This window comes from Synechococcus sp. CBW1002 (assembly GCF_015840915.1).
Taxonomy (GTDB): Bacteria; Cyanobacteriota; Cyanobacteriia; order PCC-6307; family Cyanobiaceae; genus CBW1002.
This window is the reverse complement of the sequence record NZ_CP060398.1, coordinates 1,014,593-1,461,621: the sequence shown is the minus strand read 5'-3', so window position 1 is coordinate 1,461,621 and position 447,029 is coordinate 1,014,593. Positions and strand designations below refer to the sequence as shown.

Sequence of the window (447,029 nt, the reverse complement as noted above, 5' to 3'; positions counted from 1 at the left end):
GGTAAATCGTTGACTCCGATCCCACGTAGACTCCCTCCTCGGCAAGGATCGCCACGATCTGACCAGGCGTGAGATCGGCAAAGCGTGGATCGTTGACAGTGGACAACACCTGTTGGCGCTCCTCCTCGCTGAAACGATGCATGACATGCCTGGACGCTCCCTTGCGTTGATCGCAGCTGAATCCCTGGGTCCGAATCATCAAGCCCCATCGCCTCAGCGTGCGTGTCGCCAGGCCGAAAAGATCAGCAATGGCCTTGGCCGAAAGGCCACGACTGATGCCTTCCTGTAGAAGCGCGACGATCGCACCGCGATCGCCAGACGGAATCAAGGATCCTCGTCCGGTTGAAAGATCTGGTTGAACTTTTTTGAGAGCATCAACAACGTCGCCGCTTCTGTCAGTGCTTTTTCTTTCTTCTGCAATTCACGCTCCAGCTGGCGATTCCGCCGGACCAGTTCCTGATTCTTGCGTTGCAGTTCCCGCTGATCAGCCATGCTCGGCGCGCTGGGGCCATTGGCATCCTCGGCGGCCTGGCGCCAACGGGCAACCTGCTTGGGGTACAGCCCCCGCTCCCTGCAGAACGACCCGAGCTCGCTTCCGTTCAGTCCTGCGGCCTGGATCACGGCTGCCAGCTTGTCGGCAGCGCTCCACTGCTCCGGCGGCCGGTTCGTGGCAGGCACCAGCTGGCCCTGCTTCTGCCACTGGCTCCGCCAGTTGTAGATGGTCTGCGCCGTGATCCCGGTGTCGCGGGCGATCTCAGCCACGCTCTCAAGGTTCGGAGGGCTCATCCGCAGGCGGACGGCTTCCCGCAGAGCGGCGTCATAGGGCGGTTGCATAGTCGTCGGTTGGGCCCCCAGGTGGACGGGTCAAACCGAGCGGACTTCTTTGCTGACACTGGGGGGATCTTCCACTCCGATCAAGGCTGTCAGTTCACGTCCGCTGACTTTGTGGCCAGACTCAAAGGGGAGCGGATCCAGATCAGCTGGTCCGGCAGAAAGCGGTGCTACGACAACATCCTTGTTGAACGGCTGTGGAGGACTGTCAAGTACGAGGAGGTCTACCTACGGGCATACAGCGATGGCTGGGACGCTGAAATCAGCCTGGCCCGCTTCCTGTGGCGGTATTGCCATGTAAGACCTCACAGTTCCCTTGGAGGCAAAACTCCCCACGCGGTCTACACTGAGGCCGAACCATGTTCCACCCGTCCTGGGTTAACGATGTCAGGGGCCGGAACTGTCCAATAAAAGGCACCCACCTCAATCTGCAGCGTTCAGCAGTTGTAGCAATCGTCAATTGCCTTGATCGAGCCCAGTTCATCGGGTCTCGGTCACTGAAACAAGTTGCGCCGCAGTCGTTCTGACTTTTTCAGGAGTCCCTAACTGGTGCGAGACCGCTGGAGCATCGAGGGCTGGCACTGGATTCCGGGCAATGGCGCCGGCGCGATGGCCACGCTGCGAACCGCAGCGATGAACCTGCTGAGGCTGGTCGGATGTCGGGCGATGCGTGCCGGGATGCAGGCGGTGATGTACGACAACATCACGGCATTGCTGGCGATGGCCACGCGCCAGCCATCCCCGGACCTATGGTGAGACTTTGAATTAGCCCTGGCTACTCATCGGCACTGAATCCATCCGAAGAGGTGAGGATGGACTCCTGAGCAATCAACCGGCTGCAGCCTGAGCAACACTCAGAGTTCAGCCGGGCCTCCCCACTTTGTTGCCCTGGGTGTGGTTCTTACTTGATCAGGAGGCCCTACTTAAAATTCTTAGTCGGGAATCGCCTTGCCTGACAAGGGCAAGGGCCATAGCCTGAAGATTGACTCCATCACACGAATCAGCAAAATACTCATGAAACATACTCCTAAAAACCAGTAATGTATCACTATAGAATATATCTTTTAGTTGGTCAACGGCTTTGACGGCAATCTCCGTATCAGCCTCAGTTATTCCAAGCCTAGAGAGCAATAGAGTGGAGAGTGCTGTATTGACCTTTGGCAGGGGAAAGTCATCAATAACTGTCGTACCTTGCATTAAGGCCAAGACCAAGGCAGTCGCCGCTATCCGAGTCAGAGTCCCTGAAGGTTGATGTGAGCCAAATTCTTCCCAGATTCTTCCAGTGCGAATTGATTCAATGACTTGCTCAGACTTTTGACTAAGTCCATAAAGCCTTGAGTATGTCCCCCCAGAAAGTGAGAACTTCACTAGTAAGTCTTCAACACCCCTGCAATAGTAATGCCTTAGTGGAAGACTCTTGCCCTGCTTTAGGGTGATGCGTGAACCCAGCCTGGACATCGTAGATGTGTGCGGCTTGACTTCCTGGACATCCGCAACTCGGACAATCTCTTTTCCGCGCGGAAACAATATAAACTGCTTCTTGTGACTTTCAACTCTGGAAAAGTCAAGCGTTGCTGTCAAGGCCCAAGGCATTGAAAGGGTCTGAATATCATGCGAAAGCAACAGCTTGACAGTGCCGGGATGGAGGTACTCGTCAGCATCAATAATTGCCGAATACTTAGTGACTATGCGTGGAAGCGCCGCGGTCATATTCTGTGAATCAATGTCCAATGGCGAAATTAGGTTGTCGACCAAGATCTGTCTGCAAAGTAGCGATTGGCCTGGTTCGAGAATAAAGTAGAAGCTTTCGATTCCAATGGACCGATGATAATCTATAAATCCTTGCAGATAAGGAGCTTCTCCATCATATAATCGCGTTAGGACTGAGAGATTGCAGGTCACGGGCGGTGAAGGCGATTGGAGGAGCAGTCGCCACAAAGGTGCTGCACTTTGTGATTTTAGAGTGAATTCTTAATTGTCGTCAAGACTTCTCTTGATTAGGAGTTTGCTGAAAACCCCGTCAAGGGCCATTCAGCTGAGGTGGTAGTACAGCGTGGATCGAGGCAGCCCCAGCAGCGCACATTGGCGGATGACACTGAGCTCAGGGTGGTCGCGATCGACCAGCTTGCGCAGTTCATGGGCATCAGAGCAGCTGAGACTTTCCTAAGAGTTTGCGGAAAAACCGCCTGAGAAGCAGCGTTTTTCCCTCCTGAGAGCTGGTGCAGCTCATTTCGGTCTGGTTTTCAGAGTTTCAGCGGCTCAGAGCTCCCCTTTTGGTGTGTTTTGCCCCTTTGGGGCTCCCTGATCACTGCCGTCTGGGCACACTTCTGGGCAACCACCTGTTCACGCCGCCGCCATCGCCGGTTTGAGCAGGTTGCCCAGGCGGATCAGGTTGTAGGCGATCACATTCAGGCCGAACACCGCACTCACCTTCTCGGTGCCGCGCAGCTTGAACTGGCGCAGACCTCCCCACTGTTTGATCCAGCCAAACACCTTCTCGATGCCGCGGCGGGCATGGATCGACTTGGCGTAGCCCACGTGGCGGGTGGTGCGGCCATCGATGGCGGAACCACCAGATCGGGCGGTGTTCTGCACCACGTGCGGCGTCACGCCGATGCGGCGCATCTCGGCGACAAAGCCCCTGGTGTCGTAGTGCTTGTCGGCACCGATGGTTTTCTGGTGGGCACCGGGACGATCCGCGGCCATGGCTTTGGCGGCATCCCGCTCCCCGGTGCCCGTGGCTTGCGTGACCTTGCAATCGACGATCAGGGCATGGCGGTTGTCCATGAGCACATGACCCCGGTAGCTCGGTTGAGCCGGGTGGGCGTTGGATTTCCGGGCCAGCAAGGCGTCGGGATCACTGCCGGAGCGGTGGGTCTTGTTGCTGAGCTTGATGCCTCGGAAATCCCCTTTCGCTCGCTTCTTGCCGGGCTTTGGAGCGCCAAAACCCTCGCCAGGGCCTGACGGCGGTGGCGGCGGATCGTCCTGCCCATCGATCCGCACCAGTGAGGCATGGGAGGCCCAGGCCTGCAGCAAGGTGCCATCGACGGAGAAGTGCTCGTCACTGAGCAGCGGCTTGACCTCCGGAGCACCCATCAGCTTCTCCAGGAACTTCCCCATCACCTGCTCGTTCAGCAGCCGCTCCCGGTTTTTTGTGAATGTGGTGGGATGCCAGATCGGATCATCTGGGCTCAGCCCCACAAACCAGCGGAACAGCAGGTTGTAGTGGAGCTGCTCGAGCAGCAACCGCTCCGAGCGGATGCCGTAGAACGCCTGCAGCAACGAGGCCAGCAGCAGTTGCTCCGGCGGCACTGATGGCCGGCCTTCTGCGGCGTACAGATCACAGAAGGTGGGATTGAGGCGATCGAGGGCCTGATCGGCCAGCTTGCGGATCCGCCGCAGCGGATGGCCGGCCGGGATCCGATCCTCAATCGACACGTAGGAGAACAGGGAGCCGCTGCGCTCCCGTTGACCTCGCATCTGGGCTGGACAGCTGGCCCATTCTCGCAGAGATGGCCGGGTTTTTCAGCAAACTCCTAAGAAGCACAGCGTTGCGGCGGGAATCTATGTTTGCTCTATTCACGCTTGAGTGAGCGTTAGGCCAAGGCGCTGAGCTCGTCTCTTTATGGCATTGATCTGTATCTGCCGCTGCTCAGCTTCGTAATGGCTCAGACCAGGATCAACAAGGGATATGCCATCGCGTAATGCTCGGTAATAGAGTTCGGCCAACTTGCGTGCTGTTGCAATGATTGCCTTTGGGCGACCAATCCTCGCTGCTAAACGTCTTTGAAATCCACCGAGAGATGTCTGCGCACGCGCCAAAACTTGCGCGGCCATCCAAATAGTAGTCCGGGCAGGATTGGCTCCCCACCGCTGTACCTGATGACAGAAGCCTTCCACCAGATACCTTGTTCCGCGGGGCCAGGCCAAGCCATGACGTGAAATGCTTGGCCGTTGGCCATCGCCTCATATCAGTCCCACACTCACTAATCACAGTCAAAAGAGTTCCATGGCCCATTCCAGGTAGGGACTCCTGAAAAATCCAGATCCATTGCGCCGCAGCTGGTCTCAAGCATGAGAAACCGCTAAAGTAGCCGTGAATCAGGCAATCCGTGATTGCCTTTACTCCTGATCGCTCCATATGTACCGGAGGCACAATAACGGTCAGATCTCAATCAAGGAGTTCCACCTGCCATTTGGCGGCACACTTGATCCTGAGAATCGCTGGGTTCAACTGGAGGGGCTGATCCCATGGGATGAGCTGGAAGAAACCTATGCCCCTCAATTCAGCGCCACAATTGGCGCTCCAGCCAAATCAGTGAGAATGGCCTTTGGTGCTCTCTACATCAAACAGAAGTTAGGGCTCACCGACGAAGAGACAGTCCATCAGATCAGAGAGAACGCCTATATTCAGTTGGACGAAGCCGCTACGCGGCAGATCAAGACCAAGTATAGCCTACTCATCACTTTTTAAGCGACAGTGACCTGGTTGAAGCCTCTGAGAAGGAGCAGAAGCATTTGTTTCCGCTTGTACTGAGTCCTGGCGGCTCACAGTGAGGGATGCACGCCTTGCGGTGTGAGGTGGGTGCCTTTTATTGGACAGTTCCGGCCCCTGACATCGTTAACCCAGGACGGGTGGAACATGGTTCGGCCTCAGTGTAGACCGCGTGGGGAGTTTTGCCTCCAAGGGAACTGTGAGGTCTTACATGGCAATACCGCCACAGGAAGCGGGCCAGGCTGATTTCAGCGTCCCAGCCATCGCTGTATGCCCGTAGGTAGACCTCCTCGTACTTGACAGTCCTCCACAGCCGTTCAACAAGGATGTTGTCGTAGCACCGCTTTCTGCCGGACCAGCTGATCTGGATCCGCTCCCCTTTGAGTCTGGCCACAAAGTCAGCGGACGTGAACTGACAGCCTTGATCGGAGTGGAAGATCTCTGGCCTACGGCCGCCTCCCAAGGCCATCTCCAGGGCCTCCAGACAGAACTTCGTGTCAAGGCTGTTGGAGAGCCTCCAGCTGAGCACATGCCTGGAATGGAGATCCATGATCGCCACCAGATAGAGGAACCCTTTCTGCAGAGGGATGTAGGTGATGTCGGTCGCCCAGACCTGATCCACCGACGTGACCTGCGTGAGGTCCACCAGGCAGGGGAACCGCACGGACGGATCACCTGGAACCGTCGTCCGGGGCTTCTGGTAGATCGCCCGTAATCCCATGCGCCGCATGAGGTTTCGCACTCGATCTCGGCTGATCGGGATACCATCTTGGGCCAGATAGTCCACCATCCGGCGGCTGCCGCTGCAGGGATCCTCCAGGTAGAGAGCATCGATCCTGGCCATGATCCGCAGCGTCGATACACGGACCGGTGTCGGCCGGTAGTACAGCGTGGATCGAGGCAGCCCCAGCAGCGCACACTGCCTGCTGATGCTGAGCTCGGGGTGGTCGTGATCGACCAGCTTGCGCAGTTCACGGGCATCAGAGCAGTTGAGACTTTTTTTTGAGCCACTCCAGCTCCATCTGCAGCCGTCCGATCTGCTGGAACAGCTCCGCCTCCTTGGCCTGCCCCTCCTCCTTGTCCTTGGTCTTCTTGCCTCGGGTGAAGAGCTCGCTGGCACCGTCCAGGAGCTGCCGCTTCCACTGGCTCACCTGGATCGGGTGGATGGCGTGGTCGGCGGCGATCTCCTGGATCGTCTTGCGGCCACTGATCGCCTCCATGGCGACCCTGGCCTTGAACTCGGGGCTGTGGGCGCGGCGCTTGCTCATCGGTGGGAGCCCCTTTCAGGGGCGGTACCCCGCCTCAGAGGTTAACGATGGGGCCTGTCCAGAAAAGCCAGACCACCTCAGTTCTGGAATCATCAGCACAAAACCTATGATCTGCTGCTCAAAACCGCATGGCAGACTATTGACTCGTTCTCGAGAAGAGATCGAAGGCTGAAGGGCCGAACTGGAGCCCATGCAGTTCTGCACACTCATAACCGCCGGCTCGACTATCATCCCCATGTCCATCTGATTGTGCCCGCAGGCGCAATTAACCAGCAGAGTAGAGAGTGGCGCGAGAAGAAGAGCAACGTCCTGTTCTGGGCCAACAATCTGGCGAGGGTCTTCCGCGCCAAATGGTTTGAGGCCCTACGAGTGGCGGGTCTACGCTGCGAAGAACAGCTCCCGAATGAATGGGTGGTGGACTGCACGGATGTCGGACACGGAGAGCAAGCCCTCGTTTATCTGGGTCGCTATCTCTATCGGGGCGTTCTGCCAGAGAAGAACATTATCGCAAACACCGCTGGTGAGGTCAGCTTCCGCTATAAGGACAACCGGGGCCAAGAGCAGATCCGCACGATGCCAGGGGCCGAGTTTCTCTGGCTGCTGCTGAGGCACGTACTGCCACGGCGGTTTCGACGCGTGCGGGATTTTGGCATTCTGCATGCGAACTGCAAGCGGCTGGTTCAGCTGTTGCAGCTTGTGCTCAAGGTTCCTATACCGTCGCCACGGCTCCCCCTGCAACGATCACCGGTTCTCTGTCAGTCTTGCGGGAAGGCGATGACACTGATCGCTAGGATGGTCCGAATCCCTGAGCATCAGTTGTGTTGAGCTGAAGTCATAGTGCAAATTATATTCATGGTTTCATAGCCAGAAGGCATCCGCATGCGGCTCTGTAGAGAGCGATCGGCATCACGATATGCAGCCGCAGCTTTGCCGTGGTCGTACAATGCGAAACAAGCAACAGAAACACTCATGAAGCCAGGCTGCTGGCCATTCTCCTGGTTGTAAATCTGAACCAGACCTGAATTCAGGCGGGACGTATCTACCGTAGACGACTGGTCTAAAGCCTCAAAGGGCTTGTCCAACACCGGATAAGATCGTGGCTGCGCACGATCTATCCTTGTTCGTTCTTTCTCGGCTTTGCGGGCTACACAGCCAAGGCACCGTTTGATGCCTCGATGATGGTGCACTTTCGCAAGCGTTTTTCTGACGAGGATCTGCGCCGTATCAACGAGCTGGTGGTGCAGCGCGGCAAAGAGATCCTTCTAGAAGCACTTGCTCAGGCAGCAGACGATGACGACCATGATGATCGTGATTCCAGTGGAGGAGGCGCTCAGCTAGAACTTGATGCGTTGATCAAGCCTGCTGACTGGCCAGAAGGAAAGAATTGGGGCACTCTCACGATTGATGCCAGTTGCACTCCAGCCGACATCACCTATCCCAGAGACCTCAAGCTCCTCAACGAGGCTCGCACAACGACCGAGCGAGTCATTGATGATCTGTGCAGTCAGTCATCGGGATTCAGGAGACATCGACCTCGCTACGACCGTGGCCTTGCTCGTGCTCATTTCCTGAGAGTGGCGAAGCAAAAACGACCACGTCGCCGCAAAGTGAAGGCTGCCATTAAACATCAGCTTGGCTATGTACGGCAGAATCTCAAGGCCATTGATGCTCTGATCGGCTGCGGGGCAAGGCTTTCCGAGCTTAAGAGGCATTGGTGGCAGAAGTTGTTGGCCTGCAGCGAGTTGGAGCGGCAACAGGGCCTTCTGCTCGTCTCTCAGACCAACAGCATTCCAGACCGCCTGGTGAAGCTTGTGCAGACCCATATCCGCCCAATGGTGCGAGGCAAAGCACGTGCTGCGGTGGAGTTTGGAGCCAAAATCAGTGTTTCGGTTCAAAACGGCTTTCCGTTCTTGCACCGCATAAGCTGGAACCCCTACAACGAAGGAGAAGACCTGATCGCTCAGGCGGATAAATACAAGTTGGATACAGGATCTTACCCAGAGCGCATCTGCGCCGACCGGATTTATATCACGGCCAAGAATAGGCATTTCTGCACGAGGAACGGTATTCGCCTCTCCGGCAAGCGATTGGGTCGCCCGCCCAAGGATCCTGATGTCACCACTGCACACAAGCACCAGCTCCGATCTGATCAAGCTCGACGCAATGAAGTGGAAGGCGTCTTTGGCTCTGGAAAGCGCAAGTATTCCCTGGATCTGATCATGGCTCGTCTACCAGCTGGTGCCGAATCCTCCATCTCGATGGCCTTTGTCGTGATGTGCGCGGAAAAGGTCTTGAGGCTGCTGCGCCTCTTTTTTGTCCTTCTTTTTGGGTGGATCTACAGCTTTTTTATGGCCTGGTCAGCGATCAGAGCGCCTGAGGGCATCTGCAAGCCAGGCTTTTGAGATCTGGCCGACTTGATGTCACCGCGCTTGCCAGCCTGATTAACGCGAAGCAAACGGACGAATCCGGCGCCGATGGGCCGAGAATCTTTTTCAGGAGTCCCCAGGTAGCTGCATCTGAGGTGGTCTGGCTTTTCTGGACAGGCCCCATCGTTAACCTCTGAGGCGGGGTACCGCCCCTGAAAGGGGCTCCCACCGATGAGCAAGCGCCGCACCCACAGCCCCGAGTTCAAGGCCAGGGTCGCCATGGAGGCGATCAGTGGCCGCAAGACGATCCAGGAGATCGCCGCCGACCACGCCATCCACCCGATCCAGGTGAGCCAGTGGAAGCGGCAGCTCCTGGACGGTGCCAGCGAGCTCTTCACCCGAGGCAAGAAGACCAAGGACAAGGAGGAGGGGCAGGCCAAGGAGGCGGAGCTGTTCCAGCAGATCGGACGGCTGCAGATGGAGCTGGAGTGGCTCAAAAAAAAGTCTCAACTGCTCTGATGCCCGTGAACTGCGCAAGCTGGTCGATCACGACCACCCCGAGCTCAGCATCAGCAGGCAGTGTGCGCTGCTGGGGCTGCCTCGATCCACGCTGTACTACCGGCCGACACCGGTCCGTGTATCGACGCTGCGGATCATGGCCAGGATCGATGCTCTCTACCTGGAGGATCCCTGCAGCGGCAGCCGCCGGATGGTGGACTATCTGGCCCAAGATGGTATCCCGATCAGCCGAGATCGAGTGCGAAACCTCATGCGGCGCATGGGATTACGGGCGATCTACCAGAAGCCCCGGACGACGGTTCCAGGTGATCCGTCCGTGCGGTTCCCCTGCCTGGTGGACCTCACGCAGGTCACGTCGGTGGATCAGGTCTGGGCGACCGACATCACCTACATCCCTCTGCAGAAAGGGTTCCTCTATCTGGTGGCGATCATGGATCTCCATTCCAGGCATGTGCTCAGCTGGAGGCTCTCCAACAGCCTTGACACGAAGTTCTGTCTGGAGGCCCTGGAGATGGCCTTGGGAGGCGGCCGTAGGCCAGAGATCTTCCACTCCGATCAAGGCTGTCAGTTCACGTCCGCTGACTTTGTGGCCAGACTCAAAGGGGAGCGGATCCAGATCAGCTGGTCCGGCAGAAAGCGGTGCTACGACAACATCCTTGTTGAACGGCTGTGGAGGACTGTCAAGTACGAGGAGGTCTACCTACGGGCATACAGCGATGGCTGGGACGCTGAAATCAGCCTGGCCCGCTTCCTGTGGCGGTATTGCCATGTAAGACCTCACAGTTCCCTTGGAGGCAAAACTCCCCACGCGGTCTACACTGAGGCCGAACCATGTTCCACCCGTCCTGGGTTAACGATGTCAGGGGCCGGAACTGTCCAATAAAAGGCACCCACCTCAATCATGTCTCTGCCACAAAGAGCAGCGCACAGTGGCCTGGGATTGAAGTTCAGAGATCGAACCCGATTTCGACCGTCAAGCTTCGCACTTGAGAGCTTCTTGTCACCTAAGAAATGCTTGTTCTCCTGGCCCGTTGACTCAACCAAGGTCTGCAACAGTTCATTGATTCTATCTTCGCATCTTGAGATTCTCTCCGAATAGTAGTTGAACTAAGCCGCTTCGCGGCAGATTACAAGAATAATCATAGTCAACTTTTGTCGATTCAAGGCTCTGCGCCTTGCGGGGATGTGAGGTGGGTGCCTTTTATTGGACAGGTTTGGTCCCTGACATCGTTAACCCTGGGCGGGAGGGACAGGATTCGTTCTCAGTGTAGACCTCATGGGGAGTTCGACCTCCCAGAGAGCTGTGGGGCCTTACATGGCAGTACCTCCACAGAAAGCGGGCCAGGCTGATTTCTGCCTCCCAGCCATCGCTGTAGGCACGTAGGTACACCTCCTCGTACTTGACTGTGCGCCACAGCCTTTCCACCAGGATGTTGTCATAGCAGCGTTTCCTTCCGGACCAGCTGATCCTGATTTTCTCGGCTTGCAGCCTTGCCACGAAGTCCGTGGAGGTGAACTGGCATCCTGGGTCGGAGTGGAAGATCTGTGGCTTGCGGCCAGCCCCCAGCGCCACGTCCAGGGCTTCCAGGCAGAATTCCGTGTCAAGGCTGTTGGAGAGTTTCCAGCTGAGAACATTCCTGGAGAAGAGATCCACGATCGCCACCAGGTAGAGAAAGCCTTTCTGAAGCGGGATGTAGGTGATATCAGTGGCCCAGACCTGATCCACTGCCGTGACCAGGCTGAGATCCACCAGGCAGGGGAAGCGCTCGGATGGATGACCCGGAATCGTCGTGCGCGGTTTCTGGTAGATCGCCCGTAAACCCATGCGGCGCATGAGGTTTCGCACCCGGTCACGGCTGATCGGGATCCCATCTCTGGCCAGATAGCCCACCATCCGGCGGCTGCCGCAGCAGGGATCCTCCAGGTAGAGAGTATCGATCCTGGCCATGATCCGCAGCGTCGATTCCCGCGCCGGTGTGGGCTGGTAGTACAGCGTGGATCGAGGCAGCCCCAGCAGCGCACATTGGCGGCTGACACTGAGCTCAGGGTGGTCGTGATCGACCAGCTTGCGCAGTTCATGGGCATCAGAGCAGCTGAGACTTTTTTTTGAGCCATTCCAGCTCCATCTGGAGCCGGCCGATCTGCTGGAACAGCTCCGCTTCCTTGGCCTGCCCCTCGTCCTTGTCCTTGGTCTTCTTGCCCCTGGTGAACAGCTCGCTGGCGCCGTCCAGCAGCTGCCGCTTCCACTGGCTCACCTGGATTGGGTGAATAGCGTGATCAGCGGCGATCTCCTGGATCGTCTTGCGGCCACTGATCGCCTCCATGGCGACCCTGGCCTTGAACTCGGGGCTGTGAGTGCGGCGTTTGCTCATCGGTGGGAGCCCCTTTCAGGGGCGGTGCCCCGCCTCAGAGGTTAACGATGGGCCCTGTCCAGAAAAACCAGACCACCTCAATGACACAGGGTGATGCTCAGGGCGAGAGCTGAGCAGTCCCCGCTGGGTTGCGGCTGGCGACTGATTCCGGGAAGACACTGAGGGATGCGCATCTACTGATGCGCTGATTCCCTTCATCTTCCCAACGGGAAGCCAGCTCAATGAATAGTACCGAACAGGAGCGCTTTGATCGCCTCTTTGACGCTAACGTAAAAGCGATGGTATCCGTTCAGGGGCCGTGACGCAGCAGCGCAGCATTCCACCCCTGATCGTTGATCAACGAGCAACCACAGACACCACGATCGATGACGGCCGGCTCAGGGATTCGGCAACAGCGATGGCATCTCACCGCCACGATGATGGGCGATCAAGGCCTGCTCCAGGAACTGCCAGATATCACGGCCCTGTTGCCGCAGGCTGGTGGTGACCGTGAGCAACCTGCTGCGGCAGATTGCACCCTGGCGGGATTGGACGCCATGGCTGATCTTGCGCTGAATCACCGAATGGCGCAGGGCACGCTCGGCTGCGTTGTTGGTGGGCTCGATCCCTTCAATCTCCAGGAAGGTCCAGAGGCCATCGCTCACTTGCAGCAACTGATGGCAGGTACGCACCGTCTTGGCCCACGGCGTTCGCTCGCCGCGCTGGCAGCCCAGCTCCACAACCCGCTGCAGCGTGCCCACAAACGCCTGGCGGATCGGCCGACAGCCCTGCTGCAACGTGGACCAGTCGATCGTTCCGTCTTTGTAGCGGTGCCACTGGGCAAACAGCTGCTGCTGCAGGCCCAGCAGCTCCGCTCCAATCTCACCGCTGGCGCCCTGACGGTCAGCGATGGCAGTGAGATCGCGGATCACGTGCGCCCAGCACAGCTGGCGCTGCTCCAGCGGGAGATGGTTGTAGGCGGAGAAGCGATCGCTCACCACAATTCCGCCAAAGGCATTCCCGAGCAGGTCGATCGCGGCGGCAGCCGAGCGGCTCAGGCTCTGCAAGAACACTGTCACCCCCATGGCGGTCACCATGACCCACTCCCAGCCGCGCCGGCCATCGGGGTTGCCCCCATCGGCATTACCGGTGGGGGCACCGGTTTCATCGACATAGACCACCGACTGCTGACGGGCAAACGCAAGGGCCTCCTGCATGGGCTGCTCCAGTGCTGCACTCAAGCGCTGGCGGATAGTGGCCATCGCTCCCCGGCTGATCTGTACCCCCAGCAGCTGATCCAGCAGCGCCTGGGTCTTGCTGAAACTCAACGGGAAGGCACTACCCAGCAGACCCACCAGAGCACTGAGCCGGGGACCGTAATGGCTTACTTCCACCTCCGCCGGTAACGAGGCACAGGTGCTGGTGGAACAGCAGGGGCAGACCAGGCGGTGCAGCCGGTGCTCGATCACCAGAGGCGTGATCGGTGGAATCTCGATCACCTGGTGCCTCAAGGGCTCGGGATCCTGACCCTGTAGCAACGTGCCGCAGCGGCGGCAGGCCTGGGGGTGGTGCTCGACCACCTCATCCACCCGCTCGATCGGCAGCAGCTCCGGCCCAGATCCGGGATGGCCCGGCTGGCCGCCGCGCTTGCGGCCACTGCCCTTGCGTCGTTTGAGGTGGGTGCCTTTTATTGGACAGTTCCGGCCCCTGACATCGTTAACCCAGGACGGGTGGAACATGGTTCGGCCTCAGTGTAGACCGCGTGGGGAGTTTTGCCTCCAAGGGAACTGTGAGGTCTTACATGGCAATACCGCCACAGGAAGCGGGCCAGGCTGATTTCAGCGTCCCAGCCATCGCTGTATGCCCGTAGGTAGACCTCCTCGTACTTGACAGTCCTCCACAGCCGTTCAACAAGGATGTTGTCGTAGCACCGCTTTCTGCCGGACCAGCTGATCTGGATCCGCTCCCCTTTGAGTCTGGCCACAAAGTCAGCGGACGTGAACTGACAGCCTTGATCGGAGTGGAAGATCTCTGGCCTACGGCCGCCTCCCAAGGCCATCTCCAGGGCCTCCAGACAGAACTTCGTGTCAAGGCTGTTGGAGAGCCTCCAGCTGAGCACATGCCTGGAATGGAGATCCATGATCGCCACCAGATAGAGGAACCCTTTCTGCAGAGGGATGTAGGTGATGTCGGTCGCCCAGACCTGATCCACCGACGTGACCTGCGTGAGGTCCACCAGGTAGGGGAACCGCACGGACGGATCACCTGGAACCGTCGTCCGGGGCTTCTGGTAGATCGCCCGTAATCCCATGCGCCGCATGAGGTTTCGCACTCGATCTCGGCTGATCGGGATACCATCTTGGGCCAGATAGTCCACCATCCGGCGGCTGCCGCTGCAGGGATCCTCCAGGTAGAGAGCATCGATCCTGGCCATGATCCGCAGCGTCGATACACGGACCGGTGTCGGCCGGTAGTACAGCGTGGATCGAGGCAGCCCCAGCAGCGCACACTGCCTGCTGATGCTGAGCTCGGGGTGGTCGTGATCGACCAGCTTGCGCAGTTCACGGGCATCAGAGCAGTTGAGACTTTTTTTTGAGCCACTCCAGCTCCATCTGCAGCCGTCCGATCTGCTGGAACAGCTCCGCCTCCTTGGCCTGCCCCTCCTCCTTGTCCTTGGTCTTCTTGCCTCGGGTGAAGAGCTCGCTGGCACCGTCCAGGAGCTGCCGCTTCCACTGGCTCACCTGGATCGGGTGGATGGCGTGGTCGGCGGCGATCTCCTGGATCGTCTTGCGGCCACTGATCGCCTCCATGGCGACCCTGGCCTTGAACTCGGGGCTGTGGGTGCGGCGCTTGCTCATCGGTGGGAGCCCCTTTCAGGGGCGGTACCCCGCCTCAGAGGTTAACGATGGGGCCTGTCCAGAAAAGCCAGACCACCTCAGTTCGGGCGGCTTAAACCCCTGGCCATCACTGGAGGGAGGCTTGGAAGAATTGCGGGAGCTGCGGCCGATCCGCTCGCGCAGATGGGCCAGTTCGGTCGCCAGGGCGGTGAGCTGGATGCGGAGCTGCTCGATCTCCTGTTGCTGCCTCTGGCACTGACTGACCAGCTCAAGAAATCCAGCCTTCACTCCCACCGGGGTGGCGGCCCAATCGGCTTCTGAAATCCCGGCCGGTGGGGTGGTCATCGCAAGGAGTCTCTTACTGAGATGCAACCAGGAATCAAGCCACCGTCAAGGGTTCAGCAAGCCCGATGTTCGTTGCGAGCTGTCCCGACTCCTGAACGGGTACGGACCTTCTGAGTTACACCACTCCACGGGACGCTGCTCTTTTCGGCGATATCGAGCCGAATTGAGCACATTCTATAGTTGAAAACTGCTCGGATCCATTGCGGCGCAGCCGCTTTCCCCTTTCTCAGGATGCCCTGATTAGATGCATCGCATCTCTTGAGGGAAGCATAGTTATCCAGTGGACACTAAAGAGAAAGAAACGTGTTTGGTAAAGGGAGAATGCTTGTCATCTTGGTGAGATTCTGCTCCAAGATCAAGTGCTGAGCAAAGCAGGATGAGGTATTGCCTCCATGAATAATGTGAATAGCAAGTCCCCTGTAATCGTCGACAAGGCCAATGCTTGCCCCGGCTGATATGCAGTCCATGGCAAGCTTGATGTCTTCGCCGTGGTTGATGTCTTCCGGGTGGTTGACTTTATTGAGAAGATCGCTCCGATAAAAATACGAAAAGCCATATCCGTATAGCGATCGATCCTTTTCTTCGCTAGAAAACAGCCTGGGAAACCTTTCGATTCCGGAAGATGATATTCGATAGGAGCAGGAGCTGTCTAGCAGGGCTGTATTGCAAAAGCCGTAAATCCTCGTTGGCGCGTGGAGCGAACACCAGCTTCGGAGCTTAACGAAGTCGTACCTGCCTGCCAAGAGGCTATTCAGCATTGTCTCAAGATAATCAGGTGCGTAATAATCATCATCGTCAAAATGAGCGATGTACTCGCCTTTGGCAGCAGCGCAGAGTCTCTTTCGCTTAGTGCCGATACTATCTCGGTGATGCTGGTGGATATAGCAGATCCTCGAATCACTCTGCGCGATTGCTTCGGCTTCAGCGCATCGTTCTCGGCTGTCATCCAAGATCAACAGCTCTTTGTTGGGCCATGTCTGAGACTGAAAACATCGGATAATATTGATCAAGTGCCTTGGTCTTTCCTTGGTGGGAATAGTAACTGAGATCATGGATAAATCTTGAGTTGCCTTGCAAGTGCCAGGCATTTGAGGTGTCCTCAGCTGAGTGGTAGTGCTGTGCCCACTCCCGATTGGTGGACTGTATAGGGTGATAAATGGAGCATGTGCATAGGATGCTCTCTGCCTAATCTGTATGGACGTCTGGGCTTGACTCTGATGATTAACTTTGTGCACATTGATTGGGTTCTGATCGTTGTAGAGATGAATCGCGGAGGGAATGTGGACAGCTCTGTGCCCAGAAATCTCCAGTAGTGGATGCATCAACGCAATATCCCCGGCCTGTTTTATAATGTTCCCATGTTCATCGCTCAGGTCGCCAATACTAAGTAGCTCCAGCAAGCCAGCCTTGAAAGTGCGCAGGTGCGATGCTCGCCAGGGTGCTTGGCGAAAGCTGTTTGTGATCACTGTCCGAGTGTCGTAAGCGCCACCAATGTGTCGTTGATCGCTGGCGCGAATGAAGCTTCCATAGGTGAGTAAGCATTGCTGGCTCTGATAAGTAAATGCCACGATCTGTAGTGCATCTTTCCCTAGCAACTGGTCATCACCGTCAAGCGTAATTAATACATCGTCGAGAGACGGCCTTAGCAATCTTGTGCCTTGAAGAAAACTTTGCAATGAGCTACCACTATTTGTGGTATTGCTGGTTATTCGAAATCGTGAATCCCCCTCGATTGCAGCACTTGCGATTGCCGCCGTGTTGTCGGTTGATCCATCATCAATAATAATCGCTTCAAGATTTCTATGGTTCTGCTCTTGAAGCGACCGAATGCAGGCTTCTATGTACCTCTCGGCATTAAACGATGGGATCACTACCTTAAAATGAATGTCCTGATCATCAAGCTCAATGATGGATCTTGCTGGGAGTCTGAGTTTCTCCTCGTCCATAGGCGGGCTCAGCTGTTGTGCGGAAGAAACTGGTCTTGTTGCTCCTGGCTGTGTCATTTCAGTCGATGTCTTGCTATTTGCATTCCCATAAGCTTTGGCGAGCTGCCTGATCAACCCGATTTGATTCGGGTCTTGTGTGGGGACACGCTGAATGCGCGTGTTTTCTACCTGTTGAATCAACTCTCGCTTGTCAATGATATTGCCGCCATGGAAGATGCTGATTATTGTGAATCTTGGTTCCAGCTGGGCCATTGGTATGGAATAGTCCTTGAGAAAACTCTTCTCTTCAAGGCAAACGGCTTCATCGTCATGGCTTGTTTGTTCCAGCAGTGCTCGCCTGAATGCGAGCGTTCCTGAGGTTGCATGATTGGGGTCATAGGGTCCCTCGACCCACAGCTCTTCATCTGGCAGAAATAGAATGGGCAGCACTGTGGATCCGGCCACCATGCATCCACTCTGCTCCAATTGGTTGACAGCGTGTTCCACTCTTTCGGGCGGATAGTAATCGTCATCATCGAAATAGATGATGATGTCTCCGCGACAGAAGGTGTGGCTGAGATTTCTTTTTTCCCCAAGCCTGAGCTTTTTTGGCAGCCTCTGATAGTTGATCGTTAGGCCGCTCTGCTCGATTGGATGGAAATCAGGGTGGTCTTCAGAGGAGTCATCCAGGATTATCCATTCAATCTTGGTAAGTGGGTAGGTTTGGTTGAGAATGCACTGTTCTACAAGCGTCAGATAAGCTTGTCTCTGATGCGTGACTGTACAGATGCTGACGCTGGGCATCATTGCTTCTGCTTGATGCCTCTCTGCCTGCGTGTTGGCCTCGGCGCTGTCATTCCTGTTAAGAGTTGCTTCTTGCTGATTCATCTCCATTGGCTTGTGCTTTTTGCGCTTTGCCACGGCCTTTGGGGATCATCACGCTCTATGGGCAGTCTACCGATCAGTCATGGCTTTGTCACTGTCCTTCTCCAAGTGCTTCGTTGGGATGATCTTCCCAGATCCGGTGAAAGCTTCTTTGTGGATGTTCCCCTGCGGATCGTTAGCTGGCCACGACAACCAGTCCGCGTCGGAATTGCCAGCCGGAGGGGGCGCCCAACCCAAGTGGTCTCAGCCTGGGATGCAGGCGGGAATCAGGACATCGTTATGGGTTCGGCCGAGGCCAAGTGCGCCGTATGCTGTCCCGCCCCCTGAAAGCTTACATTTTGCGAGAGATCTATGCTGCCTGATTGGCGTTTTCTGACTGGTCAGCGCAATGATTTCTTCGCTAAGCATGCCCTTGCTTTGTTCTAGCTGGCTGTTATCTGCTGTGATGGGTTGAGTATTCGCTGATTTGCGAGAAAGCCTGATCTCCTTCATCAACTCTCATGATACTGTGAGCCCTGAATGCATGGGCTGATGCGCTTTACGACGATACGACTATCTGGAGGCAGAAGGATGGTCGCGGGTGGATTCGCGGACCGAATCCGAGGCTTGTGCTCTTGCTATTGGGTTGGCAGGATGATTGGAGAGCCTCTCGAAGTGATTTGGCCCGATCCAGACCCAATTTCAACTTATTACTTGATTACCCATAAGCCTCCGCAAGCCTGAGATCCCGCTCCGTGCAAGGCATGCAGCAGCAGACTGCATTGGCGATGCGCTCGGTCATCTCAGCCATGGCAAAGCGCCGATTGAAGCGGAAGCAGAAGCCGCCCAGGTAGCGCTTGGCGTACTTGTCAAAGTTGAAGGCATGGAAGGTGCCGTTGAAGCTGGTCTTTAGGTTGCCCAGCAGGGTGTTGATCCAGCGGAACTGCGGCAGGTCGTTGGGGTGCTGGCCGGTGGTGACATTCGCCTTGTGGTGGCAGTTGGCCGTGGTCACGGCGCGGAAGCAGGCCAGGCCATCGGAGAGTACATCGCTACCGGGAGTCAGATTATTCAAGGACCAGTTAGCGATCGCCTCTGAACTGAAGCTATTCACCGGCGCGATCTTTGCGTGGATCGGATGGCCGGACTCGTTCAACGAGACGGCTGCCACGATCGGAATCTTGTTTTCTGATCCGCGACCCACCTTGCCGCCAGTGCGTTCTCCGCCGAGGTAGGCATCATCTATCTGAATCTTTCCCCGCAGCAGATACTCCTCCTCCCGTTCGCTCATCGCCCGCAGGATCTTGTTGTGAAGCAGCCAGGCGGTGTCGTAGTTGACGCCCAGGTGACGACTCAATTCCAGCGAGGAGATCCCGTTCTTGGCCTGGCCGATCAGATAAAAGGCCAGGAACCAGTTTGTCAGAGGGAGCTTGGTGGCCTGCAGGATCGTGCCGGCCGTGAGTGTTGTCTGATGGCCGCAGTTGCGGCATTGGTAGCGCTTGAGTCGTCGGCCGTAAACCAGGCCATGCTCATGCCTATTGCAGCGAGGGCACCGGAACCCATCCGGCCAGCGAGCCTTCTCCAGAGCAGCCTCACATTGCTCCTCTGTGCCGTAGAGCCGCTGGAACTCAGGCAGAGACAGGCCCTTCTGGAACTGGATGCCGTTGCGCGCCATGGCCAGAACAGTATCTGCGTACCACTCTAGTCGGGACAAATGGCCTGCACGGAGCGAGCTGGGTAATCAAGACTTATTATGCTGCTAGGCATGGGCTGGGCCTGCATTTGAGTGGGGCCATTACTTCGGAATCATTGTATCCTTTTTGCCAGTCAATTGATTTGGTTGATGGCAAGTGTGATCAGTTTCTCGGGCAGCTGGTGTCTCAGATTCCCCTTGAGACTGACTCGGATGATGTGCTGCGGTATCCGTTCAGGGGCCGTGACGCAGCAGCGCAGCATTCCACCCCTGATCGTTGATCAACGAGCAACCACAGACACCACGATCGATGACGGCCGGCTCAGGGATTCGGCAACAGCGATGGCATCTCACCGCCGCGATGATGGGCGATCAAGGCCTGCTCCAGGAACTGCCAGATATCACGGCCCTGTTGCCGCAGGCTGGTGGTGACCGTGAGCAACCTGCTGCGGCAGATTGCACCCTGGCGGGATTGGACGCCATGGCTGATCTTGCGCTGAATCACCGAATGGCGCAGGGCACGCTCGGCTGCGTTGTTGGTGGGCTCGATCCCTTCAATCTCCAGGAAGGTCCAGAGGCCATCGCTCACTTGCAGCAACTGATGGCAGGTACGCACCGTCTTGGCCCACGGCGTTCGCTCGCCGCGCTGGCAGCCCAGCTCCACAACCCGCTGCAGCGTGCCCACAAACGCCTGGCGGATCGGCCGACAGCCCTGCTGCAACGTGGACCAGTCGATCGTTCCGTCTTTGTAGCGGTGCCACTGGGCAAACAGCTGCTGCTGCAGGCCCAGCAGCTCCGCTCCAATCTCACCGCTGGCGCCCTGACGGTCAGCGATGGCAGTGAGATCGCGGATCACGTGCGCCCAGCACAGCTGGCGCTGCTCCAGCGGGAGATGGTTGTAGGCGGAGAAGCGATCGCTCACCACAATTCCGCCAAAGGCATTCCCGAGCAGGTCGATCGCGGCGGCAGCCGAGCGGCTCAGGCTCTGCAAGAACACTGTCACCCCCATGGCGGTCACCATGACCCACTCCCAGCCGCGCCGGCCATCGGGGTTGCCCCCATCGGCATTACCGGTGGGGGCACCGGTTTCATCGACATAGACCACCGACTGCTGACGGGCAAACGCAAGGGCCTCCTGCATGGGCTGCTCCAGTGCTGCACTCAAGCGCTGGCGGATAGTGGCCATCGCTCCCCGGCTGATCTGTACCCCCAGCAGCTGATCCAGCAGCGCCTGGGTCTTGCTGAAACTCAACGGGAAGGCACTACCCAGCAGACCCACCAGAGCACTGAGCCGGGGACCGTAATGGCTTACTTCCACCTCCGCCGGTAACGAGGCACAGGTGCTGGTGGTACAGCAGGGGCAGACCAGGCGGTGCAGCCGGTGCTCGATCACCAGAGGCGTGATCGGTGGAATCTCGATCACCTGGTGCCTCAAGGGCTCGGGATCCTGACCCTGTAGCAACGTGCCGCAGCGGCGGCAGGCCTGGGGGTGGTGCTCGACCACCTCATCCACCCGCTCGATCGGCAGCAGCTCCGGCCCAGATCCGGGATGGCCCGGCTGGCCGCCGCGCTTGCGGCCACTGCCCTTGCGTCGTTCGGGCGGCTTAAACCCCTGGCCATCACTGGAGGGAGGCTTGGAAGAATTTCGGGAGCTGCGGCCGATCCGCTCGCGCAGATGGGCCAGTTCGGTCGCCAGGGCGGTGAGCTGGATGCGGAGCTGCTCGATCTCCTGTTGCTGCCTCTGGCACTGACTGACCAGCTCAAGAAATCCAGCCTTCACTCCCACCGGGGTGGCGGCCCAATCGGCTTCTGAAATCCCGGCCGGTGGGGTGGTCATCGCAAGGAGTCTCTTACTGAGATGCAACCAGGAATCAAGCCACCGTCAAGGGTTCAGCAAGCCCGATGTTCGTTGCGAGCTGTCCCGACTCCTGAACGGGTACGTGCTGCGAATCTTGCGCCAGACATTTAGCTGCCAATCTCTTGCGACCAATATGGGTTTTGATTTGCTCTTCAATCATCCGCTGGTTCATCGACTTGTTCGGGATCAGTTGCTGTTGGCCAATCGGATCATTGCTCCTTGGCCCGCCGATGCCTGCCTCAATCTGTTTAACTCGCCAGGGAGGCGACCGTTCAGGCGTTCAAATCTGACTGGCACAACATTTGGAAATTTATTTTGCTTCCGTGAGCCATCTGAATTGCCCGCCCCGCTTTCTGCTGCGTTGGCGTCCTTTCGGGCATGGGCTTCCCGTCATGCTGGTCACAATGTGATTGGTGTGCATCCCCCAGTGTCAGCAAAGAAGTCCGCTCGGTTTGACCCGTCCACCTGGGGGCCCAACCGACGACTATGCAACCGCCCTATGACGCCGCTCTGCGGGAAGCCGTCCGCCTGCGGATGAGCCCTCCGAACCTTGAGAGCGTGGCTGAGATCGCCCGCGACACCGGGATCACGGCGCAGACCATCTACAACTGGCGGAGCCAGTGGCAGAAGCAGGGCCAGCTGGTGCCTGCCACGAACCGGCCGCCGGAGCAGTGGAGCGCTGCCGACAAGCTGGCAGCCGTGATCCAGGCCGCAGGACTGAACGGAAGCGAGCTCGGGTCGTTCTGCAGGGAGCGGGGGCTGTACCCCAAGCAGGTTGCCCGTTGGCGCCAGGCCGCCGAGGATGCCAATGGCCCCAGCGCGCCGAGCATGGCTGATCAGCGGGAACTGCAACGCAAGAATCAGGAACTGGTCCGGCGGAATCGCCAGCTGGAGCGTGAATTGCAGAAGAAAGAAAAAGCACTGACAGAAGCGGCGACGTTGTTGATGCTCTCAAAAAAGTTCAACCAGATCTTTCAACCGGACGAGGATCCTTGATTCCGTCTGGCGATCGCGGTGCGATCGTCGCGCTTCTACAGGAAGGCATCAGTCGTGGCCTTTCGGCCAAGGCCATTGCTGATCTTTTCGGCCTGGCGACACGCACGCTGAGGCGATGGGGCTTGATGATTCGGACCCAGGGATTCAGCTGCGATCAACGCAAGGGAGCGTCCAGGCATGTCATGCATCGTTTCAGCGAGGAGGAGCGCCAACAGGTGTTGTCCACTGTCAACGATCCACGCTTTGCCGATCTCACGCCTGGTCAGATCGTGGCGATCCTTGCCGAGGAGGGAGTCTACGTGGGATCGGAGTCAACGATTTACCGCATCATGCGCCAGGAAGGCCTGTTAAATCATCGCGGCAGGAGCCGCCCACCGCGGGAGCCAAGAGAGCCACCCGTGCTGGAGGCAACGGGCATCCATCAAGTGCTGGCCTGGGATATCACCCTGTTGCCGGGGCCTGTGAAGGGTCAATTCTACTACCTTTATATGGTGATGGATGTGTGGAGCCGGCGCATCCTTGGCGTTGAGGTGCACGATCGTGAATGCGGCGAACTGGCCAAGCACTTCTTTGATCGTGTCTGCCGTGATGAAGGGATCAGCTCGGGGTCGACCACGATCCTGCACGCCGATAACGGAGCACCCATGCGCTCCTACACCTTGGCCGCCAAGCTGGCCGAGCTCGGCATCTCCCTGTCATTCTCGCGGCCGCGGGTGAGCAATGACAACGCCTACGTTGAGTCATGGTTCCGAACCATGAAATATCACCAGAGCTATCCAGTGCGTCGTTTCCGGGATCTTCTCTCAGTGCGTGCCTGGGTCGATGGTTTTGTTGACTGGTACAACGCTGAGCATCGTCACAGCGGCATCAAGTATGTGACGCCCAATCAACGTCACTACGGAGAAGCTGACGCGATCTGCAGAGTCCGTCAGCAGACCTATGAGCAGGCGCGTGCGCAACATCCACGCCGCTGGGCCAGGCCACCTCGCGATTGGGCTCAGCCAACAGTCGTGCGGGTCAACCATCCCAGACCGCAGGACACTGTCGCTGCTTGAAGATCAGAAACCCAGGCCCCAGGGGGTTGTGGTTGGACCGCCCGCAAGAGGCGGGCCGGCCTCAGCCTCCGACCGGGGGCCGGCCGCTCAAGCCTGCGCTCCTGATCAACGCGCGATGACGATCAACATCCGATCTCGAAGCCCATGATCCTCCATCCGGAGTAGGCTTTCTGAGGTACTCAGATCAGTACCCTGAGCGGACATCTTTGCTGATAGGCGCCGCCCCGCGGCGCCTCAGGCGGTGACTTTGCGCGGATCGAGCTCACCGGTGCCAGCGCCAGCGAGATGGAGGCCAACCAGTCCTTGGTGACTCGGCTCGGTGGTGATGCCAAGGCTTGGTTGAGTGCCGTGGATTCGGCTCTTGATCGCCAGCAAGTGCCTCTGGCCTGGGCGCTGCTCTTTGCTCCACAGGATCCGCGCTCCAACGACCTTGATGCTCTGCGACGGGAAGTGCTGCAGCGGGGGTGCGGGGATGGCCAATAGGGAGAAATCAAAAACCCCCGAGCAGTGCCCGAGGGTCCTGAACCAATCAACATTCCAATGGCTGTAGATGGTCGAAGCTGCTGGCGTTGGCGCCTGGGGCCGAACGTTCCAGGTGTGGGCCGTTTTGATCTCTTAGGAGTTTGCAGAAAAACCGTCTGACGAGGCGCGTTTTTCCTTCCGGAGAACTGATCACACGCCGGAAGGGCCCGGGTTCAGCAAATCAGCGGATCAGAACGCACGATGTTTTGCGTTTTGCTCTGTTGGGTCTGTCTGATCCCTGCCGCCTGGTCACACTTCGGGGCAACGACCTTTTCATGGTCATGCCGCTGCCATCGCTGGCTTGAGCAGGTTGCCCAGCCGGATCAGGTTGTAGGCGATCACATGCAGGCCAAACACCGCATTGACGTTCTCAGTGCCGCGCACTTTGAATTGGCGCAGCCCGCCCCACTGCTTGATCCAACCAAACACCTTCTCGATGCCGCGGCGGGCGTTGATCGACTTGGCGTAGCCCTTGTGGCGAGTGGTGCGGACATCGATCGCAGAACCACCAGGCCGAGCTGTGTTCTGCGCCACGTGCGGTGTCACGCCACGCCGCCGCATCTGGGCGACAAAGCCCCGGGTGATGCTCGTATAGATCGTCAACCCCCCTGGCGCAGCTTTTCGCCAATGCCGTGACGGAGAGGCGGCCGGCTCTTCATCCGCCAACCAGCCCGCCCGCAATGGAGGAGCGGGCGGGCTGGTTGGCGGGAGCCTGGGCTGTTGCCCCCTGGGGGCTCATTGAGGTGGTCTGGCTTTTCTGGACAGGCCCCATCGTTAACCTCTGAGGCGGGGTACCGCCCCTGAAAGGGGCTCCCACCGATGAGCAAGCGCCGCGCCCACAGCCCCGAGTTCAAGGCCAGGGTCGCCATGGAGGCGATCAGTGGCCGCAAGACGATCCAGGAGATCGCCGCCGACCACGCCATCCACCCGATCCAGGTGAGCCAGTGGAAGCGGCAGCTCCTGGACGGTGCCAGCGAGCTCTTCACCCGAGGCAAGAAGACCAAGGACAAGGAGGAGGGGCAGGCCAAGGAGGCGGAGCTGTTCCAGCAGATCGGACGGCTGCAGATGGAGCTGGAGTGGCTCAAAAAAAAGTCTCAACTGCTCTGATGCCCGTGAACTGCGCAAGCTGGTCGATCACGACCACCCCGAGCTCAGCATCAGCAGGCAGTGTGCGCTGCTGGGGCTGCCTCGATCCACGCTGTACTACCGGCCGACACCGGTCCGTGTATCGACGCTGCGGATCATGGCCAGGATCGATGCTCTCTACCTGGAGGATCCCTGCAGCGGCAGCCGCCGGATGGTGGACTATCTGGCCCAAGATGGTATCCCGATCAGCCGAGATCGAGTGCGAAACCTCATGCGGCGCATGGGATTACGGGCGATCTACCAGAAGCCCCGGACGACGGTTCCAGGTGATCCGTCCGTGCGGTTCCCCTGCCTGGTGGACCTCACGCAGGTCACGTCGGTGGATCAGGTCTGGGCGACCGACATCACCTACATCCCTCTGCAGAAAGGGTTCCTCTATCTGGTGGCGATCATGGATCTCCATTCCAGGCATGTGCTCAGCTGGAGGCTCTCCAACAGCCTTGACACGAAGTTCTGTCTGGAGGCCCTGGAGATGGCCTTGGGAGGCGGCCGTAGGCCAGAGATCTTCCACTCCGATCAAGGCTGTCAGTTCACGTCCGCTGACTTTGTGGCCAGACTCAAAGGGGAGCGGATCCAGATCAGCTGGTCCGGCAGAAAGCGGTGCTACGACAACATCCTTGTTGAACGGCTGTGGAGGACTGTCAAGTACGAGGAGGTCTACCTACGGGCATACAGCGATGGCTGGGACGCTGAAATCAGCCTGGCCCGCTTCCTGTGGCGGTATTGCCATGCAAGACCTCACAGTTCCCTTGGAGGCAAAACTCCCCACGCGGTCTACACTGAGGCCGAACCATGTTCCACCCGTCCTGGGTTAACGATGTCAGGGGCCGGAACTGTCCAATAAAAGGCACCCACCTCACATGCCTTCTTCAACCGCACGGCTGGACCACCCATGAGGATTCGAAACACCTCGCGGGCAATGAACCGCTTGAGGCAGCGGAGGATCTCCGCTTTCGAGAGCCCCTCCTCTGTTCGACGCTCGGCATAGGCCTGGGTCTGCTCGTCCCATCGCAGCCGCACCACCGCGATCCGGTGCAGTGCCGCATTGGCCTGACGGTTGCCGCCCCGATTCAGGCGATGTCGGTGGGTCTTACCAGAGCTTGCTGGTAGGGGATTAACGCCGCAGAGCGCTGCAAAACTGGCGTCGCTGCGCAGGCGCTCCGGGTTATCCCCAGTCGCGGTGAGCAGAGTGGCGGCGTTGTCGACTCCCACGCCAAAGGTCTGGCGCAGAGCGGGACAAACAGCCTGGGTGAGCTGATCAAGGTCGTCCCGCAACCCTGCGATTTCCACTTCCAGGGCCAGAACCCGGCGAGCCAGGGTTCGCAGTGCCCGTTTGGCGGCGGCCAGCGGAGCATCCAGCGGGCCTGGCCTCAGGGCCGAGCAGGCCCGGATCAGGGCGCTGCGGTGCAGAGGCTCCAGCCGCTCGCGCAGGGCCGCCGGAGCGGTCACCAGAATCGCTTTGATCTGGTTGATCGCCCGGGTGCGGCTGCCGGTGGCCGAATCCTTGGCGCACTTGAGCATCCGGATCATTTCCACCCTTTCGCCGCCTGCCTTGGGTGTCACCGTGGCCGTGCCGGCGATCCACGCTCGGGCAGCGGCCTCGGCATCGATGGCGTCATTCTTGCCGAGGCGGCGCCTGGTGGAGCGATCGGGGCGGTTCACCTCGACGACCTCGTAGCCAGCATCGACAAGCTCACGGCACAGCCCGGCTCCGAAAGAACCGGTGCCCTCGACGGCAAAGACCGGCGTGTAGCCGAATTGCTCAGTCCAGGTCATCAGCTCGTCATAGCCCCTTCGGGTTGTGGGAATCCGGAAGTCGCCGAGCCTGCCGCCGTTGGGAGCCAGGGCCACAGCCACATGGATGTCCTTGTGGGTGTCGACGCCGATCACAACATCAGGCGCCCGCTGATGAACGGACTGTGTCAGGGTTGCTGATGCCATCGATGCCAGATGGTGGTGGGGAGAAGCGATCAGCGGGGAGGTCGGACAGGACTGTGATGGGGCCTCTTGACCAGGCTCGTATCAGGTCACGACACTTCTCCGTTGATCGGCCCCATCAATGCAGATCGACAGATCACGCAGAAAGGCACTGAGCTGGCCAGGCCGGTCGTAGTTCGAGTCAGATCTGCTGATGATGGGGTTGCCAGGATCATCACAGTCGTAGTTCTTGTCGGCACCAAGGGTTTTCTGGTGGGCACCGGGGATGGCAGCAGCCATGTCTTTGGCGGCATCCCGCTCCCCAGTGCCCACGGCCTGTGTCACCCTGCAGTCCACGATCAGGGCATTGCGGTTGTCCATCAGCACATGCCCCCGGTAGCTGGGAAGTGCCGGGTGGGCATTGGATTTCCGGCACAGGAGCGCGTCGGGATCGGTGCTGGAGCGATGGGTCTGGTTGCTGAGCTTGATGCCGCGGAAGTCGCCTTTGGCACGCTTCTTTTCGCCTTTGGGAGCACCAAAGCCCTCACCGGGGCCTGACGGTGGTGGCAGTGGATCGTCCTGCCCATCGATCCGCTCCAGAGATGCATGCGACGCCCAGGCCTGCAGCAGCGTGCCATCGACGGAGAAGTGCTCATCACTGAGCAGGGGCTTGATCTCGGGAGCCGCCATCAGCTTCTTCAGGAACGTTCCCATCACCTGGTCATTGAGCAGCCGCTCCCTGTTCTTGGTGAATGTGGTGGGGTGCCAGATCAGATCATCCGGGCTCAGCCCCACAAACCAACGGAACAGCAGGTTGTAGTTGAGCTGCTCCAACAGCAACCGCTCCGAGCGGATGCCGTAAAACGCCTGCAGCAACGAGGCCAGGAGCAACTGCTCGGGCGGCACCGAGGGTCGGCCTTCTGCGGCGTAGAGCGCACAGAAGGTGGGATTGAGTCGATCGAGGGCCTGATCCGCCAGTTTCCGGATCCGCCGCAGCGGGTGGCTGGGGTTGGTGCCCGCCTCCAGCTGCAGCATGCGGCTGCGAAATCCCAGCAGCCGTGCCGTCTCCTCGAGAAAACCCAGATCGTCGTGCTCGATCCGCAGCCGACGCACCAGCGGGGCTCCCGCTGATGCGGCCATGGAGAGACATTGCACTTCTGGGACGAGCCTGGCACTGATGCCCATGGAAGCTCAAGAGCACGACTCGTTGTTCATCGATGCCTCCCACAGGCCGCCAGGCTTGGGGCCTGCAACCCTGGCGGGGTCACCATGGCCAGCGGCAATCCCGGCAGCGAAAGTCACCAACAATGCTGAACAGACGATGAACTGCCACTTACGCCTGGCCGGACGGCTTGGAAGCGCACTGATCGCCACCCTGATGGCTTCGGCCCCGGCTAGGGCCCTAGAAGAGGTGGTGATTGAGATCCCCCTGCTGGAGACCCGTTTCACAGTACGCCTGGATGAACTGCAGTCCCCTGAGGCCTTGCGCCAGGGCAACAGTGATCTGGCCGAGCTGGATCGCGCCACCGGTGGCGCCGCAGGTCGCCAGCTCAGGGAGCTGTTGCTCCAGCCAGTGCCCCTCAGCGTGAAACAGGTGGCCGATGGTTCGGTGGGCTCGCCCCTGCTCGAGCAGGCCATGCTCGTGATCGCCTCGCTCGGCACGGTGGAGGGGCGCAAGACCGACCTCAGCGGGCGGACGCTGAATGAAGCCCTGCTGCGGGCCTCCGCGAACGGCGAGCCCACCCTGCTGAGCCTGATGCAGGCGATCCCCGGTCAACGGGTGACGCTCAATCTCGGCCGCGCCCGTCAGATCGTCACCCGGATGGCGGGGCAACGGCAGCAGGCTGAAGCGCTGCTCGCCACCACAACCGCCGCCGCCCTGCCCGCTGGCACGACGAACGGCCCTGGGGTGGCTGTGAACCGGCGGCTGGCCAGCCTGCAGGTTCCCCATCGGCCCCAGCCGCTGGAGGTGATGGTGATCGAGCCAGCCAGCGGTGCCAACGGCCGTCTGGTGCTCATCTCCCACGGCCTGTGGGACAAGCCGACCAGCTTCGAGGGCTGGGGAACGCTGCTGTCCTCACGGGGCTACACCGTGGTGCTGCCTCGCCATCCCGGTAGCGACAGCAGCCAGCAGGAGGCGGTGCTGGCGGGCCAGGCGCCGCCGCCGGGCCCCGAGGAGCTGGCCCTGCGCCCGCAGGATCTGAGCGGCGTGCTCGATGCGGTGTTGGCGGGTCGGCTGGGCTTCGCCAGGCCTGTCGATGCCGAGCGGGTCGTGGTGCTGGGCCATTCCTGGGGGGCGACCACGGCCCTGCAGGTGGCCGGGGTGAGGCCCACCGACAGCAGCCTGCGCCAACGCTGCTCGAACGTGGATGATCCCGATCGAAACCTGAGCTGGACGCTGCAATGCAGCTGGCTGAAGGGTGCACAGAATGCCGCCCTCCGAGATCCCCGCGTCATTGCCGTGGGGGCTGTCAGCCCGCCGGTGTCGCTGCTGTTTCCCCGGGGCTCAGGCGGCGAATTGAGCGGCCGTGTGCTGCTGGTGAGCGGCAGCCGCGACTGGGTCGTGCCTCCCGATCCCGAAGCGATCCAGCCAATGCGTTGGGGCAAGACCCTGGGCAACCAACTGGTGCTAGTATGCCGTCCCGGAAATAACAGCTAGAATCGAGAGTGTCACCCGAGGTGCCTTGTGGCGCTTGGTCGTCCGATGCCTCCGCTGGTCCTCAGCGAGGACGAGGTTCAGCAGTTGCGGGCCCTTGCAAATTCCCGGTCGTTGCCGCATTCGATCGTGCAGCGCGCTCAGATCGTGCTGGCCTGCGGTGCCGGCGAGACCAACACCGCCATCGCCAAACGGATGGGGCTGACGGGGATGACCGTTGGCAAGTGGCGCAAGCGGTACCGGGAGCTGGGCCTGGAGGGCCTGCATGACGAGCTGCGGCCGGGTAGGCCTCGCACCTACGAGGACGACACGGTGGCGGAGGTGATCAACCGGGCACTGCAGACCAAGCCCACCGATGGCAGCACCCAGTGGTCTGCGCGCTCCCTCGCGGCTGCCACCGGCATCTCCAAAACCACCGTTCACCGCTGGCTGCAGACTTTCTCGGTCCAGCCCCACCGGCAGAAGTCGTTCAAGCTCTCCACCGACCCGTTCTTTGTGGAGAAGGTCCGCGACATCGTCGGCCTGTACCTGAACCCTCCGGATAAGGCGATGGTGCTCTGCGTCGACGAGAAGACGCAGATCCAGGCACTGGACCGCACCCAGCCGCTGTTGCCCATGGGCCTGGGTTACGTGGAGGGCGTCACCCACGACTACATCCGCCACGGCACCACCACGCTGTTCGCTGCTCTGGATGTGGCAACAGGCGAGGTGATCACCCAATGCAAGCCCCGCCATAGGCATCAGGAGTTCCTGGGGTTCCTGCGCCAGATCGAGAAGTCGGTCCCCGAGGAGCTTGATGTCCACTTGATCGTCGACAACTACTGCACCCACAAGCACGCCAAGGTGAGGGCCTGGCTGGCGCAGCGGCCCCGCTTCCACGTGCACTACACACCGACCTACGCCTCCTGGATCAACCAGGTGGAGCGTTGGTTTGGGATCATCACCCAGCGGGCGATCCGACGCGGCAGCTTCTCCAGCGTCAAGGAGTTGATCTCCAAGATCGAGCAATTCGTGGCGGCCTACAACAAGACCAAGGCGCCGTTCAACTGGACGGCCACAGCGGATTCAATCCTGGAGAAGCTCCAGCGACTTTGCTCGCAGATCTCCGGGACGGCACACTAGGAGTTTGTTGCCAATAGAGCAGCGAGCCCCTGGTCACGACGAATCCCGGTGAGGTGAGCTCTGAGGTCTACCTCTCCCGCTGAGCTGGTTCATTGGGGCGAGGTTGACTCAGCCCTGGCGGCATTGCCAGGGTCTCTACCCCTCATCCCGTCGCTGCTGCCCAGAGCTGCTGCTGTGATCGCCTGTACCGGAACAACTTGAGCAGGTTGTGGGTGGCAGCGATCAGATGCCATTCACCATCGACCTTCTCCAGGCCCCGCAAGAGAAACCGCCGCAGGCCCCGGCCTTCCTTGATCTGGCCGTTCACCGGCTCCACGATCGCTTTGCGCTGGGCGTAGATCCTGGATCCCTTCTTGCTTCTGATCTTGCGGGCCATGCGGGTTCTGGCGTCGGCATCTCTGGGCAGCGGTCCTCGCTGTGGCGGTGGCGGCTTCCCATGCGGCAGACGGCCGGTGGCGATGTAGGCGTCAATGCCAAGGTCCTCACAGTGACCTGCGTTGTCGTCGCTCCAGTAGCCCGCATCCATCGTCATCACGTCCGGCAGTTCACCGGCGCTGGCGGCGATCCGCTCCAGCATGGGCTCCAGGTGCTCCACGTCCGGTGGCTGGTTGCTGACGCCCACCGCCACGATCACCTGGTGGTCACTGTCGACCGCCAGCTGGCAGTTGTAGCCCTGCAGGTAGGTGCCGCCGGACTGCATGAGGTGGCTGTCGGAATCTGTGAAATTCCGTTGGGTCTTGGCCGTCGGTGTGCCGTCAGCCTTTCTCGCCAGACCACGCCTGGGCATCGCGTCAGAGGCGAGTGGCTCCAGATCTGGTGGCTCGAGGCCAGCGCTCTCGGCGGCCTCGATGGCTTTGTCCCCCGCCGCTGCTGCCTTTGCCGCTGCGGCTTCCGCTTTCCTGTTCAGCTCGGCCTGCTCAGGGGCCGATCCATCCGATTCCTCGGCTGCGGTCGCTTTGGCTCTGGCCTTCTCGGCTTCCTCCTGCCGCTGCCGCGCTGCAGCTGCAGCGGTTTCCGCCTCCATCTCCTTGCGGGCCTGACGGATTTTTGCGAGGCGGCCCTGCTTGTGGCGCAGCTCATCGGGAAGTTCACTGCCCAGGTTTCCTTTGCCGTAGCGCCGGTCTTCCTGGGCATCCAGGATCTCGGCCTTGCGGATCAAGGCGTTGATTTCCTTCTGGAGCTCCTTCTCCGCCCTGAGCATCCGCTCGTGGCTCATCGCCTTGTGCTTGGAGGCATTGGCCTGCACCTTGGTGCCATCGAGGGCCACATGGCCCAGGCTCACCATCCCCGCCTTCTGGCACAGGCGCAGGATCTGAATAAACAGGCCCTTGAGGGCATCAAGGTTGCGCCGGCGGAACTCGCTGATTCGGCTGTGGTCCGGCTGCTGGTTGCCGGTCAGCACGCGGAATGCCAGATCCTCGTAGCAGGCCCGCTCGATCTTCCTGGAGGAGACGATGCCCACGCAGTAGGCGTAAAGCAGCAGCATCGTCATCATGCGTGGATCGAATCCCTTCTCTCCGCGGGGGTCCTTGGCCTGAGCGGGTACGAGGATCGCGGAGAGATCCAGCTCATCCACCAGGTCCAGCAGGAAATACACCTGGTGGTCTTCTGAGAGCCACTCACGCGGTGACGGCGGCAGCAGGGTGGCCTGCTGCGGCTGCCAGGGGCGAAAGGTCTTGCGCTTCTGCATGCCCGAGTGTATCGCCCAGATCCCAGTGACTGCAATGGATCTGGCCGATAAGATGGGGTATGAGCAAGCCCAAGACCTTCCGGCCCTGGACTCCGGGACAGACCAGCTTGATGCCGCCGTCGCCAATCGACTGGCTGCCGAGCGATCACCTGGTGTTCTTCCTGCTGGAGCTGGTGGAGGAACTGGACTTTGCGCTGATCATGTCTCCCGCCCGGCAGAAGGATGCCCGCGGTGAGAAGGGGTATGACCCCAGGATGCTGACGCTGCTGTTGCTGTATGCCTACTGCATCGGCATGGCCTCGTCTCGCAAGATCGAGCGGGCCTGCCATGAGGATGCGGCTTTCCGGGTGCTGACCGGCAACCAGCAGCCGGACCACAGCCGCATCAGCGACTTCCGCCGCCGCCATCTTGGAGCCCTGGAGGAGCTGTTTGTGCAGATCCTGCGCCTGTGCCAGAAGGCCGGCATGGTGAGCCTGGGACAGGTGGCGCTGGATGGCACCAAGGTGAAGGCCAATGCCTCCAAACACAAGACACTCCTATGGACTGTCAAGCCCCCGGACGCTCCGGCTGAGCGCCATCGAGGTGGCAGTGCTGACCAGCTCAGCCACGATGGCCGTGAACCAGCGCTGGCCACGCCGTGGAACCCGTCACCACCTCCAGCGAGCTGCTGCTGTGGGAGGCCATCGACCAGGTCCGTAGGGCAGAGGACGGTCCTGATCTCTCCCTCGATGAGCTGGCTGAGTGTGTGATGGCCGCCCTGGGTTCATCGCTGTCGCTGCAGCAGATCTGCAGAGCGGCTGATGGCTTGCTGCACCTGGCCGACGATCCCAGCCAAGGGAGCGCCGCACGGCAGGTTCCTGTGGTCGATGTGCAGGCCGTGCAGGAGAGGGCGCTGAATCTCTTGGATTGGCAGGAGCTGGAGGATGGCGACGATCGCAGCGACAACCAGAAGCTGATCGACAACGCCACCGATCCCGACACCGTGCTCGTGCGCGATCCCTCCGCCACTCCGGAGCTGCAGGAGATCGGCATCCTCGAGCTCCTGCAGCGCTATCCCTGTCGCGGCAACGATGCCCGCTGGAGCCCCGACGATGCCATCGCCTTCCTGGAGACAAAGGCCCGCTGGCTGGATGCGGCACTGGAGACCTGGGAGGCCGATGGCGAGGCCATGGCCGACGACAGCGACGTGAGCGAGGCCAAAGCCGTCGTGCTGGTCGTGCCGGAGAAGCCTGGCCAGGCGTTGCTGTCCGAGGTGCTCGACGTGCTGATCCCCGTGGAGGAGTGAACCACCGGCCGGCTCTCGTTCTGGCAGATCCGTTGCCTGCCGCCCCACGGCAGGCAACGGATCTGCCAGGAGCCTGGGCTACTGGAGCAATCCTGCTGGCGATCAGGCCGTTGCGGTGCGAACGGCGGGACCGCCGCGCAGGATGCCGAACACCTCGCGGGCGACGAACCGCTTGAGGCAGCGGATGATCTCCTTCATCGAGCGTCCTTCTGCCGTGCGTCGTTCGACGTACTCCCGGGTCTGCTGATGCCGCTGCAGCCGGCAGATCACGATGCGGTGCAGGGCGCAGTTGGCCTGGCGGTTGCCGCTGCGGTTCAGCCGGTGCCGCACCACCTTGCCCGAACTGGCGGGCAGTGGATTGACGCCACAGAGGGCAGCGAATGACGCCTCGGATTTCATCCGTTCCTGGTTGTCGCCAACTGCCACAACGAGGGTGGCACTGATGTCCACACCCACGCCGTAGGTGTTCCGCAGCTCGGGGCACAGCTGCATGGTCAGTCGATCCAGCTGCGTGACGGTTTCCTTGAGCTCCTCATCCAGCTGCTGGATGCGGCGCGCCAGGATGCGCAGGGTCATCTTGGCGGCCGCCTGAGGGGTGGTGATCTCGCCAGAACGCAGGCCTGTGCAGCTTTCGAGCAGCTCCTTTCTCTTGAGCCGCTGCAGCCGTTCCCGCAACGCTGCCGGCGCCGTCACCACGATGGCGTGCAGCTGATTGAGGGCTGCGGTGCGGTTCGCGGTGGCCGAATCCTTGGCCACCTTGAGCATGCGGATCATCTCCACCAAAGCGTCGCCCGCCTTGGGGATGACGCTGGCCGTTCCGGCGATACAGGCCCGTGCTGCGGCCTCCGCATCGATGGTGTCGTCCTTACCGATGCGCCGCCGCGTGGAGCGATCCGGCCGGTTCACTTCTACCACTGCCATCCCTGCGGCCTGCAGGGCGCGGCAGAGCCCGGCGCCGTAGCAACCGGTTCCCTCCACGGCGAATACCGGGTTGGAGCCGAATGCTGCGGCCCAGCGGATCAGCTCCTGGTAGCCACTGCGTTTGGCATCCAGCTTGAGGCTGCCCAGCCAGCCGCCATTGGCGCCCAGGGCCACCGCCATGTGCGTGAGTTTGTGGGTGTCAATGCCGACCACCACATCGTGGCCAGTGCTGATCTCGGGGGCATGTGCTGTCGCTGCGCTCATGACTGCTGGGGACGGGAGGGGGTGCAACCAACCGGGCAGACGGACAGGCCATTGACGGGACGGGAACGTCGGACTCCTATGAGGTCACGGGACTTCCCGGCTGGTTGCCCCACCGCACGGACCGACAGGTCTTGTGAAAGACACCACCCCAAACTGGAGAAGGTCCGCCATGAGCAGGGTCAGGCCCGCGCTGGTGGGGTCCCGAAATCATCAATGGCCATGAGCCACCAGCGGATGCTCAAATCCGAGGAGCAGTTGGAGCAGGAGATCAGGGAGCTGCTGCGCAAGGCCGAGATCCTCGACGCCCAGGAGGATGGCCGCTACGGCAAGGGCAAACGCGGCAGCGACCTGCCTGAGGCACTGAGCCGCCGAGAAGACCGGCTGGAGAGGATCCGCCAAGCTCGCCGGGAACTGGAGGCTGAAACCGCGGCTGCCGCTGCACGGGAACGGCAGGAGCAGGCGGCAGCGGCAGCGAAGGCCGCGGAAGAGGGGCCCGAGCAGCAACGGCAAGAATGCAGCAAGACAGCCGATCGCGTAGTCGAGAAGGCAGCTGCGGCAAAAGATCTGGCGATCGCCAAGGCCAACGAGGCGGGCCTGGGACCACCTGATCTTGAGCCGCTGGCCGCCGATCAGATGCCCCATCGCGGCCTGGCGCACAAGGCTTGCGGCACACCGACAAAAGGCAGCCAGCGCAATTTCACTGATCCAGCCAGCCACATCATGAAGAGCGATGGGAACTGGATTCAGGGCTACAACTGCCAAGCAGCTGTGGATGGGGACTACCAGGTGATCGTGGCCATCGGCGTCAGCAACCAGCCGCCTGATGTGGAGCATCTCGAACCGATGCTTGAGCGCACCATTGCCAACACCGCTCAGCTTCCGAAAACATTGATCGCGGATGCCGGCTACTGGAGCGAGGCCAACGCCGAGGCCTGCACGGCACGGGGCGTCGATCCCCACATCGCGACCGGCAGGGAGAAGCACGGCCAGCCTCCAGCACCAACCCGTGGCCCCATCCCCAAAAACCTGGATGCCAAGGGCCGGATGAACCGCAAGCTGCGCTGCAAGAAGGGACGCGAGATCTACGCCAGGCGCAAGACGATCGTGGAGCCCGTCTTTGGTCAGACCAAGGAATGCCGCGGGCTGCGCCGCTTTCTGCTGCGCGGCCTGGACAACGTGAACGGTGAATGGGCGCTCTGGTGCCTGACCCACAACATCAACAAGTTGTTCAGGTTCAAAGCAGCACTGGCAGCTTGAGGGGACAGCCCCTCTGGCTGCCGCTGCCTGCTGCAGCCGACGATTGGCCGGAAACACCGGCATTGAGATGCCGATAACCAAGACCATTGGTTCAGCACGTGCTTGGCTCGCTGGCGCTGCTGGTTTTGGGCGACAAACTCCTAGTGCAGGACGGGGATCACTTCAATCTGCGGCCTGGGCAGAACAGCGCAGGTGGTGCCGTGGGGCCGCTCCTGCTGGCTTGGACGGAAGCCGCCTTTGCAGCCGGTCCCGCTGTACGGCCGTCGCCGGGGGCTGCTCCTCTGCTGACCGGTCAGGCTTGGGGCAATGCCGACCTGCCGATGGCCGATGTCACCAGCCGCCTGGCGAGCCCCTGACCCAGCGGGATGCGGTGAAGCCGCCGGTTGGTGGCTGTCGCGCGGGTGGTGATCGAGGCTCCCGACCTTTTGCCCTTGCCGCTTCCCGGCAACAGCCCAAGCATCACAGTGGGCATGTCGTCATCGATGAGGGTCTGGCTTACACCGCCTGGCGCGCGCAAGAGCGGGAAGAGGCGCTGGTCCTGAGCTGATGGCCAGCCTTCTGGTCGACATGACCGGTCGCTGACAAGAGACAGTGTCGATCGCATAGATCCCGCTGCTGACGGCCGCCGGCCCTGATGCAGTGCGCGACTGCCCATGGCTATGCGGTGTTCACTCACGACCTGGATTTCGCAACGATGCTGGCGTTGTCCGGTGCCAGGGGACCAATCGTCCTGCAGGTCCGTGGGCCGAATGTGCTGCCGGCAGCTGTGGCAGGTCATGCAGACCTTGCGGCTGCGGGTCTTAAGCAGCACGGCTTCGTCGAGGTGGGCCTCTCCTCAACCGGGAGATCGTGCCTGGCGGCCAGAGCCGCGAGCCGGTGTCAAGCGACACTGAAAACTGAGCGGAGGACCAAAAGCGGATGTCGCTTGACAATCAAAACCGCCTGGGCACAACCACTTAGATCGAGGCTGACCAGCAGCCTTCCTGGCCGGCCGCCAGGCGGGCATCGGCAATGCGGCCTAGTGTGCCGTCCCGGAGATTTGCGAACAAAGTCGCTGGAGCTTCTCCAGGATTGAGTCCGCCGTCGCGGTCCAGTTGAACGGGGCTCTGGTCTTGTTGTAGGCCGCCACGAACTGCTCGATCTTGGCGATCAGTTCTTTGACGCTCGAGAAGCTGCCCCGGCGGATCGCTCGCTGGGTGATGATCCCAAACCAACGCTCCACCTGGTTGAGCCAGGAGGCATACGTGGGCGTGTAGTGCACGTGGAAGCGGGGCCGCTGCGCCAGCCAGGACCTGACCTTGGCGTGCTTGTGGGTGCAGTAGTTGTCCACGATCAGGTGGATGTCCAGGTCATCGGGAACCGACGTCTCGATCTGCCGGAGAAATCCCAGGAACTCCTGGTGCCGGTGGCGGGGTTTGCACTGGGTGATCACCTCTCCGGTGGCCACGTCCAGGGCGGCGAACAGGGTGGTGGTGCCGTGGCGGATGTAGTCATGGGTCACCCCCTCCACGTAGCCCAGACCCATGGGCAGCAGCGGCTGGGTGCGGTCCAGGGCCTGGATCTGGGTCTTCTCGTCGACGCAGAGCACCATCGCCTTGTCGGGCGGATTCAGGTACAGGCCGACGATGTCCCGGACTTTCTCGACAAAGAACGGATCGGTCGAGAGCTTGAAGTGCTTCTGCCGGTGGGGCTGGACCGAGAAGGTCTGCAGCCAGCGGTGAACCGTGGTCTTGGAGATCCCAGTCGCTGCAGCCAAAGTCCGTGCGCTCCAGTGGGTGCTGCCATCGGGAGGCCTGGTCTGCAGAGCCCGGTTGATCACCTCGGCCACCTTGTCGTCCTCGTAGGTGCGGGGACGGCCGGGACGCAGTTCGTCATGCAGGCCCTCGATGCCCAGATCGATATAGCGCTGCCGCCATTTGCCCACGGTTGAGCCGCGGACCCCAAAGCGCTTCGCGACAGCGGTGTTGGTGTCACCAGCAGCGCAGGCCAGCACGATCTGGGCCCGATGAACGATCGAATGCGGCAAGGTTCTTGATCCAGCCAGGCTCTGGAGCTGGCTGGCCTCATCAGCCGAAAGCTCCAGAGGAGCCATGGGCCGACCGGTCGGCATGAAACGACCCCGCGAGGAGACACCCCCATATTTTACCGTGTATTTGCGGGACGGAACACTAGCTCCATGTCTTCCACGAGATCCATCAGCTCCTCGTAGGCCTTGGCCGGAACGCAGTAGATGGCCGGCTCATTGCTGTTGGGCACCGCGACCGCCATCCCGTCACCGGCCGCCACGGTGGTCATCGGGTTCTTTTTTGTTCCGAGATGCTTACGGCGGTCTCGGTCAGCACGCGGTACGCCACCTGGGGGTCAGGCCAGCTCAGGACTGCATCAGAGGTCGCGTTTCAGGTCTCGGATTCGGTCGATCCACTGCGGCGATCCGGACCGATCAAGGACGGTCAAATCAGGCCATGAAACGACCCGGCAGTGAGAAGCCCTGTGAGAAGGTTGCACCAATCGCGGGCATGACCTGTTATCCACGGTCAGCATCTGGCATGCTGCCAACGCGTGCCAAGAGAGATAATTACTCGAGGCACAATAAATCTCAGTCCTGGACTAGAAGCGGGTGACCGGACTCGAACCGGCGACGTTCAGCTTGGGAAGCTGACATTCTACCACTGAATTACACCCGCACAAGTAAATCCTAGCAAGCCGGGCATCGATTGGCTCTGGGCGCCCGGCTTGCTGTTGCAGCCTCAGGGCTTGGCGGGGCTGCAGTTCACCTCGGCGGTGAGTTGCTTGTGGGCGGCAAGCAGGGGCTGGGCCTTGCCTTTCAGCTGGCCGGCGGCTTCCTCCAGGGTGAGCTTCTTGCTGTTGGCCACCGTGGCCACATCTTTCTTGAAGGTCTTCACCTGCTTGCGGAAGTCCTGCAGGCGGAGTTCCTGGAGCTTCTTCTCTTCGTCAGCCAGGGCCTTGAGGGAGCCGCCGAGTTCCTTGTTGGCTGCTTCGGCCTCGCCGACGGTCGACTGGGGGGTGAGGGCCGCAGTCTTCTCAAGGGCCGCACCGACCGCTGCCAGCTGGGTGCAGATCTCCCCTTCGGTCTTCTGCTCCATCTTGGCTGTGTCCTGCTTCTGGCAGGCGGCCAGAGCCAGGCTGAGAACGGCCCCAAGGGCCAGCATTGTGCGACGCATCGCGAACACGCATGGCCCTCAACGGTAGGTGGACCCCTCCCGGGGACCCACCGCCCTGATGCACCCCGTCAGCCGGCCAGGGCCGCCGCCGTGGCCGCCATCCCTGCCCCAGGGGTGCCCTTGTGCAGCCCCAGGCCCTGCAGGGTCGCCTCGATGGCCGCCACGGCCGTGAGCACGTCGCGATCACACACGAAGCCGAGGTGGCCGATGCGGAACACCTTGCCCTTGAGGTGGTCCTGGCCGCCGGCCAGCAGGATGTCGAAACGCTCCTTCACGGCCTTGCGCAGCACCTCGGCGTCGACCCCCTCCGGAGCCACGGCGGTGATGGCGGGGCTGCCATGGCCGGCGGCGGCATAGAGCGGCAGGCCCATGGCCGTCATGCCGGCCTGGGCGGCGGCGCGGTGGCGGGCATGGCGGGCGAAGATGGCCTCCAGGCCCTCTGCCTGCATCATCTCGAGGGCTGCCTCGAGGGCGAAGTAGAGATTCACCGGCGGGGTGAAGGGGTTGCTGTCGGCATGGGCCGCTTTGCGGTACTTGCCCAGATCCAGGTAGAACTTCGGCAGATCGGAGCGCTCGTAGGCCGTCCAGGCGCGATCGCTCATGCCCACGAAGGCCAGGCCCGGAGGCATCATGTAGCCCTTCTGGGAACCGGAGCCCACCACGTCCAGGCCCCAGGCGTCCATGGGCACATCACAGGCGCCCAGGCTGGTGACGCAGTCGGCGATGGTGAGGGCGGTGCCGTGGGCACGCACGTGGCCGGCGATCGTCTGCAGGTCGTTGATCACCCCGGTGGAGGTTTCGGAGTGGGTGAGGATCACGGCCCGGATCTCCTTGGCGGTGTCGGCCTCCAGGGCGGCACGGAACGCCTCCGGATCCAGGGGCTGGCCCCACTCGGCCTTGATCACCTGCACCTCAAGGCCAAAGGCCCTGGACAACTTCACCCAGCGTTCGCCGAACTTGCCGTTGTCGCCGCAGAGCACCTTGTCGCCCCGGCTGAGCACGTTGATGATGCCGGCCTCCATGGCGGCGGTGCCGCTGCCGCTCATCACCAGCACGTCGCCGCTGGTCTGATGGAGCCACTTCAGCTGCTCGGTGGTGCGCTTGACGATCTTCTGGAAGTCGGCGCTGCGATGCCCGATCGGATGGCGACTCATCGCCAGCAGGACGGTTTCCGGCACCGGGGTGGGGCCGGGGATCATCAGAGTGAGCTTGTCCTGCATGGGGCTGGGGCGAAACGCGGCGCGACGCGACAGCGGCGCAATCAATCACTGTAAAAAAACGTTCTCCCAGGGCCATGCTCCCCTCGGCCGCCGGCTTCACCGCTACTGGCTTCACAGCTACTGGCTTCACAGCTCCTAGACCAGCTGACGCCGATGCAGCCGGCCCTGCAGGCACCGCCACGGGTTTCACGCTGCCGGTGTGGCTTGCTGCCGCCGCCAGGGCAGCTCTGGTGGCCCTGAGGGAGGAGACGTTCTGCCCTCATCAGCCGCTTCTGCTCGAGGAACCCGATCAGGTCGCCGTGGCCACGGCGATTCCCGTGGAGTCGGCAGCCCTGCTGGCCGATGGCTGGGCCCTGGGCATCAGCCGCTGCGACCCCGGCGAGGAGGTGCTGGATCTCACCCGTGGTCTGGCCGTCTGGGCCCTGCTGCGCTGGTGGGAGCCAGGGTCTGTCGCCTCTGCTGATCCGAGCGCAACGGCCCCCGACCCCCACTGGTTGCGGCTGGAGGCGGGTGAGGGGGCCGGGGTGGAACAGGTCAGTGGCCGCCTCTGTCTGTCGGCCTATGCCCAGGGCCTGCTCGAGCGCACCCTGCGGCCCCTGGTGCCCGAGGGGCAGGGGCTGCGGCTGAAGGTGGTGCTGCCGGAGGGCCGGCGCCTGGCCGAGCGCACCAGCAACGCCGCCTTCGGGGTGGTGGACGGCCTCGCCCTGATCGGCACCCAGGCCCAGGTGCAGCGCAGTGCCGCCCCCGATCGGCTCGAGCAGGCCCTGGCCGAACTGGCGGAGCGCCTGGCGACGCCCGACTGCGGCGGCGATCTCGTGCTGGTGATCGGCGAGAACGGACTGGATCTGTCTGCCCGGGTGGGTCTGCCCGCGGACCGGGTGATCAAGGCCGGCAACTGGCTCGGCCCCCTGCTGGTGGCCGCGGCGGAGGGGGGTGCGCAGCGGCTGCTGCTGTTCGGCTACCAGGGCAAGCTGATCAAACTGGCCGGCGGCATCTTCCACACCCACCACCACCTGGCCGATGGACGCGCCGAGGTGCTCACGGCCCTGGCGGCCCTGGAGGGGCTGCCAGGGCCTCAGTTGGAGGCACTCCACGCCGCGCCCACCGTGGAGGCGGCCCTGGCCGAGCTGATGGCGGTGGATCCAGGCGCGGCCGGCCGGCTGCGGCGGCGGATCGCCGCCACGGTGGAGCAGCGCAGCTGCGCCTACCTGGCCCGCTACGGCCACCACTCCATGGCCGTGGGGGCCGTGCTGTTCGATCGGGGGCGGCAGATCGTGGCGGCGGGGCCAGTGGGTGCGATGCACTGGGCGCGGGCTGGAGCAACGCCGTTGGCGCCGGAACGGGTGGGTGCCCACGGCGGCGACACCTAGGCTGGCCCGAATGCTCAAACGGCCGCAGGCCCCGATGTCCGAGTCCTCCCAGTCGTCCCGCTATCCGGCGATCGTGATCCTCGATTTCGGCTCCCAGTATTCGGAGCTGATCGCCCGCCGGATCCGGGAGACGGAGGTGTTCTCCCTCGTGCTGGGCTATGCCACCAGCGCCGAGGAGCTGCGCGCCATGGCTCCGAAGGGCATCATCCTCAGCGGTGGCCCCAGTTCGGTCTACGAAGAGGGGGCGCCGGTGTGCGACCCCGCCATCTGGGATCTCGGCATTCCGGTGCTGGGCGTCTGCTACGGCATGCAGTTGATGGTGCAGCAGCTCGGTGGCGCCGTCGTGGCGGCTGGCCGGGCCGAATACGGCAAGGCGCCGCTGCAGGTGGACGATCCCACCGACCTGCTCACCAACGTGGACCAGGGCTCCACCATGTGGATGAGCCATGGCGATTCGGTGGAGCGCCTCCCCGCAGGCTTCGTGCGCCTGGCCCATACCGACAACACGCCGGAAGCGGCGATCGCCAATCACCAACGGCACCTGTACGGCGTGCAGTTCCATCCCGAGGTGGTGCATTCCACCTGCGGCATGGCGATGATCCGCAACTTCGTGTATCACATCTGCGGCTGCGAGCCCGACTGGACCACCGCCGCCTTCATCGACGAAGCCATCGCCGATGTCCGCGCCCAGGTGGGCGACAAGCGGGTGCTGCTGGCCCTCTCGGGCGGGGTTGATTCCTCCACCCTGGCGTTTCTGCTGCACCGGGCGATCGGTGATCAGCTCACCTGCATGTTCATCGACCAGGGCTTCATGCGCAAGGGCGAGCCTGAGTTCCTGGTGGAGTTCTTCGATCGGCAGTTCCACATCAATGTCGAATACATCAATGCCCGCAAACGCTTCATCAACAAGCTGGCCGGCATCACCGATCCGGAGCAGAAACGCAAGATCATCGGTGCTGAATTCATCCGGGTCTTCGAAGAGGAAAGCAAGCGCCTCGGCCCCTTTGACTACCTCGCCCAGGGCACTCTTTACCCCGATGTGATCGAAAGTGCCGGCACTAACGTCGACCCCAAGACCGGCGAACGGGTCGCCGTGAAGATCAAGAGCCACCACAACGTCGGTGGCCTGCCCAAGGATCTGCAGTTCAAGCTGGTGGAGCCCCTGCGTCGGCTGTTCAAGGATGAGGTGCGCAAGGTGGGTCGCAGCCTCGGCCTGCCTGAAGAGATCGTGCGCCGTCACCCCTTCCCTGGACCGGGCCTGGCGATCCGCATCCTCGGCGAGGTGACCGCCGAGAAGCTGAACATCCTCCGCGATGCGGATCTCGTCGTGCGGGAGGAAGTCAGTAACGCCGGCCTCTACCACGACATCTGGCAGGCGTTCGCGGTGCTGTTGCCGGTGCGCAGTGTCGGCGTGATGGGCGATAAGCGCACCTATGCCTTCCCGGTGGTCGTGCGCTGCGTCTCCTCGGAAGATGGCATGACCGCCGACTGGTCGCGCCTGCCCTACGACCTGCTCGAAACCATCTCCAACCGCATCGTCAACGAAGTCAAGGGAGTCAACCGGGTGGTGCTCGACATCACCAGCAAGCCCCCCGGCACGATCGAATGGGAATAGGGGTGACTGGTCGCCGCGGGGGAGCTCCGATAGCATCGGGCCCCGGCTGATTTCCCTTGACCGTCACCAGCTCCGGTGTGACCGCTGCAGGCGCCGCTGCCGAGCCGGATTCCCAGACCCAGCGGCGGCTCCAGCAGGACAGCATCCTGCTGGCCGGCAAGGTGGTCTACCTCAACCCTTTCCTGTACTGGCGCCGATTCGACGCCAACACCGACCGCTGGCTGCGGCAGCCCGGCCAGCTTCCCGAGGAGCAGATCCGGGTCAACCGCAGCCGCTTCTATCCCGAGCTCGACTGGGACCTGCTCGATCCGGCCGAGGTCAGGATCAAGGAAGGGGCGGTGGAGATGTTTCTCAAGACCATGGAGTTGATCACCACGTTCAACCCCGAGCTCGGCTCCGGCCACCTGCTCGAGGTCGAGCGCAAGATGGCCGTCACCAAGAAGCGCAGTTTCGAGCGCTGGGTCGAGAAGGCCCTGCGTCGCCGCGAGCAGGCCGAGCAGAAAGAGCGTCGCCGTTTCGATCGCGAACGCTTCTGGCGGGGCTGGAGTGAGTGGATTGTGCTGGATACCACGCGTCAGGCCTTGGTGCCCCTGATGGCCTTGCTCGTGCTGGCCGTGGGTGCAGGCTGGTGGTGGGGCAGTCAGCAGAGCTGCCGGCAGGTGGTCGTGACTCCAGGCGTGCAACGGCCCACGCCCTGAGCTGATGCCCCCATAGCGGAAGCTTGCGGGGCAGACTGTGGGATGTGCCCTCTGCCCGCACCCTCAATGGCTGCCGATCCCTTCGACGCGCTGCGGCTGACCCTGATGCAGGACGTGCTGCCGGTTGGCCTGGCCGTGGTGGAACGGGCCCGCAAGGGCGGTCCGGCTGAGGTGATGGCCGCCTTCAACGACACCAATGACCCGCTTGGCCAGCTGCGCGAAGAGGGGGAGCCGGTGGCCAGCCAGGTGCGTGAGGGTCTCGACCGCGTCCAGCCCGGCCTCGGCAATCCGGTGATGAAGGTGGAGGTGCGGGATGTGCCGACCGAGCCATCGGCGGCCACGGCGGTGGATGATGCAGCTCTGGCCCGCACCCTGGAGCGGATCTCCGGGCGATTGCGGCTGCTGGAGCAGAGGATTGACGACTCGGCCTCCTGATCGATGGCGATGGGTCCGGCTTCAGTACGCCATTCCGGCATGGGCCAGCAGCCCCTCTGGCTGCTGCTGCTCGTGCTGGCCTGCTGCAGCGCCATGGGGGCCCGGCTGGCGTGGCTGCAGCTGCTCCACGGCCCCGAATTCCGCGAGATGGCTGATGAAAACCGCATCCGCCTGATGCCCCGCAGCCCGATGCGGGGTCGGTTGCTGGATCGCCATGGCCGCGTCCTGGCCACCAACCGCCTCACCTACAACCTCTACATCCAGCCACGGGAGGTGGACGATGACCGGTGGCCGGCGCTGCGCGATCAGCTGGTGCAGGTGATGGGTGTTGGCGCCGCTGAGCTCGATGAGAATCGGCGCAGTGGCGCCAACCCGGAGGGCTACCGCATCGAGCTGGCCGGTCCGCTCACCCCCCAGCAGGTGCTGCGCTTCCGCGAACAGGCTGACCGGCTGCGCGGCGCCGAGGTGGACGTTGACGTGCTGCGCAGTTATCCCAATGGCAGCCTGGCCGCCCATGTGCTGGGTTACACCAGCGGCATCACCGGCGAGGAATACGACCGGCTGCGCAGCGAGGGATACCGCATCCGCGACCGCATCGGCCGCAGCGGTGTCGAGAAGGTGTATGAGTCGCACCTTCGCGGCGAATGGGGTGGCCAGCAGCTGGAGGTGAACGCCGCCGGTCAGGTGCAGCGCGTGCTCGGAGACAAGCCCGCCAAGGCAGGCAAGGACTTGCGCCTCACCCTGGATCTCGACCTCCAACGCGCCGCCGAACGGGCCCTGGACGGCGTGCGCAAGGGGGCGATCGTGGCGATGGATCCTCAGACCGGCGCCATCCGTGCCCTGGCCAGCCGGCCCACCTTTGATCCCAACGTGTTTTCGGATGGGCCCACCACGGCCCAGTGGAATGCGCTCAACCGTCCGGAGGCGCCACTGCTGAACCGGGCCTTCCAGGGATTTCCCCCGGCCAGCACCTTCAAGACCGTCACCACGATCGCCGGGATCGAATCGGGTAAGTACACCGCGGCCTCCAAGGTGCCCACGATGAACTCGTTCTGCTACTACGGGCAGTGTTACGCCGACCATGGCGCCTTCGGGGCGATCGGGTTTCCCTTTGCCCTGGCAGTGAGCAGTAACAGTTTTTACTACCAGGTGGGCCTCAAGGTGGGACCCGATGAGCTGTTCAAGGCGGCCCGCCGCATGGGCTTCGGCAGTCTCAGCGGCGTGGAATTGATCGAAGAAGATACCCCGGGCCTGCTGGGGGACCAGGCCTGGAAGAAGGAGGTGCTGGGCGAACCCTGGACCCCCGTGGACACGATCACCTCCGCGATTGGCCAGGGGGCGGTGACGGTGACGCCGATCCAGATGGCACGGCTCTATGCGGCGGTGGCCAATGGCGGCTGGCTGGTGACGCCCCACCTGGTGGAGCGCTCCACACCACGCACCTGGATCGGCCTGCGGCCCGACACCCTGCGGGTGCTGCGGCAGGGGCTGCGCGATGTGGTGACCAGTGGCACCGCCACGCTCCTCAATGACCCTTCCCTGCCTCCGGTGGCCGGGAAGACCGGCACCGGTGAAGATCCCCCCCGTCCTGACCATGCCTGGTTCGGTGGCTATGCCCCCGCCGACAAGCCCACCTTGGTGATCATTGCCTTTGGACAGAACAGCGGTGGTTATGGCGGAACTGTGGCGGCTCCGATGGTGAAGGCGCTGATGACCACCTGGTTCAAGGGTTCGGCTCCCCAGCCAACCGGCCGCAAGAGCTGAGTCTCACCAGAACTCCTGAAACTCAGACCACCAGCTGCAGCTGCGGATGTCCGAGCACCTGGCGGTAGTACGCCCGCAGCTGGGCAGTGGCACCGGCCCATCCCCAGCGCTCCGCCTCCTGGCGAGCGTTGCGGCGCAGCTGTTCCAGTCGGCTGGCATCGCCGAGAAGGCGTTGCACCGCGGCGGTGAGGCTGGCGGCTCCCCCGTCGGCGCCCTCCGGTTCATAGAGGCAGCCATTCTCACCGTCGGTCACGATGTCGGGAATGCCGCCGCGGTTGGCGCCCACCACCGGACAGCCGGCGGCCATGGCCTCAAGCAGCACCAGTCCCAGGGTTTCGGTGCTCGAGGGGAACAGGAAGGCATCGCCGCTGGCATAGGCAGAGGCCAGCTCTTCCCCAGCCAGGTAGCCGACGAAACTGGTGGGGGTGCCGGCAAAGATCCGCTCCAGCTGGCTGCGGTAGGGGCCATCCCCCACCAGCGCCAGGCGTGCGTCGGGCAGAGCCTCCAGCACCGGCTTGATGCGCTCGATCTGTTTCTCGGCCGAGAGGCGGCCGATGTAGAGCAGAAGCTGGCCGGTATCGCTTCGGCCATCCAGCAGCCGGAGCCGCATCGCCGGGCTGCGCAGCTCGGGACGGAACAGGTCCGTATCCACACCCCGCTGCCACAGGGCGGTGGACTGGATCCCCTTCTCGCTCAGTTCCTCCACCATGGCCGAGGAGGTGCAGAGATTGAGCCGGGCCTGGTTGTGGGCCGCCTTGAGCAGCTCCCACAGCAAGGGCTCGAGCATGCCCATGCCGTAGTGCTCGAGGTATTTGGGCAGATGGGTGTGGTAGCTCGCCACCAGGGGGATATCCCGGGTCTTGGCGAGCCAGATGCCGCCCAGCCCCAGCACGGCTGGGTTCACCACATGCACCAGATCGGGCGCAAAGCTCTCCAGGGCCTCCGACACGGCTGGCCGCGGCAGGGCCAGCTTCAGCTCCGGGTAAAGCGGCAACGGCATCGCCGGCACCCCCACCACCTGGGCTCCCCTGTAGGACTCCGGTGCTCCCTCCGGACAGAAGATCACCACCTGGTCGCCGGCCGCGACCAGGTGCTCGACGGTCTTGGTGAGGCGGGTGACAATCCCGTCCACCTTGGGCAGGAAGGTTTCGGTGAAGAAGGCGATCTTCAAGGGATCAGGCAACCGGCACGCTGTGGATGGCCTCAGCCTGCTTGTGGGTCCAGGCGGACACGCAGGGAATGCGGCTGCGATCGCAGCGATCCGCCCAGCGGCGCGCCACATCCACCACTTCCGCCAGCAGGCCGTCGTCGAGGGTGGTGGGCTTGAGGCCCAGTTCGATGAAGCAGCGGTTGTCGACGATCAGGTCGTTCTCCACCGCCTCATTGCGGGGATTGGGCAGGTAGTTGATCTCCGCCCCGGTGAGCGCTGACACTTTGCGAGCCAGCTCGCCCACCTGGTGGCTCTCGGTCATCTGGTTGAAGATCTTCACCTTCTCGCCCACCTCAGGGGGGTTCTCCAGGGCCAGCTGCACGCAGCGCACCGAGTCGCGGATGTGGATGAAGGCGCGGGTCTGGCCGCCGGTGCCGTGCACGGTGAGGGGGTAGCCGATCGCTGCCTGCATCAGGAAACGGTTCAGCACCGTGCCGTAGTCGCCGTCGTAATCGAAGCGGTTGGTGAGGCGCGGATCCTTTTCCGTGAGGGTCGTATTGGTTCCCCAGACGATGCCCTGGTGCAGATCGGTGATGCGGATCTGATCGTTTTTGTTGTAGTAGAGAAAGAGCAGCTGATCCAGCGTCTTGGTCATGTGGTACACACTGCCAGGGCTGGCAGGGTGCAGGATCTTCTCGGTGAAGCGGCTGCCATCGGGCTGGGGCACCTCCACCGTGAGGTAACCCTCGGGGATGGTGGCACCGCGGTGGGATCCATAGCCGTACACGCCCATCGTGCCCAGGTGCACGATGTGGATGTCGAGGCCGCTCTCAACGATGGCGGCCAGCAGGTTGTGGGTGCCGTTGACGTTGTTGTCGACCGTGTAGCGCTTGGTAGCGCTGCTCTTCATCGAATAAGGAGCGGCGCGCTGCTCGGCGAAGTGCACCACCGCCGCCGGCCGCTCGTCACGCAGCAGATCCAGAAGCCGGGTGTACTCGTGGGCGATATCGAGGTGGACGAACCGCATCGCCTTGCCGCCCACCTGCTGCCAGGCCTTGAGGCGGTCGCCGATCGTCGCGATCGGCGTCAGCGACTCCACCTCGAGATCGATGTCGATCTTGCGGCGGCTGAGGTTGTCGATGATCACCACATCGTGGCCGGCGTCCGCCAGGTTCACCGCACAGGGCCAACCGCAGAAGCCGTCGCCACCGAGAACGAAAACCTTCACGCCAGACTCCTGCTGAACGAGCACGTGCTCCGGATGGCAAGCTACTACAGGCATCCGGCCCGGATCCCGACTGGCCGGTCCGTGGTGACGGATCAGCTGATGCCCACCGCGACTGCGACCAGCAACAGCACCAGAACGCTGCCACCCACGATCAGGGCCATGGAGCTGCGGCTGGTGCCCTCCCCCGCTTCCATCACCTCCATCCGCGGCTCCTTGGCGAAGGCGTTGAGTCGCCCACCGTCTTCTTCCGTGACCTGCATGACGCCCTCGAGTAGGTAAGAGCACTCACCCTATGGACCGCGACGGGAGGATCTTCGCTTCCTCTATGGAACTTCACGGCTCTTGACCCCGGGGCACCTGGAGTCGATGCGAGTCGAGGCATCAGCTGCCCACCCGGCCCTGCAGTGGTGAGCTGGCCCTTGCGTCCGGCCGCACCGGCAGCCGGCCGGCGGCATGGGCAACCCGGCCAGCCTCACAGGCCATGGCCATGGCCCTCGCCATCGCCGCTGGATTCCCTGCCAGGGCGATGGCACTGTTGACCAGCAGGGCATCCGCCCCCATCTCCATGGCCTGGGCGGCTTCGCTGGGAACTCCGATGCCGGCATCCACCACCACCGGAACGCCGGAGTTCTCGATGATCAGGGCGATGTTGGCAGCGTTGCGAATGCCCTGGCCGGAACCGATCGGTGACCCGAGTGGCATCACCGTGGCGCAACCGGCCTCCTCCAGCCGCCTGGCCAGCAGAGGATCGGCATTGATGTAGGGGAGCACGGTGAAGCCCTCTCTGACCAGCTGCTCGGCGGCCTCCAGGGTGCCGATCGGGTCTGGCAGCAGATGTTTCGGGTCTGGAATCACCTCCAGCTTCACGAAATTGTTGTCTTCCTGGCCGGCCAGCTTGGCCAGTTCGCGGCCCAGACGGGCCACCCGCACCGCCTCGTCTGCGGTGGCGCAGCCGGCGGTGTTGGGCAGCATCCAGAGGCGTTGCCAGTCGATCGCCTGCATCAGCCCCTCATGGCCGGCAGCCACGCTCTGCACCCGGCGCACGGCGACGGTCACGATGTCGCAGGCGCTGGCTTCGAGGCTGGCCTGCATCACCGCCAGGCTGGGATATTTGCCGGTGCCGGTCATCAGGCGGCTGCGGAACGTGCGCCCGCCGATCACCAGGGCATCGGCCGGAGGGTTACTGGGCTCAGGCTGGGACACGGCCGGATCAAACAGGCGAGCTGGTCCATCGACCGTATCGCGAGGGGGTTCCCGCCTATGAGTTTGCTGAAAAACCCGGCCATCTCTGCGAGAATGGGCCAGCTGTCCAGCCCAGATGCGAGGTCAACGGGAGCGCAGCGGCTCCCTGTTCTCCTACGTGTCGATTGAGGATCGGATCCCGGCCGGCCATCCGCTGCGGCGGATCCGCAAGCTGGCCGATCAGGCCCTCGATCGCCTCAATCCCACCTTCTGTGATCTGTACGCCGCAGAAGGCCGGCCATCAGTGCCGCCGGAGCAACTGCTGCTGGCCTCGTTGCTGCAGGCGTTCTACGGCATCCGCTCGGAGCGGTTGCTGCTCGAGCAGCTCCACTACAACCTGCTGTTCCGCTGGTTTGTGGGGCTGAGCCCAGATGATCCGATCTGGCATCCCACCACATTCACAAAAAACCGGGAGCGGCTGCTGAACGAGCAGGTGATGGGGAAGTTCCTGGAGAAGCTGATGGGTGCTCCGGAGGTCAAGCCGCTGCTCAGTGACGAGCACTTCTCCGTCGATGGCACCTTGCTGCAGGCCTGGGCCTCCCATGCCTCACTGGAGCGGATCGATGGGCAGGACGATCCGCCGCCACCGCCGTCAGGCCCTGGCGAGGGTTTTGGCGCTCCAAAGCCCGGCAAGAAGCGAGCGAAAGGGGATTTCCGAGGCATCAAGCTCAGCAACAAGACCCACCGCTCCGGCAGTGATCCCGACGCCTTGCTGGCCCGGAAATCCAACGCCCACCCGGCTCAACCGAGCTACCGGGGTCATGTGCTCATGGACAACCGCCATGCCCTGATCGTCGATTGCAAGGTCACGCAAGCCACGGGCACCGGGGAGCGGGATGCCGCCAAAGCCATGGCCGCGGATCGTCCCGGTGCCCACCAGAAAACCATCGGTGCCGACAAGCACTACGACACCAGGGGCTTTGTCGCCGAGATGCGCCGCATCGGCGTGACGCCGCACGTGGTGCAGAACACCGCCCGATCTGGTGGTTCCGCCATCGATGGCCGCACCACCCGCCACGTGGGCTACGCCAAGTCGATCCATGCCCGCCGCGGCATCGAGAAGGTGTTTGGCTGGATCAAACAGTGGGGAGGTCTGCGCCAGTTCAAGCTGCGCGGCACCGAGAAGGTGAGTGCGGTGTTCGGCCTGAATGTGATCGCCTACAACCTGATCCGCCTGGGCAACCTGCTCAAACCGGCGATGGCGGCGGCGTGAACAGGTGGTTGCCCAGAAGTGTGCCCAGACGGCAGTGATCAGGGAGCCCCAAAGGGGCAAAACACACCAAAAGGGGAGCTCTGAGCCGCTGAAACTCTGAAAACCAGACCGAAATGAGCTGCACCAGCTCTCAGGAGGGAAAAACGCTGCTTCTCAGGCGGTTTTTCCGCAAACTCCTATAGCCTTGGACCTCACGATCCACTCCATTCCATGCCGCTCGCCCTGCTGCTGGCCGCCATGCCTCTCACGGCGACGCCGGCCCCGCCCCGGAACGACTTCGTTCCCTTCACCACGCCCGCGCCCTATGGGTCCTCCCCGGTCCTGGGTGTGTTTGAGCCGGTGGAGACCTTTGATCCGATCGCCCGGGCCCTGGTGATGGCCCAGCAGATGCCGCGGGACTGGGTCGGGAGCTACCAGCCCTTCGGCGGTGCTCCGGTTTCCGTGGATCTGCGCCTGGCCTCCACCACCGCCATCGGCCAGATGGTCGACCTGCGTGGCCAGATCACCGTGGGCTCCGTCACCTGGCCTGTGCAGGGGAATCTCAATGCCAAGTCTGATCAGATTGATCTGTTGCTGCTCTGCAGCAAATGCGACGTTGCCGGCCTGGAGGCCGGTGGCGAGTTCCAGGGGCTGCAGGGTCTTCAGCTGAGTGGATGGAACGCCCCCCGCCTCACCGGCATGGGAGGTCGCTTAGAGCTGCAGCCTGCCGTGAACAACGTTTCCATGCCTGCAGCCCCTGCCGCCGTAAGGACGCCGATCCGCGGACTCTGGTGACTGACTGAAGTCGAGAGCGCAGGCCCAGGCTGCCCTGCTGATGGGGTGGCCGTGGCCTCGTCGACCCCTGGGCGAGCACTTCGGTGACTGGACTCTGTGGGCAGCGCCTGGATTCTGTGGCCGCAGACAGATGAGCAGTCCCGACGGCTGCACTGAGGGAGTGACAGCTTCAGGTTTCTGGATTGGGAACGCTGGTCTTGAGAGCTGATTGACTGCGCTCCAGTCGCTTCAACCGGCGCAGGGCCGTCTTGTTGGAGGGATCGAGAGTGAGGGCCTGCTTGTAGGCCTCGCAGGCTTCCTCGAGTTTCTGCTGCTTCTCGAGGGCGAAAGCGACATTGTTGAGTGCCACCGGATAATCCGGCTTGGCACGCAGAGCAGATTCGTAATGACGAATCGCGGATTTGTACTGTCCCTGAGCAGCCAGGCCGAAGCCGATCGCGTTGGCAATCAGAGCCCTGGCCTCACCAGGGGATTGTTCGCCATCCACCTGTTTGAGGGCCCGCTTCAGGGTGTCAACCGCCTGGCCATAGAGCCGTTTGCGCAGCTGCACGGAGCCAAGCTCGTACAGATTGGCAGCATCCTGTTCGACTCCCGCACCCTCAAGCCGGGCCAGGGTTGACTCATCCCGCCGGACCCGCAGGATCTGGCGGGTCACCACGACAGCGGCACCTCCGAGCAGCACCACCAGACCGAGCAGGTAAGCCTGAGGCAGAAGAAGATCCATCGGGCCGACCGCCGCCGTCAGGCCTTGACGGCGCTGGCGACGCTGGAGAAGCTGCTGGGATCGACCACAGCAAGCTGGGCCAGCATCTTGCGGTTGAGACGCACGTCTGCCTTCTTGAGACCACCCATCAAGCGGCTGTAGCTGAGGCCGTTGATGCGGGCGGCGGCGTTGATGCGGGCGATCCAGAGACGACGGAAATCGCGCTTGCGGCGACGGCGATCCCGATAGGCGTTACAGAGAGCCTTCATCACCCGCTGGTTGGCGGTGCGGAACAACGAGCCGTTACCGCCGCGGAAACCCCGGGCCAGGCGAAGAATCTTATTGCGACGTTTGCGGGCTACGTTGCCCCTCTTGACGCGGGCCATGGGGAGGAATCGGGTTGAAAAGGATCAGGAATCAGGCGAGCCGGACGCTGCTGGCTCAGGCGTAAGGCATCATGCGGGCCACGTTTTCGGCGTCGCGCTCATCCACCACGGCCATCGTGCCGAGATAGCGCTTCCGCTTCGGGCTCTTGTGATCGAGCAGGTGGTTGTGGAAGGCGCGCCGGCGCATGAATTTGCCGCTGCCGGTGACCTTGAACCGCTTGGCGGCAGCTTTGCGGGTCTTGAGCTTCGGCATGTCTCGCGGCGCGGACGCAAACAAGCAAAGTACGACGCGAACCTCCCATTCGCCAAGCAACCCAACTCATCCATGGCTGCAGCCCCCCGTCTCCTTGCCTCTTCTTCACCGCCGTTGCGGGGTCTCGCGGTCAGTGCACTGGTGCCCCTCATGCTGGCTGGAGGGGGCTGCCGGGCCTCGCTTCCCACCGATCACGCCTCATCCGCATCAACCCCGGCAGCAGGTCCCACCATGGCGGTCCCGGCGGCTCCACCCCCGCCGGGGACTGTGGCCATGGAGTCGGAACTGCACTGGCCCGTGCCACCGCCGCCAAACCCCGATCCACGGGATCCGCGTCTCTGGGTGGCCCTGGCCGCCCGGCTCGCCCCCGCAAGCCAGGCTGCTGGCCCGGTGCCACCGCCGCTGCGGCTGCGCAGCGCCCGCGGTGGCCTCATCCTCACCGATGCGGCCGGCCACAGAGTCCAGGGGGCCGATCTGCTGGTGCACTGGCGCTGGCAGCCCCTGGCCCAGCCCCGGATCTGGCGGCGCCAGGTGCTCGGGCCGTTCGCCAGTTTCGAGAGTGCCGAGCAGGCTGCTGACCAGTGGCGCCAGCTTGGTGTGGCAGCCGTGATCGCGCACCCGGGCGACTGGGAGGTGTGGGCACCCGCCTCCGCCCTGCCACCCCTGGGGTTGCATCCCCGGCTGCAGGAACGCCGGCTGCCGGGTCGCTGGGTACCGGAGCTGCGGCCGGCCGACGGTGCACGGCCACTTCAGGAGCCGATCCGGATCGAGGCCCCTGGTGGGCTGCGCTGGCAGAACGGCGTGTACGGCGGTCCCTTCCGCCTGCAACCCGATGCCTACGGCAGCTGGTCACTGCTGGAGGAGGCGCCGCTCGAGCGTTATCTCGAGGGCGTGGTGCCCCATGAAATCGGAGCCGGTTCGCCGGCAGCAGCCCTGGCGGCCCAGGCCGTGCTGGCGCGCACCTGGGCGCTGCGCAACCAGCATCGCTATGGGGTGGATGGCTATCACCTCTGTGCTGACACCCAGTGCCAGGTCTACAGCGATCCACGCCAGGCCGGCGCGGCGGTTCGCCAGGCGATCGCCAGCACCCGCCACCAGGTGCTCAGTTACGCCGGCCGGCCGATTCATGCCGTCTATCACGCCACCAACGGTGGGGTAGCGGCAGGCTTCGAGGAAGGGTGGAGTGGAGAGCCTCTCCCGTATCTGCAGTCTTTCGTGGATGGACCAGCCGCGTTGCAGGCCTCACTGCCGCTGCCTCTTCAGCAGGAGGGCCTTGCCCTGCTGCTGCGCCAGGGAGGGGCCGCCTATGGAGCCAGCCATCCCGTCTTCCGCTGGCAGCGCCAGCTGACCGCCGCCCAGATCAGTGCGGCTCTGCGCGGAGTGGCCCCAAGGCTCGGTGAGCCGCGCAGTGTGCGGGTGCTGGAGCGGGGCCCCAGTGGCCGGGTGCTGGCCCTGGAGATTGTCGGCAGTGGCGACTCCACAGTGCTGCGGCTCGATGCGATCCGCCGCAACCTGCGCACATTGCCCAGCACCCTGTTCGAGGTGCGGCCCGTGGCGGCGGGCCAGTGGCGTGTCGTGGGGGGCGGCTTCGGCCATGGCGCCGGCCTGTCCCAGGCCGGCGCCATTGATCTGGCGCGCCGTGGCTGGGGCCTGCAGCGGATCCTGCAGCATTACTACCCGGGCACGGCACTGGTGCCGCTGACGGGTCTTCAGTCCGAGGCTCCGCCTGTGATTCCGGAGCGTCACCCTTAAAGTCTGGCCACTCACGGGGTGTCCATGGCTGCCGGCGACAGCGCCACTGCCAGCGACAGTGCCAATGCCGGCGTTGGCATTGCCAGCACTGGCAGAGATCGCCGCGCCAAATCGGCACTGTTCCTGCTGGGCTGCACCTGGGCCGGGCTCGCACCCCACTGGCTGGCAGCTGAGCGCAGCCTTCTGCCTGCGCTCAGCCTGGCGGTGCTGCTGGGCGGTTACAGCCTGCGCACGGTGCTGCTCCAGGCTCTGCGTCAGGCTCGCCGCAGTGTGGACGCGTCTGCGGGGGACTTGCCAGCCATCGATCTGCCGGCAGTGGATCTTGTGGTGGCCGCCCGCGACGAGCAGGCCGTCATCGGTCGTCTGGTGGATCGGATCCGGCAGCTGCGCTATCCGGAGGGCCAGTTGCGGCTCTGGGTGATCGACGACGGCAGCGACGATGCCACTCCCGAGCTGCTACGGGAGCTGGAGCAGACCACGCCGCTGTTGCGGGTGCTGCGGCGCCCCCGCGATGCGGGTGGGGGCAAATCGGGCGCCCTCAACGAGGTGATGACCCAGCTGCGGGGCCGCTGGATGCTGGTGCTCGATGCCGATGCCGGCCTGCAGCCTGACCTGCTCGAGAGGGTCATTCCCGCCGCCGAGGCCGGTGGCTGGTCGGCGGTGCAGCTGCGCAAGGCGGTGGTGAATGGCCCTGTCAACCTGCTCACCCGCGCCCAGGCCATGGAGATGGCACTCGATGCGGTGATCCAGGAGGGGCGCCTGTCGGTGGGCGGTGTGCCCGAGCTGCGCGGCAACGGCCAGCTGTTGCTGCGCGAAGCCGTGCAGGCCTGCGGCGGCTTCAACGAGGCCACGGTGACCGACGACCTCGATCTCAGCTTCCGCTTGCTGCTGGCCAACCAGCCGATCGGCGTGTTCTGGGATCCGCCGGTGGAGGAGGAGGCGGTGCTCAGCCTCGCCGCCCTCTGGCGCCAGCGGCAGCGGTGGGCGGAAGGGGGCCTGCAACGCTTCTTCGACTACGGCCAGGGCCTGGTGTTCGGGCCGCTCCGTTTCAGCCAGAAACTTGATCTGACCTGCTTCTTCCTCCTGCAGTACATGCTGCCGGTGGTCTCGATCGCGGATCTGGCCGGCGCTCTGATCACCCGCACCCTGCCCACGATCTGGCCGCTCTCGATCGTGGCCCTCGGTCTCTCCGGCCTGGCGATCGTGAGCGGCTGCCGGCGTCCCAGCGAGGGGCCTGCCCTGCCGGCCATGGGTCCGCTGGCCATGGGTCTGGGCATCCTCTATCTAGTGCACTGGTTCGTGGTGATCCCCTGGGTGACCCTGCGTATGGCTGTGCTGCCGAAGCGCCTGGTCTGGGTCAAGACCCTGCACCTCGGCGATGACGCCAGTGTCGAAGAGGCCGTCAGCAGTTAGAGCACCTCCAGCGCGGCCTTGAACCCGACGCGAGCAACCTCGGAGCGCAGCTCAGGTTGTCAACTCAGAGGGGCTTGTCGCCAGACGTTCAACCGAGGGTTCCTCCCTCTCGAGGGGGGCGTCCAACTCCACCACTTCCCCCTGGAAGAAGTCGGCCAGTCGCCGTGCCTTCTCATCCAGTCGGCCAGCACCAGGATCAGTGTGGGGTGGCGTCGGAGTCGCTGCTTGTTGGGAGGGTGAGGTTGGCTGAGGCACCGGGCTGGCGGCCTGCGGCTGTGGATCAGGGGCCAGTGAGCCAGCTGGCTCTCGAACCGGCTGAGCCGCAGGCCTTACTTGCAGCGCCTCGGGACGAGGCGCTGCTGACACGCTGGCAGCGGATGGGCCCGGAACGGAGCGGCCGCTGGTGTGGAAGGACTGGGCCGGTGAAGGAGCGGCGGCCGCCGGGTTGGTTTCGGCGCCGGCCGCCGGACCCTGATCACTGCTTTCCAGCACCAGTTGGCGCGGACTGCCCACAACGGACGTGATCGCACGCTCCAGCAGCGGCAGGCGGCTCTGGACCATCGCGATCCAGGTGCTGGCCACCCGCACCACGGCTCGTTGCCCGTCGAGGCGCACCAGCTGGGCCTGCTGGGAGAGCAGCATGCGGGTCGACGGCAGTTCCAGCCCCGCCAGGATCTGTTGCCAGAGTTCCGGCAAGGCGGTCGTGGTGTCGATCGGCTGGGGTGGAGTGGCTGCTGCCGCGGGTGCCGGTGTCGGGCTGGCGACTGGCTGGTCCGTGGGGTGGGTCGGGCGCTCGGAGGTGGAGGCTGGTTTGGATGATTCCGTGCGGCTCCCTGCGACTGTGCCCGTGCCCGCGCCCGTGCCCGTCGCGGTCGCCGTGGCCACGGCCGGCCTTGGGGGCACTGCGGCGGCGGTGATGGTGGGCTCCGCCAGCAGACCCAGCAGCAGCACTTCCAGCCACAGCCGCGGCTGCACGCTCTGGCGCAGTTGCTGTTCGCTGCCGCGCAGTTGCGCCTGCCACTGCAGCAGGCGGGCCTTGCCGATCTGCCGCGCCAGCTCTGGGAGCCGGGGCCGGAACTGGGGCGAGAAACTGGTGAGTTCGAGCCGTTCCGGCGCCACGCCGGCCAGCACCAGATCACGCAGCAGGCCGGCCAGTCCCTGCAGCACCGCCCCCGGTTCGCGGCCCCGTTCCAGCAACTGGCGGCTGGCATCGATCACCCCCAGCGGCTCCGATGTCGCCATGGCACCGGCCAGCTCCAGCAGCTCCTGTTCGGGCACGGCCCCCAGCAGCTCCCAGACCGCACCGGCCTCGATCGGTGGGGGCAGCAGGCTGAGCTGATCGAGCAGGCTTTCCGCATCCCGCAATCCCCCCTGAGCCCGCTGGCACACCACATGCAGCGCTTCGGGGGTGATGCCGATCGACTCCTGCTCGGCAATCCAGCGCAGGTGCTGCTCGAGGGCCTCCAGGGGGATGCGGCGGAAATCGAAGCGCTGGCAGCGGCTCAGGATCGTGGGCAGCACCCGCTGGGGGTCAGTGGTGGCGAGCACGAACACCACCCGTGGCGGCGGCTCCTCGAGGGTTTTGAGCAGGGCGTTGAAGGCTGCGGTGGAGAGCATGTGGCACTCGTCCACCACGTAGACCTTCCAGCGGGCCTGCACCGGCGCGAAGCGGGAACGTTCGATCAGCTCGCGGATGTTGTCGACGCCGGTATTGGAGGCGGCGTCGATCTCGATCACATCGAGGGCATTGCCCGCGGCGATCGCGACGCACAGCTCGCAGATGCCGCAGGGCTCGAGCGTGGGACCCGCATGGGCGATGCAGTTGAGCGAGCGGGCCAGGATGCGGGCGCTGGAGGTCTTGCCGGTGCCACGCGGGCCGCTGAACAGGTAGGCCGGCGCGATCCTGCCGGTGCGCAGGGCATTGCCCAGGGTGGCGGCGATCGCCTCCTGACCCACCAGCTGGTCGAAGCGCTGGGGCCGGTACTTGTGGTGCAGCGGCTGGTACGCCTGGCTCATGGCGGGTTCATGGATCGCTGCATCCCTGATCGCTGCATCACCGCTCGCTGCGTCGTGCCGTCCGGATGACGCGGCCGGAGTCCGAGGCTACTGGCCGCCCCCCTGCTCCAGCAGCCGCTCCAGACGCCCTTCCAGCTCCTCGACCTCGCTGAGCTGATCGGCCAGCTTCTGGGCGGCCAGACGCAGGGCCGCGAACTGGTCGTTGCCGGCGCCACTGCCCTGGCCCCAGCGTTCCTCGGCCCTGGCCAGCTCGGTCTCCAGCCGCCGCTGCAGGTTGAGCCGTAGCCCATCGAGCTGCTCGAGGCTTCTGAGGGCCAGGGCGCGCCCCTGCTCGAGTTGCCGGGCATCGAGGTTGAGACCCTGGCTCAGCAGCAGGCGCACGGCACCGATCAGGGCTGCCGGCACCACCTGCCCGAAGGCCTGGAGGCCGCGGCTGCCGGTCTGGAGCCAGTCCTCCACCTGGCCGCTGCGATGGCGCCCGGTCTTGCACCAGTGGGCGAAGTGCTCGCAGTTGTTGAACAGCAGGTTGTAGTTCTGCTCCCCCAGCCGGCTCATGGCGCGCCGCAGGGTCACTCCAGACGGGGAGCAGACCTGCGGTGGATAGGTCACCAGACTCACCGGCTGGTCGCGGCTGAACTCCTCCAGGGGGCTGCGCAGGATGGCCCTTCCCTCCAGGTAGTGGGCCACCGTGCCATCGCCGAGGTCGATGCCGTGGTGATGGAACAGACCGTGCTGGCGGGGAACTTCAAGATGATCGGCTGCCGCCATCGCCGGCTACCCCGTCAGGCGGTCTTGTCGTTCTGCTCCCGGTCGAGGTTGCTGGGATAGGGCACCACCTTGGCCAGGCTGCGCTGCTCCACCAGATTCCGGCTGATCGTGAAAGTCTTCACGTCCTGGCGGGAGGGCAGGTCGTACATCAACTCCAGCATCAGCTCTTCCACAATGCCGCGCAGGGCGCGGGCACCGGTCTTGCGGCGGTGCGCCTCAATGGCGATCGCCTCAATCGCATCCGGTTCGAACTCCAGGTGCACGTCATCCATGCTCAGCAGGGTCTGGAACTGCTTGACCAGGGCATCGCGCGGCTCGGTGAGGATCGCCTCAAGGGCGCGGGTATCGAGCGGTTCGAGCACGGCACTCACCGGCAGGCGGCCGATGAATTCGGGGATCAGGCCATAACGCACCAGATCGTCCGGCTCCAGATGCCGCAGCACCTGGGCGGCCTGATGGTCCTTGCCGCGAGGGCGGGTCCGTCCGTCAGCCTGCAGGAAGCCGATCGCATTGCGGCCCATGCGCCGCTGCACCACATCTTCGAGGCCCACGAAGGCGCCGCCGCAGATGAACAGAATCTGGCTGGTGTCGATCTGGATGCAGTCCTGATAGGGGTGCTTACGGCCCCCCTGGGGTGGCACGTTGGCGACCGTGCCCTCCAGCATCTTCAGCAGCGCCTGCTGAACGCCTTCACCGGAAACGTCGCGGGTGATCGAGGGGTTCTCGCTCTTGCGGGAGATCTTGTCGATCTCATCGATGTAGATGATCCCCCGCTGGGCCACCTCCACATCCATGTCGGCCTTCTGCAGCAGGCGCAGCAGGATGTTCTCCACGTCCTCGCCCACATAGCCCGCTTCGGTGAGGGTGGTGGCGTCCGCCACGGCGAAGGGCACATCCAGCAGCTCGGCCAGGGTCTGGGCCAGCAGGGTCTTGCCGCAGCCGGTGGGGCCGATCAGCAGGATGTTGGACTTGTGCAGCCGGGTGGCGGTGCGGTCGGTCTCTCCCTGGCCATCGCCCTGCCAGGCCAGGCGCTTGTAGTGGTTGTACACGGCGACCGAGAGCACCTTCTTGGCGTCGTCCTGGCCGACCACCTGCTGGTCGAGAAAGGTCTTGATCTGCTGGGGCTTGGGGATCGAAGCCAGGGTCGGCGCCGGCTTGGGAGCCTTCTTGGCCACGCTTTTGCGGCCGCTCTCCGGGCTGCTGCGGCTGGCACCACCCGCCGGCGCGTCGACAAGCTCCTCATCGAGAATCTCGTTGCAGAGATCGATGCACTCGTCACAGATGTAGACGCCTGGGCCTGCAATCAGCTTGCGCACCTGTTCCTGCGACTTGCCGCAGAACGAGCACTTCAGGTGAGCATCGAACTTGGCCATCGCGCAGGGGGCGTTCGGGTCAGGGTTGGGTGCCGGGGCTGGCAGGGTGACCCCGAATCTCCAGGATCAACGCAAATCGCCCTTGGAGGGCAGTCCTTAAGGATCAAACCGGTAGGGATCAGACCGGTACCGGTTGTCCGGTGGTGGCCGATCCCTCCTCGACGACCCTGTCGATCAGACCGTATTCAACCGCTTCCGCTGGAGAAAGGAAGTAGTCGCGGTCGGTGTCTTCGGCGATCTTTGCCAGGGGTTGGCCGGTGTGGTCGGCCATCAGACCGTTGAGCGTGTCCTTGAGGAAGAGGATCTCGCGGGCCTGGATCTCGATATCCACCGCCTGGCCCTGGGCACCGCCGAGGGGCTGGTGGATCATGATCCGCGCATTGGGCAGGGCCAGGCGCTTGCCCTTGGTGCCGCCGGAAAGCAGGAAGGCGCCCATGCTGGCGGCGAGGCCGTAGCAGATGGTCACCACGTCAGGAGCGACCTGCTGCATGGTGTCGTAGATGGCCAGCCCCGCCGTGACCGATCCCCCCGGAGAATTGATGTAGATCTGGATGTCCTTCTCGGGGTCTTCCGCTTCGAGGAAGAGCAGCTGCGCCACCAGGGCATCGGCGACGGCGTCGTCGATGCCGGTGCCCATGAAGATGATCCGCTCGCGCAGCAGGCGCGAATAGATGTCGAAGGCCCGCTCGCCCCGGCCAGACTGCTCCACCACCGTGGGGAGCACGCCGGGGTTGGCCATCGGCGAACCAACCGCGCTGGCGGTGGGCAGGCCGTTCCAGGGACGCTCCCCCTGCCAGCGGTTTTGAACCGGGTGGGGGCGCAGGGTGCTGAGAGGGGCGTCGATCACGCGGTGGCTGCCGGGCTGTCGGACTGGTCGGTCAATCTATGGGGAATCCCAGGCCTGTGGATTCAAGTCAGTGAGCGATTCTGCCAGGCCCCTGGCTTCAGGCCCCTGGCTTAGGCCTCGGCTGCAGGATCTCCAGTCGGGTTCGCCTCGGTTTCTTCGATGGTGCTGTTCTGCTCCAGCCACTCCAGCAATTTGCTGCGCAGCAGGTCGTCGGTCACCGCCAGCCGCAGGCGCTCCGGATCAATCGCGTCGCTGTCGCTGAGGCTGCGGCTCACCTCCCGCAGCTTCTCCTGAATCTCCTCGGCGGCCACCTCGATCGCTTCGGCGGCGGCCAGGGCCTGGAGGGCCAGGTTGCGGCGGAGACGCTGCTCCGCCTCCGGCCTTGAGGTCTCCATCAGGCTGCGCACCAGATCGGGAGTGAAGAGCTTCTTCACGTCCATGCCCTGCTGGGCGATCTGGCCGGCGGTCTGCTCGATCAGGGCGCGGATCTCCTCCTGCACGAGGGTTTCCGGCAGTTCCACCTCCAGCTGCTCCACCAGGGCGGTGAGCAGGGCGTTGTGGCGGTTGCTGCGGGTGCGTTGCTCGGCGTCCTCCTGCAGCCGTTGCTCCAGGTCCTGGCGCAGCTCGGCCAGGGTCTGCTTGTCGCTGGCCTGCTGGGCGAAGGAGTCGTCCAGGGCGGGAAGTTCGTGGGTCTTGAGCTCCTTGAGCGTGATCGCGAAACGGGCCTGGCGGCCGCGGGCCTCCTCCTGGGGGTAGCTGTCGGGGAACTGGCACTCAATCGTGCGGTTCTCCCCCACTTCCATCCCGATCACCCCCTCCACGAACCCGGGGATCATCCGATCCACTTCGAGTTCGACCTCCATGGTCTCGCTGCTGCCACCGGTGATCGCTTCCTCGGTGTCGGCATAGACCCCCTCGAAACTCAGCACGGCCACGTCACCGGCGGCGGCCGGGCGATCTTCCACCGGCACCAGGGTGGCCAGCCGCTTGCGCTGCTCCTCGATCAGCTCGTCGACCCGGGCCGGATCGAAGGGCACGGTCTCGGCTTCGGCCTTCAGGCCCCGGGTGGCCTTGAGGCTCGGGCTGGGCTCCACATCCATCACGAGGGTGAGGGTGAGCTCACTGCCGGGGCTGAAACGCTCCAGCAGCTGCTCGAAGCCCTCGCTCAGTTCGGGGCGGCCGATCGCGTCGATCGCCTCCTGCCGGATCGCCTCCTGCACGATGGCCTCCACCAGCTCCTCAAGGGCGGTGGCGCGGATCCGCACTGGTCCGATCTGCTGAAGCAGCACCGGCCGGGGAACCTTGCCCTTGCGGAAACCGGGCAGCTTGATCGTGCGGCTGAGCTTTTCGAGGGCGGTGTCGTAGCTGGCCTGGCAGCGCGCGGCAGGGACGGCCACCTCCACGGCGATGCGGCTGCCGGGCCTTGGACTGGTGCTGACCGTCAGCGCTGGGCTGCGGTCCGTGGGGCTGGCGGACTCGGCGGTGGCAGGCATGACGGGGGCGGATCAACAGGCAGCCCCTCATCCTAGAAAGTGGCCCAGGACACGCCGCGCCACGTATTGTGCGGAGGACGACGACGACGACGTCCATATCCCTGCTGCCGGTCTGGCCTGGGCTGATTGGCCTGTGCCGGAACCTGCGGCAACGGTCTCGATCCCGGTCGAGGCCGCCTGAACAAGGTCGCCTGTTGCAGCGATTCTTGAAGCGAGACAATGGATTGGTTTCAATCGATTGTTAACGGTTGATGGCTCGCAGTCGAGTGTTCACAGTCGACTTGGCCTGACGCACACCCCGGCGCCTCATCCCTCTGAAGCCTCTGCCACGGCTCGAGCCCAGCCTGGAGACAGCTCCCCATTCCGGTCACCACATCCGATTCGGCGCCGCCAGCTTTTCCACTTCACGTTCACCCACTCCCCAGCCTCCCCACCCTGTCGACCGGTTCGGTCGGCCTCAGCCACCGCTTTCCCCGATCGCGGCCCCGGACTGCCCGAACCGCTTCGGCTCGGCGCCCCGACTCCGTAGCGCTCCTTCACAGGCTGCCCGGATTTCGCCCACAGCCTGGTTCTCAGCCACAGCCCTGGCCGTTGACGCCATGGATCCCACCCGTTCCCACCGCTCTTGACCGTCTCTCACCCCCTCACCACAGCTGCCCGCCCTGCCGCCCTGCCGCAGCGCCCCCTGCGGATCGCGATCCTGGGAGCCACCGGCGCCGTTGGCCAGGAGCTGCTGCAACTTCTGGAGGAACGCCGCTTCCCCGTGGCCGAGCTGCGGCCCCTGGCATCGCCCCGCTCCGCCGGCCAGACCCTGGCCTGGCAGGGGCGCAGCCTGACGATCGAACCGGTGGCGGAGGAGGCGTTCGACGGCGTTGATCTGGTGCTGGCCTCGGCCGGTGGTTCGGTGTCGAAGCAATGGGCGCCGCTGGCGGCCGCGGCCGGCGCCGTGGTGATCGACAACTCCAGTGCCTTCCGCATGGATCCATCGGTGCCTCTGGTGGTGCCGGAGGTGAATCCCGAGGCCGCCTTCAGCCACGGCGGCATCATCGCCAACCCCAACTGCACCACGATCCTGCTCACCCTGGCGCTGGCACCGCTGGCGGCCCGACGCCCGATCCGCCGGGTGGTGGTGAGCACTTATCAGTCTGCCAGCGGCGCCGGTGCCCGTGCCATGGAGGAACTGCAGCGCCTCAGCCGCACCGTGCTCGACGGTGGTGAGCCAGTCAGTGAGGTGTTGCCCCATTCCCTCGCCTTCAACCTCTTCCTGCACAACTCCCCCCTGCAGCCCAGTGGCTACTGCGAGGAAGAGCTGAAGATGCTGAACGAGACCCGCAAGATCATGGGGCTGCCCGATCTGCGGCTCACGGCCACCTGTGTGCGAGTGCCGGTGCTGCGGGCCCATTCCGAAGCCGTGAACATTGAATTCGCCGAGCCCTTCCCGGTGGAGGAGGCGCGGCAGCTCCTGGCCCGGGCGCCCGGGGTGGAACTGCTCGAGAACTTCGAGGCCAACCGCTTCCCGATGCCCACCGATGTGACCGGCCGCGACCCGGTGGCGGTGGGGCGGATCCGCCAGGACCTGAGCGACCCCAACGCGCTGGAGCTCTGGCTCTGCGGTGATCAGATCCGCAAGGGTGCGGCCCTCAATGCCATCCAGATCGCCGAGCTGCTGCGCGATCCTGCCGGCCTGACGGCGGCGACCGTTTCTGCCGGAGGTGCCGCTTGAGCCCTGGGAACACGGCACCATCGCCCTGGATGAACGCGCCCTTCGGCCGGGTCGTCACCGCCATGGTGACCCCCTTTGCCGCCGATGGGTCGGTGGACCTGGAGCTGGCTGGCCGCCTCGCCGATCACCTGGTCAGCCATGGCTCCGATGGGGTGCTGGTGTGCGGAACCACCGGCGAATCTCCCACCCTCAGCTGGGAGGAGGAGCACCGTCTGTTCGCCGCCGTGAAGGAGGCGATCGACGGCCGGGCCCAACTGATTGCCGGCTCCGGCAGCAACTGCACTGCCGAGGCGGTGGAGGCCACCCGAGCCGCGGCTGCCTTGGGTGCCGATGCCGCCCTGGTGGTGGTGCCGTATTACAACAAGCCTCCCCAGGCGGGCCTGGAAGCCCATTTCCGGGCTGTGGCCGAGGCAGCGCCCCAGCTGCCGCTGATGCTTTACAACATCCCCGGACGCACCGCCTGCAGCCTGGCCCCCGACACCGTGGTTCGCCTGCTGGATCTGCCCAACGTGGTCAGTTTCAAGGCCGCCAGCGGCACCACCGAAGAAGTGAGCCAGCTGCGCCTGCTCTGCGGGGATCGGCTGGCGATCTACAGCGGCGACGATGCCCTCACCCTGCCGATGCTGGCCGTGGGGGCCGTCGGGGTGGTCAGCGTCGCCAGCCACGTGGCCGGCCCCCAGATCAAGGCCATGATCCAGGCCTTCCTCGCTGGCGATGCCGCCGCTGCCCTGGCGCTGCATGAGCAGCTGCTGCCCCTGTGCAAAGCCCTGTTCTGCACCACCAATCCCATCCCCGTCAAAGCCGCCCTGGAGATCTGCGGCTGGCCGGTGGGTGCTCCCCGTCTTCCCCTTCTTTCCGCTGATACCGACGTGCGTCAACGCCTCATCTCTGTCCTGGCTGCCCTGCGTCCTACCTGACGCCAAGGCTTGCGCTGCCCGACGACGGACCGCCATCCGTCCTTACGCTCGCTTCATCGGTCTCTTTCTTTTTCTTCTTTCCTTTTTCCTACATGACCAATCAGAACGGCCACGCTCGTCCAAGCTCCTCCCCCGGCGCCAATGGCAAGACCCCGGCGCTGCGGGTGATTCCCCTGGGGGGCCTGCATGAGATCGGCAAGAATACCTGCGTGTTCGAATACGGCGACGACATCATGCTCGTCGATGCCGGCCTGGCCTTCCCCAGCGATGGCATGCACGGCGTCAACGTGGTGCTGCCCGACACCAGCTATCTGCGTGAGAATCAGAAACGGATCCGCGGGATGATCGTGACCCATGGTCACGAAGATCACATCGGTGGCATCCCCCACCACCTTAAGAACTTCACCATCCCCGTGATCTATGGCCCCCGCCTGGCCATGTCCCTGTTGCAGGGAAAGATGGAGGAGGCCGGTGTCACCGATCGCACGGTGATTCAGACGGTGGGCCCACGTGATGTGGTGCAGGTGGGTAAGCACTTCAAGGTGGAGTTCATCCGCAACACCCACTCGATGGCGGACAGCTTCACCCTGGCGGTCACCACGCCGGTCGGGGTGGTGGTGTTCACCGGTGATTTCAAGTTCGACCATACGCCGGTCGACGGCGAGCACTTCGACATGGCCCGCCTGGCCCACTACGGCGAACAAGGTGTGCTGTGTCTGTTCAGCGACTCCACCAATGCGGAGGTACCCGGCTTCACGCCCTCGGAACGGGCCGTGTTCCCCAAACTCGACCAGCACATCGCCCAGGCTGAGGGTCGGGTGATCATCACCACCTTCGCCAGCTCGATCCATCGGGTGGCGATGATTCTGGAGCTAGCACTCAAGAATGGCCGGAAGGTCGGCCTGCTGGGTCGTTCGATGCTGAACGTGATCGCCAAGGCAAGGGAACTCGGCTACATGCGTGCCCCCGATGAACTGTTCGTGCCGATCAAGCAGATCCGCGATCTTCCCGATCGTGAAACCCTGCTGCTGATGACGGGCAGCCAGGGTGAGCCGCTGGCCGCCCTGAGCCGCATCTCCCGCGGTGAGCACCCGCAGGTTCAGGTGAAGAGCAGCGACACGATCATCTTCTCGGCCAGTCCGATTCCGGGCAACACCATCTCGGTAGTCAACACGATTGACCGCCTGATGATGCTCGGCGCCAAGGTGGTGTATGGCAAGGGCGAAGGCATCCACGTCTCGGGTCATGGTTGCCAGGAAGACCAGAAGCTGATGCTGGCCCTCACCCGGCCCAAGTACTTCGTGCCGGTGCACGGTGAGCACCGCATGCTCGTCTGCCACAGCAAGACGGCCCAGTCGATGGGGGTGCCCGCCGACAACATGCTGTTGATCGATAACGGAGATGTGGTCGAACTCACCCCCGATTCGATCCGCAAAGGAGAAGCAGTCAAGGCCGGCATCGAGCTGCTGGATGCCTCCCGCAACGGCATCGTCGATGCGCGCGTGCTCAAGGAGCGCCAGCAGCTGGCGGAAGACGGCGTGATCAACCTGCTCACCGTGATCAGCACCGATGGTGTGATGGCGGCCCCGCCCCGGGTGAATCTGCGCGGCGTGGTCACCACCGCCGATGCCCGCAAGCTCTCGGTCTGGACCGAGCGCGAGATCAACTGGGTGCTCGAGAATCGCTGGAGCCAGCTGGCCCGGAACAGCGGCGGCAATGCCCCCGACGTCGACTGGGTCGGTGTGCAGCGCGAGATCGAACTGGGGCTGCAGCGTCGCCTGCGCCGCGAGCTGCAGGTGGAGCCGCTGATCATCTGCCTGGTGCAGCCCGCCCCGGCCGGTACGCCTGCCTACAAGGGGCGCGCTGATGCCGAACCCGATACCCGTCCCGCGCCGCGAGGTCGTCGTGATGGCGGGCGGGAGATCATCCGCAACGGCAACGGCGCCCCCCAGCGTCAACCAGTGGCCGCTGCAGCGGCCGTTGCATCAGCGCCCGCATCTGCCGCCGCTGTCGCGGTGGCACCCCCTGTGGCTGCACCTGCCGCAGCCGTCCGGCAGGTGGCGGTCAAGGAGGAGGAGCCGGTCGGACGCACCCGCCGCCGCCGCTCCGCTGCCGTGGCCGGTTGATCGCCGGTTGTTGAACGCCCGCTTCTGTCAGGAGTGGTGCGTGCGCCCTCAGCGCAGCACCACCCGCAGCAGTCCGCGGGCCAGCTCCTCCTCTTCCTCCGGAGTGAACAGGGGCGGCGGAACGGTAACTTCTGCCTCCCCGGTCTTCTCCAGGGTGAGGCTGGCCCCACCTTTGGCTTCCACAGGAACCACCTCGATCTCCTCGGCCCGGGTGGGATCAGCCTGGTTCACCTCGATGAGCTCGGGTTCATCCACCACCTCCACCGCGATCGGTGCAACAGCCATCACTGCAGCCACCGGCGCTGTGGGTTCAGCAGCGGCTTCTTGGGGATCCGCCTGTAAATGCGGCACGGTGATACCCGCCGGCATCACTGGTGAAGCTTGCAGAAAGGGATTGGAGGCCATCGCCACGGCGCCATCTGCCGCGGGCTGGGCTCCGGGATCGCTGGCACCCAGATCCACCATCCAGGGCATGGCTGCCGCAGGCATGGCGATTCCTCCCCTGGCCACCGCCGTGGGCGTGAAGGGGAACGCCGCGCCTGTCGCACCGGCCGTTTCGATTGTCTCCGGCGTCGATCCGTCTTCCAGGCCTGTGGCTGCCGCTGTGCCGTCCAGAGCTGGCGCTGGGGTTGCCGGATTCTCTGCTTCGCCACGCTCCTGATCAGGATCGGAGTTCCCCAGCAACGAGCCCTCCGGGACGACATCCCCTTGCTCGATGCCGTCCAGCACCGGTGCAGCCCCCGCGCTGCCGCCGAGCAACACCTGGCAATGCTCCAGCCCCTGCTGGGCGATGTCCAGCAGGATCGGGGCCGGCCTGGCCTGACTCACCGTGGTGTAGTGCTCGGCGGCAGCGGTGGCATTACCGAAGCCATAGAGCTGAATGTGGCCCAGCAGCAGCTCCAGGCGCACCTTCAGCGAGGCATTCGCTGCTGGATCCAGTTGCCCCAGCAGCTGCTGACCGATGGACAGGGCCTCGGACCACCGGGCCTCGCTGTAGGCCAGTTCCACGGCCGCGTAGAGATGGTCCTGGGTCTCAGTCATGCAGCGGCGATCCGGCGGTGGGCCCAAGCAGGGCCAGTGTGCTGCGATCCCAGCGCAAGCGCCAGCCTCCGGCCAGATCGAGCCGGCCAGGACCGCGGCGCGGCGCCAGGCGGGCCAGCAGCGTCTCCAGCTGACGGCTGGAGAGAGGCTGCAGGTTGTGCTGGCTCAGCCAGTGCTGCAGCAGGGCCCGTTGGCTGGCCAGGCTGAGGGCCACCAGCGGCGCCCGTTGCAACTGCCGGCCGAGGGAGGAAGCCTCGTGGGTGAAAACCTCGTGGGTGGAAGTCGCGGGAGTGGTATGCAGGCCGGCCAGGGCAAGTGCAACGAGTTCCTCGTCCCGCTCCAGTTCCTCGGCCAGCCTTTCGGCCTGGGCGCCGATCCGTCGGGTGGCGCCGGGATGGAGCTGCTCCAGCACAGGCAGCACCTCCTGCCGCAGCCGATTGCGAGCGAAGCGGGGATCGGTATTGCTGGGGTCCGTCCAGACCGGCAGGCCCAGCTCGCGGCAGAGACGGGCCGTGTCGCTGCGGCTGAACAGCAACAGTGGCCGCACCAGCTGGATCGCTGTCTCGGCAGCGGGATCTGACGGTGCCGGCTCCAGCAGGGGGCGCTGGCGCCGCAGGCTGGCCAGGCCGCGCCGATGGCTGCCGCGGGCCAGGTGCAAGAGCAGGGTTTCGGCCCGGTCGCTGGCGGTGTGGGCCGTCACCACCCGCTGGCAGCCCAGCCGCTCGGCCCAGTGGGCCAGCCGCTCGTAGCGCCAGTGCCGCGCCGCTGCTTCGTTGGGCGCCAGCGCTTCGGCGCGATCGATCTGCAGCGCCAGCCCGTGCTGCTGGGCCCACTGGGCCAGTTCGGCGGCCTGCTGGCCCGATTCCGGCCGCCAGCCATGGTCGCCATGCCAGAGCTGCAGCGACCAGCCATGCAGGCGTGTCAGATCCAGCAGCAGGCCCGTCATCGCCATCGAATCCTGCCCGCCGGAGACGGCCAGCAGCAGGGGTGCGCCGGCGGGCAGCAGCTGGGGTTGCTGACGCAGCAGCTGGTGCAGGCTCAGATGGTCGGCGCTCCAGTGCGGCTGGGCCTTGGCCGGGGCCCCAGCTGGCGCTTCGTGGGAGTTCACGGTTTCAGATGGGAGAATCACGAATCCAGCTCTCTGCGCCGCCGATGTCGCGTCTGTCCAGCCTGCCCAGCTCCCTGCAGCGCGCCATCGCCGAGCGCCGGGCCCTGAAGGTGATCGCCGGTCTCTCCAACTTTGATGCCGCTGCCGTGCAGCGGATCAGCCGAGCCGCCGGTGCCGGTGGCGCCGACCTGATCGATGTGGCCTGTGATCCGGAGCTGGTGACCCTGGCGGCCGCCGCCTCGGGTCTGCCGATCTGCGTGTCTGCGGTGGATCCCGAGCTGTTCCCCGCAGCGGTGGCCGCTGGCGCCGCCATGGTGGAGATCGGCAACTACGACAGCTTCTACCCCCAGGGCCGCATCTTCGGGGCCGAGGAGGTGCTGGCGCTCACCCGCCGCAGCCGCGAGCTGCTCGGCGATGGGGTGCTCTCGGTGACCGTGCCCCACGTGCTGCCCCTGGATCAGCAGGAGCAGCTCGCCATCGATCTGGTGGCCGCCGGCGCCGATCTGATCCAGACCGAAGGCGGCACCAGTGCCCGGCCGTTCAGCCCCGGCAGTCTCGGCCTGATCGAGAAGGCGGCGCCCACCCTGGCGGCCGCCCATGCCCTCAGCCGAGCCGTGACCGTGCCGGTGCTCTGCGCCTCCGGCCTCTCCGCTGTCACCCTGCCGCTGGCCATCGCCGCCGGTGCCGCCGGCGTGGGTGTGGGCTCCGCCGTGAACCGGCTTGACGATGAACTGGCGATGGTGGCGGTGGTGCGCGGTCTGCGCGATGCCCTGGCGCCGGTGGCTGTGGCAGCAGCTGCGACGAACGCTGTGCCAGCTGATCGCTGAATCGCAGGCACCCTGTCAGGCGCCGGCTGTTTGGCTGGCGCCGACTGTTTGGCTGGCGCAAGCTGCTGTGCCAGCAGCTTGCCTAGCGCCTTGCTGGGGCCTTGTTTAGCCTCATGGCATTCCCTGCGTCGAAGGATCGATGGGTTCACTGGCCTGGCTGTTGCAGTGGCCGATCCGGGCCGTGGTGCTGCTGATCGTTGCCCAGTTGCCCCTGGGGGTGGAGATGCAGAGCTTCGGCGCGGCGGTGCTGGCTGTGATCGTGATCAGCCTGCTGGGGGCGCTGCTGGCGCCGCTGCTGAAGTTGCTGCTGGCACCCCTCTGGGTGATCACCAGCCTGGGCGGGCTGATCGCGCCGATCAGCTGGCTGTTCGACGGCCTGATCACCGTGGCGCTGTTTGCCCTGGCGGCCTCTCTGATCCCGGAGTTCCGGCTGCGCAACGGCCTGGTCAGTGCCGTGCTGGGAGCGTTGGTCTACACGTTGCTCACCGGCGCGGTTCTGAGGGTGTTCGGTCTGGAGCGGGGCTGAGGCCGGCAACCCGTAGCCGGGCGGGCAGCACTGATCGGCCACAACCGTGAGAATGGCCCGATGGCCTTTCAGCTGCACGCTCCCTACGAGCCCAAGGGCGACCAGCCCACCGCCATCGAGGCCCTCGTGGGCGGGGTTGAAGGTGGTGAGCGTTATCAGACCCTGCTGGGAGCCACCGGCACCGGCAAGACCTTCACGATCGCCAATGTGATCGCCCGCACCGGGCGGCCTGCCCTGGTGCTGGCCCACAACAAGACTCTGGCGGCGCAGCTCTGCAATGAACTGCGCGAATTTTTCCCGAAGAACGCCGTCGAATACTTCATCTCCTATTACGACTACTACCAGCCAGAGGCCTACGTGCCGGTCAGCGATACCTACATCGCCAAAACGGCGTCGATCAACGAGGAGATCGACATGCTGCGCCACTCGGCCACCCGCTCCTTGTTCGAGCGCCGCGATGTGATCGTGGTGGCCTCGATCAGCTGCATCTACGGCCTGGGCATTCCATCGGAGTACCTCAAGGCGGCGGTGAAGTTTCAGGTGGGCGACACGCTCAATCTCCGCGCGTCGCTGCGGGAGCTGGTCAACAATCAATACTCCCGCAACGATCTGGAGATCTCCCGCGGTCGCTTCCGTGTGCGCGGCGATGTTCTGGAGATCGGCCCCGCCTATGAAGATCGCCTGGTGCGGGTGGAGCTGTTCGGCGATGAAGTGGAGGCGATCCGCTACGTCGATCCCACCACCGGCGAGATTCTTCAGAGTCTTGAAACCATCAACATCTATCCGGCCAAGCACTTCGTGACGCCGAAGGAGCGCCTGGTCGAAGCCATTGGCGAGATCCGCGCCGAGCTGCGCCAGCGACTTGACCTGCTCAACAGCCAGGGCCGCTTGCTGGAGGCCCAGCGCCTCGAGCAGCGCACCACCTACGATCTGGAGATGCTGGAGCAGGTGGGCTACTGCAACGGCGTCGAGAACTACGCCCGTCACCTGGCCGGCCGGCCGGCCGGCACGCCGCCGGAGTGCCTGATCGATTACTTCCCGGACGACTGGCTGCTGGTGGTGGACGAAAGTCACGTCACCTGCTCCCAGCTGCAGGCCATGTACAACGGCGATCAGAGCCGCAAGAGTGTGTTGATCGAGCATGGGTTCCGCCTGCCCAGCGCCGCCGACAACCGCCCGCTCAAGGGGGAGGAGTTCTGGCAGAAGGCTCAGCAGACGATCTTCGTGAGTGCCACACCAGGCAGCTGGGAGCTGGCCCAGAGCCAGGATCAGGTGGTGCAGCAGGTGATTCGCCCCACCGGCGTGCTCGACCCGATCGTGGAGGTGCGTCCCACCGAGGGGCAGGTGGACGACCTGCTGGGAGAAATCCGCGTCCGGGCCGAGAAGCAGGAGCGGGTGCTGATCACCACCCTCACCAAGCGGATGGCGGAAGACCTCAGCGACTACCTGGCCGAGAACGGCGTGCGGGTGCGCTATCTGCACTCCGAGATTCACTCGATCGAGCGGATTGAGATCATCCAGGACCTGCGCAACGGGGTGTACGACGTGCTGGTGGGGGTGAACCTGCTGCGCGAAGGCCTCGATCTGCCGGAGGTGTCGCTGGTGGCGATTCTCGATGCCGACAAGGAAGGCTTCCTGCGGGCCGAACGCTCCTTGATCCAGACGATCGGGCGGGCGGCCCGCCATGTGGAAGGGGTGGCACTGCTCTATGCCGACAACCTCACCGAGAGCATGGAGAAGGCGATCTCAGAAACCGAGCGCCGCCGCGCCATCCAGCAGGCCTACAACGCGGCCAACGGCATCACCCCCACCCCGGCTGGAAAGCGGGCTGGCAATGCCATCCTCGCCTTCCTGGAGGTCTCCCGCCGGTTGAGTGATGAACAGCTTGAAGAGGCGACTGAGCAGGCTGAGAACAATGCGGTGCCGCTGGAATCGCTCCCGGAACTGATCACCCAGCTGGAGGACAAGATGAAGGCGGCGGCCAAGAACCTCGAGTTCGAGGAGGCCGCCAATCTCCGCGATCGGATCAAGCAGCTGCGCCAGAAGCTGGTGGGCAGGGCCTGATGCCAAGCCCCGCCGAGCTGATGCTCAGCCTCATGCTCGGATTCGTGGGCATGGCCTACGTGCTGTATGGCCGTAAGCAGGATGCGCTGGTCCCTCTGGTGAGCGGCATCCTGCTGATGATCGTGCCCTTTTTCCTGCCCGGCGTGCTGCCCCAGCTGATCGTGGGGCTGCTGCTGATCGCGTTGCCGTTTCTGGTGCAGCGCTGAGGCCGCTCAGGCCGGGGCTTCACTGCCTTCGGCCCGGTGCTGCACGCCGCCGCCCAGGCCGAAGGCGCCATGGACCACCCGCAGGGCCGCCACGCCATCGGCCTCCGCCACCACGCAACTGGTGCGGATTTCGCTGGTGGCGATCAGCTCGATGTTGATGCCGGCATCGGCCAGGCTGCGGAACATGCGGGCGGCGGTGCCGGCGGTGCAGGGCATGCCCGCACCCACCGCACTCACCCGGGCGATCGCCGGACCTTCCTCGAAGCGGGTGCCGGGCCATTGCTTCAGCAGCTGCGCCAGGGCCCGTTCCGCCTGGACCAGGTCACCCTTGCGGAGGATGAAGCTCATGTCGCGGCTGAGGTGGCCGGGGCTGCCGTGGGTGCGCTCCGACTGCACGATGGCGTCGAGGCTGATGCCGTTGTCGGCCAAGGCGCGGCAGATCGCGGCGGCGGTGCCGGGCCGGTCCGGCACCTGCCGCACCGCCACCTGGGCCTGATCGCGATCGAGGGCCACGCCACGGACGGCCGGATCGCCCAGATGGCAGGGCGGCGGATCGTGGCGCAGCTGTTGCTCGCCCAGCTCAAAGGCCTGGGCCGCAGACCGCAGCGCCTTGCTGCCCTGGGGACCCTCCACCAGGCAGCTCACCTTCACCTCGCTGGTGGCGATCAGCCGCAGGTTGATGCCGTCGCGGGCGAGGGTGTCGAACAGGCGGGCGGCCACCCCGGGGCGACCCATGATGCCGGCCCCGGCGATGCTGAGCTTGGCCATGCCGCCTTCGGCGCTGAGCAGGGCCGCCCCGGCTCCCATGGCCGCCAGCACCTGCTCACAGACCGCGCGGGCCGCCTCCATCTCGGATTGGTGCAGGGTGAAGGCGATGTCGTTGCTGGCGCCCTCGTGGGTGGCCTGCACGATCAGATCGACGTTCAGCCCCGCGGCCCCCAGCGCCTCGAACAGCTGGGCGGCCACGCCGGGGCAGTCGGGCACATGGGCCAGGGCCAGCACGGCCTGATCGACCTGCAGCTCCGCCGCGTCCACCGGCTTGCCCAGCTCCAGGCCTTCGCTGCCGATCGACCGGGGGGCGCCGCTGGTCAGGCGGGTGCCGGGGGCGTCGCTCCAGCTGGAGCGGACCACCAGGGGCATGCCGTAGTTGCGGGCGATCTCCACCGCCCGCGGATGCAGCACCGCCGCGCCGAGGCTGGCCAGCTCCAGCATCTCGTCGCAGGTGACCGTGTCCATCAGCTGGGCGTCGGCCACCTTGCGGGGATCGGTGGTGAGCACCCCGGGGACATCGGTGTAGATCTCGCAGGCGGCGGCCCCGAGGGCGGCGGCCAGGGCCACGGCCGAGGTATCGGAGCCGCCCCGGCCCAGGGTGGTGATCTCGGGGGTGCCGGCCCGGCCGCTGCTGGTGCCCTGGAAGCCGGCCACCACCACCACCTGGCCATCGGCCAGCAGCCGCTGCAGCCGCTCGGTGCGGATCTCGAGGATGCGGGCCCGCCCGTGGGAGGACTCGGTGATGATCCCCGCCTGGGTGCCGGTCATGGAGACGGCCGGCACCCCTTCGGCGTGCAGAGCCATCGAGAGCAGGGCGATCGAGACCTGTTCGCCTGTGGACAGCAGCATGTCCATCTCGCGCTGGGGCGGATCGCTGCTGATGGCCCGGGCAAGGCTGGTCAGTTCGTCGGTGGTGTGGCCCATCGCCGAGACCACCACCACCAGGTCGTGGCCCTCCTCGCGGCAGGCTGCCACCCGCCGGGCCACGGCCCGGATCCGCTCCACGTCGGCCACCGAGGTGCCCCCGAACTTCTGGACGAGCAGGGCCATCGGCGAGTCGGACGCGGCGGGAACGGGCGATTATCGGCCCGCATGGTCAAGGGCGATGCCCCCGGCGAGCAGGAAGCCGTCGCGGAAGGCATCGCCCGGCGTTGCGCCCCGCTTCAGGGCGGCCTCCACCTCCAGCAGCTGGCTGAGCAGCTTCAGCAGCGGCCCCGGGCCGCGGCCGCGGAGCTGTTTGCGCATCACGTAGATCCGCTTGGGGTTGCCGATGCCGGCGGCCTTGGCGATGGTCGCCACGTCGGTCTCGCCCGTTTTGTCCAGCAGGCTCACCCACAGCCAGCCCCGGATCTGACTGGTCAGTGCCGCCACGATCCGCAGAGCGGGTTCGTTCACCTCCAGCAGGTTGTCCACCAGGGCGATGGCGTCGGCGGGACGCCCCGCCAGCAGGGCGTCGCCCACGGCCAGGCTGGTGGTGGCATGGCTGCCGATCAGGGCCTGCACCGCGGCGACGTTGATTGGGCGGGCTGTGGGTGTCGCCGCTGAGGATCCCGGGGCGGCACCGGCATAGAGCGCCAGCTTTTCCAGCTCACTGGCCAGCCGGGCGCTGTCGCTGCCGATCGCCTCGCACAGGGCCTCGGCGGCGCCCGGCTCCAGGCTCAGGCCGAGTTCGTGGGCCGTGCGGGTCACCAGATCCAGCTGGCCGGCCCCGTCCCAGGCGGCCGGCAGGGTGAAGCTCCGTTCCCGGGCCACCGCCTTGAGGGCCTTGGTGAGGCGCAGGCGGGCGTCGGGTTTGTTGCTGCTCACCAGCAGCAGGTGGCAGGTCTCGGGAACCAGCTCCAGGCAGGCCTCCATCTGGGCCGCCAGCTCCGCCGGACACTGGCTGGTGAAGGGGCTGCGCTGCAGCACCACCAGCCGCGCTCCGCTGCCGAAGGGCGGGGTGCGTGCGTCTTCCAGGGCCCGGGCGGCCTGGCCGGAGTCGTTGCCATCGAGGCGGCTGAGGTTGATCGAAGCCCAGGCCGGATCCACCAGCTCAGTCACCAGGGCCTCCACGGCCCGCTGGCGGGCGGCTTCATCGTCGCCCCAGTAGAGATGGATCGGCATCGGTGCGGCGCGGCCGGATGGAGCGGCAGGGGCTGGAGAACGACAGGGGAAACGAAAGGGAAGCGGAGGGCAGCCCTGGCGCGGCGGCCGGTTTCGACCATCCGATCTTCACCGAAAGCCTGCGCCGCATCCACGCCTGGTTGGGGGAGACGGGTTTCCGCGGCGTGGAGCAGGAGGTGCTCGAACGGCTGGTGCACAGCAGCGGCGATCCGGCGCTGGCGCCCCTGCTGCGCTTCAGCACGGGGGCCTGCGAAGCGGGCCTGGCGGCCCTGTCGGCCGGAACGGCGATCCTCACGGATACGGCCATGGCCGCGGCGGCGGTGACGCCGATGGCGCGGCGCACCTTCGCCAACCCGGTCCATAGCGTGCTGGCCTGGGCTCCGGCGGTGGCGCCGGCCGGCAGTACCCGTGCGGCGGCGGGCATGGCGCGGGCCCTGGCGGAGCATCCCGGTGCCGTGGTGCTGATCGGCAGTGCCCCCACCGCGCTGGAGTGCCTGATCGATCTGACCTGCCCATCTCCTGCTCACGATCCGATGGCACCTGGGCAGGTGGCGCCTGCCCCGATGGCGCCTGGCTGCGTGGCACCGGCCCTGGTGATCGGCATGCCGGTGGGCTTCGTGGGGGTGCTTGAGAGCAAGCGCCGCCTGGCCCGCAGCGGTCTGGCCCAGATCCGCCTGGAGGGCAGCCGCGGTGGTGCCGGTCTGGTCGGCGCGGCTGCCAATGCCCTGCTGCGTCACGTCTGGCTGGCCGCGAACGCCTGAGAGCCGAAGGGAGGGGGTCAGCCTGGTCGCTCAGGCCTCTGGCTCCAGCCCCACCGCCACGTGGCTGTTGGCCTCGATCCGATCGAGCACCTGGCGGGCCCGCTGCACCACCACCGGCGGCACCCCGGCCAGGCGGGCCGCCTCGATGCCGTAGCTGCGGCTGGCGCCGCCCGTCACCACCTGATGCAGGAACACCAGGTCGTCGCCGGTTTCCTGCACCAGCACCTGGGCATTGGCCACGTTGGGCAGCAGATCGGCCAGCTCATTGAGCTCGTGGTAATGGGTGGCGAAGATCGTGCGGGCACCGATCCGTTCGGCCAGGTGCTCGGCCACGGCCCAGGCGATCGAAAGTCCATCGAAGGTGGCGGTGCCCCGGCCGATCTCATCGAGCAGCACCAGGGAATGGCTGGTGGCGTGGTGGAGGATGTTGGCGGTTTCGGCCATCTCCACCATGAAGGTGGACTGGCCGCTGGCCAGGTCGTCGACGGCGCCGACGCGGGTGAAGATCCGATCGGCAATGCCGAGGCGGGCACTGCGGGCCGGAATCCAGCTGCCGATCTGGGCCATCAGCTGCAGCAACCCGCTCTGGCGCAGATAGCAGCTCTTGCCGCTGGCATTCGGACCGGTGAGCACCAGCAGATCCGGAACGGTGGCGGCGTGCGGCGCAGACCCCAGCCTCAGGCTGTTGGCCGTGAAGGGCTCCTCCACCAGCAGCTGCTCCACCACCGGATGGCGACCCGCGTCGATCCAGAGCTCGCGCCCTTCGACGATCTCAGGGCGGCAGTAGCCACCGGTGGCCGCCACCTCCGCCAGAGAGGCGATCACATCGAGCTCGGCCACCCGCCGCGCCGCCTCCCGGATCACGGCGGCCCGCTCCCCCACCTGCTCGCGCAGGGCGCAGAACAGCTCGTACTCCCGCTGGGCGGCCCGGGTCCGCAGCTGCAGGATGCGGCCTTCGCGGCCCTTGAGCTCGGGGGTCACGAAGCGTTCTTCGTTGGCCAGGGTCTGGCGGCGGATCCAGTGCGTTGGCACCGAGGCGGCCTTGGCGCGGCTGACCGAGAGGAAGTAGCCGAAGGTGCGGTGGTACTGCAGGCGCAGGTTGGGGTTGCCGCTGGCGCGGCGCTCCAGGGCTTCCTGCTGTTCCAGCCAGGTGTCCTGGTCGTCGAGCTGGTTGCGCAGGCCATCGAGGCGGGCATCGACGCTGTCGTGGATCAGGCCGCCGTCGCTGAGGCTCAGCGGTGGATCGTCCACCAGGGTGTGGCGCAGCACCGCGGCCAGCTCCACCAGCTCCGGCCAGGTGCGCTGCAGCGCCGTCAGGGGGGGGCTGCTGGCCTGGGCGAGCAGACCGGCCAGCAGGGGCAGCCGCTCCAGGCCGTCGGCCAGGGCCACCAGATCCCGGGCCGAGGCGGTGCCGGCGCCGGCCCGGCCCGCCAGCCGCTCCAGATCACCCATGGGCCGCAGCAGGCGCCGCACACTCAGGCGCAGCGAACGGCTGGCCACCAGTTCGCCCACGCCGTCCTGACGGGCGCTGATCGCGGCCCGATCCACCAGGGGAGCCTCGATCCAGCGGCGCAGACAGCGCCCCCCCATGGCGGTCATGGAGCGATCCAGGGCCCAGAGCAGGGAGCCCTGCAGGCTGCCCCCCAGCTGGGTGCGGGTCAGCTCCAGGTTGCGGCGGGTCTGGGCGTCGAGCACCAGCTGGTCGCCGGCATGCCAGAGCCGAGGCATGTCCAGGGGCACCAGCCGGCCGGTCTCGGTGCCCTCCAGATAGGCGAGCAGTCCGCCGGCGGCGCGCAGGGCCAGGGGGGCCTCCGCCAGCCCCAGGCCATCGAGGCTGGCCAGGCGGAAGCGGGCCAGCAGCCTTGCCCGCGCCTCCGGTGCCGCGAACGGCGTGCGGGGCTGGCTGGTGAGCAGCAAGCCGTCAGGGCACCAGGCCGGTTCGGGCTCTCCGCTCCAGAGCACTTCGGCGGCGTCCTGCTGCAGCAGCTCCTGGTGCAGCAGATCCGTGCCCTGCCGCTCGGTGAGCCGGAATTCGCCGGTGCTCACATCGGCTACGGCCAGTCCCCAGTGGTTGCCCTCCCGCACCACGGCCGCCAGCCAGTTGTTGCGGCGGGCGCTGAGCATGCCCTCGTCCAGCACCGTGCCCGGTGTGAGCACGCGGGTGATCTCCCGCTTGAGCAGGGCCCCCTTGGCTGGGGTGGTCTCCAGCTGATCGCAGAGGGCGACGCTGAGGCCGCGGCGCACCAGTTCGCTGCAGTGGCGCTCAGCCGCATGGTGGGGCAGGCCCGCCATCGGGACGCGCCCGATCGCCTTGCCGGCCTCCTTGCCGGTGAGGGTGAGCTCCAGCAGGCGCGAGAGGGTGATCGCGTCTTCGAAGAAACACTCGAAGAAATCACCCAGGCGGTAGAGCAGCACCCGCTCGGGATGGGCCGCCTTGAGTTCGACGTAGTGGCGCAGCACCGGCGTCAGCTGGGCCGGATCCACCAGGCTGTGGTGATGCCAGCGGGGCAGGTCGTGATCAGGCAGGTCTTCAGCGTCGGCCGGAGCAGCGGCTGCGGCACAGGATCCGTCAGGGGTTGCTGCGCTGGTGGAGCCAATGGGCTCCGTGTCCAGACCACTGAGCTCGCCTCCGTTGCCGTTGCCGTCACCGGTCGCGAGGTCCAGGCCGCCAGCCGCTCTGGCTGGCCGGCGTCGGCGGGGCCGGGCCGTGGCATCGGCCTCCAGCTGGGCGTCGTCCAGGGGCGCCTCATCACCGCTGCGATTTGCCTCGACTGGGGCCTGATCCGAGCTGGGCAGCGCGGCCGGAGCTGCGGCGAACAGGTCTCCCTGCAGCCCCAGATCGTCCACCAGCGACAGCTGCTGCTCGGCTCCCGCGGCCACGCTGGCAGGACGAACGAGGATTGATCGTAAGGGGCCTGGTCGGCCCGCTCCCGACAACTTGTGAAGGAACCTGCCAGCTCCGGGACGGGGGCAGGAATCGTCGTGTGAGAATCCCAAAACTGACCGCCGGCGACCCCATGCCGCTGCCGGCCATCTCCGTTGCCGCACCCATGCAGATCCTCAACACCCTCACCGTTCTGGCCCTGGTGGTGATGTCGTTCGCGCTGGTGGTGGCGGTGCCCGTGCTCTACGCCAGCAGCGACGACAGCGGCCGCTCCAATCGCATCATCCTGCTGGGCGGCGCCGCCTGGGTGGCCCTGGTGCTGCTCAACTGGGGCATGAGCTATTTCGTGGTCTGAACCCCTTGGCCATTTTTGAAGGTCGCTTCACCGACGTTGCCAGCCTCCGCATCGCTGTTGTGGTGGCGCGGTTCAACGATCTGGTGACCGGTAAGTTGCTCAGCGGCTGCCTGGATTGCCTCTCACGCCACGGCATCGATGTGGGCGAGTCGAGCGCCCAGCTTGACGTGGCCTGGGTCCCCGGCAGTTTTGAGATTCCCCTGGTCGCCCAGCGGCTTGCCGGCAGTGGTCGCTATCAGGTGGTGGTCACCCTCGGGGCGGTGATCCGCGGCGACACCCCCCACTTCGATGTGGTGGTGGCCGAAGTGAGCAAGGGCGTGGCCAGCGTCGCCCGTGACACCGGAGTGCCGGTGATCTTCGGGGTACTCACCACCGACACCCTGCAGCAGGCCCTGGAGCGGGCGGGCATCAAGAGCAACCTGGGCTGGAGCTACGGCCTGCAGGCCCTGGAGATGGGCAGCCTCATGGGGGCATTGGCAGACCCCTGAGCCGCTACATGGCACTGGCCGGGCCTGTTGTGCCGGAGCCCCAGCCGCCATGTCCTTTGTGCTCTGGGACCATTTGGACTTAAGTTCAATTCAGATAAAATCCTGTATTGCACTGGCGAAAGCCCCGCAGACTTCTCTTCCTCTGCGCCTCCCTTGATCTGAGCGCTTGCCTGATCCTGGCAGCATTGCTCGATCAGACACGGAGAACCGATCTCCTGGGACAGCCTCGGTGGCTGATCGCCTTCGCACTTCTGTACCTGCTGTTCGGCTGGCTGTTCGGTACTTATACGGTGCTTCGCTGGCCCTGGTTGCGCCTGCGTCTGGTGATCCTGCGCCTGATGATCACAGCCCTGGCAACCATGCTGGTTGTGGCCCTGATGGATTGGCTCTTCAACCTGCCTGTGGGGCTTTACCTGAGCCACCGAAGCACACAGACGTTCCTGCTCGGTTCCCTCACCGTCTGGGCGCTGCTGGTGAGACTGGGCCTCCGCTGGCTGGGCCGCCACTCACCCCAGCGAGACTGGGGCCTGATGGCGACTCCTCACGAAGCCCCGGCAATCCTGCGGGAGTGGCAACGCACACCCTTTGCGGTCACCCCTCGGGTGCTCACCCCTGCGGGCCATGCCTTCCCCCCGGGCGGTGTGGTCCTTGGCAGCGATCTGCGCTTGGCCCCCGACCAGGAACACCAGCTTCAGGTTCTGGGCGACAACGGTGTCCCGATCACAACAGTGATCGAGCTGGCGGAGCGGGAACTGGAGCGACTGCCCCCCGCCCTTCTGCCTGCCGACTGGTTATCCCAGGCTGACATTCCCTGGTCTGACACCTTCAGTGTGCAACGCCAGCTCAAACGTGTTGCCGATGTGGTGGTAGCGGTCCTTCTGCTGGTGGTCTGCCTGCCTGTGATGTTGTTGGCAGCTCTCCTGATCTGGCTTGAGGATCGAGGGTCAGTGTTCTATGTCCAGGAGCGCAGCGGCTGGATGGGCCATACCTTCCGACTGCTCAAGCTGCGCACCATGACCCGCGCCGATCCGAATGCGCCTGCCAGCTGGACCTTGCCTGGTGACTGTCGCATTACGCGGGTGGGTCAGTTACTGCGGCGGGTGCGACTCGATGAACTGCCCCAGTTGATCAACGTGCTCAAGGGCGATATGAGCCTGATCGGCCCAAGACCAGAGCGCCCGGAGTTCGAAGCTGAGCTGGAAATTCATATTCCCCACTATCGCAAGCGCCATTGGATGCGACCAGGCCTGAGCGGCTGGGCTCAGGTATGTGCGCCCTATGCCGCAAGCCTGGAGGAAGCCGAACTCAAGCTCAGTTATGACCTTTACTATCTACATAACTGGAGCACAGCTTTAGACCTGCTGATTCTGATTAAGACGATCAAGATCATTCTCAAGGCAGGGGGCCGCTGAGGTGAAGGCACTGGTGTTTGGCTGCACTGGCCAGGATGGCTCACTGTTGTGTCGCTCGCTGCTGCGCCAAGGGGCAACAGTGGTGGGTGTGTCCCGCTCCAGCAATCCCAACCTGGCAACCCATCAGCAGCTTGGCATCACAGGAGATCTGGAGCTGACCACAGCAGATCTCTGCGATTTCCGCGAGATTCTAGAACTGATGACCCGCCATCAGCCAGAGGAAATCTATAACTTGGCAGCCCAGTCGTCGGTTGGACTTTCCTTTCGTCAACCGGTGGACACCTTTAACAGTATCATCAATGGCACGATCAACCTACTGGAGGTTGCACGCTTCGCCGACTTCAATGGACGACTCTATTTTGCCGGCAGTAGTGAGATTTTCGGAAATACGCCGCGACCCGCCGATGTGCGGAGTCCGCGCCAGCCTCTGAGCCCTTATGCCATCGCAAAAGATGCCAGCTTCAATACGGTGCAAGTCTATCGACAAGCCTATGGTCTCGGCTGCGTGACCGGCGTCCTGTTCAACCACGAATCACCCTACCGCTCCTCCACATTCGTAACCCGAAAGATCGTTGACGGGGCATTACGCTGCCGACACGATTCCCGATTTCGCCTACAGCTAGGAGATCTGTCTGTAGCGCGAGACTGGGGCTGGGCCGAAGAATATATCGACGCCATGCAGCTGATCCTTCGCGCCGACTGCCTGGAGGACCAGGTGATCTGTACTGGAAGAATGGAAACTCTGGAATATTTTGTCGCCCGCGTATTCCGGGAGCTTGACCTCGACTGGCACGATCATGTCGACCTTGTGGAGAGCCTGCGGCGTCCCTCGGAAATCCTCAGCAGTGTCGGAGATCCCGCGCCGATGCTGGAACGCCATGGCTGGCGGGCACGGCTTGATGTGGATGGTGTGATCGCAGCCCTGATCAGCCACGCCTGCCCCTGATCCGGGGACTGGGACGGTCGGTGGTGGATCCGTAGGCCTCCAGATGGTCCTGCACCAGCCGCTCGGGGGCGAAATGACGACGCAGCCGGGCATAGCGCTCTCCTCCCAGCCGGTGACTCGGCCGCGGCAGAGTCCCCTGCCCGGCCGCGGCCAGCAGCTCGCTCCAGACCCGTGCATTCAGGGCCGGCAGCAGGGTCGCGAAGCTCTGGCCAACCTCCCGGTGCACCTCCAGATCTGAGGCCACCACTGGCGTGTCACAGGCGAGAGCTTCGATCAGCGGAAGGGAGAACCCCTCAGCCAGGGAGGGCACCAGCACGGCTTCGGCGTGGCGGTAGAGCCAGGCCAGCACCGGATCCGTCGCTGCCAGTTGCAGCACCGCATCCTCCAGACCCTGGCCATGGATCCAGCGCCGCTCCTCGGCTCTCCAGGGGCCTCCTCCGGCACAGACCAGCAGGGGCTGATCCCTGCGACCCCGATCGCCGTCGCCGCCATGCAGCAGGCTCAGGGCCCGCAGAAGTGTGAGGCCGTTCTTGTAGGCGTGGCGCTTGCCCACCATCAGCCAGAACCGTCGCCCCTCCAGCGCCTCCACGGGCTGGGGGACCAGCCTGTCGATGGCGGTGGCGAGGTGGATCACCCTGAGGGGCGTCCGCAGGGTCGGCTGGAAGAAAGCCAGGTCGTCGGCGCTGGCGGCGCTGATGCTGATGATCAGGTCAGAGACCTCCAGCCACCCCGGCTTGTTGGCATGGGGGGAACGCAGGGCCGGCAGGAAAAAGTGCTCGGGATGGCGCTCCGGCGTCATGTCGAACAGGCTGCTCACCAGGCGTTGGTGGCTCTGCAGCCGATAGGGCCCGCCGCCGTAGAACGTGGCGTGCACCACATCCGCCCGCCGCCAGGGCAGGTGACCGGACCAGGGCCAGCAGCCCTGGCGCTCCTCCGCCATCAGCACCTCTGCGCCCGCAGCGCGCAGATTCAGGGCCAGTTCTCGGAAGTAGCGGCTGATCCCCCCCCGCCGCTGCCGCCGGAAGATCTGGCCATCGAAGCCGATGCTGACGCTCTGGGAGAAGCGAGAGGGCATGCTTCAGTCTCCGGTATCCCGGGTCACAGCGTGCCCATGGACCCCCTCCCTGCCGCCCCTGTGCCCGTGAAGGCTGCGTCTCCCGAGACCGATGCCGCAGGGTCCGGTTCGGAAGGCGGGCTGCCGCTGGTGACGGTGATCACCCCCTGCCTCGAAGCCGCGAGAACCTTGCCCGAGACGCTCACGAGCGTGGCGCGGGCTCGGCAGATTCTGCGGCAGGCCGGTGAAGACCTGGAGCATCTGGTGATTGATGGCGGCTCCCGTGACGGCACCCAACGGCTGCTGGAGCGGCATGCAGACCGTCATCCCTTCTGCCGCTGGCAGACGGACATCGGCGGCGGCCCCTATGCCGCCATGAATGTGGGCCTGCGGCTGGCGCGTGGCCACTACAGCCACGTGCTCAACGCAGACGATCTCCTGCTGGATCCGGGCGCCTACGCGGCCTTCCTGCTGCAGGCTCGTCGGCGGGAAGCCGCTCTGCTGCTGGCCTCGATCGGATACTTCCGCCGGCCCGATCGTTGGCTGCGGGCCCGGTGGATGGTGCCATCCCCGCCGCGGGATCCGGCCCTCTGGCATCAGCGGCTGCGCAGCGGGCTGCACTACCCCCATCCCGGCTTTCTGGCCGAAACCGCCCTCTACCGGGCCACCGGGTTCGATGAGCGCTACAGCCTCTCCGCCGACTACAAACTGATGCAGACCCTGCTGCTGCGACCCGAGCTGGCGGATCGCGTCCAGATCTGCTCGGACCCGCTGGTGGCGATGGCGGAGGGTGGGGCCACCAGCGGCTGGCGGGCGATCCTGCGGGGCCGGAGGCAGTTGGCCGCGATCAACCGGGAGCTGGGGATTGTGGCGCCGCCCTGGCAGCGCTACTGGGGCAAGCTGCGCCTGCGGCTGGGGCCGCGTCCGGCTCCGATACCCTTGCCCGATTGTCCAGGAGAGGAGGGGTGGCGCCGCTGAACATCGCCTTTGATGTGAGTCAGACGGGCCCGCGCAAGGCCGGTTGCGGGTTCTATGCCGCCGCCCTGATCGACGGCCTGCTGGCCTCGGGTGCACCGCATCGCTACACCCTGCTCACCAGCTTCGGCGATTTCTTTCACGATCCCAGCCAGGCGGCGGCCTTCCCCCATCGCCGTCAGGGTGTGGCCTATGGACCCCGCCTGCCGCGACGCAGCGATGCAGAGGCCTTCTGGCGGGATCGGCAGCGGGTGAACGATCAGCTCGCCGGCTTCGATCTGGTGCACGCCAACAACTTCTGGTGTCCGCCCTGGCGGCTCCGTTCCACCCTGATCTACACGCTCTACGACCTGAGCTTTGCCGAGCATCCCGAGTGGACGACCGAAAAGAATCGGCTCGGTTGCTTCCAGGGTGTGCTGCAGGCCTCCCTGCGGGCGGACTGGCTGGTGGCCATCTCCCATGCGTCGAAGCGTGCATTCCTGCGTCATTTCCCCCACGTGCCGGCGGAGCGGGTGCGGGTGATCCATCCGGCCTCGCGCTTCGATCAGCCCGGCTTCGATCTGCAGCCCAGCCAACCGCGAGCCGCACTGTTCCGCAGCGGCCGGCCCTTCCTGCTCTCCACCGGCACGATCGAACCGCGCAAAAACCAGCGCTTCCTGGTGGAGGTGTATCAACGCTTCCGGGAGAGGGGCGGAGCGGCGATTCCGCTGGTGTTTGCCGGTGGCAAGGGCTGGTTGATGGAAGGCTTCGAGAAGGATCTGGCGGCATCGCCCTGGGCCTCGGATATCCACCTGCTCGGCTATGTGAGTGATCGGGAGCTGATCTGGCTCTACCGGAACTGCCTGTTGAACCTCTACCCAAGCCACTACGAGGGCTTTGGTCTGCCTGTGCTGGAGGGGATGGGGCAGGGGGCAGCGGTTCTCAGTTCCTCGACCACCTCACTGCCCGAGATCGTCGCGGATGCCGGCATCCTCCTGGCACCGGATGATCGCGACGGCTGGGTGGAGGCCATCGAGAGTCTCCTGAACCAGCCCCAGAGGCTTGCCGGTCTGGCTGCTGCAGCCCGGGACAGGGCTGCAGCCTTCAACTGGCAGGACAGCACCCGCCAGCTGCTGGAGCTCTACGAGGAGGCCGCGGCAGCCTCGGCGGCCTGACCCTCCAGGGCATGACGTCGACTGGCACGGCGCAGCTCCCGCAGAGCGGAGATCCCGACGCGATGGTTCCAGCGCCACTGACTGCGCATCGTTTCCAGATAGAGGCTGATCTTGAAGCGCAGGGGATGGTCGCTGCGGTCGATCCAGGCCGCCGTGCTGTGGTGCGCGTAGGCGAAGACCCATCGCAGCGGCACCTGGCCGTCGTAGGCCTTGAACATCTCGGCGATCTCCCGATGCACGGCCGGCCGGTCCCTGAGGGTCTTGTTGTCGGCGTAGAGGCGGGAGCCGGCCAGCTTGTCGCTCAGGTAGGCGAAGCGGCAGCCGGCATCGGCAAGCCTGAGCCAGTAGTTGTAGTCCATGCAATACCGCAGACCCGGATCCAGCAGACCCACCGTCTCCACCACGCGCCTGCGGAAGAACAGGGCCGGCTGGCAGATGAAGCAGGTGTGGCGCAACAGTTCCGGATCCCAGAAGGTGGTGGGGTAGGCCTCGAAGGCCCTGTCATTCAGGTCGATGTGATCGGCAGCTCCGTACACCACATCCAGGTCGGGATCGTTGGCGAAGGCGGCAGCCACCCTTGCAAAGGCACCGGGGTAATAGACGTCATCCGAGTTGATCCAGGCGATCACATCACCGCCGGCCGCCTGCAGACCCTGGTTCACAGCGTCAGCCTGGCCTCCATCCGGCCGCGACACCCAGCGCACCCCGTCACCTGCGGCCTCCAGCACCTGCAGGGTGTCGTCGGTGCTGCCGCCATCGAACACCAGATGCTCATGGGCGGGATGGCTCTGACTGGCCACGCTGGCCAGGGTGCGGGCCAGAAAGGCCCCCTGGTTGTACGAGGGCGTCACGACACTGATGCGGATCGATGCGCTCATGGAACGGTGCTGCGGAGATGATTCTCGGAGGCGCTCAGCCTCAGGCCACCGGACCGGCGGCATGGGCTTCCTGGAACAGCTCCCAGTACTGCTGAGCCATCACAGCCGGCTGGGCGTAGGCGTCTGCCTGGCTCAGGCCCCGCTCGATCAGCCGGTCTCGCAGGGCCGGATCCTCCGCCAGCTGGCGCAAGGCATCGGCGATCTGCTGGGGATGGCCGGGATGGAAGCGCAGGGCGGCCTCCCCGGCCACTTCCCCCAGGGCGGTGGTGTCGCTGCAGGCCACCGGCAGGCCGCGGGCCATCGCCTCGATCACCGGCAGGCCGAAGCCTTCGTAGAGGGAGGGGAACACCACGGCCAGGGCGTGCTGGTAGAGCCCCTCCAGCTCCGCATCGCTGACGAATCCGGGCAGGAGGACGGCCTCAGCCAGACCGAGCTGCTCTGCCAGCTCGCGCAGGGGCTCGAGCCGGTCGACGCCATCACCGGTGCACACCAGTTTCAGGTCGGCTGGCAGCCCCTGGTGGCGGGCCATGGCGAAGGCACTGAGCAGCAGTTCATGGTTCTTGTGACGCCAGAGATTGGCGGGGTAGAGGAAGAAGCGTCCGGAGGGCAGGGCGCAGGGGGGCTCAGCCATCGGCACGGCCCTGCGGCTGAGGGCCATGCGGTGGGGAATGACCACGATCCGGCCGGGATCGCCCCCCAGCTCGATCGCCTCCTGACGGGAGAACTGGGAGATGGCCGCGATGCGACTGGCCTTCGCCAGCATCTGGCGGAAATGCTCCAGGCGCTCCCGGCGGGCCGCGGCGGGGAAGAAGTCGGGATAGGCCTGCACCTGCAGGTCGTGGAAGGTGGACACCGTGGTGAGGCTGGCCCGGTGCAGCAGCGGTGCTCCAAAGGGGCAGTAGAGCAGCTGCGCTCCCTCGCCCCGGTTCGGTTGCCCGGTCTCCACCGGCGTCCCGGGCCGCGAGGCCAGACGTCGACGCCAGCGGCGACCCGCCCGACCCAGACGCCGCGAACCCAGCCAGCGTCCGGCCGCCACCGCGGGGATGACCGGACCGACGTGGAGATTCGGCTCCAGCGGCGATGCGAGTGCCAGTTCCGGCAGCAGCTCGGGCCGACAGGTGCAATCGAATCGCACCTGGGGGTGCTGACGGGCCAGCTCGGTCAGCAGGGTGAGGATGAACGGCTTGGCGCCACCGTTGGCGCCACCGGGGAGCATCGGGGTGAGGTCCACCCAGAGGTGTTCCAGGGGGGGAGGGGGGGCAGGCATCGGCAGGCCGGCGGAACGATCAGGACTGGCGCCCCGCAGTCGGTGCAAAGCAGCGACCCAGGGCCCGCCAGGGTTTGGTGATGGCCCAGGAGCTGCTGCGCAGCAGGGCTTCCAGCCGTTGTTCGAGATTGTCAATCCTGGCCAGCAGGGCGCTGCGTTCGCGGGCCCAGTGCTGTTGATTCGCTTCCCATTGCTGCTGCTGCCGGTCCAGCTGCTGGCGGCACACGCCGGCCTGGTGCCATTGCTCCTCGGTGAGACGACACAGCAACGCCGCCTCCTGCAGGGCCCAGTGGCTCTGGCGTGCCTGGAAGGCCTGATCGTGCTGGCAGAAGGGCGCAGCGAGCCGTCCTACCGCCCGGATGTCGTGCTGGTCGGGGGTCGTGCCGCGGGTGCTCTTCTCATCGTGGATGCCACTCACATCGCTGGCGTAGTAGGGCGTCTTGCCGAGCTGCTGCCAGAGATCGAGGCAGAGGGCGATGTCTTCGCCGCACACCCGGAAGCTCTCGCGCAGCCCCCCCACCGCCAGGAAATCGGATCGACGCAGCAACATCAGGGCGCCGGTGACCGCGGGGATCGGGCCTGATTCGAGCGCTTCCGGGCCCTCGGCGTCGATCAGGGGCCCCAGCTGGGGTCGCAGGCGGTTGTACGGCAGACCCTCCGGGGAGGAAAACAGCAGCCCGGCATGGCTGATCTGTCCGCCCGACTGGCGCAATCGACCGCCCAGCACCCCGACCTCCGGGTGCTGGCTGAGGAGATGGATGGCGCGATCGATACTTCCGGGATCAAGGATGAGATCATCGTTGAGTAGCAACAGCCACTCACCCTGCGCCTGCCGCGCCAGAGCGTTCATGTTGCTGGCGAAGTGATACGGCTGCCGCTGAGCGATCCGAAATCCCGGCAGAGCAGGCGCGGGGGGCTGGAGAGCGTTCTCAGCCTCAGCGCTGCCATTCCAGGAGCAGAGCACTTCATCACCCGGGTGCCAGAACGCCCGGGCGTCCTGGAGTGTGGCCAGCATGCGGTTGAGCAGCTCCGGTGTGCGGGAGATCACCAGGCAGGAAAGGCCACCGGCCCGGTGGAGGTCCGTGTCCACGGCGGCTGTGGACATCACGCCAGGGTCCATCCTTCCTCGGGCCCGGCGGCGAGACTCAGCTGCAACCAGGGATGACGCTGCTGCAGGTGGCGGCTCACCAGCCGCAGCCGCTGATGGGTGGCGGTGGCGAGCATCGATTCAGGGTGGCGGTGGTAGGTGGCCAGCCGCTGCGGAGCCAGCACGCCCTGGTAGCCGGCTTCCATCAACTTGCACCAGAAGTCGTAATCCTCCCATCCGCCCGGAATGTGGGCATAGCCCCCCACCGCGTCCCAGGCGCTGCGCCGCACCAGGGCCATGGCGTCCAACAGGTTGCGATCCAGGAAATGGCAGCGCTGCCAGCTGCGGCCGCTGATCAGGCTGGGCGCCGCCCCTGTGGAGTCGCTGCCCTGCAGCACGCCGTCCTGGAGCACCTCCACCAGGGGATGCACCACGGCGATGTCTGCCGGGCTCGCCTGAGCCAGGCGCAGGCAGGCGGCCACCGCCTCGGGGTGGAGCAGGTTGTCGGCATCCAGCACGAAGCACCAGGGAGCCTGGGCGAGCCTGAAGGCGGTGTTGCGTGCGGCCGCCAGACCGCCATTGCCGGTGTGCCGCACCAGCAGGGCACGCACGAAGCGTTGACCGTGGCGCTCCAACCAGGCCAGGCAGCGCTGCTCGCCACCGTCCTCGGAAGCATCGTCGACCACGATCAGCTCGAGGGGTCCATGGCTCTGGACGAGGACGCTTTCGAGGGCCGCGGTGATCCGGTCGGCGTAGTTGTGCAGGCTGATGCACACCGCCGCCGTGGGCGTCTGCACCATCCCGCCTGGCCCGGAGGCGTCGCCTTGCCAGGCCCACAGAAGCGTGTGGGCGGGCCTGGGGGTCTGCACCGGCGGTGGTGCTGGCGCCCCCTGGCCCCGCCAGCGCAGTTCCCCCTGCAGCTCCATCGCGCTGAGTGGCGCCACGAAGCCCTGGGGCGGCAGCCAGCCCGGTGCCGGGTCAGAGGGGGGCATCAGGGCCTGCCACCCCCGCAGCAGCCGCTCACTGCCTGGGGGCTCGAGCCGCACCAGCTGGATGCCGGCACGGTTGCAGGCATCCAGCCAGGCGGCCAGCAGCCTGGCCTGCTGCGGGGTCTCGATCGCCAGGTCGTCGAACTCCGGCCAGCCCCAGATCGGTGGCGCCAGGCTTCGTTCCCACTCTGCTCCCAGACTGCCGAAGGCGAGGATGGGCGCCAGCCCGGCCAGGGCCGCCGCGGGTGGTACTCCGAGCTGCCGCGCGGCTTCGGCCTCCGCCTCCTCCACCGCCAGCCAGCCGTTGGGGGCGACGCCGGGCTCGAGGGGTTGGGCATTGATCCCCAGGCGACGCAGCAGCGGCACCTGCTCGGCCCTGGCGAACACCCAGGGCAGCAGCGCCAGACCGAGCAGCTGCAGGCTGGCGGGGCCCGGCGGCAGGGGGCTCAGCACCAGGGCGATGACCGACTCAGCCGCTTCGGGCGGCGCCTGCCCCTCGATCAACGAGAACCCCGGCGGCAGGGGTGCATGCTGCAACCAGGCATGGACCTGCCAATCGTGCAGGTGGGTGCCCAGTACCTGCAGGCGGCAGCGCTGTGGAAGCGGCGGTGGATCCGGAAGCAGGGCAGCGGGCAGGGTGAAGCTTCCGGGGGGGGCAGCGGCGATCGCGGCCAGATCGTCGGCGCTGAAGCCCTGCCGTTGCCAGTGACGGAGCCGCTCCACCGCCTGCTGGAGATCGTCACCCTCCAGGGCCAGAGCTGCTGCCCCCCACGGATGGAGCCCCTCCAGTCGGGCGGCGCGCCAGAGCGCCTGCCGCTGCAGTGTGCCGGCCAGCCAGCGCGGTTCGGCCACCGGGGAGGGCGGGATGCCGGCCGCCAGACCCACGGTGAGGAAATGGCGCAGCGGTGCTCCCCGAACGGTGAGGCCTCGGTTACGACAGGCCAGCCGGTAGGCGTCCCCCTCGAAGGCGGGATGGGGGGAGCGCTGCTCCCGCCATCCCCGCCACCAGTAGTGGCAGAGGGGGTCGTGGTCCAGGCCCAGACCCGGCGCCTGGCGGCGATAGTGGGCCGGATCGAACCAGGGGCCCACCTCCGCCTGGGGCGCCAGGGAAGCGCGCCGATGGATCAGCTGGGAGCGCAGGGAGCGGCCGGCCGGTGCGATCGGCGGTATCTGCTGGCGCCCCGGCGCCGCCAGCCAGCGAACCAGCCGCCTCTGCCGGCGTTCCCGATCGGGTGGCCCCGCAGCCAGCTCCTGCAGCGCACGGTGCAGCCGACGAAGGCGCGGGTGCAGGGCCTGGGGGAGCTCGGCGCGGGAACGGCGGCTGCGCCGATGACCTGGGCGGATGCAGGCCGCGGCAGCCTCGAGGGCCGCTGACATGGGTTCGGCTTCCAGGCAGAAGAGTCCCAGGGCCTGCAGCTGGCGGCGGCAGGTCGAAGGATCGAACCAGGCGCCATAGTCGACCACCAGCAGGGGAAGATCAGCGGCATCCAGCAGAAGCGCACGGTTGTGGCGCCACCAGAGGCGCTGGGCCCGCCAGGCGGTCATGCCGGCGGCCCGGCGATCGCGCTGGAGCAGCGACACCATCACCTCGGCGGGATCCCGCACGCTCAGCACCAGCTTCAGGGGCACCCCGCGCTGCGCGGCGACCTGGCGCCAGAGCGGCAGCAGCAGGCACGTGCGCGGATCCTTGATGGCCCAGGGCCCAAGCTGGCGCCGCTGCTCCTGCGCCAGAAGCCGGTCGAGGCTCTCGGCAGCGCTGCGTACGGCGGGAAAGTCGAGCCAGCCCTCGGGCCGATGCAGCACCCCCGCTTCCGACGGCCACCACTGGCCCATTGCGATCAGCAGCTGCTCCTGCAGAGCCGTGATGTCGGAACGTTCGTAGTAGCCCTCGGGGTTATGGGCATCGCCGGCGATCAGATCACCCGGCAGCGGCACCCCCAGTGCCGGCAGCAGCGAGCCCAGCAGCGAGGTGCCGCTGCGATGCATTCCCACCAGCAGGATCAGGGACGGGGACTCCGGCGGGCTCAATCCGGGGACGGTTGGACAGGGGGCTCACCGTAAAGGGAGCGTTCCCAGGCGCTCCAGCGGGGGTTCACCGCATGGATGCGGGCACGGTCTGCCGCGCTGAACCAGGGCTCAAAGGCTGGGTCCACCACAGGCTTGGCATTTTCCCGCGGTGGTGAGTGCAGCGCCGGCGTGCCCGGCGGCAGCAGGGGCAGCAGATGCTGATTGAAGTCGGCCGTGAAGTGCTCGAGCCGCAGGGCGCACATCTCGGACGTCAGGCCGAAGTACTGGAGCCACCAGTCTGCAGCCACCCAGGTGCCGCCAAGGCGGAGTGAATAGGAGAGCCCGCTGCGAACCGGCTCAAACGGGAGATCCGGCAGGTTCATGTGCCGCCGCTTGTGGTGCCAGTCGCTGATCAGCCAGGCGTCCAACCGCCGCGCCGTGATGAAGCGGCGCCGCTGCCCGGCCTTCCAGCGGCCAAGGCTTTCCCTGAGGGCAATGGAATCGTGCTTGGCGGGGGTGTCGTCGGCATCGACGGCGATCCCGGGGAGATTGAGCTCGCGGAACAGACGCGTCATGGTGGTGCCGCCGGTCTTGGGCAGATGAAGCCACAGGAACGTGTCGGCCACGATCATCGATACCCGCCTCTCGGTGGTGGATCAGCAGCGACATCCTGGCTGCCGCCGGCACGGCCCCCCATAGGATCCCGGCAACGTGGGGGAAACGAGCCGGTTGCGACTGCCCGATTTCGTTGGCCTCGGGGCGCAGAAGGGGGGCACCACCAGCCTGCACCGCCTGCTGGCCGATCATCCACAGGTGTGGTTGCCCGCCAGCAAAGAGCTGCACTACTTCACCCTGAACCACGGGCGGGGCCCGATTTGGTACGGGCAGCACTATGCGGCGGCTCGGAACGATCAGCGCTGCGGCGACATCACGCCGTATTACCTGTTCCATCCGGCTGCACCGCAGCGGTTGCATGACCTGATCCCCGGCGCCCGACTGGTGGTGCTGTTGCGGGACCCGGTGGAGAGGGCTCTTTCCGGGTTGTTCCATTCGATCCGCCTGGGGTTGGAGTCGCTGCCGCCCGAGCAGGCCCTGGCCGCTGAGTCTGGTCGCCTGGCCGGAGCGGATGAGCAATTGCGGGCGGGCCTGTCGCAGCACCATTCACACCAGGTGCACAGCTACCTGAGCCGCAGCTGCTACGGCCCCCAGTTGGAACGCTACGAGGTCTTGTTCGCTCCGGAGCAGCTCCTGCTGATCAAGGCGGAGGATCTCTTCGACCGGCCGGAGCTGGTGTGGCCACGGCTGCTGGGTTTCCTGGGCCTCGACCCATCCCCCTTGCCGGAGCGGCTGCCTCGGCACAATGCGGGCGCCGGCGAGGCCGGACAGGTGCCGCAGGAGCTGCGACGCCAGTTGCGGCGTCAGCTGGAGCCGACCTACGACCAGATGGCCCGGCGCTACGGCATAACCTGGCCATGACCGGCGCCATGGTGCAGCACCTTGATGCAGTTCCACCGATGACAGCCAGCCTGCCGCCCAGCGGGGCTGAAGGGGTGGCCGAGCTGGGTCATCGCCGTTATGTCGGCGGGCTGTGGGAGGAGATCGGCCAGCTGCAGTTCGATTTCCTGCTGGCTCAGGGGCTGCAGCCGTCGCATGTGTTGCTCGACATCGCCTGTGGGGCGTTGCGGCTGGGCGTGAAGGTGATCCCCTACCTGGAGCCGGAGCACTACCTGGGCATGGAGAAGGAGGCTGCCCTGCTTCAGGCCGGACTGGAGCAGGAACTGACAGCGGCGGTGCGCCACCAGAAGCGGCCCCAGCTGCTGCAGGGTGCCGATTTCAGCTTTGAACGCTTCGGGCGACGGGTGGATCGGGCGATGGCCCAGTCGCTGTTCACCCATCTGCCGCCGGCCGCGATCGAGCAGTGCCTGCAACGCCTGCGGCCCTGCCTGCAGCCGGATGGGGTCTTCTACGCCACCTACTTCGAGGTGCTGCAGGAGCAGCGCAACCCCACCGAAGCCCACGACCACGGCTTCTTCGCTTACACGAAGCAGCAGATGGAGGGCTTTGGTGAGGCCCATGGCTACCGGGCCGAATATATCGGCGCCTGGAACCATCCCCGTGATCAGGTGATGGTGGCCTACCGCCCGGCGCCATGACAACGACGGGGCCGTCGCCCCTGCCCCAGAGCCCCACGCACCAGCTGGAGGCCTATCGCATCGCCATCTTCAAGGCCCACTGCAGCGTGGTGCTGGGCACCCACCTCGAGCCCTGGGCTCGCGCCCTGGCCAGCCAGCGGCAGCCGAGCGGTCCCCAGGATCCACACCTGCGGGCTGTGATCGTGGACGATCGCCCCACGCCGCTGTTGCGGATGACGGTGCTCAACACCTTGTTGATGGGGCGCCAACGCTGGGGAGTGACGCTCTACACGGCGCCCGCGTCTCTGGAGCGCAGTCGTGCGCTGTTCGCCGACCTGGCAGCGTGGGTGTCGGTGGTCGGGCTGCGGGCGGGAGAGGCCGACCACTTCGACTGGCTGGCCTACAACCGGCTGCTGAAGACGGCCGCGTTCTGGGCCCAGCTCCCCGCCCCGAAACTGCTCCTGTTTCAGACCGACACGTTGCTGATCGAGCCACCTGATCCTGCCGTCTTTGCCTATGGCTATGTGGGATCCCCCTGGGCCAAGGGCCGCCATGTGAGCCAGGCTTTCCCCCGCTACGGCGCCGATCTGGAGCCTCTGCCACCCGTCTGGCTGACCCGACGCTTCTGCAACACGGTGCCTGAGGGGATGAGCAATGGCAACGGTGGCCTCTCGGTGCGGGATCGCCAGCTGATGGTGCGCATCTGCCAGGCCGAAGCAGCGGCATCGCCGCCGGAGGAACCGGAGGACATCTTCTTCGCACGGCACCTGGCACGCCATGACCCCACTCCACCACCACCAACGGTGGTGGAGCGTTTCAGCTGTGAGACGGCCTATCACGCCAGTGCAGGCGCCCATGCCGCCTGGCGCTACCTGACAGCTGCGGAGGTGGCGGAGATGTATGAGCGCCACCTCAAACAGGTGCTGGCACTCACCTGCGCGCCGATATCCTGATCTGGCCGAAGAACATATTGAAAACCAGGCCTTAGTTGCACTCTCTATTGATAGTTTCGGCAAACGCGGGCGAGGCTGACTCCAGCCGTGAAAGACACCGAAGTCATGGAAGAGCCAACCCCATGAAGCGTTCCATTCTTCACGACGGACCTTAAGGGAATACCTGTGGCATTGATTGGCGCCACGATCCGGCGCAGCAGTGGAAAGCCAGGGTATTGCGCCCATATTGGGCCTTGGTGCTGGCGATGATCTCCGCCGGCAGAACAACAACGCCATGGCTGAGTTTCTGCATGTGGTTGATCCAGCGGAAGCCATGCTGCTCCGCTGCCAGGCCATAGATCCCGGGGGCGATCGGATCGCGGTGCCAGCTGCCATCGGGCTCCAGGAAAGGGCGGCACTCGTAGTAGGCCAGGCAGGAGCGCAGGAAGGGGTGCCCGGCAACCGCGCCCAGCACCGCCGCCTGCAGGCCGATGCCGGGTGGCGGTCCCTGGTGGCGAACGCCTGCCCGCCGGTTGCCATCAGCATCCAGCCAGGCGGCGCCGTTCCCGGCGGCAAAAGCCATGGGATTGAACTCCACCGCCGTGAACGCCTCGTAGCCCAGCAGGGGCTCCAGGGAACGCACGGCCAGCACATCCGCATCGAAATACACCCCCCCATGCTGAACAAGAAGCCAGAGCCGCAGCACATCGGAGGCAAAGGCCCACTGCCTCAGCGCGATCGCCTGCTGGGCGAAGAGGGGCAGGGCGCTCTGATCAAAATCGGCCAACGACCAGTGCCGGATCTGGAAGTCAGGCATCACCTGCTGCCACGACGCGATACAGCGGCGCATGAGCTCTGGCCTGGGCTCATCACTGAGCCAGAGGTAATGAAGGATTCGGGGAATCACCAGACCGGCCTGCTCAGGAGTCTGCCGATGGTATGGAGCTCCCGAGTGCCTGGTGGACCTGCGTGATCACACCGTCCCAGTCGCCGGGGCTGGGCTGACGGAACAGCCGGGCGCTGGGGTACCAGGGCGTATGTGTTCCCTCATTGCCCCACCACCAGAAGAACGATTGCGGAGCGGGCAACAGCATCCAGGTGGGCTTGCCGAGGGCGCAGGCCAGATGGGCCGTGGCGGTACTGATCGTGATCACAAGATCGCAGCTGGCAATCCAGGCGGCCAGGGCTTCCAGATCGTGGAAGAAATCGGCGTCCGGACGGTGAATCCCCAGACGTTCAAGCCCCTCAGCCTCCCCTGGCTCCAGGGCCCCATGCTGGAGGCTGATCCACTGGGTGTCGGCCTGGCCGGTCAGTGGTTCAAAACTGGCCAGGGGGATGGACTTCGGTCCGGCATAGATCGATCCCACGCTGCGCCAGCAGAGCCCCACCCGGCTCCTGTGGGTGGGGTGGGGCAGGCAGGCGCGCACCCGGGCCAGGTCGCTCTCCGCCCCTGGCCGCAGGAATGGACTGCGGCGGCGCAGCCAGGAAGCCTGGTCGAAGCCGCTGTGCAGACCGAGGCTGCCAAGCGGCAGGGCGGCGGTGATGTCGAGGCCCGCCAGGGAGTCCCCCTGGCTGATCACAGGCACACCGGGGAAGCTCCGTTGAACCAGCCGTTGGAGGCGGGCTGAGACCTCCAGCACCAGAGGCTGCCCCTGGGCGATCAAATCGCGCACCAGGCTGAGGAAGAGGATTTCCTCGCCGATCCCCTGCTCCCGCCAGATCAGCAGGGAGCCTGCAAGGGGGTGCTGGTCCACCTGCCCCTGCCAGCGGGGCAGGTGCTGATGCCGCTGGTGGGAGATCATCTGGGGAGCCAGCCAGCGGGTCTCGTAGTCGCGCCAGGTCGATGGCGTCCAGTCGCCGGCGAACAGGTCGAGAACGGCCCGGTTGAAGCGCCAGATCTCACGCTCGGGGTCGTCCTCCGGCATCAGGTTCCGGCCCCGCTCCACGCTCTCCTTCGCGGCCACCAGATCGCCACGCGAACGCTGCAGCTCGCTGCGCAGCAGGTGCGCCTTGGCCTGACCGGGATCACGCTGCAGCACCGTGTCCAGCAGACCCTGGGCGGCGTCAAGATCGTCTTCGGCGAGGCGCACGCTGGTGAGCACCAGCAGGGAGGGGATGTGGCTGGGATCGACCGTCAGGGCCCGTTCCACCATGGCCAGGGCTGTGGTCCTGTTCTTGAGCTCCAACAGCAACAGGGCCAGGAGATGGAGGCTTTCCAGGTGGGCTGGATCGTGCTCCAGCCCCTGCTCCAACACCTCCCGGGCCTGGTCCAGGGCACCGCGATCACGCAGCAGATTGGCCAGATTGACGCGGACATTGCTGAAACCAGGCTGTTTGCGGATCGCTTCGCCGTAAAGCGCCATGGCCTCCTCGCTGCGTCCATCGGCCTTGAGCAGGGCACCCAGGTTGGAGAGCAGGATGGGGTGGCGGTTCGTGGCCTGCAGGGCTGCCCTGTAGCCCGCTTCTGCGGCGGCGGTATCCCCACGGCGGTGGGCGGCGATCGCCGCTTGCACCAACGCATCGACCGAGCGCATGGGTCGCTGCCGGCCGGTGGCCCCGGGGGTGGGGCGGCCTCCGAATCCACCGGCTTTGGCCATGGCAGGAACTCCTGGGTAGCGAGGAAAGACAGGGCGGGGCCAAGCCCGATTCAGCCCACCGCGCGGCTGGCCACCAGCGACATGAGCGCCAGCTGGCGAGACAGGCACGGCTTGAGGCTGTAGTCGGCCAGAACGGTGGCACGGGCGGCGGCGCCGAGGCGCTCGGCCAGGGGACGATTGGCCAGCAGCTCGGCCACGCTGGCGGCGAGCTCGGCGGGAGAGAAGAAATCCACCAGCAGGCCGTTGTGACCGTGGCGGATCACCTCCTGCACCGGTGCGGTCGCCGACCCCACCACGGCGGCAGCGCAGGACATCGCCTCGAGCAGGCTCCAGCTCAGAACGAAGGGATAGGTGAGATAGACATGGGCGGCACTCAGCTGCAGCAGTGGAATGAACTGCTTGTACGGCAGATGGCCGCTGAAATGCACCCGGCTCGGATCGAACTGGCCCTCGATCTCGGCGAGAAAGCGGTCTTTCCATTCCCCTTCCTGGCAGACGGCGCCATAGCTCACCCCCTCGGTACGGCCCACGATCACCAGCCGGGCCTCAGGCGCCAGCCGCTGCAGCTCCGGGATGGCCCGGATCATGGTGTGGCAGCCGCGATAGGGCTCAAGACACCGGTTCACAAAGGTCACGATCGGCTCGCCCTGACGCAGGGTGGTGCCGTCGGGAAGGGTCAGGGGCGGAGCATCGGCGCGGGGTCTCGCATGGTGGGTGTCGATGCCGTCGTGGATCACGCTCAACCTTGAGCGCCAGGCGGGTGGGAAGCTGCTGCGCTGGAAGGCGGTGGGTGTGACGCTCCAGTTGCTGATCTCGAGATTGAGCAACAGGTTGGCCGTTTTCATGCGGATGCGGGCGCAATCCTGCCAGCTGGGGATGCCCTGAAGTTCGGGATCAAAGTCATAGTCGAAACCATGGGCCTGGTAGAAGAATTCCTGATAGGTGAGGATCGGCGCTTCCGGCCAGAGATCCCGCAGAAAGAGCATTTCGCCCCAGCCGGGGTGACCGCAGATCAGATCCGGGCTGAAGCCCTGTTCGCGTAAACGATGGGCTGCGGTGGCGCAGGCCTCACCACGGATGGTCTTGGTCTCCACATCCTGCACCCAGGGCTGCAGATCTGTAGCGCTGGCGCGCCGAATGCCATAGCGCACATGGGTGACACCGGCGGGGATCGGTTCGCTGGGCTCCTCGATCGCCAGGGCCACCAAGCGGTTCCCCCCCGCCTTGGCCAGTGCGCGCACGATGTGGCGGTACTGGCCGGGGAAGTTCTGATGAACGAAGAGGATGTTCAAGGGGCTGGAGGTGGCGGAACCTAAAATCGTGGTGCTCAGTGTGCCGCATGAACAGGATGGCCAGGCCTTGTGGCGTGCGTGTTGCCATCCCCCACTATTTCGATGATCGTGGCAGCGAGCAAGGCTATGGATCGCGGAACGGGAAACGGCTGAGCCGTTCTCTGGCCCTGGCTCGCTGTCTGGGATCGGTGCTGGGGCTGGCACGGTCTGAACGGGAAAGCGTGCTCGACATCGCCGGGCGGGGCCTGCGCACCACAGCGGAGCCGGTGTATCCAACCCAGCGCCTGGCTGGGATTGCAATCGAATGCCATGTGTTCGTGACCGGCGACGCCTGGCTTGAGGAGGTGCTGACCTGCTTCAGCGACCGTCTGCATGTTCATCGCCTCGACCTGGAGGATCCACGCGACCTGCCGGCGGCGGCGCGACAGCACCTGCTGGAGCGGGATCCAGTGGCTGATCTGAGCCTGTACCTGGAGGATGACCTGGTGATCCAGGATCCGGATTACCTCGACAAGCTGCTCTGGTGCGCCCAGCTCACGGAGCAGCGGGTGGTGCTGATGCCGCACCGCTACGAGCTGCGGTCCAGGCTGGGCCTGGGCCGCCTGTTCGTCGATGGTCCTCTCGATTGGTCGACCCTGGTGGCGGCGAATCCGATGCTGGCCCGGCACCGTCCGCAGGCGAATGTGGCCGAAGCCTGCTGGAGAAACGGTGAGATGCTGCACTTCGATCGTGCCAGCAATCCCCATGCCGGCAGTTTTGCCCTGAGCCGGCCGCAGCTGCAGCAGCTGCGCCAGCAAGCAGACCTGCCCCGGGACGGCTTTGTGGGCCCCCTGGAAACCGTGGCCACCTATACGGTGCTGCAACATTTCGAGGTCTGGAAACCAGCCTGGAACTGCCGGCAGTTCCTGACGATCGAACACGGCTATCCCAGCTTTCTGGGCTATACGAACCATCTGCCCAACCTGGGCACAATCGGCTGAATCGACCACCAAGCCTTGACACGAAACGAAGAGCAAGCCAATCACGACAAAGCCCCTCCAAAGGAGGGGCGAGAGAACATTCCAAAAACTCTGCAACCCGCAGAGTGAATGGAAATTAGATGAAGTTTGCCTGGGAGAAGGTGGTGGTGAATGCCACATTTTTAAGCACAACCAGGTTATTAGTAAACCCATCAAGAGGATTGAAATCTTCGTCCTGGGCAACGCCAATCAGAACATCGTTGCCACTAAAGCTGAACGTGAAGTCATCCAGATCGGCATTATAAGAACCCCGAATAGCGTAGTTCTCACCAACAGCAAAGTTGCTTGACAAGACGCCCGTTCCACCATCGAAACTGGTAAGCACTGCGTCAGGATTGAAGATGTTAAAATTATTGGCAATCACATTTGTACCGGCCCCTGCATCCCAATCGGTGATGATGTCAACCGCATCGTTGCCGCTGAATTCAACGCCAACGGTATAGACATTGCCGCCAACTAACACACTGACAAAACTACCGTCGTCAGTCTCGAACTCGTTGTAACGGAACTGGTTGCTGCCGGTGCCACCGGAGAGGATGTCACCATCTTCACCACCCACGAGGATGTCGTTCAAGTCACCACCGAAGATGGTGTCGACTCCAAGGCCACCAAACAAGCTGTCGGCACCATCACCACCGACGATATAGTCGCCATAGTCAAAAGAGTCGCGATAATCGCCATCCTCGCCACCATGAATATAATCCAGTACATGAATATCCTGCAGCTCCATGGCAATCTTCATAACAGGGAAGATTTGCCGATCTCCAACGATGTAATCGTTGCCCGCATCACCGAAAAGCCGATCACTACCGATGCCGCCATAGATAACATCATTGCCATTACCACCGAAGATCAGAAGGCCCGATTCGGAATCTTCGGCAAAGATGCTGTCATCACCATCGCCACCTTCCACAACAGATCCAGCGAAGGAGCCGTCGATATCCAGCTCGATGGTGTCGTTGCCCAGGTTGCCACCGATCACGGTGTTATTGACATTGTCGTTAAAGCCGGAATCGACCGTGACAACGTCATCGCCTTGGCCACCAAAGATAGACGATCCGTTAATGTTGACTGAACCATAGTCGCTATCAACATAGACAAAGTCTCCACCCATGTTGCCATTCAGAAGGGTGCTCTGGATGGGGCCAACATAGAGTTGGTCGTCGCCTTGACCACCATTGATCGTGGAGGCGATGGCAGCAATCCCGAGCTGATTGTTGCCGATCACATCATCGCCAATATTGCCGCTGATCAGGCCAGCAGACCAGACATTCCCAGAGAAGATCGAGACTTTTCTGTTGAAGGCGATGAAGGTGCTGGAATCACCGGCAACAATATTTTGCGTGATCAGATCATTGCCTTGACCACCGCGAATGGTGGAGAGATTCTGACTACCCTCGAAGGCGATGAAGTCATTACCAGCCTCGCCATTAGCCTCAAAGTTGGTCGAGCCGTTGGGAAGATCAAAGATGACGATCGAATCAGCCCCTTCCGTACCTTGGAAGGTTGTTGCGGCCGAGTCTGAGCCAGGAAGAGTCGAAAAGCCATCGCAGTGCATTGGCGCTGAATATGTTGGTTATTCTACACTTTTGCGACAGTCTTGTCCACCTCAAGGGTGCTGCTGCTGCCCGCAACTCAGAGAGAGCACGCATGGCCATGGCGACCCAGCACCTAGCACAAGAAAAAAGCCCCTCCGAAGAGGGGCCCAAAAACGTTCCAGAGGCTTTGCAACCCGCAGAGGGGTTGGAATCAGACGAAGTTCGCCTGGGAGAAGGTAGTTGTGAACGCTACATTGGTGAGGACCACCAGATTATTGGTGAATCCGTCAGGTCCAGGATTGAACGGACCGTCTTGTTGGGCCGTACCAATCAGAACATCGCTGCCAAACTGATTGAAGGTGAAGTTATCCAGATCGGCGTTGTAGGAGCCGCGAACGGCGTAGTTTTGTTCATCAGTAAAGTTGTCAGCGAAGACACCCTGTCCACCGTCGAAGTTGGTGAGCACAACGCCAGGATCAAAGACGTTGAAGTTGTTGGCAATCACGTTGGTTCCGGCCGAAGCATCCCAATCGGTGATGATGTCAACCCTATCGTCGCCATTGAATTCAACGCCAATGGTATAGATGTTGTCGTCAACCAAGACATTGACGAAACTACCGGAGTCAGTGTCGCTGGAGTTGTAGCGGAACTGGTTGCTGCCGGTACCGCCGGAGAGGATGTCAGCGTCTTCGCCACCCACGAGGATGTCGTTCAGATCACCGCCGAAGAGCCTGTCGCGACCATAGCCACCGAAGAGGCTGTCAGCGCCATCGCCACCAACGAGGTAGTCGTCGCCACCGAGGCCCTTGATGTAATCATTGCCGGCTTCGCCGAAGATGTCATCACCAGCGCCGTAGTCGCCGTAATAATCTCCACCGGCACCGACGATGTAATCGTTGCCTTCGCCACCGAAGATCAGCAGGCCGGTGCTCGAACGACCAGCGAAGATGCCATCATCGCCATCGCCACCTTCAACTACAGAGCCCGCGAAGGAGGCATCGATATCAAGGATAATGGTATCATTACCCAGGTTGCCGCCGATGACGGTGTTGTTGATGTTGTCGTTGCGATCGGAATCAACCGAGAGGAAGTCATCACCCTGACCACCAAAGATGGACGATCCGTTGATGTTGACCGAGCCATAGTCGCTATCGACGAACACCCGGTCAGCACCCATGTTGCCATTGAGCAGGGTGCTCTGGATGGGGCCGACATACAGTTGGTCATCGCCTTGACCACCATTGATGGTGGAAGCAATGGCGGCAATACCGAGCTGGTTATTGCCGATCACATCATTACCCATGTTGCCGCTGATCAGACCAGCGGACCAGATATTTCCGAAGTAATCGGTGATGATGTTCTGAGTGATCAGATCATTGCCCTGGCCACCGCGGATGGTGGAAAGATTCTGAGAGCCCTCGAAGGCAATGAAATCATCGCCTCCCTCACCATTGGCCTCGAAGTTGGTGGAGTCGTCGGGCAGATCAATGATGACGACTGAATCAGCACCTTCAGTACCCTGGAAGGTGGTTGCCGCTGAAGCGGATCCGGGAAGGGTGGTAAAAGCCACAGTGGTTTTCTGGGTTGCAGGAACGCTGATGAACTGTACGCTTAAAAGCGCATCCATGCCAGTTTATCAGTGCCTTGATCGGCCGGCAAGCAGGCTGGCACAGTCACGAGGGGCCAGAGAGATCGCTGTCGTCGCAAGGGTTTTGACTGACGGGCCTCGACCGGCGGAGCCACGGGTGATTGAGTCCACTGTTCGTGGATTCACACATTACAACGGAGTCTCACCTGGCGCAATTGATCAGGACTGCGCCCTGTCAGATGCGCCGGATGCTGTTGGCCTTGTCGCGGAAGGTGCCGAGCAGAAGCTCCAGGTAGGAAACCTTGCGAAGCTTGATGTTCGCTTCCACCGACATCCCCACCTGCAGGGGCAGATCTTTGCCATCGCGCGCCTTCAGCCCCTGACTGGCGAGGCTGATTTTGGCTGGATAGCGATAGCTGGACGCCGCTTCACCGGATTTGTTCGGATCCGGGGGCAGGGCATCGGAACCGATCTGGCGCACCTCGCCCTTGAGAGAGCCGAAATCAGAGGCTGGGTAGGAGTCGACGCTGATCTCCACGGGCATTCCCACTTTCACAAAGCCAATGTCGCGGCTGCTGATCTCAGCACGAACCTCCAGATCTTTCTGCGGCACCACCGTGAGGATCGGCTCTGTGCCCTGGGCGGCAAAGCCAATCGATTTAGGCTTGAGGTTGAACACCACCCCATCGACAGGGGAACGAATCTCCTGGTAGCGGAGCGTGGTGCTGGCCTCGACCAGATCGCTGCGGAGTTGTTCAAGGGCGGCACGCAACTGCTGCGTTTGCTGATCGAGCACCGCCTGCTGCCGCAGACGTTCGATGCGATTCTGCATCAGCCGGCCGTGGGTCTCCTTGACCTTGTTCTGCTGCTGTAAAAACTGGAGCTCGGCAGAGGCACCCTCACGAGCCAGCTGCTCAAAGCGATTCATGATTTCCGTATCGAGCCTCAGATTATTGCTGAGCATGTCGGCTTCGGCTGCATTGAGCTCGAGGTAGCGCTGCAGCTCCTTCTGCTTCAGATTTAATTCTCTCTGCTTGAGGTTGATAGCCTCCTGCAAGGAATTCACCTGCTGGCGGCTGGCTTTCTGGTCGAGTTGAATCAAAACCTGGCCCGCTTTCACCGCTTGGCCCTCTTTCACCAGAATATCGGCGGCGACTCCGCCCAGAGGCATCTGGATCTCCCGCACGGCACCGATCGGCTCAAGACTGCCCGGTGCGATCACCACTTCATCGGTGCGGGCCAGGGCCAGCCATCCCACAGCAAACACGGTTGTGCTCACCAGACTCAGGCTGACGGCGTGCATCCAGCGTCGTGATTGACGCAGGGCTGCAGCGTTGGCGGGTTGCTCAGGTGCCGACAGGTGCCCAGAGTTGGTGTTGCCTTTGCGTTGATCGAGATGGATCATCAACCTGCCTCCTGCTGACGATAAAGCGCGTAGTAGCGGCCCCGCAATGCCATCAACTCATCGTGGGTGCCCGTCTCCACGATCGCGCCCTGATGCATCATCACAATCAGATCGGCACGACGGATCGTTGAGAGACGGTGCGTGATGAAGAACACCGTGCAATCGTGCAGGGCTTCGACCAGGTTGTCGCACACCCTGCGCTCGGTGTCGTAATCCAGGGCACTGGTGGCTTCATCCATCACCAGCAATTTCGGGCGGCTGAGCAGGGTGCGTGCGATGGCGATGCGCTGGCGTTGGCCTCCGCTCAGACCAGCGCCCCGCTCTCCGACCGGAGAGCTGTAACCACTGGGGAGGTCCATGATGAACTCGTGGGCGCAGGCCAGCTGGGCGGCTTGAACCAGGGCATCGCTCTCGGCATCGGGCTGCGTCAAAGCGATATTTTCAGCGACCGTTCCAGAGAACAAGAGGGGATCCTGCGGCACAATGCCAATCTGACGGCGAAGCGAATAGAGTTCTACCTTGTCGATGTCGTAATTGTCGATCAGAATACGGCCTTCATCTGCGTTATAAAGACGAGGCAACAACTTCATCAACGTACTCTTGCCGCTGCCGCTCTGACCCACAATGCCCACAAAGGTTCCGCTTGGGATTGTCAGATCAATATTCTTCAGGACCGGAGGCTGATCGGCGCGAAAGCGGAAGCTCACGTTCTCAAAGACCACATTGCCGCAGATCGGAGGCAGCGGGATCTTGGCCTGATCGGCTTCATCCGATTCCTGGGGCGTGTCAATCACATCAGCCAATCGCTCGAATGAGACTCGAAGTTCCTGAACGGTCTGCCAGATACTGGAAAGCCGCAGAATCGGCTGCGTCACATAGCTGCTCAGAATTCGGAAAGCGATCAGCTGGCCCAGGGTGAGATCTCCACTCAGAACCAGGGTGGCTCCCATCCAAAGCACCAGAAGCTGTGAAATCTTCTGCAGGACCTGGCTCGTCTGGCTGAGGGCCGTGCCCGTAATGGTTTTTTCAAAACTGTGGGCAATGTACTGATCATAAAATTCTTGCCACTTCCAGCGGCTCACCATCTCGACATTCTGGGCTTTCACCGTCTGAACGCCGGTCAGCACTTCCACAAGATGGCTCTGGGTTTTGGCGTTGGACTCTGCAGACTTGCGATATTGCCTGCGAAACAGTGGTGCTCCCAGGACAGTCAGGCCAATCTGGATTGGCAGCACCGACAAGGCCACCAATGTAAGAACCCAGCTGTAGAGCACCATCACAGCGATGTAGATCACCGAAAACGCCGCATCCAGCACGGTGGTGAGGGCCTGTCCCGTCAGAAAATTGCGAATTTTCTCAAGCTCTGCAACACGCGAGCTCAGTTCACCCACGGGCCTGCGATCGAAGTAGTTCAGCGGCAGACGCAGGAGATGGTCGATGATCTCAGCACCCAGGCGCTGGTCGATGCGATTGGTCGTCTCGGTGAAGAGGAAGGTGCGCAGGCTGGTCAGGACCCCCTCGAGCAACGACACCACCAAAAGGGCAATGCCAAGGACCTGCAGGGTGTCAAGACTGCGTTGCCGGATCACCTTGTCGATGATCACCTGAATCAACAGCGGGTTGGCCAGGGTGAACAGCTGCACCACAAAGCTGGCCGCCAGAACCTGCAACAGCACACCCCGGTAGCGCTTCAGTGCCGGCCAGAACCAGGATGGGCCGAACTTCTGCTCCGGGGTGGCGTTGGTTCGATCCACCACCAGCAGAGCGATACCGTCGGGAAACTCCTGCTCCAGCTGCTCGGGTCGCAACTCCACCAGCCCTCTGCTGGGGGATGCCAGGGTCATGCCCCGCGCATGGCTGCGGCGGACCAGGGCAAAGCCTTCTTTCCAGCTGACCAGAGCGGGGGTCTGCAGGCGGGTGCCCTGGCTGGCTGGCACCCTCGTACCCATCACATGAAGGCCCAGGTTGGAGGCCAGCTGGCCGCAGAGCTGCAGATTCGGCTGTTGCCCCCGCCGCAGGGCATCCTGCATCACCTTGTCGATGGCATCGCGCCGGAAGGCCAGCTTCATGTCGAAGGCCAGCATCTGCAGGCAGGCCACCGCCTCCTGGGCTGCCCCGTTGGCCCGGATCAGCTTGCCCCGGGGTTTGCCTGCGAAGCTGAGCTCGCTGACCTGGGGGGATTCCGGTGCCACCTCCGCCGCGATCGGAACGGCCTGGCCAGGGGTTGGCTCGGGTTCCGCCAAGGGGGGCTGATCGGGCTGCCGCAGCAGGGTGTCCAGCAATCCCTGCGGCAGGCTGAGCAGGCGCAGACCGAAGGGTCCGGCGGCGTTGGGAAGGGCGGCACCCTCTTTGAGAAGGCTGGAGAGGGGGGGGCCGCCATCAGCACAGAGGCTGGCCAGAAAAATCTCGCGGCCTTCGGCCCGCAGAGCCTGAATGGCCGGGATCGTGAGGGGAACACTCCGGGCCTCGGCGATGGCCTGGGCCAGGACATCGCGCACCGAGCTGCCGTTCAGAGCCTGACGATGGCTGTGACTGTCGAGCAGCGCCGCCACCTCCGCCCGCCAGACCGTTTCGAGGCACCATTGGCGAAAGCTGGGTTCGGTGCGGTGCAGTTCCAGGATGTGCTGATCGTCCAGACAGGCGGCCAGCAGCTCCGTGGCGGCACTCACCGATTCACAGGGCTCACCCCGCAGCAGCGACACCACACCAACCAGGTCTCCGGGGCCCAGGCGTGAGAGGGTGGTCATCCTTCCCTGCTCACGGCCCAGCAGGCGGGCCTGACCCTGGAGAATCACCATCACCTTGGCGGGAAGAATCCTGCCATCGGTGAGGCTCTGCCCAACGCGGAAACGCACCAGCTTGGCGTGCTCAGCAAGCAGACGCTGGCCCGAGGAGCTCAGATTCTGGAAGGCCGCATGACGCTGCAGACTTGAGGCTGGGGTGAGGGTCATACGGTAGGGACCGGAGAGGCCGCCGTGAGGTTGGTGAGTCTAAGGTTGGTCTCAGAGTCGACCCATTGTTCGAACAGCTCCCGCGCCATGCGATCCGCCATGGCATCGTCGAACCTGGCCGGCCGGTAGCTCTCCAGGCGGAGGATCAACCACCACTTCTCGAGACGAAAGGGCTCGTGCAGGATCCCCTTCGAGGTGGTGCGCAGGCGCTCGGCCAGAGCCGGATGCGCCTGGGTGAGAGGGACAGGGCCGACCAAGCCTCTGGCTGCCTTTTCGGGACCCTCGGAGTGGCTCGCGGCAAGGTCGGCGAAGCTGGCTTCTTCGTCGGCGATCCTGAGGTAGAGCTCACGGGCCAGATAGGGATCTCCGACCCGGATGAGGCTGTACACCACCTGATCGAGCTGGTTCTTGCGCTCAAGAAAGTGGGACTCGGCCTTGGGAAGAAAATGCTCTCGGACGTAGTGAGAGATCCTCGGTGGCAGGGTCATCTGCCAGGCAAGGGCCTCATCAGAGAGTCCGTTATGCATCTGGAATGCCTGCTCCAGGTCAGGGCTGCTGATTCCGTGTCGCTGCTTGAAACGCTGGCGGGATTGCTCCAGCTCCCCATCCTCGAGCTGGACAGTGCCAATGGTCTCCTCAACCACTTCGCAGCGCACCAATTTCCGCAGCAGATTGTGCCGCTGCAGAAAAGCCAACGTATCCGGCGGAAGGGACAGGATCCTATCACTCATTCCTCAGATCTTAAGGGGCGACTCCCGCCAGGCGGCCTCCCCCCCCGACCACTCGTGGCACCGCCTACGGGGTTCGGTCGAGCGTTTGACCGCGCGCCCCCCGGTAGTGCATGATTGGCCCATCGGGAACGCGCCGATCATGTTGGTGTGTGGCTCAAGCCACAGCCAACCTGCGGATGTAGCTCAGTGGTAGAGCATCTCCTTGCCAAGGAGAGGGTCGAGAGTTCGAATCTCTTCATCCGCTTACTGGTCATTCCGTTTACCTGTTGATCTGCTTGATCATTAGTTTTTGTTGTTCATTGGCCTCGAAACCCAGCTTTTCATAGAAACCCTGGCTGTTGGTGGTCATCAGATAAGTGCGTTCGATGCCCGCCAAGCCGGGGGCCTGGATCAGTTCCTCCACGATGCGGCGCCCCAGCCCCAGGCCCTGTTGCTCCTCCGCCACCATCACATCCCAGAGCACGGCCCTGTAGGCCCCATCGCTGGTGGCCCGTCCGAATCCCACCAGACGGCTGCCTGACCAGGCACTGACCACGGCCTGGCTGCCCTGGAGCATGCGGCGCAGCCTCTGGCGATCGCGGCCGCAGGCCCAGAAACTGTGGGTATCGAACAGCCGCTGGAGCTGGCCAATCGCATCGCGGGGTTGCAGGTTGGGACCCAGTCCCCAGCGCAGTCCCGGCGCGCCCGGACGATGGCGGATCAGACGAATCAAGGGTTCACCGGTTCGTTGGAGCGATCGGGTCCTTGGACCGATCGGGAAGCGAGCCGTCCGATCTTCGCCCCACGCTTCTGCTGCAGACTTTCCGACGACCCGCTTGGCCACGCATCAATTTGCCACGCATCGACGAGATCACGCTGTTTCATCCTCCTGGCCGCTTTCCACGCCGCAAGAACCCCTTCGGCAAGGACATCGCCAATGCAGGCCTCTTCGGTGCGCTGGTGCGGCATGGTGCCTACCGCCGGGTCAACGTGCTCAACCAGCCCGGCATCCCCGCAGACCAGATCGCCGCCGATCTCTTCCCTGATCAGGAGGTTCCGCTGACGCTGGAGAGCGGAAGCCTCCTCTCCACCACATTGCCGGCTCGCAGCGGCGTGGTGCTGCGCGGCCAGCCCTACCTGTCCGAGCTGGCCTGGCTGCGCCGCGCCCACGGGCTGGATGGGGACTACAGCCTGGTGGGCCTGATCCATACCATTGCCCCGCCCGCAATCCGGGAAATGATCGGGGCGGCCGCTCTGGCTCCCGTGCACGACTGGGATGCGCTGGTCTGCACCTCGCCGGCGGTGCAGGAGGCCATCACCGCCATGTTCGAGGCCTGGACCGGCCATCTGCACGATCGCTTTGGCGGCCTCCGATCACCTCGGCCCCGTCTCCCGCTGATTCCACTCGGGGTGGACGTGGAGACCATCGCCGATCAGGCGTCAGCCCCGGCGGCCCGCTCGGAGCTGCGCAGCCGCTGCGGCCTCGACGATGACGCGGTGCTGGTGCTGTGGGTGGGGCGTCTGTCGTTCTTCGAGAAGGCCTTCCCCCAGGCGATGTTCCAGGCGGTGCAGGAGGCGGCCGTCAAGACTGGCCGACGCCTTGATTTCGCCCTGGTGGGCTGGTATCCCAACGGTGACGACGACCGGCGGCGCTACCACGAGGCGGCTGCAGCGCTGGCGCCTGATGTGCAGATCCACGACCTGGACGGCAACGATCCAGCCGTCGTGGCCCAGGCCTGGGCTGCCGCAGACATCTTCCTCTCCTTGGTGGACAACGTTCAGGAGACCTTCGGGCTGGCGCCTGTGGAGGCCATGGCCGCCGGCCTGCCCGTGGTGGTGAGCGACTGGGACGGCTACCGCTACACCGTGCGCCATGCATCGGAGGGATTCCTGATCCCCACCCTGGGCATGACCGGCTCCGGGCCGGGTGAACTGCTCGCCCATCTCCACAGCTTTTCGCAGGAGACCTATCAGACCTACGTGGGGGCTGTGGCTCAGCACACCGCCGTCCACGTGGGAGAGGCCGCCGCCGCGCTGACCCGTCTGATCGACTCGCCCGAGCTGCGGCGCAGCATGGGCGCCGCCGGGCAGAAGCGTGCCAGGGAGATGTTCTCCTGGCCCGTGGTGGTGAGCCAGTACAACGATCTCTTCGCTGACCTGGCCGAACGGCGCCACCAGGCCCCGCCGCTGCCCCTGCCCCATCCCCATCGGCTGCATCCGCTGCGGGGTGATCCCTTCGCCGACTTCGCCGGCTTCGCCAGCCAGGTGCTCGAGCCGACCCGGCGGCTTCGCTTCCGGCAGGGGATGGGTGCCCATTCCCTGAACAGGATCAGAGGCGTCGAGCTGGATCGGTTTTTTCCCGGCCTGCGAGCCTCCCCCCGGGAGACCCAGCAGATGCTGGAGCTGCTGGCCCGGGCCGAACCGACCATCGGTCTGGACGCCGCAACGATCGAGGCGGCCTTCGCCCCCAACCGCCGGCCGTTCGTGCGCGCCTCCCTGGTGTGGCTCGCCAAGCTCGGCATCCTCGACTGGTTGCCGGTGCAGGCGGACGCAGAGGCGGGCTCTCCAGCCCCGGAGCACCCAGGTAGGGTGCCAAAAGCTCGGTAGGTTCCGGTCCATGCTCAAGCTGCTGCTGGGTGATCCCAATGCCCGCAAGCTGAAGCGCTACCAGCCGATCGTTTCCGATATCAACCTGCTCGAGGAGGAGGTCGCTCCCCTCAGCGACGATGAGCTGCGGGGCCTCACGGCCGAGTTCCGCCAGAAGCTGGAGAACGCCCGCAGCGGCGGCGGCAACCTCGAGGCGGTTCAGAGCCGGGAGCGCAAACTCCTCGACGAGCTTCTGCCCCAGGCCTTCGCGGTGGTGCGCGAGGCGGGCAAGCGGGTGCTCGGCATGCGCCACTTCGATGTGCAGCTGATCGGCGGCATGGTGCTGCACGACGGCCAGATCGCCGAGATGAAGACCGGCGAAGGCAAGACCCTGGTGGCCACACTGCCCGCCTACCTCAATGCCCTCACCGGCCGTGGCGTGCACGTGGTGACGGTGAACGACTACCTCGCCCGCCGCGATGCCGAGTGGATGGGGCAGATCCACCGCTTCCTCGGGCTTTCGGTGGGGCTGATCCAGCAGGAGATGGTGCCCACCGAGCGCCGCCGCAACTACGGCTGCGACATCACCTACGCCACCAACAGCGAGCTGGGCTTCGACTACCTGCGCGACAACATGGCCAGCGACATCGCCGAGGTCGTGCAGCGCGAGTTCCACTACTGCGTGATCGACGAGGTCGACTCGATCCTGATCGACGAAGCCCGCACACCGCTGATCATCTCCGGCCAGGTGGAACGGCCCCAGGAGAAGTACCAGAAGGCGGCCGAGGTGGCGGCACGGCTGGTGCGGGCCGCCGAACTCGGCAAAGACGGCATCGATCCAGAGGGGGATTACGAAGTCGACGAAAAACAACGCAGCTGCACCCTCACCGATGAGGGATTCGCCAAGGCCGAGGAGATGCTCGGGGTGAGCGACCTGTTTGACCCGGCCGACCCCTGGGCGCACTACATCAACAACGCCATCAAGGCCAAAGAGCTGTTCATCAAGGATGTGAACTACATCGTGCGCGGCGAGGATGCCGTGATCGTCGATGAGTTCACCGGTCGGGTGATGCCCGGGCGCCGCTGGAGTGACGGCCAGCACCAGGCGATCGAAGCCAAGGAAGGCCTGCCGATTCAGCCGGAAACCCAGACCCTCGCCTCGATCACCTACCAGAACTTCTTCCTTCTCTATCCGCGCCTGGCCGGCATGACCGGTACCGCCAAGACCGAGGAGGTGGAATTCGAGAAAACCTACAAGCTGGAAGTGGCGATCGTGCCGACCAACCGGCCGCGATCGCGGGCCGACTGGACCGATCAGGTGTACAAGAACGAAGCGGCCAAGTGGCGGGCCGTGGCCCTGGAAACAGCTGAGATCCACAAAGCCGGCCGCCCCGTGCTGGTGGGCACCACCAGCGTGGAGAAATCCGAGCTGCTCAGTGCCCTGCTGGCCGAGCAGCGCATCCCCCACAACCTGCTCAACGCCAAGCCGGAGAACGTGGAGCGGGAGGCCGAAATCGTGGCCCAGGCCGGTCGGGCCGGCGCCGTGACCATCGCCACCAACATGGCCGGCCGGGGCACGGACATCATCCTCGGCGGCAACAGCGACTACATGGCACGCCTCAAATTACGCGAGGTGCTGCTCCCTCGACTGGTTCGTCCCGAGGACGGGCACCGGCCGCCGATTCCACTGCAACGCTCCGCCGAAGGCGGTGGTGGCTTCGCCGGCTCGGGCAAGGCCGGCGGCACCCCGGCGGATCCGTTCCAGGCGCCCACCGAGGCCCGCGCCATGGGCAGCCTCTACCCCTGCGAACTCAGCCCCGAAACCGAGCTTGCCCTCTCCAGCCTGGTGAAGGAGCTGGTGTCCGCCTGGGGCGACCGCGCTCTCTCCGTGCTGGAGCTGGAAGACCGCATTGCCCAGGCGGCCGAAAAAGCCCCGACAGACGATCCTCAGATCCAGTTGCTGCGTGAGCGCATCGCCCAGGTCAAGGACGAATACGAGCAGGTGACCAAGCTGGAAGAACAGCAGGTTCGGGAAGCCGGTGGCCTGCATGTGATCGGCACGGAGCGCCATGAATCCAGGCGGGTCGATAATCAACTGCGCGGCCGGGCCGGCCGCCAGGGCGACCCCGGCAGCACGCGCTTCTTCCTCTCGCTGGAAGACAATCTCCTGCGCATCTTCGGGGGCGATCGTGTGGCCGGCCTGATGAATGCCTTCCGGGTGGAGGAGGACATGCCGATCGAATCGGGCATGCTGACCCGCTCCCTGGAAGGGGCTCAGAAAAAGGTCGAAACCTACTACTACGACATCCGCAAGCAGGTCTTCGAATACGACGAGGTGATGAACAATCAGAGGAAAGCTGTTTATACCGAGCGCTACCGCGTTCTTGAGGGGCGTGAACTGAAGCGCCAGGTGATCGGCTACGGCGAGCGTACGATCGATGACATCGTGGAAGCCTATGTGAATCCCGACCTTCCACCGGAGGAATGGGATTTGGGTCGCCTGGTGGACAAGGTGAAGGAATTCGTCTACCTGCTCGAAGATCTGCAGCCCACGGATGTGCAGGGCCTCTCGATGGAGGAGTTGAAGTCTTTCCTGCAGGAACAGATGCGCAACGCCTATGACCTGAAGGAAGGCCAGATTGAGCAACAACGTCCCGGCCTGATGCGCGAAGCCGAGCGGTTCTTCATCCTTCAGCAGATCGACACGCTTTGGCGGGAGCATCTGCAGGCCATGGATGCCCTGAGGGAATCTGTGGGTCTGCGCGGCTACGGACAAAAAGATCCCCTGATTGAATACAAGAATGAGGGCTATGACATGTTCCTGGAGATGATGACCCAGATGCGGCGGAACGTCATCTACTCCATGTTCATGTTCCAGCCTCGTATGGAGGCGACAGCAGCTTCGGTGACAGCCTGAGTTCGGGCGGATCGCGCTGGAGCCGGCAGGCGCCGATCACAGTGGTGGCACCGGCTTCGACCACCCGTAAGGCGCGATAATCCACAACCCGGTGCACGAAGCTCTTGCCCTGGCCGTGCAGAGTGAAAATGCCCCCCCCTGCGAAATACAGCCCTGGCCAGAGCCCGCCCTGAAAAGTGAAACGCAGGCTCCAGGCGCTGCCGGCAGACCAGGCGAGGCCGGGCTGGGTCATGGCCGCCGTCTGGTGCTCGGGGAAGACCTGACCACTGATCCGCTGGCCCGTATGGCTGGCCAGGTGACAGGCGAAGCTCAGCCCCTGCAGGTCCGTGTCGGCGTGATAGCTGAAGCAGAGGGCAAAGCCTTCACCGAAGGGCAGCACGTTGGCGCGCTGCCCCTCCAGGGTTTCGATCCAGGCGTCGATGATCCTGGCGCCGTGGCTGGGGTAGATCTCGCTGCTCTGGGGCAGCAGGCTGGGATCGAACCAGGCATGCAGGGGTCCGGGTGGAGCCGCGGGCTCGAGGGCCTCGGCCGTTGCTGCAGGACCGCCGGGGAAGCCGCTCGCTGACTGACGCTGCAGCCCAGGCCCCAGCACTGCATCCCATTCCGCGTCGCCGGCGGTAATCAGTCGCTGGTAGAGCACCGTCACCCGGGCCGGCTCCTCCAGGAGACGGGCGCGGCCCTTGTGCAACAGCAGAGCCCTGTCGCAGTGCTGCACGATCTGGGGGCAGCTGTGGGTCACCAGCAGCACCGCTGTGCCGTTCTCCTTGAGGCGTTCGAGGTGGGCATAGCACTTTTTCTGGAACAGCTCATCGCCCACTGCCAGGGCCTCGTCCACCACCAGGACATCGGGATCCACGTGGGCCTGCACCGCGAAGGCCAGCCGCACCGCCATGCCGCTGGAGTAGGTCTTCACCGGCTGATCGATGAAGGGGCCGATATCTGCGAAGGCCAGGATCCGATCCAGCCGTTGCTCTGTCTCGGCCCGGCTCAGCCCCAGCACCGAGGCATTGAGATACACATTCTCCAGACCGCTGAATTCCGGGTTGAAGCCACTGCCGAGCTCCAGCAACGCCCCCAGCCGGCCGCGCACCCGCACCCTGCCACTGGTGGGGGTGAGGGTGCCGCAGAGAAGTTGCAGCAAGGTGCTTTTGCCGGAGCCGTTGCGGCCCACCACCCCCAGCGTCTGACCGCGGGCCAGGCGGAAGCTCACCTCCTGCAGAGCCCAAAACGGCTGGTACAGCCGGCGCCTGTCCCCCCAGAAGGCCTGCAGCAGCCGATCACGTGGGTGATTGTAGATGTGGTAACACTTGCTGATACCTTCGACCAGGACGGCGTCGGTGGTCGATTCCGACGGCCGCGTCATCGGCACCTCTGCATCGTGGGTCTGCGGGCTGGAGGTCATGGGAGTCAGAGCACATCGGCGAAGCCGCGCCGCGCCTTCTGGAAGAGACGGAAACTGATTTCGCAGGCCAGCAGGCCCAGCGCCACGCCCAGCACCACGTAGCTGGCGGACGGGGGCCGTCCCTGGATGGCCACGTTGCGGGTCTGCTCGATCACCACAACGAGCGGGTTGAGGCGGAGCAGGGGCTGCCAGCGCAGCGGCAGGGCGCTGAGGGGATAGAACACTGCGCTGAGGAACATCAGCATGCTCACCACGGTGCCCAGCACCTGACCCAGGTCGCGCACGTAGACCCCCAGCGCCGAAAGCAGCCAGCTCAGGGCCAGGCAACCGCTCACCAGGGGCAACCAGATCAGGGGAAGCCACAGCAGGGTTGGAGGAATCGATCCCTGGGCCAGCAGCTCGAACAGGGCCAGCACCACCAGGCTGGTGAGCGCATGGAAGCAGGCCGTGGCCACACTCACGGCGGCCAGGATCTCAAGGGGAAAGATCACCTTGGTGACCAGATTGGCATTCTCGAGGATCAGCCCGGGCGCCTTGGTCGCGCTTTCCGAGAAGAGGTTGAACACGATCAGCCCGGCAAACAGATTGATCGCGAAACCGAGCGAGCCGGCCTCCTCCAGATCTCCCCAGCGCGCCTGGAACACCTCGGAAAACACGAAGGTGTACACCGCCAGCATCAGCAGTGGCGTGAGAAAACTCCAGCCCCAGCCCAGCAGCGACCCGCGGTAGCGACCCTGCACCTCACGAACGGTGAGGCTCCAGGTGAGTTCCCGCTGCCGCCAGAGGGCGCGCCAGAAGCGCGGGGTGATCCGTCGGTGCCAGCCGGCCTGCATCGCGGCAGGTTACGTGCTGCCGTTCACGGCGACTCGTCGCCAAGAAACTCCAGGATCTCCCGGTCCTTGAGACTCTGGGACAAGCCGCTGCAGGGTTCCCGCAGCGGCCGGCCAGCCGCCACCTCCTGCAGACAGGCCTGCATGCGCGTGAGTTCATTTTCGAGGGTATCGATCCGTTCCATCAGGTTGCGGATCACCCGGGCTTCGGTGTCCGGCAGGGCCGAGTGGGCCAGGGGGTCGATGCGCACGCCGGATTGATGCACCACCCGGCCGGGGATGCCCACAACGGTGCAGTTGGGTTCAACGCTGCGCAGCACCACCGACCCGGCGCCGATGCGGGTGTTGGCCCCCACCGTGATCGCCCCGAGCACCTTGGCGCCGGCCCCTACCACCACATTGTTCTCCAGGGTGGGATGGCGCTTGCCGTGCTCCTTGCCGGTGCCCCCCAGGGTCACCCCCTGATAAAGCAGGCAGTTATGGCCCACCACGCTGGTTTCGCCGATCACCACGCCCATGCCGTGGTCAATGAAGACGCCCCGGCCGATCCGGGCACCGGGGTGGATCTCCACCCCGGTGAGCAGGCGTGAGAGCTGGCTGAACAACCGCGGCAGCAGCGGGACCCCCGCGCCCCAGAGCCGGTGGCTGAGGCGGTGCAGCACCAGGGCGTGGAAGCCGGGGTAGCAGAGCAGGATCTCCAGGGTGCCGCGGGCGGCAGGGTCCCGTTCCTTGATGATCGCCAGATCGGCCCGGATGGCATTCAGCATGGGGAGATCATGCTGCGGCAGCGATCATGCTGCGGCAGACAGCAGGCCGATCTCCTTGCGCAGCTGGTCGATCGTGGCCGCCCCCAGGTAGCTCTGGGCACAGTGCACCACGGGCAGGCGCATCAGCTGGGCCCGATTCTGGCGCAGGGTCTGCTCCACCAGCGGCAGGCTGGGCCGGTCGCAGAGCACATGGCTGGCGGCGCGCAGCAGGGCCAGCAGGCGGCTGCCGGTGTCGGGATTGGCGGTCATCACCAGCAGTTCATTGCCGCGCATGCTGTGCAGGATCACCTCGGCGGCCCTGAGGATTCCCGGGCTGATGCTCACCAGGCCCACGCAGCTGCCGGCCCGCAGCTCCTTGAGCAGGTTGAGTTCGTGGCGGAAGTCGTTGAGGTCCACCGGCACGGCCCGCACGCCATGGCGCTTGGCGATCTCCTCCACCGGTTGCAGGAAATAGCGGCTGGTCACCACCGTGCCGTTGTTGGAGCTCTCCAGCACCGATTCCAGCTCCTCCATCGGCACCACCTCCACCGGCACCTCCAGATTGGGGGCCAGTTCCTCGGCGATCAGATGGGAAGCGCCGATGTCTTCCCGGGGGGTGCTCACCAGCACCCGGGCGCCACAGCGCAGCCGCCAGTCGATCTCGCGGGTGAACAGATCGCGGGCCTGCTGCAGGGTGCAGCCGGCATTGAGCAGTCCATCCACGCTCTGTCGCACCTCCCGGTCGATGTCCGGCAGGACCTTCTGACGCGGACCGGGGGGTAGACGGATCTCGCGGGGGTTCTGCTGGTCGCGCACATAGATGCCGGAGCCGGCCATGGCCTCCACCACGCCATCGTTCTCGAGCTGGCGGTAGACCTTGCTGATCGTGTTGCGGTGCAGGCCCGTCTGCATCGCCAGCTGACGCGTACTCGGCAAGCGGTGGCCGGGTGGGTAATGGCGGGCTGCGATCGCGAAACAGATCTGGTTGTAGAGCTGGGTCGACGCCGGGATATCACTTTCCTGTTGAATGTGGAATCGCACGCCGGAGGGGACAGACCTTTCGCCGGCCACCCTAAGGATCAAACCCCCCGGTGACAATTGCCCCGTTGGCATACGGTCATGTGCCGGTCTGGTCCGTTTTTGCAACCGGGGCGACCGCACAATGGCGGCTGAGCGATCCGCCGCCATGACATCCGATGCCGCCGCTGCTCAGACCTCTGTGGCTCCGGCCGCTGCCGACTGGGTGACGATCCCGGTCGCCGCCTCAGCTGACGTCGCTGCCACCGAGCTGCGTTGCTGGTGGGAACCGGCCCGCGGCGGGCTCTGCCGGGGTGGTGTGCTGGTGCTGCCGGAGGTGTTTGGCGTGAATGGCTGGGTGCGCGGCATGGCCGGGCGCCTGGCGGCCGAGGGCTATGCCGCCCTGGCGATGCCCCTGTTCTCGCGCACGGCGCCGGAACTGGATCTCCCCTACGACGCCGCCAGCCTGGCGGAGGGGAGGCACCACAAGGACCAGACCACCACCGCACAGATCCTTGCTGATGCAGCGGCGGCCGCCGCCTGGCTGACTGGGCAGCTGGAGGCCATGGGCCTCGGTGAGGGCTCCAGCGGGGGCCTCAGTGAGTCTGAGGGGCGGTCCGTGGGCCTGGGCTGCCTGGGCTTCTGCTTCGGCGGCCATGCCGCCCTGCTGAGCGCAACGTTGCCGGCGATCGCCGCCACAGCGGATTTCTATGGCGCCGGCGTGGCCAGTGGGCGCCCCGGTGGTGGTCCCCCCAGCCTCAGGGAGGTGGAACGGATTCAGGGTCGGCTGCTGTGCGTGTGCGGGCGGCAGGATCCACTGATCCCACCGGAGGATGCGGCCGAGATCCGTTCCGCCCTGGAGACGGCCAATCAGCTCAGGGGTGATGGACCCCATGAAGCCCGGCACCGCTATCTGGAGGTGGAGGCCGGCCACGGTTTCCTGTGCGATGTCCGCGACGACTACAACTCCGCAGCGGCAGCCCTCGGCTGGGCTGCCCTGCTGGAGTTTTTCGCCGAAACCCTCTGAGTCAGGGGCCCTCGGCCCGAACGCCACCAGCTGGTCTTGCAGACGGCCGTGCTTCAGCCGGCGGTGGCTTGCACCCTGGATTCAATCACCCTGGTTTCCGTCTTTTCGGGCTTGCCGATCTCCGCCTTCGGCCTGGGGCTGGCGCTGCCTCCGCCACCGCCGGACTTGGCGACGGCCTGCTTACGTGGCGTCAGGAACATGATCATGTTGCGGCCTTCCCGCTTGGGAGACTGCTGGATCTCGGCCATCTCCTCCAGGTCTTTGGCCATCCGGAACAGCAACTGCTCCGCCAGGGCGGTGTGCTGGATCTCGCGGCCGCGGAAGATCACCGTGCACTTGACCTTGTCGCCGGACTTGAGAAAGCGCAGGGCCTGGCCGATCCGCACCTGGTAGTCGTGCGAATCGATCTTGTAGCGCATCTTGACCTCCTTGACTTCGGTCTGATGCGATTTCTTCTTGGCTTCCTTGGCCTTTTTTTCCTGCTCGAACTTGAACTTGCCGTAATCCATGATCCGGCAGACCGGAGGATCGGCCTTCTCGCTCACCAGCACCAGATCCAGTTCCCGATCGACGGCAACGGCCAGGGCAGCCTCCCGCGTGATCACCCCCAGCTGACTGCCATCGGCATCGACCACCCTGAGGTTGGGGTAATTGATCCGGTCGTTGATGTTGGGCAGCTCCCGGACGGGAGCACGGCGGTCAAAACGGGGACGGGGAGGCATTCAGAGGGGCGAAGGTTTGCTGGCTTGGACACCTGAGGGTCTGCCCAGGGTCTGCAGAGCTTCACCCTAGAACGGCCGCGATCTCTTGTCTGGCCTGTTGCGGGAGATCACCAACCTGATCCGCTTGCCCCAGCCAGTGGGGCTGGTGCTGGCGCCGGAACCAGGTGCGCTGCCGCTTGGCGAACTGACGGGTGCGTTGCTCGGTGAGGGCGCGGGCCTCCGCCTCGTTCAACCGGCCCTGCAGCAGGCTGCGCGCCTCGCCATAGCCGATCGTGTCCAGCAGGGGCAGGGTGCTGCCGTAGCGCCCGATCAGCCGTTCGGTTTCGGCCACCAGGCCGGCGTCATAGAGCTGGCCGGTGCGGCGGGCGATGCGCTGGTGCAGGTCGGCTGGATTGAGGCCCAGTTCCAGCACGCGCCACGGAGGTGGGTTGCGGCTCTGCTGGCTGGAGAGGGGTTGGCCGCTGGCGTAGAGCACCTCGAGGGCGCGCTGGGTGCGGACCGCATCGGCCGGGGCGATGCGGGCGGCCGCCTCGGGATCGGCCTGGCTCAGAAGCTGGTGGCAGGTGGGCTGGCCCAGGGCGCTGAGCTGGGCCCTCAGCTCGGGCTGGGGCGGCACCCGCGGCGGCTCCAATCCCTGGGTGAGGGCCTGGAGATAGAGGCCGCTGCCCCCCACCAGCAGGGCCGCGCCGCGGCGGGCGTGCTCCCGGGCGATTGCTTCTGAGGCCAGGATGCGGAACTCCTGGAGGTTGATCGGCTGGTCGGGGCGCCGCAGATCCAGCAGCTCATGGCGCACCCGGCGTCGCTGCTCCGGCGTGGGCTTGGCGGTGCCCAGGTCCATCTCGGCATAGAGCTGGCGCGAATCCACCGACAGCACGGCCAGATCGAAGTGTTCGGCCAGCTCGATCCCCAGATCCGTCTTGCCGCTGGCGGTGGGGCCGAGCAGCACGATCACCAGGGGGCGAGGGTCCCCGGCGGTGGCGGCGCCGACGGGCGCGAGGGGCACGGCGGAAGGGGGAGCAATCGCAGCCAGTCTGCATCCCCCGTTCAAATGGAGCCGCAGAAGCGGCTGAGAGCCCCTGCAGGAAGCCAGTGATAGATTGCCCGCCGCGGCAAGGCCTGAGCAGGGCTTCCGCCCCTCTCTGCCCCGGGATCTCGCCGTCCTGTGCCGACTCCCTGGGGACACCCAACCGCATGAGCGACGCCACCAAAGTCCAGGCCGCCTACGGCGCCGAGCAGATCCAGGTGCTGGAAGGGCTGGAGCCGGTGCGCAAGCGGCCCGGCATGTACATCGGCTCCACCGGTCCGCGGGGCCTGCACCACCTTGTCTACGAGGTGGTGGACAACTCAGTCGACGAGGCCCTGGCCGGGCACTGCACCGAGATTCTGGTGGTGCTGCATGAGGATGGCTCCTGTGCGGTGACCGACAACGGCCGCGGCATCCCCACCGATATCCATCCCCGCACCGGCAAGAGTGCCCTGGAAACGGTGCTCACCGTGCTCCACGCCGGCGGCAAGTTCGGCTCCGGCGGTTACAAGGTGTCCGGCGGCCTGCACGGCGTGGGCGTGTCGGTGGTGAACGCCCTGAGTGAATGGGTGGAAGTGACCGTGTACCGCCAGAACCAGGTGCACCGCCAGCGCTTCGAGCGCGGCAACCCGATCGGTTCGCTCCGTTCCGAGCCCGGCGAGGAAGGCCGTACCGGCACCTCGGTGCGTTTTCTGCCCGATCTGGAGATCTTCTCCACCGGCATCGTCTTCGACTACGCCACCCTGTCGGCGCGGCTGCGGGAGCTGGCCTATCTCAACGGAGGCGTGCGCATCGTCTTCCGAGACGAGCGAACCACGGCCCGGGGCGCGGACGATGCCGCCCATGAGGAAATTTATTTCTATGAAGGCGGCATCAAGGAGTATGTCGCCTACATGAATGCCGGCAAGGATCCGCTCCATCCCGACATCATTTACGTCAACTCTGAAAAGGAAGGCGTTCAGGTCGAAGCGGCCCTGCAGTGGTGTGTGGATGCCTATTCCGACAGCATCCTCGGCTTCGCCAACAACATCCGCACCGTCGATGGTGGCACCCATATCGAGGGCCTCAAGACGGTGCTGACCCGCACCCTCAACACCTTTGCCAAGAAGCGCGGCAAACGCAAGGATGCCGACGCCAACCTCGCCGGCGAGAACATCCGCGAGGGTCTCACGGCCGTGTTATCCGTGAAGGTGCCTGACCCCGAATTCGAGGGCCAGACCAAGACCAAACTCGGCAACACCGAGGTGCGCGGCATTGTCGACTCGCTGGTGGGCGAGTCGCTGAGCCAATACCTGGAATTTCATCCCGCCGTGATCGACCTGATCCTGGAGAAGGCGATCCAGGCCTTCAATGCCGCCGAGGCGGCCCGGCGGGCCCGCGAGCTGGTGCGGCGCAAGAGTGTGCTCGAGAGTTCCACCCTGCCCGGCAAGCTGGCCGATTGCTCCACCCGCGATCCGAGCGAATCGGAGATCTACATCGTCGAGGGGGATTCCGCCGGTGGCTCGGCCAAGCAGGGCCGCGACCGCCGCTTCCAGGCGATCCTGCCGCTGCGGGGCAAGATCCTCAATATCGAGAAGACCGACGACGCCAAGATCTACAAAAACACTGAGATCCAGGCCCTGATCACGGCCCTTGGCCTCGGCATCAAAGGCGAAGATTTCGATGAAAAGAATCTGCGCTACCACCGGATCGTGATCATGACCGACGCCGACGTGGACGGCGCCCACATCCGCACCTTGCTGCTGACCTTCTTCTACCGCTATCAGAAGGCTCTGGTGGAGGGCGGTTACATCTACATCGCCTGTCCGCCGCTCTACAAGGTGGAACGCGGCAAGAAGCATTCCTACTGTTACAACGAGGCCGATCTCAAGAAGACCGTTGATGGTTTCGGAGAGAAGGCCAATTTCACCATCCAGCGCTTCAAGGGCCTCGGCGAAATGATGCCCAAGCAGCTCTGGGAAACCACCATGGATCCCACCACCCGCACGATGAAGCGGGTGGAGATCGAAGATGCCCTCGAAGCCGACCGCATCTTCACCATCCTGATGGGCGACAAGGTGGCTCCCCGCCGCGAATTCATCGAAACCCACAGCGCCGAGCTGGATCTCGCCCAGCTCGATATCTGATGGTCACTGACATCATCAACCCTCCGGCTGCTTCAGGTTGGCGCTGGTCCGTCTTGCTGGGCTTCGCCCTGATTGCTCCGGTGGGTCTGCCAGCCGGAGGTGCGGAGCGCAGTGTGCCCGCCGTGCGAAGACGCCAGCTGGATGAGCCTCTGTTGTCGTCTGGGGTGCTCACGCTCCGCATTGCCCCTGAGCGCAGCGCGCCGGCTCTGGCAACGGTGGCCGTGGGTGAACCCTTGCACGTGCTGCGGATCTGGTCGGGCTTCGGTGGTCGGCGATGGTTGCGCGTCAGGAGCGGATCGGCCTGCGGCTGGTTAGCAGATCTGGGTTGCGGTGAACGAGCCTGAGCCGCCTGCTGATGCGAGACGCCCTGCTGGTGGCCCTGGGGGCAGTGCCAGGCGCCTGGCTGCGTTTCCGGCTGGTCAACCATTTCCAGCCCCTGGTGCCGCGACGTCACTGGGGCACCTTCGGGGTCAACGTGGTGGCCTGCTTCGTGCTGGGTCTGCTCAGTGCTCTGGAGGCGCGCTGCGGGCCGGCGGCGCCAAGGCTGGCTCTGCTGCTGACCGTGGGCTTTCTGGGAAGCCTGAGCACCTTTTCCAGCTTCTGCGTTGAACTGCTGCAGGCGCTGCAATCCGGCCAGGAGCAGCAGGGGTGGCTGCTGGCGGCCGCCTCGCTGCTGGCCGGCCTGGCAGCGGTGGGCCTGGGGCTGGTGATCGGTGGCTGATCCCGACCTGCTGCGTCGGCGCCGCCTGCGCTTCGCCCTGAGGGAGCTGGCGCTGGTGGGGCTGGGGGCGGTGCCCGGAGCCTGGTTGCGCTGGCAGGCGGGGCTGCAGCTGGGCCCCTGGCTGGGGGGGACGGCCTGGACCAACGTTCTGGTCAACCTGGTGGGCTCCTTTCTGCTGGGCCTGCTGAGCGGACCGATCCCGCGGCGCACCACTCTGCTGCTGGCTCTGGGGGTGGGCTTCTGCGGCGCCCTCACCACCTTCAGCAGCTGGATGCTCGACCTGGTGCGGCTGCTGCAGACGGCCCAGCCCAGGCTCGCCCTGCTGCTGCTGCTCGGGAGCCTGGCCGGCGGCGTGGCGGCCGCCGCTCTGGGACTGGCCACCAGCCGCCGCCTCTGGCGCGCCTGAATCAGGCCGCCAGGGCCGCCTCGATCGCGGCGGTGAGTTCAGCGGCATCGGGCTCCACGTTGCTCTTGAAGCGGGCGAGCACTGTGCCGTCCTTGCCAATCAGGAACTTCTCGAAGTTCCAGGCCACATCACCGGCAGGTTCGGCCTGGGTGAGGGTGGCATAGGGCTCTGTCTTGGCGCCGGTGGCATGCACCTTGTCGAACAGCTCGAAGCTGGCGCCATAGGTGGTGGAGCAGAACTGCTGGATCTCCGGCAGGCTGCCGGGTTCCTGAGCGCCGAAATCGTTGCAGGGGAAGCCCAGGACGGCAAACCCCTGAGCCCCGTACTGCTCCTGGAGGGCCTGAAGACCGGCGTACTGGCGCGTGAAGCCACAGCGGCTGGCCACGTTGACAATCAGCAGCACCTGACCATGGCGAGCGCCAAGATCGAGTTCGGAGCCGTTGGCAGTTCTGACTTTCACCCCAGTGATGTTGATACTCACGCTTGTTGATTCCGTCAGGCTAAGCAAGACTATCCCAGGACAGCGTAGACTGACGCAATAAGACAACCCAAAGGCTGGCCTGCCCCACCAAAGACTGTTCTGCCCCATGAAGGCTCAAAACTAGGGGCTACTCGGCGGGCCGTACAAACCGCCGAGGAGTTCGTAAACATCCTGCAGAAAATCTGTGAGCCGACGCACCGCAAGGCTACTGATGTCCTGCTTGCGCAACTTTGGCCCATCGGTTTTCAGTCGCGGGAATTCCAGCACCAACCCAGCCCTTGTATTAATCCATTCAATGGCCGAATCTAGCTCCTCAAATCTGAAAACCTTGTCATAGTAACTCAGGTCATCTCCCAGGTAAAACCGCTGACCCCTGATGTGGTGAGCAATTGCAGGAATGTCCTGATAGGCATTCAAGTTTTCAATAAATGTTTCAAGGCCCGGCTCCAATGGAAGCCCCAGCAATTCACAATGCTGAGCATTCTTCGGGTTGCGCCAGTGCGGATCCAATACTTTATTGGTATAGGCAGAGAGAAAGCGTGAGATCGGATCACGCACCACAGTCATTCTTTCAAAACCCTTCAACTCGGCTACGGGCTCAAAACAGGTTGGCTTGCCATAGATCATGTAGAGCTCAAACCTGAGGCCATTAATCACCATGGGCTCATAGAACCTGCCATTGTCGATGCGGAAGAGGTGCTGGCGCATGGAAGAGCCTGCATTCTTGGGAGCGGGATGATAGATAACTTTGGCATTGGCGCACAGGGCATACCCCATCCTATTCGGCTGGCTATTGCGATGATTTCCGGCACGATAGCGCATCTGTAACTGCCAGCTCTGTCTTGACTCATTCATCAGCGATGAAGCCATTGTGGCCCTGCCGCCCGTGCACTCAACCTGCAGTCCGCTGGGATTCAGTACACAGCGCAGCTTCGGGAGCCGGCATCTCGCAGATAGACTTTGCTGACGCTGAGGTTGGCACTGGCTTGTCATCGCCGGTTCGCCCCTTATCAAGAGGTGTGGCGACGATGCCTTCTGGGTGCTTGCAGCAACTGGAGTGTTTGCAACAACCTGTCAGAGCTGGAAAGCTTCCAGGCTGAATCGGAAGACATCTGCACAGGCCGGATTCAGCGGGGCGCTTTGCATGGAGGGTCGTTGTTATGCTGAGTCGCCGTACAAGCCTCTTATAAATCTTGAAAATCCTATGTGTCTGGGAAATGGGTGGCGGACTGGGCCATCTCACACGGCTGAAACCATTTGTTCAATCGGCGCTGGAGGCAGGGCATGAGGTCAGCCTTGTCGTCAAAGAGCTGGCCAATATTCGGGCTGTCTATGAAACGATGCCTCACCACGTGTTCCAGGCGCCATACGAGACAACGCCGGGGTGTGCCATCACGCCGATTTCATGGCCAGAGATGCTGATGGTGCGGTATGGCAGATCCAAAAAACTAAGCTGCTTTCTTGAGGCATGGTATTCCATTCTTGATTTGGTCAATCCCGATCTTGTCATCTACGATGCCTCTCCAACAGCGCTCCTTGCGAGCCTGGAATACTCCTGCATGAAGTGGACCGTGGGAGGGCCGTTCTTCATGCCCAGGACAGATATGCCATTCGTGGGCATCATGCCAAATGCCAGTGGGACTCCAGACGTCAAAAAGCGCCTACACGATTCTGAAAGGACATTTTTGGATGTTGTCAATCAGGCGTTGATTCAGACCGGGAGATCAGCAATCGCCAATGTCAAAGATATTATCGAGCAAATGGACAAGCAGCTTCTGACTACGATTCCAGAGCTTGATTATTTTGGAGCCAGATCCATAGGAGACTATGTTGGCATGCCGCCATCTGATGTTCCCGGCATTGCGCTGCCTCCCTGGCCTGCAGCGGCAAGGCTCAAAGTCTTTGCGTACCTGAAGATTTTTCCTGGTTGGGAGACATTTCTTGAGGATATGGAAGCGATCGGCCTGCCTGCGCTGATTTATACACGTGATGCCAGCAATGCCCTGAAGGGCAAACTCAAGCGCCATATTTTTCTTGAAAGCCCAGCATCGATGGATGAAGTTTGCAGCCAAGCGGATCTCGTCGTGCATATGGCTGGCAGCCAGACTGTTGCACGATGCCTCCATGCAGGCGTTCCGCAGCTCTTGATAGGAACGGGGCTTGAGCAGATCTTCACGGCAAGAGCCGCTGAAAAGATTGGCGCTGGCCTTGTACTCAAACCATCGAAATCTGGCTACGGAGAACAACTCGAAGCTGCTATTGCCTTGGCGAAGAAGGGTCGGATCAAGTTTCCCAAAGAGCGCAGAGAAATGCTGGACGGAGCTTACTTCAACTCTCACGTCAGAGCTTTCATGCAAGAACTTTCCCTTTAGCGGCCCCTATCTTCTCGCTGCAGCCGTAGAAAGACGATGCATCTTCATTCGATTTTCAGGTCTTGCTGTGGATGCTTTGACATCTAAGCTCAATCTGTCGTGGCCCATGCCCCCTTTACCAGATGCGTGAGGTCAACGGGGCACCAACTGCCATCGGTCCTTCCACCCCTCTGGCTGGTGCTGGGGGTACGACCAACGGCACCCCACTGGCTGATGTGGTGTCGCAGCAGCTGCTGCGCCTGCTGGAGGCCGGCAACTACGACGCCGTGAAGTTGCTGCTGCAGCCGGTGCAGGAGGTGGATGCGGCTGAGGCGATCGGCCTGCTGCCTCAGACCCTGCAGGCCCTGGCCTTTCGCCTGCTCCCCAAGGATGAAGCGATTGAGGTGTACGAGTACCTCGATCCGAGCGTGCAGCAGAGCCTGCTGGAGCGCCTGCGCTCCAGTGAGGTGCTGGAGCTGGTGGAGGAGATGTCGCCCGATGATCGGGTGCGGCTCTTCGACGAACTGCCGGCCAAGGTGGTGCGCCGCCTGCTGGTGGAGCTGAGTCCGGCTGAACGGCGTGTCACCGCGCAGCTGCTGGGCTACGAACCTGAGACGGCCGGTCGTCTGATGACGACCGAGTTCATCGATCTCAAGGAATTCCACAGTGCCGCCCAGGCGCTCAACATCGTGCGTCGCCGGGCCCGCGACACCGAGACCGTCTACAGCCTCTACGTGACCGACGCCTCCCGGCACCTCACGGGGATCCTCTCGCTGCGGGATCTGGTGACGGCCGATCCCGAGGACCGCATCGGTGATGTGATGACCCGCGACGTGGTGAGCGTGTCCACCGAAACCGACCAGGAGGAGGTGGCCCGGGCGATCCAGCGCTACGACTTTCTGGCGGTGCCGGTGGTGGACCGCGAACAGAGGCTGGTGGGGATCGTCACGGTCGACGATGTGATCGACGTGATCCAGCAGGAGGCCACCCGGGACCTCTACGCCGCCGGCGCCGTGCAGGCCGGCGATGAGGACGACTACTTCCAGAGCAACCTGTTCACGGTGGCCCGCCGGCGCGTGGTGTGGTTGTCAGTGCTGGTGGTGGCCAATGGCTTCACCTCCGAAGTGATCGCCATGCAGGAGAAGGTGCTCAGCCAGGTGGTTGTCCTGGCGGCCTTCATCCCCCTGCTGATCGGCACCGGCGGCAACGTGGGGGCCCAGAGCTCCACCGTGGTGATCCGCGGCCTCAGTACCCAGCGCATCCAGGCTCTGGGTCCCTGGCGCACGATTGTCCGTGAAGGCGTGGCCGGTGCCCTGCTCGGCCTGCTGATGCTGCTGGTGGTGGTGCCCTGGGCCTGGTGGCGGGGCGAGGGGCCGCTGGTGGGGCTCTCCGTGGGAATCAGCCTGCTGGCGATCACCACCCTGGCCGCGACGGCGGGTGCGGCCCTGCCGCTGCTGTTCGATCGGCTGAAGCTGGATCCGGCCCTGATGTCAGCCCCTTTCATCACCACCGCCACCGACGTGGCCGGGGTGTTCATCTACCTGCAGACCGCCTCCTGGCTGCTGAGCTGGATGGGCCAGGGCTGAGCTGGCTGCTGCCCCGATCCAGCCGGAGCCCCCGTCGCGGCGAATTCTGAGAGGAGTTCACAGTTCTTCAGGTTATGCTGACAGGAACGTGAAGTTCTGTGCCGTGTCCGTAGCCCTCTCGCTCGAAAACGCCCCGACTTCCAGGGTGGTGCCTCTGTCCGGCGGTCGTCCCTCCTCTCGCCCCGCTCCGGTCGATGGCGATCTGGTGCGCTCTTACCTGCGTGACATCGGTCGGGTGCCACTGCTCACCCACGAGCAGGAGATCACCTTCGGCCGCCAGGTGCAGGAGCTGATGGCGCTTGAGGAGCTCGAAACCGATCTGGAGGGCAACCTCGGCAGCAAGCCCAGCCAGTTGCAGCTCGCCGAGGCGGCGGGTCTGGATCCGGCCGTCCTGAAGCGGCGGCTGCACAACGGCCGCCGCGCCAAGGAGCGAATGGTGGCCGCCAACCTGCGCCTGGTGGTGAGTGTGGCGAAGAAGTACACCAAGCGGAACATGGAACTGCTGGATCTGATCCAGGAGGGCACGATCGGCCTGGTGCGGGGCGTGGAGAAATTCGATCCCACCCGCGGCTACAAGTTCTCCACCTACGCCTACTGGTGGATCCGCCAGGGGATCACCCGGGCGATCGCCGAAAAGAGCCGCACGATCCGCCTGCCGATCCACATCACCGAGACCCTCAACAAGCTCAAGAAGGGGCAACGGGAGCTCAGCCAGGAGCTGGGCCGCACCCCCACCGTCACCGAGCTGGCGGTGTTTGTCGAACTGCCGGAAGACGAGGTCAAGGAGCTGCTCTGCCGGGCCCGCCAGCCGGTCAGCCTGGAAACCAAGGTGGGCGACGGCGATGACACCGAACTGCTCGACCTGCTGGCCGGTGATGGCGTGCTGCCCGAAGAGCTGGTGGATGGCGAATGCCTGCGCGGCGATCTGCGGGCCCTGATCGAACGCCTGCCCGTGATCCAGGGTCGGGTGCTGAAGATGCGCTATGGCATTGATGTGGAGGAGCCGATGAGCCTCACCGGCATCGGTCGGGTCCTGGGCATCAGCCGCGACCGGGTCCGCAATCTCGAACGCGATGCCCTGGCCGGGCTGCGCCGCCTCAGTGAGGCGGTGGAGGACTACGTGGCCTGCTGAGCTCAGGCCTGGATCGGCGGCCACCAGCAGGTGGTGGCGATCAGGTCCGCTTCCGAGAGATTGGCACTGCGGCGCAGCTCCGCCTCGCGGCTTTCGATCACGGTGTGATGCAGGGCTTCTCCCATCACACCGGCGAGCAGGTCGTCACGGCGTAGGTGCTCCACGGCTTCGCTCAGCTGGCGAGGCAGCCGGGCCGGTGCGGCCGGATTCTCACCGGTGTCAGTCAACCCCAGGCGGGCGGGGTCGCCGACCACCGGCGGCGGCAGGGGGCTCGGATGGTCGATGCCATGGACCATGACCGCCATCAGAGCGCCCAGCAGCAGATACGGGTTGGCGGCGGCATCCACCACCTTCAGCTCCAGGTGGCTGCTTTCCTCGGGGCCGCCCGGGATCAGCCGCAGGGCCGCTTCCCGGTTTTCCACCCCCCAGATCTGGAAGGGAGCTGCCCAACGCCCCGGCACCAGACGCCGGTAGGAGACCGCCAGCGGGGTGGCGATCGCCAGCAAGGCTGGCAGCCGCTCCAGCAGCGCGGCCAGAGCGCCCTGGCCGGGGGTGGTGAGACCTCCCGGACCGTTGCCACCGCCGAACAGGGGCACTCCGTCGCGTTCAAGACTGAGATGCACATGGCCACCGTTTCCCACCCGCTCCGATGACACCATCGGGCTGAAGGAGGCCCGCCAGCCGAAGCGGAGACTCACCCGCTGGATGATCAGCCGGGCGCACACCAGCTGGTCGGCGGCCTGGAGCGGATCGGCAGCCGCCAGGGACAGTTCGAACTGGCTGGCACCGTATTCCGGGTGGATCTGGAGCCAGGGAAGGCCGGCGGCGTCCAGGGCGGCGGTGATCGCGCTGAGGTAGTCGAGCCCCTCGATCAGGCGGTCGGCGCCATAGGGGCTGCCGCCAATGGTGGGGCTGAGATAGCCGCCCACACCGCTGGGACTGCCCACCACCCATTCGATCTCGAAGCCAGCGTTCACCGTCAGGCCCGCCATTGCCGCCGCATCGCCCTGGAGGCGGCAGAAGCTGCGCTGGTCAGCCGCGTAAGGACTGCCGTCCTGCGCGAAGCGATCACCGGCCAGCCAGCCCCAGCCCGACGCGACATCCAGCAGCACCAGGCTGTCGAGATCCGGGATCAGCCGCAGATCCCCGTCCGGGCGGGCCAGGGACTGGAGGCCATCGATGCCGCCGGTGGCACCGAAGCCATCAGACACCGGTGAGAAACCCACCCCACTGGCGGCCACCTGGGGCAGGCGGGCCAGGGGGATCCCTTTGACCAGGGGCAGGCCGCCGTGGTTCACGAAGGTGATCGCCAGCTGGCGCAGGCCGCGCTGCTGCAGCTCCGGCAGCAGGAGCCTGGCGCGGGCCTCCGCTCGCTGGGCGAGGCTCGGGTGACGGCTCCCGGGAATAGCCATGGGCGGGCGGGCTGGAACGTTCAGGATGGCGCCGCCGCCCTGCGCTCGTCAGCCTGGGCGGAGCCGCAACGCCCGTGATGGCCCCTTCGCCCCTGAACTCCAGGCCGCCGGTTCCTGACCGCGCACTCAGGGCCGGCCAGCGGGCCCTGCTGCTGGTGGATCTCCAGAACGGCACCTGCGGTCCCGAGCTGATGGAGCGGCGACCGGCCTTCCTGGAGCGCTTCCAGGCCAGAACGCTGCCATGCCTGGAGCGGACCCTGGCCCTGGCCCGGAACCAGGGCATCGAGGTGATTCACACGGTGATCGCCAACCTCACCCGCGATGGCCGCGACCGCAGCCTTGATTACCAGCGCTGCGGCATGGGCTTTGCGCCAGGTTCCAGGGAGGCACAGGTGATCAGGCCTCTCACCCCTGATCCTGACGAGATCGTGCTGCCGAAAAGCTCCTCCTCCCCGTTCTCCTCCACGGTGCTCGACTATCTGCTGCGCAACCTCGGCGTGCGCGAGCTGATCGTGGCCGGTCTGCTCACCGATCAGTGCATTGACCACACCGTCAAGGACGCGGCCGATCGCGGCTACCAGGTGATCTGTCTGACCGATGCCTGCCAGGCGGAAACACCCGAACGCCATGAGGCCGCCCTGGCCTGTTTCCAGGGCTACGGCCGCCAGTGCAGCGTGGCGGAGTGGGCGGTGTCGCTGGGGGAGGCTTGAAGCCAGAGTGAGGCGACCACGGACGCTTGGTTCTGGCTTCCTCCGTCTCCACCCCCCGGCCGCCGCTGCACCGCAGGGCCTGGTTCTGGTGGCTCACCCTTCTGGCGATCTGGCTGTTGGCCACCCTGTGGGATCGCAGCTGGCTCGCGGCCGATCATTCCATCCCCGACTGGGACGAGGCCGACTACCTCAACAGCGCAGTGGACCACGGCCGGGCCCTCGGGTTGTTGCCTGGCGGTGGCTGGCCGGGCTGGGACGGGTTGCTGGATCTCTCCCCCAAGATTCCACCCCTGGCCTCCCTGGTGAACGGCAGCATCATGGCCCTGGTGGGGGATCGGCCGGATCAGGCGGTCGGCGGCCTGGCGGTGTGGCACGGCCTGTTGCTGGTGGTGGTGGCCTGCTGGGGGCGGCAGCTGGTGTCGCCCGGCTTCGGGTTGCTGGCCGCGGCCCTCACCGCCCTGCTGCCCGGCCTGGCTGAGTTGCGCCTGGTCTTCACCCTCGATCTGTCCCTGGCCGCCACCACGACTTTGGCTCTGTGGCTGCTGGGTCGTTGGCAGGCGCCCCAGGGGGGGCTGTGGCGCCAGAGCCTGCTGGCGGCCTTGGCGGTGGCCGCGGCAGTGCTGGTCAAGCAGAGCGCCCTGCTGGTGCTGCTCGGGCCCTGCTGCTGGGCGGCGTTGCGCGGACTGGGCCAGCCCGGACGGCGGCTGCAGGCGCTGGCGGCGCTGGCGGTGGTGCTGGCGGTCTGTCTCCCCTGGCTGCACCACAACTGGATCACCACGATCGGTGGCACCAACCGGGCCGTGATCGAGTCGGCGGCGGCGGAGGGGGATCCGGCCGTCTTCAGCCTGACAAGCCTGCTCTGGTATCCGCGGCTCTGGCCCCAGCAGCTGGGACTGCCCGTGCTGGCCATCGCCCTGATCGGTGGGCTGGTCGGCCTGCTGCCGGTGCTGCGCGATCCCCAGCGCCGTTGGCAACCCCTTGCGGCTCTGCGGCGACCCGTGCGCCAACTGCCGACGGGATGGCCATGGCTGATCGGCTGCAGCCTGTCTGGCTGGGTGCTGATCACCCTCAGCCCCAACAAGGATCCCCGCTACATCGCGCCACTGCTGCCGCTGCTGGCCCTGCTGCTGGCCCGTGGCTGGTGGAGCTTCGGCCTGGCCCTGAGACAGCGGGGCGGCCCGCGGCTGGCGGCCGCGGCTCTGGTCGCCGGCCTCGGCTCCACCGCCGCCGCCGTTGCCCAGCCTCGGACAGACGCGATCGCCCGGCGCCAGGTGTCGCCGTTGCCGCAGGTGATGGCCACGCTCAACCGGATCCAGCCGGGGCAGCCGCTCACCCTGCTGGTGCTGCCGGGCGTGAGCGATCTCAACGACCACACCGCCACCTTCTACGGCCGTCTGCAGGGAGGCCAGGTGCTGGCCCGCAGCCTCGGCCGCAACCCCGCCGACCATGCGCTGGTGCTGCAGCGGGCCGAGTGGCTGCTGCTGGCCACGGGCGATCAGGGTCACCGCCGCGGCGTGGTGCGTCAGCTCAGCAGGCAGGTGCGTCAGGACGGTCGCTTCGAGCGGGTGGCCCAGTGGCCCTGGAGCAAGGGGCGCCAGGTTGAGCTGTGGCGCCGAACCCCCAGCGCACCGCCGGTGCCGCCCTTCGATCGCAGCTTCATCGCGATGGCGTCGGGACTCGCCGATGGCCCGCAGGGGCTGGCGCGGGTGTTCGAGGCGATCGGGCCCCAGCACCAGCTCGATGCCCATTTCCTCTACCAGCGCCGGGTCGAAGACTGGGCCCGGCAGCGCCTTGGCCGCGATCCCAACGACATCGAGGCCCTCTGGAGCCTCACCCTGCTCGCGATCCTGCAGGAGCGGCCGCAGCAGACGGAGCAGTGGCTGGCGCGGCTGGAGCGGCTGCTGCCGGACAACCCCTGGCCCGCCGCCTACCGCAGTGCCGTGTTGCTGATCGACTGGAAGCCCTGGCCGGCGGGCCAGGTGGCCCGCACCCATCCCCGCCACGGCCAGGAGCCGGTGCTGCAGGGCCTCGCAGACCTGGCGGCTGTAGTGGGTGGCGATCTCACGGCGATCGGCTCGGCCCGCCGCACGCTGCCGCAGGCCTATGCCCGCATTGATCAGGCTCTCAAGGACCCCCCAGGCAAGGCTCAATCGGCCGACGCACCCCCTGGCCAGAAGCCATGAGCGTGTTCGAGGGCTTTGCTGCTGCCGGCCGTGACGCTGGGGGCCTGGGTGGTGTTGGCCGCGGTGATGGTGGCCGGATCCGCCTCTGCCATGGCCTGCTGCTGCTCTGGGGTGTGGCGGTGCTGCTGGCCCTGGTGGGCCTGGGCAACCTGCCCTTGCGCGACTGGGACGAGGGCATCGTGGCCCGGGTGGCCCTGGAGCTGAGCCAGGCCCCCCGCTACGGCGATCTGTTGCCCACCTACTGGGGCGAGTCCTATGCCAACAAGGCCCCGGGGCTGCATCTGCTGATCGCCCAGGCGGTGCAGCTCTGGCGCCTGTTGCCTGGCCAGGCTGCGGTCTCCGGTCTGCCCCCCGAATGGGTGGTGCGGCTGGTGCCGGCCCTGCTGTCCACCCTGGTGGTGCCCCTGGCGGGCCTGATCCAGTGGGAGTTGCGGCCGGGCCAGCGCCGCACCGCCCTGGCCACGGCCCTGATCCTGCTGTGCCTGTTGCCGGTGGCGCGCCATGGCCGCCTCGCCATGCTCGATGGCAGCCAGCTCTCGGCCACGGCGTTGCTGTGGTGGAGTCTGCTGAAGGTGCGGGCGCCGCAGCGGCAGCTCTGGCGCTGGAGCGCCATCGCCGGCCTGGCCGGCAGCGCCCAGCTGCTGCTCAAGGCGCCGCTGCTGCTGCCGGTGCTGGCGGTGGGTCTCCTGGCCCTGGCCTGCGATGGGGCGATGGACTGGCGCCGCTGGCGGCGGCTCGGCGCCGGCCTGCTGCTGGGGCTGCTGCCTGGGCTGGGCTGGCATCTCTGGCATGCCCTGGCCCAGGGCAGCGCCGCCGCCTGGATGTGGTTCGGCGACGGGGCAGGGCGGGTGCTGCTCTCGGCCGGTGAAGGCAGCGATCTGGGCTGGCGTGTTCCCCTGACCGAGGTGCTCGAGGGCGGCTGGCCCTGGTTGCCGCTCTGGCCCTTTGCCATGGGGCTGGCCTGGCGCGAGCGACACCGCGCCGCCGGCCGCTGGTTGCTGGTGCTGCAGCTGGGAATGGCGGCCACCGTGCTGCCCCTGCGCACCCAGCTGCCCTGGTACAGCCATCCCCTCTGGCTGCCCTTCGCCCTGGTCTGCGGGCCGCTGCTGGCCTGGTTGATCGATCCGGCCAGTCAGCCCGTGGCGCCGCCGCTGCGCAGCGTGGTGCTCCGCATCCCCCTGTTCTGGATGGTGCTGGGGATTGCCGGCCTGCTGCTGGCCCTGGCCTCGGCCATCCCCCCGGCCCTGCTGCCACCAGGCTGGCCTTCGGCGGAAGCGCTGGCGCCCCAGCGGATGATTCTGCTGGCCATGGGTGGGGGCTGGAGCCTGGGTGGCGCTCTGCTGCTGCGGGCCCGTGCTCCTGGGGGCCGCAGCCGGGGTGTCTCCGTGGTCGGGGCCGGGTCTGTGCTGGCCCTGCTGGCCCTGTTCTGCAGCCCGTTCTGGTTATGGGAACTGAATGAAACCTGGCCGGTACGGCCGGTGGCGGCGCTGTTGCAGAGCCATCAGGTTGAGGCCGCCGGGATGTGGCGCCAGGATGCGCGACCCAGCCTCAACTGGTACGCGGGCCTGCCGGTCCGCCGCCTGGCGAAGGCCCGGGATCTGCAGGCGGCCGGGCCCGGCGGTGGCGCCTGGGTGCTCAGCCAGGACGGCACCGCTTCGCCCGCCTGGGCCTGCAGGCCTGTCGACGCAGCCGGCGGCTGGCAGTTGCTGCGCTGCCGATCCACCGACGACGCTGACAAGGGTCGGCGCCACCGCCAGCGGGCCGGAGGCCAGGGGCATGGCCGTTAGGGTCCGTTCAGCTGACCAGGGCCGGGTGGCCAACGACCTGTCGATGGAGGTGCAGAGCCTCTTCCCCCGCTATCTGCTCAAGGGCCACCTGGCCGATGCCCAGCTCACCGGCCTGCTGCAGTTGGCTGAGCAGGTGCTGGCCGATCCGCGCGGCACCACCGATGCCTCGGTGAAGCTGGCCGGTCAGCTGGCCCTGCAGCGCGAGCTGGGTCCCCACTTCCCGGCTGTGGCTGGGCTCTGCGCCGATGTGATCCTGCCTGCCTGCGACCGCTGGATCAGCCATGTGATGGAACAGCAGCCGCCCCAGGGCCGCGGGCCCTGGATTCCTGGCCGCTACGGGCTACAGATGATCGATGTGTGGCTGAACGTGCAGCGCGCCGGCGACTACAACCCCACCCACACCCACGGGGGCAGCTTCTCGGGGGTGCTCTTCCTGAAGGTTCCTCCCCAGATCACCGGCGAGCGCTTCGACGGTCAGCTCTGCTTCCACGGTCCGGAGGAGTGGCACATCCAGAGCTTCCGCACCGGCATGGCCCACTACGTGCTGCCTGTGCCCGGTGAGTTCTATGTGTTTCCCGCCTGGCAGCCCCATTCGGTCGCCCCTTTCCGCGGCGAGGGGGAGCGCTGGTCCATGGCTTTCAACGTGGCAGCGGTGCCCCGGCCGGTGAATCAGCCTGCTGCCGCCGGATTGGCTGTCGCTGCGCCAGGCAGGGCTGACCAGGCGCCGCCAGCGAATGTGTCGCTCTCGATCGCCCGACCCCGGCCCGGTGGTTTCGGCTGACGCCTCCAGCGCTCCGGTGTGGGTGGAGGTCGATGCCGTTGAGCTGCGCCGCTCCCTGCTGGCCTGGTGGGAGATCCACGGCCGCCATGCCATGCCCTGGAAGCTCAGCTCCGAGGGCCTGCCGCTGGCCGATGGCGAGGAGGGTTGTGCCCTGCGCGCCTGGGTGGCCGAGGTGATGCTGCAGCAGACGCAGCTGCGCGTCGTGCTGCCCTACTGGCACCGCTGGATGGCGGCGTTCCCCACCCTGGAGGCCCTGGCCGCCGCCGAGGAGCACGACGTGCTGCTGCTCTGGCAGGGGCTCGGCTACTACTCCCGCGCCCGCCGGTTGCACCAGGGCGCACGGCAGCTGCTGGCCGCTGACGCCGATGACAGTGGTGATGGCCGTGACGAAGGCGGTGACGGGCTTCAGCCCGACCCCTTCCCCCGCACGCTCGAGGGCTGGTTGGCGCTGCCGGGGATCGGCCGCAGCACCGCCGGCAGCATCCTGTCGTCGGCTTTTGATCAGCCCTTCGCGATCCTTGATGGCAATGTCAAGCGGGTGCTGGCGCGACTGCTGGCCAGTCCGCGGCCACCGGCGCGGCAGCTGGCCGGGTTCTGGCGGCTCAGTGAGGCCCTGCTCGATCCGCGGCGGCCCCGGGCGTTCAACCAGGCTCTGATGGATCTCGGCGCCACCGTCTGTACGCCCCGTCAACCGAGCTGCGGCGTCTGTCCCTGGCAGGGGAACTGCGCTGCCTACGCTGCCGGCGACCCCGCCCGCTACCCCGTGAAGGATGCCGCCAGACCCCTGCCGTTCCAGGTGATCGGCGTGGGGGTGGTGCTCGACCCCGCCGGCCGGGTGCTGATCGATCAGCGGCTTAACGAGGGCCTGCTGGGGGGGCTGTGGGAATTCCCCGGCGGCAAGCAGGAGCCTGGGGAGGCGATCGCCTCCACCATTGCCCGCGAACTGAGCGAGGAACTGGCGATCACGGTGGAGGTGGGCGAGGAGCTGATCACCCTCGAGCACGCCTACAGCCACAAGCGACTGCGCTTCGTGGTGCATCTCTGCCGCTGGCTGAGGGGCGAGCCGCAGCCGCTGGCCTCCCAGCAGGTGCGCTGGGTGCAGCCGGCCGAGCTGAAGGACTACCCCTTTCCCGCGGCCAATGCCCGCATCATTGCGGCACTGCTGGAACGGTTGGGCTTGGTCGTCGCCTGACGGATCCGCGCTGGAGGAGCACGCTGAAGGGATCGCCGTGCCGTTGATCGATGGATTCCCTGCCCCAGGTGCTCTGTTTCGGGGAGGCCCTGGTGGATCGGCTGGGGCCGCCGGGTGGGGACCCCGCCACCGATCCAGACTGTGATGACCGGCTCGGCGGGGCACCGGCCAATGTGGCCTGTGCCCTGGCCCGGCTGGGCACGCCGGTGGCGTTTCTGGGCCGGCTGGGCCGTGATCCGATCGGTGAGGCCTTCGCGAGTCTGCTGGCCGAACGGGGCGTGAATCGGGCGGCGCTGCAGTGGGATCCGCAGCGGCCCAGCCGCATCGTGCTGGTGCGTCGCGATCTCTCCGGTGAACGCAGTTTCGGCGGTTTCGCCGGGGATCGGGGCGAGGGTTTCGCTGATCAGGCGATCGCGGCGGCCGAGCTCGAGCTGGCCCTGGATCAGCTGGTGGAGCCTGGCTCGGCAGCGGGCCCGGCCTGGTTGCTGATCGGCACCATCCCCCTGGCCAGCCCCTTGGCGGCCGCTGCCCTGGGGTGCGCCCTGGCGCGGGCGGAGGCCCGCGGCCTGCGGGTCGCCCTGGATGTGAACTGGCGGCCCACCTTCTGGGGTGCGGCGGCGGACGACCCTCCGTCTCCCCGTGCCTTGGAGCGGATCCGGCCGCTGCTGGCCCGGGCCGATCTGCTCAAGCTGGCGGCAGAGGAAGCCGAGGGGCTGTTCGGGACCCGCGATCCGGCGGCGATCGCCGCGTCCTTGCCCCAGGCCCCGGCGGTGGTGGTCACCGATGGCGGCGCCCCGCTGCGCTGGCACTGCGCTGGCGTCTCCGGCAGCCTCGCCCCCTACGGGGTGGCGGTGGTGGACAGCACCGGGGCCGGTGACGCGTTCCTGGCGGGGCTGCTCCATGGCCTCTGCCTTCAGCCCGACCTGCTCGACAGCCCCTCGGCTGACACCCTCACGGCAGCGATGCGCTTTGCCAGCGCCTGTGGCGCGCTGGTGTGCGGCGGCGCCGGTGCGATCGACCCGCAGCCCTCAACCGAGGCGGTGCAGCGCTTTCTGGAGGCGTGGGCCTAAGGCGCGATCAGCCGGGCGATCCGCCCCTGCTCGGGATCGGCTGGATCAGCCAGTTCCAGGTGCAGCCGCCAGGCCTCGGCCGGCAGCTGGCTGAGCCGTTCCGGCCATTCCACCGCCAGCAGGGCCCCCAGGGAGCGGGCCTCCTCCTCCTCCTGGGCAAAGAGTTCATCGGCCGCCGCCGGCGGCTCCAGCCGGTAGAGATCCAGATGCACCAGGGCCGTGGCACCGGCTTCCCCCTGGCCGGCGTAGTGCTGCGCCAGGGCGAAGCTGGGGCTTGTGATCGGCTCGCTGATGCCGAGCCCTTCGGCCAGGCCCTGCACCAGGGAGGTCTTGCCGGCCCCCAGCTCCCCCTGCAGCAGCAGGATCGGTGCGGGGGCAGCCAGCTGCCGGACCAGGGCGCGGCCGAGGGCACGGGTGGCGGCCAGATCACGCAGCAGAACCGGGTCGCGCATGGCAGGGGGCCTGGGCTCTCGAGAGCCTTGAGGACCCCTGTAGATTCGCGTCTTCGCGAGCCCGAAGCCTCGGCGTCTCCGCAGATATTTCCAACCCACGCCCTCCCAGCCGGGAGTGAGCTGTTTTCAGGAGAACAACCCATGGTGGCAACGCCCACGGCAGCCGTGCTGCAGTCCACGTCGACCTACGTGATCGCCGATATCGGCCTGGCCGATTTCGGTCGCAAGGAGATCGCGATCGCCGAAACCGAGATGCCGGGCCTGATGGCTCTGCGCGCCAGGTTCGGCGCCGAGCAGCCCCTGGCGGGTGCCCGCATCGCGGGATCCCTGCACATGACGATCCAGACGGCCGTTCTGATCGAAACCCTGGTGGCCCTTGGCGCCGAGGTGCGCTGGGCCAGCTGCAACATCTTCTCCACCCAGGATCACGCCGCCGCCGCCATTGCGGCCTCCGGTGTGCCGGTGTTCGCCTACAAGGGCGAGACCCTCGATGAGTACTGGGCCTTCACCCACCGCATCCTCGAGTGGGGCGATGGCGGCACCCCCAACATGATCCTCGATGACGGTGGTGACGCCACCGGTCTGGTGGTGCTCGGCACCAAGGCCGAACAGGATCCCTCTGTTCTCGATCACCCTTCCAACGAAGAGGAGACGGCCCTCTTCAACAGCATCCGCCAGAAGCTGGCCGCCCAGCCCGGCTTCTACTCCCGCATCTACGCCAACATCCAGGGCGTGACCGAGGAGACCACCACCGGTGTGGCCCGCCTCTACCAGATGCAGAAGAGCGGTGAGCTGCCCTTCCCGGCGATCAACGTCAACGATTCGGTCACCAAGAGCAAGTTCGACAACCTCTACGGCTGCCGCGAGTCGCTGGTGGATTCCATCAAGCGCGCCACCGATGTGATGGTGGCCGGCAAGGTGGCCCTGGTGCTCGGCTACGGCGATGTGGGCAAGGGTTCGGCCCAGTCGCTGCGGGGCCTCGGTGCCACGGTGATGATCGCCGAGATCGACCCGATCTGCGCCCTGCAGGCGGCGATGGAGGGCTACCGCGTCGTGCGGCTCAACGACGTGGTGCGCGATGTGGACATCTTCGTGACGGCCACCGGCAACTTCCAGGTGATCCGGCACGAGCACCTGATTCAGATGAAGGATCAGGCGATCGTGTGCAACATCGGCCATTTCGACAACGAGATCGATGTCGCCTCGCTGAAGCAGTACCCCTGGGACAACATCAAGCCCCAGGTGGATCACATCGTGCTGCCCAGCGGCAACAGGATCATCCTGCTGGCCGAGGGCCGTCTGGTGAATCTGGGCTGCGCCACCGGCCACCCCAGCTTCGTGATGAGTAACTCCTTCACCAACCAGGTGCTGGCCCAGATCGAGCTGTTCACAAAGGGTGAGCAGTACGGCAAGGAGGTCTATGTGCTGCCCAAGCATCTCGATGAGATGGTGGCTCGCCTCCACCTCGAGAAGATCGGCGCCAAGCTCACCGAGCTCACCGCCGAGCAGGCCGCCTACATCAACGTGCCGGTGGAAGGCCCCTACAAGCTCGAGCACTACCGCTACTGAGCACTGGCCTGTGGCGGCCAGGGGGAGACGATCGTCTCCCCCGCTCGAGCTCAGTTCAGAAGGGCACTTCCTCCTCACTGGGAGCACCGCCGCCATAGCTGCCGCCACCACTGAAGCCACCGGCCTCGGCATCGCGCTTGGAGCCGAGCAGCTCGAGCCGGTCGACGCGCACCACCGGCTTGCTCCGCTCTTCGCCGGTGGCCTTGTCGGTCCAGCGGTCGAGCTTGAAGCTGCCGATGATGCCGAGCAGGGATCCCTTGCGGACGTAATCGGCCGCCACCTGGGCCTGCTTACCCCAGATCTCGAGGTTGAACCAGTCGGGTTCATCGTCGCGGCTGCGGCGGTTCACCGCCAGGGTGAGGTTGGCGACGACGGTGCCGGATTCGAAGTAGCGCACTTCGGGATCGCGGCCTGCCCGGCCGACGAGGGTGATGGAATTGACGCTCATGGCGCTGCTCCTGCTGGATCGTGTTGGGTCAATGATGCGGCACCCCTCGGTCAGGCTCCGGGGCCTCCGCTTCCGTTCAGTGCCACCCCCGTCTCATCGGACCATGGCGGGTTCCCGCTGGGGGCCGTCAAACGGCCCACCTATGATTTTTTGACGCCCCTGACCCCGCCCGTGTTTTTCCGACGTTTCCAGTTCTCCCGCGATATCGGCATCGATCTGGGAACGGCCAACACCCTCATGTACGTGTCCGGCAAGGGCATCGTGCTGCAGGAACCCTCCGTGGTGGCGCTTGATCTGGAGCGCAACGTGCCCCTGGCCGTGGGAAACGAAGCCAAGATGATGCTGGGTCGCACCCCTGGCAACATCCGTGCCGTCAGGCCCCTGCGGGATGGCGTGATTGCGGACTTCGACGCCGCCGAGCAGATGATCAAGACCTTCATCCAGAAGGGCAATGAAGGCCGCGGCATCGTGGCGCCCCGTCTGGTGATCGGCATCCCCAGTGGCGTCACCGGTGTGGAGCGCCGTGCCGTGCGCGAAGCCGGCCTGGCCGGTGCCCGGGAAGTGCACCTGATTGACGAACCCGTGGCGGCCGCGATCGGTGCCGGCCTGCCGGTGACCGAGCCCGTCGGCACCATGATGGTGGACATCGGCGGTGGCACCACCGAAGTGGCGGTGCTGAGCCTCGGCGGCACGGTGCTGAGCGAGTCGGTGCGGGTGGCCGGCGATGAACTCAGCGATGCGATTGGCACCTACCTCAAGAAGGTGCACAACCTGGTGGTGGGCGAGCGCACCGCTGAAGACATCAAGATCCGGATCGGCTCCGCCTTCCCCGACGACGAGCACGACGAAACTTCCATGGATGTGCGGGGTCTGCACCTGCTCTCCGGCCTGCCTCGCACCATCAACGTGCGTGCCGGCGACATCCGCGAGGCCATGGCCGAGCCGCTCAACGTGATCGTCGAGGCGGTGAAGCGCACCCTGGAGCGCACACCCCCTGAGCTGGCCGCCGACATCGTCGATCGCGGCATCATGCTGGCCGGCGGTGGTGCCCTGGTGCGGGGCATCAGCGAGCTGATCAGCCACGAGACCGGCATCCTCACCCACGTGGCCGAGGAGCCCCTGCTGTGTGTGGTCAATGGCTGCGGCATGGTTCTGGAGGACTACAAACGGCTGGAGCGGGTGCTCGACACCCCTGACTTCGCCCGCGCCACGGTCTGATGCCGATGCCGGCCCTGCGCTGGCCCCGGCTTCCCTCGCTCCGCCTGATTCAGCAAGCCGCCCCCTGGTTGCTGCTGTTTCTGGCCCTCGGTGCGATCCGGTTCAGCAAGGGGGCCTTCCTCAACGATCTCTATGCCCTGCTCAGCCGCCCCTTCTGGCCCGGTACGGCCCAGGAGGAGTGGCTTCGTTCGGCTCAGCAACTGGATGACCAGGCGCGGCTGGGTCAGCTGGAGCAGGACAACAGGAGGCTGCGGGGCCTGCTGGATCTCCAGCGAAGCGCTGAGCAGCGCATCACCGCGCCGGTGATCTCCCGCGAAGCGGCGGGCTGGTGGCAGCAGCAGCTGCTGGGCCGCGGTTCCCTGGCGGGCCTCCAGGCCGGCGATGCGGTGCTGGCGCCCGGTGGGCTGATCGGCCGCATCACCCAGGTCACCCCCACCACTGCCAACGTCACCCTGCTCACCGATCCTCACAGCCACCTGGGCGTCTGGGTGGGCCGCACCCAGCGCCACGGGCTGCTCACCGGGGTCGGCACCAGCCGCCCGGTGCTGCGCTTCCTCGAGAAGGACCCTCAGGTGCGCCCCGGCGATGTCGTGGTGTCGTCCCCCGCCAGCACCCTGGTGCCGCCCAACCTCACGGTGGGGGTGATCCAGTCGGTCGACGACAAGGCGGTGCCTGCCCCTGAGGCGGTGGTGCAGCTCAGCGCCCCGGTGGATGCGGTGGACTGGGTGCAGGTGCTGACCCGCTCGCCCTGATGGCCCGTCTTCATCAACAGCGTTGGTGTGTGGCCACGGCTCTGCTGGTGCCCTGGCTCAGTCTCGCGTCGCCCAGCCTGGTGAAGGTCGCGGGCGTGTCCCCGAGCTGGGCCGTGCTCTGGCTGTTGCCCTGGGCCCTGGTGGACGGTCCGGTGTCCGGAGCGTTGGCGGGTCTTGGCCTGGCACTGCTGCTCGATGGACTTCACCCCGGCCCGCTCACCCAGATACCTGCCCTTGTGTTGCTGGGCTGGTGGTGGGGGCGGATCGGTCGCCGCGGCCGGCCGATCGAGCGCAGCTTCAATCTCGGCCTGCTGGCCCTGCTGGGCTGCCTGGCCCTGAATCTCACCCTCTGGCTTCAGCTCGCCCTGCTGGCCTGGCGTGGCGGCCGGACTTCCGGGTTGGCCGGAGACTCTGCCCCCACCCAGGTCGCCGCCGGGGTGGAGGCTGGCGCCGACCTCGGGGTCGATCCCCGTCTGTTCGCCACCCCGGGCTGGCATCTGAGCGACCTGCTGGGGGCCGGGCTGCATACGCTGCTGAGCCAGACCCTGATCACCGCGTTGCTGGCCCCCATGCTGTGTTCGCTGTTGCTGCTGCTCTGGCGGCAGCAGTCCTCTTCCCTGAGGAGCTGAGTTGATCGAGATGCCCGCTGCACCCCGCCCCGAGCCGATGCCTCCATCGGCGCCGCGCCCAAGCCGGCGCTGGGGTCGGCGGGCGCTGCTGCGCCGCCTCAGCCTGGGAGCGAGCCTCGCCCTTGCTGCCGCCCTGGGGCTGGCCGCCTGCAGGCCCGCCCAACCGCCCGAGCCGGAGATCCAGTTCTGGACCCTGGATCTGGCGCCCCGCTTCAACGACTACATCCGTGGGGTGATCGCCGCCTGGGAACAGCGGAATCCAGGTATGCGAGTGCGCTGGACCGACCTGCCCTGGAGTTCGGTGGAGCGCAAGCTCCTCGCGGCGGTGTTCGCCCGCACCGCGCCGGACGTGGTGAACCTCAATCCGCTCTTCGCCGCCAACCTGGCCAGCAAGGGGGGCCTGCTGCCCCTCGATCCCCTGCTGCCGCCCGATGCGGCCCAGACCTATCTGCCCAAGGTCTGGAAGGCCGGCCAGCTGCCCGGCCCCGACGGCCCGCCCAGCCAGTTCGCCGTGCCCTGGTATCTGACGGCCCGGATCACCCTGGCCAACCGGGATCTGCTCGCCAAGGCCGGCTACAGCCGCCCGCCCCTGCGCTGGCAGGAGGTGCCTGCCTACGCCGAGGCGGTGAAACGCCGCACCGGTCGCTACGCCCTGTTCGTGACCGTGGTGCCGGACGACTCAGCTGAGTTGCTCGAATCCCTGGTGCAGATGGATGTGCGCCTGCTGGACGGACGTCAGCGGGCGGCCTTCAACAGCCCGGAGGGCCGCCGCGCCTTCGCCTTCTGGACCGACCTCTACCGCCGCGGCCTGCTGCCACGGGAGGTGGTGAGCCAGGGCTACCGCCGGGCGATCGAGCTCTACCAGAGCGGGGAGCTGGCCCAGGTGGCCAGCGGCGCCGAGTTCCTGCGCAGCATCCAGACCAACGCCCCCGGCATCGCAGCGGTCACGGCCCCGTTCCCACCACTCACCGGTGCCGGCGGCGAGGCCAATGTGGCGGTGATGAACCTGGCGGTGCCGCGTCAGAGTCGGTTGCCGAAGGAGGCCCTCAGCTTCGCCCTGTTCCTCACGGACGCCACCAACCAGCTGGCCTTCGCCGAGCAGGCGCGGGTGCTGCCCTCGGCAACGGGCGCGCTGGACCAGCTGGAGGCGGCTTTGGCGCAGGAGCGGCCCCAGGGTCGGCCTGACCAGCTGGTGCGGCAGGCCCGCATGCTCTCCGCCGAAACGCTGGGCCAGGCGCGGGTGCTGGTGCCGGCCAGCCCGGGCGTCAAGCGGCTCCAGGCGATCCTCTACACCCAGCTGCAGCGGGCGATGCTGGGGCAGATGGGCAGCGATCAGGCCCTGGCGGCAGCGGAGCAGGAGTGGAACCGCTACGCCGAGGCACGCTGGCCCTGAGACGCCGTCGAATCCCCCCAGGCGAAGTTCCGCAGAAATCCTTAAGCCTCAACCGAATCACCGGGCTGGCCGGCTGGGTTGGCGGCAGAGGGGGAAAGTGAGCAGGTAGGGTTGCGATTCTTCACTTTGATCGTGGCCCATGCCCGTGGAGCTTCAGCCTCAGCAGCGACCGCAGCAGGCTGAAGGCTTGCCTGGGGGGAGTTTCGATCAGGAGATGCCATCGGATCCCAGGGCCACCCTTCTGGTGGTGGACGACGAAGCTGCCGTGCGGCGGGTGCTGGTGATGCGGCTGCAGATCGCCGGCTATCGGGTGGTCTGCGCCGAGGACGGCGAGGAGGCCCTGGCCCTGTTCCACCAGGAGCAGCCCGATCTGGTGGTGCTCGATGTGATGCTGCCCAAGCTGGATGGCTTCGCGGTCTGCCGCCGGCTCCGGGCGGAATCCTGCGTGCCGATCATCTTTCTTTCGGCTCTCGATGCCATCGCCGAGCGGGTCGCCGGTCTCGATCTGGGGGCCGACGATTACCTGCCCAAGCCCTTCAGCCCCAAGGAGCTCGAGGCCCGCATCGCCACGATCCTGCGCCGGGTAGGCCGCGGTTCGGCCGGCAGTGAACCCCGCGATGTGCCGGTGGGCAGCGGTGTGATGCGCCTGGGTGATCTGGTGGTGGACACCAATCGACGCCAGGTGACCCGCGACGGCGAGCGCATTGCCCTCACCTACACCGAATTCAGCCTGCTGGAACTGCTGTTCCGCGAGCCTGGCCGAGTGGTGCCACGGGCCGAGATCCTCGAGCAGCTCTGGGGCTACCCGCCGCGCCGCGCCGCCGATCTGCGCGTTGTGGATGTCTACGTGGCCCGGCTGCGGGGCAAGCTGGAGCCCGATCCGCGCAACCCTGAGCTGATCCTCACCGTGCGGGGCACCGGATACGCCTCCCAGCGGATGGGTGACGCCAGCCTGGCGGCTGCTGGCTGACCCGGAAGATCGAGGCCTCTGAAGACCCAGACCCCGAGAGATCCAGGTCATCGCCTGACCTTCGATCCTGCAGGATGGGGCGCCATCAGATAGTCGTCAGACCCTTGTCGGAGCTGCGCGAGACCCGCCTGGAGAAAGCCCGGACCCTCGCTGCGCTGGGCCAGGGTCCCTATGCCCTGCGTTTCGAGCCCAGCCACAGCACCGCTGAGCTCCAGGCCGCCCATGCCGATCTGCCCAAGGGCGAGGAGCGTGACCTCAGCGTTGCAATCGCAGGTCGGGTGATGACCCGTCGGGTGATGGGCAAGCTCGCCTTCTTCACCCTGGCCGATCAGAGCGGCCCGATCCAGCTCTTCATCGACAAGGCCACCCTGGCCGCCTCCCTGCCGGAGGACCCTGAGGCCTTTGCCCACCTCACGTCCCTGGTCGATGCCGGTGACCTGATCGGTGTGGAGGGCAGCCTGCGCCGCACCGACCGGGGCGAGCTCTCGGTGAAGGTGAAGCGCTGGTCGATGTTGAGCAAGAGTCTGCAGCCGCTGCCGGACAAGTGGCACGGCCTGGCCGATGTGGAGAAGCGCTACCGGCAGCGCTACCTCGATCTGATCGTGTCGCCCCACACCCGCGAGACCTTCCGGCGTCGTGCCCTGGCGGTGAGTGCCATGCGCCGCTGGCTGGATGAGCGGGATTTCCTGGAGATCGAGACACCGGTGCTGCAGAGCCAGCCCGGCGGTGCCGATGCCCGGCCGTTCGAGACCCACCACAACACCCTCGATCTGCCCCTGACCCTGCGCATCGCCACCGAGCTGCACCTCAAACGGCTGGTGGTGGGCGGCTTCGAGCGGGTCTATGAGCTGGGCCGCATCTTCCGTAACGAGGGGGTGAGCACCCGCCACAACCCCGAGTTCACGTCCGTGGAGGTCTACCAGGCCTACGCCGACTACACCGACATGATGGAGCTCACCGAGCAGCTGATCGCCCACGTCTGTCAGCAGGTGTGCGGCACCACCGCGATCACCTACCAGGGCACCGCGATTGATCTGACGCCGCCCTGGCGTCGCGCCACCATGCAGGAATTGGTGCAGGACGCCACCGGGCTCGACTTCACCACCTTCTCCACGCGGCAGCAGGCCGCCGACGCCATGGAAAGCCAGGGTCTCGTGGCGCCGGCCCTGGCCGATTCCGTCGGCCGCCTGCTGGTGGAGGCCTTCGAGCAGCGGGTGGAGGAGAGCCTGATCCAGCCCACCTTCGTGCTCGATTACCCGGTGGAGAATTCACCCCTGGCGCGGGCCCACCGCAGCAAGCCCGGGATGGTGGAGCGGTTTGAGCTGTTCATCGTGGGGCGCGAAACCGCCAACGCCTTCAGCGAACTGATCGACCCGGTGGATCAGCGCCAGCGCCTGGAGGCCCAGCAGGAGCGCAAGGCGGCCGGCGACCTGGAGGCCCAGGGTGTGGATGAGGATTTCCTGCAGGCCCTCGAGGTGGGCATGCCCCCCACCGGCGGTCTTGGTATCGGCATCGACCGGCTGGTGATGCTGCTCACCGACAGCCCCTCGATCCGCGACGTGATCGCCTTTCCGTTGCTGCGGCCGGAGCAGCGGGCGGAGACCCGCCCCGAGCAGGGCGGTGAGGCCTGAGGGGCGCAATGGGATAATCACTTCGGTAGGCAATCTCCCCCAACGGGGGCAGCGATTCCATGAGTGGCGAGCGCGTCGGTTTCCGCTTCCAGCACGCAGATGCGGTCGTGAAGCGCAACCCCCAGGGTCGTTCGCGCCGGGGATGGGTGATGGAGCCGGTGGAGCAGACCACCAGCCGTGGCACCAAGATGCCGGCCTATCGGATCCGCTGGCGCGACAGCGAACGTCCTGAGATCGTGCTGCAGCACATGTTGATCGCCGATCCCGACCCCACCCCGCCGCCCGAGGGCGTCAGCCTGGTGCCCCCTGCTCCCAAGAAGTGAGCCGGGGCCAGATCAGCTCCAGCCCTTGAGCCGGTAGACCAGCAGTCCCAGGTGTTCCTTGAGGCTCTGGCTGGTCAACAGCAGCGCCCCGGCATCGGGAGCCAGATCCAGCATCACACTGGCGGCCGTTGGGCCGCCGTAGTTGTTGCGGCTGGTCAGCTGGAAATCGCAGGCCACCGGAATCACCTCCAGGCCGCTGCGGCGCCGGAAGGTGGCCAGCGAGCGCGGCATATGGGTGGCACTGGTCACCAGCAGGATGCGTGTCCAGCCCCGCTGGCGGCCCAGCTGGCCGATGTCGCGGGCCTCTTCGGCTGTGGTGCGTGACCCCGGGTTGGTGAGGATCGCCGCCGCCGGCGCCCCGAGATCGATCGCCAGCTGGCGGGCGACCTCCGCCTCGGCGGGGGCAGGGTCGCCGCTGGCGAAGTGCACCTTGGCGCCGCTGGTGAGCAGCACCGGCGCCTTGCCCTGCCGCAGCAGCCGCAGGCCGGTGAGCAGCCGGTCGCCCGCCTCGTTCACCTCCACCTGGCGCCGCGGCGCCAGAGCGGGCCTGAGGCCGCTGCCCAGCACCACCACCGCATCGGCGCGGGGGATCACGGCAGGGGTGAGGGCCGCCGCCGGTTCCTCCAGCCCCCAGACCAGCTGACGGCTGGTGTACGGCATCGCCGCGATCCAGAGCAGCAGCACCCCACCGCCCGACAGCCACGGCCCCCAGCGCCGCCGCCGGCCGACCAGGCCGACCAGTTGCAGCACCAGGGCCAGGCCGAGGGGGTAGAGCCCCAGCGGCAGCAGCTTGCTCAGCAGGAATCCCATCAGGCCGGGCGCCTCCTCAGGTGGTATGGCCCTGGCGGCGCTTGAGGGCCTCCAGCTCCTGCCGGGTCTCGAAGGCGGCCCAGGCGGCCTCCAGATTGTCGCCGCCGGACGTTGGCGCTGCGGCTTGGGCCGGCTCCACTGGCGCGCCCGCCGCGGGACTGCCGGTGGTCTGCTGGCGGGGCTGTTGGCTTGGGCGGCTCTGGCGTGCGCGCGCGGTCAGCTCCTCGAGGGCGGCCTCGGTGGCGGCAAAGCTCTGGCCCAGGTCCGCCAGCTCCTGCCAGGCGCGGCGCCCCTGCTCCATCAAGGCCTCGCAGCGGGCGGCGGCCTGTTCGGCCAGCTCGGTGGCGCCGGCAGCGCGGGCCCGCGTGATCCGCTCCTGCCACTGGCGAATCTCACCGGCCAGCCGCAGCAGCTCCTGGCGCCGCTGCTCAGCCTGAGCCTGCAGGCTGCGCCGCCGCTTCTGCAGCTCAAGCTGGCGATCGCGGGCCTCCTGCTCGGCCAGCAGGGCGTCCTGCTCGGGGTTGGCCTGCAGGAAAGCCTCCAGCTGCTGCTCCAGCCGTGCCTCCAGCTCTTCGAACCAGCTGCTAGCCATGCGTCTGGTCTCAGGCCCCGGTGGGTTCGGCAGCGGCGGCCGGGGGTGACTCCCCGGGGGCGCGGGTGATCAAGGGCGCCTCGATTTCCTCCTGCAGCGGCGTGATCGCCGCTTCCCGGGAGCGGAGCAGCAGCTGGGTGAGCCGCGCCACGGCCCCCTCCCCCAGCTCGACGCGGCCGATCCGATCGAAGGCCTGGTGGTAGAGCCCCTCCAGTTCTTCGATCAGCCCTTCGCGCACCTGGCGCATCGCCGCCCGTTGTTCGTCCCGGCTCATGGCTGCTCCTGGAGGCTCATCGCCCCACCGTTGTCTCTGGTTCCGAGTCTGCCTGCACCAGCAGGTGCAGGGACAGGTCGTTGGCCGGATCGCTCCAACGGCGGGTGCCCCGCCAGCCGGCGTCGGCCGCCAGCGCCGCGAACGCCTCAGGCGTGTACTTGTGGCTGTATTCGGTGATCAGCGGCTCCCCGGCAGCGAACGGCCAGCTGGATCCGGCCAGCTGCACCATCTGCTCCCGCCGGCTTACCAGCGCCATGGCGATGCGGCTGTGCTGCGGCTGCCAGCGGGCCTGGTACCGGAACTGGGTGGGGTCGAAGCTGCCCTGCAGATCCCGATTGAGCCGGGCCAGCAAGTTGAAGGCGAAGGCGGCCGAGACCCCCGCCGCGTCGTCGTAGGCGGCCTCCAGCCGCTGCGGTGCCTTGGGCTGATCGATGCCGATCAGCAGGCGACCGCTCGGGCCCAGCAGCCGGGCGAACTGGCGCAGCAGGGCGCGGGCCTCCTCCGGATCGAAGTTGCCCAGGGAGCTGCCCGGGTAGAAGCCCAGCAGCGGCTGACCTTCCAGCAGGGGATGGGCGGGCAGCTGCTCCAGCTGGCTGTAGTCGCAGCAGATGCCCAGCACCGGCACGGGCGGATGGCGCCGTTGCAGGGCGTCGCAGGCGTCGGCCAGGTGGTCGGCGCTGATGTCGAGGGCCACGTAGGCGGCCGGCCGCAGGGCGTTCAGCAACGGACCCACCTTGCGGGCGTTACCGGCGCCGAATTCCACCAGCACGCCGGCGCCCAGGGCCGCCGCCAGCTGCGGCGCCATGTCTTCCAGAAGGGCTGTCTCGGTGCGGGTGAGGCTGTATTCCGGCTGGGCGCCGATCGCCTCGAACAGCCGCGAACCCTCGGCGTCGTAGAGCAGCCAGGCGGGCAGCTGCCGCGGCTTGCGGGCCATGCCCTGGCGCACCAGGCGGGCCATGTCGGCCGGCTGCGGATGGAGGTCGATGAAGCGGCGGCTGCAGTCCGGCTGACGCTGCTCGAGGTGGGCCCTCATGCCGCCTCCCCGGCCCGCATGGCGCCATCGCGGGCCAGCCGCAGTCCGGCCGCCATCCAGCGACTGGCGGGTGGGTAGAAGTTGCGGTAGGTGAGCCGCTGGTGATCCGGTGGCGTCAGGAAACCGCTGCCGCGCAACACCATCTGGGAGCTCATGAATTTGCCGTTGTATTCGCCCACGGCGCCGGCCGCGGGCTGGAAGCCCGGGTACGGCCGGTAGGGACTGGCGGTCCACTGCCAGAGCAGGCCGAAAGCCTGGGGCAGGCGGCCGCTGGCGGCCGCCACTTCCCACTCGGCTTCGCTGGGCAGCCGCGCCCCGGCCCAGCGGGCGTAGGCATCGGCCTCAAACCAGCTGAGGTGCCGCACCGGGGCCTGGGGATCCCGCGGCTGCCGGCCCGCCAGGGTGAATTCGTCGTCGCCGCGCCAGTAGCGGGGAGCCCGCCAGCCGCGGTCGCGGGCCACCGCCCAGCCTTCGCTCATCCACCACTCGGGCTGCTCGTAACCCCCAGCGGCGATGAAGGCGGCCATCTCGGCGTTGGTCACAAGCCGCTCGGCGATCTGGAAGCCCTCCAACCAGACGCGGTGACGGGGGCCCTCGTTATCGAAGGCGAAACCGCCGGGCGAACCCTCGGGGCCGCCGCTGCCCGGCAGGTGGCCGATCGCCACCAGGCCCTCAGCGAAGCTCAGCCAGCCAGCCAGTCCACTGCCGCCGCCTGCAGCGGCGCCTTCGTGGCCAGGGCCGTCGTGCGCGCGCGCCAGGGCGCGGAAGCGGCCTTCGGGGTCGTCGTGCCAGGCGGGCACGGCCACCGCGCTGTTGTCGAGGCCATCGCTGATCAGTGCAGCGGCTGTCTTGGGCCGGTCACGGCCACCAGTGCCGCGGTAGGCCGGCTCCAGGGGATTGCGGCTGAACCCATCGAGCAGGTCCATCAGCAGCAGCTCCTGATGCTGCTGCTCGTGTTGCAACCCCAGTTCGAGCAGCGCCAGCTTGGGGCGCGCCCGTTCCTCGGGCCAGACCTCCATTCGGTCGAGCAGGAGCTCGAGGGCCTGATCCACCTGCTGCCGCCAGGCCAGCACCGCGTCGATCGGTGGTCGGCTGAGCAGACCCCGCTGCGGCCGCGGATGGCGCGCTCCCACGGCGTCGTAGTAGCTGTTGAACAGATAACGCCACAGCTCCGGAGCCGGTGCGCCGCTGGTCTGTGCCGGCCGCAGCAGGAATTCCTCGAAGAACCAGGTGGTGTGGCCCAGGTGCCACTTGGGCGGACTGGCGTCGGCCATGCCCTGCAGGCAGAGGTCTTCCGGTTCCAACGGAGCGATCAGGCGCTCGCTGATCTGGCGCACCTGCCGCAGCCGCTGCCGCAGGGTCACCAGCGATGGCCGTCCACTCGCCGTGCCCGTCCGGGGAACCATCACTGCCGTGCCCTCTGGGCTGACCCTAGGGAGTTGCCTACGATCCGCCCACAGCAACGTTGTTCGAGAAGGCCAGCGCGATGGGCGGTACGACTGAGGGGTTTGTCGGCGCAGTCGGCCACACCCCCCTGATCCGCCTGGCGGCCCTGAGCGCCCTCACCGGTTGCGACATCCTCGGCAAGGCCGAGTTCATGAACCCCGGCGGCTCCGTCAAGGATCGGGCCGCCCTCGGCATCCTGCTGGAAGCGGAGGAGCAGGGGCTGTTGCAGCCCGGCGGCACAGTGGTGGAGGGCACGGCGGGCAACACCGGCATCGGTCTGACCCACCTCTGCAATGCCCGCGGTTACAGGGCCCTGATCGTGATTCCGGACACCCAGTCGGCCGAGAAGATCGGCCTGCTGCGCAGCCTCGGCGCCGAAGTGCGCACCGTGCCGGCGGTGCCCTACCGCGACCCGAACAACTACGTGAGACTCTCGGGCCGCATCGCCGCCGAAACCCCCGGAGCCGTCTGGGCCAACCAGTTCGACAATCTGGCCAATCGCCGCGCCCACTACAACAGCACCGCTCCGGAAATCTGGGAGCAGACCGAAGGTCGGGTGGATGCCTGGGTGGCCGCCACCGGCACGGGGGGCACCTACGCCGGCGTGGCCCTGTATCTCAAGGAGAAGAATCCGGCGGTGCGCTGCGTGCTGGCCGATCCCCACGGCAGCGCCCTCTACAGCTGGGCCAGGACCGGCGCACTGCAGGCCGAGGGCCGCTCGATCACCGAGGGCATCGGCAACAGCCGCGTCACCGCCAACCTGGAAGGGGCGCCGATCGATGACGCCGTGCGCATCGACGATCAGGCTGCCCTCGACACGATCTACCAGCTGCTCTGGCAGGAGGGTCTGTTTCTGGGCGGCTCGGTGGGCATCAACGTGGCCGCGGCCGTGGAAACGGCCCGCCGCCTCGGGCCTGGCCATCGCATCGTGACCGTGCTGTGCGATAGCGGTGACCGCTACCGTTCGCGGCTCTACGACCGCGCTTGGCTGGAGAGCCGCGGTCTGCATCAGCCCGACCGCGACGGCGCTCAATCCCCGTCCTGATGGCGACCCCTTCCGATCCCAGCCCCGCCGAGGCGCCTGCTCCGCCGGAGGTTGGCCATCTGATCGGCGAGCGCTACCAGCTGGAGCAGTGCCTCAGTGCCCCCAGCGATGACGCCGCCCCGGTTCAGGGGCGGTTATGGCGGGCCAGTGACCAGCTGGCTGGCGGGGCCTTGATGGCCCTGCGCCAGCTGGGTCCTGCGGCGGATCAGGAGGGTGCTCGGCGCCGCTGGAGCCAGCTGCAGACGGTGCTCCATCCGCAGGTGCCGCGTTTCGGTGGCGCGATCACCGCTGGCGATGACCTCTGGCTGGTGCGGGAGTGGCAGGACGGGCGCACCTACCAGGAGCTGCTCGAGGCCCGCGCCGAGCGCCAGCTTGTGTTCGGCGGGGGGGAGCTGCTACTGCTGCTTCGCCAGCTGCTGCCGGTGCTGGTGGCCCTGCACAGCCAGGAGCTGGTCCACGGCGATCTCTGTCCGGCCAATCTGCTGCGCCGCGATCGGGATGGCCAGCCGGTGCTGCTGGATTTCGGCCTGGTGGGCGGCGGCGTCGTGGCCACAGCGGGCTATGCGCCCCCGGAGCTGGCCCAGGGCGGCGCAGCTCAGCCCTGGATGGATCTGCATGCCCTCGGCGTCACGGCCCTGGTGCTGCTGAGCGGCGAGCCGCCGGCCTCCCTGCTCGATCCGGTCAGCCTGGAATGGCGCTGGCCGGCGACCCTCGACGCCGAACCAGAGCTGCGCCTCCAGCTGGAGCGACTGCTGCAGCGGGATCCGGCCAGCCGGTTCGCCAGCGCCGCCCAGGCTCTGGCCGCACTGCAGGCTCTCCCCATGCCGGACAGCACCGGCCCGGTGCCCCGCGCGGATCGCACGCTGGTGCTGGTGGCGCCTGCACCGTCACCGCTGCCTGGCCCCGTCGCGCCGGAACTGCCCCTTGTCGGCCTGGCCGAGAGCCAGCCGCTGCCCGCCATGGGGGCGGCGGCCCCGCGGCGCAGCCGCCAGGAGGCCAAGGAGGAGGAGGCCGAGAACGGCGTCTGGCCGGTGGTGCTGGCCCTGGTGTTCTCGGCCATCGTGGGCACGGCCGGCGGTTGGTGGTGGCTGAGCCGCGGCCGCACGGCCGCCCCCAGGATCCCGGAGGCGAGTCTGGCCGCCGGCGAGAGCCTGCCCCCCGAGGAGGTGGACCAACGTCAGCAGCTGCTCAATCGGTTGCGGGCCATGCAGGTGGATCGGCCCTGGTTCCTGCGGCTCGTGGATGCCAGCCTGCTGGCCCAGTTCCCGGAGCGGCGCGGACGGCTTCCCAGCGATTCCAGCGAAGACGCGCCGCTGCGCAAGGTGTGGAACGAACTAGCCGAAGAATGGCTGGCACGGGTAGAGCAGTTGCCACTGGCGGTGCGTCGCCGCCTCGGCACCTACAGCCAGGCCGACTGGGAGCAGCGGCAGCAGGCTCTGGTGGGGCAGGGCCTCAGTTCCGCCGTGCTGCGCCAGCTCGTCTCCGGCAGCGCCCAGAACCTGCTGCCCGGTCGCATCGGCACCGAGATTCCGCCGGAGCCCTTCCGCCAGCTCTGGTACGCCGCTGCGGAGCAGGGCCTGGCCGGCATGCGGATCGAGCCGATCAAGACCCGATCCCAGGACGTTCAGGCCCTCTCGGCCGATGTGGACGCCGGTGGTGCCCGTCTGTTTCCGATCCAGCTCCCCGCCAACCACCGCCTGGTGCTGGGCGTGAACGGCTCACCCCTGATGCAGATGACCGTATTCGCCGCCGATGGCAGTGTGCTCGAGGCCAGTGGTCCTTTGCGCGTGGTGAGTCTGCCGGCGCAGGCCCGCTCGCCCGTGCAGTTGCTGGTCACGAACGAGGGGCTGGCGCCGGCCCAGATCACCCTGTCGCTGCGAGCTGATCCGCCACCCCCCCAGGAGCCGGAACCAGAGCCCCAGAACGCCGTTCCCGAGGCCGAGCCACCCGAGACACGCATCCCTGGCGCGCCTCAGGAGCAGAGCTCCACCCCATCCCCGACACCCGGCTCTGCGGCCCCCATCCGTCCCAAGGTTCCATCCACAGCCCCGATCCAGCCACCACCGCCGCCCACCGACACCCCCTGAGCCCAGGGGCTGGTGCTGATCAGAGGCGGGCGATGGCCGCCCGGGCCTCTTTGGCCTCCTGCTTGCTCTTCTCTTCGTGGCGCTTGTCGTGCAGCTTGCGGCCCTTGCCGAGGCCGAGGGTCACCTTGATCCATGAGCCCTTCAGATGCAAATTAAGAGGGATCAGGGTGAGGCCCTTCTGGTCGAGGGCACTGCGCAGCTTGTCGATTTCGCGCCGGTGGGCCAGCAGCCGCCGCACCCGCAACGGTTCGTGGTTGAAGTAGCGGCCGGCGTGGCTATGGGGCGAGATGTGGACGTTGTGCAGCTGGATCTCGCCGCTGCGGATCAGGCAGAAGCCATCGCGCAGATTCGCCTGGCCCGCCCGCACCGATTTCACCTCGGTGCCCAGCAGCTCGATGCCGCATTCGAGGGTTTCGAGGATCTCGTACTGATGCCGGGCAAAGCGGTTGTCGGCCAGCAGCCGGTTGGCGGCATCGCGCCGTGCCTTGGCGGCTTTCTTTCCTCCGCCCTTCGCCATCTCCCTGCCGCCTGTCCGTTGGGTATCGCCTGCCCCCCGACCCTAGGCAGCGGCCGGTACCCTCCAACCATGGCGATCGTCTCCTCCGGCGCAGGTGCGGCTCCCCGCCGGGGCAGTGTCGCCGCCCGGCTGGTCGATCCAGCCGCCCCCGACACGGGTGAACAGACCGCTCCAGTGCTGCGGGAAGACGGGCTGCGGCCGAAACGCCTGGTCGATTACATCGGCCAGCATGAGCTCAAGCAGGTGCTCGGCATCGCGGTGGAGGCCACCCGCAGCCGCAAGGAGGCCCTCGATCACGTGCTGCTGCATGGCCCGCCGGGCCTGGGCAAGACCACCATGGCCCTGGTGCTGGCCGAGGAACTGGGCGTGCGCTGCCGGATCACCAGCGCCCCTGCCCTGGAGCGCCCGCGCGACATCGTGGGGCTGCTGGTCAACCTTCAGCCCCACGATCTGCTGTTCATCGACGAAATCCACCGGCTCAACCGGGTGGCGGAGGAAATCCTCTACCCGGCGATGGAAGACTTCCGCCTGGATCTCACCGTGGGCAAGGGCGCCACGGCCCGCACCCGCAGCCTGCCGGTGGCGCCGTTCACCCTGGTGGGGGCCACCACCAGGGCCGGTGCCCTGAGTTCCCCCCTGCGGGACCGTTTCGGCCTGATCCAGCGGCTCGAGTTCTACGACCTGCCCGATCTGCAGGCGATCGTGCAGCGGGCGGCGGGGCTGCTGGCGATCGCGCTGGAGCCGGAAGCCGCGCTCGAGGTGGCGCGTCGCTGCAGGGGCACGCCCCGCATCGCCAACCGGCTGCTGCGCCGTGTGCGCGACGTGGCGGAGGTGGCGGGTCATGGCCGCATCGACGCGACCCTGGTGGATCAGGCTCTGCGGCTGCATCGGGTCGATGGGCGCGGTCTTGATGCCTGCGACCGGCGCCTGCTCGGCCTGCTGCTGGAGGGGTATGGAGGCGGGCCGGTGGGGCTCGACACCCTGGCGGCGGGCCTCGGTGAAGACCCCACCACCCTGGAAGCGGTGGTGGAGCCCTACCTGCTGCAGCTGGGTTTTCTGCAGCGCACCCCACGGGGTCGGGTGGTGACCGAGGCGGGTCGTGCCCATCTCGCCGCGGCCGGCTCTGGCCCTGGCGCGGCCCAGCTCGGCGCGGAGGGGCCGCGATGACTGACGCCACTGTGGCCACCGACGCCACGGACACCACCGACTCCGCCATGCCGTCACCGGCGACCCCGGGCGGGGCTGGGCGTCATCTGGCCGCGGCTCTGCTGATCCTGGCGGTGGCGCTGGCCCTGATCCTGCTGCTACCCCTGCCGGCCCTCGCTGCCGCTCCGATCTCAGCCAGGCCTGGCGTGAGCCTGCCCGAGCAGTTCGAGCAGGCCCTGGCCGCCAGCCGCGACGGCCGCTTCAGCGAAGCCCTGATTCTCTGGGATGGTGTGCTGGAACAGGACCCCAGCCAGGCCGCGGCCTGGAGCAACCGCGGCAATGTGCGGCTGGCCCTGGGCGACCCCGAGGGCGCCATCGAAGACCAGGGCCGCGCCATGGCGCTCGATCCGCTCAACCCCGATCCCCACCTCAACCGGGGAACGGCCGAGGAGGCACTGCAGCGCTGGCAGGCCGCCGCCGCCGACTACACCTGGATCCTGGAGCGGGATCCCGCTGACGCCTCGGCGCTCTACAACCTCGGCAACGTGCGCGGCTCCCAGGGCGACTGGACCGAGGCGCGACGCTGCTATGACGCGGCTGACCTGGCCCGTCCCGGTTTCGCCATGGCTCGCTCCAGTGCTGCCCTGGCCGCTTTCCAGCTGGGGGATCTCGAGGCCGCCGAACGCCAGTTCCGCCAGCTGATCCGCCGTTACCCCCTGTTCGCCGATGCCCGCGCCGGTCTCACCGCCCTGCTCTGGCGGCAGGGGGCTCAGGGGGAAGCCGAGAGCAACTGGGCGGCGGCCTCCGGTCTCGATCCGCGCTATCGCCAGGAAGAATGGCTGTTGCGGATACGGCGCTGGCCACCCGTGCCCGTGCAGGCTCTGGCCCAGTTCCTGGCTCTGGCCTCCTGACAATCCCCTCGATGCCCCTGCCCCTCGCCACCGGATCCGACACCCCCCGAGCCGCGGCGCCCGGTTGCGGTGCCCATCCGCTGGCAGACTGGCAGCGTCTCGGCCTCGAGGCCAGCCTGGCCGAGGTCTTGCCGGAGCTGATTCAGCTGCGCCGCCACATCCACCGCCATCCCGAGCTCAGCGGCCATGAGCAGCAGACCGCTGCCCTGGTGGCCGGCGAGCTGCGTCGCTGGGGCTGGCGGGTACGTGAGGGGGTGGGCCGCACCGGCGTGCTGGCCGAACTGGGGCCTGAGGGGCCGGACGTGCCCCTGGTGGCCCTGCGGGTCGACATGGATGCCCTGCCGGTGGAGGAGCGCACCGGCCTCGACTACGCCTCCACCCGCCAGGGGCTGATGCATGCCTGCGGCCACGATCTGCACACCGCCGTGGGACTGGGGGTGGCGCACGTGCTGGCTCCCCTTGCCGGGCTGCTGACGGCGCGGGTGCGGCTGCTGTTCCAGCCCGCCGAAGAGACGGCCCAGGGTGCAGCCTGGATGCGGGCCGATGGCGCCATGGAGGGGGTACAGGCCCTGTTCGGTGTGCACGTGTTCCCCAGCCTGGCGGTGGGTTCGATCGGGGTGCGCTGCGGCAGCCTCACCGCCGCAGCCGGCGAGCTGGAGGTGGAGGTGCTCGGCGAAGGAGGTCATGGCGCCCGCCCGCACCAGTCCACCGATGCCATCTGGATCGCGGCGCGGGTGGTGAGTGGTCTGCAGGAGGCGATCAGCCGGCGGCTCGATGCACTCCATCCCGTGGTGGTGAGCTTCGGCCGGATCGAGGGGGGCAAGGCCTTCAACGTGATCGCCGATCACGTGCGTCTGCTCGGCACCGTGCGCTGCCTGGATCTGGAGCTCCATTCCCAGCTGCCTGGCTGGATCGAGGACACGGTCCAGGCCCTCTGCCGGGGCCATGGCGGCGAAGCCCGGGTGCGCTACCGCTGCATCTCACCGCCGGTGCACAACGATCCGGAACTCACCGAGCTGGTGGCGGAGGCCGCCACCGAACTGCTGGGACGCGATCAGGTGCGCTGGCTGGAGCAGCCCTCGCTGGGGGCGGAGGATTTTGCCGAGCTGCAGCAGGGCACCCGCGGCACCATGTTCCGCCTCGGGGTGGCCGGTGCCACGGGTTGCACGCCCCTGCACAGCAACACCTTCGCGCCGGATGAAGCAGCCCTGGCGGTCGGGGTGAAGGTGCTCACCCTCAGCCTGCTGCGCTGGATGGAGCGCCAGGCCAGTGCCGGCCCGTTGGCATGACGCTTCCTCCCGCCGGCTCGCCGGCTCGAACAGTCCGCCCGTTGCTGGCGCTGTCGTCGCTTCTGCTGATCCTGCTGGCCCTGGTGGCGCTGCTGCTGCGCCAGGGGGCAGACCGGATGCAGGCGATTCCGGCCCTGTTGATCGGGGTGGGGCTGCAGGCCTCCAGCCTGGTGGGCCGCCGCCGACGTCGCGCCCAGCTCCTGGGTGACCTAAGACAGGACAATGGCTGAGTCGATCGATCTTGATGCCCTGCGCCAGGCAATCGCCTCCGGCGATCCCAGCCGGGCCATGCCCGCACTGGCGGGACTGAGGCAGGTGCCGGCGGAGCAGGCCATTCCCCTGCTGCTGCTGGGTCTGGAACAGACCACCTTCATGATCCGCTCGCTCAGTTGCGCCGGCCTGGGGGTCAAACGCAGCGATGCCGCCCGCCAGGCCCTGGTGCAGGCCCTTCAGCACGATGAGGACGCCAACGTGCGCGCCGAAGCCGCCAATTCCCTGGTGAGCTATGGCCATGTTGAGGCCTGGCCTCTTGTGCGCCAGGCTTTTGTGGTGGATCACCAGTGGCTGGTGCGCTGCAGCATCCTCTCGGCCCTGGCCGAACATCCGGAGATGCCGGATGCCTGGCTGCTCGATCTTGCCCAGCTGGCGATCGCCGATGGCGACGGCACCGTGCGGGTGGGGGGTGCCGAGATCCTCGGACGGCTGGTACAGAAGCCGGGTCTGCCATCGTCCCTGGCACCGGCCTCCGCAGCGGCACCGTCCAGCGACGTGGCCCGTCGTCTGCTGGTGGAACTGCAGCAGGACCCCGACCATCGCGTCGTCGCGGCGGCTCTCAACGGTCTGCAGGGCAGCTGATCAGCCTCCTCTTCGTTTCAGCCTTGCTAGGTTTCCAAAGTCACTAGGGGTGCCCGGCAAACGCCTTCCCGGCTGTCTGCCCAGGGCTGAGATCACACCCTCCGAACCTGATCCGGGTCATGCCGGCGCAGGAAAGTGAGAACGAACTCCAGCTGCGCCCCAATCCGTCCGTGTCCGTTGTTCTGCATCGGTCCGCTGGGATGTTGTCCACCTTTGCCCGCCCCCTCATGCGCAGCGCCTGGATTGAGAAGCGTCGTGGTCACGCCAATGTGAGCCAGATGCACTACGCCCGTCAGGGTGTGGTTACCGAGGAAATGGCCTTTGTGGCCCAGCGGGAAAACCTGCCCGAATCACTGGTGATGGAGGAGGTGGCGCGGGGTCGCATGATCATCCCCGCCAACATCAACCACGAGAATCTGGAGCCGATGGCGATCGGCATCGCCAGCAAGTGCAAGGTGAACGCCAACATCGGTGCTTCCCCCAATGCCAGTGATGTGAGCGAAGAGCTGAAGAAGCTCGAGCTGGCGGTGAAGTATGGCGCCGATACCGTGATGGATCTCTCCACCGGTGGCGTCAACCTGGATGAGGTGCGCACGGCGATCATCCAGGCGTCGCCGGTGCCGATCGGCACGGTGCCCGTCTATCAGGCTCTCGAGAGTGTGCACGGCTCGATCGAGAAACTCTCGGAAGATGATTTCCTCCACATCATTGAAAAGCACTGCCAGCAGGGGGTTGACTATCAGACCATCCACGCCGGTCTGCTGATTGAGCATCTGCCCAAGGTGAAGGGACGCCTCACCGGCATCGTGAGCCGCGGCGGTGGCATCTTGGCCCAGTGGATGCTTTACCACCACAAGCAGAATCCGCTGTTCACCCGCTTCGACGACATCTGCGAGATCTTCAAACGCTACGACTGCAGCTTCTCGCTCGGTGATTCCCTGCGGCCCGGCTGCCTGCACGATGCCTCCGATGAGGCCCAGCTGGCCGAACTCAAGACCCTCGGAGAACTCACCCGCCGCGCCTGGGCCCACGACATCCAGGTGATGGTGGAGGGTCCGGGTCATGTGCCCATGGACCAGATCGAGTTCAACGTCCGCAAGCAGATGGAGGACTGTTCCGAGGCACCCTTTTACGTGCTCGGTCCCTTGGTGACCGATATCGCCCCTGGTTACGACCACATCACCAGCGCCATCGGCGCGGCCATGGCCGGCTGGTATGGCACGGCCATGCTCTGCTACGTGACGCCCAAGGAGCACCTGGGTCTGCCCAACCCGGAAGACGTGCGCAATGGCCTGATCGCCTACAAGATCGCCGCCCACGCCGCCGATATCGCCCGCCATCGCCCCGGTGCCCGCGACCGCGACGACGAACTCAGCCGGGCCCGCTACGCCTTCGACTGGAACAGGCAGTTCGATCTTTCGCTGGATCCGGAACGGGCCCGCGAGTACCACGACGAAACCCTGCCGGCCGATATCTACAAGCAGGCCGAGTTCTGCTCGATGTGTGGACCCAAGCATTGCCCGATGCAGACCAAGATCACCGATGCGGATCTTGAGGGTCTGGCTGAGGTGCTGGCTGAACAACAGTCTGAGCAGCAGAATCAGGCCGGGATCACCGTTTCGGTCTGAGTCGCTCTTCAACCGGCTGGCTGGTTCGCTCGCGTGGGGCTGCCTGCTTGGCTGTGTGACGCCTGCATCGATCACCGTCCAAGGACGCAGGCCGCGCTCGCGGCTGCAGGCACCGAGCCTGGTGTCGCTGAGGTCTTTCTCCAGTTGCACAGGCTCGTCGCGGGCGCGAGCCCGTGCCGAGAGACTGGTCAGCCTGGCAGAAAGCAGGAGCATATGTACGCCATTGTTTTTCTGTCCAAGACCAGAACACATTATCGACGATTGTCAATCTCCAACCCTCCAATACATGCGCTAATCCCCTATCGATGACAACCAGCCATGGAACACGTCGTCTACCAAAGTGACAAGTGAATCAGTCTGCCTCGCAGCATCCAGTGCAGCTTCCACGCGTGAGTCTCTGCACGGTCACGCATGGTCCTGCCGGACTGCTGCCGCTCTTGCAGCAGCAGATCTTGACACAGACCTATCCTCGCGAACTGCTGGAATGGGTGATCGTAGACAACAGCAACGACAGCACACAAGCTTTTCAGCCGGATCCCCACCAGGGTCTCACGATTCGCTATGAGCGCCTGAAGCAGAGGCTGCCGTTGGACCAGGTGCGCAATCTCAGCCATGGATTCTGCAGCGGCGAGATCATCGTGGTGATGAACGATACTGATTATTACCCGACCGGCCGGGTGGCCCATGCGGTGCAACGGCTCAGCGGAGGCGATGGCTTGATGGCGGGCTGCAATCAGCTGCCAGTGCTGTTCCTGCCGGAGCGAGAGCTGTGGCTGGCTGGCCCGTTTGGCAGCAACCAGGCTACGGCGGCCACCTGGGCCTTCAAGCGGGAACTATTGCTGCAAACGCGCTGCTCCGACAGTGTCACCTCCGGCGAGGAAAAAAGTTTCCTGAAGGACTTCACGCTACCACTGGTCCTGCTAGATCCAGATCACACGATTCTTTGCATCTCTCACAATAATCATCGACCTGATTTTCGAACGCTCAAAGCCGCTGGCGATACCGATCAGCTCCGACCCGTTGGCGCTGCACTGCAAGCCAATGTGATAAGACACCTGAGATCTATATTATCGCGCTACGAGCAAGCCATTGCCGGTGCCAATCGGGCTGACGGCGAAAGAAATACTCCCAAAGGCAAGCCTGTCTCTCCATGGCAAAGGCTAGGATTACAGCATGCTTGGTGCATTTCGATTGAAGGAAATTCTCAGCGCCAAGAGATCATCAATGCAAGACTTGCGCAGGCGGGGCTTGACTGCTTTTTCTTCAAAGCAATCACGCCTGAGACACTGCCACAAGTTAGCACTGACATGCCTGTATATAATCGCCCAGCTCAACTCGCGTGTCTGTCCAGTCATTTGATGCTGTTTAAACTTCTTGCCAACGAAAGCGGTCCAAACAACCAAGTCTTTCTTGTGCTTGAAGATGACGCCATTCTTCGTGATGACTTCAATTCGGCTGCTTTCCTCAAGCAACTTCCCGCGGACTGGGAGATCATTCAGCTTGGAACAAATAACCCAAGCTTCCTAACACGCCTGCTTGAGCTGGCTGACCATGACATCCCTTTCATCCGTTGGGAGCACGAATTCTGGGGGACCTATGGCTATCTAATCAAGAAGAAGATTGCTCGACGATTGGCCAATCGCTTTCTGCGCGACTCTACTTGTCTTGATCTAAAGAAGTTGTATCGGCCAACTCGGTGCGTTGCCGACTTTTTAATTTACGAAGAGGCGATAACTTACACGGCCTGTGATCCGGTCGTAAGCTTCGACTGCAAATTTTCCAGCACTGTCAATGATAGTGATGTCGTGGCCTCCGCAACGGCGAAAGCACACAAGATGACCTCTCAACGTTGGAGCAGTCACTGAGGACACTCTTCTATTCACGGCCAATAGCAATACGATGTGGCCATATGCTCTCTGTGGTGACAGCAGAAGATCATCAACCGACTGGCATGGCAGCATATTGCACATAGCTAGTTTCGCAGCAGTTTCCATAGTGCTTGCGTAGCTGCCTATCGGCACAGCAGATTCAAGTCATTGGATTTCAGCCAATCACACTGATGCCAATCTCAAGATAGAATCCCGACAAATCAAGCTGGCCCATGTCGAAAAGTGTTCACCTATTTCTTGACGAAAGATCATCCGGCAATGTGCTGAGAAGAGATCTCACAATCGAGTGCTTCGATAACAACAGATCCATCTCAAGGGATTCCATCTACTACGAATTCTTCGGCCATTCTAAGTCGACTGCAAATTTAGACTTTGCAATAGTGGCCATTCTTTTTGCATCCATGAAGACCGGCAGAGACATTTATGTTCATGGAAGCGCAAGCCAATCCCTGATGCGTAATCTCGAAGAGTTTCAACATGTTTTTTGCTCATGGTTTCCCAATTTATATCAATGCGTGGATATCAATGCAGACCACATTGAAAAGAAAGTAGTGGTTGACACTGGCCAGTCAGCAGTTCTTCTCTTCTCAGGAGGGGTGGATAGCTGTTTCAGCCTCTTCAAGCACGTTAATCGATCCCCTGGAAAATATCACGTAAACATTGATGCTGCCGTTCTCGTGCATGGATTTGACATTCGTCTTGAGGCTCAGGCAGCTTTTGACCAAGCCGCCAAAAGTTGCCGCAAGATTCTTGCGGCAACAAATATTCCTCTCGTCTGCGTCAAGACCAACGCAAGGCTGGCGCTGCCCGACTGGGAGCAGAACTTTGCAGCCGCTTTCGCTGGTGTATTACATCAATTCAATGGCAGTCATTCCATAGGCATACTCAGCAGTGCCGAGAGATACGACGCACTGACTCTGCCTTGGGGCTCTAATCCCATATCTGATCACATGCTTTCTAGTGATATCTTCTCCATCATGGCTGAAGGACATGCTTTTTCAAGAACCGAGAAAGTAATGCACATCTCAGAGACTTTGGAGTGTGTCAATAATCTGCGAGTCTGCTGGGAAGGGCCGCAGACAGGCGCGAACTGTTGCGTGTGCGAAAAGTGTATTCGGACCATCCTGAACTTTCGCGCAGCCGGCAAGCCACTGCCCTCGGCTTTTGAGAAGGATATTACAGGTGAGCAGATCATGAGGCTTGGAGATAAGCTGATGAACGTGGCAAAACTAAATGAACTAGTCAGTATTTACACTTTTGCAACGAAACATGAGATTGCAGGTACCTGGCTGGAGACACTGCAAAAAGTGATCAGCAAGCAGGTAGCGACAAGATCTCAGTCAAATCATTCATCCTTATGATGTCAGGAACGCCAAGACGAAACACAGGCTATCCAGAGCCAGATCGATCGTTTCCGAAGGGAGCTCCGCCTGAAGTGACCATCCCAGCATTACCGAAAATCCTGAAAGATCTCAACCTAGTCTAATATTCAAGCCGGGCCTATTTTTCAATGAGAATTCATACACGGCGCTAATCTTCTTGTAGCAGTTATCGTACAAATAAACCTCTTTGCCAAGCAGTGCTGCTGCGATGCCGACATGCAATCTATCCGTATGGATCACTGCAGCGGGCGCCAGCAGCGAGAGAAACCACGACACGCAATTAAATACCAAGGGAGCATCAAGATACGTCACTCCAAAGCCCCTGCTGGGGAATCCCCCCCTGCGTCAGGAAAGAAGTCCGCTCGGTCTGACCCATCCACTAGGGGGCCAAACCGAGGACCATGAAACCGATTTATGACCAGGCCGTGCGGGCTGAGATCCGCAATCGCATGAGCCCGCCCAACCGAGAGAGCGTGGCCGAGATCGCTCGCTCCACCGGCATCACTACCCAGACCCTCTACAACTGGCGCAGTCAGTGGCAGAAAGAGGGCCAGCTGGTGCCGGCCACCAGCAAGCCGCCGGAGCAGTGGGGCGCATCCGACAAACTGGCCGCCGTGATCCAGGCCGCAGGCCTCAGCGGCCCCGATCTCGGCGCTTACTGCCGTGAGCGGGGCCTCTACCCCAAACAGCTTGCCCGCTGGCGCCAGGCCGCTGAGGATGCCAATGGCCCCAGCGCGCCGACCATGACCGACCACAGGGATCTACAGCGCAAAAACCAGGAGCAGGCACGCCAGATCCGGCGCCTTGAACGTGAGTTGCAGAAGAAGGAAAAAGCTCTTTCGGAGGCGGCAACATTGCTGATGCTGTCAAAAAAGCTCGATCAGCTTTGGCTGCAAGAAGAGGAGTCCTGATTCCGTCAGAGCAGAGAAATAAAGCCATGGACTTTCTCCATGAAGGCCTCAATGCAGGAGCTTCCATCAAGGCTGTTGCTGATCTGATCGGCATCTGTTCACGCACTCTGCGGCGCTGGGGGCTTGATATCAGCGGCCAGGGATTCAGTGTGGACCGCCGCAAGGGTGCCCCACGTGAAGTGGCTCACAGATTCACGGCAAAAGAGCGGCAGCGGGTGATTGACTCCGTCAATGATCCGCGCTTTGCCGATCTTGCGCCTGCTCAGATCGTGGCCATTCTTGCTGAGGAGAGAATGTATGTGGGTTCAGAGTCGACGATCTATCGCATCATGCGGCAGGAAGGCCTGCTGAATCATCGTGGCAGGGCCCGCTCTCCCCGCGAGCCAAGACCAGTCCCGGTGCTGGAGGCAACAGGAGTTTACCAAGTGCTGGCCTGGGATATCACCCTGTTGCCCGGCCATGTCAAGGGTCAATTCTACTACCTCTACATGGTGATGGATGTGTGGAGCCGCCGCATCCTTGGAGTGGAAGTGCATGAGCGCGAATGCAGCGTGCTCGCCAGCGCATTCTTTGATCGCGTCTGCCGCGATGAAGGAATCAACAAGGAGACTGCTGCGGTCCTGCACTCGGACAATGGCGCCCCCATGCGCTCATTCGCCTTGGCGGCCAAGATGGCGGAGCTGGGTGTTTCGCTCTCGTTCTCCAGGCCGCGCGTCAGCAACGACAACGCCTACGCTGAATCATGGTTCCGTACCATGAAGTACCACCAGAGTTATCCGCTACGGCGCTTCCGGGAACTGCTCTCGGTAAAAGCCTGGGTGGATGGCTTTGTCGAGTGGTACAACGCTGAGCACCGGCACAGCGGCATCAAGTACGTGACGCCCAATCAGCGGCACTACGGCCAGGCCGATGGGATCTGTGCCATCCGGCAGAAGACCTACGAAGAAGCTCGGCAGAAGAATCCGCAGCGCTGGAGTCGTCACATCCGTGACTGGAGCCAGCCACAGGTTGTGAGCATCAACCATCCCCGTCCGCAGCAACCTATCGCTACTTGACCCTCAACAATCCAGGCCCCCGTGGCTGTCCGATGGCGCCCCTCGGTGGGCGCCATCGGACACAGCCGCGAACAGGGGCCGGACGCCCCAACCCCGACCAAAGACAGCCATCGATGACAACGACACCCCGGCCACGGCGACCCTGAACCTCAACCCGCAGTACACTCAAGTTCGGTGCTCAGCTCAGCACCCCGAGCGGACAACTTCCCTGATAGGTCCCGTCCTGAGGTGGGTGCCTTTTATTGGACAGTTCCGGCCCCTGACATCGTTAACCCAGGACGGGTGGAACATGGTTCGGCCTCAGTGTAGACCGCGTGGGGAGTTTTGCCTCCAAGGGAACTGTGAGGTCTTACATGGCAATACCGCCACAGGAAGCGGGCCAGGCTGATTTCAGCGTCCCAGCCATCGCTGTATGCCCGTAGGTAGACCTCCTCGTACTTGACAGTCCTCCACAGCCGTTCAACAAGGATGTTGTCGTAGCACCGCTTTCTGCCGGACCAGCTGATCTGGATCCGCTCCCCTTTGAGTCTGGCCACAAAGTCAGCGGACGTGAACTGACAGCCTTGATCGGAGTGGAAGATCTCTGGCCTACGGCCGCCTCCCAAGGCCATCTCCAGGGCCTCCAGACAGAACTTCGTGTCAAGGCTGTTGGAGAGCCTCCAGCTGAGCACATGCCTGGAATGGAGATCCATGATCGCCACCAGATAGAGGAACCCTTTCTGCAGAGGGATGTAGGTGATGTCGGTCGCCCAGACCTGATCCACCGACGTGACCTGCGTGAGGTCCACCAGGCAGGGGAACCGCACGGACGGATCACCTGGAACCGTCGTCCGGGGCTTCTGGTAGATCGCCCGTAATCCCATGCGCCGCATGAGGTTTCGCACTCGATCTCGGCTGATCGGGATACCATCTTGGGCCAGATAGTCCACCATCCGGCGGCTGCCGCTGCAGGGATCCTCCAGGTAGGGACTCCTGAAAAAGATTCTCGGCCCATCGGCGCCGGATTCGTCCGTTTGCTTCGCGTTAATCAGGCTGGCAAGCGCGGTGACATCAAGTCAGCCAGATCTCAAAAGCATGGCTTGCAGATGCCCTCAGGCGCTCTGATCGCTGACCAGGCCATAAAAAAGCTGTAGATCCACCCAAAAAGAAGGACAAAAAAGAGGCGCAGCAGCCTCAAGACCTTTTCCGCGCACATCACGACAAAGGCCATCGAGATGGAGGATTCGGCACCAGCTGGTAGACGAGCCATGATCAGATCCAGGGAATACTTGCGCTTTCCAGAGCCAAAGACGCCTTCCACTTCATTGCGTCGAGCTTGATCAGATCGGAGCTGGTGCTTGTGTGCAGTGGTGACATCAGGATCCTTGGGCGGGCGACCCAATCGCTTGCCGGAGAGGCGAATACCGTTCCTCGTGCAGAAATGCCTATTCTTGGCCGTGATATAAATCCGGTCGGCGCAGATTCGCTCTGGGTAAGATCCTGTATCCAGCTTGTATTTTTCCGCCTGAGCGATAAGGTCTTCTCCTTCGTTGTAGGGGTTCCAGCTTATGCGGTGCAAGAACGGAAAGCCGTTTTGAACCGAAACACTGATTTTGGCTCCAAACTCCACCGCAGCACGTGCTTTGCCTCGCACCATTGGGCGGATATGGGTCTGCACAAGATTCACCAGGCGGTCTGGAATGCTGTTGGTCTGAGAGGCGAGCAGAAGGCCCTGTTGCCGCTCCAACTCGCTGCAGGCCAACAACTTCTGCCACCAATGCCTCTTAAGCTCGGAAAGCCTTGCCCCGCAGCCGATCAGAGCATCAATGGCCTTGAGATTCTGCCGCACATAGCCAAGCTGATGTTTAATGGCAGCCTTCACTTTGCGGCGACGTGGTCGTTTTTGCTTCGCCACTCTCAGGAAATGAGCACGAGCAAGGCCACGGTCGTAGCGAGGTGAGGTGGTCTGGCTTTTCTGGACAGGCCCCATCGTTAACCTCTGAGGCGGGGTACCGCCCCTGAAAGGGGCTCCCACCGATGAGCAAGCGCCGCACCCACAGCCCCGAGTTCAAGGCCAGGGTCGCCATGGAGGCGATCAGTGGCCGCAAGACGATCCAGGAGATCGCCGCCGACCACGCCATCCACCCGATCCAGGTGAGCCAGTGGAAGCGGCAGCTCCTGGACGGTGCCAGCGAGCTCTTCACCCGAGGCAAGAAGACCAAGGACAAGGAGGAGGGGCAGGCCAAGGAGGCGGAGCTGTTCCAGCAGATCGGACGGCTGCAGATGGAGCTGGAGTGGCTCAAAAAAAAGTCTCAACTGCTCTGATGCCCGTGAACTGCGCAAGCTGGTCGATCACGACCACCCCGAGCTCAGCATCAGCAGGCAGTGTGCGCTGCTGGGGCTGCCTCGATCCACGCTGTACTACCGGCCGACACCGGTCCGTGTATCGACGCTGCGGATCATGGCCAGGATCGATGCTCTCTACCTGGAGGATCCCTGCAGCGGCAGCCGCCGGATGGTGGACTATCTGGCCCAAGATGGTATCCCGATCAGCCGAGATCGAGTGCGAAACCTCATGCGGCGCATGGGATTACGGGCGATCTACCAGAAGCCCCGGACGACGGTTCCAGGTGATCCGTCCGTGCGGTTCCCCTGCCTGGTGGACCTCACGCAGGTCACGTCGGTGGATCAGGTCTGGGCGACCGACATCACCTACATCCCTCTGCAGAAAGGGTTTCTCTATCTGGTGGCGATCATGGATCTCCATTCCAGGCATGTGCTCAGCTGGAGGCTCTCCAACAGCCTTGACACGAAGTTCTGTCTGGAGGCCCTGGAGATGGCCTTGGGAGGCGGCCGTAGGCCAGAGATCTTCCACTCCGATCAAGGCTGTCAGTTCACGTCCGCTGACTTTGTGGCCAGACTCAAAGGGGAGCGGATCCAGATCAGCTGGTCCGGCAGAAAGCGGTGCTACGACAACATCCTTGTTGAACGGCTGTGGAGGACTGTCAAGTACGAGGAGGTCTACCTACGGGCATACAGCGATGGCTGGGACGCTGAAATCAGCCTGGCCCGCTTCCTGTGGCGGTATTGCCATGTAAGACCTCACAGTTCCCTTGGAGGCAAAACTCCCCACGCGGTCTACACTGAGGCCGAACCATGTTCCACCCGTCCTGGGTTAACGATGTCAGGGGCCGGAACTGTCCAATAAAAGGCACCCACCTCAAGGTCGATGTCTCCTGAATCCCGATGACTGACTGCACAGATCATCAATGACTCGCTCGGTCGTTGTGCGAGCCTCGTTGAGGAGCTTGAGGTCTCTGGGATAGGTGATGTCGGCTGGAGTGCAACTGGCATCAATCGTGAGAGTGCCCCAATTCTTTCCTTCTGGCCAGTCAGCAGGCTTGATCAACGCATCAAGTTCTAGCTGAGCGCCTCCTCCACTGGAATCACGATCATCATGGTCGTCATCGTCTGCTGCCTGAGCAAGTGCTTCCAGAAGGATCTCTTTGCCGCGCTGCACCACCAGCTCGTTGATACGGCGCAGATCCTCGTCAGAAAAACGCTTGCGAAAGTGCACCATCATCGAGGCATCAAACGGTGCCTTAGCTGTGTAGCCCGCAAAGCCGAGAAAGAACTGAATATAGGCGTTCTCTCTGATCTGATGGACTGTCTCTTCGTCGGTAAGCCCTAACTTCTGTTTGATGTAGAGAGCACCAAAGGCCATTCTCACTGATTTGGCTGGAGCGCCAATTGTGGCGCTGAATTGAGGGGCATAGGTTTCTTCCAGCTCATCCCATGGGATCAGCCCCTCCAGTTGAACCCAGCGATTCTCGGGATCAAGTGTGCCGCCAAATGGCAGGTGGAACTCCTTGATTGAGATCTGACCGTTATTGTGCCTCCGGTACATATTGAGCGATCAGGAGTAAAGGCAATCACGGATTGCCTGATTCACGGCTACTTTAGCGGTTTCTCATGCTTGAGACCAGCTGCGGCGCAATGGATCTGGATTTTTCAGGAGACCCCAGGTAGAGAGCATCGATCCTGGCCATGATCCGCAGCGTCGATACACGGACCGGTGTCGGCCGGTAGTACAGCGTGGATCGAGGCAGCCCCAGCAGCGCACACTGCCTGCTGATGCTGAGCTCGGGGTGGTCGTGATCGACCAGCTTGCGCAGTTCACGGGCATCAGAGCAGTTGAGACTTTTTTTTGAGCCACTCCAGCTCCATCTGCAGCCGTCCGATCTGCTGGAACAGCTCCGCCTCCTTGGCCTGCCCCTCCTCCTTGTCCTTGGTCTTCTTGCCTCGGGTGAAGAGCTCGCTGGCACCGTCCAGGAGCTGCCGCTTCCACTGGCTCACCTGGATCGGGTGGATGGCGTGGTCGGCGGCGATCTCCTGGATCGTCTTGCGGCCACTGATCGCCTCCATGGCGACCCTGGCCTTGAACTCGGGGCTGTGGGTGCGGCGCTTGCTCATCGGTGGGAGCCCCTTTCAGGGGCGGTACCCCGCCTCAGAGGTTAACGATGGGGCCTGTCCAGAAAAGCCAGACCACCTCATCCCTTAGGCCAAAGGTTTGATATGTCTATGCTATTTTTGCCTGCAAGCAAGGGATTGGCTACGAATTCGCAATCATTTCGCAGAATACAAAGTGACTGCCCTCTGCCTGCATTGCCATACAAGGCGTTAAAAGTTCTCGGCATTGCAAGACGAGGGTCTTCCATGTCCAAGGATAAACCAATATCATGGTCTATCTTGATCGTAAGATTCCGAGCATCTAGGCTCCGTAAATAGTGTTGAGTCGTGGCCTCTCTGGCAAATATCGTAAGATCCCCTTCATAGAGCTGAAGGACGCTGTCGACACCAAAGCAGCTATGAGGGAGCACACACAAACCCGCCTTTTGCCTTGACAAGCTTGCCAGCACCTTGGCGGCATCGGCATAGAAAGGAACGAGATTACCGCCGCCACTATAAATATAGTAATTACTCGGCTTATGCTGCATACCGCTCCTTGCAAGCGTGCATCGAATCCTGCGCTTCTCAAGTTGCTGTATTGTTGCGCATGCAATGACTGCGTCTCCAGAGTTTCCTGGATTCGGGAAGAAAATCAGGTCATACCCTTGGTCCTGTTTTGTCTTGATAAATTCAAAACAGTCTTCAATCTCTGATCTGTCTCTTGGCACCCCTTTGCTTTCATATAATTTACTCTTTGGCAGCTTACCACGATACCAGTCAATCCGAATACTCCTTGTCTGTGGGCTGTTGGCTTTCCGGCAAGCGCCGCTCCCAGCCTCTCAGATTCAGCTCAAGCCTTGACTACAGCTCCTGTGACGCAGGTGACCAGAATCATTACATAGAATTCGGGAAAATCTTGACGAGTCGAATCCGGCCTTTTCAGGGCCGCTTGATTGCCCCGCGACCCCCAGTGTCAGCAAAGAAGTCCGCTCGGTTTGACCCGTCCACCTGGGGGCCCAACCGACGACTATGCAACCGCCCTATGACGCCGCTCTGCGGGAAGCCGTCCGCCTGCGGATGAGCCCTCCGAACCTTGAGAGCGTGGCTGAGATCGCCCGCGACACCGGGATCACGGCGCAGACCATCTACAACTGGCGGAGCCAGTGGCAGAAGCAGGGCCAGCTGGTGCCTGCCACGAACCGGCCGCCGGAGCAGTGGAGCGCTGCCGACAAGCTGGCAGCCGTGATCCAGGCCGCAGGACTGAACGGAAGCGAGCTCGGGTCGTTCTGCAGGGAGCGGGGGCTGTACCCCAAGCAGGTTGCCCGTTGGCGCCAGGCCGCCGAGGATGCCAATGGCCCCAGCGCGCCGAGCATGGCTGATCAGCGGGAACTGCAACGCAAGAATCAGGAACTGGTCCGGCGGAATCGCCAGCTGGAGCGTGAATTGCAGAAGAAAGAAAAAGCACTGACAGAAGCGGCGACGTTGTTGATGCTCTCAAAAAAGTTCAACCAGATCTTTCAACCGGACGAGGATCCTTGATTCCGTCTGGCGATCGCGGTGCGATCGTCGCGCTTCTACAGGAAGGCATCAGTCGTGGCCTTTCGGCCAAGGCCATTGCTGATCTTTTCGGCCTGGCGACACGCACGCTGAGGCGATGGGGCTTGATGATTCGGACCCAGGGATTCAGCTGCGATCAACGCAAGGGAGCGTCCAGGCATGTCATGCATCGTTTCAGCGAGGAGGAGCGCCAACAGGTGTTGTCCACTGTCAACGATCCACGCTTTGCCGATCTCACGCCTGGTCAGATCGTGGCGATCCTTGCCGAGGAGGGAGTCTACGTGGGATCGGAGTCAACGATTTACCGCATCATGCGCCAGGAAGGCCTGTTAAATCATCGCGGCAGGAGCCGCCCACCGCGGGAGCCAAGAGAGCCACCCGTGCTGGAGGCAACGGGCATCCATCAAGTGCTGGCCTGGGATATCACCCTGTTGCCGGGGCCTGTGAAGGGTCAATTCTACTACCTTTATATGGTGATGGATGTGTGGAGCCGGCGCATCCTTGGCGTTGAGGTGCACGATCGTGAATGCGGCGAACTGGCCAAGCACTTCTTTGATCGTGTCTGCCGTGATGAAGGGATCAGCTCGGGGTCGACCACGATCCTGCACGCCGATAACGGAGCACCCATGCGCTCCTACACCTTGGCCGCCAAGCTGGCCGAGCTCGGCATCTCCCTGTCATTCTCGCGGCCGCGGGTGAGCAATGACAACGCCTACGTTGAGTCATGGTTCCGAACCATGAAATATCACCAGAGCTATCCAGTGCGTCGTTTCCGGGATCTTCTCTCAGTGCGTGCCTGGGTCGATGGTTTTGTTGACTGGTACAACGCTGAGCATCGTCACAGCGGCATCAAGTATGTGACGCCCAATCAACGTCACTACGGAGAAGCTGACGCGATCTGCAGAGTCCGTCAGCAGACCTATGAGCAGGCGCGTGCGCAACATCCACGCCGCTGGGCCAGGCCACCTCGCGATTGGGCTCAGCCAACAGTCGTGCGGGTCAACCATCCCAGACCGCAGGACACTGTCGCTGCTTGAAGATCAGAAACCCAGGCCCCAGGGGGTTGTGGTTGGACCGCCCGCAAGAGGCGGGCCGGCCTCAGCCTCCGACCGGGGGCCGGCCGCTCAAGCCTGCGCTCCTGATCAACGCGCGATGACGATCAACATCCGATCTCGAAGCCCATGATCCTCCATCCGGAGTAGGCTTTCTGAGGTACTCAGATCAGTACCCTGAGCGGACATCTTTGCTGATAGGCGCCGCGACATGGCTCGATGACGACCTCGCTCCAAGGCGCGTCAACATCTCAGACCAGGGTGAATCTGGCGACCTGATTCGCAGCGGCACACCAGCAGACGCACCAGCACATGCAACTGAATCAGGCCGCCAGATTGCGGAAGCGGGTGAACTGCGGCTCGAACAGCAGCTTCACCGTTCCCACCGGCCCGTTGCGGTGCTTGGTCACAATCACTTCGGTGATGCCACGATCGGGCGTATCGGGGTTGTAGTACTCGTCGCGGTAGATCATCAGCACCAGGTCGGCGTCCTGCTCGATCGAGCCCGATTCCCGCAGGTCGCTGAGCATCGGCCGCTTGTTGGTGCGTGACTCCACCCCACGGCTGAGCTGGGAGAGGGCCACCACCGGCACGTTGAGCTCGCGGGCCATCTGCTTGAGGCCGCGGGTGATACGGGAGAGTTCCTGGACGCGGTTATCGGAACCCGATCCCTCCATCAGCTGGAGGTAGTCGATCACCACAAGACCCAGCTCCTTGCCGCTCTCGGCCATCAAACGGCGGCAGAGGGAACGCATCTCGAGCACGCCGGCATTGGGCTTGTCGTCGATGAAGATCGGCATCTGGCCCAGGGTGTTGATGCCCTGCCCCAAGAGCGGCCACTCCTCCTGCTGCAGGCGGCCGGTGCGCAGACGACCGCTCTCGATGCCCACCTCCATGGCCAGCAGCCGGTAGGTGAGCTGCTCCTTGCTCATCTCCAGCGAGAACACGCACACCGGCAAGTTGTGGAGCTGGGCCACGTTCTTGGCCAGATTCAGGGTGATGGCGGTCTTGCCCATGGCGGGGCGGCCGGCCACGATGATCAGGTCACTGCGCTGCAGCCCCTGGGTCATGGCGTCGAGGTCGTAGAAGTTGACCGGGATACCGGCCACGGCCGTGCCCAGGGAGCGGCTCTCGATCTCGTTGAAGGTGCTGGTGAGGATCTCGGCGGTGGGGGTGAGGCCGGCGCTGGGTTTCTGCTGGCTGATCGCGAAGATCTTCTGCTCAGCCTCATCGAGCACCTGCTCCATCGGCTTGCTCTGTTCGAAGCCGAGCCGGATCACCTCATTTCCCGACTTGATCAGCTGGCGGCGCAGGTACTTGTCCATCACCAGGCGTGCCACCTGGTCGATCGAGGCGGTGGAGAGGGTGCGCTCCACCAGCTCCACCAGCCGTCCGGTGCCGCCCACCTTCTCCAGGTGGCCTGTGTCCGCCAGCCAGGCCGCCATGGCGGTGAGGTCGGTGGGCTTGCCCTGGCTGTGCAGCATCAGGGCGGTGCGGTAGATCTCGCGATGGGCACCCAGGTAGAACGCCTCCGGCTGCACCACGTCGGCGATCCGGCCGATCGCATCGGGATCGAGCAAAATGCCGCCGAGAACGGCTTCCTCGGCCTCCAGGTTCTGGGGTGGCACCGAATCGGGCAGCGCCTCGAAGCTCGCCTCTGCGGCGGCCCGTGCTCGGCGGCGCGGGCCAGGATCGGCCGCATCGCTGGGAATCGGAGGCGCGCTCACCATCGGCGGCAATGGGAGGGTGTGACAGCAGCACCGTAGACGGCCCACACCACAACGCCGTCAAGGCCCGAAGGCCCCGACGGCGTGACGTTGGCGGCAGCCATGGTCGCCGCAGCGATCAGTAGCTGACCACTTCGAGATTGAGCTCGGCGGTGACGTCGTGGTGGAGCTTCACCTGCACCTTGTAGGAGCCGGTGCGATGGATCTCGGGCACCAGGATGTGGCGGCGGTCCACCTCTTTCTTGGTGGCGGCTTCGATGGCCTCGGCCACATCGCCGTTGGTCACCGTGCCGAAGATCACATCGTCGTTGCCGGCCTGCTTCTTGATCGTGAAGCGGCCGATCGTGGCCAGGGCGGTGCGGAAGGCTTCCGCCTCGGCCTTGAGGGCGGCCTGGCGCTCGGCCTCCTTGGCCCGGCGGGCCTCCACCTGACGCATCACCGCGGGGGTCACGGGGATGGCCTTGCCGGTGGGAAGGAGGAAGTTACGGGCGTAGCCGGGGGCCACATCCACGAGATCGCCGTCCTTGCCCAGGCTGAGGACGTCCTCGTTCAGTACGACTTGTACGCGCTTGGCCATGGATTCGAAACCGACGCTCTGACGAAAACCGATTGTTCAACCTACGCCACCGACCGCACCCCGCTCCTGGGCATCCGCCAGGGTGGGGCCGCCGAGGGCCGCCTTGGGCAGCCGCACCTTGGTGGCCAGGCCCAGGACCCGCATCAGGCGGATGTGCTCCCAGGTGAGATCGATCTGACCGGGCTCCAGACCCTGGCGGGCCGAATGGGGGAAGGCATGGTGGTTGTTGTGCCAGCCCTCGCCGAAGGTGAGCGCCGCCACCCAGGGGTTGTTGCGGGAGGCATCGCCGCTGGCATGGCTGACGCGACCCCAGCAATGGGTGGCGGAATTGACCAGCCAGGTGGCGTGATAGACGAGCACCAGGCGCAGGGGGATGCCCCAGAGCACCAGGGCCCAGCCGCCGGCACCGGTGACGGTGCCGATCCAGAACAGCAGGCCGGCCAGGGGGAGCTGCAGGGCCAGGAACCAGTTGTTCAGCCAGCGGTAGTAGGGATCAGCGGCGAGATCACCCGTGAGCCGAGGCACGGCTCCCATGGCCGGGATCTCCTTGAACATCCAGCCCATGTGGCTCCACCAGAAGCCACGGTGGCTGTTGTGATGATCCGCATCCGTATCGGAAAACTTGTGATGGTGACGGTGCAGACCCGCCCAGTCGATCGGGCCGTGCTGGCAGCTGAGGGCGCCACAGGTGGCGAAGAAGCGCTCCAGCCACTGGGGCACGCGGAAGGCCCGATGGCTGAGCAGCCGGTGGTAGCCGATCGTCACGCCCAGGCAGGCGGTGACCCAATAGAGAACCACCAGCGAGGCCACGGCGGGCACGCTCCAGAAGCGAGGCAACAGGGCCACCAGGGCCAGAACGTGGATCGTCGCCATGAAGCCGATGGTGACCCAGCTGCGGCCACTCGGAATTTCCGGGGTGGGCTCACCGCGGCGGGGGCGACGCAGCCGGGCGGAGCGCTGCAGGGCATCCACCGCGGCGACGGACGCCGCCTGGTGGCTGCGCAGACCGGCAGCAGAGGCGGCAGCCGCGGCGACCGGAGAACGTGTAGCTGTGGCGGTCATAACGGACCGGCTCCTGATCAATCGATAAGATGGTAGCAATACGGATCCTGATCAGCAAGTGGGCTATCGAGACAAGCTCGGTGCGGGCCGCGCCGCCTTCGCCCATCTGATCAAGGTGTGGCATGAGCGCAACGACTGGAGTCACCGCGTCTTGCCGGGCCTGGCCGAGGCCCTCGATCTGGGCAAGGTGCACAACTCTCAGATCTCGATGCTGCGCAACGGCAAGCTCGCCTCCCCCGGGCCGGAGGTGTTTCTCGCCCTCGGCAGCGTCAACCAGTGGCTGGCGGCCCAGCCACCCGGGCAACCGCTCACCGCCGAACTGCGCCAGTTGCTGCTGGACACCCCCGAAGCCCTGGAAGCGCTGGCGGTGTCCGCCCAGCCCGTGACCGATCCCCACGGCGGTGTGCTTGGCCCCGGGGAGCTGCTGGAGGTGTTCGTGGGCGTGCGCCAGCCGCCGCCGGCCTTTGACCTGCGGATCGCCGATGCCGAGGCCGCCGGCCTCAGTGCCGCCCTGGCAGGGCTGTTCACCGCTGGCCAGCCGTGGCGGCAGTGCCGCACGCTGCTCCTGGAGGCCTATCCGGTGGCCCGTCGCCAGCGGCGCGAACGCTTCGCGGAGGTGATGGCCGGCCAGAGCGATTACAACGCCAGCGAACTGGATGCCGAACTGCCCGATCTGCGTCGCACCCTGGCGGCGCTGGGGGTGGCGGGAGAGCAGGAGCTGAGCGCCGATCAGTTCCTGGAGCTCCTGCGCGACAGGGCCCGGCAGCAACGGCTCGGAATGAACGGCCATTCCCTCGACCTGGCGGCGGCGATCCGGAGGGAACTTGGGGCGATGCCAGGGCCGCAGAGAGGATCAGGCGAAGCCTGAAGGAACAGGCAGCGCGGCGGCAGCTGAGGCTTCAGGCCCGGTAGTGGGCCACACGGACGCGTCGCGCCCAGCCGAAGGCCCGCAGCAACTTGATGTGCTGCCAGGTGATGTCGAACTCGAACCAGCGCAGGCCGTGGCGGGCGGAGTGGGGATGGGCATGGTGGTTGTTGTGCCAGCCCTCGCCGAAGCTGAGCAACGCCACCCACCAGCAGTTGCGCGACAGATCCGGGCAATCGAAGTTGCGATAGCCGAAGGCATGGGTGGCCGAGTTCACCAACCAGGTGACGTGGTACACGAGAACCAGGCGCAGCGGAATCGCCCAGAGCACCAGGCCCAGGCCACCGCCCCGCACGCCGGCCCTTTCGCCATACCAATACAGAGCCGCCCCGAGGGGCAGTTGCAGCAGCAGGAACCAGCGGTCGAGCCAGCGGTAGAAGGGATCGCGCTGCAGGTCACCGGTGAAGCGGGCCACGTGCTGCACCGCCGGAATCTCGTGCAGCATCCATTCGCTATGGGCCCACCAGAGGCCGCGGGCGGCGTCGTGGTGGTCGTTGGGCTGGTCGGAGAATTTGTGGTGATGGCGATGCAGACCCACCCATTCGATCGGGCCGCTCTGGCAGGCGAGGGTGCCCATCAGCACCAGGGTGCGCTCCAGCCAGAGGGGCGCCACAAAGCTGCGGTGCGCCACCAGGCGATGCAGACCCAGGGTGACGCCAAGAACCGTGACCCAGTAGAGCAAGGCCAGCGCCGCCAGCCCCTGCCAGCTCCAGAACTGCGGCAGCAACGCAAACACGGCCCCCACATGGATGGCCAGCATGAAACCGGTGGTGCCGAGCTTGAACTTGCGTTGCCGCGGCGGCAGCGGCAGGCGCCGGGCCGCCAGGGCGGCACGGATGCGGGCCTCCTTGCGCTCGCGATGGGCGGTGCTGATGGCTTCAGCCCCGTCAGCGGGATCAACACTGTGAACCAGCACGGGCTCACCGGATCGCGGCGCGTTGGGCACTGAACTCAATGCTTCTGGACTGGAAACCAAGGAACTCTCCGGATGTCTCGTGCCTTGGCTTCTCCGTTCTGTAGCCAATGCAGCCAAAGAAATCTAACCGGCGGCAGCATGGGGCCTGCCGATGCACCGTTCGCCGATGGGCCTGCCCGCCGCCAAGCCCAGCGCTGCCCAGCGGGACTGGGCCCGGCAGCGGGTGGAGACCGCCCTGCAGCGGATCGCCCCCCAGGTGGCGGCCCGCACGGCTGGGGTGCGTCCCCGCCTCGAGCGGGTGCTGGAGGCCTTTGCGGCGGAAGGACTGGGGGTGCAGCACTTCGCCTCGGTGAGCGGCTATGGCCACGGCGATCTGGGCCGGGAAGTGCTGGATCGGGTCTTCGCCCGGGTGCTGCAGGCGGAGGCGGCCGCGGTGCGGCTGCAGTTCGTGAGCGGCACCCACGCCATCGCTGCGGCCCTGTTCGGCGTGCTGCGCCCTGGTGATCGACTGCTGGCCCTCACCGGCCGCCCCTACGACACCCTCGAGGAGGTGATCGGCATCCGCGGCAGCGGCCAGGGATCGCTGGCCGAGTTCGGCATCACCTACGACGAACTCGCCCTCACCCCGGATGGACGGGTGGACACCGATCGGCTGGCGGAGGCCCTGGCCCTGCCCACCCGCATGGTGCTGATCCAGCGCAGCTGCGGCTACAGCTGGCGGCCTTCGCTGGACGTGGCGGAGATCGGCCGGCTCTGCGAACGGGTCAAGGCCCTCCAGAGCGGCGTGGTGTGCTTCGTGGACAACTGCTACGGCGAGCTGGTGCAGGAGCAGGAGCCAACGGCGGTGGGAGCCGATCTGATCGCCGGCTCCCTGATCAAGAACCTGGGCGGCACCATCGCCCCCAGCGGCGGCTACGTGGCCGGCCGCGCCGATCTGGTGGAGCAGGCCTGCTGCCGCCTCACAGCGCCGGGCATCGGCAGCGAGGGCGGCAGCGGCTTCGACCTGCACCGTCTGCTCTTCCAGGGCCTGTTCCTGGCCCCGCAGATGGTGGGCGAGGCGCTGATCGGCGCCGATCTGGTGGCCACGGTGTTCTCCGAACGGGGCTATGCCACCAACCCCGGCCCCGGAGCCAGCCGCAGCGACATCATTCAGGCGGTGCGGCTGGGGAATCCCGATCGGCTGCGGCAGATCTGCCGCGCTTTCCAGGCCGCCTCGCCGGTGGGGGCCTATCTCGATCCGGTACCGGCGCCGATGCCCGGCTACGCCAGCGAACTGGTGATGGCCGGCGGCACCTTCATCGACGGCAGCACCAGTGAGTTTTCCGCCGATGCGCCCCTGCGGGAGCCCTACGTGCTGTACACCCAGGGCGGCACCCACCACGCCCACGTGGCCATCGCCCTGGAGCGGGCCCTGGCGGCCCTGAAGGCGAACGACCTGATTCCCGAGTAACCAACCGGCGCCAGCACCGGCGGGCGCTGCCCTCCTCCAGACTGAGCCTGCACAGCCCCGCCTCCGGCCATGGCACTCCACTTCCCCGACGACTGCCGCTACGCCGACAGCCACGAATACGTGCGCGGCGAAGGCGACCAGCTGCGGCTTGGACTGAGCGCCTTCGCCATCGACCAACTCGGCGACATCGTCTTCGTGGAGCTGCCCGAGGTGGGGGCATCCCTGAAGCGGGGCGAGAGCTTCGGCAGCGTCGAATCGGTCAAGGCGGTGGAAGATCTGATGGCGCCGATCAGCGGTGTGGTGGAGGCGCGCAACGAGGCAGTGCTAGCCAGCCCGGAGGAACTGCAGAACGATCCCTACGGAGAGGGCTGGCTGCTGGTGGTGCGTCCCTCCGATCGCGGTGAGCTGGACGCCCTGCTGGAAGCCCCCAGCTACCGGGCCAAGGTGGAAGGCGCCTGAGCCTGCAAGGGCAAGGGAGCTGGCGAGCCTCCCTAGGATCCCGCCCGACCTTGGGCGCAGCTGCGGTGAGCACGGACTTCCTGGAGCGTCATCTCGGTCCGGGGCCCTGGGAGCAACAGCGCATGCTCGAGGAGCTCGGCCTGCCGAGCCTGGACGCGCTGACGGCCTCCGTGGTGCCGGCCGACATCCTGCTGCCGGAGGCGGAGGCCTCCGAAGGCCTGCCGACCGGCTGCGGCGAAGCCGAGGCCCTGAAGGAGTTGGCAACGATCGCCGCGGCCAATCAGATGCATCGCAGCCTGATCGGCCTGGGGTATCACGGCACGGCCACGCCGGCTCTGATCCAGCGTCACGTGCTGGAGAACCCCTGCTGGTACACCGCCTACACCCCGTATCAGGCGGAGATCGCCCAGGGCCGCCTCGAAGCCCTGCTCAACTTCCAGACCCTGGTGAGCGAGCTCACCGGGCTGCCGATCGCCAACGCCTCGCTGCTGGATGAGGCCACCGCCGCCGCCGAGGCGATGGCCCTGGCGCTGGCGGTCTGCAAGCGACCGGAGGCCCACCGCTTCCTGGTGGACCGGGCCGTGCTGCCCCAGACCCTGGCGGTGCTGCAGACGCGGGCCGAACCGCTCGGCATCCGCCTGGAGCTGATCGACGCGGCAGGCTGGCGGGGTGACGGGTCATCAGCGCTCGCAGCTGATCTCTTCTCGGCCGATCTCTTCGCAGCCGATGTCTTCGGCCTGGTGCTGCAGCTGCCCGGCAGCGACGGCCGCCTCTGGGACCCCACGGCCCTGCTGGCCGCCGCCCGGGCGGCGGGGGTGATCAGCACCGTGGCGATCGATCCGCTGGCCCAGGTGCTGCTGGAGCCGGTCGGCGACCTGGGGGCGGACATCGCCGTGGGCAGCCTGCAGCGCTTCGGTGTTCCGATGATGGGCGGCGGCCCCCACGCCGCTTTCTTCGCCACCCGCGACGCCTACAAACGCCAGATTCCCGGCCGTTTGGTGGGACAGTCGCTCGATACGGAGGGCCGGCCGGCCCTGCGGCTGGCGCTGCAGACCCGTGAGCAGCACATCCGCCGCGACAAGGCCACCAGCAACATCTGCACCGCTCAGGTGCTGCTGGCGGTGATGGCCAGCTTCTACGCCGTGCACCACGGCCCCGAAGGGCTCACCGCGATCGCCCGGCGGATCGTGACGCTGCGGGCCCGCTTAGCCGCGGGCCTGGGCGCGATCGGCCTGCCGCCGGAACCCGGCACCGGCTTCGACACCCTGGTGGTGCACAGTCCCGACGCCGCCGCCTTGCTGGATCGGGCGGCCGGAGCCGGCTTCAACCTGCGGGCCGGCATCGACGGCAGCGGTGTGGCGTCAGGGGCCGCGCCGACAGGAGCCATGCCAGCCGTGGCCATCAGCCTCGATGAGCTCAGCAGCGAGGCTGAAGTCGAGCGCCTGCTGGCCGCCCTGGCCGATCCGGATGCGGCCGCCACACCAGCCATGCCGGCGGAGGCCTCCGCCACCAAGCCAGGCCAGGCCACGGCCAGCCCCGGCACAACCGGCAACCCTGAGCCCCCTGCGCTCGCCAGCCTGCTGCCGGATCTGCCCCTGCGCCACCGCCCCTGGCTGACCCAGGAGGTGTTCCACTGCTACCGCAGCGAAACGGAGTTGCTCCGCTACATCCAGCGCCTCGCCAGCAAGGATCTCTCCCTGGTGCACGGCATGATCCCGCTGGGCAGCTGCACCATGAAGCTGAACGCCGCGGCGGAACTGGCGCCTGTCAGCTGGCCCGCCTTCAGCCAGCTCCATCCGTTCGCACCGGCCGAGCAGCTGGCCGGCAGCCGCCGGCTGGTGGACGACCTGGCGCGCTGGCTGGCGGCGATCACGGGCTTCGCCGGGGTGTCGCTGCAGCCCAATGCCGGCTCCCAGGGGGAATACGCCGGACTGCTGGTGATCCGGGCCTGGCATGCCAGCCGCGGCGAGCAGCACCGCAACGTCTGCCTGATTCCCACCAGCGCCCACGGCACCAACCCGGCCAGTGCGGTGATGGCGGGTCTGCGGGTGGTGGCCGTCGCCTGCGACTCCGACGGCAATATCGACCTCACCGACCTGGAGGCCAAGGCCTCGGCCCACGCCGGCGAGCTGGCGGCCCTGATGGTCACCTATCCCTCCACCCACGGTGTCTTCGAGACCGGCATCCGCCGCATCTGTGACCTGGTGCATGAGCACGGCGGCCAGGTCTATCTCGACGGCGCCAACCTCAACGCCCAGGTGGGGCTGTGCAAGCCGGGGCTCTACGGCGCCGACGTCTGCCACCTCAACCTCCACAAGACCTTCTGCATTCCCCATGGCGGCGGTGGACCCGGCGTGGGCCCGATCGGCGTGGCCGCCCATCTGGTGCCGTTTCTGCCCGGCCATCCCCTGGCGGCCTGCGGCGGCACAGCGGCGATCGGCCCGGTGAGCGCCGCCCCCTGGGGCAGCGCCGGCATCCTGCCGATCAGCTGGATGTACATCCGGATGATGGGGGGAGCCGGCCTGCGCCGCGCCAGCCAGGTGGCCCTGCTGGCGGCGAACCTGATCGCCGAGCGACTGGATGCCCATTTCCCGGTGCTCTACCGCGGTGCCAACGGCCGCGTCGCCCATGAATGCATCCTCGACCTGCGGCCACTGAAACGCTCGATCGGGCTGGAGGTCGACGACCTGGCCAAGCGGCTGATGGACTACGGCTTCCATGCCCCCACCGTGAGCTGGCCCGTGGCCGGCACGGTGATGGTGGAGCCCACCGAAAGCGAGGCGCTGGCGGAGATCGACCGCTTCTGCGCCGCCATGGTGGCGATCCGCGCCGAGGCGGCCGCGATCGAGAGCGGCGACGCCGACCGGCTCGACAACCCGCTCAAGCGGGCGCCCCACACCCTGGCCGTGGTGACCGCCGACAGCTGGGAGCGGCCCTACAGCCGCAGCCAGGCGGCCTTTCCGGCCGGCCCCCAGCAACGGGAGAACAAGTTCTGGCCGGCTGTCTCCCGGATCGACAATGCCTACGGCGATCGCCATCTGGTGTGCACCTGCCCGACAGTTGAGGAACTGGCCTCCTGATCGTTCGAGGGGTTACATCTTTTGGCGTAATAGCGCATCATTGCGTCGTTTCGGGGCCAGTTCCATGGGTAGCGGAGGCAACAGCGAAGACGGCTGGGGGACTCAGACCAACTCAGGGCGCTCGCTGCGCGCCCTGAGTTGGTCTGAGTCCGAGGCGGTGCCGGGCCCCTCCCTGCCCCCTCTCCCCAGCATCAACCGCAGCAGCGGCAGCGAAGCCACCACCCGCAGCGATGGCACCAACGTGGTGCGGGTTCCCTTCGGTGTGCGCCAACCCCGCCGTCTCCGGCCGACTCGGCCCGATCACTGGGCCACCCTGGTCCTGCCGTTCCAGGTCGGGGGCTCCACCCCTCCACCCCCTCAGGCCGCCTGAGGGCGAGGACAAGACACGATCCATCCCGCCCTGAGACCTGGCACGAACCAGCTCAGGTCGGGAACTTGCGCAGGACTGATGGGCGGCTCGCCTGCTGAGCCGGCTCAGGCTGCGAAGCCCTGATCAGCAGCCAGGCTCTGATCCAGGAGGCGCCCGTCGATCTCTGCCTTCAGCTGATCGAGTGACGCGGCAGGAAACCGGAAGGGAAGAACCACCATCGGGCTGCGCTCAGGACGCACCAGCCAACCGGCTGGAACCATCGGAATCAGCACGAATCCTCGATAGCGCACCACCACGTTGTCCCGGATGACTGGAGCCATTGACGACAGCACTGATGCGGCGGAGCGGCCTCGGAGTTGCCACTCCGCGCACACACAACGCCCTAAAGAGCGTTACAACGCCATCGTGAAGCAACAACCGCCTGTGCATTGGTCGCGGATGTATCGGATTACGGGTCAAGCACGTCACATTGGGATGAAGAAATCAGAAGCACTATTGCCCATGATGAAGCGACCTGGATGAACAGAGGCTTCCATCCAGGTGTACTGAGCCGAGCCTCGACCTATCGCCGATGACTCAGGCCGCCAGCAGTTCGGGCTCGCGATAAGGGATGAAATTGGCCTTGCGGGTGCCGCAGATCGGGCAGGTCCAGTCGTCTGGGATGGCCTCGAAGGGGGTGCCGGCGGCGATTCCGGAATCGGGATCCCCTTTGACAGGGTCGTAGATCATCGAACACACCTTGCAGATCCACAGCCCGGGCAGCGGGGCCGTCTCGCCGGCCTGGCCCTTGCCCTGCAGCGCTTCGAGGGCAACGCCATAACGGTCGGCATGGTGGTGCTCGATCGGCGTGAGCAGGCCGAAGTTGCTGGCCGCCTTGCGGAAGATGCCGGCGTGTTCCTCGGATTCGTCGATCTGATCCTGGAATTCAGCCGCGGCATCGGCATCCCGATCCACACGGGCCTGGGCCTCGAACTCCGGGTACATGGTGGTGTACTCGTAGGTTTCGCCCTCGATCGCCAGCTCCAGGCAGCGGGCCAGCACAGCCTGCTTCTGCTCCTCGCTCAGGCCGGCGGGATCGGCCACCACCAGCTCGGGATGGAGCAGGCGGAAATGGGCGAAGGCATGCTCGGTTTCCTGATTGGCCGTGTCGCGGAAGAGCTTCGCCAGCTCGGCATGGCCCAGCTGTTTGGCCACATCGGCGAAGAAGAGATATTTGCGGTTGGCCATGCTCTCACCGCCGAAGGCAGCCTCGAGGTTGGCCTGGGTGGAGGGGTTGGACAGATCCATGACGGAAAAACGCAGAGGATGGAGCGCGGCAGAAAAGGACCCGGAAGGATCAACCCGATCAGGATCGAACGCGAGAGGGATGGAGACCGGGCCCACCGTTCTCCAGAGCTTACACGAAGTCATAACCACTTCGGGTTAGAGCGCGAACAGTGTTGGTGAGGGGCTGCCTCCTGCGGCCCCCTCAGTAGTTGGCCCCGCTCCGGCGCTGGTGGACGGCCGTGACTCCCGTGGGATCCAGCAGGCCGCCACTGCTGAGCTCGGCATAGACCAGCCAGTGGTCGCCGCACTCCATCCGCTGCTTCACCCTGCCCTCCAGCCAGGCCAGCGCCTCCGGCAGCACCGGATAGCCCCCAGGACTCTCCTGGAGCTCCAGGCCGGCGAAGCGATCCGCTCCCGGCGGGAACGGCTGCAGAAACTGCTTCATCGGGCCGCTCTGCCGGCCCGCCGCCAGCACGTTGAGCGCAAAGCCATCGCCCACGTGCAGCAGGCTCTCCAGGGCCCGGTCCCGTGCCACCGCCACCGTGAGACCGGGCGGCGAGAAGCTGGCCTGGCTCACCCAGCTGGCCACCATCGCCCCGCTCAGGCGCGTCTCCCCCTCCCCCTTTCGGGTGGTGAGCACACACAGGGAGCCCACCAACCGGCCCAGGGCCAGCACCGCCGGATCGCTGCGGCTTTCGCTCAGACCACCGGCGGCGCTGCGGCGCTGGCTGCGGCGCTGCTCCACCAGCAGGCTGCGGCCCAGGGCCGTGCCGGTTTCCTCGATCGTTTTGATCGTGGCGGCATCGGGACTGAACTTGACCTTGATCGGCTCGAAGGCGAACTGGAAGCCGCCATCGCGCAGCTTGCTCTCGAGCAGATCGAGCGCCTCACCACTCCAGCCGAAGCTGCCGAACACCCCCACCGGCTTGGCCCGATCCCCCTCCGCCAGCAGGGTGCCCAGAGCCGACACAATCGGCGTGGGCGCATGCCCCCCCAGGGTGGGGGAACCGATCAGGACGGCGTCACAGGAGCGGATGGCGGAGAGCAGCTGGTCAGCGGGCGCAAATTCGCAGTTGATGCTCTCGACGCGCACGCCGGTGCGTCCCACCCCCTGGGCCAGGGCATCGGCGATGGCGGCGGTGTTGCCATAGGCGCTGGCGAACAGCAGGGCCACCGACAGCCTGGCGCGGTCCTGGGTTTCGCCCCAGCGGCGGTAATCGGCCAGCAGGCTGCGCCAGCTCTCGGCGATGGCGGGTCCGTGGCCGGGGGCGATGGTGCGGATCGGCAGCTCATCCAGCCGGTTGACCACGACCTCCACCTGGCGGGCGATCGGCGCCATCAGGCAGTCGTAGTAATAGCGGCGGTCTTCCTCGGTGCTGTTGCGGTCGCTTTCGGCCAACACCTCGCTGCAGAGGTGGGCGGCGAAGAACTTGCCGCTCATCAGCAGGCCGGTCTTCTGCTCGAAGGCGATCAGGGCCCCAGGCCAGCGGGGCGTGGGGGTGGGGATCAAGGTGAGCTCATGGCCATCCCCAAGCGGACGGGTCGCCTCCTGCTTCACCACATCGATGGCGGGCAGGGGGGGAATCACCGGTTCGGGCTGGGTGCTGCCCGGAGGGGCCGGTTTGCGCTGGTCCCACAGCTCCGCCAGCAGCTTGGCACCGGTATTGGAGGCCACCAGCATCAGCTGGGGCCACTGGCTGGCCAGGCGCCGCAGCAGGCTCACCCGGTTGGGGTTGACGTGACCCACCACCACCTTCAGGGCCGCCTCGGCCGGCACCAACCCGGCCAACTGCTCCAGGAACGGGGCGGCGAAGGATTCCCCGGGCGGATGCACCAGCACCGGCGGTACCGGCTGGCCAGTCGCGGTGGTTCCGGCGGTGAACAGAAAGCTGTTGGCGCTGGTGCCCCGCTCCAGGCCGTACTCCACCTCGAAGCGCAGCCGCTTGGGACTGAGCCCCCGCAGGCAGACCAGACCGGGTTCGATCGCCAGCTGGATCACCCGGCGTTCTGCGTCACTCGCGCCCATGCTTCGCCGTTCCGGTGGCGGTGACTCTAAGGAGGGGCGACGATCTCAATCCCGTCTGCGTTGACACCACTGACTGATGGTGCTGTCCCAAGACCATGGGTAAGGTCGACCATCCGGGCAGGGCCGTGCATGGAACCGTTGTTCATCGAACTGCAGCTGGCTGGCAATCCCGTTGCATCCATTCTGGCCGGGTTTGGCTACGGGCTTGATTCAAACGGTGGTGGCCTGTCGTCCGATCAGGAGCCGATCGTGATTGGTCTGGAGGCCCCGCTGAGCGGCTCCCAGAAAGCCAATGGGCGCGACATGTGGCGCGGCGCCAAACTGGCAGCTGAGGAGCTGAATCTCGAGGGCGGAATTCTGGGACGCCCGATCGAGCTGGTGAAGGCCGACGACAGGGCCGATCCGGAGCGGGCTTTGCCCGTGGCCCGGAAGCTCAAGCGCCTGGGGGCCGATGCGGTGATCGGCCCCTACAACTCCGGCGTGGGCATCCTCAACCTGCCCTACTACCTCGAGAACGAGATCGTTCCTGTACATCTCACGTCCACGGATGACACCGATGGCGAGGGTGTCACCGTGCAGCCCAAGAACAGCCAGATCGCTCCGGTGGAGGAGGCCTACATCCTCTCCCAGGGCATCAAGACGGTGTCGATGCTGGTGGATCCTTCCACCTTCACCACGGGGATGGCGGATCGGCTCGAGGCGGCCCTCAGGGCAAATGGGGTGGACGTGGAGCGATTCAGCATCACCCCGGGGGCCGAGGACTACAGCGCCGCGATCCAGCAGGCCCTGGCCAGTGACCCCGGCCTGGTTTACGTGAGCACCTATTTCCCGGAGGGCAGTGTCATCGCCAAAGGGCTGGCCGCCAGTGGCAGCGACGCCCAGCGCTTCATGGGTCTGGCCAACGTGGATCCGGCCTTTGTGAAACTGGCCGGGCTCGAGGTGGCCCAGTCCCTTGTGTTCAGCGGTACCCCTGAAGCCGCCCAGTTACCCACGGCCAAGGTCTACGTGAAGGCCTATGAGCAGCGTTTCGATCGCACCCCTAGCGTCTGGGGCACCTTCACCTACGACTCCCTGCAGGTGCTGGCCGAAGCCATGGAGCAGGCCGGCAGCAACCGTTTTGAGCCTGCCCTTGATGCGCTGTTGCAGACCCGCAACTACCAGGGGGCGACCGGCACCATCACGATCGATCCGATCACCGGCAACCGACTGAAGGTGCCCGTGTTCATCCTTCAGGTCAATGCGGAGGGGGTCTACACGATCAAAGGCTGAGCCATGGGTGGGCTTGGGCCCCACTTGCCCCACTTCAATAGTGGTTGCCCACCTTGCGGTGGTGCACGGCGGTGGAGGCCTCCAGATCGGAGACGGTGCCCTGCTCCACGGCGGCGTAGATGATCCAGTGATCCGGACCCTCCATCCGCTGAACAACGCGGCAGCCGAGGTAGGCCAGTGCATCGCCGAGCACCGGGCCGCCAGCGGCGACGCCGTCCAGGGTGGTGACGCCGGCGAAGCGATCGGCACCGGGGGGGAAGCGCTTGAGGAAATGGCGCAGCAGCACCTGGTGGTTGTCCTCCCGCAGGATGTTGAGCACGAAGCGGTCGCCCACCTGCATCAGGGCCTCGATGGCGCGGTCTTTGGCCACCGCCACGGTGAGCCCCGGGGGATCAAAACTCGCCTGGCTCACCCAGCTGGCCACCATCGCACCACTGCGGCTGCCGCCCTCGGCATCGTCCTGGCGTGCCGTCACCACATAGAGGCCTCCTGAAAGGCGGCCAAGCGCTTTGTCGAGGTCGCCGTCAAGGCTCTTCATGGCCGCGATCGTCTTCTCGCGGGTGAGCAGCTGGCCCAGATCGGTGCCGGCCTCCTCGCAGCGCTGGTAATCCTGGCCGTCCGGCACCTGACGGATGCGCAGCGGATCGAAGGCGCTCTTCTGGCCGAGGCTGCGCAGCTGGGCCGCGACCGTGTCGATCGGCTCGTCGTTGCCGCCGTAGGCGTCGTAGCAGGCGACCCACTGCTTCGGCTTGAGGGCCGCCAGCAGGGTGCCCACCTGGGCCTGAAGTTCAGCGTCGGGCGCGGCTGGCCAGGTGGGTACCACCACAGCACTGGCCTCGCCGATCAGCGCAGTGAGTTCCTGGGCATCGGTGGCACGCAGATCCACCAGCTGCACCTGGGCCTCGGCCTTGCCGATGCCACGGGCGATCGCCTGGCTGAGCCGGTCGCAGAAACCGTACTGGCTGAGATAACAGACAGCGGCATAGGCCTCCCCCTTGCTGCGCTGGCTGCTCCAGTCGCGGTAGTCACCCACCCAGAGGCTGAGGTGCTGGCGCAGCAGGGGGCCATGGCCCACGGCGATCGTGGTGATCTCCGGCAACCCCTCCATGCGCTTGAGCGCCTGCAGCACGCTGCGGGCGTTCGGCCCCATCAGGCAGTCGTAATAAAAACGGAAATCCGGGGCGATGGCGCCGGGATCGCTGTCGAACAGCTCCTCGCTGCAGTAATGCAGCCCGAATGCGTCGCAGGTGTAGAGGATACCGGTGCCGTGATCGAAGGAAAAGATCGTGTCCGGCCAGTGCAGGTTGGGAGCACTGAGAAAGTCGAAGCGGTGCTGAATCCCGCTGGCGGAATTGGTACCCAGATCGAGCGTGTCACCGCTCTTCACGGCACGGCTGCGGAACGGGCGGTGGACCTGGTCTTCAAGGAACTGGATCGCCACCTTGGAGGCCACGATCTCGATCTCGGAATTGCGGTCGAGCAGATGGCTGATCAGGCCGGAATGGTCTGGCTCGGTATGGGACACGATCAGATGATCGATCGCCAGAGGATCAATCTCCTGCTCGAGCAGCGGCAGCCAGGTGTCGGCGAATTTGAGGTGGCTGGTGTCGATCAGGGCCGTGCGCTCTCCCCGCACCAGGAAGGCGTTGTAGGTGGTGCCATTGCGCAGACCGAACTCAATATCGAAACGGCTGCGATCCCAGTCGAGGGAGCGGATCGTGGTGGTATCGGCGGCGATCACCTCGCACTGGAGGCTCAGGCGCGGCGGTGCGACAACGCTCATGATCGTCTCCTCCGGGGGCCAGAACTGTAGGCAGACCGGCCCTCCGGCTGGCGGCATGGGGCGAGCCCTCGGTCAGCCCTCGATGCCAGCCGGCCAAGGCGCCGCCAAGCTGGAGCGCACCCTGGGGGCGTGATCACAATGGTGGCAGGCGAAGCCGGACCGCCGGATCCGAACGACCAGTCGCAGGCGGCCCCGAAACCGGGCATGCCGCTCAGTCTCAAGGGCTTTCGGCAGAGCCTGGGGCCCGGCATCCTGCTGGCCGGCGCCGCCATCGGCGGGTCTCACCTGGTGGCCTCCACCCAGGCGGGAGCCCGCTTCGGCCTCGGCCTGCTGGGTTTCGTGCTGCTGGCCAACCTGTTCAAGTACCCCTTCCTGCTGGTGGGCAGCCGGTTCACGGCCGTCACCGGGCTGAGCCTGCTGGAGGGCTATCAGCGCCAGTGGCCCTGGTACCTGCCCCTGTTTCTGCTGATCACCCTGGCCACCGGCGTGGCCAACATCGCGGCGGTGGCCTCCGTCTGCGGCAGCCTGGCCACCAGCATGGTGCCGATGAACCTGCCCGGTGGGCTGAGCACACCGGCGGGGCTGGCCCTGCTGATCCTGGGGGTCTGCGTGGCCGTGCTGCTGCTGGGCCACTACCGCAGCCTCGATCGACTCAGCAAGGGCATCGTGCTGCTGCTCACGATCAGCACGGTGGTGGCGGCGGTGGCCGTGCTGGGCCGGGGACCGGTCGCCGCCGGCAACGCCGACCTGTTCAGCCCCAGTCCCTGGAGCCTGACGGCCCTGCCGTTCCTGGTGGCCCTGATGGGCTGGATGCCCTGCCCGCTCGATCTGGCGGCCTGGTCGTCGCTGTGGATCTTCGCGCGGCAGGACGACTCGGGCCATCGCGGCTCCCGCGCCGAAGTGGAAGCCGACTTCAACCTCGGCTACCTGCTCACGGTGGCGATGGCGGTGCTGTTTCTGTTGCTGGGCGCCTGGGTGATGCACGGCACCGGGCAGGCGTTCTCCCCCAGCGGCGCGCGCTTCGCCCAGCAGCTGATCACCCTCTACACCGCCAGCCTCGGTGGCTGGGCCTATCCGGTGATCGCGATCGCGGCCTTCACCACGATGTTCAGCACCACCCTCACCTGCCTGGACGGCTATCCCCGCTCCACCTCCGCCGGCTTTCGGCTGCTGCGCGGCTTCCGCGGCCACGCCGTCCATGACCGGCGGGATCACGGCATCTGGATGGTGCTGCACGGTGTCGGAGCCGCCGCGGTGCTCGCCTTCTGGCCCGGTTCGATGGGAGCGCTGGTCCAGCTGGCGATGGTGGTCTCGTTCCTCACCACACCGGTGCTGGCCTGGATGAACCTGCGGGTGATGCAGGGCCGCCAGGTGGCCCCTGCCGATCGGTTCGGAACCGTGCAACTGCTGGTGGCACGCATCAGCCTGATCGTGCTCAGCGCCTTCGTGGTGCTGTTCGGCATCAGCCTCTCGCAGGGCTGAATCCAGGCTCCTACAACCAGTACCAATCGCTGAAGCAGGCGGCCTGACCGCGGCGCTGGCCAGCGGCATCGCGCAGGGTCCAGAGGCGGGCTCCGCGAATCTGGAAGCGGCGGCCATGGCTGTCGATGCGCACGCCGCTGTAGTGGGCGATCGCCTCGTCGCGCCAGGCCTGCCGCAGAGCGCGGGCCCGCTCCGCCCGCGCCACCGGCTCGGCCGTGAGCCGCGAGGGCAGGCCCACCATCGTGGCCCAGGGGCGACGCCAGAGCCGCAGGGCGGCGGCGTTGGCATAGATCAGCCGCGGCCCGATCGGATCCTCACCAGGATCGTCATGGGCGAGCACCACCACCGGGGCCACGAACAGCTCCTGGGCCGCCAGGCGCCGGTTGGCCGCAGCCGGCATCAGGGGGCGACCGAAGGCCGCCTGGTGGGAGGCAAGGATCCAGGCCACCCGTTCCAGCACGGGTTCCGCCAACCAGGCGGGCTCCAGCGCTGAACCCAGCACCGAGGGCGGCTCAGCGATCGGATGCGACACAGCCAGCAGATCCGGCTCAGCCACCGGCAACCCCGGCGCCCATGGCCAGCGCCATGGCCTGGTTGGCCTTGGCCTGGCCCTGGCTGCGCAGATGGTCGAGGAAACGGCGGTTGGCTTCGGGGAAGCGGGGTTCCTCCGCCAGGGGCAGCGGACCGGCGGCATCGAGCCCCGTGTCCCCCTCCAGGGCCGGCGTGATCACCACGAGATCCGGATCGAGGGCTGCGTCGTAGCGCCACCAGCGGCTCGGATCCCCGATGGCTGGATGGGTGGGATGGGGCGACTGGCCGGCGTCCGGGGCCGGGAGCGATCCGGCTGGAGTGCCGTCCGCAGCGCTGGCCCGCAGCGCCGCCGCCCGTTCCGCCAGGGCCTTGCGGCGGCGCACCGCCAGATCGGCCAGCAGCTGGGATCGGGTGCGGCCCCGCAGCTGGAACAGCACGAAGGGATCCTCGCTGAAGCGATCCCCCATCAGGTAGTAGACGGCGCTGGTGTGCTTGCAGGGGTTGGCCTTGTCCGGGCAGGTGCACTCACTGCGCACCTCCTGCAGCTTGAACGGAAACAGGCGCTTGCCACTGGCGGCGAAGGCGCGCTCGATGTCCTGCGGCATGATGCCGGCCAGCAGCTGGGCCGACCAGCGGGCCTTCTGGGTGAGTGCCTCGAGCACGTAGCCCCAGTCTTCCTCGCTGAGCACATCGAGCCAGAGCTTCACCTTGTAGGGCTCGGGTTCGGTGCCCTGCACGCGGGCATGCACCCGCCGCCCCTCGAAGCGGATCGACAGGACGTTGCCCTCGCGGGCGTAGGCCCAGGCGCGCTCCAGCCGCTTCTTGTAGCGGAAGGAGTTGATCAGCTCCATCCATTGCTCCACCCACCAGGGCTGCTGTCCCAGTCCCTGGTCTCCCAGCTGGGTGGTGATGGCTGGGGTGGCGGACACGGGAGCGGGCATGGCTGGAAGGGTGCCGAGCCCAGACAGTCCAGGCCTCAGCCACCAGTCTTGCCGAAGGGAGGCCCGAGCGACACAGCGGCGCCGGGGCTGATGCTCAGAAGGGAATCGGCATCTCGGCATCGGCCGGCGCGGGGGCGCAGGCCGCCACCCGTTCCGCCACCACCTGCCCCACCACCACGATCGAGGGCGACACGAACCCCTGCTCCGCCACCCGATCGGCCAGCTCTCCCAGGGGAGCCACCAGATCCCGCTGCCCCAGCACCGTGCCCTGCTGGATCACGGCGGCCGGGGTGTCGGGCGCCAGGCCACCGGCGATCAGCTCGTTGCAGATGCGGTTGAGGTTATGGAGGCCCATGTAGATCACCAGGCCGTCACTGCAGCGGGCCAGCCCCTGCCAGTCGACGCCGGGGCGCGCCTTGTCAATCTCCTCGTGCCCGGTCACGAAGGTGACGCTCGAACCCGCCCGGCGATGGGTCACCGGAATGCCGGCGTAGGCCGGTGCGGCGATCCCCGCCGTGACACCGGGCACCACCTGCACCGGGATGCCGCGCGCCGCCAGGTGGGCCGCCTCCTCGCCGCCGCGGCCGAACAGGAAGGGATCGCCCCCTTTGAGCCGCACAACCGTGCGATGGCGACCGGCCAGCTCCACCAGCACCGCATTGGTGCTCGGCTGCGGAACCGAGTGGTAGCCGCGGCGCTTGCCGACAAACTGCCGCTCGCAGCCCTCCGGCACCAGATCCAGCAGGGCCTTCGGCACCAGGGAGTCGTAGACGAGGGCGTCGCAGCAGCGCAGCAACCGGTGGGCCTTGAGGGTGAGCAATTCGGGGTCACCCGGACCAGCTCCCACCAGATAGACGATGCCCGGCGAGGGGGGCGTGGTCATGGCAGGGCCTCAAGCTGCGTCAGCAGCAGCTGACGGAAGCGGAAGCGCTGCAGCAGGGGCCGCCCGAGCCATTGCGGAAGACTGTCGGTGAGGCGATTGGCGGCCAGGACCAGCGGCAGCACGGGCGCTCCGTCCTCCATCGCCGGCACCGGCTCCTGCCCATCGGCAACAGCGGACCGGCAACGGACCCCCAGACTCCGCTCCAGATACCGCAGATACCGAGATCCCAGCTTGCCGTCCATGGGGTGATGGATGAGCCAAGGGGATGATCCCACTGCAGCCGAACCGGCCAGCTCGGCCAGCTCCTCACGCAGGGCCTCCTGCCAGCAGGGCCAGGCCCCCAGGAAGGGCACGCGACCCACGGCACCGCGGCCTCGCCATCGGGCCGCAACCGCAGCCAGGTCGTGGCGGACATGGGTGCCCGGCAGCAGGAAGAGGGGCACCAGGGTGAGGTCCCCGCCGTCGCCCGGCGCGGGGCAGGGGTCTGCAGTGAGGGCGTGCAGATGCACCGGGGTGCCCCGCAGACGCTCCACCTCCCGGGCCAGGGTGCCGAGTTCCTCGGGGATCACACCCCCCCGCCGTCCATGCACGACCAGCAGCAGGGCACTGCGGCGCAGACCGGCCAGGCGCCGCTGCCGCCGCCTGGCCACGGCCCCGTCCAGCCGCGACGGATCGAGGTGAGACAGGCTGCGGCGGCCGTGCGGCAGCCGGGCCAGAAGGTCCACGGCTGCCCCTGCCAGGAGGGGATCGAGATCAACGGCGCAGCTCCGCAGCACCTGCCGCAGGGATTCGGTGGGCCATGCCGGCAGTCCCAGGGCCAGACCCTCGAGTGCTGCCCGGCGCAACAGCAACGGCCCTGGCTCGAGGGCCAGGGAGCGCATCCGGTTGAAATCAGCTGGATCCCGCTGATGGCCGAGCAGCGGCACCAGCAGCTCCTGACGGTCGGAGGAAGCCGTCGCCAGGGCCTGGCGCAGCAGCCCAGCACAGCCGGGATGGCGCAACCGAGCGATCACGGACAGGCACTCCGGATCGGCGCTGGGCTCCGCCAACCACCAGGCCAGCAGGCGCACCGTGGCCTGGCCGTCGACGCGTTCCGCCAACACGGCCAGAAGATCGGCCTCCGGCTGCAATCGGCCCGTTTCAATCGCCACCAACCAGGGCTCAAGATCCAGACTCGGCCGGCGGCGCAGCTGCTGAAGCCAGGGCCAGCGTTCCGGACTGCCCGGTGGCGGCAACAGCTCCGGCATGGCACGGGGATGGGGCGGGCACCACCCTGGCTCAGAAACCGTAGCCATCGATACGTTTGATGTGATGGAGAGGGTGGTGGCGTCCATGGCGTCTATCACAAGTGCAGGCTTGCTCGAACGACCCCATGGCCAATCGCATGATCCGGACCACCGCAGACCCAGGGCTCGATCGGGCACGACAGCGCGGCGTTGGGGTGCAATCGGCCAGCGTTTCGGCGTCAGGGGCGGAGCTCGACGGACTGGATGCGCTCAAGGAGCGGCAATTGCTGTTCCGATGGGTGCGCGATCTCGATCGAGCCCAGTTCGCCCTCGGCGATACGGCCCGTAGCAGCCGCCTGTGGCAGGAAGCGGCCTTGATGGGATTCGACCCTGAGCGGCTCACCCGTCTCCTCTACGGCGGGCAGGACCCCCACGACACCGCCGCACTGGAGGCGATCGATCGGGTCTGGCGGCAGGAGCAACGCCAGCAGCACGGCTGGCGTCGCCCTGCCTGGTGGCCGGGGGCGGTCAGGCAGCCTTCGGCGTGGCACCGAAGCGCTCCAGGAGCAGCTGCTCCAACACATCGGTCAGGTCGGTGAGCGGGACCCCCTTGTCGTGGAGCTCCGCCAGCTTCGGTTCCTGGCCGATGGAACCTCCCAGAAAGATCTTGGCGGCCTCCACCATCTCGCCATCCTTGCGAGCCTTGGCACCCATCAGGCCAATCTGACCCATGTAGGGCTGGCCGCAGGCGTTGGGGCAACCGGTCCAGTGCATGCGGACAGCCTCAGGGAGATCGATCCTCGTCTCCAGCGCATCGAGAACATCCTGGGCCAGGCCCTTGGTGGGGATCAGGGCAAAGCTGCAGTAGGCATTGCCGGTGCAGCTCACCGCCTCGGCCTGCAGGGCTCCGGGATCGAGACGGAAGCGTTGTAGCAGCGGCTCCTGCTGCAGCGCCTCCAGGCGGTCAGTCGGCACATTCGGCAACAGCACGTTCTGGGCTTCGGTCAGACGCAGCTCTCCGCTGCCATAGGTGCGCGCCAGGCGCGCCAGCTCAAACAGGTCGGCGCCACGGAACCGGCCCATCGGCACATGCAGGCCCACCCAATGCAGGCCGTCCTGCTTCTGGGCATGCACCCCCAGACCATCACGCGGGGCGCGGCAGACGAGGTTGCTGCCATCGTGCGGCCGCACCGTGTCGGCCGCCGCGGTACCGGCGAATGCAGCGAACCGGGCGAGCACGGCGGTGCGGTAGTCGTCGAGCCCCAGGGCATCAATCAGATACATCAACCGGCTCTTGTTGCGCACCTCCCGGTTGCCCTGATCCTCGAAGTGGCGAAGCACCGCAAGCGTGAATGTGGGCAAGTGCTCCGGCGGAAGCCACACGCCCAGCGGGAGAGCCAGGGCATTGCGCTGGGCGGAGAAGAAGCCTCCAACCATCACCGTGAAGCCAAGCTCACCACCACTGGCCCCACCGCTCCAGGCCGGAAGAAAGGCAAGATCGTTATGCAGAAGGAAACTGTCTGGCGCCCCTCCCACCGCCACATTGAACTTGCGGGGCAGGTTGCGGGGACCATCCGGAGCGAAGAGCCGCTCCTGAATCGCGCTCACCAGTGGTCGTGTATCGAAAACCTCCTCGGGATCGATGCCGGCCAGTGGATTGCCGGTGATGTTGCGGGGATTGTCGTGGCCGGATTGACGGCTGGTGAGGCCCACCCGCTCCATCGCCGCCAGCAGCGGGGCCATGTCTTCGAACAACAACCCCCGCAGCTGCAGGTTCTGGCGGGTGGTGATGTCGGCGCTGCCATGCTCGCCGCAGCGATCCACGGCTTCGGCCAGCACCTCCAACTGCTCCGCCTGAATCACACCATTGCGCAGCCGCAGCCGCAGCATGAAGCGCCCCGGCGTAACCGGCCGGAAAAAGATACCCAGCCACTTGAGATGAATGGTGAGGGTGGCCTCATCCAGGGATTCCCACCCCTGTAGAGCGAGATCTGCAAGCTGGGGCTCCAGATCGAGGCCACAGAAGTCGGCTTTGGCCTGCTCGAGTTTACTGAGCTTGGGCTCAGCTGACAGATCGGTTACGGGAGGGGTCTGCATAAAGAAGTAGCGCGCCCATACGGCGCCGGAACAGGAAGCAGAGGAGGCATGACGTGACCTCGAAAGCCCCACCACGCCGGCATCCAGCAGAGCGGTGGGGCCGGCGAGCGCCAATGAGGGATACGCAGCCGGCAAGAGTCGTCGGAGACGGCAGCCGAAACAGCAGCGCCAGTACCCGAATCACGCGATCGCCACATCCTGAGGCGGAAGCTTCAGGGCTCGTGTCACTACCGCTACGGAATCTCGCCGCGCCCCCATCCCAGCTCCCAGACCAGGCTGGCCCGGGACACTCCCTGAATCCGACCCGCCGAGACTCAGCGTTCGCCGAGGGTCTGCCAGAGCGTCGCCTGATGGGCAATCACCGGCACCGGACCCGACCGGGAAGCCGCTCCCGAGGAGCGCGGCAGCGAAGCCAGCAGCTGAACAGCGAGCGAGCCCACCACGAACATGCCAAGGAAGGCGAGGGCCACCCCCAGGGGCGAGGCCTGGGCGCGGGTGACCTGCAGCGGCGCAGCCATGGCAGCAACCAAGCTGATGAATGGCATCAGTATGAGCGGCCCGAATCCTGGAGAGGCGCCGCCTCCGAGAGGCCTGCGAAGGGGGCGGCCGCCTGGGAGGCCCTCAGATCCAGAACGCTCCAGCCATGCAGGACACCGAGCAACAGTCCAAAGGAAGCGGCGAGACGCACGGGAACAGGGGACGTTCGGGTGACTCTCTCGGCCCACGACGCGCCTTGATGCAATGGTTGGTACCGAACCGATCGACCTGATCGCCCCGTCGCATCTTCAGGAAAGAATCAGTATCGCTTGATACTTCTTCGCAGTGATGGGCTGACACCGTGCGCTTGGGCCCCGTGCGGCTCAGGCCACAACCCGCACAGTTCCGCATTCAGCTGTGGAAAATACTGGTGCTGGTGGATTCAGTGCCGACCGTCCATGTTGATGCCAGCCACCTCGAATCCCGCGCCAGATCCCACGACCACCCTGGAAGCCGCAGCAGCATTTGCCAGACAGCCCAGTGATGAACGCCAGCGATTCAAGCTCTATCTCAAGAAAATCGGCAGCGGTGAGCACACCAGCCAGGGCCTCAGCCGCAGCGAAGCGCGGGATGCTCTGGAGCTGATGCTGCGCGGCCTGGCCAGTCCAGCCCAGATCGGTGCCTTCCTGATCGCCCACCGGATTCGACGACCGGAGACCCAGGAACTCGCCGGCATGCTGGATCTCTACAGGGACCTCGGCCCCGCCCTCCACACCACCGAGCGAGCGGTCAGCTTCGGCATGCCCTTTGATGGCCGCACCCGCACAGCCCCGATCTACCCGCTGACCAGCCTGGTGCTGGCTGCCGCCGGCCTGCCGGTGGTGCTGCAGGGCGGAAGCCGGATGCCGGTCAAATACGGGGTGACGGCCATGGAACTGTTCGCCTCCCTGGGCCTCGATCTGCTGCACCTGCCGCTGGCCACCGTTCAGGAGGGGCTCACTCAGCAGCGGTTGGCCCTGATCCATCAGCCCGATCATTTCCCCCTGGCGGAGCGGCTCACCGAGATTCGGGAAGATCTGGGGAAGCGCCCACCCGTCGCCAGCCTCGAACTGCTCTGGACCGCCCACCGCGGTCCCCATCTCCTGGTGAGCGGCTTCGTGCATCCCCCCACCGAATCGCGGGCATGGAAAGCACTGGATCTGGCGGGAGAGGAGGAGGTGATCACCGTGAAAGGCCTGGAAGGCAGCACAGACCTGCCGATCAGCCGGGCCTGCATCACCGCCCGTGCGCGGGGTGACCAGATCGAGCGGATGATCCTCCATCCCCGTGACCATGGCTGCTACGACAACGATGTGCCCTGGCTCGAGCTGGACAGCTGGAGCCAACAGGCGCTGGCGGCCCTGGGCGGACAGGGCCCGCTGACAACGGCTCTGATCTGGAATGCAGGCGTCTATCTCTCTCTGGCGGGGGTGCAGGCCGATCTCGAGCGTGGCCTGGCCATGGCCCGGAACCTGGTGAACAGCGGCGCCGGTCTGACCCAGCTGCAGCGTCTGATCCAGTGGAGGGCCGATGCGTCCTGACCAGGCCAGTCAGGGCAGCCATTGCTTTGATTTTGAGCACGACTTCGTCGGCAACTGGCGCTGCATCCCTCTCTGTGTGAGGCGCAAACTTGATCTGGCCGGCATCAAACTTCGCCTCAGCCACTGGCTGGCGATGCCCGAAGCGGAGCGGCAGGAGCTGGTGCTCTGGGGCGACGATGCCGAGGCACTCCGGGCCCTGGCCACCCATCTGAAGCAGCGCACCCGGGACCTGCCGGATGGCGAAGCCACAGACCTGCCGATCGCCAGCCAGGAACCCTGGCAGCGGGGAGGTGAACCGCCCGTGGCGGTCACGACGGCCGCCGCCGAACTGGGATACAGCCTCAGCCCGGAGTGCTGGCTTGCCCTGTCAGAACTGGAGCGCTTCGCCCTCTGCAAGCTGGCCCGCCCCGGGCACGACCATCACAACCTCGCGGCCGCGCTGATCGAGGTCTTCCCTTGAAGCTGTCGCGCCGGCGCCGGCGCAACACACACGGCCGCAGCCTTGAGTTCCGGCTGCTTCGAGATCGGGCAGGCCTGCTCGTGCAACAGGGCATTCACCTCACAGGCCTGCTCCTGCATGAATCCCCAGTGCATCGGCAGAAAAACCGTGCCTGGCCGGATCCGTTCGGTGATGTCGACCCTGGCGGTGATGCTGGCCCGGCGTGAGCTGATCGAGGCCAGAGCTCCGCTCTCCAGGCCCAGGGATTCGGCATCGTCGGGATGGATTTCCAGCAGGGGTTCGGGATGCATCGCCGTGAGCCGGGGAACACGGGCCGTGCGGGTCATGGTGTGCCAGTGGCCGAGGTAGCGCCCCACCGTGAGTACCAGGGGATAGGCCTCACTGGGGGGCTCCGCCAGCCCCATCGGCTGCTCGGCGATCAGGCGGGCGCGCCCACTGGGGGTCGCGAAGCGCCAATCGGTGTACAGCCGCCGGGCTTCGGTGGTGGGCTCGGTGCCGATCGGAAAGGGCCACTGCTGGGGCCCCTCCAGACGGAGAAGATCGTGGCTCAGACCGGAGACATCGCAAAGACGACCGGCGGTGAGCTGCACGAACTCGGCATAGACCTCAGCGGCTGAGGCATAGGTGAACTGATCCACAAAACCAAGGCGGCGACCCACCTCGGCAAACACCTGCCAATCGGCACGCGCCTGGCCGGGAGCGGGGCGGAAGCAGGGGCAGAGGGTGACCCGTCGCTCGGAGTTGGTCATGGCACCCTCCTTCTCGCTCCACTGGGCAGCGGGCAGGATCAGATGGGCGTACTGAGCTGTTTCCGTCTCCGCATAGGCCTCGCTCACCACCACCAGGGGACAACGCAGCAGCGCCGCCTTGACCCGTTCAAGATTGGGCAGGCTCACCAACGGATTGGTGGCGGCGACCCACCAGAGATCGAGTTCGCCCGCCTCCATCGCTTCCACCTGCTGCCAGGCCGTGAGCCCGGGGGCGGGGCTGATCGCACCAGGCTGGAACCCCCAGACCTGCTCCACCGCCCGGCGATGCAGAGGATCCGCGACCGTGCGATAGCCGGGCAGGAGATGGGAGAGGCCACCGGCCTCCCTCCCCCCCATCGCATTGGGCTGTCCCGTGAGCGAGAACGGTCCGGCGCCGACACGGCCGATCTGACCGGTGATCAGATGCAGGTTGATGATCCCCGCCACGGTGGCAGTGCCTTCGACGCTCTGGTTCACGCCCATGGACCAGAGGCTGAGCACCGGACCGTCACCACCCCAAAGGGAGGCCACAGCCTGCAACTGCTCCTCGGTGATGCCACAGATCCGCGTCACCCGATCGGGAGTCCAGGCCTGGATCAACTGCGCATAGGCCGCAAACCCCTCGGTTTCCCCCTCGATGAACTCAAAATTGATCCATGCCTGCCGCAACAGCAGATGGCCAATTCCGTGCAGCAGCACGAGATCGGTGCCCGGGCGAATCGGCAGATGCAGATCGGCGGCGGCAGCGGTGGCGGTGGCGCGCGGATCCACCACCACCAGCTGCAGGGATCCAGGCTGGCGCCGTTTGCGCTTGAGCAGACGTTGGAACAGCACCGGATGGCACTCCGCCATGTTGGTGCCGATCAGAAAGGCGACGCCGCAGTGGTCAAGGTCGTCATAACTGCAGGGCGGGCCATCAGAGCCCAGGCTGCAGGCATAGCCGGCCACAGCCGAACTCATGCACAGGCGTGAATTGGCATCAAAATTGTTGGTCCCGATCGCCCCCTTCAACAGTTTCTGGGCGAGGTAGTAGTCCTCGGTGTGAAACTGGCCGGAGCCATACATGGCGATCGCGTCTGCCCCCTTGCCAGCCAGACTCGCCTTGATCTGGTGCACAATCCGCTCCAAGGCCAGATCCCACGAGATCGGCGCCAACGGATCATCCAGGCTGGCGCGATAGAGGGGCTGCAGCTGCCTTCCCCCATCCAGCGTGTCGCAGACCGTAGCTCCCTTGACGCAGACCTGTCCGAGACTGGAGGGATGCTGCCGATCGCCCCGGGCACCCCAGACCGGCAGGCCATCGTCACCTCGACGGGTTGGCTTGCCTTTCGAGGCCGGCGGCATCAGCTCAAGCCCGCACCCAACTCCGCAATAGGGGCACTGGGAGCGCAGGGAGGAGGCAGCGGAATCAACCATGAACAGACAACGATCACAATGGAAAAGGCAGGCCATCGGCCTGCCTGATGTCGACGGTCGTGGTGGAGAACCAGGCCTCAAAACAGCGGGCAATCAGCCCACGGGGGAGGCGGCAGCAACGGCTTCACCCTCATGCTGATCAGCGAAGGAGCCCTTGGGCTCATTGAGGAAGAAGTAACACATGAAGCCCACGATCAAGCCAGCCACTCCCAGGATCTGGAAGAAGGCACTGTTGGAGGCAGCAATCACTTCAGGCGAAGGCTCCGCCGAAGCGCCACCCATCCAGACGGGCAGCAGGCTGTAGATCGTGAGGTAAGCCACGGCCCCCACATTGCCGTAAGCCCCGACCATGCCAGCGATCTGGCCGGTGACCCGGCGCTTGACCAGCGGCACCATGGCAAAGGTGGAGCCTTCGCCAGCCTGCACAAAGAACGAGCAGGCCATCGTGAGCACCAGGGCCAGGGCAATGCCAGCATTGCCGGTGAAAGTGCCGGGCTTGATCATGCTCATTACCAGATAGCCGATACCCAGGCCGATGGTGAGAAATCCCATGGTCGACTTGCGTGAACCGAGCTTGTCGGACAGCAGGCCGCCGCCAGGACGGGCGATCAGGTTCACGAAGGCAAAAGCGGAGGCCAGGATGCCCGCCGTTGCCTTGGGAAGGTCAAAGGTGGTTTCAAAGAAGGTGGGAAGCATCGACACCACCGCCAGCTCGGACCCGAAATTGACGATATAGGTGAGCTCCAGGATCGCCACCTGCTTGAACTGATAGCGATCGTCCTTGTCGTAGGTGCGTTGACCCAGGATCAGGGCCTTGTTGGTGCGGATAATGCCCCAGGTCTGGAAGATAAAGAAAACCAGCACCAGGAGCAGGGCAATCGTATATCCACCCGCATCAAGGAACTTCACTTTCTGGAGGCGCCAGGCCAGCACCGCCAGGATCGCCGCGAAGGGCACATTCATGCCGATCAGACCCCAGAAATCCTTGATCGATGTCACCTCGAGACCAGCAGTCTTAAGGGGCTTTTGATAGGTTTTTCCGGGGGGCGTATCGGTTACATTAAAATAATAAATCAATCCATAGACGGCCGAAATGATGCCCGTCAAGGCAATTGCACCTCGCCAGTTCAGAACAGCACCATCCACTTCAAAACCACCGGAGAATGACAGCCAGCCGGCCACGATCACCAGGGTCAAGGCAGAGAAAGCCGAGCCGAAATTTCCCCAGCCGCCATAAATCCCTTCGGCAACGCCAATCTCCTTGGGGGGAAACCATTCAGCCACCATTCGGATGCCGATCACAAACCCGGCGCCCACGATGGAAAGCAACAAGCGGGCCACAACCAGCTGGTTGAAATCCTGAGCGGCCGCAAACATCAGACAGGGGATCGCCGAAAACACCAACAACGTGGAGTAGGTAATTCGGGGTCCAAACTTGTCGAGCAGCATTCCAATCAGAATGCGGGCGGGCACTGTCAGGGCAACGTTGCAAATCGCCAGGGTGCGGATCTGAGGAACGCTGAGCCCAAATTCGGCCTTGACCGTGGTGGCCAGGGGTGCAAGGTTGAACCAGACAACGAAAGTAAGGAAAAAGGCAAACCAGGTGAGATGCAGTGTCTTATATCTGCCCTGGAGTGACCAGAGTTCGGCAAGCATGTGAAATCAAGATGGCGACCCTCACCTCTCGAAAATCGGGCGGAGCCTTTGAGCGGCGCACCATGCCAACCGCTCAGGCATTAGACCAGCTCACACCAAACCCGCGATGTAGCCAAAGTTACGGATGGTCATCGAGCAGCCTTCATGCCGGACTGCATCGCTGCTTGTATCGATCCAGGAAGACAGACCAGGAAGACAGAGCAATGGTTCAGCCACCCTCCTTGGCATTCTCAAGCCATCTGATCAGCGAATGTCTTGACCAGACCTCTGACGATTGTGGACGGCAGCGTGATCCTCGCAAGCAGCAGCTACTGCCGAAATCCACCGGCTGAGCAGTGCTGATCCTTGCTGCGCAGCTGCCTGCTGAGCGGTGGTGACAGCCGCCGCATGGGACGCGACAAGGCCCTGTTGCCCCATCCGGCCGGCGGCACCTGGCTGGAGCGGGGGCTGCGGCGGCTGGCCGCCCTGGAGCAGCCGATCACCCTCTGCAGCCGCCATTCGTCCCACCTGGCCCTGGCCGCAGGGTTGGCGCAGCCCCTGGGCGTGCCCTTGGATTGCTTCGAGGAACCACCCCCCTGGCGAGGGCCGCTGCGGGCCCTGGCGCGGCTGATGCACCGGCACCCGGACGACGCAATCCTGCTGCTGATGCCGGTGGACATGCCCTGGCTGGAGACCCAGAGCCTGCGGCAGCTGCTCGAGGCCGCAGACCAACACCCCCACCAGTTCTGCCTCGCCCACGACGGCCAGCGCCTGCAGCCCCTGCTGGGGGTCTACCCGAACACGCCAACCGTGCGCCGCGATCTGGAGGATTGGCTGGCACTGGGCCATCGCCGTCTGCAGAGCTGGCTGGATCGCCAGCCGGTGCTGCCGGTGAGGCTGGAGCCCTCCCAGCTGAGGAACTGCAACCATCCGCACGACTGGCCACACGACGGGCCAGCCGCACGACCGGACAAGGCAGCCGGGCCGTGACTCGCCAGCCCAAGGCATAACCCGGCAGGCTGGGCGGAGCCGAAGCCTCAAGGGCTGATGCCCGCGTGGACCCTGCCGCCTCAGCCCCCCCAGTCCCTCTGCTCGATCGCCTCCACCGCACGCCGGGGGTGCTGCGGCTGTCGCTCACGGCCCGCTGCAACCTGGCCTGTCCCTACTGCTGCCCGGACGATCGGGATCCGCCCGAGCTGCTGACCCTGGCAGAACGGCGGCAGCTGGTCGAGACCGCCGCCGGGCTGGGCTTCTCCTCGCTGCGGCTCACGGGCGGGGAGCCACTGCTCTATGCACCGCTCGAGGAGCTGATCAGCAGCCTGCAGCCGCTGAAAGGTGGTGCCGCCAGCGGACAAGGCAACCGCGGCCAGGGCAGCCAGCTGCGCGAGATCGCCCTGACCAGCAACGGGGCGCTGCTCACGGCGGAACGGGCCAGGGCGCTGCGGCAGGCCGGGCTGGATCGGATCACGCTCAGCCTTGATGGCACCGATGGCGCCAGCGTGGCCCGGATGGCCGGTCTGGCCAGCACCGCCCCGCCTGCAGAGGCCGAGGCGGCACGGGGGGAGCGGCTGCTGCAGCGGGTGCTGGAGGCGATCGAGCACGCCCGCGCCGCCGGCTTCGATCCGGCCCGGGGGGAGCTGAAGCTCAACGCGGTGATCGCCCGCGGCCGCAACGACGACCAGCTGATCCCGCTGGCGGCCCTGGCGCGTCAGCGGGGGGTGGAGTTGCGCCTGATCGAGTTCATGGATGTGGGCAACCGCAACGGCTGGGACCCACAGCAGGTGCTCAGCGCCGCCGAGATGGTGCGGCACATCGGAGCCCACTGGCCGCTGCAACCGGTGGGGCGTCCCGCCCAGGGCACCGCCAGCCGCTGGCGCTACCTCGACAACCCGGGGTCTTCAGCCGGCGCCGCGCCGCTGCATGTGGCGGTGGTGGCCTCGATCAGCGCCCCCTTCTGCGGCGATTGCAATCGCCTGCGGGTCACCTCCGACGGCGTGGCCTACACCTGCCTGTTCGCCAGCGGCGGCAGCGACCTCAAACCCTGGCTCCGGCCGGCCACAGGAGCATCAGCGGATGCGGCGGGACTGCGGGCTGCGATCGGGGCACTCTGGCAACAGCGGCAGGACCGCTACAGCGAAGACCGTAGGGAGGCCGTTGGCACGACCGCGGGCCGAGCCACTCCGGCAGAGATGGCCTACCTCGGCGGCTGAAACGGCTCAAGCGGCTGAAGCGACTACGACGCAAGTCGGCCCTGCAGCCAGTACGTGGTCATCTCCCCCACGCCCTTGATCGGCACCTGGCCGCGACGTTCGGTGGCATAGGAGCCGGCCAGCTTGCGGCAGGTGGCTTGACTGATCTGGATCCGGCCCGGCTCCCCGTTCGATTCCATGCGGCTGGCCACGTTCACGGTCTCGCCCCAGAGGTCGTAGATGAACTTGCGGCGCCCGATCACGCCGGCCACCACGGGCCCGCTGTGGATCCCGATGCGGAGAGCGAGCGACCCTGCCACCGGAGCCTCGACCTGGGCGATCGCCGCCTGCATCGCCAGGGCCATCTCCGCCACGGCCTCGGCGTGGTGGTCGAGTGCGGTCGGCAGGCCACCCACCACCATGTAGCTGTCGCCGATCGTCTTGATCTTCTCGAGCCCGTGGCGCTCGCTCAGGTCGTCGAAGCTCGAGAAGACGCGGTTGAGCAGCACCACCAGGGCGTCGCCATCAATCCGGGAGGAAAGAGCGGTGAACCCCACGATGTCGGCGAACAGCACCGTCACATCGGCGTGGGTTTCGGCGATCGTGTGGCTGCCACGCTTCATCTGCTCAGCGATCGGCGCCGGCAGGATGTTGAGCAACAGCGACTCGGAGCGGTCCCGCTCGGCCTGGGCGGAGGCCTCCGCTGCGATCCGCCGCTCCATCTCTCCACTGGTGCGCTGGAAGGAACGGTTGAAAGCCTCGATCACGTCGGTGAGTTCATCGGCGCGACGTGAGGCGGCGACCGGGATCAGGAAGCTGTCTGGATCGGCTGGCATCCCCTCCTCAAAGGCGGTGCCGGATCGGAGCAGGTGATCATGCAGCAGCAGCACCCGGCCGATCACGAGGCGCTGCATCACCACCATCGTGATCAGGGTGAGAACGCTGGCGATGCCCAGCACGATCAGCACGATGTTGCGCACGTAGACCAGCAGGCCCTGGCGCAGGGCGGCATCGTTGTGCCGCACGATCAGCACCAGGTCGTTGCCCCGCAGAACCTGGGGTCTCCAGAGGCCGTCGTAGGCGTTCTCGCCGGGAAACCAGCGCCCCTGCAGCGAAGCATCGGAAGCCGCAGCCGAGCGGAGGCTGGGTTTGGAACCGAAGCCCCCCAGGAGCTCCCCGGTGGAGGCGCGGTAGAGCGCCGCACCTTTCAGATCGGCCACCATGGTTGGCCCCTGCAGCCGTTTCACCTCCTGCAGGAGCGCCTCAGGACTTCCTGGCGCCTGCATGGCGACCAGCCACTGGATCTTGGCGCTGGTGATCTCCCGCAGCTGCAGGCCCAGCCGCTCGGCCTGGCGCAGCACCGACGGCACCAGCACGATCGCCTCCACCACCAGGAAATTGAGGAAGATCCAGAAGGCGATGCGGCGCGACAGGCGCGCCCGGACCCACGGGAAGGTGGCGGTCATGGAACAACTCTGGCAGGCTCAGCCCAGCACCGCCTCCACCACGCTGATCGGCGAGGGTGTGGCGGTGATCGCCTGAAGGCGCAGTCCGGCCCGCTCCAGCAGCTTGGCGTACTCACCGGGGATGCGCTCGCGGCCGCCTTCGGTCATCACGAGCATGTTCAGGTCGAGCATCTTGGCGGGGGCCGGATCGTTGCCTGGCGGAATCACCTGCTCGAGGATCAGCACCCGGCCGCCGGGGGCAAGGCCGGCGCGGATGTGGCCCAGGATCGTGAGGCAGGCGTCATCGCCCCAGTCGTGGAGGATGTGCTTGAGCAGGTAGGCGTCAGCTCCGGCCGGCACGGAGTGGAAGAAGTCGCCGGAGGCGACCTGGAAGCGCCCCTCCAGCGCCGGCGGCACCGCCACCGGCTCCACCACGGAGGGCTGATCAAACAGGGTGCCGCGCAGGTGGCCGTGGTGGCTCAGCACCGCCTGCAGCAGCTGGCCCCGACCGCCGCCCACGTCGACCAGGTGGGTGAGGGAGCTGAAGTCGTAGGCCGCCAGCAGGCCCTGGGTCTCCACACGGGAGAAGTCGGTCATGGCGCCGTCGAAGATGGCGCCGCGCTCGGGGTTGTGGCCGTACCAGGGGAAGACGGGTTCGCCGAAATGGTGGCGGAAGGCGCTCTCGCCCGTGCGCACGCTGTGGAGCAGGTCGGCCCAGGCGTCGTAGTGCTCACCGCCGAGCATGCGGACGAACTGGCGCTGGGAGGCGGGATGGTCGCTGCGCAGCAGTTCCGCCAGGGGGGTGAGCACGAAGCAGCGCGGCTCGGTTTCGGCGAACAGGCCCAGGCTGGCCAGGCCCCGCAGCAGCCGGAACAGGGCATCGGCATCGGCGCCGCAGCGGGCGGCGAGCTCCTCGGCGGTCAGGCCCTCGGGGTTGGCGGCGGCCAGATGGTCGGCGAGCTCCAGTTCGGCAGCCACGTGGATCATCTGGGTGACCCAGTTACCGCTGGCGAGCTGGAGAAAGTGACTGGTGAGATCCGCGCGGGGGTCCATCGGGCCAGAACGGGGTGCCGTTGCTCTCTAGCCCCAGCACCAGACCGTGGGCCAGAGCGGAGCGATCCACCAGGCTGAGGGTGGTATTGCCTCACCGCCATGGCCCGTGCGAGCGAGCGCCTGGCCGCCAATGCCGGCGGCCCCTTCTACGTGGATGCCAGCTGCATCGACTGCGGCACCTGCTGGCAGTTCGATCCGGCCCACTTCGCCCCCACCGGCAGCACGTCGCACGTGTGGGCCCAGCCCCAGGGCGATGCCGAGACCCGCGCCGCCCTGCTGGCGCTGCAGGCCTGCCCGGTGGCCGCGATCGGCACCAGCCGGAACCTGCTGGCGCTCACACCAGCCGATGGCTTCCCATCGCTGGTGGTGAGCCTGCCGCAGGGGGAGGTGCACTACTGCGGCTGGGCCTCGCGCCAGAGCTTCGGGGCGAGCAGCTGGCTGATCACCCGGCGACGCCCCGATGGCAGCTCAGACAACGTGCTGATCGATTCACCGCGCTGGAGCGCAGCGCTGGCCCGCCGGATCGAGGCCCTGGGCGGCGTCAGCCGCATCCTGCTCAGCCACCGCGACGATGTGGCCGATCACCAGGCCTGGGCGAAGCGGTTCGGCGCTGAACGCTGGATCCACAGCGCTGATGCGGAGGCCGCGCCGCAGGCTGAGCACCACTGGGAAGGCTCGGAACCGATCCGGCTCGATGCCGACCTGCTGGTGCTGCCGGTACCGGGGCACACCGCCGGCTCGGTGGCCGTGCTGTTCGCCGAGCAGGTGCTGTTCAGCGGCGACCACCTCTGGTGGGGCGTGCATCCGCCGGGGGTGGTGGCGTCCCAGCGCTATTGCTGGTGGAACTGGCCGGAGCAGCTGCGTTCGGTGGAGCGGTTGCTGGATCTGGACGTGCGCTGGCTTCTCCCCGGCCACGGCCGTTGGCACACCTTCGCGCCGGGCGAATGGCGCCGGGACCTGGAGGCAACGCTGGCGCGAGGGCGGCAGGGACTGGGCGGGGAACCCTGAAGGTGGTTCCGCACCGCAGACATGACTCCTCATCAAGGCCCAAGGCTGATGGATCGTTACCGGGAGGAGCTACAGGTGCGGCACTACGCGCGCCGCACGATCAGCACCTATTCCCAATGGGTGAAACGATTTCTGCACTTTCACGGGATGCGCCATCCGCGTGAGATGGGCGAGCAGGAGATCAATGCGTTCCTTTCGCATCTGGCCACGGTGGGCCAGGTGAGTTCCTCCACGCAGAACCAGGCACTGTCGGCCTTGCTGTTCCTCTACAGGCATGTGCTGGGCGGTGATGTGGGCAACCTGGAGGGAGTGGTCCGTGCCAGGCAGCCCAAGCGGCTACCGGTGGTGTTCACGGTGGCGGAGACGAAGGCTGTGCTGCAACAACTCGAGGGCACCGAACAACTCGTGGCGCAGATGCTGTATGGCGGCGGCCTGAGGCTCATGGAAGCCCTGCGGCTCCGGGTCCAGGACGTGGACTTCGAGGCCAGGCACGTGACCGTTCGCAGCGGCAAAGGGGACAAGGACCGGATCACCGTGCTTCCAACCAGCCTCGCGGAGCCATTGCAGGCGCATCTAAAGGCGGTGCGACAGATTCACTGTGCAGACCTGGAAGCAGGTTGGGGGAGAGTCTTGCTGCCAATGGCACTGGGAAGGAAATACCCGAATGCTGCTTTGGAATGTTGGTGGCAATGGGTCTTTCCACAGGCCCACCGCTGGCGTGACGCAAAGACGAGAGTGGAAGGCCGGCACCACATCGACCCATCCGTGATCCAGAAGGCCGTGAAGCGGGCGATCCTGCGTGCCGGCATCAGCAAGGCGGCCAGCTGCCACACCTTTCGCCACTCGTTTGCGACTCATCTACTGGAGCGCGGCCAGGATATCCGCACGATCCAGGAATTGCTTGGGCACAGCGACGTGAAGACCACGATGATCTATACACATGTACTGAATCGAGGCCCTTGCGGGGTAATGAGCCCCGTCGACCTTTTGTAGCGGCCCAAACATTTGGTTCTCGGACCCACCCAAGTTCCCGTCAGCGATAGAGCAATGCCAGAAAGGGCCTTATGCTGGAACGCATTTCAGCCATCGCCTTGGGAGACTTAGGGCTCTTATGCAGCCGCAGGCACTGAGCAGGGAGGGGATATCGGACCCGCCTAAATACAGATAAGATCGTGGCTGCGCACGATCTATCCATAATCGTTGAACTAAGCCGCTTCGCGGCAGATTACAAGAATAATCATAGTCAACTTTTGTCGATTCAAGGCTCTGCGCCCGGTGACTTTCAGGGAAGGTGTCACTCCTTGGCTGCCATTTAGACGGCCTCGGTTAAGGGTAGCGCGAGGATCGGATCGGGTTCCTCTGGTGGCTTGTTGATCCACACTTCTTCGGGTTGACGCCAGCAGCGGGTGCTTCGGCTCCAGCGTCTTGGATGGGCCTGACGGGCCTTCTCGTAGACATTGGCTCGCTGCTGGCAAATTACCTTCGCGGCACCGCTGTGACGCTGGTGAGGCGTCACGAATTTGATGCCGCTGTGGCGGTGTTGATGGTTGTACCAGTCGACAAACGCCGACACCCACTCACACGCCTCTTCTTTGCTGGTAAACGGCCGACTGGGGTAGTCGGGCCGGTACTTGAACGTGCGGAACAAGGCTTCCGAGAAGGGATTGTCATTCGAAACCCTGGGCCGAGAGAACGACCGCAGGACACCCAACTCCTCCAGCCGCGCCTCGAGTGTGGCGGCGCGCATGGCATTGCCGTTGTCGGCATGGAGGATCAGCGGCAGGGGGGTGGACTGGTTGGCGCCACATCCCCTTGGGCGGCGGTAACGCTCCTTGAGACAGGCTCGCTGCACCAGATCCGCCGCGATCTCAGCCGATTCCACCTCAGCCATATCCCAGGCCACCACCTTGCGGCTCCAGACGTCGACCACTAGTGTGCCGTCCCGGAGATTTGCGAACAAAGTCGCTGGAGCTTCTCCAGGATTGAGTCCGCCGTCGCGGTCCAGTTGAACGGGGCTCTGGTCTTGTTGTAGGCCGCCACGAATTGCTCGATCTTGGAGATCAACTCCTTGACGCTGGAGAAGCTGCCGCGTCGGATCGCCCGCTGGGTGATGATCCCAAACCAACGCTCCACCTGGTTGATCCAGGAGGCGTAGGTCGGTGTGTAGTGCACGTGGAAGCGGGGCCGCTGCGCCAGCCAGGCCCTCACCTTGGCGTGCTTGTGGGTGCAGTAGTTGTCGACGATCAAGTGGACATCAAGCTCCTCGGGGACCGACTTCTCGATCTGGCGCAGGAACCCCAGGAACTCCTGATGCCTATGGCGGGGCTTGCATTGGGTGATCACCTCGCCTGTTGCCACATCCAGAGCAGCGAACAGCGTGGTGGTGCCGTGGCGGATGTAGTCGTGGGTGACGCCCTCCACGTAACCCAGGCCCATGGGCAACAGCGGCTGGGTGCGGTCCAGTGCCTGGATCTGCGTCTTCTCGTCGACGCAGAGCACCATCGCCTTATCCGGAGGGTTCAGGTACAGGCCGACGATGTCGCGGACCTTCTCCACAAAGAACGGGTCGGTGGAGAGCTTGAACGACTTCTGCCGGTGGGGCTGGACCGAGAAAGTCTGCAGCCAGCGGTGAACGGTGGTTTTGGAGATGCCGGTGGCAGCCGCGAGGGAGCGCGCAGACCACTGGGTGCTGCCATCGGTGGGCTTGGTCTGCAGTGCCCGGTTGATCACCTCCGCCACCGTGTCGTCCTCGTAGGTGCGAGGCCTACCCGGCCGCAGCTCGTCATGCAGGCCCTCCAGGCCCAGCTCCCGGTACCGCTTGCGCCACTTGCCAACGGTCATCCCCGTCAGCCCCATCCGTTTGGCGATGGCGGTGTTGGTCTCGCCGGCACCGCAGGCCAGCACGATCTGAGCGCGCTGCACGATCGAATGCGGCAACGACCGGGAATTTGCAAGGGCCCGCAACTGCTGAACCTCGTCCTCGCTGAGGACCAGCGGAGGCATCGGACGACCAAGCGCCACAAGGCACCTCGGGTGACACTCTCGATTCTAGCTGTTATTTCCGGGACGGCATACTAGGAGTTTGTTGCCAATAGAGCAGCGAGCCCCTGGTCACGACGAATCCCGGTGAGGTGAGCTCTGAGGTCTACCTCTCCCGCTGAGCTGGTTCATTGGGGCGAGGTTGACTCAGCCCTGGCGGCATTGCCAGGGTCTCTACCCCTCATCCCGTCGCTGCTGCCCAGAGCTGCTGCTGTGATCGCCTGTACCGGAACAACTTGAGCAGGTTGTGGGTGGCAGCGATCAGATGCCATTCACCATCGACCTTCTCCAGGCCCCGCAAGAGAAACCGCCGCAGGCCCCGGCCTTCCTTGATCTGGCCGTTCACCGGCTCCACGATCGCTTTGCGCTGGGCGTAGATCCTGGATCCCTTCTTGCTTCTGATCTTGCGGGCCATGCGGGTTCTGGCGTCGGCATCTCTGGGCAGCGGTCCTCGCTGTGGCGGTGGCGGCTTCCCATGCGGCAGACGGCCGGTGGCGATGTAGGCGTCAATGCCAAGGTCCTCACAGTGACCTGCGTTGTCGTCGCTCCAGTAGCCCGCATCCATCGTCATCACGTCCGGCAGTTCACCGGCGCTGGCGGCGATCCGCTCCAGCATGGGCTCCAGGTGCTCCACGTCCGGTGGCTGGTTGCTGACGCCCACCGCCACGATCACCTGGTGGTCACTGTCGACCGCCAGCTGGCAGTTGTAGCCCTGCAGGTAGGTGCCGCCGGACTGCATGAGGTGGCTGTCGGAATCTGTGAAATTCCGTTGGGTCTTGGCCGTCGGTGTGCCGTCAGCCTTTCTCGCCAGACCACGCCTGGGCATCGCGTCAGAGGCGAGTGGCTCCAGATCTGGTGGCTCGAGGCCAGCGCTCTCGGCGGCCTCGATGGCTTTGTCCCCCGCCGCTGCTGCCTTTGCCGCTGCGGCTTCCGCTTTCCTGTTCAGCTCGGCCTGCTCAGGGGCCGATCCATCCGATTCCTCGGCTGCGGTCGCTTTGGCTCTGGCCTTCTCGGCTTCCTCCTGCCGCTGCCGCGCTGCAGCTGCAGCGGTTTCCGCCTCCATCTCCTTGCGGGCCTGACGGATTTTTGCGAGGCGGCCCTGCTTGTGGCGCAGCTCATCGGGAAGTTCACTGCCCAGGTTTCCTTTGCCGTAGCGCCGGTCTTCCTGGGCATCCAGGATCTCGGCCTTGCGGATCAAGGCGTTGATTTCCTTCTGGAGCTCCTTCTCCGCCCTGAGCATCCGCTCGTGGCTCATCGCCTTGTGCTTGGAGGCATTGGCCTGCACCTTGGTGCCATCGAGGGCCACATGGCCCAGGCTCACCATCCCCGCCTTCTGGCACAGGCGCAGGATCTGAATAAACAGGCCCTTGAGGGCATCAAGGTTGCGCCGGCGGAACTCGCTGATTCGGCTGTGGTCCGGCTGCTGGTTGCCGGTCAGCACGCGGAATGCCAGATCCTCGTAGCAGGCCCGCTCGATCTTCCTGGAGGAGACGATGCCCACGCAGTAGGCGTAAAGCAGCAGCATCGTCATCATGCGTGGATCGAATCCCTTCTCTCCGCGGGGGTCCTTGGCCTGAGCGGGTACGAGGATCGCGGAGAGATCCAGCTCATCCACCAGGTCCAGCAGGAAATACACCTGGTGGTCTTCTGAGAGCCACTCACGCGGTGACGGCGGCAGCAGGGTGGCCTGCTGCGGCTGCCAGGGGCGAAAGGTCTTGCGCTTCTGCATGCCCGAGTGTATCGCCCAGATCCATTGCAGTCACTGGGATCTGGGCAGATTGATGGGCGGCTGTGGAGAGACTGGGTGCTGATCTATGCGCGACAGGCTCCTAGGTAGAGGTAAAGCCACACACCCCGGACTGTGGTCGGCAGATAGGTGATGTCCCAGCTCCAAACCCGGTTTGGGCCATCCGCCCTGAGGCGCGGCACGGAGCGCGGTTCCTGCGGCAACCGGGCCCGCCCACGTCGGTGACACTGCCCTGCCTGGTGCAACACCCGGTAGAAACTGCTCTCGGAGGCAATATAGAGGCCCTGATCCGCCAGCGCTGGCACGATCTGCCCGGGCGGAAGCGAGGCGTACTCCGGTTGGTTGCACGTCAGCAGGATCCGCTGGCGCTCCTCCTCCGTCAGCCGGTGAACGACCAGGCGAGGACTTCCTTTACGGCGGTCCTCGCCGTCCCCATCACCCAGAAAGGCCTTCCGCCATCGTTTGAGGGTACGCAGGCAGATGCCGATCTCACCGCATGCGCTCACCAGGCCGGCTCCAGCCGCATGCGCCTCGCCGATCAGCTCGATCACCTTCCGCCGGTGCGCGGCGCTGGTCAACCTTCCGCGTCCTCCGAGCAGAAGGCATCCCACTTTTTTCGCAGCACCAGCAAGGCCGCCGCCTCCGCCAGGGCCTTCTCCTTGCGCTGCAGCTCCTTCTTGAGTGCTTTGATCTCTCGCTGGTCCTGGGCACGGAGCCTTTCGAGCTCCTTTTGCTCGGCCATCGTCAGCACCGGCTTGGCGTTGGCATCCTGAGCGGTCTGACGCCAGCGGCTCACCTGCTCAGGAAAGAGCCCCCGCTCGCGGCAATAGGCACTGAGCTCGGGACCTATCAGGGAAGTTGTCCGCTCGGGGTGCTGAGCTGAGCACCGAACTTGAGTGTACTGCGGGTTGAGGTTCAGGGTCGCCGTGGCCGGGGTGTCGTTGTCATCGATGGCTGTCTTTGGTCGGGGTTGGGGCGTCCGGCCCCTGTTCGCGGCTGTGTCCGATGGCGCCCACCGAGGGGCGCCATCGGACAGCCACGGGGGCCTGGATTGTTGAGGGTCAAGTAGCGATAGGTTGCTGCGGACGGGGATGGTTGATGCTCACAACCTGTGGCTGGCTCCAGTCACGGATGTGACGACTCCAGCGCTGCGGATTCTTCTGCCGAGCTTCTTCGTAGGTCTTCTGCCGGATGGCACAGATCCCATCGGCCTGGCCGTAGTGCCGCTGATTGGGCGTCACGTACTTGATGCCGCTGTGCCGGTGCTCAGCGTTGTACCACTCGACAAAGCCATCCACCCAGGCTTTTACCGAGAGCAGTTCCCGGAAGCGCCGTAGCGGATAACTCTGGTGGTACTTCATGGTACGGAACCATGATTCAGCGTAGGCGTTGTCGTTGCTGACGCGCGGCCTGGAGAACGAGAGCGAAACACCCAGCTCCGCCATCTTGGCCGCCAAGGCGAATGAGCGCATGGGGGCGCCATTGTCCGAGTGCAGGACCGCAGCAGTCTCCTTGTTGATTCCTTCATCGCGGCAAACGCGATCAAAGAATGCGCTGGCGAGCACGCTGCATTCGCGCTCATGCACTTCCACTCCAAGGATGCGGCGGCTCCACACATCCATCACCATGTAGAGGTAGTAGAATTGACCCTTGACATGGCCGGGCAACAGGGTGATATCCCAGGCCAGCACTTGGTAAACTCCTGTTGCCTCCAGCACCGGGACTGGTCTTGGCTCGCGGGGAGAGCGGGCCCTGCCACGATGATTCAGCAGGCCTTCCTGCCGCATGATGCGATAGATCGTCGACTCTGAACCCACATACATTCTCTCCTCAGCAAGAATGGCCACGATCTGAGCAGGCGCAAGATCGGCAAAGCGCGGATCATTGACGGAGTCAATCACCCGCTGCCGCTCTTTTGCCGTGAATCTGTGAGCCACTTCACGTGGGGCACCCTTGCGGTGGTCCACACTGAATCCCTGGCCGCTGATATCAAGCCCCCAGCGCCGCAGAGTGCGTGAACAGATGCCGATCAGATCAGCAACAGCCTTGATGGAAGCTCCTGCATTGAGGCCTTCATGGAGAAAGTCCATGGCTTTATTTCTCTGCTCTGACGGAATCAGGACTCCTCTTCTTGCAGCCAAAGCTGATCGAGCTTTTTTGACAGCATCAGCAATGTTGCCGCCTCCGAAAGAGCTTTTTCCTTCTTCTGCAACTCACGTTCAAGGCGCCGGATCTGGCGTGCCTGCTCCTGGTTTTTGCGCTGTAGATCCCTGTGGTCGGTCATGGTCGGCGCGCTGGGGCCATTGGCATCCTCAGCGGCCTGGCGCCATCGGGCAAGCTGTTTGGGGTAGAGGCCCCGCTCACGGCAGTAAGCGCCGAGATCGGGGCCGCTGAGGCCTGCGGCCTGGATCACGGCGGCCAGTTTGTCGGATGCGCCCCACTGCTCCGGCGGCTTGCTGGTGGCCGGCACCAGCTGGCCCTCTTTCTGCCACTGACTGCGCCAGTTGTAGAGGGTCTGGGTAGTGATGCCGGTGGAGCGAGCGATCTCGGCCACGCTCTCTCGGTTGGGCGGGCTCATGCGATTGCGGATCTCAGCCCGCACGGCCTGGTCATAAATCGGTTTCATGGTCCTCGGTTTGGCCCCCTAGTGGATGGGTCAGACCGAGCGGACTTCTTTCCTGACGCAGGGGGGCTCAGTGGCGTTCAACCCGGCCGTCTCCAGCACCACCGTGAACTTGTCGGCAGCACTCCAGCCATCTGGTTCCTTCTGAGATGCCGGCACCACCTCTCCCTGCAACCGCCACGTCTTCCTCCATTTGTAGAGGGTGATCACGTGGATGCCCAGCTCTTCTGAAATCCGGGCCACGCTCTGCCTGTGCGGCGGGCTCATCCGCCTTCTCACATCAGCCTTGACGGCCTCGCTGTAACGACGCATTGGTCATGTCCTCAAGCCCCCGGATGTAGGGACTCCTGAAAAATCCAGATCCATTGCGCCGCAGCTGGTCTCAAGCATGAGAATCCGCTAAAGTAGCCGTGAATCAGGCAATCCGTGATTGCCTTTACTCCTGATCGCTCCATATGTACCGGAGGCACAATAACGGTCAGATCTCAATCAAGGAGTTCCACCTGCCATTTGGCGGCACACTTGATCCCGAGAATCGCTGGGTTCAACTGGAGGGGCTGATCCCATGGGATGAGCTGGAAGAAACCTATGCCCCTCAATTCAGCGCCACAATTGGCGCTCCAGCCAAATCAGTGAGAATGGCCTTTGGTGCTCTCTACATCAAACAGAAGTTAGGGCTCACCGACGAAGAGACAGTCCATCAGATCAGAGAGAACGCCTATATTCAGTTCTTTCTTGGCTTTGCGGGCTACACATCCAAGGCACCGTTTGATGCCTCGATGATGGTGCACTTTCGCAAGCGTTTTTCTGACGAGGATCTGCGCCGTATCAACGAGCTGGTGGTGCAGCGCGGCAAAGAGATCCTTCTGGAAGCACTTGCTCAGGCAGCAGACGATGACGACCATGATGATCGTGATTCCAGTGGAGGAGGCGCTCAGCTAGAACTTGATGCGTTGATCAAGCCTGCTGACTGGCCAGAAGGAAAGAATTGGGGCACTCTCACGATTGATGCCAGTTGCACTCCAGCCGACATCACCTATCCCAGAGACCTCAAGCTCCTCAACGAGGCTCGCACAACGACCGAGCGAGTCATTGATGATCTGTGCAGTCAGTCATCGGGATTCAGGAGACATCGACCTCGCTACGACCGTGGCCTTGCTCGTGCTCATTTCCTGAGAGTGGCGAAGCAAAAACGACCACGTCGCCGCAAAGTGAAGGCTGCCATTAAACATCAGCTTGGCTATGTGCGGCAGAATCTCAAGGCCATTGATGCTCTGATCGGCTGCGGGGCAAGGCTTTCCGAGCTTAAGAGGCATTGGTGGCAGAAGTTGTTGGCCTGCAGCGAGTTGGAGCGGCAACAGGGCCTTCTGCTCGCCTCTCAGACCAACAGCATTCCAGACCGCCTGGTGAATCTTGTGCAGACCCATATCCGCCCAATGGTGCGAGGCAAAGCACGTGCTGCGGTGGAGTTTGGAGCCAAAATCAGTGTTTCGGTTCAAAACGGCTTTCCGTTCTTGCACCGCATAAGCTGGAACCCCTACAACGAAGGAGAAGACCTTATCGCTCAGGCGGAAAAATACAAGCTGGATACAGGATCTTACCCAGAGCGAATCTGCGCCGACCGGATTTATATCACGGCCAAGAATAGGCATTTCTGCACGAGGAACGGTATTCGCCTCTCCGGCAAGCGATTGGGTCGCCCGCCCAAGGATCCTGATGTCACCACTGCACACAAGCACCAGCTCCGATCTGATCAAGCTCGACGCAATGAAGTGGAAGGCGTCTTTGGCTCTGGAAAGCGCAAGTATTCCCTGGATCTGATCATGGCTCGTCTACCAGCTGGTGCCGAATCCTCCATCTCGATGGCCTTTGTCGTGATGTGCGCGGAAAAGGTCTTGAGGCTGCTGCGCCTCTTTTTTGTCCTTCTTTTTGGGTGGATCTACAGCTTTTTTATGGCCTGGTCAGCGATCAGAGCGCCTGAGGGCATCTGCAAGCCAGGCTTTTGAGATCTGGCCGACTTGATGTCACCGCGCTTGCCAGCCTGATTAACGCGAAGCAAACGGACGAATCCGGCGCCGATGGGCCGAGAATCTTTTTCAGGAGTCCCGATGTACGGATGAGAGGGGTGACATCTTTCCTGAAACCGGGGGCCTTGCGGGGATGACACAGGGTGATGCTCAGGGCGAGAGCTGAGCAGTCCCCGCTGGGTTGCGGCTGGCGACTGATTCCGGGAAGCCACTGAGGGATGCGCATCTACTGATGCGCTGATTCCCTTCATCTTCCCAACGGGAAGCCAGCTCAATGAATAGTACCGAACAGGAGCGCTTTGATCGCCTCTTTGACGCTAACGTAAAAGCGATGAGGCTGCACGGCTTACGCAGCAAGACGATTGACAGCTACAGCCGAACGTTGCGTCGTGTGGCTGGCCACTTCGACCGTTGCCCCGATGATCTCAGCCCTGATGACTTGAAAGGGTACTTCGCTGCCTTGTTGGAGCAGTATTCGTGGAGCACGATCAAGGTTGATCTCTGCAGTCTGCAGTTCTTCCACCGCTATGTTCTTGATCGCGAGATGGAATGGATCAAGATCATCCGCCCGCCACGTGTGCGCAGTCTGCCTGATGTTCCCACCCGCGAGGAAGTGCATCGGCTGATCAACACGGTGCGCAAGTTGCGCTACCGGATATTTCTGCTGGTGGTCTACAGCCTTGGCCTGCGAATCGGCGAGGGCCTGGCGCTGGAGGTGGCGGACATTGATGGCAGCCAGCGGCGCGTGCACATCCGCGATGGCAAGGGCGGCAAGGATCGCTACGTGCCGATACCGGTGCTGACGCTGCAGGCCATGCGTCGCTTCTGGACGACCCACCGCCATCCGCGGCTGCTCTTTCCCAGTCCGGCCGGCAGCCAGATCATCGTGCGGATCACCAGTGCACCGATGGATGCCAGCGGCGTGCAGGCAGCTCTCAGAGCAGCCCGCCTGGAGTGTGGGATCGAGAAGCGGCTCACGGTGCACTCACTACGCCATGCCTATGCCACCCACCTGCTGGAGCAGGGGATGGACCTGCGCCTGATCCAGTCCCTGCTCGGCCACAGCCATAGCAACACCACGGCCCGCTACGCCCACATCACCCAGGTGGTGCGCGATCACACCGGTGATCGCATTGAAACACTGCTGAATGGCTTCCAGCTGCGCTGGGCGGAGGAGTCATGATGCTTCTCTCTCACTTGGTGGAGCGCTACCAGGGAGACCTGGAGCGTCTTCATGGCCCTCAGCTACTGCCGAGTCATCGCCAGGCCCTGCAGGCGATGCGACGCTGCCGCCGTCAAGGCAGCGACCTGATGGTGCTGCAATGTTCCAATTGTGAGCACAGTGTCAAGATCCCCCATTCCTGCGGCCATCGCAGTTGCCCCCATTGCCAGCATCATGAAAGCCAGCAGTGGATTGAACGACAACGAGCCAAGCTGCTGCCGGTGGAGTATTTCCTGATCACCTTCACGGTACCGGCTGAGCTGAGGCCGGTGTTCTGGCAGCATCAAAGAGCAACCTATGATCTGCTGCTGAGAACGTGCTGGCAAACGATCGATTCCTTTGCTCGCCGTGATCCAAAGCTCAGGGGAAAGATCGGAGCGCACGCAGTGCTGCACACGCACAACCGCCGGCTTGACTACCATCCCCACGTGCATCTGATTGTGCCTGCAGGTGCGATTCATGAGCAAAGAAGGGAATGGCGCAGCAAGGCCAAGGGCTATCTGTTTCCTGAGGCCAGCCTTGCCAGGGTATTCCGTGCGAAATGGTTTGAGGGGATGCGGCAGTTGGGCCTGCAGGTGAAAAGCACGATCCCACGAGAGTGGGTGGTGCACTGCAAATCAGTAGGCCGTGGCGAGAAGGCACTGATTTATCTTGGCCGCTACCTGTACCGTGGTGTGCTGCCGGAGAAGAACATTCTCTCTGACGAGGATGGAATGGTGACATTCCGCACCAAGGACAATGCGGGAAAGGAAATCATCCAGACCATCTCAGGTGGTGACTTCCTCTGGTTGCTGCTGCGGCATGTACTACCAAGGCGGTTTCGGCGTGTACGTGATTTTGGCCTGCGGCATGCCAACGGCAAGCGCCTCATCCAGTTGGTGCAACTCCTGCTGAGGGTCGTGTTGCCCGATCGCACTGAGCCGAGCCACAAGCCAGCGGTGCTGTGTCCCCAGTGCGGCGGCGTGATGGAAGTCCTCGCTGTTCGTGTGCGAGGCATGAGACCACTGCTCAGCTAAACGCTCAAGGAAGGAGCGCAAGATAAGCCTGCCCATAGCCCTGCTTGCCCCATCCAGGCTGGTTCAGAAGGAGAGAACTGGCCTGGAGGCTGGACTGCGCCCCTAAGCTGAGCAGGAACCAGTCATCACAGCTCTGGTTCAGGCAGGACAGGTGTTTCTACCCATGGCAGAAGATAAAGCCAGTGTGGAAAACGGCCAGATGTTTCTGCAGTAAGCCCCTGGGCCCCAGAACTGCAGGCTTGTTCAACTTCGGTTGGCCGGTCCCAGTGAAGAGCTACCGACAGGCTGTGGCGGGGCTATCGTGAGTGGACGCAGGTGACTCCCATGGCAAAGCAGTTCGATGTGGTGGTTGAGAGAGACTCAGAGGGCTTTTATGTTGCGAGCGTGCCCGCTCTAGCCGGGTGCCACACACAGGCTAAGTCTCTTGATGAGTTGATGGGCCGGATCAGAGAAGCTATTGAGCTCTGCCTAGAGGTTCAGGACGGAATAGTTGAACAACTTGACTTCGTTGGTGTTCAGCGAGTGACCGTCTAGACGTGTCAACTTACTCCGCCGTCACAGGCAAGGCGCTCATCCTGGCCCTTCGAAGGATTGGCTTTGAAGTTCTGCGAATAAAGGGAAGTCATCATTTTCTGCGACATCCCGACGGGCGAACGACTGTAGTCCCTGTTCATTCTGGTGAAACGCTGGGACCTGGGTTGCTTTCCAAAATCCTTCGTGATACTGAGCAAACCAGAGATGAACTAGAGGAGCTGCTTTCTTGAGCGAAGAGGCCGGCCAACCAGCCCCTCGAGTGGACAGGCCTCCGCAAACTATCTTCTTCGACACCGCAGGCTCCCAGCCTGCCACTCAGGGGCAGCGTTAGACAGAGCAGGGGGATGCGCGGAAGTCGCCACCGTGGCCACAATGTGAGCACGTGTGCTGGGTGTAGTCGTGGTGCGAGCGAAGCTGGTCAAAATCGGCAACTCGAGAGGGATCCGCCTCGCCAAGCCACTGCTTGAGGTTGCGGGGCTCGCTGACGAAGTCGAGATCGAAGCGGCTCCAGGGGTTCTGACCATCAGGCCATCCGCTCATCCGAGGGCTGGCTGGGCAGAGGCGGCATCGTCTTTGGAGCCAGAGGGACCTCTGGATGAAATGAGCGCCACCCAGTTTGATGACGAAGAGTGGTCATGGTGACTGAAGAACACGTCTCAAGAGGCGATATCTTCCTTGTCGCGTTGAATCCCACGCGAGGATCTGAAATCAGGAAGACGAGGCCTTGTGCCGTAGTGTCGCCGGACGAGCTTAATGCTCACCTTCGCACTTTCATTGTTGCGCCGCTCACAACTGGCGGCCATCCATACCCATTTCGTGTGCGTTGCAGGTTTGATGGCAAGGACGGCCATGTTGTGGCTGATCAGCTGAGAGCTGTAGACAGAGACCGTCTAGTCAAGCGGTTGGGGAGTCTGTCGGAGACTACGCTGAATGAACTGCTGAGTGTTCTTCAGGCGATGTTCGCTGTGTAGATGCCTGGCTAACACAGCCATGCACCTGACCCGCCACCTTCAATTTCCCACTTGATTACCCATAAGCCTCCGCAAGCCTGAGATCCCGCTCCGTGCAAGGCATGCAGCAGCAGACTGCATTGGCGATGCGCTCGGTCATCTCAGCCATGGCAAAGCGCCGATTGAAGCGGAAGCAGAAGCCGCCCAGGTAGCGCTTGGCGTACTTGTCAAAGTTGAAGGCATGGAAGGTGCCGTTGAAGCTGGTCTTTAGGTTGCCCAGCAGGGTGTTGATCCAGCGGAACTGCGGCAGGTCGTTGGGGTGCTGGCCGGTGGTGACATTCGCCTTGTGGTGGCAGTTGGCCGTGGTCACGGCGCGGAAGCAGGCCAGGCCATCGGAGAGTACATCGCTACCGGGAGTCAGATTATTCAAGGACCAGTTAGCGATCGCCTCTGAACTGAAGCTATTCACCGGCGCGATCTTTGCGTGGATCGGATGGCCGGACTCGTTCAACGAGACGGCTGCCACGATCGGAATCTTGTTTTCTGATCCGCGACCCACCTTGCCGCCAGTGCGTTCTCCGCCGAGGTAGGCATCATCTATCTGAATCTTTCCCCGCAGCAGATACTCCTCCTCCCGTTCGCTCATCGCCCGCAGGATCTTGTTGTGAAGCAGCCAGGCGGTGTCGTAGTTGACGCCCAGGTGACGACTCAATTCCAGCGAGGAGATCCCGTTCTTGGCCTGGCCGATCAGATAAAAGGCCAGGAACCAGTTTGTCAGAGGGAGCTTGGTGGCCTGCAGGATCGTGCCGGCCGTGAGTGTTGTCTGATGGCTGCAGTTGCGGCATTGGTAGCGCTTGAGTCGTCGGCCGTAAACCAGGCCATGCTCATGCCCATTGCAGCGAGGGCACCGGAACCCATCCGGCCAGCGAGCCTTCTCCAGAGCAGCCTCACATTGCTCCTCTGTGCCGTAGAGCCGCTGGAACTCAGGCAGAGACAGGCCCTTCTGGAACTGGATGCCGTTGCGCGCCATGGCCAGAACAGTATCTGTGTACCACTCTAGTCGGGACAAATGGCCTGCACGGAGCGAGCTGGGTAATCAAGATTTCCCAAAGCCCAACGAGATCCCGAACCAGAAGCTTTCTGCGGGCCGGTGATGGCCAGCGTTATGCCTCCTGCGCCAAGGCATCATCAAGGCAACTCACTGGAAGAAGACCTATAGTCATCGAAAGCTTAGGCGAGGACTGGCAGTGCAAGGCGAAGATGTCAGCCCTCCCATTGACCCACCCGTCACTAATACCCCTCAGCCGAAGAACTCAAGCAATCCATCACAGCCTTCTCAGGCAGAGAAAGCAGCAAAGCCTCTCTCTACGAGCAAGAAAGCCAAGGCAGCCAAGCAGGCAGCAATACTGGACGCGCTTCTATTCGTAGACACAAACGTATTGCTTGATTTCTATCGGATTAGAAACAGTGATATCAGTATTGAATACCTGAAGCAGCTTGAGGCATGCAAAAATCGCCTAATCATCACTTCTCAAGTTGAAATGGAATACAAGAAGCACAGGCAAGAGGCCATCATTGAGTCGCTTAACAGTTTTGGCTCACCGGATTGGAACAAACTTAGCGGGCCAGCCATTGTTGCCGGCCTTCAGGCAATGAAGATGATTAGAAAGCAGAAGGAAGAAATAACAAAGCAGCAAAAAGGGTTAACGAGAAAATCCAGAAGATACTAGAGAATCCAACGAATAACGATCCTGTATATCAGTGCTTGCAACGCCTATTCAGGCATAAATCGAACTACAACCTGCGGTGACTTTCAGGGAAGGTGTCACTCCTTGGCTGCCATTTAGACGGCCTCGGTTAAGGGTAGCGCGAGGATCGGATCGGGTTCCTCTGGTGGCTTGCCCCCGGTTTCAGGAAAGATGTCACCCCTCTCATCCGTACATCCGGGGGCTTGAGGACATGACCAATGCGTCGTTACAGCGAGGCCGTCAAGGCTGATGTGAGAAGGCGGATGAGCCCGCCGCACAGGCAGAGCGTGGCCCGGATTTCAGAAGAGCTGGGCATCCACGTGATCACCCTCTACAAATGGAGGAAGACGTGGCGGTTGCAGGGAGAGGTGGTGCCGGCATCTCAGAAGGAACCAGATGGCTGGAGTGCTGCCGACAAGTTCACGGTGGTGCTGGAGACGGCCGGGTTGAACGCCACTGAGCTCAGTGCCTATTGCCGCGAGCGGGGGCTCTTTCCTGAGCAGGTGAGCCGCTGGCGTCAGACCGCTCAGGATGCCAACGCCAAGCCGGTGCTGACGATGGCCGAGCAAAAGGAGCTCGAAAGGCTCCGTGCCCAGGACCAGCGAGAGATCAAAGCACTCAAGAAGGAGCTGCAGCGCAAGGAGAAGGCCCTGGCGGAGGCGGCGGCCTTGCTGGTGCTGCGAAAAAAGTGGGATGCCTTCTGCTCGGAGGACGCGGAAGGTTGACCAGCGCCGCGCACCGGCGGAAGGTGATCGAGCTGATCGGCGAGGCGCATGCGGCTGGAGCCGGCCTGGTGAGCGCATGCGGTGAGATCGGCATCTGCCTGCGTACCCTCAAACGATGGCGGAAGGCCTTTCTGGGTGATGGGGACGGCGAGGACCGCCGTAAAGGAAGTCCTCGCCTGGTCGTTCACCGGCTGACGGAGGAGGAGCGCCAGCGGATCCTGCTGACGTGCAACCAACCGGAGTACGCCTCGCTTCCGCCCGGGCAGATCGTGCCAGCGCTGGCGGATCAGGGCCTCTATATCGCCTCCGAGAGCAGTTTCTACCGGGTGTTGCACCAGGCAGGGCAGTGTCACCGACGTGGGCGGGCCCGGTTGCCGCAGGAACCGCGCTCCGTGCCGCGCCTCAGGGCGGATGGCCCAAACCGGGTTTGGAGCTGGGACATCACCTATCTGCCGACCACAGTCCGGGGTGTGTGGCTTTACCTCTACCTAGTGGTCGACGTCTGGAGCCGCAAGGTGGTGGCCTGGGATATGGCTGAGGTGGAATCGGCTGAGATCGCGGCGGATCTGGTGCAGCGAGCCTGTCTCAAGGAGCGTTACCGCCGCCCAAGGGGATGTGGCGCCAACCAGTCCACCCCCCTGCCGCTGATCCTCCATGCCGACAACGGCAATGCCATGCGCGCCGCCACACTCGAGGCGCGGCTGGAGGAGTTGGGTGTCCTGCGGTCGTTCTCTCGGCCCAGGGTTTCGAATGACAATCCCTTCTCGGAAGCCTTGTTCCGCACGTTCAAGTACCGGCCCGACTACCCCAGTCGGCCGTTTACCAGCAAAGAAGAGGCGTGTGAGTGGGTGTCGGCGTTTGTCGACTGGTACAACCATCAACACCGCCACAGCGGCATCAAATTCGTGACGCCTCACCAGCGTCACAGCGGTGCCGCGAAGGTAATTTGCCAGCAGCGAGCCAATGTCTACGAGAAGGCCCGTCAGGCCCATCCAAGACGCTGGAGCCGAAGCACCCGCTGCTGGCGTCAACCCGAAGAAGTGTGGATCAACAAGCCACCAGAGGAACCCGATCCGATCCTCGCGCTACCCTTAACCGGGACCTATCAGGGAAGTTGTCCGCTCGGGGTGCTGAGCTGAGCACCGAACTTGAGTGTACTGCGGGTTGAGGTTCAGGGTCGCCGTGGCCGGGGTGTCGTTGTCATCGATGGCTGTCTTTGGTCGGGGTTGGGGCGTCCGGCCCCTGTTCGCGGCTGTGTCCGATGGCGCCCACCGAGGGGCGCCATCGGACAGCCACGGGGGCCTGGATTGTTGAGGGTCAAGTAGCGATAGGTTGCTGCGGACGGGGATGGTTGATGCTCACAACCTGTGGCTGGCTCCAGTCACGGATGTGACGACTCCAGCGCTGCGGATTCTTCTGCCGAGCTTCTTCGTAGGTCTTCTGCCGGATGGCACAGATCCCATCGGCCTGGCCGTAGTGCCGCTGATTGGGCGTCACGTACTTGATGCCGCTGTGCCGGTGCTCAGCGTTGTACCACTCGACAAAGCCATCCACCCAGGCTTTTACCGAGAGCAGTTCCCGGAAGCGCCGTAGCGGATAACTCTGGTGGTACTTCATGGTACGGAACCATGATTCAGCGTAGGCGTTGTCGTTGCTGACGCGCGGCCTGGAGAACGAGAGCGAAACACCCAGCTCCGCCATCTTGGCCGCCAAGGCGAATGAGCGCATGGGGGCGCCATTGTCCGAGTGCAGGACCGCAGCAGTCTCCTTGTTGATTCCTTCATCGCGGCAAACGCGATCAAAGAATGCGCTGGCGAGCACGCTGCATTCGCGCTCATGCACTTCCACTCCAAGGATGCGGCGGCTCCACACATCCATCACCATGTAGAGGTAGTAGAATTGACCCTTGACATGGCCGGGCAACAGGGTGATATCCCAGGCCAGCACTTGGTAAACTCCTGTTGCCTCCAGCACCGGGACTGGTCTTGGCTCGCGGGGAGAGCGGGCCCTGCCACGATGATTCAGCAGGCCTTCCTGCCGCATGATGCGATAGATCGTCGACTCTGAACCCACATACATTCTCTCCTCAGCAAGAATGGCCACGATCTGAGCAGGCGCAAGATCGGCAAAGCGCGGATCATTGACGGAGTCAATCACCCGCTGCCGCTCTTTTGCCGTGAATCTGTGAGCCACTTCACGTGGGGCACCCTTGCGGTGGTCCACACTGAATCCCTGGCCGCTGATATCAAGCCCCCAGCGCCGCAGAGTGCGTGAACAGATGCCGATCAGATCAGCAACAGCCTTGATGGAAGCTCCTGCATTGAGGCCTTCATGGAGAAAGTCCATGGCTTTATTTCTCTGCTCTGACGGAATCAGGACTCCTCTTCTTGCAGCCAAAGCTGATCGAGCTTTTTTGACAGCATCAGCAATGTTGCCGCCTCCGAAAGAGCTTTTTCCTTCTTCTGCAACTCACGTTCAAGGCGCCGGATCTGGCGTGCCTGCTCCTGGTTTTTGCGCTGTAGATCCCTGTGGTCGGTCATGGTCGGCGCGCTGGGGCCATTGGCATCCTCAGCGGCCTGGCGCCATCGGGCAAGCTGTTTGGGGTAGAGGCCCCGCTCACGGCAGTAAGCGCCGAGATCGGGGCCGCTGAGGCCTGCGGCCTGGATCACGGCGGCCAGTTTGTCGGATGCGCCCCACTGCTCCGGCGGCTTGCTGGTGGCCGGCACCAGCTGGCCCTCTTTCTGCCACTGACTGCGCCAGTTGTAGAGGGTCTGGGTAGTGATGCCGGTGGAGCGAGCGATCTCGGCCACGCTCTCTCGGTTGGGCGGGCTCATGCGATTGCGGATCTCAGCCCGCACGGCCTGGTCATAAATCGGTTTCATGGTCCTCGGTTTGGCCCCCTAGGAGTTTGCGGAAAAACCGCCTGAGAAGCAGCGTTTTTCCCTCCTGAGAGCTGGTGCAGCTCATTTCGGTCTGGTTTTCAGAGTTTCAGCGGCTCAGAGCTCCCCTTTTGGTGTGTTTTGCCCCTTTGGGGCTCCCTGATCACTGCCGTCTGGGCACACTTCTGGGCAACCACCTGTTCACGCCGCCGCCATCGCCGGTTTGAGCAGGTTGCCCAGGCGGATCAGGTTGTAGGCGATCACATTCAGGCCGAACACCGCACTCACCTTCTCGGTGCCGCGCAGCTTGAACTGGCGCAGACCTCCCCACTGTTTGATCCAGCCAAACACCTTCTCGATGCCGCGGCGGGCATGGATCGACTTGGCGTAGCCCACGTGGCGGGTGGTGCGGCCATCGATGGCGGAACCACCAGATCGGGCGGTGTTCTGCACCACGTGCGGCGTCACGCCGATGCGGCGCATCTCGGCGACAAAGCCCCTGGTGTCGTAGTGCTTGTCGGCACCGATGGTTTTCTGGTGGGCACCGGGACGATCCGCGGCCATGGCTTTGGCGGCATCCCGCTCCCCGGTGCCCGTGGCTTGCGTGACCTTGCAATCGACGATCAGGGCATGGCGGTTGTCCATGAGCACATGACCCCGGTAGCTCGGTTGAGCCGGGTGGGCGTTGGATTTCCGGGCCAGCAAGGCGTCGGGATCACTGCCGGAGCGGTGGGTCTTGTTGCTGAGCTTGATGCCTCGGAAATCCCCTTTCGCTCGCTTCTTGCCGGGCTTTGGAGCGCCAAAACCCTCGCCAGGGCCTGACGGCGGTGGCGGCGGATCGTCCTGCCCATCGATCCGCTCCAGTGAGGCATGGGAGGCCCAGGCCTGCAGCAAGGTGCCATCGACGGAGAAGTGCTCGTCACTGAGCAGCGGCTTGACCTCCGGAGCACCCATCAGCTTCTCCAGGAACTTCCCCATCACCTGCTCGTTCAGCAGCCGCTCCCGGTTTTTTGTGAATGTGGTGGGATGCCAGATCGGATCATCTGGGCTCAGCCCCACAAACCAGCGGAACAGCAGGTTGTAGTGGAGCTGCTCGAGCAGCAACCGCTCCGAGCGGATGCCGTAGAACGCCTGCAGCAACGAGGCCAGCAGCAGTTGCTCCGGCGGCACTGATGGCCGGCCTTCTGCGGCGTACAGATCACAGAAGGTGGGATTGAGGCGATCGAGGGCCTGATCGGCCAGCTTGCGGATCCGCCGCAGCGGATGGCCGGCCGGGATCCGATCCTCAATCGACACGTAGGAGAACAGGGAGCCGCTGCGCTCCCGTTGACCTCGCATCTGGGCTGGACAGCTGGCCCATTCTCGCAGAGATGGCCGGGTTTTTCAGCAAACTCCTAGTGGATGGGTCAGACCGAGCGGACTTCTTTCCTGACGCAGGGGGAACCGAGGCCGTCTAAATGGCAGCCAAGGAGTGACACCTTCCCTGAAAGTTACCGCTTGTTGATCCACACTTCTTCGGGTTGACGCCAGCAGCGGGTGCTTCGGCTCCAGCGTCTTGGATGGGCCTGACGGGCCTTCTCGTAGACATTGGCTCGCTGCTGGCAAATTACCTTCGCGGCACCGCTGTGACGCTGGTGAGGCGTCACGAATTTGATGCCGCTGTGGCGGTGTTGATGGTTGTACCAGTCGACAAACGCCGACACCCACTCACACGCCTCTTCTTTGCTGGTAAACGGCCGACTGGGGTAGTCGGGCCGGTACTTGAACGTGCGGAACAAGGCTTCCGAGAAGGGATTGTCATTCGAAACCCTGGGCCGAGAGAACGACCGCAGGACACCCAACTCCTCCAGCCGCGCCTCGAGTGTGGCGGCGCGCATGGCATTGCCGTTGTCGGCATGGAGGATCAGCGGCAGGGGGGTGGACTGGTTGGCGCCTGTCCCGTGTCAATCAGGTTGATGGCTTGTGCCAATCAGGTTGACCGGTGAGCCGGTTGAATTTTGCTGCGGCACCAGGCCTGAAATCCTGATGGGGCCTCGATCGTGCCCATGGCTGTCGTGGCGCGTCAATCAAGTTGTGGTTCTGGCCTCAATCTCATGGCGAGAGGGCCAGTTTTCGTGTCGCCGCCTTGGTTTTGCCGGGCTGGGCCGGTGTTGCCGTTGATCGTGGCGGCCATGACGTCCGCGTCAATTACGTTGGCGGGTTGCTGGAATCCTTGGAAACCCTTGCGGCAGCTGCCTTCTGCCGGTAGCTCTCGCCCTTGATCCCGATGATGTGGCAGTGGTGCACCAACCGGTCCACCGCGGCCACGGTCATCGATCCGCTCGGGAAGATGTCGTCCCACTCCCGGAACGGCTGGTTGCTGGTCACCAGCAGGGATTTCCGCTCGTAGCGGTGGCAGATCAGCTCAAACAGCACCGAGGTCTCCAGTTCGCTGCGGCGCACGTAGGAGATGTCGTCGATCACCAGCAGGGCATAGCGATCGAGCTTCTGGAGCATCGCCGGCAGGTCGTAGGCCGCCTTGGCCTTCTGCAGCAGCTGCACCAGCGTGGTGGCCGGGAAGAAGCGGCAGGCCTGGTCCTGCGCCGCCATCGCCATCGTGATGGCAATGGCCAGGTGGGTCTTGCCCACACCGCTGGGACCAAACAGCAGCAGGTTCTCCGCCTGCAGGAGCCAGGTGGTCTGCCGCGTCAGGCCTTGGAGCTCCTGCCAGTGGTGGGGCTCGAGGTGCTGGTGGTCAAAGCCATCGAGACCTTTCTGCCACGGGAGATGGGCACCGCGCAGCAGGCGTTGCTGGCGGGCAATCTGCCGTTGTTCCAGTTCCTGCTCACAGAGGGCGTAGAGGAACTGGCCCGGGCTCCAGCCCTGGGCATCAGCCTGATCGGCCAGCGGCTGCCAGTGACTGCGGAAGCGCGCCAGTTTCAGCTGTTTGAGCAGGAGCGGCAGCGCCGCTTCCACCGCCGCAGAGCGCGGGCATGGGGACGAGGTGGTCATAGGTAGCCAGCAGGTGTTGGGGGATGGCGGGATCGGGGAGGCTCTGGCAACGGGGAGGAACGCGGAATCGCTGCTGCAGAGCCGACAGCGAAAGGGTCTGGCGGCGTTGGGCCTGCTCCAGGAAGGCGAGCACCAGCGCATAGGAGGCCACCCGCACCGCCACATACAGGGCCTCGACCATCAGCCGGGCAGCGGCGTCACGGTCACCGCCGACCAGGAGTTGCTGCCAGAAGTCCCACCAGCGGGAATCAGGGAAGAGGTAGCGCTGGTAGCGGCAATGGAGCAGGGCCCGGGGCTTGGCCCGCAGGGCATCGATCAGGTGCTCCAGATCGATGCACCAGGCCCGCTTGCCACCAGAGGCGCCATAGAGGCGGGGGAGCTGGCAGACCCAGTCGCTGCCCAGGAACACCACCAGCCGGTCGTGGTGCAGCCGCACCATGACCTGGCGGCCGATCAGGGTGGGCGGCACTGAGTAGATCACCTGCCGCACCTCGATCGTGCTGGTGCTGCGCACCCGCACTGTGAGCAGCTCGTAGTCGGCAAAGCGGAAGGCCGGCAGGGGCCCCAGGTGCTCCAGCTCCTGCTCGTAACGCTGCTGCCGGGGGGCGTTGAGGGCACAGAACACCTCAGCGAGCAGCTGGGCGTATTCGGCGGGCTCCTCGAAATCGCAGCTGCCCCGCAGGATCAGCTTCTGCTCCAGCCGACGTTTCACATGGCCATGGGGAGCCTCGATGATGCCGTTCTCGTGAGCCACGCCGCGGTTATTGCGGCTGGCACTGAGGCCGTAGTGGGCGCAGAGCGCCTGGTGGCGGGGGGTGATGTCGAGGGCGTAGCTGCCATCCCGATTGCGGCTGGCGGCCGACAGTCGATCGGTGCGCAGCTCCTTGGGCACCCCACCGCAGGCGGCCAGGGCGTTCTGCAGCCCTTCTGAAAGGGCGACAAAGCTCTCGCCACCATGGATGAGTTGCCCATAAGCCCAGCCGCTCCAGGCCAGGCGGTAGTGGAACAGCAGGTGGGGAAATGGTTCGCCGCGCAGGGTGATCGCCACCCGTTTCAGCCGGGTGAAATCGCAGAAGCCGATCTCTCCAGGCTGGTAGGCCAGCGGGAACATCACCTCCGGCGCTGGACCGTGCAAGGCCTTCCACTGCTGCACCCGCCGCTGCAGGGTGCGTTTGAGCGAACTCCAGTCTTGATCTGGCTTCTGCTCCTGCAGGTGCTCCAGCAGGGTGGTGGGCGTCAGGGCTGGATGGCGCTCCAGAAGCGGCAGCAACAGGGGCTCCCAGACCTCAGCCAATGGATCGGGCCGCCGCCGGCCACGGGGCTTGGCGGCTTTGGGTTGGAGGCGGCCAGCATCAATGCGGTGGGCACTGCTCACCGAAATGCCCGCCGCTGCGGCAGCCACCTCCTGGCGGCTGCCGGCTCGTCGTTTGGACATGTACAGCGCAATCTGTTGAGCGGTGAGGGGAGCAGGCATGAGCCGGTGCCCTGCGCATGGCAACCGGATTCAGCAGAGCCCCTCAGGAGCGGTCAACCTGTTTGGCGCGCCCCTCAACCAGATTGTCGCCGGATAGGCGCCACATCCCCTTGGGCGGCGGTAACGCTCCTTGAGACAGGCTCGCTGCACCAGATCCGCCGCGATCTCAGCCGATTCCACCTCAGCCATATCCCAGGCCACCACCTTGCGGCTCCAGACGTCGACCACTAGGAGTTTGTTGCCAATAGAGCAGCGAGCCCCTGGTCACGACGAATCCCGGTGAGGTGAGCTCTGAGGTCTACCTCTCCCGCTGAGCTGGTTCATTGGGGCGAGGTTGACTCAGCCCTGGCGGCATTGCCAGGGTCTCTACCCCTCATCCCGTCGCTGCTGCCCAGAGCTGCTGCTGTGATCGCCTGTACCGGAACAACTTGAGCAGGTTGTGGGTGGCAGCGATCAGATGCCATTCACCATCGACCTTCTCCAGGCCCCGCAAGAGAAACCGCCGCAGGCCCCGGCCTTCCTTGATCTGGCCGTTCACCGGCTCCACGATCGCTTTGCGCTGGGCGTAGATCCTGGATCCCTTCTTGCTTCTGATCTTGCGGGCCATGCGGGTTCTGGCGTCGGCATCTCTGGGCAGCGGTCCTCGCTGTGGCGGTGGCGGCTTCCCATGCGGCAGACGGCCGGTGGCGATGTAGGCGTCAATGCCAAGGTCCTCACAGTGACCTGCGTTGTCGTCGCTCCAGTAGCCCGCATCCATCGTCATCACGTCCGGCAGTTCACCGGCGCTGGCGGCGATCCGCTCCAGCATGGGCTCCAGGTGCTCCACGTCCGGTGGCTGGTTGCTGACGCCCACCGCCACGATCACCTGGTGGTCACTGTCGACCGCCAGCTGGCAGTTGTAGCCCTGCAGGTAGGTGCCGCCGGACTGCATGAGGTGGCTGTCGGAATCTGTGAAATTCCGTTGGGTCTTGGCCGTCGGTGTGCCGTCAGCCTTTCTCGCCAGACCACGCCTGGGCATCGCGTCAGAGGCGAGTGGCTCCAGATCTGGTGGCTCGAGGCCAGCGCTCTCGGCGGCCTCGATGGCTTTGTCCCCCGCCGCTGCTGCCTTTGCCGCTGCGGCTTCCGCTTTCCTGTTCAGCTCGGCCTGCTCAGGGGCCGATCCATCCGATTCCTCGGCTGCGGTCGCTTTGGCTCTGGCCTTCTCGGCTTCCTCCTGCCGCTGCCGCGCTGCAGCTGCAGCGGTTTCCGCCTCCATCTCCTTGCGGGCCTGACGGATTTTTGCGAGGCGGCCCTGCTTGTGGCGCAGCTCATCGGGAAGTTCACTGCCCAGGTTTCCTTTGCCGTAGCGCCGGTCTTCCTGGGCATCCAGGATCTCGGCCTTGCGGATCAAGGCGTTGATTTCCTTCTGGAGCTCCTTCTCCGCCCTGAGCATCCGCTCGTGGCTCATCGCCTTGTGCTTGGAGGCATTGGCCTGCACCTTGGTGCCATCGAGGGCCACATGGCCCAGGCTCACCATCCCCGCCTTCTGGCACAGGCGCAGGATCTGAATAAACAGGCCCTTGAGGGCATCAAGGTTGCGCCGGCGGAACTCGCTGATTCGGCTGTGGTCCGGCTGCTGGTTGCCGGTCAGCACGCGGAATGCCAGATCCTCGTAGCAGGCCCGCTCGATCTTCCTGGAGGAGACGATGCCCACGCAGTAGGCGTAAAGCAGCAGCATCGTCATCATGCGTGGATCGAATCCCTTCTCTCCGCGGGGGTCCTTGGCCTGAGCGGGTACGAGGATCGCGGAGAGATCCAGCTCATCCACCAGGTCCAGCAGGAAATACACCTGGTGGTCTTCTGAGAGCCACTCACGCGGTGACGGCGGCAGCAGGGTGGCCTGCTGCGGCTGCCAGGGGCGAAAGGTCTTGCGCTTCTGCATGCCCGAGTGTATCGCCCAGATCCATTGCAGTCACTGGGATCTGGGCAGATTGATGGGCGGCTGTGGAGAGACTGGGTGCTGATCTATGCGCGACAGGCTCCTAGGTAGAGGTAAAGCCACACACCCCGGACTGTGGTCGGCAGATAGGTGATGTCCCAGCTCCAAACCCGGTTTGGGCCATCCGCCCTGAGGCGCGGCACGGAGCGCGGTTCCTGCGGCAACCGGGCCCGCCCACGTCGGTGACACTGCCCTGCCTGGTGCAACACCCGGTAGGGACTCCTGAAAAAGATTCTCGGCCCATCGGCGCCGGATTCGTCCGTTTGCTTCGCGTTAATCAGGCTGGCAAGCGCGGTGACATCAAGTCGGCCAGATCTCAAAAGCATGGCTTGCAGATGCCCTCAGGCGCTCTGATCGCTGACCAGGCCATAAAAAAGCTGTAGATCCACCCAAAAAGAAGGACAAAAAAGAGGCGCAGCAGCCTCAAGACCTTTTCCGCGCACATCACGACAAAGGCCATCGAGATGGAGGATTCGGCACCAGCTGGTAGACGAGCCATGATCAGATCCAGGGAATACTTGCGCTTTCCAGAGCCAAAGACGCCTTCCACTTCATTGCGTCGAGCTTGATCAGATCGGAGCTGGTGCTTGTGTGCAGTGGTGACATCAGGATCCTTGGGCGGGCGACCCAATCGCTTGCCGGAGAGGCGAATACCGTTCCTCGTGCAGAAATGCCTATTCTTGGCCGTGATATAAATCCGGTCGGCGCAGATTCGCTCTGGGTAAGATCCTGTATCCAGCTTGTATTTTTCCGCCTGAGCGATAAGGTCTTCTCCTTCGTTGTAGGGGTTCCAGCTTATGCGGTGCAAGAACGGAAAGCCGTTTTGAACCGAAACACTGATTTTGGCTCCAAACTCCACCGCAGCACGTGCTTTGCCTCGCACCATTGGGCGGATATGGGTCTGCACAAGATTCACCAGGCGGTCTGGAATGCTGTTGGTCTGAGAGGCGAGCAGAAGGCCCTGTTGCCGCTCCAACTCGCTGCAGGCCAACAACTTCTGCCACCAATGCCTCTTAAGCTCGGAAAGCCTTGCCCCGCAGCCGATCAGAGCATCAATGGCCTTGAGATTCTGCCGCACATAGCCAAGCTGATGTTTAATGGCAGCCTTCACTTTGCGGCGACGTGGTCGTTTTTGCTTCGCCACTCTCAGGAAATGAGCACGAGCAAGGCCACGGTCGTAGCGAGGTCGATGTCTCCTGAATCCCGATGACTGACTGCACAGATCATCAATGACTCGCTCGGTCGTTGTGCGAGCCTCGTTGAGGAGCTTGAGGTCTCTGGGATAGGTGATGTCGGCTGGAGTGCAACTGGCATCAATCGTGAGAGTGCCCCAATTCTTTCCTTCTGGCCAGTCAGCAGGCTTGATCAACGCATCAAGTTCTAGCTGAGCGCCTCCTCCACTGGAATCACGATCATCATGGTCGTCATCGTCTGCTGCCTGAGCAAGTGCTTCCAGAAGGATCTCTTTGCCGCGCTGCACCACCAGCTCGTTGATACGGCGCAGATCCTCGTCAGAAAAACGCTTGCGAAAGTGCACCATCATCGAGGCATCAAACGGTGCCTTAGCTGTGTAGCCCGCAAAGCCGAGAAAGAACTGAATATAGGCGTTCTCTCTGATCTGATGGACTGTCTCTTCGTCGGTGAGCCCTAACTTCTGTTTGATGTAGAGAGCACCAAAGGCCATTCTCACTGATTTGGCTGGAGCGCCAATTGTGGCGCTGAATTGAGGGGCATAGGTTTCTTCCAGCTCATCCCATGGGATCAGCCCCTCCAGTTGAACCCAGCGATTCTCGGGATCAAGTGTGCCGCCAAATGGCAGGTGGAACTCCTTGATTGAGATCTGACCGTTATTGTGCCTCCGGTACATATGGAACGATCAGGAGTAAAGGCAATCACGGATTGCCTGATTCACGGCCACTTTAGCGGTTTCTCATGCTTGAGACCAGCTGCGGCGCAATGGATCTGGATTGTTCAGGAGTCCCCCGGTAGAAACTGCTCTCGGAGGCGATATAGAGGCCCTGATCCGCCAGCGCTGGCACGATCTGCCCGGGCGGAAGCGAGGCGTACTCCGGTTGGTTGCACGTCAGCAGGATCCGCTGGCGCTCCTCCTCCGTCAGCCGGTGAACGACCAGGCGAGGACTTCCTTTACGGCGGTCCTCGCCGTCCCCATCACCCAGAAAGGCCTTCCGCCATCGTTTGAGGGTACGCAGGCAGATGCCGATCTCACCGCATGCGCTCACCAGGCCGGCTCCAGCCGCATGCGCCTCGCCGATCAGCTCGATCACCTTCCGCCGGTGCGCGGCGCTGGTCAACCTTCCGCGTCCTCCGAGCAGAAGGCATCCCACTTTTTTCGCAGCACCAGCAAGGCCGCCGCCTCCGCCAGGGCCTTCTCCTTGCGCTGCAGCTCCTTCTTAAGTGCTTTGATCTCTCGCTGGTCCTGGGCACGGAGCCTTTCGAGCTCCTTTTGCTCGGCCATCGTCAGCACCGGCTTGGCGTTGGCATCCTGAGCGGTCTGACGCCAGCGGCTCACCTGCTCAGGAAAGAGCCCCCGCTCGCGGCAATAGGCACTGAGCTCAGTGGCGTTCAACCCGGCCGTCTCCAGCACCACCGTGAACTTGTCGGCAGCACTCCAGCCATCTGGTTCCTTCTGAGATGCCAGCACCACCTCTCCCTGCAACCGCCACGTCTTCCTCCATTTGTAGAGGGTGATCACGGCGCCTATCAGCAAAGATGTCCGCTCAGGGTACTGATCTGAGTACCTCAGAAAGCCTACTCCGGATGGAGGATCATGGGCTTCGAGATCGGATGTTGATCGTCATCGCGCGTTGATCAGGAGCGCAGGCTTGAGCGGCCGGCCCCCGGTCGGAGGCTGAGGCCGGCCCGCCTCTTGCGGGCGGTCCAACCACAACCCCCTGGGGCCTGGGTTTCTGATCTTCAAGCAGCGACAGTGTCCTGCGGTCTGGGATGGTTGACCCGCACGACTGTTGGCTGAGCCCAATCGCGAGGTGGCCTGGCCCAGCGGCGTGGATGTTGCGCACGCGCCTGCTCATAGGTCTGCTGACGGACTCTGCAGATCGCGTCAGCTTCTCCGTAGTGACGTTGATTGGGCGTCACATACTTGATGCCGCTGTGACGATGCTCAGCGTTGTACCAGTCAACAAAACCATCGACCCAGGCACGCACTGAGAGAAGATCCCGGAAACGACGCACTGGATAGCTCTGGTGATATTTCATGGTTCGGAACCATGACTCAACGTAGGCGTTGTCATTGCTCACCCGCGGCCGCGAGAATGACAGGGAGATGCCGAGCTCGGCCAGCTTGGCGGCCAAGGTGTAGGAGCGCATGGGTGCTCCGTTATCGGCGTGCAGGATCGTGGTCGACCCCGAGCTGATCCCTTCATCACGGCAGACACGATCAAAGAAGTGCTTGGCCAGTTCGCCGCATTCACGATCGTGCACCTCAACGCCAAGGATGCGCCGGCTCCACACATCCATCACCATATAAAGGTAGTAGAATTGACCCTTCGCAGGCCCCGGCAACAGGGTGATATCCCAGGCCAGCACTTGATGGATGCCCGTTGCCTCCAGCACGGGTGGCTCTCTTGGCTCCCGCGGTGGGCGGCTCCTGCCGCGATGATTTAACAGGCCTTCCTGGCGCATGATGCGGTAAATCGTTGACTCCGATCCCACGTAGACTCCCTCCTCGGCAAGGATCGCCACGATCTGACCAGGCGTGAGATCGGCAAAGCGTGGATCGTTGACAGTGGACAACACCTGTTGGCGCTCCTCCTCGCTGAAACGATGCATGACATGCCTGGACGCTCCCTTGCGTTGATCGCAGCTGAATCCCTGGGTCCGAATCATCAAGCCCCATCGCCTCAGCGTGCGTGTCGCCAGGCCGAAAAGATCAGCAATGGCCTTGGCCGAAAGGCCACGACTGATGCCTTCCTGTAGAAGCGCGACGATCGCACCGCGATCGCCAGACGGAATCAAGGATCCTCGTCCGGTTGAAAGATCTGGTTGAACTTTTTTGAGAGCATCAACAACGTCGCCGCTTCTGTCAGTGCTTTTTCTTTCTTCTGCAATTCACGCTCCAGCTGGCGATTCCGCCGGACCAGTTCCTGATTCTTGCGTTGCAGTTCCCGCTGATCAGCCATGCTCGGCGCGCTGGGGCCATTGGCATCCTCGGCGGCCTGGCGCCAACGGGCAACCTGCTTGGGGTACAGCCCCCGCTCCCTGCAGAACGACCCGAGCTCGCTTCCGTTCAGTCCTGCGGCCTGGATCACGGCTGCCAGCTTGTCGGCAGCGCTCCACTGCTCCGGCGGCCGGTTCGTGGCAGGCACCAGCTGGCCCTGCTTCTGCCACTGGCTCCGCCAGTTGTAGATGGTCTGCGCCGTGATCCCGGTGTCGCGGGCGATCTCAGCCACGCTCTCAAGGTTCGGAGGGCTCATCCGCAGGCGGACGGCTTCCCGCAGAGCGGCGTCATAGGGCGGTTGCATAGTCGTCGGTTGGGCCCCCAGGTGGACGGGTCAAACCGAGCGGACTTCTTTGCTGACACTGGGGGTCACGTGGATGCCCAGCTCTTCTGAAATCCGGGCCACGCTCTGCCTGTGCGGCGGGCTCATCCGCCTTCTCACATCAGCCTTGACGGCCTCGCTGTAACGACGCATTGGTCATGTCCTCAAGCCCCCGGATGTACGGATGAGAGGGGTGACATCTTTCCTGAAACCGGGGGCCTGTCACGAGACAAAGACACGCGGTTCAAAATTAGAAACCTAGCAAAGAAAAGGTTCGCACTTGGCTACCCACCTCGAAAAAACAATGATACATCAATCGGTGATTCGGTAAATTGGGAATGGATTGTTCAATGCGCCATGGATAGCGGCAAGCACATTGTAATCGTCACCAGAGACAAGGATTACGGGCCAATCTACAAAGGCAATTCCTTTCTCAATGATTGGCTTCGCCAAGAATTTTCAGAACGTGTAAGCCGAACAAGGAAGATTATTCTGACTGACAAGCTGTCAATGGCTCTGAGAATGGTGCATGCCGCTGTTACCAAAGAGATGGAAGAAGAAGAGGATCGGATCATTGCCGAAGTGATCGACGGTTTTTCTGAATCGCCAGTCGATGAGGCATAACGAACAAGGATAGATCGTGCGCAGCCACGATCTTATCCGGTGTTGGACAAGCCCTTTGAGGCTTTAGACCAGTCGTCTACGGTAGATACGTCCCGCCTGAATTCAGGTCTGGTTCAGATTTACAACCAGGAGAATGGCCAGCAGCCTGGCTTCATGAGTGTTTCTGTTGCTTGTTTCGCATTGTACGACCACGGCAAAGCTGCGGCTGCATATCGTGATGCCGATCGCTCTCTACAGAGCCGCATGCGGATGCCTTCTGGCTATGAAACCATGAATATAATTTGCACTATGACTTCAGCTCAACACAACTGATGCTCAGGGATTCGGACCATCCTAGCGATCAGTGTCATCGCCTTCCCGCAAGACTGACAGAGAACCGGTGATCGTTGCAGGGGGAGCCGTGGCGACGGTATAGGAACCTTGAGCACAAGCTGCAACAGCTGAACCAGCCGCTTGCAGTTCGCATGCAGAATGCCAAAATCCCGCACGCGTCGAAACCGCCGTGGCAGTACGTGCCTGAGGTGAGTGCCTTTTATTGGACAGTTCCGGCCCCTGACATCGTTAACCCAGGACGGGTGGAACATGGTTCGGCCTCAGTGTAGACCGCGTGGGGAGTTTTGCCTCCAAGGGAACTGTGAGGTCTTACATGGCAATACCGCCACAGGAAGCGGGCCAGGCTGATTTCAGCGTCCCAGCCATCGCTGTATGCCCGTAGGTAGACCTCCTCGTACTTGACAGTCCTCCACAGCCGTTCAACAAGGATGTTGTCGTAGCACCGCTTTCTGCCGGACCAGCTGATCTGGATCCGCTCCCCTTTGAGTCTGGCCACAAAGTCAGCGGACGTGAACTGACAGCCTTGATCGGAGTGGAAGATCTCTGGCCTACGGCCGCCTCCCAAGGCCATCTCCAGGGCCTCCAGACAGAACTTCGTGTCAAGGCTGTTGGAGAGCCTCCAGCTGAGCACATGCCTGGAATGGAGATCCATGATCGCCACCAGATAGAGGAACCCTTTCTGCAGAGGGATGTAGGTGATGTCGGTCGCCCAGACCTGATCCACCGACGTGACCTGCGTGAGGTCCACCAGGCAGGGGAACCGCACGGACGGATCACCTGGAACCGTCGTCCGGGGCTTCTGGTAGATCGCCCGTAATCCCATGCGCCGCATGAGGTTTCGCACTCGATCTCGGCTGATCGGGATACCATCTTGGGCCAGATAGTCCACCATCCGGCGGCTGCCGCTGCAGGGATCCTCCAGGTAGAGAGCATCGATCCTGGCCATGATCCGCAGCGTCGATACACGGACCGGTGTCGGCCGGTAGTACAGCGTGGATCGAGGCAGCCCCAGCAGCGCACACTGCCTGCTGATGCTGAGCTCGGGGTGGTCGTGATCGACCAGCTTGCGCAGTTCACGGGCATCAGAGCAGTTGAGACTTTTTTTTGAGCCACTCCAGCTCCATCTGCAGCCGTCCGATCTGCTGGAACAGCTCCGCCTCCTTGGCCTGCCCCTCCTCCTTGTCCTTGGTCTTCTTGCCTCGGGTGAAGAGCTCGCTGGCACCGTCCAGGAGCTGCCGCTTCCACTGGCTCACCTGGATCGGGTGGATGGCGTGGTCGGCGGCGATCTCCTGGATCGTCTTGCGGCCACTGATCGCCTCCATGGCGACCCTGGCCTTGAACTCGGGGCTGTGGGTGCGGCGCTTGCTCATCGGTGGGAGCCCCTTTCAGGGGCGGTACCCCGCCTCAGAGGTTAACGATGGGGCCTGTCCAGAAAAGCCAGACCACCTCAATCTCGGCTGATCGGGATACCATCTTGGGCCAGATAGTCCACCATCCGGCGGCTGCCGCTGCAGGGATCCTCCAGGTAGAGAGCATCGATCCTGGCCATGATCCGCAGCGTCGATACACGGACCGGTGTCGGCCGGTAGTACAGCGTGGATCGAGGCAGCCCCAGCAGCGCACACTGCCTGCTGATGCTGAGCTCGGGGTGGTCGTGATCGACCAGCTTGCGCAGTTCACGGGCATCAGAGCAGTTGAGACTTTTTTTTGAGCCACTCCAGCTCCATCTGCAGCCGTCCGATCTGCTGGAACAGCTCCGCCTCCTTGGCCTGCCCCTCCTCCTTGTCCTTGGTCTTCTTGCCTCGGGTGAAGAGCTCGCTGGCACCGTCCAGGAGCTGCCGCTTCCACTGGCTCACCTGGATCGGGTGGATGGCGTGGTCGGCGGCGATCTCCTGGATCGTCTTGCGGCCACTGATCGCCTCCATGGCGACCCTGGCCTTGAACTCGGGGCTGTGGGTGCGGCGCTTGCTCATCGGTGGGAGCCCCTTTCAGGGGCGGTACCCCGCCTCAGAGGTTAACGATGGGGCCTGTCCAGAAAAGCCAGACCACCTCAGCCTCAGCAGCAGCCAGAGAAACTCGGCCCCTGGCATCGTGCGGATCTGCTCTTGGCCCCGGTTGTCCTTATAGCGGAAGCTGACCTCACCAGCGGTGTTTGCGATAATGTTCTTCTCTGGCAGAACGCCCCGATAGAGATAGCGACCCAGATAAACGAGGGCTTGCTCTCCGTGTCCGACATCCGTGCAGTCCACCACCCATTCATTCGGGAGCTGTTCTTCGCAGCGTAGACCCGCCACTCGTAGGGCCTCAAACCATTTGGCGCGGAAGACCCTCGCCAGATTGTTGGCCCAGAACAGGACGTTGCTCTTCTTCTCGCGCCACTCTCTACTCTGCTGGTTAATTGCGCCTGCGGGCACAATCAGATGGACATGGGGATGATAGTCGAGCCGGCGGTTATGAGTGTGCAGAACTGCATGGGCTCCAGTTCGGCCCTTCAGCCTTCGATCTCTTCTCGAGAACGAGTCAATAGTCTGCCATGCGGTTTTGAGCAGCAGATCATAGGTTTTGTGCTGATGATTCCAGAACAGACTCCTGAGCTGGGCCGGCACCGTGAAGGTGATCAAGAAATATCTGACTGGCAGCAACTTGCTGCGCTGCCTTTCTAGCCACTCCTGGCTCTCATGCTGTTGACAATGGGGGCAGCTGCGATGACCACAGGAATGCGGCAGAATGACGCTCTGTTGGCAGTCCTTACATTCCAGCAGCATCACAGCACTGTATTGATTCCGACAACGGCGGATGGCATTGAGGGCGTTGTGATGGCTTGGTAGAAGCTCATGGCCGTGGAGTCGCTCCAATTCGTTGCGGTAGTGATCCACCAGATCGGCGAGCAGAATCATCAGCTTTCCTCCCAGCGCAGCTGGAAGCCACCCAGCAGTTCCTCGATCCGCTCTTTCGCCTGGTCCCGGTTCACCTCGGTGAGATGGGCATACCGGGCTGTGGTTTCCGGCCTGCTGTGGCCCAGAAGCACCTGGATCGCCCTCAGATCCACGCCCAGCTCCAGCAGGTGCGTCGCGTAGGCATGGCGGAGCGAGTGCACCGTCAGGCGCTTGTGGATCCCGCACTCGATCCGCGCTGCTTTGAGGGCAGCTTGCACGCCACTGCGATCCATCGGCCTGCTTGCGGCTCGAACGGTGGCGGCGCTGCCGGAAGGGTTTGGGAACAGCAAGCGCCGGTGCCGATGCGTAGCCCAGAACCGTCGTAGGTTCTGCAGCGTCAATTCCGGCAGCGGCACATAGCGATCCTTCCCTCCTTTAGCCTGGCGGATATGCACCCGACGGAGTTGGCCGTCCATGTCACCGACTTCCAGATCCAGTCCCTCTCCAAGTCGCAGGCCCAGGCTGTAAACGGTCAGGAAGAACACGCGGTAACGGAGGCGCCGTACGCTATTGATCAGTCGCTGCACCTCCTGGCGCGTGGGGATATCAGGCAGCGATTGAACCTGCGGGGGTTTGACGATCTTGATCCACTCCAGTGATCGGCCCAGCACATACCGATAGAAGAAGACCAAGCCCCATAGGTCTACCTTAATGCTGCTCCAGGAGTAGCTTTCGACCATGGCGCTGTAGTAGCTCTTGAGCTCTTCTGTTGAGAGATTGTCAGGGCAGCGATCGAAATATCCGGCGATGCGCCGCACGGCCCTGGCATAGCCATCAATCGTCTTACCGCGTTTTCCTTGCAACTTGAGAGCTTGCAGATGTTGTGCATAGAGCTGATCAAATCGCTCCTGTTCATCGTGGTTCATAACACCACCCATCGCTGATGGGACATGAAGGACAGCTGCACACCGCAAGGCGTGCATCCCTCACTGTGAGCCGCCAGGACTCAGTACAAGCGGAAACAAATGCTTCTGCTCCTTCTCAGAGGCTTCAACCAGGTCACTGTCGCTTAAAAAGTGATGAGTAGGCTATACTTGGTCTTGATCTGCCGCGTAGCGGCTTCGTCCAACACGGCCATTCACCTGACGTATCCGTTCAGGGGCCGTTACGCAGCAGCGCAGCATTCCACCCTTGATCGCTGATCAACGAGCAACCACAGACACCACGATCGATGACGGCCGGCTCAGGGATTCGGCAACAGCGATGGCATCTCACCGCCGCGATGATGGGCGATCAAGGCCTGCTCCAGGAACTGCCAGATATCACGGCCCTGTTGCCGCAGGCTGGTGGTGACCGTGAGCAGCCTGCTGCGGCAGATCGCACCCTGGCGGGATTGGACGCCATGGCTGATCTTGCGCTGAATCACCGAATGGCGCAGGGCACGCTCGGCTGCGTTGTTGGTGGGCTCGATCCCTTCAATCTCCAGGAAGGTCCAGAGGCCATCGCTCACTTGCAGCAACTGATGGCAGGTACGCACCGTCTTGGCCCACGGCGTTCGCTCGCCGCGCTGGCAGCCCAGCTCCACAACCCGCTGCAGCGTGCCCACAAACGCCTGGCGGATCGGCCGACAGCCCTGCTGCAACGTGGACCAGTCGATCGTTCCGTCTTTGTAGCGGTGCCACTGGGCAAACAGCTGCTGCTGCAGGCCCAGCAGCTCCGCTCCAATCTCACCGCTGGCGCCCTGACGGTCAGCGATGGCAGTGAGATCGCGGATCACGTGCGCCCAGCACAGCTGGCGCTGCTCCAGCGGGAGATGGTTGTAGGCGGAGAAGCGATCGCTCACCACAATTCCGCCAAAGGCATTCCCGAGCAGGTCGATCGCGGCGGCAGCCGAGCGGCTCAGGCTCTGCAAGAACACTGTCACCCCCATGGCGGTCACCATGACCCACTCCCAGCCGCGCCGGCCATCGGGGTTGCCCCCATCGGCATTACCGGTGGGGGCACCGGTTTCATCGACATAGACCACCGACTGCTGACGGGCAAACGCAAGGGCCTCCTGCATGGGCTGCTCCAGTGCTGCACTCAAGCGCTGGCGGATAGTGGCCATCGCTCCCCGGCTGATCTGTACCCCCAGCAGCTGATCCAGCAGCGCCTGGGTCTTGCTGAAACTCAACGGGAAGGCACTACCCAGCAGACCCACCAGAGCACTGAGCCGGGGACCGTAATGGCTTACTTCCACCTCCGCCGGTAACGAGGCACAGGTGCTGGTGGAACAGCAGGGGCAGACCAGGCGGTGCAGCCGGTGCTCGATCACCAGAGGCGTGATCGGTGGAATCTCGATCACCTGGTGCCTCAAGGGCTCGGGATCCTGACCCTGTAGCAACGTGCCGCAGCGGCGGCAGGCCTGGGGGTGGTGCTCGACCACCTCATCCACCCGCTCGATCGGCAGCAGCTCCGGCCCAGATCCGGGATGGCCCGGCTGGCCGCCGCGCTTGCGGCCACTGCCCTTGCGTCGTTCGGGCGGCTTAAACCCCTGGCCATCACTGGAGGGAGGCTTGGAAGAATTGCGGGAGCTGCGGCCGATCCGCTCGCGCAGATGGGCCAGTTCGGTCGCCAGGGCGGTGAGCTGGATGCGGAGCTGCTCGATCTCCTGTTGCTGCCTCTGGCACTGACTGACCAGCTCAAGAAATCCAGCCTTCACTCCCACCGGGGTGGCGGCCCAATCGGCTTCTGAAATCCCGGCCGGTGGGGTGGTCATCGCAAGGAGTCTCTTACTGAGATGCAACCAGGAATCAAGCCACCGTCAAGGGTTCAGCAAGCCCGATGTTCGTTGCGAGCTGTCCCGACTCCTGAACGGGTACCACCTGACCCGCCACCGGAGATTCACTGTGCCCCCAGGGCTGTTATCACTTCAGCTCTTTGCGGCCAGGTGATGGCCAGCGTTAGACTGAGGTGGGTGCCTTTTATTGGACAGTTCCGGCCCCTGACATCGTTAACCCAGGACGGGTGGAACATGGTTCGGCCTCAGTGTAGACCGCGTGGGGAGTTTTGCCTCCAAGGGAACTGTGAGGTCTTACATGGCAATACCGCCACAGGAAGCGGGCCAGGCTGATTTCAGCGTCCCAGCCATCGCTGTATGCCCGTAGGTAGACCTCCTCGTACTTGACAGTCCTCCACAGCCGTTCAACAAGGATGTTGTCGTAGCACCGCTTTCTGCCGGACCAGCTGATCTGGATCCGCTCCCCTTTGAGTCTGGCCACAAAGTCAGCGGACGTGAACTGACAGCCTTGATCGGAGTGGAAGATCTCTGGCCTACGGCCGCCTCCCAAGGCCATCTCCAGGGCCTCCAGACAGAACTTCGTGTCAAGGCTGTTGGAGAGCCTCCAGCTGAGCACATGCCTGGAATGGAGATCCATGATCGCCACCAGATAGAGGAACCCTTTCTGCAGAGGGATGTAGGTGATGTCGGTCGCCCAGACCTGATCCACCGACGTGACCTGCGTGAGGTCCACCAGGCAGGGGAACCGCACGGACGGATCACCTGGAACCGTCGTCCGGGGCTTCTGGTAGATCGCCCGTAATCCCATGCGCCGCATGAGGTTTCGCACTCGATCTCGGCTGATCGGGATACCATCTTGGGCCAGATAGTCCACCATCCGGCGGCTGCCGCTGCAGGGATCCTCCAGGTAGAGAGCATCGATCCTGGCCATGATCCGCAGCGTCGATACACGGACCGGTGTCGGCCGGTAGTACAGCGTGGATCGAGGCAGCCCCAGCAGCGCACACTGCCTGCTGATGCTGAGCTCGGGGTGGTCGTGATCGACCAGCTTGCGCAGTTCACGGGCATCAGAGCAGTTGAGACTTTTTTTTGAGCCACTCCAGCTCCATCTGCAGCCGTCCGATCTGCTGGAACAGCTCCGCCTCCTTGGCCTGCCCCTCCTCCTTGTCCTTGGTCTTCTTGCCTCGGGTGAAGAGCTCGCTGGCACCGTCCAGGAGCTGCCGCTTCCACTGGCTCACCTGGATCGGGTGGATGGCGTGGTCGGCGGCGATCTCCTGGATCGTCTTGCGGCCACTGATCGCCTCCATGGCGACCCTGGCCTTGAACTCGGGGCTGTGGGTGCGGCGCTTGCTCATCGGTGGGAGCCCCTTTCAGGGGCGGTACCCCGCCTCAGAGGTTAACGATGGGGCCTGTCCAGAAAAGCCAGACCACCTCAGACAGGCCAGGCAGCCGGTTGCGCCCCTCGTATCTCCTGGGATACAGTGGGAGCATGCTCGAGATCCGGGAGACGTCTGCCTATGCCGCGTGGTTTTCTTCCCTGCGTGACCGGACAGCCAAAGCTCGTATCGACATTCGCATCAGGCGTCTCTCCTTGGGCAACCCAGGCGACGTTCGCCCTGTAGGAGAGGGCGTATCAGAGCTAAGAATCCATTACGGCCCCGGCTATCGGATCTATCTGACAATGCAAGGAGAGGCCATCGTCATCCTTCTTGCAGGCGGGGACAAGAGCTCTCAAGATCAGGATATTCGTCTCGCTAAGCATCTTGCTCGCAACCTCTAGGAGACTTCAATGACAAAAACAATCACGACTATCTGGGACCCGGCCGCACACCTAACCACTGCCGATGATGTCGCGGCTTATTTGGAAGCTGCGCTTCAAGATGGAGATCCTCAGCTTGTAGCCGCTGCTCTTGGCGATATTGCTAGGGCCAAAGGGATGAGCCAAATCGCACGTGAGGCGGGTCTAGGCAGGGAGAGTCTGTACAAGTCCCTATCCTCTTCAGGAAATCCAGAATTAGCCACGGTATTGAAGGTTATCTCGGCACTAGGCTTGCAACTACATGTCAGCGCTACTGACAATGCGAAAATGGCTGTCTAACCAGCCCCTCGAGTGGACAGGCCACCAAAAGGAATCAGCTGAATCTTCATTCTTCTTGCCTGCCACTCAGGGGCAGCGTTAGACAGAGCAGGGGGATGCGCGGAAGTCGCCACCGTGGCTACAATGTGAGCACGTGTGCTGGGTGTAGTCGTGGTGCGAGCGAAGCTGGTCAAAATCGGCAACTCGAGAGGGATCCGCCTCGCCAAGCCACTGCTTGAGGTTGCGGGGCTCGCTGACGAAGTCGAGATCGAAGCGGCTCCAGGGGTTCTGACCATCAGGCCATCCGCTCATCCGAGGGCTGGCTGGGCAGAGGCGGCATCGTCTTTGGAGCCAGAGGGACTTCTGGATGAAATGAGCGCCACCCAGTTTGATGACGAAGAGTGGTCATGGTGACTGAAGAACACGTCTCAAGAGGCGATATCTTCCTTGTCGCGTTGAATCCCACGCGAGGATCTGAAATCAGGAAGACGAGGCCTTGTGCCGTAGTGTCGCCGGACGAGCTTAATGCTCACCTTCGCACTTTCATTGTTGCGCCGCTCACAACTGGCGGCCATCCATACCCATTTCGTGTGCGTTGCAGGTTTGATGGCAAGGACGGCCATGTTGTGGCTGATCAGCTGAGAGCTGTAGACAGAGACCGTCTAGTCAAGCGGTTGGGGAGTCTGTCGGAGACTACGCTGAATGAACTGCTGAGTGTTCTTCAGGCGATGTTCGCTGTGTAGATGCCTGGCTAACGAACAAGGATAGATCGTGCGCAGCCACGATCTTATCCGGTGTTGGACAAGCCCTTTGAGGCTTTAGACCAGTCGTCTACGGTAGATACGTCCCGCCTGAATTCAGGTCTGGTTCAGATTTACAACCAGGAGAATGGCCAGCAGCCTGGCTTCATGAGTGTTTCTGTTGCTTGTTTCGCATTGTACGACCACGGCAAAGCTGCGGCTGCATATCGTGATGCCGATCGCTCTCTACAGAGCCGCATGCGGATGCCTTCTGGCTATGAAACCATGAATATAATTTGCACTATGACTTCAGCTCAACACAACTGATGCTCAGGGATTCGGACCATCCTAGCGATCAGTGTCATCGCCTTCCCGCAAGACTGACAGAGAACCGGTGATCGTTGCAGGGGGAGCCGTGGCGACGGTATAGGAACCTTGAGCACAAGCTGCAACAGCTGAACCAGCCGCTTGCAGTTCGCATGCAGAATGCCAAAATCCCGCACGCGTCGAAACCGCCGTGGCAGTACGTGCCTCAGCAGCAGCCAGAGAAACTCGGCCCCTGGCATCGTGCGGATCTGCTCTGAGGTGGTCTGGCTTTTCTGGACAGGCCCCATCGTTAACCTCTGAGGCGGGGTACCGCCCCTGAAAGGGGCTCCCACCGATGAGCAAGCGCCGCACCCACAGCCCCGAGTTCAAGGCCAGGGTCGCCATGGAGGCGATCAGTGGCCGCAAGACGATCCAGGAGATCGCCGCCGACCACGCCATCCACCCGATCCAGGTGAGCCAGTGGAAGCGGCAGCTCCTGGACGGTGCCAGCGAGCTCTTCACCCGAGGCAAGAAGACCAAGGACAAGGAGGAGGGGCAGGCCAAGGAGGCGGAGCTGTTCCAGCAGATCGGACGGCTGCAGATGGAGCTGGAGTGGCTCAAAAAAAAGTCTCAACTGCTCTGATGCCCGTGAACTGCGCAAGCTGGTCGATCACGACCACCCCGAGCTCAGCATCAGCAGGCAGTGTGCGCTGCTGGGGCTGCCTCGATCCACGCTGTACTACCGGCCGACACCGGTCCGTGTATCGACGCTGCGGATCATGGCCAGGATCGATGCTCTCTACCTGGAGGATCCCTGCAGCGGCAGCCGCCGGATGGTGGACTATCTGGCCCAAGATGGTATCCCGATCAGCCGAGATCGAGTGCGAAACCTCATGCGGCGCATGGGATTACGGGCGATCTACCAGAAGCCCCGGACGACGGTTCCAGGTGATCCGTCCGTGCGGTTCCCCTGCCTGGTGGACCTCACGCAGGTCACGTCGGTGGATCAGGTCTGGGCGACCGACATCACCTACATCCCTCTGCAGAAAGGGTTCCTCTATCTGGTGGCGATCATGGATCTCCATTCCAGGCATGTGCTCAGCTGGAGGCTCTCCAACAGCCTTGACACGAAGTTCTGTCTGGAGGCCCTGGAGATGGCCTTGGGAGGCGGCCGTAGGCCAGAGATCTTCCACTCCGATCAAGGCTGTCAGTTCACGTCCGCTGACTTTGTGGCCAGACTCAAAGGGGAGCGGATCCAGATCAGCTGGTCCGGCAGAAAGCGGTGCTACGACAACATCCTTGTTGAACGGCTGTGGAGGACTGTCAAGTACGAGGAGGTCTACCTACGGGCATACAGCGATGGCTGGGACGCTGAAATCAGCCTGGCCCGCTTCCTGTGGCGGTATTGCCATGTAAGACCTCACAGTTCCCTTGGAGGCAAAACTCCCCACGCGGTCTACACTGAGGCCGAACCATGTTCCACCCGTCCTGGGTTAACGATGTCAGGGGCCGGAACTGTCCAATAAAAGGCACCCACCTCAGATCACGCTGCCCGCACCGATCCCGATGAAGGACTTCTGGTCGTTCATGGTCTACGACAACCAGAGCCGGTCGATGCTCGAGACTGACCAGAAGTCCGCTGGCCTCGACAGCAACAGCCGCGGCCTGGTGGCGAACGACGACGGCTCCTACACCATCTGGTTCGGCCCCAAGGCACCGAAAGGCAAGGAAGGCAACTGGGTCCAGACCATGCCGGGCAAGGGCTGGAACACCCTGCTGCGCCTCTATGGCCCGCTCCAGCCCTGGTTCGACAAGACCTGGAAGCCGGGCGATTTCGAGCTCGTGAAGTAGGACTGCCGCGTGATGCTCAATCAGGAACGAAACAGGACTCTGACATGAAGACAAGCCACTTTCTCTCGGCCCGCATCGCCGCTGCGGCATGCGCGACCATGCTGCTCGCCTCGGCCGCCAGGGCTGAGCCCAAGTACAAGGCCGATGTGCCTTCGAGCCTGATCACACCAGACAAGGTGCAGACCGAACTTCTCGGCGAGCTCACGTTCAGGGACGGCATGCCCAGCGAGGCCACGGTCAGGAAGACCTACGACTTCATCGATCTGTCTCGCGCCGTCGACGCGTTTCTAAACGGCATTCCGGCCACCTCCGTTTACGCCATGCTGGAAGGTCTGAAGCAGGCAGGCGCGAAACCGGGCGATCTGGTGCTGTGGGAAAACCTCTACGACGCGCGAAGCCTGCTCCTAACGCCCCAGACAACTACGCCCTATGCGTTTGCCGAGATCAACGTGAAGGATGAACCGGTCATCGTGGAGGTGCCTGCCGGGCGCCTGGTCGGTGCTGTGGATGATGCCTTCTTCCGCTGGGTCACGGACCTCGGGGTCACCGGGCCGAACCAGGGCAAGAGCGGTAAGTATGTCTTTATCGGTCCGGACTACAAGGGTCAGCTTCCCGACGGCTATCGCGTCGTGAAGACCCCCACCTACCGCAACTTCCTGTTCCTGCGCTCGCTGGTCCAGGACGGCGACCTGGAAGCAGCTACGTTGGGGCTCAGAACGCAGTTCCGCATCTATCCCCTCTCGAAGTTGAACAACTTGCCCAAGGGAAGGGTGGTTAATGCTTCGGGTGCGAAGATCAACACCATCCACGCGAACGACTACGACTACTGGGCGGAGTTGAACGCGGTCGTCCAGTATGAGCCGGCCGATGCCTTCAATCCTGAAGTCGTCGGCCAGTTCGCCGCGGTCGGAATCAAGAAAGGCAAGCCCTTCGCGCCGGACGCCCGCATGAAGAAGATCCTCACCGAGGGCGTGGCCATCGGCAATGCAACGGCCCGATCGATCACGTTCCGCCCCCGCGACGAGAGTGCCTACTTCTATCCAGGCAAGAGCCGTTGGTATTCAAGCTTCACGGGTGGCAGTCACGAGTTCATGAACAACGGCGAACTGGTCCTGGACGATCGGATCATGTTCCACTACTACGCGACCGGCATCACCCCGGCCATGGCCAAGCCGGCAGTCGGCACCGGTTCTGTCTACGCCATTGGTGCGCACGATTCGAAAGGCAACTACCTCGATGGCGGCAAGACCTACAAGGTCACCCTCCCGGGTCCTGTGCCCGCCAAGGACTTCTGGTCCTTCATGGTCTACGACAACCAGACTCGTTCGGTACTCGAGACCGATCAGAAGACTGGTGGCCTGGACAGCAACAACCCGTCCGTAAAGGCTAATGCCGATGGTTCTTACACGATGTGGTTTGGCCCGAAGGCGCCAAGAGGACATGAAGGCAACTGGATCCAGACCATGCCTGGAAAGGGCTACAACGTGCTGCTGCGCCTATACGGCCCGCTGGAACCCTGGTTCAACAAGACCTGGATGCCAGGTGATTTCGAACCAGTTACATGAGTCTCCCTTCCATATCTTGAGTAGATCGATTCTATCGGACAGCTAAGGAACCTCTGGATAACGCTCTCACCGCCCACAGCTGCCGTTGCGGTGGCCACGGCGCTCCGTCGTGCGCTGGTGGCGGTCCGCACCGAGGGCTGCTGCAGCTCAGCCTCGATCAGGGCCTGCAGACCCTGGCGCACCAGTGCAGGGATGAGCTCACCGGTGGAGAAACCGGAGAAGGGCATGATCTGGTCTCAGGAAGGGAATAATGCTCCGACCAGGGTCACAGACCAGCCCACCCATTCCCCCGCAGGGGCTTGGAGGAGAAGACCGCCAGAACCGGCTACGCCTGTGCTGCTCCTCAGGATTGACACCACTCGGCGGGACGCCCCCGCTTGCTGCTGAGCTCGACTGAGATGCCGCTCTGGCTTGGGTTGATGATTGAACTGACTACGGCGAAGCTCGGATGATCGCATTAGCACGCAAGACAGCGATTCTGGATTTCGCGGCTTTCGTAGACCGCTCAACAGTCCGAAGAATCATCAGCCTTCGCAGAGCAGACCGTCGAGAAGCTAAGCACTATGCCAAAGCAACAGAAGAAAGGCTGCGTGCAGATCCCAACTCCCGAAGAGGATCAGGCGATTCATGCTGCTACCAAGTCTGATCATGATGCCCAGTCGCTTACTGACAAGCAGCTCCAGGCCATGGTACCCCTGCGCTCATTGTGAGGACGCCCAAAGTCACCATACAAAAAGCAGCTGGCCTCTATCAGGCATAGCCCTGAAGTTCTTCACTATTTCAAGAGCTGTGGCGCATGAAACATTGGCACCCTACCCTCTCGGCCAATGGATCATGAGTGCAAGCTCCCTGCAATCGGGAACGGTCGGCAATAGTCCTGTATCCGTTGGGCGGTTCACATACGGCGTGGAGAACATCCTTGTTCGAGAGTGGGGGGAAGGTGCGGCCTTGAGGATCGGAGCGTTCTGCTCAATATCATCTTCGGTGATGGTATTTCTTGGGGGAAACCATCGTACTGATTGGATCACCACGTTCCCCTTCGGCCACATCTTCCAATCCGAACTGGGCGGGGCTGACATCATTGGACATCCAGCGACGAAAGGTGATGTGGTGATTGGGAACGACGTCTGGGTGGGTCACGGCGTGACGATCATGTCCGGAGTGACGGTCGGTGACGGTGCGGTCTTGGCGGCCAACGCGACGGTAACCAAGGACGTACAACCATATGAAATCGTCGGCGGCAATCCAGCTGCCTTGATAAGAAGAAGATTCGACGATTCGCTCATCAGTCTGCTACTGGAACTGCATTGGTGGGACTTGCCGTTGGATGCGATCCGCGAGATTAACGAGAAGTTGTGTGCCGAGCCGACTGAAGCGCTGCTTCTCGATTTAGTCGAAGTGACGAGAGGCTTCAAGAAAGAGAGTCTAGCCACTGAGGAATGCAGCCAAACAAAAGAGTAGAGTTTCCTGAAGATCAGCAGACCGCTTGCAGTGCAGTTGACCTAGGCACTTCTATGGCGGGATGATGATCAGAGGCGGCGCAACGGTGTAGAGGGGAAGTTCGACCAAGGCAAGCGCCGTTTCGGACTTGGGCTCGTTCGCGAGAAGCTGGCCGAGACCCAAGGTTGCATCATCGCCATGAATCTGTTGGTCATGAACCTCGAGAAGCTCCCAGAACTTCTTTGTATCTTGATTGCCATATTCCAAGGCGCGTCAACTGCATGCATCGTCTCCAAGAGACACCCCACACTACTCATTTCATCGGGACTGAGTTAAACTACGAGCTGAGATGATCACGGTGCAGGCATCTCTGGATCAGATACAGGCCCGAGCAGTAGCTTTTTCTAGAGGCCCCAAGTAGACGAGGCCCCTCAGAATGGGGCCTTACAGAAGCTGATTCACCTCTGCACATCGCAAGCCCTGGCCGAAATGATTACTCATTGACAAATAGTACTGAAACAAGCCAAGGCTGATTTGGCTTGCATCTTCCTGGAAAACCAAATTCCCCAATCCACCCAATTCGTTTTCATGATCTTCAGAAAATGTTCCTGGGCATCACTACTGTTCTAGCAGTTACGGGTAGCGCCAGTGCACAGACCTTTAAGGAGCAAGCAACCTGCAAGTTCACGAACACGGCAGCGCATGTACCCTTATACGAAGGCAGAGCCATTTTTGTTCGCTGGCATTCGCGGTCAGAAAAATTGGATGCATGGCCCTGAAGATGTCAACTTCACAGACCTCCCCAATGGTGGGATATTCCGGTGGTCAAATTTTGCTCTCGTAGTTGCAGAATAGCCCTTCAAGTTAGAACGGCAAGCTGGCCTCAAGATTCAGCGGATGGGAGTTCAACATGCCTGCGCAACCCACAGGCATGTTGCCCGCCGCTGATCTTGAGCCTGAGGCATTATCATTTCGCATAGACGCCTGTTGACAATCCGACCTGCCTTTTACATAGTGATCTTGGCGCACCTCCAGGAACACACAGCTGAGCCGCCTGGGTACTCAGACCGAGGGAGGGCCTCCACGCCCTGTTGTCTCCGCTGAACGTGTGATGACAGCGCCGACGGTTGCCGCCAGTACGCCCATCACCGTCAGCCTGGAGGAAGGAACGAAGTACTTCTACTGCGCTTGCGGCCGATCCTCGGATCAGCCGTTCTGCGACGGATCCCATCAGGGCAGCGGCTTCACACCCCTGGCCTTCGTTGCCGAGGCCAACGGCAGGGCCCTGCTCTGCCGCTGCAAGCAGACCGCCACACCTCCCTATTGCGATGGCACCCATGCCCGTGTTCCCGCCGACCGGGTGGGCACCACCTTTGCTGTTGACGAAGACGGTGATAACGAGAAGCCGGAAAGTGGTGATTCCCCCGTCGGCAGGACGACCCAGGCCAGGCCACGGAGGAGGAGGCCAACCTGGAGCTGATCCACAAGCTGGCCGAGCACGGCCTTGCGCGGGTGGGCGCCCTGGGGCCGGTGGTGTCCATGGGGCTGCCCCGCTCCCAGCTTCCCCTCTGGGATGACATCCAGATCCTCACGGCCCAGCTGGCACGGCGGTCCCTGGCCGAATCCGCCCCGGTGGGCACGGAGCTGGTGATCGGTCCCCGGGCCCGGCGGCCGCTGAGGCTGGAGATCCCCCTGCTGGTGTCGGACATGAGCTTCGGGACCCTCTCCGAGGAGGCCAAGCGGGCCCTGGCCACGGGGGCGGAGCGGGCCGGCACTGGGATCTGCTCCGGCGAAGGGGGAATGCTGAGCGAGGAGCAGGCCGCCAACCAACGCTACCTCTACGAACTCGCGCCGGCGATGTTCGGCTACCGCGAAGACCTCCTACCCCGGGTGCAGGCCTTTCACTTCAAGGCCGCCCAGGCGGCCAAGACCGGCGCGGGCGGTCATCTGCCCGGCGCCAAGGTCACCGCCCACATCGCCAGGGTCCGCGGCATTCCCGAAGGACAACCGGCCGACTGCATCAAGGCCCTGGCCCTGGGGGCCGATGGGATCGCGCTGGCCAGTGCCGCGATCCAGGTGATCGGCTGCGTGGGCTCCAGGATCTGCCGCACCAACCGCTGCCCCACGGGAGTGGCCACCCAGGATCCCGAGCTGCGCCGCCGTCTGCAGGTGGAGCCTGCCGGCCAGCGCCTGGATCGTTTCTTCCGGGCCACGGTGGCGCTGGTGCAGGTGATGGCGCGGGCCTGCGGCCACGACCACCTGAACCGCATGAGCCGGCATCGCCGGGAGCGGAGCGGTGGCACCGACGCAACCATGAGACCGGCCGCCGGACGAGCTGATCGTGGCTGCGGAGTCCTGCAGCACTGAGCACATCGAGTCGTGCGAGAAGAGCAAGCTCAATGCCGATTGCTCGACCAGCTGGCCGGAGCACGGCAAACGCCCCCGCCGATCACGCGGACCTGCCCCACGGGATCGGACAGCCAAAGAGCGGATGGACCGGACAATCCGCTGGAAGATCGGCCAAGCGAGACGATCTACGCCTTGGGCAAGATCATTCTCGCCAGTCACCAACCGAAGCACATCAATCCATCCATGCGAAGCCCGAAGTGGACGCGGATTGGAGATTGAGGGCGCACTTCCTCATCCTATTTCCTTGATGATTCAATACCCAGACAACTCCAGCGTATCTTTGCATTGTTTCACCAGGGCATTTCGCCGGTGAAAACACCTTCCTCGATCCGTTTCCTTCCTGCTGGCCCCAGGGATTTGGGAGGGTGATTGCTGACATCGACAGCCCCGTGATGGTCCAGAGACAGCTGCCGGGCCAGGTTGGACGCGTCATGCAGCGTGCAGTGCATGCCATGGCTTTCAGCGGGGAAGCACACGGGCGCAGCATCGCCCGCGCGGAACACAGCTCCAGAGACGGACCCAACACGCATCCACTACGGCAGAGGCCAGGGGGCCAGCACCCGCAGGCTCCCCGGCAAGCACTCAAAGCAGAAGCGGTCGCCCTCAAGCATCTCGCCGTCCACCACCAGCTTCTGGGGTGTTGCCGTGGCGATGGTGATGCGGCGGGCCCGCAGGCAGAGCAGGTCACCGTGCTGGGCCGGGGTCTGCACCACCGCGGAGGCCGCCAGGCTGGCCAGGGCCTGCAGGCCCTGCAGCCGGTCCGTGGAGGTGGCGATCGTCACCTCCAGCAGGCCGTCGTCCGCAATCACCCTCCCGAAGCCCTGGGCCAACACCGAGGTGCCGGGGGCGGCGTTGGCCACGGTGATGGCGGAAGCCTGCAGGCTGATGGCCTTGCCGTCGATCTCCAGGTGGGCCTGGAAGGGCTGCTGGTTCACCAACTGCTGGGCGCCGGCCAGCACATAGGCCAACGGCCCCAACCGGTTCTTGAGTTCGCGCGTGGCCCGGTCCACCATGCCGGCCTCGAACCCCACCCCCGCCAGCAGCACCATCGGCGTGTCGTTGCAGAGGGCCGCATCCATGCGCTGGATGTGCCCCGCCAGCACCGTGCGACAGGCTCCGGGCAGATCGGTGGGGATGCCCAGGGCTCCGGCGAAGGCATTGGCGGTGCCACGGGGGATCACCCCCAGAGGCAGGCCACTGTCCAGCAGGGCTCCGGCCACGGCGGACACGGTGCCATCCCCGCCGCAGGCGATCATCAGGGCCGAATCCGGCCGCCGGGCCTGACGGGCCCGCAGCGGACCCAGCAGCGCCCGGGCCTGCTCAGCTGGATCGAGATTCGGCTGGGTGAAGCAGACATGCACCTGCAGCTGCGGCTCGAGGATCGAGCGGATCTGGGCCAGATCCTGGTTCGGATCGCGCTGCCCGGCCACCGGATTGAAGATCAGGGTGGCCAGGCGGCCCCGGGACAGGCCCCGCAGGGCCAGGGTGGCGCTGGCCTCGTTCAGCAGCAGCGGCACATCACGCACCTGACAGGCCCGCAGCAGCATCGGCAGCTCCGGCGGCGAACCCACGGGCGCCGCCGGATCCAGGAACGCCACCACGGCCATCACCTCCTGGGCAAGCACCGCCGCGGCCAGGCTGATGTCGCCGCCGGCCTCCAGCGTGCCGGCCATCTCCAGGCGGAGGTCGGCGGTGGAAACCTCGAGCTGCAGCGGCTCCGCCAGGTCGGCGGTGAGGCGCAGGGCAAAGGGGGCCAGCAGGGCCCGGTGCCGACGCACCCAAGCGAGCAGAGCGTCCCGGCGTGCCGGGGAGGCAAGCAGCACAAGCCCAGGCGGAACGCTCATCCCGGCGTTGCGCCAGCGGACGGCCGCACGGCTGAGGTGGGTGCCTTTTATTGGACAGTTCCGGCCCCTGACATCGTTAACCCAGGACGGGTGGAACATGGTTCGGCCTCAGTGTAGACCGCGTGGGGAGTTTTGCCTCCAAGGGAACTGTGAGGTCTTACATGGCAATACCGCCACAGGAAGCGGGCCAGGCTGATTTCAGCGTCCCAGCCATCGCTGTATGCCCGTAGGTAGACCTCCTCGTACTTGACAGTCCTCCACAGCCGTTCAACAAGGATGTTGTCGTAGCACCGCTTTCTGCCGGACCAGCTGATCTGGATCCGCTCCCCTTTGAGTCTGGCCACAAAGTCAGCGGACGTGAACTGACAGCCTTGATCGGAGTGGAAGATCTCTGGCCTACGGCCGCCTCCCAAGGCCATCTCCAGGGCCTCCAGACAGAACTTCGTGTCAAGGCTGTTGGAGAGCCTCCAGCTGAGCACATGCCTGGAATGGAGATCCATGATCGCCACCAGATAGAGGAACCCTTTCTGCAGAGGGATGTAGGTGATGTCGGTCGCCCAGACCTGATCCACCGACGTGACCTGCGTGAGGTCCACCAGGCAGGGGAACCGCACGGACGGATCACCTGGAACCGTCGTCCGGGGCTTCTGGTAGATCGCCCGTAATCCCATGCGCCGCATGAGGTTTCGCACTCGATCTCGGCTGATCGGGATACCATCTTGGGCCAGATAGTCCACCATCCGGCGGCTGCCGCTGCAGGGATCCTCCAGGTAGAGAGCATCGATCCTGGCCATGATCCGCAGCGTCGATACACGGACCGGTGTCGGCCGGTAGTACAGCGTGGATCGAGGCAGCCCCAGCAGCGCACACTGCCTGCTGATGCTGAGCTCGGGGTGGTCGTGATCGACCAGCTTGCGCAGTTCACGGGCATCAGAGCAGTTGAGACTTTTTTTGAGCCACTCCAGCTCCATCTGCAGCCGTCCGATCTGCTGGAACAGCTCCGCCTCCTTGGCCTGCCCCTCCTCCTTGTCCTTGGTCTTCTTGCCTCGGGTGAAGAGCTCGCTGGCACCGTCCAGGAGCTGCCGCTTCCACTGGCTCACCTGGATCGGGTGGATGGCGTGGTCGGCGGCGATCTCCTGGATCGTCTTGCGGCCACTGATCGCCTCCATGGCGACCCTGGCCTTGAACTCGGGGCTGTGGGTGCGGCGCTTGCTCATCGGTGGGAGCCCCTTTCAGGGGCGGTACCCCGCCTCAGAGGTTAACGATGGGGCCTGTCCAGAAAAGCCAGACCACCTCAGGCCGGGTGATCCACCGGTTCCGTAAGCCTGGGCAACAGCTGCACCAGGTTGCAGGGCCGGGTGGCGCCATCAAGCTGGGCGGCGATCAGGCGATCCCAGGCGGTGGTCACCGCATCGAGGGAGCCCGGCAACACAAACAGCACCGTGCCGTTCGCCACCCCCGCCAGGCAGCGGCTCTGGAGGCTGCTGGTGCCGATGGTCTCGAAGGAGAGCACCCGGAACAGCTCGCCGAAGCCCTCCATCGTCTTATCGAGCAACGGAGCCACCGCCTCCGGTGTGCCGTCGCGGCCGGTGAGGCCTGTGCCGCCACTGCTGATCACCACCTGCACCGCCGGATCGGCGATCCAGCCGCTCACCTCAGCGCGGATGCGATAGCGGTTGTCAGGCACCAGTCGGCGCGCCACCAGGCGATGGCCGGCGGCCTCCAGACGCTGACGCAGGGCCTCGCCACTGGGGTCGTCCGCCAGGGTGCGGCTGTCGGAGACCGTGAGCAGGGCGATGGCGAGGCTCACCACGATCGGGCCAGGCAGGAGTTGGATCGTAGGCAGATCCTGCAGGTGGGCTGCGGAGTTGGTCGACTCCGCCGAAAGGTCTCGAAGGACGCCGACGCTACAGGTGAGCCTCAACGGCGAGTTTCAGTACCGCGCACCATCAGGCAGCTGCCGGAACTCATCCCACACCACGGCAGCCTCCTGCTGGAGGATCTGCTGCGGGGCGAGACGACGCTCTGGATAGGGCAAGGCAAGATCATCGCCGATGTTGGCATCATCGAAGAGATCGGCATAATCCTGCCAACCGGCAGCGAAGTAGATCTTCGAGATCCTGGCCCAGTAGGCAGTGGCGTAGCACATCGGGCAACATTCGCAGCTTGTGTACATCACTGCTCCCGTGAGATCCACGCTCTGCAGAGTCTTGCAGGCTCTTGATTAGGTAGCAAGCTCCGTCAGAGCCCTTCCAGCGCGTAGACTGATACACATGTACCCGTCGGGATCGCTATGGCCATGAATCGGATCCAGTTCCAGCCGAGTCTTTCTCTGCCTCAGTTCATAGAGCTCTACGGCACAGAGGAGAAGTGTGAGGCCGCACTTGAGCAAGCGCGCTGGCCAGATGGCTTTCGTTGCCCACGTTGTCACACTCAGGAGCATGGGATCATCCATGGCCGGCGCCACAAGCGCTACCAGTGCCGGAACTGCCGCCATCAGGCCACCCTCACGGCCGATACCATCATGGAGGCGACCAAGTTACCCCTGACGACCTGGTTCCTCGCTTTCTATTTGGTGGGACAGGCCAAGACCGGCATTTCCTCCCTCGCCCTGATGCGCCATCTCGGAGTGAACTACCGCACCGCGTGGCTGGTTCACAACAAGATCATGCAGGCGATGAGCGAGCGGGAGGAGGCCTATGTCCTGCGGGGAAAGGTGCAAGTGGATGATGCCTACCTTGGGGGAGAACGACGTGGTGGCAAGACAGGTCGAGGATCGGAAAACAAGGTCCCCATCGTTGCCGCCGTCTCCCTTGATGACACTGGCTGCCCGGTTCATGTGAAGCTTTCAACAGTCCCGACGTTCTCGTTTGCAGCTATCGCTGACTGGGCCCAGGATTCATTGGCGATAGGGTGTGAAGTGGTATCTGATGGACTGGCTTGCTTCCGAGCCGTGGCAGAAGTCGGTTGCTTCCATCACCCTGTGGTAGTGAACGGACGCCATCCCAATGAGCTGCCTGAATTCCACTGGATCAACACGATACTCAGCAACCTGAAAACCAGCTTCAGCGGCACGTTTCACGCCTTGCGATTCGATAAGTACGCCGACCGCTACCTGGGCGCCTTCACTTACCGCTTCAACCGGCGCTTCAATCTTTCGGCGATGACGGACCGGGTGGTTCATGCCGTCTGTATCTGCACCGCACGTCCCGAGCGTCACCTCAGGAATGCGGAGCTTGCTACCTAATCAAGTGCAGGCTTGCCGAATCGCATTCACCTCGGCATGGGCGGAGGGATCATGATCCCGCATCACACTGTTGCCGGCAGCGCCGATCACCTGACCATCCTTGACGATCACGCAGCCGAAGGGTCCGCCGGTTTTGTTCACAACTCCGGCTTCCCGCATCAGCTAGATCGCTTGGCGCATGAAATCACTGTCTACGGTTGCGGAGATCAGGTTACCAGTGCAGGCACCCGCGTAGATTCGCCTACAAACTGAAGAAGATTTCCGCCCCTGGCCTCGTCCGAAATTCTTCTTGAACAACGACAGAATTGGATACGACTCAGCTCATGCTGGCAAGGACGAATTATCAGGGCCCTCAGGCTGAGCCTTGACAGCACGACAGCGCTGTTGCAGGGCTATGAGATCCCAGGTTCAGCAGCAGAAGAACAGATCAAATCCCAGAAAGATCAAGCCACGTTCAGAAGGGCAGATCCAGCGAACGCCTCGCCGAGTCAAGGCTCGGCGGGAAGCGGTGCGGTGAAACAACCACTAATCAAACTCCTGAACAAAGAAGGGCATCTTCAGACAACTGGTGAGCGCCACACTGATCACATTGCCGATAGAGGTGGCCAAGGCACCATGGATCTGAAGCGAGGTAAAAAGGGGATTGAACAGCTTCAGTGCCAATCTCACGATTGGGAAAAGTTCAAGTAGAATGAGTGTCGCCGTCTTCCAGTCCGGTGGTCCCTGTCCAGAGATTGGATCGACAGGCACCCAGCCGGGAAAAGAGGTGGAAACTCGAATCAGTTCAGAAGGCGGCATCAGCAAGCAACTCCTGGCAGATGCTGGAACTTTGCCAGGCCTCGAGACTCTCGCTGGCGTCCCCAGCAGTGGTGTAAATCCCCTGGGCCTCAGCCCCGGCGTAGCCGGGGCTGAGCGAGCACACCTCAGACGCCTGGCGTTGCAAGGGGTGGGCAGGCCCGTTTCCCTGGTTCGAGAACCACCTCAACCAGACGAACCATGTCGAGTCACCCCGGGGAACTTCCCCCCGAGGTGCTCACAGAACCGTACGTGACACTCTCGCGTCATACGGCTCCCATCATCCACATGCCACTTCACTGACTCGACGCCAGTGCGCGAACAGATCACGATGTCCAGACCTGATCCTGGCAAGTACTCGCCAGCTTTGGAGCCGACGACCCCGCAGCCTTTTGTACTTCTGCCGTAACCAGGCTGCAATTCTGTCATCCAGGTAGCGATACAACTTCCTGATCAGTTCTGTCCTATAGAAACGACCGTAGTACTGAATCCAGCCACGAATCACTGGATTCAGCACTTTAGCGATCTCCTCAAGCGACAGATACACGAGCGATGGAAGCCCTATCGACCTAATCCTCTCCCGCATACGCTGGAGAGCCTGCGGACTCACTGCCGGCAAAAAGCCTGTGTAGATGACTCCGCGAGAATTGCGAGACACACGTGGCCGAAACGCGAAACCAAGAAACGTGAACGTGACATCAGCAAGCGGTGCCCGGCGGTTGCTATCCCTGCAGTAGACCACCTGGGTCTTCTGGGGATGAAGCTGGAGGCCACAGGACGCAAAGCGATCCTGCAATGCCTCCAGCAACCGCCGAGCTTCCTTCTCGCTGTGGCAATGACAGATCACATCATCTGCATAGCGCTCAAAGGCAATGGCCGGGTGGCTCCGGCGCATCCACACATCAAACGCATAGTGCAGGAACAGATTGGCCAGCAGTGGACTGATGACACCACCTTGCGGTGTGCCCCGGTCCCTGGGATGGAGCGTGCCATCCGGCAACAGAACCGGTGCCTGCAGCCATCGTTGCAGGTAGAGCACCACCCAGCGCTCGGAGGTATGGGCCTTGATCGCGCGCATCAACAGGTCGTGATCGATAGCATCGAAAAACCCCTTGATGTCGAGATCGAGAACCCAGTTGGACCTCCAGCAGCGCTGACGGCAGACCTCTACTGCCTGATGCGCTGACTTGCCCGGTCTGTAGCCGTAGGAATCCTGATCAAAGATCAGCTCCAGCTCTGGCTCCAGCACCTGCTTGACCACCATCTGTGCGATGCGATCAGCAACCGTCGGGATACCCAGCGGCCTGACGCCTCCACCGGATTTGGGAATCTCCACACGCCGAACTGGTGGCGGAAGATAACTTCCTGATGCCATCCGATTCCAGAGTTTGTAGAGATTATTCTCCAGATCCTTGTTGAAGTCGTCCAGGCTTTGGCCATCCACACCGGCCGCCTGTCCGTTCCGTTTCACCTGTTGATAGGCCTTCCAGACCATCACCTTGGTAATCGGTAGCGGCTTGTCTGTTGTCATCCCATTCCTCCTGCCGTAGGCAGTTGATGGGAGACTCCAAACGGGATGATGCAACCCCTTGGCTCCGAGTCCGTTACAGACCCATCATCGCTACTACGGGTTGCTCCGCCCCTGCCACAGACATCGGTATTGACCCTCATGGTGGTGACCACTTGGGATGTTCCCTTGGCATTCCATGGCAGGTTCTCACGTTCCGCATCAGGGCCTGCGATGAGCTCGTGCCGTCTATACGCCGGCTGCCGTGTGGTCCATAGACAGGCTCTGTCCACACTGATCCAGGAGATTTGGGCCGCCTCCCGTTTTGGCAGCGTCTGAAATAGATATCGGCGCGTCATCAACGGTTCGCTTGCGCTCACCTTCTCGTCGCACACCTGACGGATCCAGTCCGCCGTTTCCCCGTCGCTCACCACCACGTCTTTTGAACGCAGCAGCACGGGGTGGTTTGGTACCAGCCCCTGCAGGCCGATCCCGGGAGGCCACACTCCCATCCCCGATGCAGTTTCATCAGCCTTGGCTTTCACCTGCTGACTCGTGACACACGCCCAAGACCCATCGTGCCGCAGTTGACCTGGCGCCGCTACTGGATGGCAGCAGTGCCGGCGAGCTGATCCCGGAGCTGGCCCGCCACGGCCTGCAGCAGCTGATCGAGCTGGAGGTTGCCGCCGTTCTGGGTGCCGACCGCCATGAGCGCAGCGAGGAACGGCTCGGCTACCGCAACGGCTACCGGCCCCGCAGCCTCACCACCCAGGTGGGCGACATCGACCTGCTGATCCCCAAACTGCGGGCCGGCAGCTTCCTGCCCTCGATCCTTGAGCCCCGCCGCCGGGTGGATCAGGCCCTCTATGCCGTGATCATGGAGGCCTACATCGGCGGCGTCTCCACCCGCAAGGTCGATGCCCTGGTGGGGGCCCTGGGATCGCAGAGCGGCATCTCCAAATCCCAGGTCAGTCGCATCTGCCAGGAGATCGACCAGCAGGTGCAGGCGTTCCTGAGCCGGCCCCTGCAGGAGTCCGGCTACGCCTACGTCTACCTGGATGCCACCTACCTCAAGGGCAGGCTGGGCAAGGCCCTGCAGGTCTGCTCACGGGCTGTCGTCGTCGCCATGGGGGTGAACGCGGACGGCCGCCGGGAGTTGCTGGGTCTCAAGGTGACAGGCAGCGAAACCGAGGGCTTCTGGAGCGAGTTCATTGCCTCGATCTAGCCGAAGGCTTCTGCGAAGCAGTAGGAGCGCGGCCTCACTGGCGTCAAGCTGGTGATCAGCGACGCCCACGTGGGCCTCACCAAGGCCATCAGGCGCCAGCTGCAGGGCTGTGTGTGGCAGCGCTGCCGCGTCCACTTCGCCCGCAACCTTCTCCAGCGCGTCCCCAAAGCCCACCAGGGCATGGTCACCGCCGCCCTGCGCTCGGTGTTCGCTCAGGAGGATGCCGGAGAGATCCTCAGCCGCTGGGATGACCTGGCCGCCTCGCTGGCGGAGAGCTTCCCCAAGGCCACCGAGCTCATGAACGAGGCCAGAGAGGACGTGCTGGCCTTCCGTCACTTCCCGCAGCCTCACTGGAAGAAGGTCTGGAGCACCAACCTGCTGGAGCGGGTCAACGAGGAGATCAAGCGCCGCACCAGGGTGGTCGGCATCTTCCCTAACGACGCGTCGATCACCCGCCTGGTGGGCGCGGTATTGCTGGAGCAGCACGAGCACTGGCAGCTGGAGGGACGCCGCATGTTCTCAGCCGAGAGCATGGCCGCCATCCCGGAGCTGGAGGATCTGCCGGCCCTGCTCAGCGCCGCCGCCGCAGAGGTGCAAGACGCAGGCCCCAGGTGATTGAGGTGGCAGCGCCCCCACAGGGCGCAGCGGCCTCAATCGCCGCCCGGGGGCCGGCGCTGTACCCCTGGGCTGCATAGAAGACCCCTGCCGCTCACAACACAGCCGCGATCAGACGAGAGACTTGACAAGTCAATCGCCTCATTTCATCGTGGAAAAACGAGGTGCATCTGCGCCTCAGGAATGACAGCCCGTCATTCCACCCTGTTCACCCTCTGAGTCAGGGCATTCGGGCCTCGGGTTTTACACCACGCAAAGGGACGCGGCCAGACTCTCTTTGGACTGAAAGGTACTCAGAATGGTCCAGACCCTTCCATCACCTCGGAGCGGGAAGATATCAGGTCGGTGCTGAGAAGCCACTCTGCCTGGGCAAGGCCTCCACCTGTCGAGCGTGCCAGGTCGCCAAGGCTTCACTCATGCCAAGCCGCACCAGGCCTGCTGCAATCAGCGTCACAGAATCAGCCATGGAGCCATACGATTTTCAATAGGGGTGGCGATCCTGCTTGTTGATCCAGGCTTGGCAGGCCTGGAGGGCAAAGTCCCGCTCAAAATCCGGAAAACACTGAATCGCCTTGCGCTGCTCCCAGGGAAGCTGGAAGTCGATGTACTGGAACTCATCATCGAATCCAATCATGCTTGTGTCCTCCAGCCGGGTGCCGAAGTACAAGCGATCGATCCGAGCCCAATAGATGGCGCTCATGCACATCGGACAGGGCGCTCCATTGACATAGAGATCACAGCCCTTCAGCATCTGAGCCCTCTCCGGCACTGGATCGGGAGATCCGTCGGGACGTGGAATCATTTTCAGATTGCCTTCGTAGACATCGGAACCCAGAAGCGCCTTGGAGTTGATCCTGGAGCAGGAATCAATAATTGCCGTGACCTCCGCGTGATAGACCGGGATTCCAGTGAGCAGCACGCGATTCTGACCTCGGCCGATAATCTCGCCATCCTTGACAATCACCGCGCCAAAGGGTCCACCCCATCCTTTCTCAACGGCTTCGATCGCCAAGCGGGTGGCCTCGTGAAGAAACCGCTTCTTGTATTCGACGCTTTCAATGTCTGGAGACGTCATGGCTTGAATCACAAAAGCAACAGCATGGCCAAGCCAACCCTGCAGGTGTCACCAGCCTGGCTCGCGACTTAATCTCGACCAAACGGGATCGCACTGACAAACGCAAGGCTGACAAACGCAAGGCAGACAAACGCAAGACTACAAATGCCGGTACGAGAAAAACCCTAAGCTGTCAATCATTAAAGCGACGAAGAATAATGCCAAAACCTCCTTACATCACAGGCTAGTCGTGCAAGTCTTGAAGAAGATTGTGCTTTGTCAAACGTAACAAGGTGCCAGATAAAGCGGGAGGTGCTGGCCAGCTTTGCTGTGGGCTTTCTGAAGATCCTTGCTGCTGATCCAGAGCTCAAAAGAGCAAGCCAGTGCATCCAATCTACAGCTAACGACTGGCTTCCCGTTTCCGCTCTGTATGGAGGGAAAGTCCTGAACCTCAACAAAGCTGGCTGATCTGATTCAACATGGCGCCAGCATCGCCTGGAACCATGACACCCAAGCCTGCCACCCCGCCTCCCCTCAACGTGCGGCTGTTCGCGCGCTTGCGCGAAAAGGCCGGCTGGGGGCAGCGGAGCCTGGCACTCCTGGATCCGGAAGCGGGCGGTGGCAGCGAACTGGCGGAAGCCCCCACCGCTGCCGAGGTCTGGCAGCGGCTCGGACTCGGTCCCTGGCCCGCCGGGGTGCGGGTGGCGGTGAACCAGCAGTTCGCCGATCCCACCCAGAGCCTGGCCCCCGGCGATGAGGTGGCCTTTCTGCCGCCAATCACCGGTGGCTGATCCCAGCCCAGCACCGCGAAAGGTCACAGCGACCCTTGCGATCGCCCTGGAGGCCGGGCCCTTCGATCCCTTCGAGGCGCTGAAGTCCTGGAGCGACGGCAGTGAAGCTCCGGCAGTGACCCACTTCATCGGTCGGGTGCGGGGCTGGAGCGCAGCCGGTGAACCGCTGGCGGCGCTGGAACTGGAGCATTACCCCGGCATGACCGACGCCCAGTTGGAGCGACTCGCCGCCGAGGCCGCCGTCCGCCATGGGGTGCTGGCGGTTCTGGTCCGCCATCGGGTGGGGAAGGTGCGCCCCGGCGAGGCGATCGTGCTGGTGGCGGTGGCCGCGGATCGACGCGGCCCTGCCCAGCGGTGCTGCCAGGAACTGCTGGAGGCGCTCAAGCACGAGGCCCCGTTCTGGAAGAAGGAGGTGCGGGTGGACGGCAACGGTCGGTGGGTGGAGGGCAACACACCGTTAACGGAGAGGGAGCGTTCCGGCACGGCAGAGCCCCAGCGGGAACAGCCGTGATGGAGGCCCAACCAGGGCTGTGGCTCACCCTCGGCCTGGTGGCCTTCCTCTACGCCAGCGTGGGCCACGCAGGGGCCTCCGGATACATCGCCGCCCTTAGCTTGTTCGGCACCGATCCGGAGACGATCCGCCCCACCGCCCTGCTGCTCAACGTGGTTGTGGCAGCGCTGGGGAGTTGGCAGTTCATCCAGGCGGGCCACCTGCGCTGGCGACGCTTCTGGCCGCTGGTGCTGCTCTCGATCCCTGGGGCTTTCCTGGGGGGCAGCCTGGCCCTGCCGAAGCGGGTGTTCCAGAGCCTGGTGGGGGTGATTCTGCTGGGCTCGGCCCTGCGGTTTTTGCAGAGACCCCAGGATCCGGAGCAGGTACAGCCACCCGGCCCGGCGACGCTGGTGTCCGTGGGCGGTGCCCTGGGGTTCCTGGCCGGGCTGACCGGAACGGGAGGGGGCGTGTTCCTCAGTCCGCTGATGCTGCTGGCGGGCTGGAGTCGCACTCGCGAGACAGCGGCCGTGGCCGTTGTCTTCATCCTGGTGAACTCCCTGGCCGGGCTGGCAGGCCTGATCTCCACCGGCAGAAGCGTGCCGGCGGAAGCCTGGCCGCTGATCCCGGTGGTGGTGCTCCTCGGCGGCTGCGGCGCCGCCTTGGGCAGCCGAGTTCTGCCGGTTCCGATCATCCGGTGCTGCCTTGCTCTGGTGCTGAGCCTGGCGGGAGTGCGTCTGCTGCTGGGCCCAGACGTCCGGAACGGCCCCCTGGAGCGAACCGAGGCAGGAAGCCGCCTGGATGTGGCCCCTGTGGGTGTTGGAGCAGTGGATGTCAGACCTGCTTCAGCCAGTAAAATTGATAGCTCTGCAGCAAGATATTCTCCTCGATCTGGTGGGGCCTGCGACCGGTGAACACATCAATCAGCGGAGCCGTGAAATCGAGCCCGCGCCGCCGCAGCACATCAACAGGGAGGGCCTGCGGAGTGGAATGGAAGTTAGCCACCACCAAGACCTGCTCGGAGGGACGCTGCTGATAGGAACGCAAGAAGCAGAGCAGATGCTCGTTACCCGTATCCAACAACTCTCGGTTGTTGAAATCGGCAAAGGCATCCAGCGACTTACGGATGGCGATCATCCGCCGTAACGCCGTGAACAGCCGATTCTCCACTGTGCCGCTCTGATGACGCCGCTCGGCATGCTGCCAATCAATGCTTGGCCGATGCACCCAGCGGTTGTCTGAGACCTTGGCTGGATCCTGTTGATAGCTATAGTCATTCAGCAGGCCAAGGGCATCACCGTTGTAGAGCAAGGGAATACCACCGAACGAAAAGATCAGGCTATGCAGCATCAGAATTCGACTGATCGCGATATTGATTGCCACCGGATTCTCTTCCTGCATCGCCTTCTCCAGACCCGCAAGGGAGGCCAGGGAGCCACAGATGCGAGCATCCCCCGTGACTTCATTGCGCATGAATGGAAGTCCCCGGGAGGGAGATCCCTCAAACTCACCACAGAAGAAGTCGGTCAGAAACCGCCGATGGGACCTGGGCTGATAACCGACAGCCAACACATCCTGGTCATCAAAACCGAAGCCGATGTCATCATGACAACGCAGATAGTTGAGCCAGGTGGCACGATCCAGCTTATTGGGAAGACTCCTGAGCCCCCGGGTGAGCAGCCTGGCGTTCTGGGTCGCCACCGCATCCCAGAGCAGGGCCATGAAGGTGGCATTGTAAGCAATCTCGCACTCCTTGGCGCTGATCGCATCTTCGCCGAAATATTTAATCACCTCGACAGGGGCGACAATCGCCTCAGCAATGAATAACACTCCCGGGGCCGTGGCCTGGCAGCAGTCCTTCATCAGCTGGAGCAGAAGATGGGCATTACGCTCGTTCTGACAGTCGGTGCCGATTTCCTTCCACAGGAATGCCACCGCATCCAACCGCATGATGTCAACACCATTGTTGGCCCAGAACAGCACCACTCCCAGCATTTCAATGAAGACTTCAGGATTACTGTAATTGAGATCCCATTGATAATCGTGGAAGACCGTCATGACCCAGCGCTGGGTCTCCTCATTCCAGGTGAAGTTGCCCGGCGACGACTCAGGAAAGACTTCAGGCATTGACCTCTCAAAAAGGTCAGGGATATCGCGACTCTCATACATATAGTAGTAATCCTGATAGATAGGATCTCCCGCGACGGCCTTCCGAGCCCAGGTATGCTCATCCGAAGTGTGATTCATCACGATGTCAAGCACCAACAGGATCTGGCGCTGACGCAGCTCCGAGGCAAGATGCTGAAGATCCTCCAGATCACCGACCCGGTCATCGATCTGCCTGAAGTCGCTCACGGCATAGCCGCCATCACTCTTGCCGATTGGACACTTCAGAATCGGCATCACATGAATCATGTTGACCCCGAGTTCCTGGAAATACTCGGTCTTGTCAGCCAGATCCCGCAGGTTTCTGGCGAAGCCATTGGTGTAAAGGGCCATGCCGACCCATTGCTGGGAGAGAAACCAGTTGTGGTCCTTCTCCCGGGCTATGTCGAGCGCCTCCAGCTCAGGCGAACGATTGATATAACCTTCCGCCATCGTTTCGACCAAGCCCAGCATCTGGCGCTTGAAATCAGGCCTGTGACCATATAGACGGAAGAACAGCGAGTAAATCGCATAAAAGTTGGCACCCAAGCGCGTATAGAAGTGTCTGAGATCCTGACGTCGGATCTCAGGTTTCAGGTCATCAAGAATTGCATTGAGCAGCGAGTGGGAGACCTGTTCATACATGATTCGAGTGCAGGCAAGAGAAACGAATCGTCAACACACTGTTCGGTTGCATTCAAGCTGGCCAATCAGATTTCATCGGCACCTGACGACGCCAAAGGGGCTGAACTCAACAAGGCTCGGCCAACCAGCCCGATAACTGCGGGTGGAAGTGAAGCACTCCTTCCACAATTCCGGCGGCGTAGTTGCCGTTCATCCCCATGAAGCCGCCCTGTGCCAGATAGAGAGTCTCCCGAGGGGATCGCTCCCCCGCAGAACAGCCTAGCTGGGCCATCAGCGCAGGATCTGCATTGGCCACAAGAACCGAAGGGAGGTCACTCGTCATCACCGGCAGATCATTGCCGCTGTCCCCACAGAAGAGGGTCTCAGAGGAATCAAAACCCAGCAGTTCCATCAGAAAGCGCACCGCATGCAACTTGGTGGCTGCAGGCGGCAACACATCCAGCAAGCCGATCTCAGCCTGCTCATCCATGCTGGTGATCAGACTGGCGCGCAGCTGTTCAAGCTCCAGCCGCCGCTCGATTTCAGCGCAGAGGCTGGGAACGTCAACATCCAGGTGGAGGTAGTAGCTCAACTTGTAGGTGTTCTGCTTGGCGGGCTCCTGCAAGTCCAGGGGGGAGAGATCCGCCAGCAACTGGTGGAGATCCTGGGCCGTGCGACCGGCCCAATCCACCCCGATGCTCTGGTGCCATCCGCGATGGGCCCGCCAGCCATCGGGAGCCACCTCCAGGAGAGTGGTGCCCACATCGGCCACCACCCAGTCCGGTGATGGGAGGGCATAGTCCACGATCGCCTCCGCCACGAGGGCGGCATCGCGGCCGCTGACATAGGCCAGAGTCACCTCGGGCCGCTGGACCAGGCGGGCGAACAGGCTTCTGGCGGCGGGCGACTCAGGCTGCCGCCCATTGGGGATCAGGGTGCGGTCGAGATCCGTGCAGAGCAACAACCGGGCCGGAGGGTCAGCAGCCATGGACAGCCTGCGGGAGCAGAGGGGACATCGCGGGCAGGATCGGGGCGATCGCGAACAGCAGAAGCCTAGAGATTGAAGAAGTCATAGTGTTCAAGGGCCTCAAGGATCCCTCTGGCGTGGGATTGCTCCGCGAGATAGACATGCTCGGTATCTCCCAGAATGGACAGTTCCTCCCGGTGACGGTTAGCAACAACAACCCCCAGGGTGTTGCCGCGCAGCATGTCTTCATCGCCACCGGACCCCCCGGTGGCCAGGATCCGATCCAACGGGATATTCCAGCGCTGGGCGATGAATCGCAAGGCCTGCCCCTTGGAGGCCCGGACAGGCACAAAGTCGAGATACTGACCAAATGACAGAGTCACATTGACCGATAGGTCTTGCTGCCTGAGAATGGCCCTGACCTGATCCAGAGACGGTGCATGTTGACTATCATAGTGATAGGAATATTTAAATTGACTTTGTTCCTTTCTCGACTGAGGCTGCAGACCAGGTAGCTCCTTCAGCGTCGCCCTGAGCACCTGGGGAGTCCAGAGGTGATTGATGTGCTTGGCCCAGGCTAGATCGGGTAGCCAGTGGGGAGCATAGTAAATTTCCGTACCGAGGCTGGTGATCAAGATATCCGGCACAGGGATATCATACTCGCGAATGATCGTCAGGACGGAATCGAGACGCCGCCCGGTGGCAATCCCGAACAGACAGCCCTTGCGGCGCTCACGGATCAACTGGCTGAGCAGACTCAGGCCTTCCCGATCCCCCAGCAACGTGTTGTCAATGGCGGTGAAGATGGCCTTGGTGCGCCGGCGGTCGCCGCTGAGGATTCGCGAGGAGGCCAGGGGCGATCGCTGCTGATGAACCAGCTGGTTGAGCTGATGGAGATAAGCCTCGGCATGGGCATCCCAGGAATAGAATTGGGCCACATGGCGCACTCCATTGTGTGAGAAGGTCTGCCACTGGTTGGCATCTTCAAGAATGGTGATCAGGGCCTGGGCAATCGCCTCCTTGTTGAGGGGATCCACCAACAGGCCATTGCGGCAGTTGGCAATGATGTCCACCGGGCCACCATTCTCCGTGGCCACCAAAGGCAGGCCACTGGCGGCTGCCTCCAGCAGGGTCAGGCCAAAGGGCTCTGTTAGAGCAGGATTGACGAACACACCCCGGGTGCTGGCTGCCAGGCGATAGATGAGGGGAACCTCATCGGAGCTGTGGTGCTTGGGCAGGGCGGCCAGGCCATAGAGGTCATAGGAATCCATGGCAATCAGCAACTCGGTGAACACCGTCTGGGGGCCTTCATCGAGATCCCGCACGTCATCACGATTGCCGGCCACGATCACCAGATTGGCGAGTCTCTGGAGTGGCTTCGACTCTCCGTAGGCTTCCAGCAGCGTGATGATGTTCTTGCGCAGATCCGGTCTGGAGAGCGCCAGAATCATGGGCTTGGTCGGATCCTTCAGAGAAACCTGAAGCCCGTCCTGAAAACCCGAGCCCTGAAGCGGATCAGACCCATCAGCAACATGAAACTGCTGGAGGTCTGTGCCGGGCGGGACGACCACCATCTTGTCAGGGTTGTAACAGTCATAGAGTTCATACTGATCTTCGATTTCATTGCGCGTGCTGGTGATCACGAGCGCCGCCTGGTTGATCACCTCCTCTTCGGCATCAATACGCCTGGAGATCTTGTAATCGTCCTCGATCTTTTCAAGGGCGAGACCCATGGAGATCAAGCGTCGATACTTGTCACGCCCCAGCGAGTGGCCCGTATGCACCAGGGGCAGCCCCGTCATACGGGCAAGTTTGACGCCCACGTAACCGGCATCCGCATAGTGGCTGTGCAGCACATCGGGCCTGGCGGGCTGATTCTGGATCCAGGTAAAGAGATGGTCGGCAAAACTGTCGAGGTGATCCCAGAGTTCCTCCTTGCGGAGGTAATCGGGCGGGCCCGCGTCGATCCGCACGATCCTCGCTTTGTCTGCCAGCGGCTCCAGAGGCTCGGCATAGTCGCCGCTGACGGCGGGATCCTCGATCCGGCGGGTGACCAGATCCACACCCGCCACCCAGGGGCTGCGGGCCAGGGCCTTGGCCAGCTCCACCACGTACTTGGTCTGCCCGCCCGTGTCGGGATCCCGGCCGAGTTCGAGCTGGCTGCCCCGGATCAGGCCATGGATGCTGATCAGCAGGATCCTGAGCGGCTCCTGGGGCACCTCCGAGGCCTGCAGCGTGCCGCCAGGGGCACTGGCTGGGGGGAGGGCCATGGAGCCAAGCGCATCAAAGACCTGAAGCCAGCCTGCTCAGGACTGGTGCCTTTCACAAGGTGAGGTCCACACGCCAATGCCCACCAGCCGATCACGGGTCTGACCCCACTGAACGACCTCAGAACAGGGGCAAGCGCAGCAGCTGGGCCCAGAGTTCCTGACCGGCCGTGAGGCTGCCGAGCTCCGCCGGGATCTCCAGCAACAGATCGGCACCCTGGAGCGAACCGATGCGGGAGGAGGCCTGGGAGCCCTCCACCACCGCCAGGAGCTCACCGGCGGGACCCACCGTCAGGCGGGCCCGGGCCAGTTCCGGGCGTCCGGCACCACGCTTCAACGGCCCCGCCAGCCTGACCCGCAAGCGGGGCAACGGATCGGGCTCAGCACCCTCGAGCTGCTGCAGCGCCGGCCAGAGCAGCTGCAGCGCCGTGATCGCCGCTGCCACCGGATTGCCCGGCAGTCCGAAGAACGGCACGCTGCCGCCCCGGGCAGGACGCTGCAGTGTCCCGTAGGCAAAGGGCCGGCCCGGCTTGAGAAACAGCTTCCAGAAGGCCACCGAGCCAAGCTCCGCCAGCAGCGGCCGGATCCAGTCGGTGTCGCCGGCGGACACCCCGCCGGTGCTGACCACCACGTCGCAGCAGGCCGCCAGATCGGCCAGCGCCTGGCGCAGCGCGATCGGATCATCGCCCACCACCCGCCGCTCCAGCAGGGGGTAGCCAAGCCGCTGGCACAGGCTCGCCAGCAGGGTGCCGTTGCTCTCCCAGATCTGGCCGGGGCCGCGCGGTGTTCCCGCCGGCACCAGTTCATCGCCGCTCACCAGCAGACCCAGCCGCGGCCGGGGCGCGACGGCCAGCTCCGCCACGCCGCAGCCCGCCAGCCGGGCCAGATCGGCCGGCCCCAGCCGCTCACCGCAGGCCAGCAGCTGCTGGCCCGGTGCCGCCTCTTCCTCGGCGCTGCGGATCCAGGGGTTGGCACCGGGGGCCTGCAGCAAGCGCAGCTCGCCGGCCTCCACGACCACCAGCTCCTGGGGCAGCACCCGCACGGCGCCCTGCGGCAGGGGGGCACCAGTGAGGATGCGGATCGCCTCGTGGGGCTCCAAGGCCCGATCGAACGGAGCTCCCGCGGCGGAACGCCCCACCAGCGGCCAGCACTGGCCGGGTTCCGCCGTTGGGCTGGCGATCGCGTAGCCATCCAGGATCGAGGCCCGAAAGCCCGGCACCGCCGCCGGGGCGATCACCGCCGCGGCGCACACCCGCCCGAGACACTGCTCCAGGGGCAGGGTGCGGCAGCCGGCCAGGGGCTGCAGGCTCTCCAGCACCAGACGCCGCGCCTGCTCGAGGGGCAGGCCCTCGGGCGGGAAGGGATCGGCCGGCGTCGGCAGGCCGGCGGGAAGGGCAGACGACATCGGCGGCGGGGATGGGCTCAGGTGGGCGGAAAGGGCGACGTGGGCACCGGCGGCGGCCCGGCAGCGAGGCGCTCCACCACTACGGCCGTGCCATAACACAGAACTTCGGTGGCACCGGTGGCGCCGCTCTCCACCTCGGAGCCGTCGTAGCGGGTGCCCACGATGGCATTGGCGCCGAGCTGGCGGGCATGGGCCACCATCTGGTCGTAGGCCTGCTGGCGGGTCTGTTCACACATCTCGGTGTAGGCACCGATGCGGCCGCCGATCATCGACTTGAGGCCACCGAGAAAACCCTGGATCAGGGTGGGCGAGCGCACCACGATGCCGCGCACGATGCCCTTGTACTCACGAATCGCGTAACCCTCAATCGTGAAGGTGGTGGTCACGAAGACGGGCTTGACCATGACTGGGCGCGAGGGGGTGGCCGGGATCGAAGGGGCGCCCTCAGGACAGGGGGCGCGAGGTTCAGCCTGGGGCAGGGCTGACCGATGGGCGCTGCCAGGGGCCATGGCGTCCCCCTTCCTTGGTGAGAAGCCGCACCGGGCCGATCGTCATCGCCGGATCGGCGGATTTGAGCATGTCGTAGAGGGTGAGCAGCCCCACCTGCACGGCGGTGAGGGCCTCCATCTCCACGCCGGTGGGGGCGGTGGTGCGGGTCGTCGCCTCCAGCCGCAGGCCGCTGCCATCGGCGGCAGGTTCGATCCGCACCCCCACACCGCTCAGGGCGATCGGATGGCAGAGGGGGATCAGCTCCCAGGTGCGCTTGGCGGCCAGGATCGCCGCCACCCGTGCCACCGCCAGCACGTCGCCCTTGGGGGCCCGGCCCTCCAGCACCAGGGCCAGCACCGCCGGCTCCATGGCAAGAAAGCCTTCGGCCACGGCACGGCGATCGGTGGCGGGCCGATCACCCACCTCCACCATGTGCACCTCGCCGGCGGCGTTGAGGTGGCTCAGCGAGGGGATCGGCTCTGACGCGGATCGTGGAGCTGGAGTTGCGTTCAAGGCACCGAAAGCGCCACAGACTTGATCATGGCGCGCCTCAGCCAGCGTGATGCCGGGCCTCCCGGTGCATCCAGCTGATCCAGTCGGCGGAGATCTGCTGGGGGCAGACCGCCTCGCACTCCAGGGTGTTGCTGCAGCTGCCGAAGCCTTCGTCTGCCATGCGCTGCTGCAGGGCGCGGGCCCGCTGCCCTCGCTCCGGCTGGCCCTGGGGCAACTGGCCGAGGTGGGCCAGCTTGGCCGCCACGAAGAGGCTGGCGGAGGCGTTGCGGCAGCTGGCCACGCAGGCTCCGCAGCCGATGCAGGTGGCCGTGTCGAAGGCCGAGGCCGCCTGCTCGCGCCCGATCAGCATCGTGTTGGCCTCCGGCGCACTGCCGGTGTTCACGGAGCAGTAGCCCCCCGCCGCCAGGATCCGATCGAAGCCGGAGCGATCGACGCAGAGATCCTGCAGCACCGGAAAGGCCCTGGCCCGCCAGGGCTCGAGCACCAGCGTGGCGCCGTCGTCGATGTGGCGCAGATACAGCTGGCAGACCGTGGTGGCGGCGAGGGGTCCGTGGGCCTGGCCGTTCACCAGAAAGCCGCAGCTGCCGCAGATGCCTTCGCGGCAGTCGTGATCGAAGCCCACGGGCCTCTGGCCGGCGGCGATCAGCTGCTCATTGAGCTGATCGAGGGCCTCCAGCAGGGAGAGATCGGCAGACACTCCCTCGAGCCGATGGCTCTCGAAGCCCCCGGGAGCATCCGGGCCGGCCTGGCGCCAGATCCGCAGGGTGAGGCAGAGGGTGCGGCTCATCGGTAGTCACGCGCCTGGGGAACCACGGTGCTGAAGCGGAGGGGCTCAATGTGGCGCTGCGGCACGCTGCCCTGGCGATGCTCCCAGGCGGCGATGTGGGCGAAATGGGCGTCGTCACGCAGGGCTTCGCCGGTTTCGCTCTGGTGCTCCTCGCGGAAATGGGCCCCACAGGATTCCTCCCGGGCCAGGGCATCGCGCAGCATCAGATCAGCCAGGCCGAGGAAATCCTCCAGCCGCAGGGCCTTCTCCAGTTCGCCCTGGATGGGGGTATCCACCACGGGCAGGCGGAGATCGTCGTGGAAACGCCGCGTCAGCTGCGCCACCTCCTCCAGCCCGCGACGCAGGCCGTCGGCCTGGCGGCTGATGCCACAGACATCGAGCATCAACAGCCCCAGCTCGCGATGCAGCCCATCCACCGAGCTGCTGCCGCCGATCGCCGTGAGGTGATCGATCCGGGCGCGCACGGCCGCGATCGCCGCGCGGCAGGCCGGGTGCTCGGGCCCCACCTCCGGTTGGGGATGCCCCGCCAGCCAGGCCGTCACCGTGGCCGGGGCAATGACATAGCCATCCGCCAGGCCCTGCATCAGGGCGCTGGCCCCGAGCCGATTGGCACCATGCTCGGAGAAATTGGCCTCCCCCAGCACAAACAGACCGGGAATCGTGCTCATCAGGTGGTAGTCCACCCAGAGCCCGCCCATCGTGTAGTGGGGAGCGGGAGCGATGCGCAGCGGCCTGGCGAAGGGATCCTCGCCGGTGATGCGCGCATACATCTGCAGCAGGTTGCCGTAGCGGGCCTCGATCGCGGCCCGGCCATCACGGGCGATCGCCTCGGCCAGGTCGAGATACACCCCCTGGGCGCCGCCGGAGCCGCCATCGCCGGGGCCGACCCCCTGGCCGGCGAGAAAGCGTTCGCGCGCCCGGCGGGAGGCCACATCGCGGGGCACGAGATTGCCGTAGGTGGGGTAGTGACGTTCGAGGAAGTAGTCGCGCTCGGCCTCGGGAATCTCCGCCGGCGGCCGGTCGTCGCCGGGCCGCAGGGGCAGCCACACCCGCCCGTCGTTACGCAGGCTCTCGCTCATCAGGGTGAGCTTGCTCTGGAAGGCGCCGCCGCTGGGGATGCAGGTGGGGTGGACCTGGGTGAAGCAGGGGTTGGCGAACCAGGCGCCGCGGCGATGGGCGCACCAGAGCGCGGTGGCATTCGACTTCACCGCATTGGTGGAAAGGAAATAGACGTTGGAATAGCCACCACTGGCCAGCAGCACGGCGTGGGCGGTGTGGCACTCCAGGGCGCCACTGAGCTGGTGGCGGCACACCACGCCCCGGGCGACGCCGTCGACCGTGATCAGATCGAGCATGTCGCGCCGGCAGAGCAGGCGCACCCGACCGGCCTCCACCTGCCGCAGCAGGGCCTGAACGGCGCCATACAACAGCTGCTGGCCCGTCTGGCCGCGGGCATAGAAGGTGCGGCTGACCAGGGCACCGCCGAAGCTGCGGTTGGCGAGGGTGCCGCCGTACTCCCGGGCGAAGGGCACCCCCTGGGCGACGCAGTGGTCGATCAGGCGGCCGCTGATCTCCGCCAGGCGATGGCAGCCGGCCTCGCGAGCACGGAAGTCGCCTCCTTTGACCGTGTCGCGGAACAGCCGTTCGATGCTGTCGCCATCGCCGGCGTAATTCTTGGCGGCATTGATGCCCCCCTGGGCCGCCACCGAATGGGCCCTGCGGGGGCTGTCGTGATAGGTGACCACGTCCACCGCGTAGCCCTGCTCCGCCAGGGTGGCGGCGGCCGAGGCCCCCGCCAGGCCGCTGCCCACCACCAGCACCCGCAGACCCCGTTTGTTGGCCGGGCTGATCCGTGGCAGATCCAGCAGGGTGCGCTCCCAGGCCGTGGCCAGCGGCCCCGCCGGCAGGCACGGATCCAGCCGGAGATCGTCAGGGGAGGCGTTCGCCATGGGGGCTGCCGTCATCGGCCCACCCCCTGCAGCACCAGCGCCAGCGGCAGCAGCGTGAAGCCGCCCCCCAGCAGCAGCGCCAGCCACCGACCGGCCATGCGGATGGGACCGGCGTTGGCGGGATCGAGCCAGCCGAGGCTGCGATGGGCGCTCTCGACGCCATGCAGCAGATGCAGGCCCGCCGCCGCACCGGCCGCCCCGTAGAGCAGCAGCACGCCGGGGTTCGCAAGCACGGCCCGCAGGGCCGCGAGCTCCGCCGCGGCCGGTGGACGGTGCCAGCGCAACTGCAGCAGATGCACCACCAGGAACAGCAGCAGCAGGGCGCCACTCCAGGGTGCAATGCGGGCCGCCAGGGCCGCGAGGGCCTCCGCGGGCCCGGCGGCGGCCCGGCGACTGCGCAGAACCAGGGGCCGCTGCGCACCGGCGGCGCGGGCGTTGCGGCTCACCCGCAGGAGCGCCGCCAGGCCATGGCCGAGCCCGACCGCCGCCAGGGCCAGCTCCAGCGGCGGCAACCACCAGGCGCTGTGCAGAACGGCCACCAGCCGGCCGAAGGCGTCCGGATCGATCAGGGCCACCCCCACACCCGCCAGGTGCAGCACCAGGAAGAGCACCAAGGCCAGGCCGAGCACGGCGATCATCGGCCGGATGGCCGCCCCCTCGGCTCCTGCGTCCATGGATGGCGCGGCGACAGCGACCCCCATGGTGGCGCCCAGCGCGCCTCCCTTGCAGAGGGCCATGGGAATGTGAGGACCCCCCTGGGCCCCTCGCCGTGCGCTGGACGCGCCCCTCCACCCTCCTGTGCGTCTTCATCACCCTGCTCAACGACCGGCTGGGCGAGAGCATCGTGTTTCCGCTGCTGCCCTACCTGCTGGCGGGGATCACCAATGACGGACGGGTGCTGGGGCTGCTGGCCGGAAGTTATGCCCTGGCCCAGTTCGGCTTCACACCGCTGATCGGCGCCCTGAGCGACCGCTACGGCCGCAGGCCGGTGATCATGGTCTGCGTGACGGGCTCCCTGCTGGGGCTGAGCCTGTTTGCCCTCACCCTGGCCTTGCCCTGGGCCAGCCTCTGGCCAGCGGCGGCGGCGGCCGGCTGGCCCCTGGGGCTGTTGTTCGCGGCGCGGCTGATCGATGGGGTGAGCGGCGGCACCGCCGCCACCGCCGCTGCGGTGCTGGCGGACATCTCGGCACCGGAACAGCGGGCCAAGGCCTTCGGGCTGATCGGGGTGGCCTTCGGGCTGGGCTTCATCCTCGGACCGGCGCTGGGGGGCGCCCTGGCCGGGATCACCATCACCCTGCCGTTGCTGCTGGCCGTGGCGATCGCCGCCCTCAACCTGGTGCTGGTGGTCCTGCTGCTGCCCGAAACCCATCCGCCAGAGGCCCGATCACCCCTGCCGCGCAAGCGCGATCTGCAACCCTTCGCCCAGCTGGCGCGGGTGCTCGCCAACCCGCAGGTGCGTCGCCTGAGTGCGGCCTTCTTCCTGTTTTTTCTGGCCTTCAACGGCTTCACGGCCGTGCTGGTGCTCTATTTCAAGCAGGCCTTCGGCTGGGGACCCACCACCTCGGCGCTGGCCTTCCTGGTGGTGGGTGTGGTGGCCACCCTGGTGCAGGGCGGCCTGATCGGACCGCTGGTGCAGCGCTTCGGTGAATGGCGCCTCACTCTGGCGGGCATCGGCTTGGTGATCGTGGGGTTTCTGCTGATCCTGCTGACCACGGTCGGCAACGCCCAGCCGCAGGTGTTCATCGCCCTGGCGATCCTGGCCACCGGCACCGGTCTGGTCACCCCCAGCCTGCGCAGCCTCGTCTCCCGCCGGCTCGATGAGGCTGGTCAGGGAGCCGCCCTGGGCAGCCTCCAGGGCCTGCAGAGCCTCACCGGCTTCGTGGGGCCTCCGCTGGCGGGCCTGGCCTACGAAACCGTGGGGCAGCAAAGCCCCTTCTGGTTCGGCACCGTGTTGATGGTGGGGGTGGCCCTGCTGGTGGCCGGGGGGCTGCCCGGTCAAGCAACGGCGTCACCGGGAGCAACGGAGTGAGATTGCTACGTTGCCGGAGAGGAACCGGCAGCGTGCGTCGCGTCAGCACCGCCGACAGCAGAACACCATGGGCGAGCCCGCCGTCGCTGCCGAGCTCTACATCAACCGCGAGCTGAGCTGGATCGATTTCAATCGGCGCGTGCTGGCCCAGGCGCTGAATGAACACACCCCGCTGCTGGAGCAGGCCAAGTTCAGCGCCATCTTCAGCAACAACCTCGATGAGTTCTTCATGGTGCGGGTGGCGTCGCTGAAGTCGCAACTCGAAGCCGGAGTCACCAGCCTCAGCGACGATGGCCGCACACCCCTGCAGCAGCTGGAGGCGATTCAGGCCAAACTCCGCCCTCTGCTGGATCTGCAGCAGCAGCACTACCGTCATTCGCTCAAGAACCAGCTGACCGAGTACGGCGTCCATCTGATCGATTACGCCAACCTCAGCAACCGCCAGCGGCAGTGGGTGGATCACACCTTTCAGACCGCCATCTTCCCGGTTCTGACCCCCCTGGCGGTGGATCCGGCCCATCCCTTCCCGTTCGTGAGCAACCTCAGCCTCAACGTGGCGGCCCTGGTGCGCGACCCAGACACGGGCCAGCAGCAGTTCGCGCGGGTCAAGGTTCCCCAGAAGATCCTGCCCCGCTTCGTGGAGATCCCCAGCGATCTGAGCGGCAAGCGGCCCAAGCCGGTGTTCACCGCGGTGCCGCTGGAGCAGGTGGTGGCCTTCAACCTGCAACTGCTGTTCCCGGGCATGACGATCGAGGGGCACTACTTCTTCCGAGTCACCCGCGACGCTGACCTGGAGCTGCGCGACCTTGAGGCCGACGACCTGATGGAGGCCCTGCAGGAGGGCCTGCGCAAGCGGCGCAAGGGCGGCGAGGTGGTGCGGCTTGAGGTGGCCGACGAAATGCCCGATGACGTGATCCACGTGCTCATGGAAGGGATGAACGTGGAGGCGCAGGACCTCTACCGCGTCAACGGTCCACTCGGCCTCGATGACCTGATGAGCCTGCTGGCGATCCCCTTGCCCCAGCTGAAAGACAAGCCCTTCCAGGGCCGCACCGTGCCGGCGCTGGCGCGGGCGCAGCGCAGCCATCTGGACGACGGCTCGCTGAAGGAGGAGGACTTCCAGAGCATCTTCGCGACGATTCGCCAGGGCGATGTGCTGCTGCACCATCCCTATGACCTGTTCGCCACCTCGGTCGAGGAGTTCCTCAACCAGGCCGCCGACGACCCGTCGGTGCTGGCGATCAAGATGACGCTCTATCGCACGTCAAAGGATTCGGCGGTGGTGGCCGCCCTGATCCGGGCGGCAGAGAACGGCAAGCAGGTGATGGCCCTGGTGGAACTCAAGGCCCGCTTCGATGAAGACAACAACATCCAGTGGGCCCGGCGGCTGGAACGCTCCGGCGTGCATGTGGTGTACGGGGTGCTCGGTCTGAAGACACACACCAAGATCCTGCTGGTGGTGCGCAAGGAGAAGCAGATTCTGCGCAGTTATGTGCATATCGGCACCGGCAACTACAACTCCCGCACCTCCAGCCTCTACACCGACGTGGGACTGCTGACCTCCCACACCGATTTCGGCCAGGACCTGGTGGAGCTGTTCAATTACCTCACCGGCTTCTCGAAACAACAGAGTTTCCGCAAGTTGCTGGTGGCGCCGGTCACCCTGCGCAAGGGCATGGAGGCGCTGATCCGCCGCGAGATTGACCTCGCCAAGGCTGGCCAGGGTGGTCACATCCGGGCCAAGATGAATGCGCTGGTTGATCCGGCGATCATTGGCCTGCTCTACGAAGCCTCCCAGGCCGGTGTGAAAATCGAGCTGGTGATCCGTGGCATGTGCTGCCTCAGGCCCGGAGTGGAGGGCATCAGCGAGAACATCCAGGTGGTGAGCGTGATCGGTCGTTTTCTCGAACACTCGCGCCTGTTCTGGTTTGCCAATGGCGGCAACCCTGAGATGTACTTCGGCAGCGCCGACTGGATGCCCCGCAACCTGGATCGACGGGTCGAAGCGGTGGCGCCGGTGGAAGACGCTCGGCTGCGCGGGCAGCTGGAGGATCTGCTGGAGCTCTATCTGGGCGACACGGGCGCCTGGCACATGCGCAGCGATGGCAGCTTTGAGCAGTTGCAGCCGGAAGGGGATGGTCTCCAGACCCAGGAGACTCTGATCCGGCTCTGGCGCGGCGGCCTCAGCTCTGCACGTTGAAGCGAAACAGCAACATCCGTTACACAAGCACCACCCTGTCGTTGTCTTGCTTACAGGATGTCTTTCGTTTACATTCCTCATCCCAGCAATAACGCTGCTACATTCCGGACACCAACTCACGGAGGCCGGGGTGATGAGTACGCCTCAGCGTTCCGCTCATGACGTAATCGCCAACACCGAGAACGTCAGCGGGCGCCGCACACCAAGCAAATCTGCCAGTGCTGCCAAGCAGGCTGTCGGCCGCATCAGCGCCGACACGATCGGCTGGTACCTGAGCACGATCGGCCGTGTGCCACTGCTCACACCGGCTGAAGAAATTGAGCTGGCCCATCACTTGCAACAGGGCAAGCGTCTGCTGGAGCTGCCTGCTGACACCCTCACGACCCAGCAGCGCCGCCAGATCCGCATGGGCCAGCGGGCGAGGGACCGGATGATGGCCGCCAACCTGCGCCTGGTGGTGAGCGTGGCGAAGAAATATCAGAACCAGGGGTTGGAGCTGCTCGACCTGGTCCAGGAAGGCGCGATCGGACTGGAGCGGGCTGTCGACAAATTCGACCCCGCCATGGGCTACAAATTCTCCACCTATGCCTACTGGTGGATCCGCCAGGGCATGACCCGCGCGATTGACAACAGCGCCCGCACGATCCGGTTGCCGATCCACGTCAGCGAGAAACTCTCGAAGATGCGGCGGATCTCGCGCGAGCTCTCCCACCGGCTCGGCCGTCAGCCCAACCGGCTGGAGCTGGCCCATGCCATGGGCATCCCTCCGAACGAACTCGAAGACCTCGTCTCGCAGAGCGCCCCCTGCGCCTCCCTCGACGCCCACGCCCGTGGCGACGAAGACCGCAGCACCCTGGGGGAACTGATCGCCGATCCGGCCAGCGGGGCGCACATCGAATCGATGGACCGCCTGTTCCAGAAGGAGCACCTCGGCACCTGGCTGGCCCAGCTGAACGAACGCGAGCGCCGCATCCTGCAGATGCGGTTTGGCCTGGAGGGCACCGAACCCCAGACCCTCGCCGAGATCGGCCGCCAGATCAACGTCTCCCGCGAGCGGGTGCGGCAGCTTGAAACCAAGGCGATCATGAAGCTGCGGCTGATGAGCAACCGCACCACCTACGGACAGCAGGCTGCCTGAGCACGACCCTTCCGGTGGACAACTGGGCCCTGAGCCAGCTGGTCGGCATCGGCGTCCTGGCCCTCTGGCTCGGCCTGCTGGCAGGAGCCGCCACGGCAATGGCGAAGCGCTGGCCGGAGCAACGTGAGTGGCGCCGCAAGGTCGTGCATGTGGGCTGCGGTCCGGTGATCCTGCTGGCCTGGTGGCTGGGGATCGACCGCAACATTGCCATCGGCCTGGCTGGGCTGATCACCGCCCTGGCCGCTCTCAATCACCGCCTGCGGGTGCTGCCCGCCATCGAAGACGTGGGCCGCGCCAGTTACGGCACCGTGGCCTACGGAGCCGCTGTCACCCTGCTGCTGTGGTTGTACTGGCCGGATCAGGCCGCTGCCGTGGCAGCGGGCGTGCTGGTGATGGCCTGGGGGGATGGCCTGGCGGGCCTGGTGGGTGTCTCGGTCGCCTCGCCCAGCTGGCGTCTCTGGGGCCAGCGCAAATCCGTGGCGGGCACCAGCGCCATGGCCGCCGCCAGCCTCAGCGTGCTGCTGTTGCTGCAGGCCTTCTCGGCAGTGCCCAGCCCGGCCGTCGGCGGCGCCACGACCTGGCTGGTCCCCATCGGCATCGCCCTGGTGGCCTGCCTGCTGGAGCAGGCGGCCCTGCTCGGCCTCGACAACCTCACGGTGCCCCTGGCCGTGGGCTGGCTCTGGAGCCTCTGCTACCCCGGAGCCAGCCTGTAGCCGCCGAGCCCTCAGGCCTGCAGCAAGTGCTCACAGCGGCATTCCCAGTCGCGCTGCGTGCCCAGTCCGGCAACCACCATCCGATCCGCCGGCTCCTCCCGCAGCCGCAGCTGCCACTGGCGGATCACATCAGCCCGCTCGATCCACTCATCCAGCACGGTGCGCTCGATCAGCGCCGGATCCCAGCAGCGGCCACGGGCGGTGTCCACGGCCCAGGCGAGCAGGTCGTCGAGCTGGAAGGGGCGGAAGCCCCCGAAGGCCGGCCCTGCCGTCTGCTCCAGATAGAAGAGCTGGAGAGGGTCGGTCAGGCCACAGAACTGCAGGAGATAGCTCATCACGGAACTCCTGAATCACACGAGGAGTCCAAACGTACCGAGATCCAAGAGATCGCATGTCCACAAGGAACATTTCGATGGAATCATCATACTTTGGCACTCGCAATCCTTGAGTGCCAATTAGCAGGATTCAGGTCGTCATGCCGCCGCCAGCTGCCGATCACAGGCCTGGCGCACCGCAGCGGCGAGATGGTCGAGCAACTGCCGCGTGGTGGCCAGATCGATGCAGGCATCGGTGATGCTCTGGCCGTAGGCGAGCTGGCTGAGGTCCTTGGGGATCTTCTGACTGCCCGCCACCAGATGACTTTCCAGCATCACGCCCATCACCCGCCGGGAGCCCTGGCGCAGCTGCTCGGCCACCTGCTCCAGCACCTCGCCCTGACGGCGGTAGTCCTTGTTGGAATTGCCGTGGCTGCAATCCACCATCAGCCGGGCCGGCAGGTTCTCCTTCTCCAGGGAGAGGGAGGCCGCCTCAATCGCTTCGCGGTGGTAGTTGGTGCCGGTCTTGCCGCCGCGCAGCACCAGATGACCATCGGGATTACCGGTGGTGGTCACGATCGAGGCCTGCCCCTCGCTGTTGATGCCCAGGAAATGGTGCGGCCGCGCCGCCGCCTGCATGGCATGGATGGCGGTGGTGGCACTGCCATCGGTGCCGTTCTTGAAGCCGATCGGCATCGACAGTCCCGAGGCCATCTCCCGGTGGGTCTGGCTTTCGGTGGTGCGGGCGCCGATGGCGGTCCAGCTGATCAGGTCGGCGATGTACTGGGGCACCACCGGATCGAGCAGCTCGGTGGCGGCCGGCAGTCCCATCTCAGCGAGGTGGAGCAGCAGGGTGCGGGCGCGGCGCAGGCCGGTGTTGATGTCGTAGCTGCCGTCGAGATGGGGATCGTTGATCAACCCCTTCCAGCCCACGGTGGTGCGGGGCTTCTCGAAATAGACCCGCATCACCACCTCCAGCTCGCCGCGGTGGCGCTGGCGCAGCTCCTGAATCGCCGCGGCGTACTCCTGGGCCGCGGCCACATCGTGCACCGAGCACGGACCCACGATCACCAGCATGCGGGCATCGTCGCCGCGCAGGATCGCCTTGATGCGCTCGCGGGCCTGCTGCACCGTGGCGGAAGAGGTCTCCGTGATCGGCAGATCCCGGTGCAGCAGTGCCGGTGGAACGAGGGGCCGGGTCTCCACCACGTGCAGATCGGAGGTGGCTGTCATGAACCCTGGGCTGCTCGTCTGGCGCCGCGGAACGGACTTCACCCTAGTCATCGGCTTCCGCGGGCCGTTCGGAGTGAACCTTTGGCAACGGTCGCCACCAACAGCCGGCCGGGCTGGCAAGAACAATGGAAGGCAGAAGCCGAAACCCCTGGGATGACCGTTGCCAGCTCGAGCCCTGCCAGCTCCTCCCCCGATCCGGCCAGTGTCCTCAGCAGCTACCGCGCCGCCGCGGCGGAACGGCAGGCCCTGGGGGTGCCGCCCCTGCCCCTGAACGCCGCCGAGACCCAGGCCCTCACCGAGCTGCTGGCGGCACCGCCAGCCGGGGAGGAGGCCTTTCTGCTGCACCTGCTCAGCGAGCGCATCCCGCCGGGGGTGGATGAGGCGGCCTACGTGAAGGCCGGCTGGCTGAGCGGCGTGGCCCAGGGCAGCGTCAGCAGCCCCCTGGTGAGCCCGGTGGAAGCCGTGCAGCTGCTGGCCACCATGATCGGCGGCTACAACGTGGGCGCCCTGATCGAACTGCTCAGCAGCGACGACAGCACCATCGCCGAGACAGCGGCCGAGGGCCTCAGCCGCACCCTGCTGGTCTACGACGCCTACCACGACGTTTTCGAGCTGGCCGAGCGCAACTCCTACGCCAGGCGGGTGATCGACAGCTGGGCCGCCGCCGAGTGGTTCACCGCCAAGCCCGAGCTGCCGGCCGAGATCACCGTGACGGTGTTCAAGGTGGAGGGCGAAACCAACACCGACGACCTCTCCCCCGCCACCCACGCCACCACCCGGCCGGACATCCCCCTGCACGCCATGGCGATGCTGGAGACCCGCATGCCCGGCGGCCTGGAGCTGATCGCCGAGCTCAAGACCAAGGGCCACCCGGTGGCCTACGTGGGCGATGTGGTGGGCACCGGCAGCTCCCGCAAATCCGCCATCAACTCGGTGCTCTGGCACACCGGCACCGACATCCCCCATGTGCCCAACAAACGCAGCGGCGGCGTGGTGCTGGGCAGCAAGATCGCGCCGATCTTCTTCAACACGGCTGAAGACTCCGGCGCCCTGCCGATCGAGTGCGACGTGACCGCCCTCAACTCCGGCGATGTGATCACGATCCGCCCCTATGCCGGCACGATCGAGCGGGCGGCCGGTGAAGCCAACGCCGGCGAGATCGTGGCCCGCTTCGAGCTCAAGCCCAGCACGATCACCGACGAGGTGCGGGCCGGCGGCCGCATCCCCCTGATGATCGGCCGCTCCCTGACCGACAAGGTGCGCGCCCAGCTGGGCCTGCCCGCCTCGGATCTGTTCATCCGGCCGGTGGCCCCGGCCGACACCGGCAAGGGCTTCACCCTGGCCCAGAAGATGGTGGGCAAGGCCTGTGGCCTGGCGGGCGTGCGGCCGGGCACCAGCTGCGAGCCGCTGATGACCACCGTGGGCTCCCAGGACACCACCGGGCCCATGACCCGCGACGAGATGAAGGAGCTGGCCTGCCTCGGCTTCTCGGCGGATCTGGTGATGCAGAGCTTCTGCCACACCGCCGCCTATCCCAAGCCGGTGGACCTCAGGACCCACGCCGAACTGCCCGACTTCATGGCCTCCCGCGGCGGCGTGGCGCTGCGACCCGGCGACGGCATCATCCACAGCTGGCTCAACCGCATGCTGCTGCCCGACACCGTGGGCACCGGCGGCGACAGCCACACCCGCTTCCCCCTGGGCATCTCCTTCCCGGCCGGCTCGGGCCTGGTGGCCTTCGCCGCCGCCATCGGCGCCATGCCGCTCGACATGCCCGAATCGGTGCTGGTGAGATTTTCAGGTTCCCTGCAGCCGGGCGTGACCCTGCGCGATGTGGTGAACGCGATTCCCTACGTGGCGATCCAGCAGGGGCTGCTCACGGTGGCCAAGGAGGGCAAGAAGAACGTGTTCAACGGCCGGATCATGGAGATCGAGGGCCTGCCCGATCTCAAGCTGGAGCAGGCTTTTGAACTGACGGATGCGACCGCCGAACGTTCCTGCGCCGGCAGCACCATCAAGCTCAGCGTGGAAACGGTGAGCGAATACCTGCGCAGCAACGTGGCTCTGCTGAAGAACATGATCGCCCGCGGCTACGGCGATGCCCGCACCCTGGCCCGCCGGATCCAGGCGATGGAGGCCTGGCTGGCCAAGCCGGTGCTGATGGAGGCCGATGCCGATGCGGAGTACGCCGCCGTGATCGAAATCGACCTCGATGCGATCACCGAACCGATCCTGGCCTGCCCCAACGACCCCGACAACGTCAAGACGCTCTCGGAGGTGGCGGGCGCGCCGATCGATGAGGTGTTCATCGGCTCCTGCATGACCAACATCGGCCACTACCGGGCCGCCGCCACGGTGCTGGAGGGCCAGGGCGCCAATGCCGCCCGCCTCTGGGTCTGCCCCCCCACCCGCATGGACGAGGAGATGCTCAGGCAGGAGGGCTACTACGCGATCTTCGAGGCGGCCGGCAGCCGCATGGAGATGCCGGGCTGCTCGCTGTGCATGGGCAACCAGGCCCGGGTGGAAGACGACACCACCGTGTTCTCCACCAGCACCCGCAACTTCAACAACCGCCTCGGCAACGGTGCGCAGGTGTACCTGGGCAGCGCCGAACTGGCGGCGGTGTGCGCCCAGCTGGGCCGCATCCCCACCAAGGAGGACTACCTGGCGATCGCCGCCGAGAAGATCGACCCCAACGGCGCCACGCTCTACCGCTACCTCAACTTCGACCAGATCGAGGGCTTCGAAGACCAGGGCCGCGTGGTGAGCAGCGAGGAGGAGGCCAAGGTGCTGGCAGGAGTTTGATTCCACCCATCGAGGCCCTGCGGTCCCTGCGGCTGAGGGCCTTCCACTTCGACAGGGACAGCTGGCAATCCACCCGGAGCATCCGCAGGCTCATCGAGGAGCGCTGGTGGGCTGTGGCCCTGGCGTTGCTGCTCACCGGCTTCAGTGCCGCCGCCGCCGCCCTGCTGTTCAAGACCGGCGTGGGCTGGCTGGGCACCTGGCGACTGAGGCTGCTGGAGATGGCTCCCGCAGCCCTGGTGCTGCCCCTGATGGGCGGGCTGGGGAGTCTGGTCTCGGCGCTGCTGATCCGGGAGCTGGCCCCCACGGCCGCGGGATCGGGGATCACCCAGGTGATGGTCTTCCTCAAGGGACGTCCCATGCCGATGGGCTTCCGCGTGGCAATGGTGAAGCTGGTGGCGGGGATCCTGGCCATCGGCTCGGGCTTTCCGCTCGGTCCCGAAGGACCCTCGGTACAGATGGGGGGATCGGTGGCCTGGCGGCTGGCCAAGGTGCTGCGGGCCCCTGCGGCCTTCCTGAGGGTGATCGTGGCCGCCGGCGGCGGGGCGGGCATCGCGGCCGTGTTTCACGCTCCGATCGGCGGCTTCTTCTACGCCGTGGAAGAACTGCTGCGCGGTGCCCGGCCGGTGGTGCTCCTGCTGGTGCTGGTCACCACCTTCCTGGCCGACACCTGGGCCGATGTGATGGGACTGACGGCCCTGGGTCTTCAGTCCAGCGGTCTGAACGTCAAGGGCTTCCTGCTGGACAGGGAATTCACCCCCATGCTCCGGTTCCTGCCCGTGGATCTGCTCTACCTGATCGCGCTCGGGATCGTGGTGGGTCTGCTGGCAGAGCTCTACTGCCGCTACGTGATCCGCATGCAGTGGCTGAGCCACCGCTGGTTCGCCCCGCATCTGGTGAGCCGCATGGTGATCGCCGGGGTTCTCCTCGGCCTGGTGTATGCCTGCCTGCCGCCGGAATTCCGCAACAATGCCGGCCTGCAGCAGGCCGTGGCTGAGGGCCATGTGGAAATCGGCACGGCGCTGGGGATCTTCGTCCTGCTGTTCTTCAGCACGGGTCTTTCCGCAGCGTCCGGAGCTCCCGGGGGCCTGTTCGCGCCGATGCTCACCCTGGGGGCCACCATCGGCCTGGCCTGCGGGGGCCTGGCCGAGCACCTCACCGGCCACGTGCCCACCACCTTCGTGTTCGCGGGCATGGGGGCCTTTGTGGCGGGCTGCTCCCGCACGCCGATCACCGCCGTGTTCCTCGCCTTCGCCCTCACCAAAGACCTGCTGATCCTCAAGCCGATCCTGGTGGCCTGCCTGGCCAGCTTCCTGGTGACCCAGGTCCTGCATGGACAATCGATCTACGAACGCCAGATCGAGCTGCTGCGGGCCTTCGACGCCAACGGAAAAGGGACAGCGGCGGCTCACCACTCAATCGCTGAGCCGAGCAATTCGTCGACCTGATCGTGGCTGGGAATATCCAGTCCGGCCGGGCCCTCTGGCGCGAGCGTTGATGGACTTCATGAGCCGGCCTGATGTTCAGTGATGACGCGACAGGATCCAACCTCAAGGATTTTTCCCTGATGGATGCCGGCAACAATGCCATCATCCTACGAGCCTCCGTCATCACGATTGCAGCGAAACTTCACTCCCAAATGCGCGGCTTCTGCCTCGATACAGGCGCGTCTGACTGCCAGATCATCAACGTCAGAAAAAGGGCCTCCAGCGGCACCCTCGCAACTCAATTCGCCAGACGATGGAGTTCCACTGTCTTGCAAGCATTCTCCATCGACTGCATTACCAAGAAGGTGTTGCCTGCGCGAAATCCAGCGCCAAGCGCAACATGCTCACCATACCGACTTTGGCCATCTCCATGCAAGCTATCCAGGCGCACCTGCAACCCTTCTGACTTCCGTAAACGTAAGCATTCAGGGGTCGGGACAGCACGCGGCGAACATCGTCTCTGCTGAACCCTTGACGGCGTCCTGATTCCCGTTTGCATCTCAGGCAGAGACTGCTTGAGATGGGCGCCCCTCCTGCTGGCATTTCCGAGGTGGACTGGTTGTCGTGGCCAGCTGGTGCCAGGGAGTTCATTCTGGCTCAACAGGAGGAGATGGTGCAGCTCCGCGTCCAGCTCACCGCCCTGGCGACCGAACTGGCCCATCTGCGCGAGCGGATCGGCCGCAGCTCCCGCAATTCTTCCAAGCCTCCCTCCAGTGATGGCCAGGGGTTTAGGCCGCCCGAACGACGCAAGGGCAGTGGCCGCAAGCGCGGCGGCCAGCCGGGCCATCCCGGATCTGGGCCGGAGCTGCTGCCGATCGAGCGGGTGGATGAGGTGGTCGAGCACCACCCCCAGGCCTGCCGCCGCTGCGGCACGTTGCTACAGGGTCAGGATCCCGAGCCCTTGAGGCACCAGGTGATCGAGATTCCACCGATCACGCCTCTGGTGATCGAGCACCGGCTGCACCGCCTGGTCTGCCCCTGCTGTTCCACCAGCACCTGTGCCTCGTTACCGGCGGAGGTGGAAGTAAGCCATTACGGTCCCCGGCTCAGTGCTCTGGTGGGTCTGCTGGGTAGTGCCTTCCCGTTGAGTTTCAGCAAGACCCAGGCGCTGCTGGATCAGCTGCTGGGGGTACAGATCAGCCGGGGAGCGATGGCCACTATCCGCCAGCGCTTGAGTGCAGCACTGGAGCAGCCCATGCAGGAGGCCCTTGCGTTTGCCCGTCAGCAGTCGGTGGTCTATGTCGATGAAACCGGTGCCCCCACCGGTAATGCCGATGGGGGCAACCCCGATGGCCGGCGCGGCTGGGAGTGGGTCATGGTGACCGCCATGGGGGTGACAGTGTTCTTGCAGAGCCTGAGCCGCTCGGCTGCCGCCGCGATCGACCTGCTCGGGAATGCCTTTGGCGGAATTGTGGTGAGCGATCGCTTCTCCGCCTACAACCATCTCCCGCTGGAGCAGCGCCAGCTGTGCTGGGCGCACGTGATCCGCGATCTCACTGCCATCGCTGACCGTCAGGGCGCCAGCGGTGAGATTGGAGCGGAGCTGCTGGGCCTGCAGCAGCAGCTGTTTGCCCAGTGGCACCGCTACAAAGACGGAACGATCGACTGGTCCACGTTGCAGCAGGGCTGTCGGCCGATCCGCCAGGCGTTTGTGGGCACGCTGCAGCGGGTTGTGGAGCTGGGCTGCCAGCGCGGCGAGCGAACGCCGTGGGCCAAGACGGTGCGTACCTGCCATCAGTTGCTGCAAGTGAGCGATGGCCTCTGGACCTTCCTGGAGATTGAAGGGATCGAGCCCACCAACAACGCAGCCGAGCGTGCCCTGCGCCATTCGGTGATTCAGCGCAAGATCAGCCATGGCGTCCAATCCCGCCAGGGTGCAATCTGCCGCAGCAGGTTGCTCACGGTCACCACCAGCCTGCGGCAACAGGGCCGTGATATCTGGCAGTTCCTGGAGCAGGCCTTGATCGCCCATCATCGCGGCGGTGAGATGCCATCGCTGTTGCCGAATCCCTGAGCCGGCCGTCATCGATCGTGGTGTCTGTGGTCGCTTGGTGATCAGCGATCAAGGGCGGTGAATGCTGCGCGGCTGCGTCACGGCCCCTGAACGGATACCCGTAAACAAAGCACGACTGACTGCGTTACCTCAGCATTGAGCCCGGCCAAGGAGAGACTCGAATCCTCCATTATCGCAAGTTCATCATCAGCGCAAAGGCGCCTGTTGACGGGCTGAGTAAATCCAGGCAGACAGGCGCTGTCGTGTCGCTGAGCAGGCTCAGAGAATCAAGGGCTGGGCAACGAAGTCGGCAGCAGCGAGAGTGCCGTCAGGATTGGGATAATTGGCAAAACCCACGGTCACATCGCCATACTGGGAGTTAGCGGTGGTGAGCACACTGGGAACGCAGGAATCGCTCTTCACCACGTCCAGATCGCGCCAGCGGGCTTTGGCTTTGAAAGCCTCGGAGGACTTGCGTTTGACCGTCACCACGGAGGCGGCAGGCAGGCGGTACTTACCATTATCAGTCGAGCAATGGTGTAGGAGCCATCTCCATTCTCCCAGATGCCATAGGCCGTATGGGTGATATCCAGACCCAAGTCGGGGAAGCGGATGTTGATCTGCCGGCCGCTGTCCAGATCCACAAGAAAGGCGGTGGAGACAAGGCTGTAACCCGTCAGGGAATCGGCGGAAGCGATGTCGCAGTTGCCCACGGCCAGCCCCCCCATCCACGCTGTGGACAAAGGTGTAGGAGCTGCTTCACCGCTGCGGGTCTGACCCTGAAAGCTGCGGTAGCCGGAACTGGTGGAGCCATCAATGGCACCGGTATAGAGAAAGCCCACGGTGTTGGGATCCTCCCCCGAGGCCGACCCGCCGCTGACATTGCGCGTGTAAGCCCCCACCAGATCGACCAGACCACCACCGAGGTTGTCGGGGCCATACACGCTGGTGCCATTGACATTGGTGAAGGGCCCAGTCTCGGGAGCCTCGATCGTGTACCAGGTGCTGGAACCACTAACACCATCGCGTTGCACCGGGTCGAGGGGACCCTCGTAGACAAGGCCGACAGAACCCGGGCCGGTGGCGCAGAAACGTGACATTGGCCTGATTCTGGGTGGGGTTGTACTCAAACGGTGAGATCACCTGCAGCTTCGGCATGACACCCGTTCAGCAGCCCCCGCTCTAGCCAGGCCAGGCAACCGGCACCAGGGATCCGTGAGACTGATCGATTGGCATGCCCCTCCCCCTGAACCAGGAAACCCTGCTGTTCGAGCCCGCCCAGCCCGTCGCCGGTGCCCTGCGGGCCGTGCTGGCCTTCCCCAGCACCTACTCCGTGGGGATCACCAGCCTGGGCTACCAGGTGGTCTGGGCGACCCTGGCGCGGCGCGCCGACGTGGATGTGCGGCGCCTGTTCACGGATCGCAGTGACCCACCCCACCGTCATGGCGACCTGTTCGGCCTGTCCTTGAGCTGGGAGCTGGACGGGCCGGTGCTGCTGGATCTGCTGGAGCAGCAACGCATCCCCCTCTGGGCCGAGCAACGCGGCGAGAGCGATCCGATCGTGTTCGGCGGCGGACCGGTGCTCACCGCCAACCCGGAGCCGCTGGCGCCTTTCTTCGATGTGGTGCTGCTCGGTGATGGCGAGGAGCTCCTGCCGGCCTTCATCGATGCCGTGCAGCAGCATCGGGATCAACCACGGGCGGAGCGGCTGCGGGCCCTGGCCCAGGTGCCGGGGATCTACGTGCCCAGCCTCTATGTCCCCCGCTATGCAGCCGGCGGTGAGCTGCTGGCGGTGGAGCCGATCGAGGCGGGCGTGCCGTCCACGGTGGCCAAGCAGACCTGGCGGGGCAACACCCTCAGCCACTCCACGGTGATCACCCCGGAGGCCGCCTGGCCCGACATCCACATGGTGGAGGTGGTGCGCAGCTGCCCCGAACTCTGCCGCTTCTGTCTGGCCAGTTATCTCACCCTGCCCTTCCGCACGCCATCCCTCGACGACGGCCTGATCCCGGCGGTGGAAAAGGGTCTGGCGGTGACGAAGCGCCTGGGGCTGCTGGGGGCTTCCGTGACCCAGCATCCCCAGTTCCCGGAGCTGCTGCAGTGGCTGGATCAGGACCGCTTTGAGGGCACACGGGTGAGCGTCAGCTCGGTGCGGGCCGCCACCGTGACCGCCGAGCTGGGGCGCATCCTGGCGAAGCGGGGCAGCAAGTCGCTGACGATCGCGATCGAGAGCGGCAGCGAGCGGATGCGGCAGGTGGTGAACAAGAAACTCGCCACCGAGGAGATCGACGCCGCGGCTCGCTACGCCCGAGAGGGTGGCCTCAGCGGCCTGAAGCTCTACGGCATGGTGGGCCTGCCCAGCGAGGAGGAGGCCGATGTGGAGGCCACCGCCGCCCTGATGCTGGCCCTGAAAAAGGCGACCCCGGGGCTGCGGCTGACCCTGGGGGTGAGCACCTTCGTGCCCAAGGCCCACACCCCGTTCCAGTGGCAGGGCGTGCGGCCGGAGGCCGAGAAACGGCTCAAGCTGCTGGCCAAGCGGCTCAAGCCCAAGGGGATCGAGCTGCGGCCGGAAAGCTATGGCTGGAGCGTGATCCAGGCCCTGCTGTCGCGCAGCGACCGGCGGCTCGCGCCGGTGATCGCCGCCGCCCGCGGCAGCCACGACAGCCTGGGGGGCTGGAAGAAGGCCTACCGGGCTGCGCAGGCAGGCGAACTGGAGCCCGCTGCCGGTTCGCCGCTGCCACGGCCACCGGCCTGGGAGGAGGTGGTGCACGCCGAATGGGAACCGGGCCGGGTGCTGCCCTGGGTGCATCTGCAAGGTCCCCTGCCTGAAGCAACCCTGCAGCGGCACCGGCAGGACGCACTGCCCAGGCAGGAGGCCATCGGCTGAACCCGCTCCGACCAGGTCTCAGTGGGACGCCGGCGGGCGGCCCACCTGGGACAGCCCGGCCAGCAGCACCCAGCCGGCCACATTGATGCGGCTGTCATAGAAGGGCATATCCGTGGCATGCAGGGCCACCAGCACCAGGGTCGCCGTCCACCAGGCCCGCTCGAACAGGCTGGACGCGGCCATGCCGAACCAGGCGGCACGCAGCAACAGCCAGAGCACGAAGCCCACCAGCAGCACCGCCACCGGCAGACCGTGGCTCACGGCCAGGTCGATCGGCAGATTGTGGGGATGGCCATGCCACTGGCCCGTGCGCAGCGGATAGATCAGGCTGAAGGCCGCCGCGCCCCAGCCGAGCCAGGGGCGTTCGCCGATCAACTCCAGGGCCACACCCCACTGGGCCAGCCGGGTGGAGGCCTGCACCCGATCGCCGCTGTGCTCCAGGTCGCTGAGCCGGCCCCAGATCGCTTCAGGCACCAGCTGGCGCAGGGGCTCCTGCACCAGCTCCGGCACCCCCTGCACGCTGGCCAGCGCCACCAGCACCACCAGCAGGGTCAGCAGGGGCAGCAGCCACAGCCAGCTGGCTGGCCCCACCACCAGCGGCACCGCCAGCACCAGGGCACCCCAGGCGTTGCGGGAATCGGTGAGGTACACGGCCGCCACCACGCCTGACGCCATCAGCAGGGCCAGGGCCAGCAGGATCCCGGCTGACCGGGATGGCACGCCGCCACCAGCGGGATCCCGCACCCCCTGGCGCCAGCGCTGCCAGGTCTCGAGCAGCGCCGCCAGTTGCAGAGGCCAGGCCAGGGCCAGCCAGGAGCCGGCGATGTTGGCGTAGTCGAACAGGCCGGCCAGACGGTCCTCCGGGCTGCCGCCTGCCTTGAGGTGCCAGATGATCAGACCCCCCAACACCTGAAACGGGCCGCTCCAGCCAAACCAGAGCTGGCCCAGGCCGGTGATCACCACGGGCACGGTGCCGGCCACCAGCCACAGGGCCACCCGCCGCCGGGCCGCCGGCGTGGCCAGATAGGGCTGATAGCCCCAGAACGCCCAGAAGAACGGCAACCAGTTGCCCAGTCCCACCCAGGCCAGGCCGCCGCTGCGGGCCCCGAAGCAGCCGGCCACCATCAGCAGGGCGATCAGCAGCAGCACCCGATTGCTCCCGTCCTGCCAGGGCGAGGAGCGACCGCGGCTCCCCTGGATCAGGGCCACGAACAGCAGCAATCCCCCCAGGAAGGCACTGCTGGCCAACAGAAACAGACCCAGCTGAAAACATCGCCAGCCCAGGGGGGACGCGTCAGCAGGTCGATGACCGAGCAGGTGCGCATCGAGCGCGGCCAGGCGAATCGCGGCCAACGGCCTCAGATCAGTTGCCATCAATCGAACACGGCCGTGCGGCCGCGATAGACCATCACCTGACGGCGCAGATGCAGGCGCAGCGCCCGCGCTAGGGCGAGCCGCTCGGTGTCGCGCCCCTTGCGGATCAGATCGTCCACATCGTCGCGGTGGCTGACGTGCACGGTGGCCTGCTCAATGATCGGGCCGCCGTCGAGATCCTCGGTGACGTAGTGGGCGGTGGCGCCGATCAGCTTGACACCCCGCTCCCAGGCACGGTGATAGGGCTGCGCCCCCTTGAAGGCCGGCAGAAAGGAGTGGTGGATGTTGATCACCTGCCGCTGGACCGTTGACCCGGAGCGTCCCCCGCCCATGAACCCCTCGAGCCAGGCCGGGCTGAGCACCTGCATGTACTTGGCCAGCACCACCAGCTCAATGCCGTGCTGCTCCAGCAGCGCCAGTTGCTGAAGCTCCACCTCGGCCTTGGTCTCCGCCGTCATCGGCAGATGGACGAACTGAACCCCGAAGCCTTCGGCCACCTGCCGCAGATCCGGATGGTTCGACACCACCAGCGGCACCAGCATCGGCAGCTCGCCGGCCCGGGTGCGCCAGAGCAGATCCACCAGGGCATGGTCCTGCTTGCTCACGAAGATCGCCACCCGGGGCGTTTCATCGGAGAAGTGCACCTGTCCTTCCCCCCCCAGCCGCTCGGCCAGGGCCAGCACCGCGGGCGTGATCGCTTGCCGCGGCAGCCCGAAACCGTCCAGCGCCCACTCGATCCGGCTGAGGAACAGGCCGGCACCGGCATCGGTGTGGTGATCGGCGTGGCGGATGTTGCCGCCGTTGGCGGCCACCCAGCCGGAGAGCTCGCTCACCAGGGCCGGACGGTCCGGACAGATGACCTGGAGGATGGCCGTGGGGGAGCTCATGCCGGCGCGAAGGGCGGAACCGCAATTGTGCCGAGCGGAACGCCGATCTCCGCCGACAGGGGCCACGGGTAAAATCACGCCGCATTGAACGCCCGGTCGGCGAATTCCCATGGTTGCTGCCAGCACTGCCTCCAGAACGGGTGTCTTCGATCTGCTGCGCCGCCTCGTGATGATCGGCGTGGCCCTGGTGCTTTCGGTGTCGCTGGCGGCCTGCGATGGCGGCCAGAGCCGCAAGGCCCCCAGCATCAGCCCGGCGGACATGGCCCTGATCACCCGTCAGGCCGAGGGCTTCCTCGCCGCCAAGGATCGCTTGCCTGAGCTGGCCAATCTGGTCAACCAGCGCGACTGGGTCTTCACCCGCAACCTGATCCACGGACCCATGCAGGAAGTGGGCCGCGAGATGCTCTACATCAACCAGCGCCTGCTGCCCGCCGACCGGGCCGAAGCCGGCAAGCGCGCCGACCAGCTCAAGAGCGCCCTGGCCCAGCTCGATGAGGCCGCCCGCCTCCAGGACGGCGAGCGGCTGCGCAAGTCGTACATCCAGGTGGCCAGCGGCTTCGGCTCCTATGCCGAAGTGATTCCTGCCCCAGCTCTCGACGCCGCCGAGCAGGCCTGACCCGCTTGCACCAGGCCAGCACCTGCGGGGCCCGCCGCGCTGACGTGATCGTCATCGGGGCGGGCCTTGTTGGTGCGTCCACCGCCTGGTGGCTGCAGCAGCAGGGCCATGCCGTCGTTCTGATCGATCCCGCCCTGGCTGGGCCCAAGGGGAGTGAGGTCGGCAAGCCTGACCCAGCGGTTCGCAGTGGCAGCCGCGCGGCCCTGGGGCTGCTTATGGCCGATGTCGCACAGCGCAGCAGTGGCCGGGGCTGGCGCCTGCGGCAGCGCAGCCGCATCCTCTGGGACCTGTGGTGCCGGCAGCTGGCGGAGGCTGGCTGGCCTGTGCCACGCCGTCCGGGCCTGCTGGTGCTGGCCGGTGATGCCGAGACCCAGGAGCGCCAGCAGCGGCTGGTGCTGGAGCGGCAAAAGCGAGGGGTGCCGCTGGAGTGGTGGGAGCGGCCGCAGCTGGAGCGGCTGGATCCGTTGGTGCCCGCCGCCGCCCTGGGCGGGCTGTACTCCCCCCGCGATGGCCAGATCGATCCGATCGCCGCCCTGGAGGCCCTGCTGGGGGATGGTCTGCGGCAAGGAGTGCAAGGACTGGCCGAGCGGGTGCTGCGCCTGGAGCGACCGGTGAACGGGGGCTGGAGCGCCGTGCTCGCCGGCGGCGACCACCACCGGGCCGACTGGGTGGTGATCGCCGCCGGCCTGGGATCGGCGGGGCTGCTGCGCCAGGTGCCAGAGCTCGCGGGGGCTGCTGCCATCCCGCCGCTCGAGCCGGTGCTGGGCCAGGCCCTGGAGCTGGAACGAGGCCCAGACGCGAACGATGAAGCCCTGTGGAGCTGGCCGGGAGCGGTGGTGTGGCGCGGCCTCAACCTGGTGCCCCGACCCGATCTGGCCGGTGGTCTGCGCTTCTGGCTGGGTGCCACCCTGGAGCCGGGAGAGCGGGCCGATCCGCTGGCCCTGGAGCGGTTGCGCAGCCTGAAAGGGGAGGCACCCCCGTGGCTGCAACAGGCACGGCTTCTGCACAGCTGGCAGGGGTGCCGTTGCCGTCCCCAGGGCAAGCCGGCACCCCTGCTGGAAGCCCTGGCAGACGGCCTGCTGCTGGTGAGCGGCCACTACCGCAACGGCGTGCTGCTGGCGCCGGCCAGCGCCGAGTGGGTGGCCCAGCAACTGGAGCCAGCAACACTTCCGGCGGCTGGGACCTGAGCACCTGCCAGCAAAAAGCCCCCCAAGTAGGGGGGCTGGATGAGGGAGCGGATCGGAATCGGAGCGGCAGGGCCGCCCGCAGGCTCACTTGCTCTCGGTGAACTCGGCGTCGATCACATCGTCGCTGCTGGCGGCGGAGGCTCCGTTGGAACCGGACGCCCCGTTGCCACCGGGGGCCTCGGCGCCTGCTTCAGCGCCCGCCTGCTGGTACACAGAGGCACCGGCGGCGTAGAGGGCCTGCTGGAGCTGCTCGAGGGTGCTCTTCATGGTGTCGTAATCCTCCTTGTCGATCGCTTCCTTGAGCGTCTTGGAGAATCCCTCCACCTTGGCCTTGTCGTCGGCACTCACCTTGTCGCCCAGCTCACCGAGTTGCTTCTCGGACTGGTAAACCAGGGTTTCGGCCTGGTTCTTGAGGTCGATGCGCTCGCGCTTCTCCTTGTCGGCGGAGGCGTTCGCTTCGGCGTCCTTGACCATCTTCTCCACCTCGTTATCACTGAGGGTGGAGGCGCCGGTGATCGAGATGCTCTGCTCTTTGCCGCTGCCCTTGTCCTTGGCGGTGACGCTGAGGATGCCGTTGGCGTCGATGTCGAAGGTGACTTCGATCTGGGGCACGCCGCGGGGAGCGGGGGGGATGCCATCGAGGCGGAAGGTGCCGAGCGACTTGTTGTCGCTGGCCATCTCGCGCTCCCCCTGCAGCACGTGGATCTCCACGTTGGTCTGCCCATCCACGGCGGTGGAGTAGGTCTCCGACTTCTTGGTGGGGATGGTGGTATTGCGGGTGATCATCTTGGTCATCACGCCACCGAGGGTCTCCACACCCAGCGAGAGCGGCGTGACGTCCAGCAGCAGGATGTCCTTCACCTCACCGGCGAGCACACCGCCCTGGATGGCGGCACCCACGGCCACCACCTCATCGGGGTTGACGGTCTGGTTGGGATCCTTGCCTGTGACCCGCTTGACCAGCTCGAGAACGGCGGGGATACGGGTGGAGCCGCCCACCATCACCACTTCGTCGAGCTCTGAGGAGGAGAGCTTGGCGTCCTTGAGGGCCTGCTCCACCGGCACGCGGCAGCGGTCGATCAGCTTGCTGGCCAGCTCCTCGAACTTGGCGCGGGTGAGGGTGAGATCGAGGTGCTTGGGACCTTCAGGGGTAGCCGTGATGAACGGCAGGTTGATCTCACTCTGGGTGGCGCTGGAGAGCTCGATCTTGGCCTTCTCGGCGGCCTCGGTGAGGCGCTGCAGGGCCTGCTTGTCCTGACGCAGGTCGATGCCCTCGTTCGACTTGAAGCTGTCGGCGAGGTAGTCGACGATCACCTTGTCGAAGTCGTCGCCACCCAGGTGGGTATCACCGGAGGTGGAGAGCACCTCGAACACACCGTCACCCACCTCCAGCACCGACACGTCGAAGGTGCCGCCGCCCAGGTCGAACACGAGGATGCGCTCGTTGCTCTTCTTGTCGAGGCCATAGGCCAGAGCCGCGGCCGTGGGCTCGTTGATGATGCGCAGCACCTCAAGGCCGGCGATCTTGCCGGCGTCCTTGGTGGCCTGTCGCTGCGAGTCGTTGAAATAGGCGGGCACGGTGATCACCGCCTGGGTGACCGTTTCACCGAGATACTTGCCAGCGTCTTCCGCCAGCTTGCGCAGCACCTGGGCACTCACTTCCTCAGGTGCGAACTGCTTGTTCAGCACCGGGCACTTCACCTTGACGTTGGAGCCGGCCTTCTCGACGCCATAGCTCACCTCCTTCGATTCTTCGTTGACTTCATCGACGCGGCGGCCGATGAAACGCTTCACGGAATAGAAGGTGTTCTCCGGATTCATGACCGCCTGACGTTTGGCGATCTGACCGACCAGCTGATCCTGGTTCTTGGTGTAAGCCACCACCGAGGGTGTCGTGCGGAACCCTTCAGCGTTGGCGATCACCGTGGGCTTGCCGCCCTCCATCACGGCGACACAGCTGTTCGTCGTGCCGAGGTCAATGCCAACAACCTTTCCCATGGGTTCCCACCTCCTGAGTGGAGAATCAATTTCTGACTGAATGCATCTTCATCAGCGGGGCCTGGCCAAGGCGAGGTGTGGTTCCCGAACCGCTGCCGTACAGGGCCCTGTAAATCCCTACGGTCTGGGCCTCCGGCGCAGTCGCCATGGCCTCCGTTTCCCGCTCCGATCAGCCGATCAGCGGCAGCACCGCCCTGGTGGGGGTGCTGGGCGATCCGGTGCGTCACTCGCTCTCGCCGGTGATGCACAACGCCGCCCTGAACGCGCTGGGCCTCGACTGGGTCTACCTGGCCCTGCCGACACCGACCGAGCACCTGGGCGAGGTGGTGCGGGGCCTCGAAGCGGTGGACTGCCGCGGCCTCAACGTGACCCTGCCCCACAAGCAGGCCGTGGCCGGCCTGGCCAGCGAGCTCAGCGACCTGGCCCGGCGGGTGGGGGCCGTGAACACCCTGGTGCGTCGGCCTGAGGGGGGCTGGCTGGGCACCAACACTGATGTGGAGGGGTTCCTGGCTCCCCTGCGCCAGGACAGCGCAGACGCCTGGCGAAAACGCCGCGCCGTGGTGCTGGGCTGCGGCGGCAGCGCCCGGGCTGTGGTGGCGGGCCTTGTGGACCTGGGGCTGGAGCGGATCGACCTGCTGGCCCGCCGCCCCGAGGCCCTGGCCAGCTTCGTGGCCACCTGCCGGGACTGGGCGCCAGCACTGCAGCCGATGGCGTGGGCCAGCGGCGCCGGGATCGATGGCGGCGGTGACGTTGATGGCGCCTCGGCCCTGGAGGCCCTGGGGGCCGCCGACCTGGTGGTGAACACCACGCCGATCGGCATGGCCTCGGCGGCGGCAGGCGCCCCGGAGCTCTCCCCCCTCAGCGCCGCCGAGCTGGAGGTCCTGCGGCCCGGGTCCACCGTCTACGACCTGATCTACACACCGCGGCCGACTCCATTGCTGCGTCAGGCGTCAGCACGGGGCTGCCGGACCCTGGACGGACTGGAGATGTTGGTACAGCAGGGAGCCGCCGCGCTGCGGCTCTGGAGTGGCCACGAAACAGTGCCTGTGGAGGCCATGCGCGAGGCCGCCCTGACCCACCTGGCCGGACGCTGCCCGTAGCTTGGGCATCAGCCCTCCTCCGGACCCGCCCCGCCATGCAAGGCCCACCGATCTGGCAACGGCTTCTGGCTGCCCTGCTCTATGCGCTGCCCTGGGCCGATGCCGTTCCCTTCGGACGCGCTCTGTTTGGCCTGTTCCCAGCCTTGCAATGGCTCACCCTGCCGGCGCTTCCTCTGGCGCTGTTGCAGAACCAGATCCCCTTCGGCGGCTTTCTCCTGTTTCTGGTGCTGTTCCTGGCGGTGGTCCGCAATCCACAGGTGCCTTACCTGATCCGCTTCAACGCGTTGCAGGCGATCCTGATCGACATCGTGCTGATCCTGATTTCGCTGGCTTTCAACGTGTTGCTGGCACCTCTCGGCGGCGGCTTCGCCCTGCGCACCCTCAGCAACACCATCTTCCTTGGCACGCTGGTTCTGGTGCTGTTCGCCGTGATCCAGTGCCTGCGGGGCAAGGAAGCCGACATCCCCAGCCTCTCCGAGGCGGTGCGGATGCAGCTCCACTGAGTCGGCGCCCAGGACCAGAAAGGGTGCGCTGATAGAATGGTCAATCCGTCGCTGAAGGTCCTGCCAAAGTCCCTTCAGCCCATGCCCGACGCGGCGATTCCCGACAGGCGACCATGACGCAGCCTTATTACGAAACCATGTACATCCTCCGTCCGGACATTCCGGAAGAGGAGGTGGAAACCCATGTGACCAAATACCGCGACCTCGTGACCGAGGCTGGTGGCGAGGTGCTCGACTGCCAGATGCGCGGCAAGCGCCGTCTGGCCTATTCGATCGCCAAGAACCGCGAAGGCATCTACGTCCAGCTCAATCACAACGGTGACGGACAGCAGGTCGCCCCCCTGGAGCGTGCGATGCGCCTCTCGGAAGATGTGATCCGCTATCTCACCGTCAAGCAGGATGGTCCCATGCCCGCGCCCCGGAGCACGACCGGTGCCGCTGGCGAGCCTCAGGAACAACCCGCCGGCGCCTGAAGCCTGCCTGTCTCCCGACGGCTCCGCGATGAACTTCGGCCCCGGCTCTGGCCGGGGCTTTTCCATGGGCTGGCGGCGACAGGGCCACAGCTCCACCGTTCGCCATGTCTTGTAATGGTCCCAGGAGGCCAGTAAGGTCGCGCCATGGAGCCGGATCGTTCCCACCCTCCGCATCTGCCGCCCGATCCGCCACAGGCTGGTGGGCCTCTCTCGACCTGGCAGCAGACGGTCAGCCCGCAGCAGATGCAGCAGCAGGCCTGGCAACAGCAGATGCTGGAGCGGGAACTGGCCAGCACCCGCGCGGAGCTCGAGGCGATGCAGGAGCTTCTGCAGGAACTGCCTGAGATCTTCGAGCGAAAATTTCAACAACGGCTCCAGCCCCTGCTCGCCCACCAGCAGCGGCTCCTCAGCGAAAACGAAGGACTGCGCTCCCAGATGCGTCTGCTGCAGCCAGCTGAGTCCGTGGTGACTGGCGATCCCGCCAACGCAACACCCTCAACCCCTCCCACGCCTCTCCCTGGACCGACAGCAGCCAATCCCGCAGAGGTGGCCCCACGGCCATCCCTGCAGTGGACACCATTTCAGGCGCGGGTGGGCTCTGGCCGACCCACAGCGTCTTCCTCATCGGATGCCGGGAAAGGGCCGGGGACAACGAGTGCCGCTGAGACAGCAGAGCCCGCACCGCTACTGCCCCAGCTGCCGCAACGGCCCCGCATCCCCCAGGCGGTCCGCCACGCCTTCAGTCTGAGCCGGCGGAACCGCAAGACGGTCAGCCGCCGGAGCGATGGCGGCCTGCCCACAAACGGGTCGGAAGACCCCAGACGTAAATGAAGCCCTCTGCGGCTCTGTGGTCGAACTGGTCTTCGGAGCCGTAGGTGGCCATATCCGGCACGTAGAGGCTGTCGCTGCTGCTGCTGCGGCCCACCACCGTGGCGTTGCCTTTGTGCAACCGCAGCCGCACCAACCCATTGACGCTGGACTGGGTGCGATCGAAGAAGCCGTCGAGGGCATCTTTGAGCGGGCCGAACCAGAGGCCCTGATACACCAGATCGGCCCACTGCATTTCGAGCTGACGCTTGGTGCGCAGCACATCGGCGGCCAGGGTGAGGCTCTCGAGTTCCTGGTGGGCCCGGATCAGCAGCAGCAGGCCGGGGGTCTCGTAGATCTCACGGCTCTTGATACCCACCACCCGATTCTCGATCATGTCCAGTCGGCCGAAACCGTGGCGACCAGCGAGGGCATTGGCCTGGCGGATCAGGCTGACCGGATCGAGGCGGACGCCATCGATGGCCACGGGATTGCCCTGCTCAAAGGCAATCTCCACCAGTTGCGGTTCGTCTGGAGCCACCGCCACCGAGCAGGTCATGGCGTAGATCTCCTCGGGAGGCTCCACCATCGGATCCTCCAGCGGACCGGCCTCGATCGAGCGGCCGAGCAGGTTGAGATCGATCGAATAGGGAGATCCCTTGCTCACGGGTGAGGGGATGCCGCAACGCTCGCCATAGGCGATGGTCTCTTCGCGGCTCATGCCCCACTCCCGGGCCGGGGTGAGCACCTTCAGATCAGGAGCCAGGGCACCGATGGCCACATCGAAGCGCACCTGGTCGTTGCCCTTGCCGGTGCAGCCATGGGCCACGGCATCCGCTCCCACCTCCCGAGCGATCTCCACCAGGCGACGGGCGATCAGGGGGCGGGCCAGGGCGGTGGAGAGGGGATAGCGACCCTCGTACAGGGCATTGGCCCGGATCGCCGGGAAGGCGAACTCGGTGATGAAGGGCTCGATCAGGTCGCCCACGATCGACTGGCTGGCTCCGGAATTGAGGGCCTTCTGGCGAATGGGCTCCAGTTCATCGCCCTGGCCGAGATCCGCGGCGAAGGTGATCACCTCCTCCACGCCCCACTCGTTCATCAGGTAGGGGATGCAGACGCTGGTGTCGACGCCGCCGGAATACGCCAGCACCGCCTTCTTGGCCCGACCCATCAACCCGTCTCCATGGACTTAGTCGCCCGATTCTCCCCCCTCACCGACCGGGGCCCCGTGCGGGGGGAGACGCCACTGCGCGGCGATCCACAGCGCCAGCCCCAGGGACGGGCTGAACAACAGCACGCCGATCAGCCAGGCACGCGGCACCAGCGCGGCGCTCCAGTGCTGGCCGGCCGCGACCAGCAGGGCGCTGAGGGCCAGGGCCAGGGTCCAGAGGCGCAGCACCGAGGCGAGCTTGCTGCTGAGGGCCATGGGGGCAACGAGGGGGGCGAACGCCGGGAGAACGGCCAGATCCAGGATGCCGCTTCTGCGCCAGAACAGCTGCACAGGAACGACTGAAGAAGAGCCGCTCCACCGAAAAACTGCTTCAACGACGCCACTGGAGCAGAACCCGGGCTCCGCGGAGCCTGTGGACCCGAAACCAGTCCGGCCGAACGGCTGGGCTGCAAAGCCGGGGGGTTGATCCAAGGGGTTGATCGGGACGATCGATCAGCTGGCAGCTAAGGTGTCTGATTGGCCATTGAAGAGTCCGCGCGACGGCATGAGTGATCTCGCCTCCACCTCCGGCACCCTGACGGGATCGCTGGACAGCATCAACCCCTCGCTGACCCGCTACCGCCGCGTGGACCCGGCTCCGGTGCTGCCCTTGCGGGACGAGCCCGATCTGCTCAGCTGGCTGGAGACCACCGGCAGGCTCGTGGCCGACGAGGAAACCGCCAGCACGGAAGTGAGCACGGTGGAGGAGGAGGAACTCTCCGCCCTGATGGGCGAGAAGGAGGACTACAACGCGGCCGACGACCAGAACGACGAGGCCTGGGAGGACTGAAGCCCCGGGCCGCTCCGGCAAGCAGCCAGTGCTGCGGGAACCAGCGCTGCGGGAAACTGAGCGCCCTCTCCCGCCGTGTCCGTGACAGCCGCCAGTCCTGCCGATCGCTCCAGGCCGCGCACCGCCAGAACGGCAGCAGCCGTGCTCAGCCTGGTGCTGCTGGGCGCCTGCCTGCTCAGCGACGCCCTGGTGGCCAACTCGATGCTCAGTCTGCCCCTGGTGGTGGCCCTGGCGATCAGCGCTCTGACCACCGCCTGGGGCGTGCCTCGATTGCGCCGGCTCAAGCTCGGCCAGGTGATCCGCGAGGAAGGGCCGCAGGGTCATCTCAGCAAGGCCGGCACCCCGACCATGGGGGGCCTGCTGGTGGTGCCGGTGGGGGTCCTGGTGGGAGGCCTGGTGAGCCCTGAGGACCCCAGGCTGCTGGCGATAGCCGCCATCACCCTGGCCTACATGGCGATCGGCGCCGTCGACGACTGGCGCAGCCTCACCAAACTGACCAACACCGGCCTCAGCCCCCGCGGCAAACTGATGCTGCAGGCCGGCGCGGCCCTGCTGTTCCTGCTCTGGGCCGCCCAGGGCCAGTGGCTCGGCGGCGCCGACGGCGGCGACATCGCCCTGCCCTTCGGCTGGATTCTGCCCCTGGGGCTGCTGATCTGGCCCCTGGGCCTGTTCGTGTTCCTGGCGGAGAGCAACGCCACCAACCTCACCGATGGTCTCGATGGGCTGGCGGCGGGCTGCGGCGCGGTGGTGTTCACCGGTATGGGCCTGCAACTGATGCTGCGAGGTCACGAAGGGGATCCGGCCCTGGCGGCCTTCTGCGTGGCGATGGCAGGCTGCTGGCTCGGCTTCCTGGCCCACAATCGCCATCCGGCCCGCCTGTTCATGGGGGACACGGGCTCCCTGGCCATGGGCGCCGCGCTCACGGCCGTGGCCCTGCTGAGCAACAGTCTCTGGCCGCTGCTGCTGATGGGAGGTGTGTTCCTGGCGGAATCTCTGTCGGTGATCCTGCAGGTCTGGGTGTTCAAGGCCACCAAAGGTGCCGATGGCCAGGGCCGCCGCCTGTTTCGCATGGCACCGCTGCATCACCACTTCGAGCTGGGCGGCATCAGCGAACAACGGGTGGTGTTCAGCTTCTGGGGCGCAAGCTTGCTACTTGTGCTGATGGGCCTGGTGCTCCTGCCCTGAGCCCTCCATCCCTGAGCCCACCGTCACCCTCAACCGCACCCGTCATGGCCTATTTCACCTGGAAGGAACAAGGGCTCACCGGCGATTGCGCCAGCCTGGAGGCGATGGCAGCCCGTTTCGAAGAAGCGGCGGCCCTGATGCGCCGCATGGCAACCGAGGGCTTCCGGCTGGAACGCGACAGCACAGGCCAGCGGATCACCCATCCCGATCCGGCCGTGTTCGAGTCCTATGGCTTCATCAGTGAGGAGAAGCCGGAGCGGCAGCTCACGCTCATGTCCGGCCTGGAGAGCTGAAGCGCTGCAGAAGGCCTCAGCCGCGGCGCAGGTAGCCCACCACCCAGACCACCACAAAGGCCAGCGACGACAGGCCGAGGTAGGCCAGCGCCCCCTGCTGCAAGGTGACGATGTCCCAGCCGAACAGCAATCCACCGGCCGCATCGCCGGCGGTGCTGAAGGCCAGGGGGAGATCGGCGCGCATGGGGGAGAGTCCGCCGGAAGCGAAGGCGAGCCCCTCTCTAGCAGCGCCACCCCAGGCTCCTGCGACAGGCTGGACCGGCGGAGGCGAGGATCAAGGTCCACCAACCCAGCTCCCAAGGATCCCCCTCGATGCCCGATCCCAGCAGTGCCCCCTTCCCCCGCACCCTGATGCTGCTGGGCAGCGGTGAGCTGGGCAAGGAAGTGGCGATCGCAGCCCAGCGCCTGGGCTGCCGGGTGATCGCGGTGGATCGCTACCCGAACGCACCGGCCATGCAGGTGGCGGATCAGGCGGAGGTGGTGGCCATGGGCGACGCCGCGGCCTTGACGGCCGTCGTGCGGCGCCACCAACCCGATCTGGTGATTCCGGAGATCGAGGCGCTGGCTGTGGATGCCCTGGCCGCCCTCGAGGCCGAGGGCATCACCGTGATCCCCACGGCGCGGGCCACGGCCGTGACCATGAACCGGGACCGGATCCGCGACCTGGCCGCCGCTGAACTGGGCCTGCGCACAGCCCGTTTCGCCTACGCCGCCAGCGCCGAGGAGCTGGCGGCGGCCGCGGCTCCCCTGGGCTGGCCGGTGGTGGTCAAACCGGTGATGAGTTCCTCCGGCAAGGGGCAGAGCGTGGTGCAGGGTCCCGAGGGCATCGGCGCCGCCTGGGAGGCCGCCCTGGCAGGGGCGCGCGGGGCGGGAACCCGGGTGATCGTGGAGGAGTTCCTGCGGTTTGATCTGGAGATCACCCTGCTCACGGTGAAGCAGTGGCAGGGTCCAACCCTGTTCTGCCCGCCGATCGGCCATCTTCAGGAGCGGGGCGACTACCAGTGCAGCTGGCAGCCGGCGGCACTGGGACGCGAGCAGCTGGCGGCCGCCCAGGCCATGGCCAGGGCCGTGACCGACAACCTGGGTGGTGCTGGCCTGTTTGGCGTGGAATTCTTCCTCTGTGGCGAACCCGGTCGTGAGGAGGTGGTGTTCTCGGAACTCTCACCACGCCCCCATGACACCGGGCTGGTGACCCTGGTGGGCCAGAACCTGAGCGAATTCGCCCTGCATCTGCGGGCGGTTCTGGGCCTGCCAATCCCGGAGATCCGCTCGCTCGGCCCCGCCGCCAGCCGGGTGATCCTGGCGCCGGGCAAGGCCAGCACGGTGCGCTACGACGGCGTCGCCGCAGCTCTGGCCGAGCCGGACACCGAGGTTCTGCTGTTCGGCAAGCCCGAGGCCCACCCGCAGCGACGCATGGGCGTGGCTCTGGCTCGGGGCGCAGATCTGACCGAAGCACGGCGGCGCGCCGATGCCGCAGCAGCCTGCGTGCGGGTGGGCGCCATCTGATCTGGGGACGGATTCCGGGCATGACAACGGACAGGAACCGCTCGGCAAAGCGCCTCAGGCCACTGGCCGGAAGCGAGCATCGCCCGTAAGGTGCGCCGATCAGGACCCACCATGAGCCAGGCCCAACCCACACCCCGTTCCAATCGGGAGGCCGCGGCCAGGGGCGCTGCCGCCATCACAGACCTCACCCGCCGGCGGCGCCAGCAACGCGCCAGCAAAGCGCTGGGTCCACCGGTCGATGGCAACCAGGCACGACCCGGCAAGGCGACAGTGGCCGAAGTCCAGACCGGCGCGGCGTCTGGTCGGCGCCGCCCACCCTTGCTGGCCTTCGGATTGGGTGCCGTTCTCGGCTATGCCCTGGCCGGTCCACTGCCCCACTGGATCACACCGGTGGTGGCAGGGCTGAAACAAGGATCGAGCAGTGTCACCAGCCTGATCAATCCTCTCGCCCAACAACGCCGGATCCTGGTGCTCGGGACCGATGCGGTGAGCGGCAGCACCGATGTGATGCTCACGGTCCAGGTCAAGGACGGCACCACCGAGCTCACCCAGGTGCCCCGCGACACCTACATCGAAACACCCGACTTCGGCGTCCAGAAGGCCAACGCCCTCTACGCCCTTGGCGGCCCTGAGGCGGTCAAGCGGGAACTGACCCAGCTGCTGGACGCGCCCGTGGACCACTACCTCAAGGTGAACCTGCGCGCCGTGCAGCGGCTGGCGGACGCCCTCGACGGCGTGGAGCTGGATGTGCCCAAGCGCATGTACTACGTGGACAACAGCCAGGGCCTCTACATCGACCTCTACCCCGGCGTGCAGGTTCTCAAAGGCGAGAACCTGGAGGGATTCCTCCGCTTCCGTCACGACGAACTCGGCGACATCGGCCGCCTCGAGCGCCAGAAGCTGGTGCTCTCAGCCGTGTTCCGCAAGCTGGTGCAACCCGGCACGGTGACCCGCCTGCCGGAGCTGCTCCGCATCGCCGGAGACGACATCCGCACGGACCTGTCTCCGGTGGATCTCGCCCGGCTGATGGGGTCGATGGCCACCACGAGGCTGAAGACCGAGCAACTGCCCGGCCACCTGTATTGGTACAACGATCTCAGCTACTGGATGCCCGAGACTGGAGCAGGCCAAGGCGGCCAGGATGGGGCTGCTGCGGACGGCACCAGCGAGGGGGTTCGCGCCGCTGCCGAATTCCAGCCTTCAGGAGAGAGCCGCTACTGAGCAGCCGAGCGACCCTGACCAGCCAGAAGACAGCGGAGGGGACGGGTTCAGGGCTCCTGGTTCTTCGGCACGGATTCTGCTGAAGCACCATCGGACGAGCCGCCCACCTCGGACCCCACCGACGCTTCGGACGGGGGCGTGCTTTGTCGTTCTGACTCGTCCGGTACCGGAGGCGGTGCCGGCGGGGGCGGAATCCGCGGAATCGGAGCGTCGCCTTCCCGCAGGGGCGGCGGCGGAATCTCCGATCCGATCGGCAGTTTTTGCGAGGGGTTGGGCTTGGCCTCGGGACCCACCACCACAATGGCGGACTTCTGCACCACCAGCCGGTAGCGGATGGGTTGCTGGCTGTTGATGAACTTCTGCACCGCTGCCACTTGAGCCGGCGTCGGAAGCGTCGGATCGGTCACCCGCACATAGGCGCGGATCAGGGGAGGGTTCTGGGCCCAGTCGATGTTCACACCCACCAGCTGGGCATCGCGGCCGAGGGTGATCGTGCGGTTGCGCAGGCTCTGCGCAATCGCTTGCTCCACCTGGCGCAGACTCGCCCCCTGGCGGGCCTGGCGCAACAGCCCGACCAGACTGCCGGTGAGGGGCACCAGCAGCAAGGCCGTCAGGCCCAGGCTGGTGAGGCCCAGCCGACTGCGCAGCAGCACCAGGCGGAAGCTGGGTTCAACCACAGCGAGGGCCACCAGCGCACCGCTGAGGATGCCCAGCAGGTTGGTCACAAACAGCAGACCGGCGCCGAGGGCGCTTCTGAAATCACCACTGGCCAGCACCAGGCCCATGCTGCAAACGGGCGGCACCAGCGCCACCGCGATCGCCAGGCCAGCAAGAGAGGAGACCGCATCACGGCGCAACTTGGCATAGATGGCCAGGGCACCGGCCACCAGGGCGATGGCCAGATCGAGCAGGTTGGGGTTGGTGCGGCTGAGTACTTCGCTGCCGTAGGTGGCGAAACCAAGCAGGCGCCCGATCCCCACAGACAGGATCACCGTGGTCGTCACCCCCAGCATCAAGGTGATAAAGGCCCGCAGCACCAGGTTGAAGCGGCCGCGCAGGATGCCGTAAGCGATCGCCTGGAGGGGCAGGATCCAGGGCGCCACCACCATGGCGCCGATCACCACGGCGGCGCTGTTGGAAAGCAGACCGAAGGTGGCGATCAGGCTCGCGCCCACCGAGAGCACGAGGAAAACCTGGCTGAGGCGTGCGTCAGCCTCAAACTCCCGGCGCAGTCGCTTCAGGAAGGGGTTGTCTGGGGCATCACCCCGTGACCATGCCGACGGGGCTTTGCGATCATCAAGATCTGGTGGCACGCCAGGCTCAGCGGCGCAGGAATCGATGGTGATCTAAACCATCCAGCAGGCCCCAGGCCTGGGGCTTTGAGGAGAAGTACACACGGCGGTGCCCCCTCAGGGATTCGAGCGAGGGATCATGGTCTTCAGGCACCACGCCCAGGGGCAGGCCCTGCAGCAGTTCCCCGTCGCCCTGCTGGCTGGCCCCCACCAGAATGCTGCTGAGCGGCAGCTTCCAGCGCAGCGCCACGTAGCGGATCGCTTCCGCCTTGGAAGCCGTGAGCGGCAGCACATCCAGGAACCAGTGCTGAAACACATGGGGCCTGGCCTGCAGGGCATGATTGCGCAGGGCCTGCCGCACCAGCGGCAGGATGCCCTGATCAGGCTCCTGCAACACATAGCTCACCTTGTAAGGCCCCTGCTCGCTCTCGTCCTGCAGGCAGAGGCGCGGCTCGAGCTCAGCCATGGCCGCAACCACCTCCTGGCGCTGCCAGCTGCGGCCGATCTGCTGCTGCCAGAGCGGGTCCAGCACCAGGTCGGCGATCTCAAGGCCAGGTGCGGCCCACTCGCCGCCAGGCTCGACATCGCCCAGGCCCGGATCGCACCAGCCCAGCTCAGGACCAGACAGATCGCGGAAACGGATGTCAGTACCGGCCTGGGTGATCGTGACGCGAGGTGCCGGCAGATGCAGCTCGGCAAAGCGCTGGCAGGCCGCCTTGAAGGAACGGCCGCTGAACACACCCACCGACAGGCGAGGGTCAGCCTCCAGCCGACGGCGCAGCTCCACAAGGCTGGCGTCATCGGGCGAAGCCAGCAAGACATCGAGATCGAAGAGCAGCAGGCGCTGGGGCGGAGCCAAGCGTCTGGGGGGAACCACCATGGGACCGGATGTTCCCGGCACACTGGCATCGGAGCTGGCGGCAGCAGCGGAGTGTCGCACCACTTCGGCATGGCGAGCGGCAGCGGCAGCGGCCTCACCCAGGTAGCTGCAGACATGGGCATTCCAGCTGAAATGGCGGCTGACCGCTTCGATGCCGTTCTCCGACCAGCGACGCCAGAGCAGGGGACTCGCCAGGCTTGCCTCCAGCGCCTGCTGCAGGGCATCGAGATCGGAGACGTCCACCAGCAGACCGCTGTCGGTGCGGCTGAGGATGTCGCGGGGGCCGCCATCATCGGTGGCCACGATCGGCAGGCCGCAGGCCGCCGCCTCCAGCAGGGTGAGACCGAAGGGCTCGGTGAGCGCAGGATTGACGAAGACGCCGCCCAGCTGGGCCGCCCAGCGGTAGAAGGCCGGAATCTGGTCGCGTCGGTGTTGCTTCGGATAGGCCACCTGGCCATAGAGATCGAAGCGGTCCACCTGCTCGAACACCTGCTGGAACACCTCGCGCTGCTGTTTCTCCAGCTCACGGGGGTCGTCGCGGCAGCCGAGCACCAGCACCAGATTGTGGTTCTTGCGTAGGTGCTCGGAGCGGCCGAACACCTCCACCAGGGCCGGGATGTTCTTGCGGTGATCGGCACGGCAGATGGCCAGCACCGGAGGCTTGGCCGGATTGCGCAGGAACGGCTGAACCAGTTGATCGATCGCCGTTTCAACCTCACCACTCAAGGGCGGGCGGAACTGGCGGGCGTCCACACCGGGAGGGATGACACGGGCCTGCTCCAGCCGGAAGCGGCCATAGCGGGCGTACTGCTGCTCCCGTTCCTGGCTGGTGCTGGTGACCACCATCGACGCATGGGCCAGGACCAGCTCCTCGGCATCGATGCGCCGGGCCATGGCGTAGGTCTGATCGATCTGGCGAGGATCGAGACCGGAGAGCATCAGCCGGCGGCGCTTCTCACGTCCGAGCGAATGGCCCGTGAACACCAACGGGATGCCAAGCCGGCGCCTCAGCAAGGCCCCCACATACCCGGCATCGGCGTAATGGGCGTGGATCCAGTCCGGCAGGCGTGGCTGAGCCACCAGAACCTCCGTGAGGGCGTCGGCCAGCTCGTCGAGGTGGGGCCAGAGCAGTTCCTTGCGCAGATAGCGCGGCGGACCGAAGGGAAGGCGACGGATGGCGGCATCAGGCCCGATCGGCTCCAACGGCCGGGCGTAATCGGACGAAACGCGGCGGTCGCGGATCAGCCGGGTGACCACCTCGACCCGCTCCACCTCGGGCCGTGCCGCCATTGCCCGGGCCAGTTCCAGCACGTAGGTGGTCTGGCCACCGGTATCGGGATCACGACCCAGCTCCAGGTCATGACCTCGAAACAGACCGTGCAGATGCAGGTGGAGGATGTTGAAACCCATGGCGGCCCCGAAGTGGTGGACAAACGGGTGAGCAGTGGTCGATGACCACGGCGTCAGGGGTGGTCAATGACCACGGCGTCAGCCGTGACAAGAGGGTGGAAGTGATTGAGTACGTAAGGGATCCATAGCCAACTTTTCGGAATCACGCTGCAGGGAAAACCGGCCAAGCGCAGGCGCAGCATGGCTGCGTCGGGCACAGATCCCGCACGAGTACGGCATCAGGCCGCCCGGCCACGCAAGGGCCCCGGCCCAGCCCTGTCAGCGTTCACAGACAAAGAATGGGCTCCGCCGCACCGAGGACACCCAGCCGAGGCTGCCCACCGCAGGTGGAGTGTGGTCTGCGCTGCGACGCTCAGCGCTGCAACGGAAGCACGCTGGTGGTGGCATCCACCAACGGCTTGTCAGCATCCCCCCAGCCGTCGGCTGGAAGCAGGGGCGGAGCACCGGGAGCCGGCCGCACGTTGGGACCGGCGGCATAGGCCCCGTTCACCCAGCCCAGCAACAGACCCCGGAGTGGGCCGCCATCGCCAGTCGCTGGTCCACGCAGGTTGAAATGGTCGCCGCCACCGGCCACCACCAACTGATGCCCGGCCGGGCGCGAGCGACTGAAGGGAGCGATCGCCTCGGGGCCGGCAGGCACAACCCAGTCACGGCTTCCGGTCACCAGCAGGGTCCGGGCCGACATGCCGGCGGAGCTTCCCTGATCAAACAGCAGAAAAAGGGGCGGACTCACCGCCGCCACGGCGATCACCCGTGGATCAGCCACGTTGGAGCGATCGGCGCTGCTGAGGAAGCTGCACTGGAGCACCCAGCTCATGTTGCGGTCGGGATCGTTGCGGTTGCGGCTCGGATCCTTGCTGTCGTTGCAGCTCTGATGCAACCGACTGCTGCTGGGCTTCAGCCCGGCCAGCTGCAGAGCGGTGGTGGCGCCCCAGGAGTGACCGATCACCACAGCGTTCTGAGTATCGGCTCCGGTGAAGCCATCGAGAATGGCCTTCACATCGAGCGGGCGCAGCCGCAGCTCCTCCGGGCTGGGGGGCTTCGCCTCTCCTGAGAGCATGGCCCGCTGCTGGTCGCGGTCGCTGCCCGGGTGGAGAGGCAGCACCACGGTGTAGCCGTGGCTGGCCAGGTGGCGCGCCCAGCCCTCGAAGCTCTCGGGAGCATCCCAGAGGCCGTGGGAGATCACCACCAGCTGGCCATTGCCCCCCTGGGAGGGCTTGAACAGCACCACGTTCAGGGGTTCAGGGCGATAGGACACCGGCAGGGTGAAGCTGCTGCGCACCGGGGTGAAGGCACCAGGCGCGGAGAGGGCTGGATCCTGGGTTGCGGGCGGGAGGTCGCGCACCAGCTCCACGGCGGGGGCCTGCTGCTTCTGCAGCCGACGGGCTGCCGACAGAGCCTTCCCCAGGTCCACAGTCACGGAGTCGCCGGGCAAGGCACGCAGCAGGGACAGCAGGGTGAGCTGCCCGCCGGAGGCCGCCTGCCGCACAGCCTCTGCCAGCTGGTCCCCGCCGATGTCGGCGCCCGCAGGCAGCCCCTCCACCTGGCCCAGGGCGGACACGGCGAGCAGCGCCTGGGTGAGCAGGGGCGTGCCGCTGGCCTGATCCACCACAGCCTCCACCTGCAAGGGCAGGGGGCGATTGAACACCTCCAGCAACTGCCGCCCCACGGCACCATTGGTGGCGCGATCAAGCTCAGCCAGATCGCTGCTGCCGCTCAGAAGTCTGGCCGGTTGCTCCAGCTCGCTGAGTTTGACGCTGAAGCTGGTCTCCATCAAGGGCAACTGCAGCACCACCGTTTCCAGGGAGCGGGCGGGAGCCGCAGCAGTGGCCAGGGCCAGCCCGGCCGCCAGCCAGCCGATGCGACGAAGCCGGACACGGGAAACGCGCATCGGAGGGGAGGAGGTCGGGAGGGAAAGGCCTGCAGGGAATTGTGATCCATCCGACCCCGGCAACAGCAACCGGCGCCACAGGCTGCCGGGGTCAGGCTGCCGGGGTCAGACGCCGGAAATCCTTGACGAACTGGCGACCGAGCTGGGCCACGATGGTGGGATCGTCCTCGATCAGACCCATCTCCCGGTTCAGGGTCGCCGAGTCGGGGGAGAGGCTGATCGAGCCCACATAGGCGAGGCGCCCATCCACCCGGGCGGCGCGGGCATGCATGTAGGGCGCATCGAAGCTCTCGAGCGGCCCGCTGGTGCGCACCCGCACGCCGGCGGCCGCGAGGGCCTGGATCGATGCGGTGTGCTGGCGGTTCTGCTCCTCACTGGCGCCGTTCACCTGTACCGGGGTGATCAGACGCACGATCACCCCGCGGGCCACCGCCGCCACCAGTTCGCTCTCGAGGGCCGCATTGCCCAGCTCCTCGGTGTACACATCCAGCCGCCGCTCGGCCTGCTGGTAGAGATCCGCCATGCCGGAGGCGGCGTTGCGCGGTGCGATCAGCAGCTCCGGCGGCTCCACTGGGGGAGTGGGATTGAAGGCGGGCGGTTCCTGTCCCACCGGGGCCGAATAGGCCCAGTCGTTGGCGAAGAGGCGGCGGATCGTGCGCAGCACGGTGGGATCGGTGCTGCTGAGGGCGAAATCGCGGTACTGGGCGAAGGTGGTGGAGTCGAGGCAGGCGGAGCCGTACACCAGCAGCTTCGAATCGATCAGGATCGTCTTGGGAAAAGAGCGCGGAAAGATCGGATTGCTGAGGTGCAGCTCCCCGCCGGCGGCCACGAACTCCGCCGCCAGGTTCTGCCGTTCCGGCTCCAGCGCCTCGTATTTGCCCCGGTCCACGATCGCCCGCACCCGCACGCCGCGGTCCAGGGCATCCCGCAGGCCGGCCAGGATCTTCGGATCCTCCAGCACGCAGATCTCGATGCGGATCTGCCGCTCAGCCAGGGCGAAGGCCTTGCGGTAGATGCGCCGGCCATCCTCGGGCAGCACCTGCAGACGATCGAAGGGTTCCCCGGTGAGGGGATCACGGGAGGAATCGGCGGCATCGCCGCGGCTGCCCCGGGCGTCGCGCTCCGGCTCCGCGGACCAGGACAGCATGGCCCCCTCGGGCGCCGGCGGCTCCGGCGGTGTCCCGAACGGGAAGAGGGCGGAGTAGGAAGAAGCGGAGCGGGCCCAGTCCGGCAAGGCGGGCCGGGGATCCGGCTCCAGGAAGGGCGCAGGGGAGAGGGACTCAAGCATGGACGAGGCCGGAGACACTCCTGCCACTGGGATCTCAGGCTAAGGAGCGCGGACCGGGCCGGCCAGGGCAGGCCGGGCCCCAGCGGGAAGTCTGCGCAGGCTGAGCAGGGCATCGCTGAGCATCAGCAGGCGGCTGCAGAGCAGCAGCTCGCCTTCGCCTGAGGGGGGCTGATCCTCCAGCTGGCGCTGCAGCCGCTGCCGCAGAGCCTGCAGATCCCGGCGGCTGCGGCGCCCATCGGAGCCGCAGGCAGAGGCGCGCAAGTGGGCCGCCCCACAGCTGATCAGGGGAGCCCAGGGGAAGGTGGCCGCGGCGGAGCCGGGCCCGGCCGCGGCAAGGATGGGGTGGAGATCGCGGGCACAGCTGAGCACCGTGCCGGCCTGGAGCAGCAGATCCTGCGCCAGGTTGAGGGGATCCTCGCCGCTGAGATGGAGCACCCCCTGCTCGGCCGCCAGCTGCGGCAGGCGCCGGCGCAGGCCATCGCGCCGCTCCCGCATCCGCAGATAGGGCTCCTCCGAGTGCTGGGTCAGGGCCACACGCTCGAGGGCATCGGCCAGGTCGAGCAGCCACTGGCGGCAGTCGGCCTGCCAGAGCAGCAGGCTGCGCTGGCTGTAGATGTGCCGCGACACGAGAATGCCGATCCCCACCCCCAGCAGGGTGGTGACCGTGCGGAACAGGGCATAGGGCCACCGCTCGAGGCCGTGGTGGAGCAGGCTCCCCGCCACCACCTGCCCGCCCACGATGTAGCCGCTGCGCAGGCCCGCCGCGAAGCTGAACAGACGCACCAGGGTGAGCCCCCCGAAGATCGCCAGGGGCAGCGGTGCGCCGCCGAGGGCGCCGGCCGCGATCACCACCGCCACCAGGCCGCAGAGGGTGCCGAGCAGGCGCTCCCGGCCGGCCAGCACGCCCTGGCCGAGGTCGGACTCGAGCACCGTGAGGGCCCCCAGCGCCAGGAACAGCCCCTCGGGCAGGCGCAGGAAGGCGGCGGCGGCCATCAGCAGCGCCAGCACGCTGCCGTTGCGGAGGATCAGCGCCAGGGGCGCGGGCGAGGACGACGAGGGGGAGGAGGCCATGCTCAGGCCAGCTCCGGGAAGGTGCCGTAGCGCCCCAGGGCCTCCCGGCAGGCCCGTTCATCCAGGGTCTTGAGCACCGTGGGGCCGCGCAGCATGGCCACGGCGTGGCGCAGGGCGATCTCGAGGCAGTCGTGGCGATCGCGGTAGGAGGGGGACTGCAGCAGAGCCGCCTCGCTGCCCCGCAGAACCTCCGAGCGGACCGCCCGGTGCTCCGCATAGCTGGCGATCAGGGACTCGGCCGAGCAAACCTGGCGGCCGGCCAGCAGATCGTGCAGCCGCTGCACCAGAGCCCGTTCGCTGGTGATCAGGCGCTGCAGCGGCGCATCCGGCCAGAACAGACGCTCCACGGCCATACCGATCCCGAGGCCCAGGGCATGCCAGAGGGTGCGATCGAAGACATAGCGGAACCCCATGGCCCCGTAGGCGGGCACACCGAGCAGGAGCACCACCATCACCCCCGCGTTCACAAGGGTGGCGCTGCTGAAGCCGCAGCGCCGACCGATCCGATGAATCAGCACGTAGGCCACCCCCATGGCGAGCCAGTCGCGGAAGGCGAGCATCACCAGGAACACCACCACCCCGCCGAAGGCCGTGCCCAGCAGCCGTGCCTGGGCCGCCTGCAGGGAGGCATCCCGGCTGGGCAGCAGGCTGCGCACGGCTCCGTACACCAGATAGAAGCCCTGTTCGGCCGCTACCGCAGGCCCGGACCAGAGGTAGAGGGCAGTGGCGAGAAAACCGGCGAACCCCACCAGAAGGGCGTTTCTGGTCTGCTGCGGGGAGAGGGAGCGCAACGGCATCTTGCTGTGGTCAGGAGTGGATCATCCCGACCACACTGCGAAACAGAAACTCAGCGGCTTCGTGACACTTCCCCCACGCGCTCTGAAGTTCCTCGGAGGCCTTCGCCGAAGCCGGAACACCCCAGCAGAGCCGCCGATCAGCCATGACTCCCTGCAGGAAGACAGGGTGGAATCCTCCTTTCCAAGCCTGTCGTTCTTTGTATTGCTGATCACGTCCACGATCATTGCAACACTGGGGCTTCTGGTCGACAGCCCGGCTGTGGTGATCGGGGCCATGATCGTGGCTCCGTTGATGAATCCGATCCTGAGTTGTGCCTTCGGGATCAGCACCTCCGACGGGATCCTCATTCAACGCTCCCTGGTCACGATTCTGCTGGGCAGTGCCACGGTGATGCTTCTGGCCTGGGCTCTGGATGAAGCGGTGCCGACCACGATCCTCAGCCAGGAAATCATCGCCCGCACCACACCCAACATCGTGGATCTCGGCATCGCACTGGCGGCCGGTGCCGCCGGCGCCTTCTCCCTGACCAGGCCCAAGATCGCCAATTCCATCGCAGGCGTCGCGATCGCCGTGGCCCTGGTCCCGCCGCTGTGTGTCGCAGGAATCGGCCTCGGCCTGCACGACGACATCGGCGTCTCGGTGGAAACCGCCGTACCCATCGGGATCGGCAATCAGGTCACAACGGGAGCCCTGCTGCTCTTCTGCGCCAACCTGATCGGCATCACCGTGGCCGCATCCCTCGTCTTCCTGTGGCAGCGGTACGGCCACTGGCGACGGGCGGGGGTGAGCCTGGTGTCTCTGGGGCTCCTGCTGGCCGTGGTGAGCGGGCCCTTGAGTGGAGCGATGGGGGAATTCATCCTGGAGAAAAGGATCGACAGCCAGATCGCGAAACTGTGGGAGCGGTATCCCCACTACCGCGAAGTGATTCAGCTCAAGAATCTGAGCGTCCAGACAAATTCCAAAGGGGTGAAGGTCGACTTCCAGCTCTATGCCCCATCCAGCCTGCTCGATGATCAGATCCTGGATCAGCTGCACGGGGAATTGAGTCAGGTGCTGGAGAAGAGTGGCCTCGGCACAGTCACCACCACGATCCGGCATGTCCCCACGGAAGTGAGGAGCTACCGCAGCACGCTCGCCCCCTGAACTCCCCAGTTACCGCACACCGCACCGGAAGGCGTCAACCCACGACCCAGGCACGGAACAGCACGGGAGATTCACTGTTGGGGGGCGTGGGCCCCTGGGGGAAGGGCGGCACGGAATGAAAGTCCAGGCCCGTGGGCGGAGTGAGGAAGCCGGCGTGGAACACGTTCGAGTAGGTGCCATCCGCCAGGGCGAACTGGATGCCGCTCTGGGTCAGCTGGGGATCGCTCTTCCGCCCCTCCGGCAAGCGCCGGGGCTCGTAGCGCACGAGGTTGTCGCCGGTGTAGGGGGCATTACCGGGGATGGAGGTGCCAGCGGGCACCAGCCCGGTGATCCGGTCCCCGTTGCGCTGGCCACGGATGCGCAGAATTTCGTGGAAGCCATCCCCGTCGGGGTCCCGATCGGTGAGGAAGCGGCCCTGGGCCCGGATGCGTTCGCCATTGCCACTGCCTGTACTGGTGCCGGTGCCGCGGTAACGCCACCGCCAGCGGAGGGGTTCGTCGGCCTGTCGATAGGACATGGGGAACTGGCTCCGGAAGCGGGCATCCGCGTGCCTGGATCCCTGGATGGTGGCACCGGAGCGTCCGAACGCCATGGGACTGTTCACAGCTCCCTCCACCCGGTGGGAGGCCTGCTCCATAGGGTGAGGATGAGGGTACTTCCGCAGACCATGGAGCCAACGCCGCAGGGCGAGCGCATGCGGTTCCACCGCATGGACGAGATGAGCCCGGACGATTTCCGGCTGCTGCGCACGGTGCATGAGCAGAACCTGCTGCAGCTCCCGGATCTGCTGCTCGATCTGCTGGAGAGGCTGGGCGGGGACGAGGCCTATCCCGTGGATCGCCGCACCCATTCCCTGCAGGCGGCGACCCGGGCCCTGCGGGACGGCCGCGACGAGGAAACCGTGGTGGTGGCCCTGCTGCACGACGTGGGGGAGGCACTCGGCCCCCTCAATCACGGTGAGGTGATCGCCGCCATCCTCAAGCCGTTCATCCGGGAGGAGAACCACTGGATGCTCGCCCACCATCCGGTGTTCCAGACCTACTTCTACGGCAGCAAGGTGGGCATCGACCCGAACGGCCGGGAGGCCTACCGGGAGAGCCCGCACTTCGCCTACACCGCTGAATTCTGCGCCCTGTACGACGAGGTCTCATTCGATCCGGACTATCCCCAAGAACCAATCGAGACCTTCATTCCGATGGTCCGCCGCGTTCTGCGCAGACCGTGGGATCCCCCGGCGCCGGAGCCAGAGACAAGAGGAGGAGAGTTGAACTAGAATTGCTAAAACACTCTATCGCGCATGGAGATCAACTGGGCATGCGCTCAGCTGAGCACTCCCTGGCATCACCCGGACAAGACGCTGCTCGATATCGCGATCGAATCCGATATCGAAATGGTTTCGGCATGCGGAGGAAAAACCATCTGCAGCTCCTGCAAGGTTGAGGTTCTCGAAGGGCTGGATTATCTGGAGCCAAGAACCCCTGAGGAAGCACGCATTGCCGAGCGCCTCCACTGGCCGGATAACATACGGCTGGGCTGTGCGACGAGATTTCGCGACAGAGGAAAGGTGAAGATCAAGCGACTGATCAAACCTCCCGGGGAGAGGAAAGCGGAAAAACGAAAAGCCAAACAGGGGGGGGTTAGGCGTTGTTCGATCCCTGGCGATCCTGTTCGTGGATCTCAAAGGATTCACCCCCCTTTCAGAAAGCATTCCCGCGTTCGACTTGGTGTATATCCTGAATCGCTATTTCACGGCACTGAAGGAGGAGATTGTCTAAAACCATGGAACGATCAACCTCTGGGTTGGCGACGAACTGAGCTGTGTATTCGGCATCCAGGAAACCGATTCAGGATCCTATTGCGAAGATGCTGTGAAAACCGCCTTTGCAATCCGCAAAAGAATCCTCGTGCTCTCCGAAGCACTCCGAAAGGAATTCAATCGCTCTGTTGACGTTGGCATCGGCATCCATTACGGACCCACCGTCGTGGAGAACACTGGCCCGGTAGACGACCTGCGCTTCGGGCTTGTGGGTGATTGCGTGAATATCGCCAGCCGAATTGAGCGCAAGACCAGGAATTTCAATTGCGACATCCTGATCAGCCAGGCCGTCTGGGACAACCTCACGGAATCCCGCGATCTAATCCAGGAAAAACATGAGGTGCCCCTCAAGGGCGTCAGCCAGACGATGACGGTCTATCCCGCTCGTATCCCTGTCTGACAGGCAGGAATCACCGGCACATCCAACCGCCAGGCAGCCAACGATCAGGCAGCCACCTCCACAGGGGGATGCTGCTCCAGCACCTGCTTGAGGTACCGGCCGGTGTGACTGGTGGGATGTTCCGCCACCTCCTCCGGGGTGCCGCAGACCACGATCTCACCGCCCTTGTCGCCCCCTTCAGGCCCGAGGTCGATGATCCAGTCGGCACAGCGGATCACATCGAGGTTGTGCTCGATCACCAGGATTGAATTGCCCTTGTCCACCAGCCGCTGCATCACGTCCATCAGCTTGTGCACGTCGTAGAAGCTCAGGCCAGTGGTGGGTTCATCGATCAGATAGAGCGTTTTCCCGGTGGCACGTTTGGAGAGCTCGGTGGCGAGCTTCACCCGCTGCGCTTCCCCACCAGAGAGGGTGGGCGCCGGCTGGCCGAGCTTGATGTAGCCCAGACCCACATCCACCAGGGTGCGCAATCGATCCGCCGCCTGGGGGATAGCGGAGAACACATCGGCAGCCTGCTCCACCGTCATCTGCAGCACATCGGCGATGGTGAAGCCCTTGTAGGTCACCTGCAGGGTCTCGCGGTTGTAGCGCGCCCCCTTGCAGACGTCGCACTGCACATACACATCCGGCAGGAAGTTCATCTCGATCACATTGACGCCCTGCCCACTGCAGGCCTCGCAGCGCCCACCTTTGACGTTGAAGCTGAACTGACCCACCTGGTAGCCCCGCGCCTTGGCCTCCACCGTGGCCGCGAACACCTGGCGGATCGGATCAAACGCGCCGGTATAGGTGGCTGGATTGGACCGGGGCGTGCGACCGATCGGGCTCTGGTCGATCACGATCACCTTGTCGATCGACTTCATCCCCTTCAGCGACTCCAGCCCCGAGGGGAAAGGCACCTTCAGGCCGAGCTTGTGCTCCAAGGCCGGATGGAGCAGCTCATTGACCAGGGTGCTCTTGCCGCTGCCGCTCACACCGGTCACGCACACCAGCCGCCCCAGTGGGATCTCAACGCTGATGTCGTCCAGGTTGTTGCGGCGGCAGTTCACCAGGGTGAGCTGGCGGGTGCAGGCCTGGCGGCGCTCCGCGGGGGTGGGAATCGAGCGCCTGCCGCTGAGGTAGGCGCCGGTGAGTGAATCCTCCGCCGCCAGCAGCTGCTCAAGACCTCCCTCGGACACGATGCGGCCGCCGTGCACCCCGGCGCCGGGACCGATGTCCACCACATAGTCGGCGGCGCGGATCGTGTCCTCGTCGTGTTCCACCACGATCAGGGTGTTGCCCAGATCCCGCAGCTTCAGCAGGGTGGCCAGCAGGCGATCGTTGTCCCGCTGGTGCAGGCCGATGCTCGGCTCATCCAGCACGTAGAGCACGCCGGTGAGGCCGGCACCGATCTGGGTGGCGAGGCGGATGCGCTGGGCCTCCCCGCCCGAAAGGGTCATGGCCGGGCGGTCGAGGCTGAGGTAGTCGAGCCCCACATCGAGCAGGAACTTGAGGCGCATGCGAATCTCCCGCAGCACCAGGTCGCCGATCTGGATCTGGCGGGGGCTGAGCAGCGGCGGCGCCCCGGCACTGGCCCCCACCCCCATCAGCGCCTCGATCCGGGCCAGGCTCTCGCCCACGCTGGTGCTGGTGAGCTCGTGGATCCGGTACGGACCCACCCGCACCGCCAGGGCCTCGGGCCGCAGCCGCAGCCCCTGGCAGGTGGAGCAGGGCACCAGTTCGAGGTACTTCTCCAGTTTCTGCCGCACCGCCTCACCGCTGGCATCGCGCAGCTGCCGCTCCAGGATCGGCAGGATGCCCTCGAAGGGACGCTCGTAGGTCTGGCTCTTGCGGTAGCGGCTGTCGGCCTGGATCGGGATCGGCTCGCTGCTGCCATGCAGCAGCACCTGGCGCTGCTCCTGGCTGAGTTCGCTCCAGGGCAGCTTGATCTCGAAACCGAAGGCCTCCCCCACCGAGTAGAGCAGGGAGAAGTAGTAGGAGCTGTCTTTGTCGCTCCAGGGTGCGATCGCCGCATAGACCGGCAGCGACGGATCCGGCACCACCCGATCCTCGGTGAACTGGCGCAGGTGGCCGAGGCCATGGCAATCCGGACAGGCGCCATAGGGGCTGTTGAAGGAGAACAGCCGCGGCGAGAGCTCCTCCATCACGGCGCCATGCACCGGGCAGGCGAAGTTCTCCGAATAGAGGCGCTCCCGCTCCAGCCCCTCCGGCAGCTCCTCGCCGGTCTTGGGCACCACCTCCACCAGGGACAGACCGTCGCCGCGCTTCAGGGCCGTGCGCAGCGAATCGGTGAGCCGCTCCTGGATGCCATCGCGGGCCACGAGCCGGTCGACCACCACCTCGATGTGGTGGGCGTGGTTCTTGTCGAGCTCGATGTTGTCGGCCAGTTCGCGCACCTCGCCGTTGATCCGCACCCGCGCGAAGCCCTCCGCCACCAGGCCCCCCAGCAGCTTCACGTGGGTGCCCTTCTTGCCCCGCACCACCGGCGCCAGCAGCTGGTAGCGGGTGCCCTCGGGAAGGGTGAGGATCTGGTCGACCATCTCGTCGATGGTCTGGGGCCGGATCGAGCGGTCGCACTGGGGGCAGTGGGGCTCACCAGCCCGACCGAACAACAGGCGCAGATAGTCCTGAATCTCGGTCACCGTGCCCACGGTGGAGCGGGGATTGTGGCTGGTGGATTTCTGATCGATCGAGATCGCCGGCGAGAGCCCCTCGATCGCATCCACATCCGGCTTGTCCACCTGGCCGAGGAACTGGCGCGCGTAGGCCGAGAGGCTCTCGACGTAGCGGCGCTGCCCTTCGGCGAAGATCGTGTCGAAGGCCAGCGAGCTCTTGCCGCTGCCGCTCACGCCGGTGAACACCACCAGGCGATTGCGCGGAATCGTGAGATCGACGTTCTTGAGGTTGTGCTGCCTGGCGCCCCGCACCCGGATCACATCCTCAAGGCTGCCGCCGTTAAGGGTGAGGGCAGCCTCGCTGGCACTGGTGGCGCCGTTCGGGGCCGCTGCTGTTGCCGCGGGGCTGGCAGAGGCTGTGGCGCGGGGCATGCGGCGGCCTGGTGAACGGTGGATTCTAGGCGCGCTGGCCTGACCCATTCAGTGATCCAGCACCCTCCTGGCCCGGCTAGGGGGCGGTGCCATTGCCGGCAGCACCGCTCTGGCCGCCCAGATCCGTTTCCAAAAAGCCGCGCACCACATCGGTGACCGAGTTGAGTCGGTTGAAAGCAATCCTGAGCTGAGGCAAGCTCACCGCCAGATCCTGGTTGGGATAGGCCTGCAGGAAGCCGAGCGGCGACAGGCTGCCGTCCCCCTTCTCCAGCCCCAGGATCGTGGCGGCCCGCAGGGCCGGAACCGCCACGCCCGGTGCCTTGAGGGGGAAGACGATCCGGGCGACCCGGTTGAGGGCCGCCTCGCCGATGCGGGTGCCGAGCAGACGGCTGGTGAGCACCAGGGGCAGGCGGATCTGCACATTCAGGAGCTTGGCCAGCTCAGCCGGGTTCTGCCGTCCCAGCCGCAGCACATCCCCCAGCAGGCCTCGCGCTTCGCCGGTTTCCGCCAGATGGGCCAGATCCGCCACCGGAATCGAGCGGCGGAAGGCCCCGCTGACGAACACCACCTGCTCGGCCGCATGGGCGGCGGGCGGTGCCAGCGCAGGCAACAGCAGCAGACCGGCAGCCAGAGGGGCGGCAAGGGAACGAAGACGCGGCACCACGACACCCAGGAGCTGCGGCCAACTTAGGCAGGGCTCACTGCAGTGCCCACTGCCGACATCCGGGTGGCCAGCGCAGGGCTGGCGGCAGCGCAGAGCGCTTCACTGCACTCCCACAGCCGGCGGCGCTGCTGGCCATCGAGGGCGGCCGGGGCAACCCGCACCGCCGCGGGCCAGCCCCGCAGACCACCCCATTGATCGGGGCCGTAATGGCCGCCACCTTCCGCCTGCGGGGCCGTGGCGGCAAACAGCTGGGGCAAAGCCCCCATGGCGGCGCTCTGGAAGAGGGGATCCATCAACCGGTAGGCCAGGGCCTCGAAGCGGGCACCGCTGGCCTCCACCGAAGCGGGCTGAAGATTGGTGCGGGCCAGGCCGGGGTGGGCCGCGAAGGAGCGCACCGTGCTGCCGGCCTGCTCCAGACGCTGCTGCAGCTCCAGGGCGAACATCACGTTGGCGAGTTTGCTCTGGCCGTAGGCGCGCCAGCGGTCGTAGGAGCGCTCCGCCTGCAGATCATCGAAGGCGATGCGGCCGAAGTACTGGGCACCGGAGGTGACCGTGACCACGCGGGCATCGGGCTGGCCCTCGAGCAGAGGCAGCAGGGCCAGGGTGAGGGCGAAATGACCCAGGTGGTTGGTGGCGAACTGCAGTTCGAACCCATCACGGCTGAGGGTGCGGGGCGGCGCCATCACACCGGCGTTGTTGATCAGCAGATCAAACCGGCCGTACTGCTCCTCCATCCAACCGGCCGCGGCGACCACCTGCGCCAGATCGGCCAGGTCCAGCTCCAGCAGATCAAGCGGCCCACGGGCCGCCGGCAGCAAGGCCTGGCGAGCCTCCTCGCCGCGGCGCCGGTTGCGGCAGGCCAGCACCACGGTGGCGCCATGGTGGGCCAGGGCCCGGGCGGTTTCCAGGCCCAGGCCGCTGTTGGCACCGGTCACCAGGGCAATGCGGCCGCTCAGATCGGGGATGGCAGCGGCGGTCCAGCGCGGCGGCACGGCAGGCACGGAAAGCGGAGCGGCGGAAAGGTGGTTCTAGCGATCCGGCCGCGGCGGCGCGGCGGCCCGATCCAGCAGGCTGGCGGCAAACAGGCGGGCCTCACCGGAATCCCCACCGGCCAGCTCGGCCAGCTCCGCCTGGCGGGCGCGAGTGTCCCGCAGGTGGGACACCTGGGTGTGGGTGACGCCGTCGACGACCTGCTTGCTGACGCGGTAGTGGTGATCCGCCGCAGCCGCCACCAGGGGCTGGTGGGTGACACAGAACACCTGCCGCTGCAGGGCCAGGCGCTGCAGCAACTCCGCCATCGCCCCACTCACCCGGCCACTGACCCCCGTATCGATCTCATCAAACAGCAGGGTGACGTGGGCATCGGCCGCGGCCAGGCAGGTCTTGAGGGCCAGCAGGAAGCGGCTCATCTCCCCCCCCGAGGCCACCTCCGCCAGGGGCGCCAGGGGCTGACCCGGGTTGGCGGAAAACAGGAACTGCACCGCGTCGGCGCCCTCCTCACCGGCCGGGGCGGCCTCCACCCGCACCTCAAAGCGCACATTGGCCAGACCCATGGGCCGCAGGGCCTGCATCAGCTGCTGCTCCAGCGTCCGGGCCGCCGCCTGGCGCCGCTCGTGCAGGGCGGCATTGAGATCATCCCGTCGCTGACGCAGCTGCTGCTCCCGCTGCTCGAGGGCAGCCAGGGACGCCGCTGCGCCACCGGGAGCCAGCTGCTGGCGCAGCGCGTCCCGCAGGCTGATCAGGCCGGCGAGATCAGAGGCGTGGCGGCGCTCCAGCGCCTTGAGGGTGGCGAGGCGGTCCTGGAGCTGGGCCAGGGTGGCTGGATCACTCTCCAGCGAAGCGGCGTAGCGATCGAGATCGCGCATCAGATCCTGAAGCTGGACGAAACCCTCGGTGCAGCGCTGGCGCAGGGGGCTGACCGAACCATCCAGCCCCTCCATCACAGCGAGCTCCTGTTCGCAGGCAGCCAGGTGATCGAACACCGAAGGCGCCTGCTCGGCCCCCTCCACCAGGCGCCCCTGCAAGCTCATCACCCCCTCCTGCAGACGCACCCCGTGGGCGAGGCGGTCCTGCTCGCTCTGGAGGCGCTGCACCTCAAACGGGTCGTCGAGGTCCGCCGCCTCCAGATCCTCAAGCCGCTGCTCCTGAGCGATCCGCTCGCGCTCCAGCTGATCGCGATCGCGCTGCGCCGCCTCCAGCGCCTCGACCGCATCACGCCACTGGCCAAAAGCCTGACGCACCGGATCAAGCAGCAACTGGATCGGCTCACCCGCAAAGCGATCCAGCCAACGCCGCTGCAGACCGGGGCGGGCCAGCTGCTGCGTCTGTCCCTGCACGGTGAGATCCAGCAACAGGGGCCGCAGCTCCTGCAACTGAGCGCGGCTGACCAGCACGCCATTGAGGCGATTGCGGCTGGTGAGGCGCTCCTCGCTGCGGCGCCACTCCCGGCTGAGCCAGAGCTCACCCTCCTGGCTCTCGATCTCCTGCTGGGCCAGCCAGACTTCCAGCGGTGGATCGAGGCTGAAGCTGGCCTCGATCACGGCCCGCTCCGCCCGTGGACGCAGCAGCCGGGCACCGGCACTGCCCTGGGCACCGCCCAGCAGGGCATCGAGGGCATCGAGCAGCAACGACTTGCCAGCCCCGGTCTCTCCCGTGAACACGGTGAACCCCGGTGCGAAACCGAGCTCCAGCTGTTCGATCAGGGCAATGTTCTCCAGGCGCAGCCCCGTGAGCACCCCGGCCTCCGGTATGGAACACGTGTTCGCCCCGACCGTAGCGGCCTTGCGATTGTTCTAGAAGAGGGTGTACGGGATTGCGCCACAGGCGCTGGGGCATGGTTCGAACCGCCGCTGACGCCGCTGCCGACGCCATGCACGCCGCTGTCTTCGGAGAGGCTGGCGTGGAAGAGAGGGTCCTCGAAGAGGCTGCGCATCAGGACAGTGTTTTCAGAGATGCAGTCCACTCGGCAACTCCACGCTCATCAGCGCGTCCAGGAGGGGAGGCTGGAGGATCGACACCCTGGCCGGATCTGAGCACCACCGCTCGAGGCGGCTCGCCCGAGCTGGGCGATTTCATTGAAGCCGCCGGCCTGCTGGAGTACGACCCGGCAGCGATCACCAGGATCTATGCCGGACATCCCCAGCGGCTCCTGCGCCGACTGGCCCAGACCCTGATTCCGATCGGCCTCTATCTGCTCGGTGTGGGGACCGACTGGCTGCTGGGCATGCTGGCCAACCCGGAACGCTCCCGGGCCAGGGCCCGCGAATGCGCCAACCTGCTGGTGGATCTGGGGCCCGCGTTCATCAAGGCCGGACAGGCCCTCTCCACCCGGCCGGACATCGTTCCGCCGATGCTGCTGGAGGAACTGGCCCAACTGCAGGACCAGCTGCCGGGCTTCGATTCAGCCCTGGCGATGGCCTGCATCGAAGAGGATCTGGGCGCACCGGTCGAAGCGATCTACGCCAGCCTTGAACGGGAGCCGATCTCGGCTGCGTCCCTGGGACAGGTCCATCGCGGCGTTCTCCGTACCGGTGAGCGGGTGGCCGTGAAGGTGCAGCGTCCAGGACTGAGGGAGCAGATCACGCTGGATCTCTACATCGTGCGCAATATCGCCGCTTGGCTGAATCAGAACGTGCGGCTGATCCGCAGCGATCTGGTCGGGCTGATCGATGAGCTGGGCCGGCGGGTATTCGAGGAGATGGATTATTTCCATGAAGCCGCCAATGCCGACCGCTTTCGCGCGCTGCACGCCCACAACCGCCTGATCGCCGTTCCCTTGATCTACCACCAGGCCACCAGCCGCCGGGTGCTCACGATGCAGTGGATCGAAGGGGTGAAGCTCACCAACCTCGAGGCGGTCCAGGCCCTCGGCATCGATCCGGATGTGATGGTGAGCATCGGAGTCGACTGCAGCCTGCAGCAACTGCTGGAGCACGGATTCTTCCACGCCGATCCCCACCCCGGCAACCTGCTGGCCCTGAGCGACGGGCGGTTGGCCTATCTCGATTTCGGCATGATGAGCGAGGTGAGCCGTGAGGCCCGTACGGGCTTGATTCAGGCGGTGGTTCATCTGGTGAATCGCAACTTCAGCGCCCTGTCCAAGGACTTCGTCAGCCTCGGCTTTCTGGCAGAGGATGTGAACCTGGAACCGATTGTTCCCGCCTTCGAGAGCGTCTTCGGCCAGGCGCTGGAGATGGGCGTGAGCCGGATGGATTTCAAAGCGGTGACCGATGATCTCTCCGGGGTGATGTATCGCTTCCCCTTCCAGGTTCCGCCCTACTACGCCCTGATCATCCGCTCGCTGGTGACCCTCGAGGGCATCGCCCTGAGCGTGGATCCTGATTTCAAGATCCTCGGTGCCGCTTATCCCTACTTCGCCCGCCGCCTGATGGAGGATCCCGATCCCAGCCTGCGGCAGAGCCTCAAGGAAATGCTCTTCGATGGCGAGATCTTCCGCTGGCAGCGCCTCGACAACCTCATCGCCAGCGCCTCCAAGGGGAGCCAGCTCGATCTGGACACCCTGCTCGACCAGGTGCTCGATTTCCTCTTTTCTCCCCAGGGGGGTCTGCTGCGTCAGCAGCTGGTCGACGCGGTGGTGGAGCGGATGGATGCGGTGGCCTGGCAGGCCACCCTGCGGCTCGGCCAACGGCTGCCGACCAGGCTGCAGCCACCCGGTCTGCGCCGCCGCGATCCCTGGGAAGCCAGCGAGCCCTTGCTGGATCTGGAACCGGTGCGGCAGCTGGTGCTGATCCTGCGGGCCCTGCCCGGCTTCGAACCCCAGTTGCTGCTGAAGCGGCTGCCGCGTCTGGTGGGGGAACCCGATCTGCGCCGCATGGGGGCCCAGGTCGCCCGGGGGCTGGCCGAACGTGGCGTGGTGCGGCTGCTGCGGGATGTGTTGGTGGCGCCCCAGCGCAGCGCCGATCTGGCCAGTGCCTGAAGCGAGCGGGGGCGGTGAACCGGCCTGTCCCGCAGCCGCCACTCAGCTCCCACCCAAACACTGCTCCTACGATGAAGGCCATTCTTCGGAGAGTTCCGTGCAGAAGCGGTCCGGGCGGCAGCCCCGCCAGTGCCACCGTCTGGGGGCCGCCCTGCTGGGACTCGGGCTCTGGGCCAGCTCCCCTGCGGCCCTGGCCGGCGAGAACCTGGTGTTCGTGAGCGGGGCCTTCCGCCGCTCGATTCCAGTGGCGGATCTGGAGCACCTGGCCACCACCGGAGAGGCCCGCGGTCTGCTCGCGGACGTGCTCAAGTTCAGCAAGCAGAAGCCGGAAGAAGCCGCCAAACTGCTCAACCAATCGATGACCGTTCCGGTCGTGCTGGTCAGCCGCCTGCTCAACACCAGCATCGGCGAGGCGATCCTGGCGCGGGCCGCCCAGATCATCTACCCACTCAACGCTGAGACGGTGGGGGTGCAGGCGATGCGATCGGCGCTGGTGCTGGGTGCCGCTGAAGACTCCGGCAAGCTGTCGCCAATCGGCTTCCTCAAGGCCTACCCCACCAACGAGATCGAGGTCAGCATTCCTGCCTTGCTGGGGCTGATGAGCAAGGCGAGCTCCGTGACCGACCTGGTGCGCTTCTTCTCGGAATCTCCCCTTGATGGCCTGCGCGGTGATGTCGGTGCCAAGCCTGGCTCCTGAATCCGGGCCAGGGTCAGCCTGAGTCGCGCCGTAGATTCGCCTCCAGCCTCCAGACCCTGCCCCGTGCCCCTGCTCCGTTCCTTCCGGCGCCATGGCACCGGTCCCTTCGGCGCCCAGCCGGTGATGCAGGACTGGCCGGGCCTGATTGAGGCCTACCGCGCCTGGCTGCCGGTGAGCGATGCCACGCCGGTGGTGACCCTGCGGGAAGGAGCCACGCCGCTGATCCCGGCTGCGTCGATCGCCGAACGGATCGGCCGTGGCGTGCGGGTGTTCCTCAAATACGACGGTCTCAACCCCACCGGCTCCTTCAAGGACCGGGGTATGACCATGGCGATCAGCAAGGCCAAGGAAGCGGGTTCGGAAGCGGTGATCTGCGCCAGCACCGGCAACACCTCCGCCGCGGCCGCGGCCTATGCGCGCCGGGGTGGCATGCGGGCCTTCGTGCTGATCCCGGATGGCTACGTGGCCCAGGGGAAGCTGGCCCAGGCCCTGCTGTACGGCGCCGAAGTGCTGGCGGTGCAGGGCAACTTCGACCGGGCCCTGGCGATCGTGCGGGAGGTGGCTGACCGCTACCCCGTCACCCTGGTGAACTCGCTCAATCCCTTCCGCCTTCAGGGGCAGAAGACCGCCGCCTTCGAAGTGGTGGACGCCCTCGGCGAAGCGCCCGACTGGCTCTGCATTCCGGTCGGCAACGCCGGCAACATCAGCGCCTACTGGATGGGCTTCCGCGAGTACCGCCAGGCAGGCCGCAGCTGGAAGCTGCCGAGGATGATGGGCTTCCAGGCCGCCGGAGCCGCCCCGCTGGTGCTGGGCCACACGGTGGAGCAACCCGACACGATCGCCACCGCCATCCGCATCGGCAACCCGGTGAACAAGGAGAACGCCCTCAAGGCCCGGGCCGAGAGCAACGGTGACTTCATGGCCGTGACGGACACCGAGATCATTGAGGCCTACAAGCTGCTCGGGGCTGGAGAAGGCGTGTTCTGCGAACCGGCCAGCGCCGCTTCGGTGGCGGGGCTGCTCAAACGACGTGAGGAGGTACCGAGCGGCGCCACGGTGGTGTGCGTGCTCACCGGCAATGGCCTCAAGGACCCCACCACGGCCATTGAACACAACGACGCCAAGTTCCACGCCGGCATCGAACCCGACACGGCCACAGTGGCCAAGGTGATGGGCTTCTGAGCCTCACGGCCCTGGGATCAGCGCGACCGCGGCTCTGGTCATCAGCCCCCGATCGGGGGCTTTTTTGTTGCGAATCAGCGGGATCTCAGGACGCAGCCAACCCTGAAACCGCCTGCTGAAAACCCCGGGAAAAGGGATTCCCTGAGCTGGGGAAAATGAACACGACCGGACACCGGGGCGGCCCTGGTTTTCCCCAGGGCCGGGATTTGGTGGAAAGCTGCGATTTCCAGGGTTTTCCTCCGGCGTTTTCCTCATGCCTGTGAGAGCAAAACAGTTGCAGCGCAAAGGGTTTAATGCTGTTTTCCCCCGATTCCCCAGGCTCTACGACTACGGGTTGGGATTGTTATCCAGAAAAAATCAATCCTTTTGGCAGTCGGGTTGGGGAAAGTGGGGTGGAAAGCGGGAATCCGGCCAGCCGGTGCGTTGCGCTTGGCGCCGCCCTGTGGAACGGTGGTGGGGCCGATCTGCCGGCCGCCAGGCCTCCAGAAACCCCCATGAAGCTGGTCTGTTCCCAGGCCGAACTCAGTGCCAGCCTTCAGTTGGTCAGCCGGGCCGTCTCCGCTCGGCCCACCCATCCGGTGCTGGCCAACGTGCTGCTCACCGCCGATGCCGGCACCGGTCGTCTCAGCCTCACCGGCTTCGACCTCAGCCTCGGCATCCAGACCAGCCTGCCGGCCTCCGTGGAGGCCAGCGGCGCCATCACCCTGCCGGCCCGGCTGTTCGGCGAGATCGTCTCCCGTCTCTCCTCCGACAGTCCGATCACGCTCCACTGCGACGACGGCACCGAGCAGGTGGAGCTCACCTCCCTCTCGGGCAGCTACCGCATGCGGGGCATGCCTGCCGATGACTTCCCCGATCTGCCCCTGGTGCAGGCCGGCACCCCGATCCGTCTCGATGCCGAGGCCCTGGTCAAGGGCTTGCGCGCCACCATCTTCGCCAGCAGCGCCGATGAGGCCAAGCAGGTGCTCACGGGCGTCCATCTCCGCCTCGAGAACGACTCACTCGAGTGCGCCGCCACCGATGGCCACCGGCTGGCCGTGCTCAAGCTGGATCAGGCCCTGCGCATCGATCCCGAGGTCGAGAGCGAATCCTTTGCCGTCACCGTGCCGGCCCGGTCCCTGCGGGAGCTGGAGCGGCTGCTGAGTGTGCGTCAGTCGGATGATCCGCTCAACCTCTTCTGCGACCGCGGCCAGGTGGTGTTCCTCTCGGCGGATCAGGTGCTCACCAGCCGCACCCTCGATGGCACCTATCCCAACTATCGCCAGTTGATCCCCGACAGCTTCGGGCGCAGCATCGCCATGGATCGCCGGGCTTTCACGGCCGCTCTGGAGCGGGTGGCGGTGCTGGCCGATCAGCACAACAACGTGGTCAAGATCAGCACCGAGCCGGCCTCCGCTCAGGTGCACATCCGCGCCGACGCCCAGGACGTGGGCAGCGGCGCCGAGACCCTGGCGGCCCAGCTGGAAGGGGAGCCGATCGAAATCGCCTTCAACGTGCGCTACGTGCTTGAAGGGCTCAAGGTGATGGCCAGCGAGCGGGTGATCCTGCACTGCAACGGACCGACCACGCCGGCGGTGCTCTCGACGGCCGATGAGGGCGCCTTCACCTATCTGGTGATGCCTGTTCAGATTCGCGGTTGAGTGGCGTGGCCCTTCCCGAGCAGCTGCTGCTCAGCGATCTGCTGCAACGCCGGGTCCGCTGCGACCAGGGCCTGGATCACGGTCCCGGCCTGATCGGCTGGATGCATCCGCCGGTCCACCGTCTGCTCGGTTGGGTCACCAGGCCCTCGGCCTTCGGCAATCAACGGCTGGTCTGGCGGCTGAATCAGCTGCGGGGGCTCGGGGAGGGTGAGGCCTATGTGCAGGGAGAGCCGGCCGAGACGGATCCGGCCACTTTGGAGCGGCTGCCGACCCTGTTCGATGCCGCCCTGCTGGGCCAGGAGGGCCAGCCCCTCGGCAGCGTGGTGGATGCGGCGGTGGAGCTGCGCAGTGGCCGCATCCGCCACTACCTGATTGCCCGCAGTGATCCGCGGCTGCCGGGCAGCAGCCGCTGGCGCCTCACCCCCGAGCGGATCGTGGATCAACAGCCCGGCATGGTGCGCACGGCCCTGGGCAGCCTCGACGAGCTGCCCCTGGCCCGCGCCAGCGTGCGGCAGGAACTGCTGCGCCGCTCACGGCGCTGGAAGGAGCAGCTGGAACAGGAGACCGGCCGCTGGCGCGACCAGATCGATCAGGTGGGGGATCGCTTTGAAGGCCGGCTGGAGGGTTGGCTGGAGGAGCCCCCCTGGGAGCCCCAGGGGCGTTGGCGGGAGGACCCCGAGGATCCCCTGGAGCGCAGGCCGGAGCGCGAGGCCTGGGATCAGTGGGAGAGCGACTCTGATCCCGACGAGGCACTGCCCCGCTCCCAGCCGCGCTCCCGCAGGGATCCCGGCGCTGATGCCGATCCCTGGGTCTGACGGCCCGATCCGCCTGCCCAGCCGGGTTGGTCGGCCCCTCGGCCAGAGTGGAGCACCGTTGCCTGGCTGCCACCATGCCGTCCCCCGCGGCTTCCGCCTCCTTTTCGCTGCCCGAGGCGCTGCGCAAGGAAGGCCTGAGCCAGGCCGATTACGACGAGATCGTGCGGCGGCTTGGGCGGGAACCGAATCGGGCCGAACTGGGCATGTTCGGCGTGATGTGGTCGGAGCACTGCTGCTACCGCAATTCACGGCCACTGCTCAGCCAGTTCCCCACGACCGGCCCCCGCATCCTCGTGGGCCCCGGTGAGAACGCCGGCGTGGTCGACCTGGGCGAAGGGCAGCGGCTCGCCTTCAAGATCGAGAGCCACAACCACCCCTCGGCCGTGGAGCCGTTTCAGGGGGCGGCCACGGGGGTGGGCGGCATCCTGCGCGACATCTTCACCATGGGCGCCCGGCCGATCGCCCTGCTCAATGCCCTGCGCTTCGGGCCGCTCGAAGATGAGCGCAACGTGGGTCTGATGGAGGGCGTGGTGGCCGGCATCGCCCACTACGGCAACTGCGTCGGTGTGCCCACCGTGGGCGGTGAGGTGGCCTTCGACCCCAGCTACTCCGGCAACCCGCTGGTGAATGCCATGGCCCTGGGGCTGATGGAAACCGAGGAGATCGTCTGCTCCGGCGCCGAGGGGGTTGGCTATCCGGTGGTCTACGTGGGCAGCACCACCGGTCGCGATGGCATGGGCGGTGCCAGCTTCGCCAGTGCCGAGCTCACCGCGGCCTCCCTCGACGACCGCCCCGCCGTGCAGGTGGGCGATCCCTTCCTGGAGAAGGGTCTGATCGAGGCCTGCCTCGAGGCTTTCCAGAGCGGTGATGTGGTGGCCGCCCAGGACATGGGCGCCGCCGGCCTCACCTGCAGTTGCTCCGAGATGGCCGCCAAGGGGGGGCTGGGCATCGAGCTCGATCTCGACCGGGTGCCCGCCCGCGAGAGCGGCATGACCGCCTACGAGTTCCTGCTGAGTGAGTCCCAGGAGCGGATGCTGTTCGTGGTGAAGCCCGGGCGTCAGCAGGCGTTGATGGAGCGTTTCACCCGCTGGGGCCTGCAGGCGGCGGAGGTGGGCCGGGTGCTCGAGGAGAACGTGGTGCGGGTGCTGCAGCACGGGTCGGTGGCGGCGGAGGTGCCCGCCAGTGCCCTGGCCGACGACACCCCGATCAACCACCACACATTGCTCAGCGAGCCCCCCGCCGCCATCCAGGCCCACTGGCGCTGGAGCGAGGCCCAGCTGCCGCAGGCCACCCAGGCTGGCATCACGCCGGTGAACGGCCCCCTGGCCGGTCAGAGCCTGGGCTGGGGTGCGGTGCTGCTGCAGTTGCTCGACGACCCCACCATCGCCTCCAAGCGGTGGGTGTTCTGCCAGTACGACCATCAGGTGCAGGCCAACACCGTGGTGCTGCCCGGCGGAGCGGATGCGGCCGTGGTGCGGTTGCGGCCCCAGCGGGGAGAGGGGGCGATGCAGGCCGCCAGCCGCGGTGTGGCGGCGGTGGTGGACTGCCCCAACCGCTGGGTGGCCCTCGATCCGGAGCGCGGCGGCATGGCGGCTGTGGCCGAAGCGGCCCGCAACCTCAGCTGCGTCGGTGCCGAACCCCTGGCCGTGACCGACAACCTCAACTTCCCGTCGCCTGAGACCCCCACCGGCTACTGGCAGCTGGCCCTGGCCTGCCGCGGCCTCTCGGCGGCCTGCAGCGCCCTGGAGACCCCAGTGACCGGTGGCAACGTCTCCCTCTACAACGAGACCCGGCTTCCAGACGGCCAGATGCAGCCGATTCACCCCACCCCCGTGGTGGGCATGGTGGGGCTGGTGTCCGATCTCGCGCTGGTCCGTGGCCTGGCCTGGCGTCAGCCCGGCGATGCCATCTGGCTGCTGGGGGTGCCGCTGGACGCCACCGCCTCGGCACCTGCCACGGCTTCGGAGCCCGATGAGCGGGTCAGCCTGGCCGGCAGCAGCTACCTGGAGCGCATTCACGGGGCCGTCACCGGTCGGCCGCCGCTGATCGATCTGCAGCTGGAGAAGCGCGTCCAGGCCTTCCTGCGTCAGGCGATTGCGCAGGGCCTGGTGGCATCTGCCCACGACCTCAGCGACGGAGGGCTGGCCGTGGCCGTGGCCGAGGCCTGCATCGCCTCCGGTCTGGGGGCAGAGCTGCAGCTGCCGGCCGGCGACCTCCGGCCGGATCGTCTGCTGTTCGCCGAAGGCGGTGCCCGGGTGCTGGTGAGCATCGCGGCCGCCGATGCCGCCGCCTGGCAGCAGGCCCTCGATCAGGCCGCCGCCGCTGGTGCCGCCATTCCGGCCCAGTGCCTCGGTGCCGTGCAGGCCGCCTCCGGGGCCCCTGCTGCCCTGACCTTCAACCGCGGCGGCACGACCCTGCTGAACCTGGCCGTGGACGACCTTGGTGAGGCGTTTGAACAGGCGATCCCGCGGCGCCTGGGCCAGGCGCTGCCCCCCAGCGTTTAGCCGGTCCGAGCCCTGATGTCGCGGCTGATGCACAATGATGCAGTCAAGCTTTAGGTGGGCAGGGTCTTGCAGCAACACCAGCCCGTTGCCCGTGATGAGCTGAGGCCCGACAAGCCTGAGGAAGCCTGCGGTGTATTCGCCGTGCTGTCCCCCGGTCAGCCGGTGGCCAACCTCACCTACTTCGGTCTCTACGCCTTGCAGCACCGCGGCCAGGAGTCGGCCGGTATCGCCGTGTTCGATGGCCCCAAGGTGCGGCTGCACAAGGACATGGGCCTGGTCAGCCAGGTGTTCGACCAGGACGTGCTCGAACGCATGCCCGGCGACCTGGCGATCGGCCACAACCGCTATTCCACCACCGGCAGCAGCAAGGTCTGCAATGCCCAGCCGGTGGTGCTGATGACCCGCCTCGGGCCCTTTGCGCTGGCCCACAACGGCAACCTGGTCAATGCGGCGGAGCTGCGCCTCTCGCTGGATCACCTCGCCGGTGAGTTCACCTCCACCACGGATTCGGAGCTGATCGCCTTCGCTGTGCAGCACGCCGTGAACGGGGGCCTGGGCTGGGATGAGGCCATCCGCGCGGCCGCCGGCCAGTGCCGCGGTGCCTTCAGTCTGGTGATCGGGACCCCCGAGGGCCTGTTTGCCCTGCGCGACGGCCACGGCATCCGTCCCCTCGTGTTCGGCCACATCGGTGAGCGGCAGGAGGCCCGCTGGGTGGCCAGCAGTGAAACCTGTGGGCTCGATATCATCGGCGCCACCTACATCGATGATGTGGGTGCCGGCGAAATCATTCACTTCCGTGTTGGTGAACCTGAACCTCTGCGCAGCCGCTGGTGTGAAGAGCCGGCCAAGTTGTGCGTGTTCGAGATGATCTACTTCGCACGCCCCGACAGCCGTTTCTTCGGCGAATCGCTCTACAGCTACCGCGTCCGCATCGGCGAAGCTCTGGCCCGTGAAACCCCTGTGGAGGCTGATCTGGTGATCGGCGTGCCCGATTCCGGCATTCCGGCCGCGATCGGATACTCCCAGGTCAGTGGAATCGCCTTCGCCGACGGTCTGATCAAGAACCGCTACGTCGGTCGCACCTTCATCCAGCCCACCCAGGCGATGCGGGAAGCGGGCATCCGCGTCAAGCTCAACCCCCTGCCGGATGTGCTCGCCGGCAAGCGGGTGGTGGTGATCGACGACTCGATCGTGCGGGGCACCACCAGCCGCAAGCTGGTGGCGGCCCTGCGGGAGGCCGGCGCCACCGAGGTGCACATGCGCATCAGCTCACCGCCGGTGACCCACCCCTGCTTCTACGGGATCGATACCGACACCCAGGATCAGTTGATCGCCGCCCGTCTGACCCTGGCTGAGATCAGCGCCCATCTCGGCGTCGATTCGCTGGCCTACCTCAGTAAGCAGGGCATGGTGGACGCGGCCCAGGCCAATTCCAGCCACTTCTGCACCGCCTGCTTCGACGGTGCCTATCCGATCGACCTGCCGGAGGAAGTGAGGGCCAGCAAGCTGATGCTCGAACCGGCCGGTCTGGCGCTGGTCGGCTGAAGCGAGATTCTCCGCTGTTCAGCCGGTGATCAGGGGCACCAGGGCCTGAACCGTTTCCCGTTCGCGCAGGCCCAGCAGTTCGCCGTCGCCGCTGCTGTCCTGGCGCTCAAGCTCTGCGGTGGCAAGCCGCACGCTGCGGACCTCTGAGATCACAACGCTGACCAGGGGCGTCTCGGCACCGCAGAGATCCACCAGGGCATCACGGCGATCGCGGAAGCGGATGGCGATCTGGCCCAGATCACCCCGCTGACACGGCCGCAGATTCTCCACGGCCAGGCGCTTGAGCAGGCCCAGACGGCTGGCCAGCAGCACGTCTCCGCCGGTGGCCACGGCGGCGGCGCCCACCACTGCCTCGCCCGGCAGCAACCGCAGCAGTACCGGCCCCTGAGCGGTGCGTCCCATCAGCGGCAGGTTGGCTTCCTCCACCGCCAGACGCAGCAGGCGGCCGGTGCTGCTGGCCACCACCACATCCTGGCCGTCATGGCAGGGCACCACCCGCAGCAGGTGGACGCCCTCCTTGAGCTTGAGCACGGTGGCGGCCCGGCCGGAGAGTTCCTGAAAGTCCTCCAGGGGCAGCCGCTTGAAGCGGCCGTCGCTGCTGAGCAGACCGAGGCTTGTGCCGCTGGCCTGGCTGGGCAGAGGCAGCACCTGAACCACCGTTTCGCCCTCGAGGCTGTCGGGCAGGAAGCGCTCCAGCCCTCCCTGTTGCTGGCCGGCAAATTCCCAGCGCAGCAGGGCCACCCGGCCATTGGCGGTGAAGGCGAGCAGGTTGGGCTGGCCGGTGGTCGGCAGGATCAGCCGGGCCGGCGGTGGCTGTTCCGCCAGTGGCGCGGGTTCCTCGAGATGGAGGCGGCCCAGCAGCTGCGGGCCGACGATCTTCACGGATCCATCGGCCAGGATCAGCAGGCGGCTGTCGCTGGCCAGGGCCTCGAAGGCCTGCTGGCGCTGCAGTTCGGCGTTGGGACGCACGGCGGCGCTGCGCTGCGCCACCAGCTCATCGCCCCCCTCGATCAGGCGGGTGCGGCGCGGCGTGGCATAGCGCTTGCGCAGGCGCTTCAGTTCGGCCACCAGATGGTCAAGCAGGGCGTCGCGGTCGTCGAGCAGGGTGCGCAGACGGCTGCGTTCGACCCGCAGTTCCTCGACCTCCTTGCGCAGGCTCTCCTGTTCCAGTCCCGTGAGCCGCCGCAGCGGCATCGCCAGCACCGCATCGGCCTGGCGCTCGCTCAGATCCAGCTGCACCTGCAGGCTGGCGCGGGCGGTGGCGGAATCGGGAGCCGCGGTGATCAGGGCAATCACCTGCTGGAGCGCCTCCAGGGCCCGGATCAGGCCTTCCACCACCTCCAGCCGGTCTTCGCAGCGGCGCAGGGCATGGTTGGTCCGGCGGATCAGGGTGAGTTCGCGGTATTCCAGGAATTCCTGCAGCATGCGCCGCAGGGTGAGCTGCACCGGCTGGCCGTTCACCAGGGCCAGCAGAATGGCGCCGAAATTGCTCTGCAGGGCGGTGCGGCGCTGCAGGTCGGCCAGCACCTTGGTGGCGTCCGCATCACGGCGCAGTTCCACCACCACTCGCATGCCTTCGCGATCGCTTTCATCGCGGATGTCGGCGATGCCGCCGATCTTGCCCTCATTCACCTGGTCGGCCAGCTTCTCGATCCAGCCGGCCTTGCTGAGCTGATACGGCAGCTCGGTGATCACGACGGCACTGCGGCGGTGGCGACCCTTGCCGGGCTGCACCTCCTCGGTGTGGGCCACCCCCCGCATCGGAATGCTGCCGCGGCCGCCCAGGTAGGTGTCGCGAATACCGCTGCCGATCAGCACCTCGCCGCCGGTGGGGAAGTCGGGGCCGGGCACCAGTTGCAGCAGCTTCTCGTCGCTGAGGTCGGGCTTGCGCACCAGGGCGATCAGGGCATCCACCACCTCGCCGAGGTTGTGGGGCGGGATGCTCGTGGCCATCCCCACGGCGATGCCGGTGCAGCCATTCAGCAGCAGGAAGGGCAGCTGGGCCGGCAGCACCGTGGGCTCCTGCTGGGAGCCGTCGAAGTTGGGGGCGAAATCGACCGTGTCGCTGCCGATCTCCTCGAGCATCGCCTCATGGGCGATCGGAGCCAACCGGGTTTCGGTGTACCGCATCGCCGCCGGCGGATCGTCATCGACGGAGCCGAAGTTGCCGTGGCCGTCCAGGAGCGGGTGGCGGCTGGCGAAGGTCTGCACCAGCCGCACCAGGGCGTCGTAGACCGCCTGATCACCGTGGGGGTGGTATTTGCCGAGCACATCGCCTACGACCCGGGCGCACTTGCGGTAGGGCCGATCCGGGGTCAGTCCCAGCTCGTGCATCGCGAACAGGATGCGCCGCTGCACTGGCTTGAGCCCATCGCGCACGTCCGGAAGGGCCCGTCCCACGATCACGCTCATCGCGTATTCGAGGTAGGAGCGCTGCATTTCCTGATGCAGGGCGATGGGCTGAACGCGCTCCTCGGCCATCCGGGTCTTCGGTGTGAGGGCGAAAAGTGGGGCTCAGCCTACAGATCCTGTGCGGGTTCTCCCCGAGGTCAAGGTGTCGACTCCTCCGGATCCGTGTTGGATTCTGCGTTGGCGTTGGCGCGGTCCACCACGCTCTTGAGCTCTGGATCCTCCAGAAGCCGGCGGGTGCTGGCCCTCAGTCTGTCGCCCCAGAGCTGTTCTTTCTGAAAGCTGTCGAGCACGTAATTGGGTTCGTCATCCAGGGCCTGGGCCGCCAGCTGGCGAGCCTCTGCCTGCTGCTGCGGTCCACTGGCGTAGAGGCCGGCTGCCAGCGCCAGGCTGGGTTCGGCGGCTTCGGGTCGGATCTTCAGCACCCGGCGCCAGCGATCGATCGCCTCTTTGCCGCGGCCCTGCTCGTAGAGCACCAGACCCTGGTTATTGATCGCTTCCCAGAAGTCTTTGCGCAGGCCGGAGGCCCGCTCAAAGGCAGAGAGAGCTGCGCCGGAATCGCCCAGCAGCAGATGGGCGTTGCCCAGATCGAAGTAGGCGCCGGCATTGCGGCCATCCAGCTGGATCCCCTGTTGCAACAGACCCACCGCCTGTTGCGGTTCGCCGTTGCGCAGGGCCAGAGATCCCTGGGCGAACCAGATGCCGGGATTGCGCGGATCGAGTTCCTTGGCCCGGGCCAGGGCAGCGGCGGCCTCGTCGAGCTGGTTGCTGCGCAGCTGGGCTTCCGCCAGCAGGAGCCAACCGCGCGGATCCTGGGGCAGCAGCTGCACGGTGAGCGCCGCCAGTCGCGCGGCGTCCTCGGCCTGGCCAAGCCGCAGCAGCCGGCCGGCCGCCTGGGCAATTCCCAGACCAGCGCCCGCCAGTTCCGGGCTCTGGGGGACGAACACATAGGGCACCAGCGCCCGGGCCGGCGCCATCTGAGCGGCCCACAGGCCGATCCCCAGCGGCATGGCCAGGGCCCAGGTCCGCAGACTCCGCCTCGCCAGGCTCGCGGCCGGCGTGAACTCAGATGCCATCCCTTTGCTCCTGAACTGCCACCAGCGCCGGATCACAACTGCCCAACAGGGAGGCTCCACCCTAGGGACAGCCGCTCGCACTGCCCGCCGCCGCCCGCAGATTGCGGCGCCACATCCAGGGCTTGATGCGGCGCAGGGCCGAGGCCCGCAGGTGCTCGTCCCAGGTGGCGTCATCCCAGCCCAGGGCCGTCTCGGCCCGCAGGTTGAGCAGCCAGGGCCGCGGCTGCACCTCCGGGTCGGGGCTGCTCTCCAGCGGCTGCTGATTCCACGGACACACGTCCTGGCAGATGTCGCAGCCGGCCACCCAGGGGCCCATCGCCGCGGTGATGGGCTCCGGTAATTCCGAATCGCGATTTTCGATCGTGTGGAAGGCGAGGCAGCGGCGGGCATCCACCACAAAGGGTTCCGGCAGGGCGCCGGTGGGGCAGGCCTCGAGGCAGCGGCTGCAGGAACCGCAGAGTGGTTCGGCGGGGTGGTCGGCCGGCAGGTCCAGGGTGGTGAGCAGATGGCCCAGCAGCAGCCAGGAGCCATGCTGGCGATGGATCAGGTTGCCGTTCTTGCCGATCCAGCCGAGGCCTGCCTCCTCGGCCCAGGCCTTGTCCAGCAGCGGCGCGCTGTCCACGCAGGCACGCCAGCCGGTGCCCGGTGCTTCGGCCTCAAGCCACCGCCCCAGACGCCGCAGGCGGCCATCGATCATCCGGTGGTAGTCACGCCCCCAGCCGTAGCGGGCCACCGCCAGGCTGCCGGGTGCCCGTTCGGCCGCCACGTAGTAACTGAGGCCCACCGCCAGCAGGCTGCGCACCCCCGGCAGCAGGGCCTCCGCAGTGCGGCGGCGCGGATCGCTCATCCAGGCCATGGAGCCCTGGTGGCCGGCCTCCAGCCAGCGCTGCAGAGCCGCCGTGCGCAGAGCCAGTCGCGGGCCGGGGGGCACAGCGGCGATGCCCACCGCCGCGAAGCCGAGCGCCGTCGCCTGCTGCTTGAGGGCGACCGCCAGGGCGGCCCGGCTCACGGCCCGTACAGTTGCTCCATCCCGTCATCCTGCCTGTGAGTTCCGCCACCTTCGGTCGCCTCGGCTTTCTGCTCCGTTGGCTGGGAATCACGCTGGTGGTGCTGTTGCTGCTGCAGCTGGCGGTGCTGTTGCCCCTCTGGAACTGGGGCGAGGAGGGCTACCGCCAGCTCGTCGTCGATCGGCTCGTCACCCAGTCGCCGATGGCCCTGGTGGGTGTGCTGCTGATGCTGTTCGGTGGCCGCCTCGACGAGCCCACTGCAGGCCGCACCCCCCTGCGCTGGGTGGTGGCGGTCCTGAGCGCCGTGCTGGCCATCGCTCTGCTGGTGGCGGTGCCGATGTCGATCAGCGGCGATCGGGCCATGGCCGATCAGACCGATCAGGGCCTGGCGGCCAAGAAGGGCCAGCTGGAGATGGCCCGGGCCCAGATGGAGAACCCCGAGGCGATTCAGCAGTTCGTCCAGCAGGCCGAGCAGGCCGGCCAGCTGCCAGCCCAGGGCACCGATGAGCAGAAGCGTCAGATGGTCAAGGAGCTGATGGGGCGCCAGCTTGACCAGGCCGAGCAGCAGCTTCGGCAGCAGGAGCGGGCCCGCGATCTAGCCGTGAATCAACGCCGCATCGGCGGTACCGGCACAGCCGTTGTTCTGGCGGTCTCCTTCGTACTCGTGGCCCTCGTCGCTCTGCTCTGAAGCGGTGCCTGGCTAAGTTGCCAGCAGGTTGCTATAGGCCGGAGCTCCGGGTTGTCGTTTGGTTCCATCCAGTCCCAGGCCTGATCAGCCGCTGGGCGATCGCCTCCAGCAGGATCTCAAGAACGATCTGATCGCCGGTCTGCTGGTGGTGATCCCGCTGGCCACCACCATCTGGCTGGCCACCACGGTGAGCCGCTTCGTGCTGGCGTTCCTCACCTCGATCCCGAAGCAGTTCAATCCCTTCAACACCCTCAACCCGGTGTTGCAGGAGCTGATCAACCTCGGCGTCGGTCTGCTGGTGCCGCTGCTGGGCATCCTGCTGATCGGCCTGATGGCCCGCAACATCGTGGGCCGCTGGCTGCTGGAGTTCGGCGAGGGAACCCTGCTGCGCATCCCCCTGGCAGGCTCGGTCTACAAAACCCTCAAGCAGCTGCTGGAAACCTTCCTGCAGGGCAATTCCGGCCGCTTCCGCCGGGTGGTGCTGGTCGAGTATCCACGCGAGGGTCTCTATGCGCTCGGCTTCGTCACCGCCACCCTGGCCACCAGTCTCCAGGCCAGCTTCAGTGAGCCGATGCTGAGCGTGTTCATCCCCACCGCTCCCAACCCCACCACCGGCTGGTACGCAGTGGTGCCCGAGAGCTCCGTCAGAGACATCGACATCTCGGTGGAGGATGCGTTCCGCACGATCATCTCGGCCGGCATCGTCAGCCCCGACGAACGCGAGCCCACGTCCAATCGCAGCTTCTCCAGCCTGCTGGCCCAGCTGCGCGCCCCCCAACTCTCCTGATGCAGAGCCGCACCCTTGCCCGCGAACTGGCACTGCTGATGCTCGGCCAGACCAACGACCGCGTTCCAGCGGCCGATCTCTCGCTCGAGACCCTGCTGCAGCAGGCCATGGCCAGCCTCAGCCAGCACGTGCGTGAATCGCTCGATCGCTCAGCGGAGGATCTGCAGGGTGCCCAGCAGCAGCTGCTCGACAGCGAGCTGCAGGACAGCGGCGAGGCCAGCTTGCCGAAGGTGCGCCAGCATCTGCAGGAGGGCATCGCCCAGGCGGAGCAGGCCCTGAATCGGCTGTCGGCCAGCCTGGAGCTGCCGCGCCTGCTGCTGCTCTCCGACCAGGACGACGTGCGTCGTGGTGCCCTTGAGCGGGCGCGGGAGGTGCTGCGGCAGCGCGAGGCTGTGGATGCCCGTCTCGATGGCGTGATGGAGGGCTGGCGTCTCGGCCGCCTGCCCCGCATCGACCGCGACATCCTGCGCCTCGCGGTGGTCGACCTGGAGCACTTCCAGACGCCGCCGGCGGTGGCGTGCAACGAGGCGGTGGAACTGGCCAACCGCTACAGCGACGAGCAGGGCCGCCGCATGATCAACGGCGTGCTGCGCCGCTTCACCCGGTCCGCCTCCGCGAGCTGAACCCCATGGTGTTCGACTGGTTTAAGCGCAACCTGGTCCCTCGCAGCCAGCCGCAGCAGGAGCCCGAACCGGCTTCGGTGCCGCCTGTCCCCGGCCAGGATGCGGAGGCGATCGCTCCTGAGGTTGCGGAGCCCGGGCCACCGGAACCCGACCTGGATCAGGCCGCTGAGTTGACCGCGGCATCGGACGGACGGGCTGCAGACGGGTCCGTCGCGTCGCTCGAGCCTCCGGGGCCCTCCGAACCCGCAACCTCGGTGCCTTCACCCGCAACCTTGGCGCCTTCCCAGCCGGCGTCAGCCCCGATCGAGCCGGCAACGGCTGCCCCAGCACCCAGCCCCTCCGGTTCCCCGGCGAGCGGCCCCTCCGTCGATCAGGACGCTCTGGAGTGGGCCCGTCAGGCCTATGCCCGGCTCAAGGCCCAGCAGCAGGCTGCCGCCGCCGCCGCGGAGCCTGCCCCAGCCCAGCCTGCCGCCGTTCCAGCCCCCCCGGCTCCCGAGCCGGGGGCCTTGCCAGCGTCTGCAGCGCCACCCACCCCTGAGCAGGCCCCCCCACCGCAGCCCCTGCCTGAGCAGGTTCCGACTGAGCCCCCCGGGCCCAGTGCTGCGTCCGTTGATGTGGCCCAGGAACTGCCGCCTCAGGAGTCCAGCGCCAGAGCTAGTGCCACCACGCCGATTGATGCCGGTGGTTCTTCCACCGGCTCGGCTGCTTCTACGCCTTCTGAAGCGGATGGCATTGCCCCGGTGGCCTCTGCCACCGCCTCCTCTGCTTCTGCACCCTCTGCCTCAGCTTCCTTTGAGGAGCCAGACCTTGCTGCGTCGTCACCAGACAACTCCCCCAGCGCCCCATCGCCGCAAGCTTCCCCTGCACCCGCGGCCGGTCTGTCCCTGCTTGAGCAAGCCGCGGCCCAGCGGCGCCAGCGTCAGCAGGAGCTGATCGCCTCCGCGGAGCTGGCTGACACCGGCTCTGCTCCCGCACCCTCAGAGACTTCCACTTCCACTTCCGGCTCCCCTGCAGTCGCTCCTGCTCAGCCCTCGCCGCAGGCGGATGCCGCCGAACCCAGCCTCGGCGCCTTCGACGACACCTTCACCTGGTCGGCCGAGGTGCTGGCCGCCCAGGGCCGCCAGCTCGACGACATCTCCCTGGAGGAGATCGACTGGCTGGGTCGTCTGCGCCGCGGCCTTGAGAAGACCCGGCGCGGTTTCGTCACCCAGCTGCTCGATCGCCTCGGCGACGATCCGCTCACCCCCGAGGTGCTCGACGACTTCGAAACCACCCTGCTGCGCGCCGATGTGGGCGTGCAGGCCACCGATCAGGTGCTCGAGGCCCTGAGGCAGCGCCTCAACGAGGAGGTGGTGGACCCGGCTGAAGGCATCCGGTTCCTCAAGGAACAGCTGCGTGGCCTCCTGGACGAACCGATCACCGCCAGTGGCGTTCCCCTGCTCGCCCCCGAACGGGAACGGCTCAACGTCTGGCTGATGGTGGGGGTCAACGGCGTCGGCAAGACCACCACCCTCGGCAAGCTGGCCAACCTGGCGGTGCGCAGTGGCTACAGCTGCCTGATCGCCGCGGCCGACACCTTCCGGGCCGCCGCCGTGCAGCAGGTGCAGATCTGGGGTGAGCGCAGCGGCGTGGCGGTGATCGCCAACCCGAGCGCCAATGCCGATCCCGCTGCCGTGGTTTACGACGCCATCGGCGCGGCCCAGTCCAAGGGCACCGAGCTCGTGCTGGTGGACACCGCCGGCCGCCTCCAGACCAAGCACAACCTGATGGAGGAGCTGGCCAAGGTGCGGCGCATCATCGACAAGCTGGCCCCCGATGCCGCCGTGGAATCTCTGCTGGTGCTGGATGCCAGCCAGGGTCAGAACGGCCTGCGCCAGGCGATGGCCTTTGCCAAGGCCGCCGGACTCACGGGCGTGGTGCTCACCAAGCTCGATGGCAGTGCCCGGGGCGGTGTGGCCATCGCCGTGGCCCACGAGGCCGGTCTGCCGATTCGCTTCATCGGCGCCGGCGAGGGAATCCGCGACCTGCGGCCCTTCAACAGCTTCGAGTTCGTCGAGGCCCTGCTGGCGGTCTGAGCCGTTCGACCCAGGCTTGCGCCGCAGCCGGGCCGCCGTGGTGCCCCGGTTGCGATGGCGTCCATGGCGATCGGAAACCACTGCTACCTTGCGAGCTCCCCGCGGCCGCTCCTTGAGCACCAAGCCGCCGCCCAGGGCCGCCATGGCCCCGTCGCCGCTACCCGCCAGCGCCGATCCTGCCGCCGTGCAACCGGACCCCGAGGCGATCGCGCCCCCCGCCTCTGCACCACTCACGGCCACAGCTTCGCTGCGGCAGCTGCTCGACAGCCTCAGTCGCGAGCAACGCCGCAACGGCGAACTGCTGGCGTCGCTGGGTTTCGCCCTGCGCAGCTTCACCAACCTCAGCCGTTTTCTCGAGCTGGTGGCCCTGGTGGCGGCGCGGCTGGTGGAGGCCGAGGGGGCCCTGCTGGTGGTCTTTCACCCCGATGGTCGGCTCTGGCGCGAGCAGCTGCAGGCCTCGCCGCCGGATCGCTGCGCCAAGCTGCTGCGCCAGATCGCCGCTCTGCCCGACAGCGACCTCCAGGCCCAGGCCAGTGAGGAAGCGGTGGTGCAGCTGCTCGATCAGCTGGTCGCCCGACTGCTCGGTGAGGTTCAGGTGTTCGGCACGTCGGTGGTGGCCCGCAGCAATCAGCGGGGGCGGCTCTACGTGTTCAGTGGCCCGGATGGGTTGTGCTGGAGCGAGGTGAACCAACGCCACATCCAGCTGGTGGCCGATCTCACCGGTGTGGCCCTGGAGAACGAGCTGCTGCTGGCGGATATGCGGCGCCACGAGCGGCTCGATCGCCAGCTCAGCAGTGGTGCCGAGATCCAGGCCCAGCTGCTGCCCGACCACTGCCCGGTGATTGAGGGGGTGGAACTGGCGGCCCGCTGCCGGCCGGCCTTCCAGGTGGGCGGCGATTACTACGACTTCATCCCCACCCGGCCGCAACTGATGGGCCGCCGCCGCGAGCAGGGGCGTTGGGCGCTGGTGATGGGCGATGTGATGGGCAAGGGGGTGCCGGCGGGTCTGCTCATGACCCTGCTGCGGGGCATGCTGCGGGCGGAGGTGCTGAGCGGCCACGCGCCGGATCGGATCCTGCACGACCTCAACCAGCTGGCCCAGGAAGACCTGGCCCACTCGCACCGCTTCGTGACGCTCTTCTATTCCGATTTCGACCCCCGCACCCGCCTGCTGCGTTACGCCAATGCCGCCCACAATCCACCACTGATCTGGCGGCGCCAGAGCGGCAGGGTGGAGCGGCTCGATGCCCCGGGTCTGCTGATCGGTCTGCAGAGCGAGGCCGAGTACGGCTGCGGCCAGCTGGTGCTGGAACCCGGAGACGTGCTGCTCTATTACACCGATGGTGTCACCGAAGCTCCCGGTCTCACCGGAGAGCGCTTCGAGGAGGAGCGTCTCGTGCGGGCACTGCATGCCGCCTGCCGGTCTGGGGTGGGTGCCCAGGGGATCCTCGATCACCTGTTCGCCCGCCTCGATCGCTTCGTCGGCGACGATCGCCAGCCCGACGACGATGCCTCGATGGTGGTGCTGAAGGTGCGCGAGGAGGTGATGCTGCCGTCCCTGCCCGCCGCAGCCGGTCTGCGGTGAAATGCTGGCCGCAGCAAGGCCCGACCGCCGCTGAGGCCAGCGGCTCTGGGTGAATCCCATCGGCCCTGGGTGGCAAGCTGACGGATCGCCCCAGTGCCTGGCCCGATGGCAGCCGATTCCCCCTCCCCCTCCACCAGCGGTGCGGCCACCGGCGGGCCTGCGGATCGGGGTGTGACCGGCGGAACGGCCGGCAGCTGGAGCGATCGCTTCGAGCAGGGGCTGCATCCGGCAATCGAGCGTTTCAATGCCTCGATCGGGTTCGACATCGCTCTGCTGCAGCAGGATCTCGATGGCTCCGTGGCCCATGCCCGCATGCTGGGCCGCTGCGGTGTGATTACTGCGGAGGAAGCCGATCAGCTGATCGAGGGTCTGGAAGCCGTGCGGGCCGAGGCGGCCGCCGGCCTGTTCCAACCGGGCCTGGAGGCCGAAGACGTGCACTTCGCCGTGGAACGGCGCCTGATCGAACGGCTCGGCCCCCTCGGCAAGAAGCTCCACACCGGCCGCAGCCGCAACGATCAGGTCGGCACCGATCTGCGCCTCTGGCTGCGGCAGCAGATCGATGCCATCGATGCGGCTCTGGCGCGTTTTGAGCGGGCCCTGCTGGCCCAGGCCGAACGCCATTCCGAGGTGCTCATCCCCGGTTACACCCACCTGCAGCGGGCCCAGCCGGTCTGCCTGGCCCACCATCTGCTGGCCTACATCGAGATGGCCGAGCGCGATCGCTCCCGCCTCGCGGATGTGCGGCGGCGGGTCAACATCTGCCCCCTCGGGGCGGCGGCCCTGGCGGGGACGCCGGTGCCGATCGATCGCCGTCAGACGGCCGCCGAGCTGGGTTTCGACACCATTTACGCCAACAGCCTCGATGCGGTCAGCGACCGCGATTTCGCCGTGGAATTCATGGCCGCCGCCAGCCTGGTGCTGGTGCATCTCAGCCGCCTCAGCGAGGAAGTGATCCTCTGGGCCAGCGAAGAGTTCGGCTTTGTGGCCCTCACCGACCGCTGTGCCACGGGCAGCAGCCTGATGCCCCAGAAGAAGAACCCCGATGTACCGGAACTGGTGCGGGGCAAGAGCGGCCGGGTGTTCGGCCATCTGATGGGCCTGCTCACGATGATCAAGGGGCTGCCGCTCGCGTACAACAAAGATTTCCAGGAAGACAAGGAAGCCCTGTTCGACGGGGTGCGTACCTGCCTGGATTGCCTTGAGGCGATGGCGATCCTGTTCGAGGAGGGGCTGGCCTTCCGTCCGCAACGCCTCGAGGCGGCTGTAGCCGCTGATTTTTCCAATGCCACCGATGTGGCCGATTACCTGGTGGCTCGGGGGGTGCCCTTTCGCGAGGCCTACCAGCTTGTCGGTGGTCTGGTGAAGACCTGCCTGCAGGAGGGAGTGCTGCTGCGGGATCTGCCCCTGCCGCGCTGGCAGGCGTTGCATCCGGCTTTCGCCGACGACATCTACGCCGCCATCGCACCGCGGCAGGTGGTGGCCGCCCGCCGCAGCGAGGGTGGCACGGGCTTCGAGCAGGTGCAGGCGCGGCTGCAGGTGATGCGGCAGCGGCTGTTGCCCCAGGACCGTTGCACGCCGTGACCTCTGCCCGCCGGAATCCCGGCGATTGGCCACTTCGCTCCTAGGCTTCTGTGGTCGTCGGCGCCGCGTGGCGCCCCCCAGGTCCGTGAGTATTTTCGTTGGCAACCTCCCCTTCCGCGCGGAGCAGGAAGATGTGGCGGAGTTGTTTGCCCCCTTCGGCGAGGTGAGCAGCTGTGCGCTGCCGCTGGAGCGGGATTCGGGGCGCAAGCGTGGCTTCGCCTTTGTCGAGATGGCGGATGAGGAGACCGAAGCCCGTGCCATCGAGGGCCTTCAGGGTGCCGAGCTGATGGGTCGCCCCCTGCGGATCAACAAGGCCGAACCCCGTGGCAGCGCCCCGCGTCGTGGTGGTGGTGGGTACGGCGGCGGCGGTGGCGGCGGCTATGGCCGGGGCGACTCAGGCGGTGGTGGCGGCTATGCCGCCGATCGGGGATCCGGAGCCCGTGGCTGGGAAGACCGCAGCTACGGCGGTGGCGGCGGCGCTCCTTCCGGTGGTTATGGCGGCGCCTCGGATGGCTTTGAAGCTGGCCGCACCCGCCGTCGCCGCAGCGGCGGCGGATCGGCTGAGACCGGTGCTGCCGATGGTGGCCACTACAGCGGAGCCGAAGGCTGAACCGGCTGCTTCAGTAGCCGCGCTCCTCCAGCTGGAGCGCGGCCTGCTCCAGGACCTCCACGCCGGCCTGGCGTGACCCGGCTGCCCTGGTGAGGTCCCGCCGCCAGTGGCGTGCCCCACTCACGCCTTCCACCACCTGCACCAGGTGACGAGCGATCGGCCAGAGGCGCCCGCCGCTTGAGCACCAGCGTTCGGCGTGGGGCATCACGCCCCGCACCACGGTGGAGGCCCGGGCCATCGGTCGTGCGGTGTCGTTGAACAGATCGGCGTCCACACGTGCCCAGCGCAGGGGATGGTCATAGGCCGCCCGGCCCACCATCACCCCGTCCACGAGATCGAGGTGCTCCAGGCAGGCCGCCGGCGTCTGCAGACCACCGTTCAGTTCGATCGTGAGGGCGGGACGATCGGCCTTGAGCCGATGGACCAGCGCATGGCGCAGGGGGGGGATGGTGCGGTTCTGCTTGGGATCGAGCCCTTCCAGCCAGGCTTTCCGTGCATGCACGGCAAAGCGTTGGCAGCCGGCCGACGCCACCGTGTCGACGAAGTCCAGCAGCGCCTCGTAGGAGTCATGGTCATCGATGCCGATCCGGTGTTTCACCGTGACCGCCAGGCCGCTGGCCTCGGCCATGGCCGCCACGCAGCGGGCCACCCGCTGAGGATCAGCCATCAGACAGGCGCCGAAGCGCCCCTGCTGCACCTTCTGGCTGGGGCAGCCCACGTTGAGGTTGATCTCGTCGTAGCCCCAGGCGGCAGCGAGTGAGGCGGCCTCCGCCAGGAGCACCGGATCATCACCGCCCAGCTGCAGTGCCAGGGGATGTTCGATCGGATCGAAACCGATCAGCCGCTCCAGACGCCGCTGCCGCTCCTGCGGATCGCGATGGCGGCTGGCATGGTGGAGCGCCTGCGCCACCACCATTTCCGTGTACAACAGGCAACGGCGGCTCACCTGGCGCATCAGCACCCGGAAGTGCCGATCGGTGTAGTCCAGCATCGGCGCCACACTGAAGCGATGACTGGTGATCGGGTGACGGCTGTCGACGGTGTGTGCCATGACCCCATGCTGCCCAGTCGCGCTGCCGTGGTGGTGGCGGGCGGCGGTCCGGCCGGCTTCATGGCGGCCGTGGCTGCAGCCGAGGCGGGTCGCGGCGATGTGCTGCTGCTGGAAGCCACGCCGGAGCCGCTCCACAAGGTGCGGATCAGCGGCGGTGGCCGTTGCAATGTCACCCATGCCTGCTGGGATCCGGCCGAGTTGGTCGGCCACTATCCGCGGGGTGCCCGGGCGCTGCGGGGCCCCTTCTCCCGGTTTGCCTGCGGCGATGCGGTGGCATGGTTCGATGCCCATGGCCTGGAGCTGGTGGAGGAGGCCGACGGTCGCCTGTTTCCCCGTTCCAACCGTTCCCAGTCGGTGATCGAGACCCTGCGGCGCGCGGCGACTGCCGCCGGAGTGCGCCTCTGCACTGGAGCGGCGCTGCAACGGGCGGAGGTCCGCAGCGGTGGTGGCTTCAGCCTGGAGGTGCGGACCGGTGCCGGTGTTCGCGTCCGGCTCGACTGTGTCCAGCTGGTGCTGGCCACCGGCAGCCATCCGAGCGGGCGCCAGCTGGCCGCCTCCCTGGGCCACACCCTGGTGCCGCCGGTGCCCTCGTTGTTCACTCTGGCCCTGGAGGCACCGGCTCTCACGAAGCTGGCCGGGGTGGTGATGGACCCTGTGGGTCTGGAGCTGCTGCCAGGTCTTGAGCGTGCTGCTGGTGAGCGTTTCCGCCAGCGTGGCACCGTGCTGATCACCCACTGGGGCCTGAGTGGTCCGGCCTGTCTGCGGCTCACGGCTTTTGCCGCCCGAGCCCTGAAGGAGCAGGGTTATCGCGGTCTCCTGCAGGTGGACTGGAGCGGTGGCCGGAGTCTGGTCGATCTGGAGCTGCTCTTCGGCAGGTTGCGCCGTGAGCAGGCCAGGCGCCAGCTGGCCACGGCCCGGCCCTGGCCGGAGCTGAGCCGGCGCCTCTGGTGGCATCTGTTGGAGGAGCAGGGCCTGGATCGGCAGCTGCGCTGGGCTGATCTGCCCGCTCGCGGTCAAAAGGGTTTGATCACGGCCCTGCGCGCCAGTCGCTACACGGTGCGGGGCCGCGGGCCATTCGGGGAGGAATTCGTCACTGCCGGTGGCGTCTGCCTCGGCGAGGTGAACCTGGCCACGATGGAGAGTCGGCAACAGAAAGGCCTGTATCTGGTGGGCGAACTTCTCGATGTGGATGGGGTGACCGGAGGATTCAACTTCCAGCACTGCTGGAGTTCGGGCTGGCTGGCCGGTCAGGGGCTTGGAGCTGAGAACCGCTGATCATGATCCGATTCAAAGCAGTCAGCGATCCTGTGCAAACCAGGCAGTTGGGCAGTTGGGCAGTTGGGCAGTTGGGTCCTGAGACTCGTGGAAGGGCGGAGATGACCAGTGCATCCGCCAGTGTTCCGTGTCAATCAGACGGGTTGATGATCAACCCAGGCATGGTCGGACAAGTCTGAACTTGATTACCCATAAGCCTCCGCAAGCCTGAGATCCCGCTCCGTGCAAGGCATGCAGCAGCAGACTGCATTGGCGATGCGCTCGGTCATCTCAGCCATGGCAAAGCGCCGATTGAAGCGGAAGCAGAAGCCGCCCAGGTAGCGCTTGGCGTACTTGTCAAAGTTGAAGGCATGGAAGGTGCCGTTGAAGCTGGTCTTTAGGTTGCCCAGCAGGGTGTTGATCCAGCGGAACTGCGGCAGGTCGTTGGGGTGCTGGCCGGTGGTGACATTCGCCTTGTGGTGGCAGTTGGCCGTGGTCACGGCGCGGAAGCAGGCCAGGCCATCGGAGAGTACATCGCTACCGGGAGTCAGATTATTCAAGGACCAGTTAGCGATCGCCTCTGAACTGAAGCTATTCACCGGCGCGATCTTTGCGTGGATCGGATGGCCGGACTCGTTCAACGAGACGGCTGCCACGATCGGAATCTTGTTTTCTGATCCGCGACCCACCTTGCCGCCAGTGCGTTCTCCGCCGAGGTAGGCATCATCTATCTGAATCTTTCCCCGCAGCAGATACTCCTCCTCCCGTTCGCTCATCGCCCGCAGGATCTTGTTGTGAAGCAGCCAGGCGGTGTCGTAGTTGACGCCCAGGTGACGACTCAATTCCAGCGAGGAGATCCCGTTCTTGGCCTGGCCGATCAGATAAAAGGCCAGGAACCAGTTTGTCAGAGGGAGCTTGGTGGCCTGCAGGATCGTGCCGGCCGTGAGTGTTGTCTGATGGCCGCAGTTGCGGCATTGGTAGCGCTTGAGTCGTCGGCCGTAAACCAGGCCATGCTCATGCCTATTGCAGCGAGGGCACCGGAACCCATCCGGCCAGCGAGCCTTCTCCAGAGCAGCCTCACATTGCTCCTCTGTGCCGTAGAGCCGCTGGAACTCAGGCAGAGACAGGCCCTTCTGGAACTGGATGCCGTTGCGCGCCATGGCCAGAACAGTATCTGCGTACCACTCTAGTCGGGACAAATGGCCTGCACGGAGCGAGCTGGGTAATCAAGAGTCTGAATGACAAGGACTCAGGACACCCCTGGGAGAACAATCATTCTCTTGGGACAATTCATACCAATTAATTCATGAAGTAGCAGTATCGAATAGTGGTCATAATTTATTCTCTAAACAAATTAATCTTTCATCGAATTTTGTCAAATACGGAGAACATTGGAAGATACATTGCCAGGAGAATCGAAGCAACAATGCCTCCCACGAAAACGATCATTGCGGGCTCCAGCATGGAGGTGAGTGCTTTGACAGTAGCCGAAACTTCGTCTTCGTAAAAATCTGCAACCTTGTTGAGCATTGTATCCAGTTCACCAGTTTCTTCGCCGATGGCCATCATGCCAACGGCCATCTCTGGAAACACATTTTTCCGGGCAATGGCGACGCTGAGAGGAATGCCCTCGAGGATGTCTCTTCGGCTTGCATCGATCGCGTCCGAAATGATGGTGTTACTTGTTGTTTCTCTGACGATATCAAGCGCCAATAGAATCGGGACGCCTGCCTTGGCTAAGGAGCTGAAGGTGCGGCAGAATTGAGCCGTAGCCGATGTGCGGATCAGCTCGCCAAAGAGGGGGATTCTCAGAATGCTTGCATCGATATTTCTTCGACCCTTCGGCGTGGCGTAAACCCGTCCGAAAAGCCAGGCGCTTACAATCAAACCTCCAACCAGGAAAAGTGAGAAGCTGGATCTCAGCGTAGCGCTCAGATTCACCATCATCTGGGTCAAGGCCGGCAGCTCAGCACCCAGGCTGTCGAAAATTTCGGCGAAAGTGGGAATCAGAAAGATCGTCATGCCCAGAAAGACGAGGATGGCGATCACCAGCACAGCGATGGGATAGCCCATGGCTCCCTTGATCTGATTCTGGAGTTTGGCGTTATCTTCCAGTAGTTTGGCAAGACGTTTCAGGGTGTCATCCAGGACGCCGCCCAACTCCCCGGCTTCGATCATAGCGATCGTGAGCTTGTCGAATACCTTCGGCCAGCGGCGAATGGCGGCACCAAGGCTGTCTCCCTGGCTCACTTCCAGGCTGACGGCGGTAAGGGCCCGCTTGAACAGGGGATGCTTCTGTTGGGCGGCCATCAGATTGAGGCCCCGCACGATCGGAACCCCCGCATCCACCAGGGCCGCCATCTTGCTGGCGAACAAGGCTTTCTCCTTGATGCCCGGTTTTCCCTCAAGCAACCCGTTGATCTGGTCCATCAGGTTGCTGCCGCTGCTTCCCTTGGCTGACCGGGTGAGAGCAGATGATCTGGCGTCGACCTGTTGTTTGATTGATGTGGCTTGAATCCCGCGCCGCCGCAGGTTGCGCTTGGCCGTGATCACGTCAGCCGCATCCACATTGAGGCTGACCTGCTTGCCGCGGTTTGTCTTGTAGGTGGCAATGAAAGTGGGCACGGCCGTTCAGGTGTAAGTGTTCAGGAAAGCTGATCCACCAGGCGGCGTAGTTCCTCCGGTTTGGCAGTCTTGCTGAGAGCCTCCTCCAGTTTCACCTCCTCGGAAAGCACCAGATTGGCCAGGGCCTTCTCCAGGGTCTGCATGCCGAGGCTGGCCCCGGTCTGCATCTGGGAATAAAGCTGGGCAGTTTTTCCTTCGCGCACCAGATTGGAGATGGCAGGAGTGTTGATCATGATCTCCTGAGCCATCACCCGGCCGAATTGGCCGGGTTTCGGATTCCAGCGCCTGCAGAGAGTCTGGGAAAACACAGCCATCAGGCTGCTGCTGAGTTGCACCCTGATCTGATCCTGCTGGCCCGCCGGGAAAACGTCCACCATCCGATCCACCGTCTGGGAGGCGGAACTGGTGTGCAGGGTGCCGAACACCAGGTGCCCAGTTTCGGCTGCGGTCACTGCCAGTTGGATCGTCTCCAGGTCCCGCATCTCACCAACCAGGATCACGTCCGGATCTTCGCGAAGAGCTGCCCGCAGGGCATTGGCGAAACTGCGGGTGTCTTGACTGAGCTCACGTTGGTGGATGATGCTTTGATCGGAACGGTAGGTGAACTCGATCGGATCCTCGATCGTGAGGATATGCTCAGCTCGGGTGTGGTTGATGTGATCCAGAATTGCCGCCAGAGTGGTGGTTTTTCCGGAGCCTGTCGGACCGGTTACCAGTACCAGCCCTTTGGGGATACGACTCATCTCTTCCACAATCGGTGGAAGTCCAAGCATGTCCAGAGTGGGAATCTTGTTGCCAAGAGCTCTCAGGCAAGCGGCGTAGGTGCCGCGTTGGCGATAGACGTTCACCCGGAATCGGGAGACGCCTTTGAGGCCATAGGAGCAGTCCAGTTCCCAGGTTTGCTCCAGTTGCTTGCGCTGGGCGTTGTTCAGCAACATGAAGATCAGTCTGTTGCAGTCTTCCTCCTTCAACGCTGTCTCCGTCATCGGACGAAGCTGGCCATTGAAGCGTCCGTAAGGAGGCATCCCGGCACTGAGGTGAAGATCACTACCGCCATCTTCAACCAGTTTGCCCATCAGATCCTCGATCATCAGGTCCATGGCACGTCTTTAGCGGCTTTGCAGACAGTAGGGGCATTCCAGCCACTCTTCCCGCAGCCCAGCACCACAGCCTGCACAGGTGAGCGTGGAGAGCATCCGCGCCCGCCGCTCTGATTCCAGACCCGTGTCTGTGAGCAGCATCCGTTCCACCTCCTCGAGGGTGGTGTCGCCGTTGCGAACCAGATCGAGGCCATAGCCGAGCAAGGTCTTCATGCCACTTTCGAGAGCCAGGCGCCTCAGGACGTCTGTGGTGGCTCGCTTGGCGATGGCAGCGGCGATCTCTTCGTTGATTCGCAGCACTTCGTAAACCCCCACCCTGCCCTTGTAACCACTGCCCTGGCAGATCGGGCAGGCGTGGGGGCCTCCGGGGGGCTGCTTGTTGGCCCGGAAGAAGGTCACGTTGGTTTCCCGTCCTGCCAGTAGTCCGAACCGGCCAAGCTCCTCGGGGGTGGGCCGGTAGCTCTGTCGGCAGTGCACGCAGACACGGCGTAGCAGCCGCTGGGACACGATGCCCAGAAGCGAGGCGCTCACCAGGAAGGGTTCGACTCCCATCTCGTCAAGTCGGGCAATGGCGCTGGGGGCGTCGTTGCAGTGGAGGGTGGTGAGGACCAGGTGGCCGGTGAGTGCTGCTTCGATCGCGGTCTTGGCCGTCTCCAGGTCACGTGTTTCCCCCACCAGGAGCACGTCGGGGTCCTGCCGCATGAAGGCCCTGAGGGCCACGCTGAAATCAAGCCCCTTGTCGCGGTTGACCTGGGTCTGGGTGATCCCCTTGAGGGTGTATTCAATCGGATCCTCGACCGTGGAGATATTGATTGTGGGGTTGTTCCGTTCCGCCAGCAACGAGTAAAGGGTCGTTGACTTACCGGATCCGGTGGGTCCGGTGACCAGGATCATGCCGAATGGCTTGGAGCCGAGGTTGCGTACGACCTCGCGCGCCTGTGGATCCGTGATCAAGGTATCGAGACCCAGTTGGGTGGCGCCGCTGTCGAGCAGACGGAGCACCACTTTCTCGCCCAGCCGGGTCGGCAGGGTGCTGACACGGCAATCCATCTTCCGGCCACGGAAGGTGCGGCGGATACGGCCGTCCTGAGGCATTCGCCGCTCGGCGATATCCAGATCCGCCATGATCTTGAAGCGGGAGGTGACCGCGGGGATCAGGCTCTTGGGCAGATCCTCGAAGTGTTTCTGCAGAACACCGTCCTGACGGAAGCGAACTTCAAGGGCATGTTCCTGGGGTTCGATGTGAATGTCGCTGGCTCCGGCACTCAACGCCTCAATCAGGATCCGATCCACCAGGCTCACGATTGGTGAGGCGTTGGCGCTCTCGCTGCTGATCTCCAGCTCCTGGAGGTCGTCGGTGACCTCTCTCAGTTCGCTTCCACCTGTTGAGATCGCCAGATCCTCGATCAGGGATCGTGGCTGGATCGTGTAAGCGACGTGGTCTTCATGACCGTTGCCCTCGTTGTCTTCCTCGTTGTCGTCGTCGAGATGGAAGTCGTCGGTGTCACTGTCGTCGATCCCACGGACGCTGGAGACAGCGGTGGCCGAGGGGGCGTCCCCAGGGACCGGAGTGGTTTCGAGGTTCTCCAGTCGCTCGCTCAGGTCACTGGCCAGGGCGAGGTTGAAGGAGGCGGTCAGGCCCGCGTCTGTCAGTTCCTCCGCCAGGCTCTGCTGGCTTGCCGGGCCCCAGTGCGTGGGAATGGCCACCTGCAGGGCCTGGCCGTTTTGCTGCAGGGGCAGACAGCCCAGTTCTCTCCAGCGTTCGACGCGAATCGGTTGGTCGTCGGCCATCAGGCGGTGATCGGCCCGTTCCAGATCCTGGGGCCGCAGCACCGGCTCGCCGAGCAGCAGCTCCACTTCCAGCCGTTGCTGTTCGGGGAACAGGGCGTCGGCAACCGGGCGGATGGGGGTCAGAGTCATGGGCCGGAACCGCTGGGCTCAAAGGTGCGGGCTTCCGCCGCTTGTGGGAGGAGGGCCCTGAGTTCCAACATGTCTAGATCCGATTTGCGCTCCAGTCAGCATGAGTGGTGACACCCATCCGATGACCGAGGCCAGTTCCGTGCCTGCCAATGGTGAGGGCGTCTCCGCCGAGGGGTCTGCCGTCGAGGACACCGGCTCCCCCTCCGTGGGGGAGACTCTCCCCTCCATGGGCGAGGACGCAGCTGGCGACGCCCGGGCTGACGCCGAGGCTGACGAGTCCACACCAGCTCTGGAGCAGCGTCTGGCAACACTGCAAGCCGAAAACGACACCCTGCGCAGCCAGTACATGCGCATCGCCGCTGACTTCGATAACTTCCGCAAACGCCAGAGTCGTGATCAGGAGGATCTGCGCCTGCAGATCACCTGCTCCACCCTCAGTGAAATCCTGCCGGTGGTGGACAACTTCGATCGCGCCCGCCAGCAGCTCAACCCCCAGAGCGAGGAGGCCCAGACCCTGCACCGCAGCTACCAGGGTCTCTACAAGCAGCTCGTGGATGTGTTCAAACAGCTGGGTGTCTCGCCGATGCGGGTCGAAGGTGAGCCGTTTGATCCCAGCCTCCATGAAGCGGTGATGCGGGAACCCAGCGATGAGCACCCCGAGGATGTGGTGGTCGCGGAGCTTCAGCGGGGCTACCACCTCAATGGTCGTGTGCTGCGTCACGCCTTGGTCAAGGTGTCGATGGGACCTGGCCCGAGCAGTGATTCTGAACCGCGTGAGGAGCAGGGCGGCTGATGGCCGATTACTACGAGCTGCTGGGCGTCGGTCGCGACTCCGATGCAGAGACTCTGAAGCGGGCCTACCGCCGGCTGGCGCGTCAGTACCACCCGGACATCAACAAGGATCCCGGTGCTGAGGACAAATTCAAGGAGATCGGCCGTGCCTATGAGGTGCTGAGCGATCCCCAGACCCGCGCCCGCTACGACCAGTTCGGTGAAGCCGGTCTGGGGGGATCGTCCGGCATGCCCGACGTGGGCGACATGGGCGGTTTCGCCGATCTTTTTGAAACTTTCTTCAGCGGTTTCGGCGGCGCGGCCGCCTCTGGTGGGGCCCGGCGCCGTGGGCCCCGCCAAGGCGATGATCTTCGCCTGGATCTGACGATCAGCTTTGCCGAGGCCATCGCTGGCCTGGAGAAGGATGTGCAGATCCGCCATCTCGAAACCTGCAGCACCTGCAGTGGCTCAGGCGCCAAGGCCGGCAGCGGCCCCACCACCTGCGGCACCTGCGGAGGTGCCGGTCAGGTTCGCCGCGCCACCCGCACGCCTTTCGGCAGCTTCACCCAGGTGGCCCCCTGCCCCAACTGCGAAGGCAGTGGCCAGGTGATCGCTGATCCGTGCAACGCCTGTGGCGGTCAGGGGCTGCAGCAGGTGCGCAAGAAGTTGCGGATCAACATTCCCGCCGGGGTCGATTCGGGCACCCGGCTGCGGGTGGCGGGCGAAGGCAATGCCGGCCAGCGCGGCGGTCCGGCCGGGGATCTCTACGTGTTCCTCACGGTTCAGCCCCATCCCCAGCTGCGCCGCGAAGGGCTCAACATCCAGTCCCAGGTGACGCTCAGTTATCTGCAGGCGATCCTCGGCGACACCATCGAGGTGGAGACCGTGGACGGCACCACCGAGCTGGAGATCCCGGCGGGCACCCAGCCCGGCGCCGTGCTCACCCTCCAGGGCAAGGGGGTGCCGAAGCTCGGCAATCCCGTCGCCCGTGGCAACCACCTGTTCACCGTCAAGGTGCAGTTGCCCACCAAGCTCTCCGGTGAGGAGCGGGAGCTGCTGGAGGAACTGGCTGGCCACCACACCAGCAAGGGCCATCGGCACCATCACAAGAGCGGCCTGTTCGGAGGGCTCTTCGGCGGATGAATGCCGCCGTGCCTGCAGCGTCCGGCGGGGGAGACCAGACCCCTGAAGAGGCTCCTGAACAGATCGCGATCGCCGCTTGTCTCGATCTGGTCGGCACCCCCTGTCCGCTCAACTTCATCCGCACCCGCCTGGCCCTCGAGAGGATCCCTGACGGGGCCTGGCTGCAGGTCGACCTGGATCCCGGCGAGCCGCTGACGATGGTGAGCCAGGGCATCGCGGCCGACGGCCATGGCCTGCGCCAAGCGGCACGGAACGACGGCAGCGTGCGCCTCTGGATTCGTCGCCATGGCGCCTGAGCGCCCTGATCAGATCAACAGCGAGAGGATCTGTGCCGGCCAGGTGGTCGCCCTGCTCGCCAACTTCTGCTGGGTGCGGCTCGATCGGCCCGGTCCAGATGGCTGTGAGCGCCTGCTCTGCACCCGCCGCACCCGGCTCGACAAGAGCGGCCAGCAGGTCGCTGTGGGGGATTATGTCGAACTGGGCGGGGTCGACTGGACCAGTGGCCGGGCGGCGATCGAGCGGGTGCGGCCGCGCCGCAATCTGCTGGAACGGCCGGCGGTGGCGAACGTGGAGCGGATTGTGGTGGTGGTGGCCCTGCAGCAACCGGCCGTCGACCCCCTGCAGCTGACCCGTTTCCTGCTCACCGCCGAAGCCACTGGCTGCCGGGTCGAGCTGGTGGTGGCCAAGGCCGATCTCACCGAGGCCGCCCTGCAGCACCGCTGGTGCGACCGGCTGCGCCAGTGGGGCTACGACCCCCTGCCGGTCTCGTCTGCCTCGGGCGCCGGCCTGGAGGCCCTGCGTGCCCGCCTTCGCACTCCTGGCATCACCGTCTTCTGTGGACCCTCCGGAGTGGGCAAGAGCAGCCTGCTCAACGCCCTGCGGCCCGATCTGGACCTGCGGGTGGCGGCGGTGTCGGGGCGATTGCAGCGGGGCCGCCACACCACCCGCCACGTGGAGCTGTTTCCGTTGACGGAGGGGGTGCTGCTGGCCGATACGCCGGGATTCAACCGCCCCGTGTTGCCAGCCCAGCCGGAGGCACTGGCACAGCTGTTCCCCGAGATACGGCGGCGTCTGGCCGAGCAGCCCTGCCGCTTCCGCAACTGCCGCCATCAGCAGGATCCGGGATGCAGCCTTGGTTCTGACTGGGATCGCTACACCCTGTATGGCCAGTGCCTGGCCGAGGTGGAGGCCACGGCGGCGGCGGTCCCGATCAAGGTCAGTGATCGCCAGCGCGGCGATGGCGAGGCGTTGCGTCTGGCCGCTCCCCTGCGCCAGCTGTCGCGGCGGCGACAACGGCAGCAGGCCAGCCAGGATCTGGAACAGGACTGATCCCGGTTGGCCTCAGCCTCCGGGCCCTTCCAGCTCAGCCCCCCATGCCGGGCAGGTTGAGATTGAGGCCGCCGGTCAGTTCTTCCATCCGCTCCTTCATGGTGCTGGTGGAGAGGTCGTAGGCGGCCTTGAGCGCCTCCAGGGTGGCCGTTTCGGTGGCCTCAGCGCCGTCTGCCACCAGTTCGGCACTGAGGCGTACCTTCAGGGGCTGCTGGTTGCCGGTGAGCCAGACGCTGGCTCGTCCATCGGCACTGCTGCCCTCGATCTCCATGGCATCAAGCTCGTCCTGCAGTTTCTGGGCGTCCTGCTGGATCTGCTGAGCTTTGCGAAAGGCTTCGGTGAGTTGACCGAAATTGGGAAGACCGAAGCCAGCCATCACGGTTGGGAAACTCCGCTCAGGTTAGGGCCCGAGTCGTTTCACCTCTGGATGGAGCTCAATGCCATGGTGTTGCCGTACCCGCGCCTGAACTGCCTGGATCAGGGCATCGATGTCGGCGGCGCGGGCCGCACCGGTGTTGACGATGAAATTGGCGTGCAGGGGTGACACCTGGGCGCCGCCGATGCTGAGACCCTTGAGACCCAGGTCTTCGATCAACCGCCCGGCCTTCTGGGGTTCGGGGTTGCGGAAGACGCTGCCGCAGCTTGGTTGCTGATAGGGCTGGGTGCTGGTGCGGCTGTGCAGATTGCTGCTGGTGCGGGCGGTCACTGCCGCGGGGTCGTGGCCGGGGCTCAGTCGGAAGCGGGCGGAGAGCACGATCAGTCGCTCCTGTTGGAGCCGGCTGTGGCGGTAGGCGAAGTCGAGCTCGCTGGCGCGCAGGTCGAAAGGGTGTTGCGGCCGTTGCGGATCCACCACCCGCACCGACTCCAGCCACTCCGCCGTACAGCCCCCCTGGGCGCCGGCGTTCATCACGGCGGCACCTCCGACGGTGCCGGGGATGCCCACCGCCCATTCCAGACCGCTCAGTCCGGCCCGGGCGGCCCGCCGCGCCAGGGTGGGGATCGGCTCTCCCGCTTCGGCCACCACCAGGCCCTCGTGGGGGTCGAGACGGCTGCCCTGCAGGCGCCGATGGCAGAGGGTCAGGCCGTCGAGCCCGGCATCCGAGATCAGCAGGTTGGAGCCGGCCCCGATGCACTGCAGCGGCAGGCCCTCGCTGATCGCCCAGCTCACCAGGGCCAGCAGTTCCAGCTGACTGGCAGGCTCGGCAAACCAGGACGCCGGACCGCCCACCTTCCAGGTGGTGTAATCACCGAGCCGAACGTCCTGGCGGAGCCCAGCGGGTGGCCCCACAGTGGTCTGCATCACGTTCAGGCCGCCACCGCGGTGACGGGGAGGTCAGTCTCGCCCAGGTTCTGCAGGCGGTCCCACAGACCGTTCACATCCCCGGCGCCCATGGCCAGCACCAGATCGCCACGTTCGGTGGATGTCGTCACCAGCTCGGCCAGCTGGTCGAGCGAGGCAGCCACCTGGACCGGCAACGCAGGGGCAATCCGCTGCAGCAGAACGGCGATCGCGGTGCTGTCAATCCCGGGCAGCGGCGCCTCGCCGGCGGCGTACAGCGGAGCCAGCAGCACCGCATCCGCACAGCTGAGGGCCTCGGCGAAGCCCTCAAGGAACTGGGCCGTTCGGCTGAAGCGGTGGGGCTGAAACACGGCCACCACCCGCCGGGGGTCTGCAGGGAGGGGGCTGCGACCACTGCTCACCATCAGCTGCGCCATGGTGAGGGTGGCACTCACCTCGCTGGGATGGTGGGCATAGTCATCCACGATCAGGCGACCGTTCCAGCTGCCGCGATAGTCAAACCGCCGTCCAGGGGTCTGCAACCGTTCCACGGCCTGGCGTAGCTCGGCGAAGGACACCCCCTGCAGCCTGCAGGCGGCGATCGCGGCGGCGGCGTTGCTGAGGTTGTGGCGGCCTGGCAGGGGCAGATGGAATTCGCCGCTGGGGCTCCCCCCTTCGAAGAAGCGCACCGTGGTGCCGTCGCCGCGTTCCTCCAGCGGCAGAGCCGCGAAGGCCACCCCCTCGGCCGTCTCGATCGACCACCAGTGGTCGGCGTTGAAGTGCGCCCGCAGGATCGGACAGTCGCGATTGGCCAGAACCTCACTGGAACTGGCGGCGAAGCGGCGAACGGTACCGATCAGGGCTTCGAGGTCGGCGTAGTGGTCGGTGTGGTCCAGTTCCAGGTTGGTGAGCACCCCCAGTTGGGCGCGAAACTTCACCAGGGATCCGTCCGACTCGTCCGCTTCTGCCACAAGCAGTTTGCCCGCTCCGTTGCGGCCATTGCTGCCGAAGGCGGGCACGATGCCGCCGATCACCGCGGTGGGGTCGTGGTGGGTGGCCTCCAGCAGGGTGGCGATCAGCGTGCTGGTGGTGGTCTTGCCGTGACTGCCGGCCACGGCGATCGAGGGCTGGCCGTTGATCAGAGCCGCCAGTACGTCGGAGCGGTGGCAGATGTGCAGACCGGCCCGCTCAGCCTCCTTCAGCTCGGCATTGCTGGCTGGCACGGCGGTGCTGATCACCACCAGGGGTTGATGGGAGGTGCCGCTGCGGATGGCGGAGATCGTGCTGGCGCTCTGCTCGCGGAACACCCGGACACCGCGATGCCTCAGTGCCTGCAGCACGGCGCTGTCGCGGGGGTCGGAGCCGCTGACGCTGAAGCCCCGCTCCGCCAGAATCCCAGCGAGGGCCGACATGCCGATGCCGCCGACACCGATGAAGTGAATCGGTTGCTGGCGGTTGAGCGACAGGGCCAAAGGGGTCTCCATGCTCGTAGAAGTTAAGCCGTGAAAGGGCCCTGAACCTTTACGAGATGCGTCGCTTCTCGGTGTGGCAGTCAAGCGGCCAGCTCACAGCAAAGGAGGTGCGCCAATGATTTCTGTATGATTCATAGCCAAAATCACCTTTGCTAGCGGTTTTCGCCGTTTTCTGCCATGACCCTGCGTGTTGCGATCAATGGATTTGGCCGGATCGGTCGCAACTTCATGCGCTGCTGGCTGAGCCGGGGTGCCAACACCGGTATCGAGGTGGTGGGCCTGAATGACACCTCGGATCCGCGTACCAACGCACACTTGCTGGAGTACGACACGATGCTGGGCCACATCCGTGATGCGGAGGTGAGCTACACCGATGACTCCATCATCGTGAATGGCAAGTCGATCAAGTGTTTCTCGGATCGAAATCCACTCAACCTTCCCTGGAAGGAGTGGGGCGTTGATCTGGTGATTGAGGCCACCGGCGTCTTCATCGACCAGAAGGGTGCGGGCAAGCACATTGAGGCTGGTGCCAGCAAAGTTCTGATCACGGCACCAGGTAAAGGGGAAGGCGTCGGTACCTTTGTGGTGGGCGTGAATGCTCACGAGTACCGCCACGATGATTGGAACATCATCAGCAACGCCAGCTGCACCACCAATTGCATGGCGCCGCTGGTGAAGGTACTTGATCAGTCCCTGGGGATCATCAAGGGCATGATGACTACCACGCACAGCTACACCGGTGACCAGCGCATTCTCGATGCCAGCCACCGAGATCTGCGCCGAGCCCGTGCCGCCGCCGTGAACATCGTGCCCACCTCGACCGGTGCTGCCACGGCTGTGGCCCTGGTGTATCCGCCGATGAAGGGGAAGCTCAACGGCATTGCCATGCGGGTGCCCACCCCCAATGTTTCGGTGGTTGACATGGTGTTGGAGGTGAGCCGCTCCACCACCAAGGAGGAAGTGAATGCCATTTTCAAGGCCGCCTCGCAGAACGAGATGAAGGGCATCATCAAGTACTCGGATCTGCCCCTGGTCTCCACCGACCATGCCGGTACCAATGAGTCCACCATCGTGGATTCCGACCTCACCATGGTGATGGACGGCAATATGGTGAAAGTGATCTCCTGGTACGACAACGAGTGGGGCTACAGCCAGCGCGTCGTCGATCTTGCTGAAGTGGTGGCCAGCAACTGGAAGTGATCACTGTTGTGTGAACACCCGGTCTGTGATCACCCAGCCTGTGATCACAGCCTGGTTCTGCCGAGAGTCGAGCCGCCTCCTCCTGGGGGCGGTTTTTTGGTTTCAGGCCTGTGCAGGCGCAGGGTCTCAATCAGTCGAAGCTGCGCGGAAGTGGCTGAAGCCGGCATTGTCTGCTGCCAGGGGCTCGCGGTTCTCCGCCCAGCGCACCACGCCGTTCCCAGCCACCAGGGCGCCGATCAGCTGACCCTCCTCCAGCTCCTCGGCCAGGGCCTGCGCCCAGGCCCGCGGCAGGGCCAGCACCAGTTCGAAATCCTCTCCGCCCCCCAGGCACCAGCACCGCCCCTGCGGCAGGAGGCCCATGGCCGGATCCATCGGCAAGGTGGTGCTCTGCAGCAGTACATCGCAACCACTGGCGGCGCCGATCGCCTGGGCTGCGGCCACCAGCCCATCACTGCTGTCGGTGCCCCCAACCCGCCAGGGCTCCCCAGCCGGCTGGCTGCGGTGCAGAGCTTCCACCGCATCGAAACGGGGCCGCGGCCGTCGGTGGGCCTCGATGGCCCGCTGCCGCAGCGACGGATCGATCGCCGCGACGTCGAGGCCTGAATCCCCCTGCAGCAACGCCAGCCCCAGGCGGCTGAGGCCATGGTGGCCCGTGCTCACCAGCAGATCGCCGGCCCGTCCGCCGCCGCGGCGGATCATGCCATGGGTCCTTCCCTGTGCAGCGGCGGTCTGCTGGGAAGCCGCCGCCAGCCGGCCCAGGGCCGTGATCGCCAGCAGGCGCTGGTTGCCAGCGCTGCAGTCCCCCCCCAGCAGGGTGCCTCCATAGCGACGCAGGGCCGCAGACAGGCCCTGATAGACCTCCTCCACCCAGGCCCAGGCCGTGGTGGGTGGAGCCACCAGCCCCACCGTCAGCCCCACTACTTCCTGGCAGCCCATGGCCGCCAGGTCCGAGAGATTCGCCACGGCGGCGCGCCAGCCCACATCGGCGGCTCCGGTGGTGGCCTCACTGAAGTGAAGGCCCTCCACCAGTACATCGGTGTTGATCACGATGCTGCCGCTGCCTCCGGGCACGAGGGCGGCATCGTCGCTGAACTGGTCAGTGGGGGCGAAGGCCCCCAGGCGCCGGATCAGCTCCCATTCACCCAGATCGGACAGGGTGGTTGGGGAGGCCAGTGATCCACGGTCTCCGGCCGAAGCCGGAGGGGCCGGTTCAGCCATGGGCCTGAAGATTCTCTGCGCCTTCCAGCACCCGGATCCTGACGATGCCGTCATCGGCGGTGAGTTCCTCGAGAACGTCGAAGCCGTCGACCACATAACCGAACGCGGCATAACGGCCGTCGATCAGGTTGAGGCCCGCGGGCGTCAGTTCGGGCTCGAACAGGAACAGGAAGAACTGGGAGGAGCCGTCGTCGAGGGCCTCATCGGAGTGGGCCCATCCCAGGGTGCCTTTGCTGGAGAAGGGCAGCACCGGCTCCGCCTTGAACATCCCCAGATCTTCAAAGGTCTGGTTGTAGAAGGGGGCCTTCTCGCCGGGAACGCGGATTTCCAGGGGCACATGCCGCTCCAGCTTCGTGGTGGGATCGATGAAGCCATCGGCCGGACCACTGGGATCGCCGGTCTGGAGCACGTAGAAGTCTTCGGCGCGGATGAAGGGCAGGCCGTCGTAGAAGCCGCGCTGGGCCAGGTCCACGAAGGCTCCGGCGGTGAGCGGCGCGTTGTAGCCATCCACCACCGCAGTGAGATCACCCTTGGTGGTGGTCAGCTGCACCGTGGCGCGCCCCAGCAGCCGTGGCAGGTCGGCGAAGCTCTCGGGGATGGCATAGGGGAAGGGCCCGACCAGCATCGCCTCGGCCGCGCCGATCGTGGCCAGGGCCTGCCGGCGTGCCGCCAGGAAGGCATCGCGGTTCTGTTGTTCGGCGGTGCCGGCCAGCGTCTCCAACTGGTCGCCCAGCTTGCTCAGGAGGGTGCCTGCGGCGTCGCGATCGGTGTCCGGGAAGTTGTTCACCATCGCCTCCTGGCGGGAGGCGAGCAGCGATTGGCTGCGGCGCACGGCCCCGAGCAGGGCGTTCCAGCGCTTGGCCCGCAGGTCGTCGCTGGTGGCCTCGAGGCGATGCTGCAGATCCTGCAGATCGGAGGCCTGGATCGGCAGGGCATTGCGCAGCAGGGCCGTGGGATCGCTGATGGCGTTGCCTGGGGGCAGGGCTGCCAGGGCCGGCCCGGAGGCCGGAGCCAGCAGCAGCAGGGCCAGCAGCATCAGGCCAAGGGCCTGCCGCCACAGGGAGCCACCCGCCCGGTCCGTGCGCCCGAACCGTTGTCTCTCCTCTGCCGGAACGACTTGCCCCAGACCCACCACCATGGCCCCGCTCCTGCTGCCTTTATCAGGAATCTGGCACAGGGTTACGGAGCCGACCGCGCCTGCTGCGCAAGCCTTCGCAAGGACGCTCCGGTAGCCAGCCGTACAATCCGCCCCATCCGAACCGCCGGAATGATCTCCAGCAACGACTTTCGTACCGGGACCTCGATTGAGCTGGATGGGCAGGTCTGGCGGGTCGTTGAATTCCTCCATGTGAAACCCGGCAAGGGCTCGGCCTTCGTGCGTACGAAGCTGAAGGCCGTCCAGAGCGGCAACGTGGTCGAGAAGACCTTCCGTGCCGGGGAAATGCTCCCCCAGGCCATCCTTGAGAAGAGCACCCTCCAGCACACCTACATGGAGGGCGAGGACTATGTGTTCATGGACATGAGCTCCTATGAGGAGACCCGCCTCACGGCCAAGCAGATCGGCGACAGCCGTAAGTACCTCAAGGAGGGGATGGAGGTGAACGTGGTGTCCTGGAACGGCAAGCCCCTCGAGGTGGAGTTGCCCAATTCGGTGGTGCTGGAGATCACCCAGACCGATCCCGGCGTGAAGGGTGACACGGCCACCGGTGGAACGAAGCCCGCCATCGTCGAGACCGGCGCCCAGGTGATGGTCCCCCTGTTCCTGTCGATCGGCGAGAAGATCAAGATCGATACCCGCACCGACAGCTACCTCGGCCGGGAGACCTGATCACCATGCAGCTCGATCACGACCAACTTCACCGACTCCTGGCCCTGCTTGGTGAGAGCGACATCCAGGAGCTCAGGCTCGAGGGTGATGACTTCCGCCTGGAGGTGCGTCGCAACCTCCCCAGCACGGCCCCGGTCACCCTGGTCCAGGCGCCGGTGGCCAGCCCTGGCCTTGAGACACCGATGCCCACGACCCCGGCCGCACCATCCGCTCCTTCGGCGCCGCCACCTGCCGCCGCCGCTGCGCGTAGTGATCTGATCGATATCACGGCACCGATGGTGGGCACGTTCTATCGGTCTCCCGCCCCTGGGGAGCCTTCCTTTGTGGAGCTGGGTGATCGGATCAGTGCCGGTCAGCCGATCTGCATTCTTGAGGCCATGAAGCTGATGAATGAGCTCGAGGCAGAAGTGAGTGGGGAGCTCGTCGAGATCCTTGTGGAGAACGGCACGCCGGTTGAGTTCGGCCAGGTGTTGATGCGCGTCAAATCGGTCTGAACGGCCCTGGAGCTGCCGGCTCGATGGGCAGTGTCAGCCGAATTCCCAGGCCGTCGTGATCGCCGCTGCCATGCTGTCGGGTCGTGCCACTCCCTGGCCGGCGATGTCAAAGCCGGTGCCATGGTCGGGAGAGGTGCGCAGAAAGGGCAGCCCCAGACTGGTGTTCACGGCGGCGTCAAAGGCCAGCAGCTTCACGGGGATCAAGCCCTGATCGTGGTACAGGGCCAGATAGCCATCGGCACCTGGGCCATGGCCGTGCCAGGCGCTGCCGGCGTCCAGCCAGCAGGTATCCGGTGGCAGTGGGCCCTGCAGGGTCACGTTGGGATGGTATTTGCGCCAGTCCTCCAGACAGGCGTTCAGCCACTCGAGCTCCTCGCGGCCGAGCTGGCCCGCTTCGCCGGCGTGGGGATTGAGTCCGGCCACCACAAGCCGCGGCCGTGGGCTGAAGCGTTGGCAGAAGCTCAGCAGCACGTCCAGCTTGGTCTGCACCAGCTCCGGTCCCAGGGCTGCCGGCACTGCTGCGAGGGGGATGTGGGTGGTGGCCAGCAGGGTGTTGAGTCGCCAGTTTCCTCGCGGTGAGCGGGCCGTGAACAGCATCGAGGTCGGTGCCCCTCCGGCCAGTTCGGACAGCCGTTCCGTCTGGCCCGGGTACGGATGCCCGGCGGCCGCCCAGCTTGCCTTGGCGATCGGGGCTGTCACAAGGGCGTCGCAATCGCCCTGCAGCACCTGTTCGGTGGCCGCCGTGAGCCAGTGGAAGCAGGCGTCGCCGCAGGCGGGTGTGCTTTGCCCCCATGCGGCTGGTTCCAGCAGCGGCAGGTCGACCACCTCGAAATCTGCCGGATCGGCCAGGGCCTCACGACTGTGGACGCGCAGGGCTTCGTAGCTGCGTTCCAGCCAACGCCGACACCCCACCAGCACTGGGACCAGGTCGCCGGGGAGCGGCCTGGCCAGCGCCTTGAGGGTCACTTCGATACCGATGCCGGCGGGGTCGCCGAGGGCGATGGCCAGCCGCCGGGCTCTCCTAGCGTCAAGGTAGGGAGTACCTGGACCTGCTGACACCATGATTCGCTGGTTGCTGGGTGGTCTGTTGCTGCTGGGGGTGGCCACGGGACTGAGCCGTGGCTGGATCGTGCTGGATTCCTGCCGGATGCTGAGGGACCTGAACATTCCCACCATGCAGGATCTGCAGGAGAAGGCCACACCGGTCTGTGCCTCGGACAGCTCCCCCTGAGGGGCGCGTCCTCGCCCGTGCTGTTCAGTCGGGTTCAGGTGTCCCGTTTTCTTCCTGCAGGCAGGCGCGGTAGCCCTCGCGGTAGCTGGGGTACCGCAGGCGATACCCCAGCTTCTGGCAGAGAAGCAGGTTGCCGACGCGCCGGTTCTCGCTCCAGAAGCTGCGGGCCATCGGGCTCATCGTGTCGGCGATGGCGTCGTACGACGCCACCGGCGGCAGGGGATGGCCGATCAGGTGGGCGGCGTAGCCCAGGGTTTCGCTCGAGGGGCAGGGTCTGTTATCCGAGACGTTGAGCACGGGTGGCCGTTGTTCCGCCGGCAGGGCGAGGTTATGCAACAGCGCCCCGACGATGTCGTCGACGTGGATGCGGCTGAACACCTGGCCAGGCTTGTGGATCAGCCGGCTGCGGCCGCTGCGCAGGCTGGCGAAGGGGCTGCGGCCGGGGCCATAGATCGCCGGTAGACGAAAGATCTGCAGGGGCAGTCCCAGAGCTCGCCAACCGGCTTCGCTGGCGACCCGGGCGCGGCTGCGCTCCAGCGAGGGTTGCAGCGGGGCTGTCTCGTCAACCCAGGCACCGGCCGTGTCGCCATAGACGCCGGTGGTGGAGAGAACGCCCAGCCATTGCAGGGGCAGGCTGCGCAGCAACGGTCCGAGCAGATCGAGCACCGGATCGCGGCCATCGCGGCCCGGCGGCACGGTGGTGAGCACATGGCTGAAGCCCTCCAGATCGGTGCGGCCGGGCACTATGCCGGCTTCGCTGTCGAACGGCAGCCAGGTCAGTGGTGCGTTGGCATCGGCCGGCCGGCGGTGGGTTGTGATCACCGGCACCGCCTGGGCGCTCAGCGCCGCCGCGAAGCGGTTGCCGCTGTAGCCGCCGCCCACCACCAATACCCGCCGGGGGCGCAGTGCTGCAGGCAGGAGGAGCGGGAGCGGAGCAGACGAGGGCGGCACGGTCGAGGACGGCGTGGGTGAGGGCAGCACGGGGGCCTGTAGTGCGGGCGCCTGCAGTGCGGCTGAAGGCAGGCGAAGGGGTACGGCGAGGGCCTTGACAGCCAGATCGAGAAACAGTACAGATGTATTAGCCGATCATTCCAGGTGTTGCCGTGCCCTGTTCCTCCCCATCCTCTCTGCCTGTGCTGCCGCTTCTCGTCGCCCGCCCGCGACCACCCCGCTTCCGGCGCGGCACCGCTCGGGCCCGGACGGTTGTCGCCCCTGCGGGATCCAGGCAGCGGCCGTTGACGTGCGTGCCGGATCGCTCCGCGGAGCCGGTCGACTCCGTGGCGATCACAGCACTGCTGGGCGTGCTGCTGGTGGTGATGGCGCTTCTGGTGGCTCCAGAGCGACCGGCCGATCAGGAGGCCATCTGCCAGCGATACAACGGTGTTGTCGCCTGCCGCGTCTGGTGAGCCGGGTCAGCGCCCGCAGCGCCTGGCCCGGCCTGGGCCGGAAGACTCCACTGCAGCAGCCGTAGGGCCAGGCGCAGATCGCCGTCCATCCAGGCGCGCAGAGCCATGGCGCGACGCGGGTCGTAGAACGACTGACGGCGGTACCAGTCGAAGGCCTCGGTATCCCCTTTGGCGCCGTTACAGGCCAGGCAGGCCGGTACACAGTTCTCAGTGACGCTCATCCCGCCGCGGCTGCGGGGCAGCACATGATCAATGGATTCAGAAGGTCGTCCGCAGTAGAGGCAGTGGCTGTCGGTCACCTGATGGATCGACCGTCGCCAGCGTCTGGCACGCAACTTTGGGCAGAGATCTTCCAGGAAGACCGCATCCCTGGCCTGCATGTGCGCGCCTCGGTTCGGCGGCAGTTTGACCCCATCGTCCGGCGTGGCAATGTGTCGTGGATGGCAGTTCCAGAGACAGATTCGTCTTCGCTTGCCTGAGCCATCCTCGCCACAGGCCTCGCAGTCCGAGCCACGCCAGCGTTGTCTGATGCGGCTGGGGGAGTCGGGCCTGATTGAGGTGGTCAGCCCCTACGACGCCGTGACCCAGGCCCAGCTCCGGGCGGTGCGTCCGCCGGGACGCTGGCTGGGCCGAAAACGGTGCTGGGAGTTTCCGCTCCGTGCGGCCGGTGCGCTGCAGGCTTGCCTGGGGCGCCGCTTTGCTCTGGATCCGGAACTGGAGCAGTGGCTGGCCTGGCTGCAGCAGCCCCTTCCGCCCCTGCCTCCCCATCAGGTCCTGGTGGAGGCTGCCGCCACCACCGAGCCCCTTCCGGATGGGCGCCGCCTGTTTGCCCATCAGCGGGCCGCCGTGCGCTGGCTCCTGGCCCGCCGCGGCGCCGTGCTGGCCGATGCCATGGGCCTCGGCAAGACCCTGACGGCCCTGATGGCGGCCCGCACCCTGGCGCGCCTGTCGGATTGCCGCATCGTGGTGCTGGCGCCGGTGGGGCTGCATGCGCACTGGCGCCGGGAGGCGGCCGCGCTGCAGCTTCATCTGGAGGTGCACAGCTGGTCCAGGCTGCCCGCTGCCCTGCCGCCGGCGGGCACCGTGTTGCTGGCCGATGAAGCCCACTATGCCCAGTCCCTGGCGGCCAGACGGACCCAGGCGTTTCTTCGGCTGGCCCGTCATCCCCGCCTGAGGGCGATCTGGCTGCTCACCGGCACTCCGATGAAGAACGGTCGACCGGCCCAGCTGTTCCCCCTGCTGGCGGCGATCGGCCATCCCCTGGCTGAGGATCAGCGCCGCTATGAGGAGTTGTTCTGCCAGGGCCACTGGCGTGAGCAGGGTGGGCGGCGTATCTGGCAGGCCCAGGGGGCGAGCCGGCTGGAGGAACTCCGGCGGCTGACCCGCCCCCTGCTGTTGCACCGCCGCAAGCAGGATTGCCTCGATCTCCCGCCCAAGCATCGCCGCCTCGTTGCCGCGGAGCTCACGCCCTCGGAGGCCCGCGGCTTTCGGCATCGTCTTCAGGGCGTGATCGACGATTACCGTCGGCGGGCCGCCCAGGGCCGGGTCCGCCGCGACGCTGAGGCCCTGGCTGTGCTCACGGCCCTGCGGCGGATCGGTTCGGACTACAAGCTGTCCCTGGCCCATCGCCTCGTCACCGCCTGTCTGGCGGAGGGCGAACCGGTGGTGGTGTTCACCGGGTTTGTGGCTACGGCGACTCTGCTGGCGGCCCAGCTGCAGGGGGGCCTGGGCGAGGGGGCTCTGGCTGACGGGGCACCCGGGGAAGCGGCGGGGGCGGTACTGCTCACCGGGCGCGTGCCGGTGGGGTGGCGTCAGGAGCGGGTGGAAGCCTTTCAGGCTGGCCGCTCGCCGTTGCTGATCGCCACCTACGGCACGGGCGGACTGGGTTTCACCCTGCATCGGGCGCGCCATGTGGTGCTGATCGAGCGTCCCTGGACCCCCGGAGATGCCGAGCAGGCGGAAGACCGCTGTCATCGGATCGGCATGACCGCACCGCTGACCTGCCATTGGCTGCAGCTGGGGGTGGCCGATCAGCTCGTCGATGGCCTGATCGACAGCAAGGCCGAGCGCATTGCTCTGCTGCTGGAGAACCGCCAGCGTCAGCTGCGTCGCCAGGCTCTGCCGGCGATGGTGCGGGAGCTGATCGATGGTTGGTCCTGAGCCGGCCGCCGGTGACGGCGCTGCCTGATCAGGACCCGCTGCGGCAGCTGGCGGCGCGCAATTTCAGATCTTCCTGCAGCAGCGGGTCCAAGGTCTTGGGATCCATTCGGCTGGCCAGGGCCGTGGCTTTGGTGATGTCCTGGCAGGCTGCGGCCCCATTGCCGCGCAGGCTCTGGAGCAGGAAGCGTTCGTTCAGAGGAACCGGATCCTTGGGGAAGGCAGCCACCACAGCATCGCAGCGACGGATGGCCTCCCCCAGCTTCTTGATCTGCACGTCGCGCAGGCAGTCGTCTGGCTGGATGCTTCGCTCCGGTAAGGATTCTTCGCTGCAGCCGGCCAGTCCGGCCAGAAGCAGAAGCAGGGGCAGTAGAGATCGGCCAGGGGCCTGGCTGCGGCTGCGGACGTGGTCAGTAGCTGTAGCGCTGTTCACGGGTCATGCCGCTGCTTGGTCGGGGGCTGTCTGGCGAAGTCGCGGAGCCGGCGTCAGCCTGGGGCTTGGCGTAGAGGTCTCCCAGGAAGCGGCCGCAATCGGGATAGGTCCCGGGGTTCTGAACCACTGCCTCGGTGATCATGACGGCGCCGTGTTCCGGTGAGGTCTTGAACAGGCTGGCGCTCTGACGCTTGATCAAGGCGTAGGCCGCATCCCAGCTCACCTGATGATTGTTACCTGCGCCTCGCATGAAGCAATACACCTGCGCCCCTTTGCTGCCGGCATCGCTGCTCCCTTGAGCCCGTGACGGCAGGGTTGCCGCGCCGCCGAACAGCACGGCGACGGGCAGGAGGCCGTGCAGGAAGACACGTGGCAGGCGGAGATCCATGGTGCCGGGTCAGACGGACGGGCGATCAGGCGCCACCGTATCGGCCCTGCCTTCGGTGTCGAGGCGGCTGTTCAAGGGGGCGGGCTGGACAATGGGAGCACCAGCTTCACCACCAGGGGCAGCACCAGCAGCACGGTGATCAGACGCACGGCGTGCAGGGCTGCGACAGCGGCGCCGACGCCGAACTCGGCCCCCACCAGGCTCATGCCGCTGATCCCTCCTGGAGCCGCTCCCAGCAGGGCCACCACCGGATCAATCCCCAGCAGTCGGCTGCACCACAGACCCACCACCACGCCCGTGAGCACCAGGGTGAGGGTGATCAGCACCGCCGGCCGCCACAGCAGACGCAGCTCGGTCAGGGCGTTGGCCGTGAGCCCTGTTCCGATCACTGTGCCGATGGCGATCTCCAGCACCGTGCGGCTGCCGCTGGGCCACTGGGCCAGTTCCAGCCGTCCACTCATGCTCACGATGCCGGCCCCGAGCAGCGCGCCGGCCAGTGGGGCGGCTGGAATGCCGGTACGCAGGGCGAGCAGGCCACCCGCCAGACCTGCCAACCCATAGAAAACCAGGGGCCAGAAGGAGGCCATCCGGCGAGGGGATCGAACAATGCCTGCCAGTCTGGCGGGTGGGAGGCTGTCTTCAGGCTTGAGCGGAGCCGGCGGGTGTGTTGTGATCGGCCTCGATCTGCCCTGTCTCGATGACGTCCGAATCGGTGTCCTTTCGCATTACGCGCCATACGGAGACCCTGGCGGAAACCATTCACACCCTCTCGCAGCGGCTGCTGAAGCTGGAGCAGCGGCTGGTGGTGGTCGAACGGCAGCTGTCCAGCGTCGATCAGTCCGATCCTGCAGAACTCGACAGCCTGGAGAATGTTGAGCGGCTGCTGCGGGATTGCCGCCAGTTGCTTGAGGTCTCCGAGGGTGATGTGATCGCCATGGCCACTGATGCGGCTGCCTAAGCACACAAACCTTGCGGCAAGCTCCCGAAACTCCGAAACCGGTGACAAAATGGAAAGAAAGCCAGCCATGGCCTTTCCCTCCCTTTCCGGTACCCCCCTTCAGGGGTTGACCCAACGCTCCGCTACCAGCTTCGGCAGCGCTTCTCAGCCCTCTGGAGCGCCCCCCCACCGGCTCTTGCAGCCTTCCGAGGGTGATCATCAGCTTGAGAAGCTTGAGTTCGCTCTGGCCGTTGCTCTCACCAAGGGAGACGAGCAGCGTGCGGCGGTCCTGCGGCAACGCATCCTCGAGTTGGGGGGCAACAGCGAAGAACCAGGAACCTGATCGCTTCCGCCAATGTCCTCCTGGCAACCTGCTTGGCCAGGAGGCGCTGGCTTCAAGGCTGGTTGACTCCATGCCTGTGTCCTGGCTGGGATCATCAGTCCTCGGGTGGGCGCAGGCTTTGGCCGGCAGCACAACCATCCGGTGCTGGATGTGCCGCGCGATGACAATCGGTTGCCTGACGCTGACCTTCTGGCAGAGCTTGCCGCAAGATTGCTATCATCAGCCTACGAAGGATCAGTTTGTGGTCACATCGATCTCTAATGCCTCTCCTTCGCTTTGTGCCAGGAGTCGATCGACCCTTCCGTGAGCACTGCTTTCGAGCGAGCAATGTTCCCCGTGAGCGCTGCTTCCATCTCGATGGCCTTCTCCTGAATCGTTGTCCTTGATGCCTTCAGTGGATGTCGGGATTGCGGCCACTCTGGACTGTCCATGCTTCTGGCTCCCTCTTCCGTTTTTGTCGTCACGTGCTTTCTTCCATGCAGGCCAGGGTGAAATCGTTGCGGACTCCCACGGCTGTGCTCAATCCGCTGCGCTCCTCGACGACTGCTTCCGCTGCGGATGACCGTCTGGCCTTGAACCAACGGATCACCCGTCTCGACTCTGAAGCCCGCCTCGCTGCAGAGCGGGGCGATGTGACGGCCTCCGCCCGCTCCATCCTGGAGCTGCTCGATTGCGAACGTCGTGCCGGTCAATCCGGTCCACAGGTGCTGCAGCTGATCAAGCCGCGTTCCTGAGCCTGGTGAGTGCTGCACACCCTGCGGTGACAAAGGCCGCCGCTGTTTCGGTTTTCGCGACCATGTGAGCCGGTTCGCCGAACGGGGTCGTGAGGACCGAATCGATCCGGTGGGTTTCTTCGACAGAGGGATCGATCAATTCCGACGACATTGGCATCACGAGGGCGATGAAGCCCCGCCAATCATCCTTCGCCACCAGATCATGCTGAGCCTGCGCACCTCCTCTCCCTACGGTCTGATCGATCGTCTTGAGCAGCAACTGAACCAACAGCTGAACCAGCTGCCGCAGAACACTGAGTACGTGCCGGCAGCCGAGGTTCATCAGACTGAAACGGCTTACACCGTTGTGCTCGAACTGCCAGGGGTCGACAAGTCCGCCATTGATGTCAAGGCCACCGATCGAAGCCTGGTGATCAGTGCCAAGCGTCGATCCGGCCGAGAGTCTCTGGCCGCTGAAGGCGTATCAGAGGGTCAATCTTTGCCCGAAACCAAGCCTGACTCTGCCCCACTTCTGAGCGAATTCCGCTATGGCACCTGGAGTCGTAGCTTCCGTTTCCCTGTCGCCATTGAGCGCGATCAGCTGGAAGCCACTTATCGCGATGGTCTGCTCACCGTGACTGCCCCCAAGGCTAACAAAGTCAGCACCGTCACGGTGAAGGTGGCTGGCTAACACCACAGTCCTGCCCCTCGGAGTGGCTCACACGTTCCCATGAACCATGCGCCCCTGGCTTCCTGTCGGGGGCCTTTTCTGTCCTGCGCCATCGAGGTGCGCTCACTGAACCCAGCCGCTCTGACACGGACAGTGCCACCTGTTCAGCTTGGGATGCTGGCATGTCAGAAGCTTCGAAGGCGGAAGCGATCGGATCATCATCCCTGCGTTGTGGACTTCTTCCTGCCAATCATCCAACTCTGCCTGGTTAAGCCGCGGCGTCACTTCTTTCCGAGCAAGTGGAGGACGATCAGCAGAATGCTGCCCATGATGATCATGTTCATCGCCAGTTTGGTGATCAAGCGTTTGCGCAGCCTGGCCGATGCGGATTTGTATCTGCCGTGAAGGCCTGAGTTCAATATAGAATGCTTCTCGGGTTGTTTTGATCGCGTTGAGCAAGCTCCCCTCTTCCCAAAATAGGATTACTTGAAGGGGAATGTCTCCGGATTGATGCCTTGAGACTGGTCTGCTCGTTCGTGATGTTGATTGAGGATTGACAAGAAAGGCGTCAACGGCGTCTTTGGCTTCATTGAGGCTGATTCCTGTTTGCTCGCGAGTGGTCTTGATTGCCTCGATTAATCGTCCCTCTAGGACAAGGGCTCTTGGATCAACTCTAAGCTCTGTCATCTGCTGGGTCTGCGTCGGTCGCCTCGGCAAGCGCGGCAACGGGCTGGGGCGAGTTGTTCAGGGCGTCAGCGACTCCAAGATTGGCGACGGCATGGAGACACCGAGGCAAATAATGGCCAGCGGCCAACTGCAATAAACTCTCAACTGGATCACCAGTCATGCTCAGCATCTCCTCTGTAGCTGTTCTTTTTTCATGGTCTATCTCCTATTTGCGATGATCTGGCTGATTCGTGCGATTCGTCCATCTCACCATCTAGAACGGATTCAGCAGTGCCCTCGTGCTGCATCGCATCAAGGTGCTGTCAGACGCGGCTTTGGACTTGCTTTGGCAGCGGGTTCAAGCACGGTGATCGGCTTTCCCTTCACCCCCGCGTAAACCACCACGATCTCGGCAGCTTCCTTGCCGTTGTTCGTGCCGTAGTGGGGTTGATTCACCATCTCGATCAGCCCATCCCCCGCCTTCAGCTGCACTTTGGCTCCCGCCTCGCTGATCACCAGTAGCTGGCCGCGAATCAGCATGCCGGCGTTGATCACTGGGTGGATGTGCATGGGCAGCCTCACCCCCGGCGGAATCGTGATGTGCAGCACGGTGACTTCCGGCTCGCCGCTGGGATAGGCGGGCAGCTGTGTGCCGTTCCAGGCCTGGCCTGAGCGGACCAGCGTCTGGACCTTGACCTCGGCGGGTTCCCCATCCGCCAGTGTCCTTGGGCTTGCCAGCAGCAGCCCGCCACCGATCAGCAGCAGGGCCAGCCAGCACCGCCGAGTCTTGAGCCTCGTCTGGTGCCTTGTTGCTGCACGGACGGACATGAGTCGCCTGCGGTCAAGAAGAAGTCTGGGGGATTCGGCGCAGGATTGCCAGCCCGTCACTCCGGAGGAGGTGTCGTATCGATCGCCTGGGTTGTCCTGACTCTGGCCAGGTCATCAACCGGGTGCTGACCTGGGCAGTCTCGCCGCCCCCATCACGACCGGCCCTGCCGCGATGGCGTCGCCAGCACCAGTAGCGCCGCGCTCACCAGCAGCACCACGGTGGACAGGACCTGGATCTGAGGAGGGATCTGACGCTGGAAAGCACCGGCCAGATAGAGCGGCAAGGTCATTGTTTCACCGGTTGTGAAGCTGCTCACGACATAGTCGTCGAATGACAGGGAGAAGCAGAGCAGGGTGACCCGGCGGAAGGCCTCCAGCGGTGGTGCCCCAGATCCTGGGCTGCCAGTTCCAGGGTTGGATCGAATCCTGCCAGCCGGGCCTTGAGGATCAGCGCTGCGTAGCTGAGGCAGAACAGGCTGTGGGACAGCAGCAGGGTGAGGGGTCCACGCGGTAGATCGATGCCCACGAACAGGCTCAGCAGCGCTGTGGCCAGCACGATCTCCGGGTTGGTGAGCGGCAGGGCCAGCAGCAGCTCAATCCAACGACTGTGCTCACTCTTTCTCAACGAGGTGTCGTAAGCCTACGATCATGTTCTGATCGTCAGTGTGCTGGCTGTCGTTGAAGACTCACTTCAGATCTCCGGCTTCCACCCGCGTCCGAATCTTCTTCAGCAGCTCCCGTACCTGGGGGCTGCAGTCGTCGAACATCCCACCGTGGCGATCGCTCCTGGCCACGAAGAACAGGGCGCAGCGCAGCTCCGTGAGCGTGGTTGCACAGTTGTGGTTGGCCAGATCGGCGCAGGCCTCGAATGACCCGGCCGCTTCGTAACCATTGATCGTGTGGGCGAAGTGCTCCCAGCCGTGCAGGTCTCCCTCGGGATCAGGAATCCGTGCAAGGTCGAGCTGGTGGTTGGTCAGTTCCTTCAAAACGATTGGCTGCTGCCTGGGTGGAGGCTAGTGGCGCATCGTCATGGGAATGGCTGCTTCTGTCGGAACGATCCTGTTGAGCTGGTACTTCCTGCCTCTGGGCCAGGACGGTTGCACCGGGCATTCGTTTCTGTCTAACGGGAGTGAGCGCAACGGCAGTCCAAGTCCCACTCTGTCTTTCGCAGGAAGAGTTGCCTGGCAGCCTGCCCTCGCCTGCACGCTGGGTTCAGACATGCGCCCCCGGTCAGATGAACGACGACGACATCTGCTCCGCCCTGGACACTGACCTCCCTGCTGTCTCCGACTCTTCACTGCCAGGACCGCCGCAGGCTGGCCAACCCATGCGCAACGCCGAGGATGGCTACATCGCTGCTCGGCACTCTGCCCTGGGGATACTGCGCCCCATTCTCGCAGCCATGGAGGATTCCAAGGTGCTTCATGCCGGCAGTGTCTCGATCACCTGAGGTGAGGCCGGCACCATGGCCGAGATCGCCCCGAGGCTTGAAGAACTGGAGGGCCTCCACCAGGGGCGCTCCTTCATGCGAACGACTGGTGGTGGGGTAACTCTTCTGGGGCTGGGTCCCTGGGGCGACGGCATCGCCAGGCTCCTGCTGGAACCCAGCGATCTTCTGTTGATCGTTGGTCTGGTGCTGCTGGCGGCCCAGGCTGGCCATCGGCCTGCTGCTGCTCGGCTGGCATTGGCAGCAGAATGGCGCGAACGGTTCCAGCGGGTCACTCCCTGGGGGTAAGGAGGAAAGTCCGGTGGGGTGCAGGATCGCCCTGAACCGATCACGGCACTGTCTCGCAGCCGTGATGGAGGCCGTCCGGCTTTCTCAGTCAGAACGCTCGCCGTGTTCACCCACCATCACCGGCGCGGGCCGGCTCGTTCGATGACACCCTCCTCCTCCTTCCGCTCCCTGGCCCCCATCGCCGGTGATGCCTGCCTGCCTGGCGATGCTGCTGCTGGATCAACCGGCCCAGGCCGACGGCATCGCCCAGGGCAGCATCGCCGCCTGCTTCCTGCATCCGCCCACCGGTGCCGATCACCTGTTGCTGCTGATCGGTGTGGGGGCGGCCGCGGCTCCGGCGGACGGCTCCGCCGCGCTCTGGTGGCTGGGCGCCTTCGGCGCCTCGCTGCTGGTGAATGGCGGTGGCTTCCTGCTGCTTGCCCTCTGTGGGGGCGTGATCGCCCTGGAGCCGATCGGGCTGCTGGTGCGCTGATCCCTTGGTGTTCTGATTCCGGCTTTTCGCCCACCCCTTGCCCTTCATCTGATTGTTCATGGCCGCCGATGTCCTCGTGATCTCCGTCAGTGCCGGCGAGAATTTCCGCCTCGCTGAGCGCTTTGCGGCAGCGGCACGCGGGCACGATTTGTCCGCGGAGGTGCTCAGCCTGACGGGCCTCTCACTGCCTCTGTTCAATCCTCTGACCCTGGCGGAGAGCGGCATCCCCGCTGGGGTTGCCGAGCTCAATGCACGGCTGGATGCGTCTCCCCGCTGGGTGATCTGCACACCGGAGTACAACGGCTCGATTCCGCCGCTGTTCACCAGTGCCGTCGCCTGGCTCTCAGTGCAGGGGGATGATTTCCGCAGGTTGTTCAACCATCGGCCAATCGCGATTGCCACCCACTCTGGCGGTGGTGGCTACACGGTGCTCACCGCGCTTCGGCTGCAGTTGGCCCATCTCGGTGCCAATCTGGTCGGCCGGCAGCTGGTGAGCAATCGCTTCAACCCGGCCAAGGACGACTCGATCGATGATCTGGTGGTACGTCTGCAGAGACTGGCAGCGATCAATCACTGATGGATCAACAACGGATCGATCAACAGCCGAATGGATTGATCCGGACGCAGGCTCTCAGCGTTGTGCCCCCTGAGCTTCGTACCACTTTCGGTACCACTGCTCCATCTGTTCAATCTCCTCGCTCTGTACCCGCACCATGGCGTGCTGCAGCTTGCGCAGCTCAGGGTGTTGGGCGTTGATCTGGGCCATGGAGGCCATCATCACGCCCATCTGATGGTGGGGAATCATCTGTTCGATGAAGGCTCGATCGAAGTCGGGAGCCTGGCTCAGGGCGATCAGGTTTGTGCTCGACCCCATGGGCCCACCCCCCATTGCCATTCCCATCCCTCCCATCCGGCCCTGCCCGCCCCAGCCCGCCCCTGGTCCCCAGGTGGGCATGCTTTGGCCAAACCACTGCTGGTACCAGGCCCTCATCTGGGCGTTTTCTTTCGTCTGACTGGCCTGGATCCGCTTCGCCAGGGCCTTGATCTCGGGCCGCCGGGCACGGCTGAGCGCAAGATCGGCCATGGCGATCGCTCCGTCGTGGTGGGGGATCATCATCACGATGAACGGCTGGTCTGAGGGCAGGCCCATCCCCGGGCGGCCGACCCTCTCGATGTCTTCATCATGGTCAGGCATTCCATAGCCTCCCCAGCCCTGGGATCTGGATGGCAACGCAGCCCACAGGGACGCCATGCAGACCCCCGCACTGGCAAGCCCCAGCAAGGCCCTGTTCCAGGATCTGGTTCGCTCTGAGCGCCTTCTCATCGGATCGTGAATTGGCAGCAACTCATTCACAGCGAGTCGCCGCCTCACGCCTGGACCACCTGTCTTGAGGATGGTCACGCCGCTCCGATCTGGGCAACACCCGGCTGAAGCTTCATCCACTGCTCTGGATTGACAGCAGTTTGTTCTATGGGGCCTGTGGGCCAGCCATGCCAGGCACTGGGTGAGTGCATCAGTCAGTCAGCAGTGGCCTGACCGTGGCTTGTTTTCTCCCTCAGACCTGCAGATTGGGACAGATCACTGCATCATCCTGGCGGGGCGCGGTCTGCCAGCTGCCCAGCAGGATCTGAATCTCCTCGCGAAGCAGGCCCAGTTCATCGATGCGTTCGTCAATGCGTTCGATCTGGCGGTTGAGTTGCCGCTGGATGTCGTGGCAAGGCAGCAGCCCGGCATCGTGGGGTGCCAGGCAGGCCTGAATCTCTTCGAGGGTCAGACCCAGGGCCTTGAGCCGGCGGATGAAGGCCAGCCGTTGCAGGCTCTTCTCCTCATGGAACAACCGGTATCCCCCCGGGCTTCGGTTCACGGCCGGGAGAAGACCGAGGCCTTCGTAGTAGCGCAGCGTCTTTACCGGTAGGCCACTGCGGGCCGCCAACGCACCGATCTTGATGCCTTGCACCGGAGACGTGACGCCCATGGATCGGCTTGACTCTCCACTGTTAGGGAGACTTTAGGCTGACAGGGGCGTTCCCGGTTGTTGGTGCTCTGATGCTGTCCCCTGTCTCAGCTCTTGCTGTCTTTGCCAGGGCGGCTGCCGAGACCGGCGTCCTGACGCTCAAGGGCACGGGCTCGAGCTGCCAGGAGCGCCTCAGAACATCGCCAACACCGCAGGACACCAACTCCATGGGTCAGCGACACCTGCATCAACACCTCCATCACGCGCTGCTTCCGGCCGCTGCGCTGCGGCTCGGTGGTCGCTCCATGACCACGCAGCCAACTGAATGAGCGTTCCGATGACCACCCCAACGATGGGTCAGGCCTGTTGCCACGGCGCAACCGAAACCCCGTCGACCACGGACATCGAGCGGGAGCTGGCCCAGGAGCTCACCGCGTTACGCCGCAAGCTGAGCGTGGCGGCGCTGCTCACGGCCCTGGTCATGCTTTCCAGCCTGCCCCACATGCTGGGCCGGCATTCCTTGCCGTTTCTGCCGGCCTGGTTCACCAGCCCCTGGAGCCAGCTGGTGCTCACCACCCCGGTGTTGTTCTGGTGTGGCCGGGAATTTTTCAGCGGGGCCTGGTCGGCGTTCCGGCAGCACTCCGCTGACATGAACACCCTGGTGGCGACCGGTACCGGCATTGCCTACCTCAGCTCGATTCTCACCACCGTTGCCCCCGATCTGCTGAGAAAGCAGGGATTACCGGCCGATGTGTATTACGAAACTGCGGCGGTGATCCTCAGCCTGATTCTGCTGGGCCGTCTCCTGGAGGCTCGGGCCCGCGGTCAGACCTCCGAGGCGATCCGGCACCTCCTGCAGCTCCAGCCCCCCAGCGCCCGGGTGATCCGGGACGGGGTGCCCGTCGAGATTCCGGTTTCGCTGGTGGTGGTGGGTGACCACGTACAGGTGCGGCCCGGCGAGAAGGTGCCCGTGGATGGGGTGGTGGAGGAGGGCAGCTCCTGGGTGGAGGAATCGATGCTCACGGGTGAACCCACCCCCGTGGCCAAGGCTCCCGGCGATGAGGTGATCGGCGCCTCGATGAACCGCAGCGGCAGTTTCACGTTTCGGGCGAGCCGGGTGGGGGGCGACACGGTGCTGGCTCAGATCGTCGAGCTGGTGCGCCAGGCCCAGAGCTCCCGCACCAGGGTGCAGAGGCTCGCCGATCAGGTGGTGGGCTGGTTCGTGCCGGTGGTGATCGCCATCGCCATCGCGGCTTTCGTGGCCTGGTTCCTGGTGAGCGGCAACCCGGTGCTGGCAATGGTGTTCCTGGTGAGCGTGCTGGTGATTGCCTGCCCCTGCGCCTTGGGCCTGGCTACCCCCACTTCGATCATGGTGGCCTCGGGCAAGGGGGCGGAGAACGGACTGATCTTCCGCAGCGCCGAGGCCCTGGAAACCGCCGGCACTGTGCGCACCATCGTGCTCGACAAGACCGGCACCCTCACCCGCGGCCAGCCGGAAGTGACCGATTACGAGCGGCTGAATGGTGGTGCATTGCCGGCCGATGCCCTGCTGGCCCTCACCGCCGCGCTGGAATCCCGCTCGGAGCATCCCCTGGCTGAAGCGATCGTCACCTATGCCCGCAGCCAATTGAAGGACGGCTCAATGCCTGCGGTGGAGGGCTTCGAGGCCGTGGCCGGCCGCGGCGTGCAGGGGGTGGTCGCCGGCCAGCAGGTGCGGGTCGGCACTCCCCGCTGGTTCGAGGAGCTCGGCATCGACACCGCCGCCCTCAAGCCCCTGGTGGACCGTCTCGAGGCCGCCGCCTGCAGTGTGGCGACCGTGATGGTGGACGGGAGGATCGAGGCCTGCTTCGGCGTGGCCGATCCCCTCAAATCCAGTTCAGAAGCCGCCGTGGCCGCCCTGCGGCGCCTGGGTCTGCAGGTGGTGATGCTCAGCGGCGATGCCCGCCGCACCGCCGAGGTGGTGGCCGCCCAGGTGGGGATCGAGCGGGTGATCGCCGAAGTGCGCCCCGCCGACAAGTCCTCGGTGATTCGCAAGCTGCAGGAGCAGGGGGAGGGCCCCGTGGCGATGGTGGGCGACGGCATCAACGACGCGCCCGCCCTGGCCCAGGCCGACGTGGGCATCGCCATGGGCACCGGCACCGATGTGGCGATCGCCGCCAGCGACATCACCTTGATCTCCGGCAACCTGGCCGGCGTGCCGGCGGCGATCGAGCTCAGCCGCGCCGCCATGGCCAACATCCGCCAGAACCTGTTCTTCGCCTTCGCTTACAACGTGGCCGGCATTCCGATCGCCGCCGGCCTGCTGTTTCCTTTCACCGGCTGGCTGCTGAGTCCGGTGATCGCCGGGGCCGCCATGGCCTTCAGCTCCGTGTCGGTGGTGAGCAATGCCTTGAGGTTGCGGAACTTTCGGCCCAAGCCCCTTCCCGTTGCCGCCAGCTGATGACCCATCTCTTTGCCGCCGCAGCGCCCCTCTGGCGCACCATCGATCAGCCCATGGTGCTGAAGGCCCTGGTCGCCGGCGTTGGTGTGGTGCTGATCGCCTGGGAACTGTGGTGGTTCCTGGGACGCCATGGCGGTGGGGTGGTGGCCCGCGAAGGGGAGCACGGCCTGCAGGAGATCACCATCACCGTGGATGGCGGCTATGCGCCCTCAAGAATCAGAGTGAAGGCCGGCCGGCCGCTGCGGCTGGCTTTTCACAGGATCGATCCGAGCAGCTGTGTGGCCCAGGTGATCTTCCCCGATTTCCACAAAACCCTTGATCTGCCCCTTGATGCCACCACAACCCTGGAATTGCCTCCCACGGAGGCTGGCGTCTATCCCTTCCACTGCGGCATGAACATGGTGCGCGGTGTATTGGAGATTGTGGACTAGAGGGCAAAGAGCGCGTCATAATTGTGGTACTCAGGCTTGCGCAATCCCTCCACCGCCAGCATCCTGCGCAGCTCCCGAATCTCGGCCCGCTGGGCCACGATCACGGCCCGGGCAAAGCGCCGGATCGTGGGGTTGGTGCTCTTGGCCAGGGCGTCGTGGGCCATGATCAGCGCGCCGCCGTGGTGGTCGAGCATTCCCTCGAGGAACCACACCACCCGGTTCTCCCTGGTGGGTCCGTCGCCCATCATCCGCATGCCGTCGATCTGGGCCTGGCTCATGCGAGTCAGACCAGACAGGCTGTTGGGATCGCCGCCGGCTGCCAGCGCCACCGGATAGACGGGCGCCTGCGGGTACCAGGCCTTGCGCCCGAGGCCCATGGCGCGGATCTCATTGGCCTGATCCCGCCAGATCGTCTTGCCCAGGGCCCCGACACCGGGTTGGCCGATGTCGAAGACGAATTCGCTCATGCGCAGGGCACCGGTGTGGTGCTGCACCATGCCGTCGATGAAGCGCAGGTCGTAGGTGGCGCCTGCCGGGCCCACGTCATGGGCATGACCGGCATGGGCATGGTCCTCTCTGGTTGGGGTCGCCATGCCTGGCATGCCGTCCATGCCGCGATGACCCTCGTGGGGATCCACCTGGGCGAAGGCCGTGGAAGACATCGTGGACGACAACAGCGCAGCTGCAGCCAGGGCCATGAAGCTGATCCGAAGCGTGCCTGCTGGCATCACAACAAGGCGAATGAGGCCACCGTATGGGCTCCTCTTCACTGGAGAGTCAAGGTTGGCGTCGGTGGTCTCTCGCCTTGCTGGCACAGCGAGCAGCAGGGTTGGCCAAGATCAGACGCACAACCCAAGGGTCTCCGCATCCTCCCCAGCATCTGAGATGGCCTTGTCAGAGCACCAGAGAACGGCCGTGCACCAGAGAACGGCTGGCCAACAGAGATCAGCCGTGCCGCTGGAGGACGCAGCACTCACACCCACCATCACCTTCCCGGCCATCCGCCGCGGTGCCCTCACCACCCTGCAGGTCAACCTCGGCTACCGCTGCAATCAGGCCTGCAGCCACTGCCATGTGAATGCCGGTCCCAGCCGCACCGAGATGATGGACGACGCCTCCCTGGCGTTGATCCCCCAGGTGCTGCTGGCCCGCCGGATCCACACCCTCGACCTCACGGGCGGCGCGCCGGAGCTTCACCCCCGCTTCCGCGAGCTGGTGGTGGCCGCCAGGCAGCTGGGGGTGACGGTGATCGACCGCTGCAATCTCACGATCCTGAGTGAACCGGGCCAGGAGGATCTGGCGGTCTTTCTTGCCGAGCAGGGCGTCACCGTGGTGGCGTCGCTGCCCTGCTATTCGGCCAGCAATGTCGACCGGCAGCGTGGCGATGGTGTGTTCGTGCGCAGCATCGCCGGTCTGCGCCAGCTCAACGCCCTCGGCTACGGCCGGCCCGGGTCCGGCCTTGAGCTTCACCTCGTTTACAACCCCCAGGGCCCAGTGCTGCCGCCGCCCCAGGCCAGCCTCGAGGCCGACTACAAACGGGTGCTCGCGGCCGACTTCGGCATCGTGTTCAACCAGCTGTTTGCCCTGGCCAACATGCCGATCGAGCGCTATGCGGCCGTGCTGCAGTCCAGTGGTGAGCTGGAGGCTTATCAGCAGCGGCTTCGCAGCAGCCACCGTGAGACGAATCTGGCCCAGGTGATGTGTCGCTCGCTGATCAGTGTCGATTGGCAGGGAACCCTCTACGACTGTGATTTCAACCAGCAGCTGCGGCTTCCCCTCGGTGCCACCTCGGGGGCCGAGGGTCGCCGCGCTCACCTGCAGGATCTGCTGCACTGGGATCCAGCCTCTGAGCCGATCGCGGTGGCAAACCACTGCTTCGGCTGCACGGCCGGCAGCGGCTCCAGCTGCGGCGGCGCGCTGGAGTGAGCCTCCTCATTCCGGCGGTGAGGTCTGGTAGGCAATGAGGTCCGGGGCCCAGCGCCGCGCCAGCTCCAGAAGGTGCGGATCCAGGCTGGCCAGGTCTGCGGGGGTGTCGATGTCGACCAGTGGCGGTTGCTCCTGCCAGGACCAGCCTGCCGCTGTTAGACGCCGCCGCGTCTGCTCCAGCACCACTGGGGTGCTCCAGGGCATGGCCTCGAACAGGCTGATCTCAAACCGCCGCAGGCCCAGCAGCACGTAGCCCCCATCCTGGCTGGGTAGCAGCGTTGCATCGTGATCCCGCAGCTGGGCGGCAGCGCTGCGCAACTGGCGGGTGCCCAGAGCGGGGCAATCCATGCCGATCAGCAGCACCGGTTCACCCATCGCCAGGGCGCGCCGCGCCGCCCGCGCCATTCGCGCCCCCAGATCCCCCTCCCCCTGCTCACTCCAGGCCAGATCCGGCGGCAGGTTCAGTTCCTGCCAGAGGGGCAACTGCCGCGAGGGCGCCACGCAGAGCTCCACCGGGCCGAGGGCGGCCTCGCTCGCACTGGCCGCCGTGCGCTCCAGCATCGCGGCAGCCAGGGCCGCCGCCCCCCGGGCTCCGAGGGCGGGGATCAGCCGGGTCTTGACCTGGCCGGGCACCGGCGCCTTGGCGAAGAGGATCGTGCGGCAGGTTTCGCTCACGGCGGTGATCGGCGGGGGGACCCGGCGGGCTGCCGCCAACCCTGGCAGTGGGAGATGGCAGTGGGCGAGCGGTTCCGGAGTGGCGCCACAGTCGTCGAACCCCTGATCCAGAGTGAAGTCCTTCCGCCGGTGGTCAGCGCCTGCAACAGGCCTGACCCCTGTGCGCCCTGCGCCGCTCCCCTGAGACCCCATGACCGCCGATCCCTCCACCTGCTCCAGTGGCGCCGCTGAACTCACCAGCGTGGTGCGGCAGTACTACGGCTCCACCCTCACCAGCAGCGACGACCTGCGCACCACGGCCTGCTGTGATGCCACCGCCGTGCCGCCGGAGCTCAGGCCCCTGCTGGCGCGCCTCCACCCCGAGGTGCTGTCGCGCTACTACGGCTGCGGCCTGGTGGCGCCACCCCTGCTGGAGGGGGCCCGGGTGCTGGACCTGGGCTGCGGCAGCGGCCGGGATGCCTACCTTCTCGCCCAGCTGGTGGGCCCCAGCGGTGAGGTGGTGGGCGTCGACATGACGCCCGAGCAGCTGGCCGTCGCCAACCGGCACCGCGAGTACCACGCCGAGCAGTTCGGCTACGCGAATGTGCGCTTTGTCGCCGGCATCATCGAGCAGCTGGATCAGCTCCATCTGGAGCCCGCCAGTTTCGATCTGGTCATCTCCAACTGTGTGGTGAATCTCTCCACCGACAAGCTGGAGGTGTTGCAGGGGGTGCGGCAGCTGCTCAAGCCTGGCGGGGAGTTCTACTTCGCCGATGTGTATGCAGACCGGCGCATCCCTGAGGCCCTGCGCCAGGATCCGGTGCTCTACGGCGAGTGCCTCAGCGGCGCCCTCTACTGGAACGATTTCCGGCGGCTGGCTCAACAGGCCGGCTTCCTGGATCCACGGCTGGTGGCGGATCGTCCCCTGGCGATCACCGACCCTGACCTGGCCGCCAAGACCGGAGAGATCCGCTTTTTCTCCGCTACCTATCGCCTGTTCCGGATCGATGGCTTGGAGGATGCCTGTGAAGATCACGGCCAGGCGGTGATCTATCGCGGCACGATTCCGGCCTACCCCCATCTGCTGCGCTTCGATCAGCACCACGCCATCGAGACGGGCCGGGTGTTTCCGGTGTGTGGCAACACTTACCGCATGCTTGCCGAGAGTCGCCTGGCGCCCCATTTCAGCTTCATCGGCGACTTCAGCCACCATTACGGCCTGTTTCCCGGCTGCGGCGGAGCCCTGCCCTTCACCTCTGCCTCAACGGGCAGCGCCTGTTGCTGAACCGAGGCGTCGAGCCCGGGCCTGAGATCAATCCTCAGCGATACAGCCGGGCCAGGGTCGAGGCCGGCACCCCAACCCGATAGGCCAGCCGCAGGCTCCACATCAGCAGGATCGTGCGAACGACGCCGTTCCGCTCCCAGCGCCGGCCTGAGGTCGTCACCCGGGCTTTGAGGCAGACGGGTGGGGCGAGGACCTTCAGCCGGGCTGAGAGATCCACGTCTTCCATCAGCGGCTGCGGCCTGAACCCGCCGCTCTGCCGGTAAGCCTCGCGGGTCATGAACATGGCCTGATCGCCGGTGGCGATGCCACTGAGGCGGGAGCGCAGGTTCATGGCCCAGGCCACCACCGCCAGCATCCGTTGCTGCCCGTCGATGCGCACATCGAACCGGCCCCAGCAGCGGGGGCCTTGCAGGCTGCGGCGCACCAGCTCCAGGCCATCGGCGGGCAGCTGCGTATCGGCGTGCAGGAAGAGCAGGATCTCGCCGCTGGAGCGCTCGGCTCCCGCCTGCAGCTGCCGGCCCCGGCCCCGCTCTGCCGCAACGACCTGGAGGCCGAGCTGCTGAATCAGCACGAGTGTGCCGTCTTCGCTGCCGCCATCGACCAGCAGCACCTCAGCGCCGCTGGCTGCCATCGCTTGCCACGCCGCGCCGAACTGCCGGGCAGCACGGGCCTCATTCAGCAGTGGGATGATCACACTGAGGCTCGGCTTGAGCCGCGGATCCTGGACCGGACCGTTGTCGAGGCGGCTGCTGATCGTCACGCTGCCGAGGGGGACGGCTTCAAGTCCGGGCACTTTGATTCGGCGCCGGGGGGATCGACGAGCATCGAACCCACCATGGCGAGCGGGCACCGAAGCGGCTGCTGGAGTTCGACCTGCTGCTGGCGCTTTGCCGCCGGCGACAAGGTGGTGGAGATGTCAACAACGACGATAGGGATATGTTCAGCGGAGTTGTGGGCACCATGGATGCGTTGCATGCCGACAACAGCAAACAGACCGTGCTTTTTTTACGGGCGTGCGGTGATCGATGGTTGGGGTGAACTCGACAATCGGCTGCCGGCCTATCCCTGCACGATTCATAAGGTCAGGGAAGTGAAGACCTGGCGGTGGTGATTCCCTTGCTGCCGTAGGAGTACGCCGTGCTGCAGCGCAACCTGGTGTTCACCGGCATCACACGCGGAAAGCAGCTGGTGGTGCTGTTGAGCCAGACGAAAGTGCTGGCGATGACTGTGATGAATCACCTGGATCGCAGCGCTACACCAGGCTGGTCCCGTGACGCCGCGATCATTCAGTCCTGGCTCCCAGCTGGCCGGACGACGCTCAATCTGCCGGAGCGTCGAATACGTCTTAAGATCCTATGACAAAGACGCCATGGGGTGTGGGACTTCGTCGGCGACTGTTTGCGATCCAGACAACCACCTTGGCGATCGTCACCGTAGCCGCGATGGGGGGCTGGGCCCTGAGTTCCTGGACCAGCCATCGGATCTCGGTCCAGGCCAGTCGGGTCGCGTTTCAATCCGACAGTCTCACCCACCTCAGCTTCAACCTGCTGCAGGCTGTGCCCCACATGGGCCAATACTTACTGCCAGGCCCCCCTGCTGAGCTGATCAACCAGCTGGATCGCGACATTGAGGGCCTCAGGGGTTTCAGCGCTTCACTGGACGAACAGCTGGGTATCCGTTCAGGGGCCGTGACGCAGCCGCGCAGCATTCACCGCCCTTGATCGCTGATCACCAAGCGACCACAGACACCACGATCGATGACGGCCGGCTCAGGGATTCGGCAACAGCGATGGCATCTCACCGCCGCGATGATGGGCGATCAAGGCCTGCTCCAGGAACTGCCAGATATCACGGCCCTGTTGCCGCAGGCTGGTGGTGACCGTGAGCAACCTGCTGCGGCAGATTGCACCCTGGCGGGATTGGACGCCATGGCTGATCTTGCGCTGAATCACCGAATGGCGCAGGGCACGCTCGGCTGCGTTGTTGGTGGGCTCGATCCCTTCAATCTCCAGGAAGGTCCAGAGGCCATCGCTCACTTGCAGCAACTGATGGCAGGTACGCACCGTCTTGGCCCACGGCGTTCGCTCGCCGCGCTGGCAGCCCAGCTCCACAACCCGCTGCAGCGTGCCCACAAACGCCTGGCGGATCGGCCGACAGCCCTGCTGCAACGTGGACCAGTCGATCGTTCCGTCTTTGTAGCGGTGCCACTGGGCAAACAGCTGCTGCTGCAGGCCCAGCAGCTCCGCTCCAATCTCACCGCTGGCGCCCTGACGGTCAGCGATGGCAGTGAGATCGCGGATCACGTGCGCCCAGCACAGCTGGCGCTGCTCCAGCGGGAGATGGTTGTAGGCGGAGAAGCGATCGCTCACCACAATTCCGCCAAAGGCATTCCCGAGCAGGTCGATCGCGGCGGCAGCCGAGCGGCTCAGGCTCTGCAAGAACACTGTCACCCCCATGGCGGTCACCATGACCCACTCCCAGCCGCGCCGGCCATCGGGGTTGCCCCCATCGGCATTACCGGTGGGGGCACCGGTTTCATCGACATAGACCACCGACTGCTGACGGGCAAACGCAAGGGCCTCCTGCATGGGCTGCTCCAGTGCTGCACTCAAGCGCTGGCGGATAGTGGCCATCGCTCCCCGGCTGATCTGTACCCCCAGCAGCTGATCCAGCAGCGCCTGGGTCTTGCTGAAACTCAACGGGAAGGCACTACCCAGCAGACCCACCAGAGCACTGAGCCGGGGACCGTAATGGCTTACTTCCACCTCCGCCGGTAACGAGGCACAGGTGCTGGTGGAACAGCAGGGGCAGACCAGGCGGTGCAGCCGGTGCTCGATCACCAGAGGCGTGATCGGTGGAATCTCGATCACCTGGTGCCTCAAGGGCTCGGGATCCTGACCCTGTAGCAACGTGCCGCAGCGGCGGCAGGCCTGGGGGTGGTGCTCGACCACCTCATCCACCCGCTCGATCGGCAGCAGCTCCGGCCCAGATCCGGGATGGCCCGGCTGGCCGCCGCGCTTGCGGCCACTGCCCTTGCGTCGTTCGGGCGGCCTAAACCCCTGGCCATCACTGGAGGGAGGCTTGGAAGAATTGCGGGAGCTGCGGCCGATCCGCTCGCGCAGATGGGCCAGTTCGGTCGCCAGGGCGGTGAGCTGGACGCGGAGCTGCACCATCTCCTCCTGTTGAGCCAGAATGAACTCCCTGGCACCAGCTGGCCACGACAACCAGTCCACCTCGGAAATGCCAGCAGGAGGGGCGCCCATCTCAAGCAGTCTCTGCCTGAGATGCAAACGGGAATCAGGACGCCGTCAAGGGTTCAGCAGAGACGATGTTCGCCGCGTGCTGTCCCGACCCCTGAATGCTTACCAGCTGGCTTCCTTGGTCATGGCCTCAACTGATCCCGCTTTCCATCGGGAACTGGAAGCCATCCGCCTGCTCTCGGTTCAGGTGTTGCGCAACCTGGAGAGAACGGCAGCAGAGGTCCGATCCGCCCAGGCCAGACAACAGCCGGTGTCGTCCGCTGTTCTGGAAACGATGCTGAGTGACCCGGCCATCACCGCCATCCGGCGCCACGGGGAAGAGTTGTCGACGTTGCAGCGCAAACTCGACGACCAGCGCGACACACTCAAGCGAAAGGAGAATCAGGCGCTGAGGACTGGCTTTGCCTTCTGGTTGTCAGGACTGGCGCTGGGTTGGCTTGTGGGCCTGCTGTTTGCCTGGCGAACCTCGGATCGGATTCTGAAGCCATTGTTGCAACTCGAGCAGCTGATGAAGACTCCTGGGGAAGATGTGAACACCGCCCTCCAGAGCTCCACAATCAAGAATGCCCCCATGGAGATCGGCAGCCTGATGCGCAGCTTCTTGAAGTTGGTGACAGAAGGACAGGAACTCACGGCACAGTTGAAATCCCTGGCCAGCACCGATGGCCTCACAGCTGTCGGCAACCGCCGCAGCTTTGATGAGGGACTGAGCGAGGAATGGAGACGAGGTCTCCGCAGTGGACAACCGTTGAGCCTGCTGTTGCTGGATGTGGATCACTTCAAGCTCTACAACGATCTCTACGGACATGTGCAGGGGGACGCCTGCTTGAGGACCGTCGCCGACGTCATCCGCAGCCAGGCCCGGCGCAGCTCTGACCTGGTGTGTCGGATCGGAGGTGAGGAATTTGCGGTGTTACTGCCTGAAACCCCACTGGCTGAAGCCACCAAGCTGGCCCACGATATCCTCGCTGCCCTGGACGCCATGGCGCTCGTCCATGGCTCGAGCCCCGTGGTCGGGTGGGTCACCGCCAGCATCGGTGTTGCCTGCGCCATCCCGCAGCGCGATGAATCAGCAAGCCTGCTGATGGAACGAGCCGACCAGGCCCTGTATGTCCGCAAGGGGCGTCTGGGCCGTCATGGCGTGACCGTTGCTGAGCCGTCTGCCGATGTTTCCGTGGAATTGAAGACCGAAGATGCGCAGGACAGCTCTGTTCCCCTGCGCTGATAACAGCTAAACTTCGCTGCTGAGAGCCTCCTGAATGATCGAGTTGTCGACCGGCGGCAAGGGTGCATCGGCGGGAAGCAGGTTCAGGTAAGCCTGAACCTCCCGCAATATCCTGAGGTTACGCTCAAGAATTCCGTCTGGGGCGAACAGTGGCTGTTGTTCGGTGAGGGACAGGAACACCAGGCCTTTGAGAGAGTCACGGAAAGCCTTCTCTGTCACACCTTCATGCCGGGCCATGATGGCGATAGCCGGGTGGGGCCGCTCATCAGCCTCATTGTGGGCGTCCTGCCAGACACGCAGCAGGCGGACCAGATCTCGTCGACGGCTGGCCAGGAAGTCAGGATCCACGACAAGAATATCGAAGATCTCGCCTGGAATCTCGCGGCTGGTGAACAGCGGGCGGACCTTGCCGGTGGCGATGGCCTGATCCGAAAAGGGCGGGAACATGGCAGCGGCAGCCACATCACCACGGACTAGAGCATCCGGCATCGCCTCCAGGGGCATGGGACTCAGCTCGACATCATCCAGTGTGAGATCGTGACGGGCCAGGGCTCGGCTCAGAACAAACGGGCCCAAGGTGGACGGAGTGATGGCCACCGGCAGGGAGCGGAGCTGGGCAATGGAGTCAAGGGAGCGTTTCACCACTACCTGATCCCCCCCACGGGACTCGTCCAGCACCAGCACCACCACCGGGCACCGTTTCGGAACCCGGTTGCAGAGGTCCACGGCCTCCACGGTGGTCAGCTGGGCCAGCTGAAGATCTCCGCGTAAGTAGGCGTGCACGATGTCCTGGGGATTGGCGTAGCTCTTCAGGTTGAGGGAGAGCCCATGGCGCCGGTCCAGCCCCAGTTCATGGGCCAGAGGAAAAAATTCGTATCCGTTCAGGGGCCGTGACGCAGCAGCGCAGCATTCCACCCCTGATCGTTGATCAACGAGCAACCACAGACACCACGATCGATGACGGCCGGCTCAGGGATTCGGCAACAGCGATGGCATCTCACCGCCGCGATGATGGGCGATCAAGGCCTGCTCCAGGAACTGCCAGATATCACGGCCCTGTTGCCGCAGGCTGGTGGTGACCGTGAGCAACCTGCTGCGGCAGATTGCACCCTGGCGGGATTGGACGCCATGGCTGATCTTGCGCTGAATCACCGAATGGCGCAGGGCACGCTCGGCTGCGTTGTTGGTGGGCTCGATCCCTTCAATCTCCAGGAAGGTCCAGAGGCCATCGCTCACTTGCAGCAACTGATGGCAGGTACGCACCGTCTTGGCCCACGGCGTTCGCTCGCCGCGCTGGCAGCCCAGCTCCACAACCCGCTGCAGCGTGCCCACAAACGCCTGGCGGATCGGCCGACAGCCCTGCTGCAACGTGGACCAGTCGATCGTTCCGTCTTTGTAGCGGTGCCACTGGGCAAACAGCTGCTGCTGCAGGCCCAGCAGCTCCGCTCCAATCTCACCGCTGGCGCCCTGACGGTCAGCGATGGCGGTGAGATCGCGGATCACGTGCGCCCAGCACAGCTGGCGCTGCTCCAGCGGGAGATGGTTGTAGGCGGAGAAGCGATCGCTCACCACAATTCCGCCAAAGGCATTCCCGAGCAGGTCGATCGCGGCGGCAGCCGAGCGGCTCAGGCTCTGCAAGAACACTGTCACCCCCATGGCGGTCACCATGACCCACTCCCAGCCGCGCCGGCCATCGGGGTTGCCCCCATCGGCATTACCGGTGGGGGCACCGGTTTCATCGACATAGACCACCGACTGCTGACGGGCAAACGCAAGGGCCTCCTGCATGGGCTGCTCCAGTGCTGCACTCAAGCGCTGGCGGATAGTGGCCATCGCTCCCCGGCTGATCTGTACCCCCAGCAGCTGATCCAGCAGCGCCTGGGTCTTGCTGAAACTCAACGGGAAGGCACTACCCAGCAGACCCACCAGAGCACTGAGCCGGGGACCGTAATGGCTTACTTCCACCTCCGCCGGTAACGAGGCACAGGTGCTGGTGGTACAGCAGGGGCAGACCAGGCGGTGCAGCCGGTGCTCGATCACCAGAGGCGTGATCGGTGGAATCTCGATCACCTGGTGCCTCAAGGGCTCGGGATCCTGACCCTGTAGCAACGTGCCGCAGCGGCGGCAGGCCTGGGGGTGGTGCTCGACCACCTCATCCACCCGCTCGATCGGCAGCAGCTCCGGCCCAGATCCGGGATGGCCCGGCTGGCCGCCGCGCTTGCGGCCACTGCCCTTGCGTCGTTCGGGCGGCTTAAACCCCTGGCCATCACTGGAGGGAGGCTTGGAAGAATTGCGGGAGCTGCGGCCGATCCGCTCGCGCAGATGGGCCAGTTCGGTCGCCAGGGCGGTGAGCTGGATGCGGAGCTGCTCGATCTCCTGTTGCTGCCTCTGGCACTGACTGACCAGCTCAAGAAATCCAGCCTTCACTCCCACCGGGGTGGCGGCCCAATCGGCTTCTGAAATCCCGGCCGGTGGGGTGGTCATCGCAAGGAGTCTCTTACTGAGATGCAACCAGGAATCAAGCCACCGTCAAGGGTTCAGCAAGCCCGATGTTCGTTGCGAGCTGTCCCGACTCCTGAACGGGTACAAAAATTCATATCCCGGCCAGCGACTCACCGGCACGGTGAGAGTCGTGATGCTGGAACTGCAGCTGACCGCCCCAAGAGCGAGCGCGGCCAGACCAAGCCATCGCACTACGAGACGTGGAACGCCAGGGACGGACAGAGGCGCCACAGGAGAAGCCAGGTTCTGAGTGGTGGGTGTCATGGTATGACTTTTTTACAGTGACGTGGGGCCGGAGATGGCAGCTGCCACTTGGCCAGGTCCACCGAACATGATTTCTTCGATGATTCTCGATCGCCTGGAGGTGAGCAGGTTGGGCTGCTGCGTTCCAACAGTGCTATGGCGACTCGCTGAAGAAGAAGCCCATGCTCAAGGTTCCATCTGACCCGGCTCAATTCTGCGGTTATCTGCATCAGCTGGGCCTGCTTCTGCAACTGGTTTCATTCCAGAAGGTCTTGATCGCTTCAAGGCTTCTGGTGTTGGCTGGTTGATGGGGATGGCGGTTTGTTGCATGACGCTGCATTGATTGCCCTCCGCGCAGGGTTCGCGATGGGAGGCACCCCAGCGGACGGATCGCGTCAAGCTTGCCCTGATTTTGATGTGATCTTCGCAACAAACGCCCGGGGCTTATTTCTGTGCCTGCGCTCTGAGGTGGAAGCGATGCGTGATGGTCGTGGCTCGATTGTCAACGTTGGGTCGGTTGCAGGTCAGTGTGCATTGCGAGGGGGCAGTCTTTACAACGCCAGCAAGAGTGCGGTGACCCTGTTGACCAAGTCGGCGGCGGCGGAGTTTGCGCGATGGGGTGTTCGGATCAATGAGGTGTCTCCCGGGCCGGTTCTAACTCCGATGCTGACAGGTTTCCTTGAGAGCACAGAACATACGTCTGCACCGATGGCGGCAGATGAGGTGGGTGCCTTTTATTGGACAGTTCCGGCCCCTGACATCGTTAACCCAGGACGGGTGGAACATGGTTCGGCCTCAGTGTAGACCGCGTGGGGAGTTTTGCCTCCAAGGGAACTGTGAGGTCTTACATGGCAATACCGCCACAGGAAGCGGGCCAGGCTGATTTCAGCGTCCCAGCCATCGCTGTATGCCCGTAGGTAGACCTCCTCGTACTTGACAGTCCTCCACAGCCGTTCAACAAGGATGTTGTCGTAGCACCGCTTTCTGCCGGACCAGCTGATCTGGATCCGCTCCCCTTTGAGTCTGGCCACAAAGTCAGCGGACGTGAACTGACAGCCTTGATCGGAGTGGAAGATCTCTGGCCTACGGCCGCCTCCCAAGGCCATCTCCAGGGCCTCCAGACAGAACTTCGTGTCAAGGCTGTTGGAGAGCCTCCAGCTGAGCACATGCCTGGAATGGAGATCCATGATCGCCACCAGATAGAGGAACCCTTTCTGCAGAGGGATGTAGGTGATGTCGGTCGCCCAGACCTGATCCACCGACGTGACCTGCGTGAGGTCCACCAGGCAGGGGAACCGCACGGACGGATCACCTGGAACCGTCGTCCGGGGCTTCTGGTAGATCGCCCGTAATCCCATGCGCCGCATGAGGTTTCGCACTCGATCTCGGCTGATCGGGATACCATCTTGGGCCAGATAGTCCACCATCCGGCGGCTGCCGCTGCAGGGATCCTCCAGGTAGAGAGCATCGATCCTGGCCATGATCCGCAGCGTCGATACACGGACCGGTGTCGGCCGGTAGTACAGCGTGGATCGAGGCAGCCCCAGCAGCGCACACTGCCTGCTGATGCTGAGCTCGGGGTGGTCGTGATCGACCAGCTTGCGCAGTTCACGGGCATCAGAGCAGTTGAGACTTTTTTTTGAGCCACTCCAGCTCCATCTGCAGCCGTCCGATCTGCTGGAACAGCTCCGCCTCCTTGGCCTGCCCCTCCTCCTTGTCCTTGGTCTTCTTGCCTCGGGTGAAGAGCTCGCTGGCACCGTCCAGGAGCTGCCGCTTCCACTGGCTCACCTGGATCGGGTGGATGGCGTGGTCGGCGGCGATCTCCTGGATCGTCTTGCGGCCACTGATCGCCTCCATGGCGACCCTGGCCTTGAACTCGGGGCTGTGGGTGCGGCGCTTGCTCATCGGTGGGAGCCCCTTTCAGGGGCGGTACCCCGCCTCAGAGGTTAACGATGGGGCCTGTCCAGAAAAGCCAGACCACCTCAAGAGAACCTGGCATCCGGTTTGCCGCTCGGTGGGATTCTCTCGCCCCAGGACATTGCCGACAGTGTCCTGTTTCTTTGCTCCCAGAAGGCTGCACACATCACGGGTGCGACTCTGGTGGTGGATGGTGGATTCGTTCTCGGTTGATCGTGGCAGGCTTGATTTGTGGAGATGCAACGACAAATCTGGCGGGATCAGGTGAATGGGTCCGAGCTGAACGCGCTCCTCACCTCTGTCGACAGGACTATGCATTCCTGTTCGATGTGCTGAGGTTTCGATATGCTTCAGGGAGATATGGATAATGCCTTCAATCTGCCAGGAGCGCAGATTCTGCTGACCGGCGTGCCGAGCGGTGGCCTTTCATTTTTTTCATTGCCAAGCCAGCGGCCAGAAATCATGTTGCAGAGTGCTTTTCTGATGATGTCTCATCGACACAGCGCGATCGCTTTATCGGAGCTGAAAGCTGTGAACATGACCAAGTCACAGGAGAGACCTGGGCTTGAGTTGAGGCTCAGCTTGGACTGCATGGGGGTCGCGAGGATCGAACTCGCCTAAGGCGGATTATGAGTCCGCTGCATTCACCAGATTGCTAGACCCCCAGGGATCTGGCCACAGCTAGCTGGCTTGGGCCTGACGCGGCCCAGGGCCAGCACCTGTCCTCCCCCAGTCGAGGTGGACAGACGCACGTTTACCAGAGACCCCGAATCGGAGGCGGGGACCACTGACGCTGCGGCCTGTCCACCGGAACCACCGCCGCACCGCCGCTGCCGATGCTGGAGGAAAAGCCGTTGGGCACGTCTTCGGTCCGCCAGTAGAGCGGGCTGCTCTGCTGGCCCAGGAGTTCGGTGGCGGTGTTGTGCAAGGCCGAGGCATCCCAGACGATCCTCTGATCCGGGAAGCCCAGACCCATCACCTTGGTGCCGCCGTTGCCACCCATGGCAATGCCGAACAGATCGGTGATCTGGTGGGTGATGTCAATGCTGCGGGCAAAGGTGGGTGTGTAGGTGAAGAAGCGGTTCTCCACCAACTCGGCGGTGGTCTGCACCACAGCGCACCGAGTCACTTCCACTGGCCCGGCGGCGTTCATTCCGGCAGGGCCACTGCCCGCCAGCGGTGCTTCCAGAGTGGTGGTGCACACCACCGGACCGGTCTGGGCCTGCGCCGGCATGAGCGGCAGCATCAGCGTTGCGGCGGCACTCAAGCCAACCGCTCGCCGCCCGAAGCGCCCTGACCAACCTGAGGTTCCGATGGCTCCCGGACGGGGGGCTCGCCTGCGTTGCATCGCTCTACCGGCCTGTACCGGGGATACCCGTTTCGCCCTCAAACTAGGCAGGCCCGGGCTCCTCCACCAGCCCCCGTCAGCCACCTGCGCGACCGATGCCCCTTCCGTCCCATCCCGCCGCCGCCACCGCCATGGGCGCGATCGCCGGAACCCTGGCGGAGCAGCGGGCCGCCCTGCTGCCCCTGTTGGCCTCCAGGGCCTACCGGCACGGCACGTTCACCCTGGCCTCCGGCCGCAGCAGCGACCACTACGTGAACTGCAAACCGGTGAGCCTGGCCGGCCCGGGGCTGGCCCTGCTCGGTGCCCTGCTGCTCGACCAGGTGGAACCGGAAGCGGTGGCGGTGGCGGGCCTCACCCTGGGGGCCGATCCGCTCGTGAGTGCGGTGGCGATGCGCGCGGCCCTGGATGGCCGCGAGCTCGATGCCCTGATCGTGCGCAAGGAAGCCAAGGGCCACGGCACCGGCGCCTGGCTGGAGGGCCCGCTGCCGGCCGCGGGCAGCCGCATCACGGTGCTGGAAGACGTGGTCACCACCGGCGGCTCGTCACGCAAGGCCGTGACCCAGCTGCGCGAAGCCGGCTACGTGGTGGAACGGGTGGTGACAATCGTGGACCGGCAGGAGGGGGGCCTCGAAGCGATGACCGCCGCCGGCCTGGATCTCCGCAGCCTGTTCCTGCTGGAAGAGGTGGCCGCCGCCGCTGCAAGCGCCACAGGCGGCTGAGTTGCAGCTCTGGGCCTATCGCAGGTTCAACACCTGGTGACCCGCTCATCCACCATGGCTGCGACGCCGGCCTGCCATCCCCTCCCATGAGCAACGCCATCAGCCCCTGGGACCAGCCCCGCCACAGCGGCTGCCTCGTCCAGCCCGTGAGCCTGCTGCGGCTGGACGGTCCCGACACGCGTTCCTTCCTGCATGGCCAGACCAGCCAGGCGGTGGCCCAGGCCGCACCTGGCCAGTGGCTGCGCACCTGCTGCATCAGCCCCACCGGCCGGATGCGGGCCCTGGCGGAGGTGCTGGTGGACGCGTCCGGCGCCTGGCTGGCGATCACCGCCGGCGATGGTGGCGCGGTGCGGACCGCCTTCGATCGGGTGCTCTTCCCGGCGGATCAGGTCCAGCTGGGCACGCTGCAGACGGGCTGGTTGATCACGCCGCTCAGCCCCGGCACCCCGGCGGAACGGCCGGAGCCGGCGGGGGGAACCTGGAGGGCCGTTGGCGAGCCGCAGGCTGAACCGCAGGCCTGGCTGCTCGGAGAGGAGCGGCTGCTGGTGCAAGGCGACGACCCTCTGCCGGCCGGCCTGGTGGCGGATCTGCCCGCAGCCTTCTCCAGCGGCGCCCCGCTCAGCGCCAGCGAGCACTGGAGGATCCAGCGGGGCCTGCCGGCCGCTCCCAACGAACTGAACGACGACACCAACCCCTTTGAGCTGGGCCTGGCCGAGCGGGTCAGCCTCAGCAAGGGCTGCTACGTGGGCCAGGAGACCCTGGCCAAGCTGGCCACCTACGACGGCGTCAAGCAGCAGCTGCGGCGCTGGCACCTGGCGGATGCCACGGCGGCGGCGGCCTGCACCGAACCCGGCAGCGAATTGCAGAGCGCCGACGGCAGCCGCGCCGGGCTGATCACCTCCGCCCTGGAGCTTCCCGATGGCCAGGGGCGGATCGGCCTGGCCCTGGTCCGCCGCCGCCACCTGGATGCGGTGGAACTGCGGGCCCTCGGCCAGGGGGAGCCTGAGTCTGGAGTGATGGTGACGCTGTCCTGCCCTGAGGCCTTCGCGCCACCGCCGGTGGGAGCCGGCTCTGCCGCCAGGCTCTGAGCGGAACGCAGCGGGAGGGGCCGAGACGGGCGATCCAGTGGCGTTCAGGCCAGTGGCGGGCGGGCGTCAGTCCCGATCCAGGAGCCAGCGGGCCACCGCCCAGGTGGCGAGGCTGTCGTCGCGATTGTATTGGAAGATCCGCTGCAGCCGCCCGGGGCTGTGGCGGCCACGGACCCGATCCTGATGCCAGTGGCGCCACTGCCGCCACCACAGCAGGCAGCGGGCTCCATCGACGCCGGGCTGGCTCCAGTGGAACCCGAGCCAGCCCGCCACCGGCTTGAGGCCATAGCCGTTCACCGGCAGGCGCCAGTGGCGCCGCAGCCGCGCATGCACGTCCACCAGGCGGCTGCGCAGACGCAGCACCTCCGCTTCGCTGGCGCCCTGGCGCTGGGCCAGGCGCAGGAGGGCCAGCGACTCGGTTTCGCCGTAGTGGAGCAGGGGCCAGTCGGGGTAGCGCGCCAGCAGGCGCCGCAGTCGGGCCCAGAGCCGGGGCTCACCGTGTTCCTGCAGGGCCAGCACCGCCAGATAGCGGCCTGTACGGTCTGCGCCGGTTCCCACCGGCCAGCACCCATCAGCGCCACGGGGCAGCACCAGGAAGCCGTGCAGGAAATCGTCGCGGGCGTCGGGATCGGATTCGATGTCGTAGAGCAGCACCCCCGGGGCCCGGGCCAGCTCCGGTAGGGCGGGTGCGGGATCGAGCCGCTCGGGGATGCCGCTGGCCTGCACCTGCGCCTGAGCCACCAGGGTGGCCGCGATCTCGCGGTGCTGCTCGCCATGGGCCTCGAGCTGATCGGCCAGCTGCTCAGGGTCGGCGGCCGCCAGGTCGGTGAGGCGGGCGATGCCGAGTCCCAGCAGCAGCTCGCGGCGTTTGCCGCCGATGCCGCTCACCTCACTGAGATGGCCCTCCCGGGCAGCTTCCCGGTCGCAGTGCCCCCGCCAGCAGCAGAGGGTGCATTTCTTGCGGTCGTTCACCAGCGGCGGCGGCTGGTCGTGGTTCAGCTCCTGGCCGAGGCGCTCGAGGCTGTCGTCCAGTTGGCGCATCAAACCACTGCTGAGGGCCAGCCGCTCCCTCTCCAGACGCCGCCCCTCGCCCGCCACCACCAGCCCCTCGGGCACCGGAGCCTGCTGGTGCTCGGCCAGCAGCCGGCCCCAGAGGGCGAGCAGCAGCCGGTGCTCACGCGTCACCCGGCGCCCCTGTCGGGCCAGCACCGGCCGGTAGCGGAAGGCGCCCCAGCGGCTGTCGCCCTCCAGCCGCTGCAGCAGGCTGGGGTGGGCTTCAACGGCCTGGCCGCCGCGGGTCCGTCCCCGCAGGCGCACGCCCACAACGCCGGCCTCCCCTCGGGCACAGGCCGCCTCACCGTGGCCGGGCCGGCTGGGCAGCAGGCTCTGGAAACTGCGCAGCTGGTCCTGCAGGGCCAGGGCCCGATGGGCGCTCCAGAGGCGCTCTTGCGGCGGGCCATGGCGATCGAGCCAGGCCCGCCGCCGGCAGCGCAGCCAGCCCCGCAGCAATCGGTCAGTGAGGGGAGCGTCAGTGATCGGAGCGGATCCAGTCGGCTGGGCCATCGCCGCAGGCTAGGGAGGCGGTGGCCTGCCCACCGGCCGGCACCCGGAAAGGCACCGGCGGGCGGGTGGGCTGCTACGACCAGGGCAGCGCCGCCTTGATTTCGCCCCCATGGCCTCTGCCCCCCTGCCCCTGGAGGCCAGCCCGATCGTCTTCGGCACCGATGGCTGGCGCGGCATCCTCGGGGTGGACATCACCGTGGAGCGCCTGCTGCCGGTGGCGGCCGCCGCGGCGCGCGAACTGGAGCATGCCGCGCCCGAAGGCCTCAGCAGCCGCGAGGTGGTGATCGGCTACGACCGCCGTTTCCTGGCCCCCGAACTGGCCGAGGCGATCGCAGCGGCGGTGCGCGGCGCCGACCTGGTGCCGGTGCTGGCGGACAGCGCCATCCCCACCCCCGCCGCCAGCTGGGCCGTGGTGGAGCGCGGCGCCCTCGGGGCCCTGGTGATCACCGCCAGCCACAACCCTCCCGAATGGCTGGGTCTGAAGATCAAGGGCCCCTTCGGCGGATCAGTGGAAGGCAGCTTCACCAAGCGGGTGGAGCAGCGGCTGGCGGCGGGCGGCATCACCGTGCCGATCCCCGGGGCCACCCTGCGCTTCGATGCCATGGGGAGCTACCTGGCGGGCCTGCGGGCGAAGGTGGACACGGCTGAGCTGAGCGCCGGACTGGAGCGGCTGGGGCTGCAGGTGATCGTCGACCCGATGCACGGCTCAGCGGCCGGAGGCCTGCCCCGCCTGCTGCCGGAAGCTGCCGCTGCAGACCACCTCCGCGAGATCCGCTCGCATCGGGATCCCCTGTTCGGCGGCAACCCACCCGAGCCGTTGGCCCCCTATCTGGGCGAGCTGGTCGCCGAGGTGCGCGCCTCCACCCTGGCGGGCCGGCCGGCGGTGGGCATCGTCTTCGACGGTGACGGCGACCGCATCGCTGCAGTCGATGAACACGGCCGCTTCTGCAGCACCCAGCTGCTGATGCCCCTGTTCATCGACCACCTGGCCCGTGCCCGCCAGTTGCCGGGCACGGTGATCAAGACCGTGAGCGGCTCGGACCTGATGCAGCAGGTGGCCGAAGACCTGGGCCGCCCCGTGATGGAGAAGGCCGTGGGCTTCAAGTACATCGCCGCCGAGATGCTCAGCGGCAGGGTGCTGGTGGGCGGTGAGGAATCGGGTGGAGTGGGATTTGGCATGCACCTGCCGGAGCGGGATGCCCTGTTCGCGGCCCTGTTGCTGATCGAGGCCCTGGTGGAGGGCGGCCTTCCCCTGGGGGCCCGCATCGACGCCCTGCAGCAGCGCTGCGGCGGCGCCGCGGCCTACGACCGCCTTGATCTGCGCCTGCCGGACATGGCGACTCGCAGCCGTCTGGAGGCTTTCCTGGCGGACACCCCGCCGGCGGAGGTGGCCGGCGCCGCGGTGCAGGAGGTGATCACCACCGATGGCGTCAAGCTGCGCCTCGGCCCCAGCCACTGGCTGATGCTGCGGTTTTCGGGCACCGAACCGTTACTGCGCCTCTACTGCGAAGCCCCGAGCCAGGACCGGGTAGACGCCGTGCTGCACTGGGGGCGGCAGCTCGCCGAGGGGATCTAAGCCGGGTCGCTCTCCAACCGCTGCACCACCGATGGCCGCCTCTTCCTCCCCAACATCCGTGCTGGTGATCGCCAGCGGCAATGCCGGCAAGGTGCGTGAGTTCAGCCATCTGCTCGCCGGGCTGGGCCTGGAGATCCGGCCCCAGCCGCAGGGCCTGGAGGTGGAGGAAACCGGCAGCAGCTTCGCTGAGAACGCCCGCCTCAAAGCCACCGCCGTGGCCCGCGCCACAGGCGCCTGGGCCCTCGCCGACGATTCGGGCCTGGCCGTGGAGGCCCTCGGCGGAGCTCCGGGCGTGCACTCGGCCCGCTACGCCGCCACAGACTCCGCCCGGATCGACCGCCTGCTGAAGGAGCTGGCCACCGCCCAGAAGGCTGACCCGGTCGCCAGCCGTGCGGCCGAGTTCATCGCTGCCCTGGCGGTGGCGGATCCCGGCGGCACCATCCGTCTGGAGGTGGAGGGGATCTGTCCGGGCACGATCCTCGCGACGCCGCGCGGATCCGGTGGCTTCGGTTACGACCCGGTCTTTTTCGTGGAGGAAGCCGGGCTGACCTTCGCGGAGATGGCCAATACGGAGAAAGCCCGCCTCGGCCACCGCGGAAGAGCCTTCACCCTGCTGGAACCCCAGCTGCGCGCTCTGCTGGGCTGATCCATCTGGCGAGGTTCGGTAAGTCAGGACTTCAGCGGTGCCCAGGCCATGGTGGCGTTGAACTTCTGGCACCAGATCAGCACCGAGCCCTGCTTGCTGAGATCGATCGAGGCGGGGATGGTGTAGCTCTGCCCCCCTTGGCTCGTTTTCAGGGGCGCCAGGATCGTGTAGCTGCCGGGCTTGAGCGGGTAAGCGGGGGCCTTGCTGCTGGCCAGGGGGGTGGGGGACGGGCTGAAGACGATCTTCAGATCGGGGGCCGTGTCGCTGGTCTTGAAGTCCTTGCTGAGCTTGAGCACCTGCTTGCCGCCTTCGCTGTGGATCGAGAAACCACCGCTCACAGGTTTCTCCCCCATCCGGAAATTCCCCTTGGCCATGGCAGAGGCCGTCATCCCGGCGGCCTCTTTCTGCATGGGTTTGGTCATCGGTTTGGACATGGATTCGGCATGGAGCGCCGCACCCCAGAGCAGGGTGGCGCCGACCAGGGCCAGGGCAGAGGAGCGGGCCACGGGTGAAGAGAACAAGGTCATGACGAACGAGGACTGGGGGTGTGAGGGTGGGCAGAGGAGGTACCGGTGGGATGAGGTTTCGGATTGGGACGCCACCATTCCCGCCCACGGCAGTGCTGCAGCCGCTGCCCGTTCCGCCAAACCGATCAGGCTGCTCAGCGGTATCCCCATCAGACGGTGCCTGTTGATGGCGCCTGCTGACAGAGCCTGATCGGCCACTTCCCAGTGGAATTCCCTCCTCAACAACCGAATGTCGCTGCCGCCAGGCCCCTGGTGCAGGGGCTCGCGTCCGATCCGCCGAGCCCCACCGATCTCGGCGCGCTCTACGACGCCTACGGCGGGCCCGTCTTCCGCCTGGCGCTGCGGTTGTGCCGCTCGAACCAGGAGGCGGAAGACCTCTGCCACGATGTCTTCCTGCGTTACTGGAGGCAGGACCGCTACGAGCCCTCCCGCGGGCCGGTGCTGGCCTACCTGCTGCTGCTCACCCGCTCGATGGCGATCAACCGCCTCAATCAGCGGAGCAATCGCTGGCAGCTGGTGCAACGCTGGTCGGAGCAGCTGTTCCCGCAGGCCGTGCGCAGCCCCCAGGAGTCCGCCGAGGCGGATGACCTCAGCCAGCGGGTGCGCCGTGCCCTCGCGACGATCCCCGCCAATCAACGGCAGGTGCTGGAGCTGGCGTATTACGAAGGCCTGAGCCAGTCGGCGATCGGGCAGCGGCTGAACCTGCCCCTGGGCACCGTCAAGACCCGTTCCCGCCAGGGCCTGATCCGCCTGCGGGAGTTGCTGATTGATTTCCGGAGCACACCATGACACCGCACGACGCCAACCCAGAGGCCACCAACCCGGACGCCGCCGTCGATGCCCTGCTGGCCGGCCATGCCCTGGGGGATCTGGACGAAGAGGAACGGGAGCAGCTGACGCTGTTGCTGCTGCAACGACCGGAGCTGCACCAGCGGCTGGAGGACTTCCGCACCACCCTCGAGCTGCTGCCCCTGGCTCTGCCGGCGACGCAGCCGGCACCAGAGGGCGTGCGTCGCCGCTTGCTGAGCCCGGCGCCGCAACCCCAGGTCAGCCGCCGTGTGGCCGCTCCGTCGTGGCTGGTGCCTGGCCTGCTCTCCCTGGGGCTGCTGTTCCTCGGCATGGAGCTGCACCAGACCCGTCAGCAGCTGGCGCAGCTCCAGCTGACGGTGCCGCCTTCGGCCACCCTCATGCCGGCCAGCCGGCGCCTGCCTCTGCGGGCGATGGAGGGCCGCGACCAGGCGTTCGGCGAGGTGCTCGTGACCGGCAGCCCCACCAACAACATCCTGATGCTCAATGATCTGCCGCCGCCGCCGCCCCACCATGTCTATCGGCTCTGGGCCAACGTGAACGGCCGGCAGGTGGGCTGCGTCGCCTTCAAACCCACCGCCCAGGGCCATGTGGCCATGCTGATCCCGCCCTTTCCCACCAGCCAGGCCAGCAGCCTCAGCGTCAGCGTGGAAGCCGACCCCCTCGGCGCGGCACCCACCGGCCCGCGGGTGCTGACCAGCACGATCTGAGCCGCCATCGCGGCAATCAGCCTTGCGGCGCCTTCCTGAAACTCCTCATCCCCTATTCATCGCGTTTTCATCTCTCATTGGAGAGGAAAGCCGACAGGCTGGTTACTGTAAAAGATCAGGCAGAGCGCAAAGGGGAAGCCCTTGGGCCAGCTGGCAGCAATTTTAGTCGCGACCGCGATCATGGGTCTAGTGGCGCCGCCCATGATGCGGCTGGCCCTGTTGCCTGTCGAGACGTCTCGACAGAAGAGCAATTTCTCCCTAGCTGAATCCAACGCGATTGCCGTTTGAAAGCAGGCTGCAGAGGTGGGCCGGGTCGACTTAAAAGGTCTGACCATTCCTGAGATCTGCGAACAGTTCTGGCCGGACGACAATGCTATTCCCACCGGCCATAACACCGTCGTGGATAACTTCGTGGAATGTAAGATAGGTGAGGAGGGGGACAAATTCTTTGCAGTGGCCTGGCAGCCCTTGTATCTGAGTAGCGAACTTGGCGCTGGCGACGAAACCGAGGGAGAAGCTGATATCTGCTATAGCCTTTACGATAAGAATGGTGATTGGCAAAGTGATAATGAAAAAAGCGACTTGAATACGACGGCCAGAACGTATTCCGAGGCTCAGCCTCAGAGGTCGGACAAATTGCATTGGCGACCAAGTCTCCCCTGGGGAAATCGGTTTCCAGCAGTGACGAGCTTTATGTGCGGGTTCACGACATCAGCGATGAAGATTGCTCCAAAGTAGATGCCTCGGTCAAGCCGCCCCAGATCAGCTCCGGAGGTGACGACGACACCGAGCCCAAGCTCTGCAAGGTGCCTGACGAGGATGACAAAAAATATAAAGATAATCCTGACGGTGATGCCTGGAATAAGTATGGGGGAATCATCCGAGCCAAGAATTGGGAGAAGAACAGAAGAGTTGACGATCAGAGCCCTAGTCCGGGTAGTGAGGTCGACTGTACCGAAACCCTCACTCTGGAGTTCGATGATTGAGGCCTGGACATGAATCTTGTCGCCCTTCTGATCGCCGCCACCCTGCTCGGTATCGGAGCTCCCTTCATGGTGCAGCTGCTCTCGACGCCACTGCGCAGCAATACCGATCTCACCGGTCAGACCGCCGCCGATGCTTTCGCCGAACGGCTGCAGATTCAGCTGCGCCGCTCTGACGGCAATCTCACATTGGATGACAAAGGAGTTCTATCGCTTGATGGCAATGAGATCACCGCACCCGAGGGCTGCAATTTCAGCGACGAAAGCAAGGGGGCGAGTGGCATTTTCGTGAAATGTCCGAAGCCAGCGTCGCTTGATCCTGGCGTCGCCGCCCTGGTCACCGCAGCCCCCTGCGAGTCCGATCTCTTTCCCGCCCCCTGTCCCAAACCCTGAAGGCTCGGTTTGATTCCGCCATGGCTGAGCAGTATGAGCACACTGCGGCAACACCCTGATGACTGCGGACCGATCCCCTGGCTGTGTGGTCTGTGGTGAGCCGGAGGCAACGCCGGGAGTGCCGCTCTGCCGGAATCACCTGGAGTGTTGGCATGCCTATCTGGTCGACTGTGACGCCTCCTGCCGGCCGGTGGATCCTGGCCGCTGGCGGCGTGATGTGCTCCTGCCAGGGCGGCAGACAGCTGGGCGGCTCCCTGCCTGGCTGAAGCGGATCGTGGTGCTTGGGGGTAGCGACTTCCGCAGCTGGAACAGGAGTGACGAGCCCTTGCTGCAACCGGAGGCCACCCCCGATCCCGCCCTGACCCGCTGGTGCGACAAAACGGTGATGGATCGCATCCGTTTAGCCGAGACCTGGTCGAGTGTGCTGGTGTACGTGGGCGGCGTCGTGCTGGCGCTGCTCTTCCTGCTCGTGATCGTCTACGCCTTTGGACCAGAACCCAACTTGGCCTTGGTGCAGGTGGGGCTGATGGGGTTCGCGGCCGGGCTCTTGCTGTTCTACGGCGGCATCTACAAGGAACAGCTCTGTCACATGCGGTACCACCGCACCCGATTGACCCGGGAGCTGGTCGATGCCTTCCAACGCCCCCCACTGCACGAAGACACCTGAATGGGATCACGGAATTCGTTGAGCTACATGGTTTGAGCCTCGGGGCCTGGACCTACCCCAGGGGTGCCCAGCTGCCGTGCAATCCGTAGGGAATCGCCAGCGGCAGTTCCAGCACGGCCTGCTCGCTCAGGTCGGCGGCATGGAGGATCACCAGATCGCTGGCACAGCGGGCCCCGTTCCAGACCAGGTTCAGCACCCAGCCGTCGTCTTCTGCGCGGGGTGCGCTGGTCGCGGTCGCAGGCCGCGGCACCATCACCGGCTCACTGACGAAGCCCCGCGGCGCCGCACTCCAGACCCGGCGCTCGCAGGTGTGCAGATCAAGCTTCTCGATCGCCTGCAGCGGAGCGTTGCCCCGCTCACATTCGGCCACCGCCGTCCAGCCGTAGCGGGCATCGAGGCCCTGGCGCTCGGGGTTCACCATGGCGAACTCGCAGCAGCGCTCCTCCAGCACGGTGCTGGCGGCGGTGCGGTGCTCCAGATCGATGCGGGTGCGCACCAGGCGGCCAGCGGGGAGGGTGTCGAAGTCCACGGCGCGGAAATCCACGCCCGGATCAATCGACGGGAAGTCGTCGTAGAAGATCGAATCCACCACCAGCTCGCCTGTGGCGGCATCCTCGAAGGCGTTGAGGTGGTGGAACACGAAGCCCTCTGGCGCTGGCACCACGATCGGCGCCGTGGGTTCGGCGGCGGAGTCGCCAGCGGCCGTGGCGCCAGGGCGCGGCACGATCAGGAAGTGGCCCTGCTCGCCGGGCTTGGAGGCCAGGCACTGGGCCGCCCCCTTGAGACCCGCCACGAAGGGGAGGGGGTTGAAGGCCACGGCGTTCTGGAGAAACACGGCGTAGCGCGGTGTGATCGCGAAGTCGTGCAGGAAAGCGAAGCCGGCCACGCTGTCGTGACGGTCAGCCAGCAGCTGGCCGGCGCGCGGGCCGCTGGCGGCGAACTCCATCAAGCGGATCGTGCTGCGCGGGCCGGCCTTGACCCCGAAGGTGACCATGCGGGCCTCCCCGTGGTGCCCGGGATCGAAGCGGGGATGGGCACTGAAGGCCTCCCCCTTGCCCAGCACCCCATCCAGCAGCGTGAGGCCTCGGGTCTCGAGTGTGTCCGGATCGAGGGCGTGGGGGGAGCTGGCCTCCCACAGGGCCAGCAGCTGATCGCCGAGCCGCACCACATGGGTGTTGGCGATGTTCTTCATGCGCAGATCGAAGGCATTGGCCAGCAGGCCACCGGGCTTCTGGCTGCCGAAGACGCCGCGATAGAGAAAGCGGCCCGCGGCCTCCTCCTCCAGCCAGCCCTCGGTGCGCACAAAGCGGTTGGTGAGCACGGCCTGGCCCGCCTCGAAGCGCAGGGCGGTGATCATGCCGTCGCCATCGAAGGGATGGTGCAGCCAGTGGCCGCCCCGCTCCAGCCGGCCCGGCCCGTTGCGGTAGAGGGTGCCGGCCAGGTCCGGCGGAATCGTGCCGCGCACGGCGTTCAGCGGCACCCGATCCAGTTCGCCGAGCACATTGCGGAATGCACTGGCCCAGTCGGCTCGGTCGTAGGCAGCTCCCGATCGGCCGGAGGCGGATCCGGCTGCTGCCGATCCTGTGGGGGATCCGGGGTCACGACTGGGGGCGAGGGTCATGGGGAGGTGGGGAGGATATGGATCAGGCTGCAGCCATCATCCCGTAACAGAGTGTGACAACGCGAGGGTGCACCAGACGGTCGGTCGCCGCCATGATTCCCGCAACGGCACCGGTGCCATGCAGCAGAGCAGTGAGTCCCCTGCCGAAACGGATTCACCCCCCGGGGCGGCGATCGACTGGGATGCTCTCGGTCGGATCCGTGAGCTGGAGGAGTATTTCTCCGCTGACGCGGAGGGTTTCCGGGCTGCCATCAGCGCTGAGATGGCTGCGATCATGGCCCTCCCAACGGAGCAGCTCGACAAGCTGGCGCTGCTGCGGGTGCTGGAGGTGACCAACGGCTGCCTGCAGTGGGGCTTCCGTCGCGGCGACGCCGAAGCCCTGTCCGCCGACCGCACCCGCGACTGCATGCGGACCGTGATCGGCTTCATCAACGAGCGCTGCATCACCCTGCCGGATGGCAGCCGCATCACCTTTTCACCAGCGGTGATCCGGATGATCGGCGAGGGTCAGGCCCTCTACCGCGAAGCCTTCAAGCGCAACGATGCCGAGGCCCGGCGCCGCTATTTCGCCGCCTCCACCGCCCAGTTCCTCGTCTACGGCAAGCCTCGGATGGAGGTCGCCATCGAGCGGGTCGCCACCGCCTTCGAGCCCCTGTTCGATCGCTTCTGGCTGGAGCGGGGCCAGCGTTGGATCCGCCCTTATCTGGCCGCCCAAACCGCTGGCGATTCCGCGAGCTGAACGGCGCTCGCGTGGCCCACGACCAGGTGCTCAGGCCCCGGCGCGCTCCAGCACGCCCTTGCTGCTGGGCACGGCCCCGGCGCGGCGTGGGTCCATCTCCACCGCCAGCCGCAGGGCGCGGGCGAAGGCCTTGAAGCAGGCCTCGACGATGTGGTGGGAATTGGCCCCATCGAGCTGGCGGATGTGGAGGGTGAGGCCGGAGTTGTTGACCACGGCCACAAAGAACTCCTTCACCAGTTCGGTGTCGTAGCTGCCGATCTTCTGGGCTGGAATCTGCAGGCTGTAGCTGAGGTGCGGCCGGCCGGAGCAATCCAGCGCCACCTGCACCAGGGCCTCATCCAGGGGCGCCACGAAGTGGCCGAAGCGATGGATGCCGCGCCGATCGCCCAGGGCCTGGGCCAGCGCCTGGCCCACGGCGATGCCCACGTCTTCGTTGGTGTGGTGGTCGTCGATGTGGGTGTCGCCCACAGCACGGATCTCCAGGTCCACCAGGCCGTGGCTGGCGATCTGATGGAGCATGTGATCGAGAAACGGCACCCCAGTGGCGGCCTGGCAGCGGCCGCTGCCGTCGAGGTTGAGGCTGACGCGCACGTCGGTTTCGCCGGTGACGCGGTGGACACTGCCGGTGCGTCCAGCGGCGGAGCCGCGATCAGGGGCCAGGGGGGCGGACACGGGCGTTGGGATGGGAGTGTACTGATCATGCCCAAGTCGGAAGCCGACATCGGGTCACAATTCAGAGGTACCGACCGTCCGCCGCTTGAACGACTCTCCCCAAGCGGTGCTCGCTGAGCTGCGCGCCGGCCATCGACGCTTTCTGGACGGGAAGTCGCTCCATCCTCACAGCAGTCGCGAGCGCATGCTTGAGGTGGAGTCCGGCCAGCATCCGACTGCTGCGGTGCTGGGCTGTGCTGATTCCCGGGTGCCGGTGGAGTTGCTGTTCGACACGGGTTTCGGTGATCTGTTCGTGGTGCGCAACGCCGGTACCCTTTCCACCACCGCGGCAATCGCCTCTCTGGAGTATGCCGTGGCCCATCTGGGCGTGCCCGTGATCGTGGTTCTCGGTCATGAGCGCTGCGGTGCGGTGGAGGCGGCCCTGAACCCGGCGCTGACCCTCACCCCGAGCCTGGCCCAGTTGGTGGGTCAACTGCGTATGGAGTTGCACAGTCTTGGCGGCCTCCACGACCTGGAGCAGGCCTCACGCCACCACACGCTCAACGCGGCCCGCAACCTGGTCGATTCCAGCGTGTTGCTCACCGACCTGATGCGCGCCGGCCGCCTGCAGGTGGAAGCCGCCTTCTATAACCTGCACAGCACCACGATCGACTGGATGGGATCGGTGATGCCGATGCACTCTGAGGCCCTGATCACATCCCCATGACCCCTGGTGGTAGTGGAGCGGCCGGAAAGGCACCACGGACGCTTTCTCAGAAGCGTTGCATGCTTGAGTCTGCAAAAGAGAATAAAGATCAGGGCGCTGTCTTTTGCCTGATAAGGCCTCTTCCTCTTTCCCGGAGAAGTCTTGCAAGACTCAGCGGCCGTGCGCGGGGAATTCAAAGTGATTCTCCAGTGGGCTTCAGCTCAGAATCACGATCGAAGGGTGTCTGAATTCTGCTTTCATGCACCGCAGGTAGGCTCAGCTTGCCATCAACATCCGCTGTCGGTGCAGCCAGCGTGCTGGCCTGAATAGCTTGAAGGGCTAAGTCCACGTGGGAAGATGTGAGACTCTGGTATTATTAACTCATTGACCGGCCTTGAATGAGCCCTGAATTACGTCTGCCCAGCCTGATAGCCGCCATGGCAGATAACCCCGATCTCTGGGAAATGGGCCATGGACAACGGCAGGAGGTCAAGGACCTTGGCCTTGGATGGACATACTATGGCTTGACGCGAACACTTCGCCCAAGCTTTTCGATTGTCATCGGCTCTTGGCGCGGCTTCGTGCCCCTCTTGATTGGTCAGGCAATTCAGGACAATGGAAACTCAGGGAGTCTCTTGTTCATCGATCCATCTTTTGTCGACAATCAATGGAAAGATGGACGAGCTAAAGACTATTTCTCCTCATACGGTATCACCTGTATTGAACATCGACAACAGACAAGTCAAGAGGTCATTGCTGAGCCTGAATTTTCCAGGATGGCTATTGATCTTCTGTTTATCGATGGCCTCCATACAGAGGAGCAATGCCGATTGGAGTTTGAATCCTTTCTTCCTCGGCTGACTCCTAGGGCCATAGCTCTATTTCATGATAGCCATAGTCAGGTCATCTCGGAAATCTATGGTAAGGAGAAGAGCTATGCCCACACAACCTGGCGCTATATTGAAGAATTAAGGGGTCGGCGCGACCTTCAGGTTTTTGACCTGCCGATTGCTCAAGGTGTCACGCTGGTTCAGCGAACCCCACAGACAATTCCATCCACTGTGCTGTGATCCAGTTCAATCTCCTGGGAATCTTTCAAGGAAGCAGTCCCATGAGTCCCTGGCCGGTTGGGGTGCTTCGACTCAAAGTTGACAAGCTGCGCCTGCAGCAACTTTTGCACAAGCCGAATACTCAGCGTTTGCGAGAGCTTCTAAGGGAGATCCCGGATTCAAACGTCCTCTTGGAGAGCTTCAGGATACAACGAAAAGAGCAACTAGAGGAAGGCGCTAACTGTGACCCGGTAATTGATCCTAATCAGGAAGAGGAATATGATAGCGTAGGCTTGGAGATAGTTCCAGTTCTTGATATTGAGACATGGATCCCACGCTGGCTTGACGGACTGCAAGTTCGCTCAGGAGCCTTTCGGCTAGAAAAACCGCGGCACTTGAATTCTCGATCCAGAGTAGATGGGAGAGGAGGCACGGAGGATGAATTTCTACGCATTCAAGTCGATATGCAGGATTGGCCAGTTCAGGAGCTGCTTGATGGTCTGCGTTGGTCGATCAAACTTTGGAACCTTGCTCTGAATGATGAAAAGGGTCGGCACCGGCGCGAAGTTCTTGCCTCCGCTCCTTCGAGCAAGCCTGGGCCCAAACCTGCCCTTCCAGCCATGGCTCTTCATCTTGTCGAACTGGGTATGGACTGGCACTTTGAGCAACTCAATCGAGGGATGCCGATGCTCGTCGTCGGTCGTGGTCGCGGCCAACGGCGTCTGTCGCAGAAGCTCACAGATCAAACCTCCGGTTGGGGTCTGCACAGTGTCAAGCAGAAGGTGGTGACTGCAAGGCTGCTTGCCAAGGCTGGACTGCCAGCGCCTGCAGGGGGACCTGTTTGGACGCTTCGAGACGCAATGGTTCTGGCGGAAAAACTGGGCTATCCAGTCGTCACTAAGCCGGCCAATGAGGATCAAGGTAAGGGTGTTGTCACCAATATCGAGAGCCGGGAGGTGCTGCAAAAAGCCTTTCGACGCAGCGAACAGGCAGGCAAACCTGTACTACTCCAACCGCAGATCATCGGGAGAGACTTTCGCTTTTATGTGGTGAAGGGAAAATTACTGGCGGGAGTGGAACGAATCCCGGCTCATATCCGAGGAGATGGCAGCAGCAAGGTTCGAGCACTTGTAGAAAAGGAGAATCTTCGCCGCTGGCATTCCCCCATCATCATGGAGGGTGGCGAGAAAAGTAGATTCAACCGAATCAATCTGAACCAGGAGGCCATGCACCTTCTGAAGGCCCAGGGCCTCACAGCCGACAGCATTCCAGCCGATGGACACACCATTCAACTGAGCCCTTCCGCCAACTTCAGCATGGGAGGAACCGTACGTGAATGCCTAGCCGAGGTTCATCCAGCTAACAGGCAGATACTGACTAAAGTTGGTAAAATCTTTCATCTGGACGTGGTTGGTATTGATGTGATCGCTCCGACGATGGAAGAACCCCTACATCGGAATGGGGGCGTGATCTGTGAAGTGAATGGAATGCCGGGAATCCTTCCCCATCAGTTGGCTGAGCCGAATCGAAAGCTCATGGGGGAAACTCTCGCCCTGTTGCTAGAAGATTTGGTCAGGCCACCCTTGATTGCGTTCCATGGAGGAGGTATTACTCCAACTGTGATCAACACACTTGCGGATGCACTCTCGGAGACTCATCCCGAGTTGGCTGTTGTTGACCGTCAAGGTCGGCGTGATGGAAGCATCGTCTGGCAGCAAGCAGACAGTCGCAATTTCAACAGCTATCGACAGGCTTTATCCGACCCTGATGTTGAAGCATTTCTTTTTGAGCTGAAGAGCCAATCGCTGATGAAAGATGGACTGCCTTGGGCCAGAACAGATCTCCTGGTTTTGCTTGACGGAGAGGCTCCTATGCCTCAATCATGGGAGCATTGGCTCGTCAGCCGAGCCGAACTTGTTTTGGCATCGAAAGATAGATCTACGCACCTCCCTGTGGGGCCAGCCAAGGTTGTCATGACATCAGGAGAGTCAGCCAATGAGATTGCCGAGCAGATCATTCTGTTGCTGCAAAGAAGACAGGAAGCAAGGTCTATAAGCAAGTGGAACACTCACTGAACTACCAGCTAAGTCGGGCCTCCTGCGAAAGGGCAGAGCGGCTGTGCCGCAGTAGATCCGAGCAGATTTCAACTGTAGAATGTGTTCAATTCGGCTCGATGTCGCCGAAAACCAGCCCAGAGTTTTTCATATGTATCAGCGCGAGCATCGTCATCAGCTCTCGTTTGAGGATTTCTTCTTGCCGTTTGGCGGCAAACTCTCAGGTGATAATCGCTTGATCAAGCTTGCTGAGCTCATTCCCTGGGATGAGCTGGAGGACGACTACGCGTCGCAGTTCTGTAAAGGCTTTGGGGCACCTGCCAAGCCATTTCGAATGGCATTGGGTGCCCTGATCATCAAAGCTCGCATGGCGATCACAGACGAAGAGCTGGTTGAACAACTTATGGAGAACCCGTATGCCCCGCGTCAACCCCCTTGGCCGATCGCTCAACCAGATTGTCGCCGGATAGCAGCCTGAGCAACACTCAGTGTTAGGCCGGGGCCTCCCCACTTTGCTGACCTGGGGCTGGTTCTTACTTTCTCAGGAGGCCCTGTGTAACCTTAAGGCTCTAGGGCTGCCGGAATATGAGACTTCCCCTTCGGAGCAATCAAGACAATCGAGCGAAAACCTTGGTGCTACGACTGCTGCAGGCTCTCTCGTTGAGTGATTGCAGATTGAATGCTGGTCAGAAGTAAGTAGTCCTTCAAAGCAGTGATTTATCCTGCCCTTTCGAGCAATTGGCTCAAGCAGAGCGTCTCATGAGAGGCATCTTTCCAGGCCCCACCTTTGAAGAGATCTGTCTTATTCTCGTCACTGTTAGCGACATGATCAAAGAAACCACCCGAATGCTCATCCAAGAGATATTGTTCAATGAATGTGAGTGTCTTGCTCGTATACTCTGAGGCTGTTACCCTTGTAGCCTTGTCAAAATGCGCGGTAACAGCAACGGCGTCTAGGGCTGCCAGTGCCTCAAACTGCACCCACCAACTCTTTCGCCGTACAACTAAGTCGTGCCCTTCAATGGAGTCTGGAAGGCAATGAGGCAAAGCGAAGAAGAAGCCGCCACCCATATCATCCCAGGCCCTTTCGATAGTGTTCCAGACAATTGACTTCAAGGTCCCGATTGTCTCAGGCGTGATTGGCAAGATCACCTCAGCCTGAAGTATCCGTTTGACCAATTGCCAGGTCTGGCCAATTCTCCAATGATGTCCTGGCCCGACTTCTCCAACTGAATTGAAAAAGAACTGCACTGTACCGGTTGCCCTGTGGACCAGGCTGAGCAGTTGATCTCTTAGTGCCTCAAGTTGGGGCAAGAGGTCTGACTCGGGCCAGGCCTGATGCAGCAAGACCAGTGCTTCGAAGCAGTCCCCAAGCACATTGAGGTCGCATAGAGCATAAGGAGTTCCGACGCCATCCAGCCGATGCCAGGCTTCCCCAGGGTCTGCACTGGTAAGGGGTATTCGCAGGCCGATTGGGAGGGTGTCTCCGACTGCCTGGGTCACCCAGTGCCAGCAGGCAAGGGATCGTTCCAGTGCTCCATCTTGTGGGAACAGCAGGGCCCGAGTTGCCTCAAAGCTGATCATATAGGCCAATCCATGGAGATGGACTTCGGACCCTTGCTGTCGACCCTCGATGGGATTGCTCCACTGCCGCCAGCCGCCGCTGTGAGGATCATGAAAGACATGATCGATGTCGTGTCTCGCTCTCCGGACCGCTTCATGAAGGATCTCTGCATGCTGCGGGAATTGGGCAGCAAGAACCGTGGCGGCCCAGCCCTGGCGTACACTGAATTCCAGAAGCTTTGGACGACCATGTCTCGGTGCCCAGTCTGGACCGAATTCGGCTAAGAGGCCGGGTCCAGCAGGGTCAAAACATCGAGGAAACCAAACCTCCAGCACGTGGGTGTGGAGTAGTTGTCGCACTCGATCGGAGTTCATCATTGCTAATGAAAGTTAGAGATCAGTCCGCAGAGGATTACCCTGCATTGGTCGAGAAACTGGCTGACCGACTCTTGCGCCTACCGGTGTGCTTTATTTCAAGGCGCGACGTGATCTCTTCCATGGATGCGTCCCCAACGAATTGCCGAACATGCCAAGATGAGCGATTCTGAACCGACTGGATTCGCTTGGCGGCATATGATTATAGCTGCCAATACTCCCAATACTTGCACCATCAAAGGAATCCATGCAACCAATGCAGAAGGACTCATTGGGTCAAGGATCTGATGCATAATAATTAGCATTATGAGGCTGAGATGGCAGGCAAGAGGGAGGCCAAGGGAGCCAAAAGGGCGGCGCTTTGTTTCACCGAATGAGGTGGGCGCCTGCCGATTCTTTGACTGATCTGAGGCTGCTACTTTGCTTGTGGGAACCCACCGCTTTCTTCGGGGTATCAAAAGTTCAGCCATCGCCCTCAGATCGCACCATCTTGCGAATTGACCCAGCAGAAAGATATCGAACAATTTACTGGGGTGCAGCCTTGGTGCGTGAGGTGCGTCGTAGTCGGGCCGAGCAGGAGTGATGGAAATGACGGTTTCGATCAATAAGATGAAGGCCCAGCAGGCGAAGAGAGCTTCCGAACCCTTGCCCCACTTGGGCAGCAGGATCAGAATGAAGGGGAACAACGCCTTTGCCCGGCTGCCAATGAGGCGGTCCCAAAGATCCATATACTCACACAGCGTCAAGGAACCGTGACAGCGAGAAAGTAGGAACGTAAACTCTTTCGGTAGGATCTGGATTGTGCCGTAGCACCACCGCACAAGCATCGATTCCAGATCAACCAAGCGCAGGGGTGACCAGAACGCTGCAGGACTCCACACCATCCTGCCATGCATGCCCAGCCGATTGGTTCGGAGGGTCATGTGCATGTCCTCGACCAGCAGACTCTTTCCACATAGTGTTTGACTTAGTGGTGCAATCTGCTTCAGTGCTGATGTTCGCCAGATGCAATTGTGTCCTTGGAACATTGGCCATCCACCTAGGTCTGCGCGGATGAATTCTTCAAACTTTATTCTTTCTAATAGATTTGCCGTGGCTGAGGGCACTCGGCCGAGCGGCTGACTTACTGGAACATTGTAAAATTGCAAGAATGCCAGCTCACCTTCTTTATCAAAAGCCCCCACATGATTGATCAGAGAATCTGCTGGAATGGAGTTGTCAACATCCAAAAACAGCACCAGATCTGCGCTGATCTCCTTGAGTGCATGATCGAGGTTCCCCGCTTTGAACCCCTCAGTGCCACGGCGATGCAACAAGCTCACATTCACTCCAACAGACGTCAGTTGGTGGATGTACTGGCATAAGCCTCTCAGCTCGCCATCATCATCATCACTATTGTCAGTTACAACGAGTGAGAGCTTTCGCTTGGGATATTCCAAATTAAGTACAGACTCGATCGTGAGCCGAACCACTGCAAGGGGCTCGTTCCTACAAGGAACAACCACAGATACAGAGGGAAGTTCATCGACAACAGAGCGGGGTAGTTCGCTCGACCAAGGCCGATCGATGGGCAGCTTCCTCAAACCATTGTAAAACCAAAGCGTATGGGCCCAGGCAAAGAAGCAAGGTGCCAGAAGCGTATTCCCCAGCAGCAGCAAGGCCATACCGGTGGCAGTAGGAGCGGTGGAACAGCTGGACAACGTCCAGGCAAGATGAAACGTGAGGACGCAGAACAGCAAGCCAATTATATTGAAACCAAGCGGCTCTCCACCCCTGCCATCGTGACCCGGCTGACTGAAGCGGCGATCGCCGACCGGCAGCCACAGCCTGAGGTGAATCGGTACCACCAGCATCAAGGTGAGGACCGATGCAAGAATGGGCCATACCATCAGCGCTGGCTTCTAGGGTGTGCGATGGCTGAGAGATCATCGTCGTCCATTCTCTCCATAAAGTAACGATGTAAATGACGTTCCATCAGCTCTTTGCCTGGACCCAGAAAGCAAAGAAGGCCAGAGCTGTCGAATCCGAGGTGTGCGTCGAGGTCGATATTCAAGTACTGCAGGGCCACATGTCGAGCATCGTAATGGCGGTTCGAGAGTGAGCCATGGTGGAGATGGAAGACACGCTGAGGCAAGGAGCCCATTGGCTTTTCACGCTGGGTTTGTGATCCACAGAACTTCTGATAGGCGACATGGTTCACATACGTGAGCCCAGCTGCATTGCAGCCTGCGACGAGATCATCGCCTCGCCCGAGCAGCCCAAGCATCAGGAAAAGGTCTCCCCCACCGCCGATGAAGCGATCCGGTATTCCGCCCAACTGATCCAGTGTTTTCCGAAGGCAGGACCAGGCAAGGCCCGGGGTTGGGATGGGCAATTCCTTGAAAGCATTCTCATCCTCGCGCCTTGAAGACTGCTCACTACTCCTCCCTTGCTCCAGAAGATCTTGAAACCGCAGGCATTGATTGCTGATGATCTGATTCAGAAGCTCCTTCTGATCGGCTACCCTCGACAAGGCATGCCCCAGTCCGATGCATCTTGATGTGTAAGGAGGCTCCTCCGACTCGCTCAGGAACCCATCGGACTGGATGGTTGATGGCAAGTGACAGACTTCGGAAAAGGGTTGGATTATCCGATAAATCTTCAATGCTGAGATTGCTTTCTCCGGCCAGTCAGCATCTTCAAAGATGAGATCAGCATCCATCAATGTCACATGGGTGCATTCCTCGGGAAGCGCCTTGATGCCAATGTTCAGAAGCCTCTCCTTCTGCCATAGAATGCTGCCTCCGCTGATCTGCAGAACCTTCAGGCCAATCCCAGATTCTAGTTCAAACTGGCCTGATGGACTCCACTCCACCACGACAAGTGGAATCCTCAAGGCCCTGCGGAAGATCTCGAAGATCCTTCGTCGCGACTTCCAACCAAGGGGATTGAAGTAACAGGTCAGGCCCCACATGCCCTGCCTGATCCCGGATGATCCCATCACATTCCCGTGATGCAGTAGCCCGCATCCACGTAGAGCACCTGACCGGTGATGCCGCTGGCCAGGGGGCTTGCCAGGAAGGCGGCGGTGGCTCCGACTTCATCCTGCGTCACGGTGCGGCGCAAGGGGGCCTTCTCCTCCACGTTGTGGATCATGTCGAGGATGCCGCCGATGGCGGAGCTGGCCAGGGTGCGGATCGGGCCGGCGCTGATCGCGTTCACCCGCACCTGCTTGTCGGGGCCCAGCTCGGCGGCCAGGTAGCGCACCGAGGCCTCAAGCGCCGCCTTGGCCACGCCCATCACGTTGTAGTTGGGGATGGCGCGCTCAGCGCCGAGGTAGCTGAGCGTGATCACGCTGGCGCCCGGGTTGAACAGGGGCTTGGCCCAGCGGCACAGGGGCGCCAGGGAATAGGCGCTCACCTCCAGGGCCCGGCCGAAGCCCTCGGGGCTGATGTCGGAGTAGTCGCCGATCAGTTCGTCCTTGCCGGCGAAGGCCAGGCAGTGCACGAGTACATCGATCGAGCCCCACTGCTCCTTCACCCGCGCGAACACCGCCTCGATCTGGGCGGGGTCCTGCACGTTGAGCGGTTCGAACAGGGTGGGAGCCAGGGGCGCGGTGAGCTCGCGCACCTTGGCCTCGAAGCGGCCCTTCTCATCCGGCAGGTAGGTGACGCCCAGCTCGGCCCCGGCCGCCGCCAGTTGCTGGGCGATGCCCCAGGCGATCGAGCGGTTGTTGGCGATGCCGGTGACAAGGGCCTTCTTGCCGCGCAGATCGAGGAGCATGCGGAAACGGGTCGGGGGCGATCGTGGGATTCTCCCCCACCCGCTCCCAGCTCGGCCCGGCCCAGGCCAGCGCCCGGACAAGGCAAGGCCATGACCATCGCAGCCAGGATCGGAGCCAACCCCGCCCTGCCGCCTTGGACGCGCGCGCGCCCCATGCCACCGCCACCGCACACGGCGACCTGCCCCGCAAGTTCGCCTCCAGGGCCGCCCTGGTACAGGCGCTGCGGCCCCTGCTCCTCAGCCCCGCCAGTGGCCTGAGCCCAATCCGTGGCGGTCGAGCCGCGGCCGAGCGGCGCCTGGCGGCGATCGATCCAGGGGCCTATGGCCGCAGCCGCAATGCCCTCGATGGCGCCGTCACGCGCCTGTCGCCCTACATCCGCCACGGCGTGCTCACCCTGGCCGAGGTGCGCGACGCGGTGTTCGCCTGGCTGGAGACCAGCGGTGCCCCCCGCGCCGCCGCCGCCAAGCTGATCGCCGAGCTGGGCTGGCGCGACTACTGGCAACGCCTCTGGCACCAGCTGGGCGACGGCATCTGGCACGACCGCGAACCGCTCAAGACCGGCCACCCCGCCGCCAGCTACGCCGCCGTGCTGCCAGCCGACATCCAAGAGGGCAGCACCGGCCTGACCTGCATCGATGCCTTTGCGGCCGAGCTGATCGGCAGCGGCTGGCTGCACAACCACGCCCGCCTCTGGCTGGCCTCCTATGTGGTGCACTGGCGCCGGGTGCGCTGGCAGGCCGGTGCCCAGTGGTTCCTGCAGCACCTGCTGGATGGCGACCCCGCCAGTAACGCCCTCAGCTGGCAGTGGGTGGCCAGCAGCTTCAGCAGCAAGCCCTACATCTTCAACCGGGCCAACCTGGAGCGCTACGGCGGCCAGAGCCTCTGCGCCCGCTGTCCTGCCGCCCGCCGCGGCGGCCCGGATGTCGCCGGAGGCTGTCCCTTCGACGCCGACTACGAGCAGCTGCAGCAGCAGTTGTTCCCATGGGCCACTGAGGCGCCGCCGGCTTCAGCTCCGGCTCCGCAAACTCCCAGCCCTCCACCCCCGGCGCCAGAGCCTTCCACTGCCTCTGCCTCCGGCCTCGCCGTTTCAGCTGGACCGCTGGCGCCCACGGGCACCAGCCGCCCCAATCCGGATCCACCCCAGCGACCGGTCCTCTGGATCCACGGCGAAGCCCTCGGCCCCGCCAACCCCGCCCTGCGGGCCTACCCGGGCCGGCCGGCCCTGTTCGTCTTCGACAGCGCCTGGCTGACCGGCACCACAACCAGCGGCCCGCCCCCCAGCCTGAAGCGGCTTGGCTTTCTGGCGGAGTGCCTGGTGGAGCTGCCGGTCACGATCCGCCACGGCGACCCAGCGGCCGAGCTGCTGGCGTTCGCGCAACGTCACGGCGCCGATGGGATCGTCACCAGCGCCGCCGTGGACCCGCGCCTCGCGGCGATCCAGGCCCAGCTCGCCGGCGCTTTGCCTCTCACGGTGCTGCCGCCCGAGCCTTTCGTTGTACTCGAGCAGGCGGTGGATCTGGGGCGCTTCAGCCGCTACTGGCGCCGCGCCGAGGCGAGGGTCTGGGCCGCCGCTGGCCGCGGAAGGCCCTGACCCGCAGGCCCTTGCGCAGGCCGAACCCCGAGGCGGCTGCATCAGGGCACACCCGCTGGCGGAGGCCCCATCGGCGGATCCTCGCCGAGCAGCTTGCGTTCCTGCTGCAGCACCGCTTCCGGATCGCTGAGCAGGTCGGCTTCCTCCAGCTGCGGGAAGGCCTCGGGCTTGATGTCCTGGGGGCGGCGGGGCGGTTCCACCCAGGTGAAGCTGCTGCGCGGGGCCCGGGCCGCACAGAGGGCCTCGAGCTCGCGCCGCAGCAGGCGCTGCACATCGGGGCGGGCCACCGCCGCGAAGAACTCCTGCTGGGTTGCCAGCCCGGAGCTGAACGGCGCCGTGCCATTGCCGTTGAAGAGCCGAGCCGGATTGGGATTCCAGCGCGGCTTGCAGACCCCCTCCTGGCGGGTGTCGGTGTCCAGCCAGAGATGGAGGCCGTAGCCATCGGGCTGGCTCACCACCGCCAGGCCGTCGTGGGGCACCCGGCGCTGCAGGGGATAGAGGGCCCAGCTGGGATGGCGATGGGCGGGAACACAGCCGCCGATCAGGGCCACCAGCCCCCCCAGGCAGAGCAGAGCCGCCAGGCGGGAACGCTGGGGCGGCAGGTCATCCGTCAAGCCAGGCCGATCTCAAGTGGGTCGATCCTCCCCGAACGGCGGGCTGCTGCTGCAGCATCGGCGTCAGAACGCCGCCCCGGTCATGGCCCTCACCCCCTCGACGATGCTGCCGCTGGGGACCCCCCTGCCCCTGACGGAACTGGCCGAGGCCCTGACCAGCGGCAGCATCGAGCTGGTTGCCGGTGCCCCACTGGAGCCTGCGGCCCTGGGCGGCCAGCCGCTGCTGGTGCTGTTTCTCTGCGCCCACTGCCCCTTTGTGAAGCACATCGAACCGGAGCTGAGCCGGCTCCAGGCCGACTACGGCGGGCGGCTGCAGCTGATCGGGATCTCGAGCAACAGCACCCTCACCCATCCGCAGGACGGCCCGGCAGGACTCCAGGCCCAGGCGCAGCGCAACGGATGGACCTTCCCCTACCTGCTCGACCAGGAGCAGCAACTGGCGCACTCCTTGCGGGCCGCCTGCACGCCGGATCCGTCCCTGTTCGATGCCGATCTGCGCCTCGCCTACCGCGGCCAGCTGGACGGCAGCCGCCCCGGCAACGCCGTTCCCCTGGACGGGCGGGATCTGCGGGCCGCCATCGAGGCACTGCTGGCCGGCCGGCCCGTCGCACCGGACCAGACCGCCTCGATCGGCTGCAACATCAAATGGCCTCCAGGCCAGGAGCCGGCCTGGGCACGCTGAAGGCCCCGCAATCGCGGTTCCTGCAGGCTGGAACTGGCCTTAAGGTGTCCGCCATGCAAGTGCCTCCCTTCAGTCTCAGCGAGCAGCTCCAGGACCTCGGGGAGGAACTCGACGCTGCCGTACTGCAGGTCCTGCGCAGTGGCCAATACATCGGTGGCGCCGGCATCGCCCGGTTCGAGGAGGCCTTCGCCAGGGCCTGCGGCGTGCCCCACGCAATGGGCTGCAACAGCGGTACCGATGCCCTGATCCTGGCGTTGAGGGCCCTGGGCATCGGCCCCGGCGACGAGGTGATCACCTGCTCCTTCAGCTTCTTCGCCACCGCCGAGGCGATCAGTGCCGTGGGCGCAACTCCCGTGTTCGTGGACGTCGACCCGGACACCTATCTGATCGATCTGGATCAGATCGAGGCGGCGATCACACCCGCCACCCGTGCCCTGATGCCGGTGCATCTGTTCGGCCGCCCGGTGGACATGGAGCGGGTCTGCGCCATCGCCAGTCGCCACGGCCTGCGTGTGATCGAGGATTGCGCCCAGGCCACCGGTGCCCAGTGGGCCGGGCAACCGGTGGGCAGCTGGGGGGATGCGGGCTGCTTCAGCTTCTTCCCCACCAAGAACCTCGGCGCCGCCGGCGACGGTGGCGCCGTGACCTGCCGCGATGCCGCCGTGGCCCAGGCGGTGCGGGAGCTGGCGGTGCATGGCATGCCGCGCCGCTATCTGCACACGACCCTCGGCTACAACAGCCGTCTCGATGCCATGCAGGCGGCGGTGCTGAACGTCAAGCTGCCCCACCTGGAGCGCTGGATCGAGCGCCGTCGCGGGGTCGCCGCCACCTACGACGGGGCCCTGGCCGATCTGAAGGGCATCCAGCTGCCGCTGGCCGGGCCGGCGGGGCACAGCTGGAACCAGTTCGTGGTGCGGGTCCCCAGCTGCCCCGGTGGCCAGGCCGCCTGCGGCGGCCAATGCACCCCCGCCTCCGACAGCGCCGACTTCGGCCTGCCGGAGGCCTGCTGCCGCGACTGGCTCAAGCAGCAGCTCCAGGAAGCCGGCGTGACCACGATCATCTACTACCCCATCCCGATTCATCGCCAGCCCGCCTACGCCGCCCTGGGCTACGGACCCGGCAGCCTGCCGGTCACCGAGCGCCTCTGCGCCGAGGTGCTGAGCCTGCCGATCTTCCCGGAGCTGCGTGCGGAGCAGCAGCAGCAGGTGATTGAGGTTCTCAAGAGTGTGATTCAGTCGGCCCTGAAGGTGTCTGTGCCGGCCTGATCGGTGCCGCTCAGCTACGGAACCATGCAGCAGCGAATCGAAACACTTCGTCCCCTCCTGATTGGTTAGTTGTGGGTGGCAAGCCTCACAGGGCATACCCAGGGTCGACCATCAACCGGGGTTCGATCAGCTCAAGGCTGCGAGCAATTTTTCCCTCATGATTTCACTCTCAAAGGTGGAGACCACACAAAAATCCCCTGGCCGGATCTGCTCGGCCAGCAAGGCCACTGCTTCGGATTCCAGTCCTGACTCCAATACCGCTGGCCCGTCGGGGCCGAGACTGCGCACTCCCTTGGCCAGAAGAGCAGGCACCATGTCTGGAGTTCTGTTCCTCCGTTCACTCCATGCGGCACAGACCACAAGATCGAAGCCCCAGGTGGCCTGACCAACCTTCTGCAGAAAAGCATCCGGACGGGTGTCCGGGGCTGAGCAGAGCAACATTCTGCGGCATGGCTCCGCCTCGGTGGCGGCCAGGGCGTAGCTGGAGAGGGAGGCCATCGCTTCAGGGCCATCGGCCCAGGTGAGCACGACTTGCCAGGGCTCGCGCATCAGAATTTCAAACCGCCCGCGGCGATGGCTCGCCTTGAGCCCATAATTTCGCAGCCCCTGGATGATCTGGTCTGCCTTGAGGCCAAGCCCAATGGCTTGTGCCGCGGAGAATGCTGCAGCTGTGGCAATCGTGCCGACGGCCCCATCGTCTGAGGCGGGAATCTCGCGCAAAGCGATAGAGAGGAGCTGCTGATCCTGATGGTGCAACTTGATGTTCCCCTGCCGCTCTCTGCTGTAGCTCGCCACCAGGTGTCCTGCTCTGCGGTGGGCGTGCCAGGCGCTGCACCCCGGATCCTCGCTCACCAGGGCGACAGTGGCGGGGTCTCGGTTCTGGGCCATGCCCAGTGTCAGAGGATCATCTGCATTCACCACCAACAGCTTTTCGGCAGCCTGGGCCACGACCGCCTTGATCCGGGCCAGATCTTCGCGCGAGCGAATACCGTCCATTCCGACGTGGTTATCCAGCACATTGAGCACGGCGGTCACATCAGCGCTCTCGATCCCCAGGCCGGCCATGAGGATGCCACCCCGGGCGACTTCCGCCACCAGGGCTTCGATCCGGCGGTCTTGCAGCAGCCACTGCGCCGGTCCGCCTCCCGCCAGATCACCGGCCTTGATCAGCTGCCCGTCCAGCTCCACACCCGTGCTGGAGCAGAGGCCCACCCGCTTCCCGGCATCGAGGAGCAAATGGGCGAGCATGCGGCTTGTGGTGGTCTTGCCGACGCTGCCGGTGATCAGCGCGATGGGGATCCGGCCCGCCTGTGGATGCTCACCCATCCAGAGGCGAACAATCCGCTGGCACAGATCGGTATCAGGATCGGCCAGGAGATGGGGCCGCAGGCCAGCGGAGAGGTTGGCCTCCAGCAGCCAGGTGCCGCCTTCACGCCAGCTCACGCCGATGTCACGACTGATCAGGTCGAGGCCCACCACGTCGGTACCGATCAGTTGGGCAATGTCCTCAGCGAGGCGGCGGTTGTCGGGATGCACCCGGGCGCTGCAATCGATTGCCGTGCCGCCCTGGGAGATGTTGGCCGTGCGGGAGAGCTGAACCCGCGTGCCGGCCGGAGGTACAGATGCCAGCGTGAAGCCCTGCTCGCCCAGGATCAGATCGAGCCGGCCGTCCACCGGGACGCGATTCTTCAGGCGTTCATAGCCCACGCCCCTCTCCGGATCAGCGTTGAGGACTGCGATCTGCCTGTGCAGGGGTAGCAGGCCATCGCTGATGAGCGTTGCCGGTTGGCGCTGCGCCACCGCCAGCAACTTGCCCATCACCACCAGCAGGCGATGGTCTGCCCCCGTCAGGTTCTGCTGCAACAGCTGCCGCCCCTCGCCGCTCTGCTCCTGGCTCTGCCAGGCCTGTCGCAGTTCCATCGGGTCGCTCAGCCCGACCCATACGCCTCGGCCTTTGCCACCGGAAGCGGGCTTGAGCACCACTGGCCAGCCAATCCGTTCAGCGGCGGCCAGCGCATTCTCGAGTGTCTCGACTGTTTCCTGGGCCGGCAGAGGCACACCGCGATGTTTCAGCAGGTTGTGGAGAGCTTCCTTATTGGTGGCTGAGCGGGCAAAGAGTGGGGTGCGATCGGTGAGGGTCTCATGGAAGAGACGCAAGTGGCAGCCCTGTCCCAACTGGAGAAACCGCTGCCAATCCTTGTCCACCAGAGCAAACGGAATTCCCAGCTGATTGGCCGCCCGGGCCAGGTGGGCGTGGGTCTGGTTCCAGAAGCGGGAGCGCAGTGCGTTCCAGTGGTTGGTTGTGGTCGCATCAGGCAGGTTGCCCCGCCTCACTGCCTCAACGATATGAATGCTGAGGGCTGCGACCGCCTTGGCGGCCTTGGGGTCATCGACAGGCAGCCAGAGGCAGAGGGTTGTTGGCCCCTGATGCAGCAGCCGAACTGGTGCCTGCTCCAGCCGGGCGTGTTCGCTGCAGGCCAGAAGCAGCCTTGGCAGCACAGCGACCAACGGACCCTGGCAATCAGCCGGTGAGAGCCTCAGGCTGGTGGGAAGCGCCGTGAGCCAACGGGCCAGCCTCTCTGCGTCCAGCTCTTCAGCAGGGTCGACCCCGGTGAATTCGATGACAGCCCCGCTGCAGGGGGCTTGCATGTTGCCCTTGCGCAGAAAGCGGAGCCGAGCAACTTTCATGATTGATGGCTGAATAGCGCTCAGGGAAGGCTAAATTATGGTCAACTCACCATCGCATGAATTCCTGGATTTTCGGTAACGCCCGATGACCTCTGGGAGAGTGCGATCTCTGCGAGATGTCATCTGTCCATTCGTGGGCACGAGGTCGGCACGTGCAAATCGACACTCCAGTCGTCTGCCTGTCGATCGGATAGCAGGTCCTGGTGGTGCATTCGCTAGGGAGGATTCGGAAGCCTTCGGATCAGTCCCTTGGCAAGCTGAGATGGGTCTGAAAATCAAGCCCCAGCTCATAACCGCGCACTTCTCTCCAGATGGCAGTTTGCTGCAGTCATGGGCAGCCGCTATGCACCGCTAAGCAACAAAGAAGGTGACTTTCTTGGCATTCAATCCAGTGACAATATGCCACGCCAGTAAGCGATGCTCGCTTTGCCCAGGAATCCAATACAGAGCCTGCCCTCTCTCGGCAACGGCTGCTTTCGATTGATCATTGCGCGGCGATGAAGGCGCTGAACCGGATGAATGCAACCGCTGGGAGTGGTCTTCACGCAAGTCTTGTCGACCTGTCCACTGAGCCCGGGACCGCCTCCGCTCCATTTCGTGGCAAGGCCGAGTACTGAGCCTTGAAGTGGGCCTGCTGCCGCTGATGGCTCACGATTGGCGCAGGATAGCCGCAGCGCTCCAGGGGAGCGATCTCGCCGCGGATCAGATCGGCCGTGGCCACGTGGCGTAGCTCCGGCAGCCAGGTGCGGATGTAAATGGCCTCCGGGTCGAACTTGGCGGCCTGGCTGGCGGGATTGAAGATGCGCAGGGGCTTCGGATCCATGCCACTGCTGGCGCTCCACTGCCAGCCGCCGTTGTTGGCCGCCAGATCGCCATCCACCAGGCGTTCCATGAAGGCACGCTCCCCCAGGCGCCAGTCGCAGATCAGGTCTTTGACCAGGAAGGAGGCCACGATCATGCGGCAACGGTTGTGCATCCAGCCGCTGGCGTTGAGCTGCCGCATCGCCGCATCGACGATCGGCACCCCGGTGAGCCCCTGCCGCCAGGCCTCGAGGCGCTCGGGGTCGTTCTCCCAGGGGAAGTGACGCCACTGGGGCCGGTAGGGCCCCTCCGCCAGCTCCGGGAAATGGAACAGCGCCTGCTGGTAGAACTCGCGCCAGGCCAGTTCCTGCTCCCAGACGCTGATCGCCGTGCGCTCCTCCTCGCTGCGGGTGAGGTCGCGGGCAGCGCGGGCCGTCGCCCAGGCCTGGCGCGGGCTGAGGGTGCCGAAGGCGAGCGCGGCACTGAGGCCTGAGGTGCCGGCGATGCCCGGCAGGTTGCGCTGGGGCTCATAGGCCAGGAGCGCAGCTCGCTGGCCGCGGCCACTGGCAGGCCCCTCACAGAAGGCCTCAAGCTGGGCCAGGGCCGCCGCCTCGCCGGGACGGCAGGGGCAGAGGTCGGCGCCGGAGAAGGCCGCTCCGAAGCGTGTGGCCGGCGGCACCGCCTCCAGGCGCGGCAGGGCCTCCCACAGATCAGGCCGGGGCAGCATCGCCGGGTCCAGATCCAGCAGGCCGGTTGGTGCCACCAGCGGCTCGATCCCCCCGGCGGTGCCAGGAGCCGCGAGAACCTGCTTGCGCTCCACCTGGCCGCGCCAGTTGCGTAGGAAGGGGCCGTAGACGCGATAGGGATCACCGGCACCGGTGCGCAGCGCCTCCGGGGCGACCAGCAGCTGATCCCAGTCCACCAGCACGCGGCGGCCATCGGTCTGCAGGGCGGCGGCCACGGCCCGGTCGCGAGCTCGCCCGCTGGGCTCCACATCGCGGTTCCAGGCCACCACCTCGGCACCGAGGGCGGCAGCCAGCCGTGGCAGCAGCACCAGCGGGTCTCCCTCCAGCAGCACCAGCCGCGATCCACAGGCCCGCCAGGAGGCGGCCAGCTCCCGCAGGCTTTCGAGCAGGAACCAGCGGCGGGCCGGTGCCATCGCCGGGTCGGCCAGGATTGCCGGGTCGAGCACAAACACACCCGTCAGGGCTGGGGTCGCCGCCGCCGCCGCCGCCAGGCCGAGGTTGTCGGCCAGCCGCAGATCGCGGCGATGCCAGAACAGCCAGCGGCGGGCGGCCTCAGGGGAAGCCATCAGAGCCCCAGCAGCTGCTTGGCCCGGAACCAGGCGGTCACGCTCTTGCCATCGAGGGCCTCGTCGCCACTGGCGAGGGCCGCATCGAGTGCGGCGGGTTCCATCAGCAGCACCTCCAGGTCCTCGTCGTCGTCGCCGGCCGGCGGCGCCTCCAGGGGGGTGAGCCCCCGGGCCAGGAACAGGTGGATCACCTCATCGGAATAGCCGGGGCAGGGCAGCATCAGGCCAAGCGGATCCCAGCGGCAGGCGCTGTAGCCCGCCTCCTCCTGCAACTCCCGCTCCATCGTGGCCAGGGGCTCCTCGCCGGGATCCAGGGTGCCGGCGGGGAATTCGAGGATGCGGGCCGCCACCGCGAAGCGGTACTGGCGCAGCACCACCACGCGCCCGTCATCGAGCACGGGCACCGCCAGCGAAGCGCCGGGATGGCGGATGATCCCGAAGCTGCCCTCCACCCCCATCGGCAGCTCCACCCGGTTGATCTCGAAGCGGATCTTGCGGGCATCGAGGGCTTCGAGGGTCTCGAGATGGCGCGCGGGCTCAGGGGGCGGCAGGGGCGCCATGGCGGGGATCAACGGCTGGGGCGGACGCTAAACCGGCCAGCTAGAGCCAGGAGGCAGCAGTTCGGGCGGCCGGAGCCAGGCGGCAGCAGCTCGGGCGGCCGGCAGCACGGTCTTGCAGCAGGGCGCCAAGGCTCGGCAGGAGCCGATCCAGCAGGTTGGCCGGGAGAGCGAGGAGTTGCCTCGGCGACGTCTGGCCGCAGAGCCGCGGCGCAATCGGTCAGCGAGACTGGACGTCAGACAACGTCCCCGCGCGGGCCCTCCTCCTCCCCCATGGTTGCCAGCGCCACCAGCCCCTCCGGTCCCCCCACCGCCGCCACGGCCACGGCCACGGCCAGCGCCGACCAGGCCGCCCGCTCCTTCCCCCTGGCCGCGATCACGGGCCACGGCACCCTGAAGCTGGCCCTGCTGCTGGCGGCGGTGGATCCGGGCCTGGGCGGAGTGGTGATCGCCGGCGGACGCGGCACCGGCAAATCGGTGCTGGCCCGGGGTCTGCATGCGCTGCTGCCACCGATCGATGTGATCGTGGACAGCCTCAATGCCGATCCGACCCGACCGGAGGACTGGGACGAGGCGACCCGCCGTCGCATCACCGAACTGGGGGGCGATGCCAGCGGCGCCGACCCCAGCGCCCTGCTGCCCACCCGGGTGGTGCCGGCACCCTTCGTGCAGGTGCCGCTGGGTGTCACCGAAGACCGGCTCGTGGGCTCGGTCGACGTGACCGCCTCCCTGGCCAGCGGCCAGGCCGTGTTTCAGCCGGGCCTGCTGGCGGAAGCCCACCGCGGCGTGCTCTATGTCGACGAGCTCAACCTGCTGGACGACGGCATCACCAACCTCCTGCTGGCGGCGGTGGGCAGCGGCGAGAACCGGATCGAGCGGGAGGGGCTCAGCCTCAGCCACCCCTGCCGCTGCCTGCTGATCGCCACCTACAACCCCGAGGAGGGGGCGGTGCGGGACCACCTGCTGGATCGCTTCGCCATCGCCCTGAGCGCCAACCAGTCGCTGGATCTGGATCAGCGCGTCGAGATTACCCGCTCCGCCCTGGCCCATGGCGAATCCAGCGACAGCTTCCGGCAGCGGTGGCAGGAGGAGACCGACGCCCTCGCCACCCAGCTGCTGCTGGCCCGCCAGTGGTTGCCGGACGTGAGCATCAGCCGCGAGCAGATCACCTACCTGGTGACCGAGGCCCTGCGCGGCGGCGTCGAAGGGCACCGCTCCGAGCTCTATGCGGTGCGGGTGGCCCGCGCCCACGCCGCCCTGAGCGGCCGCGACCGGGTGGAAGCCGACGACCTGCAGGTGGCCGTGCGCCTGGTGATTGCGCCGCGGGCCCTGCAGCTGCCGCCCCCGGATCCCGAGCAGCCGATGGAGCCGCCGCCGCCGCCACCGCCCCAGGGGGAGCAACCGCCGGAGGAGCCGGAGCAACCCGATGAACCCGACCAGAACGAGGACAACCAGGACGACGACCAGGACGAAGACGACACCCCGGACGACCAGCCGCCTCCCCAGGTGCCGGAGGAATTCCTGCTCGACCCCGAAGCCATCGCCATCGACCCCGACCTGCTGCTGTTCAACGCTGCCAAGGCCCGCAGCGGCGGCAGCGGCAAGCGCAGCGTGGTGCTCAGCGATTCCCGCGGTCGCTACGTGAAACCGATGCTGCCCCGCGGCCCGGTGACGCGCATCGCCGTGGATGCCACCCTGCGGGCCGCCGCCCCGTATCAGAAAGCCCGCCGGGAGCGGGAGCCGCACCGAACGGTGATCGTGGAGGATGGCGACCTGCGGGCCAAGCAACTGCAACGCAAGGCCGGCGCCCTGGTGATCTTCCTGGTGGATGCCAGCGGTTCGATGGCGCTCAACCGCATGCAGAGCGCCAAGGGTGCCGTGATCCGGCTGCTCACCGAGGCCTACGAAAACCGCGACGAAGTCGCCTTGATCCCCTTCCGCGGTGAGCAGGCCGAGGTGCTTCTGCCCCCCACCCGATCGATCACCGCGGCCCGGCGCCGGCTCGAATCGATGCCCTGCGGCGGCGGTTCGCCCCTGGCCCATGGTCTTTCCCAGGCGGCACGGGTGGGCGCCAATGCCCTCGCCACCGGCGATCTGGGCCAGGTGGTGGTGGTGGCGATCACCGACGGCCGCGGCAACGTGCCCCTGAGCCGCTCCCTCGGCCAACCCGAGCTGGAGGGCGAGGAACCGGTGGACCTCAAGGAGGAGGTGAAGCAGGTGGCCGGCCGTTACCGCGCCCTGGGGCTGAAGCTGCTGGTGATCGACACCGAGCGCAAGTTCATCGGCAGCGGCATGGGCAAGGAACTGGCCGAGGCCGCCGGCGGCAAGTACGTGCAGTTGCCCAAGGCCAGCGATCAGGCGATCGCCGCCATTGCCCTGGAGGCGATCAACGGCGTCTGAGCTGCAACGGTCCCGGCCTCAGGCTTTCACCGTTTCACCTCTTCACTGGCTCACGGCGCGAGGCTGGTTGGTTCGGGCACGCGAGACCGACGGGCTGCCAGCTTTTTCACGATCCGCCTGTTCCCGGTCCGCCTGGTCGCGCTTTTCGCGTTCCGCCTTCTCCCGGGCCGCCTTGTCACGCGCCTGGCCGGTCTGGGCGGGGTAGAGCTCTTCGAAGAACTTGCCCAGGCCGATGGCCAGGCTGCGGATCCCATCGACGAACTGGGGGTCGCCCGTGAGCTTGTTCACGTCACCGCCCACCGCCTCCCAGCGGGCCGTGAGCTTCTCGGCATTGGTCACAGTGCCCTTGAGCTCGCTCACGGTCTGGGGGTTGTCCAGGGCGGCGGTGAGGTTGCGCACATGCCGGCCGGCCTGGGCCGCCTCGACGGTGGCGGTGTTGAGATTGTCCAGGATCGGATCGGCCTTCTTCACGGCCGTGTTGAGCTCCTGCACCAGTTTCTGCGCCTCGCGCAGGAAGCGATCCGCCTCGTTGGAGGTGCGATCGAAACTCACGGTGGTTCCCACCAGTTTGTCCACCAGCTTCTGGCGCTCGCTCTCGGCCAGGATCCGCTGCATCGTCTCGGTGACGGTGCCGAGACTCGCCTGGGCGCCGCCCTCGATGCGGCTGCCGTTGCAGAGCATCAGCTTGGTGTTGCAGCCCGGACTGCGCGGCCCGGGCGTGCTGGCCGGCAGGGGTTTGCCGCTGCTCACCAGCGCCACCACCGCATCTCCCCCCAGCAACGAGCCGGTGCCCACCAGGGCCTGGGTGGGGCGGGCCAGACGGAGATCAGGATCGGTGATCTCCAGATCAGCCAGCACCGCCTCCGGGGTGACCCGCACCCGGCGCACATTGCCCACCAGCACGCCCCGGAAGGAGACCGGCGAGCGATCCGCCAGGCCGGCGGCATCCTGGAAGCTGGCCTGCACCGTCCAGGTGTCGCGGCGCAGGGAGATGCCCTTCAGCCAGAGCCAGAGCGCGCCACCACCCACGATGGCGGCGAGAAGGGAAAAGCCCACCAGGGCTTCACGGACACTGCGGCGCATCGTTCAGACCTCCTTGGGCTGCATGGGTCCGCGCAAGCTGCCGCTCCGGAACTGCTCGACGTAGGGATTATCGGTGCTGCGGAACTCCTCCACGGTGCCCTGCCAACGAAAGCGGCCGTCGTAGAGGAGCACGAGCCGCTCACCGGAGCGCTCGATCGTGCTCATCACGTGGCTCACCACCACCGAGGAGGCCTGGGCCATGTCGGTGGTGGTGACAATCAGATCCTCGATGCGGGTACAGGCCACCGGATCGAGCCCGGCGGTGGGCTCATCGAACAACAGCAGCGGCTCCTGGACATCGGCCCGGGAGGGGTCCTGGATGATGGCGCGGGCGAAGCTGACCCGCTTCTGCATGCCACCGCTGAGTTCGCCGGGCATCTTTCCCTCGATGCCGGCCAGTCCGACGGCCGCAAGCGCGTCGCCCACCCGGCGGCGAATCTCGGCCTCGCCCAGCCGCCCGTAGCGATAGAGCAGAAAGCCGACGTTTTCACCCACCGTGAGCGAGGCCAGCAGGGCAGGGTTCTGAAACACCAGGCGCACATCCGGTGGCTGGCGCTGATCCAGGCGCAGGTAGCGCTGCTCCAGCCCGTGGATCCGCAGGCTGCCGGCGCTGGGCAGCAGCAGGCCGGCCAGCAGCCGCAGGATCGTTGATTTGCCCGATCCGGAGGGCCCCACCACCACCAGGCGCTCGCCCGGATGCACCACCAGGTTGATGTCGTCGAGCACGAGGCTCTCACCCCAGCGCATCGACACCCCCTGCATTTGGGCCACGGGCACCTTTCCCCCAGGCCCATCAACAGCAGACCCTGCAACAGCCGAGCCATCAGCCAGCGACCCAGGCTCCGCCGCCCCAGCGACCTTCATCGCCACACCCCCGTGGGACTGGGTGCGTCGGGATGCCGGCAGAGGAACAGCATCCGGCACGGACCACAGCGCAAGGCTCCCATCCTGCCTGCAACCAGCCGAGGTTTCACCCTCCCGCCGTTTCATCCGTACAGTTCGATCAGCCCGGTTTGCCGATGGCGTCCTGCTCCCAGCCCTTGCCTTGCCTCCTCGTCTGCGGGGAGCCCTGGCGGAGCCGCACGGGCCAGGCAGACGGCCGCAGAGGCGATAGGGGAGGCCACGGGCGATGAGCACCCGGCACGCCCCACGCCCACCCCGACGACCCGGCTGGATGGGTCGGGGTGACATGCGCCGCCGTGATCTGGTCAGCCGCTCCCGCCGGGCCGCCCGCTGGCTGCAGCCCGGCCTGGTGGTGAAGCGCTGGGTGCTCACCTCCGGCCTGGGTCTGATGATCGCCCTGCTCGGAGCGGCGGTCTGGGCGGATTTCAAACCGATCTACTGGACGATCGAAACGCTCACCTGGCTGCTGGCTCAGGTCACCCAGGTGCTGCCGCGGGGCATCACCGGGCCGCTGGTGCTGCTCCTGGGGGCGGCCCTGGTGATCTGGGGCCAGAGCCGCAGTTTCGGGTCGATCCAGCGGGCCCTGGCTCCTGAGAAGGGCACGGTGCTGGTGGATGCCCTCGTGGCCCAGCGCCGGCTCAACCGCGGCCCGAACATCGTGGCGATCGGCGGCGGCACCGGGCTCTCCACCCTGCTCTCCGGCCTGAAGCGCTACAGCGGCAACATCACCGCGATCGTCACGGTGGCCGACGACGGCGGCAGCAGCGGCGTGCTGCGGCGAGAGCTGGGCGTCCAGCCGCCGGGCGACATCCGCAACTGCCTGGCAGCCCTGGCCCGTGAGGAGCCTCTGCTCACCCGCCTGTTCCAATACCGCTTCCAGGCGGGCAGTGGTCTCGAAGGCCACAGTTTCGGCAACCTCTTCCTGTCGGCCCTCACGGCCATCACCGGCAGCCTCGAATCGGCGATCACCGCCAGCAGCCGGGTGCTGGCGGTCCAGGGCCAGGTGGTGCCGGCCACCAACGCCGACGTTCGCCTCTGGGCCGAGCTGGAGAACGGCGATCGGATCGAGGGGGAATCGGCGATCGGCCATGCCTCCAGCCCGATCGTGCGGCTCGGCTGCATCCCGGAACGGCCGCCCGCCCTGCCCCGAGCCATCGAGGCGATCGCCCATGCCGATCTGATCGTGCTGGGTCCCGGCAGCCTCTACACCTCCCTGCTGCCGAACCTGCTGGTGCCGGAACTGGTGGCGGCGATTCGCCAGAGCCGTGCTCCGCGCCTTTACATCTGCAACCTGATGACCCAGCCCGGGGAGACCGACGGGCTCGATGTCGAAGGCCATCTCCGGGCGATCGAGGCCCAGCTCGCCACTCTGGGGGTGGACCAGAGGCTGTTCGATGCGGTGCTGGCTCAGGAGAAGCTCAGTCCCTCGCCGTTGGTGGAGGCCTATCGCCGCCGCGGTGCCGAGCCGGTGGAGTGCGATACCCACCGCCTGACCAGCCAGGGCTATGAGGTGATGCTGGCGCCGATGCAGGGAAGCCGTCCCGGGGCCACACTGCGCCACGATTCCAAGAGCGTGGCGCTGGCGGTGATGCGCTTCTACCGGCAGCATCATCGGCGGGTGAGCTGATGATGCAATCACGGAATCTTCAGGCGAGTCGTGATGACGCCTCTACTGGTTGCCTCGTCAGACCAGTTTTGTGCACTCAATTCTGGTGAAAGCCTGTTTTCAAGGCCCCTCTCTCAATCCAACGGGGATCAGTAAGCGTCCTGGAGTTCGTAGAAATCGGGCTGCACATAGTCTTTGCGCAGCGGGTAGCCTTTCCAGTCTTCCGGCATCAGCAGACGCTTGGGATGGGGATGGCCGGCATAACGAATGCCGTACATATCGAAGGTCTCGCGTTCCTGCCAGTCGGCGCCCCGGAACAGGCCGTAGAGCGTGGGGATGGTGAGATCGCCATCACGGGCCAGGAACACCTTCAGACGAATCTCCTCGGGCTTCACATCGGCCGCAAGGGCACGATCCACCGCCGTGGGATCAGCCAGCGCCGCCAGCTTGATCAGGTGGTAGAAGCTCACCAGACGACCGCCTGGGCCTTCGTCATAGCCGCCCTGGCATTGGAGGTAATCAAAACCTGTCGCCTTGAGAGCCGCCACGATCACGGGCAGGAAGTCGGGCTCCACGCCGAGCACCTCCACACCGAGATGGTCGGCCTCCAGCACGGCATGCTCAAAACCCTGGCTGCTCAGCCACTGGCTGATCGGACCGGCCACAGGAGTGGTGATGGCCGGGGTGGAACTGGTGGTGTCCTCGGGCATGGTGTCCTCAGGCGTCGGCCTGGCTGGTGGTGGCGGCGATGACTGCCGCTGGATCGGAAACAGGAGCCCCCAGCGGCAGACCGGCGGCGGCGGCGAGGGCGGCCTTCTGGGTCTCGGCCTGCAGGTAGCGGCCATCCACGATCGGCGCCACCGCCTTGAGCTGATGCGGAATCGTGCAATAACGGTGCGTGGGACGCAGGTTGCCGCGCTCAGCCAGGGCTTCGTTGCCCACCTTCTTGCGCAGCTTGATCACGGCATCAAAGATCGCCTCCGGCCGCGGCGGGCAGCCCGGCAGGTAGAGGTCCACGGGGATCAGCTTGTCGACGCCGCGCACGGCGGTGGTCGAGTCAGCCGAGAACATGCCGCCGGTGATCGTGCAGGCCCCCATGGCAATCACGTACTTGGGCTCGGGCATCTGCTCGTAGAGCCGCACCAGGGCCGGGCCCATCTTCATGGTCACGGTGCCGGCCACGATCAGCAGGTCCGCCTGACGGGGGCTGGAGCGTGGCACCAGACCGAAGCGGTCGAAATCAAAGCGGGAGCCGATCAGGGCCGCGAACTCAATGAAGCAGCAGGCAGTGCCGTAGAGCAGGGGCCAGAGACTGCTCAGGCGGGCCCAGTTGTGCAGGTCATCGAGGCTGGTGAGAATCACGTTCTCGGACAGATCCGAAGTGATCGTGGGGGCACCCGTGGGGCTGCAGCTGGCGGCGCGCAGATCGCGCAGAGCCCCGATCGAGGGGAGCTCACCGCTGGACGGGGAGGAAGGCGTGAGGGTCATGGCAACACGTCGGCGCCGGGGCCGTAACGACGAATCAGCTCCACTCGAGGGCACCCTTGCGCCAGGCGTAGGCCAGGGCCACCACCAGGATGGCGATGAAGACGAGGGCCTCGATGAAGGCGAGCAGTCCGAGGCGATGGAACGCCACGGCCCAGGGGTAGAGGAACACGGTCTCGACGTCGAAGACGACGAAGACGAGCGCGAACATGTAGTAGCGGATATTGAACTGAATCCAGGCGCCACCCATCGGCTCCATGCCGGATTCGTAGGTGAGCTCACGCTCGCCCTGCCGGCTCCGAGGAGACAGCACCTTGTTGGCCACGAGCGCCAGCACGGGAACAGCTGCTGAAATCAGCAGAAACCCCAGAAAAGCGTCGTAGCCGGAAAGCACGAACATGCGGGCTGGACCAACCTGGGCGGCAGTCTGGCATCCACCTCCCGGCGCTGACGAGTTCCGGCGGAATCGGCGTTGGAACGTGGTCGATAGAGTTTTGACACCGTCGGCTGGCAGGTGATGAGTCCGGAGATCGAGAGCAGCGACACCATCGCCGCCCCAGGGGCGGGCGCCACGGCCGAATCCCTCCCCACGACGGAGCCGCCTGCGGTTTCCGACCCCGACACCCATCGCTTCGAGTGCCGCAGCTGCGGCTTCGTCTACGACCCCGCCGAGGGCGTGCGCAAGGTGGGCATCGAAGCGGGCACCCCCTTCACAGCCCTGGACCCCGCCAGCTTTCGCTGTCCGGTCTGCCGCAGCAAGGTGGGGGCCTTCAAGGACATCGGCCCCCGCAACAAGCCGAGCGGTTTTGAGGAGAACCTCAACTTCGGTCTGGGGGTCAACCGGCTGACGCCCGGTCAGAAGAATGTGCTGATCTTCGGCAGCTTCGCCCTGGCGATCGCCTTTTTCCTCTCCCTGTATTCGCTGCGCTGAATCGGCTTCGCTTCCCTTCCTCCGTTCTCCCCCCTGCCATGCACCTGCATCGTCTGACCCGACGCCTGTTCAGTCCCCTGCTGAGCCTGGTCCTGCTCGTGGGCCTCGGCTTCGGGCTCTCCGGTTGCGTCACCACGGGCCTGCCGATCGCCAGTGCCAGCCCCTGGCAGCCCGTGCCCCTCGACACCAGCTCCAACCCCCTCGATCTGGCCTTCAGCGATCAGAGCCACGGCTTCCTGGTGGGCAGCAACCGGCTGATCCTCGAAACCAACGACGGAGGTGCCAGCTGGGCCCAGCGCGCCCTCGATCTGCCGGAGGAGGAGAACTTCCGCCTGCTCAGCATCGACTTCAACGGCAAAGAGGGCTGGATCGCCGGCCAGCCCGGCCTGCTGCTGCACAGCACCGACGCCGGCCAGAGCTGGAGCCGCCTCTTCCTCGACACCAAGCTGCCCGGTGAGCCGTACCTGATCACCGCCATGGGCAAGGGAGAGGCTGAACTGGCCACCAACGTGGGCGCTGTTTATCGCACTCGCGATGGCGGCCAGAGCTGGCAGGCCGAGGTGAGTGACGCCGCCGGTGCCGTGCGTGATCTGCGCCGCAGCCCCGACGGCCGCTATGTGAGCGTCAGCAGCCTCGGCAACTTCTTCGCCACCTGGGATCCGGGTCAGCCCACCTGGCAGCCCCACCAGCGGGTGAGCAGCCAACGGGTGCAATCCCTCGGCTTCCAGCCCAACGGCAACCTCTGGATGGTGACCCGCGGCGCCCAGCTGCGCTTCAACTCCGATGCCGCCAACGTCGACGACTGGAGCAAGCCGGTGATCCCGATCACGAACGGCTATGGCTATCTCGACATGGCCTGGGATCCGAGCGGCGCCATCTGGACCGGCGGCGGCAGCGGCACCCTGCTCACCAGCCCCGACGGTGGCAAGACCTGGCAGAAGGATCCGGTGGGTGCCGCCCAGCCCACCAACTTCAGCCGGATCGCCTTCCTGCCGGATGGCAAGGGCTTCGTGCTGGGCGAGCGGGGATCGCTGCTGCGCTGGGTGGGCTGATCGGGCTGGGCCGAGCCGCGCCAGGCTGAGCCCCGCCAACCTTTGTAACCAAGCCAGGCAGGGGCTCCCGTCCCCTGCCGCCACCCCCCTAGGATCGCCGAGCTGAACGCTTGTCGCCATGGCTGCCGGCTCTACAGGAGAACGCCCGTTCTTCGAAATCATCACGAGCATCCGTTACTGGGTCATCCACGCGGTGACCCTGCCTGCCATCTTCCTGGCCGGCTTCATGTTCGTGTCCACGGGCCTGGCCTATGACGCCTTCGGCACGCCTCGTCCGGATGCCTATTTCCAGGCCCAGGAAAGCAAGGCTCCTGTTGTGAGCCAGCGCTACGAGGGCAAGAGCCAACTCGACCTGCGCCTGCAGTAAGTCATGACCCAGACTCCCGCCCCCACCACGCCACGCAATTACCCGATCTTCACGGTGCGCTGGCTTTCGGTTCACGCCCTCGGCATCCCCACGGTGTTTTTCCTGGGCGCCCTGGCTGCCATGCAGTTTGTCCGCCGCTGAGGTCGTCCCCATGCAACGCAATCCCAATCCGAACAACCTTCCGGTCGAACTGAACCGCACCAGCCTCTATCTGGGGCTGCTGTTCGTGTTCGTCACCGGTGTGCTGTTCAGCAGCTACTTCTTCAACTGATCGGGAGGATTCACGATGAGCGGCAAGAAAATGTCCATGCCTGACGGTCGGATTCCCGATCGTCTGCCCGATGGGCGCCCCGCTGTGGCCTGGCGTTCCCGCTGGACAGAGGGAACCCTTCCCCTCTGGCTGGTCGCCACTGCCGGCGGAATGGCGGTGATCTTTGTGGTGGGCCTGTTCTTCTACGGCTCCTACGTGGGTGTCGGTTCCGCCTGAGCGGACCTGAGCATTCGATTCATCTCGCACGGCCCTTTTGGCCGATGGAGCAGCAAGGGGCCTGAAGGCCCCTTTTTTGATGAAATGACTTTCTGACTGCCAAGCACCACCAGGCTGCTGGCCTGGGCAGGGTCAGAGTCCGTGGTACTCCCGATACCACTGAGCAAACCGCTCCACCCCCACCTCGATCGGGGTGGCGGGCTGGAACCCCACCCAGGCCTCCAGGGCCTGGGTATCGGCGGCGGTGGCGGGCACATCGCCCGGCTGCATCGGCTGCAGGTCCTGGATCGCCTGGCGCCCGAGGGCCTGCTCCAGCACGGCGATGAAACGCAGCAGCTCGGTGGGCTGGGAATTGCCGATGTTGAACACCCGGTGCGGCACCGCCGCGGTGGCCGGGTTCGGATGAAGGGGATCGAAGTGCGGATCCGCTGTGGCCGGCTTGTCGCTGCAGCGGATCACCCCCTCGACAATGTCATCGATGTAGGTGAAGTCGCGCTGCATGTGGCCGTGGTTGAACACCCGGATCGGCTCACCCGCCAGGATCGCGCGCGCAAACAGCATCGGGGCCATGTCCGGCCGGCCCCAGGGGCCATACACGGTGAAGAAGCGCAGACCGGTGGCCGGCAGGCCGTAGAGATGGCTGTAGGTGTGAGCCATCAGTTCATTCGCCTTCTTGGTGGCCGCATAGAGGCTCACCGGATGATTGACGGCGTGCTGCTCCGAGAACGGCATCTCGCGGTTGCCGCCATAGACCGAGCTGCTGGAGGCATAGACCAGATGCTCAACGCCGTGATGGCGGCAACCCTCAAGAATGTGACCGAAACCCACTAGATTGCTCTGGATATAGGCGGCCGGATTCTCCAGGGAATAGCGCACCCCTGCCTGGGCGGCGAGGTGCACCACCCGCCGCGGTCGCTGCTCGGCGAACAGGCCCTCCATAGCGGCCCGATCCTCCAGATCCATCCGCACGAAGTGAAAGGCGGCGGCGGCGGGATGGTGCTGCAGCCGCTCCAGGCGAGCCTGCTTGAGGGCCGGGTCGTAGTAGGTGTTGAGGTTGTCGAGCCCCACCACAGGCTCGCCCCGTTCCAGCAGTCGCAACACCACCTCGGTGCCGATGAAGCCGGCGGCACCGGTCACGAGGGTGGGACGCTGCGCGGCGGTCATGGGCAGACAGGGCAGGGGAACGGGCGCATCTCCGGTCAGGGCTCCGGCGACGGCCACCCCTCAGCCTGCCACCCCAGGGAGAAGCCCGATCGAGACATCCTTCCCAGGACAACCCGTGCTCACCCAGGGGAACCCGTGATCAGAAATCCCGTTCTCAGAGGCCCAGCTGGCGGCGGAAATCAGCGATGGTGGGCTCGAGGCCCTGCTCCAGGGGGATCGTGGGCTCCCAGCCCAGTTCTCGCTGGGCCAGCTCGATGATCGGTTGCCGCTGGCGGGGATCATCCTGGGGGAGGGGCTGCAGCACGAGTTCGAGGCCAGGATTGATGCGAGTACGCACCAGTTCGGCCAACTCCCGGATGGTGAACTCGCCAGGATTGCCCAGGTTGATCGGGCCGGTATGGGCGCCGTTCATCAGGCGGATCAGTCCCTCCACCAGGTCATCCACATAGCAGAACGATCGCGTCTGCTGGCCATCGCCATACAGCGTCAGGGGTTGACCCTGCAGCGCCTGCACGATGAAGTTGCTCACCACCCGGCCGTCATCCGGAAGCATGCGGGGCCCATAGGTATTGAAGATGCGCGCCACCCGCACTTCGGTTCCGTGCATGCGCCGGTAGTCGAAACAGAGTGTTTCAGCCACCCGCTTGCCCTCGTCATAGCAGGAGCGAATGCCGATTGTGTTGACGCACCCCCTGTAACTCTCGGGCTGGGGATGGACCTCCGGATCGCCATAGATCTCGCTGGTGCTGGCCAGCAGCAGCCTTGCCCCTACCCGCCGGGCCAGACCGAGCATGTTGTAGGTGCCGAGAAAACTTGTCTTGGCAGTCTTGATCGGATTGAACTGGTAGTGCACTGGCGATGCGGGACAGGCCAGGTGCCAGATCCGGTCCACCTCCAACTGGATCGGCTCG

Annotated in this window: 434 protein-coding genes, 3 tRNA genes, 9 pseudogenes and 1 riboswitch (2 of these 447 running past the window's edge); of the genes and pseudogenes, 221 read left to right on the top strand and 225 right to left on the bottom strand. The window is 65.0% G+C overall.

The window, feature by feature from the left end:
* Together H8F24_RS06920 and H8F24_RS19310 are read right to left on the bottom strand one after the other, a co-directional pair.
* Positions 1-328 carry the 5' end (the start) of an IS3 family transposase gene (locus H8F24_RS06920; protein ID WP_231597781.1) on the bottom strand. It extends 731 nt beyond the left edge of the window, so the window shows 328 of its 1,059 coding nt (coding positions 1-328); its start codon is at positions 326-328; the stop codon falls past the left edge of the window.
* Complete coding sequence (locus tag H8F24_RS19310) at positions 325-834, bottom strand: transposase (RefSeq protein WP_197157219.1); 510 nt, start codon at positions 832-834, stop codon at positions 325-327. Before H8F24_RS19310 ends, H8F24_RS06920 begins: the two co-directional genes overlap by 4 nt.
* Positions 835-855: 21 nt before the next feature.
* On the opposite strand from H8F24_RS19310, the gene H8F24_RS06915 reads away from it, so the two are divergent.
* Together H8F24_RS06915 and H8F24_RS06910 are read left to right on the top strand one after the other, a co-directional pair.
* Positions 856-1,242: a transposase gene (locus H8F24_RS06915; RefSeq protein WP_370594794.1), complete on the top strand. Its 387-nt coding sequence runs from the start codon at positions 856-858 to the stop codon at positions 1,240-1,242.
* A gap of 138 nt (positions 1,243-1,380) precedes the next feature.
* Positions 1,381-1,587: a hypothetical protein gene (locus H8F24_RS06910; protein ID WP_197157392.1), complete on the top strand. Its 207-nt coding sequence runs from the start codon at positions 1,381-1,383 to the stop codon at positions 1,585-1,587.
* A 153-nt stretch (positions 1,588-1,740) separates the two neighbouring features.
* Here the strand turns inward: H8F24_RS06910 and H8F24_RS06905 are convergent, their stop codons facing one another.
* From H8F24_RS06905 to H8F24_RS20130, 3 genes are all read right to left on the bottom strand, one after another.
* Positions 1,741-2,733: a glycosyltransferase family 2 protein gene (locus H8F24_RS06905; protein WP_231598159.1), complete on the bottom strand. Its 993-nt coding sequence runs from the start codon at positions 2,731-2,733 to the stop codon at positions 1,741-1,743.
* Between the two features lie 441 nt (positions 2,734-3,174).
* The gene (locus H8F24_RS06900; RefSeq protein WP_197171547.1) at positions 3,175-4,311 is read right to left on the bottom strand and encodes an IS5 family transposase; all 1,137 of its coding nucleotides are present in this window, start codon (positions 4,309-4,311) and stop codon (positions 3,175-3,177) included.
* A gap of 199 nt (positions 4,312-4,510) precedes the next feature.
* Positions 4,511-4,849: a transposase gene (locus H8F24_RS20130; RefSeq protein ID WP_370594815.1), complete on the bottom strand. Its 339-nt coding sequence runs from the start codon at positions 4,847-4,849 to the stop codon at positions 4,511-4,513.
* Positions 4,850-4,972: 123 nt separating this feature from the next.
* Here H8F24_RS20130 and H8F24_RS06890 point away from each other — a divergent pair.
* Positions 4,973-5,245, top strand: a pseudogene (locus H8F24_RS06890) (transposase); the annotation flags it as partial.
* A 178-nt stretch (positions 5,246-5,423) separates the two neighbouring features.
* Here H8F24_RS06890 and H8F24_RS06885 read toward each other — a convergent pair.
* Together H8F24_RS06885 and H8F24_RS19305 are read right to left on the bottom strand one after the other, a co-directional pair.
* On the bottom strand, positions 5,424-6,257 hold the full coding sequence (locus tag H8F24_RS06885) for an IS3 family transposase (RefSeq protein ID WP_231598221.1): 834 nt from the start codon (positions 6,255-6,257) through the stop codon (positions 5,424-5,426).
* Positions 6,258-6,306: 49 nt separating this feature from the next.
* Entirely contained in the window at positions 6,307-6,594 is a 288-nt protein-coding gene (locus H8F24_RS19305; RefSeq protein WP_231598083.1) for a transposase, read from the bottom strand.
* Between the two features lie 54 nt (positions 6,595-6,648).
* Here H8F24_RS19305 and H8F24_RS06880 point away from each other — a divergent pair, with 54 nt between their 5' ends.
* Entirely contained in the window at positions 6,649-7,419 is a 771-nt protein-coding gene (locus H8F24_RS06880) for a transposase (protein WP_370594814.1), read from the top strand.
* Here the strand turns inward: H8F24_RS06880 and H8F24_RS06875 are convergent.
* Positions 7,407-7,676 (bottom strand): hypothetical protein, encoded by a 270-nt coding sequence (locus tag H8F24_RS06875; RefSeq protein ID WP_197171369.1) that lies wholly within the window; start codon positions 7,674-7,676, stop codon positions 7,407-7,409. The two genes, H8F24_RS06880 and H8F24_RS06875, sit on opposite strands and share 13 nt — an antisense overlap.
* A 96-nt stretch (positions 7,677-7,772) precedes the next feature.
* Between H8F24_RS06875 and H8F24_RS06870 the strand changes: the two genes are divergently transcribed.
* The 3 genes from H8F24_RS06870 (at position 7,773) to H8F24_RS06865 (ending at position 10,362) form a co-directional block, all read left to right on the top strand.
* Positions 7,773-8,996, top strand: a complete 1,224-nt coding sequence (locus H8F24_RS06870) for a transposase (RefSeq protein WP_231598158.1) — start codon at positions 7,773-7,775, stop codon at positions 8,994-8,996.
* A gap of 195 nt (positions 8,997-9,191) precedes the next feature.
* Positions 9,192-9,479 carry a transposase gene (locus H8F24_RS19300; protein WP_231597691.1) on the top strand — a complete coding sequence of 96 codons (288 nt, stop codon included), beginning with the start codon at positions 9,192-9,194 and terminating at the stop codon, positions 9,477-9,479.
* 10 nt (positions 9,480-9,489) lie between these two features.
* On the top strand, positions 9,490-10,362 hold the full coding sequence (locus tag H8F24_RS06865) for an IS3 family transposase (RefSeq protein WP_231598222.1): 873 nt from the start codon (positions 9,490-9,492) through the stop codon (positions 10,360-10,362).
* A 318-nt stretch (positions 10,363-10,680) separates the two neighbouring features.
* On the opposite strand, the gene H8F24_RS06860 is transcribed toward H8F24_RS06865, so the two are convergent.
* The 10 genes from H8F24_RS06860 to H8F24_RS06825 all read right to left on the bottom strand — a co-directional run bounded on the left by H8F24_RS06860 (position 10,681) and on the right by H8F24_RS06825 (position 21,521).
* Positions 10,681-11,544 (bottom strand): IS3 family transposase, encoded by an 864-nt coding sequence (locus H8F24_RS06860; protein WP_231598247.1) that lies wholly within the window; start codon positions 11,542-11,544, stop codon positions 10,681-10,683.
* A gap of 19 nt (positions 11,545-11,563) precedes the next feature.
* Positions 11,564-11,851 carry a transposase gene (locus tag H8F24_RS19295; RefSeq protein ID WP_231598098.1) on the bottom strand — a complete coding sequence of 96 codons (288 nt, stop codon included), beginning with the start codon at positions 11,849-11,851 and terminating at the stop codon, positions 11,564-11,566.
* 377 nt (positions 11,852-12,228) lie between these two features.
* Positions 12,229-13,569 (bottom strand): IS66 family transposase, encoded by a 1,341-nt coding sequence (locus H8F24_RS06855; RefSeq protein WP_197171540.1) that lies wholly within the window; start codon positions 13,567-13,569, stop codon positions 12,229-12,231.
* Positions 13,518-14,351, bottom strand: coding sequence for an IS3 family transposase (locus H8F24_RS06850; protein ID WP_231598246.1), 834 nt, complete (start codon positions 14,349-14,351; stop codon positions 13,518-13,520). The genes H8F24_RS06855 and H8F24_RS06850 overlap by 52 nt, the downstream gene beginning before the upstream one ends.
* A 49-nt stretch (positions 14,352-14,400) precedes the next feature.
* A complete protein-coding gene (locus tag H8F24_RS19290) occupies positions 14,401-14,688 on the bottom strand; it encodes a transposase (RefSeq protein ID WP_231597691.1) in 288 nt (95 codons plus the stop codon).
* Between the two features lie 15 nt (positions 14,689-14,703).
* Positions 14,704-15,012 (bottom strand): DUF6444 domain-containing protein, encoded by a 309-nt coding sequence (locus tag H8F24_RS06845; protein ID WP_197171538.1) that lies wholly within the window; start codon positions 15,010-15,012, stop codon positions 14,704-14,706.
* A gap of 287 nt (positions 15,013-15,299) precedes the next feature.
* Positions 15,300-17,858: a glycosyltransferase gene (locus tag H8F24_RS06840; protein WP_197171536.1), complete on the bottom strand. Its 2,559-nt coding sequence runs from the start codon at positions 17,856-17,858 to the stop codon at positions 15,300-15,302.
* A gap of 661 nt (positions 17,859-18,519) precedes the next feature.
* Positions 18,520-19,473 carry an IS1595 family transposase gene (locus H8F24_RS06835; protein WP_197171117.1) on the bottom strand — a complete coding sequence of 318 codons (954 nt, stop codon included), beginning with the start codon at positions 19,471-19,473 and terminating at the stop codon, positions 18,520-18,522.
* A gap of 340 nt (positions 19,474-19,813) precedes the next feature.
* Positions 19,814-21,328 carry an IS66 family transposase gene (locus H8F24_RS06830; RefSeq protein ID WP_197170082.1) on the bottom strand — a complete coding sequence of 505 codons (1,515 nt, stop codon included), beginning with the start codon at positions 21,326-21,328 and terminating at the stop codon, positions 19,814-19,816.
* 34 nt (positions 21,329-21,362) lie between these two features.
* The gene (locus H8F24_RS06825) at positions 21,363-21,521 is read right to left on the bottom strand and encodes a hypothetical protein (RefSeq protein WP_197171534.1); all 159 of its coding nucleotides are present in this window, start codon (positions 21,519-21,521) and stop codon (positions 21,363-21,365) included.
* Positions 21,522-21,835: 314 nt separating this feature from the next.
* On the opposite strand from H8F24_RS06825, the gene H8F24_RS19285 reads away from it, so the two are divergent.
* The 3 genes from H8F24_RS19285 to H8F24_RS06815 all read left to right on the top strand — a co-directional run bounded on the left by H8F24_RS19285 (position 21,836) and on the right by H8F24_RS06815 (position 23,883).
* Positions 21,836-22,345: a transposase gene (locus H8F24_RS19285; RefSeq protein WP_197157219.1), complete on the top strand. Its 510-nt coding sequence runs from the start codon at positions 21,836-21,838 to the stop codon at positions 22,343-22,345.
* Positions 22,342-23,400, top strand: coding sequence for an IS3 family transposase (locus H8F24_RS06820; RefSeq protein WP_231597781.1), 1,059 nt, complete (start codon positions 22,342-22,344; stop codon positions 23,398-23,400). Before H8F24_RS19285 ends, H8F24_RS06820 begins: the two co-directional genes overlap by 4 nt.
* Positions 23,401-23,685: 285 nt before the next feature.
* Positions 23,686-23,883, top strand: coding sequence for a hypothetical protein (locus H8F24_RS06815; protein WP_197171532.1), 198 nt, complete (start codon positions 23,686-23,688; stop codon positions 23,881-23,883).
* Between the two features lie 318 nt (positions 23,884-24,201).
* Here H8F24_RS06815 and H8F24_RS06810 read toward each other — a convergent pair.
* Positions 24,202-24,504: pseudogene (locus H8F24_RS06810) on the bottom strand (transposase); the annotation flags it as partial.
* 237 nt (positions 24,505-24,741) lie between these two features.
* Between H8F24_RS06810 and H8F24_RS19280 the strand changes: the two are divergent.
* On the top strand, positions 24,742-25,029 hold the full coding sequence (locus H8F24_RS19280; protein WP_231598083.1) for a transposase: 288 nt from the start codon (positions 24,742-24,744) through the stop codon (positions 25,027-25,029).
* A 10-nt stretch (positions 25,030-25,039) separates the two neighbouring features.
* Positions 25,040-25,912 carry an IS3 family transposase gene (locus tag H8F24_RS06805; protein WP_231598245.1) on the top strand — a complete coding sequence of 291 codons (873 nt, stop codon included), beginning with the start codon at positions 25,040-25,042 and terminating at the stop codon, positions 25,910-25,912.
* On the opposite strand, the gene H8F24_RS06800 is transcribed toward H8F24_RS06805, so the two are convergent.
* On the bottom strand, positions 25,843-26,958 hold the full coding sequence (locus H8F24_RS06800; protein ID WP_370594803.1) for an IS110 family transposase: 1,116 nt from the start codon (positions 26,956-26,958) through the stop codon (positions 25,843-25,845). The two genes, H8F24_RS06805 and H8F24_RS06800, sit on opposite strands and share 70 nt — an antisense overlap.
* A 267-nt stretch (positions 26,959-27,225) precedes the next feature.
* Positions 27,226-27,993: pseudogene (locus H8F24_RS06795) on the bottom strand (IS5 family transposase); the annotation flags it as partial.
* A gap of 370 nt (positions 27,994-28,363) precedes the next feature.
* On the opposite strand from H8F24_RS06795, the gene H8F24_RS06790 reads away from it, so the two are divergent.
* Both H8F24_RS06790 and H8F24_RS06785 read left to right on the top strand, forming a co-directional pair.
* A complete protein-coding gene (locus tag H8F24_RS06790; protein WP_231598157.1) occupies positions 28,364-29,644 on the top strand; it encodes an alpha/beta fold hydrolase in 1,281 nt (426 codons plus the stop codon).
* A gap of 27 nt (positions 29,645-29,671) precedes the next feature.
* Complete coding sequence (locus tag H8F24_RS06785) at positions 29,672-30,763, top strand: IS630 family transposase (RefSeq protein WP_197169690.1); 1,092 nt, start codon at positions 29,672-29,674, stop codon at positions 30,761-30,763.
* A gap of 142 nt (positions 30,764-30,905) precedes the next feature.
* Here H8F24_RS06785 and H8F24_RS06780 read toward each other — a convergent pair whose 3' ends face one another.
* A complete protein-coding gene (locus H8F24_RS06780; protein WP_197169597.1) occupies positions 30,906-32,453 on the bottom strand; it encodes an IS1182 family transposase in 1,548 nt (515 codons plus the stop codon).
* A gap of 110 nt (positions 32,454-32,563) precedes the next feature.
* On the opposite strand from H8F24_RS06780, the gene H8F24_RS06775 reads away from it, so the two are divergent.
* Both H8F24_RS06775 and H8F24_RS06770 read left to right on the top strand, forming a co-directional pair.
* Complete coding sequence (locus tag H8F24_RS06775) at positions 32,564-33,202, top strand: transposase (RefSeq protein WP_197169955.1); 639 nt, start codon at positions 32,564-32,566, stop codon at positions 33,200-33,202.
* On the top strand, positions 33,202-33,738 hold the full coding sequence (locus H8F24_RS06770) for a hypothetical protein (protein WP_197169768.1): 537 nt from the start codon (positions 33,202-33,204) through the stop codon (positions 33,736-33,738). The genes H8F24_RS06775 and H8F24_RS06770 overlap by 1 nt, the downstream gene beginning before the upstream one ends.
* Before the next feature lie 102 nt (positions 33,739-33,840).
* Here the strand turns inward: H8F24_RS06770 and H8F24_RS06765 are convergent, their stop codons facing one another.
* Positions 33,841-34,923 carry an IS110 family transposase gene (locus H8F24_RS06765; RefSeq protein WP_197169769.1) on the bottom strand — a complete coding sequence of 361 codons (1,083 nt, stop codon included), beginning with the start codon at positions 34,921-34,923 and terminating at the stop codon, positions 33,841-33,843.
* Positions 34,924-35,157: 234 nt separating this feature from the next.
* On the opposite strand from H8F24_RS06765, the gene H8F24_RS06760 reads away from it, so the two are divergent.
* Complete coding sequence (locus H8F24_RS06760) at positions 35,158-36,180, top strand: transposase (RefSeq protein WP_197171529.1); 1,023 nt, start codon at positions 35,158-35,160, stop codon at positions 36,178-36,180.
* 1,018 nt (positions 36,181-37,198) lie between these two features.
* Here the strand turns inward: H8F24_RS06760 and H8F24_RS06755 are convergent.
* From H8F24_RS06755 to H8F24_RS06735, 5 genes are all read right to left on the bottom strand, one after another.
* Positions 37,199-38,290, bottom strand: coding sequence for an IS630 family transposase (locus tag H8F24_RS06755; RefSeq protein ID WP_197170609.1), 1,092 nt, complete (start codon positions 38,288-38,290; stop codon positions 37,199-37,201).
* Positions 38,291-38,322: 32 nt separating this feature from the next.
* Positions 38,323-38,475: a hypothetical protein gene (locus tag H8F24_RS06750; protein WP_197171527.1), complete on the bottom strand. Its 153-nt coding sequence runs from the start codon at positions 38,473-38,475 to the stop codon at positions 38,323-38,325.
* Between the two features lie 317 nt (positions 38,476-38,792).
* Positions 38,793-38,864 (bottom strand) — tRNA-Gly (locus H8F24_RS06745).
* 63 nt (positions 38,865-38,927) lie between these two features.
* Positions 38,928-39,362: a hypothetical protein gene (locus H8F24_RS06740; protein ID WP_197157475.1), complete on the bottom strand. Its 435-nt coding sequence runs from the start codon at positions 39,360-39,362 to the stop codon at positions 38,928-38,930.
* A gap of 68 nt (positions 39,363-39,430) precedes the next feature.
* Positions 39,431-40,582, bottom strand: coding sequence for an alanine--glyoxylate aminotransferase family protein (locus tag H8F24_RS06735; protein WP_197158947.1), 1,152 nt, complete (start codon positions 40,580-40,582; stop codon positions 39,431-39,433).
* 74 nt (positions 40,583-40,656) lie between these two features.
* Between H8F24_RS06735 and cbiD the strand changes: the two genes are divergently transcribed.
* From cbiD to mrdA, 5 genes are all read left to right on the top strand, one after another.
* Positions 40,657-41,952, top strand: a complete 1,296-nt coding sequence (gene cbiD / locus H8F24_RS06730) for a cobalt-precorrin-5B (C(1))-methyltransferase CbiD (protein WP_197171525.1) — start codon at positions 40,657-40,659, stop codon at positions 41,950-41,952.
* Positions 41,953-41,986: 34 nt separating this feature from the next.
* Positions 41,987-43,567 (top strand): glutamine-hydrolyzing GMP synthase, encoded by a 1,581-nt coding sequence (gene guaA, locus H8F24_RS06725; protein ID WP_197171523.1) that lies wholly within the window; start codon positions 41,987-41,989, stop codon positions 43,565-43,567.
* Between the two features lie 56 nt (positions 43,568-43,623).
* Positions 43,624-44,265: a hypothetical protein gene (locus tag H8F24_RS06720; RefSeq protein WP_370594668.1), complete on the top strand. Its 642-nt coding sequence runs from the start codon at positions 43,624-43,626 to the stop codon at positions 44,263-44,265.
* Between the two features lie 66 nt (positions 44,266-44,331).
* Complete coding sequence (locus H8F24_RS06715; RefSeq protein WP_197157481.1) at positions 44,332-44,700, top strand: hypothetical protein; 369 nt, start codon at positions 44,332-44,334, stop codon at positions 44,698-44,700.
* A 3-nt stretch (positions 44,701-44,703) separates the two neighbouring features.
* Positions 44,704-46,464: a penicillin-binding protein 2 gene (gene mrdA, locus H8F24_RS06710; RefSeq protein ID WP_197157483.1), complete on the top strand. Its 1,761-nt coding sequence runs from the start codon at positions 44,704-44,706 to the stop codon at positions 46,462-46,464.
* Positions 46,465-46,486: 22 nt separating this feature from the next.
* Here the strand turns inward: mrdA and H8F24_RS06705 are convergent, their stop codons facing one another.
* The 4 genes from H8F24_RS06705 to H8F24_RS06690 form a co-directional block, all read right to left on the bottom strand.
* Positions 46,487-47,635 carry a glycosyltransferase family 1 protein gene (locus H8F24_RS06705; protein WP_197172079.1) on the bottom strand — a complete coding sequence of 383 codons (1,149 nt, stop codon included), beginning with the start codon at positions 47,633-47,635 and terminating at the stop codon, positions 46,487-46,489.
* 4 nt (positions 47,636-47,639) lie between these two features.
* Positions 47,640-48,842 carry an NAD-dependent epimerase/dehydratase family protein gene (locus tag H8F24_RS06700; protein ID WP_197171521.1) on the bottom strand — a complete coding sequence of 401 codons (1,203 nt, stop codon included), beginning with the start codon at positions 48,840-48,842 and terminating at the stop codon, positions 47,640-47,642.
* A gap of 92 nt (positions 48,843-48,934) precedes the next feature.
* Positions 48,935-49,102 (bottom strand): photosystem II assembly protein Psb34, encoded by a 168-nt coding sequence (gene psb34, locus H8F24_RS06695; protein ID WP_197157487.1) that lies wholly within the window; start codon positions 49,100-49,102, stop codon positions 48,935-48,937.
* Between the two features lie 121 nt (positions 49,103-49,223).
* Positions 49,224-49,970, bottom strand: a complete 747-nt coding sequence (locus tag H8F24_RS06690) for a thiazole synthase (RefSeq protein WP_231598244.1) — start codon at positions 49,968-49,970, stop codon at positions 49,224-49,226.
* Between the two features lie 190 nt (positions 49,971-50,160).
* Here H8F24_RS06690 and H8F24_RS06685 point away from each other — a divergent pair, with 190 nt between their 5' ends.
* Positions 50,161-51,297, top strand: coding sequence for an IS5 family transposase (locus tag H8F24_RS06685; RefSeq protein ID WP_197169629.1), 1,137 nt, complete (start codon positions 50,161-50,163; stop codon positions 51,295-51,297).
* A gap of 210 nt (positions 51,298-51,507) precedes the next feature.
* Entirely contained in the window at positions 51,508-52,071 is a 564-nt protein-coding gene (locus H8F24_RS06680; RefSeq protein ID WP_197157488.1) for a hypothetical protein, read from the top strand.
* Between the two features lie 169 nt (positions 52,072-52,240).
* Here H8F24_RS06680 and H8F24_RS06675 read toward each other — a convergent pair whose 3' ends face one another.
* The 3 genes from H8F24_RS06675 to rpmI are packed head-to-tail and all read right to left on the bottom strand — an operon-like array spanning position 52,241 to position 53,413.
* Positions 52,241-52,795 carry a tetratricopeptide repeat protein gene (locus H8F24_RS06675; protein ID WP_197157490.1) on the bottom strand — a complete coding sequence of 185 codons (555 nt, stop codon included), beginning with the start codon at positions 52,793-52,795 and terminating at the stop codon, positions 52,241-52,243.
* A gap of 17 nt (positions 52,796-52,812) precedes the next feature.
* A complete protein-coding gene (rplT, locus tag H8F24_RS06670) occupies positions 52,813-53,160 on the bottom strand; it encodes a 50S ribosomal protein L20 (protein ID WP_197157492.1) in 348 nt (115 codons plus the stop codon).
* Positions 53,161-53,215: 55 nt separating this feature from the next.
* The gene (rpmI, locus tag H8F24_RS06665) at positions 53,216-53,413 is read right to left on the bottom strand and encodes a 50S ribosomal protein L35 (protein WP_197157494.1); all 198 of its coding nucleotides are present in this window, start codon (positions 53,411-53,413) and stop codon (positions 53,216-53,218) included.
* Positions 53,414-53,686: 273 nt separating this feature from the next.
* On the opposite strand from rpmI, the gene H8F24_RS06660 reads away from it, so the two are divergent.
* Together H8F24_RS06660 and H8F24_RS06655 are read left to right on the top strand one after the other, a co-directional pair.
* Positions 53,687-55,165: a SpoIID/LytB domain-containing protein gene (locus H8F24_RS06660; RefSeq protein WP_231598156.1), complete on the top strand. Its 1,479-nt coding sequence runs from the start codon at positions 53,687-53,689 to the stop codon at positions 55,163-55,165.
* A gap of 24 nt (positions 55,166-55,189) precedes the next feature.
* On the top strand, positions 55,190-56,578 hold the full coding sequence (locus H8F24_RS06655; RefSeq protein WP_197157498.1) for a glycosyltransferase family 2 protein: 1,389 nt from the start codon (positions 55,190-55,192) through the stop codon (positions 56,576-56,578).
* Positions 56,579-56,629: 51 nt separating this feature from the next.
* Here the strand turns inward: H8F24_RS06655 and H8F24_RS06650 are convergent, their stop codons facing one another.
* The 5 genes from H8F24_RS06650 to tig all read right to left on the bottom strand — a co-directional run bounded on the left by H8F24_RS06650 (position 56,630) and on the right by tig (position 63,075).
* Positions 56,630-58,594, bottom strand: coding sequence for a DNA polymerase III subunit gamma/tau (locus H8F24_RS06650; RefSeq protein ID WP_197171519.1), 1,965 nt, complete (start codon positions 58,592-58,594; stop codon positions 56,630-56,632).
* An 87-nt stretch (positions 58,595-58,681) separates the two neighbouring features.
* The gene (locus H8F24_RS06645; RefSeq protein ID WP_197171518.1) at positions 58,682-59,362 is read right to left on the bottom strand and encodes a lecithin retinol acyltransferase family protein; all 681 of its coding nucleotides are present in this window, start codon (positions 59,360-59,362) and stop codon (positions 58,682-58,684) included.
* A gap of 14 nt (positions 59,363-59,376) precedes the next feature.
* On the bottom strand, positions 59,377-60,735 hold the full coding sequence (clpX, locus tag H8F24_RS06640) for an ATP-dependent protease ATP-binding subunit ClpX (protein WP_197157503.1): 1,359 nt from the start codon (positions 60,733-60,735) through the stop codon (positions 59,377-59,379).
* Positions 60,736-60,853: 118 nt separating this feature from the next.
* Positions 60,854-61,558 (bottom strand): ATP-dependent Clp endopeptidase proteolytic subunit ClpP, encoded by a 705-nt coding sequence (gene clpP, locus H8F24_RS06635; RefSeq protein ID WP_370594813.1) that lies wholly within the window; start codon positions 61,556-61,558, stop codon positions 60,854-60,856.
* Between the two features lie 134 nt (positions 61,559-61,692).
* Positions 61,693-63,075 carry a trigger factor gene (gene tig, locus H8F24_RS06630; RefSeq protein WP_197171516.1) on the bottom strand — a complete coding sequence of 461 codons (1,383 nt, stop codon included), beginning with the start codon at positions 63,073-63,075 and terminating at the stop codon, positions 61,693-61,695.
* Between the two features lie 625 nt (positions 63,076-63,700).
* Here tig and H8F24_RS06625 point away from each other — a divergent pair.
* The 3 genes from H8F24_RS06625 to H8F24_RS06615 all read left to right on the top strand — a co-directional run bounded on the left by H8F24_RS06625 (position 63,701) and on the right by H8F24_RS06615 (position 67,841).
* Positions 63,701-64,798, top strand: a complete 1,098-nt coding sequence (locus H8F24_RS06625; RefSeq protein WP_197171514.1) for an aspartate-semialdehyde dehydrogenase — start codon at positions 63,701-63,703, stop codon at positions 64,796-64,798.
* Positions 64,799-64,827: 29 nt separating this feature from the next.
* Entirely contained in the window at positions 64,828-65,715 is an 888-nt protein-coding gene (dapA, locus tag H8F24_RS06620) for a 4-hydroxy-tetrahydrodipicolinate synthase (RefSeq protein ID WP_197157508.1), read from the top strand.
* Positions 65,716-65,807: 92 nt separating this feature from the next.
* Entirely contained in the window at positions 65,808-67,841 is a 2,034-nt protein-coding gene (locus H8F24_RS06615; RefSeq protein WP_197157510.1) for a ribonuclease J, read from the top strand.
* A gap of 48 nt (positions 67,842-67,889) precedes the next feature.
* Here H8F24_RS06615 and H8F24_RS06610 read toward each other — a convergent pair whose 3' ends face one another.
* Together H8F24_RS06610 and tilS are read right to left on the bottom strand one after the other, a co-directional pair.
* Positions 67,890-68,882 carry a hypothetical protein gene (locus H8F24_RS06610; RefSeq protein WP_197171512.1) on the bottom strand — a complete coding sequence of 331 codons (993 nt, stop codon included), beginning with the start codon at positions 68,880-68,882 and terminating at the stop codon, positions 67,890-67,892.
* Positions 68,875-70,011, bottom strand: coding sequence for a tRNA lysidine(34) synthetase TilS (gene tilS / locus H8F24_RS06605; protein ID WP_231598155.1), 1,137 nt, complete (start codon positions 70,009-70,011; stop codon positions 68,875-68,877). The genes H8F24_RS06610 and tilS overlap by 8 nt, the downstream gene beginning before the upstream one ends.
* A 23-nt stretch (positions 70,012-70,034) precedes the next feature.
* On the opposite strand from tilS, the gene H8F24_RS06600 reads away from it, so the two are divergent.
* The 4 genes from H8F24_RS06600 to H8F24_RS06585 all read left to right on the top strand — a co-directional run bounded on the left by H8F24_RS06600 (position 70,035) and on the right by H8F24_RS06585 (position 73,613).
* The gene (locus H8F24_RS06600; RefSeq protein ID WP_197171510.1) at positions 70,035-70,817 is read left to right on the top strand and encodes a DUF561 domain-containing protein; all 783 of its coding nucleotides are present in this window, start codon (positions 70,035-70,037) and stop codon (positions 70,815-70,817) included.
* Between the two features lie 139 nt (positions 70,818-70,956).
* Complete coding sequence (locus H8F24_RS06595) at positions 70,957-71,343, top strand: phage holin family protein (RefSeq protein WP_197157514.1); 387 nt, start codon at positions 70,957-70,959, stop codon at positions 71,341-71,343.
* A gap of 60 nt (positions 71,344-71,403) precedes the next feature.
* The gene (uvrB, locus tag H8F24_RS06590) at positions 71,404-73,407 is read left to right on the top strand and encodes an excinuclease ABC subunit UvrB (RefSeq protein ID WP_197171508.1); all 2,004 of its coding nucleotides are present in this window, start codon (positions 71,404-71,406) and stop codon (positions 73,405-73,407) included.
* Positions 73,407-73,613, top strand: coding sequence for a hypothetical protein (locus H8F24_RS06585; RefSeq protein ID WP_197171506.1), 207 nt, complete (start codon positions 73,407-73,409; stop codon positions 73,611-73,613). The genes uvrB and H8F24_RS06585 overlap by 1 nt, the downstream gene beginning before the upstream one ends.
* Positions 73,614-73,619: 6 nt before the next feature.
* On the opposite strand, the gene H8F24_RS06580 is transcribed toward H8F24_RS06585, so the two are convergent.
* On the bottom strand, positions 73,620-75,434 hold the full coding sequence (locus H8F24_RS06580) for an aspartate kinase (RefSeq protein WP_197157519.1): 1,815 nt from the start codon (positions 75,432-75,434) through the stop codon (positions 73,620-73,622).
* 30 nt (positions 75,435-75,464) lie between these two features.
* Positions 75,465-76,487, bottom strand: coding sequence for a DNA polymerase III subunit delta (gene holA / locus H8F24_RS06575; protein WP_197157521.1), 1,023 nt, complete (start codon positions 76,485-76,487; stop codon positions 75,465-75,467).
* 2 nt (positions 76,488-76,489) lie between these two features.
* Between holA and H8F24_RS06570 the strand changes: the two genes are divergently transcribed.
* Positions 76,490-77,248: a precorrin-8X methylmutase gene (locus H8F24_RS06570; protein ID WP_231598154.1), complete on the top strand. Its 759-nt coding sequence runs from the start codon at positions 76,490-76,492 to the stop codon at positions 77,246-77,248.
* A 30-nt stretch (positions 77,249-77,278) separates the two neighbouring features.
* On the opposite strand, the gene mutS is transcribed toward H8F24_RS06570, so the two are convergent.
* Positions 77,279-80,128 carry a DNA mismatch repair protein MutS gene (mutS, locus tag H8F24_RS06565; RefSeq protein ID WP_197171504.1) on the bottom strand — a complete coding sequence of 950 codons (2,850 nt, stop codon included), beginning with the start codon at positions 80,126-80,128 and terminating at the stop codon, positions 77,279-77,281.
* 170 nt (positions 80,129-80,298) lie between these two features.
* Here mutS and psbZ point away from each other — a divergent pair, with 170 nt between their 5' ends.
* The 4 genes from psbZ (at position 80,299) to H8F24_RS06545 (ending at position 83,333) form a co-directional block, all read left to right on the top strand.
* Positions 80,299-80,487 carry a photosystem II reaction center protein PsbZ gene (gene psbZ, locus H8F24_RS06560; RefSeq protein ID WP_197158954.1) on the top strand — a complete coding sequence of 63 codons (189 nt, stop codon included), beginning with the start codon at positions 80,299-80,301 and terminating at the stop codon, positions 80,485-80,487.
* A gap of 5 nt (positions 80,488-80,492) precedes the next feature.
* Positions 80,493-80,975, top strand: a complete 483-nt coding sequence (gene ribH, locus H8F24_RS06555) for a 6,7-dimethyl-8-ribityllumazine synthase (RefSeq protein WP_197157525.1) — start codon at positions 80,493-80,495, stop codon at positions 80,973-80,975.
* Between the two features lie 290 nt (positions 80,976-81,265).
* Positions 81,266-82,387 carry a sugar transferase gene (locus H8F24_RS06550; RefSeq protein WP_231598153.1) on the top strand — a complete coding sequence of 374 codons (1,122 nt, stop codon included), beginning with the start codon at positions 81,266-81,268 and terminating at the stop codon, positions 82,385-82,387.
* A 1-nt stretch (position 82,388) separates the two neighbouring features.
* Entirely contained in the window at positions 82,389-83,333 is a 945-nt protein-coding gene (locus tag H8F24_RS06545; RefSeq protein WP_197157528.1) for a GDP-mannose 4,6-dehydratase, read from the top strand.
* Here H8F24_RS06545 and H8F24_RS06540 read toward each other — a convergent pair.
* A complete protein-coding gene (locus H8F24_RS06540; RefSeq protein WP_197171500.1) occupies positions 83,314-84,408 on the bottom strand; it encodes a glycosyltransferase in 1,095 nt (364 codons plus the stop codon). The two genes, H8F24_RS06545 and H8F24_RS06540, sit on opposite strands and share 20 nt — an antisense overlap.
* Positions 84,409-84,444: 36 nt before the next feature.
* Between H8F24_RS06540 and H8F24_RS06535 the strand changes: the two genes are divergently transcribed.
* Together H8F24_RS06535 and H8F24_RS06530 are read left to right on the top strand one after the other, a co-directional pair.
* Positions 84,445-85,365 (top strand): glycosyltransferase, encoded by a 921-nt coding sequence (locus H8F24_RS06535; protein WP_197171498.1) that lies wholly within the window; start codon positions 84,445-84,447, stop codon positions 85,363-85,365.
* Positions 85,353-86,516: a glycosyltransferase family 1 protein gene (locus H8F24_RS06530; protein WP_197157534.1), complete on the top strand. Its 1,164-nt coding sequence runs from the start codon at positions 85,353-85,355 to the stop codon at positions 86,514-86,516. The genes H8F24_RS06535 and H8F24_RS06530 overlap by 13 nt, the downstream gene beginning before the upstream one ends.
* On the opposite strand, the gene H8F24_RS06525 is transcribed toward H8F24_RS06530, so the two are convergent.
* From H8F24_RS06525 to H8F24_RS06505, 5 genes are read right to left on the bottom strand one after another with little or no spacing between them, the layout of a single operon-like run.
* Complete coding sequence (locus tag H8F24_RS06525) at positions 86,483-87,394, bottom strand: glycosyltransferase family 2 protein (RefSeq protein WP_197157536.1); 912 nt, start codon at positions 87,392-87,394, stop codon at positions 86,483-86,485. The genes H8F24_RS06530 and H8F24_RS06525 overlap by 34 nt on opposite strands.
* A gap of 40 nt (positions 87,395-87,434) precedes the next feature.
* Complete coding sequence (locus H8F24_RS06520; protein ID WP_197157538.1) at positions 87,435-88,661, bottom strand: glycosyltransferase family 1 protein; 1,227 nt, start codon at positions 88,659-88,661, stop codon at positions 87,435-87,437.
* A gap of 19 nt (positions 88,662-88,680) precedes the next feature.
* On the bottom strand, positions 88,681-89,766 hold the full coding sequence (locus H8F24_RS06515; RefSeq protein WP_197157540.1) for a glycosyltransferase: 1,086 nt from the start codon (positions 89,764-89,766) through the stop codon (positions 88,681-88,683).
* Positions 89,766-92,765 (bottom strand): glycosyltransferase, encoded by a 3,000-nt coding sequence (locus tag H8F24_RS06510; RefSeq protein WP_197171497.1) that lies wholly within the window; start codon positions 92,763-92,765, stop codon positions 89,766-89,768. The genes H8F24_RS06515 and H8F24_RS06510 overlap by 1 nt, the downstream gene beginning before the upstream one ends.
* Positions 92,762-93,370, bottom strand: a complete 609-nt coding sequence (locus tag H8F24_RS06505; RefSeq protein WP_231598152.1) for a hypothetical protein — start codon at positions 93,368-93,370, stop codon at positions 92,762-92,764. The genes H8F24_RS06510 and H8F24_RS06505 overlap by 4 nt, the downstream gene beginning before the upstream one ends.
* Before the next feature lie 103 nt (positions 93,371-93,473).
* On the opposite strand from H8F24_RS06505, the gene H8F24_RS06500 reads away from it, so the two are divergent.
* From H8F24_RS06500 to H8F24_RS06490, 3 genes are read left to right on the top strand one after another with little or no spacing between them, the layout of a single operon-like run.
* Positions 93,474-94,220 carry a sulfotransferase gene (locus H8F24_RS06500; RefSeq protein ID WP_197171495.1) on the top strand — a complete coding sequence of 249 codons (747 nt, stop codon included), beginning with the start codon at positions 93,474-93,476 and terminating at the stop codon, positions 94,218-94,220.
* On the top strand, positions 94,217-94,897 hold the full coding sequence (locus H8F24_RS06495; protein ID WP_197171493.1) for a cyclopropane-fatty-acyl-phospholipid synthase family protein: 681 nt from the start codon (positions 94,217-94,219) through the stop codon (positions 94,895-94,897). The genes H8F24_RS06500 and H8F24_RS06495 overlap by 4 nt, the downstream gene beginning before the upstream one ends.
* Positions 94,894-95,829, top strand: a complete 936-nt coding sequence (locus tag H8F24_RS06490) for a DUF5672 family protein (protein ID WP_197171492.1) — start codon at positions 94,894-94,896, stop codon at positions 95,827-95,829. The genes H8F24_RS06495 and H8F24_RS06490 overlap by 4 nt, the downstream gene beginning before the upstream one ends.
* A gap of 151 nt (positions 95,830-95,980) precedes the next feature.
* Here H8F24_RS06490 and H8F24_RS06485 read toward each other — a convergent pair whose 3' ends face one another.
* The 3 genes from H8F24_RS06485 to H8F24_RS06475 are packed head-to-tail and all read right to left on the bottom strand — an operon-like array spanning position 95,981 to position 99,697.
* Complete coding sequence (locus H8F24_RS06485) at positions 95,981-96,715, bottom strand: glycosyltransferase family 32 protein (RefSeq protein ID WP_197171490.1); 735 nt, start codon at positions 96,713-96,715, stop codon at positions 95,981-95,983.
* A gap of 13 nt (positions 96,716-96,728) precedes the next feature.
* Complete coding sequence (locus H8F24_RS06480) at positions 96,729-98,405, bottom strand: tetratricopeptide repeat protein (RefSeq protein ID WP_197171489.1); 1,677 nt, start codon at positions 98,403-98,405, stop codon at positions 96,729-96,731.
* A gap of 50 nt (positions 98,406-98,455) precedes the next feature.
* Positions 98,456-99,697, bottom strand: coding sequence for a glycosyltransferase family 4 protein (locus H8F24_RS06475; RefSeq protein WP_197157555.1), 1,242 nt, complete (start codon positions 99,695-99,697; stop codon positions 98,456-98,458).
* 56 nt (positions 99,698-99,753) lie between these two features.
* On the opposite strand from H8F24_RS06475, the gene H8F24_RS06470 reads away from it, so the two are divergent.
* Positions 99,754-100,677: a hypothetical protein gene (locus H8F24_RS06470; RefSeq protein ID WP_197171487.1), complete on the top strand. Its 924-nt coding sequence runs from the start codon at positions 99,754-99,756 to the stop codon at positions 100,675-100,677.
* A gap of 115 nt (positions 100,678-100,792) precedes the next feature.
* On the opposite strand, the gene H8F24_RS06465 is transcribed toward H8F24_RS06470, so the two are convergent.
* The 5 genes from H8F24_RS06465 to H8F24_RS06445 form a co-directional block, all read right to left on the bottom strand.
* Entirely contained in the window at positions 100,793-102,274 is a 1,482-nt protein-coding gene (locus H8F24_RS06465; protein ID WP_197171485.1) for a calcium-binding protein, read from the bottom strand.
* Between the two features lie 191 nt (positions 102,275-102,465).
* Positions 102,466-103,881 (bottom strand): calcium-binding protein, encoded by a 1,416-nt coding sequence (locus tag H8F24_RS06460; RefSeq protein ID WP_197171483.1) that lies wholly within the window; start codon positions 103,879-103,881, stop codon positions 102,466-102,468.
* Positions 103,882-104,077: 196 nt separating this feature from the next.
* The gene (locus tag H8F24_RS06455) at positions 104,078-105,247 is read right to left on the bottom strand and encodes an HlyD family secretion protein (protein WP_197157563.1); all 1,170 of its coding nucleotides are present in this window, start codon (positions 105,245-105,247) and stop codon (positions 104,078-104,080) included.
* Positions 105,247-108,198 (bottom strand): peptidase domain-containing ABC transporter, encoded by a 2,952-nt coding sequence (locus H8F24_RS06450; RefSeq protein WP_197171481.1) that lies wholly within the window; start codon positions 108,196-108,198, stop codon positions 105,247-105,249. The genes H8F24_RS06455 and H8F24_RS06450 overlap by 1 nt, the downstream gene beginning before the upstream one ends.
* Positions 108,195-108,929, bottom strand: a complete 735-nt coding sequence (locus H8F24_RS06445) for a peptidylprolyl isomerase (protein ID WP_197171479.1) — start codon at positions 108,927-108,929, stop codon at positions 108,195-108,197. Before H8F24_RS06445 ends, H8F24_RS06450 begins: the two co-directional genes overlap by 4 nt.
* A gap of 172 nt (positions 108,930-109,101) precedes the next feature.
* On the opposite strand from H8F24_RS06445, the gene H8F24_RS06440 reads away from it, so the two are divergent.
* Positions 109,102-109,173 (top strand) — tRNA-Gly (locus H8F24_RS06440).
* A gap of 15 nt (positions 109,174-109,188) precedes the next feature.
* On the opposite strand, the gene H8F24_RS06435 is transcribed toward H8F24_RS06440, so the two are convergent.
* Entirely contained in the window at positions 109,189-109,641 is a 453-nt protein-coding gene (locus tag H8F24_RS06435; protein WP_197157569.1) for a GNAT family N-acetyltransferase, read from the bottom strand.
* Positions 109,642-109,760: 119 nt separating this feature from the next.
* Between H8F24_RS06435 and H8F24_RS06430 the strand changes: the two genes are divergently transcribed.
* Both H8F24_RS06430 and secA read left to right on the top strand, forming a co-directional pair.
* Entirely contained in the window at positions 109,761-111,515 is a 1,755-nt protein-coding gene (locus tag H8F24_RS06430) for a glycosyltransferase family 4 protein (RefSeq protein WP_197171478.1), read from the top strand.
* Between the two features lie 10 nt (positions 111,516-111,525).
* Positions 111,526-114,411 (top strand): preprotein translocase subunit SecA, encoded by a 2,886-nt coding sequence (gene secA / locus H8F24_RS06425; protein ID WP_197171476.1) that lies wholly within the window; start codon positions 111,526-111,528, stop codon positions 114,409-114,411.
* On the opposite strand, the gene H8F24_RS06420 is transcribed toward secA, so the two are convergent.
* Genes H8F24_RS06420 through H8F24_RS06405 form a run of 4 tightly spaced genes read right to left on the bottom strand, consistent with a single transcriptional unit; the run spans position 114,362 to position 118,430 of the window.
* Entirely contained in the window at positions 114,362-115,813 is a 1,452-nt protein-coding gene (locus H8F24_RS06420) for an ABC transporter ATP-binding protein (RefSeq protein ID WP_197171474.1), read from the bottom strand. The two genes, secA and H8F24_RS06420, sit on opposite strands and share 50 nt — an antisense overlap.
* A gap of 5 nt (positions 115,814-115,818) precedes the next feature.
* The gene (locus H8F24_RS06415; RefSeq protein WP_197157577.1) at positions 115,819-116,646 is read right to left on the bottom strand and encodes an ABC transporter permease; all 828 of its coding nucleotides are present in this window, start codon (positions 116,644-116,646) and stop codon (positions 115,819-115,821) included.
* A 23-nt stretch (positions 116,647-116,669) separates the two neighbouring features.
* Positions 116,670-117,410: a serine O-acetyltransferase gene (cysE, locus tag H8F24_RS06410; RefSeq protein WP_197157579.1), complete on the bottom strand. Its 741-nt coding sequence runs from the start codon at positions 117,408-117,410 to the stop codon at positions 116,670-116,672.
* Between the two features lie 24 nt (positions 117,411-117,434).
* Complete coding sequence (locus H8F24_RS06405) at positions 117,435-118,430, bottom strand: GntR family transcriptional regulator (RefSeq protein ID WP_197157580.1); 996 nt, start codon at positions 118,428-118,430, stop codon at positions 117,435-117,437.
* A gap of 145 nt (positions 118,431-118,575) precedes the next feature.
* Between H8F24_RS06405 and H8F24_RS06400 the strand changes: the two genes are divergently transcribed.
* Positions 118,576-119,433, top strand: a complete 858-nt coding sequence (locus H8F24_RS06400) for a dienelactone hydrolase family protein (RefSeq protein WP_197171472.1) — start codon at positions 118,576-118,578, stop codon at positions 119,431-119,433.
* Positions 119,434-119,486: 53 nt separating this feature from the next.
* Here the strand turns inward: H8F24_RS06400 and infC are convergent, their stop codons facing one another.
* Positions 119,487-120,155: a translation initiation factor IF-3 gene (infC, locus tag H8F24_RS06395; RefSeq protein WP_370594802.1), complete on the bottom strand. Its 669-nt coding sequence runs from the start codon at positions 120,153-120,155 to the stop codon at positions 119,487-119,489.
* A 61-nt stretch (positions 120,156-120,216) separates the two neighbouring features.
* Positions 120,217-121,158, bottom strand: coding sequence for a tRNA (adenosine(37)-N6)-dimethylallyltransferase MiaA (gene miaA / locus H8F24_RS06390; RefSeq protein WP_231598151.1), 942 nt, complete (start codon positions 121,156-121,158; stop codon positions 120,217-120,219).
* 188 nt (positions 121,159-121,346) lie between these two features.
* On the opposite strand from miaA, the gene gyrB reads away from it, so the two are divergent.
* Genes gyrB through H8F24_RS06370 form a run of 4 tightly spaced genes read left to right on the top strand, consistent with a single transcriptional unit; the run spans position 121,347 to position 124,432 of the window.
* Positions 121,347-123,305 carry a DNA topoisomerase (ATP-hydrolyzing) subunit B gene (gene gyrB / locus H8F24_RS06385; protein ID WP_197157584.1) on the top strand — a complete coding sequence of 653 codons (1,959 nt, stop codon included), beginning with the start codon at positions 121,347-121,349 and terminating at the stop codon, positions 123,303-123,305.
* A complete protein-coding gene (locus tag H8F24_RS06380) occupies positions 123,305-123,649 on the top strand; it encodes an SH3 domain-containing protein (protein WP_197171470.1) in 345 nt (114 codons plus the stop codon). The genes gyrB and H8F24_RS06380 overlap by 1 nt, the downstream gene beginning before the upstream one ends.
* 11 nt (positions 123,650-123,660) lie before the next feature.
* Positions 123,661-124,026: a CrcB family protein gene (locus H8F24_RS06375; protein ID WP_197171468.1), complete on the top strand. Its 366-nt coding sequence runs from the start codon at positions 123,661-123,663 to the stop codon at positions 124,024-124,026.
* A complete protein-coding gene (locus tag H8F24_RS06370) occupies positions 124,019-124,432 on the top strand; it encodes a CrcB family protein (protein ID WP_231598150.1) in 414 nt (137 codons plus the stop codon). Before H8F24_RS06375 ends, H8F24_RS06370 begins: the two co-directional genes overlap by 8 nt.
* A gap of 1 nt (position 124,433) precedes the next feature.
* Here the strand turns inward: H8F24_RS06370 and H8F24_RS06365 are convergent, their stop codons facing one another.
* Together H8F24_RS06365 and H8F24_RS06360 are read right to left on the bottom strand one after the other, a co-directional pair.
* Entirely contained in the window at positions 124,434-124,913 is a 480-nt protein-coding gene (locus tag H8F24_RS06365; protein WP_197157590.1) for a glutathione peroxidase, read from the bottom strand.
* A 120-nt stretch (positions 124,914-125,033) separates the two neighbouring features.
* Positions 125,034-125,783, bottom strand: coding sequence for a sulfotransferase family 2 domain-containing protein (locus H8F24_RS06360; RefSeq protein ID WP_197171467.1), 750 nt, complete (start codon positions 125,781-125,783; stop codon positions 125,034-125,036).
* Positions 125,784-126,130: 347 nt separating this feature from the next.
* Between H8F24_RS06360 and H8F24_RS06355 the strand changes: the two genes are divergently transcribed.
* The 3 genes from H8F24_RS06355 (at position 126,131) to H8F24_RS06345 (ending at position 129,982) form a co-directional block, all read left to right on the top strand.
* Positions 126,131-127,285, top strand: coding sequence for a nucleotide disphospho-sugar-binding domain-containing protein (locus H8F24_RS06355; protein ID WP_197171465.1), 1,155 nt, complete (start codon positions 126,131-126,133; stop codon positions 127,283-127,285).
* A gap of 122 nt (positions 127,286-127,407) precedes the next feature.
* Positions 127,408-128,850 carry a magnesium transporter gene (mgtE, locus tag H8F24_RS06350; protein WP_231598149.1) on the top strand — a complete coding sequence of 481 codons (1,443 nt, stop codon included), beginning with the start codon at positions 127,408-127,410 and terminating at the stop codon, positions 128,848-128,850.
* 145 nt (positions 128,851-128,995) lie between these two features.
* Entirely contained in the window at positions 128,996-129,982 is a 987-nt protein-coding gene (locus tag H8F24_RS06345; RefSeq protein WP_304623210.1) for an RpoD/SigA family RNA polymerase sigma factor, read from the top strand.
* A 2-nt stretch (positions 129,983-129,984) separates the two neighbouring features.
* Here the strand turns inward: H8F24_RS06345 and H8F24_RS06340 are convergent, their stop codons facing one another.
* The gene (locus H8F24_RS06340) at positions 129,985-131,394 is read right to left on the bottom strand and encodes a glutamine synthetase family protein (protein WP_197171463.1); all 1,410 of its coding nucleotides are present in this window, start codon (positions 131,392-131,394) and stop codon (positions 129,985-129,987) included.
* A 77-nt stretch (positions 131,395-131,471) separates the two neighbouring features.
* On the opposite strand from H8F24_RS06340, the gene H8F24_RS06335 reads away from it, so the two are divergent.
* From H8F24_RS06335 to H8F24_RS06310, 6 genes are all read left to right on the top strand, one after another.
* Positions 131,472-132,104: a cysteine hydrolase family protein gene (locus H8F24_RS06335; protein WP_197157599.1), complete on the top strand. Its 633-nt coding sequence runs from the start codon at positions 131,472-131,474 to the stop codon at positions 132,102-132,104.
* Between the two features lie 26 nt (positions 132,105-132,130).
* On the top strand, positions 132,131-134,287 hold the full coding sequence (locus H8F24_RS06330) for a glycosyltransferase family 39 protein (RefSeq protein WP_231598148.1): 2,157 nt from the start codon (positions 132,131-132,133) through the stop codon (positions 134,285-134,287).
* Positions 134,284-136,074 carry a glycosyltransferase family 39 protein gene (locus H8F24_RS06325; RefSeq protein ID WP_197171461.1) on the top strand — a complete coding sequence of 597 codons (1,791 nt, stop codon included), beginning with the start codon at positions 134,284-134,286 and terminating at the stop codon, positions 136,072-136,074. The genes H8F24_RS06330 and H8F24_RS06325 overlap by 4 nt, the downstream gene beginning before the upstream one ends.
* The gene (locus H8F24_RS06320; RefSeq protein ID WP_231598147.1) at positions 136,064-136,855 is read left to right on the top strand and encodes a putative 2OG-Fe(II) oxygenase; all 792 of its coding nucleotides are present in this window, start codon (positions 136,064-136,066) and stop codon (positions 136,853-136,855) included. Before H8F24_RS06325 ends, H8F24_RS06320 begins: the two co-directional genes overlap by 11 nt.
* A gap of 91 nt (positions 136,856-136,946) precedes the next feature.
* Positions 136,947-138,047 carry an 8-oxo-dGTP diphosphatase MutT gene (mutT, locus tag H8F24_RS06315; protein ID WP_231598242.1) on the top strand — a complete coding sequence of 367 codons (1,101 nt, stop codon included), beginning with the start codon at positions 136,947-136,949 and terminating at the stop codon, positions 138,045-138,047.
* Positions 138,048-138,097: 50 nt separating this feature from the next.
* Positions 138,098-139,117, top strand: coding sequence for a carbohydrate kinase (locus tag H8F24_RS06310; RefSeq protein ID WP_197171457.1), 1,020 nt, complete (start codon positions 138,098-138,100; stop codon positions 139,115-139,117).
* Here H8F24_RS06310 and tsaE read toward each other — a convergent pair.
* The gene (tsaE, locus tag H8F24_RS06305) at positions 139,114-139,569 is read right to left on the bottom strand and encodes a tRNA (adenosine(37)-N6)-threonylcarbamoyltransferase complex ATPase subunit type 1 TsaE (RefSeq protein ID WP_197171454.1); all 456 of its coding nucleotides are present in this window, start codon (positions 139,567-139,569) and stop codon (positions 139,114-139,116) included. The genes H8F24_RS06310 and tsaE overlap by 4 nt on opposite strands.
* 141 nt (positions 139,570-139,710) lie before the next feature.
* On the opposite strand from tsaE, the gene ahcY reads away from it, so the two are divergent.
* Positions 139,711-141,138: an adenosylhomocysteinase gene (gene ahcY / locus H8F24_RS06300; RefSeq protein WP_197157609.1), complete on the top strand. Its 1,428-nt coding sequence runs from the start codon at positions 139,711-139,713 to the stop codon at positions 141,136-141,138.
* Positions 141,139-141,193: 55 nt separating this feature from the next.
* On the opposite strand, the gene H8F24_RS06295 is transcribed toward ahcY, so the two are convergent.
* Positions 141,194-141,586, bottom strand: a complete 393-nt coding sequence (locus H8F24_RS06295) for a single-stranded DNA-binding protein (RefSeq protein WP_197157611.1) — start codon at positions 141,584-141,586, stop codon at positions 141,194-141,196.
* 171 nt (positions 141,587-141,757) lie between these two features.
* Here H8F24_RS06295 and H8F24_RS06290 point away from each other — a divergent pair, with 171 nt between their 5' ends.
* From H8F24_RS06290 to H8F24_RS06260, 7 genes are all read left to right on the top strand, one after another.
* Positions 141,758-142,804, top strand: a complete 1,047-nt coding sequence (locus tag H8F24_RS06290) for a rod shape-determining protein (protein ID WP_197157613.1) — start codon at positions 141,758-141,760, stop codon at positions 142,802-142,804.
* Positions 142,805-142,809: 5 nt separating this feature from the next.
* The gene (mreC, locus tag H8F24_RS06285; protein WP_197171452.1) at positions 142,810-143,556 is read left to right on the top strand and encodes a rod shape-determining protein MreC; all 747 of its coding nucleotides are present in this window, start codon (positions 142,810-142,812) and stop codon (positions 143,554-143,556) included.
* A complete protein-coding gene (locus tag H8F24_RS06280) occupies positions 143,556-144,185 on the top strand; it encodes a rod shape-determining protein MreD (RefSeq protein ID WP_197157616.1) in 630 nt (209 codons plus the stop codon). The genes mreC and H8F24_RS06280 overlap by 1 nt, the downstream gene beginning before the upstream one ends.
* Before the next feature lie 37 nt (positions 144,186-144,222).
* On the top strand, positions 144,223-145,578 hold the full coding sequence (locus tag H8F24_RS06275; RefSeq protein ID WP_197172058.1) for an extracellular solute-binding protein: 1,356 nt from the start codon (positions 144,223-144,225) through the stop codon (positions 145,576-145,578).
* Positions 145,579-145,792: 214 nt separating this feature from the next.
* Entirely contained in the window at positions 145,793-146,548 is a 756-nt protein-coding gene (rpaB, locus tag H8F24_RS06270) for a response regulator transcription factor RpaB (RefSeq protein ID WP_197158961.1), read from the top strand.
* Between the two features lie 104 nt (positions 146,549-146,652).
* The gene (gene lysS / locus H8F24_RS06265; RefSeq protein WP_197157618.1) at positions 146,653-148,179 is read left to right on the top strand and encodes a lysine--tRNA ligase; all 1,527 of its coding nucleotides are present in this window, start codon (positions 146,653-146,655) and stop codon (positions 148,177-148,179) included.
* A gap of 59 nt (positions 148,180-148,238) precedes the next feature.
* Entirely contained in the window at positions 148,239-148,502 is a 264-nt protein-coding gene (locus H8F24_RS06260; protein WP_035832975.1) for a hypothetical protein, read from the top strand.
* Positions 148,503-148,514: 12 nt separating this feature from the next.
* Here H8F24_RS06260 and H8F24_RS06255 read toward each other — a convergent pair whose 3' ends face one another.
* The 5 genes from H8F24_RS06255 to H8F24_RS06235 are packed head-to-tail and all read right to left on the bottom strand — an operon-like array spanning position 148,515 to position 152,617.
* Complete coding sequence (locus H8F24_RS06255) at positions 148,515-149,312, bottom strand: YdcF family protein (protein WP_197171451.1); 798 nt, start codon at positions 149,310-149,312, stop codon at positions 148,515-148,517.
* A 16-nt stretch (positions 149,313-149,328) separates the two neighbouring features.
* The gene (locus H8F24_RS06250; RefSeq protein WP_197171449.1) at positions 149,329-149,904 is read right to left on the bottom strand and encodes a hercynine metabolism protein; all 576 of its coding nucleotides are present in this window, start codon (positions 149,902-149,904) and stop codon (positions 149,329-149,331) included.
* Between the two features lie 10 nt (positions 149,905-149,914).
* On the bottom strand, positions 149,915-150,178 hold the full coding sequence (locus H8F24_RS06245; protein WP_197171448.1) for a hercynine metabolism small protein: 264 nt from the start codon (positions 150,176-150,178) through the stop codon (positions 149,915-149,917).
* A 16-nt stretch (positions 150,179-150,194) separates the two neighbouring features.
* Positions 150,195-151,211 (bottom strand): L-histidine N(alpha)-methyltransferase, encoded by a 1,017-nt coding sequence (gene egtD / locus H8F24_RS06240; protein WP_197171446.1) that lies wholly within the window; start codon positions 151,209-151,211, stop codon positions 150,195-150,197.
* Complete coding sequence (locus H8F24_RS06235) at positions 151,208-152,617, bottom strand: ergothioneine biosynthesis protein EgtB (protein ID WP_197171445.1); 1,410 nt, start codon at positions 152,615-152,617, stop codon at positions 151,208-151,210. The genes egtD and H8F24_RS06235 overlap by 4 nt, the downstream gene beginning before the upstream one ends.
* A gap of 80 nt (positions 152,618-152,697) precedes the next feature.
* Here H8F24_RS06235 and H8F24_RS06230 point away from each other — a divergent pair, with 80 nt between their 5' ends.
* Both H8F24_RS06230 and H8F24_RS06225 read left to right on the top strand, forming a co-directional pair.
* Entirely contained in the window at positions 152,698-153,702 is a 1,005-nt protein-coding gene (locus H8F24_RS06230; protein ID WP_197157630.1) for a cysteine synthase A, read from the top strand.
* The gene (locus H8F24_RS06225) at positions 153,702-155,789 is read left to right on the top strand and encodes a phosphotransferase (protein ID WP_197171443.1); all 2,088 of its coding nucleotides are present in this window, start codon (positions 153,702-153,704) and stop codon (positions 155,787-155,789) included. The genes H8F24_RS06230 and H8F24_RS06225 overlap by 1 nt, the downstream gene beginning before the upstream one ends.
* A 19-nt stretch (positions 155,790-155,808) precedes the next feature.
* Here the strand turns inward: H8F24_RS06225 and smpB are convergent, their stop codons facing one another.
* Entirely contained in the window at positions 155,809-156,306 is a 498-nt protein-coding gene (gene smpB / locus H8F24_RS06220; RefSeq protein WP_197157634.1) for an SsrA-binding protein SmpB, read from the bottom strand.
* Positions 156,307-156,375: 69 nt separating this feature from the next.
* Between smpB and ruvB the strand changes: the two genes are divergently transcribed.
* The 10 genes from ruvB (at position 156,376) to H8F24_RS06175 (ending at position 167,372) form a co-directional block, all read left to right on the top strand.
* Positions 156,376-157,473: a Holliday junction branch migration DNA helicase RuvB gene (gene ruvB / locus H8F24_RS06215; protein ID WP_197171441.1), complete on the top strand. Its 1,098-nt coding sequence runs from the start codon at positions 156,376-156,378 to the stop codon at positions 157,471-157,473.
* A 47-nt stretch (positions 157,474-157,520) separates the two neighbouring features.
* A complete protein-coding gene (locus tag H8F24_RS06210) occupies positions 157,521-158,363 on the top strand; it encodes a tetratricopeptide repeat protein (protein WP_197172056.1) in 843 nt (280 codons plus the stop codon).
* Positions 158,364-158,374: 11 nt separating this feature from the next.
* Positions 158,375-159,652, top strand: coding sequence for an amidohydrolase (locus tag H8F24_RS06205; RefSeq protein ID WP_197171439.1), 1,278 nt, complete (start codon positions 158,375-158,377; stop codon positions 159,650-159,652).
* Positions 159,649-159,882, top strand: a complete 234-nt coding sequence (locus H8F24_RS06200) for a DUF3188 domain-containing protein (protein ID WP_197157640.1) — start codon at positions 159,649-159,651, stop codon at positions 159,880-159,882. The genes H8F24_RS06205 and H8F24_RS06200 overlap by 4 nt, the downstream gene beginning before the upstream one ends.
* Positions 159,875-160,507 carry a HEAT repeat domain-containing protein gene (locus H8F24_RS06195; protein ID WP_197157642.1) on the top strand — a complete coding sequence of 211 codons (633 nt, stop codon included), beginning with the start codon at positions 159,875-159,877 and terminating at the stop codon, positions 160,505-160,507. Before H8F24_RS06200 ends, H8F24_RS06195 begins: the two co-directional genes overlap by 8 nt.
* 35 nt (positions 160,508-160,542) lie before the next feature.
* A riboswitch (TPP riboswitch) is annotated at positions 160,543-160,658 on the top strand.
* Between the two features lie 76 nt (positions 160,659-160,734).
* Positions 160,735-162,135, top strand: coding sequence for a phosphomethylpyrimidine synthase ThiC (thiC, locus tag H8F24_RS06190; protein ID WP_197158963.1), 1,401 nt, complete (start codon positions 160,735-160,737; stop codon positions 162,133-162,135).
* A 374-nt stretch (positions 162,136-162,509) separates the two neighbouring features.
* Complete coding sequence (locus H8F24_RS06185) at positions 162,510-164,000, top strand: glycosyltransferase family 25 protein (RefSeq protein ID WP_197171437.1); 1,491 nt, start codon at positions 162,510-162,512, stop codon at positions 163,998-164,000.
* Between the two features lie 236 nt (positions 164,001-164,236).
* Positions 164,237-165,385 (top strand): hypothetical protein, encoded by a 1,149-nt coding sequence (locus H8F24_RS06180; protein ID WP_197171436.1) that lies wholly within the window; start codon positions 164,237-164,239, stop codon positions 165,383-165,385.
* Positions 165,386-165,807: 422 nt separating this feature from the next.
* Positions 165,808-166,317 (top strand): transposase, encoded by a 510-nt coding sequence (locus tag H8F24_RS19275; protein ID WP_197170293.1) that lies wholly within the window; start codon positions 165,808-165,810, stop codon positions 166,315-166,317.
* Entirely contained in the window at positions 166,293-167,372 is a 1,080-nt protein-coding gene (locus H8F24_RS06175; protein ID WP_231598145.1) for an IS3 family transposase, read from the top strand. Before H8F24_RS19275 ends, H8F24_RS06175 begins: the two co-directional genes overlap by 25 nt.
* A 239-nt stretch (positions 167,373-167,611) precedes the next feature.
* On the opposite strand, the gene H8F24_RS06170 is transcribed toward H8F24_RS06175, so the two are convergent.
* Complete coding sequence (locus H8F24_RS06170) at positions 167,612-168,304, bottom strand: IS3 family transposase (protein ID WP_231598144.1); 693 nt, start codon at positions 168,302-168,304, stop codon at positions 167,612-167,614.
* Positions 168,305-168,438: 134 nt separating this feature from the next.
* On the bottom strand, positions 168,439-169,341 hold the full coding sequence (locus H8F24_RS06165; RefSeq protein ID WP_197171435.1) for a transposase: 903 nt from the start codon (positions 169,339-169,341) through the stop codon (positions 168,439-168,441).
* Positions 169,342-169,388: 47 nt separating this feature from the next.
* On the opposite strand from H8F24_RS06165, the gene H8F24_RS19270 reads away from it, so the two are divergent.
* Both H8F24_RS19270 and H8F24_RS06160 read left to right on the top strand, forming a co-directional pair.
* On the top strand, positions 169,389-169,676 hold the full coding sequence (locus H8F24_RS19270; RefSeq protein WP_231597691.1) for a transposase: 288 nt from the start codon (positions 169,389-169,391) through the stop codon (positions 169,674-169,676).
* A gap of 10 nt (positions 169,677-169,686) precedes the next feature.
* A complete protein-coding gene (locus H8F24_RS06160) occupies positions 169,687-170,559 on the top strand; it encodes an IS3 family transposase (RefSeq protein ID WP_231598222.1) in 873 nt (290 codons plus the stop codon).
* A gap of 12 nt (positions 170,560-170,571) precedes the next feature.
* On the opposite strand, the gene H8F24_RS06155 is transcribed toward H8F24_RS06160, so the two are convergent.
* The 3 genes from H8F24_RS06155 to H8F24_RS06145 form a co-directional block, all read right to left on the bottom strand.
* Positions 170,572-171,258, bottom strand: a complete 687-nt coding sequence (locus tag H8F24_RS06155) for a transposase (protein WP_197171433.1) — start codon at positions 171,256-171,258, stop codon at positions 170,572-170,574.
* A 278-nt stretch (positions 171,259-171,536) separates the two neighbouring features.
* The gene (locus H8F24_RS19265) at positions 171,537-171,824 is read right to left on the bottom strand and encodes a transposase (RefSeq protein WP_231597691.1); all 288 of its coding nucleotides are present in this window, start codon (positions 171,822-171,824) and stop codon (positions 171,537-171,539) included.
* 77 nt (positions 171,825-171,901) lie between these two features.
* Positions 171,902-172,348: a hypothetical protein gene (locus tag H8F24_RS06145; RefSeq protein ID WP_197171431.1), complete on the bottom strand. Its 447-nt coding sequence runs from the start codon at positions 172,346-172,348 to the stop codon at positions 171,902-171,904.
* A gap of 481 nt (positions 172,349-172,829) precedes the next feature.
* Between H8F24_RS06145 and H8F24_RS19260 the strand changes: the two genes are divergently transcribed.
* Together H8F24_RS19260 and H8F24_RS06140 are read left to right on the top strand one after the other, a co-directional pair.
* Entirely contained in the window at positions 172,830-173,339 is a 510-nt protein-coding gene (locus H8F24_RS19260; RefSeq protein ID WP_197157219.1) for a transposase, read from the top strand.
* On the top strand, positions 173,336-174,394 hold the full coding sequence (locus H8F24_RS06140) for an IS3 family transposase (protein ID WP_231597781.1): 1,059 nt from the start codon (positions 173,336-173,338) through the stop codon (positions 174,392-174,394). Before H8F24_RS19260 ends, H8F24_RS06140 begins: the two co-directional genes overlap by 4 nt.
* 338 nt (positions 174,395-174,732) lie before the next feature.
* Here H8F24_RS06140 and dnaB read toward each other — a convergent pair whose 3' ends face one another.
* The 3 genes from dnaB to H8F24_RS06125 all read right to left on the bottom strand — a co-directional run bounded on the left by dnaB (position 174,733) and on the right by H8F24_RS06125 (position 177,775).
* On the bottom strand, positions 174,733-176,139 hold the full coding sequence (gene dnaB, locus H8F24_RS06135) for a replicative DNA helicase (RefSeq protein WP_197157650.1): 1,407 nt from the start codon (positions 176,137-176,139) through the stop codon (positions 174,733-174,735).
* A 115-nt stretch (positions 176,140-176,254) separates the two neighbouring features.
* Positions 176,255-176,713 (bottom strand): 50S ribosomal protein L9, encoded by a 459-nt coding sequence (gene rplI, locus H8F24_RS06130; protein ID WP_197157652.1) that lies wholly within the window; start codon positions 176,711-176,713, stop codon positions 176,255-176,257.
* Between the two features lie 36 nt (positions 176,714-176,749).
* A complete protein-coding gene (locus tag H8F24_RS06125) occupies positions 176,750-177,775 on the bottom strand; it encodes a fatty acid desaturase (protein WP_197171429.1) in 1,026 nt (341 codons plus the stop codon).
* A 58-nt stretch (positions 177,776-177,833) separates the two neighbouring features.
* Between H8F24_RS06125 and H8F24_RS06120 the strand changes: the two genes are divergently transcribed.
* Positions 177,834-178,643, top strand: a complete 810-nt coding sequence (locus H8F24_RS06120) for a hypothetical protein (RefSeq protein WP_197157656.1) — start codon at positions 177,834-177,836, stop codon at positions 178,641-178,643.
* Positions 178,644-178,674: 31 nt separating this feature from the next.
* On the opposite strand, the gene H8F24_RS06115 is transcribed toward H8F24_RS06120, so the two are convergent.
* Entirely contained in the window at positions 178,675-179,574 is a 900-nt protein-coding gene (locus tag H8F24_RS06115) for a fatty acid desaturase (protein ID WP_231598239.1), read from the bottom strand.
* Positions 179,575-179,782: 208 nt separating this feature from the next.
* Here H8F24_RS06115 and H8F24_RS06110 point away from each other — a divergent pair, with 208 nt between their 5' ends.
* From H8F24_RS06110 to H8F24_RS06095, 4 genes are all read left to right on the top strand, one after another.
* Entirely contained in the window at positions 179,783-181,066 is a 1,284-nt protein-coding gene (locus tag H8F24_RS06110) for a methionine gamma-lyase family protein (RefSeq protein ID WP_197171427.1), read from the top strand.
* 69 nt (positions 181,067-181,135) lie between these two features.
* Positions 181,136-181,525, top strand: coding sequence for a glycine cleavage system protein GcvH (gene gcvH, locus H8F24_RS06105; protein ID WP_197157659.1), 390 nt, complete (start codon positions 181,136-181,138; stop codon positions 181,523-181,525).
* 122 nt (positions 181,526-181,647) lie between these two features.
* Positions 181,648-184,605, top strand: coding sequence for an aminomethyl-transferring glycine dehydrogenase (gene gcvP / locus H8F24_RS06100; protein WP_231598238.1), 2,958 nt, complete (start codon positions 181,648-181,650; stop codon positions 184,603-184,605).
* 172 nt (positions 184,606-184,777) lie between these two features.
* Positions 184,778-184,975, top strand: coding sequence for a hypothetical protein (locus tag H8F24_RS06095; protein ID WP_231598237.1), 198 nt, complete (start codon positions 184,778-184,780; stop codon positions 184,973-184,975).
* A 104-nt stretch (positions 184,976-185,079) separates the two neighbouring features.
* On the opposite strand, the gene H8F24_RS06090 is transcribed toward H8F24_RS06095, so the two are convergent.
* From H8F24_RS06090 to H8F24_RS06080, 3 genes are all read right to left on the bottom strand, one after another.
* Positions 185,080-185,295 carry a hypothetical protein gene (locus H8F24_RS06090; RefSeq protein ID WP_197157663.1) on the bottom strand — a complete coding sequence of 72 codons (216 nt, stop codon included), beginning with the start codon at positions 185,293-185,295 and terminating at the stop codon, positions 185,080-185,082.
* Between the two features lie 256 nt (positions 185,296-185,551).
* Positions 185,552-186,262: a rubrerythrin family protein gene (locus tag H8F24_RS20020; RefSeq protein ID WP_197171423.1), complete on the bottom strand. Its 711-nt coding sequence runs from the start codon at positions 186,260-186,262 to the stop codon at positions 185,552-185,554.
* 181 nt (positions 186,263-186,443) lie between these two features.
* Complete coding sequence (locus H8F24_RS06080; RefSeq protein WP_197171421.1) at positions 186,444-188,267, bottom strand: diflavin flavoprotein; 1,824 nt, start codon at positions 188,265-188,267, stop codon at positions 186,444-186,446.
* A 129-nt stretch (positions 188,268-188,396) separates the two neighbouring features.
* Between H8F24_RS06080 and H8F24_RS06075 the strand changes: the two genes are divergently transcribed.
* Positions 188,397-189,536: a branched-chain amino acid ABC transporter substrate-binding protein gene (locus H8F24_RS06075; protein ID WP_197171419.1), complete on the top strand. Its 1,140-nt coding sequence runs from the start codon at positions 188,397-188,399 to the stop codon at positions 189,534-189,536.
* Between the two features lie 34 nt (positions 189,537-189,570).
* Here H8F24_RS06075 and H8F24_RS06070 read toward each other — a convergent pair whose 3' ends face one another.
* Positions 189,571-191,319: a diflavin flavoprotein gene (locus H8F24_RS06070; RefSeq protein ID WP_197171418.1), complete on the bottom strand. Its 1,749-nt coding sequence runs from the start codon at positions 191,317-191,319 to the stop codon at positions 189,571-189,573.
* Here H8F24_RS06070 and H8F24_RS19880 point away from each other — a divergent pair.
* Entirely contained in the window at positions 191,318-191,452 is a 135-nt protein-coding gene (locus H8F24_RS19880; protein WP_255518225.1) for a hypothetical protein, read from the top strand. The genes H8F24_RS06070 and H8F24_RS19880 overlap by 2 nt on opposite strands.
* 5 nt (positions 191,453-191,457) lie before the next feature.
* Positions 191,458-192,801, top strand: a complete 1,344-nt coding sequence (locus H8F24_RS06065) for an NRAMP family divalent metal transporter (RefSeq protein ID WP_231598143.1) — start codon at positions 191,458-191,460, stop codon at positions 192,799-192,801.
* A 10-nt stretch (positions 192,802-192,811) separates the two neighbouring features.
* On the opposite strand, the gene H8F24_RS06060 is transcribed toward H8F24_RS06065, so the two are convergent.
* The 4 genes from H8F24_RS06060 to H8F24_RS06045 all read right to left on the bottom strand — a co-directional run bounded on the left by H8F24_RS06060 (position 192,812) and on the right by H8F24_RS06045 (position 196,403).
* The gene (locus H8F24_RS06060; RefSeq protein ID WP_370594801.1) at positions 192,812-193,357 is read right to left on the bottom strand and encodes an MEKHLA domain-containing protein; all 546 of its coding nucleotides are present in this window, start codon (positions 193,355-193,357) and stop codon (positions 192,812-192,814) included.
* Positions 193,350-194,273, bottom strand: coding sequence for an SWIM zinc finger family protein (locus H8F24_RS06055; protein WP_197157673.1), 924 nt, complete (start codon positions 194,271-194,273; stop codon positions 193,350-193,352). Before H8F24_RS06055 ends, H8F24_RS06060 begins: the two co-directional genes overlap by 8 nt.
* Before the next feature lie 94 nt (positions 194,274-194,367).
* The gene (gene cobA, locus H8F24_RS06050) at positions 194,368-195,156 is read right to left on the bottom strand and encodes a uroporphyrinogen-III C-methyltransferase (protein WP_197171416.1); all 789 of its coding nucleotides are present in this window, start codon (positions 195,154-195,156) and stop codon (positions 194,368-194,370) included.
* Positions 195,153-196,403, bottom strand: coding sequence for a hypothetical protein (locus tag H8F24_RS06045; RefSeq protein ID WP_197171414.1), 1,251 nt, complete (start codon positions 196,401-196,403; stop codon positions 195,153-195,155). The genes cobA and H8F24_RS06045 overlap by 4 nt, the downstream gene beginning before the upstream one ends.
* A gap of 137 nt (positions 196,404-196,540) precedes the next feature.
* On the opposite strand from H8F24_RS06045, the gene H8F24_RS06040 reads away from it, so the two are divergent.
* Positions 196,541-196,981 carry a hypothetical protein gene (locus tag H8F24_RS06040; RefSeq protein WP_197157679.1) on the top strand — a complete coding sequence of 147 codons (441 nt, stop codon included), beginning with the start codon at positions 196,541-196,543 and terminating at the stop codon, positions 196,979-196,981.
* Here the strand turns inward: H8F24_RS06040 and H8F24_RS06035 are convergent.
* Together H8F24_RS06035 and H8F24_RS06030 are read right to left on the bottom strand one after the other, a co-directional pair.
* Positions 196,911-198,479, bottom strand: coding sequence for a ferredoxin--nitrite reductase (locus H8F24_RS06035; protein WP_197171412.1), 1,569 nt, complete (start codon positions 198,477-198,479; stop codon positions 196,911-196,913). The two genes, H8F24_RS06040 and H8F24_RS06035, sit on opposite strands and share 71 nt — an antisense overlap.
* A gap of 314 nt (positions 198,480-198,793) precedes the next feature.
* A complete protein-coding gene (locus H8F24_RS06030) occupies positions 198,794-198,997 on the bottom strand; it encodes a hypothetical protein (protein WP_197171410.1) in 204 nt (67 codons plus the stop codon).
* A gap of 423 nt (positions 198,998-199,420) precedes the next feature.
* On the opposite strand from H8F24_RS06030, the gene H8F24_RS06025 reads away from it, so the two are divergent.
* Positions 199,421-200,536: an anthranilate phosphoribosyltransferase family protein gene (locus tag H8F24_RS06025; protein ID WP_197171408.1), complete on the top strand. Its 1,116-nt coding sequence runs from the start codon at positions 199,421-199,423 to the stop codon at positions 200,534-200,536.
* Positions 200,526-200,996, top strand: coding sequence for a nitrate reductase associated protein (locus tag H8F24_RS06020; RefSeq protein ID WP_197171406.1), 471 nt, complete (start codon positions 200,526-200,528; stop codon positions 200,994-200,996). The genes H8F24_RS06025 and H8F24_RS06020 overlap by 11 nt, the downstream gene beginning before the upstream one ends.
* Here H8F24_RS06020 and H8F24_RS06015 read toward each other — a convergent pair.
* Complete coding sequence (locus H8F24_RS06015) at positions 200,957-203,161, bottom strand: molybdopterin oxidoreductase family protein (protein WP_197171404.1); 2,205 nt, start codon at positions 203,159-203,161, stop codon at positions 200,957-200,959. The two genes, H8F24_RS06020 and H8F24_RS06015, sit on opposite strands and share 40 nt — an antisense overlap.
* Positions 203,162-203,254: 93 nt before the next feature.
* Positions 203,255-204,817, bottom strand: a complete 1,563-nt coding sequence (locus H8F24_RS06010; protein ID WP_197171403.1) for a NarK family nitrate/nitrite MFS transporter — start codon at positions 204,815-204,817, stop codon at positions 203,255-203,257.
* 345 nt (positions 204,818-205,162) lie between these two features.
* On the opposite strand from H8F24_RS06010, the gene H8F24_RS06005 reads away from it, so the two are divergent.
* Together H8F24_RS06005 and H8F24_RS06000 are read left to right on the top strand one after the other, a co-directional pair.
* A complete protein-coding gene (locus H8F24_RS06005) occupies positions 205,163-205,786 on the top strand; it encodes a molybdenum cofactor guanylyltransferase (RefSeq protein ID WP_231598142.1) in 624 nt (207 codons plus the stop codon).
* Between the two features lie 65 nt (positions 205,787-205,851).
* Positions 205,852-207,006 (top strand): GTP 3',8-cyclase MoaA, encoded by a 1,155-nt coding sequence (locus H8F24_RS06000; RefSeq protein ID WP_231598141.1) that lies wholly within the window; start codon positions 205,852-205,854, stop codon positions 207,004-207,006.
* Between the two features lie 23 nt (positions 207,007-207,029).
* On the opposite strand, the gene H8F24_RS05995 is transcribed toward H8F24_RS06000, so the two are convergent.
* Together H8F24_RS05995 and H8F24_RS05990 are read right to left on the bottom strand one after the other, a co-directional pair.
* Positions 207,030-208,451 (bottom strand): adenylate/guanylate cyclase domain-containing protein, encoded by a 1,422-nt coding sequence (locus H8F24_RS05995; RefSeq protein ID WP_197171401.1) that lies wholly within the window; start codon positions 208,449-208,451, stop codon positions 207,030-207,032.
* Between the two features lie 18 nt (positions 208,452-208,469).
* Positions 208,470-209,483, bottom strand: coding sequence for a methyltransferase (locus H8F24_RS05990; RefSeq protein ID WP_197171400.1), 1,014 nt, complete (start codon positions 209,481-209,483; stop codon positions 208,470-208,472).
* A gap of 99 nt (positions 209,484-209,582) precedes the next feature.
* On the opposite strand from H8F24_RS05990, the gene H8F24_RS05985 reads away from it, so the two are divergent.
* Together H8F24_RS05985 and H8F24_RS05980 are read left to right on the top strand one after the other, a co-directional pair.
* Positions 209,583-210,491 (top strand): MBL fold metallo-hydrolase, encoded by a 909-nt coding sequence (locus tag H8F24_RS05985; protein WP_197171398.1) that lies wholly within the window; start codon positions 209,583-209,585, stop codon positions 210,489-210,491.
* 48 nt (positions 210,492-210,539) lie between these two features.
* Positions 210,540-211,484 (top strand): integron integrase, encoded by a 945-nt coding sequence (locus tag H8F24_RS05980; RefSeq protein WP_231598140.1) that lies wholly within the window; start codon positions 210,540-210,542, stop codon positions 211,482-211,484.
* A 319-nt stretch (positions 211,485-211,803) separates the two neighbouring features.
* On the opposite strand, the gene H8F24_RS05975 is transcribed toward H8F24_RS05980, so the two are convergent.
* The 8 genes from H8F24_RS05975 to H8F24_RS05945 all read right to left on the bottom strand — a co-directional run bounded on the left by H8F24_RS05975 (position 211,804) and on the right by H8F24_RS05945 (position 218,167).
* Positions 211,804-212,451 carry an integrase core domain-containing protein gene (locus H8F24_RS05975; protein ID WP_231598139.1) on the bottom strand — a complete coding sequence of 216 codons (648 nt, stop codon included), beginning with the start codon at positions 212,449-212,451 and terminating at the stop codon, positions 211,804-211,806.
* A complete protein-coding gene (locus tag H8F24_RS05970; protein ID WP_197171394.1) occupies positions 212,421-213,512 on the bottom strand; it encodes an IS630 family transposase in 1,092 nt (363 codons plus the stop codon). The genes H8F24_RS05975 and H8F24_RS05970 overlap by 31 nt, the downstream gene beginning before the upstream one ends.
* A 199-nt stretch (positions 213,513-213,711) precedes the next feature.
* Positions 213,712-215,259 carry an IS1182 family transposase gene (locus H8F24_RS05965; protein WP_197169597.1) on the bottom strand — a complete coding sequence of 516 codons (1,548 nt, stop codon included), beginning with the start codon at positions 215,257-215,259 and terminating at the stop codon, positions 213,712-213,714.
* Between the two features lie 83 nt (positions 215,260-215,342).
* Positions 215,343-215,855: a helix-turn-helix domain-containing protein gene (locus H8F24_RS05960; protein ID WP_197171392.1), complete on the bottom strand. Its 513-nt coding sequence runs from the start codon at positions 215,853-215,855 to the stop codon at positions 215,343-215,345.
* Positions 215,852-216,073, bottom strand: coding sequence for a hypothetical protein (locus tag H8F24_RS05955; RefSeq protein WP_197171390.1), 222 nt, complete (start codon positions 216,071-216,073; stop codon positions 215,852-215,854). The genes H8F24_RS05960 and H8F24_RS05955 overlap by 4 nt, the downstream gene beginning before the upstream one ends.
* A 265-nt stretch (positions 216,074-216,338) precedes the next feature.
* Positions 216,339-217,418 carry an IS3 family transposase gene (locus tag H8F24_RS05950; RefSeq protein WP_231597923.1) on the bottom strand — a complete coding sequence of 360 codons (1,080 nt, stop codon included), beginning with the start codon at positions 217,416-217,418 and terminating at the stop codon, positions 216,339-216,341.
* A complete protein-coding gene (locus tag H8F24_RS19255) occupies positions 217,394-217,903 on the bottom strand; it encodes a transposase (protein ID WP_197170293.1) in 510 nt (169 codons plus the stop codon). The genes H8F24_RS05950 and H8F24_RS19255 overlap by 25 nt, the downstream gene beginning before the upstream one ends.
* A 30-nt stretch (positions 217,904-217,933) precedes the next feature.
* Positions 217,934-218,167, bottom strand: a complete 234-nt coding sequence (locus H8F24_RS05945; RefSeq protein ID WP_231598138.1) for a helix-turn-helix domain-containing protein — start codon at positions 218,165-218,167, stop codon at positions 217,934-217,936.
* 188 nt (positions 218,168-218,355) lie between these two features.
* Between H8F24_RS05945 and H8F24_RS05940 the strand changes: the two genes are divergently transcribed.
* The 6 genes from H8F24_RS05940 (at position 218,356) to H8F24_RS05915 (ending at position 223,670) form a co-directional block, all read left to right on the top strand.
* On the top strand, positions 218,356-219,906 hold the full coding sequence (locus tag H8F24_RS05940) for an IS5 family transposase (protein ID WP_197170724.1): 1,551 nt from the start codon (positions 218,356-218,358) through the stop codon (positions 219,904-219,906).
* 352 nt (positions 219,907-220,258) lie between these two features.
* Positions 220,259-221,110, top strand: a complete 852-nt coding sequence (locus H8F24_RS05935; RefSeq protein ID WP_231598137.1) for a site-specific integrase — start codon at positions 220,259-220,261, stop codon at positions 221,108-221,110.
* The gene (locus tag H8F24_RS05930; protein ID WP_231598136.1) at positions 221,110-222,165 is read left to right on the top strand and encodes a transposase; all 1,056 of its coding nucleotides are present in this window, start codon (positions 221,110-221,112) and stop codon (positions 222,163-222,165) included. Before H8F24_RS05935 ends, H8F24_RS05930 begins: the two co-directional genes overlap by 1 nt.
* Positions 222,166-222,489: 324 nt before the next feature.
* The gene (locus tag H8F24_RS05925) at positions 222,490-222,699 is read left to right on the top strand and encodes a type II toxin-antitoxin system HicB family antitoxin (RefSeq protein WP_197171384.1); all 210 of its coding nucleotides are present in this window, start codon (positions 222,490-222,492) and stop codon (positions 222,697-222,699) included.
* A 2-nt stretch (positions 222,700-222,701) separates the two neighbouring features.
* On the top strand, positions 222,702-222,929 hold the full coding sequence (locus H8F24_RS05920; RefSeq protein WP_197171382.1) for a type II toxin-antitoxin system HicA family toxin: 228 nt from the start codon (positions 222,702-222,704) through the stop codon (positions 222,927-222,929).
* A 405-nt stretch (positions 222,930-223,334) separates the two neighbouring features.
* Positions 223,335-223,670: a type II toxin-antitoxin system PemK/MazF family toxin gene (locus H8F24_RS05915; RefSeq protein ID WP_197171362.1), complete on the top strand. Its 336-nt coding sequence runs from the start codon at positions 223,335-223,337 to the stop codon at positions 223,668-223,670.
* A gap of 55 nt (positions 223,671-223,725) precedes the next feature.
* Here H8F24_RS05915 and H8F24_RS05910 read toward each other — a convergent pair whose 3' ends face one another.
* Positions 223,726-224,679: an IS1595 family transposase gene (locus H8F24_RS05910; protein WP_197171380.1), complete on the bottom strand. Its 954-nt coding sequence runs from the start codon at positions 224,677-224,679 to the stop codon at positions 223,726-223,728.
* A 217-nt stretch (positions 224,680-224,896) separates the two neighbouring features.
* Here H8F24_RS05910 and H8F24_RS05905 point away from each other — a divergent pair, with 217 nt between their 5' ends.
* Positions 224,897-225,379: a PIN domain-containing protein gene (locus tag H8F24_RS05905; protein WP_197171378.1), complete on the top strand. Its 483-nt coding sequence runs from the start codon at positions 224,897-224,899 to the stop codon at positions 225,377-225,379.
* A gap of 236 nt (positions 225,380-225,615) precedes the next feature.
* Positions 225,616-227,261: pseudogene (locus tag H8F24_RS05900) on the top strand (IS3 family transposase).
* A gap of 178 nt (positions 227,262-227,439) precedes the next feature.
* On the opposite strand, the gene H8F24_RS05895 reads toward H8F24_RS05900, so the two are convergent.
* From H8F24_RS05895 to H8F24_RS05845, 14 genes and pseudogenes are all read right to left on the bottom strand, one after another.
* Positions 227,440-228,519 carry an IS3 family transposase gene (locus H8F24_RS05895; protein WP_231597923.1) on the bottom strand — a complete coding sequence of 360 codons (1,080 nt, stop codon included), beginning with the start codon at positions 228,517-228,519 and terminating at the stop codon, positions 227,440-227,442.
* Positions 228,495-229,004, bottom strand: a complete 510-nt coding sequence (locus H8F24_RS19250; protein WP_197170293.1) for a transposase — start codon at positions 229,002-229,004, stop codon at positions 228,495-228,497. The genes H8F24_RS05895 and H8F24_RS19250 overlap by 25 nt, the downstream gene beginning before the upstream one ends.
* A gap of 198 nt (positions 229,005-229,202) precedes the next feature.
* Positions 229,203-230,339, bottom strand: coding sequence for an IS5 family transposase (locus H8F24_RS05890; RefSeq protein ID WP_197169629.1), 1,137 nt, complete (start codon positions 230,337-230,339; stop codon positions 229,203-229,205).
* A 152-nt stretch (positions 230,340-230,491) separates the two neighbouring features.
* Positions 230,492-230,878, bottom strand: a complete 387-nt coding sequence (locus tag H8F24_RS05885; protein ID WP_370594800.1) for an integrase core domain-containing protein — start codon at positions 230,876-230,878, stop codon at positions 230,492-230,494.
* 310 nt (positions 230,879-231,188) lie between these two features.
* Entirely contained in the window at positions 231,189-231,956 is a 768-nt protein-coding gene (gene istB / locus H8F24_RS05880; protein ID WP_231598236.1) for an IS21-like element helper ATPase IstB, read from the bottom strand.
* Positions 231,871-233,466 (bottom strand): IS21 family transposase, encoded by a 1,596-nt coding sequence (gene istA, locus H8F24_RS19245; protein ID WP_197169867.1) that lies wholly within the window; start codon positions 233,464-233,466, stop codon positions 231,871-231,873. Before istA ends, istB begins: the two co-directional genes overlap by 86 nt.
* A gap of 30 nt (positions 233,467-233,496) precedes the next feature.
* Positions 233,497-233,694 carry a hypothetical protein gene (locus tag H8F24_RS05875; protein ID WP_197171376.1) on the bottom strand — a complete coding sequence of 66 codons (198 nt, stop codon included), beginning with the start codon at positions 233,692-233,694 and terminating at the stop codon, positions 233,497-233,499.
* A gap of 145 nt (positions 233,695-233,839) precedes the next feature.
* Complete coding sequence (locus tag H8F24_RS05870) at positions 233,840-235,387, bottom strand: IS1182 family transposase (protein ID WP_197169597.1); 1,548 nt, start codon at positions 235,385-235,387, stop codon at positions 233,840-233,842.
* A gap of 101 nt (positions 235,388-235,488) precedes the next feature.
* Positions 235,489-235,659, bottom strand: a pseudogene (locus H8F24_RS19240) (IS3 family transposase); the annotation flags it as partial.
* Positions 235,660-235,760: 101 nt separating this feature from the next.
* Positions 235,761-237,311 carry an IS5 family transposase gene (locus tag H8F24_RS05865; protein ID WP_197155761.1) on the bottom strand — a complete coding sequence of 517 codons (1,551 nt, stop codon included), beginning with the start codon at positions 237,309-237,311 and terminating at the stop codon, positions 235,761-235,763.
* 52 nt (positions 237,312-237,363) lie between these two features.
* Positions 237,364-237,756, bottom strand: coding sequence for a helix-turn-helix domain-containing protein (locus H8F24_RS05860; protein WP_197171374.1), 393 nt, complete (start codon positions 237,754-237,756; stop codon positions 237,364-237,366).
* Complete coding sequence (locus H8F24_RS05855; protein ID WP_197171372.1) at positions 237,753-238,172, bottom strand: hypothetical protein; 420 nt, start codon at positions 238,170-238,172, stop codon at positions 237,753-237,755. Before H8F24_RS05855 ends, H8F24_RS05860 begins: the two co-directional genes overlap by 4 nt.
* Positions 238,173-238,378: 206 nt before the next feature.
* Complete coding sequence (locus H8F24_RS05850; protein WP_197169602.1) at positions 238,379-239,437, bottom strand: IS3 family transposase; 1,059 nt, start codon at positions 239,435-239,437, stop codon at positions 238,379-238,381.
* The gene (locus H8F24_RS05845; RefSeq protein ID WP_197157219.1) at positions 239,434-239,943 is read right to left on the bottom strand and encodes a transposase; all 510 of its coding nucleotides are present in this window, start codon (positions 239,941-239,943) and stop codon (positions 239,434-239,436) included. Before H8F24_RS05845 ends, H8F24_RS05850 begins: the two co-directional genes overlap by 4 nt.
* 111 nt (positions 239,944-240,054) lie before the next feature.
* Between H8F24_RS05845 and H8F24_RS20125 the strand changes: the two are divergent.
* The 3 genes and pseudogenes from H8F24_RS20125 to H8F24_RS05835 form a co-directional block, all read left to right on the top strand.
* Positions 240,055-240,306 (top strand): annotated as a pseudogene (locus H8F24_RS20125) (hypothetical protein); the annotation flags it as partial.
* A 12-nt stretch (positions 240,307-240,318) separates the two neighbouring features.
* Entirely contained in the window at positions 240,319-240,585 is a 267-nt protein-coding gene (locus tag H8F24_RS19235; protein WP_231598135.1) for a hypothetical protein, read from the top strand.
* Between the two features lie 42 nt (positions 240,586-240,627).
* Complete coding sequence (locus tag H8F24_RS05835) at positions 240,628-240,897, top strand: hypothetical protein (RefSeq protein WP_197171369.1); 270 nt, start codon at positions 240,628-240,630, stop codon at positions 240,895-240,897.
* 220 nt (positions 240,898-241,117) lie between these two features.
* On the opposite strand, the gene H8F24_RS05830 is transcribed toward H8F24_RS05835, so the two are convergent.
* The 8 genes from H8F24_RS05830 to H8F24_RS19220 all read right to left on the bottom strand — a co-directional run bounded on the left by H8F24_RS05830 (position 241,118) and on the right by H8F24_RS19220 (position 247,928).
* A complete protein-coding gene (locus tag H8F24_RS05830) occupies positions 241,118-241,951 on the bottom strand; it encodes an IS3 family transposase (protein ID WP_231598221.1) in 834 nt (277 codons plus the stop codon).
* A gap of 49 nt (positions 241,952-242,000) precedes the next feature.
* On the bottom strand, positions 242,001-242,288 hold the full coding sequence (locus H8F24_RS19230) for a transposase (RefSeq protein WP_231597691.1): 288 nt from the start codon (positions 242,286-242,288) through the stop codon (positions 242,001-242,003).
* Positions 242,289-242,603: 315 nt separating this feature from the next.
* Complete coding sequence (locus H8F24_RS19225) at positions 242,604-242,891, bottom strand: transposase (protein ID WP_231597691.1); 288 nt, start codon at positions 242,889-242,891, stop codon at positions 242,604-242,606.
* 15 nt (positions 242,892-242,906) lie between these two features.
* Positions 242,907-243,815, bottom strand: a complete 909-nt coding sequence (locus H8F24_RS05820) for a transposase (protein WP_197171367.1) — start codon at positions 243,813-243,815, stop codon at positions 242,907-242,909.
* On the bottom strand, positions 243,815-244,720 hold the full coding sequence (locus H8F24_RS05815) for a site-specific integrase (RefSeq protein ID WP_197171365.1): 906 nt from the start codon (positions 244,718-244,720) through the stop codon (positions 243,815-243,817). Before H8F24_RS05815 ends, H8F24_RS05820 begins: the two co-directional genes overlap by 1 nt.
* Positions 244,721-245,037: 317 nt before the next feature.
* Positions 245,038-246,552, bottom strand: coding sequence for an IS66 family transposase (locus tag H8F24_RS05810; RefSeq protein WP_197154224.1), 1,515 nt, complete (start codon positions 246,550-246,552; stop codon positions 245,038-245,040).
* A 205-nt stretch (positions 246,553-246,757) separates the two neighbouring features.
* On the bottom strand, positions 246,758-247,591 hold the full coding sequence (locus H8F24_RS05805; protein ID WP_231598221.1) for an IS3 family transposase: 834 nt from the start codon (positions 247,589-247,591) through the stop codon (positions 246,758-246,760).
* Positions 247,592-247,640: 49 nt separating this feature from the next.
* Positions 247,641-247,928 (bottom strand): transposase, encoded by a 288-nt coding sequence (locus H8F24_RS19220; RefSeq protein WP_231597691.1) that lies wholly within the window; start codon positions 247,926-247,928, stop codon positions 247,641-247,643.
* Between the two features lie 134 nt (positions 247,929-248,062).
* Here H8F24_RS19220 and H8F24_RS05800 point away from each other — a divergent pair, with 134 nt between their 5' ends.
* The 5 genes from H8F24_RS05800 (at position 248,063) to H8F24_RS05780 (ending at position 249,717) form a co-directional block, all read left to right on the top strand.
* Positions 248,063-248,353: a type II toxin-antitoxin system RelE/ParE family toxin gene (locus H8F24_RS05800; RefSeq protein WP_197171363.1), complete on the top strand. Its 291-nt coding sequence runs from the start codon at positions 248,063-248,065 to the stop codon at positions 248,351-248,353.
* A gap of 9 nt (positions 248,354-248,362) precedes the next feature.
* Positions 248,363-248,671: an addiction module antidote protein gene (locus tag H8F24_RS05795; protein WP_197157703.1), complete on the top strand. Its 309-nt coding sequence runs from the start codon at positions 248,363-248,365 to the stop codon at positions 248,669-248,671.
* A 150-nt stretch (positions 248,672-248,821) separates the two neighbouring features.
* Positions 248,822-249,064: an AbrB/MazE/SpoVT family DNA-binding domain-containing protein gene (locus H8F24_RS05790; RefSeq protein ID WP_231598134.1), complete on the top strand. Its 243-nt coding sequence runs from the start codon at positions 248,822-248,824 to the stop codon at positions 249,062-249,064.
* Complete coding sequence (locus H8F24_RS05785; RefSeq protein WP_197171362.1) at positions 249,058-249,393, top strand: type II toxin-antitoxin system PemK/MazF family toxin; 336 nt, start codon at positions 249,058-249,060, stop codon at positions 249,391-249,393. Before H8F24_RS05790 ends, H8F24_RS05785 begins: the two co-directional genes overlap by 7 nt.
* Positions 249,394-249,447: 54 nt before the next feature.
* Positions 249,448-249,717 (top strand): hypothetical protein, encoded by a 270-nt coding sequence (locus H8F24_RS05780; RefSeq protein WP_197171369.1) that lies wholly within the window; start codon positions 249,448-249,450, stop codon positions 249,715-249,717.
* On the opposite strand, the gene H8F24_RS05775 is transcribed toward H8F24_RS05780, so the two are convergent.
* Positions 249,705-249,956, bottom strand: a complete 252-nt coding sequence (locus tag H8F24_RS05775) for a transposase (protein ID WP_231598235.1) — start codon at positions 249,954-249,956, stop codon at positions 249,705-249,707. The genes H8F24_RS05780 and H8F24_RS05775 overlap by 13 nt on opposite strands.
* A 95-nt stretch (positions 249,957-250,051) precedes the next feature.
* On the opposite strand from H8F24_RS05775, the gene H8F24_RS19215 reads away from it, so the two are divergent.
* The 8 genes and pseudogenes from H8F24_RS19215 (at position 250,052) to H8F24_RS05740 (ending at position 256,919) form a co-directional block, all read left to right on the top strand.
* Entirely contained in the window at positions 250,052-250,339 is a 288-nt protein-coding gene (locus H8F24_RS19215) for a transposase (protein ID WP_231597691.1), read from the top strand.
* A 10-nt stretch (positions 250,340-250,349) separates the two neighbouring features.
* Positions 250,350-251,222: an IS3 family transposase gene (locus H8F24_RS05770; RefSeq protein ID WP_231598222.1), complete on the top strand. Its 873-nt coding sequence runs from the start codon at positions 250,350-250,352 to the stop codon at positions 251,220-251,222.
* Between the two features lie 40 nt (positions 251,223-251,262).
* On the top strand, positions 251,263-251,547 hold the full coding sequence (locus H8F24_RS05765) for a DUF1214 domain-containing protein (RefSeq protein ID WP_231598133.1): 285 nt from the start codon (positions 251,263-251,265) through the stop codon (positions 251,545-251,547).
* A 44-nt stretch (positions 251,548-251,591) separates the two neighbouring features.
* Positions 251,592-253,112, top strand: a complete 1,521-nt coding sequence (locus H8F24_RS05760; protein WP_197171358.1) for a DUF1254 domain-containing protein — start codon at positions 251,592-251,594, stop codon at positions 253,110-253,112.
* Positions 253,113-253,946: 834 nt separating this feature from the next.
* Complete coding sequence (locus tag H8F24_RS05750; protein ID WP_197171356.1) at positions 253,947-254,573, top strand: CatB-related O-acetyltransferase; 627 nt, start codon at positions 253,947-253,949, stop codon at positions 254,571-254,573.
* 63 nt (positions 254,574-254,636) lie between these two features.
* Positions 254,637-254,888, top strand: a pseudogene (locus H8F24_RS05745) (transposase); the annotation flags it as partial.
* Between the two features lie 775 nt (positions 254,889-255,663).
* A complete protein-coding gene (locus tag H8F24_RS19210) occupies positions 255,664-256,032 on the top strand; it encodes a CDGSH iron-sulfur domain-containing protein (RefSeq protein ID WP_231598132.1) in 369 nt (122 codons plus the stop codon).
* A 59-nt stretch (positions 256,033-256,091) separates the two neighbouring features.
* Positions 256,092-256,919, top strand: a complete 828-nt coding sequence (locus tag H8F24_RS05740) for an FMN-binding glutamate synthase family protein (RefSeq protein WP_231598131.1) — start codon at positions 256,092-256,094, stop codon at positions 256,917-256,919.
* 575 nt (positions 256,920-257,494) lie between these two features.
* On the opposite strand, the gene H8F24_RS05735 is transcribed toward H8F24_RS05740, so the two are convergent.
* From H8F24_RS05735 to H8F24_RS05720, 4 genes are all read right to left on the bottom strand, one after another.
* Complete coding sequence (locus tag H8F24_RS05735) at positions 257,495-258,805, bottom strand: diacylglycerol kinase family protein (protein WP_197171355.1); 1,311 nt, start codon at positions 258,803-258,805, stop codon at positions 257,495-257,497.
* Positions 258,806-258,852: 47 nt separating this feature from the next.
* A complete protein-coding gene (locus H8F24_RS05730; protein WP_197158554.1) occupies positions 258,853-260,022 on the bottom strand; it encodes an IS3 family transposase in 1,170 nt (389 codons plus the stop codon).
* A gap of 77 nt (positions 260,023-260,099) precedes the next feature.
* Positions 260,100-260,615, bottom strand: a complete 516-nt coding sequence (gene moaB / locus H8F24_RS05725) for a molybdenum cofactor biosynthesis protein B (RefSeq protein ID WP_197171354.1) — start codon at positions 260,613-260,615, stop codon at positions 260,100-260,102.
* 123 nt (positions 260,616-260,738) lie between these two features.
* The gene (locus tag H8F24_RS05720) at positions 260,739-260,954 is read right to left on the bottom strand and encodes a hypothetical protein (protein WP_231598359.1); all 216 of its coding nucleotides are present in this window, start codon (positions 260,952-260,954) and stop codon (positions 260,739-260,741) included.
* Between the two features lie 144 nt (positions 260,955-261,098).
* Here H8F24_RS05720 and H8F24_RS05715 point away from each other — a divergent pair, with 144 nt between their 5' ends.
* Positions 261,099-262,052, top strand: a complete 954-nt coding sequence (locus tag H8F24_RS05715; protein WP_197171353.1) for an IS1595 family transposase — start codon at positions 261,099-261,101, stop codon at positions 262,050-262,052.
* Here the strand turns inward: H8F24_RS05715 and H8F24_RS05710 are convergent, their stop codons facing one another.
* Positions 262,053-262,211 carry a deaminase gene (locus H8F24_RS05710; RefSeq protein WP_231598130.1) on the bottom strand — a complete coding sequence of 53 codons (159 nt, stop codon included), beginning with the start codon at positions 262,209-262,211 and terminating at the stop codon, positions 262,053-262,055.
* A gap of 225 nt (positions 262,212-262,436) precedes the next feature.
* On the opposite strand from H8F24_RS05710, the gene H8F24_RS05705 reads away from it, so the two are divergent.
* A complete protein-coding gene (locus H8F24_RS05705; protein ID WP_197171352.1) occupies positions 262,437-262,742 on the top strand; it encodes a hypothetical protein in 306 nt (101 codons plus the stop codon).
* 385 nt (positions 262,743-263,127) lie between these two features.
* Here the strand turns inward: H8F24_RS05705 and ltrA are convergent, their stop codons facing one another.
* Positions 263,128-264,378, bottom strand: a complete 1,251-nt coding sequence (gene ltrA / locus H8F24_RS05700; protein WP_231597684.1) for a group II intron reverse transcriptase/maturase — start codon at positions 264,376-264,378, stop codon at positions 263,128-263,130.
* A 640-nt stretch (positions 264,379-265,018) separates the two neighbouring features.
* Between ltrA and H8F24_RS05695 the strand changes: the two are divergent.
* A pseudogene (locus H8F24_RS05695) lies at positions 265,019-266,194 on the top strand (IS256 family transposase).
* Between the two features lie 481 nt (positions 266,195-266,675).
* Here the strand turns inward: H8F24_RS05695 and H8F24_RS05690 are convergent.
* On the bottom strand, positions 266,676-267,269 hold the full coding sequence (locus H8F24_RS05690; protein WP_197171351.1) for a nucleoside deaminase: 594 nt from the start codon (positions 267,267-267,269) through the stop codon (positions 266,676-266,678).
* Positions 267,270-267,751: 482 nt separating this feature from the next.
* Here H8F24_RS05690 and H8F24_RS05685 point away from each other — a divergent pair, with 482 nt between their 5' ends.
* From H8F24_RS05685 to H8F24_RS05675, 3 genes are read left to right on the top strand one after another with little or no spacing between them, the layout of a single operon-like run.
* Entirely contained in the window at positions 267,752-268,039 is a 288-nt protein-coding gene (locus tag H8F24_RS05685; RefSeq protein WP_197171350.1) for a MoaD/ThiS family protein, read from the top strand.
* A complete protein-coding gene (locus tag H8F24_RS05680; protein ID WP_370594799.1) occupies positions 268,032-268,550 on the top strand; it encodes a molybdenum cofactor biosynthesis protein MoaE in 519 nt (172 codons plus the stop codon). Before H8F24_RS05685 ends, H8F24_RS05680 begins: the two co-directional genes overlap by 8 nt.
* On the top strand, positions 268,550-269,440 hold the full coding sequence (locus H8F24_RS05675; protein WP_197171347.1) for a sulfite exporter TauE/SafE family protein: 891 nt from the start codon (positions 268,550-268,552) through the stop codon (positions 269,438-269,440). Before H8F24_RS05680 ends, H8F24_RS05675 begins: the two co-directional genes overlap by 1 nt.
* Here H8F24_RS05675 and H8F24_RS05670 read toward each other — a convergent pair.
* From H8F24_RS05670 to H8F24_RS05630, 9 genes are all read right to left on the bottom strand, one after another.
* Complete coding sequence (locus H8F24_RS05670; protein WP_197171345.1) at positions 269,361-271,316, bottom strand: alpha-amylase family glycosyl hydrolase; 1,956 nt, start codon at positions 271,314-271,316, stop codon at positions 269,361-269,363. The two genes, H8F24_RS05675 and H8F24_RS05670, sit on opposite strands and share 80 nt — an antisense overlap.
* A 106-nt stretch (positions 271,317-271,422) precedes the next feature.
* Positions 271,423-272,283 carry an HAD family hydrolase gene (locus tag H8F24_RS05665; RefSeq protein WP_197171343.1) on the bottom strand — a complete coding sequence of 287 codons (861 nt, stop codon included), beginning with the start codon at positions 272,281-272,283 and terminating at the stop codon, positions 271,423-271,425.
* Between the two features lie 65 nt (positions 272,284-272,348).
* The gene (locus H8F24_RS05660) at positions 272,349-274,532 is read right to left on the bottom strand and encodes an HAD-IIB family hydrolase (RefSeq protein ID WP_197171341.1); all 2,184 of its coding nucleotides are present in this window, start codon (positions 274,530-274,532) and stop codon (positions 272,349-272,351) included.
* A 118-nt stretch (positions 274,533-274,650) separates the two neighbouring features.
* A complete protein-coding gene (locus H8F24_RS05655; protein WP_231598129.1) occupies positions 274,651-275,934 on the bottom strand; it encodes a molybdopterin molybdotransferase MoeA in 1,284 nt (427 codons plus the stop codon).
* A 17-nt stretch (positions 275,935-275,951) separates the two neighbouring features.
* Entirely contained in the window at positions 275,952-276,338 is a 387-nt protein-coding gene (locus H8F24_RS05650; RefSeq protein ID WP_197157738.1) for a YbjQ family protein, read from the bottom strand.
* 61 nt (positions 276,339-276,399) lie between these two features.
* Entirely contained in the window at positions 276,400-276,855 is a 456-nt protein-coding gene (gene moaC / locus H8F24_RS05645; protein WP_197172036.1) for a cyclic pyranopterin monophosphate synthase MoaC, read from the bottom strand.
* 118 nt (positions 276,856-276,973) lie between these two features.
* Positions 276,974-277,723, bottom strand: a complete 750-nt coding sequence (locus H8F24_RS05640) for a succinate dehydrogenase/fumarate reductase iron-sulfur subunit (RefSeq protein WP_197157740.1) — start codon at positions 277,721-277,723, stop codon at positions 276,974-276,976.
* Complete coding sequence (locus tag H8F24_RS05635) at positions 277,720-279,687, bottom strand: fumarate reductase/succinate dehydrogenase flavoprotein subunit (protein ID WP_231598128.1); 1,968 nt, start codon at positions 279,685-279,687, stop codon at positions 277,720-277,722. Before H8F24_RS05635 ends, H8F24_RS05640 begins: the two co-directional genes overlap by 4 nt.
* On the bottom strand, positions 279,684-280,409 hold the full coding sequence (locus H8F24_RS05630; protein ID WP_231598127.1) for a succinate dehydrogenase: 726 nt from the start codon (positions 280,407-280,409) through the stop codon (positions 279,684-279,686). The genes H8F24_RS05635 and H8F24_RS05630 overlap by 4 nt, the downstream gene beginning before the upstream one ends.
* A gap of 32 nt (positions 280,410-280,441) precedes the next feature.
* On the opposite strand from H8F24_RS05630, the gene H8F24_RS05625 reads away from it, so the two are divergent.
* From H8F24_RS05625 to H8F24_RS05610, 4 genes are all read left to right on the top strand, one after another.
* A complete protein-coding gene (locus H8F24_RS05625; protein WP_231598126.1) occupies positions 280,442-281,701 on the top strand; it encodes an MFS transporter in 1,260 nt (419 codons plus the stop codon).
* Positions 281,702-281,768: 67 nt separating this feature from the next.
* The gene (gene ppk1, locus H8F24_RS05620) at positions 281,769-283,901 is read left to right on the top strand and encodes a polyphosphate kinase 1 (RefSeq protein WP_197157746.1); all 2,133 of its coding nucleotides are present in this window, start codon (positions 281,769-281,771) and stop codon (positions 283,899-283,901) included.
* Between the two features lie 133 nt (positions 283,902-284,034).
* Positions 284,035-285,039, top strand: coding sequence for a sigma-70 family RNA polymerase sigma factor (locus H8F24_RS05615; protein ID WP_197171336.1), 1,005 nt, complete (start codon positions 284,035-284,037; stop codon positions 285,037-285,039).
* Between the two features lie 14 nt (positions 285,040-285,053).
* Complete coding sequence (locus tag H8F24_RS05610) at positions 285,054-285,752, top strand: diacylglycerol/polyprenol kinase family protein (protein ID WP_231598125.1); 699 nt, start codon at positions 285,054-285,056, stop codon at positions 285,750-285,752.
* 11 nt (positions 285,753-285,763) lie between these two features.
* Here the strand turns inward: H8F24_RS05610 and H8F24_RS05605 are convergent, their stop codons facing one another.
* Both H8F24_RS05605 and H8F24_RS05600 read right to left on the bottom strand, forming a co-directional pair.
* Positions 285,764-286,087: a hypothetical protein gene (locus tag H8F24_RS05605; protein WP_197157750.1), complete on the bottom strand. Its 324-nt coding sequence runs from the start codon at positions 286,085-286,087 to the stop codon at positions 285,764-285,766.
* A gap of 138 nt (positions 286,088-286,225) precedes the next feature.
* Positions 286,226-287,299, bottom strand: coding sequence for a 3-deoxy-7-phosphoheptulonate synthase (locus H8F24_RS05600; protein WP_197171335.1), 1,074 nt, complete (start codon positions 287,297-287,299; stop codon positions 286,226-286,228).
* Positions 287,300-287,452: 153 nt separating this feature from the next.
* Here H8F24_RS05600 and acnB point away from each other — a divergent pair, with 153 nt between their 5' ends.
* The 3 genes from acnB to H8F24_RS05585 all read left to right on the top strand — a co-directional run bounded on the left by acnB (position 287,453) and on the right by H8F24_RS05585 (position 293,602).
* On the top strand, positions 287,453-290,104 hold the full coding sequence (acnB, locus tag H8F24_RS05595; protein ID WP_197171333.1) for a bifunctional aconitate hydratase 2/2-methylisocitrate dehydratase: 2,652 nt from the start codon (positions 287,453-287,455) through the stop codon (positions 290,102-290,104).
* A gap of 26 nt (positions 290,105-290,130) precedes the next feature.
* Positions 290,131-291,549: a ClC family H(+)/Cl(-) exchange transporter gene (locus tag H8F24_RS05590; protein ID WP_197172031.1), complete on the top strand. Its 1,419-nt coding sequence runs from the start codon at positions 290,131-290,133 to the stop codon at positions 291,547-291,549.
* Positions 291,550-292,108: 559 nt separating this feature from the next.
* On the top strand, positions 292,109-293,602 hold the full coding sequence (locus tag H8F24_RS05585; protein WP_197154297.1) for an IS66 family transposase: 1,494 nt from the start codon (positions 292,109-292,111) through the stop codon (positions 293,600-293,602).
* 258 nt (positions 293,603-293,860) lie between these two features.
* Here H8F24_RS05585 and H8F24_RS05580 read toward each other — a convergent pair whose 3' ends face one another.
* A complete protein-coding gene (locus H8F24_RS05580; RefSeq protein ID WP_231598124.1) occupies positions 293,861-294,070 on the bottom strand; it encodes a hypothetical protein in 210 nt (69 codons plus the stop codon).
* Positions 294,067-294,681, bottom strand: coding sequence for a hypothetical protein (locus tag H8F24_RS05575; protein WP_197171329.1), 615 nt, complete (start codon positions 294,679-294,681; stop codon positions 294,067-294,069). The genes H8F24_RS05580 and H8F24_RS05575 overlap by 4 nt, the downstream gene beginning before the upstream one ends.
* A gap of 134 nt (positions 294,682-294,815) precedes the next feature.
* Here H8F24_RS05575 and H8F24_RS05570 point away from each other — a divergent pair, with 134 nt between their 5' ends.
* Complete coding sequence (locus tag H8F24_RS05570) at positions 294,816-296,468, top strand: radical SAM protein (RefSeq protein WP_197171327.1); 1,653 nt, start codon at positions 294,816-294,818, stop codon at positions 296,466-296,468.
* 18 nt (positions 296,469-296,486) lie between these two features.
* Here the strand turns inward: H8F24_RS05570 and H8F24_RS05565 are convergent, their stop codons facing one another.
* Positions 296,487-297,812, bottom strand: a complete 1,326-nt coding sequence (locus H8F24_RS05565) for an O-antigen ligase (RefSeq protein ID WP_231598233.1) — start codon at positions 297,810-297,812, stop codon at positions 296,487-296,489.
* A gap of 29 nt (positions 297,813-297,841) precedes the next feature.
* A complete protein-coding gene (gene purU, locus H8F24_RS05560; RefSeq protein ID WP_197171323.1) occupies positions 297,842-298,729 on the bottom strand; it encodes a formyltetrahydrofolate deformylase in 888 nt (295 codons plus the stop codon).
* A gap of 109 nt (positions 298,730-298,838) precedes the next feature.
* Here purU and psbQ point away from each other — a divergent pair, with 109 nt between their 5' ends.
* Entirely contained in the window at positions 298,839-299,345 is a 507-nt protein-coding gene (psbQ, locus tag H8F24_RS05555) for a photosystem II protein PsbQ (RefSeq protein ID WP_197157768.1), read from the top strand.
* A 5-nt stretch (positions 299,346-299,350) separates the two neighbouring features.
* Positions 299,351-300,532 (top strand): FAD-binding oxidoreductase, encoded by a 1,182-nt coding sequence (locus H8F24_RS05550; RefSeq protein ID WP_197171321.1) that lies wholly within the window; start codon positions 299,351-299,353, stop codon positions 300,530-300,532.
* An 84-nt stretch (positions 300,533-300,616) separates the two neighbouring features.
* On the opposite strand, the gene dnaK is transcribed toward H8F24_RS05550, so the two are convergent.
* Positions 300,617-302,530, bottom strand: a complete 1,914-nt coding sequence (gene dnaK / locus H8F24_RS05545) for a molecular chaperone DnaK (protein WP_197157772.1) — start codon at positions 302,528-302,530, stop codon at positions 300,617-300,619.
* Positions 302,531-302,676: 146 nt separating this feature from the next.
* On the opposite strand from dnaK, the gene H8F24_RS05540 reads away from it, so the two are divergent.
* From H8F24_RS05540 to H8F24_RS05525, 4 genes are all read left to right on the top strand, one after another.
* The gene (locus H8F24_RS05540) at positions 302,677-303,630 is read left to right on the top strand and encodes a shikimate dehydrogenase (RefSeq protein WP_197171319.1); all 954 of its coding nucleotides are present in this window, start codon (positions 302,677-302,679) and stop codon (positions 303,628-303,630) included.
* A 35-nt stretch (positions 303,631-303,665) separates the two neighbouring features.
* On the top strand, positions 303,666-304,133 hold the full coding sequence (locus tag H8F24_RS05535) for a Tic20 family protein (RefSeq protein ID WP_197171317.1): 468 nt from the start codon (positions 303,666-303,668) through the stop codon (positions 304,131-304,133).
* 113 nt (positions 304,134-304,246) lie between these two features.
* Positions 304,247-304,606, top strand: a complete 360-nt coding sequence (gene rpsF, locus H8F24_RS05530; RefSeq protein ID WP_197157793.1) for a 30S ribosomal protein S6 — start codon at positions 304,247-304,249, stop codon at positions 304,604-304,606.
* Positions 304,607-304,750: 144 nt separating this feature from the next.
* The gene (locus H8F24_RS05525) at positions 304,751-305,437 is read left to right on the top strand and encodes a hypothetical protein (protein ID WP_197171315.1); all 687 of its coding nucleotides are present in this window, start codon (positions 304,751-304,753) and stop codon (positions 305,435-305,437) included.
* Here H8F24_RS05525 and H8F24_RS05520 read toward each other — a convergent pair.
* Together H8F24_RS05520 and H8F24_RS05515 are read right to left on the bottom strand one after the other, a co-directional pair.
* Positions 305,376-306,587 carry an argininosuccinate synthase gene (locus H8F24_RS05520; protein WP_197171313.1) on the bottom strand — a complete coding sequence of 404 codons (1,212 nt, stop codon included), beginning with the start codon at positions 306,585-306,587 and terminating at the stop codon, positions 305,376-305,378. The two genes, H8F24_RS05525 and H8F24_RS05520, sit on opposite strands and share 62 nt — an antisense overlap.
* An 18-nt stretch (positions 306,588-306,605) precedes the next feature.
* Entirely contained in the window at positions 306,606-306,917 is a 312-nt protein-coding gene (locus H8F24_RS05515) for a hypothetical protein (RefSeq protein ID WP_231598123.1), read from the bottom strand.
* A gap of 214 nt (positions 306,918-307,131) precedes the next feature.
* On the opposite strand from H8F24_RS05515, the gene H8F24_RS05510 reads away from it, so the two are divergent.
* The 3 genes from H8F24_RS05510 (at position 307,132) to H8F24_RS05500 (ending at position 308,894) form a co-directional block, all read left to right on the top strand.
* The gene (locus tag H8F24_RS05510) at positions 307,132-307,416 is read left to right on the top strand and encodes a DUF3134 family protein (RefSeq protein ID WP_197157799.1); all 285 of its coding nucleotides are present in this window, start codon (positions 307,132-307,134) and stop codon (positions 307,414-307,416) included.
* 81 nt (positions 307,417-307,497) lie between these two features.
* On the top strand, positions 307,498-308,601 hold the full coding sequence (gene mraY / locus H8F24_RS05505) for a phospho-N-acetylmuramoyl-pentapeptide-transferase (RefSeq protein WP_197157801.1): 1,104 nt from the start codon (positions 307,498-307,500) through the stop codon (positions 308,599-308,601).
* A 44-nt stretch (positions 308,602-308,645) separates the two neighbouring features.
* A complete protein-coding gene (locus H8F24_RS05500) occupies positions 308,646-308,894 on the top strand; it encodes a hypothetical protein (protein WP_197157802.1) in 249 nt (82 codons plus the stop codon).
* A gap of 16 nt (positions 308,895-308,910) precedes the next feature.
* Here H8F24_RS05500 and H8F24_RS05495 read toward each other — a convergent pair whose 3' ends face one another.
* On the bottom strand, positions 308,911-309,078 hold the full coding sequence (locus tag H8F24_RS05495; RefSeq protein ID WP_197171310.1) for a cytochrome B6: 168 nt from the start codon (positions 309,076-309,078) through the stop codon (positions 308,911-308,913).
* 128 nt (positions 309,079-309,206) lie between these two features.
* Here H8F24_RS05495 and purT point away from each other — a divergent pair, with 128 nt between their 5' ends.
* Positions 309,207-310,400 carry a formate-dependent phosphoribosylglycinamide formyltransferase gene (gene purT / locus H8F24_RS05490; protein WP_197157806.1) on the top strand — a complete coding sequence of 398 codons (1,194 nt, stop codon included), beginning with the start codon at positions 309,207-309,209 and terminating at the stop codon, positions 310,398-310,400.
* A 111-nt stretch (positions 310,401-310,511) separates the two neighbouring features.
* Complete coding sequence (locus H8F24_RS05485) at positions 310,512-311,621, top strand: LCP family protein (RefSeq protein ID WP_197171308.1); 1,110 nt, start codon at positions 310,512-310,514, stop codon at positions 311,619-311,621.
* A gap of 47 nt (positions 311,622-311,668) precedes the next feature.
* Here the strand turns inward: H8F24_RS05485 and H8F24_RS05480 are convergent, their stop codons facing one another.
* The 6 genes from H8F24_RS05480 to H8F24_RS05455 all read right to left on the bottom strand — a co-directional run bounded on the left by H8F24_RS05480 (position 311,669) and on the right by H8F24_RS05455 (position 320,250).
* Positions 311,669-312,934, bottom strand: a complete 1,266-nt coding sequence (locus H8F24_RS05480; protein ID WP_231598122.1) for a DUF389 domain-containing protein — start codon at positions 312,932-312,934, stop codon at positions 311,669-311,671.
* A 7-nt stretch (positions 312,935-312,941) separates the two neighbouring features.
* Positions 312,942-315,203, bottom strand: a complete 2,262-nt coding sequence (locus H8F24_RS05475) for an HAD family hydrolase (protein ID WP_197171306.1) — start codon at positions 315,201-315,203, stop codon at positions 312,942-312,944.
* A 352-nt stretch (positions 315,204-315,555) separates the two neighbouring features.
* Positions 315,556-317,094 (bottom strand): alpha/beta fold hydrolase, encoded by a 1,539-nt coding sequence (locus H8F24_RS05470; protein ID WP_197171304.1) that lies wholly within the window; start codon positions 317,092-317,094, stop codon positions 315,556-315,558.
* Between the two features lie 91 nt (positions 317,095-317,185).
* On the bottom strand, positions 317,186-318,382 hold the full coding sequence (locus H8F24_RS05465) for a phosphatidylserine/phosphatidylglycerophosphate/cardiolipin synthase family protein (protein ID WP_197171302.1): 1,197 nt from the start codon (positions 318,380-318,382) through the stop codon (positions 317,186-317,188).
* Positions 318,383-318,421: 39 nt separating this feature from the next.
* Positions 318,422-319,453: an FUSC family protein gene (locus H8F24_RS05460; protein ID WP_197171300.1), complete on the bottom strand. Its 1,032-nt coding sequence runs from the start codon at positions 319,451-319,453 to the stop codon at positions 318,422-318,424.
* Positions 319,454-319,455: 2 nt separating this feature from the next.
* On the bottom strand, positions 319,456-320,250 hold the full coding sequence (locus tag H8F24_RS05455; protein ID WP_197157818.1) for an FUSC family protein: 795 nt from the start codon (positions 320,248-320,250) through the stop codon (positions 319,456-319,458).
* 202 nt (positions 320,251-320,452) lie between these two features.
* On the opposite strand from H8F24_RS05455, the gene H8F24_RS05450 reads away from it, so the two are divergent.
* Positions 320,453-321,394 (top strand): DUF389 domain-containing protein, encoded by a 942-nt coding sequence (locus H8F24_RS05450; RefSeq protein WP_197171298.1) that lies wholly within the window; start codon positions 320,453-320,455, stop codon positions 321,392-321,394.
* Between the two features lie 34 nt (positions 321,395-321,428).
* Here H8F24_RS05450 and H8F24_RS05445 read toward each other — a convergent pair whose 3' ends face one another.
* Positions 321,429-321,986, bottom strand: a complete 558-nt coding sequence (locus tag H8F24_RS05445; RefSeq protein ID WP_197157822.1) for a hypothetical protein — start codon at positions 321,984-321,986, stop codon at positions 321,429-321,431.
* Positions 321,987-322,061: 75 nt separating this feature from the next.
* Between H8F24_RS05445 and H8F24_RS05440 the strand changes: the two genes are divergently transcribed.
* Genes H8F24_RS05440 through H8F24_RS05430 form a run of 3 tightly spaced genes read left to right on the top strand, consistent with a single transcriptional unit; the run spans position 322,062 to position 323,610 of the window.
* Positions 322,062-322,667, top strand: coding sequence for an HD domain-containing protein (locus H8F24_RS05440; protein ID WP_197171297.1), 606 nt, complete (start codon positions 322,062-322,064; stop codon positions 322,665-322,667).
* Between the two features lie 24 nt (positions 322,668-322,691).
* Complete coding sequence (locus H8F24_RS20120) at positions 322,692-323,342, top strand: 2Fe-2S iron-sulfur cluster-binding protein (RefSeq protein WP_197157826.1); 651 nt, start codon at positions 322,692-322,694, stop codon at positions 323,340-323,342.
* Positions 323,224-323,610 (top strand): adenylate/guanylate cyclase domain-containing protein, encoded by a 387-nt coding sequence (locus H8F24_RS05430; protein ID WP_231598231.1) that lies wholly within the window; start codon positions 323,224-323,226, stop codon positions 323,608-323,610. The genes H8F24_RS20120 and H8F24_RS05430 overlap by 119 nt, the downstream gene beginning before the upstream one ends.
* Positions 323,611-323,654: 44 nt before the next feature.
* Here H8F24_RS05430 and uvrA read toward each other — a convergent pair whose 3' ends face one another.
* The 4 genes from uvrA to recN form a co-directional block, all read right to left on the bottom strand.
* The gene (gene uvrA, locus H8F24_RS05425; RefSeq protein ID WP_197157828.1) at positions 323,655-326,657 is read right to left on the bottom strand and encodes an excinuclease ABC subunit UvrA; all 3,003 of its coding nucleotides are present in this window, start codon (positions 326,655-326,657) and stop codon (positions 323,655-323,657) included.
* Positions 326,658-326,733: 76 nt separating this feature from the next.
* A complete protein-coding gene (locus H8F24_RS05420; protein WP_197171295.1) occupies positions 326,734-327,321 on the bottom strand; it encodes an alpha/beta hydrolase in 588 nt (195 codons plus the stop codon).
* 23 nt (positions 327,322-327,344) lie between these two features.
* Positions 327,345-328,313, bottom strand: a complete 969-nt coding sequence (locus H8F24_RS05415) for an oxidoreductase (protein ID WP_231598121.1) — start codon at positions 328,311-328,313, stop codon at positions 327,345-327,347.
* A gap of 36 nt (positions 328,314-328,349) precedes the next feature.
* Positions 328,350-330,056 (bottom strand): DNA repair protein RecN, encoded by a 1,707-nt coding sequence (gene recN / locus H8F24_RS05410; RefSeq protein ID WP_197171293.1) that lies wholly within the window; start codon positions 330,054-330,056, stop codon positions 328,350-328,352.
* 98 nt (positions 330,057-330,154) lie between these two features.
* On the opposite strand from recN, the gene H8F24_RS05405 reads away from it, so the two are divergent.
* The 7 genes from H8F24_RS05405 (at position 330,155) to purF (ending at position 340,640) form a co-directional block, all read left to right on the top strand.
* Positions 330,155-332,257 (top strand): AarF/ABC1/UbiB kinase family protein, encoded by a 2,103-nt coding sequence (locus H8F24_RS05405; protein ID WP_231598120.1) that lies wholly within the window; start codon positions 330,155-330,157, stop codon positions 332,255-332,257.
* Between the two features lie 97 nt (positions 332,258-332,354).
* Complete coding sequence (locus H8F24_RS05400; RefSeq protein WP_231598119.1) at positions 332,355-332,954, top strand: alpha/beta hydrolase; 600 nt, start codon at positions 332,355-332,357, stop codon at positions 332,952-332,954.
* A gap of 123 nt (positions 332,955-333,077) precedes the next feature.
* Positions 333,078-334,136, top strand: coding sequence for a threonine synthase (gene thrC / locus H8F24_RS05395; protein ID WP_197158982.1), 1,059 nt, complete (start codon positions 333,078-333,080; stop codon positions 334,134-334,136).
* Positions 334,137-334,630: 494 nt separating this feature from the next.
* Complete coding sequence (gene dnaN, locus H8F24_RS05390; protein ID WP_197158983.1) at positions 334,631-335,776, top strand: DNA polymerase III subunit beta; 1,146 nt, start codon at positions 334,631-334,633, stop codon at positions 335,774-335,776.
* Positions 335,777-335,781: 5 nt separating this feature from the next.
* Positions 335,782-336,591: an RNA methyltransferase gene (locus tag H8F24_RS05385; protein ID WP_197157838.1), complete on the top strand. Its 810-nt coding sequence runs from the start codon at positions 335,782-335,784 to the stop codon at positions 336,589-336,591.
* A gap of 74 nt (positions 336,592-336,665) precedes the next feature.
* Positions 336,666-339,095: a phosphoribosylformylglycinamidine synthase subunit PurL gene (gene purL / locus H8F24_RS05380; RefSeq protein ID WP_197171291.1), complete on the top strand. Its 2,430-nt coding sequence runs from the start codon at positions 336,666-336,668 to the stop codon at positions 339,093-339,095.
* A 66-nt stretch (positions 339,096-339,161) separates the two neighbouring features.
* On the top strand, positions 339,162-340,640 hold the full coding sequence (gene purF / locus H8F24_RS05375; protein ID WP_231598118.1) for an amidophosphoribosyltransferase: 1,479 nt from the start codon (positions 339,162-339,164) through the stop codon (positions 340,638-340,640).
* 18 nt (positions 340,641-340,658) lie between these two features.
* Here the strand turns inward: purF and H8F24_RS05370 are convergent, their stop codons facing one another.
* The 3 genes from H8F24_RS05370 to queG all read right to left on the bottom strand — a co-directional run bounded on the left by H8F24_RS05370 (position 340,659) and on the right by queG (position 345,134).
* Positions 340,659-343,121, bottom strand: coding sequence for a DNA topoisomerase (ATP-hydrolyzing) subunit A (locus H8F24_RS05370; protein ID WP_197171287.1), 2,463 nt, complete (start codon positions 343,119-343,121; stop codon positions 340,659-340,661).
* 68 nt (positions 343,122-343,189) lie between these two features.
* Positions 343,190-344,059 (bottom strand): tetratricopeptide repeat protein, encoded by an 870-nt coding sequence (locus H8F24_RS05365; protein WP_231598117.1) that lies wholly within the window; start codon positions 344,057-344,059, stop codon positions 343,190-343,192.
* 127 nt (positions 344,060-344,186) lie between these two features.
* Positions 344,187-345,134, bottom strand: coding sequence for a tRNA epoxyqueuosine(34) reductase QueG (gene queG / locus H8F24_RS05360; RefSeq protein ID WP_197171284.1), 948 nt, complete (start codon positions 345,132-345,134; stop codon positions 344,187-344,189).
* Between the two features lie 35 nt (positions 345,135-345,169).
* Here queG and H8F24_RS05355 point away from each other — a divergent pair, with 35 nt between their 5' ends.
* From H8F24_RS05355 to H8F24_RS05325, 7 genes are all read left to right on the top strand, one after another.
* A complete protein-coding gene (locus H8F24_RS05355; protein ID WP_197157850.1) occupies positions 345,170-345,820 on the top strand; it encodes an HpsJ family protein in 651 nt (216 codons plus the stop codon).
* Positions 345,821-345,878: 58 nt separating this feature from the next.
* A complete protein-coding gene (locus tag H8F24_RS05350; RefSeq protein ID WP_197171282.1) occupies positions 345,879-346,607 on the top strand; it encodes a DUF502 domain-containing protein in 729 nt (242 codons plus the stop codon).
* Positions 346,607-347,230, top strand: coding sequence for a transcription antitermination factor NusB (nusB, locus tag H8F24_RS05345; RefSeq protein ID WP_197171280.1), 624 nt, complete (start codon positions 346,607-346,609; stop codon positions 347,228-347,230). Before H8F24_RS05350 ends, nusB begins: the two co-directional genes overlap by 1 nt.
* A gap of 560 nt (positions 347,231-347,790) precedes the next feature.
* Positions 347,791-349,305 carry a signal recognition particle-docking protein FtsY gene (gene ftsY, locus H8F24_RS05340; RefSeq protein ID WP_370594812.1) on the top strand — a complete coding sequence of 505 codons (1,515 nt, stop codon included), beginning with the start codon at positions 347,791-347,793 and terminating at the stop codon, positions 349,303-349,305.
* Positions 349,306-349,393: 88 nt separating this feature from the next.
* Positions 349,394-350,890 carry a PP2C family protein-serine/threonine phosphatase gene (locus H8F24_RS05335; RefSeq protein WP_231598116.1) on the top strand — a complete coding sequence of 499 codons (1,497 nt, stop codon included), beginning with the start codon at positions 349,394-349,396 and terminating at the stop codon, positions 350,888-350,890.
* Positions 350,891-350,995: 105 nt separating this feature from the next.
* The gene (argH, locus tag H8F24_RS05330) at positions 350,996-352,471 is read left to right on the top strand and encodes an argininosuccinate lyase (RefSeq protein WP_197171278.1); all 1,476 of its coding nucleotides are present in this window, start codon (positions 350,996-350,998) and stop codon (positions 352,469-352,471) included.
* Between the two features lie 85 nt (positions 352,472-352,556).
* The gene (locus tag H8F24_RS05325; protein ID WP_197157857.1) at positions 352,557-353,081 is read left to right on the top strand and encodes an RNA-binding protein; all 525 of its coding nucleotides are present in this window, start codon (positions 352,557-352,559) and stop codon (positions 353,079-353,081) included.
* Positions 353,082-353,091: 10 nt separating this feature from the next.
* Here H8F24_RS05325 and dusA read toward each other — a convergent pair whose 3' ends face one another.
* The gene (dusA, locus tag H8F24_RS05320) at positions 353,092-354,132 is read right to left on the bottom strand and encodes a tRNA dihydrouridine(20/20a) synthase DusA (protein ID WP_197157859.1); all 1,041 of its coding nucleotides are present in this window, start codon (positions 354,130-354,132) and stop codon (positions 353,092-353,094) included.
* A 6-nt stretch (positions 354,133-354,138) separates the two neighbouring features.
* Here dusA and H8F24_RS05315 point away from each other — a divergent pair, with 6 nt between their 5' ends.
* Positions 354,139-355,407 (top strand): NAD(P)/FAD-dependent oxidoreductase, encoded by a 1,269-nt coding sequence (locus H8F24_RS05315; protein WP_197158986.1) that lies wholly within the window; start codon positions 354,139-354,141, stop codon positions 355,405-355,407.
* A 185-nt stretch (positions 355,408-355,592) separates the two neighbouring features.
* On the opposite strand, the gene H8F24_RS05310 is transcribed toward H8F24_RS05315, so the two are convergent.
* From H8F24_RS05310 to H8F24_RS05295, 4 genes are all read right to left on the bottom strand, one after another.
* A complete protein-coding gene (locus H8F24_RS05310; RefSeq protein ID WP_197171117.1) occupies positions 355,593-356,546 on the bottom strand; it encodes an IS1595 family transposase in 954 nt (317 codons plus the stop codon).
* 202 nt (positions 356,547-356,748) lie between these two features.
* The gene (locus H8F24_RS05305) at positions 356,749-358,011 is read right to left on the bottom strand and encodes a type II secretion system F family protein (RefSeq protein WP_197157861.1); all 1,263 of its coding nucleotides are present in this window, start codon (positions 358,009-358,011) and stop codon (positions 356,749-356,751) included.
* 20 nt (positions 358,012-358,031) lie between these two features.
* Positions 358,032-359,111 carry a type IV pilus twitching motility protein PilT gene (locus tag H8F24_RS05300; RefSeq protein WP_197157863.1) on the bottom strand — a complete coding sequence of 360 codons (1,080 nt, stop codon included), beginning with the start codon at positions 359,109-359,111 and terminating at the stop codon, positions 358,032-358,034.
* 9 nt (positions 359,112-359,120) lie between these two features.
* The gene (locus H8F24_RS05295) at positions 359,121-361,031 is read right to left on the bottom strand and encodes a GspE/PulE family protein (RefSeq protein WP_197157865.1); all 1,911 of its coding nucleotides are present in this window, start codon (positions 361,029-361,031) and stop codon (positions 359,121-359,123) included.
* A gap of 100 nt (positions 361,032-361,131) precedes the next feature.
* Here H8F24_RS05295 and grpE point away from each other — a divergent pair, with 100 nt between their 5' ends.
* The 4 genes from grpE to rsgA are packed head-to-tail and all read left to right on the top strand — an operon-like array spanning position 361,132 to position 364,274.
* Positions 361,132-361,824: a nucleotide exchange factor GrpE gene (grpE, locus tag H8F24_RS05290; protein WP_231598115.1), complete on the top strand. Its 693-nt coding sequence runs from the start codon at positions 361,132-361,134 to the stop codon at positions 361,822-361,824.
* The gene (gene dnaJ / locus H8F24_RS05285) at positions 361,824-362,945 is read left to right on the top strand and encodes a molecular chaperone DnaJ (protein WP_197157867.1); all 1,122 of its coding nucleotides are present in this window, start codon (positions 361,824-361,826) and stop codon (positions 362,943-362,945) included. The genes grpE and dnaJ overlap by 1 nt, the downstream gene beginning before the upstream one ends.
* Before the next feature lie 8 nt (positions 362,946-362,953).
* A complete protein-coding gene (locus tag H8F24_RS05280; protein ID WP_370594671.1) occupies positions 362,954-363,241 on the top strand; it encodes a sulfurtransferase TusA family protein in 288 nt (95 codons plus the stop codon).
* Positions 363,231-364,274 carry a ribosome small subunit-dependent GTPase A gene (rsgA, locus tag H8F24_RS05275; protein ID WP_197157871.1) on the top strand — a complete coding sequence of 348 codons (1,044 nt, stop codon included), beginning with the start codon at positions 363,231-363,233 and terminating at the stop codon, positions 364,272-364,274. Before H8F24_RS05280 ends, rsgA begins: the two co-directional genes overlap by 11 nt.
* Before the next feature lie 34 nt (positions 364,275-364,308).
* On the opposite strand, the gene H8F24_RS05270 is transcribed toward rsgA, so the two are convergent.
* From H8F24_RS05270 to murC, 3 genes are read right to left on the bottom strand one after another with little or no spacing between them, the layout of a single operon-like run.
* Entirely contained in the window at positions 364,309-364,650 is a 342-nt protein-coding gene (locus tag H8F24_RS05270; RefSeq protein WP_197157873.1) for a YbaB/EbfC family nucleoid-associated protein, read from the bottom strand.
* A gap of 24 nt (positions 364,651-364,674) precedes the next feature.
* Positions 364,675-365,574 (bottom strand): UDP-N-acetylmuramate dehydrogenase, encoded by a 900-nt coding sequence (murB, locus tag H8F24_RS05265; protein WP_197157875.1) that lies wholly within the window; start codon positions 365,572-365,574, stop codon positions 364,675-364,677.
* A gap of 5 nt (positions 365,575-365,579) precedes the next feature.
* The gene (gene murC, locus H8F24_RS05260; protein ID WP_370594672.1) at positions 365,580-367,037 is read right to left on the bottom strand and encodes a UDP-N-acetylmuramate--L-alanine ligase; all 1,458 of its coding nucleotides are present in this window, start codon (positions 367,035-367,037) and stop codon (positions 365,580-365,582) included.
* A gap of 165 nt (positions 367,038-367,202) precedes the next feature.
* Here murC and H8F24_RS05255 point away from each other — a divergent pair, with 165 nt between their 5' ends.
* Positions 367,203-368,225, top strand: coding sequence for a type I glyceraldehyde-3-phosphate dehydrogenase (locus tag H8F24_RS05255; RefSeq protein ID WP_197157877.1), 1,023 nt, complete (start codon positions 367,203-367,205; stop codon positions 368,223-368,225).
* A gap of 126 nt (positions 368,226-368,351) precedes the next feature.
* Here the strand turns inward: H8F24_RS05255 and thiL are convergent, their stop codons facing one another.
* On the bottom strand, positions 368,352-369,443 hold the full coding sequence (gene thiL, locus H8F24_RS05250; RefSeq protein ID WP_197157879.1) for a thiamine-phosphate kinase: 1,092 nt from the start codon (positions 369,441-369,443) through the stop codon (positions 368,352-368,354).
* Positions 369,436-370,479 (bottom strand): peptidylprolyl isomerase, encoded by a 1,044-nt coding sequence (locus H8F24_RS05245; protein ID WP_197158989.1) that lies wholly within the window; start codon positions 370,477-370,479, stop codon positions 369,436-369,438. The genes thiL and H8F24_RS05245 overlap by 8 nt, the downstream gene beginning before the upstream one ends.
* 231 nt (positions 370,480-370,710) lie before the next feature.
* On the opposite strand from H8F24_RS05245, the gene efp reads away from it, so the two are divergent.
* Together efp and accB are read left to right on the top strand one after the other, a co-directional pair.
* The gene (gene efp, locus H8F24_RS05240; protein ID WP_197157881.1) at positions 370,711-371,271 is read left to right on the top strand and encodes an elongation factor P; all 561 of its coding nucleotides are present in this window, start codon (positions 370,711-370,713) and stop codon (positions 371,269-371,271) included.
* 5 nt (positions 371,272-371,276) lie between these two features.
* Complete coding sequence (gene accB / locus H8F24_RS05235) at positions 371,277-371,765, top strand: acetyl-CoA carboxylase biotin carboxyl carrier protein (protein WP_197157883.1); 489 nt, start codon at positions 371,277-371,279, stop codon at positions 371,763-371,765.
* Between the two features lie 33 nt (positions 371,766-371,798).
* Here accB and pdxA read toward each other — a convergent pair whose 3' ends face one another.
* Entirely contained in the window at positions 371,799-372,827 is a 1,029-nt protein-coding gene (gene pdxA, locus H8F24_RS05230; protein ID WP_197171276.1) for a 4-hydroxythreonine-4-phosphate dehydrogenase PdxA, read from the bottom strand.
* Here pdxA and H8F24_RS05225 point away from each other — a divergent pair.
* A complete protein-coding gene (locus H8F24_RS05225; protein WP_197157887.1) occupies positions 372,826-372,996 on the top strand; it encodes a hypothetical protein in 171 nt (56 codons plus the stop codon). The genes pdxA and H8F24_RS05225 overlap by 2 nt on opposite strands.
* 24 nt (positions 372,997-373,020) lie before the next feature.
* Here H8F24_RS05225 and H8F24_RS05220 read toward each other — a convergent pair whose 3' ends face one another.
* Positions 373,021-373,947 (bottom strand): SDR family oxidoreductase, encoded by a 927-nt coding sequence (locus H8F24_RS05220; RefSeq protein WP_231598114.1) that lies wholly within the window; start codon positions 373,945-373,947, stop codon positions 373,021-373,023.
* 152 nt (positions 373,948-374,099) lie between these two features.
* On the opposite strand from H8F24_RS05220, the gene H8F24_RS05215 reads away from it, so the two are divergent.
* Positions 374,100-374,402, top strand: a complete 303-nt coding sequence (locus tag H8F24_RS05215) for a hypothetical protein (protein ID WP_197172585.1) — start codon at positions 374,100-374,102, stop codon at positions 374,400-374,402.
* Here the strand turns inward: H8F24_RS05215 and H8F24_RS05210 are convergent.
* Positions 374,348-374,782, bottom strand: coding sequence for an HNH endonuclease (locus H8F24_RS05210; RefSeq protein ID WP_197157889.1), 435 nt, complete (start codon positions 374,780-374,782; stop codon positions 374,348-374,350). The two genes, H8F24_RS05215 and H8F24_RS05210, sit on opposite strands and share 55 nt — an antisense overlap.
* A gap of 148 nt (positions 374,783-374,930) precedes the next feature.
* Between H8F24_RS05210 and H8F24_RS05205 the strand changes: the two genes are divergently transcribed.
* A complete protein-coding gene (locus H8F24_RS05205; RefSeq protein WP_197158991.1) occupies positions 374,931-376,562 on the top strand; it encodes a DEAD/DEAH box helicase in 1,632 nt (543 codons plus the stop codon).
* A 28-nt stretch (positions 376,563-376,590) separates the two neighbouring features.
* Here the strand turns inward: H8F24_RS05205 and H8F24_RS05200 are convergent, their stop codons facing one another.
* The 3 genes from H8F24_RS05200 to H8F24_RS05190 form a co-directional block, all read right to left on the bottom strand.
* Positions 376,591-376,992: a hypothetical protein gene (locus H8F24_RS05200; protein ID WP_197157891.1), complete on the bottom strand. Its 402-nt coding sequence runs from the start codon at positions 376,990-376,992 to the stop codon at positions 376,591-376,593.
* Positions 376,970-377,380 carry a DUF6554 family protein gene (locus H8F24_RS05195; protein ID WP_231598113.1) on the bottom strand — a complete coding sequence of 137 codons (411 nt, stop codon included), beginning with the start codon at positions 377,378-377,380 and terminating at the stop codon, positions 376,970-376,972. The genes H8F24_RS05200 and H8F24_RS05195 overlap by 23 nt, the downstream gene beginning before the upstream one ends.
* 71 nt (positions 377,381-377,451) lie before the next feature.
* Positions 377,452-377,967 (bottom strand): AbrB family transcriptional regulator, encoded by a 516-nt coding sequence (locus tag H8F24_RS05190; RefSeq protein WP_197171274.1) that lies wholly within the window; start codon positions 377,965-377,967, stop codon positions 377,452-377,454.
* Between the two features lie 125 nt (positions 377,968-378,092).
* Here H8F24_RS05190 and H8F24_RS05185 point away from each other — a divergent pair, with 125 nt between their 5' ends.
* The 5 genes from H8F24_RS05185 to H8F24_RS05160 all read left to right on the top strand — a co-directional run bounded on the left by H8F24_RS05185 (position 378,093) and on the right by H8F24_RS05160 (position 380,448).
* Positions 378,093-378,338 (top strand): hypothetical protein, encoded by a 246-nt coding sequence (locus tag H8F24_RS05185; RefSeq protein ID WP_322757953.1) that lies wholly within the window; start codon positions 378,093-378,095, stop codon positions 378,336-378,338.
* 67 nt (positions 378,339-378,405) lie between these two features.
* On the top strand, positions 378,406-378,660 hold the full coding sequence (locus tag H8F24_RS05180; protein ID WP_197159382.1) for a hypothetical protein: 255 nt from the start codon (positions 378,406-378,408) through the stop codon (positions 378,658-378,660).
* A gap of 497 nt (positions 378,661-379,157) precedes the next feature.
* The gene (locus H8F24_RS05175; protein ID WP_197172583.1) at positions 379,158-379,394 is read left to right on the top strand and encodes a hypothetical protein; all 237 of its coding nucleotides are present in this window, start codon (positions 379,158-379,160) and stop codon (positions 379,392-379,394) included.
* Between the two features lie 64 nt (positions 379,395-379,458).
* Positions 379,459-380,064 (top strand): Hsp20/alpha crystallin family protein, encoded by a 606-nt coding sequence (locus H8F24_RS05165; protein WP_370594798.1) that lies wholly within the window; start codon positions 379,459-379,461, stop codon positions 380,062-380,064.
* 210 nt (positions 380,065-380,274) lie between these two features.
* The gene (locus H8F24_RS05160; protein WP_197171271.1) at positions 380,275-380,448 is read left to right on the top strand and encodes a hypothetical protein; all 174 of its coding nucleotides are present in this window, start codon (positions 380,275-380,277) and stop codon (positions 380,446-380,448) included.
* 573 nt (positions 380,449-381,021) lie between these two features.
* Here the strand turns inward: H8F24_RS05160 and H8F24_RS05155 are convergent.
* The 5 genes from H8F24_RS05155 to H8F24_RS05135 all read right to left on the bottom strand — a co-directional run bounded on the left by H8F24_RS05155 (position 381,022) and on the right by H8F24_RS05135 (position 383,197).
* Complete coding sequence (locus H8F24_RS05155; protein ID WP_197171270.1) at positions 381,022-381,537, bottom strand: cupin domain-containing protein; 516 nt, start codon at positions 381,535-381,537, stop codon at positions 381,022-381,024.
* Between the two features lie 152 nt (positions 381,538-381,689).
* Positions 381,690-381,827: a hypothetical protein gene (locus H8F24_RS05150; RefSeq protein ID WP_197171268.1), complete on the bottom strand. Its 138-nt coding sequence runs from the start codon at positions 381,825-381,827 to the stop codon at positions 381,690-381,692.
* Positions 381,828-381,850: 23 nt separating this feature from the next.
* Positions 381,851-382,162: an ABC transporter permease gene (locus H8F24_RS05145; RefSeq protein WP_197171266.1), complete on the bottom strand. Its 312-nt coding sequence runs from the start codon at positions 382,160-382,162 to the stop codon at positions 381,851-381,853.
* A 61-nt stretch (positions 382,163-382,223) separates the two neighbouring features.
* Entirely contained in the window at positions 382,224-382,523 is a 300-nt protein-coding gene (locus H8F24_RS05140; protein WP_231598112.1) for a hypothetical protein, read from the bottom strand.
* A 308-nt stretch (positions 382,524-382,831) separates the two neighbouring features.
* Positions 382,832-383,197, bottom strand: a complete 366-nt coding sequence (locus tag H8F24_RS05135) for a hypothetical protein (protein WP_197171264.1) — start codon at positions 383,195-383,197, stop codon at positions 382,832-382,834.
* Between the two features lie 262 nt (positions 383,198-383,459).
* Between H8F24_RS05135 and H8F24_RS05130 the strand changes: the two genes are divergently transcribed.
* Together H8F24_RS05130 and H8F24_RS05125 are read left to right on the top strand one after the other, a co-directional pair.
* The gene (locus tag H8F24_RS05130; protein ID WP_197171263.1) at positions 383,460-383,744 is read left to right on the top strand and encodes a HupE/UreJ family protein; all 285 of its coding nucleotides are present in this window, start codon (positions 383,460-383,462) and stop codon (positions 383,742-383,744) included.
* Between the two features lie 58 nt (positions 383,745-383,802).
* Positions 383,803-384,321: an NADPH-dependent FMN reductase gene (locus H8F24_RS05125; protein ID WP_197171261.1), complete on the top strand. Its 519-nt coding sequence runs from the start codon at positions 383,803-383,805 to the stop codon at positions 384,319-384,321.
* Positions 384,322-384,375: 54 nt separating this feature from the next.
* Here H8F24_RS05125 and H8F24_RS05120 read toward each other — a convergent pair whose 3' ends face one another.
* The gene (locus H8F24_RS05120) at positions 384,376-384,939 is read right to left on the bottom strand and encodes a DUF305 domain-containing protein (protein ID WP_231598111.1); all 564 of its coding nucleotides are present in this window, start codon (positions 384,937-384,939) and stop codon (positions 384,376-384,378) included.
* 361 nt (positions 384,940-385,300) lie between these two features.
* Entirely contained in the window at positions 385,301-385,720 is a 420-nt protein-coding gene (locus H8F24_RS05115; RefSeq protein WP_197157930.1) for a heavy metal-responsive transcriptional regulator, read from the bottom strand.
* Between the two features lie 316 nt (positions 385,721-386,036).
* On the opposite strand from H8F24_RS05115, the gene H8F24_RS05110 reads away from it, so the two are divergent.
* Complete coding sequence (locus H8F24_RS05110) at positions 386,037-388,139, top strand: copper-translocating P-type ATPase (RefSeq protein ID WP_197171257.1); 2,103 nt, start codon at positions 386,037-386,039, stop codon at positions 388,137-388,139.
* Entirely contained in the window at positions 388,139-388,570 is a 432-nt protein-coding gene (locus H8F24_RS05105; RefSeq protein ID WP_197171255.1) for a cupredoxin domain-containing protein, read from the top strand. Before H8F24_RS05110 ends, H8F24_RS05105 begins: the two co-directional genes overlap by 1 nt.
* Here the strand turns inward: H8F24_RS05105 and H8F24_RS05100 are convergent.
* A complete protein-coding gene (locus H8F24_RS05100; RefSeq protein ID WP_231598110.1) occupies positions 388,567-389,232 on the bottom strand; it encodes a DUF305 domain-containing protein in 666 nt (221 codons plus the stop codon). The genes H8F24_RS05105 and H8F24_RS05100 overlap by 4 nt on opposite strands.
* Positions 389,233-389,527: 295 nt before the next feature.
* On the opposite strand from H8F24_RS05100, the gene arsS reads away from it, so the two are divergent.
* A complete protein-coding gene (gene arsS / locus H8F24_RS05095; protein ID WP_231598228.1) occupies positions 389,528-390,496 on the top strand; it encodes an arsenosugar biosynthesis radical SAM (seleno)protein ArsS in 969 nt (322 codons plus the stop codon).
* A 6-nt stretch (positions 390,497-390,502) separates the two neighbouring features.
* Here arsS and H8F24_RS05090 read toward each other — a convergent pair whose 3' ends face one another.
* Positions 390,503-391,210: a TIGR04282 family arsenosugar biosynthesis glycosyltransferase gene (locus H8F24_RS05090; RefSeq protein WP_197157941.1), complete on the bottom strand. Its 708-nt coding sequence runs from the start codon at positions 391,208-391,210 to the stop codon at positions 390,503-390,505.
* 151 nt (positions 391,211-391,361) lie between these two features.
* Here H8F24_RS05090 and H8F24_RS05085 point away from each other — a divergent pair, with 151 nt between their 5' ends.
* A complete protein-coding gene (locus H8F24_RS05085) occupies positions 391,362-392,435 on the top strand; it encodes a methyltransferase domain-containing protein (RefSeq protein ID WP_197171251.1) in 1,074 nt (357 codons plus the stop codon).
* Positions 392,436-392,469: 34 nt separating this feature from the next.
* Here the strand turns inward: H8F24_RS05085 and H8F24_RS05080 are convergent, their stop codons facing one another.
* Together H8F24_RS05080 and H8F24_RS05075 are read right to left on the bottom strand one after the other, a co-directional pair.
* Positions 392,470-393,228: a TIGR04283 family arsenosugar biosynthesis glycosyltransferase gene (locus H8F24_RS05080; RefSeq protein WP_197157944.1), complete on the bottom strand. Its 759-nt coding sequence runs from the start codon at positions 393,226-393,228 to the stop codon at positions 392,470-392,472.
* Positions 393,192-393,410 (bottom strand): hypothetical protein, encoded by a 219-nt coding sequence (locus tag H8F24_RS05075; protein WP_197171249.1) that lies wholly within the window; start codon positions 393,408-393,410, stop codon positions 393,192-393,194. The genes H8F24_RS05080 and H8F24_RS05075 overlap by 37 nt, the downstream gene beginning before the upstream one ends.
* 162 nt (positions 393,411-393,572) lie before the next feature.
* Here H8F24_RS05075 and H8F24_RS05070 point away from each other — a divergent pair, with 162 nt between their 5' ends.
* A complete protein-coding gene (locus H8F24_RS05070) occupies positions 393,573-393,794 on the top strand; it encodes a hypothetical protein (protein ID WP_197171248.1) in 222 nt (73 codons plus the stop codon).
* Entirely contained in the window at positions 393,791-394,156 is a 366-nt protein-coding gene (locus H8F24_RS05065; RefSeq protein WP_231598109.1) for a hypothetical protein, read from the top strand. Before H8F24_RS05070 ends, H8F24_RS05065 begins: the two co-directional genes overlap by 4 nt.
* A 48-nt stretch (positions 394,157-394,204) precedes the next feature.
* Here the strand turns inward: H8F24_RS05065 and H8F24_RS05060 are convergent, their stop codons facing one another.
* Positions 394,205-395,698, bottom strand: a complete 1,494-nt coding sequence (locus tag H8F24_RS05060) for an IS66 family transposase (RefSeq protein ID WP_197154297.1) — start codon at positions 395,696-395,698, stop codon at positions 394,205-394,207.
* Between the two features lie 121 nt (positions 395,699-395,819).
* Between H8F24_RS05060 and H8F24_RS05055 the strand changes: the two genes are divergently transcribed.
* Complete coding sequence (locus H8F24_RS05055) at positions 395,820-396,920, top strand: GGDEF domain-containing protein (protein WP_197171244.1); 1,101 nt, start codon at positions 395,820-395,822, stop codon at positions 396,918-396,920.
* 6 nt (positions 396,921-396,926) lie between these two features.
* Here H8F24_RS05055 and H8F24_RS05050 read toward each other — a convergent pair whose 3' ends face one another.
* Both H8F24_RS05050 and H8F24_RS05045 read right to left on the bottom strand, forming a co-directional pair.
* Entirely contained in the window at positions 396,927-397,835 is a 909-nt protein-coding gene (locus H8F24_RS05050) for an ABC transporter substrate-binding protein (RefSeq protein ID WP_231598108.1), read from the bottom strand.
* A gap of 54 nt (positions 397,836-397,889) precedes the next feature.
* The gene (locus H8F24_RS05045) at positions 397,890-399,404 is read right to left on the bottom strand and encodes an IS66 family transposase (protein WP_197170082.1); all 1,515 of its coding nucleotides are present in this window, start codon (positions 399,402-399,404) and stop codon (positions 397,890-397,892) included.
* 627 nt (positions 399,405-400,031) lie between these two features.
* On the opposite strand from H8F24_RS05045, the gene H8F24_RS20115 reads away from it, so the two are divergent.
* Complete coding sequence (locus H8F24_RS20115; protein WP_197171240.1) at positions 400,032-400,469, top strand: SDR family NAD(P)-dependent oxidoreductase; 438 nt, start codon at positions 400,032-400,034, stop codon at positions 400,467-400,469.
* Here H8F24_RS20115 and H8F24_RS05035 read toward each other — a convergent pair.
* Positions 400,400-401,233 carry an IS3 family transposase gene (locus H8F24_RS05035; RefSeq protein ID WP_231598221.1) on the bottom strand — a complete coding sequence of 278 codons (834 nt, stop codon included), beginning with the start codon at positions 401,231-401,233 and terminating at the stop codon, positions 400,400-400,402. The genes H8F24_RS20115 and H8F24_RS05035 overlap by 70 nt on opposite strands.
* A 49-nt stretch (positions 401,234-401,282) precedes the next feature.
* A complete protein-coding gene (locus tag H8F24_RS19200) occupies positions 401,283-401,570 on the bottom strand; it encodes a transposase (RefSeq protein WP_231597691.1) in 288 nt (95 codons plus the stop codon).
* A gap of 99 nt (positions 401,571-401,669) precedes the next feature.
* Between H8F24_RS19200 and H8F24_RS20110 the strand changes: the two genes are divergently transcribed.
* Together H8F24_RS20110 and H8F24_RS05025 are read left to right on the top strand one after the other, a co-directional pair.
* On the top strand, positions 401,670-401,795 hold the full coding sequence (locus tag H8F24_RS20110) for an SDR family oxidoreductase (RefSeq protein WP_197157946.1): 126 nt from the start codon (positions 401,670-401,672) through the stop codon (positions 401,793-401,795).
* A 132-nt stretch (positions 401,796-401,927) separates the two neighbouring features.
* Positions 401,928-402,203, top strand: coding sequence for a hypothetical protein (locus H8F24_RS05025; protein WP_197157947.1), 276 nt, complete (start codon positions 401,928-401,930; stop codon positions 402,201-402,203).
* Here the strand turns inward: H8F24_RS05025 and H8F24_RS05020 are convergent.
* Both H8F24_RS05020 and H8F24_RS05015 read right to left on the bottom strand, forming a co-directional pair.
* Positions 402,175-402,247, bottom strand: a tRNA-Ile gene (locus H8F24_RS05020). The two genes, H8F24_RS05025 and H8F24_RS05020, sit on opposite strands and share 29 nt — an antisense overlap.
* A gap of 89 nt (positions 402,248-402,336) precedes the next feature.
* Positions 402,337-402,828, bottom strand: coding sequence for an Occludin/ELL family protein (locus H8F24_RS05015; protein WP_197158995.1), 492 nt, complete (start codon positions 402,826-402,828; stop codon positions 402,337-402,339).
* Positions 402,829-403,061: 233 nt separating this feature from the next.
* Between H8F24_RS05015 and pyrE the strand changes: the two genes are divergently transcribed.
* Positions 403,062-403,649 (top strand): orotate phosphoribosyltransferase, encoded by a 588-nt coding sequence (gene pyrE / locus H8F24_RS05010; RefSeq protein ID WP_197158996.1) that lies wholly within the window; start codon positions 403,062-403,064, stop codon positions 403,647-403,649.
* 86 nt (positions 403,650-403,735) lie between these two features.
* The gene (locus H8F24_RS05005) at positions 403,736-404,737 is read left to right on the top strand and encodes a folate-binding protein YgfZ (RefSeq protein WP_197157949.1); all 1,002 of its coding nucleotides are present in this window, start codon (positions 403,736-403,738) and stop codon (positions 404,735-404,737) included.
* A 66-nt stretch (positions 404,738-404,803) separates the two neighbouring features.
* Here the strand turns inward: H8F24_RS05005 and H8F24_RS05000 are convergent, their stop codons facing one another.
* A complete protein-coding gene (locus H8F24_RS05000; RefSeq protein ID WP_197157951.1) occupies positions 404,804-406,300 on the bottom strand; it encodes a TM0106 family RecB-like putative nuclease in 1,497 nt (498 codons plus the stop codon).
* 109 nt (positions 406,301-406,409) lie between these two features.
* On the opposite strand from H8F24_RS05000, the gene H8F24_RS04995 reads away from it, so the two are divergent.
* On the top strand, positions 406,410-407,876 hold the full coding sequence (locus H8F24_RS04995; protein ID WP_197171238.1) for a phosphoglucomutase/phosphomannomutase family protein: 1,467 nt from the start codon (positions 406,410-406,412) through the stop codon (positions 407,874-407,876).
* A gap of 31 nt (positions 407,877-407,907) precedes the next feature.
* Positions 407,908-408,522, top strand: coding sequence for an RdgB/HAM1 family non-canonical purine NTP pyrophosphatase (rdgB, locus tag H8F24_RS04990; protein WP_197171236.1), 615 nt, complete (start codon positions 407,908-407,910; stop codon positions 408,520-408,522).
* A 23-nt stretch (positions 408,523-408,545) separates the two neighbouring features.
* Here rdgB and H8F24_RS04985 read toward each other — a convergent pair whose 3' ends face one another.
* Entirely contained in the window at positions 408,546-409,049 is a 504-nt protein-coding gene (locus tag H8F24_RS04985; RefSeq protein ID WP_231598107.1) for a DM13 domain-containing protein, read from the bottom strand.
* Between the two features lie 204 nt (positions 409,050-409,253).
* On the opposite strand from H8F24_RS04985, the gene H8F24_RS04980 reads away from it, so the two are divergent.
* From H8F24_RS04980 to H8F24_RS04960, 5 genes are all read left to right on the top strand, one after another.
* A complete protein-coding gene (locus H8F24_RS04980) occupies positions 409,254-409,838 on the top strand; it encodes a sigma-70 family RNA polymerase sigma factor (protein ID WP_231598106.1) in 585 nt (194 codons plus the stop codon).
* Positions 409,835-410,566: an anti-sigma factor gene (locus tag H8F24_RS04975; RefSeq protein WP_197157956.1), complete on the top strand. Its 732-nt coding sequence runs from the start codon at positions 409,835-409,837 to the stop codon at positions 410,564-410,566. Before H8F24_RS04980 ends, H8F24_RS04975 begins: the two co-directional genes overlap by 4 nt.
* Positions 410,567-411,207: 641 nt before the next feature.
* Entirely contained in the window at positions 411,208-411,552 is a 345-nt protein-coding gene (locus tag H8F24_RS04970) for a hypothetical protein (protein WP_197171234.1), read from the top strand.
* A gap of 9 nt (positions 411,553-411,561) precedes the next feature.
* Positions 411,562-411,942 (top strand): hypothetical protein, encoded by a 381-nt coding sequence (locus tag H8F24_RS04965; RefSeq protein ID WP_197171232.1) that lies wholly within the window; start codon positions 411,562-411,564, stop codon positions 411,940-411,942.
* A 58-nt stretch (positions 411,943-412,000) separates the two neighbouring features.
* Positions 412,001-412,609, top strand: coding sequence for a hypothetical protein (locus H8F24_RS04960; protein ID WP_197171230.1), 609 nt, complete (start codon positions 412,001-412,003; stop codon positions 412,607-412,609).
* A 52-nt stretch (positions 412,610-412,661) separates the two neighbouring features.
* Here the strand turns inward: H8F24_RS04960 and H8F24_RS04955 are convergent, their stop codons facing one another.
* Positions 412,662-414,230, bottom strand: a complete 1,569-nt coding sequence (locus tag H8F24_RS04955; protein WP_197171228.1) for a carotenoid oxygenase family protein — start codon at positions 414,228-414,230, stop codon at positions 412,662-412,664.
* Between the two features lie 67 nt (positions 414,231-414,297).
* On the opposite strand from H8F24_RS04955, the gene H8F24_RS04950 reads away from it, so the two are divergent.
* The gene (locus tag H8F24_RS04950) at positions 414,298-414,969 is read left to right on the top strand and encodes a hypothetical protein (RefSeq protein ID WP_231598105.1); all 672 of its coding nucleotides are present in this window, start codon (positions 414,298-414,300) and stop codon (positions 414,967-414,969) included.
* 30 nt (positions 414,970-414,999) lie between these two features.
* Here H8F24_RS04950 and hisB read toward each other — a convergent pair whose 3' ends face one another.
* Positions 415,000-415,641, bottom strand: coding sequence for an imidazoleglycerol-phosphate dehydratase HisB (gene hisB / locus H8F24_RS04945; protein WP_231598104.1), 642 nt, complete (start codon positions 415,639-415,641; stop codon positions 415,000-415,002).
* An 85-nt stretch (positions 415,642-415,726) separates the two neighbouring features.
* Between hisB and H8F24_RS04940 the strand changes: the two genes are divergently transcribed.
* From H8F24_RS04940 to H8F24_RS04925, 4 genes and pseudogenes are all read left to right on the top strand, one after another.
* Complete coding sequence (locus H8F24_RS04940; RefSeq protein WP_197171226.1) at positions 415,727-416,347, top strand: carbonic anhydrase; 621 nt, start codon at positions 415,727-415,729, stop codon at positions 416,345-416,347.
* A gap of 377 nt (positions 416,348-416,724) precedes the next feature.
* Positions 416,725-417,396, top strand: coding sequence for a class I SAM-dependent methyltransferase (locus H8F24_RS04935; RefSeq protein WP_197171224.1), 672 nt, complete (start codon positions 416,725-416,727; stop codon positions 417,394-417,396).
* Positions 417,397-417,437: 41 nt separating this feature from the next.
* The gene (locus H8F24_RS04930; RefSeq protein ID WP_197171222.1) at positions 417,438-419,450 is read left to right on the top strand and encodes a hypothetical protein; all 2,013 of its coding nucleotides are present in this window, start codon (positions 417,438-417,440) and stop codon (positions 419,448-419,450) included.
* A 130-nt stretch (positions 419,451-419,580) separates the two neighbouring features.
* A pseudogene (locus H8F24_RS04925) lies at positions 419,581-419,847 on the top strand (transposase); the annotation flags it as partial.
* Positions 419,848-420,146: 299 nt separating this feature from the next.
* Here H8F24_RS04925 and H8F24_RS04920 read toward each other — a convergent pair.
* On the bottom strand, positions 420,147-421,013 hold the full coding sequence (locus H8F24_RS04920) for an AGE family epimerase/isomerase (RefSeq protein ID WP_231598227.1): 867 nt from the start codon (positions 421,011-421,013) through the stop codon (positions 420,147-420,149).
* Positions 421,014-421,025: 12 nt separating this feature from the next.
* Between H8F24_RS04920 and H8F24_RS04915 the strand changes: the two genes are divergently transcribed.
* Entirely contained in the window at positions 421,026-421,277 is a 252-nt protein-coding gene (locus H8F24_RS04915) for a hypothetical protein (RefSeq protein WP_197171219.1), read from the top strand.
* Between the two features lie 188 nt (positions 421,278-421,465).
* On the opposite strand, the gene H8F24_RS04910 is transcribed toward H8F24_RS04915, so the two are convergent.
* The 3 genes from H8F24_RS04910 to fabI are packed head-to-tail and all read right to left on the bottom strand — an operon-like array spanning position 421,466 to position 425,129.
* Positions 421,466-423,256, bottom strand: a complete 1,791-nt coding sequence (locus H8F24_RS04910; protein WP_197171217.1) for a glycosyltransferase — start codon at positions 423,254-423,256, stop codon at positions 421,466-421,468.
* Positions 423,256-424,320 (bottom strand): hypothetical protein, encoded by a 1,065-nt coding sequence (locus H8F24_RS04905; RefSeq protein ID WP_197171215.1) that lies wholly within the window; start codon positions 424,318-424,320, stop codon positions 423,256-423,258. The genes H8F24_RS04910 and H8F24_RS04905 overlap by 1 nt, the downstream gene beginning before the upstream one ends.
* Before the next feature lie 26 nt (positions 424,321-424,346).
* Positions 424,347-425,129 (bottom strand): enoyl-ACP reductase FabI, encoded by a 783-nt coding sequence (gene fabI / locus H8F24_RS04900; RefSeq protein WP_197171213.1) that lies wholly within the window; start codon positions 425,127-425,129, stop codon positions 424,347-424,349.
* Positions 425,130-425,263: 134 nt separating this feature from the next.
* Between fabI and H8F24_RS20105 the strand changes: the two genes are divergently transcribed.
* Positions 425,264-426,721, top strand: a complete 1,458-nt coding sequence (locus H8F24_RS20105; protein WP_197171212.1) for an FAD-binding domain-containing protein — start codon at positions 425,264-425,266, stop codon at positions 426,719-426,721.
* A 41-nt stretch (positions 426,722-426,762) separates the two neighbouring features.
* Here H8F24_RS20105 and H8F24_RS04890 read toward each other — a convergent pair whose 3' ends face one another.
* On the bottom strand, positions 426,763-427,335 hold the full coding sequence (locus H8F24_RS04890) for a hypothetical protein (protein ID WP_197157979.1): 573 nt from the start codon (positions 427,333-427,335) through the stop codon (positions 426,763-426,765).
* A gap of 82 nt (positions 427,336-427,417) precedes the next feature.
* Here H8F24_RS04890 and H8F24_RS04885 point away from each other — a divergent pair, with 82 nt between their 5' ends.
* Positions 427,418-428,017, top strand: coding sequence for a thioredoxin family protein (locus H8F24_RS04885; protein ID WP_197172016.1), 600 nt, complete (start codon positions 427,418-427,420; stop codon positions 428,015-428,017).
* 53 nt (positions 428,018-428,070) lie between these two features.
* Positions 428,071-429,282, top strand: a complete 1,212-nt coding sequence (locus H8F24_RS04880) for a DegT/DnrJ/EryC1/StrS aminotransferase family protein (RefSeq protein WP_197157981.1) — start codon at positions 428,071-428,073, stop codon at positions 429,280-429,282.
* Between the two features lie 126 nt (positions 429,283-429,408).
* On the opposite strand, the gene H8F24_RS04875 is transcribed toward H8F24_RS04880, so the two are convergent.
* From H8F24_RS04875 to H8F24_RS04865, 3 genes are all read right to left on the bottom strand, one after another.
* The gene (locus H8F24_RS04875; protein ID WP_197171210.1) at positions 429,409-431,970 is read right to left on the bottom strand and encodes a Mur ligase family protein; all 2,562 of its coding nucleotides are present in this window, start codon (positions 431,968-431,970) and stop codon (positions 429,409-429,411) included.
* Positions 431,971-432,511: 541 nt separating this feature from the next.
* Complete coding sequence (locus H8F24_RS04870) at positions 432,512-434,083, bottom strand: FAD-binding domain-containing protein (protein WP_197157990.1); 1,572 nt, start codon at positions 434,081-434,083, stop codon at positions 432,512-432,514.
* The gene (locus H8F24_RS04865) at positions 434,083-434,643 is read right to left on the bottom strand and encodes an NUDIX domain-containing protein (protein WP_197157992.1); all 561 of its coding nucleotides are present in this window, start codon (positions 434,641-434,643) and stop codon (positions 434,083-434,085) included. Before H8F24_RS04865 ends, H8F24_RS04870 begins: the two co-directional genes overlap by 1 nt.
* 270 nt (positions 434,644-434,913) lie before the next feature.
* Between H8F24_RS04865 and bchD the strand changes: the two genes are divergently transcribed.
* Positions 434,914-437,040, top strand: coding sequence for a magnesium chelatase ATPase subunit D (gene bchD / locus H8F24_RS04860; protein WP_197171208.1), 2,127 nt, complete (start codon positions 434,914-434,916; stop codon positions 437,038-437,040).
* A 42-nt stretch (positions 437,041-437,082) separates the two neighbouring features.
* On the opposite strand, the gene H8F24_RS04855 is transcribed toward bchD, so the two are convergent.
* Both H8F24_RS04855 and H8F24_RS04850 read right to left on the bottom strand, forming a co-directional pair.
* A complete protein-coding gene (locus H8F24_RS04855; protein WP_197157996.1) occupies positions 437,083-438,123 on the bottom strand; it encodes an MlaD family protein in 1,041 nt (346 codons plus the stop codon).
* A gap of 3 nt (positions 438,124-438,126) precedes the next feature.
* Positions 438,127-438,870, bottom strand: coding sequence for an ABC transporter ATP-binding protein (locus H8F24_RS04850; RefSeq protein WP_197159000.1), 744 nt, complete (start codon positions 438,868-438,870; stop codon positions 438,127-438,129).
* Between the two features lie 442 nt (positions 438,871-439,312).
* On the opposite strand from H8F24_RS04850, the gene yvcK reads away from it, so the two are divergent.
* Positions 439,313-440,653 carry a gluconeogenesis factor YvcK family protein gene (gene yvcK / locus H8F24_RS04845; RefSeq protein WP_231598103.1) on the top strand — a complete coding sequence of 447 codons (1,341 nt, stop codon included), beginning with the start codon at positions 439,313-439,315 and terminating at the stop codon, positions 440,651-440,653.
* A 128-nt stretch (positions 440,654-440,781) separates the two neighbouring features.
* Here the strand turns inward: yvcK and H8F24_RS04840 are convergent, their stop codons facing one another.
* The 3 genes from H8F24_RS04840 to H8F24_RS04830 are packed head-to-tail and all read right to left on the bottom strand — an operon-like array spanning position 440,782 to position 442,517.
* Positions 440,782-441,342, bottom strand: a complete 561-nt coding sequence (locus H8F24_RS04840) for an NAD(P)H-quinone oxidoreductase subunit J (RefSeq protein WP_197171206.1) — start codon at positions 441,340-441,342, stop codon at positions 440,782-440,784.
* 7 nt (positions 441,343-441,349) lie between these two features.
* On the bottom strand, positions 441,350-442,120 hold the full coding sequence (gene nuoB, locus H8F24_RS04835) for an NADH-quinone oxidoreductase subunit NuoB (protein ID WP_197158000.1): 771 nt from the start codon (positions 442,118-442,120) through the stop codon (positions 441,350-441,352).
* Between the two features lie 34 nt (positions 442,121-442,154).
* On the bottom strand, positions 442,155-442,517 hold the full coding sequence (locus H8F24_RS04830) for an NAD(P)H-quinone oxidoreductase subunit 3 (RefSeq protein ID WP_197158002.1): 363 nt from the start codon (positions 442,515-442,517) through the stop codon (positions 442,155-442,157).
* A 117-nt stretch (positions 442,518-442,634) separates the two neighbouring features.
* Between H8F24_RS04830 and H8F24_RS04825 the strand changes: the two genes are divergently transcribed.
* The 6 genes from H8F24_RS04825 to H8F24_RS04800 all read left to right on the top strand — a co-directional run bounded on the left by H8F24_RS04825 (position 442,635) and on the right by H8F24_RS04800 (position 444,954).
* The gene (locus H8F24_RS04825) at positions 442,635-443,048 is read left to right on the top strand and encodes a rubredoxin (RefSeq protein ID WP_197158004.1); all 414 of its coding nucleotides are present in this window, start codon (positions 442,635-442,637) and stop codon (positions 443,046-443,048) included.
* Positions 443,049-443,086: 38 nt separating this feature from the next.
* Positions 443,087-444,100, top strand: a complete 1,014-nt coding sequence (locus H8F24_RS04820; protein ID WP_197171204.1) for a photosynthesis system II assembly factor Ycf48 — start codon at positions 443,087-443,089, stop codon at positions 444,098-444,100.
* A gap of 118 nt (positions 444,101-444,218) precedes the next feature.
* On the top strand, positions 444,219-444,467 hold the full coding sequence (gene psbE / locus H8F24_RS04815) for a cytochrome b559 subunit alpha (protein WP_197158008.1): 249 nt from the start codon (positions 444,219-444,221) through the stop codon (positions 444,465-444,467).
* A gap of 3 nt (positions 444,468-444,470) precedes the next feature.
* Positions 444,471-444,608, top strand: a complete 138-nt coding sequence (psbF, locus tag H8F24_RS04810; protein WP_197158010.1) for a cytochrome b559 subunit beta — start codon at positions 444,471-444,473, stop codon at positions 444,606-444,608.
* Positions 444,609-444,618: 10 nt separating this feature from the next.
* Positions 444,619-444,738 carry a photosystem II reaction center protein L gene (locus tag H8F24_RS04805; protein ID WP_197158012.1) on the top strand — a complete coding sequence of 40 codons (120 nt, stop codon included), beginning with the start codon at positions 444,619-444,621 and terminating at the stop codon, positions 444,736-444,738.
* A gap of 15 nt (positions 444,739-444,753) precedes the next feature.
* On the top strand, positions 444,754-444,954 hold the full coding sequence (locus H8F24_RS04800) for a photosystem II reaction center protein J (RefSeq protein WP_197158014.1): 201 nt from the start codon (positions 444,754-444,756) through the stop codon (positions 444,952-444,954).
* Positions 444,955-445,086: 132 nt separating this feature from the next.
* Here the strand turns inward: H8F24_RS04800 and H8F24_RS04795 are convergent, their stop codons facing one another.
* Both H8F24_RS04795 and H8F24_RS04790 read right to left on the bottom strand, forming a co-directional pair.
* Positions 445,087-446,118: an NAD-dependent epimerase gene (locus H8F24_RS04795; protein ID WP_197172011.1), complete on the bottom strand. Its 1,032-nt coding sequence runs from the start codon at positions 446,116-446,118 to the stop codon at positions 445,087-445,089.
* A 154-nt stretch (positions 446,119-446,272) separates the two neighbouring features.
* A protein-coding gene (locus H8F24_RS04790; RefSeq protein ID WP_197171202.1) for a UDP-glucuronic acid decarboxylase family protein crosses the window boundary here: on the bottom strand, positions 446,273-447,029 show its 3' portion. 206 nt of this gene lie beyond the right edge of the window; 757 of the gene's 963 nt are visible here — the last part of the coding sequence; its start codon lies beyond the right edge, outside the window; it ends in the stop codon at positions 446,273-446,275.

What these genes read in the sequence shown, in the direction of transcription:
- H8F24_RS05540 (WP_197171319.1), top strand. Translation starts at nt 302,677, where the DNA reads ATGGCCTCCGTTTCCCGCTCCGATCAGCCGATCAGCGGCAGCACCGCC.
- H8F24_RS06320 (WP_231598147.1), top strand. Translation starts at nt 136,064, where the DNA reads ATGGCCGTTAGGGTCCGTTCAGCTGACCAGGGCCGGGTGGCCAACGAC.
- H8F24_RS06900 (WP_197171547.1), bottom strand. Translation starts at nt 4,311, where the DNA reads ATGCGAGGTCAACGGGAGCGCAGCGGCTCCCTGTTCTCCTACGTGTCG.
- H8F24_RS06205 (WP_197171439.1), top strand. Translation starts at nt 158,375, where the DNA reads ATGCCCCTGCCCCTCGCCACCGGATCCGACACCCCCCGAGCCGCGGCG.
- H8F24_RS06010 (WP_197171403.1), bottom strand. Translation starts at nt 204,817, where the DNA reads ATGCTTGCCGAACTCTGGTCACTCCAGGGCAGATATAAGACACTGCAT.
- H8F24_RS05405 (WP_231598120.1), top strand. Translation starts at nt 330,155, where the DNA reads ATGGTTCGAACCGCCGCTGACGCCGCTGCCGACGCCATGCACGCCGCT.
- H8F24_RS05465 (WP_197171302.1), bottom strand. Translation starts at nt 318,382, where the DNA reads ATGCTTGAGTCCCTCTCCCCTGCGCCCTTCCTGGAGCCGGATCCCCGG.
- H8F24_RS06770 (WP_197169768.1), top strand. Translation starts at nt 33,202, where the DNA reads ATGGCCGCCCTGGGTTCATCGCTGTCGCTGCAGCAGATCTGCAGAGCG.
- H8F24_RS06025 (WP_197171408.1), top strand. Translation starts at nt 199,421, where the DNA reads ATGCCAGCCACCTCGAATCCCGCGCCAGATCCCACGACCACCCTGGAA.
- mutT (WP_231598242.1), top strand. Translation starts at nt 136,947, where the DNA reads ATGCCCTGGAAGCTCAGCTCCGAGGGCCTGCCGCTGGCCGATGGCGAG.
- H8F24_RS05005 (WP_197157949.1), top strand. Translation starts at nt 403,736, where the DNA reads ATGAGCAACGCCATCAGCCCCTGGGACCAGCCCCGCCACAGCGGCTGC.
- H8F24_RS06855 (WP_197171540.1), bottom strand. Translation starts at nt 13,569, where the DNA reads ATGTTCCACCCGTCCTGGGTTAACGATGTCAGGGGCCGGAACTGTCCA.
- H8F24_RS05195 (WP_231598113.1), bottom strand. Translation starts at nt 377,380, where the DNA reads ATGGATCTCCGCCTGCCACGTGTCTTCCTGCACGGCCTCCTGCCCGTC.
- H8F24_RS06685 (WP_197169629.1), top strand. Translation starts at nt 50,161, where the DNA reads ATGCGAGGTCAACGGGAGCGCAGCGGCTCCCTGTTCTCCTACGTGTCG.
- H8F24_RS19200 (WP_231597691.1), bottom strand. Translation starts at nt 401,570, where the DNA reads ATGAGCAAGCGCCGCACCCACAGCCCCGAGTTCAAGGCCAGGGTCGCC.
- purU (WP_197171323.1), bottom strand. Translation starts at nt 298,729, where the DNA reads ATGAGCTCCCCCACGGCCATCCTCCAGGTCATCTGTCCGGACCGTCCG.
- H8F24_RS05995 (WP_197171401.1), bottom strand. Translation starts at nt 208,451, where the DNA reads ATGACCGCCACCTTCCCGTGGGTCCGGGCGCGCCTGTCGCGCCGCATC.
- H8F24_RS05765 (WP_231598133.1), top strand. Translation starts at nt 251,263, where the DNA reads ATGAAGGACTTCTGGTCGTTCATGGTCTACGACAACCAGAGCCGGTCG.
- H8F24_RS05255 (WP_197157877.1), top strand. Translation starts at nt 367,203, where the DNA reads ATGACCCTGCGTGTTGCGATCAATGGATTTGGCCGGATCGGTCGCAAC.
- H8F24_RS05470 (WP_197171304.1), bottom strand. Translation starts at nt 317,094, where the DNA reads ATGCGCGTTTCCCGTGTCCGGCTTCGTCGCATCGGCTGGCTGGCGGCC.
- H8F24_RS05965 (WP_197169597.1), bottom strand. Translation starts at nt 215,259, where the DNA reads ATGCAGAAGCGCAAGACCTTTCGCCCCTGGCAGCCGCAGCAGGCCACC.
- H8F24_RS06460 (WP_197171483.1), bottom strand. Translation starts at nt 103,881, where the DNA reads ATGGATGCGCTTTTAAGCGTACAGTTCATCAGCGTTCCTGCAACCCAG.
- H8F24_RS06125 (WP_197171429.1), bottom strand. Translation starts at nt 177,775, where the DNA reads ATGACCGCCACAGCTACACGTTCTCCGGTCGCCGCGGCTGCCGCCTCT.
- H8F24_RS06340 (WP_197171463.1), bottom strand. Translation starts at nt 131,394, where the DNA reads ATGGCTATTCCCGGGAGCCGTCACCCGAGCCTCGCCCAGCGAGCGGAG.
- H8F24_RS05460 (WP_197171300.1), bottom strand. Translation starts at nt 319,453, where the DNA reads ATGGCCTCCTCCCCCTCGTCGTCCTCGCCCGCGCCCCTGGCGCTGATC.
- H8F24_RS19220 (WP_231597691.1), bottom strand. Translation starts at nt 247,928, where the DNA reads ATGAGCAAGCGCCGCACCCACAGCCCCGAGTTCAAGGCCAGGGTCGCC.
- H8F24_RS06250 (WP_197171449.1), bottom strand. Translation starts at nt 149,904, where the DNA reads ATGGCTAGCAGCTGGTTCGAAGAGCTGGAGGCACGGCTGGAGCAGCAG.
- H8F24_RS05180 (WP_197159382.1), top strand. Translation starts at nt 378,406, where the DNA reads ATGGCCTTTCCCTCCCTTTCCGGTACCCCCCTTCAGGGGTTGACCCAA.
- H8F24_RS04830 (WP_197158002.1), bottom strand. Translation starts at nt 442,517, where the DNA reads ATGTTCGTGCTTTCCGGCTACGACGCTTTTCTGGGGTTTCTGCTGATT.
- cysE (WP_197157579.1), bottom strand. Translation starts at nt 117,410, where the DNA reads ATGCTGAATGCCATCCGGGCCGATCTGGCGATCATCAAGGAACGGGAC.
- H8F24_RS05650 (WP_197157738.1), bottom strand. Translation starts at nt 276,338, where the DNA reads ATGGTCAAGCCCGTCTTCGTGACCACCACCTTCACGATTGAGGGTTAC.
- H8F24_RS05370 (WP_197171287.1), bottom strand. Translation starts at nt 343,121, where the DNA reads ATGGCCGAGGAGCGCGTTCAGCCCATCGCCCTGCATCAGGAAATGCAG.
- H8F24_RS06470 (WP_197171487.1), top strand. Translation starts at nt 99,754, where the DNA reads ATGGCCAGGCCTTGTGGCGTGCGTGTTGCCATCCCCCACTATTTCGAT.
- H8F24_RS06750 (WP_197171527.1), bottom strand. Translation starts at nt 38,475, where the DNA reads ATGACCACCGTGGCGGCCGGTGACGGGATGGCGGTCGCGGTGCCCAAC.
- rplI (WP_197157652.1), bottom strand. Translation starts at nt 176,713, where the DNA reads ATGGCCAAGCGCGTACAAGTCGTACTGAACGAGGACGTCCTCAGCCTG.
- H8F24_RS05495 (WP_197171310.1), bottom strand. Translation starts at nt 309,078, where the DNA reads ATGCGCGCCGATCTCCCCCTGGCCTTCAGCACCGCCGGCGATGCGGCC.
- H8F24_RS05640 (WP_197157740.1), bottom strand. Translation starts at nt 277,723, where the DNA reads ATGAGCCGCACCCTCTGCCTCACCCTGCGGATCTGGCGCCAGGCCGGC.
- fabI (WP_197171213.1), bottom strand. Translation starts at nt 425,129, where the DNA reads ATGCTCCTCGATCTGCGCGGCAAGAAGGCCCTTGTCACCGGCATCGCC.
- H8F24_RS06760 (WP_197171529.1), top strand. Translation starts at nt 35,158, where the DNA reads ATGCTCAAATCCGAGGAGCAGTTGGAGCAGGAGATCAGGGAGCTGCTG.
- H8F24_RS04805 (WP_197158012.1), top strand. Translation starts at nt 444,619, where the DNA reads ATGCAACGCAATCCCAATCCGAACAACCTTCCGGTCGAACTGAACCGC.
- H8F24_RS19215 (WP_231597691.1), top strand. Translation starts at nt 250,052, where the DNA reads ATGAGCAAGCGCCGCACCCACAGCCCCGAGTTCAAGGCCAGGGTCGCC.
- H8F24_RS06355 (WP_197171465.1), top strand. Translation starts at nt 126,131, where the DNA reads ATGGGTGGCGGACTGGGCCATCTCACACGGCTGAAACCATTTGTTCAA.
- H8F24_RS05795 (WP_197157703.1), top strand. Translation starts at nt 248,363, where the DNA reads ATGACAAAAACAATCACGACTATCTGGGACCCGGCCGCACACCTAACC.
- H8F24_RS04930 (WP_197171222.1), top strand. Translation starts at nt 417,438, where the DNA reads ATGAGTCCCTGGCCGGTTGGGGTGCTTCGACTCAAAGTTGACAAGCTG.
- H8F24_RS06655 (WP_197157498.1), top strand. Translation starts at nt 55,190, where the DNA reads ATGGCTGCCGGCGACAGCGCCACTGCCAGCGACAGTGCCAATGCCGGC.
- H8F24_RS06170 (WP_231598144.1), bottom strand. Translation starts at nt 168,304, where the DNA reads ATGGTGGACTATCTGGCCCAAGATGGTATCCCGATCAGCCGAGATCGA.
- tsaE (WP_197171454.1), bottom strand. Translation starts at nt 139,569, where the DNA reads ATGCGCGACCCGGTTCTGCTGCGTGATCTGGCCGCCACCCGTGCCCTC.
- H8F24_RS05785 (WP_197171362.1), top strand. Translation starts at nt 249,058, where the DNA reads ATGGTGACTGAAGAACACGTCTCAAGAGGCGATATCTTCCTTGTCGCG.
- rpmI (WP_197157494.1), bottom strand. Translation starts at nt 53,413, where the DNA reads ATGCCGAAGCTCAAGACCCGCAAAGCTGCCGCCAAGCGGTTCAAGGTC.
- H8F24_RS06035 (WP_197171412.1), bottom strand. Translation starts at nt 198,479, where the DNA reads ATGCAGACCCCTCCCGTAACCGATCTGTCAGCTGAGCCCAAGCTCAGT.
- H8F24_RS06165 (WP_197171435.1), bottom strand. Translation starts at nt 169,341, where the DNA reads ATGGGGCCTGTCCAGAAAAGCCAGACCACCTCACCTCGCTACGACCGT.
- H8F24_RS04920 (WP_231598227.1), bottom strand. Translation starts at nt 421,013, where the DNA reads ATGATCAGCTTTGAGGCAACTCGGGCCCTGCTGTTCCCACAAGATGGA.
- H8F24_RS04910 (WP_197171217.1), bottom strand. Translation starts at nt 423,256, where the DNA reads ATGGTATGGCCCATTCTTGCATCGGTCCTCACCTTGATGCTGGTGGTA.
- H8F24_RS04865 (WP_197157992.1), bottom strand. Translation starts at nt 434,643, where the DNA reads ATGGCGCCCCTGCCGCCCCCTGAGCCCGCGCGCCATCTCGAGACCCTC.
- H8F24_RS06690 (WP_231598244.1), bottom strand. Translation starts at nt 49,970, where the DNA reads ATGACCGGCACCGGCAAATATCCCAGCCTGGCGGTGATGCAGGCCAGC.
- H8F24_RS06260 (WP_035832975.1), top strand. Translation starts at nt 148,239, where the DNA reads ATGAGTGGCGAGCGCGTCGGTTTCCGCTTCCAGCACGCAGATGCGGTC.
- H8F24_RS05845 (WP_197157219.1), bottom strand. Translation starts at nt 239,943, where the DNA reads ATGCAACCGCCCTATGACGCCGCTCTGCGGGAAGCCGTCCGCCTGCGG.
- H8F24_RS19255 (WP_197170293.1), bottom strand. Translation starts at nt 217,903, where the DNA reads ATGAAACCGATTTATGACCAGGCCGTGCGGGCTGAGATCCGCAATCGC.
- H8F24_RS04795 (WP_197172011.1), bottom strand. Translation starts at nt 446,118, where the DNA reads ATGACCGCCGCGCAGCGTCCCACCCTCGTGACCGGTGCCGCCGGCTTC.
- dnaK (WP_197157772.1), bottom strand. Translation starts at nt 302,530, where the DNA reads ATGGGAAAGGTTGTTGGCATTGACCTCGGCACGACGAACAGCTGTGTC.
- H8F24_RS06210 (WP_197172056.1), top strand. Translation starts at nt 157,521, where the DNA reads ATGCCGTCACCGGCGACCCCGGGCGGGGCTGGGCGTCATCTGGCCGCG.
- H8F24_RS04800 (WP_197158014.1), top strand. Translation starts at nt 444,754, where the DNA reads ATGAGCGGCAAGAAAATGTCCATGCCTGACGGTCGGATTCCCGATCGT.
- H8F24_RS06200 (WP_197157640.1), top strand. Translation starts at nt 159,649, where the DNA reads ATGACGCTTCCTCCCGCCGGCTCGCCGGCTCGAACAGTCCGCCCGTTG.
- purL (WP_197171291.1), top strand. Translation starts at nt 336,666, where the DNA reads ATGCCGTCCCCCGCGGCTTCCGCCTCCTTTTCGCTGCCCGAGGCGCTG.
- dnaN (WP_197158983.1), top strand. Translation starts at nt 334,631, where the DNA reads ATGAAGCTGGTCTGTTCCCAGGCCGAACTCAGTGCCAGCCTTCAGTTG.
- holA (WP_197157521.1), bottom strand. Translation starts at nt 76,487, where the DNA reads ATGCCGATCCATCTCTACTGGGGCGACGATGAAGCCGCCCGCCAGCGG.
- murC (WP_370594672.1), bottom strand. Translation starts at nt 367,037, where the DNA reads ATGGAGACCCCTTTGGCCCTGTCGCTCAACCGCCAGCAACCGATTCAC.
- thiL (WP_197157879.1), bottom strand. Translation starts at nt 369,443, where the DNA reads ATGGCTGAACCGGCCCCTCCGGCTTCGGCCGGAGACCGTGGATCACTG.
- H8F24_RS06740 (WP_197157475.1), bottom strand. Translation starts at nt 39,362, where the DNA reads ATGCGTCGCACAATGCTGGCCCTTGGGGCCGTTCTCAGCCTGGCTCTG.
- H8F24_RS04955 (WP_197171228.1), bottom strand. Translation starts at nt 414,230, where the DNA reads ATGACCCTCGCCCCCAGTCGTGACCCCGGATCCCCCACAGGATCGGCA.
- H8F24_RS06845 (WP_197171538.1), bottom strand. Translation starts at nt 15,012, where the DNA reads ATGACCACCCCACCGGCCGGGATTTCAGAAGCCGATTGGGCCGCCACC.
- H8F24_RS06155 (WP_197171433.1), bottom strand. Translation starts at nt 171,258, where the DNA reads ATGTACCGGAGGCACAATAACGGTCAGATCTCAATCAAGGAGTTCCAC.
- H8F24_RS05065 (WP_231598109.1), top strand. Translation starts at nt 393,791, where the DNA reads ATGACAAAGACGCCATGGGGTGTGGGACTTCGTCGGCGACTGTTTGCG.
- H8F24_RS06375 (WP_197171468.1), top strand. Translation starts at nt 123,661, where the DNA reads ATGCGAGACGCCCTGCTGGTGGCCCTGGGGGCAGTGCCAGGCGCCTGG.
- H8F24_RS05475 (WP_197171306.1), bottom strand. Translation starts at nt 315,203, where the DNA reads ATGGGTTTCAACATCCTCCACCTGCATCTGCACGGTCTGTTTCGAGGT.
- H8F24_RS05940 (WP_197170724.1), top strand. Translation starts at nt 218,356, where the DNA reads ATGTACCGGAGGCACAATAACGGTCAGATCTCAATCAAGGAGTTCCAC.
- H8F24_RS19305 (WP_231598083.1), bottom strand. Translation starts at nt 6,594, where the DNA reads ATGAGCAAGCGCCGCGCCCACAGCCCCGAGTTCAAGGCCAGGGTCGCC.
- H8F24_RS06110 (WP_197171427.1), top strand. Translation starts at nt 179,783, where the DNA reads ATGGGCCTGCCCGCCGCCAAGCCCAGCGCTGCCCAGCGGGACTGGGCC.
- H8F24_RS19260 (WP_197157219.1), top strand. Translation starts at nt 172,830, where the DNA reads ATGCAACCGCCCTATGACGCCGCTCTGCGGGAAGCCGTCCGCCTGCGG.
- H8F24_RS05605 (WP_197157750.1), bottom strand. Translation starts at nt 286,087, where the DNA reads ATGAGCTATCTCCTGCAGTTCTGTGGCCTGACCGACCCTCTCCAGCTC.
- bchD (WP_197171208.1), top strand. Translation starts at nt 434,914, where the DNA reads ATGGTTGCCAGCGCCACCAGCCCCTCCGGTCCCCCCACCGCCGCCACG.
- H8F24_RS06480 (WP_197171489.1), bottom strand. Translation starts at nt 98,405, where the DNA reads ATGGCCAAAGCCGGTGGATTCGGAGGCCGCCCCACCCCCGGGGCCACC.
- H8F24_RS06775 (WP_197169955.1), top strand. Translation starts at nt 32,564, where the DNA reads ATGCCGCCGTCGCCAATCGACTGGCTGCCGAGCGATCACCTGGTGTTC.
- H8F24_RS06660 (WP_231598156.1), top strand. Translation starts at nt 53,687, where the DNA reads ATGGAGTCGGAACTGCACTGGCCCGTGCCACCGCCGCCAAACCCCGAT.
- H8F24_RS05120 (WP_231598111.1), bottom strand. Translation starts at nt 384,939, where the DNA reads ATGCCTGACCATGATGAAGACATCGAGAGGGTCGGCCGCCCGGGGATG.
- dusA (WP_197157859.1), bottom strand. Translation starts at nt 354,132, where the DNA reads ATGGCACACACCGTCGACAGCCGTCACCCGATCACCAGTCATCGCTTC.
- H8F24_RS05500 (WP_197157802.1), top strand. Translation starts at nt 308,646, where the DNA reads ATGGCCTATTTCACCTGGAAGGAACAAGGGCTCACCGGCGATTGCGCC.
- H8F24_RS19310 (WP_197157219.1), bottom strand. Translation starts at nt 834, where the DNA reads ATGCAACCGCCCTATGACGCCGCTCTGCGGGAAGCCGTCCGCCTGCGG.
- rpsF (WP_197157793.1), top strand. Translation starts at nt 304,247, where the DNA reads ATGACGCAGCCTTATTACGAAACCATGTACATCCTCCGTCCGGACATT.
- H8F24_RS06070 (WP_197171418.1), bottom strand. Translation starts at nt 191,319, where the DNA reads ATGAGCGTTGTCGCACCGCCGCGCCTGAGCCTCCAGTGCGAGGTGATC.
- psbF (WP_197158010.1), top strand. Translation starts at nt 444,471, where the DNA reads ATGACCCAGACTCCCGCCCCCACCACGCCACGCAATTACCCGATCTTC.
- H8F24_RS05270 (WP_197157873.1), bottom strand. Translation starts at nt 364,650, where the DNA reads ATGGCTGGCTTCGGTCTTCCCAATTTCGGTCAACTCACCGAAGCCTTT.
- gcvP (WP_231598238.1), top strand. Translation starts at nt 181,648, where the DNA reads ATGCTCGAGGAGCTCGGCCTGCCGAGCCTGGACGCGCTGACGGCCTCC.
- H8F24_RS04870 (WP_197157990.1), bottom strand. Translation starts at nt 434,083, where the DNA reads ATGGCTTCCCCTGAGGCCGCCCGCCGCTGGCTGTTCTGGCATCGCCGC.
- H8F24_RS04840 (WP_197171206.1), bottom strand. Translation starts at nt 441,342, where the DNA reads ATGCCCGAGGACACCACCAGTTCCACCCCGGCCATCACCACTCCTGTG.
- uvrA (WP_197157828.1), bottom strand. Translation starts at nt 326,657, where the DNA reads ATGCCCCGCGCCACAGCCTCTGCCAGCCCCGCGGCAACAGCAGCGGCC.
- H8F24_RS04885 (WP_197172016.1), top strand. Translation starts at nt 427,418, where the DNA reads ATGGCCCTCACCCCCTCGACGATGCTGCCGCTGGGGACCCCCCTGCCC.
- H8F24_RS05205 (WP_197158991.1), top strand. Translation starts at nt 374,931, where the DNA reads ATGCGGCTGGGGGAGTCGGGCCTGATTGAGGTGGTCAGCCCCTACGAC.
- H8F24_RS04850 (WP_197159000.1), bottom strand. Translation starts at nt 438,870, where the DNA reads ATGCGCTGGGGTGAGAGCCTCGTGCTCGACGACATCAACCTGGTGGTG.
- H8F24_RS06225 (WP_197171443.1), top strand. Translation starts at nt 153,702, where the DNA reads ATGGCGACCCCTTCCGATCCCAGCCCCGCCGAGGCGCCTGCTCCGCCG.
- H8F24_RS19225 (WP_231597691.1), bottom strand. Translation starts at nt 242,891, where the DNA reads ATGAGCAAGCGCCGCACCCACAGCCCCGAGTTCAAGGCCAGGGTCGCC.
- H8F24_RS05210 (WP_197157889.1), bottom strand. Translation starts at nt 374,782, where the DNA reads ATGCAGGCCAGGGATGCGGTCTTCCTGGAAGATCTCTGCCCAAAGTTG.
- H8F24_RS05740 (WP_231598131.1), top strand. Translation starts at nt 256,092, where the DNA reads ATGGGGCTGCCCCGCTCCCAGCTTCCCCTCTGGGATGACATCCAGATC.
- H8F24_RS04820 (WP_197171204.1), top strand. Translation starts at nt 443,087, where the DNA reads ATGCACCTGCATCGTCTGACCCGACGCCTGTTCAGTCCCCTGCTGAGC.
- mreC (WP_197171452.1), top strand. Translation starts at nt 142,810, where the DNA reads ATGCCGGCCCTGCGCTGGCCCCGGCTTCCCTCGCTCCGCCTGATTCAG.
- H8F24_RS04960 (WP_197171230.1), top strand. Translation starts at nt 412,001, where the DNA reads ATGACTGCGGACCGATCCCCTGGCTGTGTGGTCTGTGGTGAGCCGGAG.
- H8F24_RS19295 (WP_231598098.1), bottom strand. Translation starts at nt 11,851, where the DNA reads ATGAGCAAACGCCGCACTCACAGCCCCGAGTTCAAGGCCAGGGTCGCC.
- dapA (WP_197157508.1), top strand. Translation starts at nt 64,828, where the DNA reads ATGAACGCGCCCTTCGGCCGGGTCGTCACCGCCATGGTGACCCCCTTT.
- H8F24_RS05865 (WP_197155761.1), bottom strand. Translation starts at nt 237,311, where the DNA reads ATGTACCGGAGGCACAATAACGGTCAGATCTCAATCAAGGAGTTCCAC.
- H8F24_RS05455 (WP_197157818.1), bottom strand. Translation starts at nt 320,250, where the DNA reads ATGCCGTTGCGCTCCCTCTCCCCGCAGCAGACCAGAAACGCCCTTCTG.
- H8F24_RS05045 (WP_197170082.1), bottom strand. Translation starts at nt 399,404, where the DNA reads ATGACCACCCCACCGGCCGGGATTTCAGAAGCCGATTGGGCCGCCACC.
- mrdA (WP_197157483.1), top strand. Translation starts at nt 44,704, where the DNA reads ATGGCGATGGGTCCGGCTTCAGTACGCCATTCCGGCATGGGCCAGCAG.
- H8F24_RS06020 (WP_197171406.1), top strand. Translation starts at nt 200,526, where the DNA reads ATGCGTCCTGACCAGGCCAGTCAGGGCAGCCATTGCTTTGATTTTGAG.
- H8F24_RS05890 (WP_197169629.1), bottom strand. Translation starts at nt 230,339, where the DNA reads ATGCGAGGTCAACGGGAGCGCAGCGGCTCCCTGTTCTCCTACGTGTCG.
- H8F24_RS19235 (WP_231598135.1), top strand. Translation starts at nt 240,319, where the DNA reads ATGGATAGCGGCAAGCACATTGTAATCGTCACCAGAGACAAGGATTAC.
- H8F24_RS05730 (WP_197158554.1), bottom strand. Translation starts at nt 260,022, where the DNA reads ATGAGCAAGCGCCGCACCCACAGCCCCGAGTTCAAGGCCAGGGTCGCC.
- H8F24_RS06400 (WP_197171472.1), top strand. Translation starts at nt 118,576, where the DNA reads ATGACATCCGATGCCGCCGCTGCTCAGACCTCTGTGGCTCCGGCCGCT.
- H8F24_RS05775 (WP_231598235.1), bottom strand. Translation starts at nt 249,956, where the DNA reads ATGCCAGGGGCCGAGTTTCTCTGGCTGCTGCTGAGGCACGTACTGCCA.
- H8F24_RS05440 (WP_197171297.1), top strand. Translation starts at nt 322,062, where the DNA reads ATGGAGCCAACGCCGCAGGGCGAGCGCATGCGGTTCCACCGCATGGAC.
- H8F24_RS20130 (WP_370594815.1), bottom strand. Translation starts at nt 4,849, where the DNA reads ATGGGCCATGGAACTCTTTTGACTGTGATTAGTGAGTGTGGGACTGAT.
- H8F24_RS05750 (WP_197171356.1), top strand. Translation starts at nt 253,947, where the DNA reads ATGAGTGCAAGCTCCCTGCAATCGGGAACGGTCGGCAATAGTCCTGTA.
- H8F24_RS06075 (WP_197171419.1), top strand. Translation starts at nt 188,397, where the DNA reads ATGGAACCGTTGTTCATCGAACTGCAGCTGGCTGGCAATCCCGTTGCA.
- H8F24_RS19270 (WP_231597691.1), top strand. Translation starts at nt 169,389, where the DNA reads ATGAGCAAGCGCCGCACCCACAGCCCCGAGTTCAAGGCCAGGGTCGCC.
- H8F24_RS06180 (WP_197171436.1), top strand. Translation starts at nt 164,237, where the DNA reads ATGTCGAAAAGTGTTCACCTATTTCTTGACGAAAGATCATCCGGCAAT.
- murB (WP_197157875.1), bottom strand. Translation starts at nt 365,574, where the DNA reads ATGCAGACCACTGTGGGGCCACCCGCTGGGCTCCGCCAGGACGTTCGG.
- H8F24_RS05585 (WP_197154297.1), top strand. Translation starts at nt 292,109, where the DNA reads ATGGGCGCCCCTCCTGCTGGCATTTCCGAGGTGGACTGGTTGTCGTGG.
- H8F24_RS05000 (WP_197157951.1), bottom strand. Translation starts at nt 406,300, where the DNA reads ATGGCCCAGCCGACTGGATCCGCTCCGATCACTGACGCTCCCCTCACT.
- H8F24_RS05800 (WP_197171363.1), top strand. Translation starts at nt 248,063, where the DNA reads ATGCTCGAGATCCGGGAGACGTCTGCCTATGCCGCGTGGTTTTCTTCC.
- dnaJ (WP_197157867.1), top strand. Translation starts at nt 361,824, where the DNA reads ATGGCCGATTACTACGAGCTGCTGGGCGTCGGTCGCGACTCCGATGCA.
- H8F24_RS05535 (WP_197171317.1), top strand. Translation starts at nt 303,666, where the DNA reads ATGCAAGGCCCACCGATCTGGCAACGGCTTCTGGCTGCCCTGCTCTAT.
- nuoB (WP_197158000.1), bottom strand. Translation starts at nt 442,120, where the DNA reads ATGACCCTCACGCCTTCCTCCCCGTCCAGCGGTGAGCTCCCCTCGATC.
- H8F24_RS06675 (WP_197157490.1), bottom strand. Translation starts at nt 52,795, where the DNA reads ATGGATCTTCTTCTGCCTCAGGCTTACCTGCTCGGTCTGGTGGTGCTG.
- H8F24_RS05300 (WP_197157863.1), bottom strand. Translation starts at nt 359,111, where the DNA reads ATGGACCTGATGATCGAGGATCTGATGGGCAAACTGGTTGAAGATGGC.
- clpX (WP_197157503.1), bottom strand. Translation starts at nt 60,735, where the DNA reads ATGGCCAAGTTCGATGCTCACCTGAAGTGCTCGTTCTGCGGCAAGTCG.
- H8F24_RS05915 (WP_197171362.1), top strand. Translation starts at nt 223,335, where the DNA reads ATGGTGACTGAAGAACACGTCTCAAGAGGCGATATCTTCCTTGTCGCG.
- H8F24_RS06045 (WP_197171414.1), bottom strand. Translation starts at nt 196,403, where the DNA reads ATGCCGGAGCTGTTGCCGCCACCGGGCAGTCCGGAACGCTGGCCCTGG.
- moaC (WP_197172036.1), bottom strand. Translation starts at nt 276,855, where the DNA reads ATGGTGGAGGTGGGTGATCGGCCCGCCACCGATCGCCGTGCCGTGGCC.
- H8F24_RS05190 (WP_197171274.1), bottom strand. Translation starts at nt 377,967, where the DNA reads ATGGCCTCCTTCTGGCCCCTGGTTTTCTATGGGTTGGCAGGTCTGGCG.
- argH (WP_197171278.1), top strand. Translation starts at nt 350,996, where the DNA reads ATGGCAGCCGATTCCCCCTCCCCCTCCACCAGCGGTGCGGCCACCGGC.
- H8F24_RS05810 (WP_197154224.1), bottom strand. Translation starts at nt 246,552, where the DNA reads ATGACCACCCCACCGGCCGGGATTTCAGAAGCCGATTGGGCCGCCACC.
- H8F24_RS05295 (WP_197157865.1), bottom strand. Translation starts at nt 361,031, where the DNA reads ATGACTCTGACCCCCATCCGCCCGGTTGCCGACGCCCTGTTCCCCGAA.
- H8F24_RS05110 (WP_197171257.1), top strand. Translation starts at nt 386,037, where the DNA reads ATGACCACCCCAACGATGGGTCAGGCCTGTTGCCACGGCGCAACCGAA.
- istA (WP_197169867.1), bottom strand. Translation starts at nt 233,466, where the DNA reads ATGCCTGCTCCCCTCACCGCTCAACAGATTGCGCTGTACATGTCCAAA.
- guaA (WP_197171523.1), top strand. Translation starts at nt 41,987, where the DNA reads ATGTCCGAGTCCTCCCAGTCGTCCCGCTATCCGGCGATCGTGATCCTC.
- psb34 (WP_197157487.1), bottom strand. Translation starts at nt 49,102, where the DNA reads ATGCAGGTCACGGAAGAAGACGGTGGGCGACTCAACGCCTTCGCCAAG.
- H8F24_RS05130 (WP_197171263.1), top strand. Translation starts at nt 383,460, where the DNA reads ATGCCTGCCTGCCTGGCGATGCTGCTGCTGGATCAACCGGCCCAGGCC.
- H8F24_RS05990 (WP_197171400.1), bottom strand. Translation starts at nt 209,483, where the DNA reads ATGGACCCCCGCGCGGATCTCACCAGTCACTTTCTCCAGCTCGCCAGC.
- H8F24_RS06615 (WP_197157510.1), top strand. Translation starts at nt 65,808, where the DNA reads ATGACCAATCAGAACGGCCACGCTCGTCCAAGCTCCTCCCCCGGCGCC.
- H8F24_RS06030 (WP_197171410.1), bottom strand. Translation starts at nt 198,997, where the DNA reads ATGGCTGCGCCGCTGCAGGTCACCCGCGCCCAGGCCTCGCCCCTGGGG.
- H8F24_RS05615 (WP_197171336.1), top strand. Translation starts at nt 284,035, where the DNA reads ATGAGTACGCCTCAGCGTTCCGCTCATGACGTAATCGCCAACACCGAG.
- H8F24_RS06595 (WP_197157514.1), top strand. Translation starts at nt 70,957, where the DNA reads ATGGGTTCACTGGCCTGGCTGTTGCAGTGGCCGATCCGGGCCGTGGTG.
- H8F24_RS05365 (WP_231598117.1), bottom strand. Translation starts at nt 344,059, where the DNA reads ATGCCGCTGGGGATCGGCCTGTGGGCCGCTCAGATGGCGCCGGCCCGG.
- H8F24_RS04995 (WP_197171238.1), top strand. Translation starts at nt 406,410, where the DNA reads ATGGCCTCTGCCCCCCTGCCCCTGGAGGCCAGCCCGATCGTCTTCGGC.
- H8F24_RS06830 (WP_197170082.1), bottom strand. Translation starts at nt 21,328, where the DNA reads ATGACCACCCCACCGGCCGGGATTTCAGAAGCCGATTGGGCCGCCACC.
- H8F24_RS05925 (WP_197171384.1), top strand. Translation starts at nt 222,490, where the DNA reads ATGGCAAAGCAGTTCGATGTGGTGGTTGAGAGAGACTCAGAGGGCTTT.
- thrC (WP_197158982.1), top strand. Translation starts at nt 333,078, where the DNA reads ATGCAGGACTGGCCGGGCCTGATTGAGGCCTACCGCGCCTGGCTGCCG.
- rpaB (WP_197158961.1), top strand. Translation starts at nt 145,793, where the DNA reads ATGCCATCGGATCCCAGGGCCACCCTTCTGGTGGTGGACGACGAAGCT.
- H8F24_RS05715 (WP_197171353.1), top strand. Translation starts at nt 261,099, where the DNA reads ATGGCCATGAATCGGATCCAGTTCCAGCCGAGTCTTTCTCTGCCTCAG.
- H8F24_RS06380 (WP_197171470.1), top strand. Translation starts at nt 123,305, where the DNA reads ATGGTCACTGACATCATCAACCCTCCGGCTGCTTCAGGTTGGCGCTGG.
- psbQ (WP_197157768.1), top strand. Translation starts at nt 298,839, where the DNA reads ATGGTTGCTGCCAGCACTGCCTCCAGAACGGGTGTCTTCGATCTGCTG.
- grpE (WP_231598115.1), top strand. Translation starts at nt 361,132, where the DNA reads ATGAGTGGTGACACCCATCCGATGACCGAGGCCAGTTCCGTGCCTGCC.
- rplT (WP_197157492.1), bottom strand. Translation starts at nt 53,160, where the DNA reads ATGGCCCGCGTCAAGAGGGGCAACGTAGCCCGCAAACGTCGCAATAAG.
- H8F24_RS05655 (WP_231598129.1), bottom strand. Translation starts at nt 275,934, where the DNA reads ATGTCGTCTGCCCTTCCCGCCGGCCTGCCGACGCCGGCCGATCCCTTC.
- H8F24_RS06195 (WP_197157642.1), top strand. Translation starts at nt 159,875, where the DNA reads ATGGCTGAGTCGATCGATCTTGATGCCCTGCGCCAGGCAATCGCCTCC.
- dnaB (WP_197157650.1), bottom strand. Translation starts at nt 176,139, where the DNA reads ATGGTGAGCGCGCCTCCGATTCCCAGCGATGCGGCCGATCCTGGCCCG.
- H8F24_RS05935 (WP_231598137.1), top strand. Translation starts at nt 220,259, where the DNA reads ATGAGGCTGCACGGCTTACGCAGCAAGACGATTGACAGCTACAGCCGA.
- H8F24_RS06015 (WP_197171404.1), bottom strand. Translation starts at nt 203,161, where the DNA reads ATGGTTGATTCCGCTGCCTCCTCCCTGCGCTCCCAGTGCCCCTATTGC.
- H8F24_RS06650 (WP_197171519.1), bottom strand. Translation starts at nt 58,594, where the DNA reads ATGAGCCAGGCGTACCAGCCGCTGCACCACAAGTACCGGCCCCAGCGC.
- H8F24_RS06835 (WP_197171117.1), bottom strand. Translation starts at nt 19,473, where the DNA reads ATGGCGCGCAACGGCATCCAGTTCCAGAAGGGCCTGTCTCTGCCTGAG.
- H8F24_RS05125 (WP_197171261.1), top strand. Translation starts at nt 383,803, where the DNA reads ATGGCCGCCGATGTCCTCGTGATCTCCGTCAGTGCCGGCGAGAATTTC.
- H8F24_RS19275 (WP_197170293.1), top strand. Translation starts at nt 165,808, where the DNA reads ATGAAACCGATTTATGACCAGGCCGTGCGGGCTGAGATCCGCAATCGC.
- H8F24_RS19230 (WP_231597691.1), bottom strand. Translation starts at nt 242,288, where the DNA reads ATGAGCAAGCGCCGCACCCACAGCCCCGAGTTCAAGGCCAGGGTCGCC.
- H8F24_RS06145 (WP_197171431.1), bottom strand. Translation starts at nt 172,348, where the DNA reads ATGCAGCATAAGCCGAGTAATTACTATATTTATAGTGGCGGCGGTAAT.
- H8F24_RS05760 (WP_197171358.1), top strand. Translation starts at nt 251,592, where the DNA reads ATGAAGACAAGCCACTTTCTCTCGGCCCGCATCGCCGCTGCGGCATGC.
- H8F24_RS05520 (WP_197171313.1), bottom strand. Translation starts at nt 306,587, where the DNA reads ATGGGTCGGGCCAAGAAGGCGGTGCTGGCGTATTCCGGCGGCGTCGAC.
- H8F24_RS05155 (WP_197171270.1), bottom strand. Translation starts at nt 381,537, where the DNA reads ATGTCCGTCCGTGCAGCAACAAGGCACCAGACGAGGCTCAAGACTCGG.
- nusB (WP_197171280.1), top strand. Translation starts at nt 346,607, where the DNA reads ATGCAGAGCCGCACCCTTGCCCGCGAACTGGCACTGCTGATGCTCGGC.
- H8F24_RS05815 (WP_197171365.1), bottom strand. Translation starts at nt 244,720, where the DNA reads ATGAACCACGATGAACAGGAGCGATTTGATCAGCTCTATGCACAACAT.
- H8F24_RS06360 (WP_197171467.1), bottom strand. Translation starts at nt 125,783, where the DNA reads ATGGCTTCATCGCTGATGAATGAGTCAAGACAGAGCTGGCAGTTACAG.
- H8F24_RS06600 (WP_197171510.1), top strand. Translation starts at nt 70,035, where the DNA reads ATGTCGCGTCTGTCCAGCCTGCCCAGCTCCCTGCAGCGCGCCATCGCC.
- gcvH (WP_197157659.1), top strand. Translation starts at nt 181,136, where the DNA reads ATGGCACTCCACTTCCCCGACGACTGCCGCTACGCCGACAGCCACGAA.
- H8F24_RS05310 (WP_197171117.1), bottom strand. Translation starts at nt 356,546, where the DNA reads ATGGCGCGCAACGGCATCCAGTTCCAGAAGGGCCTGTCTCTGCCTGAG.
- thiC (WP_197158963.1), top strand. Translation starts at nt 160,735, where the DNA reads ATGCGCAGCGCCTGGATTGAGAAGCGTCGTGGTCACGCCAATGTGAGC.
- H8F24_RS05670 (WP_197171345.1), bottom strand. Translation starts at nt 271,316, where the DNA reads ATGTATGAACAGGTCTCCCACTCGCTGCTCAATGCAATTCTTGATGAC.
- H8F24_RS06490 (WP_197171492.1), top strand. Translation starts at nt 94,894, where the DNA reads ATGACAACGACGGGGCCGTCGCCCCTGCCCCAGAGCCCCACGCACCAG.
- H8F24_RS05945 (WP_231598138.1), bottom strand. Translation starts at nt 218,167, where the DNA reads ATGAGCCCGCCGCACAGGCAGAGCGTGGCCCGGATTTCAGAAGAGCTG.
- H8F24_RS06815 (WP_197171532.1), top strand. Translation starts at nt 23,686, where the DNA reads ATGGAGGCCAACCAGTCCTTGGTGACTCGGCTCGGTGGTGATGCCAAG.
- H8F24_RS06755 (WP_197170609.1), bottom strand. Translation starts at nt 38,290, where the DNA reads ATGCCGACCGGTCGGCCCATGGCTCCTCTGGAGCTTTCGGCTGATGAG.
- H8F24_RS05710 (WP_231598130.1), bottom strand. Translation starts at nt 262,211, where the DNA reads ATGCGGGAAGCCGGAGTTGTGAACAAAACCGGCGGACCCTTCGGCTGC.
- H8F24_RS06525 (WP_197157536.1), bottom strand. Translation starts at nt 87,394, where the DNA reads ATGAGCGCATCGATCCGCATCAGTGTCGTGACGCCCTCGTACAACCAG.
- H8F24_RS05100 (WP_231598110.1), bottom strand. Translation starts at nt 389,232, where the DNA reads ATGTCTTCCACGGCCTTCGCCCAGGTGGATCCCCACGAGGGTCATCGC.
- H8F24_RS05025 (WP_197157947.1), top strand. Translation starts at nt 401,928, where the DNA reads ATGCTTCAGGGAGATATGGATAATGCCTTCAATCTGCCAGGAGCGCAG.
- H8F24_RS20120 (WP_197157826.1), top strand. Translation starts at nt 322,692, where the DNA reads ATGGAGATCAACTGGGCATGCGCTCAGCTGAGCACTCCCTGGCATCAC.
- H8F24_RS05930 (WP_231598136.1), top strand. Translation starts at nt 221,110, where the DNA reads ATGCTTCTCTCTCACTTGGTGGAGCGCTACCAGGGAGACCTGGAGCGT.
- H8F24_RS19250 (WP_197170293.1), bottom strand. Translation starts at nt 229,004, where the DNA reads ATGAAACCGATTTATGACCAGGCCGTGCGGGCTGAGATCCGCAATCGC.
- H8F24_RS05735 (WP_197171355.1), bottom strand. Translation starts at nt 258,805, where the DNA reads ATGAGCGTTCCGCCTGGGCTTGTGCTGCTTGCCTCCCCGGCACGCCGG.
- H8F24_RS05075 (WP_197171249.1), bottom strand. Translation starts at nt 393,410, where the DNA reads ATGCAACGCATCCATGGTGCCCACAACTCCGCTGAACATATCCCTATC.
- H8F24_RS05820 (WP_197171367.1), bottom strand. Translation starts at nt 243,815, where the DNA reads ATGATTCTGCTCGCCGATCTGGTGGATCACTACCGCAACGAATTGGAG.
- H8F24_RS20020 (WP_197171423.1), bottom strand. Translation starts at nt 186,262, where the DNA reads ATGGATCTGTCCAACCCCTCCACCCAGGCCAACCTCGAGGCTGCCTTC.
- H8F24_RS05870 (WP_197169597.1), bottom strand. Translation starts at nt 235,387, where the DNA reads ATGCAGAAGCGCAAGACCTTTCGCCCCTGGCAGCCGCAGCAGGCCACC.
- H8F24_RS06715 (WP_197157481.1), top strand. Translation starts at nt 44,332, where the DNA reads ATGGCTGCCGATCCCTTCGACGCGCTGCGGCTGACCCTGATGCAGGAC.
- pyrE (WP_197158996.1), top strand. Translation starts at nt 403,062, where the DNA reads ATGGGCGCGATCGCCGGAACCCTGGCGGAGCAGCGGGCCGCCCTGCTG.
- H8F24_RS19290 (WP_231597691.1), bottom strand. Translation starts at nt 14,688, where the DNA reads ATGAGCAAGCGCCGCACCCACAGCCCCGAGTTCAAGGCCAGGGTCGCC.
- H8F24_RS04935 (WP_197171224.1), top strand. Translation starts at nt 416,725, where the DNA reads ATGAGCCCTGAATTACGTCTGCCCAGCCTGATAGCCGCCATGGCAGAT.
- H8F24_RS06040 (WP_197157679.1), top strand. Translation starts at nt 196,541, where the DNA reads ATGATCCGGACCACCGCAGACCCAGGGCTCGATCGGGCACGACAGCGC.
- H8F24_RS06765 (WP_197169769.1), bottom strand. Translation starts at nt 34,923, where the DNA reads ATGAGCGCAGCGACAGCACATGCCCCCGAGATCAGCACTGGCCACGAT.
- cbiD (WP_197171525.1), top strand. Translation starts at nt 40,657, where the DNA reads ATGCTCCCCTCGGCCGCCGGCTTCACCGCTACTGGCTTCACAGCTACT.
- H8F24_RS06245 (WP_197171448.1), bottom strand. Translation starts at nt 150,178, where the DNA reads ATGAGCCGGGACGAACAACGGGCGGCGATGCGCCAGGTGCGCGAAGGG.
- ruvB (WP_197171441.1), top strand. Translation starts at nt 156,376, where the DNA reads ATGGCGATCGTCTCCTCCGGCGCAGGTGCGGCTCCCCGCCGGGGCAGT.
- H8F24_RS19880 (WP_255518225.1), top strand. Translation starts at nt 191,318, where the DNA reads ATGATCGTCTCCTCCGGGGGCCAGAACTGTAGGCAGACCGGCCCTCCG.
- H8F24_RS06065 (WP_231598143.1), top strand. Translation starts at nt 191,458, where the DNA reads ATGGTGGCAGGCGAAGCCGGACCGCCGGATCCGAACGACCAGTCGCAG.
- ahcY (WP_197157609.1), top strand. Translation starts at nt 139,711, where the DNA reads ATGGTGGCAACGCCCACGGCAGCCGTGCTGCAGTCCACGTCGACCTAC.
- rdgB (WP_197171236.1), top strand. Translation starts at nt 407,908, where the DNA reads ATGGCCGCCTCTTCCTCCCCAACATCCGTGCTGGTGATCGCCAGCGGC.
- H8F24_RS04985 (WP_231598107.1), bottom strand. Translation starts at nt 409,049, where the DNA reads ATGACCTTGTTCTCTTCACCCGTGGCCCGCTCCTCTGCCCTGGCCCTG.
- acnB (WP_197171333.1), top strand. Translation starts at nt 287,453, where the DNA reads ATGACCGTTGCCAGCTCGAGCCCTGCCAGCTCCTCCCCCGATCCGGCC.
- H8F24_RS06780 (WP_197169597.1), bottom strand. Translation starts at nt 32,453, where the DNA reads ATGCAGAAGCGCAAGACCTTTCGCCCCTGGCAGCCGCAGCAGGCCACC.
- H8F24_RS19280 (WP_231598083.1), top strand. Translation starts at nt 24,742, where the DNA reads ATGAGCAAGCGCCGCGCCCACAGCCCCGAGTTCAAGGCCAGGGTCGCC.
- H8F24_RS05660 (WP_197171341.1), bottom strand. Translation starts at nt 274,532, where the DNA reads ATGGCCCTCCCCCCAGCCAGTGCCCCTGGCGGCACGCTGCAGGCCTCG.
- H8F24_RS05105 (WP_197171255.1), top strand. Translation starts at nt 388,139, where the DNA reads ATGACCCATCTCTTTGCCGCCGCAGCGCCCCTCTGGCGCACCATCGAT.
- H8F24_RS19285 (WP_197157219.1), top strand. Translation starts at nt 21,836, where the DNA reads ATGCAACCGCCCTATGACGCCGCTCTGCGGGAAGCCGTCCGCCTGCGG.
- H8F24_RS04975 (WP_197157956.1), top strand. Translation starts at nt 409,835, where the DNA reads ATGACACCGCACGACGCCAACCCAGAGGCCACCAACCCGGACGCCGCC.
- H8F24_RS05445 (WP_197157822.1), bottom strand. Translation starts at nt 321,986, where the DNA reads ATGGCGTTCGGACGCTCCGGTGCCACCATCCAGGGATCCAGGCACGCG.
- H8F24_RS05225 (WP_197157887.1), top strand. Translation starts at nt 372,826, where the DNA reads ATGATTCGCTGGTTGCTGGGTGGTCTGTTGCTGCTGGGGGTGGCCACG.
- H8F24_RS04825 (WP_197158004.1), top strand. Translation starts at nt 442,635, where the DNA reads ATGAGTCCGGAGATCGAGAGCAGCGACACCATCGCCGCCCCAGGGGCG.
- H8F24_RS06585 (WP_197171506.1), top strand. Translation starts at nt 73,407, where the DNA reads ATGCCAAGCCCCGCCGAGCTGATGCTCAGCCTCATGCTCGGATTCGTG.
- H8F24_RS06295 (WP_197157611.1), bottom strand. Translation starts at nt 141,586, where the DNA reads ATGAGCGTCAATTCCATCACCCTCGTCGGCCGGGCAGGCCGCGATCCC.
- gyrB (WP_197157584.1), top strand. Translation starts at nt 121,347, where the DNA reads ATGAGCGACGCCACCAAAGTCCAGGCCGCCTACGGCGCCGAGCAGATC.
- H8F24_RS05315 (WP_197158986.1), top strand. Translation starts at nt 354,139, where the DNA reads ATGCTGCCCAGTCGCGCTGCCGTGGTGGTGGCGGGCGGCGGTCCGGCC.
- H8F24_RS06445 (WP_197171479.1), bottom strand. Translation starts at nt 108,929, where the DNA reads ATGAGTGATAGGATCCTGTCCCTTCCGCCGGATACGTTGGCTTTTCTG.
- H8F24_RS05150 (WP_197171268.1), bottom strand. Translation starts at nt 381,827, where the DNA reads ATGACCTTGCCGCTCTATCTGGCCGGTGCTTTCCAGCGTCAGATCCCT.
- yvcK (WP_231598103.1), top strand. Translation starts at nt 439,313, where the DNA reads ATGCGCCGCCGTGATCTGGTCAGCCGCTCCCGCCGGGCCGCCCGCTGG.
- H8F24_RS06420 (WP_197171474.1), bottom strand. Translation starts at nt 115,813, where the DNA reads ATGACCTCCAGCCCGCAGACCCACGATGCAGAGGTGCCGATGACGCGG.
- uvrB (WP_197171508.1), top strand. Translation starts at nt 71,404, where the DNA reads ATGGCCTTTCAGCTGCACGCTCCCTACGAGCCCAAGGGCGACCAGCCC.
- H8F24_RS20115 (WP_197171240.1), top strand. Translation starts at nt 400,032, where the DNA reads ATGGGAGGCACCCCAGCGGACGGATCGCGTCAAGCTTGCCCTGATTTT.
- smpB (WP_197157634.1), bottom strand. Translation starts at nt 156,306, where the DNA reads ATGGCGAAGGGCGGAGGAAAGAAAGCCGCCAAGGCACGGCGCGATGCC.
- H8F24_RS06790 (WP_231598157.1), top strand. Translation starts at nt 28,364, where the DNA reads ATGGCTTCGGCCCCGGCTAGGGCCCTAGAAGAGGTGGTGATTGAGATC.
- H8F24_RS19265 (WP_231597691.1), bottom strand. Translation starts at nt 171,824, where the DNA reads ATGAGCAAGCGCCGCACCCACAGCCCCGAGTTCAAGGCCAGGGTCGCC.
- H8F24_RS05685 (WP_197171350.1), top strand. Translation starts at nt 267,752, where the DNA reads ATGACACCCAAGCCTGCCACCCCGCCTCCCCTCAACGTGCGGCTGTTC.
- H8F24_RS05635 (WP_231598128.1), bottom strand. Translation starts at nt 279,687, where the DNA reads ATGACGGCAGCCCCCATGGCGAACGCCTCCCCTGACGATCTCCGGCTG.
- H8F24_RS05665 (WP_197171343.1), bottom strand. Translation starts at nt 272,283, where the DNA reads ATGGCTGCTGACCCTCCGGCCCGGTTGTTGCTCTGCACGGATCTCGAC.
- ppk1 (WP_197157746.1), top strand. Translation starts at nt 281,769, where the DNA reads ATGGGCGAGCCCGCCGTCGCTGCCGAGCTCTACATCAACCGCGAGCTG.
- H8F24_RS06535 (WP_197171498.1), top strand. Translation starts at nt 84,445, where the DNA reads ATGGACCCCCTCCCTGCCGCCCCTGTGCCCGTGAAGGCTGCGTCTCCC.
- tig (WP_197171516.1), bottom strand. Translation starts at nt 63,075, where the DNA reads ATGCCTGCCACCGCCGAGTCCGCCAGCCCCACGGACCGCAGCCCAGCG.
- accB (WP_197157883.1), top strand. Translation starts at nt 371,277, where the DNA reads ATGCAGCTCGATCACGACCAACTTCACCGACTCCTGGCCCTGCTTGGT.
- secA (WP_197171476.1), top strand. Translation starts at nt 111,526, where the DNA reads ATGCTCAAGCTGCTGCTGGGTGATCCCAATGCCCGCAAGCTGAAGCGC.
- H8F24_RS06540 (WP_197171500.1), bottom strand. Translation starts at nt 84,408, where the DNA reads ATGCCCTCTCGCTTCTCCCAGAGCGTCAGCATCGGCTTCGATGGCCAG.
- mgtE (WP_231598149.1), top strand. Translation starts at nt 127,408, where the DNA reads ATGCGTGAGGTCAACGGGGCACCAACTGCCATCGGTCCTTCCACCCCT.
- H8F24_RS06495 (WP_197171493.1), top strand. Translation starts at nt 94,217, where the DNA reads ATGACCGGCGCCATGGTGCAGCACCTTGATGCAGTTCCACCGATGACA.
- H8F24_RS06610 (WP_197171512.1), bottom strand. Translation starts at nt 68,882, where the DNA reads ATGACTGAGACCCAGGACCATCTCTACGCGGCCGTGGAACTGGCCTAC.
- H8F24_RS06415 (WP_197157577.1), bottom strand. Translation starts at nt 116,646, where the DNA reads ATGCAGGCCGGCTGGCACCGACGGATCACCCCGCGCTTCTGGCGCGCC.
- purT (WP_197157806.1), top strand. Translation starts at nt 309,207, where the DNA reads ATGCCCGATCCCAGCAGTGCCCCCTTCCCCCGCACCCTGATGCTGCTG.
- egtD (WP_197171446.1), bottom strand. Translation starts at nt 151,211, where the DNA reads ATGAGGGCCCACCTCGAGCAGCGTCAGCCGGACTGCAGCCGCCGCTTC.
- H8F24_RS06455 (WP_197157563.1), bottom strand. Translation starts at nt 105,247, where the DNA reads ATGATCCATCTCGATCAACGCAAAGGCAACACCAACTCTGGGCACCTG.
- H8F24_RS05985 (WP_197171398.1), top strand. Translation starts at nt 209,583, where the DNA reads ATGGCCCGTGCGAGCGAGCGCCTGGCCGCCAATGCCGGCGGCCCCTTC.
- ltrA (WP_231597684.1), bottom strand. Translation starts at nt 264,378, where the DNA reads ATGACAACAGACAAGCCGCTACCGATTACCAAGGTGATGGTCTGGAAG.
- H8F24_RS05015 (WP_197158995.1), bottom strand. Translation starts at nt 402,828, where the DNA reads ATGCTGCCGCTCATGCCGGCGCAGGCCCAGACCGGTCCGGTGGTGTGC.
- psbZ (WP_197158954.1), top strand. Translation starts at nt 80,299, where the DNA reads ATGCAGATCCTCAACACCCTCACCGTTCTGGCCCTGGTGGTGATGTCG.
- H8F24_RS05910 (WP_197171380.1), bottom strand. Translation starts at nt 224,679, where the DNA reads ATGGCGCGCAACGGCATCCAGTTCCAGAAGGGCCTGTCTCTGCCTGAG.
- H8F24_RS06255 (WP_197171451.1), bottom strand. Translation starts at nt 149,312, where the DNA reads ATGGGATTCCTGCTGAGCAAGCTGCTGCCGCTGGGGCTCTACCCCCTC.
- H8F24_RS05885 (WP_370594800.1), bottom strand. Translation starts at nt 230,878, where the DNA reads ATGCGCGCCGCCACACTCGAGGCGCGGCTGGAGGAGTTGGGTGTCCTG.
- H8F24_RS06825 (WP_197171534.1), bottom strand. Translation starts at nt 21,521, where the DNA reads ATGAACCAGCGGATGATTGAAGAGCAAATCAAAACCCATATTGGTCGC.
- H8F24_RS05980 (WP_231598140.1), top strand. Translation starts at nt 210,540, where the DNA reads ATGGATCGTTACCGGGAGGAGCTACAGGTGCGGCACTACGCGCGCCGC.
- H8F24_RS04880 (WP_197157981.1), top strand. Translation starts at nt 428,071, where the DNA reads ATGCAAGTGCCTCCCTTCAGTCTCAGCGAGCAGCTCCAGGACCTCGGG.
- H8F24_RS04905 (WP_197171215.1), bottom strand. Translation starts at nt 424,320, where the DNA reads ATGTGGGGCCTGACCTGTTACTTCAATCCCCTTGGTTGGAAGTCGCGA.
- H8F24_RS05485 (WP_197171308.1), top strand. Translation starts at nt 310,512, where the DNA reads ATGAGCCAGGCCCAACCCACACCCCGTTCCAATCGGGAGGCCGCGGCC.
- H8F24_RS06310 (WP_197171457.1), top strand. Translation starts at nt 138,098, where the DNA reads ATGGATTCCCTGCCCCAGGTGCTCTGTTTCGGGGAGGCCCTGGTGGAT.
- H8F24_RS05600 (WP_197171335.1), bottom strand. Translation starts at nt 287,299, where the DNA reads ATGACAGCCACCTCCGATCTGCACGTGGTGGAGACCCGGCCCCTCGTT.
- H8F24_RS05060 (WP_197154297.1), bottom strand. Translation starts at nt 395,698, where the DNA reads ATGGGCGCCCCTCCTGCTGGCATTTCCGAGGTGGACTGGTTGTCGTGG.
- H8F24_RS05135 (WP_197171264.1), bottom strand. Translation starts at nt 383,197, where the DNA reads ATGGCCAGCCTGGGCCGCCAGCAGCACCAGACCAACGATCAACAGAAG.
- rsgA (WP_197157871.1), top strand. Translation starts at nt 363,231, where the DNA reads ATGGCGCCTGAGCGCCCTGATCAGATCAACAGCGAGAGGATCTGTGCC.
- H8F24_RS06645 (WP_197171518.1), bottom strand. Translation starts at nt 59,362, where the DNA reads ATGGCGGCAGCCGATCATCTTGAAGTTCCCCGCCAGCACGGTCTGTTC.
- H8F24_RS06735 (WP_197158947.1), bottom strand. Translation starts at nt 40,582, where the DNA reads ATGCAGGACAAGCTCACTCTGATGATCCCCGGCCCCACCCCGGTGCCG.
- H8F24_RS05245 (WP_197158989.1), bottom strand. Translation starts at nt 370,479, where the DNA reads ATGCTGCTGGCCCTGCTGCTGCTGGCTCCGGCCTCCGGGCCGGCCCTG.
- psbE (WP_197158008.1), top strand. Translation starts at nt 444,219, where the DNA reads ATGGCTGCCGGCTCTACAGGAGAACGCCCGTTCTTCGAAATCATCACG.
- H8F24_RS06335 (WP_197157599.1), top strand. Translation starts at nt 131,472, where the DNA reads ATGGCCCCTTCGCCCCTGAACTCCAGGCCGCCGGTTCCTGACCGCGCA.
- H8F24_RS06520 (WP_197157538.1), bottom strand. Translation starts at nt 88,661, where the DNA reads ATGCCTGCCCCCCCTCCCCCCCTGGAACACCTCTGGGTGGACCTCACC.
- H8F24_RS06230 (WP_197157630.1), top strand. Translation starts at nt 152,698, where the DNA reads ATGGGCGGTACGACTGAGGGGTTTGTCGGCGCAGTCGGCCACACCCCC.
- H8F24_RS05690 (WP_197171351.1), bottom strand. Translation starts at nt 267,269, where the DNA reads ATGACGTCTCCAGACATTGAAAGCGTCGAATACAAGAAGCGGTTTCTT.
- H8F24_RS05720 (WP_231598359.1), bottom strand. Translation starts at nt 260,954, where the DNA reads ATGTGCTACGCCACTGCCTACTGGGCCAGGATCTCGAAGATCTACTTC.
- H8F24_RS04915 (WP_197171219.1), top strand. Translation starts at nt 421,026, where the DNA reads ATGGAGATGGACTTCGGACCCTTGCTGTCGACCCTCGATGGGATTGCT.
- H8F24_RS06450 (WP_197171481.1), bottom strand. Translation starts at nt 108,198, where the DNA reads ATGACCCTCACCCCAGCCTCAAGTCTGCAGCGTCATGCGGCCTTCCAG.
- H8F24_RS05570 (WP_197171327.1), top strand. Translation starts at nt 294,816, where the DNA reads ATGCCCCTCCCCCTGAACCAGGAAACCCTGCTGTTCGAGCCCGCCCAG.
- H8F24_RS06580 (WP_197157519.1), bottom strand. Translation starts at nt 75,434, where the DNA reads ATGGCCCTGCTCGTCCAGAAGTTCGGGGGCACCTCGGTGGCCGACGTG.
- efp (WP_197157881.1), top strand. Translation starts at nt 370,711, where the DNA reads ATGATCTCCAGCAACGACTTTCGTACCGGGACCTCGATTGAGCTGGAT.
- H8F24_RS05510 (WP_197157799.1), top strand. Translation starts at nt 307,132, where the DNA reads ATGAGTGATCTCGCCTCCACCTCCGGCACCCTGACGGGATCGCTGGAC.
- H8F24_RS05115 (WP_197157930.1), bottom strand. Translation starts at nt 385,720, where the DNA reads ATGGGCGTCACGTCTCCGGTGCAAGGCATCAAGATCGGTGCGTTGGCG.
- H8F24_RS06090 (WP_197157663.1), bottom strand. Translation starts at nt 185,295, where the DNA reads ATGGCTCCAGTCATCCGGGACAACGTGGTGGTGCGCTATCGAGGATTC.
- H8F24_RS06465 (WP_197171485.1), bottom strand. Translation starts at nt 102,274, where the DNA reads ATGCACTGCGATGGCTTTTCGACTCTTCCTGGCTCAGACTCGGCCGCA.
- H8F24_RS06055 (WP_197157673.1), bottom strand. Translation starts at nt 194,273, where the DNA reads ATGCCCGCTCCCGTGTCCGCCACCCCAGCCATCACCACCCAGCTGGGA.
- H8F24_RS06080 (WP_197171421.1), bottom strand. Translation starts at nt 188,267, where the DNA reads ATGGGCGCGAGTGACGCAGAACGCCGGGTGATCCAGCTGGCGATCGAA.
- H8F24_RS04875 (WP_197171210.1), bottom strand. Translation starts at nt 431,970, where the DNA reads ATGAAAGTTGCTCGGCTCCGCTTTCTGCGCAAGGGCAACATGCAAGCC.
- H8F24_RS06515 (WP_197157540.1), bottom strand. Translation starts at nt 89,766, where the DNA reads ATGTCCACAGCCGCCGTGGACACGGACCTCCACCGGGCCGGTGGCCTT.
- H8F24_RS05675 (WP_197171347.1), top strand. Translation starts at nt 268,550, where the DNA reads ATGGAGGCCCAACCAGGGCTGTGGCTCACCCTCGGCCTGGTGGCCTTC.
- H8F24_RS06275 (WP_197172058.1), top strand. Translation starts at nt 144,223, where the DNA reads ATGCCTCCATCGGCGCCGCGCCCAAGCCGGCGCTGGGGTCGGCGGGCG.
- H8F24_RS06325 (WP_197171461.1), top strand. Translation starts at nt 134,284, where the DNA reads ATGAGCGTGTTCGAGGGCTTTGCTGCTGCCGGCCGTGACGCTGGGGGC.
- cobA (WP_197171416.1), bottom strand. Translation starts at nt 195,156, where the DNA reads ATGACCACGCCCCCCTCGCCGGGCATCGTCTATCTGGTGGGAGCTGGT.
- H8F24_RS19300 (WP_231597691.1), top strand. Translation starts at nt 9,192, where the DNA reads ATGAGCAAGCGCCGCACCCACAGCCCCGAGTTCAAGGCCAGGGTCGCC.
- H8F24_RS06235 (WP_197171445.1), bottom strand. Translation starts at nt 152,617, where the DNA reads ATGGTTCCCCGGACGGGCACGGCGAGTGGACGGCCATCGCTGGTGACC.
- H8F24_RS05575 (WP_197171329.1), bottom strand. Translation starts at nt 294,681, where the DNA reads ATGTCACGTTTCTGCGCCACCGGCCCGGGTTCTGTCGGCCTTGTCTAC.
- H8F24_RS05630 (WP_231598127.1), bottom strand. Translation starts at nt 280,409, where the DNA reads ATGGCCCTCTGCAAGGGAGGCGCGCTGGGCGCCACCATGGGGGTCGCT.
- H8F24_RS06680 (WP_197157488.1), top strand. Translation starts at nt 51,508, where the DNA reads ATGCCGCTCGCCCTGCTGCTGGCCGCCATGCCTCTCACGGCGACGCCG.
- H8F24_RS04855 (WP_197157996.1), bottom strand. Translation starts at nt 438,123, where the DNA reads ATGCGCCGCAGTGTCCGTGAAGCCCTGGTGGGCTTTTCCCTTCTCGCC.
- H8F24_RS06280 (WP_197157616.1), top strand. Translation starts at nt 143,556, where the DNA reads ATGGCCCGTCTTCATCAACAGCGTTGGTGTGTGGCCACGGCTCTGCTG.
- infC (WP_370594802.1), bottom strand. Translation starts at nt 120,155, where the DNA reads ATGCCTCCCCGTCCCCGTTTTGACCGCCGTGCTCCCGTCCGGGAGCTG.
- H8F24_RS05525 (WP_197171315.1), top strand. Translation starts at nt 304,751, where the DNA reads ATGGAGCCGGATCGTTCCCACCCTCCGCATCTGCCGCCCGATCCGCCA.
- H8F24_RS06870 (WP_231598158.1), top strand. Translation starts at nt 7,773, where the DNA reads ATGGTGCACTTTCGCAAGCGTTTTTCTGACGAGGATCTGCGCCGTATC.
- H8F24_RS05085 (WP_197171251.1), top strand. Translation starts at nt 391,362, where the DNA reads ATGACCGCCGATCCCTCCACCTGCTCCAGTGGCGCCGCTGAACTCACC.
- H8F24_RS04965 (WP_197171232.1), top strand. Translation starts at nt 411,562, where the DNA reads ATGAATCTTGTCGCCCTTCTGATCGCCGCCACCCTGCTCGGTATCGGA.
- pdxA (WP_197171276.1), bottom strand. Translation starts at nt 372,827, where the DNA reads ATGGTGTCAGCAGGTCCAGGTACTCCCTACCTTGACGCTAGGAGAGCC.
- H8F24_RS19210 (WP_231598132.1), top strand. Translation starts at nt 255,664, where the DNA reads ATGACAGCGCCGACGGTTGCCGCCAGTACGCCCATCACCGTCAGCCTG.
- H8F24_RS05055 (WP_197171244.1), top strand. Translation starts at nt 395,820, where the DNA reads ATGGCCTCAACTGATCCCGCTTTCCATCGGGAACTGGAAGCCATCCGC.